Source organism: Streptosporangium sp. NBC_01755 (assembly GCF_035917995.1).
Classification (GTDB): Bacteria; Actinomycetota; Actinomycetes; order Streptosporangiales; family Streptosporangiaceae; genus Streptosporangium.
The window spans coordinates 6,722,243-7,183,615 of the sequence record NZ_CP109131.1 but is presented as its reverse complement, the minus strand read 5'-3'; the positions used below and the strand labels follow the sequence as shown (position 1 = coordinate 7,183,615).

The window sequence follows — 461,373 nt, the reverse complement described above, 5'->3', positions numbered from 1 at the left end:
TACGGCTTGTAGGCACACGGTTTCAGGTACTATTTCACGACCCCTCACCGGGGCGCTTTTCACCTTTCCCTCACGGTACTTGTTCACTATCGGTCATCAGGGAGTATTTAGGCTTACCAGGTGGTCCTGGCAGATTCACACAGGATTTCTCGGGCCCCGTGCTACTTGGGATCCCCTCCAACAGTCCAACCGATTTCGCCTACCCGACTCTCACGGTCTACGGCGCCACTTCCCAGAAGCTTCGGCTATCGAAAGGATTTCTTACTGTCCGGAGGAACGGCAGCCCCTCCCAGAGGGTCCCACAACCCCGTAAACGCAACGCCTGCCGGCTATCACACGCCTACGGTTTAGCCTGATCCGCTTTCGCTCACCACTACTCACGGAATCACTATTTGTTTTCTCTTCCTACGGGTACTGAGATGTTTCACTTCCCCGCGTTACCACCAACCGCCCTATACATTCAGGCGGAGGCAACACCACATGACTGGTGCTAGGTTTCCCCATTCGGACATCCCCGGATCAAAGTCTGGTTGGCGACTCCCCGGGGCTTAACGCAGCCTCCCACGTCCTTCATCGGCTCCTGATGCCAAGGCATCCACCGTGTGCCCTAAAAAACTTGGCCACAAAGATGCTCGCGTCCACTATGCAAATCTCAAACAACAAACAGCGACCAGACCAGACCCGCCACCAACACCCACCCGGGTCGCACCCACGGTGCGCCACGAACGAGCCGGTATGACAGATGATCGGTCCCGCATGAGGCCCAAACAGACAGCAAGCCCGCCGCAAGCGGGCCCACCTCAAAGTCCGTTTCCTCAGGACCCAACAGTGTGTTCACCCCAGCGAAACCCCGCAACCGCCGTTCCCACTCCCCGGCTCCGAAGAACCAAGGCGGTACTAACCGATCAGCGATCCCGCCGAACCGAATAGCCAGTGCTCCACTAATGAGCGCGCCGTGTGCAGAACATACGCCTGCAGACACGACCTGAACCACGACCACCCGAAGACGACCGCAGCCGATGCTCCTTAGAAAGGAGGTGATCCAGCCGCACCTTCCGGTACGGCTACCTTGTTACGACTTCGTCCCAATCGCCAGCCCCACCTTCGACCGCTCCCCCCAGACAAGCTGGTTGGGCCACGGGCTTCGGGTGTTGCCGACTTTCGTGACGTGACGGGCGGTGTGTACAAGGCCCGGGAACGTATTCACCGCAGCGTTGCTGATCTGCGATTACTAGCGACTCCGACTTCATGGGGTCGAGTTGCAGACCCCAATCCGAACTGAGACCGGCTTTTAGGGATTCGCTCCACCTCACGGTATCGCAACCCTCTGTACCGGCCATTGTAGCATGTTTGCAGCCCAAGACATAAGGGGCATGATGACTTGACGTCATCCCCACCTTCCTCCGAGTTGACCCCGGCAGTCTCCAATGAGTCCCCACCACCCCCGAAGGAGCGTGCTGGCAACATTGAACAAGGGTTGCGCTCGTTGCGGGACTTAACCCAACATCTCACGACACGAGCTGACGACAGCCATGCACCACCTGTCACCCAGTCCGAAGAGGCACCCATCTCTGAGTGTTTCCGGGCGATGTCAAGCCTTGGTAAGGTTCTTCGCGTTGCGTCGAATTAAGCAACATGCTCCGCCGCTTGTGCGGGCCCCCGTCAATTCCTTTGAGTTTTAGCCTTGCGGCCGTACTCCCCAGGCGGGGCGCTTAATGCGTTAGCTACGGCGCGGAAACCGTGGAAGGTCCCCACACCTAGCGCCCAACGTTTACAGCGTGGACTACCAGGGTATCTAATCCTGTTCGCTCCCCACGCTTTCGCTCCTCAGCGTCAGGTAAGGCCCAGAGAACCGCCTTCGCCACCGGTGTTCCTCCTGATATCTGCGCATTTCACCGCTACACCAGGAATTCCGTTCTCCCCTACCTACCTCTAGCCAGCCCGTATCGAATGCAGACCTGGAGTTAAGCCCCAAGCTTTCACACCCGACGTGACAAGCCACCTACGAGCTCTTTACGCCCAATAATTCCGGACAACGCTTGCGCCCTACGTATTACCGCGGCTGCTGGCACGTAGTTAGCCGGCGCTTCTTCTGCAGGTACACGTCAACTTCGTCCCTGCTGAAAGAGGTTTACAACCCGAAGGCCGTCATCCCCCACGCGGCGTCGCTGCGTCAGGCTTTCGCCCATTGCGCAATATTCCCCACTGCTGCCTCCCGTAGGAGTCTGGGCCGTGTCTCAGTCCCAGTGTGGCCGGTCGCCCTCTCAGGCCGGCTACCCGTCGTCGCCTTGGTAGGCCGTTACCCCACCAACAAGCTGATAGGCCGCGAGTCCATCCCCAACCGAAAAACTTTCCACACCCACCCGATGCCGGGAGGTGTCGTATCCGGTATTAGACCCAGTTTCCCGGGCTTATCCCAGAGTCAGGGGCAGGTTACTCACGTGTTACTCACCCGTTCGCCGCTCGAGTACCCCGAAGGGCCTTTCCGCTCGACTTGCATGTGTTAAGCACGCCGCCAGCGTTCGTCCTGAGCCAGGATCAAACTCTCCAAACAATGTCTGAACAGTTGCTCCCGGCTGAAAGCACCCATCTCACATGATGGATGTTCAACCAAAGGAATCCGTCCTCCCACCCCAAAGGGCAGGTCGGACAGGGTTGTGCTTCATGCACTGGCTTTTAACACACTGTTGAGTTCTCAAGAAACGGACGCGTACACCGTCGTCCCGACCGGACTCGATCGGAGAACCAGGGGCGGTTCGTTTTATTCTGTTCTTTCGTTGTGCCGTTATTCTTTCAGGCCCGCTTTTCCGTGTCAAACCGGCTCGTTTTGAAGCGATTGACTTGATCTTGCAGGTCTTGCTGGAATTCGACGACCCCGTTTCCGGAGCAACCCTTCTAACTTACTCGACCACCTGATTCATGTCGAATCAGGCTCCTTTGGAGACAAATATCCCCTTGGAGTGAAGATCGCTAGAGAGGTTCCCGAGACCCCGGCGCCACCGCCGTCTCCCTCGGGTCTGGTGAACTGTACGAACCTCGTCCCGCATCGTCAAATCGACCTACGCCACCGGAGAAAACCGACTGCCCGGGAGACCGATGGATCACACGCTTACGTGGCGGTGATTCTCGAGGCTGTGGCGCTGGCGAAGAGGTTCGGTTCGGCGACCGCTGTCCGGAAGGTGAGTCTTACCGTCAAGGCCGGCCAGATCGTCGGACTGCTCGGCCCCAACGGCGCCGGCAAGTCGACGACCCTGCACATGCTCCTCGGCTTGATCACGCCCGGCACCGGGAGCAGGCGTGCCGGTGGTGAGCTTCGACTGCCCGGATAACACGCGGTTCGCGGGTGAAACTCCGGTAATCTGCCGCTGGTCTTCAGGAGGTGGCAGGTGGCCGGAGCGGGTGCCGTCGCCGTACCGGGCTACGAGGTGTCCGGGGTGCTCGGCCAGGGTGGTTTCGGGATCGTCTACCGGGCCAGGCAGCTGGCGGTGGAGCGCGAGGTCGCGCTCAAGGTGGACAACCGGGTGCTGGTCTCGGAACGGGACCGGCGCCGTTTCATGCGCGAGGTGACCTCGGCGGGCGCCCTCTCCGGCCACCCGCACGTCGCCCATGTCTATGACGCCGGGGTCCTGCCCGACGGCCGGCCGTACATGGTCCTGGAGCTGTGCCCTGGCGGGTCGCTGCTGGACCGGATGCGCGCCGAGGGGCGGCTGCCGCCGGCCGAGGTCACCGACATCGGCATCCGGATCGCCGACGCGCTGTCGGCGGCGCACGCCGCCGGGGTGCTGCACCGCGACATCAAGCCCGCCAACATCCTGATCAACCGATACGGCAATGCGGTGCTCTCCGACTTCGGCCTGGCCACCATGCCCTCGTCGGGCAGCGAGGCATCGGTGACCAGGGAGTCCCTTACTCCGGCCTATGCTCCACCCGAGGCGTTCGAGCTGACCGAACCCGCCCCCGCGGGCGACGTCTACTCCCTCGCCGCCACGCTGTACGCGCTGCTCTCCGGGCGCCCCCCGCGCTTCCCGGAGAGCGGCGTGGTCAACATCGCGGTCATCATGGCCCTGCACCGCCTGCCCGTCCCCGAGATCCCGGGGGTGCCGCCGGAACTGACCGCCGTGCTCAGGGATGCCATGGCCGCCGACCCCGCGCGGCGCACCCCCTCGGTGGCCGCGCTGCGGGACGCCCTCACGAGCCTGCGTCCGGGGGATGACGTCCCGGCCTCCCCGCCTCGTGCCCCGCGGCCCGTCTCTGCTGCCCCCGCCCCCTCGCCGCCGTACGCCACAGCGCCACCGCCGTACGGCACGCCGCCGGTCCAGGGCGGGCCCGGCAGGGAGCCGGTGCGGTCGCATCTGACCTCTCCTGGGGTGAGAGGACTTTCCGGTACCAGGCCGCCCGAGCATCCCGTCTCGTCGAACACGCGGGTCTTCGTCGCGGTGGCCGTGGCCTTCGTGATCCTGCTGCTGGCCGGGGTCGGGCTCATGTACGTCGAGAACCGCGACCAGAACCCGCCCGCCCAGCAGCGGTCGGGCACGCAGACGCTCCAGGGCGACAATGGCCTCCGGTGATCCGCCGGTAGGCCAGACTGGCACTCTGGGACAGGAAAAAGGGGTGTCACAGAATGACTCAGGCACAGATCGGTGTGACAGGGCTGGCCGTCATGGGGGCGAACCTCGCCCGTAACCTGGCCAGGCACGGGCATTCGGTAGCGGTACACAACAGGTCACCGCACAGGACCAAGGCGCTGGTCGAGGAGCACGGGGACGAGGGGACCTTCGTCCCCTGCGAGACTCCCGAGGAACTCGTCGCGGCACTGGAGCGTCCCCGGCGCATCCTGATCATGGTCAAGGCGGGGGCGGCGACCGACGCGGTGATCGAGGAGTTCGCCCCCCTGCTGGAGCCGGGCGACATGCTGGTGGACGGCGGGAACGCGCACTTCCTCGACACGCGCAGGCGCGAGGCCGCGCTGCGTGAGCGCGGCCTGCACTTCGTCGGCGCGGGGGTCTCCGGCGGGGAGGAGGGCGCGCTGCTCGGGCCGAGCATCATGCCGGGCGGCTCGAAGGAGTCGTACCAGGCGCTGGGCCCGCTGCTGGAGGACATCGCGGCGAAGGTCGACGGAGTGCCCTGCTGCGCGCACATCGGCCCCGACGGTGCCGGGCACTTCGTGAAGATGGTGCACAACGGTATCGAGTACGCCGACATGCAGCTCATCGCCGAGGCCTACGACCTGCTCAGGCAGGGGCTCGGCCTGACCCCGGCGGAGCTCGCCGACATCTTCGCGGGATGGAACGAGGGCGAGCTGTCGTCGTATCTGATCGAGATCACCGCCGAGGTGCTCCGCCAGGTCGACACGGCCACCGGCAGGCCGCTCGTCGATGTGATCGCCGACCGGGCGGAGCAGAAGGGCACCGGCCGGTGGACCGTGCAGATCGCCCTGGACCTGGGTGTTCCGGTGAGCGGCATCGCCGAGGCGGTGTTCGCCCGCTCCCTCTCCGGCCACGCCGATCTGCGCGCGGCCGCGCGCGGCCTGCCGGGCCCGTCGGGTGTTCCGGCCGGGGCCGTCGGTGAGGACTTCGCCGAGGACGTGCGGCGGGCGCTGTACGCCTCGAAGATCGTCGCCTACTCCCAGGGGTTCGACATGATCAGGGCGGGCAGCGCCGAGTACGGCTGGGACGTCGACCCCGGCGTGCTGGCCACGATCTGGCGGGGCGGTTGCATCATCCGCGCCGTCTTCCTGAACCGTATCCGCGAGGCGTACGCGGCGCCGGACAAGCCGGTCACCCTGCTCGCCGCCCCCTACTTCGCCGAGGCGCTGACCCTGGCGCAGGACTCGTGGCGGCGGGTGGTGGCGAAGGCGGCCGAGCTGGGCATCCCGGCACCGGGCTTCTCGACCGCGCTGGCCTACTACGACGGGCTGCGTGCCGAGCGCCTGCCCGCGGCCCTGATCCAGGGGCAGCGTGACTTCTTCGGCGCGCACACCTACCAGCGGGTGGACCGCGAGGGCTCCTTCCACACCCTGTGGTCGGGCGACCGCACGGAGATCGAGAGCTGACATCCCCGGCGGGCGGCGGAAGGTCCCGCCGCCCCTCCCGTGGCCGGGCCGTTCGACTACGGCCGGCCGCTGCGGTGCCGGGGGGCCGTGCCGGTCCGGCCTGATCGGCGTTCAGCCCAGTTCCGGGAGCAGGGCGAAGGCGTGGTCGGCGGCGACGGCCGAGGGGTGGGCTCGCTCGGCCGTCACCGCCGTCCCCGCGGCAATGGCCAAGGGTCTCGAATACGACCACGTGGTGGTGGCCGAGCCCGCCGAGATCGCCGAAGCCGAGACCCGAGGACTCAACCGGCTCTACGTCGTGCTGACCCGGGCCGTCTCACGACTGGACGTACTGCACACCCGCCCACTGCCCGCCTGGCTCGTACCGCCGGCCGACGTTCAGGGGTGATCGGGAGCGCCCGGCCACCGGGGCGCCGGAACCGTCGGACGTCAACGGTCGGCTCCTGGCATCCTGGGCCCTCCTGGCTCATCATGGTCCGGACATCTCGGCTGGCGGGGCACGCGGCACCTGTCAGGTTCCCCATATCCAGCAGCGAGTTATGCATCAAATGCCCTTTTTGCCCCGTTATAGCGATGCGATGGCCGCTTTTTAATACTGGAATTCACTGGAATTGAAAGGAGACCAGTGGAACTCCTGTTACGCTCCGGGCCGTGAGTGATTCACTGGACGCGTTGGAACGGCGAATAGCCGACCTCCGCGCCGAGGTGCGACGGGCGGTCAAAGCGAAGGAGAACTCGCTCGCCCGGTCGCTGCGCGGGGAGTTGCGCAGGGCCGAGCAGGCATGGGACGCGGCGATAACCTCCGAGGCGCCGACGCCCGTGCGCGAGTCCGAGACCTCGCTGCTGCCCATCAGGGAGCAGGTGCACCAGGCGCTGGCCATGCTGGGCGTGCCGACCTCTGCCAAGCTCATCGTGGCGGTGAACGACGCGTTCTTCTCCCGCGAGCTTCGTGGCTCCCAGCTGACCAGCCTGCGCCGAGACGAGGAGCGCTCGTTCCGCGGTGACCCCTACGCCAGGCCGTACTACCTGTGCGCCGCGTTGACCGACCGCCTCTCCCCCGCCCGGGGGCTACTCGCCGACAGCACCTGGCCGGCCGAGTCGCGGGTGCTGGGACCGCTGAGCCCGCGCGTCGACTTCCTCACCTCGACCCTGCGCATCGCCGAGCACCTGGCGCGGCTGGCCGAGCCGCCGGCAGGGGCGGTGCGGCTGCTGTCGCGGATGGCGCAGAACATCCCGGGCGCCGTCGAGGGTTTCGCCCCAGCCGACCCCGTGACCGCGATCCGCGCGGCGCGGGCCGAGTTGGAGGTGCACCGGGCCGCCGACAGCACGCAGCGTGCCGAGGTCGCGGCGCGGGCGACGAGGCAACTACCGGACGCCGAGCGTCTGTTCGGCGTCACCGCGATGAACACCTTGAGGGGGGCCTGTTGAAGACCAGGCTGGATGAGGGGACCCGCGCATGAACAGCCTTCGGGAGAGGGCCTTCCTGAACAGGCTTGACGAGTTGCGCGGGCCGATGCCCTCCCGCCCGCACGATGCGCGGGCCATCGCGGCGCTGGCCGCCAACCCCGGCTGTGCGCGCCGGGCGGTGATGGACGCCGCGGGCGTGGACAAGGACCGCACGGCCCGGCGCGTCGGTTTCCCCGCCCCGTTCGGCCAGTCCCAGTTCGCGATCACCCGCGGGAACGTCTTCGAGGCGCTGGTCAAGGAGAACGGCTGCGCCGAGCTGCTGCGGCTGCTGCGCGAGCTGCTCGGCCTGTCCGTCGCCCAGGTCGGCTACCGGGACGTGGAGAGCGTCGGCTCCCACCTGCGCCACTCGCACACCCGGGCGCTGATCGACCGCGCGGCGCGCGAGGACGACGGGACCGCGGTGTTCTACGACCATCCGCTGTTCAGCCTGGAGATCGCCGGGCACACCTCCTACCTCGAACCGGACGTGGTGGCCTTCCAGATCGGCGGGCGCTTCCACATCGTCGAGATCAAGTCGTTCGGCATGATCGACGGCCAGGCCGAGCCTGACAAGGTCGCGGCGGCGGCGCGGCAGGCGGCGGTCTACGTCCTGGCGTTGCGCACGCTCATGGCCGACCTCGGGCACGACCCGGAGCGCGTCTCCCACGACGTGGTGCTCGTCTGCCCGGAGAACTTCGCCAACCACCCGACAGCGGCACTGGTCGACGTGCGCAAGCAACTGTCGGTACTGGGGCGCCAGCTCACCAGGATGACCAGGGTCGAGTACCTGCTGGAGGGTCTGCCGGACGGCCTCACCTTCGACCTGGCCCCCGGCGAGGACGGCGTGCCGACCCGCTCGGTGGACGAGCTGGCCCAGGCTCTGCTCTCCGTACCCGCCCGCTACGCGCCCGACTGCCTGTCCACCTGCGACATGTGCATGTTCTGCCGTCACGAGGCCCGCGCCTGCGGATCCACCGACCTGCTCGGGCGTCAGATCCGTGACCAGCTGGGCGGTGTCTCCGGCATGCACGAGGCGCTCGGCCTGGCCGAGGGCACCCGCGAGGCGGCCGAGGGCCAGGAGGAGATCGCCCGCCTGCTCCGGCTGGCGGACCGGCTGCGCGAGGAGTCGCTGCGGTGAGGATCGTCGAGGCCACCGGGCCGCCCGCGCCGGGGGCCGCCGCAGCGAGGGCGGGCGGCAGGTGAGCGCGCTGACGGCGCTGGCGCGACTGCGGGCCGTCAGGGACGGCGTCGCGCAGCGGATCACCACGGTCAGGCACTGCCACATCTCCGCCCAGCCGCTGGTGTTCATCCCGCTCAAGCTCGCGGGCGAGGCCGCCGCGCCGCTGGCCGCCATGGTGGGCACCGCCCCAAACCACCCCCGGCTGCTGGTCGTCCCCCAGCCCCGCAACCGGGACCTGCGATTCACCTTCGCCGCCGGGCTGGCCGAGGTGCTGCTGCCCTACATCGAGGGGTTCGAGAAAAGCACCGAGACGGTCGAGCGCAAGGGCGGCGAGCCGTACGAGCGGTGCCTGGACGCGCCGCAGATCCTGGTGCCGAACCGGTCCGCCGCCTCGTTCACCGGGCTGCTCGGCCGCTCCACCCGGTTCCGCAGGGCCGAGGGTCCCTACCCGGTGCACCCTTCGGTGCCGCTGCTCGGCCGGTGGCTGACCTACTTCGCCGACCGGTCCCAGCAGCCGGGCTCCTCGGTGCTGCTCACAGTGACCGAGGCGTTGAGCCTGCACTGGGCGACCGGGCAGAGCAGCCTGGAGGACGCCAACCTGGCGGCGCTGCTGGGGTGGATCGACCCGCCGCCGGGGATGTCCGGGCGCCGGGCGGCCGAGGAGGCCGAGGACCCGCTGCTCTGGCCTCCCGCGGGCCCCACCACCGACCCGGGCTTCGACAACGAGGTGCTCGCTCCCGCGATCCGCGCCTACGAGGAGGCACCGACCGACCGCGCCGTCGACCGGGTCAGCCAGGCGCTGCGCACCCAGCTCGACCCCACCTGGCGGCTGATGTGGCGGGCCGTCGAACTGCTGCGGTCGTTGCCGGAGGGCTCGCGGGTGAAGGACCGCTGGGAGATCGACCGCGGGTCCTTCACCCGGTTCGTCGAGCGGATCGCCGAGGGGAGCCCGCCGCAGGCGCGCAGGGACGGCGCGGTGAGCGCCGCCGCGAGGCTGGCGGGACTGGAGCGGGCGCGGGCGAGCTACGACGTGCAGCGGGCCCACGACGACCCGTTGCTCATGGCCGAGTACCGGCTGACCGGTGAGGCCTTCGCCGGGACGGTGACCGCCGCGGACCCCGAGCACAGCGAGGGCGAGGGCCGCTCGCGCAAGCTCCGACCCCTGATCACGGTAAGGACCGGCGACCCGGTACGGCTCACGCCCGGCACCGTCGTCGGCAGCCCCGACCGGCGTGGCCACGCGGCCGAGATCGTCGAGATCGTCGACGGGGAGATCACCCTTAAGGTCACCAAGGGGATGGGGCGGGGCAGGACACCGGCTCCCGGTTCGGTGCCCGAGCCTGGCGAGCGGGTCTCGTACACCTCACTGACGGACGAGTTCCAGTCTTCGGCGGCGCTGCCCGACCCCGAGCAGACGCCGTGGACCCACGGCGGACCGCCGGAGGAGTACGAGCCCGGTGACGACGACGCACAGGAGGAATGGCTTTGAGCGTTCACCGGACCCCGCACGACCGGCCGCCGTCTCTCCCGGCCGTGCGTGCTCCCCGTTCGGCGGCGGCACCGGAGGACCAGGCTGCCGAAGCCGGGGCGGCGGGCCGTGGCGCTTGGATGACGGGCCGCGACACGGACGTGGCAGGCCGTGGCGGAGGCGTGGCATGACGCCGCAGCAGGAGGCGGCGGCCGTGGTGGACGCCGTTCTGGCCGATCTGCCCCGCCATCGCGGCGTGGTCGTGGACTCGCCGCCCGGCGCGGGCAAGTCCACCCTGGTGGTCAAGGCCGCGGGGCACATCGCCGAGACAGGCGAGCCGCTGATGATCGTCGCGCAGACCAACGAGCAGGTGGACGACCTGGTGGAACGGCTCGCGGCCGAGCACCCCGATCTGGGGGTCGGCCGGCTGTCGGCGAGCGGCTACATCACGCCCGGCCGCATCCTCGCCCTGCCCAACGTCTCGGTCGCGGGCAAGCTGCCCGACCTGGGGGACCCGGCCGTGGTGATCGCCACCGCCGACAAGTGGGCCTGGATCGGCGACCGCACCTGGCCCTGGGCCATCGTCGACGAGGCCTACCAGATGCGTTCGGACAAGCTGCTGCGCATCGCCTCGCTGTTCGAGCGGTCGTTGTTCGTGGGCGACCCCGGCCAGCTCGACCCGTTCTCGATCGTGGACGGAGACCGCTGGGCGGGCCTGTCGTGGGACCCGGTGCAGAGCGCGGTCTCGGTGCTGCTGCGGCACAACCCCGACCTGCCGGTGCACCGGCTGCCGGTCTCCTGGCGGCTGCCCGCCTCGGCCGCGCCCGTGGTCTCCGAGGCGTTCTATCCCTTCACCGGATTCCGCGCGGGGACGGGCCCCGCCGACCGGTCGCTGGAGTTCACGGTGAACGGCATGCGCACCCCTTTCGACCTGGCGCTGGAGGAGGCGGCCGCGTCAGGCTGGGCCCTGTACGAGCTGCCCAGCCGCCACACGGTGCGCACCGACGCGGAAGCCGTACTGGCGACCGCGGGCCTGGCGACGCGGTTGCTCCAGCGGAGTCCGGTCGCGCACTCCGAGCGCGGCGGCCACCCCGTCACGGCCGGCCGGATCGCCATCGGCGCCGCACACCGCGACCAGGTGGCCGCGATCAGGGCCGCCGGGGTACCGCCGGAGATCACGGTGGATACCGCCAACCGCCTGCAGGGCCGGGAGTACGACGTGACGATCGTGCTCCATCCCCTCTCCGGGCGCCGCGACGCCACCGCGTTCCACCTGGAGTCGGGGCGGCTGTGCGTGCTCGCCTCCCGGCACCGCCACGCCTGCGTCGTGGTGGCCAGGGCGGGCATTCCCGAACTGCTGGACGCCCACCCGTCGGCCGAACCGGTCCAGCTCGGCGTGCCGGTGAAGTTCCCCGACGGCTGGGAGGCCAACCAGGCGGTCCTGGCCCACCTCTCCAAGCACCGGGTGACTCCTGACGACTGACCTCCCACCGGTGATCGCCTTCCGGCGCTGCTCCGGCGCCGCTGAGAGCGCCTTCCCCGCTCGATGGCACCGTGCGGTGCGGGACCGTGCGGTGCCGTATCGCACGGCTCAGATCGTGCGCCGCCAGACGTCGATGGCCAGCACCTGGCGCATGCCCACCGAGAGGTAGAGGTCGAGGGCGGGCGTGCTGTTGTTGGCGTCGACGTGCAGGTAGGTGCCGACCCGCCCGCGCCGGGCGTCGTCGGCGAACGCCCGGCGCAGCATGAACCGGCCCAGGCCGCGGCCCCTGAAGGCGGGGAGCACCGCCAGCCGGCGCACATAGCCGCAGTTCTCGTCGCCGAGGAAGGCGTTGGTCCCCAGCAGCATCGCCACGGGCTCGCCGTCGAGGCGGGCTACCACCAGTTGCGACCAGTCGGTGTTGACCGAGGAGCTCAGCTCGTCGTACCACTCGTCATAGTCCTTCGGGGCGAACCCGAAGTGGTCGGCGAAGCCGGCCTGCTCCACGGCGTGGCCCTGGCGGCGCACCTCCTCGGCGAGCCCGTCGTGCAGGGTCATCCCGGCCGGCAGGTCAGGACTGCCGACCGGCCCGGTGTGGTCGGCGCGGAGCCGGATGAAGCTGGTGGCGGCGCTGAAACCACGGGCGGCGGCGACGGCGCGCTTGCCGCTGTCCTCGCGGTAGAGGCCGATGTCCACCACGGCCCGGTCGTGGCCCAGCTCGGCGGCGATCTGCCTGGCCCGCTCGGTCACGGTGTCCCAGAGCGGGCCGGTCAGCTCCGGCGCGCCGGGGTGCACGACGACGTCGACGTCGACGTTGTCGCTGGCGCCCTTGCGGCAGGCCCAGGCCCAGGCCACCAGGCGCCCGCTCTCGTCGTGGACGAGCCAGCCGTCGGACTCCACGTCGAAGGCGGAGTCGTTCAGCTGGTCGGCGACATCGTCGAGGGTCATGTCGGCCTTGCCGATCACCTGGGTGTCGCAGAGCGAGATCAGCTCGTGGATCTCGTGGGCGTCGGCGGCGGAAGGCCGCCGGGTGAGGTACCCGGCGGCGGGGATGGTCGTCTTCATGCCCCTCATCGTGACGGGGGCGGGTTGGGAATCGCTGGGTCGGAGCTTGGGACCGGTTGCCGGCATCCTCCCCACGTCTGAAGGCGGGGGTCCGCGCCCAGGATCTCTGATCAGTCGAGCACCGGGACCTGAGCCTCGGCCTCCTCGGTGCTCTCGGGGCCGCCGCGCAGCGGGATCTCCTTGATGAAGGCCGCCAGCAGCGGGACCAGGACGGCGAAAAGGATCGCCCACCAGAAGACACCGGAGATGGAGTCGGCCAGCGACTCCAGGAAGCCGATCCGCACTCCCTCGGGCAGCTCGTGCAGGGCTGCCGGGTTGAACTGGGCGCCGCCGGAGGCGAGCTGCTCGCCCGCGGCGCCCAGCTTGCTCTCCAGGTTGGTGCTGAGGTGGTTGTTGAAGATCGCGCCGAACAGCGAGACGCCGAACGAGCCGCCGATGGAGCGGAAGAAGGTCGAGGCGCTGCTGGCGACGCCGAGGTCCTTCTGCTCGACGCTGTTCTGGGCGATCAGCATGGTGGTCTGCATCAGGAAGCCCATGCCGATGCCGAGCACCGCGATGAACAGGCCGGTCTGCCAGGCGGGCGTGTGGACGTCCATCAGGGAGAGCAGCCACATGGCGATCGCCATGACCGCGCCGCCGAGGACCGGGTAGATCTTGTACTTGCCCGTCCGGGTGATGGCGCGGCCGACGAAGAGTGAGATCGCCATGGAGGTGCCCATCATCGGGAGCAGCAGCAGGCCGGAGTTGGTGGCCGTGGCCCCCTGGACCGTCTGCTGGAACAGCGGCAGGAAGTTGATGGCGCCGAACATGGCGAAGCCGAGCAGGAAGCCCACGCCCGAGATCAGGCTGAAGTTGCGGTCGCGGAAGACGTTGAGCGGCATGATGGGCTCGGCGGCGCGGCGCTCCACCGGGATGAACAGCGCCAGCGTGACGGCGGCGAGGACCGCCAGGCCGAGGATCTGCGGCGAGTTCCACTCGTAGTCGTTGCCGCCCCAGGTGGTGATGAGGACCAGTGCGGTGATGCCGACGGAGAGCAGGGCGGCGCCGAGCCAGTCGATGCGGTGCTCGTTGCGGTATCTGGGCAGCTTCAGCTTGATCGCCAGCAGGGCCAGGGCGACGAACCCGATGGGCAGGTTCACGTAGAAGGCCCAGCGCCAGTCGAGGTGGTCGGTGATGAATCCGCCGACGAGCGGGCCGGCGATCATGGCCAGTGACATCACGGCGGCCATGATGCCCTGGTACTGGCCGCGCTCGCGGGGCGGGACGAGGTCGCCGATGATGGCCATGGCGTTGACCATCAGGCCGCCCGCGCCGAGGCCCTGGAACGCGCGGAACGCGATGAGCTGCGTCATCCCGTCGGACGGGCCGCCGAGCATCTCCGAGCCCGCCATGCCGCAGAGCACGGAGCCGATCATGAAGATGACGATGGAGGCGAGGAAGATGTTCTTCCTGCCGTACAGGTCACCGATCTTGCCCCAGATGGGGGTCGAGACGGTGGCACCGAGCACGTAGGCGGTCACCACCCAGGACAGGTGCGTCAGCCCGCCGAGCTCGCCGACGATGCGGGGCATGGCGGTGCCGACGATCATGTTGTCGAGCATGGCCAGCACCATCGCGAGCATCAGACCCGGTAGCACTACCATGACCTCACGGCGCCGCGCCGGTACGGCCGCGGTCTCCTTCACTTCGCCCCCTATGAAAAGATCTTACTTACCTGCCGACCGGCTAGTGTCGGATATGCTGGAAATGTAGGCCGCTTACTTGTCGGCCGTCAAGCTGATTTCTCGGTAAGGGAACCATGAGGGAACACGCCGATACCCGGACGCGCATTCAGGACGTCGCCCTGACTCTTTTCGTCGAGCAGGGCTACGAGGCCACCTCGCTCCGCGAGATAGCCGAGGCCCTCGGCGTGACCAAGGCGGCCCTCTACTACCACTTCAAGACCAAGGACGACATCGTCGCCAGCCTGGCCGAAGGCCGGGTGCGCGCGGTCGAGGAGCTGATCGCCTGGGCCTCGTCCCAGCCGCGCACCGACGAGACGAGACGCGAGCTGATCCGCCGCTACTCCGACGACCTGCACCGGGACCGGCACCACGAGATCATGCGGTTCTTCGAGCGCAACCAGACCTCGCTCAAGAACCATCCGACGATGGAGAAGACCCGCCACCGGATGCTGGACCTGCTCAACTTCCTCGTCGAGCCGGACGACCCCACCGCCACCCGGCTGAAAAACTCGATGGCCCTGTTCGCGCTGCACGCCGCGTGGTTCCTCCTCAGGGACGAGACGATCTCCGACGAGGAGCGCCGGGCCGCCGCCCTGGAGGTCGCGCTCGACCTCGTCCGGCGGTGAGCGTGCTCATCGACCCGCCCAACTGGCCGGGTCCGCACGGTCTGTTCTGGTCGCACCTGGTCAGCGACAGCTCGACCAGGGAGCTGCACGCCTTCGCGGAGCTGCTGGGCGTGCCGCCCCGGGCGTTCGACCGCGACCACTACGACGTTCCCGAGACCTTCTACGAGCGGGCCGTCGCGCTGGGCGCCGAGGCCGTCTCCTCACGCGAGCTCATCACCCGGCTCATCGGCTCCGGCCTCCGCCGCCGCAAGGTTCGTCCTGGAATCAGTAGCTCTCGCATAGATTCCCGAGCCCCGGGCATGACGCCCCCCTGAAGACATCACCGCATGTCACAAAGGGGATGACATGCTGAACGGCAAGACGATCGCCTTCCTCGTGGCCCCGGAGGACCTCGCGCCCGGCTGTTCTCTGCCGCCATGCCAGGTTTTCCCGTCCACGGAACTTCGCCGTGCCTTTCCGGTATCCAAAGTCACGATCACCCGCCCCCGGTTAGGACAGGACGTGCGGGGCAAGCCTTTAGGGATCGGCTGTGAAAGGAGGGCACCGTGGAGGCCACGATCGCGTTGCGTCTGCCGCGTGACGCTGCCAGCGTTCCCGTGATCAGGCAACTTCTCGACGCCTCGCTCCGCGCCCTTGGCGTGGTGCCCCAGATTCGCGAGGACATCCAGCTCATGCTCTCGGAGGCGTGTTCCAACGTCATCCAGCACGCCACCCCCAGCGACGACTACACGGTCAGCACCGAGCTGTCCGGGGACCGTTGTGTGATCAAGGTGGTGGACACGGGCGACGGCTTCGACTTCTCAGGCCCCGTCTCTCCCGCCCTCACCTCCGAACACGGCCGGGGCCTGCTGATCATGCGCGCCCTGGCAGACGACATCCGTTTCGTCGGCAGGAAGGAGCGGGGCTCGATCGTCTGCCTGGAGAAGGCCCTGCGCTTCGTCAAGGGTGCCCCGGGCCTGTCACTGCTCCTCAACGAGGAGCTTCAGCTCCAGCAGGGCGTCCCGGAGATAGTCGGTGACGGCCCAGACGTCGGGAACCATCTCCCGGCAGGCGATCACGCCGACGTCAAGTGAGCCGTCGTAGGAGAAGACCGTGATGTTGAGGCCGCCACTGGCGTCGGTCACCACCGAGACCGGGTGGTACGACAGCAGCCGGGCACCGCTCACGTAGAGAGGGAGCTGCGGGCCGGGCACGTTGGAGATCATCACGTTGATCGGACCCGCACTGTCGGCGAAGAGGTTGAAGGCAGCACGGGAGGCCAGGCCGGTCAGCGCGGAGGGCATTATGTCGCTGAGCTCCTGGATCCAGCTGACCGGGGCGAGCGACGAGCGATCCTTGATCAGCCGCATCGCGTCCCGTACCGCCAGCAGCCGTTCCAGCGGATCGGCGACCTGCGTCGCCAACGTGGTGATCATGATGGTGACCTGGTTGCCCACCCGCCGGTCACCGGGGACGCGGAGCGAGAACGGCACCCCCGCGACGAGAGGCTGCTCGGGCAGCGCGTCGTGCTTGAGCAGCCACTGGCGCAGCGCCCCGGCGCACAGGGCCATCACCACGTCGTTCACCGTGACGCCGAGGGCGTTCTTGACCAGCTTGACGTCCTCCAGCGGCAGGGCGGCGTAGGCGAACCTGCGGTGCGCGCTGATCCGGCCGCTGAAGGGGGTACGCGGGACGGTCATCCTGGGCATGGCGGGCACCTCCGCGGTACCTGACAGGCGGTTGGCCAGCTGCCGGGTGACCCGCGAGACCAGCCCGGCCCCGGGCACCTGGGAGATCAGGGGGATCTCGTCCAGGTGCGGGACGGCGTTGATCAGGAACCGTACCGTGTTGGCCGGGTTGACCACCGCCTTGGCGATCCCCCTGGCGACCATCTCCCGCGTGTCGATCCGCTCCTCGGGCTCGGCCGCGGGCGCCATCTCGACCTCGGCGGGCTCGGGGGAGGTGTCCAGCAGGCTGGCCAGCACGTCGGCGCCGGTGACGCCGTCGACCGCGGCGTGGTGGACCTTCGTGTAGAGGGCCGTACGGTCTCCGGCCAGACCGTGGATCAGATACATCTCCCAGAGCGGCCGCCGCCGGTCGAGGCAGCGGGCGTGCAGCCTGGCCACCTGCTCACCCAGCTGCTCGTCGCTGCCCGGGGCCGGCAGCGCGATCTCGCGCACGTGGTAGTCGAGGTCGATCCTGGAGTCCTCGGTCCAGTACGGATGGTCCAGGCCGAAGGGGACCGAGACGAGCCTCATCCGGAAGGGTGCGGCCAGGTGGAGCCGCCGGGCCAGCAGCGAGACCAGGTCGCTCCGCGACAGCCTGCCCGACAGGATCGCGAGCCCCCCTATGTTCGCGACGTTCGTCGAGGTCTCGAAATTCAGGAACTGCGTGTCCACCGCACTGAGCTGCCGCATCGTCTACCTCCGGGAAGTCGTTCTTCCATCCTGCTCCCGTGAGGTCACCAGAGCCAGCGCCGCGAGGGCGACGAGGACGGCCACGGACACGATGACCAACGACAGCGGGATGAGCATGAGCACGATGACGAGGGTCATGATCTCGCTGATCAACTGGGACATCGCAGAGCTGTGCCCGGATTGTCCAGCCGTTACACCGTATTCCACCGACCGAGCTTCAGCGCGAGATGGAGTTCTAACCTGTGGGTTCCGTTCTTGAGGTTGCGGCCGGCCAGCTGCTCGATTCTGGTGAGACGGTAATAGAGGCTGGTTCGGTGCAGGTGGAGCAGCCGGGCGGTCTCCTGTGCGTCTCCCCCGCTGTCCAGGTAGGTCTCCAGGGTGACGACGAGCGCCGGATGCTCTCGCAGAGCGTCGAGCGGACCGCCGACCGAGCCGGGAGCGCCTGGTGGACCGGCGACCGGCTCGGCGAGCAGCCGGTAGACACCCAGATCCGGCCAGTGTGCGACCGGCCGCAGCGCCGGTTCCGCCGCCGCCGCCCTGGCCGCGGTGAGCGCCTCCTCGTGTGCCCGTACGGCTGACTCCAGCCCTGGGTGCAGCGCGCTGACCCCGGCGCCGGCGCGGGTCCGCGCGGCCAGCCGCTCCCCCAGCGCCGTCACGTCCTCGCCACGGTTGAGCAGTAGCACGGCGTGCCGGTCCAGGATCGTGAAGGCCGGCGACCGGCGCGTCTTGGCCAGCTCCGCGCCGACCGCCTCACGCAGGGAAGCCGGGTCGCCCCGCAACGCCAGGACACGCAACGGCCCCTCCCCGAGCACGCCGGCCGCACGCCGCACACCGATCTCACCGGTGAGCAGCTGGCTCAGGGTGTGGGAGCTGCCGCCGTCGTCGAGCAGGGCCGCGATCGCGGCGGCGTCGCGCACGGCCCTGTCCTGCTCCTGCGGGTTCAGCGGGCCCGGGCCCTCGATGATCCACAGGTAGCCGACACGGCGGTCCTGGTGGAGCAGTGGCACGCAGAGCCGGGCCGCCATGCCCAGCGCGGGATTCTCCGGAACCCTGACCGGCTCTCGGGTCGAGGCCGCCCCGTGCGCCTCCTGCCAGGCCCCCACCGCCACGGGAACCGACCGTGACAGAATGGCGTGGGCTCTGACCTGGTCGACCTCCCCGTGGTGAGCGCTGTGCGCGACGACCCGACCCTCCAGATCGTCGACGGACATGCCCCTGCCCACGGTCGCGGCCAGCGCCTCCAGCAGATCCTGAACATCATCCGCGATCACGCGCTAATCCTACAGATGTAGGAAGTATCTCCACTGGCGGAACGATGACTCCCTCCGGCACGGGCCGTAGCGTCACAGTATTCGTTTCGGAGGGGTCCACCTCGTGAGAGCCGCCTGACAACCCTGTGAAAGGAATCTTGTGCAGGAGCGCAGCCGCGTCGCCCCGTGGGCGCCGCCCCAGGCACAGCCGCGCCTGGCCGAACTCGAAGCCGAGGTGTCGGGGCTGGACCTGGAGGCGGTGACCAGACTGGTCGACGCGGTGCTGGCCGAGCACCGCGGCCGCCTCGACGAGGACGGCGTGGTCCTGTACGCGGGCACCAACACGATGAGCGAGCGTGCCAGGGCCGCCCACGAGATCTCCCTGGGCTGCCGTCCTTCGATGGGCTGGCCGGGGGACAAACACCAGACCGGCCTGGAGGAGCTGGACGTGCTGGAGGTGCTGGTCCCGCTCCAGATCGCGGCGCTGATGGGCGGTGAGTTCGCCGAGGTGCGGCTACAGAGCGCCACACTGGCCAACCTCGCCTGCTACAGCGCGTTCGCCGGCCCCGGCGACACGATCGCGGTGCTGCCGCGGACCGCCGGAGGCCACACCAGCCACCACGCCCACGGCGCCGCCGGGATCCGCGGCCTGCGGGTCGCCGACCTGCCCTACGACGCCGGACGGCTCGACGTCGACCACGCGGCCCTCCCGGCATTCCTGCGCGAGCATCGGCCCGCGCTGGTGGTCCTCGGAGCGAGCCTGATGCTGTTCCCCCACGACGTGGCGCGAGTGCGGGCGGCGTGCGACGAGGTCGATGCCCTGCTGCTCTACGACGCCTCGCACGTGGCGGGGCTGATCGCGGGCGGCCGGTTCCAGCGTCCGCTGGACGAGGGCGCGCATCTGATGACCATGTCCACCTACAAGTCCTTCGGCGGGCCACCGGGCGCGGCCGTCGTGACCCGCGACGAGGATCTCGCCCGGCAGGTGTCGGCGGCGGCCTATCCGGGCCTGACCGCCAACTACGACGCCTCCCGCCTGGCCCCGCTGGCCGTCGTCGCCGCGGAGCACGCCGCGGGAGGTAGCGCGTACGCCGACCGCTGCGTCGCCAACGCCGGGGCGCTGGCCGCCGCGCTGGACGGCGAGGGCTTCGCCGTGATCGCCGCCCATCGGGGCTGGACCGTCTCGCACCACGTGGCGGTGGACGCAGGCGCGTTCGGCGGCGGGGACGAGGCCGCCCGGCTGCTGGCCGAGGGGGGCGTCTATCTCAGCGGCGTCGGCCTGCCCGGCCGACCCGCCGAGGAGCCCAGGCGGGGCCTGCGGATCGGCACCCAGGAGGTGACCCGCCGCGGCTTCGGCCCGGACACCATGGGCGAGGTCGCGACCCTGATGCGCCGCCTGCTCATCGACGGCCATGCCCCCGCGAAGGTTCGCCAGGACGTGGTGGCCCTGCGCCGCGCCACCTCATGATCCCGGACCGGCCCGCTCGACCCCCGGGGGTACGCCCCCTGGCGGGCCGGTCCGCCAAATCTCCTTGAGCGAGCGGGGCGGACGGACCGGGAGAGCCATCGGACGGAGTACCGTCCTGTCATGTGCCGCAGCATCAAGACCCTCCGTGAGCCCTACGCCAGCGACGTGACCGACGACGACATACGAGCCGCCGCACTCCAGTACGTCCGCAAGGTGTCGGGCTTCCGCTCCCCCTCGACGCGCAACGCCGAAGCGTTCGAAAGGGCCGTGGACGCGGTGGCCGCCGCGACCCGGGCCCTGCTCGACGACCTTCCGCTGAAGCAGGTGTCCCAGGACTGACCGGAGACGCCCGCCCGCTCGCCGACGACACGGGACGCGCCATCGGCGAGACCTCGGCACCGGGGCGTCCGTACCGGTTGCCGATCTTCTCCGGCGCCGGTCAGTCGCGCACGTTCGAGGAGCGGAAGAGCCTGCTCGCGAACATGACCACCACGCCCACCAGGCCGATGATCAGAGCCCACTTGAGGAGCGTGAAGAGGAAGCCCAGAACCGAGCCCAGCAGAATGAAGGCGATCACCACGGCCGCCACGATCAGAAGAATTCGTCCCATGCCCTCAACGCTAGGCCTTGGCCGTGCCCGGTGGCAGGCCCGCGAGCCGATGTCAGGGACAAGCCGGGGTTCTCCGTTCCTCGTTTCTCAGGGTTCCTCGTTTCTCAGGGTTCCTCGGTAAGGGCCTCGAATTCTGCCGGGGCCGGATGTCAGGATCCTCTCGATCCATCCACCGAAGAGAACCGGGCCTCCCGTCAACGACCCCCTCCTGAAGGGCCTCGTGGGCGACGACTCCGAGGGTGACCTGCCGGAGGCGCCGGCGCTGGCCGAGCGCATCACCGGCGTGCGGCCGGACGGTTCGAGCGGAGTCGCGACCGCCCACTGCGTGTTCGAGCACTACTGATCCGGCGCGACTCCGAGTGCCGCGGGACCCCCGGCCTTGGACGGGGGTCCCGCGGTTTCGGGCCGGACCGGTGCCGGGGAGTCTCAGCCGAGGGCGGAGCGGCCGCCGACGAGGGGGAGGGTGACCGAGCCGGCGCGGGGGTCGACCGAGACGGCGGTGCCCGGAGGCAGGCGCAGGGTGAAGTCACGGTCGGTGGAGATGAGCACGACACCGATCCGGTGACCGGCCTTGACGACGTAGTCGCCGGGCTGAAGGTCGAAGCGGAAGTCGTAGAGGCGATCCTCGCGCAGCAGTTCGGTCCTGGCGGCGGAGACGCGGTTACGGACGTCGAGCCAGCCCCTCGTGATGATCTTGTAGGGGGCGGTCACCGGGACGTGCTCGGCCAGCCGGGCGCAGCCGGTGTCGCCGGGCACGCCCTGGCCGTAGCAGACCTGGGTGGCACCGTAGGCGACGTCGCCGTAGGCGCGAGCGTCGGTGCCGTAGTCGACGAGCAGCGCCGTCAGATACGGCGAGCGCCCGCCCTTGAAGGCGGCCCGCACCGAGACCTCCGGGGTGCCGGACAGGCGCGCGTCACGGGCCAGCGGACTCGACAGGTAGGCCAGGCGGTTGGGGTCGCTGGTCTCGATGTTCTCGACGAGTTGTTCGGCGCCGCGGGCGCTCTGGTCGACGAAGGACTCGACGGCGCGCGTGGCGGCGGAGTCGGCTGCGGATCCGGCGGCGGCGGCGCGGCCTCGGGGGCGGTCGGCGTCCAGGGTGCCGTTGCGGCCGTCCTGCCCGGCGGCCAGCCGGAGCCGCACGTCGCGGGTGCCCGGAAGCGGCCAGGAGGCGTGCCGCGCCCACTGCCCCGGCCCCGACTCCACGTCCGCCTGCGGCTCGTCCATGATGCCGTTACGCAGGCCGTACAGGTGGAAGTCGAACCAGCGGTGGAGCTGACGCAGCCACTCGGCGTTGCGCCCGGCGAAGGAGAACGGGTTGAAGTGCGCGCCCTGGTGGAGCCAGATCTTACGGGGCACGTTCCGCTGCGCGAGGGCGTCCCACCACTGGACGGCCTGCTTGGTCTTGACGTTCCAGTCGTTGAGGCCGTGCACCAGGAAGACCGCCGCGCGGACCTTGCGCACGTCGTTGAGGTAGTTACGCCGGTCCCAGAAGTCGGAGTAGTCACCGGTGACCCGGTCCTGGTCCTTCTCTATCCGGTCCATGAGCACGCCGCAGACCTGCTGGGCGTTCTGACGGGTCAGGACGTAGCGGGCGAGCACGTCGGCGTCCTCCCCCTGATAGCCCCCGGGTGCCAGCACTCCGCCGTTGGCCCGGTAGTAGTCGTACCAGGAGGAGATGGCCGCGATCGGCACGATCGCCTTGAGGCCCTTGACCCCGGTCGCGGCGACGGCATTGGGCAGTGTGCCGTTGTAGGAGACGCCGATCATGCCGACGTTCCCGGTGGACCAGCCGGCCCTGACCTCGTTGCCCGCCGCGTCGAACCCGCGGGCGCGGCCGTTGAGCCAGTCGATCGCCGCCTTGGGACCCGCGGTCTCGTTGTCCAGGCCGGTCGTGGGACAGCCGGTCGCCCGCCCCGAGCCGAGGTTCTCCACCAGTGCGATCGCATAGCCGCGCGGCACGAAGTAGTTGTCGTAGTAACCGCGGAAGGGCGGAGCGACCGCGCGGCTCGCGTCGAAGCCCTCTCCGAACATCTCGTCGCTCAGGTCGTTGAACTTGTTGCGCCGGTACTCCATGCCCGCGGGGTCGGAGCCGTCGAGGTCCACGACGTGGTTGGGCACGTCGTTGCCGCCCGCGTAGTAAGGGCTGGCCTCCATGATGACCGGAACCCTCAGCCCCGAGTCGGTCTCCTTGGGGCGCATGATGTCGACGGCGACCCGGTCGGGGAGCCCGTCGGCGTCACTGTCGACCCCGGCGACCTCGACGAACACGGTCTCGGTCAGCGCGTCGGCGCGCGAGTAGACCGGCTGGGTCTCGCCGTTCTCCATCAGGGTGGCTGCGGATCGGGTGGCCGCCGCGGGTGACGCGGCGACCGGTAGGACACCGGCCGGCAGGATGACCGCCAGCGCGACGATGATCGTCTTCCATCTGTTCATTGGCGGAAAACTCCCAGAGGGTCGCATAAAATCTGACAACTCCGGTCAATCTCCTGCGAAGCAATCTTGACCTGCAAGATCGAAGATATATCGAATAGGCGACTATCTCGTCTTAAGCACGAGTTCCGGTGTGTATTCGGGGATCGGTCGCCCCCCGGCTCCTCCCACCCGCTCCCCCGGCCGCTCGCGGGATGCCCGTACGCCCGTCGGACACGGCGGACGAGAAGGGCGGACTTCAACCGGAGCCATTCGGGAGGCGTGCGCTCCGCACCTGGTCGACGAGCGTCCGGGAAAACCAGTACCGGCGCCGGGGGCGGGCCTGGCAGGCTGCGCGGATGGAAGTACGGTACATCCCGGATCACTCGGTGCTGTCGGTGGTGGTCGGCTCGCGGGCGTACGGGCTGGAGAGCGAGGATTCCGACGTCGACCTGCGCGGCGTTCACCTGCTGCCGCTGGAGGAGGTGGTCGGCCTGCGGACCGGGGAACTGGAGGAGGCGCGGGACGTCTCCCGCCTTCCCGACACGCGCCGTCGGCGGACGCGGTACACAACCTCGTCGTCCGCGTCCGTCTCTCAACGAGAACCGCGAGGGCCTGACGGCCGCCGGAGCACCGGTATGTGAGCTCCGCGTTCAGAGTCTCGGAGAGGGAGCGAGCGGCACCTGTCGCGGCCGGCGGCCTGTCTCGCCGCCGTGCAGCAGCTCCCACCAGCTCTCCAGCAGGGGGACGTCGGCGGTGTCGACGCGCTCACCCGGGCGGGGGACGGCGAGGCGGACGTCGCGGGCCTTGGCCTCGCGCCAGAGGCGGTCGACCGGCTCGGCCCAGGGGTGCGTGGCCAGGGTGAAGGTCGCCCAGTGGACCGGGAGGAGCAGCCTGCCGCCCAGGTCGAGGTGGGCGTCGACCGCCTCCTCCGGGTTCATGTGGATGTCGGGCCAGGCGGCGTTGTAGGCGCCGATCGGCATGAGCGTGAGGTCGAACGGGCCGTGCGCGGCGCCGATCCCGGCGTAGCCGTCGAAGTATCCGGAGTCGCCGGCGTAGAAGACCTTCCGCTCCCGGCCGGCGATGACCCAGGAGCCCCACAGGGTGACGTCACGCCTGAGGGTGCGACCGGAGAAGTGACGGGCGGCGGTGGCGACGAACCGCAGGCCCGCGACGCTCGCCTCCTCGTCCCAGTCGAGCTCGACGATCCGCGAGGCGGGCACGCCCCACCGCTCCAGATGGGCACCGATCCCCAGCGGCACCAGGAAGGGCGCGGTCTGCAGCGCGAGCAACCCGCGTACCGTCGCGCGGTCGAGGTGGTCGTAGTGATCATGCGAGATCACGATCGCGTCGAGCGGCGGAAGGCCCGCCAGCGGCCCCGGCACCGGGTGCAGGCGCCGCGGACCGACCAGCCGGGTGGGGGAGGCACGCCTGCTCCACACCGGGTCGACGAGCACGCGACGGCCCTCGATCTCCAGCAGCGCGGTGGCGTGACCGTACCAGATGACGCTCAGCCCAGCCGGGGACGGCCCGCCGGCCGGTGAGGTCACCACCGGGACCGGCGTGGCCGGGCGGCGCTCCTCTCGGTTGCGGAGCATGTTCCAGGCGGTCTTCCGCGCGGTCTGCGCCGAGGGCGCGAAGACGCCGGGCGTGGAGTTGCGGAAGAGGCCGTCGTGGAACTGTGGCGAGCGGCGCATCCGCTCCAGCCGCTCCCCCTTGGCCCTGCCCCCGAGTTCCGCGGGGATGTCCTTCAACGCCCATCCGGCGGCGGCCAGTGCCAGCCCGCCCACGAGGAGACGCCCGATCGATCTGCTGCCCGCCATGCGGCCCACGCTCCTGAAGTCGCCAGTGCCTGCAGAACGATCTCGACTCCGCCGCTGTTCCCGTCACCTCCTGAGCGAGACCCACGCCCAGCATCACGAAACCCCCGGGACCAGAGGGCACCGCTGGGATCAAGACATCGCGCGGCGACGCAACCGGTCACTAAAGAAGATGAACAATCCAGAAATATGACGTCATACACTAAAAGTAGCGATCATGTAGTCATGAAGGCACAAATGCCGCGCACTATCATGGAGGCCGAAGCCATCCAGGACGAGCTCAGCGCACTGCTCGACCTGACCGGCCCCGGTCCCCGCAGTCCGGCCAAGGTCGCGGGAGTGGACGTCGTCGGCAAGACCGCCTTCGTCGGCACCTATCCCGAGCCCGCGCCCGAGCGAGGATCGTGGACCGACCTGACGCTGGACGGCGACGTCGTCGGTCGCGTGCTGCGCACCCGGCACGGGGTCAAGCCCGTCTTCGTCTCCACGGGACACCGCGTCGACCTCGCCACGGCCTGCCACAACGTACTCAACCTGACGCCCCGCTACCGCCTTCCCGAGACGACCCGAGCCGCCGACCGCCTCTCACGCGAGGCACTGATCGAAAACTGTCGTCCGGACCTGATTGGATCCGCTCAATACGATGAAATGGGATGAAAGTGAGCGACAACGAGTGGGCCGAGGACATCGACGCGTGGCGCGACACCAACCTGGCGCAAATCCGCCGGCGGCTGGCGAGCGGGTTTGATCCCGGGCAGTGGCTACCGTGGCTGCGCACGACGCCCCTGCACCGGGCCGCTCAGGAGGGTGCCGTCCAGGTGATCGAGCTGCTGCTGGCCTCGGGCGCGAAGGTCGACCCCGTCGACGCCGACGGTGCCACCCCGCTCTGGGAGGCCGTGCGCCACGGCTGGGACGACGCCGTGCGGGTCCTGCTCGCCGCGGGCGCCGACCCCTGGCGGCCGTGCATCGCGGGCCGATCCCCCGGCTCCCAGGCGCTCTTCACCGAACTGGCCGACCTGTTCGCCCATCTGCCCGGGGCCCCCACCGTCAGCCCCAGGCTCCGCGAGCTCCAGGACACCGTCGACGCGATGATGTTCTCGTACGAGGACTACAACGAGGGACTGTGCGTCGCCTTCGTCGGTGAGGTGACCGAGGACGAGGTCATCCGCCGCCTGGGTGCCGTGCCGGAGTCATGCCCGCCGCTTTCGGCCGGTGAGCTGTGGAGTGCCGAGCAGGCCTCCCTCGTGGAGGTCATGCGGGTGGCCAGCCCGCCGGGGGGTGGGGTGGTGCTCTTCCAGTCCAACGGCATCCTGCCGGTGCACGACGGGGTCGGCCGTGCCGTCACCTCGGGCGGCGGGGTGCTGGCCGGTGCCTTCCCGTTCGCCAGCACGTCCGTCGACATCTGGCGGGACGGGTTCCCCGCCGGACGGCCCTCGGTGCACGAGCAGCTCTCCGACAGCAGCATGGTCGAACTGTGGATGTGCCGTTTCGGTGACTGCGGCGCCCACCCCTCCACCGCGACCGAGCGCGCCCTGGGTCTGATGACGCTGCTGACCTCCACCTACATCACCGAGGAGTGGCTGTGGAGCGCTCCGATGAGACTGGTCCCTGTCACGCTACGGCGAAATGGTTGAACTCCTCCCCTGCCTGGGAGCCGGAGACTCTCCCGTCGCGTCGCGGTTAAGCGGCGCGCGGGGGTTGACGCTTCGCAGACCGGGTAACCCCGAGGTCTCCACGTCCTGACACCACAGTTCCTGCGGCGTTCTTGATATTGATCGCGGCGTTGGTGTCGGCATGCCCGACCCAGCCGCACGCGGGGTTGGCGCAGGCGTACCGTATCCCATCCCGGGCCGCCGGGTCACGATGGCCGCACCGGTGACAGGTCTGCGAGGTCCCCCGCGCGGGGACCTTCACCACCTGGCCGCCCCGCTCGGAGGTCTTGTACTCCAGCAGGGTGACCGTCCGGCCCCACGCCTGCCCCGCGATCGAGCGGTTCAGCCCGGCCTTCCGCGCGACGTTCACGCCGGGGTTCTCGACCGTGCCCCTGGCCGAACGCATCATGTTCGTAATCTTCAACTCCTCCACCACGACCACGCTGAAGGTGGCGGCGAGTTCGGTGGTGGTCTGGTGCTGCCAGTCGACGGCTCGGCGCTTGGCTCTCGCGCGCAGGCGGGCCATCTGGTCGTAGGTGCGGGCCAGCCGATGCGAGGCCGGCTCCGCGCGATGCCGGGTGCGCCGCTGACGGGCCGCTTTCTTCTCCAGCCGGCGCAGGTGTTCCCTCTCGCCGTTGCGAAGCCAGGGTGCGTGCTCACGCATAGTGCCGTCTGAGAGGGCCAGCGCGACCGTGATCCCCCGGTCGATGCCGACCCGCGGGCCCTGGTGGGCGACAGCGGGTTTGGCCAGGGTCTCGGTGCGGAACACGACCTGCCAGCCGTGGGCGTCCTTGACCAGCCGCGCTCCCGTGATCCGCCCGGCAGCACCGCCCCTGGTGAGGCCGGGCAGGTCCTTGGTCCACCGAAACCGCACCCGCCCGACCTTGGGGAGATTGATCGCGCCCCAGCGCCGGTTGACCCGCTTGATCTGCAGATCGCGGGCCTGCGGGACGTCCACGGCCAACCGGGTCCGTAGGCGGCCCTTGAAGGTGGGCCGCTTGGCCGGATGGTCGGGGTTGAAGAAGTTCGCCCACGCCTGCCGATACGTTCTCAGCACCGCTTGCGCCGCCTGGGCGGGCAGTTGTCCCATCCAGTCGATCTCGCGGCGGGCTGTGCGGATCGCCGCGTCGCAGTCCTTCACCGTCGCGAACCGGCCTTGGCGGAAGGTGAAGTACTCATGCAGCAGGTTCCACAGCGCGCGGGCGGTGTGCGCCTGACCGTCCAGCACGGCCACCTGGTCCGCGCCGAGGTCGAGTCGCGCCACGTGCGCACGAGCCTGCCTCACCAACTCCACACCGTGATCGTGTCCTTCGGTTTGCGTCACCGTGATGGAATCCAAACCCCGAGGCACGCACCGGACGCCATGTTGTCTGCACCCCCCACGCACACTTGATGTTCGTGACGAGGCACCGGCGTGGGGTGTTCACCGACCCGATGCCGACCCGCTGCGAGGAACTCATGCGCGAGGTCCGCGCCGGCTTCGAGGCCGAACTTCGCGAGTTCAACGGCGCAGTTCGGCCACGCCCACCCGCTGGTCCACCACCCGCCGAAGGTCGCCCCCTCCAAGCTCGTCAACTCAACTGAAAGGCATCCCGGCGCGGATGCTCGGCAAGGAATACGGCGCTCAGGTCCGCCGGTACCTGTGGGGCGAGCATTTGTGGTCCGGCTCCTACTTCACCGCAAGCGTGGGCGGCGCACCGCTCACGGTCCTCAAGCAGTACATCGAACAGCGGAAACGACCCGTGTGAGCCGACCTGCTCACGGGCACGGAAGGCCAGGGCACGCTCGCGCCCTGGCGAGCACTCCCGCGTGGGTCTTCACCTCCGGCGTGAACACCGGAGCACCGACCCACAGTTCGGTAGAGTCGCACAACGATGAGAATGCACACGATCACCGCGCTCTGGGAAGACATACCCGACGATGCCGACGACCTCGTCCTGGTACGCGGCGGGTTCCGGGTCTATCTGTGCCTGTGCGGCAGGCCGCTGGCCGACAGGGCGGCGGCCGAGCTGCACGCGTCCGAGACCGACCAGTGCACCACCTGCCTGGGCAGCACCGTCGAGAACATCGTGCCCGACTTCTCCCAGCAGTGCATGGCCTGCGCCGGCACCGGCCGGCGCAGGGCACAGCTGACCTGGCAGCTCGCCCACGCCGAGGCCGAGACCGTGATCACTGTCGAGTTCGTCCGCGAGCTCATCGCCGACCTCACCGAGCCGTTCCGGCTCTCCGAGGTGGCCGACCTGGTCCGCGACACCCTCAACCTCCCGGTGGGCCGCCTGCCGGTCGGCCCGCGCGTCCGCGACATCCTGCGCACCCTGGAGGCGAGGGGCGAGCTCGTGCTGCTCTCCGCCCCCGACGAACTCCTGCGCGGTACCTCGGTCATGCTCTACCGCGACCCCTATTGGGAACACGCCACCGGCTGAGCGTCCTTCGCGGCTACCCCCGCTCCGCCGCCGCGAGGTAACCGGCCAGCATGGCCAGCGCGACGTCGCGCACCGCCTCGTCGCCGGGCAGGAAGCCGGCACTGTGCATGCGTGTGTCCGTTCCGTCACCGACCCCGACGAACATCATCAGGCCGGGCAGCACGGCGGAGAGATAGGAGAAGTCGTCGGCGCCGAAGGACAGCAGCGGCCGCGAGAGTGTGAGGCCCAGGTGGGTCAGGTGGGCACCGGCGCGGCCGGCGAGCCCGGAGTCGTTGTACAGGACCGGCTCCCCCCGGATGATGCTCACCTCGGCCTCGCAGCCGTGGGCCCGCGCGACCAGGTCCGCGACCTCCTCCAGCCGGGCGTGCACCTGGTCGCGGATGCGTTCGCTCAGCGCCCTGACCGTACCGCCGGCCGTGGCCTCGTCGGGGACCACGTTGGGGGCGCTGCCGGCCGCCAGTGTGGAGATGCCGAGGACCGCCGAGCTGGTCGGGTCGACGTCGCGGCTGACCACCCGCTGCAGGGCGACGACGACGTGCGCGAGCGCGAGGACCGGGTCGCTGGTCAGGTGGGGGTAGGCGGCGTGCCCGCCGCGGCCCCTGACCACGACCGTGAACTCGTCGGCGGCGGCGTTCACCGTGCCGGGGGTGGCGGCGACCTCGCCTCGCGGCAGGGTGGGCTGGACGTGCGCGCCGATGATCGCGGTGATCTGGTGCTCCGCCAGCGACGGTGACCCGGCGATGTCGCGGGCGCCGGAGGGATAGGTCTCCTCGCGCGGCTGGAGCATCGCGACCAGCGGGGTCGCACCGGGGGTGTCGCCGACCGCGTGGCAGAGCGCCACCAGGGCGGCGAGGTGCACGTCGTGCCCGCAGGCGTGCATGCGGCCCGGCCTCCTGGACGCCCAGTCGGCGCCGGTCCGCTCGGTCACCGCCAGCGCGTCGAGTTCGGCCCGTACGGCGACCGCGGGCCCGGGGCCGCCCACGCGCACCAGCGCGCCCGTACCGGCCACCGCGTCCACGGGGTGTCCGGGCAGCTCGGCCAGGATCAGGTCGCGGGTCGGCCCCTCCTCGCCCGACAGGTCCGGGAGGGCGTGCAGCCTGCGGCGTAGCGCCGTCGCGGCGGGCAGCCGCCGTTCCAGCGCGGGCAGGAGCCTGGCGGCGACGGAATCCACAGGGGTGGAATCCGCAGGGGTGGAGTCGGCGGGGGCGGGGGCGGGGGCGGAGAGAGGCTCGATCATTCGGCCGATTCCAGACCGTAGACGCGCAGGGCGTTGTCGACACCGATCATGGTGGCCACCCGGACGGCCTCCTCCTCGGCCCACTCGCCGGCGTCGACCCACCCACGTAGTGCCCGGCCGAGCCCGCGGCGGAACAGTTGCGCCCCCAGCATGTGCAGCTCCGCGGGGCCCCAGGCGTCCGAGGAGAACAGGATCTTGGCGAACGGCGCGAGTTCCAGCGACTCGGCGATCAGCGCGTCCGACCGGCTGCCGGTGTAGTTGACGCCGAGGCCGACGTCGAAGTAGACGTGCGGGAAGACCTGCGCGAGATAACCGGCGTTGCGGTGGTAGGGGTAGCAGTGCAGCAGCAGGATGTCCACGCCGTGCGGCTCGATGAGCTTCAGCCAGCGGGTGAGCAGCAGCGGGTCACACATGTGCAGCTCGACGTCGGGGTCGCCGTAGCCCGCGTGCAGTTGCAGCGGCAGCCCGCGCTCCACCCCGGCCCAGAGTCCGAGGCGCAGCAGCACCGGGTCGTCCACCCGCCACCGGCCGCTCGCCTCGCCTGCGGACAGCCAGCGGCCCGCTGCCAGGGCGACCTCCCGGTCGCCGGGTGGTGCCGGGTCGAAGGCGAAGCCGTGCCGGTAGGCGACGATGCTCTTGAGGCCGACGGCGTCGGCGGTGCGGCGCTCCAGTTCCTCGCGGAAGCGGCCCGGAAACTCCGCGGCCGAGACTCCCGAGGCCGCCACCTGCTCCAGCACCCGCTCGATGCGGACCACCTCGTGCGCGGGCCGCCCCGACGCCTCCGCCATCCCAACCGGGTCCAGGACGTCGTCGCCCCGATAACCGGTCTCCAGCAGGAAGCGGCCTATGCCGCTGGCCGCCAGCAGCAGCCGGTTCACCTCGGCCGCGCCGAGTTCGGTGCGGCGCGCCAGGTACTCCTCCGGCGAGGCGTGGGCCGGCAGGCCGAGGACCGGCGCGCACCAGCGGCGGATCGCGAAGCCGAGCTGGGAGTCGAACTGCGTCATGAACGCCGGGATCGGCCGGTCGGACTCGGTCACCAGCGTCTCGAACTCACCGCGGCCGAGGTCTCCCGAGGAGGCACCGTGCACGTGGTGGTCGACCAGCGGCAGGGTGGCGAGCACGCTCTCCAGACCGCCGATCGCGTCCTCTGGGCCGGCGGGGGAGTTCTCAGTAGACATCGGCGACCTTCCGGCAGAGCTCGTGGTCGGGCAGTCCTTTGACGCAGGCCAGCTCGGCCCGTCGCACGGTGAGGAACGTGTGGAGCAGTTCGTGGGGGAACCAGCCGCGGGCGACCTCGTCGGCCTCCAGCGCGGCGAGCGCCTCCGGCAGGGAGCCGGGGAGCGCGGGCTCTTCGGCCAGGTCGGCCTCGGTGGCGGTCTCCGGCCACACCCGGGCGGGTTCGGCCCCGGCCAGTCCCGCGAGGCCCGCGCGGATCAGGACGCCGAGTACCAGCCACGGGTTGGCCGTGGCGTCCGCCGCCCGGTACTCCAGGTGGAGCTGGGCCGCGGGGTCCGCGCCACCGATCTCGACGGTCGGCGCGATGCGCAGCAGCGCCTCGCGGTTGCGCTCGGCGAGGAAGACCCCGCCGGCGCTCCACCGGTGCGGGGTGAGCCGCAGGTAGGAGCCGACGCTGGGAGCGGTGACGGCCACCAGCGCACCGGCGTGCCGCAGGATTCCGGCCGCGAACCTGGCCGCGGTCGAGGAGAGCCTGCCGGGGGCTCCGGCATCGAACATCACCGGGTCGCCGCCGACCTCGCGGAGCGAGAAGTGCACGTGGACGCCGTTGCCGACGCCGTCGGGCTCGGCCAGCGGGACGAAGGTGACCGGGTGCCCCCGGCGGCGGGCGAGGTCGCGGACGAGTTCGCGCAGCAGGACCGCCCGGTCGGCGGCGACCATTCCGGAGGCGGGCCGCAGGGTGATCTCGAACTGGCCGTCCCCGTATTCGGGGAGCCAGCTCTCCGGCTCCAGCCCGGCCGCCTCCAGCAGTGCGACCAGGTCGGTGCCGAACGGCTCGGCGCCGCGCAGGCGCTGGAAGGAGAACGGCGGTGCCTCGGCCTGGCCCGCGAGCATGAACTCGTGCTCGAAGGAGGCGTTGATCTCCAGGCCCGCGATCTCCTTCAGGTCCGCCAACGCGCGGGTCAGGAAGCCGCGCGGGCAACCGGGCCAGGGGCTGCCGTCCAGGCCGGTCTGGTCGGCGAGGTAGAGCCGGGTGCCCGGCACCGGGCCGTCGTCGGGCAGGTCGACGGCCGTCGCGGGGTCGGGGAGCAGCCTCAGGTCACCCACCGAGCCGAAGACGTTGTCGTCGGCCAGGTGGCCGAAGCAGGTGAGCGCGAGGTTGGCGGGGACCCACCCCACCCCGGTGCGCAACGTCTGGTCCAGCCGGGTCACCGGGATCGCCCGGCCCCGCACCTGGGCCGCGAGGTCACAGGTCGCCACGAAGGCGCTCCCTGTCGTCATCGGCTCTCTCCTCCCAGTCCGGTCCGCACCCCGCGTCCCGGCAGCCCTAAGTGAAACATACGATTCACATGTATGGTCAAGACGGCGATATGAAACTTAGCATGCGTGTTACCTGGCAGCCCTGACAGAAATGGCCAGGTCGCATGTGTCGAGCCGGCAGGAGACCACTCCCGTGTGGCGACACCGGTCGCCGGGCAGCCGGTGCACCGCATGGGCACGCCGGCGGAGGTCGCGCGGGCGTGCGTGCTCCTCGCCGATCCGGACTCCTCCTTCATCACGGGGAGTGTTCTCGACGTGGACGGTGGCTTCCTGGCCGGAACGGCCCTGCCACCGAGCTGATCCGTGTTTTACGAGATCACAGCGGCGCGGCGGATCGAGTTTAAGTAACAAACCTTTTGCGGGGCTAGTCTTTACCGCAAGATGCAACGTACGTTTCAATTGTCGACAGTGACAGAACGTTGCATAACCGACATGTGATGCCCTCCGGCATATCCCGCATGCGTTCGTCCCCTCGTCCCCTCGTCCCCTCGTCCCCTCGTCCCACAGACGCAGAGAGGCTTCACCGTGGCCCGTTCCCCCTTCCTCAGTCCCCGGACGCCCGTCAGGGCGGTCACCGCCATCGCGGTCACCGGTGCCCTGGCGGCGCTCACCGCGTGCTCCTCCTCCGCCTCCCCCGCCACCTCCGCCGCGGAGACCGGCGGCGAGGCCGGTACGAAGGAGATCCAGATCGGCCTGCTCGCCCCGCTGACCGGGGGCCTGGCATCCGACGGCCTGGGCATGAAGCAGGGGGCCGAGCTGGCCATCAAGCAGCTCAACGAGGCCGGTGGCGTCAACGGATACACGTTCAAGCTCAAAGTCGTTGACGTGCAGAGCCAGTCCAACGACGCGGTGACCAAGGGGGTGCAGACCCTGACCGACGACGAGTCGGTGAAGGCGGTCGTCACCGGCTACGCGTCCACGTCCAACTTCGAGATCGACGAGTTCGCCGCGGCGGAGAAGCTCTACCTCATCGGCGGCAACACCGCGCAGACCCAGGCGATCATCGAGAAGGACCCGGCGAAGTACCCCACGGTCTGGTCGATCACCCCTGACTACGACGCCTACGGCACCGAGCCGGTCGACCTGGCCGACTCCTGGGCCGAGCAGGGGCTGTGGAAGCCGCGCAACAAGTCGGCGTTCATCGTCCGCTCCGACAACCCCTACAGCGAGAACATCGCCGACGGCCTGGTCAAGCACTTCAAGGCAAAGGGCTGGAGCATCGCCGGCCAGGAGAAGGTGCCGTTCGGCACGGTCAACGACTGGGGCACGGTCCTCGGGAAGATCCGCTCCGCCGACCCCGACTTCATCGTCAACACCGACTACCAGGTCTCCAACGAGGCCAGCTTCCTGCAGCAGTTCCTGCAGAAGCCCACCGAGTCCCTGGTCTTCATGCAGTACGGCCCCAACCAGCCCCAGTTCTTCGAGCTGACCAAGCAGCAGGCCGAGGGCGTACTGTTCAACAACCTCGCGGGCATGGTGCCCTCGCCCAGCTACGCGCCGGCCGCGCAGCTGCAGAAGGACTGGAAGGCCGCGTACGGGACCGACAACGTCGACCCGCAGGGCGTGATGACGTACGTGGAGACCATGATCTACGCCGATGCGCTGCGCGAGGTCGGCGACCCCGACGACGCGCTGGCGATCGGTGCCGCCATCGGCAAGAGCGACAGCGAGCGGGCGTCCGGGCGGATCGCGTTCGACCAGGCCACGCACCTGGCCAAGCAGGGCGACGACTACGTGCCGCTGCAGTCCTTCCAGTTCCAGGCCGAGAAGCGGGTGCTGATCGCCCCGGAGAAGTACAAGTCGGGCTCCTTCCGGCTCCCGCCGTGGATGAGGAAATGACGGCGGGACAGGTCGCGTCGTGAGTGAGAACGCGCCGGTCATCCTTGCCGCGCACGAGGTCGGCAAGTCGTTCGGCAGCCTCAAGGCCGTCGACGGCGTCTCCATGTCGGTGACGCGCGACGAGGTCTTCGGCCTGGCCGGTCCCAACGGCGCGGGCAAGAGCACGCTGTTCAACCTGCTCACCGGTATCCCGATCCGGCCCGACTCCGGAAAGGTGATCTTCAATGGCCAGGAGATCCAGAACCGCTCGCCGCGCTGGATCGCCAAGGCCGGCCTCAAGCGCACCTTCCAGACCGAGGCCGTCTTCGAGTCGCTGAGCGTCAGGGAGAACGTCCGCATCGGCTCGGCGTACGGCGGCGCGGGCAGGGCCGCGCGCTGGAACCCCGCCCGGTGCCGGGAGGCGCTGGACGCGGTGGAGCTCGGCGGCGACCTGAACCGCCCGGCCGACGGGCTGTCGCTGATCGACCGCAAGCGCCTGATGATCGCCTGCGCGCTGGTCAGCGGCCCCTCGGTGCTGCTGCTCGACGAGCCGGCGGCCGGCCTCGACCCGGCCGACCAGGACGCGCTGATCCGCCTGCTGGCCGGGGTGCACGGCACGGGCGTCACCATGGTGATCATCGAGCACGTGCTGTCGGTGCTGGAGGCGCTCGCCGACCGGATGGCGGTCCTCGACAGCGGCCGGATCATCGTGACCGGCCGACCGGCCGAGGTCCTGTCCGACCCGAGGGTCGTCGAAGCCTATCTGGGACCGGGGGCCGCGCGATGAGCGATCTGCTGACCGTGGAGAACCTCACCGCAGGCTACGGCCAGGCGAAGGTGCTGCGCGGCATCTCACTGCGTGTCGGGGAGAACGAGGCGGTCGGGCTGCTGGGGCCGAACGGCCACGGCAAGACCACACTGCTGCGCTGCGTCTCCAACCTGCACCGGACCACCTCCGGCACGGTCACCTTCGCCGGCCGGGACACCCGGGGCGAGTCCCCCGGCAGCCTGGTCAGGCGCGGGCTCATCCACGTGCCGCAGGGCTCGCGGCTGTTCCCGCAGCTGACCGTGGAGGAGGCACTGCGGCTCTCGGCGTCCTCCAGCGGGCACTCCTCGACCTGGCGGGACGGGATCGACCAGGTGTTCTCGGTCTTTCCCAAGCTCAAGGAGCGGCGCCGGCAGCTCACCGGCACGCTCAGCGGCGGGGAACGCCAGATGGCCAGCCTCGGCATGGGCCTGATGGCCCGGCCCACGCTGCTGATCCTCGACGAGCCCACGCTGGGCCTGTCGCCGAAGGTCAAGCACGAGCTGAGCGAGTGCATCGTGCGGGTCCGCGCCGAGGTGTCGTCGGTCATCCTGATCGACGGCGACATGGACCTGGTGCTCGACCTGACCGACCGTTACCACGTCGTCCTGCACGGCGACGTGGTGGACAGCGGCGTGTCGGACGGCAGCCGCAGCCGCGACGAGATGATGTCGCTCTTCCTGGGAGGGACCGCCGATGGACGGCATTAGTGTCATCGTGACGAGCACGCTCGTCCTCGGCGGCCTCTACATGCTCATGGCGGCGGGGCTGACGCTGATCTGGTCCACGCTGAAAGTCTTCAACTTCGGGCACGGCGCGGTGATGATGTTCGGCGCCTACCTGACCTGGACGCTGCTGGACACTAGCGGGCTGCCGGTGGCGGTGGCGCTGATCGGCGCCGTGGCGGCGATGGCGCTGATCGGGGTGGCCTACGAGTTCCTACTGGTCAGCCCGTTCATTCGGCGCCCCAATGGCGACATGCTGGTGATGGTCGCCACGCTGGCGGCCACGATGCTGCTGCAGAGCGGCGCCCAGCTGATCTGGGGGCCGGAGATCAAGCAGCTCCCGCCGTTCGGGGGCGCGCGCGTCGAGGCGGCCGGGGCGGTCGCCCAGGGCACCCAGCTCGTCACGATCCTGCTGGCCCCGCTACTGGTGGGCCTGCTGGCCCTGGTCCTCAAACGCACCGGCATCGGGCTGACCGTACGGGCGCTGGAGCAGAACCGCGAGCACGCCCAGCTGCTCGGCATCGCACCCCGCCGGGTCTACGTCTTCGTGGTCGTGGTCGCGGTCGGCCTGGCCACCGTGGCCGGGGCGCTGCTCGGCAGCATGCAGTTCATCTCCCCGGGCATGGGCGGCGACCCGCTGCTGCGGGCCTTCGTGGTGCTCGCCTTCGGCGGGGCCGGCAGCCTGGCCGGTACCATCGCCGGCGCGTACGCCATCGGTCTGCTCGAGGCCGTCACCACCTACTACTTCGGGCTCTCCTGGAGCCCGGTCCTGGTCTTCCTCGCAATGATCGTGATCATGCTGGTCAAACCCGAGGGACTGCTGCGGACCAAGGTGAGGAGCGCGTGAACGTCATGACCAATCTGCGCTCCTGGGCCGGCTGGCCCGCCTACGCGCTCGTCCTGGTGGCCCTGCCGCTGGTCTTCACCGACCCGCACGCCCGGCTGCTGCTGATCCTCTTCACCATGTACGGCGTGCTCGCCATGAGCTGGAACCTCACCCTCGGTTTCGCCGGCATCTTCAACTTCGCCCAGATCGGCTTCTTCGGCATCGGCGCCTACACCACGGGCATCCTGGCCACCCGCACCGGCATCGACCCGTGGCTGGCCCTGCCGATCTCGGGGCTGTCGGCCCTGCTCGCCTCGCTGGTGGCGTTCCTGCCGGTGCTGCGGCTGCGCGGCATCTACGTGGGCCTGGCCACCTACGTCTTCTCCCAGCTCTGCATCTACCTGGTGCTCGGGCAGGCGGGCCTGACCGGCGGTTCCAACGGCATCGTCGGCATCCCCCGCCTCAGCCTGGGCGGCACCAGCCTGCGGGCCGACGGCCGGATCGGTTACTACTTCCTCGGCGCCGCGCTGCTGTTCGCGGTCACCGTGCTGGTGCGGGTGCTGACCCGCTCGACTCTGGGCATGTCGCTGCTGGCACTGCGCGACAACGAGGCGCTGGCCACCAGCCGGGGCGTCTCCCGGGTACGTCAGCACCTGATCGTCTTCATGATCGGCGCGGCCGTGGCCGGGGTCGCCGGTAGCTTCAACGCCTTCCTCAACGGCGTGGTCAGCACCGACGTCTTCGGCTTCGGCTACCTGACCCTGCTGCTCAGCATGATCTTCCTGGGCGGCAGCGGCAGCGTCTACGGGCCGATCGTCGGCGCCGTGGTCGTCACCCTGGTCTCCGACGTGCTGCAGGACGCCGGGGCCTGGCGCGACATGGTGATCGCCATGCTGATCCTGGTGGTGCTCTGGATCGCCCCCAAGGGCCTGGCCGGCATCGCCAACTCTGTCCTCACCTCGCTCCGGCGCCCCCGCCTGCCTGCTCCGGAGCCCCTCCCCACCACCGCGAAGGAGACCGCATGACCACCGAACACGACGTGACCCGCCAGGTGCTGAAGCAGGTCGACCTGCTCGCCGAACGGATGGTCTCCAGCCTGGCCGACGCGATCGCCATCCCCAGCGTCAACCCGCGCTACCCCGGCCAGGAGTACGAAAAGATCGTCGGCGCGGAGGGCGACGTCAGCGCGCTGCTCGGCGACCTGTACGCCGAGGCCGGGGCCGAGGTCACCAAGGTCACCGTGGAGCGGGGCCGCGACAACGCCTGCGGCGTCGTGCCCGGCACCGGCGGCGGCCGGTCGCTGCTGCTCAACGGGCACGTCGACGTCGTACCGCCGGGCCGCCTCGACCGGTGGCGCGGCGACCCGTTCCGCGCCCAGGTCACCGATGACGCGGTGATCGGGCGCGGCGCGACGGACATGAAGGGCGGCCTGGTCGCCGCGGCCTACGCGGCCCTCGCACTACGCAGGGCCGGTGTGCGCCTGGCCGGCGACCTGGTCCTGCAGGGCGTCGTCGGCGAGGAGGTCGGCGACCACGAGGCCGGCACCACCGCGGTACTGGAGGCCGGGTTCGGCGCGGACGCGGCCATCGTCTGCGAGCCGTCCGGGCAGGCGGGCACCCTGCCGGCGTCGGTGCCGGTGACACCCGGCCTGCTCTGGTTCAGCATCTCCCTGGAGGGCAAGACCGCGCACTCGGGGCTGCGGGGCATGACCGTGCACCCGACCCTGGAGGGCGACGCGCTCGGCGTCAACACCGTCGACAAGTTCTGGGTGATCTACCAGGCGCTGCGTGCCCTGGAGGACGACTGGGCCCGGCACAACCGGCACCCGCTCTTCCCACCCGGCTACTTCAACCTGCTGCCCGGCGTGCTGCGCGCCAACCCTTCGGGGATCCTGGTGCCCTTCTTCCTCGCCGACGAGCTGGTCGTGGAGTACTGCGTCTACCACCACCCCGACCGGTCCAACGAGGAGGTCATGGCCGAGATCGAGTCCCGGGTCATGGACGCCTGCCGCACCGACCCGTGGCTGCGTGAGCACCCGCCGGTGTTCGAGTGGAAGCTGCTCTGGCCGCCGTACTCGCTGCCCGAGGGCGCCCCGCTGAGCGCGGCGCTGGTCGGCGCGCACACCACGGCGACCGGCGGGCAGCCGCCGCTGACGACCGGCTTCATGGGCGTGTGCGACCTGACCTGGATGGACCGCAAGGGCATCGGCGGCCTGGTGTACGGTCCGGGCGTCGGCTACACCGCACACGCGGAGAACGAGTACGTGGAGATCGCCCAGCTGGTGCAGTCGGCGAAGACCTACGCGCTGACCGCGATCGACTGGTGCGGGCTCTCGGACGAGCGGTGAGCACCGGACGGCCGCGAGGCTGGAGACCGCCGGTGGGCGGTGGGCGATGGGCCGCGAACGGCGGATGAGCGACGGACGGCCGGTGAGCGGATCACGGGCGATCGGTGCGCGGGCGGTGCGCGACGGACGGCCGCCGGGCGGATCGCGGACGATCGGTGCGCGACCTGAGGACGGTGCGTGGCCTGAGAGCGGCGTTCTCATTTCGTACGGTTCGTGGCATGATCCCTACCTGGCGACACGCCGCGCGAGCCCGCGGCCGTCCCGGAGGAGGCAACATGCTCGGCACCCCTGAGCCGCGCACCGTCGCGGCCCAGCTCCGCGACGTGCTGCCCAAGCTGCCCCGTGCGGAGCAGCGGGTCGCCCGCACCCTGCTCGCCGGCTACCCGACCGCCGGTCTGGAGCCGCTGGCGACCGTCGCGAGTCAGGCCCAGACCAGCCCGGCCACCGTGCTGCGGCTGGCCTACCGGCTGGGCTTCGAGGGCTACCCGGAGTTGCAGCAGGCGCTCAAGCGCGAGACCCAGCAGCGCTACTCCTCTCCCCTGGCCCAGTACGGCAGTGCCGAGGAGGACACCGGCAGGGTGCTGAGCCGATCCCGCCGGGTGCTGATGGACGCCACCGCCATGACCTTCGACCAGCTTCCCGAGGGGGAGCTGGTCAAGGCCGCGGAACTACTGGCCGACCCCGGCCGCCGCATCTCGGCGGCCGGTGGCCGGTTCAGCACCATCCTGGCCCACTACCTCATCGCCCACCTGCACCAGTTGCGCCCCCACGCGACGTACATCGCCGGGTCCACCGCCGACCACGCCGCCCACCTGCTCGACATGGGCCGCCGTGACGTGCTGGTGCTCTTCGACTACCGGCGCTACCAGCGCGAGACGATCGCCTTCGCCCGAGCCGCCGCGGCGCGCAACGTGAAGATCGTGCTGCTGACCGACCCGTGGCTGTCGCCCGCCGCCACCGTGGCGGACGTCGTGCTGCCCGCCCAGGTCCGCTCGCCCTCACCGTTCGACTCGCTGACCCCGGCGGTCGCACTGCTTGAGACGCTGGTCGCCGCCGTGGTCGAGCAGCTCGGCGAGGCGGGCAGGACCCGGGTGGCCGAGTACGACCAGATGGCCGACGACGTCCTGCGTGAGGACGACGGGCCGCTCAACCCGACCGGTCCCGGCGCCGACGCCGAGCGTGCCGAGCCGCCCCGCAAGACCCGGACGGCCGCGGAGACCCGCTCGTGACAGTTGCGGTCGACCACAGAGTCTGCCGAGGGATCTTCCGGTGAGGTAGGGCCGAAGTACGGCGGGCCCCATACGGTCGCTACCAGGGGACGACCCGGCTGACAACAGCGCGTTACGCTGTTGCGCATGACCATGCCGGAGCTTCTTTGGGTCGAGGTGGAGCCGCTCCCCCACCTCAACGGTGACATCGAGTCGATCCTTGAGTCGGTTATCGGCGGGCGCTTTGTCGATCATGATGTTGGGTCACCGCGTCACTCGAATCGCGCCTGAGCCACGGTTCGAACGATGTCGGCGGCTTTCCGGCGTCGGCACGGCGGCCAAAAGACCTACGCGTTAGGGACCTCTGGCTGCTGTCTCCGAGTCCTGCCCGGTGATGAGATGGAGATGTGGGAAGCCCCCCAGGAGACAAGGAGGACACCATGAGCATGCCGATGCGCCGCGAGCAGCGAGGCCTCGTCCCCGATCTGTTCGACTGGCTGGACGCTCCCCTCGCCGCCCTGCGGTCGCCGGTGGCGCAGCCCATCAAGTTCGAGGACTACGTCAAGGACGGCCGCTATGTGCTGCGGGCCGAGTTGCCGGGAGTCGACCCTGACAAGGACGTCGAGATCACCCTGTCCAACGGCGTCCTGACCGTCCACGCCGAGCGGCATGAGGAGCAGAGGGAGCAGCAGCGGACGGAGTTCCGCTACGGCTCCTTCACCCGGTCGATCACGCTGCCCAGTGGCATAGACGAGAGCGATGTCAGGGCCTCCTACGACAAGGGCGTCCTGGAGATCAATGTCAAACTCGCCGACACCACGCAGGAGGGAAAGCACATCCAGATCGAGTCCACGTCCAAGTAAGAGTCCTGACGGATCGAGCGGACCCACTTGGCATGACGCGGGTCCGCTCACGACTCGCGGTGATCTTCCGCGTGCGGGGATCCGAACTGGTCACCGGCACCCGCCCGTCGCCCGGCAGGAGTGGCAGGTACGGAAGTCCCACCTGGTCGGGGCCTTCTGCCCTATCCGTAAACGGGGTCCCTGACCAGCGTGGAAGGCAGGACAATCCACGGGGGCGATCGTCGTGATCACTTTAAGTGTCATCAAGGCCGACACCGGGGGGTTCGTCGGTCATTCCGCGGTGCACCCGAACATGATGGCCGAGGCCCGCTGTGAGATCGACCGGGCGACCGCCTCGGGTCTGCTCATCGACGGTCACGTCGCCGGCAAGGACGTCGGCAAGGATGACCCGGTGATGATCGTCCGCTGCCAGTTCGGGCTGCCCGCGGTCGGCGAGGCGCTGGACCCCGATGACCACCGAGATCGCGACACCCGTCGGATGATCCGCCCGACCGCCCGACCGCCCGACCACCCGGGCGGTCGGCACATGATCGGGCTCGATCGGGCTCGCCACCTGCACAGGAGCAGGACACCACGAACACCCATTCGATCGGAGGTTCCTTCCATGGAAGCCAAGCAATGGACCGTACAGATCCACATCACCGAAGAGGGCGACGACACCTCCGCCCGGGCAGTCCTGTCCACCAAGGACGACACCCAGCTGACCGGGGTCGGTCACGCGCGTCGCAGCCCGGTCGACCAGCCGGTACCAGAGATCGGCGACGAACTCGCGGCCGCCCGCGCGCTGGCCGACCTGGCGGACAAGTTACGTACCGTCACCACGGAGGACATCGCCCAGGCCACCGGGCCCACCTCATGGTGACGCCCCCTCGCCTCGGGCCACCGGAATCAGCATGACCGCGCCGTCCGCCTCGGCCACGCCCCCGCGGACGGCGCGCCCCTTTCCCCCGGCATTCCTCGACACCGGGGCGGTCGCGGCACACATCCAGACAGTTCGAACTCCGCCCCGTCACGGGAGACGTACCCGGCACCACTGATTCCGATGAGCCACAGCATTCGATCGGACAGCCCGGTCAGCAGAGGAGGAAGGGCCATCATGTCACCGGACGGGCGGCTGAAGGCAGGCGCCTTGCGAGAGCGCGGATACATGGCCTGGGCACAGGCGACGAACGACCGTGCGGCACCTCGTACCCGGCCTACGGAGCCCGAACACACCCGTGGAGTCACCCGTCAACGACCCTGGCCTAAAGGCCAGGGCTTGAGGTGCCACACCGCGCACTGATAGCCCCGCGTTGACCAGCCCAAGTCGATCGTCTTGAAGGAGGTGCATTCGATTGACTACGTTTCACGTAGGTCAGCAGACCCACCAGTCCGTGCTTCCTCAGCGGGCTGCTCTGGAATCCGCGTCAGCAGACACGCCCGAGGGTGGGCACGAAACGGGACGCGGACACCGCTTCAGCGCGGTAACCGGCGTGGAACCTGGGCGAGGGGAGACCACGGCAGACGGCACCCGTCTGCCGCGGCGTCACCCTGAAGACACTGCGGTGTCCGAGGGAGCGAACCGTGAGGTTCACCCGGTCGTGTTCGTCCTGGACGCCCGCGGCCACCCGCTCGACCCCTGCCACCCCGCCCGCGCCCGCCGTCTGCTGGCGGCCGGTAGGGCGGTGGTGGTCCGCCACACCCCGTTCGTCATCCGGCTGCGCGACCGCGTGGCCGCCGACTCCGCCGTCCACGGCGTGCAGGTCGGTATCAACCCCGGTTCCAAGCACACCGGCCTCGCCGTGTTCGCCGACCATGGCGGGAGCCGCACCGGCCTGTACAGCATTCAGCTTGACCATCGGGGCGGGCGGATCCGCGACAGGCTCACCGCCCGTGCCGCGTTGCGCCGGGGCCGCCGTTCCCGGAACCTGCGCTACCGCGCCCCCCGGTTTCTCAACCGCACGAAACCGAAGGGGTGGCTCGCGCCATCCCTGCGACACCGCGTCGACACCACCCTGTCGCAGGTGGCGCGGCTGACCCGGTGGGCGCCCGTCACGGCCGTCCACGTGGAGAAGGTCTCCTTCGACACCCACGCCCTCTCGGCGGGCAAGCCCCTCGAAGGGGTGGAATACCAGCAGGGCACCCTGGCCGGGTACGAGGTCCGCGAATACCTGCTGGCCAAGTGGAGGCGCGCCTGCGCCTACTGCGGCGCGAGCGGTGTACCGCTCAACCTCGACCACATCCACCCCCGCAGCCGGGGCGGCTCCGAGCGCGTCAGCAACCTCGCCCTGGCCTGCATCCGGTGTAACCAGGCCAAGAACGCCACTCCGATCGAGGATTTCCTCAAGAGAAAGCCCGCCCTCCTGACGAAGATCCTCAAGCAGGCGAAGGCTCCGCTGCGCGACGCCGCCGCCGTCAACACCACCCGCTGGGCGCTGTGGCAGGCACTGAAGGCCACCGGCCTACCTGTGGCAGCCGCCTCCGGCGGTCGTACGAAGTGGAACCGGTCCCGTACCGGCGCCGCCAAATCGCACACGTTGGACGCTTTGCACGTCGGCTCGCTCGACACCGTGACCGCCTGGCCGTCCACGGTCCTGGTGGTCAAGGCGACCGGGCGCGGCACCTACTGCCGTACCCGCACCGACCGCTACGGCTTCCCCCGGCTACGACTCCCCCGGATCAAGCACGTCAAGGGGTTCGCCACCGGCGACCTGGTCCGCGCGACCGTCCCGACCGGCAAGAAGGCCGGAGTCCACACCGGACGGGTCGCGGTCCGCACCACCGGAAGCTTCAACATCACCACCCGGCACGGCACCGTGCAGGGCATCGGCCACCGCCACGTCCGCCTGCTCCAACGAGCCGATGGCTACGGCTACACCACCCATCCGGAAGCGCGGCACCGTGCCGCGTTTCCTCCCCCGCCTGAAGGCGGGGGTATCCACGCTGGAGGTATCTGATGAAACAGAACCGGAACGGCACGGTGAAGACCGCCTGGCACGGCGGCGACCGCTTTGACGTTCAGATACGCCGCCATGCCGTCCGCATCGACCAGCCCACGGACTTCGGCGGAGGCGACACCGGTCCCGTCCCGGTCGAGCTGTTCGTCGGGAGTCTCGCGGCCTGCGTCGCCCATCGCGCCGAACGCTACCTTCACCGATGCGAGCTACCCGCCGGCGTCACCGTGACCGCCCACTACGACCTGGGGCTACGCCCGGCACGGGTCAGCCGGATCGATTTGGTCGTCGACGCTCCCGGCCTCCCCGAAGGACTTCGGGAATCGTTCATCACCGTCGTCGAGCACAGCACCGTGCACAACTCGCTGCGGCTGCCGCCGGAGATCACCCTGCAGATCCGCAGCGCGGAAGGCGACCCCGTCCTCAGGCGGATGGGGCGGGCCGCTCGCACATGGCGGCGGGACACAGCCAGGAGGCGGTCCACCTGGAGATCCCCGGCACCGGAGGGGCACGAGGCCACGAGCCTCATCCGGGGGCTGTGAACTGCCGGTCGTTCCGTCGGTGCGCTCAGTTCTTCACCTCCCCGTGTGCCAGGCGGCCCTCTTCCGACTGCGCGAGAAGGTGGTCCGGCTCCTCGTACGTGATCTCCTGCGCCGCCGCCATAGGGCGACCGGCGATGCGAGGGCCTCCACGCCGACGAACAGTCCGGCGAGGGTCGCCGCCGACACCTCGCTGAAGCGTTCGAGCATGAACACTGCTATGACATACGGACATCATGCTCGTGGCCCTCACCGGCCAGGAAGGAAGGCCCATGCGGCTCATCGGCTATCACCAGGGCGATGCCGTCCATGTCGGGCGTCGCCTCGACGACGGCCTCATCGAACCCCTGGGAGACGTCCTCTCCTTCTGGCGGGACCCCTATCCGGCCGTGTCGAAGGCCTCCGGCGGCGTTCCTCTCAAGCAGGACGATCTGCGACTCGCGCCCCCGGTGCCGCCGTCCGCCCGCGTCCTGTGCGTCGGCCTGAACTACCGCGCCCACGTGGACGAGGGACCGTTCACGGTCCCCGATCACCCCACGATCTTCGGTCGATGGACCCAGTCGCTGTCCGTGGACGGCACGCCCGTGAGCGTTCCGGTCGACGAGGACGGCCTCGACTGGGAGGTCGAACTGGCCGCCGTGATCGGACGCCCCCTCAGGATGGCCGACGAGGCCGAGGCGCTCGACGGTGTCTTCGCCTACGCGACCTTCAACGACATCACGGCCCGTCGCGCGCAGAAGCTCACCACCCAGTGGACCCTGGGCAAGAACGCCGACAACAGCGGCCCGCTCGGGGACCTGGTCACCGCCGACGAGGTCGGCGACCCCAACGCCGGTCTCCGGATGACCACGAAGATCAACGGTAAGATCACCCAGGACGGCTCAACCGACCAGATGATCTTCTCCGTGGGCGCGATCCTCTCGTTCATCAGCCGCACGTTCACGCTCCGGCCCGGCGACGTCATCGCCACCGGAACGCCGTCCGGGGTCGGCTATGCGCGTACCCCCCCGTGGCTGCTGCACGACGGCGACGTCGTCGAGGTGGAGGTCGAGAAGCTGGGCAGCGTCCGTACTCCAGTGATCAACGCAGAGAACGCAGAGGACTCGCATGAGTGAGACCGTGACCACCGGGCACGGCCTGGCCGGCGGCCACCCCGTGACCGAGCAGGTCGTCGACCAGCTCCGGGGTGCGGACACCCGACTGATGACCATCATGGAGAGCCTTATCCGTCACCTGCACGGCTTCGTCGAGGACGTGCGGCCGACGGCGGCCGAGTGGGAGGCGGGACTCGCCTTCCTCGCGCGTACCGGCTCGTTCTGCACGCCCACCCGGCAGGAGTTCGTCCTGCTCTCGGACATGCTGGGACTGACCACGCTCGTCGACGACGTGAACAACCAGGGACCGGCCGACATGACGCCGAGTTCGGTGGAGGGGCCCTTCCACTCCGCGGCCCCGCCGCGCGAACTGGGCGACCTCATCGCCGCAGGCCCCGAGTGGGGCCGGGCGGAGAGCGCCGTGATCCACGGAACCGTGCAGGACTGCCACGGGAACCGTCTGCCGGGTGCGACCCTCGACGTGTGGCAGGCCGACGACAGGGGCCACTACGACACCCAGGACGACGAGCAGCCCGAAGGCAACCTGCGCGGCCTGTTCACCACCGACGAGAACGGCGAGTACTGGTTCCGCACCGTGAAGCCCGCCAGCTACCCCGTGCCGATGGACGGCCCGGGAGGCGACATGCTCCGCGCCATGGGACGTCATCCCATGCGCCCCGGCCACCTCCACATCCGCGTCGAGGCACCCGGCCATCACACGCTGACCACCCACGTGTTCGTCAACGACGATCCCTACCTGGACTCCGACGCCGCCTTCGCGGTCAAACCGGAGATCATCGTCGACTTCGAACCCCGCGAGGACCAGACCTCGATCGAGCGGTACGGGATGGGCGGGCCCTACCTGGACGTCACGTTCGACATCAGGCTCGCCACCGAGTCGGAGATGAAGAGGTGACCACACAGACGAGCGCACGGACGAGCGCACGGGTGACACCTCTCGACCGGGCACCGGCCTACGGCGCGGCACGCCATGCGGGAGTGACGCCGCTGGTGACGATCTCCCCGAAATAAGGCGATCGGCATGCTCCCCTCCGCCTGAGGGGAGCATGCGTCGGAGGGGAGCATTCGTCGGTGGCCGCCGGACCGTTCGGCGGTTACCGGTCGCGCCAGTCGACGACGTTCGCCGGCTCCTCGCGGCCCGCTCGGTAGGAGTTGGCCGGGTGTTCCGTGTCGGAGTGGCCGAAGGAGACGCCGCAGACGATCACCCGGTCGTCGGGGATCTCGAAGTGCGCGCGCACGGTGTCCGACTGCATGGCGATGGCGGCCTGCGGGATCGCCGAGATGCCCAGGCTCTCCGCGGCCTGCAGGAGGGTGGCGACATAACCACCGCAGTCGATGTAGCCGTAGGGGCCGAGCGACCGGTCCGAGGTGATCACCGCGACGTGGGGCGCGCCGAAGAAGCGGAAGTTCTCCAGGAGCTGGCGGTCGCGCCCCTCATGGTCCTCGCGGTCGATGCCCAGGCTGTTGTAGAGGCCGTGGCCCGCCTCCCGCCGCCGCGTCCGGTAGACGCCGCGGTACTCCTCGGGTCCGGGGATGTCCGAGCGCATCGGCCGGGTCGAGGCGGCGGCGTACAGCTCGGCGCGGAACCTCTCGGTCGCCTCACCACTGGTCAGGATCACCTGCCAGGCCTGGGAGTTGCACCAGGAGGCGGTGCGCTGGGCAAGGGCGAACATCCGCTCGATCAGCTCCGCCGGCACCTGCTCGGGGCGGAAGGCGCGGCAACTGTGCCGCGCCGTCAGGATCCGCTCCAGCGCGTCGTCGAGCCTGATGACCGGATCGTCCCGGCCGGCCTCTTCGACGGTCATGTCGGCAACGCTCCTTGACGCTCCTCGTGGTCCGTCACACGCTCTCCTTGGCCGCGGCCCGGCGACGGTCGGCGAACTCCAGGCCCTCGGCCCAGGAGGCACCCCGCATGATCAACCCACGATATTTCATGACCTGAGGCTGGCCGTTCAGCGTGAGCGCACCGACCAGGCGGTCGCCCGCGCGGTAGAGTGCGACGAAGCGCTCCCCCGCGAGATCACCGTCGACGACGCGGACCTCGTCGGTCACGGGGACCCCGACGAACTGGATGCGGGCACCGTACCAGTCCGACCAGAAGTAGGGGACCGTGGAGTAGGGCTTGGCGTCGGCCGGATCCAGCGCGTTGCGCGCCGCCACGGCGCCCTGCTCGGCCGCGCTGGTCCAGTGCTCCAACCTCATGTGACGGCCGAAGAGCGGGTTGTGCCAGCGGGCGACGTCTCCGGCCGCGTACACCCCCGGGGCCCCGGTGAACAGGGTCTCGTCGCAGACGACGCCGTCGTCGAGGGTCAGTCCCGAGCCGGCCAGCCAGCCGGTGGCGGGCACCGCCCCGATGCCGGCCACCACCAGGTCGGCGGCGAGCACGGTCCCGTCGGAGAGCCTGACCCGCTCGACCCTCCCGTCGCCCTCCACCGCACTCACGCCGACCCCGCACCGCAGTTCGGTGCCGCCCCGCGCGTGCAGGGCGGCGCACGCCCCGCCCATGGTCTCGCCGACGGCGCGTACCAGCGGGGTCGGCAGCGCCTCGACGATCGTCACGTCCAGGCCCCGTTTGCGTGCGGCGGAGGCGACCTCGGAGCCGATGAAACCGGCGCCGACCACGACCGTTCTGGCGCCCGCGTCGAGCGCCCGCCGTACGGCCAGCGCGTCGTCACGGGTGCGCAGGGTGTGGACGCCGCGCAGGCCGCCGGTGCGGGGAAGGGCGCGGGCGCCCGCCCCGGTCGCGACCACCAGGGCGTCGTAGCCGAACTCCCGTTCCCCGGCCCGTACGGTCCTGGCCCCGATGTCCAGCGCGGTCGCCGCGGCGCCGAGCGCGAGCTCGACACCCAGCTCCTCGCGGAGCACCTCCTCGCCGCGGAAGGGCGGCAGGTCCTCGCCGTCGAGGAAGGTCTTGGACAGCGGGGGCCGGTCGTAGGGGAGATGGGGTTCGGCGCCGATCAGGGTGATCCGGCCGTCGAAGCCGCTCCTGCGGGCGGCCTCGACCGCCCGCAGACCCGCCAGGGAGGCTCCGACGACGACAAGGTGCCGCCCGCTGCTCATGGCTCCAGCCGCAGTGCCTCGGTCGGGCAGCCCTCGATCGCCTGCCGGACCCCTTCGAGGTCGTCGGCGGAGATCGTCTCGGTCAGCATGATGAGGTCACCGGAATCGTCGACCTCGAAGACGCCGGGTGCCAGTGACTCGCAGATACCGAGGCCGGTGCACCTGGCGTAGTCGACGACGATCTTCATTGTTCCTCCTTGGGTGAGACGCGGGCTCAGCGGCCGGCGCCGACGGGGTGCCGCTCGGTGATCTGCTCGACGATGAGCTTGGCGGTCTCGGCACACGCGGTGGTGCCGCCGTTGGCGTACTCCTTGACCCCGTCCCCGACGTTCCACAGGTTCGGGATCGGCGTGGTGGGGGCCAGGTCGAAGCCGGCCACGGCGCGCTGCGGCGGCCAGCCGTCACGCGTCACCACGGTGGACAGCACGCGCGCCCGCTCGAAGCCGGGCACCTGCTCGCGCAGGTCCTCCATGATCAGCTCGGTCTCGGCCCGCTCGTCGAAGTCACCGACGGCCGGCTTGGGCACGCCGGAGGCGGAGTAAAGGTGCCAGCCCGGCGGCGCCATCTCCGGGCAGAGGTCGGTGAAGTTGGCGATGTAGCACAGCCGCCGGGTCTTGCCGAAGCTCAGCATGCCCTGAGCCTCGATGAGCCGCTCCTGGCTGGCGATGTTCACGGTGATCATCGCGCAGGGGCGGTCCTTGCGCCGCACCTCGTCGCGGTAGTCGGCGGGCAGATTGTCCGCGCCGACCATCTCGACGGTCGCCGCCGGTCCGGCGTTGCTGACCGCGATCCGGCAGCCCACCTCGACGCTCTCGCCGTCACGGGAGATCACCGCGCCGGTGACCAGACCGTCGGTGACGGTCAGCGAGCGCACCTCGCTGTCCAGCCAGACCTCGCCGCCGTTCCCGGTCACCACGTCGGCCAGCGCCCGCCAGGCGCCGATGGTGCCCTCGGGGTGGAAGCCGAACTTCTTGAAGGCGCTCTTGCGGGTGAAGTAGGTGAGGAAGACCCGGGCGGGCAGTTCCTCGGAGCCGACCGCGAAGATGGAGCCGCACATGTTGCGGAACATCCCGTGCACGTTCTCGTTCCCGGTGTACTTCGACACCCACTCGGCGGTGCTGAGCTCGGCCTCGGGCAGCCCGCTGTCCTCCCTGGCCGCACCCAGCCCCTTGACCAGCTTGGCGCCCTGCCTGGTGAGCTTGCCGAGCAGGAACCCCCAGCCGCCACCGGTCACGTCGATGTCCTTGCCGCCGATCCGGTAGAGCAGCGGAGGTGCGGGCATCCGGACGTCGTACGGCGCGCCGACGGTCGCGAAGGTCTCCTCGGTGACGCCGCCGAGTTCCAGCACGATGGCGCCGTTGTTGACCTTGAAGCCGTCGATCTCGTAGGTGGACGCCCGGCCACCGACCCGGTCCAGCCGCTCGACCACGAGGGTGCGGTAGCCGAGGTGGGAGAGCCTGGCGGCGGCGCACAGGCCACCCGCTCCTGCCCCGATCACCAGGGCGTCGAAGTCGTCCACGGTCGTCTCCATCCTCTCAGCCCACCCTGTTGACGGCAGGCACCGCGCCGTCCATGTCGACGATCTCCGCCCAGCGCTCGCCGACCTGCTCGATGGTCGGCACGTCGGCGAAGGTGACGCCCTTGGACTCGAAAAGCTGCACCCGGGTGCAGAGGCCGCCACCGACGACGACCACGGTGCCGCTGTCGGCGAACTCGTCGCTGAGCAGATGGCCGACGACCGGCGCGACGTGCGCGGCCGGAAGTTTGGCCAGCAGCTCGGCCGGCGCGATGTCCTCGGTCATCCGGGTCGCGGCCTGCGGCGCGATCGCGTTGGCCAGAATGTTGTACTTGCGGCCCTCGATGGCGAGGCTGTTGATCAGGCCGACCATGCCGAGCTTGGCGGCACCGTAGTTCGCCTGACCGAAGTTGCCGTACAGGCCGGTGTTGGAGGTGGCGACCACGATCCTGCCGTGCCCCTGCTCCCGGAAGTACGGCCAGGCCGCACGGACGACGTGGTAGGTGCCGTGCAGATGGACCTGGAGCACCGCATCCCACTGCTGGGTGGTCATCTTGTGGAAGGCCACGTCGCGCAGGATGCCGGCATTGCTCACCACTCCGTCGATGCGGCCGAAGGCCTCCAGCGCCGTGCGGACGACGGCCGCGCCACCTTCCTCCGAGGCCACGCTGTCGTAGCCGGCCACGGCCTGCCCGCCGGCCTCGGTGATCTCGGCGACCACCGCGTCGGCCATGGTCGTACCCGAGCCGGAACCGTCACGCGCCCCGCCCAGGTCGTTGACGACGACCTTCGCGCCGGAGCGGGCGAGCAACAGCGCGTACTCGCGGCCGAGCCCTCCCCCTGCTCCGGTCACAGCGATCACGCGATCCTGTACACCTGCCATCGGTAAACCTCTCTGTTCTACGGCGAAAAGTCGAAAACGGAACTAATAGGAGAGCGGAAGCCGCAGACTGTGCTGGGCGATGTAGTTGAGCACCATCTCCCGGCTGACCGGGGCGGTGCGCAACAGCCGGGCCGCGAACCACAGGTCTGCCAAGCCGTACTCCCGCGACAACCCGTTGCCACCGTGCGTCTGGATGGACTGGTCAAGTGCCTTCAGCGACGCGTCGGCGGCGGTGAACTTGGCGATGTTGGCCGCCTCGGCGGCGTCCTGGCCGGAGTCGTAGAGTTCGGCTGCGCGGGCGGTGGCCAACCTGGCCAGCTCCACAGCGATGTAGGCCTCCGCGAGCGGGTGCGACACTCCCTGATGGGCGCCGATCGGGGTGGACCACACCTGCCGCTCGCGGGCGTAGCGGGCGGCCTTGTCCAGGGCGTAGCGGCCGATGCCGTTGCTGAGCGAGGCGGCCAGGATGCGCTCGGGGTTGAGGCCGGCGAAGACCTGGCGCAGGCCCCGCCCCGCCTCTCCGATCAGTGCCTCGGGACCGATCCGTACGTCGTCGAAGAAGACGGTGAACTGCTTCTCCGGGACGACGAGCTCGGTGACGATCTCCTGGAAGCCCAGGCCGGGGGCATCGGTGGGCACCACGAACAGCGAGAGCGGGGCGCGCCCGGACAGGCCCGGCTCGCCGTCGCGCGCCACCACCAGCAGCGCGTCGGACTCGTCAACGCCGGAGATGTAGTATTTGGTGCCGGTCAGCCGCCGGCCGTCGCCGTCGCGATGCGCGCCGGTGGTGACCTGGTGGCTGTTGGAGCCGGCGTCGGGCTCGGTGAGCGCGAACGCCATCTTCTTCGTCCCGGCCGCCATACCGGGCAGCCACTCGTCCTTCATCTCAGCCGATCCGTGCCGCCAGACGATCGAGCCGGTGATGGCGGGCGAGATGACCCCCATCAGCAGCGGCATGCCGTGTGCCGCCAGCTCCTCCAGCACCACGCCGTACTCGGCCAGGCCGCCTCCGCCACCGCCGTACTCCTCCGGCAGGTGCACGCCGAGGAAGCCTCCCTCGCCCAGTTCGGCCCAGAGCTCGTCGACCCGGCCACCGGCACGTGCCCGGTCGGCGAAGTAGGTGTGGCCGTACCGCTCCGCGATCTTGCCGACGCTCTGCCGGAGCAGCCGCTGGTCTTCACTGTCAATGATCATTCTTTACCGTCCGTGGAAGTCGGGTTCGCGCTTGCTTTTGAAGGCGGCCACGCCCTCGGCCGCGTCGGCTGTGGCAGCCGTCCGCTCCTGTGCCCCCTGCTCGGCGAGCAGTTGCTCGGTCAGAGTGTTGTCCCAGCCGGCGCGCAGGAGATGCCGCAGTTCCGCGAAGGCACGGGTCGGGCCCGCGGCGAGCCGCCTGGCGGCGGTGAGAGCCTCGCCCTCGAGCGCGTCGTCCGCGACGACACGTGAGACGAGCCCCCACTCCTCAGCCTCGCGGGCGGTCAGCACACGCGGCTGGAAGAACAGCTCCGCCGCCCGCCGCGATCCGATCATCCGGGGCAGGAACCAGGTGCTGCCTCCGTCACCGGACAGACCGAGGGCGCTGAAGCCGAGGGCGAACTTGGTGCCCTCGGCCGCGAGTACGAGGTCCGCGCAGTGCATCAGGCCGAGCCCGCCCCCGGCCGCGGCGCCGTGGACAGCACACACGATGGGCGCGTCCAGCCGGGCCAGCCGGTCGAGTGCCTCGTGGTAGGGCCCGATCATCTGGTGGACCAGCGCGGGTAGCTCCGCGTGTTCGGTCGAGGCGAACAGCTTGACGTCCCCGCCCACGGTGAAGGCCGGCCCCTCACCGGTCAGCAGCACCGCGCGCAGGTCGAAGGACTCGGCACAGCGCAGGGACACCTCATTCAGGTCGAGCGCCATGTCGAGGTCGAGGGCGTTGCGCGCGGCCGGCCGGTTGAGCCGGATCCTGGCCAGGCCGTCGTTCAGCTCGAAGTCGACGACCGACAGTTCCCTGCGGGGAGCCGCTTCCGCCTTGGGGCCCGCGTCCAGCGCCTGTGCCCAGCGGGCGCTGTCGGTGTACTGGATCAGCTCGGAGACCTGATCCCCGGTGAACCGGAGTAGGTGGGCGAACGCCGCGTCGACCCCGGCGTCGGTGGCACGGGCCTTCCCCACGTATCCGCCGGTCACGAGGAGGCCCCCGTCGGTGAGCGGGTGGAAACCCTGCGGCTCGGCGCGAACGCGGAAGTTCTCTCCGATACGGCCCCAGAACTCCCTCCACGTCTCCTCGACGCCGTGGTAAACACCGCCCAGTCCCAGGGGCAGGCCCTCGGTGGTCCTGGCCACGAAGCTCGGATGCAGCAACTCCGACAGCCGATCCCGGTCGCCGGCCTTCAGGGCGACGTAGAGATCGCGAGCCACCTGTACTTCGTTCACCATGGAATCCTCCACTGATTTAATTTAATCTAAACTAAAAAATGTCCTGATGCCAATCAGCCGAGCTCGGAACCGACCACCGAGACGAAGGACACACAGCCGCCCGGGCGACCGCCCAGGTTGTGGGTGAGAGCGAGCCTGGGGTCGCTCAACTGCCGCCGCCCGGCCTCACCGCGGAACTGCAGCCAGCACTCGTAGAGCATCCGCAGCCCGCTCGCGCCGACCGGGTGGCCGAAGGACTTCAGGCCGCCGTCCGGGTTGACCGGCAGCCGTCCGCCGAGTTCGAAGGCGCCGTCGAGGGCGTCGCGCCACGCCTCGCCACACTCGGCGAAGCCCAGGTCCTCCATCAGCACCAGCTCGGTGGGCGTGAAGCAGTCGTGCACCTCGGCCAGCGAGATCTCGGTGCGCGGATCGGTGACCCCGGCCTGCCGGTAGGCGTCCTGGGCGCTCCGCACCACTTCGGGAAAGGTCGTGTAGTCGTAGCCGGGATCCATCGCCGCGCGTCCCGGCGCCGCCGTCAGCGCCAATGCCTTCACATACACCGGGTGGTCGGTGTAGAGGTGGGCGTCCTCGGCACGGACGATCAGTGCGCAGGCGGCGCCGTCGGAGACCCCCGAGCAGTCGAACACCCCGAGTCGCCCGGCCACCAGCGGCGCCGCGGCGATCTTCTCCTTGGACACCTGGGCACGGTACTGCGCCTTGGGGTTGAGCGCCCCGTTGGCGTGGTTCTTCCAGGCCACATGGGTCATGGCCGCCCGCATCCCCGCGGGGTCGACGCCGTACCTCGCGCAGTAGGCCGGGTCGAGCAGCGAGAAGGCGGCCGGTGCGGTGAGGGTGTTCTCCGCGGCCGTGCCGTCTCCCGGCGGGTCCATCCGGGTCAGCCCGGAGAAACCCGAGTCCTTGAGCTTCTCCACCCCGACCGCCATGACCCGGTCGTAGGCTCCGGACGCCACCGCGTAGCAGGCGTTGCGGAATGCCTCCGAACCGGTCGCGCAGTAGTTCTCCACCCGGGTGACCGGCCGGTAGTCCAGGGCGAGCGCGCGGCTGAGGGTGAGGCCGGACTGCCCCGAGCCGAGCGTGCCGAGCCAGAACGCCTCCACATCCGCCAGGTCCGTGCCCGGTACCGCGGTCATGCACTCCCGCACGGCGTCGATCAGCAGATCGTCGGTGGAGGAGGTCCAGTGCTCGCCGAACCTGGTGCACCCCATGGCCACGATCGCGACCCGGTCCTTGATTCCCCTTGCGCTCATCGCTCGTCCTCCACGGGCCGTGCCTTCCAGAAGTAGTTGTGCACTCCCTGGGTCGTGTGGAGCCTGCGGAACGTCGTCTCCACCCGCATCCCGATCTCCACCTCGTCCGGGGCGGCGTCGGCCAGCTCCATCGTGTACCGCCCGCCGCCGTCGAAGTCGACCACGACGTCGATCAGCGGCGGCGAGGGAGAGTACGCCAGCCGGTCGGCCGTGAAGGTGACGACCGTGCCCCGCACGCCCGACAGCGGGCGCGGCTCCATCTCGTCCACGGCTCCGCAGCCCTTGCAGACCCGCGCCGGGGGCAGGTGGACGAAACCGCAGCCGCGGCACCGCGACCCGGTGAACGCGAACTTCCAGGCCTGCGACCGGGCCGAGGGCGGCCCCGCGGCCACCTCGGGTTCCGGTCGCCGGGGCGCCTCCCGGTCCAGCAGGCCGCGCCAGGTGAGATAGGCGGTGTACGAGACATCTCGCCCGGCGGCGAGCTGCGCCGAGATCGGGTGGGCCTGGCGCCCGCCCTCGATGCGGTCGGTGGCCCGCAGCACCAGCGCGTCGCAGCCGTCCACGGCGGCGAGCAGCAGGACGGTCTCGCCCGGCGCCGCCCGGTCCAGGACCTCCGCCAGGCTCAGCCCGACGTCCGCCGCGCCCGCGTGACCCGGCGTCCTTCCCGCCGGAACCCGCGCGGGGAACAGCGCGGCCCCCCGCCTGGCCACCAGCGGGTTCGGCGAGGAGAGCACCACGTGGTCGGGGACGGCGACGTCCGCCTCCGCGAGGGCCCGCCGTCCTGCCTCCGTCACCAGCGGCAGGTAGCTCTCCAGCCCGAAACGCTCCTCCCAGCGGCGGGCGGCCGGCTCGTCCGGCGTGCGCCAGCGGTCAAGGAACTCCGCGGTCACCGACACCCGGGCCACGATCTCGGCGATCGCCTCATCGGGGTCGCCGAACAGGAACGCCGCGGCCCCGTCGGCCCCGTCGCGCTCGTCGGCCGAGCCCGGCAGGCCGGTCCGCACGTCGGCGAGTACGGCCAGGCCCCCGCTCGCGGCGGCGGCGAGCAGCGCGCCGGTGCCGGACCGCGCCGACCCGGCCAGGTCCACCGCGAAGCCGTCGGCGCCCAGGCCGAGGGCCGCGTGCACGGCCGCGGCGTTGGTCTTGTCGAGGTAGGCGGGCGAGGTGGTGGCGAAGAAGATCGCCCCGGGCCGTTCTCCCCCGCGCGGCAGCCGTCGCGCGGCCTCGATCCCCAGGGTGGTGCTGTCCTCGTCGAACGAGGCGGCCACCCGTGATCCGGTGCCGCCCCCGGTGCCCAGCGCGGCGCCCAGGTCCGCGTGCCGCAGCCGGTGCCTGGGCAGGTAGGTGGCGTACGCCACGATCCCCTTCGGCGTGTTCACGAGACTCCCTCGAAGAGGGCGGCCATGCCCTGGCCGCCGCCGACGCACATGGTCTCCAGGCCGTACCCGCCACCCCTCCGGCGCAGCTCGTGCAGCATCGTGGTGAGCATGCGCACCCCGGTCGCGGCGATCGGGTGCCCGAGCGAGATGCCGGAGCCGTTGACGTTCAGCCGGTCGCTCAGCTCGGCCGGGCCGGAGAACCCCCAGCCCTTGACGACGCCGAGCACCTGGCAGGCGAACGCCTCGTTCAGCTCCACCAGGTCGATGTCGTCGAACGTCACGCCGGTCGCGGCGAACAGCCTGGCCACGGCCGGCACCGGGCCGAGTCCCATGGTGGCCGGTTCGCAGCCGGCCGCCGCCCAGCCGACCAGGAATCCCAGCGGCTCCAGCCCGAGCTCGTCCAGCCTGTCCTCGGCCACCACCAGGCAGGCCGCGGCGGCGTCGTTCTGCTGGCTGGAGTTGCCCGCGGTCACGGTCCCGCCCGGCATCAGGGTCCGCAGCCCGGCCAGCGTCTCGGGGGTGCTGTCCGGGCGGATGCCCTCGTCGCGCTCGAACATGACCGGATCGCCGCGCCGCACCGGCACCTGGACTCCGACGATCTCGTCGTCGAAGGCTCCGGCCTCCCAGGCCGCGGCGGCCCGGCGGTGGCTGCCCGCGGCGTAGTCGTCGGCCACCTCGCGGGTGATCCCGTACCGGCGGGCGATGTTCTCGGCCGTCTCGATCATCCCGGAGATCCGGCCGAAGCGCCCTTCGGGCTGGGACCGCTCACGGCCCCGGTCCAGCCGGTCGTGCAACCGCACACCGCCGGAGCGGCTGCCCCAGCGGACCTGGGTGGAGTAGTGCTCGACGTTGCTCATGCTCTCCACGCCGCCGGCCACCACCACGTCGGCGGCTCCGGTCTGCACCATCATCGCGGCGGTGACCACGGCCTGCAGCCCGCCGCCGCAGCGCCGGTCGATCTGGAAGCCGGGGACGGCGACCGGCAGGCCCGCGTGCAGGGCGGCCCAGCGGCCCACGCACGGCGTCTCGGAGTTGGCGTAGGACTGGGCCATCGCCACGTCCTCGATCCGCTCGGGGTCGATGCCCGAGCGCTCGACGACGGCCCTGATGACCGTGGCGGCCAGATCCTCCACCGGCACCGGGCGCAGGGTTCCGCCGAAGGCACCGACCGGCGTGCGGACCGGGGCGACGATCGCGGCTCTTCTCATGGACAGCTCTCCTTCTCAAGCGCGGTGCGATGGTCGGGGTGGGCGATGGCGAGCATCCGGGCGCGCCGCTCCTCCAGGGACAGCCCGCGCAGGTCGGCCACTCCGTACTCGGTGACGATGATCCCGGCGTCGGCGCGGGACGTGCTGACCGGCCCCCTCAGGTTCGCCACGATCCGGCTGGCGCTCTTCGCGGTGGAGGTCAGCGCCACGATGGGCAGGCCGCCCCGGGAGCGGGCCGCCCCGCGCAGGAAGTCGATCGCACCTCCGACGGCGCCGACATACGAGCCGCGCGCGACCTCGGCGTTGATCTGACCGGACAGGTCGACCTCGATCGCCGAGTTGATCGCGACGAGGCGCTCCTGAGCCGCGAGCACCTCGGGGTCGTGGGTGTGGCGGGTGTCGCGCAGCTCGATCGCCGGATTGCCGTCGGCATAACGGAACAACCGCGACGTTCCCATCAGCGTTCCGGTGACCGTACGGCCCCGGCCGACGGTCTTGCGGGCGCCCGTGATCACTCCGGCCTCCATCAGGTCGGCGACGGCGTCCCCGATCTGGCCGGAGTGGACACCGAGGTCACGGCGGTCGGCCAGCCGGGCGACGATCGCCTCGGGCAGGGCGCCAAGCCCGAGCTGCAGGGTCGCACCGTCCTCGATCAGGCCGGCGACGTGCCCGGCGACACGCTCCTCCGCGTCACCGGGCACACTCTTGACGATCTCGGCGGGCGGCCGGGAGGTGAACACGATCACGTCCAGGTCGGCGGCGGTCAGCGTGCGCGTCCCGTGCGTCCAGGGCACCTGGTCGTTCACCTCCGCGATGACCACGCGGGCCCTGTCGATCGCGGCGGACAGGTAGTCGTCGGCCATGCCGAGGCTGTGGCGCCCGGCGCCGTCCGCGGGCGAGAGCTGGACCAGGGCGACGTCGACGGGAAGGGCCCCGCTCTCGATGAGATCCGGCAGTGTCGAGTAGTGACACGGCAGGATGTCCAGGACGCCGGCCCGGTGCAGCGCACGGTTACCGCCGCCACCGCAGTAGGAAAGGAACGACAGGTGGTCGGCGTGCTCCGGGCGGATCGTGTCCGAGGCGGGCAGTCCGAGGAAGCACCGGAGGCCGCCGATCTCGGCACGCTGCTCGATGAGCCGCTCGGTCAGGGTGAGCGGCTCGGCGCAGGCCTGTCCCCAGATGACCGCGTCACCGGGCCGGATGTGGGCCACCAGGTCCAGCCGACCGGCTCTTTCGAGGATCTCAGCCATCGGCGGGCCTGTCGCTCCAGCGACCGGCCGAGGGGTCCAGCAACTCGCGCACCCGCTCATCGGAGAGCCAGACGACGGACTCCAGTTCCAGCGCGTCCAGGTAGCGCACCCGGCCGCCGCGCAGGTCCTCGACGCGCAGCCGCGGCCCGTTGGCGTCGGTGTCGAGGCTCACGGCCACCTCGGCGAACTCGCTGGCGATGATCCACTGATCCACTGCCGGACTCCTTCAGATGAGGAAGGCCAGGGTGGAAAGCGCCTCCGCGCTGTTCACCAGGACCACCTTCTTGTAGGCCAGCCGGATGTCGTCCTCGACGCGGCGCAGCCGGTAGGTGGCGCGGCCCGACCACAGGGTGGTCCCCCGCTCGCGGGACTCGACGAGCACGAAGTTCGCCTCGGCCACGGTGTCGGTCCCCTCGACCGCGACCACCTCGACGTTGGAGATCAGCCGCCGCATGTTCGACGGCGGCGACTGGGAGTAGCGCTTACCCGTCTTGAGCTGGCTGATTCGCGTCCTGATGCGGCTGCGGTTGTCGTAGATGACCGACATCTGCGACTCGGGGTCCACGTCGGGGCCTCCGGCGGGCACCCAGTAGAGCGCGTCGTCGGTCCACAGGGCCTCCCATCCGTCGTAGTCGTGCTCGTCGGCGAGCCGTGCCTCGCGATAGAGGAAGCGCTCGATCTCACCGGGTTCCAGACTGCTCACTGCGCGGCCCCCTCCTCCATCAGGCCCCGGTAGTGCGCCCAGAAGCCGCGCATCCCGGTCTCGTCGTTGGCGGCGCCGATCCGGAAACCGTTCTCGTCGATGCGCTCGCGGCCCACGCCGCGGCGGATGTCGAGCCATTCGGGCCGCCGGGCGGCCATGCCGCGCTGGTTGCGCTCGTACATCTCCGAGTCGTCGGCCAGCAGCATGCCCGCGGGGCCGACCGAGCCGACGCACTGCGAGAGCAGCCTGCGGTTCATCTCCGGGGCGCCCTTGAGCTGCACCGCGGTGACGTTCTGCACGGTCTCGTCGACCGCCGTCGGCTGGATCGTGAAAACGCTGATCTCGGCGATGAACAGGTTGGGGAAGACCATGACGTGCGGCGCGCCCTCGATGAGGATCTCCTCGGCCTGCTCGCCGTGGAGCGCGCGCATCTTCGCCACGTAGTCGGGGACCCTGGCCTCGGAGGTGCCGAACCAGCCCATGGGGCGGGCGGCCCTGCGGAACTCCGGGCGCAGGTCGTTCTCGCTGTGGCCGCCGCCGAGGTCACGGGTGACGGCTGTCGACTTGTCGCTGTAGAGGGCTCCGATGGGGCTGCCGGTGACGCTGAACACCGAGCCGTGCACGAACTGCGGGTGGTAGCCGTCGGTCTCGTTCTCGACCAGCAGCTTCCAGTTCGCCTTGGCACGGTGCCTGAGCCAGCCGGCGGTGAGCTCGACCTCTCCCTCCGGGGAGAGCCTGGCCAGCCGGTCCAGCTCGCCCGCCGCGGCGCCGAGGTGCTCCTTCAGGGTCGGCCCCTCGGCGGCGAAGCTGGCGAACACGAAGCCCTGGTAGATGTCCACCCGGGGCACCCGGCCGAGACCGAGTTCGAGCTTGTTCTTACCGCCGTACCCCTGGTTGTAGGGGTAGCCGAGCAGCTCACCGGTGTTGCGGTAGGTCCAGCCGTGGTAGGGGCAGCGAAACGAGCTGGAGTTGCCCCGCCGGTCCTCGCAGACCAGGTTGCCCCGGTGCGCGCACCGGTTGAGCAGCAGGCCGACCTCGCCGTCCGCGCTCCTGGTCATGATGACGTCCTGGGCGGCGACGTTCTTGCGCACGTAGTCGCCGGGCCGCGCCACCTCGCTCACGTGCCCGACGCACACCCAGGTGCGGTACCAGATCCGTTCGAGCTCTTCCGCGAAGATGCTCGGGTCGGTGTACAGCGAACCGTGCACCCTCTCGGGCTGGATCAGCTCCGAGTACTGGACGGTCACGATTTCCCTCCTTCAATACGTGCCTTGGCCTGCTGAACAAGCCGAAATTTCTGGATTTTTCCGGTCGGCGTGGTCGGCAGCTCCGACGGCTCCGCGAAGAGCACGTGCTTGGGCACCTTGAAACGGGCCAGGTTCTCCTTGCAGAACGCGATGATCTCGTCCGCGTCGAGCTTCGCTCCCGGCTCTGGAACGATCCAGACGCAGCCGGTCTCGCCCCACCTGTCGTCGGGCACGCCGATCGCGTACGCCTGGCTGATCCCCGGCCGCGCGGTGAGCAGATCCTCGATCTCCTTGGGCATCACCAGCTCGCCACCGCTCTTGTAGAGCTCCTTGCTGCGGCCGGTGAGCACCAGGTAGCCGTCCTCTCGGACGATGCCGAGGTCACCCGAGTACACCCAGCCGTCCCGCAGGGCGAGCGCGCTCTCCTCGGGCTTGTTCCAGAAGCCCAGCATGTGCGTCGGCCCGGTGGAGACGAGTTCGCCCTCGGTGCCGGCCGGCAGGAACTCCCCCGTCACCGGGTCGACGGTCCGGTAGACGCAGACGTCGCCGGGGAGCCCGGCGACGCCGGCGAGCTTGGGCCGGCCGACGGTGGCGGAGGCGCGCTCCAGCGGGTCCTCGGGCAGGGACATCGTCATCGCCCCACCGCACTCGGTCATGCCGTAGCCGGTGACCAGCTCGGTGACGCCGAGCTCGGCGCGGACCCGCTCCCAGAGCCAGATCGGCGAGGGCGCGGCACCGGACAGCATGGCGAACAGCGAGGACAGGTCACGGGTGAGCCGGTCGGGGTGCTCGAGCAGCGCGACGGTCATGGTCGGCACGCACAGGATCTCGGTGGCCCGGTGGCGCTCGATCCCCTCGAAGTAGCCGGCCGGGCTGAACGCGGTCTGCGGGATGATCGCCCCGCCCACCATCATGGCCGCGAGCAGGCCCTCGACGTAGCCGAACATGTGGTAGCAGGGCAGCGAGAACAGGATGCGCCGGCCGTCCTCGAAGGCCCTGCTCAGCGCGGAGGCGTAGGCGGTGCGCTGCACCGCGTCGTGGGTTACCATCACCCCCTTGGGCGAGCCGGTGGTGCCCGAGGTGTAGAGGATGTCCCCGAGATCGTCGGGGGTCCGCGTTCCGGGTGCGGCCGCGCCGGGTGCGCCCGCGCCCAGCTCGCCGAGGCCGTCCACGGTCAGCACCCCCTCGCGGGTCCGCCCGTCGGTGGGGAGCAGCACGACCTGGCGCAGCTCCGGCAGCGTCTCGCCGCCTTCGCGCTCCCAGCCGGGGGCGACGGCGTCGAGCATGTCCAGATAGTCCAGCCCGGCGAAACCGGTCATGGTGATCAGCACGTTGCACTCGGACTGGGCCAGGACGTAGGCGAGCTCATCCTGCCGGTACAGGTAGTTGAAGGGGATGGCGACCGCGCCGGCCTTGGCGATCGCGAACTTCAGCGGGACGAACTCCAGGTAGTTGGCCATCAGCAGACCGACCCGGTCGCCCGGCCGGACCCCGAGCGCCGCCAGCCCGTCCGCCAGCCGCGCCGACCACTCGGCGGCCTCGGCGTAGCCGAGGGTCCGCTCGTCGGTCAGCACGAGGGGACGGTCGCCGAACTCCTGCGCGCAGCGCTCCAGTCGACCGTCAAGGGTGAGCGGCGTCCACTCGGGGAAACGCTCACTCAGCCGCGCACGACGCTCTTCGACGCTCGGGATCACCTGGGAACCTCCTAGGATTATTTAATATTAATTAGATTAATTCGTCAAACGCGCCGGGCCCCCGTGGGACCGTCACTCCACCGGCCTCAATTCGCCGTCGGCGATGGACGACCTGATCGTGGGCTTGTGCGCCTTGCCGGTGGCGGTGAGCGGCAGGGCCTCGACGAAGAACCAGTGCTGTGGGACCTTGTACGGCGAGAGCCGCTCCCGACAGTACGTGATCAGCTCCTCCCTGAGCCCGGGCCGCCCCGGCTCGCGCGGCACGACCACCGCGCCGACCGTCTCGCCCCACCGGTCGTCCGCGACCCCCACGACCGTGGCGTCCACCACGAGCTCGTGCGCGACCAGGCACGACTCGATCTCGGCCGGCGCGATGTTCTCCCCACCACGGATGATCAGGTCCTTGATCCGGCCGGTGACGGTGATGACACCCCGTTCGTCCATCGTGCCGAGGTCGCCGGTGTGCACCCAGCCGTCGGCGTCGACCGCGAGCGCGGTCGCCTTGGGGTCGTCGTAGTACTCGATCATCTGCTGGTAGCCACGGGCGCAGATCTCACCCTCGACGCCGAGCGGCCGCACCGCCCTGGTAACCGGGTCTGCGATCTTGCAGTCCACCTGTGGGATCGGGCGCCCCACCGTGTTCACCAGGTCCTCCGGCGTGTCCGTCTTGCGGGTCAGGGTGAGCACCGGAGCAAGCTCGGTCTGCCCGAACAGGTTGTGCACCGAGGCGCCGAACTCCCGCGACACCGCATCGATCACCGCACCGGGGACGTTCGCCCCGCCGCCCACCACGGCGGTCAACCTCGGCATCGGCCCGGCTCCGGCCCGCGCCGCCTCGAGCACGGCGATCAGAATCGTCGGCACGTAGAACAGTGCCGTGGCCGCCTCCCGCTCGATCAGCCGCAGCACGACCGCCGGCTCGAACCGCTCGACCAGGAGCACGGTACCCCCCAGCCACAGCGGGCCGAGCGTCGAGATCACACAGGCGGCGGTGTGGAACATGGGCAGGGGCGCGACACACACCGCCCCGGAGGGCATTTCCGCGACCTCCACGGTCAGCTTCGCCACATTGACCAGAGCCCGGTGGGACAGCAGCACACCCTTGGGCCTGCCGGTCGTGCCCGAGGTGTACTGCAGCATGGCCGGCGCGTCCGGAGAGACCTCCGGCAGCGCGGACGACTCCCCGGGGTCGGCGGTCCAGCGCTCGGGAGTGGAAAGGCTCATCGTGTGCCGCAGTGCCGGGCACCGCGGACCGACCTCGGCGGCGACCGCGGCCAGGTCGTAGTCGCGGCTGCGATCGGCGTGCAGCAGCACGGCGGCGCGCGAGTGGTTCAGGGCGTACAGGAGCTCATCCGGGCGCAGCACCGGATTCAGCGCCACCAGCGTCACCCCGGCCAGCGCCGCACCGTACTGAATGATCGGCCACTCCACGACGTTGTGCGCCCACAGCGCGACGTGCTCACCGGGCTCTACCAGCCGCAGCAGCCCTGCGGCCACTCGCCGAGCCTCGGCGTACAGCTCCTCGTAGCCGAGCCTGCGCTCCTCGCCCGTGCCGTGCGCGCCGGCCACGAGGGCAAGCGAACCGGCGTGGGTCCTGGCCCGCTCGGCGAGCAGCGAGCCGGCCGTGTGCTCGATCAGAGGCACGCTGGAGTCACGCGGCCAGAAGGATTCCCGCAGTGGCGGTGTGACCGACGGGCTGGTGATCTGGTCAGTGGTCACGGGTTCCTACCTCCGAAATGTGAAGCCGCTCTCACGGAACGAACGATCTCGCCGCAAGGGTGACCAACGCTACCTAATCTAAATTAAAAAAATAAGACCTTCTGTGAGTTATCTGCGAAGGCAGGTGAGCCGGGACACCCGCGGGGCGGGAGCCCCGGCCTCGGGTGCTCACCGCGGAGGCGGGATCGGCTACCTGCCGCGAAAGACCGGAGGCCGGCGTTCCCGGAACGCCGCCACCCCCTCGGCGAAGTCGTCGGTGTCGAACAGACGGATCTGGTTGTCGACCTCGCGCGCCAGCACCTCGTACGGATCGGACGGCCCCTCGACGAGCATCGCCTTGATCGTGGCGAGGGCCAGCGGCGGCGCCGCGGCGAGCCTCTCGGCATCGGCCAGCGCGGTCTCCAGTGCGGCGCCGGGCTCGGCCAGGACGTCGGCCAGGCCCATCTCCAGCGCCTCCGCCCCCTTGACCCCCCTGGGCAGCATCAGCAACCGCCGCGCCCTGGCCAGCCCCACACGCCGGCTCAGCGACCAGAAGATTCCCAGGTCACCGGCGAGACCGACCTTGGTGAAGGTCGGATTGAAGACGGCGTCAGAGGCGGCGACCACCTGGTCGCAGGCGAGGGCCAGCGACGCCCCCGCCCCGAAGGCGAAACCCTCGACCGCGGCCAGCACGGGCTTGGGACCGGACCAGATCGCGCGCACGATGCGCTGCGCCGCCTCCGCCCTGGGCCTGGTCTCCTCGGCCGGTCGGCGGCGCATGGTGGAGATGTCACCTCCGGAGCAGAACGTGCCGCCCGCCCCGGTCAGCACGATCACCCGCACCGCGCCGTCGGTCATCGCCTCCTCGATCCGCTCGGCGAGCGTGATCCGCAACTCAAGGTCGATGGCATTGCGAAGGCGCGGCCGGTTCAGGGTCAGCACCCGTACGGCACCGTTCTCCCCCACCAGGACGCAGTCACCCTCGGTGATCTCACCGGCCTGCTGTGACATGTTCCCCACCCTCAGTTTTTGAATTTATTTTCAAATAATAGAGTAGGGGCGATTCGGACTTCGAGACAAGCCACCGATGCTGAGGAGACGACGCATGACGATCGCAGAGCAACCCGAGGACTGGACCGAGCCGGGCGCCCATCCGGTACGGCCGGGGGTCCATCGGGTGCCGCTGCCACTCCCCTCCAACGGCCTGCACGCGGTGAACGCCTACGTGATCGAGAGCCCGGAGGGCCCGGTGGTCGTCGACTCGGGATGGGCGATGCCGGACACCGAGAAGGCACTGGCCCAGGCACTGGGAACGCTGGGACACCGGCTGGCGGACGTCGCCCACATCCTGGTGACCCATGCTCACTGGGACCACTACTCCCAGGCCCTGAGGCTGCGCGAGACCTTCGGCACCCGGGTGCGGATCGGCCGCGGCGAGCAGCCCTCCATCGACGCGTTCGACGAGGAGCAAGGGTTCTATCCTCGCCAGATCGAGCTGCTGCGCCGCTGCGGGGCCCCGGAGATCGCCGGCCGCGTCGCCGCCACCGAGAGCTACGAGTACGAGCGCGACCTGCCGCGGAAGCAGCCCGACGGCTGGCTGGACGACGGCCAGCGGATCTCCCTGGGCCCGGTCGAACTCGACGTGTTCGCCACGCCGGGACACACCAGGGGGCACGTGGTGCTGCGCGACGCCACGGCCGGCCTGCTGTTCGCCGGTGACCACGTGCTCCCGCACATCACCCCGTCCCTCGGTCTGGAGACCGTCCCCGACCCCAGGCCGCTGCGGAGCTATCTCGACTCCCTGCGGCTGGTCCGGGGGATGCCCGACACCCTGCTGCTGCCCGCGCACGGCCCGGTCACCCTCAGCGTCCACACCCGGGTCGAGGAGTTGCTGGCCCACCACGAGGAGCGGCTGGACGCCTGCGCGCACGAGATCAAGGCCGGGGCTCGGACGGCGTACGAGGTGGCCGTGGCCATGCCGTGGACCCGCCGCCGGCGCAGGCTGGACGACCTCGACCTGTTCAGCCAGATGCTCGCCGTGCTGGAGACCGGCGCCCATCTGGACGTGCTGGCCGACCAGGGCGTGCTCGTCGCCGCCGACCTGGACGACGGCGTCCGCGCCTATGCTCCGTCCTGAGCGCCGTCCGTCCGAAACCCGCGGGGGCGCGGGTTTCGGACGGGGGTCAGCGTCCGGTGAAGAGCGGGCTCCGGCGTTCGATGACGGCGGCCAGCCCTTCGCGCGCGTCGGCGGTACCGGACAGGTCGGCGACCGTACGGGCCTCCTCGGGCAGCCTGGCCTCCACGTTCGCCCCGAGGCCGTCCCAGAGCAGCCGCTTGGTGGCGGCCAGCGCCCTGGGGGCACCGGCGGCGAGAGCGCGCGCCAGCGCGAGTCCCTCGTCGAGCAGGGTGTCGTCGGCGACCACCTTCGTGATCAGGCCGATCTCAAGGGCCTCGGCGGCGGTGAGGACCGGGTTGGTCAGGGTGATCTCCATCGCCTTGCGGAGCCCGACCAGCCGGGGAAGGGTGACCGAGACGCCGGCGTCGGGCGCCATGCCCACCCGGGTGGCCCCGGCCATGAACTTCGCGGACTCGGCGGCGACCACCAGGTCGGCCGCGCACACCAGGCCGAACCCGCCGCCGCCGGCCGCGAAGCCGTGCACGGCGGCCACCACCGGGGCCTGCAGCCGCATCAGCGCCGAGACCGAGATCTGCAGCCAGGAGGTGGCCTCGCGCAGGTAGTCGGGCAGCCCCTCCCCCTTGGTCGCGAAGGTCTTGACGTCACCGCCGGCGCAGAAGTTACGCCCCTCTCCGGTGAGCAGTACGGCGCGCACGTCCGGCTCACCGTGACAGCGCATGACCGCCGTGTAGAGCCCCCGCAGGAAGGGCACGTCCATCCCGTTGGCCGCCTCGGGGCGGTTGAGCCGCAGGCGCGCCACCCCGCCGGAGTCGAGGTCCAGCAGCACCGGGCCGGAATCGATCAGTTCACGTGTCATCTCAGGCTCCCTTGAAGGCGGCGATGCCCGCCGCGGCGGCCTCCCCGCCGAGGTGGTCGAGTACGGTCTCCAGTTCGAGCGCCAGCCCTTCCGATGGAGGCAGGTCCAGCCCGGCGTGGACCAGGCGCTTGATCCGGATCAGGGCATCACGACTGTGGCCTGCCACCCGGGTGACGAACGCGTTCACCGCATCGTCGAAACCGTCCGCGGGCAACGACCGGTAGGCCAGCCCCCAGGCGACCGCCTCGGCCGCGGTCAGCCGCTCGCCGCTGAGGATGTGCCCGAGGGCACGCTGCCGGCCGACCAGCCGGGGCAGCCGCTGGGTGCTGCCACCGCCGGGCACCTGCCCGAATCTGGCGTGGTTGTCGGCGATCTTCGCGTTCTCGTGCACCAGCACGACGTCGCACGCCTGCATGAGTTCGAAGCCGCCTGCCATCGCGTACCCCTCGACGGCGGCGACCACCGGTACCGGCAGCTCCGCGATGGCGGCACAGGCCCGGCCGAAGTTCGAGAACAGCGGGCGCATCGCCTCCCTCCCGGCGACACGCAGCCGTTCGAGCTCGTTGAAGTCACCGCCGACCGAGAAGTTCCCGCCCGCCCCTCGCAGCAGGATGACGTTCACATGGTCCGCGAGCCGGACCAGTGCCCGCTCCAGCTCGGCGCCGAGCTCGACAGTGATCGCGTTCATCGCCTCCGCCCGGTTCAGGGTGATGTGCCCCACCCCTCCGTCCACCCGGCTCAGCACGACCCCGCTCACGTAGCCTCCTCGCCGACGCTCGCCGGACGCGCGAGCACGCTGCCGCGTCCACCGGTCCGCTCGCTCACATCAGCCTCCCGCCGCCGACCTCGAGCACCGCGCCGGTCATGTAGCTCGCCAGGTCGGAGGCGAGGAACAGCACCGCCCCCGCGACCTCGCGCGGCTCACCGGCCCGCTTCATCGGGATGTCGGCCTCGCGGGCGGCGAAGACCTCGGGCGGCATGGCCTCGGTCATCGCGGTCCTGATGAGGCCCGGCTGCACGGCGTTGACCCGGACGCCTCGGTGTGCCAGTTCCTTGGCCGCGGCCTTGGTGAGACCGACGATGCCGGCCTTGGCCGCGCTGTAGTTGGTCTGGCCCGGGTTGCCGGACTTCCCCGACAGGGAGGAGATGTTGACGATCGAGCCGGAGCCGGCCTCGCGCATCACCGCCGAGGCGGCCCGCACGCCCAGCCAGGTGCCGCGCAGATGGACGGTGATCACCGCGTCGAAGTCCTGCACCGTCATCTTCTTCAGTGAGGCGTCCCTGGTGATGCCGGCGTTGTTGACGAAGATGTCCAGCGATCCGAACCGCTCGACGGTTCCCGTGACGAGCGCCTCGACCTGGGCCTCGTCGGTGACGTCGCAGCCGTAGGACCAGACGCTCCGCTCGTCCCCGAGCCCGGCCGCGGCCGCGGCCGCCTCGTCGGCGTCCCGGTCGGCCAGGACGACCCGGGCGCCGTTCTCACTCAGCAGCCGGGCGATCTCCAGCCCGATGCCCCGCGCCGCGCCCGTCACGATCGCGGTGCGGCCCGCCACCAGCCCCGCCCCCGTCACGCGAAGTACCTCACGACCGACTCGGCCACGCATACCGGCTTCCCGACACCCTCGGCCTCGATGGTGGTGGACAGCACGATCTGGGTCGCACCGTCCAGCGGGGTGACCTCCACCAGCCGCGAGGTCGCCCGGAGCTTGGAGCCCACCGGGACCGGCGCCGGGAAGCGCACCTTGTTCAGGCCGTAGTTGACCGCCATCCGGAGGCCGTCGACCCGGTAGATCTGCTGGAAGAACACCGGAAGCAGCGACAGCGTGAGGAATCCGTGCGCGATCGTCTTTCCGAAGGGTCCGTCCTTGGCCCTCTCCACGTCGACGTGAATCCACTGATGGTCATCGGTGGCGTCGGCGAACCCGTCGACACGCTCCTGCTCGACGGTGATCCAGCCGCTGGTGCCCAGCACCTCACCACTCGCGCCGACGAGCTCGTCGAGACCGTTGAAGATCCTCATATTCCCTCCTCGGATGGGATGCCTCCGCACCAACCATCTGTTCTAATATAGATTAAATAAGAATTTGACTTCAAGGCCGGGTCCTGTCACGACCCGGAGCGGCCTCGGCCCATCCGGTCGGAGAAGATCCGGCCCCAGCGCAAAGGAAAGTGGCAACATATGGATCTTGCTCTCACCGGCGCTCGGGTTCTGGTGACCGGCGGCGCCTCCAACATCGGGCGGGGCATCGTGCACGGATTCGCCGCCGAAGGCGCGCGGATCGCCATCTGCGACCTCGACGGGGACCAGGCCGACAGGGTCCGCGGCGAGGCACTGGAACGCGGAGCCGCCGCGGCCGAGGTGGTGCAGGCCGATCTGGCCGAGGCGGGAGCGGCCACCCGCGCCGTCGACCGGGTACTGGACGCCTGGGGCGGCATCGACGTCATGGTGAACAACGCGGGCATCAGCATCCCCGGCTTCGTCGCCGAGCACACCGACCGGGCACAGTGGCAACGCACCTTCGAGGTCAACCTCTTCGCGGCGATCGAATGCACCCAGGCCGTGCTCGTGCCGATGCGCGAGGCAGGCGCAGGGTCCCTGGTGTACGTCGCCAGCGACGCCGCGTTCGGCGAGATCAGGCAGGCCGTCTACGGGGCCTCCAAGGCGGGGATCCTCGCCCTGGCCAGGACGACCGCCAAGGAGCACGGCCGGCACGGTATCCGCTCCAACGTGGTCTGTCCCGGCCTGGTCATCCCCGAGGGGCCCGAGGCCGTCGGCGCCACCAGCCTGTGGGCGGGTGGTCAGGATGCGATCTTCAACGACCGGCAGGTCGAATACATGCTCAAGGCCACCCCACTGCGCCGGCTGACCACGGCTCAGGACATCGCCGGCACCGTTCTCTGGCTCGCCTCACCGGCGGCCGCCCGCCAGGTCACCGGGCAAGTGATCTCGGTCAGCGGGGGCTACGCGATGCCCTGAGCCGCATGCCCCTCCGCCCACTGCCTACCCGGACCCGCACCATCCGCTCGTTCCATGGAGGAAAGAAATGCCCGAGGCCTACATAGTCGACGCCGTCAGGACCGCCACCGGCCGGCGCCGCGGCGGATTCGCCGCCGTCCACCCCGCCGACCTGGGCGCCGCACCGATCCGCGCCCTGGTGGAGCGCAACGACATCGACCCGGAGACGATCGACGACGTCGTGTACGGCTGCCTGGACGCCATCGGCGGGCAGGCCGGCGACATCGCCCGCACCGCGGCGCTCGCCGCCGGGCTGCCCGAGTCGGTTCCCGGCGTGACCATCGACCGGCAGTGCGGATCGTCGCAGCAGGCCGTGCACTTCGCCGCCCAGGCGGTGATGAGCGGCACCTCGGACCTGATCATCGCCGGCGGCGTGCAGCAGATGAGCCAGTACCCCCTCCTGTCGTCGTTCACCGTCGGCGAGCCGTACGGCGCGGTCGACCCGTGGACCGGCTGCAAGGGCTGGGAGGAGCGTTACGGCAACCAGGAGATCTCCCAGTTCCGCAGCGCCGAGATGATCGCGGAGGAATGGGGCTTCTCCCGCCAGGACATGGAGGAGTTCGCCCTCGAGAGCCACCGGCGCGCCCTCACGGCCCGTCAGGAGGGCCGCTTCGACCGCGAGATCCTGGTGTACGAGGGCGTCGAGCACGACGAGGGCCCTCGCGCGGACACCTCGCTGGAGAAGATGGCCGGGCTCAAGCCCCTGACCGACGGCGGCCGCTTGACCGCGGCGGTCTCCAGCCAGATCTCCGACGCCTCCGCAGCACTGCTGATCGCCTCCGAGCGGGCCGTCCGCGCCTACGGTCTCGTGCCCCGAGCCCGGATCCACCACCTGGCAGTGCGCGGCGCCAGCCCGGTGAATCTGCTGGTCGCCCCACTTCCCGCCACCGAGCACGCGCTGAGCAAGGCCGGCCTCACCATCGGCGACATCGACCTGGCCGAGGTCAACGAGGCGTTCGCCAGCGTGGTGCTGGCCTGGCAGAAGCACATCGGCGCCGATCCCGCACGGGTGAACGTCAACGGCGGCGCCATCGCTCTGGGCCACCCGATCGGCGCATCCGGCGCCCGCATCATGACCACGCTGCTGCACGAGCTGGAGCGCACCGGCGGCCGGTACGGTCTGCAGACCATGTGCGAGGGCGGTGGCCAGGCCAACGTCACCGTCATCGAACGGCTGGGCTGAGGATGCGACGCGATCTCTACACCGACGACCACGAGCAGTACCGGCAGACCGTACGGGAGTTCCTGGCCCGCGAGGTGATCCCCCACTACCTCCGGTGGGAGGAGGAGCACAGCATCGATCGGAGGGTTCTCGCCGCCGCCCGTGCGCAGGGCATCGCAGGCCTGGAGGTCCCCGAGGAGTACGGCGGCGCCGGGGTGAGCGACTACCGCTACCGCATGGTGGTGTGCGAGGAGGTGGCCCGAGCCCAGGCGACGACCTTTACCGTCACCCTGGGGCTCCAGGACGACCTGGTCCTGCACTACCTGCTTGACCTCACCACCGAGGAGCAGAAGCGGCGCTGGCTGCCCGGGTTCGCCGGTGGCGACGTGATCGGCGCGCTGGCGATGACCGAGCCGGGCACCGGCAGCGACCTGCAGGGCATTCGGACCTCCGCCCGCCGCGACGGTGACTCCTGGGTGCTCACCGGGCAGAAGACGTTCATCAGCAGCGGCATCACCGCGGACCTGGTGATCGTCGCCGCCCGGACCGACCCGGAGGGGGGCTCGCGTCGGTTCAGCCTGTTCGTGGTCGAGGACGGGATGCCCGGCTTTACCCGAGGCCGCAGGCTCGAAAAGATCGGCTTGCATGGCCAGGACACCGCGGAGCTGTTCTTCGAGGACGTCCGGGTGCCGGATGCCAACCTGCTGGGCGTCGAGGGACAAGGGCTGCGGTACCTGATGAGCCATCTGGCCCGTGAACGGCTGGGGATCATCGCACAGTCCATCACGGGCGCCCGGGCCGTCTACGAGATGACCAGGGAATACTGCTTCCAGCGAGAGGCCTTCGGCAAGCGGATCGGCGACTTCCAGGCCACCCGCTTCGCGCTGGCGGAGATGGCCACCGAGCTGGACATCGCCGAGGCCTACACCGACAAGTGCGTGCTCGCCTACAACGCGGGAGAGCTGACGGCCGTGGACGCGGCCAAGGGAAAGTGGTGGATCAGCGAGCTGCAGAAGCGCGTCGTCGACCAGTGCCTGCAGTTGCACGGCGGTTACGGCTACATGCTGGAGTACCCGGTCGCCCGGGCCTTCGTCGACACCCGGGTCCAGACCATCTACGGTGGCACCACCGAGATCATGAAGGAGATCATCGGCCGGGACCTCGCGGCACGGCCATAGGGCGCGTTTTGTGGATCTTCGCCTACGCTGCGGATCCACCTCTCGGCCGGGGCCTCGCATCCCGGTTTCCCCGGAGGATGCCGCCCTAGTTTTTTAATCTATATTAAGATAAAGGAGAGTAGCCGGCCCGAACCCACGCGGGCCGGCCGTACACGAGAGGAACCGAAGTGACAGCGCTGTCCGAGGAGGAGCAGGCGGTCGTGGCGACCGTACGGGAGTTCGTCGACCGGGAGGTCCGGCCCGTCGTCCGCGAACTGGAGCACGCCAACGAGTATCCGGAGAGACTGATCGAGCAGATGAAGCAGCTCGGCATCTTCGGGCTCGCCGTCCCCGAACCCTACGGCGACGTGCTGGTCTCCACCGCCTGTTACGTCATGGTCACCGAGGAGCTCGCCCGCGGCTGGATGAGCCTGGCCGGGGCCATGGGCGGCCACACGGTGGTCGCGAAGCTCATCGCCACCTTCGGCACCGAGGAGCAGCGGCAACACTACCTGCCCCGGATGGCCACCGGCGAGGTCCGCGCCACGATGGCGCTCACCGAGCCGGTCGGCGGCTCCGACCTGCAGGCCATGACCACCGTCGCCCGGCGAGAGGGCGACGGGTACGTGGTCAACGGCGCCAAGACCTGGATCACCAACTCCCGCCGCTCCCAGCTCATCGCGCTGCTCTGCAAGACCGACCCGGCCGCGAAACCCGCGCACAGCGGCATGAGCATCCTGCTCGTCGAGCACGGGCCCGGCCTCACCGTCTCCCGTGACCTGCCCAAGCTCGGCTACAAGGGCGTGGAGAGCTGCGAGCTCTCCTTCGACGGCTACCGCGCCCCCGCCTCCGCGGTGCTCGGCGGCGTCGAGGGCCGCGGGTTCGCGCAGATGATGAAGGGGCTGGAGACCGGCCGCATCCAGGTCGCCTCCCGCGCCCTCGGTGTGGGCCGGGCCGCGTTCGAGGACGCCCTGCGCTACGCCCAGGAGCGCGAGAGCTTCGGCAAGCCGATCTGGAAGCACCAGTCCATCGGCAACTACCTCGCGGACATGGCCACCAAGCTCACCGCGGCGCGCCAGCTGGTCCTGCACGCCGCCGAGCGCGCCGACACCGGGCAGCGCTGTGACCTGGAAGCCGGCATGGCCAAGCTCTTCGCCTCGGAAACCGCGATGGAGATCGCGCTCAACGCCGTGCGCATCCACGGCGGATACGGCTACTCCACCGAGTTCGACGTCGAACGCTACTTCCGCGACGCCCCGCTCATGATCGTCGGCGAGGGCACCAACGAGATCCAGCGCAACGTCATCGCGGCACAGCTCGTCAGCAGGGGAGGTCTGGATCTTTGACCGAAGAGCACCTCTCGAGCCGCCGGGGCCGCCGACGAGTGGTCCCGGCGGGCGAAGGAACCCACCCGTATGATCGATCGGTGCCCAGTAAAGCCAGAAACAGGTCCGTCTCGAAAGACGGCGCCGGCCCGAAGTCCAGCCGTACCCGCGAGCGGATTCTCGACGCGGCGGCGCACGTCCTCAGCCGTAAGGGCTACTCAGGGACACGACTCGGTGACATCGCCGACCAGGCACAGCTCCAGGCACCGGCGATCTACTACTACTTCGGATCCCGCGAAGAACTGATCGAAGAGGTCATGTGGACCGGCGCCCAACGCGTCCGCCAACACGTCACCCAGGTCCTCGACGCACTCCCCGCCGACACCACCCCGATGGACCGCATCTGCGCCGCCGTCGAAGCCCACCTGCACGTCGAACTCGAACTCTCCGACTTCGCCACCGCCCTGATCCGCAACTCCGGCCAGATCCCCGAAGACCTCCGCACCCGCCAACTCGCCGAAGAGGCCGGATACGGCAAACTCTGGCGCGACCTCTTCCGCGCCCTCGACAACGCCGGCCAGCTCCGCCCCGACCTCGACCTGCGCGTCGCCCACCTCCTCGTCGTCGGCGCCCTCAACTGGGCCGCCGAATGGTGGAACCCCAAACGCGACACCTTCGAAGCCGTCGTCCGCACCGCCCAGTCCCTCATCCGCCACGGCCTCAGCACCACACCGCCGGACCAGCCAACCGAGGAAACCACCCCCCGCCCCCGGCGGAATCCGACTCAGCGCACCTCCTGACCCCCGGGCAGCCGGCAGCACGCCATCCGCTTATTATCTAATATTGATTAGATAATATCTGCATGATCACCTGGAGTCGTGATGAGTGGCGGGCCACTGTCCGGAGTCAAAGTACTGGAACTCGCCGGGATCGGGCCGGCCCCGTTCGCCGGGATGGCGCTGGCCGACCTGGGGGCCGAGGTCGTGCGCGTCGACCGGCCGGGAGGCAGCGGGTTCTTCCCCGGAGCCGAACAACTCGATCTGCTGAACCGGGGCAAGAAGTCCATCCTCCTCGATCTCAAACAGCCACAGGCGGTGGAGGCCGTACTGGCCATGGCCGCCGAGGCCGACGTGCTGATCGAGGGGTACCGGCCGGGGGTCGCCGAGCGACTGGGGCTGGGCCCCGACGTCTGCCACGCGCGCAATCCCCGGCTGGTGTACGGCCGGATGACCGGTTGGGGACAGGACGGCCCGTTGGCACAGACGGCGGGTCACGACATCGGCTACATCGCGCTGACCGGCGCCCTGCACGCCATCGGCGAGGCGGGCGGGCCGCCGCAGATCCCGCTCAACCTGCTCGGTGACTTCGGCGGGGGCGGCAACTACCTCGTGATCGGAGTGCTCGCCGCGTTGCGCGAGGCGGACCGCACCGGGCGCGGTCAGGTCGTCGACGCCGCGATCGTCGACGGCACCGCGCACCTGCTGGCCGGAACGCACATGATCATGGCCACCGGCGCCTGGACGGACGAGCGCGGCGCCAACCTCCTTGACGGCGGCGCGCCGTTCTACTCCGTGTACGAGACCTCCGACGGCCGGCACATGGCCGTCGGTGCCCTTGAGCCCAAGTTCTACGTCGAGTTGCTCGCCGGACTCGGCCTCGACGAGGACCCCCGCAAGCAGCACGATCGGAGCCGCTGGCCCGAGTTGCGTGCCCGGATCGCGGCCGCCTTCGCCGACCGGAGCCAGGCCGAGTGGTCGGCGATCTTCGCCGAGTCCGACGCCTGCGTGGCACCGGTGGTGAGCCTGCGCGAAGCCGCGAACCATCCGCACATCAGAGCGCGCGGCTCCATCGTGGAGCACGACGGGCTGCTGCAACCCGCGCCCGCGCCCCGCTTCTCCCTGACCCCCACCGCCCTCGGCACACCCCCTCCGGTGCCGGGCCGGCACACCGTGGAGGTGCTCGGCGCCTGGGGCGTCGACGCCGCGGCCCTGATCGAGTCCGGAGCGGCGGTGCAGGTCCCCACCGACGACGCGAAGGACAGGACCTAGGTTTCCCGGCCGGCCGCCTCCCGAGCGAGGCGGCCGGCCCCGGACGCGGCGGGACCGGCGACCCCTCGCGGGTTCACCGGTCCCGGGTGTCGCGGTCATGGCGCAGGGGAGCGCGCCCCTACGCCATGACCGCGACGTAACGCCAGTCAAGGACGTCCCGCGGCCCGTCACCGCCCACCACCTGGACGAGCGAGCGGAGACGGACCAGCCCGCCGCCTCCCGGCAGCGCCTGGCGGCGCTCGACCACCACCTCGCTGGAGAGCGTGTCGCCCTCGTGGACCGGGCCGACGTGGTCGCAGCCGTCCCAGGCCACGACCGTGACCAGGTTCGGCAGTGCCCGGCTGGCCTGGGACAGCGCGAGGCCGACGGTGTGCCCGCCGTACACCAGCCGCCGCTCGGCCGCGGCCCGCACGTCGTGATGCACCTGCGCCACGTTGAGGGTGAGCCTGGCCAGTTCCGGAGCACCGGACACCACGTCTCCCCCACCCACCCGAAGCCTCTCGCCCTCGGCGACGCCGGCGAAGTGCCGGCCCGCGACCCGTTCCCTGAAGCGGTCTAGCCGCCAGCCCGCCAGCATCCCGGTCACCGTCTCGGCGAGGTCCTCGTCGGTGACGGCCACGCCCACCGAGTCGAGATCGGCCTGGTGACCGGTCAGCGCCTCGGGGTCGCGCAGCGGCAGCATCGCGCAGCGCCAGAAGTCCAGCACCGGGCGTCCGGCCTGGTCCACGGTGGTGATCCGGAGCACCGCCAGCCCGGTCGGCCGGCGGCCCGGCTTCGCCCGGTTCTGGCGCAGCGCCACCACCTGTGTGGAGGTGCGCAGGGTGTCGCCGAGCAGGGGCATCCGGCGGAAGACCAGGCCCCGGTAGAACAGGTTCGCCTTGACGTGGTGGGTGACCAGGGTGGACTGGCCGATCGCCACGTCCCAGACCAGCGCCGGATGGGCCGGCGGCTCCCCTTTCGTGACGTCCCGGCAGAGATCGGCGTCGAGGGGGAGCCTGAGCCGGTCACCGACGATCGCCTGGTGTGCCGCGGCATGCCCGGCGGTGAGGGTGACTCCGGGCGCGCCGTCGAACACCTGCCCGACCGTCAGCTCGTCAAAGTACGGGCCTTCCACGGTCACCGTCATCGGTTCGCTCCCTCTGCTCGCGTCAGGACCCGCCTGGCCGCCACCGCTTCGTCGATCATCTTTCCGTCCGGTTCCACGGCGCCCGCCCCGGTCTCCCGCAACGCGCCGAGCACCGCGCGAGCCTGGGCGACCTCGTCCTCACCCGGGGTGAACACGGCGCGGCTCTGCCTCCACGTCCTTGCTTAATTTATATTAGGTTAAATGCGAGGCGCACGGAGAGAGGGTTGCCCGCGCCGGTGAGCCGTGTCTCCCGATACGCGCGGCCACCCATACCACGACGGTATGGAACTTTGTGAGGTATTCGTCTGCCTCGCTCGGTGTCAGCTTTGGGGTAGCCCTGACTCTCAGGGCTCCGTGTATCCCTCCCACCCCCAAGGGACACCGAGAGGAGTCACCCCCCCCCCCCAGTGAATCCGAAGGCCAAGCTGGGCGCCGTGGCCGTACTGGCCGTCACCGCCCTGATCACCCCCACCGCGGTGAGCGCCGCGTCCGCACCGGCGGACATCGCCGCCCGCACCGTCTCCGCCGACCCTCCGCCGTACGCACCGCCGAACGCGGAGGCGCGCCACCGCGCCGTGACCACGGCCAACGCCACCGTCGCCATGAGGTCGGAAGCCCTCCTCAAGGGGCAGAACGAGAAGTTCACCCTGACCGCCAACGTCTCCGGCGCCCAGGGCCTGCAGCACCTGACCTACGCGCGCACCTACCGTGGGCTGCCGGTCTACGGCGGTGACGTGATCGTGTCCACCGACCGGGCCGGCGAGCTGGTCGGGTCCGTGAGCTCGGGCCAGCAGTCCAGGATCACGGTCGACGTCACGAGCAAGGTGGACGCCGCCGCGGCGACCGCCACCGCCCGCGCGCACGTGTCCGTCGTGGAGAGCGTGAGCACCCCTCGGTTGCTCGTGTCGGCAAGCCGGCCAGCACCGTCTGCTCCGGCCCGACGCCCCTGACCGGCATCGGCATCCAGAAGGCCGGCCAGATCTTCCAGGCCGGGCTGAACACCAAGACCGCACCGTGGACGCACGCCAAGGCGCGGCAGGCCACCGTGGCCGCCGCCAAGGCGCTCTTCCCGAGCGGCTGCGTCGAGGTCAACGCGGTCAAGGCCGCCTGGACCGCGGTGAACGTCCCGCTCGCGAGCGGTGAGGTGACGTGCCCGTAGCACCGGGCGACTCCCGGCTCCGACGATAAGCCAGGGTCCGGGCCCCGGCGAGTCGCCGGGGCCCGGACTGTGATTTGAATATCCGAAAGGGGTAGATATGCGCTGCTGAAAGATGGAGCAGCCAGGCGGAGAACGGGGGCGGCATGATGGTCCTCGGCCGGCCACCCGTACCGTCCGGAGAACCGGGGCACAGCGGGAGGGGAAGATCTGCGGACCGCGGTCCGGGTGCCACTCGGGCCGTGGCCTCCCTGCACCGCGCGACCGGATGAGCGGCGAGGCGACGGCCCTGAAGGACCAGGAGGGGGCCGACCCGCGCCGCTGGAAGGCACTGACCGTCTGCCTCGTCGCCGGCTTCATGACCCTGCTGGACGTCAGCATCGTCAACGTGGCGCTGCCCGCCATCCGCAGCGGGCTGGACGCCCCGCAGAGCGACCTGCAGTGGGTGGTGTCGGGATACGCGCTCACCTTCGGGCTGGCGTTGGTCCCCGCCGGGCGGTTCGGCGACATGCACGGCCGGCGCAACGCGTTCGTCCTCGGCGTCGTCCTGTTCACCCTGTCCAGCGCGGCGGCCGGGATGGCCGGGGACCCGACGTTGCTGGTCATCGCGAGACTCATCCAGGGGATGGCGGGCGGGGTGTTGAATCCGCAGGTCAGCGGATTGATCCAGCAGCTCTTCCGGGGAGCGGAGCGGGGCCGGGCGTTCGGGATGCTGGGCACCGTCATCGGCGTCTCGACCGCGATCGGCCCGCTGCTCGGCGGGGCGCTCATCCAGCTCGGCGGGGGTCCCGACGCGTGGCGCCTCGTCTTCTACGTCAACGTGCCGATCGGCGTCCTGGCCGTGGTCCTGGCGTACCGCTACATCCGGCCCCCCGCGCGTGGGAGACGGCCCCGGGAGAGCATGGACCCGGTGGGCGTGCTGCTGCTCGCCCTCGGCGTCGTGCTGGTGCTCCTGCCGTTCGTCGAGGGGCAGCAGCGGCAGGGCGCGGGAAAGTGGCCGACGCTGCTCGCCGGGCTCGTCGTGATCGCCGCCTTCGTGGCCTGGGAGCGCCGGTACGGGCGGCGCCGCCAGCCGGTCGTCGACCTGTCCCTGTTCCGCAGGCGTTCGTACGCGCTCGGTGCCCTGCTCGGGACGCTCTACTTCGCCGGCTTTACCGCGATCTTCTTCATTCTCACCCTGTACCTGCAGAACGGCCTGCACTACTCGGCCCTGGAGGCAGGGCTGGCGACCACGCCCTTCGCGGCGGGATCGGCCGTGGCCGCCGCGCTGGGCGGCCGGATCGTCACCCGGCTGGGCCGGCCACTGGTGGTGTGGGGGCTGCTGCTGGTCGCGGCCGCGCTGGGCGTCACGGTGCTCGCCGTACGGCTGGTCCCCGGCGAGCACGTGGCCTGGGCCATCGCGCTGCCGCTGCTCCTCGCCGGCGTGGGCAGCGGCCTGGTGATCTCCCCCAACCAGACGCTGGCCCTGTCGGAGGTGCCGGTCGCCATGGCCGGCACCGCCGGCGGGGTGCTCCAGACGGGGCAGCGGATCGGCACGGCCATCGGCATCGCGGCGATCGGCTCGGCCTTCTTCGCCGAGGTCGCCTCCTCCCACGGCGACTACGCGATGGCGTTCCAGCACTCGCTGCTGGTCGCCATCGCCTTCGTACTGGTCTCGCTGGTCGTGGCCGTCGTCGACGTGGTCACCGCCCGGCGTGCCGGGCTCCGCTGAGAGCGAGGGCGGTCAGGCGGGCGCGTAGGTGAGGCAGTCGATGTCCTTCTGCGCGTAGCCGACGACGATGCCGGAGGCCTGGCATTCGTACTGGACGTTGTGCTGGCAGTCGGACATCTTGCAGGCGCCGACGCGGCCGGTGGCGGCGGGGTCGCCGCCCTTCACGTCGACCTTGAAGAAGGTCTCACACTCCGCGTGATGACTGTTGCCGACCGTGATGGCCAGCGCGTGGCAGACGTGTTCCGCGTTGTAGGCGCACGCGTCGACCTGGCACTCGTTGACTGCGGGCATCTTCATGGCCGACCTCTCCTAGGACTCGGGCCGGCCCCGGACGCGACCAGCCACCGTCGGGGCCTGTCGCCCAACGGTCTGTTCGGTGTCACCGCGCGGCGATGCCAACGCGTCCGGCCGGCACTTGGGCCGTCAGGTCCTCATCATGGTTTTCCTGCACTCACGAGTCGGACATGACACGGTCCCCGTTCCAGCACGCGGACTATCCGGTTTAGTACCGCGCCCGGATCACCGTCACGCCCATCCGGGCTCCAAGGCTTCTCCAAGAGCGGCTTCCGGCGGACCTTCGCGATCGGGAGAGCAGCGTGCCGAACGACACCCGCCCCGGCCCGGAAAACGGCCGTCAGGCCCCACCGATTCGATCAGCGACTTACGAGTCCCGAGGTCGCGTCAGGCACCCCCGACGGCTGGCGATCATGATGGGTCACCGGAGTCCTCCCATGTCAAACGCCATGCGGGTTCAGTTTCGAGACCGAGTCCACATAAGGCTCCCCCGGGCAACGCCTCTCCGCGAAGAACGGTCGGCCCCGAATTCACCGGCGCCGCCACATTGATGGCGCACATTCCTTACCAGGGCGAAAAACGCTCATGAATTTTCTGGTCATGCTATTTGACCGGCCATGTCCACCCGAAATGAGAATCGACGGCATTCCGCATCGCCCGCCGCCGGGACCCCCGATGCCGAATTCGTTTTCGTGCGACGATTGACCGCTTTCGGCGAACTCCCGTCATCTGATGGGTCAATGTCCCCCGTCTCCGGCGGCCGGCCGGCACGCCGGACCCGCGACGGCTCGGGGCGTCCCGGGCTCCACGCCACCGGGGCTCCTCCGCACGGGCGTCGGCCCCAAAAAGCGAGAAGAAGTTAATTTTTCGGTATGCGAGACGGCATCCCGCATACTTGACACGCCTTAAGGCGCTCGCCTAGATTTTCGAGCACGCCGCCAACCAAGATCAATTATGGAAGGAGGGCACTTGACCAGCAAAAACAGACTTCACAGCGTAGCTCTCGCGCTTCTTGGCAGCGCCAGCCTGCTTATCGGATGGCAACTGATCATCTCAGTTGGCCTCGTTTCCGAGGCGTCCATTCCGCAGCCACTGGCCGTCCTGCGAGCGCTGCCGACCTTGCTTACCGACGCCGACTTCCTGAGCGGCGCGGCCGACACCGTGACGAGCTGGATGACGACGGTCGTCCTCGGCTCCCTCGCTGCCGTCTCGATCGGGCTCGTGACGAGCAGCATTCCTTTTCTCCGACGCCCGACCAGCGTGGCGGTGAACACGTTCCGGTCGGTGCCCGCCACCGCGCTCATCCCGGTCGGGATCGTGCTCTTCGGGCTGGGCTCGCAAATGAAGATCGCGATCGCCTTCTACGCGATCTTCTGGCCCATTCTGATCAACACCGTCTACGGTGTCGCGGCGACCGAACCGATGCGCATCGACGCGGCCCGATCGATGCGCTGGCCCTGGTGGCGCCGCCAGGTGTTCGTCATCCTGCCCAGCGCCATTCCCTCGATCCTCACCGGCATCCGCATCGCCACCGGCGTCGGCCTGATCGTCATCATCAGCACCGAGCTGCTGGGAGCTCGAACGGGAGTGGGAACCGTGCTCGTCCAGTACACGCAGGCATTCCGGCCCGACGTCGTGTACGCCGGCGTACTACTCCTCGGCGTCTTCGGAGCGGTGTTGTTCGGCCTCATGGTCCGCGGTGAGCGTCGCCTGGTCAAATGGGCCCCCGCCGGCCAGACGACATGAACGCCATGAAGCCTCAGATCGTAGAACAGCCCCCCCGGGCCGTCGACACACCTCAACAAACCACTCAAACCGCCGATGTGCGTAAAAAAGGTATCACACTGCGGCAGGTGGTTCTCGCCGTACCGCGTGCGCTGTCGAGTGGCTGGCTCGTCGCCCTGGTGCTCCTGATCTGGGAGGTCTACGCCCGGCTCCGGCCGTCGGTGTTCTTCCCTCCGCTCAGCGAGGTCCTGGCCAACTTCGGAACCCTCTGGCTCTCCTCGGATCCCGGGAAGCTCTTCATGTCGGACCTGCTCCTCGAACAGGCCGGCATCAGTCTCGGCCGGTTCGCCGCGGGATGGTCGCTCTCGGTTCTCGTCGGCACGGCCGTGGGGGTGCTGCTCGGGCGCAGTCCCATCGCGTCGAGCATGTACAACCCGACGGTTCGCTTCTTCATCGCCGTCCCGAGCACGATGTTGCTGCCGATCGCGGTGCAGCTCTTCGGCGTCACCTCGCAGATGAACATCTCTCTCGTCTTCCTCGGCACCGTCTGGATCATCATGATCAATACCGCCGACGGGGTCGCGGGGGTCGACCCGATGTGGCTGCGCAGTGCGCGCAGCCTCCAACTCGGCCGCTGGACCCACTACCGGCGGGTGATAATCCCGGCCGCGATGCCACGGATCATGACGGGCCTGCGCGTCAGCCTCGGCACCGGCCTGATCCTGATGATCATCTCAGAGCTCTACGCCACGACGGTCGGGCTCGGCTACCAGATCGTGGTCGCCGGAAACAACTTCCTGTACGCCGACATGTGGTCCGCCTTCGTCCTCGTCGGCCTGATCGGGATCCTGCTCAATTCGATTTTCACGCTCATCGAACGGCGCGTACTGCGCTGGGAGCGCCGCTCCGGCATGGCGGATCTGTGATGCCGGCGCCGACCACGAGAGGAACCCGATGGACCTGCGGGTAGATTCCGTCAGCAAGACCTACGGGAACGGTTCCGGCGCTCGCGTCGCGTTGACGGGTGCGGCGATGACCGTCGGCTCGCAGGAACTCGTGTCGATCGTGGGACCGTCCGGATGCGGTAAGTCCACCCTCCTGATGATCATGGCTGGACTGCTGCGGCCGAGTTCGGGCACGGTGACGCTCGGCGAGAAGGTCGTGGACGGGCCGCCGATGGGGCTTTCCGTGGTGTTCCAGGACTACAGCCGGTCGCTGTTCCCGTGGATGACCGTACGGCGCAACCTGACGATGGCGGCGGCGGCCTACAAGCTGCCCAAAGCCGAGCTGGGGCACCGGGTCGAGCACGCCCTGGAGTCGGTGGGCCTGCCGGGATCGGGCAACCTGTATCCGTACCAGATGTCCGGCGGCATGCAGCAGCGGGTCGCCATCGCCCGCGCCCTGGTCGTCGAGCCCACCGTCATGCTGATGGACGAGCCGTTCGCGGCGGTGGACGCGCAGACCCGCGCCGACCTTGAGGACCTCGTGCTGCGGGTACGGGACGAGTACCGGGTCACGATCGCGTTCGTGACCCACGACATCGACGAGGCCGTCTACCTCGCGGACAGGGTCGTCGTGATGGCCGCCAACCCGGGGCGGATCCTCAACGACATCCCGGTCAGCCTTCCCAAACCACGCGACCAGGTCGAGACGAAGCTCGACCCGGATTTCGCGGCCCTGCGCAGCCAGGTGTTCCAGCTCGTGATGCGGCCCGGCGCCACGCAGAAGGTCGGCTGATCCTCTTCCCCACTCCTGGCCGGAGAAGGCACGGCTCAACCGCCGCCGGCCGCCTCCGGTCCGCTATCGCAACACCGGCGAGGGTGTGCTCTGTCCATGGCTATCGGTTCCAAGAAGGAAGACATCGTGGAGATAGATTCGATCACTCGGCGCGTCCGGCACCGGCGGACTCTCGGCGGCATGGCGTTGGCCGGTGCCCTGGTTCTGGTCACCGCGTGCGGGGCGACCTCGGAGGAGACCTCCGGCGCCTCGCCGGAGGCGACCGGACCGCAGACGCTCAAGCTCACCACGCTGGGACTGTGCAACGAGATCTCCGTGTACTGGGCCCAGGAGAAGGAACTGTTCACCAAGCACGGCGTGAAGATCGAGCTGGTGAAGTCGGCCGGTGGAGCCGCCGGTCTGACCGCGTTGCAGAGCGGTGACGTCGACCTCGCCTTCACCAACCCGTTCTCGACCATGCTCGCGATCTCACGGGGCATCGGCCTGCAGTGGATCGCGACCGCGTACGGCACCCCCACCTCCGAGGACGACGGGACCAACTCGATCGCCATCTCCAAGGACTCGGGGATCACGAGTGCGAAGGATCTCGAAGGCAAGACCATCGGGGTCAACGAGGTCGGTGGGATCAACCAGATCATCACCACCGCCTGGCTCAAGGCGAAGGGAGCCGACCCGTCGACCGTCAAGTTCGTGGCGCTGCCATTCGCCGAGCTGGCGTCGGCGGTGGCCAGCGGCAAGATCGCGGCCTCCCAGGTCTCGGCGCAGAACCTCAAGCCGGAGCTGGGCCTGAAGTCACTCGGCGACCCGTTCGTCGCCGCCGGCAACGGCAAGTCGCTGGTCTTCGCCGGTTACGTGGCCACGACCGAGAAGTCGAAGACGCTGGAGCCGGCGATGAAGGGGTTCCAGGCGGCGCTCATCGAGGCCAACGAGCAGATCAAGCTGCCGGAGAACCAGGACGAGCGCTTCGCGCTGTCGTCCTCGCACTGCAAGCAGGAGGTGAGCATGCTCAAGACCATCAAGGAGAACCCGTACCTGGCCGAGGTGGACACGAGCGCGCTTGAGCAGATGGCTCAGCTCCTGAAGGACCAGGGCATGCTCCCCGACCCGCCCACGCCCGACACCTTCGTACCGTCCTACGTCGTCAAGAAGAGCTGACGAGAACGTGGTGATCCGGCGACGCCCGTGGATCGTTCCGGCGTCGCCGGTCGTGGCCGAGCAGCACCGGAGAAGTGAGGATCTATGAAAGTGGACACCCTGGTCAAGGGTGGACGGCTGGTCACGCCGCAGGGCGTCGTCGAGGCGGCCATCGCGGTACGAGACGGGCGGATCGTGGCGATCGGCGACGAGGACTCGCTGCCGGCGGCGGCGGAGGTGATCGACTGCGCCGGCAAGCACGTGCTGCCGGGCCTGGTGGACCCCCATGTGCATCTCGGCGGAGGGCGGCCCCTGGCGGAGATCTTCGCCTCCGAGACCGCCTCGGCGGCGATCGGCGGCGTGACGACGGTACTGCAGTACCGTCGCAGCGGCACGTCGTTCTTCGAGACGTTCCCCGCCGAACGTGAACTCGCCCGCTCCCGGATGATCGTGGACACCCAGTTCCACTTCATCATCGGGACGATGGACCAGGTCGAGCAGATCCCCGAGTACGCGGCCGAGTTCGGCGTCACCAGTTTCAAGTTCTACATGGGCGGCTACGAGCCGGGAAATCCCATCGGGCTGGTGACGGTGAACGACGCCCTGCTCTACGCGGCGATGGAACGCATCCGCGAGCTCGGGCCCTACGGCTGGTGCATGGTCCACTGCGAGGACGACTCACTGGTCAGCCACCTGACCCACCAGGTCAAGGCTCGCGGTGGCAACGACCTGGCCGCGTACACCGAGTCCAGGCCGGCCTTCGTCGAGGAGCAGGACCTGCTGCGCGCGATCTGGCTGGCCGACCTGCAGGAGTGCCCGCTCTACGTGCCGCACACCACTGTGGGCATGGCGGTCGACGCGGCGGCGGAGTCCCGCCGCAAGGGACGCACCGTCGTCCTGGAGACCTGCCCGCACTACCTGGCGCTGACCGCCGACGACGCGCGGCTGGCCTGCCAGGGCCCCGGCGTGGGCAAGGTGGCGCCCGCGCTGCGCGACCACGACCACCAGGCCGAGCTGTGGCGCGGCCTCCGGGAGGGCTGGATCTCGACCATCGGATCGGATCACGTGCCCATCGCCAAGAACGGGCGCGGTTTCTGGGAGGAGGCCCCGGGGTTCGCCGGCCTGGCCACGATGCTGCCGGTCGTCCTCACCGAAGGCGTCCTGCGCGGCCGGATCACCCTGGAGAAGGTCGCCGAGACCATGTCCTACAACCCGGCGCGGCTGTTCGGCCTCTACCCGCGCAAGGGCGCGCTGCAGGTCGGCTCGGACGCCGACCTCGTGCTGGTCGACCTGGAGCGGGAGGCCGTGGTCGGGCCCGAGGTCACGCAGAGCGAGTTCCCGAGCGCGTTCGAGGGGACTCCGCTGAAGGGCTGGCCCGTGCTCACCATGCGGCGCGGTGAGGTGATCTTCCGTGACGGCAAGGTGCTCGCCGAACCGGGCAGCGGTCAGATCGTCGAGAAGAACCCGGCGGACGCCGGCGGGGGAAGGAACTGGCATGCGGCTTGAGACCCAACTCGATCCGGCCGACGTCGGGCTTCTCGTCGTGGACATGCAGAACGGCTTCTGCCATCCCGACGGCGCCCGAGGCAAGGCGTTCGGCCCCGGCGCGGTCCGCCGGCCACGCGAGATCATCCCGAACGTCGTCAACATGGTCGGCCTCGCGCACCGGCTCGACATCCCGGTCTGGTTCACCCAGCAGGTGCACTACAACGAGGACGCCGGAAGAACGCGACGCAGGATCCCGTCCCATCTGGAGCGGCGCGGCGTGAAGCTCGAACTCTGCCGGCGCGGGACCTGGGACGCCGAACTGCTCGACGAGATGAAGGCGGTCCGCCGCCCGGAGGACGAGATCGTCGTCAAACACCGGTCGAGTGCCTTCTACTCGACCACGCTGGAGTGCGAGCTGCGCATGCGCGCGGTGCAGGTTCTGGTGGTGACCGGGACGACCACCAGTTTCTGCGTGGACTCCACCATCCGTGACGCCTACGCCAGGGACTTTGACGTCATCGTGCCCGCCGAATGCGTCGCGGACTCCGACGACGCGGCCCAGGCCGCCACCCTGGCCTGCATAGACCGGTTCCATGGCGTGGTGACCACCATGACCGACCTGACCAGGGCACTGGGCGCCTGACATGCGGATGCCACGACCTGACGGCGCACGACCTGACGGCGCACGACCCGACGGCGCACGACCGGACTCCGGCTGGGAAGCGCGGCGGATCCGGATCCGCGTCGACGGCGAGGTGGTCGAGGATTCGCTCACCGATCTGGGTGTGTCGCTACTCACCGTGCTTCGCCGCAACGGCCGCACGGCGCCCAAGTCGGCCTGCGGCCGAGGTGAGTGCGGCGCCTGCACGGTGCTGCTGGGCGATCGCGTCGTCATGTCGTGCACCGTGCTCGCGGCCGCGGTCACCGCCGACGTGACCACGGCCGCCGGGCTCGCGGCGGACGACCTGCGCGAGTCGTTCGCCGACCATGTCGCGTTCCAGTGCGGATTCTGCACACCCGGCCAGATCGTCCGCGCCGAGGCCCTGTTGCGCGAGGGCTCCTGCCCGACCCGTGCGGAGGTCACCCGCGCGATGGCCGGAAACGTCTGCCGCTGCACCGGATACGTGCAGATCATCGACGCGATCATGGACACGATGGAGAAGCGGCGAGTCGAGGGATCAGATTGCGTACCTCAGTAGTCGGCACGCGGGTCCGCCCGCTCGACTGGACCGGCAAGACCACCGGAACCGCCCCCTACTCGGCCGACGCGTTGCCCGAGGGGACACTCGTGGGACGGATCCTGCGCTCCCCCCTCCCACACGCCCGGATCACCAGGCTCGACACCGGCCGGGCGCTACGGGTCCCGGGAGTGCACGCGGTCGTGACGCACCGGGACCTCGCTCCCGGAACCGTCTACGAGCACAGCGGCGAGCCGTACTCCGACCGCCCGCCCCTCGCCGTCGACCGGGTCACCTACGTCGGCCAGGAGATCGCCGCGGTGGCCGCCGACACCGTCGAGGCCGCGGAACTGGCACTGAGCCTCATCGACATCCGCTACCGGCGGCTGAAGCCGGTGCTCTCCGTCGCCGCCGCGCTCGCCCCCGGAGCGCCGAGGGTGCAACGCCGGGCGAGCGGGGACAACGTGTCACTGACCGTGTCCGGAGTCTGGGGTTCGGCCGAACTCGCGCGCCTCAACTCGGCCATCACGGTCGGCGGGTCGTTCGACTACCCGCGGGTCACCCACGCCTGCATGGAGCCGAACACCACGCTCGCCTGGTGGCACGGGGACCGCCTGGAACTGTGGACGTCGACCCAGGCCCCGCACTTCGTGGTACACGAGCTGGCCCGGGTCCTCGGCCTCCGGGTCGACCAGGTCGTCTGCCGTGACGTCGCGGTCGGCGGTGGCTTCGGGTCGAAGTCGAAGGTGTCGGAGCACGAGGCCGTCGCGGGCCTGCTGTCGATGCGCAGCGGACTACCGGTGCTCGTCGAGTTGAGCCGCGAGGAGGAGATCGCCGCGACGAAGCCCCGGCACGCCTTTCGCACCGCGATGCGCGCGCACGCGGACGACACCGGGCGGATCTGCTGGTTCGAGGCCGACGTCGACGCCGACAACGGCGCGTTCAACCACTACGGCCCGTCCGTGATCCGCGCGGGTATCAAGCAGATCGGCTCCCTCTACCGTCCGGACGCGGTCAGCTGGACGGGCCGTCTGGTCGACACCAACCTGCCTCCGGGCGGTCAGTTCCGCGGGTACGGCGCTCCGCAGACCGCGCTCGCGATCGAGTGCCTGGTCGACGAGCTGGCCGAGCGGACCGGGACCGATCCGATCGAGTTCCGGATCAGGAACGCCAACGAGCCCGGCTCGGTCGCGCTCGCGGGCGCGCGCATCGGTTCGGCCCGGCTGGTGGAGTGCCTGGAGTCGGTACGAGAGCTGATCGGGTGGGACGAGAAGAAGGCCGCCGCACGTCCCCTTCGCGGTCTCGGTGTGGCGGTCGGCATGCACGCGAGCGGTTCCTACGCCTACCCGGGCGGCAACGTCAGCGCGGCGGGGATCGACGTGACCTCGACCGGCGAGGTCGTGGTGCGCTTCGGCGGGTCCGACGCCGGGACGGGCCAGCGCACCGTGCTCGGGCAGATCGCCGCCGAGGTGCTGGGCGTCCCGATCGACCGTGTCGAAGTGATCATGGGTGACTGGGACGAGACGCCGCCGGACATGGGCGCCTGGTCGTCGCGGGGAACGCACATGGGCGGGCACGCCGTCAAGCGCGCCGCGGAGGCGATGGCCGACCGGTTGCGCGAGCTGGGCGCGGCGAAACTCGGGGGCCCCGAGGTCACGCTGCGCGCGGGGCGCGTCGAGTCCGCCGAGGACGCCATCGAGATCGGCGAGCTCGCCGCGACGGCACCGGAGGCCGTCGACGGGCGGCTGCGACTGGATCTGGAGTACCTCGAAGAGCGAATGGAGCCGTACTGGACGGGTATCCCCACCCCCAACATCTCACCGAGCTACACCTTCGCCGCGCACGCCGTCGAGGTCGAGGTCGATCCGGACACCGGCGAGATCCGCGTACTGGACTATGTGGCGGCCCATGACATCGGCCGGGCGATCCACCCGGGGCTGGTGGAGGGACAGATCATCGGGGGCGTCGTGCAGGGACTGGGCGCCGTCCTGGGGGAGAACCTCATCTACGAGGGCGGACGGGTCGTCAACCCGTCGTACCTGAACTATCCGCTGCCGCGCTCGACGACGGCACCGTCGGTGCGCGCGGTGCTCATCGAGGGCCCCGAGGAGGCCGGGCCGTTCGACGCGAAGAGCGTGGGTGAGATGTCCATCGTCCCGCCGGCGCCGGCGGTGCTCAACGCCGTGTACGACGCCATCGGCATCCGGTTCCACCAGGTGCCACTGACACCGGACGTCGTGCTGCGCGCACTGCGCGAGTCCCACGGCACCCGCGAGCGGCGTTATCACCTGCTCCGCCGCCCTTCACGCTGGCAGATCGAGCTGCTTCGCCGGCTCTACCCGGTCGGCGTCCACGCGCTGCTGCACCGCGCCGGAACCCGGTTCGCCCGTCGCCTGACCCCCCGGCCGGTCCGGGAGGTCCTCTCCCCGGCGAGCGTTCCCGAGGTGGTGACCGCGCTCGGGAGCGGGCCGCGCGGCGATGTGGCGGTCATCGGCGCCGGGTCCGACCTCCTGCCGCAACGGGATCAGAACCTGGCGAATCCACACACCCTGGTGTCGACGTCCTCGGTCGCATCGCTACGCCGGCTCGACTCCGACGCGGGGGTGGCCGAGATCGGCGCGGCGGTGACCCTCGCCGAACTCGGCCGGTGGGCTCGCGGGCGCGTACCGATGCTGGCCGACGCCGTCGGGATGATCGCCTCGGCGCAGATCCGTGACATGGCCACGGTGGGGGGCAACCTGGCGCAGGCCAAGCGGTGCTGGTTCTTCCGTAACGGGTTCGACTGCTACAAGCGCGGTGGCTCCACCTGCCCGTGCTACGCCGTCACCGGCGACCACCGGTTCCAGCACGCGGTCATCGGCGGGCATCGCTGCCAGGCGGTGACCCCCTCGGACCTGGCGACCGTCTTCGCCGCACTCGACGCACGGGTACGGATGACCGGGCCCGCCGGCAGCCGGGAGGTGCCGATCGGCGAGCTGTACCGCGGCCCCGGCGAGTTGCGCGTACGCCCCGGCGAGTTCATCGAGTCGGTGTCGTTCACCGAGCCGGGGTCGTTCACCGAGCCGGGGTCGTTCGCCGAGCCGGGCAGGGAGCGGCGCGGCGTCTTCGAGAAGCTGCGGCAGTGGGACGGCGACTTCGCCGTCGTCTCCCTCGCGATGACCGCCGACGTCGACGAGGCGGGCGCCTGGCACCGGCCGAGAATCGTCTTCGGCGCGCTGGCCCCGGTCCCGTGGCGTCCGACCACGGTCGAACGGGCGATCGAGGGACGGCACCCGTCCGTCCGGGAACTCCTCTCCCTGACCGAGCACGAGTTCGAGCACCACGCCCATCCCCTGGCCCGCAACGAGTGGAAGCTCGACGCCGCGGCGGGCCTGCTCCGGCGCGCCGCCATGGCCCTGGGCGCGGCAGACCGATGAGACAGGGAGCGATGACGTCGATGAGTTCTTCGAGCGCGACCCCCGGCGACGCCCGGGCCGCGCGGATCGTCGACCGGCTGAGGGCCGGCGGTGCCGGCGTCGCCGCGTCGCTGCCGGACAGCTGGCTGAGCCCGCTGATCGACACGGTCGCGCGCACCCCGGAGATCACCCACGTGCGGGTGACCCGCGAGGACGAGGGGGTGGCGATCTGTGCCGGCGCGTCGCTCATGGGCCGCCGCGCCGTACTGCTCTGCCAGAACGCCGGAGTGCTGCTGGCGGCGAACGTGCTGGCCGGTTACGCCCACCACCACGAGATTCCGCTCGTCGTGGTCGCGGCCGACCGTGGCGGCCCACAGGACGGGTTCTTCTACCAGGCCTACAAGGGCCAGGTCACGCCGGGCGTGCTGACGGCTCTCGGCCTGCCCTGGCATCGCGTCGAGAGCGAACGTGACGACTGGCTTTTCGAGCGGGCCTTCGAGCAGGCGTCCCTGCACCGTCGCCCCGTCGTCCTGCTGTGCTCACGTGCCGGACTGACCGGGGAGGCATCGTGAAACGCGCCGAGGTGGCCCGCGCGGTCGCGGCGGCGGCCACGGAACACGTCGTGATCACGAGTCTGGGCAGCGCCGGGCGCGCGTGGCGCGAGCACGGTGGAACCAACCCCACGTTCTACGGCTCGGACCCCATGGGCGCCGCCCCGACGTTCGCCCTGGGCGCGGCCCTGGCCCGGCCCGACCGGGAGTTCGTGCTCCTGGAGGGCGACGGCGACCTGACGATGGGCCTGGGATCGTTGCTCACCCTCGCCGGCGCCGCACCGGGCAACCTGCGCGTCGTGGTCTTCGAGAACGGCCGTTACGAGACCGGTGGAGGCCAGCCGCTCAGCGCGGCCGGCCTGGCCGACATCGCGGCGCTCGCGGCCGCCGCCGGCTGGGGCTGGACCCGCACCGTCGAGCGTGACGCGACGGCCGAGGACCTGGCGGCGGCGGTCACGGCGCTGCTGGCCGCCCGCGCCCCGGCGCTGCTCGTCGTCCGCGTCGACGTCGAACCGTCACCGTACGGCGGCCCGGGACCGCATTCCGGCGGCGAGGCCAGGGCCGTCTTCCAGCAGCGGTTCCAGGCATGGGACCACATGATCGAGAACGGAAACCGATGACAACCCTCATCCTCCGCCAGGCCAGACTGCTCGACCTCGACCATGACGGATCGATGGGGGACGTGGTCGTCGCCGACGGGCGCATCGTGGCCGTCGGTCCCGGAGCGGGCGCGGCACACGTGCCCGCGGAAACGGAGTCCGTGGAGATCGTCGACCTCGGCGGCGACATCCTCATCCCGGGACTCGTCAACTCCCACACCCACTCCAACCAGAGCATCGAGAAGGGACTGTGCGACGCGCTGCCCCTCGACGCGTGGATGGTGGTGGCGAGCTACGGCGGAGCGGGTGCCCGGCTGAGCCCTCGCGACCTGTACGTCTCGGCGATGGTCGGCGGCCTGGAGATGATCCGCACCGGCACCACCTCCGTCCTCGACTGCGCCCGCGCGGACCTGGAGTGGATCGACGAGGGCATGGACGCGATCATGCAGGCGTACCTGGACCTGGGTCTGCGCGCGTCGGTCGCGATCCAGTTCTCCGACCTGGACTTCTTCTCCTCCCTCCCCATCGATCTCGTTCCCGGCGGAGCGGCGCTGAGGCGGCCTCCGTCGGCGCGGCCGGACGAGGTGCTCGCCGCGGCCTCGCGCTTCCTGGACCGCTGGGAGGGGACGTCCCCCCGAGTGCGGCCGATCCTGGGCCCCTCCTCCCTGCCGCGCTGTTCCACCGAGTTGTTCGGAGCCACCGTCGACCTCGTCCGGGCGCGGGGCACTCGGATGCAGACCCACCTGCTGTCCGCCCGCTCGCAGATCGATGTGGCGCGTGAGCGGTTCGGGGGATCGACCGTCGAGTTCCTGCGGAAGATGGGTGCCCTGGAGGACTGGGCCTCCTTCGCGCACGCCATCTGGCTGGACGAGCGCGAGGTGGCGATGTTCGCCGAGACCGACGCGGTCGCCGTCCACAACCCCGCGAGCAATCTCAAGCTCGGTGCCGGTGTGGCACCGGTTCCCGCTCTGCTGCGGGCCGGCGCGCGAGTGGCCCTCGGATCGGACGGGGCCAGCAGCAACGACACCCAGAACATGTTCGAGACGTTGAAGCTCTCCACCATCGTCCACCGGGTGCAGGGCCCGCCGGCGACCTGGCCGACCGCGATCGACGGGCTGACCATGTGCTGGACAGGTGGTGCGCGCGCGCTCGGTGCCGATCTGGGCCGGATCGCGGTCGGCGCCCTCGCCGACCTCACGGTGCTCGACGCCGATCACGTGTGGCCGGCCCCGGCGGCGCAGCTCCGGCACCAGATCACCTACGGCGAGCTCGGATCGGCGGTGCGGAAGGTGTACGTGGACGGCGCGCCCGTACTCGTGGACGGAACCGTGACAACGGTCGACGAGGCGGCGATCCGAGCCGAGGCACGAGAACTCACCACGCGGATCTGGAGCTCGCTCCCGGCCAGGCTGGCGAGGTTCGAGGAGGTACGCCCGACGCTGGAACGGATCGAGGCGGCCAGCGGCGTCCGGGCGACCCCGTCATGCGGCTAGTGATGATCTCCGCGTGACGCCACGCGACGGCCGGCTGTCTGCCCTGGTCAGACCATCTGTCGTCAACGACGTCACGCGACGATGCCCGCCCGCACCAGGCGGCCGATCAGCGCGTCGCCCATCGCCACGGCGGCATTAATCGGCAATACCGGTTATTGCCGATATCCCCCCAGAAGGTCCAGGTTGGTAAGTTCTTTGGAAGGACAATTGGAACACGCACCCGAGGAGCTGACACGGTGGAGGTCGAGCAGACGGCACTGCCCGGGATAGGACTGCGGCACGAGTTCACGACGCGGTCGGGCAGGCGCATTGGAATCGTCTCTCACCGCACAGGCCGCCGTGACCTGGTGCTTTACGACCCAGACGATCCCGATCGCGCATGCGAGACCATAAAACTGAACGACGAGGAGGCCGACGCGCTCGCCGAACTGCTCGGCGCCCCCCGCATCGTGCAGCGCCTCAACGCCCTGCACAGCGAGGTCGAGGGGCTCGTCAGCCTGCAACTGCCGATCACGCCCGGCTCGCCGTACGCCGGCCGGCCGATGGGTGACGCGCGCGTCCGCACCCGTACCGGCGCCTCCATCGTGGCCGTGGTTCGCGAGGGCCAGGTGTTCGCCAGCCCCGCCCCCGATTTCGGTCTGCTCGGCAACGACGTGGTGGTCGTGGTGGGCAGCCCGGAGAGCACCTCCGCCGTCTCTGACATCCTGTCCGGCGGGTAGGAAACCTGGTGCATACGGCTATTCTTTTTCTTGAGCTCGGTGCTGTCCTTCTCGGGCTCGGCATCCTCGGCGCACTGGCCCTTAAAGTCGGCATCTCGCCCATCCCCCTGTACCTCATCGCCGGACTGGCCTTCGGCACCGGCGGCATCCTGCCCCTGGCCACCAGCGAGGAGTTCACCTCCGTCGGCGCCGAGCTCGGCGTCATCCTGCTGCTGCTCACCCTCGGCCTGGAGTACAACGCCGACGAGCTGGTGACGAGCCTGAAGGGCAACGCCCGCGCGGGCGTCGTCGACCTGGTGCTCAACGCCGCGCCGGGCGCGATCACCGCGCTGCTGCTGGGCTGGGGTCCGGTGGCCGCCATCGCCATGGCCGGCGTCACCTACGCCACCTCCTCCGGCATCACCGCCAAGGTCCTGTCCGACCTGGGGTGGATCGGTAACCGCGAGACACCGGTGGTGCTGTCGCTGCTGGTCTTCGAGGACCTGACGATGGCCGTCTACCTGCCGATCCTCACTGCGGTGCTGGCCGGGCTGAGCTTCGCCAGCGGCGCTGTCACCGTGGCGATCGCGCTGGCCACGGTGAGCGTCGTGCTGCTGGTCGCACTCCGCTACGGCAGGTTCATCGAGGCGTTCGTCTCCAGCCCCAACTCCGAGGTGCTGCTGCTGAAGGTCATCGGTCTCGCGCTGCTGGTCGCCGGAGTGGCCCAGCAGCTCCAGGTCTCGGCCGCGGTCGGCGCCTTCCTGGTCGGCATCGCCCTCTCCGGCAAGCTGGCCGAGGACGCGCAGGAACTGCTCACCCCGATCCGCGACCTGTTCGCCGCGGTGTTCTTCGTCTTCTTCGGCCTTCAGACCGATCCGACCAAGATCCTCCCGGTTGCCGGGCTGGCCGTACTCCTCGCCGTGATCAGCATGATCACGAAGCTGCTCACCGGTGCCTACGCCGCCCACCGGGCGGGCATCGCCAGGGCCGGACAGGCCCGGGCCGGAATCGCGCTCATCCCCCGGGGCGAGTTCAACATCGTGATCGCCGGGCTGGCGGTGGCCTCAGGGGTCCATCCCGACCTGGGCCCGCTGGCCGCCGCGTACGTCCTCATCCTCGCCGCGTTCGGCCCGCTGGCCGCCCGGGTGCTGCAGCCCTTCATCACCGCCATCGCCAAACGCGCCTGACCCTCCCGTCGACGGCGGCGTCGATGTCGTCGACCGGAAAGTCGAGGATGGTGTACGAGGCCGGGACGTGGCCGGGCTTGGGGCAGACCAGCACGTTCCCGCCTCCGGCGAGGTGCGGGGTCAGCATGCCGGTCTCCTCGGACACCTCCGGTCCGAAGGCGAGGGGTCAGCGGATCACGCGGCAGAGCAGCGCTTCGTACGGGCCGGGCAGGGCGCTCATCACCACGTCGGCGGTCAGATACTTGCACGCCAGGTACGGGTCTCCCAGTCCCCGGGTGGGCAACCGGTCCGGCGCGGCGGCACACCGGGCGGTGTACCGAGGACGCGAGGAGTGAGATTGAGGAGGATTGACCTGTTCATCGCAGTATTCAATAGGAAAGTTTCCTATACAATCCCTGGCGACCAGGTTCCGTACGGCGACCTGCCCGTGCGCGTCGGGGGCACTGTTCCTCGACGCCGGCCGCACTCCGCTCCGACCCGGATCCGCGAGCTGCGCGTGCCCGGTCCGTCACCGATCCGGGATCTGGTAGGTATTTGTCCCGTGATGCGTTTGCTGACGGTCCTCGCGACCGCCCTCCCCCTCCTGGCGGCCACCACCCCGGCCTCGGCCACCGCCCCCGGCAAGCCGCATGTCCCGGCCGGGGTGACCGCCGGTTACCTGGTCTTCGACCGGCAGACCGCGAAGGTGACCGAGCACCGCAACGCGCACCGGAGGTTCCGGTCGGCCTCGGTGGTGAAGATCCTCATCGCGATCGACTATCTGGAGTCGCACAGCGGCGTCTCCAAGAAGGACCTGGCGCTGCTCAAGGTCATGCTGCGGGTCAGCGACGACGCCGCCGCGACCTCCTTCTGGAGCAGGGGCGGTCAGGGACGGATCATCCAGCGGATGGCGCGCAAGCTGCAACTCACCGACACCGCTCCCCCACCGGCCGACAAACCCGGCTTCTGGGGCTACGCCTCGCTCAGCGCGATGGACGTCGTCAAGACCTACCGCTACCTGCTCGACCGGGCCGACCCCAAGGTCAGCGGCCTGATCCTGGGCCACCTGCGCAGGGCCGGGCAGTGCGGCTCCGATGGCTTCGACCAGTACTTCGGCATCCCCCGCGGAGTGCGCGGGCCGTGGGCGGTCAAGCAGGGCTGGTCGGGGTACGGCTCCACACCCCCGGTCCGCTGCCGCCCGGCGACCTCCCCCGCCGCCCGCACCGCCTCCGCCGCCTTCACCTCCGCGTCTCCCGTGTCCGCCTCTCCGGCTCCGGTGGCCCTGGGCGCCACCGCGAGCCGGAGAGGCTCCGCCACCGCCCCAGGCGGAGTCACGACGGCGGCACCCGCCGGGGCCGGCGTCGTACCTGACCTGGGCCGTCCCGTACTGCACACCACCGGTCTCGTCGGCCCCAAGGAACGCTGGATCATGGTCCTGCTGACCGCCCATCCGGCGGGGTCCACCTGGCGGCGTTCCACCGGCCAGACGACGAAGCTGGCCGGGGAGGTCCATCTCGGCGGAACCTCCTGAACGTCCGCCGCCGGCCCGTCCACCTGCCGGAGGGTTTCCGCCGCTAGGCCGGTGACATCACCGGGTCGTCAGAGCGTGTGGCGGGCGGCGGGGTGGCACCGCCGTCATCGTCGTCGTCCAGGAGGGTCGTCTCGTCGAACGGGGCACTCCCCGCCAGGACCTCGGCCGCGCGCTCCCTGTCGAACTCGCCGGTCCAGGTGCCGACCAGGACCGTGGCGACCGCGTTGCCCACGAAGTTGGTCAGCGCCCGCGCCTCGGACATGAAGCGGTCGATGCCGACGACGAGACCGACGCCGTCGACCAGGTCGGGGCGGTGCGACTGCAGGCCTCCGGCGAGGGTGGCCAGGCCGGCGCCGGTGACCCCGGCGGCGCCCTTCGACGCGATCATCATGAAGACCAGCAGGGAGATCTGCTCGCCGAAGGCGAGTGGCGCGCCGGTGGCGCTCGCGACGAACAGCGTGGCCATGGTGAGGTAGATGGCGGTGCCGTCCAGGTTGAAGGAGTAGCCGGTCGGCACGGTGATCCCGACGACGGGCCTGCTCACGCCGAGGTGCTCCATCTTGGCGATCAGGCGCGGCAGTGCCGACTCCGACGACGAGGTCGACAGGATCAGCAGGAACTCCCTGCCCAGGTAGCGCAGGAGCGAGAGCAGGCCGATCCGCGCCACCAGCCAGAGGATCGGACCGAGGACGGCGAAAACGAAGAGCAGGCAGGTCACGTAGAAGGCGAGCATGATGACGCCGAGGCTCTTGAGCGCGTCCACGCCGGTGGCGCCGACGACCGCGGCCATCGCACCGAAGGCGCCGACCGGGGCGGCCCACATGATCATGGCGAGGACCCGGAAGACGAGCCGCTGGATGTGCGCGATGCCGTTCAGCACGGGCCTGCCGCGCTCGCCCATCGCCTGCAGGGCGAACCCGGCGAACAGCGCGACGAGCAGGGTCTGCAGCACCTCGCCCTCGGTGAACGCCGACACCAGCGTGGTGGGGATGATCCCGAGCAGGAACGTCACCGTGTCGCTCTCGCCGCCCTTGGCCGCCTCGGCCTCGGCTGCCTTGCGGAGCTCGTCGGTGAGCGCGAGGCTCTGTCCGGGGTCGATCAGATTGCCCACGAGCAGGCCGATGCCCAGGGCGACCGTCGACATGGCGAGGAAGTAGCCGAGTGCGAGACCGCCGACCTCGCCGACCTTGGCGGCCTTGGTGACGGATCCGACGCCGAGCACGATGGTGCAGAAGATGATCGGGCTGATCATCATCTTGATCAGGGCGACGAAGGCGGTGCCGAGTGGTTTCAGCTCCTTGCCGAGATCGGGGGCGACGAGCCCGATCGTGACTCCTGCGACCACGGCGGCGATCACGGCCAGGTACAGGTAGTGCGTTTTGTCTCGAGCCGCGCTCATACGTGTCTCCACCGCGGTAGAAGAAAAATCCGGTCGAGTGACTATGCGCCGACGCTGTGATCTGAGTCACCGTTGCGTACATTTCGTTCGTGAACTTGCGGGAGCTTTCCAGACAGGTGCGCGGCTGGAGTCTGGCCCGGACACCCGCGATCTGGTGACGATCGTCGGCAACCTGATGGACAACGCGGCCGAAGCGGCCATGGCGGGAACCCGGCCCGCGCGGGTGGAGGTACGGCTGCGCACCGACGAGACGGCCTTCGTGATCAGCGTGGCCGACAGCGGCCTGGGGCTCGACCCCACCACGGCGATCGGCGTCTCCCGGGTGACCGCCCGCCGCTACCTGGAGCACCTGACGGAGAACGGAATCACCCGCCGGGTTCCCCAGTACGGCGGGGTCGGACGGCCCGAGCTGCTCTACCAGGTCGTTTGAGGTCGTTTGAGGCCCGGCGGGAGCACGGTGGCCCCGGAACTGGTAGGAAAAAGGACAGCCCGCCCTGCCACCCGCGGGCAAAGGAGCCAAGCATGACCTTCTTCACGACCTCATCGAGCCTGCTCGGGAAGGTGTTCGTCGTCCGGGTGCTCGGAGAGCTCGACTACCGGCACGCCTCCGCCTTCCGCCTGGAGATGGAGAAGGCGTGGGAGGTCGAAGCACCTTCCATGATCGTGGCCGATGTCACAGGGCTCACCTTCTGTGACTCCACCGGGGTCGCAGAGCTGATCCTGGCGCTCCAGCGAAGCCGCGTCCTGGGTGTCCGCCTGGCACTCGTCGGCGTGCACGGCACCCTGGAGCGCATTCTCGCCATCACCGGCCTGCGACCCTCCTTCGAGGTCTTCACCTCCGTCGAGGAGGCGTTGCAGAAGGCCTGATCAGCTGCTGCCGTTGTTCAGCGGCACCCGAGGGGCGTCGGTGATGACATCCGAGAAGATGTCGACCGCCAGGGCGACCACACCGCCGACCGCGATGATCCCGGCCCCGATCCAGAAGAACATCCAGTTGGGGCCGAGGCACAGGGCCACGCCTCCCACGGTGAACCCCAGCAGAATGATGATCACCGCAAGCCAAGACTTGGGGCTTCCTCCGTGGCTTCCAGCCATGAGCCTTTCCTCTCCACGTGAATCAGTGATGCGCGCCGTCCGCCGCGGCGATCACCCGGTTCAGCGACCGGTGGAGCTCCCGGAGCTCCTCCAGGTTCATTCCCAGACGCCTGACGATCGCCGGCGGAACCTTCTCCGCCTCGTCCCGTAGCCTTCGGCCCTCCGGCGTGAGCGAGACTGCCAGGACACGCTGGTCCTGGCCGTCACGCTGCCTCCGGATGTAGCCAACGGCCTCGAGACGCTTCAGCAGCGGGGACAGCGTACCGGGGTCGAGTCTCAGTAGCTTGCTCAGCTCCTTGACCGACAGCGGCGCCTGCTCCCAGAGGGCGAGCATGACCAGATACTGGGGGTGGGTCAGCCCCATCGGCTCCAGCAGTGGCCGGTAGACCCCGATGACGTTGCGCGAGGCGACCGCCAGGGCGAAGCACACCTGGCTCTCCAGACTTAGGGGATCGGGCATGTCACTCACACGTACCTCCACCCGACATAGTACGATAGTTACTACACAAACTATTATCGCCCCAAGCATTGGTGAGCAAAGGATCCCCATGTTTCACAGCAAGTCGATCGAGGAACGGATCGCCGAGCGCCAGGCGGAGCGCCCCGCACTCAAGGAGGGCCAGCACTTCGAGCACGGCCCGGCGAAGTTCGTCTTCATCTTCGTGATCGTCTTCGTGGTCGTCGGCCACCTCGCCGGACTACTGCTGCTGATGGCCATGGATCTGAACTAGGGTCCCCCCGCCCTGCTCGTCCCGGCCGCTGCCGGCGACCGGCTCCGCGGTCAGGCCCGTGACGCGTTCCAGCAAGCCGGACCCATGTTCGAAACATGAGAGGATGATGGTCCGGTTGGCCGGGGTGGGACCGTCCGCCCAGATCAGGAGGTCTGCATGTCTGACGTCACGCCGGAGGAGCCCGAGAGTTCCGACGACGAACTGAAGCGCAAGTTCCGCGAGGCCCTGGAGCGCAAGAAGCTCGCCCAGGCGGACGCGAGCGCCGGAGGCAAGGGGAAGAACGCCTCCAAGATCCACGGTGCTCACGGCCCGGCTGCGGCCAAGCGCTCCTTCCGCCGCAAGAGCGGCGGCTGAGCCGCACTCCGAACCGAGTCCGGATGCTCCGGACCGACCGCCGCCCGGCTGGCGTCCGGCCAGCGGGCGGCGCCCGCCTGCCCGCCCGCGGGGCCCGCCTCCCTTTGAAGAATGCCGCCTGCCTGCAATAGGCTGCACCTGTGCGTGATCTTGGCGAGGACCCCCGGCCGGCTCGAGGCGCGGTCAGCGAGGTCTACCGTGTCGACCGGGCGGCGACCCTGGACTACTCCCCCGACCTCGACGGGCTCGCCGACCCCGGCGAGATCGTCTGGGCCTGGGTCCCCTACGAGGAGGATCCGAACCGTGGCAAGGACCGGCCACTGCTGGTCGTCGGCCGCCACGGGCGCAAGCTGCTCGCGCTGATGCTCTCCAGCCGGGGCGGCAACGGCGACCCGAGCGACTGGCTGGAGCTCGGCCCCGGCCGCTGGGACCGGGAGAACCGCGTCTCCTACCTGCGCCTGGACCGGATCTTCGCCCTCGATGAGGACGACATCCGGCGCGAGGGCTCCATCCTCGACGCCGAGCGCTTCGCCCGCGTGGCCGTCGTACTCAAGCGCACCCACGGCTGGGCCGCCGACGGCTGAGGACCCTGAGGACCAAGCGCGCCGAGGACCGAACGCACTGAGGACCAAGCACACCGAAGGCCGAGCACACCGAAGGCCGCGGGCCCACCCACGATCCCTTCCCAGTGCCCCGGAAGCGTCCGACAGCATCCCGTTTCCCGCCGAGGGATCTCCGGCCGAGGGGATCTCCAACCGAGGGATCTCCGGCCGAGGGACACCGTTTCCAACGCGATCCAAATTTTCGGCGGCCTGCGGCCACACTCTCCTCACAATCCACATACAGTCCCAAACCCCAGGTACATACCTGGGGTTTTTCATGTTTTACCTGGCTTAGCTAGAAGTCACCCATTGACGTTCCAACAGATTCGGGTGTAAATAAAGCTGAAACAACATGGAAACGGCGGTGAATCAACAGCATGTACGCCGAGGAGCGGCAACAGGAGATCCTGCGCCGGGCGCGTACGGTCGGACGGGTAGACGTGGTAACGCTCGCGGAGGAGTTCGCCGTCACCACCGAGACCATCCGCCGCGACCTGACCGCGCTGGAGCGCTTGGGGATGCTGCGGCGCGTGCACGGCGGTGCGATCTCGGTCGAGCGGCTGGGGTTCGAACCTGAACTTGCCGCCCGCGACGAGGTAATGATCTCGGAAAAGGAGCGTATCGCCAAGGCGGCGCTCGCCGAGCTCCCCGAGGACGGCGCGATCATCATCGACGCCGGCTCGACGACCGGCAGGCTGGTGCAGGCGATGCCGACCGACCGGGAGCTGACCGTGATCGTGAACTCCCCGCCGCTGGCGACGGTACTGGCCACCCGCGTCAACCTGACGGTGATCATGCTGGGTGGCCGGGTGCGCGGGCGGACCCTGGCCACCGTCGACGACTGGGCGCTGCGGCCCCTCTCCGACCTGCACGTGGACGTGGCGTTCATGGCGGCCAACGGATGCTCGGTGGCCAAGGGGCTGACGACACCGGACCCCGCCGAGGCCGCCATCAAGCGGGCGATGGTCGACGCGGCGCAGCGATGCGTACTGCTGGCCGACCACACCAAGTTCGCCAATACCTACCTGGCCCGCTTCGCCTCGGTCCAGGAGATAGATGTGGTGATCAGTGACATGGGACTTGACACCGAGGTCGCGGCCGAGATGGCCGCGGCCGGGCCCGAGGTGATCCGGGCATGATCGTCACCCTGACCCTCAACCCCAGCCTGGATCGTACGATCGAGGTCGGGTCGCTTACCCGCGGGGCCGTCATCCGCGCCGCCGCCACACACCTCGACCCCGGCGGCAAGGGCGTCAACGTCTCCCGTGCGCTGCTGGCCAACCAGGTCCGCTCCTGCGCCGTCGTCCCCTTCGCGGGCGACGAGGGACGGCGGCTGGTGAGCCTGCTCTCGGCCGAGGGCATCGAGATGATCACCGTACCGGTCGCCGGGGCCACCCGGTCCAACGTCGCGCTGGCCGAGCCCGACGGCACGGTCACCAAGATCAACGAGCCGGGCAGCGCCTTGTCGGCGGCCGACCTCGACACCATCGCCGAGGCCGTGCTCAGTGCGGCAAGCTCCGCGGACTGGGTGGTCGCCTCCGGCAGCCTCCCGCCCGAGGTGCCGATCGATGTCTACGCCCGCCTGTGCGAACGGTTCAAGGGCGCAGGCATCAACGTCGCGGTCGACACCAGCGGCCCCGCGCTCGTCCACGCGCTCGCCGAGGCTCCCTCCCTGATCAAACCCAACCGGGAGGAGCTGAGCGAGGCGACGGGGATGGTTCTCTCATCGCTGGGCGACGCCATCAAGGCCGCAGAGAACCTGCGGGCCCGAGGCGCGGGAACCGTCCTGGCCAGCCTGGGATCCGACGGCGCGATCCTCCTCCAGGGAGACCAGGTCTGGTACGGCCAATGCCCGGTGGCCGAGCCGCGCAGCACCGTCGGCGCCGGCGACGCCATGCTCGCCGGGTTCCTCGCCGGCGGCGCACAGGGCGAGAGCGCACTGGTCGAGGCGCTGGCCTGGGCTACCGCCGCGGTCGGGCTGCCGGGCAGCCGAATGCCCTCCCCGCACGACATCCGGCGCGATGACGTTCGCGTCACCGGAGCCGATCCCACCCTGCCGCTGCAGCCCGGGGGCTGACAGCGACGCGGATCCACCCCCCTGGCCGGCTCCCCCGCCGGCCACCCCGGAAGGAGCAACACCATATGAGCACCGAGTACACCCCCACCGTCACCGGAACCGGGGTAAAAGCGAAAATCCAGCGTTTCGGCGGATATCTCGCCGGAATGATCATGCCGAACATCGGCGCGTTCATCGCCTGGGGTCTGATCACGGCCCTGTTCATCCCCACCGGCTGGTTGCCCAACGAGACCCTCGCCGCCCTGGTCGGGCCGATGATCACGTCGCTGCTGCCCATCCTGATCGGCTACACCGGCGGTCGGATGGTCCACGGCCAGCGCGGCGCCGTGGTCGGCGCCGTCGCCACCATGGGCGTTGTCGTCGGCGCCGAGAACCCGATGTTCCTCGGCGCGATGATCATGGGACCGCTCGCGGCGTTCCTGCTGAAACTCGTTGACAGCTTCACCGCCGACCGCACCAAGTCCGGCTTCGAGATGCTGGTGGACAACTTCACCGCCGGCATCGTCGGCGGCGCCACGGCCCTGGTGGGCGTCTGGGCCATCGGCCCCGTCGTCTCCACGATCACCACCGCCGCCGGTAACGCGGTCGGCTGGCTGGTGGACGCCAACCTGCTGCCGCTGGCCTCGGTCCTGATCGAGCCCGCCAAGGTGCTGTTCCTCAACAACGCCATCAACCACGGCGTGCTGACCCCGCTGGGTGCCAACGAGGTGACCCAGTTCGGCCAGTCGATCCTGTTCATGCTGGAGTCGAACCCCGGCCCCGGTCTCGGCCTGCTGCTGGCCTACATGTTCTTCGGCCCGCGCCTGCTCCGTCCCAGCACCCCCGCCGCGATCATCATCCACTTCCTCGGCGGCATCCACGAGATCTACTTCCCCTACGTGCTCATGAAGCCCCGTCTGATCCTCGCGGTCATCGCCGGTGGCGCCACCGGCATCCTGGTCTTCATCATGACCGGCGCCGGCCTGGTGTCCGCGGCCTCGCCCGGCAGCATCTTCGCCTACCTCGCGGTGACGCCCAAGGGCGGCTGGTTCGGTGTGCTCGCCGGCGTCTTCGCCGCGACCGCCGTCTCCTTCGCCGTGGCCTCGGTGCTCCTCGGCTTCGGCCGGCGCAACGGGGACGGGGCCGAGGAAGCCGCTGCGGGATCCGAAACCGCACCCGCCGCCAAGGAGGCTTAACGCATGGCCAGTATCGAGAGCAAGGACATCCACAAGATCATCGTGGCCTGCGACGCGGGTATGGGCAGCAGCGTCATGCTCGCCAGCCAGCTCCGCAAGCAGTTGAAGAGCCAGAACGTCCAGGTGGAGCACACCCCGGTCAACTCGATCCCCGCCGACGCCGACGTGGTGGTCTGCCACGTCGGCCTGGCGGACCGGGCCAGGGCCGGCGCACCCGGCAAGGTGCTGATCCCCTTCCAGGTCTTCATCGGAGACCCGGCGGTGACCAAGCTGGTCAACACCATCAAGAACGGCGGCACCGTCGATGCCTGAGACAGCGCCGCTGCCGCTGGACCCGCGCGCCATCCTGCTGGCGGCCTCGGCCACCGGCCGCGACGACGCGATCCGCCAGTGCGGGCAGGCCCTGCTCTCCGTCGGCGCGGTGGAGAGCCCCTACATCAACGCCATGCTCGAACGGGAGCGCTCGATCTCCACCTACGTCGGTGAGGGGGTCGCCATCCCGCACGGCACCCTGGCCGCCAAGGACGCCGTCCGGCACGACGCCATCAGCGTCGTTCGCTTCCCGGACGGCGTCGACTGGGACGGCGACCAGGTGACGGTGTGCATCGGTATCGCCGCCAAGGGCGACGGCCACGTACGGCTGCTCGCCGAACTCGCCCAGATCCTGATGGATCCCGAGCAGGCCCAGGCCCTTCGCGAGGCGACGGAGGTCGCCGATGTGGTCCGGCTGCTGCAACCCAACGAAGAGGACGAAGCACAGTGAAGGTCGCCCGTTTCTACGCTCCCGGCGACATCCGCGTCGAGGATGCGCCGGAGCCCGCCGCCGGACCAGGCGAGATCAAGATACGCGTGCGCAACTGCTCGACCTGCGGTACCGACGCGAAGATCTCCAAGTACGGCCACCACCACATCAAGCCCCCCAGGGTCATGGGCCACGAGATCGCCGGCGAGGTGGTCGACGCCGTCGACGCCGGCGAGTGGGCCCCAGGTGACCGAGTGCAGGTGATCGCCGCGATTCCCTGTGGGACGTGCGAGGAGTGCCTCCGGGGCCGGATGACCGTCTGCCCGAACCAGGAGTCGATGGGCTACCACTACGACGGCGGCTTCGCCGAGTACATGGTCATCCCGGCCAAGATCCTGGCGGTCAACGGCGTCAACCGCATTCCCGACGAGGTCGGCTTCGCCGAGGCTTCGGTGGCCGAGCCGCTGGCCTGCGTGCTCAACGGCCAGGAACTGGCCCGGGTGGGCGAGGGCGACGACGTGGTGATCATGGGGTCCGGCCCGATCGGCTGCCTGCACGTGCGGCTGGCGCGGTCGCGGGGCGCGGCGCGGGTCTTCCTCGTCGACATCAACGCCGAGCGGCTGGAGATGGCCGCCGGGCTGGTCCACCCGGACGCGTCGGTGCACGGCGAGGACGTCGTCGAGCAGGTGCTCAAGCTGACCGACGGCAGGGGCGCCGACGTCGTCATCACCGCCGCCGCCTCGGGAGCGGCCCAGGAGCAGGCGCTGCGGATGGCGGCCCGCCAGGGGCGGGTCAGCTTCTTCGGAGGCCTGCCCAAGGACAACCCGATCATCCGGTGCGACTCCAACCTGGTCCACTACCGGGAACTGACCATCGTCGGTGCCAACGGGTCCAGCCCCGCGCACAACGCCCAGGCCCTGCGGCTGATCGCCGATGGCTCGGTGCCGGTCTCCGACCTGATCACGCACCGGCTGCCGCTCGCGGAGGTCCTGGAGGGGATCGACATCGTCAGCAGGGGCGAGGCCATCAAGGTGACCATCGAACCCTGACCGACCCGGCCCCCGGAGCTACCGGCCTTCGGGCCGGACAGCAGCAAAAGGTCATGCCGGGGAGCCGCCGGAAGATCCGCCGATCCACACCAGAGTGCGCCGGCCTCCCGCCGGATCCGGTGGAGGCCGGCGCAAACTCACACCACTCGCAGAACGCGCAGAAGGAGAACCGGAGATGCCGGAGAGGACAGTGGTCGTCGCCTCAAGCACGGGCCTCCACGCCCGTCCCGCAAAGATCTTCGTGCAGGCCGCGGCCAGGCAGGGAGTGCCCGTCCGTATCCGCGTCGGGGAGGGCAAGCCCGTACCCGCCAACAGCATGCTCGCCGTGCTGGCACTGGGCGCGAAACATGGCACGGAGGTCACGCTGGAGGCGGAGGGGCCTGGGGCAGGCGAGGCGCTCGACTCCCTCGCCGAGCTGCTCGCCCGCGACCTCGACGCCGAAGAGGCACCTCATGGCTGAGGCGCTCAAGGGCCTGGGCGTGAGCTCCGGCCGGGCGGCCGGGCGGGTCTGCCGGATGGCGGGTCCGCCGGAGCTGCCGCCCCGCCACCCGGTCGCCGACACCGACGCCGAGCTCGGCCTGGCGCTGGACGCGCTGCGGGCCACCGCCGCCGAACTGGCGGAGCGGGCGGAGAAGGCGCCCGACGCCGAAGCTCAGGCGATCTTGGAGGCACAGTCCTTCATCGCCGACGACCCCGGTCTGCACGAGTCCGTGGAGACGAGTGTCAGGGCGGGTGCGGACGCCGCGCACGCCATCGACGAGGCGTGCGCCCACCACCGGCACGCGCTGCTGGCGGCGGGCGGCTACATCGCCGAGCGAGCCGCCGACCTCGACGACATCCGTAACCGGGCCGTCGCGGCGGTGCTCGGCCTGCCCGTTCCCGGGGTGCCCACTCCCGGTCATCCCTTCGTCCTGGTCGCCGAGGACCTCTCCCCCGCCGACACGGTGAACCTGGACCCCGACACCGTCCTCGCCCTCGTCACCGAGAAGGGCGGCCCGACCAGCCACACCGCCATTCTGGCCCGCGCCCGCGGCCTGCCCGCCGTGGTCGCCTGCCGGGGAATGAGCGAGGTCGACGAGGGGACGTGGGTGTCCGTCGACGGTCTGCGGGGCGAGGTGGAAGTCGGTATCGGTGAGGAGGCCGCCACCGAGATCCAGCGCCTGGCGGAGGCCGAGCGCCGCCGGAAGAGCACGAGCCGGGGTCCCGGCCGGACCTCCGACGGCCACCCGGTCAAGCTGCTGCTCAACGTCGGCTCCGCGGCCGACCTCACGCCGCAGGGGGTGGACGCCGAGGGAGTGGGACTGTTCCGCACGGAGTTCCTCTTCCTGGACCGGCGCGAGGAGCCCGGCTACGAGGAGCAGGTGGCCGCCTACGCCGCGGTCTTCCGTGCCGTCCCCGGCGGGCACGTCGTGGTCCGCACCCTCGACGCGGGCACCGACAAGCCGCTGCCGTTCCTCGGGCTGGCCGACGAGACCAACCCGGCGCTGGGCATCCGGGGGCTGCGGGTCTCCCGGGTCAGGCCCGAGGTGCTCGACACCCAGCTCGACGCCATCGCCGAGGCAGCGCGCCAGAGCGGAGCCGAGCCATGGGTGATGGCCCCGATGGTGACGACGGCGGGCGAGGCGGCCGACTTCGCCGGGCGGGCCCGCGCCCGGGGAATCACCCGGGTCGGGGCGATGGTGGAGGTCCCCGCCGCCGCGCTGCACGCCGGGCGCCTGCTGAAGGAGCTCGACTTCCTGAGCATCGGCACCAACGACCTGAGCCAGTACACCTTCGCCTCCGACCGGCAGCACGGGGATCTCGCCGACCTGCTCGATCCCTGGCAGGCGGCGCTGCTCCAGCTGATCGCCGACTGCGCGGCGGCCGGGCAGTCGGTGGGCAAGCCCGTCGGCGTGTGCGGCGAGGCGGCGGCGGACCCGCTCCTGGCGACGGTCCTGGTCGGGCTGGGCGTCACCAGTCTGTCGATGTCGGCGCCCAGCGTCCCCGCGGTACGGGAGAGCCTCGCCGCCCACTCCCTGGCGCAGTGCCGCGACAACGCTCAGATCGCCCTGGGCTCGGACGACCCCGAACAGGCCAGAAAGCTGATCGTCCCGGGCTGGTGAGTGGCCCCCTCCCAATCACCCTCACCATCCCCGGGCCGGGGATGGGGAGGGGCCCTCTTCCCATCCCCTCCCCATCCCCGGGTTGGGATGGTGAGGGCCCCTCCCCATCCCCGAGCCGGGCCGGAGACACCCTTCTCCGGCCCGGCTCCCACATCCGGCCCGTTTCCCCGGTGCGCATCGGTGAAATCACCGGTCTTCCTGACGGAAAGCGCCGAGACGCCGGCGCGGGTGGACGGAGAACCCCTTCACCCGCCCTTTCCAGGCTCGACATCCGCTGATCCGACGGCGGCCGCCATACGCGGCCGCCGTTGGCGTACCCAACCCGTAGCTCTCCGTGATGTCAGCACATGATGATTTTCCCCCGATTTGATCAGTTACCGCCGTAGGGCAATATGGTTTACGGACTATGTCCAGGAACGAAAGTCGACGTGACTCCAAAACCGTTATGTGGCTTCTCGCGTTCAGCGTCATGGTCACGTTCACGGCCGGAGCGGTCACCCTGCTGAGCGGTCACCTCGAACCGGTTCCCGACATTCCCCCACCCCCGGACGCCGCACTGCCCCAGATACCCGTGACACCGGTGACACCGACCCCGCCACCGCAGCCTCAGGGGACGGCAGATCCCTCCGGCCAGGCCAAGAAGCCACTCCTGCTGGCCAACGGCCGGCAGCAACCGCTGAGGCTGAAGGTGCCCCGGGCCGCCAAGGGCCGCTACGCCGTCGCCCCCGGCGAGGCCAGACCCCCCAGGGGCAAGGGCAGGGTGGTCCGGTACGCGGTGGAGGTCGAGCGGGGCCTGCCGTTCGAGGTGGAGGAGTTCGCCTCCGAGGTGCACCGGATCCTCAACGACCCGCGCGGCTGGGGGCACCGGTTCAAGCGGGTGGCGCGCGGCCCCGTGAAGCTCAGGGTCTCGCTGAGCAGCCCGGAGACGGCCGACCGGCGTTGTCTGCCGATGCGGACCAACGGCACGCTGTCCTGCTGGAACGGCGAGCGCGCGATCATCAACGCGGTCCGCTGGAACAGCGGGGCGCGCGGCTACGGCCGCGACGTGGCCTCCTACCGCGAGTACGTCATCAGCCACGAGGTCGGTCACGGCCTCGGCCACGGCCACGTGTCCTGCCCCGGGCCCGGCAGGCGGGCACCGGTGATGCTCCAGCAGACCAAGTCCCTGTACGGCTGCCGCCCCAACCCCTGGCCGTCACCTCGTCGCTGACCGGGCACCCCACCCGGCCCGCCTCCCTCCACAAGGACCCGCGGGAGAGGCTCGGCGCGCCGCCGGAGCGCGACCTCCACCTCAGGGACGTGCCGCCGGAGATCACCGACGAGGTCCGGCGGCGATTCCTCGGCACGCTGGAGCCGCTGCACGAGGCGGCAAACCGGGAGCGGTGCTCTTCCAGTACCCGGAGGCGGAACTCGGGCTCTGGGCGGCCGGCCGGGAGTGCCGCTACCTGACCTGGCGCCTCGCCCTGGTCATGGTTGCCCTGCGCTCGTCGGGTGTGGTGCCTCCCCACACACCGTCCATCTGCTGGGTGTTCAACGCGTACTCCAGGCAACGCCCGCGCACCGGGCAGCGTCGGCACACAGCCCTGGCGCGCTCGTACTGCTCACGGCCCGGTCCCTCGTAGGACACGGGGAAGAAGAGCTCGGGGTCCTCGTTGAGGCAGGAGGAGCGGCGGGACCAGTTGATGATCGGAATGACGTTGCTCTCAACAGGCATGGCAATCCAAATGGGAGTGAGAACGGCTCAGATATCGGCGGCTCAGTTTGAGGATCGCGTGCCCGCTGTAATGGTATTCATACCTTTTAAGCGGAAAAATCGGACAGCCTTGACCGATGGTTTCTTCCCTGCCGGAAGACTCCGGTCAGCAGATCGAGCCCGGCGACGCGCAACGAGCGGATCACCTCCGCGCGCTCCGGGCTCGACGACCGCCGCTCCCACCGGGCCGGTGACCGTTCCCTACCGCTCCACCCGGGCCCGCTCGTTGGGCACGCAGTGGGTCATCTTCAGGCCGCTCACGTCGCGCGGCCCGTTCTTGCCCAGCTTGGACAACCGCTCGCGATCCTCCTCCGTCAGGTCCTGGCCGATCAACGGTTTCAGGTGGGAGACGTCCCCGGGGCTGATGCCCAGCCCCTCTCCCACCCTGAGCCCGAGGTCGTCCTCGACCATCAGGAAATGCCAGACCATCCGCTCCTGAACGGGGCGCGTGGCCTGGGAGAGCATGTCGACGAAGTTCAGCACCAGATCGTCGCGCTCCCACTGCTCCATGAGCAGGTAGCGCTGACCGGCCTGGGTGTAGTCGTTGGTACGCGGGATGCGCTTGCGGGTCAGCCTCCCGGAGATGACCGGCCCCTGCTCGTCGTAGGTGGGGTACTGCCCCTCCCTGAGCCCCCCGGTGATGGACGGCTCGTAGTTGACGTGCGGGTTGGCGCCCTGCTCGTCGACTCGGTAGGCCATCTGGCCGTCGCGCTGGTTGGTGCGCACCTGGGCGTGCTTGGGCTGGTTGACCGGCAGCTGCAGGTAGTTGGGACCCACCCGGTGGCGCTGGGTGTCGCTGTAGGAGAACGTACGGCCCACCAGCATCTTGTCGTCGGAGAAGTCGAGGCCGTCGACCAGGACGCCGGTCCCGAAGGAGATCTGCTCGTTCTCGGCGAAGTTGTCGTCCACGTTGCGGTTCAGCACCATCCTGCCGACCGGCAGGGGCGGGAAGTCGTTCTCCGGCCACACCTTGGTGTCGTCCAGCGGGTCGAAGTCCAGCTCGGGGTGGTCGTCGTCGCTCATGATCTGCACCCGCAGCTCCCACTCGGGGAAGTCGCCCCGGTCGATCGCCTCGTGCAGGTCCTTGGTGGCGTGCCCGAGGTCCTGGCCCTGTACGGCCGTGGCGTCCTCGGCGGTCATACTGCGCACGCCCTGCTTGGGGATCCAGTGGTACTTCACCAGACGGCTGTCGCCCTGCTGGTTTTCCCACTTGTAGGTGTTGACCCCGAATCCCTGCATGTGCCGGTAGTCGGCCGGGATGCCGCGCGGGCTGAACAGGTTGACGATCATGTGCATGCTCTCCGGCGTCTGCGACATGAAGTCGAAGATCCGGCCGGGCTCCTGCCTGAACGTCACCGGGTCCGGCTTGAGCGAGTGGATCACGTCGGGGAACTTGAGGGCGTCCCTGATGAAGAAGACCGCCAGGTCGTTGCCGACGAGGTCCCAGTTGCCGTCCTCGGTGTAGAACTTCACCGCGAACCCGCGCGGGTCACGGGCGGTCTCCGAGGAGTCCCTGCCACCGATCACCGTGGAGAACCGGACGGCCACATCGGTCCGCTTTCCGGGCTCCTGGAAGAGCTTCGCCCGGGTGTAGCGGCCGATCGGCTCGTCTCCGAGCTTGCCGTAGGCCTCGAAGTAGCCGTAGGAGGTCACCCCTCGGGCGTGCACCACCCGCTCGGGGATGCGCTCGCGGTCGAAGTGACTGATCTTCTCCAGGAACTGGTAGTTCTCCAGCGTGGCCGGCCCCCTCGCGCCGACCGTGCGCTGGTTCTGGTTGTCGTAGACCTGGTGCCCCTGTCGATTGGTCAGGATTGGACGGTCATCGCCCGGCTGGGGCCCCACGCTCGACACATCCGTCATGATGACGATTCCTTCCCTGCCGCGGTCGTTTTCGGCGCACCACTCCATATCGGCGCACAGTCCCCTTATCCGGCACAGAGCGCTTTATAGCGATAAAGGGAATAATCTCCATGAACAGGGACAATGCTTTAAGGGGCAATGCTTTAGCCGCGTCGAGGCCCGGCCGGGGGCGAAAAGGATTCACCGTCGGCCCGCCTCGCGCCGGTCACCGGCGCCGGAGGCGGGATCGGGGCGGCGGCGGGATCGGGGCGGCGATCGCGCGCGTTCTGCGCACCCGCCGCCCTCAGATGGGCTCGCCCTCGTTCTCGTCGCCCTCCTCCTGGCCGGGGGGGCCGGTCCCGCTCTGGCTCGGTGACGGCGAAGGGGTGGGCCGGCCGGGATCCGGCGTCGCCGGGACCGGCGGCGGGGTCGGCACGAACACCGTGGGCGGCAGCGGCCTCGGCGGCGGTTTGAAATCGTCCTCCCTGCGCAGCAGGAGCCAGACCGTCACGGCCAGCAGCACGAGCAGCAGGGTCAGCACCACCCCCGCGACGATCACGGCCCGGCGGGTCTCGGTCGGCGGCGGCGCACCCTTGGGCGGCGCGGGCAGCGCGGGCGAGCGGTCGCCCACCCAGTGCGGCGCGAAGTCGGGGCCGTGCTGCTCGCCGATCAGCGTTCCGCTGACCAGCACCGGTTCCAGGAACCGCTCCGCCCCCGCCCTGTCGGGCTCGTACGGTGTGGCCACCCACGGGGCGCTCCCGCCGTCCATGGCCAGCACCTGTGGGACCATGCCGGCCACCGCGGTGCGCCCGCGTGCCGCCCTGACCATCCAGCCCCGGACGCCGGAGCGGCTGGCCGCCGCGTCGCGGACCCCGGTGACGAAGCGGTCGCGAGCCGCCGGATCGAGCGCGGCCCCCCTGGTCAGCACCGCGACCGAGACGGCCCTGCCGTCGGGCGCGAGCCCGAGATAGACCAGCCCGGCGGGCCCCACCCGCAGACGTGCCTGCACGACGAAGGGTCCCAGCTGGGGCGGGTCACCGTACTGGAGTGGAGTGGCCACGTCTGACATGAAAGCACACCCGGGTGATCACACCGCGCCGCACGGGTTGCGAGATCAAGCACACCGTGCGAGCCGACAGCGCGTTCTGGTGAGTCCCTCCCCTCCGGAGAGGAATGATTTCTCGCCTTCCTCTGCCGAGATGGGCGACGGCCGGACCCCGGCCCTTTCGAACACGGGAGTCATGGCAGGGAAGGCGATTCACCTGCCGGGTCAACCCGGCGGTCCCCTTGCCGAACGTGATGGAATATCGACATGACCGTCGCCGAAGAACTGCCGAGCGAGATCGACACCGGACTGCTGCGCGACGCCCTGACCGAGGTCCGGCGGGTCATCGTCGGGCAGGAGCACATGGTGGAGCGATTGCTCGTGGCACTCCTCGCCCGCGGCCACTGCCTGCTGGAGGGTGTGCCCGGAGTGGCCAAGACCCTGGCCGCCTCGACCCTGGCCACCGTGGTCGGCGGAGTCTTCGCCCGCATCCAGTTCACCCCCGACCTGGTCCCCAGCGACATCGTGGGCACCCGGGTGTACCACCCCTCCCGCGAGGCCTTCGACGTCGAGCTCGGCCCGGTGTTCGTCAACTTCCTGCTCGCCGACGAGATCAACCGGGCTCCGGCCAAGGTGCAGTCGGCGCTGCTGGAGGTCATGGCCGAGCGGCAGGTGACCCTGGCCGGGGAGACCCACCCGCTGCCCAGGCCGTTCATCGTGCTGGCCACCCAGAACCCGATCGAGTCCGAGGGTGTCTACCCCCTCCCCGAGGTCCAGCGCGACCGGTTCCTGTTCAAGGTTCGCGTCACCCATCCCAGTGCCCACGAGGAACTGGAGATCCTGCACCGGATGAGCGTCACGCCGCCGACCCCCAGGGCGGTGCTCGACCCCGCGCGGCTGGCCGCGCTGCAGTCGATGGCCGATCAGGTCTCGGTCCACCAGCTCGTCGCCGACTACGTGGTCAGGCTCGTGATGGCCACCCGCTCCCCCTCCGACTACGGCCTGGCCGACTTGGAGGAGAACATCGAGATCGGCGTCAGCCCCCGGGCCACTCTCGGCCTGGTCTCCGCGGGGCGCGGCCTGGCGCTGCTGCGGGGCCGCGACTACCTGCTCCCCGACGACATCCGCGACGTGGCGGTGGACGTGATGTCCCACCGGCTGATGCTCACCTTCGACGCCCTGGCCGACGGGATCGACCCCGAGGACGTGATCCGCCAGATCCTCGCCGCCGTTCCCCCCCCCCTCGTCGTCTGGAACCAGGGCCCCCGGTGACCGGTCCCAAGGAGCCCCATCAGGACACGCCGATGACCCACTCCAAGGATCGCCGTGGGGACGTGCCCCCGCCCACCCCGAGGGACCCCCGTGAGGCCGCGCCGGCGACTGGACTGAGGAGAGAGGGGTCGCGAGGAACGAGCGACCCCTCTCGACGAGGGAAGGAGCCGGATCCCAGCGGCCGAACCGCGACGCGCAGCGTCGCCATAGGCACTGCCGAGCAGGCGCTACGGCGGCTGGAGCTCACCATCGTGCGGCGCCTGGACGGGTTGCTGCAGGGCGCGTACCAGGGGCTCCTTCCCGGTCCTGGAAGCGAGTTCGGCGACAGCCGGGTCTACGTGCCGGGCGAGGACGACATCCGGCGAATGGACTGGGCGGTGACCGCCCGCACGACCGTCCCGCACGTACGCGACCTGGTCGCCGACCGGGAGCTGGAGACCTGGGCGCTGGCGGACCTGTCGCCCAGCATGGACTTCGGCACCGTCGGCATGGAGAAGCGGGACCTGGTCGTGGCCGCCATCGGGGCGATCGGCTTCCTGTCGGGCCGGATCGGAAACCGCTTCGGCACATACGTCCTGCACGACGAGTACGTTCACCGGATGCCCGCCAGAAGCGGCCGCCCGGCACTGTACGGCCTGCTGCACTCGCTGATGGAGGCCCCCAGGGGCCGTGCCGTCGCCGACGCCCCCGACCTGGCCGAGGCGATCGAGGTGCTGGCCTCGGCACGGCGGCGGCGCGGCCTGCGAGTGATCGTCTCCGACTTCCTCGACCCCGAACCCACTCTCGACCCCACCCTGGAGCTGCCCTGGGAGCGGCCGATCCGCCGGCTGGCCGCTCACCACCAGGTACTGGCCGTCGAGGTGATCGACCCTCGCGAGCTGGAGCTACCGGCGGTCGGACTGGTCAACCTGACCGACCCGGAGTCGGGGCGGAGCCGCCAGATCCAGCTCACGCCCAAGGTCCGCCGGGCGTACGCGGAGGCCGCCGCCGTGCAGCGTGCGGCCAACCAGACGGCGTTGCGCCGCTGCGGGGTGGCCCACCTGGTGCTGCGCACCGACCGCGACTGGATCTTCGACATCGCCCAGTTCGTGCTGCGGCAGCGACGCATGGCGTACCTGACCCATCGGCACCCGAGGTCGGGAGCGACACGGTGACCTTCCTCTCTCCGGCCTGGCTGTGGCTGTTCGCCGCGCCGGCACTGCTCGTGGCGGGCTATGTGGCCGCCCAGTTCGCCCGGCGCCGCTACGCGCTGCGCTTCACCAACCTGCCGCTGCTGACGCTGGTGGCCCCCTCGGGGCCCGGCTGGCGGCGACACGTCGCCCCGCTGCTGTTCCTCGTCATGATGAGCCTGCTGATCGTGGGCGCGGCCCGTCCCGCCGATTCGGTACGGATTCCCCGCGACCGCGCGACGATCATCATCGCGCTGGACGTCTCGCTGTCGATGGAGTCCGACGACGTCCGGCCGAACCGGATCACCGCGGCCAAGGAGGCGGCCCAGAAGTTCGTCGCGGACCTGCCGGAACGCTTCAACGTCGGGCTGGTCGCCTTCGCCCGCTCCGCCTCCGTCGTGGTCTCCCCCACCACCGACCACCAGGCGGTGGTGACCTCCCTCGGCAACCTGAGCACCCGTGCGGGCACCGCGATCGGCGAGGCGGTGTTCAGCTCCCTGGACTCGTTGCGCTCCTTCGACCAGCAGGCGGTGACCGATCCCCCGCCGGCGGCGATCGTGCTGCTGTCCGACGGCGACAACACCTCGGGCCGCTCGGTGGCGGAGGCGATCGAGTCGGCGATGAGCTCGCGCGTGCCGGTCTCCACGATCGCCTACGGCACCCAGGAGGGCACCGTCTCGATCGACGGGCGCGACGTGAACGTGCCGGTGAACAAGACCACCCTGCAAACCCTGTCGGACGGCACGGGCGGCCGGGCCTACGAGGCGGAGTCCGGCAGCCAGTTGCGGGAGGTGTACGAGCAGATCGGAACCTCGCTGGGCTACCGGACGGTCAACCAGGAGGTCACCCAGTGGTTCGTGGTGACGGCGATCCTGACCGGGCTGGTGACCGCCGGGGTGGCCCTGCTGCTGGGGTCGCGGCTGCCCTGAACCGGTCCCGGCCGTTGGTAACGTTCTACGACGTGGCACATTACTTCGAGGAGCGTCCCGAGACCGCCGGCCGTCCCGGCTCGGTCACGCTCGTGCTCCCCGACCTTCATCTGAAGCTGGAGACCGACAGCGGGGTCTTCTCCGCCGAGCGCGTCGATGTGGGCACCCGGATCCTGCTGGAGAGCGTGCCCCCTCCACCGCCCGGTGGCGACCTGCTCGACCTGGGCTGCGGTTACGGGCCGATCGCGCTGACGATGGCCTCGCGCGCCCCGGAGGCGACGGTCTGGGCGGTGGACGTCAACCGCAGGTCCGTGGAGCTGTGCGCCAGGAACGCCAGGTCCGCCTCCCTCGGCAACGTGAGGTCGATGCATGTCGACGAGGTTCCTCCCCAGCTGCGGTTCTCCGCCATCTGGTCCAATCCGGCGATCCGCATCGGCAAGACCGCGATGCACGAGATGCTGACCCGCTGGCTGTCACGCCTCACCCCCGACGGCGTCGCCCACCTGGTGGTTCAGAAGCACCTGGGCTCGGACTCCCTGCAGCGCTGGCTGAACGAGCGGGGCTGGCCCACCGAGCGGGTGGCCTCCCGCTCGGCGTACCGGATCCTCCGAGTGGAGGCCGGGCCGCAGGCGGGCCCGCCGCGATGAGCACGGTCATCCCGGCGTGCGGGACACGAACCGCCCGAGAGACGAACGAGGAACGGTGAACGACCGATGACTGCGAACCCGCGCAGGCAGCTGCGCCCGACCGATGTCAAGCGCCTCAACCGCACCTGGCGGAGAAACACCGAAGGGCGGATCGCTCTGATCCTGGAGTCGGTGACCGGCCCGTTCAACATCGGTTCCATCTTCCGCACGGCCGCCGCCTTCGGGGTGGAGCGGATCTGGCTGGCGGGCAACGCCACCCCTCCGACCAACCCCAAGGCGCAGAAGACCGCGCTGGGCACCGACCGCCTGGTGGCCTGGGAGGAGCCGGTGCCCGCCCTGGAGGCCGTACGGGCGGCCAGGGACGACGGGTTCACGGTGGTCGCGGTGGAGTTGACCGGCGACGCGGTACCCCTGTCTGAGGCCAAGCTGGGCGGCGACGTGTGCCTGGTGGTGGGCAGCGAGGACCACGGCTGCTCCCCCGCACTGCTGGAGGCCGCCGACGGCGTCTGCTACATCCCGCAGGTGGGCCGGGTCGGCTCGTTCAACGTCTCGGTCGCGGCGGCGATCGCGGTGGCGGAGGCCCGCCGCCAGGAGTGGTCGGGCAAGGCGCTGCCGGAGGACTGAGCCGGTCACGGGGACGGGCGCCCGCCCTCATCCGCGCCCGAATCCGTGCCCGAGTCCGTGCCCGATCCGATGGCCGCGCGCCCGTCCTGCCCGTCCTGCCCGTCCTGCCTGTGCCCGTCGCGCCCCTGGTCACCGTGGAGCGGGACCTTCTCGCCTCCGTAGATCCTGCTCATCCTGGCGCGAAGCCTGGCGAGCCGGCGGTGCCTCCCGTTCGCGGGGATCCCCTCCTTGTCCTCGACGGCCGCGGGGATCGTCGGGATCGGCCTCTTGCCTCGGATGAGAGCCTCGATGCCCTCGTTGGGCGGGACGTGCACCTCGATGTAGTCGCCCAACGGCCGCCGCTTGATCACGCCGGTCTCCACGCCGTGGCCGATCTGCGCGGCGTCGCGGCGCTGCAGGCCCAGGCAGATCCGGTAGGTGATGTAGTAGGCCAGGGCCGGCCCAAGGAAGATCATGACGCGGCCGATGTAGGTCAGCGTGTTCAGCGAGAGGTGGAAGAACGCGGCGATCACGTCGTTCGAGGCCATCAACCACAGGATCCCGTAGAACGTGATCGCGGCTACGCCGATCGAGGTGCGGTGCGGGTTGTTGCGGGGACGGTCCACGACGTGGTGCTCGCGGCGGTCTCCGGTGACCCACTGCTCGATGAACGGATACAGCGCCAGGCCCGTCATGATGATGCCCATCGGCAGCAGCGCCGGGATCAGCACGCTCAGCGGCAGCGTGAAGCCCAGGACATTGATCTCCCAGGCGGGCATCAGACGGAGCGAGCCCTCGAGGAAGCCCAGGTAGAAGTCGGGCTGAGAGCCCGCCGAGATGTCGGCCGGGGTGTAGGGACCGAACAGCCAGATCGGGTTGATCTGGGCGAAGGCGCCCAGCAGCGCGGTGACGCCGAACGTGAACATGAAGTAGGCGCCCGACTTGATCATGAAGGCCGGGTAGAACGGCGCGCCCACCACGTTCTCGTTGGTGCGGCCCTTGCCCGGCATCTGCGTGTGCTTCAGCACCCACGTCAGGATCATGTGGGCGGTGATGAGCGCCAGCAGGACGCCCGGGATGAGCAGGATGTGCAACGAGTAGAAGCGAGAGATGACGTCCTCACCGGGATACTCGCCGCCGAGGAGAAAGAAGGTGAGCCAGGTGCCGACCACCGGAAACGAGATCGCCACACCCGCGGTGATCCGCAGGGCGGCGCCGGAGAGCAGGTCGTCGGCCAGAGAGTAGCCGGTCAGCCCCTCGGCCAGGGCCAGCGTCAGCAGCAGCACGCCGATCACCCAGTTCAGCTCCCGGGGCTTGCGGTAAGCGCCCATGAAGAAGATCCGGAGCATGTGCACCATCATCCCGGCGACGAACAGCAGGGCGGCCCAGTGGTGCATCTGGCGCATCAGCAGACCACCGCGCACGTCGAAGCTGATGCGCAACGTCGAGGCGTACGCCTCGGACATCATGACGCCCCGCAGCGGGCCGTAGGAGCCGTCGTAGGTGATCTCACCCATGGTGGGCCTGAAGAAGAACGTCAGGAACACCCCGGTCAGCAGCAGGACGATGAACGAGTAGAGCGGGATCTCACCGAGCAGGAACGTCCAGTGGTCAGGGAAGAGCTTCCGCATGTTGCGCTTGAGAAAGGAGGCCGCGCCAAGGCGGTCGTCGGCGAAACCGCCGACGCCCGCCACGGATTTCGGAATGTTCCCGGTGCCCATGCGCGGCCTCCGTTCTCGTGGACCTCGGTCTCGATGTCGTGCTCCCGGGGACCGAGAACCAGGTGAAACGGCGAGGTCTGCCGTGGATGACCAGGTATTTCTCATCATCCATGGCGGTGAACAAGCCGGTGAACAAGCCGAGGCAAAGACTCGCCGATCGGCTCCGTTCCGGGGTCTTGTGACCCAAATGTTCACCTGCTCGCGATGACGAGCCCGGCTCACAGGGGGCATACTCCTGCACGTGCAGCGTCGTTACGCCTTCCTCGACCATCCCGCCCCGCTGGCCTTCGCCCACCGCGGCGGGGCCGCCGAGGGCAGGGAGAACACCTTCGCCGCCTTCGAGCGAGCCGTCGAGCTCGGTTACACGTACCTGGAGACCGACGCGCACACCACCTCCGACGGAGTGCTCCTGGCCTTCCACGACCACACGCTGGACCGGGTGACCGACCGCCGGGGACGAATCGCCGAGCTGCCGTACCGGCTGGTGCGCGAGGCGCGAATCGGTGGCGTCGACGAGATCCCGCTGATGGAGGACCTGCTGGGCTCGTGGCCGGAGGCGCGCTTCAACATCGACGTCAAGGAGGCGGCGGCCATCGCACCGCTCGCCGAGACGGTGAGGCGGACCACCGCCCATGACCGGATCTGCCTCACCTCCTTCTCCGAGGAGCGACTCGCCCGGGCCCGTGCCGCGATCGGCCGCGAGGTGTGCTCCTCGCTCGGACCGCGCGGTGTGGCGGCCCTGCGCGCCGCCGCCACCACCTCCGGGTACGGCCGGCTGCTCGCCCGTCTGGCCCGCGCCGGGGTGCCGTGCGCGCAGGTTCCGGTGGGCTTCCGTGGCCTGCGTATCACCACGCCCGCCCTGGTCCGCACGGCGCACGCGCTCGGCATGCAGGTCCACGTGTGGACCGTCAACGACACCGTGGTGATGGAGCGCCTGCTCGACGCGGGTGTGGACGGCCTGATGACCGACAACATCTCCGGGCTGCGCGACGTGCTGGAGGCCCGTGGCCAGTGGCACCCCGGCCGTCTCGCCGCATGAGCCGCATGAGCCGCATGAGCCGCATGAGCTGTATGAGCTGTATGAACGACATGAACCGCATGAACGACATGAACGGCGCGCGGGCGCCTGACCGCCGGAACACGCGCGGCCCCGCGAGAGCACCGGCCCGGCCGCCACGCGCGTTCCGTCTTGTGGCGACGTAAGCGCATGACGACGTAAGCGCCCCGTTCCCCCGCCCCCCAGCGAACCGAGGACCCCCATGACCTCCGAACAGGTCGTCGAGGAAACCCCCCAGGCCCGCCGTCGCGAACAGCGTGGCTGGTACTTCTACGACTGGGCGAACTCCGCCTTTCCCACCACGGTCCTGACGGTCTTCCTCGGCCCCTACCTGACGACGATCGCGGAGACCGCCGCCCAGGGGCGCCCCTACGTGGACGTGCTCGGGTTCGACGTGCGGCCCAGCGCCTACTACTCCTTCGTGGTGGGCAGCGCGGCCATCCTGCAGATCATCCTGATGCCCGTCGCGGGTGCCCTGGCCGACCACACCGGCCGCAAGAAGGAGCTCATGGGGCTGTTCGCCTACCTCGGCGCCGGCGCCACCCTCTGCTTCTGGTTCGTCGCCGACGGACGCTACCTGCTGGGCGGCGCGCTGTTCCTGGTGGCCAACCTCGCCTTCGCCGCCGCGTTCGTGATCTACAACTCATTCCTGCCGGAGATCGCCACGCCGGACGAGCGCGACAAGGTCTCCGCCCAGGGATGGGGGTTCGGCTATCTCGGCGGCGGCCTGCTGCTCGCCTTCCACCTGGCGCTCTTCCTCAACCACAAGTCCTTCGGCGTCACCGAGGGCGAGGCCGTGCGCATCGCCCTGGCCTCGGCGGGCCTGTGGTGGGGCGGGTTCACGATCATCCCGCTGCTGCGGCTGCGCAACCGGCGGGCGCTCGCCTCCGGCGCCGAGACAGCCGGCCAGGCCGTGACGGGCAGCTTCCGCCAACTGGGCCGCACCATCAGGGAGCTACGGCGCTACCCGCTGACCCTGGGCTTCCTGGTCGCCTACCTCATCTACAACGACGGCGTGCAGACCGTCATCTCCTTCTCGGCCACCTACGCCGACAAGGAACTCGGGCTGGACCAGGAGGTGCGGATCGCGGCGATCCTGATGGTGCAGTTCGTGGCCTTCTTCGGGGCACTACTGCTAGGCCGGCTCGCCGCCTCGTACGGGGCCAAGCGGGTCGTGATGGTCGCGCTGATCGCCTGGGTCGCCGTGGTGGCCGTGGCCTACTTCCTGCCCAAGGGGTCGGCGGGACCGTTCTTCGCGCTGGGGTTCGCCATCGCGATCGTGATGGGCGGGACGCAGGCACTGTCGCGGTCGCTGTTCTCACACGTGATCCCGCGAGGCAAGGAGGCAGAGTACTACAGCCTGTACGAGATCAGCGACAAGGGATCGACGTTCCTCGGCTCGTTCACCCTCGGCCTGGCGCTCCAACTGACCGACAGCTACCGGCTGGGCATCATCTCTTTGGTGATCTTCTTCGTGCTCGGTTTCGTGCTGCTCGCCCTCATCGACCTGCCCAAGGCCATCAGAGCGGCCGGAAACCAGGTGCCGGAACGCCTCTGAGAACGCCCCGGAAAAGGGTTCCTTCACAGACCGGGTCAAGAACGTGCGATTGGATCACCCTGTCTGTGGGAATCCACACACGGTATCAAGCGTTGTACGCCGTGGGAGATGAACCCCTCACGACGGGGCCCTCAGGAGGCATTCAGACATGGGCGAGCGTGCGCTACGCGGTACCCGGCTCGGGGCGACCAGCTACGAGAACGACCGTAACACCGATCTGGCCCCGCGCCAGGAGGTGTCCTACACCTGCCCGAAGGGCCATCGATTCGACGTTCCGCTTGCCGCTGAGGCCGAGATCCCGGCGACCTGGGAGTGCCGCATGTGCGGCGCGACCGCCCTCCGGGTGGACGGCGAGGTGCCGGAGGCCAAGAAGGCCAAGCCCCCACGGACGCACTGGGACATGCTGCTGGAGCGCCGCACGATCGAGGACCTGGAGGAGGTGCTCAACGAGCGCCTGGCGATTTTACGCGCCCAGCGCCGCAAGAGCGCCTGACCGATTCGAAGAGACGGAGACCTTCGGCCCCCTTCACAAGGGGGCCGAAGGTCTCCGTCTTCCCTGCTGTCCCGATGACGATCTGCCCGGTGGTGACCTGTCCCGGCGGCGACCGGGACGCGAAGTGGCTCAACTGGAAGTGGCTCAACTGATTGATGCGGAATTGGTCCTTGGGGTCGGTCCATTTTCTGCCTAAGGTCACTCCCATGACCAGTCAGACCAGCAAAGGAACCACCGGCACCACCTTGACGACGGCCGGTGAGAAAGCCGCGGCGCTGCGGGCGCTGCACGTGCCGGGCCGCCCGCTGGTGGTGCCCAACGTCTGGGACGCCGCGTCGGCGCGCGCCGTCGAGGCCGCGGGGTTCCCGGTGATCGCCACCGGCAGCGCCGCCGTCGCCCCGGTGCTCGGGTACGACGACGGTGAGGAGACACCGGTCGAGGAGATGCTGGCCGCGATCGCCAGGATCAGCCGCTCGGTCGGTCTGCCCGTCACCGCCGACATGGAACGCGGCTACGGACTGGAGCCCGCCGAACTGGTCGAACGGCTCGCCGCCGCCGGGGCTTCCGGCTGCAACCTGGAGGACTCCGACCCTCATACGGGCGCGATGATCGACGCCGGCGAGCAGGCCGCCTTCCTCGGTGCCGTCCGATCCGCCGCGGTCGACGCCGGCGTGGACCTGGTGATCAACGCCCGGGTCGACACCTACATGCACGGCACGGGAGACGCCGGGGAGCGACTGGCCGAATCGGTGCGGCGGGGCCGCAGCTACCTGGAGGCGGGTGCCGACTGCGTCTACCCGATCTTCGCGGCCAAGGCCGAGGCCATCCGCGCACTGGCCGAGCGGATCGGGGGGCCGATCAACATCCTGTTCCGTCCAGGTACGCCGTCGCTCGGCGAACTGGCCTCCCTCGGGGTGGCCCGGGTGAGCTTCGGACACGGTCTGCACGGGGCCGTGCAGGCGTACACGGCCCGGATGCTCACCGCTATCCGGGACGGCGAGAGCCCCTACTTCCCCGCCCTGTCAACTTGACCCGGCCCTAAAGGACCGGGCTTGGAGGTAGGGCACCACTGGCTGTGGTGTGGCCTCCTCCGTCCAGACCACCTATGGGGTGGCTGGGACGCGTGACTCACGCCCCGCAATCCACGCAGCCTCGCCGCGTGCGGCGATGTTGCGGGAGGCATTCCGGTCGGCGTGGGCAACGACCCCGCAGTTCCGGCAGACGAAGAGGGCCTGGTTGACCCGGTTGTTCTTCTCGATGTGGTGGCAGTCGGCGCATTCCTGACTGGTGCAGGCCGGATCAACGCGCACCAGCGGGACGCCCGCCCGCCGCGCTTTGTACTCAAGGAAGGCCCCGAGCTGGTGGAAAGCCCAGGAGTGCAGTGCTTGCGAGGAACCTCGGGCCTTCAGGACTCCGTTGGGAAATTCAGGAACAGGGCGGATCAAGCTGACAGAGGCTTCTCGAAGCAGTGGGAGCCCGCGAGCCGCTCGTACGGAGGAAAGATCGGGACAGGGGCGTAGCCCTCCCTCTCGTACAGCCTCACCGCGTCCGGCTGGCGGTCGCCGGTCTGCAGGACGATCCGGGGCGCGCCCAGCGCGCGGGCCGCGTCCTCGGCCGCGGCCAGCAGGGCGCGCGCCACGTGGGTGCCCCGGTGCGAGGGTGCCACGAACATCCGCTTGAGCTCCAGCTCTTCGCCGAGTCTGCGCAGCGCCACGTGCCCGACGGGAAGGCCCTCCGCCGAGTACGCGATCCCGGTGTAGGCGACGGTCTCGGGCTCGACGTCCATGCCCCGGGGCAGCAGGTCGGGGGTGGCGGCGAGCAGATCGGCGTAGCGAGCGTGCATCTCCTCGGTCATGGCCTGGCGCAGCGCCACGGCCGCGTCGTCGTCCCAGGGAACGGACCTGACCGTGGCCAGGCCGGTTCCCTCCGCGAACGCGGTCATAACAGTCCCTCTCCCTCGCTCCGTCTCCGCGCCGTCTGGCCGCGTTCAGCGATCGGTGAGGCCTCGGGGGCCGACGGCACCGTCAGGGGCTCCGGCACCACCGGGGGCGGCCGGCTCGTCACGGATGACCTCCCCGTGCAGCACCGGACCCGAGCCGGGCGACCTCCCGGCGTCGCGCAACACGTCGAAGGGCGAGCCGTCGCCGCCGAACGGCGAACCGAGCCCGGTGCCCGCCGCGTTCCTGGCCATGACGGTGCGGACCCGGCGGGCGAAGAACCAGGCTCCGAGCCTGCGGACCATCGGCCGGGTGAAGGGCAGCAGGCACAGGACACCCAGCACGTCGGAGAGGAATCCGGGGATGAGCAGCAACGTGCCACCCACAATGATCAGGCCGCCGCCGGCGAGCTCGCGGTCGGGCATCCGCCCGGTCTGCAGCGCGCTCTGGAGGTTACGCCAGGCCCGGCGGCCCTCGCGGCGCACGATCCAGGAACCGAGCAGGCCGCCGGCGAGCAGGAGGGCCAGCGTCGGCCAGCCACCGATGACCTGACCGACCTGAATGAGCACCAACATCTCAAGGACCGGCACTACAAGGAAGGTCAGGACCAGCAGAAAGCGCATCTTTGCCTCAACTCATGCGACAGCCGTATGACATGACAACGCCGCGGAGCGGCCGCGCGTTCCACGTTCGCTCAGCGTGGACGCGTCCTCGGCGGAGTCTCGGGAGCACGCTCTCGCCGTACCCCGGAGGTCAGCGACCACGGCGGCGGCGCAGCCGCGCGGGCAGGCCCATGACACCCCAGGCGGCGACCCGCCAGAAGGCTTCGACCACGACGCCGCGGCCCATCTTGCTGGCCCCGATGGTGCGATCCACGAAGGTGATCGGCACCTCGGTGACGCGCAGCCCGTTGCGGACCGTGCGCAGGGTCAGGTCCACCTGGAAGCAGTAGCCCTGCGACTCGACGTCGTCCAGGCCGATCTTCTCCAGGGTGGCGGCACGGTAGGCACGGAACCCCGCGGTGGCGTCGCGGACCGGAAGGCCGAGCATGAACCGGGTGTAGAGGTTGGCGCCGCGCGACAGGAGCTCCCGCGAGGCCGGCCAGTTGACGACCTTGCCACCGGGCACCCACCGGGAGCCGATCGCCAGGTCGGCCCCGTCGACCAGCATGTCCAGCAGCTTGGGCAGTTCCTCCGGCCGGTGGGAGCCGTCGGCGTCCATCTCCACGAGGATGCCGAAGCCCTCCCCCAGACCCCAGCGGAAACCCGCGATGTAGGCCGCACCCAGGCCCTGCTTGCCTCCTGGCCGGTGCAGCACGTGGACGTGGGCGTCGTCGGCCACCAGCTTGTCGGCGACCGCCCCCGTGCCGTCGGGGCTGTCGTCGTCGACGACCAGGAGGTGCGCCTCGGGCACGGTCTCGCGCAACCGCCGGGTGATCACCGGCAGGTTCTCCCGCTCGTTGTACGTCGGGACGATGACGAGCACCCGACCAAGCATCCGCTCCATCACGCGTCTCCCACCTGCTGATCGCCTTTCCGGATCACGGGGTGCCCCACGCCATGCGTCCGGCGCCGCCAGGCGGCGGCCAGCGCGCCCGCACCCACAAGTATCAAGGCCCATTCGGGCAGCGCGCCCACGCGTGTGGCGATGGTTTGCGCGGTCCTGACCGGGACGGTCAGGACGTTCATGGCGGGCACCAGTTCCCCGGTGCGCCAGGCGATCGAGCCGCTGGGGGTCACGTATGCCGATATACCAGTAATTGCGGAAGTGATCACCGCCCGATTGTGCTCCACGGCCCGCAGCTGGGACATGGCGAGCTGCTGCGGCGGCAGGTTGGTCAGCGCGTACGTGGCGTTGTTGGTCTGCACCACCAGCGGCGAGGCGCCCGTCCTGGCGGTGTCGCCCACGATGCCGTCGAAGGCCACCTCGTAGCAGTTGATCGCGCCGATGGTCACCGGTCCCAGCCGGAGGTCGCCGTCGCGGGTGCCCGGCACCGACTGCTTGCCGACCAGTGACGCGCGTTCGAACAGGGTCAGCACGAGGTCCTTGAGCGGGGTGTACTCCCCGAAGGGGACCAGTTGCTGCTTGTCGTAGTGGGCGCCTGGCCCGGTGACCGGGTCCCAGACCAGGCTGCGGGTCGCCCGCTTGTCCTTCCCGATCCCGACCACCGCGCCGACCAGGACGGGTACCCCGACGTCCTTGACCGCCGCGTCGATCTCGTTCCTGGCGAACTCACTGCGCAGCGGGTCGATGTCCGTGGAGTTCTCCGGCAGCACGACCAGGTCGGGCCGGGGAGTCCTGCCCTCCCTGACGTCCCGCGCCATCTGGTGGAGCATCCGGGTGTGGTTGCCGAGCACCACGGCCGGCTCGTCGCCCAGCGGGTGCATGCCCCGGCCGGGGACGTTGCCCTGGATGACGCCGACGATCACGTTCCTGCCCTCGTCGCCGTACCGGGGGACGGCCAGGGCCCCGGCCGGCACGGCCAGCGCTCCGGCGAGCGGCCACGCGACGGCCCGTCCCCAGCGCGGGACCCGGGACCCGGCCGGGGTCGAAGACGTGCGCGGGGCCCGGGACGCGAGCCGAGCCGGAAACGACCGCGACACAGCCGAGGCGAGCAGGCCGCCGCACAGGGCCACCGCGAAGCTCACCAGCGGTGCCCCGCCGAGTGCCGCGTACGGGGTGAAGAACGACTCACCCTGGCTGAAGGCCACCCGCGCCCAGGGGAACCCGCCGAAGGGGAACCGGCCCCTGGCCCACTCGGCCGCCACCCAGAGCGCGGCGCCCCACAGCGGCCACAGGCGCAGCCTGGCCACCAGGGCGGCCCCGGCACCCCAGGCGGCGTAGAAGGCGCTCTCCATGGCGACCAGCCCCAGCCAGGCATCGATGCCGATCGGGCTCACCCAGTGCAGGCCGGGCAGCAGCAGGGCGAGCCCGGCCAGGAGGCCCAGCCACGCGCCACGGCGCGGGCGGGTGCCGTGCACCGCCAGGATCGCCGAGGCCATGCCGAGCGGCGCGAGGAACCAGAGCCCGAGCGGTGGGAAGGCGAGGAACATCAGCAGGCCGCCGATCACCGCACCCGCGACGCGGGCGGGCAGTTCCAGGCGGGAGGGGGGAGGCGGGGCCGTCTCACTGGACGAGCCGTCCGTCACGGACACCTCCGGCACCGGGGCGGCCGTCTTCTCCTGCACCACGGGCGGGGCTCCTTGCCATGTCGTACGGGCCGGCGACGCCCGGTCCTCCTAGCCCGAACGCTACCGCCCAGTGGGCACGCCCCCAAAAAGTTCCCTGACATATTCTCCAGAAGCTCAGCAAAGAGCCCTGAAACCAGCAAAACCACCAGAGCGGCCCCGGTCACGGCAACGGGGCGGTCCGGGGTGTCCTTTCGACACCCCGGACCGCCCCGACGCTTGCGGCGCTCGCACGGGAGCGGGAAGAGAGCCCGGGCAACCCTTCGGACCGGTTCCGTCCCGTCGGCGGCGAGCGCGGATTGCCGTTGTCTACTGGGTGCCCGGACCCCTCCTGGGTCCAACCCCCCGCCCGGAAGGAGTGCCCCGCCTCGACGGACTGCCGGCCCTGCGTCTGGCTGAACGGACGGGGTCACCCCCGTCACGGGCGCAGGAAACGGCGATGTCGAAAGGCGGCCGACCGGCCAGTCCCGTGCTGGACTGGGCAGCAAACTACCGAGCCCAGCGCAGATGTCAACCGTGTCACTAACAGCGGAAACATCAAGTTTTCGCAGCTGGGACATGATCGACGAGAGCCGCCAATGGTCTCATGTGATCCGATGTCTCTCAAGTCGAGCGAGGGCATCGGGAAGCGGACCGTCGTGCACGACGCCAAGCCGCTGGGTCGCGCGGGTCAACGCCACGTAAAGGTCGCTGGCCCCGCGCGGGGACTCGCCCAGGATCGACTCCGGTTCGACCACGATGACCGCGTCGAACTCCAGCCCCTTGGCCTCGGCGACGGTCAGCACCGCCACCTGTGCGTCCAGGGCCGCGGCCCCCGGACCGGCGACCGCGCCGTCGACGGAACGGACCACCGCCTCTCCGAACTCCCGCGCGCGCGACTCGGGGACGATCACGACAAGTCGCCCACCCTCGACGACCTCGGCCTTGACGACGTCTCCGAGGGAGGCCGTCGGGGAGACCGCCCACGGGTGCGCCCCGGTCTCCCTGACCGAGGCCGGGGCGCTCAGCGCCGGATCGACCAGGGTGAGCACGTCGGCGGCCACGGCCATCAGCTCCGCCGGGGTGCGGTAGTTGACGCTGAGGGTCTCCTCGCGCCAGCGCCCGGCCACGTAGGGGTCGAGGACCCGGCCCCAGGAGCGCGCCCCGGCCGAGGATCCGGTCTGGGCCAGGTCGCCGACGATCGTCATCGACCGCGTCGGGCAGCGTCGCATCAGCATTCGCCAGTCCATCGGCGACAGCTCCTGCGCCTCGTCGACGATGACATGGCCGAATGCCCAGCCGCGGTCGGCCGCGGCGCGCTCGGCGGTGGTCAGGAAGACGTCGTCGCCGAGGTGGCGAGCGGCGAACCTCTCGGCGTCCATGATGTCGGACAGCCCGGTCAGCTCCAGGACCTCCTTGGCGTAGGCGAGCTGGTGCTGCCGCTCGTCGAGCGCGGCGGCGCGCTGCGCGGCCTGCTCCTCCTCGGCCATCCAGGCTCCGGCCCGCAGCACCGCGGGGTCGATGTCGCCGAGCAGTTCGGCGGCCTCGTCCAGGAGCGGCACGTCGGACTCGGCCCACCAGTTCTCCCCCTTGCGGGGCGGCTCGCGCAGCATCAGCTCCCGCTCGGCCTCGCCGAACTCGGCGGCGGCGTGGTCGAGGCGCTCGCGGGAGGTGAACAGCCCGATCAGGAGCTGCTGTGGCGTGACGTAGGGCCACAGGCGGTTCAGGGCCGCCTTGACGGGGCGCTCGGTACGGAGGTCCTCGCGGATGTCGGCCAGCTCGTCGTCGTCGATCATCCCCTTGCCCAGCTGCCTGGCGGCCTGGCGGGCGAGCGCGTTGAGCAGGTGGCGGACGAAGATCGAGCGGGCCTCGTTGTGCGCCCGCTTGGAGCGGGCCGCCCTGCTCCGCGCGGCCTCCAGGACGTTGCCCTCCAGCCTGAGGGTGTAGCGGTCGAGGCGGATCTCGATCGGCTTACGCGGCACCCGCTGCCGCTCGCGCACGGCCCGTGCGATGACCTGGCCCATCCGGGAGTCACCCTTGAGCCCCGCCACCTCGGGACGCTCCCTGCGCCCGGGGACGACCCCCGGGTAAAGCTCGGAGACCGTCGACAACAGCACGTCGGTCTCCCCCAGGGAGGGCAGCACCTGCTCGATGTAGCGCAGGAACGTCAGGTTCGGCCCGAGTATGAGCACACCCCTGCGGGCCAGCTTCTCCCGGTGGGTGTAGAGCAGGTAGGCGGCGCGGTGCAGCGCGACCACGGTCTTTCCCGTGCCGGGACCGCCCTGCACGACCAGCACCCCGCCCAGGTCCGAGCGGATGATGCGGTCCTGCTCCGACTGGATGGTGGCCACGATGTCGCGCATCCGTCCGGTGCGCCGGGCGGCCAGGGAGGCCAGCAGGGCGGCCTCCCCGTTGAGGGTGGCCACGTCCTCGTCCGTGAGGTTGTCGAGGTCCAGGAGGTCGTCGTCGATCCCGATCACCCTGCGGCCCTTGGTCTGCAGGTGGCGGCGGCGGGTGACGCCCATCGAGACCGCGGGGGTGGCACCGTAGAAGGGCTGGGCGACCGGGGCACGCCAGTCGATCAGCAGCCGACGCTGGTCGTCGTCGGCCATGCCGATGCGGCCGATGTAGAGGGAGGTGTCGTCGGCGTTGTCGAGTCTGCCGAAGCACAGGCCGTTCTCGACAGCCCACAGACGGCCCAGACGCTCGGCGTACATCCCGGCGAAGGTGTCGCGCTCGGAGCGGTTCTGGTGCGTGCCGCCGCTCCCTCCCTGCGCGAGGACGCCGTCCAGCTGCCGCTGGGTGCGCTCGCGCAGCAGATCGAGCCGCGCGTAGAGACCTGAGACGTACTCCTGCTCCTTGGCCAGCTCGATTTGACGGGTTGCCGTCGCTCCATTATCGTTGCTAGTAATGGGATACTCCGGACCATTGCGCTAGTTGTTATGACAAACCATCACCCTAGCAGGTCCGTTGAGAAGTTTACCCGCCCTCTGCGCCATCACAGCTTGATTGCGGCACCCCCTGCCTGCTTGACGAGGATCCGCCGGGCTCCTTACATTCACTCGAAGTTAGGAAAGCTTCCTAACTTCGCTTCATCAGTGAACGCGAGGACGCACGCGGAGGGCCAGTGAAACAGCCGACGCCGGGCACCCCCAGCCTGCTACGCGCGATCAACGACCGCGCCGCCCTGCAGGCCCTGCTGGAGCGCGGTCCGCTGACCCGCCCGGAGATCGGCGCCCTCACCGGCCTGTCCAAGCCCACCGCCTCGCAGCTCCTCATCCGCCTGCAGGAGGCGGACCTGGTCGTGCTCGACGGCATCCGCGAGGGACTGCCCGGCCGCACCGCCGAGGTCTACCGGCTCAACCCGGCCGCCGCGTACGCCGCCGCGCTGGACGTCACACGCGCGGGCATCGACGTCAGGGTCGCCGACATCACCGGCACCGTGGTCGGCGAGCACCACCTGCCCACTCCAGGCCGCTCCGGCGGCGACGCGGTGGAGCGGGTCGCCGCCGCGCTGAAGGGTGCGGGCCCCCCGGCGACGCCGCGGTGCGCGGTCATCGGTGTGCAGGGCGCGATCGACCCGGGCACCGGCAGGCTGGCCTACGCCACCAGCAAGGACATGCCCGGCTGGCACATCCCCGATCTGGTCCGCACCCTCGGCGAAGGGCTGGGCATACCGGTCTCGATAGAGAACAACGTCAACCTCGTCGCCCAAGCCGAGCAGGCGCACGGCGTGGGCCGGGGCCACCGGGACTTCGTGCTGCTCTGGGTCGACGAGGGCCTGGGCGCGGCGCTGGTCCTCGGCGGCCGGCTGCACCGGGGCGCCACCGGCGGCGCCGGCGAGATCGGCTACATGCCCACCCCCGGCGCGCCGACCGCCGGGGACACCGGCCGCTACGCCAACCACGGCTACCAGGCGCTGACCGGTGGCCCCGCGGTGCTCAAGATCCTCCGGTCGTACGGCGTGCGTGGCAGCGCCCCCGCGCAGGCGGTGCTGAACGCCGTGCGGGCCGCCGCTTCCACCGGCAGGCGTGCCGACGACGCCCGTGCCGGGCTGCGCGACATCGCCTCCCGGCTGGCCGTCGGGCTGGCCTCGATCATCTCGGTCGTCGACCCCGAGATCATCGTGCTGACCGGCGGGACCCTGCTCGCGGGCGGCGACACCCTGCGCGAGCTCGTCGAGCACGAGCTCCACGCGCTGACCATCCCCCGGCCGCCGCTGCTGCTGTCGACCGTCGAGGGCAATCCCGTCCTCGCCGGCGCGCTCGACCTGGCCCTCGCCACCGTGCGCGACGAGGTCTTCGGCTCCACAGTCCCCTCCTGACCCTCTCGTATACCCCCACCCCCCAGACGGCACCTCGGCGGTCGGCTCCGACCCGGCGTGGAAGGAACTGCTGCGCTGGCAGAAGGAGCTCGTCGACTGGTACGGCTACGACAAGCTGGAGAAGTTCCGCAAGAGCCTGGGCCAGGAATGGTCGGCCGATCACCCGTTCCACAAGGGCAAGATCGCCATGGTCCTGGACGGCGAGTGGCGCAACGCCATGATCGCCAATGAGGCCAAGGGCCTCGACTACGGCACCGCGCCGCTCCCGGTCTCCGACGCCAAGCCCGACCTGTACGGCAGCGGCTTCACCGCGGGCACCGTGATCGGTGTGCCCAAGGGCGCCAAGAACCCGCAGGCCGCCTGGGAGCTGGTCAAGTACTGACCACCGACACCTCGGCGCTGGTCACGCTCTCCAACGCACTGCGCAACGTGCCGACCACCAAGGCCTCGCCGGAGTCACCGGACCTGGACAAGGACCCGAACTTCCAGACCTTCCTCTGGATGTCGCCCTGGCTGCTGTCGTCGATCCCGGGTGGACGGCTGCTCGGACTTCCGGACCCTGATCAAGGTGATCCTGCCGATGGCACGTCCGGCGATAGCGGCGGTGGGGCTGTTCCAGTTCTTCTACTGCTGGAACGATTACTACGGTCCGCTGCTCTACACCCAGACAAACGAGGAAAGCTGGACGCTCTCTCTCGGGCTGGCGTCCTTCCGGGCACTGCACAGCGTGCAGTGGAACCTCACCATGGCGGCGACCCTGCTCGTCATGGCCCCGGTGATCGTCGTGTTCTTCTTCGCCCAGAAGGTCTTCATCGAGGGCGTCACGCTGACAGGAGTAAAAGGGTGAAACTCGCCGTTGTCGGGGGCGGCTCGACGTACACGCCGGAGCTGATCGACGGGTTCGCGCGGCTGCGCGACGAGCTGCCACTGACCGAGATCGCACTGGTCGACCCGGACGCCCGCCGGCTGGATCCGGTGTCCGGCATGGCGCGCCGGATGCTGGCACGGGCCGGGCATCCGGCCACGGTCGTCGCGACCACCTCGGTCGAGGAGGGCGTCGCCGGGGCGCACGCGGTCCTGCTGCAGCTGCGCGTCGGCGGCCAGGCGGCGCGCGACGTGGACGAGACGCTGCCGCTGGAGTGCGGCTGCGTCGGCCAGGAGACGACCGGGGCGGGCGGGCTGGCCAAGGCGCTGCGCACGGTGCCGGTGGTGCTGGACATCGCCGAGAAGATCAGAAAGCACGCGCCCGACGCCTGGATCGTCGACTTCACCAACCCGGTCGGCATCGTCACCAGGGCACTCCTGAAGGCCGGGCACCGGGCCATCGGCCTGTGCAACGTGGCCATCGGCTTCCAGCGCCGCTTCGCCGCGAACCTGGGCGTCGCCCCCGAGCGGATCTCCCTGGGCCACGTCGGCCTGAACCACCTCACCTGGGAGCGGGCCGTCCACCTGGACGGGGTGGACGTGCTGCCGAAACTGCTGGAGAGCCATGCCGAGGAGATCGCCGAGGACGTCGGCCTGAGTGCCGCGCTGATCCGCCACCTGGGCGTGGTGCCCTCCTACTACCTGCGCTACTTCTACGAGCACGACCTGGTGGTGGCCGAGCAGCGGACCAGGCCGTCGCGTGCGGCCGAGGTCGCGGCGATGGAGACGGCGCTGCTCGAGATGTACGCCGACCCGACCGTGGACACCAAGCCCGAGCTGCTGGAAAAGCGCGGCGGAGCCTTCTACTCGGAGGCCGCGGTGGCGTTGATCGCCTCGCTGGTCGGCGACCGCGGCGACACCCAGGTGGTCAACCTGCGCAACGACGGCACGCTGCCGTTCCTGCCCGACGAGGCGGTCATCGAGGTCCCGGCCACGATCACCGCGGCGGGCGCGACCGCGCTGCCGGTGGACCCGGTGGAGCCGCTCTTCGCCGGGCTCATCGCCCACGTCACGGCGTACGAGACGCTGGCGCTCGCGGCCGCGCTGCACGGCGGTGAGGGCCGCGTCGCCGACGCGCTGCTGGCCCACCCGCTGATCGGGCAGGCCACACTCTCGAAAGACCTGGCCCGGCGCCTGATCGAGGCCAACCGCGGGCACCTGTCCTGGGCGAACGCGTGAGGACGATCCTGGCCGTCGACGGCGGCAACAGCAAGACCGACGTCACGCTGGTCGGCGAGGACGGCTCGGTCATCGCCACCGGGCGCGGCGGTGCCTTCCAGCCGCAGACCGCGGGGGTGCGGGCCGCGATCGACGTGATCGGCGACGCCGTGCGCTCCGCGCTCGGCGAGGAGGCGGTCACACCCTACGCCGACCACGTGGCCGCCTATGTGGCGGGCGCGGACCTGCCGGTGGAGGAGGACGCGCTCCGCGCGGAGATCCTCCTGCGGGGGTACGGCACGGAGGTGACCGTCGGCAACGACACCTTCGCGCTGCTGCGCGCCGGGGCCTCGGGCCCCACGGGCGTGGCCGTGGTGTGCGGCGCGGGCATCAACGCGGTGGCGGTCTCCCCCTCGGGGGAGGTGGCGAGATACCCGGCCCTGGGGCGGCTCACCGGCGACTGGGGCGGTGGTCTCGGCCTCGGCGAGGAGGCGCTCTGGCACGCCGTACGGGCCGAGGACGGCCGGGGCCCCGCCAGCGCGCTGGCCTCCGCGATCCGCGAGCACTTCGGCACCCGCACCGTCGAGGAGGTGTCCCTGGCCATCCACTTCGGTGAGCTGCCCTACGGCAGGCTGAACGAGCTGGTACCGGTGCTGATGGCCGTCGCCGCCCAGGGTGACGGGGTGGCCCGCTCGCTGGTGGCGCGGATGGCCGAGGAGGTCGTCGTGCTCGCGGTGGTCGCGTTGCGCCGCCTGGACCTGCTCACCGTCCCGATGGAGGTGGTCCTGGGCGGTGGCGTGCTCACCGCCCGTGACCCGCTGATGAGCGAGCTGCTGGAGCGGGGCTTCGCCGAGCGGGCCCCGCAGGCCAAGCCGATCGTCGCCGACGTCGCCCCCATCATGGGTGCCGCCCTCCTGGGGCTGGACGCCCTCGGCGCCCCCGAGGAGGCCAGTGCCCGCCTGCGCGCCCACTTCCACACCGCGACATGATCCGCGAGGCGGTGTCACAGGTACTGGCCGGTTTCGACTCCGTTCGTCTTCGACACCCGGACCGACACCACGTTGGCCAGGTTGACGACCATGCCGATCATCTCGGTCTCAGGGCCGTATCTCACCTGGGTCAGCACCAGGCTGCGCCGCTCGTCCAGAGCACGGGAGATCGCCTCCAACGCCTCGGACTCCCCGTCGAAATCCCCGCTCGTCACGGAGACGTCCTCACCTCCCACCGGATGGAATCGGATGATCAGTGCGTCGTTGTCAGGCACAGCCGGCTCCTTTCGCCAGTGTCCACAAGAAGTACCTGCCCAGCGTCGAACGCTGTAGACAACCGTCGCCGCCCGGGCTCCATGCGGAGGACCTGACCGCCGCGGAGGCGCCCCGTCCCCGTGCGGTAAAACGGAGATATCCGCGAGGTGAATCACCTCGTCGGAATTTCGCCGGTCATGTCATTCCATTCTTGTCATAAATATTTGGTATGACGTGACTAAAGCCTTATTCGGGCGGCCCTCACCTGCATGATTATTACCACGGTAGCCATATGGCGAAGTTATAGAAACATGGAGGGTGCCGCGGCCTCACGTCCGATGTCAGCCTTGTGCACGTCCAGGCTGCCAGGTCCCGCCGATTCCCCGCGGCAGTGTCGCACGGCGCCGTTTTCGACCGGCCGCCCCGGCGCCGCACGCGTTCGACAGATCGCGTCCAGGCACGTCCCCCCGAAGGCCAAGGAGGCCATTGTGGACGCCGAGAACACCCACCACCAGAATACCGGCGACGAGAGCGGCGGTATCAGCCGCAAGACCCTGCTGAAGGCCGCTCTCATCGCCCCGATTCCGCTGCTGGTCGGCCGGGCTCCCGCGCTGGCCCGCGACGCGCAGCGGACGGACGGGCTGCTCGACCCCACCCCCTTCTGCGACGACGGCGACGACCCGACGACCGCCCAGACCGAGGGCCCCTATTTCAGGCCCAACTCGCCACGGCGCACCTCACTGGTCGGGCCCGGCACACCGGGCGTCCCGCTGACCGTCCGCGGCTACGTGTTCGGCCGCTCGTGCCGGCCGATCGCCAACGCGCTTCTGGACTTCTGGCAGGCGGACACCAACGGCGCCTACGACAACAGCGGATTCGGCTTCCGCGGGCACCGGTTCAGCGACGCCCAGGGCGCGTTCAAGCTGACCACGATCGTTCCGGGCCTGTATCCCGGACGCACCCGGCACATCCACGTCAAGGTCCAGGCCCCGAACCGGCCGGTACTCACCACCCAACGGGGGCGGGACGTGGAAGGCCGGAACGAACTACAAGGCCGGCGACCAGGTCACCTACGGTGGCGTGACCTACCGCTGCCTCCAGGGGCACACGGCCTACGCCGGATGGGAGCCGCCGAACGTACCGGCCCTGTGGCAGCGCGTCTGACGCACCGACCGGCCGACGTGACCGGCGACCGCCCACCTCCCCTCGTGGACGTCGTGTCGCCGTAGCCCGGGATGCCCGGTCCGACCTCTCCCCGGACCGGGCATCCCGCCGGAGGTCTCCCGGTCGATGTCCGACGCGCTTCTCCCGGCGTTCGATCGACTCCGCGACCCGCGCGTAGACGGGATGATCTTCCTGGGAGGCGCCCGTCCAGCCTGGATTGACTACCTCACATCCGGCAAGTCGGGATTGGTCGCCCACCGCAGGGGGCGGGGCGTTTCGCAGGCACCGGGAGGATCAGGCGCGCTCGTCGGGCTTGCCGGCCTCGGTGCCGGCCGGCTCCGGGGTGCGGTGCTCATACGGCGTGCTGAGTACGACGGTGGTGCGGGTGGAGACGTTGGCGGCGGTGCGGATCTGGTTCAGCAGTTCCTCAAGCGCGATCGGCGAGGCCACCCGGACCTTGAGGATGTAGCTCTCGTCCCCGGCCACGCTGTGGCAGGCCTCGACGGCACTCAGGTGGGCCAGCCTCTCCGGTGCGTCGTCGGCCGCGGCCGGGTCGATCGGCTTGATGGACACGAACGCGGTGAGCGGAAGCCCGATGGCGTCGTAGTCGACCAGCGCCGCGTAACCCCGCAGCACCCCGCGCTTCTCCAGCCTGCGCACCCGCTGGTGCACCGCCGACACCGACAACCCGGTCTCCCTGGCGAGATCGGTGAAGCTCATCCGACCATCCCTGGCCAGCAACGTGACGATACAGCGGTCGATCTCCTCCATCCGGTAACGGTAACGGCACCGGGGACCACACGCACCGCCCGGATGTCACGGCACGGTCCCAACCACGGGCAGCCCCGCGGTCCGGTGACCCGGGGAGGCCGGATCAGACCGTAAAGTCACGAGATGAGCAACCTGGAAACGAATCCGCAGGAGTCGGCGTGCGGCGGCCTCGCGGACGTGGCGACGGAGCCGGTGACCGAAGTGCTGGCCGGCCGGGACGTGGTGCTGGGCGGCCCGCGGGCGATGAAGGTCACCAGAACCCTGCCGAACCGGGACATCAGAATGGTCGGCGCCTGGTGCTTCGTCGACCACTACGGCCCGGAAAAGACGACGATGAACGTCCCCCCGCATCCGCACACCGGACTCCAGACCGTCAGCTGGCTCGTGGAGGGCGAGATCCTGCACCACGACAGCGTCGGCAGCGAGCAGCTGATCAGGCCGGGCCAGCTCAATCTGATGACCGCCGGGCGTGCCATCTCCCACTCCGAGGTGGCGGCCGCCGAGGCCGTCCTGCACGGGGTCCAGCTCTGGGTGGCGCTCCCCTCCGACGCCCGCGAGACGGCTCCGGCCTTCGAGCACCACCCGGTGCTGCCCGAGTTGACCCTGCCGGGCGCCAGGGTGACCGTCGTCATGGGCGAACTGGGCGGCGTCACGTCACCGGCGACGGCCCACACCCCGCTGGTCGGGGCCGAGGTGAGACTGGAGGCCGGCGCGACGACCTCCGTCCCGCTCCGTCCCGGCTTCGAGTACGCCGTGCTGGCCCTGTCCGGCACCGTGCGGGTCGACGAGACGGACCTGGCCCCCGGGCCGCTGCTCTATCTGGGCAGCGGGCGCTCACAGCTGGCCATACGGGCCCAGGAGGCCGGCCGGCTGCTGCTCATCGGCGGCGAGCCGTTCGAGGAGCGGATCGTCATGTGGTGGAACTTCGTCGGCCGCAGCCACGAGGAGATCGCCCGGCTCCGGCGGGAGTGGATGGAGGGTACGGAGTTCGGCACGGTGCCCGGCGGAGTCGCCCCGCTGCCCGCTCCCGAACTTCCGCTGACCACCCTGAAGGCGCGCGGACGCCGCCGCTGACAAGGGCTTCTCGCGCGAGACGCCCCGCCCATCACGAGGCCCCGCGCCTCGCCGGAGCCCCCACATGACTTCGGCCCCGGCCGAACGGTGCGAAGCTGGTACGACCCGCGCCGCGGGAGCGGTGCGGGTCCATGACCGGTTCTGCCTGGGAGGTAAGTCGTGTCGGACGAGTTCGACGTGGTGGTTGTGGGCGCGGGCCCCGCGGGCGAGAACGTCGCCGACCGTGCGGTCAGGGGAGGGCTGACCGCCGCGATCGTCGAGAGGAACCTGGCCGGCGGCGAGTGCGCGTACTGGGCGTGCATCCCCAGCAAGGCGCTGCTGCGCCCGGTGGAGCTGGCCGCCGAGGTCGCCCGGGTACCGGGCCTGACGCTGGGCCCGATCGACACCGCCGCCGTGCTCGCCCGGCGCGACGAGGCGGTGTCCCACCTGGACGACAGCGGCCAGGTCGAGTGGCTCAGGAGCGTGCCCGCGGAGTTCGTACGCGGCCACGGGCGGCTGGACGGCCCCAGACGGGTCGTGGTGACCTCGAAGGACGGCTCGGTCCGCACGCTGACCGCCAGGCACGCGGTCGTGCTGGCGACCGGTAGCGGTGCGGCCGTCCCGCCGATCCCCGGGCTGGCGGAGGCCTCGCCGTGGACCAGCCATGAGGTGACGGCGGCCAGGAGCGTCCCTGAGCGGCTGGCCGTGCTGGGCGGCGGCGTGGTGGCCTGCGAGATGGCCCAGGCCATGCACGGACTCGGCGCGGTGGAGACGACGTTGCTGGCGCGCGGCGGACTGCTCGGCAGGATGGAGCCGTTCGCCGGGGAGCTGGTGGCCGCCTCGTTCGCCAGGGCCGGCATCACGGTGCGCCAGGGCGTCCAGGTGACGAAGGTCGAGCGGCCCAGGCCGGGGGGCCCGGTCACACTCCACCTGTCCGAGGGCCCGCCCGTCGAGGCGGACGAGCTACTGGTGGCCACCGGCAGGTACCCCGCCACCGGCGACCTGGGCCTGGAGAGTGTCGGCCTGGAGACCGGGCGCTTGGTGGAGGTCGACGACAGCATGCGCGCGACCGGCGTCTCCGGCGGCTGGCTGTACGCGGTGGGCGACGTCAACGGCCGCGCCCTGCTCACCCATATGGGCAAGTACCAGGCGCGGCTGTGCGGCGACGTCATCGCGGCGCGGGCCAAGGACGAGCCCGACGACCTGCCAGGACTGCGCGACGTGGCGGACGGCTACGGCGCACCGCAGGTCATCTTCACCGACCCGCAGGTGTGCGCGGTCGGCCGGACCGAGGCCCAGGCCCGCGCCGAGGGGTTCGACGTCCGCGTGGTCGAGTACGACCTGGGCAGGGTGTCGGGAGCCTATCTACAGGGCGACGGCTACCACGGCATGGCCAAGGCGGTCGTGGACGAGCGGCGCCGCGTCCTGCTGGGGGTGACCTTCGTCGGCCCGGCCGTGGGCGATCTGCTGCACGCCGCGACGATCGCCGTCACCGCCGAGGTGACCCTCGACCGGCTCTGGCACGCCGTGCCGTCCTTCCCCACGGTCAGCGAGATCTGGCTGCGGCTGCTCGAGGCCTACGGCCTGTAGCCAGGTCCTGGGCGTCTTCCCCGCCGCGCCGTCCGGCGCGGCGGGGAAGACCCGGTTTTGGCCCCCGGCCACGTTCACCGGACAGCAGGGCGCCTCGGAGACGACCCCGGCCGGACCCGCCCGGGAAACCGGCGAGGACTCCCGCTAACGGGCGAGGGCCCGGCTGATCACCAGGCGCTGGACCTGGTTGGTGCCCTCGACGATCTGCAGGACCTTGGCCTCCCGCATGTGACGCTCGACCGGGAAGTCCTCCACGTAGCCGTAGCCGCCGAGGATCTGGACCGCGTCGGTGGTGACCTTCATGCACATGTCGGTGGCGAAGAGCTTCGCCATCGCCGCCCGCGTGCCGTAGGGCCGGCCCGCGTCGCGCAGCCGGGCGGCGTCCAGGTAGAGGGCGCGGGCGGCGGCGATCTGGGTGGCCATGTCGGCGAGCATGAAGCCGACGCCCTGGAAGTCGATGATCCGCGAGCCGAACTGGCGACGCTCTGCGGCGTACGCGGTGGCGGCGTCGAAGGCGGCCTGCGCCACGCCGACGGCACAGGCGGCGATACCGAGCCTGCCGCCGTCCAGGGCGGCCATGGCGATCCTGAAGCCCTCCCCCTCGGCGCCCAGCAGTGCCTCCGGCCCCAGTCGCACCCCGTCGAAGCGGACCTGGGCGGTCGGTGACGACCTCATCCCCATCTTCCGCTCGGGCGCGCCGAACGACAGCCCTTCCGTCTCCGCGGGCACGTGGAAGCAGGAGATGCCGCGCGCGCCGTCGGCCGAGGTGCGGGCCATCAGCATGTAGAAGTCGGCGACGCCGCCGTGGGTGGTCCAGGCCTTGACCCCGTCGACCGTGTAACCGTCCTCACCGGGGACCGCCCGGGTCACCAGCGCGGCGGCGTCGGACCCCGACTGCGGCTCCGACAGGCAGTAGGCGCCCAGCCACTCACCACCCAGCATCCGGGGAAGCAGCGCGGCGCGCTGCTCGGCGGTGCCGTAGGCGGCCACCGGGAAACACGACAGGGTGTGCACCGACAGGCCGAGCCCGACCGCCAGCCAGCCGGCCGCGAGCTCCTCGATCACCTGCAGGTAGACCTCGTACGGCTGCGCCGCCCCGCCGTGCTCCTCCGGGTAGGGCAGGCCGAGCAGTCCCGCGTGGCCCAGGGTGGTGAACACCTCCCGGGGAAAGCGCGCGGCGGACTCGTCGGTCGCGGCACGGGGGGCGACCTCCTTGCCGATCAGATCGCGGACCAGGTCCAGCAGGTCATGGGCATCGCCGGTCGGCAGAACGCGCTCAACGGTCATCTGACTCCTTCCAACGTGAAAGACCCCACCCTCGGGCTCATGGGAGGGGACCGCATCCGCGTGCTCCAGGTCCTGGCGCGGACGACGAAGGGGGCGGCCGGGATCGCCGGCCACCCCGATTCTGGCACCCGCCGGACGACCGCGGGTTCGCGCCGGGGGTGATCGCCACGGCACGGCCGTACAGGGGCCGGTCGTGGCAGGGGCCGTACAGGGGCCGTACAGGGGCCGGTCGTGGCGGGCGTCAGACGACCACGAGCTCGCGAGTGCGGTGGTTGACCCGCTCGCCGCCCTCCTCCGTGCAGATGAGGATGTCCTCGATGCGGGCGCCGTGGGCCCCCGGCAGGTAGATGCCCGGCTCGACGGAGAAGGCGAACCCGGGCGCCAGCGGCTCGGAGTTGCCCGCGACGATGTAGGGCTCCTCGTGGGTCTCCAGACCGATGCCGTGGCCGGTGCGGTGGATGAAGTAGTCGCCGTAACCCTCGGCCGTGATCACGTCTCGCGCGGCGGCGTCGATCTCCTCGCACGGCACCCCGGGGCGCACGGCGTCACAGGCGGCCTGCTGGGCGCGCCTGAGCACCTCGTAGTACTTCAGGAAGCCCGCCGGAGGCTCGCCGATGGCGTAGACGCGGGTGGAGTCCGAGCAGTAGCCGTCGGGCATCTGGCCCCCGATGTCGACCACGATCGGCTCGCGCTCGGAGACGATCCGGTCCGACAACTCGTGGTGCGGGCTGGCGCCGTTGGGGCCGGAGCCGACGATGACGAAGTCGACGGTGGAGTGGCCGGCCGCGATGATCGCCTCGGCGATGTCCCTGCCGACCTCCCGCTCGGTCCTGCCGGCCCGCAGGAAGCCGGGCACCTGGGCGTGGACGGCGTCGATCGCGGCGCCCGCCGCGCGCAGCGCCGCCACCTCGGCCGGGCTCTTGCGCATCCGCAGCCCGCGCAGGACCGTCCCGGCGAGCACCTGCTCGGCTCCGGGGATCGCCTCGCGCAGGCGCAGCGACTGCATCGCCCACATCCGGTCGGCGAGGCCCACCTTCCCGACCTCGCCCAGGCGCCTGCCGACGACCGCGTACGGGTCGTCGGTCTCGTCCCAGGGGACGAACTCGACGCCGAGCCGGGACGCCGGAGAGCGCTCGGCGGCGGGCAGCTCCAGACGGGGCACCATCAGGAACGCCTCCCCCACGACCGGGAGCACCAGGCAGGTGAGCCGCTCCAGCGGCAGCGCCTCGTAACCGGTCACGTAACGCAGGTCGGGACCTGGCGTGAGCAGCAGCGCGTCGAGCCCGGCGGTGGCGGCCACCTCGCGGGCGGCCGCCAGGCGGGTCACGGGATAGAGATCAGATGGCTCCGTCGTCACGCCGCCCAATCTAATCCCGGCCGGAGCGGCGACGCATCCGGGAGCGGCCCCGGGACCGAAAGTCAGGGAAAGGAAGGCACCGCGGCGACCCTGCCACTACAATCTGTTGAAGTACGATCACAATTTGTTGGCAAAATGTCCACACAGCCATACATTTCGAGAGCGAGCTACATGGTCGGCGTAGTGGGCGGCCACCAGCCCCCCCTCCACCCACGAAACGACCAGGTGACCGCTTCGGCCCCGTCGGCCACCGCTGAGATGGCGCAGCGATTGCGAGACGAGCCGGGCGAGCACATGGCCGTGGAGCGACAACTCCTCAACACCCGCCTGGCGCACGCGGAACGCCTGGGCGATATGGGCTGGACCGAGTGGAATCTTCAGACCGGAGAGTCCACCTGGTCCGATCAGGTGTACACCATATTCGGCCGTGATCCCGGCGACGGCCCGATTCACCTGCGCGATCTGGCCGGCCACGTCGAGGCGACCGACCGGCCCGACCTCGACCTGCGCCTGTGGTCCGTCATGCACCGGGCCGAGTCCGGGGAGGTCGAGTTCCGCATCCGCCGCCACGGCGAGCTCCGCCACCTGCGCGCCGTGCTCGACCCCGTCGTGACCGGCGGCCATGCCGCCGTGCACGGCGTCGTCCAGGACATCACCTGTCGACGTCGTGCCGAGCGCATCATGTCCGAGTCGCGGAGCAAGCTGCTGCGGGTCCGCGAGCAGGCCGCGGAGGAACACCACATGAGCCTCGCGCTGCGCGAGGCGATAATGCCCGGCCTGGGAGAGACCATCGACCTGCCTCACGCTCGCATCGCGGTCCGCTATGTGGCGGCGGGTGTCAAGCCCAGCCTCGGCGGCGACTGGTACGACGCCGTTCCCCTGCCCGACGACAGGGTGCTGCTGGCCATCGGCGACGTCTCCGGGCACGGGATGTCCGCGATCTCCCAGATGGCACAGCTGCGGCACGCCCTGATCGGCCTCGCGATGACCGGCCACTCCCCCGACCGGCTGCTGGCCTGGCTCAACGACTTCGTGCTGCACCGGATGCCGGAGACGACGGCGACCATGATCGTCGGCCACCTCGACCCGGCCACCAGGATGTTCACCTGGGGGCAGGCCGGGCACCCGGCGCCGATCCTGGTCCGCGACGGGACCGCCACCCAGCTCGACCCGCCTGCCGGGGTGCTGCTGGGCGCCACCCCCGACGAGCCGTACGAGCTGGCCGGGGTCGAGCTGCGGGAGGGCGACCTGCTGCTGCTGTTCACCGACGGGCTGGTGGAGCGGCGCACCCGCGACATCGACGAGGGCCTGGCGCTGACCATGGAGGCCGCGGCCCTGCTGAGGGGAGATCCGAACGACGGACTCGACCAGCTCATCGAGGTGATCGGCGGCCCCAATCCCGAGGACGACACCTGCGTTCTGGCCATCGGAGTGCTCGGCTGATTGGTTAAATGGTCGCCATGCCCGGCCTGATGCTTCTTGACACTCCGTCGCTGTACTACCGCGCCTTCTACGGGATTCCCGAGTCGATGACCTCGCCCGACGGTATGCCCGTCAACGCGGTGCGCGGCGTCATCGACATGATCGCCATGTTGGTCCGCAGGCACTCTCCCCGCGAGCTCGTGGCCTGTATGGACGCCGACTGGCGCCCTGCCTTCCGGGTGGCGGCCATCCCCACGTACAAGACCCACAGGGTCGCCGAGGGCGGCGCCGAGGAGACCCCGGACACGCTCGCCCCGCAGGTGCCGGTGATCGAGCGGGTGCTCGACGCGGTGGGCATCGCCCGCATCGGCGTGCCCGGCTACGAGGCCGACGACGTGATGGGCACGCTCACCGCACGGGCCGGCGGCCAGGTCGACGTCGTCACCGGCGATCGCGACCTGTTCCAGCTGGTCGACGACTCCCGGCCGGTCCGCGTTCTCTACACCGCCAGAGGGGTCAAGAACCTCCAGCTGGTCGACGAGACCGTCGTCGCCGAGAAGTACCGCATCCCCGGCCGCTGCTACGCCGACTTCGCCACCCTGCGCGGCGACCCGAGTGACGGCCTGCCGGGCGTGCCGGGGGTGGGCGACAAGACCGCGGCGGCTCTGATCACCCGATTCGGTTCCCTGGAGGCGCTGCTGCGGGCCTTCGACGGGGACGGCGACCTGACCTCGGGGCAGCGCGCCAGGCTGTCGGCCGCCCGCGACTACCTGCGGGTGGCCCCCGAGGTGGTCTGGGTCGCCCGCGACGTGCCCCTGCCCGAGACCGACCTCACGCTCCCCGCCAAGCCCCGCGACCCGGAGGCCCTGGCCGCGCTGAGCGAGCGCTACGGCCTGGGCGGGCCGCTGGAACGGCTGACCTCCGCGCTCTGACCCATCCCATGGAATGTCCGGTCTGCCCATTTCGCCCTAGTCGGTGGGGCGGCCCCGCCGCAAGCCGGTAGGTTGCTCCCTGTGCCTCACAAGAGCATCCGGGTGCCCGGAGAGTCCCATCCGCGGCTCGACGACGGTTTCGAACGGATCCGCCGTGAGATGAAGTTGCCCGAGGGGTTTCCCCGAGCGGTGGTCGACGAGGCCGAGTGGGTCGCCGAGGTGCCCACCCTGCCCCGGCTGGACCGGACCGACCTGCCACTGATCACCATCGACCCTCCGGGGGCGATGGACCTCGACCAGGCCGTGCACCTGGAGGAGCAGCCCGGCGGCTACCGCGTCTGGTACGCCATCGCCGACGTCGGGGCGTTCGTCAGGCCCGGCGGGGCGATCGACACCGAGGCCCGCACCCGGGGCGAGACGATCTACATGCCCGACGGGCGCGTGCCGCTGCACCCGCCCCTGCTGTCGGAGGCCGCCGCCAGCCTGCTGCCGGGCGTGACCCGGCCCGCCGCGCTGTGGTGCGTCGACCTCGACGCGGAGGGCCGGATCGTGGGCGCGGACGTGACCAGGGCGCTGGTACGCAGCCGCGAGAGGCTCGACTACGACTACGTGCAGGCCGCGATCGACACCGGCACCGCCGACGGCACGCTGCGGCTGCTGGCCGAGATCGGCCGGCTCAGGCTCGCCCTGGAGCGGGCCAGAGGCGGCGTCACGCTGCCCACCCCCGACCAGGAGGTCGTTCCGGACGGGGACGGCTACCGGCTGGAGTTGCGCGCCCCGCTGGAGGCCGAGGCGTGGAACGCGCAGATCTCGCTGCTGACGGGCATGGCCGCCGCCTCGATGATGCTGGACGCGGAGATCGGCCTGCTGCGGGTGCTGCCGCCCGCCCCCGCCGAGAGAGTCGCCCAGGTCCGCAGGGTGGCCGCGGCACTCGGCGTGCCCTGGCCGGAGGGTGCGGGGTACGGCGACGTCGTGCACGCCCTCGACCCGAAGATTCCCGAGCAGGCCGCGTTCCTGCAGGAGTCGACGGTGCTGCTGCGCGGCGCCGGCTACGTGGCCTTCAACGGCGAGCCCCCCTCGCAGGCGGCGCACGCCGCGGTGGGCGCACCGTACGCGCATGTGACCGCGCCGCTGCGCCGGCTCATCGACCGCTACGCCACGGAGATCTGCCTGGCCATCGCGGCGGGCGAGCCGGTGCCGCAGGACGTCCAGGAGGCCATGGGCGAGCTGCCGGAGATCATGCGCACCACCGGGCGGCGCGTGAACGGCGTCGAGCGGGCGTGCGTGGACCTGGTGGAGGCCTTCGTGCTCCGCGAGCGGGTGGGCCAGACGTTCGACGCGGTGGTGATCGACGTGACCGAGGGTCAGCCGTGGGGCCAGGTGCAGCTCACCGATCCGGCGGTGACGGCCCGCTGCGACGGCGAGGGGCTTGGGCTGGGCAAGGTCGTGCGCGTGCGGCTGACGCGCGCCGACCCGACCACCCGCGAGGTCCGCTTCGGCCTGGCCTGACACCACGCCACCCGCGAGGTCCGCCCCGCCGCGGCACGGCTCAGACCAGAGCCGTGCCGCCGACGGGCTCAGGTCAGGGACGAGTAGGCCACCACACCGCGGCGTAGGGCGTCCATCGCCTTGCCCGCGCTCTGCTTGACCTTGCTCCCCCCGGGGGCGGCATTGGAGATCTGGCCGAGAAGGTCGAGCAGCTGCTTGATCCAGCGTACGAAGTCTCCCGCGGCCAGTTCCGCGCCGCCGGCGCCGTCGCGGAGCACGGAGTCCAGGGTGTGGCCCTTGGCCCAGCGGAAGGCCGCCCAGGCGAAGCCGAAGTCGGGTTCCCTGATGAACGACAGGCCGTGGTCGCTCTCGATCGATTCCAGCTCGCCCCAGAGACGGACCATGTCGGCCAGCGTCTTCTGCGCGCCGCCCGCGGGGATCCTGGGCTGGCGGGCATCGTCGGCCTGCCTGGACTCGAAGACCAGTGAGGAGACGCACGCGGCCAGTTCGGCCGGGTCCAGGTCGTTCCAGAGCCCGGCGCGCAGGCACTCGGCGGTCAGCAGGTCCAGTTCGGTGTAGAGCTGGGCCAGGCGGCGGCCCTCGGCGGTGACGCTCTCACCGTCGAGGTAGCCGAGCTGGTCGAGCACCCCGCAGACCTTGTCGAAGGTGCGGGCGATGACGTGGGAGCGGCCCTCGACCCGGCGGCGCAGGCCCTCGGTCTCGCGGAGCAGCTTGTGGTAGCGCTCGGCCCAGCGGGCGTGGTCCTCGCGCTCGTCGCACCCGTGGCAGGGGTGCCGGCGGATCTCCCGGCGCAGGCGGATGATCTCCTCGTCCTCCGCGGCGTGGTCGCGTGCCCTGACGGGCTTGCCGAAGTCCCGGTCGCCGATCTTGGCGTGCACGGAGGAGACCAGGTTGGCCCGCTCCTTCGGCGAGCGGGCGTTGAAGTTCTTCGGGATGCGCAGGTGCTCGACCGGTTCGACCGGGACGGGAAAGTCGGCCGGCGACAGCTTCTTGACCTGCTTGCCGATGGTCAGCACCAGCGGGGACGGCCCCTCCCCCCGGGAGTTGAGGCCGGGGTCGAGAACGACGGCCAGGCCGGCGCGGCGCCCGCCCGGAACCCGGATGATGTCACCGGGCTTGAGCGCCTCCAGCGAGCGCAGCGCCTGCGTCCTGCGGGCCGCGCCGCGCTGGCGCGACAGCTCGGCCTCCCTGTCGGACAGGGCCCTGCGCATCGCGGCGTACTCCTCGAAGTCGCCCAGGTGGCAGGTCATCGCCTGGCGGTAGCCTTCCAGGGCCTCCTCGGCTCGGCGCACCTGCTTGGCGATGCCCACCACGGCCCGGTCGGCCTGGAACTGCGCGAACGAGGACTCCAGGAGCGTCCTGGCCCGCTCCCTGCCCACCTGGCCGACCAGGTTGACCGCCATGTTGTACGAGGGGCGGAAGCTGGAACGCAGCGGGTAGGTGCGGGTGCTGGCCAGGCCGGCGACCTGGAGGGGGTCGGTGCCCGGCTGCCACTGGACTACCGCGTGCCCCTCCACGTCGATGCCGCGGCGCCCGGCCCGCCCGGTGAGCTGGGTGTACTCGCCGGGTGTGAGGTCGGCGTGGGTCTCGCCGTTCCACTTGTCGAGCTTCTCGATCACCACGGAGCGGGCGGGCATGTTGATGCCCAGCGCGAGGGTCTCGGTGGCGAACACGGCCTTGACCAGACCGCGGGTGAACAGCTCCTCGACGACCTCCTTGAAGGCCGGGAGCATGCCCGCGTGGTGGGAGGCCAGACCCCGCTCCAGGGCGTCACGCCACTCGAGGTAGCCGAGCACGGCCAGGTCCTCGTCGGGCAGGTGCGCGGTGCGCTCGTCGACGATCTGGCGGATCTCGTGGCGCTCGGCGTCGGTGGTGAGCCGGATGCCGTCGTGCAGGCACTGCATGACGGCGGCGTCACAGCCGGCCCTGGAGAAGATGAACGTGATCGCGGGCAGCAGGGCGTCGGTGTCCAGGCGCTCGATGGCCGCGGCCCGGTCCGGCGGACCGCTCCTACGGGGCCGCGAGTAGCCTCGGCGGCCCCTGCCGTACGCCTGGCGCTCCTCGTCCTTGGCGATGCGCAGCAGGTTGGGGTTGATCTGGGGGCGGCGGTCCCCGTCGCCGGTGACGAACAGGTCGTAGATGCGGTTGCCGACGAGCATGTGCTGCCAGAGCGGGACCGGACGGTGCTCGTCGACGATGACACTGGTGTCGCCGCGGACCTCCCCCATCCACTCGCCGAACTCCTCGGCGTTGCTCACCGTGGCCGACAGGGCGACCAGCCGCACCGACTCCGGCAGGTGGATGATCACCTCTTCCCAGACCGCGCCGCGGAACCGGTCGGCGAGGTAGTGGACCTCGTCCATGACGACGAAGCCGAGCCCCGCCAGGGTGCCGGATCCGGCGTAGAGCATGTTGCGCAGCACCTCGGTCGTCATGACGACGATGGGAGCCTCGCCGTTGACGCTGTTGTCGCCGGTCAGCAGCCCTACCTTGGTCGCACCGTACCGCCTGACCAGATCGTTGTACTTCTGGTTGGACAGCGCCTTGATCGGGGTGGTGTAGAAGCACTTGCGGCCCTCCGCCAGGGCCAGGTGCACGGCGAACTCGCCCACGACCGTCTTTCCCGAGCCGGTGGGGGCCGCCACGAGGACCCCGTCGCCCGCCTCCAGCGCCCGGCAGGCGTCGAGCTGGAAGTCATCCAGTTCGAAGTCGTACAGGCCGCGGAACGAGGTCAGCGCCGGCCCGCTCTCAGCCTGGCTCTGACGGAAAGCAGCGTATCGTTCCGCTGGGGTCGTCATGCCTCCCAGCCTACCGATATCGGGATTCCGGTCTGTCCCCCCTTTTACCCGGCGCTCTGGCCGATCGCGTGGGCGGTCCGAGGGCGGCGGTCCCTCCCCGCGGAGCGCCCGAGCGGGCCTAAACGAGGACCGTCAGCGCCCCGGGAACGATCTCGCAGGTCAGCGGGGTGGGACCGACCCGCTCGCCGTCGGCGTAGACGATCACTCCGGGAGCCTCCACCCGCACACGGCGGGCGCGGCGCATGGTGACGGCGGGGTGGCTCCCGTGGGTGCCCCGGTAGACGCGGGGAAAGGTGCGCAGGAACTCCCCCCTGGGGACGGCACCGAGGATCGTCACGTCCAGCAGGCCGTCGTCGGGCACGGCATCGGGGCACACCCGCATGCCCGCGCCGTACGAACGGGTGTTGCCGACCGCGACCAACATGGCCTCCCGCTCGACGATCTCGCCGTCCAGGTCGATCCGGAAGGGGATGGGGCGGAAGGAGCGCAGTTCCCCGACGAGGGCGAGCAGGTATTTGGCCATGCCGGGCGGCCAGGTCATCCGGTTGGCCCGCTCGTTGACACGGGAGTCGAAGCCGCAGGCCACCACCCCGGCGAACCACTCGTCCTCACCCACCTTGGCGGCGTCGACGGTGCGCACCCGCCCGCGCAGCACGATGTCGGCGGCGGCCAGGGGCGCCTTCAGCGGGATGCCGAGCGCGCTCGCGATGTCGTTGCCGGTGCCCACCGGGATGACGCCCAGCGGCACACCACTGCCCGCGACCGCCTGGAGTGCCAGGTGGACCAGGCCGTCACCGCCGAAGGCCACCAGCGCCTCGGGCTCCTCGGCGACGGCCGTGCAGGCTCGGTCCAGGGCGTCGGCGGCGGAGTCTCCGAGGATCACCGAGACCTCGCGACCGCCCTGCCGCAGCCGGTCGAGCACCGGGGAGAGCAGTCCCCGCGAGCGGCCGCCACGAGCGGCGGGATTGACGAGGACTGCGATCTCTGCGGGCACAGACCGGAACTTATCCCCTATTTGCCGGGATCGGTGTCGGTCGTTTTCGAATCGATAGGAGCCGGATCATCGACGGGAGCCACATCGCCCAGGGCCGAGGCGTCGTCGTCGAGCGAGGATGCCTCGTCGTCGGAGAGGTGGGAGAAGTCATCACCCTTCGGCTGCCGCTTCTCCCGCAGGTACATGAATCCCTCGGCCAGGGCGAACAGCGCCACCATCGGCAGGGCGAGCGCGATCATCGTGAACGGGTCGCCGCCCGGGGTGGCGACCGCGCCGAAGACGAACATGATGAAGATGACCATGCGGCGGTGCTTGGCCACCAGCGCGCGCGGCAACACCCCGATGACGTTCAGGAACACCATGAGCAGCGGCAGCTCGAAGGAGATGCCGAACACGATGAGCATGATCAGCGCGTAGCTGAGGTACTCGTCGATCGTGATGCCGGTCAGCGTCCCCGGCGGGGCGAACCCAAGCAGGATCGACAGCCCCGTGTCCATCACGAAGTAGGCCAGAGCCGCGCCCGCGAGGAACAGCGGGACGGCCAGCACGACGAACAGGATCGAGTAGCGCTTCTCATTGCGATACAGGCCCGGGGTGACGAAACCCCAGATCTGCCAGAGCCAGATCGGCGAGGAGACGACGAGGCCGAACATCGCCGCGACCTTGAGGTTCACGAAGAAGGAGTCGAAGACGCCGAGGATCAGCATCGTGCACTGTCCAGGCCGCAACTCCTGCGCCTGGGGAAGCCCGCAGTAAGGGGCGGACACGAACTGCCAGATCGGGCCAAAGAATATGAAACCGACCACCATGCCCGCGACCAGGCCGAGCATGGCGATGACCAGCCGGTTGCGCAACTCGCGCAGGTGCTCCATGAGCGGCATCCGGCCGTCGCCCGAGTCAACGGAGTCAACGGAGTCAACGGGCGGTGTCGCCCCATTCCGGCCCGGTTTAGGCCACTTCAGCAGCGCCATTCACGAATCCTGGGGTGACGAGTCGGTTGATCAGGGTAGATCTTCAGGCTACCGCCGATCACTGCGTCTTGGGCGCTCCGGCCTGAGCTCGCAGCCTGGCGGCCTGCTCCTCAAGCTGGCGGGCCTGCTCCTCGGCGCTCAGCGCCGAGGCCGGGGCCGAAGTCGCCGGCGGGATCGGCTGCGGAGCCGGGGTGGCGGGCTGGGCATGGGCCTGGACGACCGTGGTGGTCGTGCCGGCTGCCTCGTCGTCATCGCGGAGCTTGGCGGTCTCCGACTTGAAGATGCGCAGCGACCGGCCGAGCCCGCGGGCGGCTTCCGGCAACTTCTTGGCACCGAAAAGCAGCACCAGGATCAAGCCGATGATGATCAGCTCAGTGGGTCCGAGGTTTGGCATTACACATCCTTACGCCGAACGACGTGCGGTCTCTGCTCCGATCGTACGCTGCCCCGAGGACAGACTCATCCCCGCGGAACGCGTATCGTCCCCGCTCTCTCACCGAACAGCACCCGGACGGGCTCCAGCCTCCCGTGCGCGCGGTCGATCTCGCGGCCGAGCTCGGTGGCCGCGCGCAGCACGCGAACGGCCAGGAAACCGAGGACCGCCAGCCCCGCGAGAGCCGGCGAGAGCGCGGCGATGATCCAGCTCATACCGGGAGATCCTAGCTCCGCGCGTCAGGAGATCGACTCGTAACGATTCAGCGCGGCCGTCGCGGCGGCGCGCACGCTCGCGTCCAGCGAGGCGGGCGAGATCACCCTGCCGGTGTCTCCCAGGCGCAGCGCCAGACGTACCACCCAGCCCTGGTCCCTGGCGCGCAACGTCACCCGCACGCGGCCCTCGCCGAGCTCGGTGACCTGCTCGCACGGGTAGTACTCGGAGACCCAGCGGCCCGCGGCGGTCAGCTCCAGCTCCACCAGCTCGTCGGTCGGCGAGGGCCGGAACACCCCGGGCGTCACCTCGTCCGGCACGGCGTCGGCGGGCGGGTCGGCGGGCACGTCGAGCACATCGACGGAGAGCATCCGGTCCAGCCGGAACAGCCGGACCGCCTCGGCCCGGTAGCACCAGCCCGACAGGTAGGGGCGGCCGTCCACGACGACCAGGCGCATCGGGTCGACCTCGCGCGGGGTGACCTCGTCGCGCCCCGGCACGTAGTAGCGCAGCGACAGCCGTCTACGGCGCCGCAGCGCCTCGTTGACGACGGGCAGCGCGTCGGGTGCGGCGTCGACCTCCACCGCGACCTGGCTGCTGACCGCCGCCGCGCCCTCGCCCGAGGCCTGCTCGAACTTGGCGATGACCCGGGTCAGCGCGTCGCGCTCCCCGAACTCCGGCATCTCCGCGAGCAGGCGCAGCGCGACCAGCAGGGCGCTGGCCTCGTCCACCCCCAGCCGCAGCGGGCGGGCGATGGTGTCGGCGTTGTCGATGACGATCTCCCCGCCGTCCCACGACACGTCGATCAGGTCGCCGGGGGTGTGACCGGGCAGCCCGCACATCCACACCAGCTGCAGGTCGTCGATGAGCTGCTTCTCGGTCAGGCCGAAGATCTTCGCGACCTCGGGCACCTGTGCCCCGGGGTGCGACATCAGATAGGGCACCAGCGCCAGCAACCTGGGCAGGCGATCGGCGGTACTCACGCGAGTGCTCCCTTCAGGCGGCAGATCACCGCGTCGCGGGCGTCCGGCGGGCCGACCACCTCGGCGTCGGCGGCGAAGCCCACGATCCACCCGGCCAGCCGGCCGGGGTCGGTGAACTCGACCTCCAGCTCGTCCCATCCGTCGCCGGCGGACCGCACCGCCTTCGCCACCTGGCGCAGCCCCTGGCAGGTGTCCTGCCTGACCCGGACCAGGGCGGTACGCTCCCGGACCGCGGCGTCGCTGTAGACGACCATGGACTTGATGTCGACGCCCTCGGGCACCGTCACGGAGCCCGGGCGGCCGACGGTGGTGACCGCCCCGCCGATCCGGCTGAGCCGGAAGACCCTCGGCGCGTCCCGGTCGCGGTCGTGACCGACCATGTACCAGCGGCCGCGGCGGCTGACCACGCCCCACGGCTCCACGGTGCGGGTCAGTACGTTCTGGCTGGCCGCCGCCCGGTAGGCGAAGCGGACCGCCCGCCGGTCGCGCACGGCCTCCCAGAGCGCGGGGAAGGACGGATCCTGGGTGTCGACGCGCAACTCCAGTGCCCCGCCGAGCACCCCGTACGCCTCGTCGGTCTCCACGCCTCCGGCGCGCAGCTTCAGCAGCGCGCCGCTGGCCGCCTCGGCCAGGCTGGCCCGCTGCCACACCTGGGCCGCCAGACCCACCACCGCGGCCTCGTCCGGCTCCAGGGTGATCTCCGGCAGCTCGTAGGCCTGGCGGACGATCCGGTAGCCGGGATCCTCCTCCCAGGGGTCCTTGTGGACCTCGATCGGGATGCCGATCTCGCGCAGTTCGTTCTTGTCCCGCTCGAACATCCGCTGGAAGGCCTCGTCGTTGTCGGCGTCGTAGCCCGGCACCGCCTGGCGGATGTGCTCGGCACTGAGCGGCCGCCGCGTGGCCAGCAGGCAGATCACAAGATTGAGCAGCCGCTCGGTCTTCCGGCGCGACATCCGGCCTCCTCCCTGTTCAAGTGACGCTACCCTTCCCCCGTGATCAGATGGCGCAGGGGCGAGGTCGTACGGATCCGGCGCGAATGGCCGGGGGCGGTGGAACTCGACGTGACCACCGAGGACGGTGAGGCGCGCGCGCTCGCCTACCCGGCCCTGGTGGGGCGCCCGGAGCCCGGTGATGGGGTACTGCTTAACACGACCGCGCTCGCGATGGGTCTCGGTACGGGAGGTTACGCCATGGTGGTGGCTGTTCCCGACCGATTGCCACAAGATCCTCAAGGTCCCGGACACCTGGTGAAGGCACGCTACACCCCATTGCAGACCACCGTACTCGGCGCGGACGAGCAGGACTCGCCCTTCCACGACCTGCTGCGCGACGCCGACTCCGTGGACGGCATGCCGGTGATCGTCGCCGACCTGCACTCGGCCCTGCCGGCGATTCTCTGCGGCCTGTACGGCTCGAATCCCCCGCCTACCGGGGAGACCGGCGACGAGCGGGGATCCAACGGCGGGCGCCGGCCCGTCAGGGTCGCCTACGTGATGCTCGACGGGGGCGCGCTGCCCGCCTGGTTCTCCATGTCGTGCGCGCGGCTGCGGGAGGCCGGCTGGCTGTGCGGGGTCGTCACGGTGGGCCAGGCCTTCGGCGGCGACGTGGAGGCGGTGACGCCGCACACGGGCCTGCTGGCGGCCCGGCACGTCCTGGGGGCCGACGTCGCGATCGTCACCCAGGGGCCGGGCAACCTGGGCAGCGGCACCCGCTGGGGCTTCTCCGGCGTCTCGGCCGGCGAGGCGGTCAACGCCGCCGCCGTCCTCGGGGGCCGCCCGGTCGCGGCGCTGCGGGTCAGCGAAGGCGACCTGCGCGAGCGCCACATCGGGGTCTCACACCACTCGCTGACCGCCTACGGCCGGGTGGCGCTGGCTCCCGCCCAGATCGCCGTGCCCGTGCTGCCCGGCGACTTCGGCAGGCGGGTGACCGAGCAGTCGCGCCCGCTCGCCGCGCGGCACGAACTGGTCGAGGTGCCGGTGGACGGGCTGTACGCGGCGTTGCGGGAGTCTCCGGTCAGGCTGTCGACGATGGGCCGCGGCCTGGACGAGGACCTGGCCTACTTCCTGGCCTCGGCCGCCGCCGGACGCCACACGGCCTCGCTGCTGTCTTGAACTCCTCCCCGGCCCGAAGGCCGGAGACTCTCCCGTCGCGTCGCGGTTAAGCGGCGCGCGGGGGTTGACGCTTCGCAGACCGGGTAACCCCGAGGTCTCCACGTCCTAATGGGAGCTACCGGTTCTGCTGTTCGGGCAGACTCGGTGCCTGGTAGCTTGGTGGGCCGCCTTCTTCTCCAGCCGGCGCAGGTGTTCTTTCTCGCCGTTGCGTCGCCCCGGCGGCGGAGCGTCAGTAGGCGGCCAGCACGTCGACCAGGAAGACCAGGGTGTCGGTTCCCTTGATCTTGTCGCCGGAACCCGCCTTGCCGTAACCGAGGTCCGGCGGGATGCTCAGCAGCACCCGGCTGCCCACGGGTACGCCGACCAGACCCTGGTCCCAGCCCTTGATGACCTTGCCGGTGCCGATCTGGAACATGATCGGCTGGCCGCCGCGGGACCAGCTGCTGTCGAACTCGACGTCCGAACCCCAGACCTTCCCGGCGTACTGGACCAGGATCGACTGACCGGTCTTGACCTCGGGCCCCGCGCCCTTGATCACGGTCTTGGCGACGAGTTCCTTGGGCGCCTTCTCCTTGGTCTTGGTGGTGAACTTCGGTGCGGCCTCGCCGCCCGGGTTCTCCACCTTGACGCCGGCGAGGCCGGGGTCGGTCGCGGTGCCCTTGGCCGCGTTCCCCTCGGGGACGCCGATCACGTCGACCACGAAGACCTGCGACTGGCCCGCGGGGGCCTGCGCCTGCTGCTCCTTGGGCAGTGCGTCCTTGGCGACGACGGACATGAACCTGCCGCCGCCCTTGGTCTCGGCGAAGCCCTTTCTGAGGATCTCCGGGACCTGCTCGTTGAGCGTGATGACCTGCGGCCCGCCCTCGTCATAGGTCGAGCCCGCGAGCTTGTTCTCCTTGCCGTCCCAGGCGAAGACCGTGAAGTTGGCCACCACGTTGGTGCCGAGCTTGGCGGCCTCCCCCGTGCTGCCGGGGGTGAGCACCTTGTAGGAGGAGGTCTCGACGACCTTGGCCGGGAAGGCCACCTTCGGCTTGGCGCCGACCGCCCCTGTCACCTGTAGCTCGGTGACTCCGCTGCCGGCGGGACTGGAGGAGCCAGTGGCCACGTCCCCTCCGGAGCCGCATGCTGCGGCGAACATCAGAGGCACTGCGGCCAGTACGGCCATGCTGCGGCGGCGCATAGGTATCCCTCAAGCAGACGTCAGGTTCGCGCCACACTACCCGTACCGGCATACAGAGGAGGTAAGCATGGAAGGAGCTTGCCGAAGCGTGACCATCACATTCCGGCGATGAGCTTGTCCACCCTCTCGTCGACGCTGCGGAACGGATCCTTGCACAGCACCGTGCGCTGTGCCTGGTCGTTGAGCTTCAAGTGCACCCAGTCGACCGTGAAGTCACGGCGCTTCTCCTGCGCCTTGCGGATGAACTCCCCGCGCAGCCGGGCACGGGTGGTCTGCGGCGGCACCGACTTGGCCTCGAAGATCTTCAGGTCGGAGGCCACCCGCTCCACCGCACCGCGCTTCTGTAGCAGGTAGAACAGGCCACGGCGGCGGTGCACGTCGTGGTAGGCCAGGTCGAGCTGGGCGACCCGGGGGCTCGACAGCGGCAGGTCGTACTTCCTGCGGTAGCGCTCGATCAGCTGGTACTTGGTCACCCAGTCGATCTCGCGGGCGACCTTGTCGAGGTTGCCGGTCTCGACCGCGTTGAGCGTGCGCTCCCACAGTTCCAGCACCCGGTGGCTGATCTCGTCGCCGCCACGACGCTCGACGAACTCACGGGCCTTGGAGAGGTATTCCTCCTGGATCTCCAGCGAGGACGCCTCCCTGCCGTTGGCCAGCCGCACCCGCCGCCGCCCGGTCATGTCATGGGAGACCTCTCGGATGGCCCTGATCGGATTCTCCAGGGACAGGTCACGCATCACGGTGCCCGCCTCGATCATGCGCAGCACCAGGTCGGTGGCGCCGACCTTGAGCAGCATGGTCGTCTCGCTCATGTTGGAGTCGCCGACGATGACGTGCAGGCGGCGGAACCGCTCGGCGTCCGCGTGCGGCTCGTCACGGGTGTTGATGATCGGGCGTGACCTGGTGGTGGCGCTGGATACGCCCTCCCAGATGTGCTCGGCCCGCTGGGAGACGCAGTAGACCGCTCCACGCGGGGTCTGCAGCACCTTGCCGGCCCCGCAGATGATCTGCCGGGTGACCAGGAACGGGATCAGCACGTCGGCCAGTCGGCCGAACTCGCCGTGCCGGCCCACCAGGTAGTTCTCGTGGCAGCCGTATGAGTTGCCCGCGGAGTCGGTGTTGTTCTTGAACAGGTAGATGTCGCCGGCGATGCCCTCCTCGCGAAGACGCTTCTCGGCGTCGACGAGAAGGCCCTCCAGGATGCGCTCGCCCGCCTTGTCGTGGGTGACGAGCTCCACGACGTTGTCACACTCGGGGGTGGCGTACTCGGGGTGGCTGCCCACGTCGAGATACAGGCGCGCCCCATTGCGGAGGAAGACGTTGCTCGATCGGCCCCAGGAGACGACACGGCGGAATAGATAACGCGCTACCTCATCGGGTGACAGCCGCCGCTGCCCCCTGAATGTGCAGGTGACGCCGTACTCGTTCTCAAGCCCGAAGATGCGACGATCCATTGCCTCACACTATTCGCCGAACCCCTCTCGTGGGAGGGATCATGGGGTTTTCGGTCGTACGGCTTATGCCCCGGGCTGCGAGCGGCTAAGCGCGGACGCGGCTCGCACCCGGGGCATCGCCGGATGCGAGCGATGCGAGGGCGTCGGGCCCGATGGGCCGGATCAGCCGCCGCCCTGCCAGAAGATCTCGACAACCTTGGTGATTCTGCCGTTCTCCGTGGTGATCAGGGCCGGCCGGTAGAGACCCTCCACCCCGGCCAGGGATGCCGCCTCCTTGACGTTGTCGATCAGCGTCTGGCGGCCGCATTTCTCGGTGCCGAGGTTGGTGGCCTTGTCATAGGTCTGTGACGAGCCGTCGCAGCCGCTGTCCGCGAGGAACAGCACGTCCTCGGCGATGGGCGCCAGGTAGCGGGTCACGTCGCCCTCCTCGGGACCGTCGAAGTGGCCGTCCTCGCCACCGCTCTGGGCGAAACGGATCGGCCGGTACTCGGCCACGCCGTTGTCGTCCACGCCGGTGAGCCAGCCGCGCAGGACACCCTCGAAGGGGGGCGGGCTGCCCTTGCTCCAGTCGTGCTCGGGAGCGGCCTGAAACTCGGTGCCGAAGAGCTCGGGGGTGGCCGCGGGCCGGGAGGCGGGGGCGGACTCGGGGGCGGCGTCAGGCGCGCCGGTCGAGGGGGCGGCGGAGGCGGTCGTTCCCGGGGAGGAGGCCGGAGCCGGCGTCTCGCTACAGCCGGACGTCAGTGCCACGGCTGCGAGCAGTGCCAGCGTGGCGGGACCGGCCGAGCGGAGGGTGAGCCCGGTCCGGGCTAGAGGGGTGGCGTTTTTCACACAGACTGTGACCATCGGTGAGCCGGTTCGGTTGTCAGGAAAGGGTGTGATCCAGAACACACCGAGAGCGCCGCCCCGGGCAGGGCGGCGCTCTCCCGTCGTGCGGTCAGTCGCCGGACGCGGTGCCGGTGTCGTCGTCGGACCCGATCAGCCGCTCGCCCCGGTGTCGATGTCGCCGTCGGGCGCGGTCGGCGGGGCACCGGGCGTCTCGGGCGCGGAAAGGGGACTCTCCGTCTGGGCCGTCTGGGTGGCCTGCGCCGCCGATTCGGCCGCGGATTCGGCCGCGGAGGCCCCGTCGGCCAGCAGGCGCTCCAGTCTCGGGCCGCTGAGCCGCAGGAACTTGCGGTGCGGCCGGTTCCGGTCGAGGACCGCAACCTCCAGCTGGCCCGCGGGGAAGCGCTCGCCGCCCGGCTCGGTCAGCGCGAACAGTGCCGCCTCCAGCGCCTCGGTCAGTGACAGACCGTCGCGGTAACGCTCCTTGAGCCGGCCGGCCACCGCCTCGGCCTGGCCGCCCATGGCCACCAGGCCCGCCTCGTCGAAGACCGAGCCGTCGAAGGTCAGCCGGTAGATGTGGTCCTCGTCGGAGGAATCGCCGACCTCGGCAACCACGATCTCCACCTCGAACGGCTTCAGTGACTCGGTGAAGATCTGTCCGAGGTTCTGCGCGTAGAGGTTGGCCAGGCCACGGGCGGTGACGTCGTCACGGGCGTAGGTGTAGCCGTTGATGTCGGCATAGCGGATGCCGCCGAGACGCAGCGCCTCGAACTCGTTGTAGCGGCCTACCGCGGCGAAACCGATCTTGTCGTAGATCTCACTGATCTTGTGCAGGGCACGGGACGGGTTGGGCGCGACGAACAGGATGCCGTCCTTGTACTGCAGGACGACGACGCTACGGCCCCGCGCGATCCCCTTGCGCGCGTAGTCCGCCTTGTCCCGCATCTGCTGCTCGGGCGAGACATATCCAAAAGGCATGGACACCTGGGGTGATCCTCTCGTGTTAGCGCAGCGGGGCGGTGGGGCCGTCGGGGAAGTTCGCTCTGGAGTCGATCACGACCCGGGCGAACTCGCCCACCTCCTCGTCGGGGAGTCGGCGGTATCCGTCGGCGGTGATCACCGCGACGACGGGCCAGATCTTGCGGATCACATCGGGGCCACCGGTCGCCGAGTCGTCGTCGGCCGCGTCGTAGAGGGCGTGGATGAGCGTCAGCACGGTGTCCTCGGGCGAGGCGCCCTCCCGGTAGAGCTTCTTCAGCGCACCCCGCGCGAAGATCGAGCCGGACCCGATCGCGTGGTGCTGCCGCTGTTCGTAGGGGCCACCGCCCACGTCGTAGCTGAAGATCCGGCCGCCGTCGATATCGGGGTCGTAGGCGGCGAAGAGCGGCACGACCACGAGCCCCTGCATCGCCATCGGCAGGTTGCCGCGGATCATCGTGGCGAGCCGGTTGGCCTTGCCCGCCACCGAGAGCGTGCGGCCCTCCCGCTTCTCGTAGTGCTCGAGTTCCACCCGGTAGAGGCGGGCCAACTCGATCCCGGTGCTCGCCGTCCCCGCGATGCCCATGCCCGAGTAGTCGTCCGTGCGGAACACCTTCTCCATGTCTCGCTGGGAGATGATGTTTCCCGAGGTCGCCCGGCGGTCTCCCGCGATCACCACGCCACCCGCGCACATCGCCGCGACGATCGTGGTGGCATGCGGAATCTGGTCACCAACCGGGGTCGCCAGAGTCTCGTTACGGACAGGCAACAAGTCCGGCGAATGGGACCTGACGAACTCGGTGAACGAGGAGCTCCCGGTGTCGGTAAAGATATGATTCACCATGCCGGCGGGCAGGTCCCTGTGCGATCCCACGCGACTCCCTCCAAAGGTGCAGTCCTTTAAGGCCCGACCTTACTCATCTTGCCGTCCTGCTTGCACTTCCCTGGATCAGCTCAGCGCGAACCACCTCCGCCGGGCTTTTGAATCTTTACGGGTGACTACATCCGTGTAGTGGCGGAGTCGTCGCGACATGCCGTCCCCTCGGCCCGCCTCCGGGCGCGCGGGCGGGCGGGCCGGAGACCCACCCGGTGCCCGAGCCCCTCCTCCCACCACTCCGCTCTCCCGCCCGGTGGATCGAGCGGAAGCCGTCCTGCTCGGCGAACGTCCGATCGACGTCCACCTCGGTGACGCCTCTCGGTAGTGCCGTGACCCGGTTTCGGCCGGTAGTCGCGCTCGCCTTCGTGGTTCTTGACTTCGCCGACCCTTTGCATCCGGGTTTCATCCAGGTGCGACAGGGTTTGCGATGAGAAGTCAGTCCATCTGGTCGCGCTCGGTCACGGCTGAATTCGGCCTACGGCCTGGTCGCCTCGTATCTCGAACGATATTCACGGCCGACGGAAACCTCCGGCCGCTCCTTGGCGGCTTTTCCCGCGCGGTCCCCTACTCCCCGCCTTTTTGCACGTAGCTTCGAACGAACTCCTCCGCGTTCTCCTCAAGAACCTCGTCGATCTCGTCGAGGATCGCGTCGACGTCGTCGGAGAGCTTCTCGTGACGCTCCTGGACGTCGGAGGTCTCCGCCGCGGCGGTCTCCTCGACTTCCTTGTCGGTCCGGCCGGTCTGCTTCTGGCCGCCGGTGTCCTTACTTGCCATGTGTGGCACCTCCGCTTGGGGGACGCATCTGACTCATATCTTCCCCGAACCGGACGACATTGCGCGCGGATCGTCCCGTGATCTTTGTGGGAGCTTCCCTGGGCCGTTCCGAGGTGCTCCCCGTCAAGGAACCTCCCCAGGGACTCCTCGGCAAACCCCCCTTCGCCCCGTTCTCCCGGGCGGGATGCCGCCGCACTCGGGCATGCCGCCGCCCTGGTCGGCCCTGTGTGACCACCATCACCCTCGAATCCGGCCTTATCCGGAAGCCCATGAGAAGGTAAGGAACGTTCCAGGTAGGCCTACCGGGCTGAAAACTGCGATCATTGAGGGGTGAGCACCATCATCGCGCGCAGGTACAAGCTCGTCTCCCGCGTCGGCCAGGGGGCGACCGGCGTCGTCTGGCGCGCATACGACCTGCTTCTGGAGCGAGAGGTGGCCCTCAAGGAGATACCCCTGCCACCTGGACCCGCCGCGGCCGAGCAGCGGCGGCGGGTGGTCCGGGAGGCGCGGATGGCGGCACGGCTGAGCCATCGCGGCATCGTGACGGTGCACAACCTGACCGAGGAGGCCGAGCGCCTCTGGATCGTCATGGAGTTCCTGGAGGCCCTCACGCTGCACGACACGCTCGTGCAGGCAGGCCCGCTCCCGGTCGACCTGGTGGCGGCGATGGGCTGCCGCCTGCTGGAGGCGCTGCGGCACGCGCACGACGGCGGAGTGATCCACCGCGACATCAAGCCGGCCAACATCATGCTGACCGGTGACCGGGTGGTGCTGGCCGACTTCGGGTTCGCGGCGCCGGAGGGTGCGGCGACGACCTCGACGCGGGGCACACCGGCTTTCATCGCGCCGGAGGCGCTGCAGGGCAGGGGCGGCACCCGCGAGGCGGACATGTGGTCGTTCGGCGCGACGCTTTACATGGCGGTGGAGGGTAGGACCCCGTTCCGCACGGTGAACTCGATGGCGGCGTTGGTGGCTGCGCTGCGAGAGCAGCCACGCGCGCCGAAGCGGGCGGGCGCTCTGGAGCCGGTGCTGCGGGGGTTGCTGCGCAAGGATCCACGGGCGCGACTGAGTGCCGAGCGGACGTCGAAGATGCTGGAGGACGTGCGCTGTTTCAGTGCGGCCTGACGCGTTTCCGGGCGTTTTTTCCAGCGTGTTCGCCGACTTCGGAGCAATTTTTCTGATCCCAGGGTAGGGATTTAAGGACGCGGAACAAAATTCCATCGTGTCTGTGCGACTGAATTGTTATCCACAATCACCATAAGTAACCACACGGTGCACCGTTCCAGGTGAAAATATGAATCAGCTGAGGGGCTCGGCTTCTATGTGCAACAGGTGATTCATGGGAACAGGTGCGGGAAGGGCACGTCCACTGGGTGATCGTTATCACTTGACCTCGCCGATCGGGCAGGACGGTATGGGCATCGTGTGGCGGGCCCATGACTCCCTGCTCAGGCGGAATGTGGCAATCAAGGAGATCCAGCCGCGGTTCGGCGAATACGGGGCGGACATGCGCGACGCGCGGCGGCGGGCCCTGCGCGAGGCTCGCTCGGCCGGGCGGCTGAACCACCCGGCGGTGATCTCCGTGCATGACCTGCTTGAGGAGGACGGGCGGCTCTGGATCGTCATGGAGCTGCTGGAGGCCCTCACGCTCAAGGAGACGGTACGGCACATGGGCCACCTGCCGCCCCACTGGGTGGCATGGATCGGCTTCCAGTTGCTGGGCGGGCTGCGCCACGCGCACGGGGCCGGCATCCTGCACCGGGACATCAACCCGCGCAGCATTCTGCTGACCGGCGACCGGGTGGTGCTGGCCGACTTCGGAATCGCGGCGCTGCACCGCGACGCGAGCACCTCCACGACCCTGCCGCTCACCCACACCCCCGCCTTCATCGCGCCGGAGCGGCTACAGGGCGGTTCACCGACCCCGGCCGGCGACCTGTGGTCGTTCGGGGCGAGTCTGTACTTCGCGCTGGAGGGCCGGCCGCCGCGCTCCGGTCACCGCGCGCCGACGTCCCGGAGCTCAGCCGCCGACCGGCCCACGGAGGGGATGGTACGGGCGGGAGCGCTGCGCCCTGTGCTGGAAGGGCTGCTCCAGCGCGACCCGGCGGCCCGTATCAGCACGGGTCAGGCCGGTCGCATGCTGTCGGCGGTCCTCCATGCGGAGGGTGTGGCCCTGGCCCCGCCGCGACTCCCCGCGGCCCGGCTGCCACCGGACGCCTACACGTAGCGCCTCGCGTGGCCTTTCACCAGGCGGGCGGGCCGTACGGCACCGTACCGGTCACCACCGGGCCGGACCGTCCGCCTGGAGTCGACGGGCCCGCTGCCGCCGTACGGGCGGTCCGGATCGAGGGGGAGGCCGCCACGGCGGACGCCTCCCCCTCGGGGAGCGTCGCTACTCGCCGGTCAGCGCCGTCACCAGCTCCGCGGCGGTACGGCAGCGGTCGAACAGCTCACCCACATGGGCCTTGGTACCGCGCAGCGGCTCAAGGGTGGGAACACGCTGCAACGACTCGCGGCCGGGGATGTCGAAGATGACCGAGTCCCAGGAGGCGGCGGCCACCGACTCGCTGTACTGGCTCAGGCATCGTCCGCGGAAGTAGGCGCGGGTGTCGTTGGGCGGCACCTCGACGGCCCTCTGCACCTCTTCCTCGGTGACCAGGCGCTGCATGCGGCCCCGGGCGACCAGCCGGTTGTAGAGCCCCCGGTCGGGGCGGATGTCGGAGTACTGAAGGTCGACGAGCTGCAGGCGCGGGTGCGACCAGGGAAGGCCGTCGCGGGTGCGATAGCCCTCCAGGAGCTCCAGCTTGGCCACCCAGTCAAGCTCCCCGGACAGCTGCATCGGGTCTTCCGCCAGGCGGGTGAGAACCGACTCCCAGCGCTCCAGAACGTCCTTGGTGGGCTCGTCCAGGCCGTTGACGCTGCGTTCCTCGGCATATTTGCGCGCGAGTTCCAGGTATTCCATCTGGAGCTGCACCGCCGTCAGCTTGCGGCCGTCGCGCATGGAGATCTCGTACTTGAGCGTCGGGTCATGCGACACCGCGCGTAGTGCCTGGACGGGGTTGTCCACGGCGAGGTCACGGGTGAAGTAGCCGTCCTCGATCATGGCCAGGACCAGCGCGGTGGACCCCAGCTTCAGATAGGTCGAGATCTCCGACATGTTGGCGTCGCCGATGATGACGTGCAGGCGGCGGTACTTCTCCGGGTCGGCGTGGGGCTCGTCCCGGGTGTTGATGATCGGCCGCTTGAGCGTCGTCTCCAGGCCCACCTCGACCTCGAAGAAGTCGGCCCGCTGGCTGATCTGGAAACCCTCACCTCGGGAGTCCTGGCCGATGCCGACCTTGCCCGCGCCGGTGACCACCTGCCGGGAGACGAAGAACGGCGTCAGATGCCTGACGATGTCGGCGAACGAGGTCGCCCGGCGCATGAGGTAGTTCTCGTGGCAGCCGTAGGAGGCGCCCTTGTTGTCGGTGTTGTTCTTGTAAAGCTGGATCGGGGCGTTGGCCGGCATCGCCGAGGCGCGAACCGCCGCGTCGTGCATCACCCGCTCGCCCGCCTTGTCCCAGATAACCGCCGCCCGAGGGTTGGTGCACTCGGGAGTGGAGTATTCGGGGTGGGCATGGTCCACGTACAACCGGGCCCCGTTGGTGAGGATCACGTTCGCCAGGCCGAGGTCCTCGTCGGTCAGCTGGCTCTGGTCGGCCACCTCCCGCGCGAGGTCGAACCCTCGCGCGTCGCGCAACGGGTTCTCCTCCTCGAAGTCCCACCGCGCGCGCCGCGCTCTGGCCGCCGAGGCCGCCAGATAGGCGTTCACGACCTGAGAGGAGGTCACCATCGCGTTGGCCCCCGGCTGTCCGGGCACGGAGATGCCGTATTCGGTCTCGATGCCCATCACCCGCCGTACCGTCATGCGCACCCTCTGTTCATCAGGGACTGTTTCTCTTCGAGGTATCTATTCCCGACCCTAGACCCTTCACTATGCCCGGTGGTCGGACAGTTATGGCACCGAAGCCTTTTCGCCCGTTGCGAGGGGGATCGAGGAGAGCGCGGGGGGCTGTGCCGGCGGCGCCGGTACGGCCTTCCCTTGCCTCCTCGACTTGACGAACTCCTGAAGAGGGCGCTCGGCCACCCGGTACACCAGGTAGGAGAACGCCATCGCGGCCAGCACCGTGACCAGGGCGGTCAGCGGCGGCGGCAGCGTGTCCCGCAGGGCCGGGACGATCAGGACGGCGGCCGTGGTGTGGAAGAGATAGAGCGGGTAGGTGAGCGCGCCCAGGACGACCAGGCCACGCCGGCGCAGCCACCGTAGCCATCCGAGCGCCACCATCGCCATGAGCAGGTAGAAGCCGACCACCGTGGCGACGACGGCCCACTCGGGCACGGGCATCGCGGCGTAGCCGACCTTCTCGATACGCCCGGCCACCCGGTCGAGCGCCGAGCTGACGGCCAGGCCGCCACTGATCCCGGCCAGACACCACAGCACGAGTCTGGGGCCGAACCTGGTCATCAGGAAGAACGCCATGCCACCGACGAAGTACGCCGCGTACTTGGGCATGACCACGAGTTCGACCCACGCCTCCTCGCTTCCGGCAAAGAAACCGGCCGCCAGCAACCAGACTCCCATGAAGGCCAGGCAGCGGTTGAGCGTCACCCCGGTGATCACCAGGATCGAGATCAGCACGTAGAAGCGGAGCTCCACCCAGAGCGACCAGTAGACGCCGTTGGCGTCGTAGACGCCGAAGGCCCGCTGGAGCATGGTGAGGTTGACGCCGTACTCACCGAGGCTGAGTTTGGGGTCCAGGGCCGTGGCCGCGGTCAGCCCGTAGACCGCGGCGGTGACGGCCACGCTGACCCAGTAGGCGGGAAAGAGCCGCACCAGCCTGGAGAGGGCGAACGCCCCCAGGCCCCGGCCCCAGATGCTCATCAGGATCACGAAGCCACTGATCATGAAGAACAGCTCGACACCGAGGATGCCGAGCCCGGAGATCGTGGAGATGGCCGGGAACAGCTCGGCCGGACGGTCGCCCCACACCGAGGCGAAGGCGATGAAGTAGTGGAAGGCGAGCACCGCCATGGCGGCGGCGAAGCGCAGGAGGTCGAGTTCGGCGAGGCGGCCGCTTCCCCGAAGCGCCTCGCGAGACCTCGTGCCGGTCACCTGACGGCCGGGCCGGAATGTTCACGCACGCCACTTGGACGGCGTTTCGATCATTCGGGTTCCCTGTGACGGCTGTTGATTTCCGGTCACTTTCGTGACGGGTGTGACCGGGGATACGAGTGGCGACGGGTTTGCGCGGACGGCGCGGCCCCCACGAGGAGGGCCGCGCCGCCGGTCGGCACGTGCCGCCGTTACAGGTACTGACCGGTGTTGGCCACCGTGTCGATGGAACGCCCGGCCTCGGTGCCCTGCTTGCCCGTCACGAGGGTGCGGATGTAGACGATCCGCTCGCCCTTCTTGCCGGAGATGCGGGCCCAGTCGTCGGGGTTGGTGGTGTTGGGCAGGTCCTCGTTCTCGGAGAACTCGTCCACGCAGGCCGCCAGCAGGTGCTGGATCCGCAGGCCCTTCTGCCCGGTCTCCAGGAACTGCTTGATCGCCATCTTCTTACCGCGGTCGACGATGTTCTGGATCATCGCACCGGAGTTGAAGTCCTTGAAGTACAGGACCTCCTTGTCCCCGTTGGCGTAGGTCACCTCAAGGAAGCGGTTCTCCTCGCTCTCGGTGTACATCCGCTCGACGACCCGCTGGATCATCCCGAATATGGTCTCCTGGCGGTTGCCGCCGTGCTCGGAGAGATCCTCGGAGTGGAGTGGGAGCTCCGCTATGAGGTACTTCGAGAAGATGTCCTTGGCCGCCTCCGCGTCCGGCCGCTCGATCTTGATCTTGACGTCCAGGCGGCCGGGCCGCAGGATCGCCGGGTCGATCATGTCCTCACGGTTGGAGGCGCCGATCACGATGACGTTCTCCAGGCCCTCGACACCGTCGATCTCCGACAGGAGCTGGGGAACGATGGTGTTCTCGACGTCGGAGGAGACGCCCGAACCTCGGGTCCGGAAGATCGAGTCCATCTCGTCGAAGAACACGATCACCGGGGTGCCCTCGGAGGCCTTCTCGCGAGCCCGCTGGAAGACCAGGCGGATGTGCCGCTCGGTCTCGCCGACGTACTTGTTGAGCAGCTCGGGACCCTTGATGTTGAGGAAGAAGCTCTTGCCGGACTGGCCGGTCTTCTCCGCGACCTGCTTGGCCAGGGAGTTGGCGACGGCCTTGGCGATGAGTGTCTTGCCGCAGCCGGGCGGCCCGTAGAGCAGGACGCCCTTGGGCGGGCGGAGCTTGTGCTCACGGAAGAGGTCGGCGTGCAGGTACGGGAGCTCGATGGCGTCCCGGATCTGCTCGATCTGCCGCATCAACCCGCCGATCTCCTCGTAGGAGATGTCGGGCACCTCCTCCAGGACGAGCTCCTCGACCTCGGACTTGGGAATGCGCTCGTAGACGTAGCCCGAACGGGGTTCGAGCAGTAGGGAGTCGCCTGCCCGGATCGGCTGGCCCACCAGCGACTCGGCGAGCTTCACCACCCGCTCCTCGTCGGCATGCGAGATCACCAACGCGCGCTGGCCGTCCTCAAGGAGCTCCTTGAGCATCACGATCTCGCCGAGCTCCTCGAAGCCGAGGGCCTCGACCACGTTGAGCGCCTCGTTGAGCATGACCTCCTGGCCACGCTTAAGCGAGTCGACATCCACCGCCGGACTGACGTTCACTCTGAGTTTGCGGCCACCGGTGAAAACCTCCACCGTGCCGTCTTCTCTGGTTTCGAGGAACACGCCGAACCCGGATGGCGGCTGCGCCAACCGGTCTACCTCCTCCTTCAAGGCGACGATCTGGTCTCTGGCCTCCTTGAGGGTGGCCACCAGACGCTCGTTCTGGCCGGTTACGGCCGCGAGGTTCGCCTGCACGTCATGGAGACGCTCTTCAAGGATCCTGGCCTGCCGGGGAGACTCCGTCAGCTTCCGACGCAACACGGTGATCTCCTCCTGCAGGAAGGAGACCTGTGTTGTGAGGTCAGCGACCTCCCGTTCGCGCTGCGCGGCTCGAGCCTCAGCGTCGTCGCGAGCTGCCACGGCGTCACCTCCTTCCCAGTCGAGACCGAACTACTCGAAACCCTACCCATCTAAGGGCTGTCCCTTACCTGGCTGAGCAGTGTTCGTATAACTACATTAAGTGCGTGATGATTAATCCCTTTTGATGCTTTTAGTACTAGAAGCATAAGAACACGAAGGTCAACCCCCGTGTCACTCCCTCACGGACCGTCGTGTCCGAATCGTCATCATGTGGCGGAAGACGTGGACTCCTCACCCTGTGCCCCCTTCGCCGGGCGCCTACGTCGAGGTGGTGGTGTCACCCCGTCGGCCATGCGGCGGGCCGTGACCAGAAAGCCGGTGTGACCGACCATCCTGTGGTCGGGCCGTACCGCGAGCCCCTCGACATGCCAGTCACGAACCAGGGTCTCCCACGCATGGGGCTCGGTGAAACTCCCGTGCTCCCTGAGAGTTTCGACCGTACGCGACAGCTGGGTCGTGGTCGCGACATAACAGCAGATCACACCGCCAGGGGTGAGAGCCTTGGACGCGGCGTCGACACATTCCCACGGGGCGAGCATGTCGAGGATGATCCGGTCGACGTCGCTCTCGTCGAGGTCCGCGACGAAGTCGCCGACCACCAGGCGCCACTGCGGCATCGGGCCGCCGTAGAACCTCTCCACGTTCTTGGTGGCGATCTCGGCGAAGTCCTGGCGCCGTTCGTAGGAGGTGACGGTGCCCTCGGAGCCCACCGCGCGCAGCAGAAAGCAGGTGAGCGCGCCGGAACCGACCCCCGCCTCCACCACCCGGGCACCCGGGAAGATGTCGGCCATGGCCACGATCTGCGCCGAGTCCTTGGGATAGATGACCGCCGCGCCGCGCGGCATGGAGAGCGTGTAGTCCTGGAGCAGGTGCCTGAACGCCAGATACTGGGTGCCGCCGGACGAACGCACCACCGAGCCCTCGGGCCGGCCGATCAGCTCACTGTGCGGGATCCCTCCCTTGTGCGTGTGGAACACGCCGTCTTCCTTCAGCGTCACCGTATGACGCTTGTTCTTGGGGTCGGTGAGCTGAACCTGATCCCCGGCCTGAAACGGCCCATGCCTGCGAAAACCCATGACCGCAAGGTTAACGGCGCGCGACCACGGCCGGTCCCGCCTCGGGCCGGGGCCGATGGTCGGCCGGAAGAGAACGGACGCGGTTCTCTAGATCAAACAGACCGGGACGATCCGCAAAATAGTTCGCCGTACTACGAAGGAACTGGTAGCTGTTGTCATGTGTTTCCCCAAGATGTGATTCCGGCAGGTCCCGTCGTCCTGAGGCCGCTCGCCCCCACGGACGCCGAGGCGATCGTCCGCGCCTGCGCCGACCCGGAGATCGTCCGGTTCCTCCCCCGCGTGCCCGTGCCCTACACCCGAGACGACGCGCTCCGGTACCTGGAGATGGCCGAGGAGGATTGGAGGAGCGGGGGAGCCGCGTTCGCGATCGCGGACGCTGTGACGGGCGAGTGGCTGGGCAACATCGGCCTCAAGCCCTCCCGTCTGCGGAGCACCAACGAGATCGGCTACCTGGTCGCGCCGTGGGCGCGGGGCCGGGGGGTGGCCACGGCCGCCGCCGCCGCGCTGGCCGGGTGGGGCTTCACCCACGGGGTCGAACGCGTCGAACTGCTCGCCGACGTGGAGAACCTGGCCAGCCAGTGTGTCGCCCTGGCCGCCGGTTTCCGGCACGAGGGCGTGCGGCGCGGAGCCGAACAGCATCGTGGCGGCACCCGCCGCGACCTGGTCTCCTTCGCACGCCTGCGCGGCGACTCCGGCGAGCGCGTGACACCGTTCCTGCCGGGCTTCCCCGGCGACTCGCTGACCGACGGGATCGTGCGGCTCAGGACGCTCACCCCCGCCGACGCCGCCGACTACCTGGCGCTGCAGAACCTGCCCGACGTCGTGAGATACAGCGTCCCGCCCGAGCCGCACAGCGCCGAGCAGGTCGAGGAGCGGTGCCGCACGGCGGGCGCGAACCGGCTGGCCGGCAGGGGGGTCGAGGCGGTGATCATGGACGCCGCGACGGGCGCGTTCGCCGGGGAGATCCAGCTCTCCAACCTGATCCCGCCGCTGGGGCAGGCCATGACGGGCTACAGCCTGCTACCGGCGTTCCGCGGCAGGGGCTTCACCACCAGGGCGGTGAACCTGCTGGTCGATTGGGCCTTCGAGCACACCCCCCTGAGCCGGATCATCGCGGGCACCTCCCCCGCCAACGTCGCCTCGCAGCGCGTGCTGGAGCGCGCGGGCTTCACCCGCGAGGCGCTGCTGCGCGGACTGCTGCCCGGCCCCGACGGCACCCGCCTGGACGACCTGCAGTGGTACCGGCTGCGGGACGCCCCCCTCGCTAGCCGCGCGTTCAGTCGGCGCCGAAGTGGGCCCTGAGCCTGGCGTAGGCCGCGTCGGTGCCCTGCAGCACCCGGTCGATGTCGGCGTCGGTGTGGGCCGCGGACAGGAACCAGTTGTGCCACGGATGGAGGTAGACCCCCTCCCGCAGGCAGGCCGCCGCCCAGAACATGCTCTTGTCCAGCGTCGCGTCCCCCTCGAAGGAGAGCCACGGGATCTGCACCGGGCCGGTCTGGTTGACCGCGAAGCCATGGGAGGCGGCCTGGGCGGCGAGGCCATCGCGCAGGCGGGTGCCCGCGCGCTCCATCAGGGCTATGCCGTCGATGTCGCGCAGCGTCTCGATGGTGGCCTTGGCCGCGGCCATCGGAGCGGCGTTGAACCAGAAGGAACCTGTGGAGTAGAGCGTCTGGGCGGGCCCCGCAGGGCGTCCACACCGGTGACGGCGGCGATCGGGTGGCCGTTGGCCATGGCCTTGCTGAAGGCGTACAGGTCGGGGCGCACACCCAGGGGCTCCCAGGAGCCGCCCAGGTCGATCCGCCAGCCCCCGCGCACGTCGTCGATCACCAGCGCGGCGCCGATCCGGTCGGCCAGCGCCCGCACCCCCCTGGCGAACTCCGCGGCGACGAGTTCCTGGTCCTCGAACGAGTCATGCTTGAACGGCGTCACGATGATCGCGGCGACGTCGCACTCCGCCTGCGCCGCGGCGGCCTCGACGCCGTGACCGAGCGGCTGCTCGCCCTGGTCGACGGGCTGAGTGCGCACCGCCTGCTCTACCCCGACAGGCTCGGCACCGCACGCCTGGAGCGGGTGCTCAACGCGGAACTGGACCGCCTGCGCCCCACCGGCACATAAGTGCCCGGCCCACCCCGTGCCCGCTCGGGCGCCCCACTCGGCTCCCGTACACCCCGGGAGCCGACGCCACGGTCCCGCGCGGCACGCGGGCGGAGGTTCAGGCCAGCAGGGCGTAGAGCCGGTCGGCCACCCCTCGCGCGGTGGGCCGCTTGGCCACGTCGCCAAGGCATGCCTGGACGAGATCCGACAGCTCGGGCTCCAACCCGGGATCGATCGACGGCGACGTGCTGTACACCTTTCGAAGGGTCAGCAGCGGGTCGTGGGTGGGCAGCCTCCCGTAGAGCCCGACACCGCTCACCGCCCAGTGCAGCGTCGCGCCCAGCGACCACACGTCGCCCGCGGGCGTGGGTGTCTCCCCCTGCAGCAGCGTGGGGTCGGTGAACTCCACCGAACCGATGTCTCCCATCCCGGTCACCGTCGCGCCCGGCGTCAGCACCTGCGAAAGGCCCAGGTCGGAGAGCTTGCCCCCGTCGTCTGCGAGCAGCACGTTGCCGGGGCGGATGTCGCGATGGACGATGCCCTCCTCGTGCAGTGCCTGCGCCGCATGGGAGACGCAGGCGATCGAGCGCAGCACCTGCTCCCGCGACGGCCGCGCCGCAGGACGCGCCAGCGAGCCGTCCGGCAGATATTCCATCGAGTAGTAGAACACCCCGCCCTGCTGGCCGGCGTCGTAGAGCCGCACCAGGTACGGAGAGCGCACCGCGGCGAACGCCTTCAACTCTCTCGTGGCGCGGCGGAAGGCGTCGCTCCCCGTGCCCCCCACCACCTTCACCGCTACCAGATCCGCCTCGACGGGTAACCGCTCGGGCCTTTTCGCCAAATAGAACTCACCGTGATTACCCGCCCCCAGCGACCGGATGAACTCATAGTCGGCGATGCCCTCCACAACGATCTCCCTCCATGCCTGCGCAACGTTCGCGACGACATCCCACACACGGTAACGTCGCCTTCGCCATTCTCGGGGCTTTTCTTGGCATACGGAAAGCGTGCTCGCAATTGCTGCAGATGGATCTGCTCCTACTCGACCTCGTCATCGTCCTCGCGGCCGCGCGGCTTTTCGGAGCGCTGGCCAGATGGCTCGGCCAGCCACCGGTCATCGGCGAGATCGTGGCCGGCATCCTGCTGGGCCCCACCCTGCTGGGCCCCCTGATCGGTGACAAGCTGTTCGGCCCCGAGATGCGGCCCCCGCTGCAGGCCCTGGCCAACGTCGGCCTGGTGCTGTTCATGTTCGTCGTCGGCCTGGAACTGGACCAGAAGCTGGTCAGGGGCAAGGGCCGGATCGCGGTGACCGTGGCACTCGGCTCGACCGTGGTGCCGTTCGTGCTGGGCTGCGTGCTCGCGCTGGCCATCGCGGACGAGCACGTGGGAGGCGACAAGACCCTGCCGTTCGTGCTGTTCATGGGCGCGGCGATGGCCGCCACCGCGTTCCCGGTGCTGGCACGGATCCTCACCGACCGGGGAATGCAGCGGATCACGCTCGGCGGTCTTGCCCTGGCCTCGGCGGCCGTCATCGACGTGCTCGCCTGGACCGTCCTGGCGGTGGTGGTGGGCATCGCGGGGGCGGGAGAGTCCGAAGGGCAGTGGAAGGTCCTGCTCGCCCTGCCGTACGCACTGGTGATGTTCCTGGTCGTCAAGCCCCTGCTGGCCCGGATGGTGCCCGCGTACGAGAAAGCCGGGCGGCTGACGCCCGGTCTGCTCTCCCTGGTGCTCCTCGGTCTGATCGGATCGGCCTGGGCCACCGAGTGGATGCACGTCCACTTCATCTTCGGGGCGTTCGTGTTCGGCACGGTGATGCCCCGCGAGGGGGCGGAACGGCTCAACCACGAGATCCTGGAACGGCTGGAACAGCTCGCCGTACTGCTGCTGTTGCCGATGTTCTTCGTCGTGGCGGGGCTCAACGTCAACCTGCGCGAGCTCGACCTGTCCAGCCTCGGCACGCTCTCCGCGATCCTGGTCGTCGCGATCGGCGGCAAGCTGCTCGGCTCCTACGCCGCCGCACGGACGCAGCGGCTGCCCGCCCGGCAGTCCTGGGCACTGGCCTCCCTGCTCAACACGCGAGGGCTCACCGAGATCGTCATCCTCACCGTCGGCCTGCAGAAGGGCGTGCTCGACGACGAGCTCTACTCGCTGATGGTGGTCATGGCCCTCGTCACGACCGCGATGACCGGCCCGCTGGTACGCAGGATCTACCCCGACAGGCGGGTGGCCCGCGACATCGCCGAAGCCGAACGTGCCGCCCTTGGCGTGACCGCCGCCCACCGGGTGCTGTTGATCGTCCCCGATCCCCCCGCCGAGCAGGTCCCGCTGGTCGGCCTGACCACCACCCTGGCCCTGTCCAGGTCGCCGTCCGAGGTGGTCCTGGGCCACCTGCGGCCCTACCCTGCGGGCCGCCTGGAGGTCGGCAGCGGCCTTTCCTCGGAGCTGGCCGAGCTGGCCGAGACCCTCCACGACCTGGAGGCGCTGGCCGGTACCGCCCGCGAGCGCGGCTCGGCCACCAGGGTGGTGAGCCGGTTCAGCGCGGATGTGGCGGGCGAGCTGCCCGAGCTGGCCTCCGGTGCCCGAGCCGACCTGCTGGTGCTGCCCGCCGACGTCCCCGGCCATGCCGCCGTGCGCGACGGCTCGGCCTGCCGCGTGGTGACCGTGTCGCTGCCCCTGCCTGAGCAGGCCGAGCCCGGCTCCGAGCCGGGAGCGGTCGCGGTGCGTTACGGCTCCGGTGACGACGCGGCCGCCCACGTGGCGCTCACCCTCGCGATGCTGTGGGACCGGCCGCTGGTCGTCACCGGCGGGAACCGGGCCTCCGCTCTGGCCCAGCGGCTGTCCAGACTCGAGGTGGCGGCCGAATCGGGCGCGATCCCCGAGGGCGCGCTGATCGTGGCCGCCGACACCGCGACCGCCCCGGAGGGCGCGCACCTGCTGGTCCGCACCGAGCAGGACCCCGACCCGGTCGACTGGGCCGAGGCCGTCGCCGCCCTGCGTGCCCCGATCCGGCAGCTGTGATCGCACACCGATCCGGCGCGCGAGCGCCACGGCGCCACGGAGAAAATCTCCGCGACCCCGGAGAACACGCGGGCGCTACGGCCGTGGCCGTACCGCCCGGAAGACGGTCTCAGCGGTTGCGATGCGACTCGTAGCGCATGGTGCGCGAGACGCCGATCCGCACGGTGGTGCCGGGCTGGATCGCAACCGGCTCGTTCGGCGGGATGTCGTAGAAGTTGGGGTCGCCGGGCGGCTGGATCTGGGTTCCGTTGACAGACCCCAGGTCGACCAGGTTGACGTCCCAGCCGTCCAGCGCCACCCGCAGATGCCGACGGGAGACCGAGCCGTCGGGGCTGGTGACCTTGGCCGGGCGCACGGAGCCGTCGGCCACCTCGGGTGCCCGCTCGGGGTCGCGGCCCACCAGGTAGTCGGTGTCGAGCCGCAGTGTGAGGCCGTCGTCGAGGAGCAGGACCCCCAGCGGCGGGCGCGGCCCCTTGTAGGGAACCAGGGTGCGCTGGACCAGCGCGATACCGCAGACCGCGCAGTAGGGCACGCGGGGGTCGTTGAAGTGGTCGTTCTTGCAGTCGACCCCGTAGACCAGCGGCCGCGCCTCGGGCTCGGCCCCGGAGTTCGGCGCGGGCGCCAGGGACTCGGCCGCGGACTGTGAACCGCCGGGCGTCAGCAGCTCGTACTCGAACGGCTGGTCGCGGACGTCAACGGGATCCCCGCCCATCCCGCTGGCCCTGGCGGTGTCGATGTCCTCGTGATGGACCTCTTCGTGGTGGATGATCGCGGGGGCGGGTCCGCCGGAGGGCACCGGCCCCTGCGGGGAGACCACGGGCAGCGGCTCGGAGTGCCATGCCTGCGGCTGCGGCTCCATCATCGGCGGAGCGGTGACCGGCTGATACGGATCCGCCGGGCCCAGGGGGTAGGGCGCCGGCGGGGCGGCCTCCTGAGGGGCCGACCACTCGGGGGCGGCCGGCCGCTCGGACGGCGCGGGCATCGGGGTGGGCGCGGGGGCCACGGGCTCCATCCGGGGCGCCGCCTGCTGGACCTGTGACGCGGCGGGCTCCATCCGCGACATCGCCTGCGGGGCGGCCCCATCCTCGGTCAGGTCGCACCAGACGCCGCCTGCGACGATCACCCCGGCGTCCAGCCGGGACAGCGGGTGCGCGGCCCCGGCATCCGGCAGGCTCAACTCCACCCGGGTCACCGGGCCGGGAACCAGCCGGTCGGACCAGGTGAGCGCGTCACGCCCGGCGAGCTGGATCTCACCGGCCACCCCGGTAACCGCCGCGAACGCCGGGCCGCTGACCAGGACGGCCACTCCCCCACTGACCGGGCCGGCGACGGCACACGCCACCGGCTCGCCTATCACGACGGCGAGGATCCGGGCGACCCGGCGGGCCAGCGACCGGCCGTCGCCGCCCGAGGCCGCGGTCTCCCGCAGTGCCCCCAGCAGATCCTCAACGACGGCCTCGGCCGCGTCGCACACCAGCAGCAGGCCGCCCACGTAGGCCACCAGCCCGTTGCCCGGAAGCGGACGCACCACCCCGAAGCCCTGGTCGGTCACAGAACTCTCCCTCCCCGGAAACGCCACCGGATGAACGGCACCCGCATGGGACCGTTCGTCACCAGCCAGATGCATACCCAGACGACCGTGAAGTGCGTCCAGAAGGCAGCCGACGGAACCGGATCGATAACATCGACTGCACCGGACCGTAGCAAAAAGTACAGTACAAGGCCTTCGGGGACGAGCGTCAGCAGACCGAAGAGGGTCGGCCAGTCCTTCTCCCATCTGAACTGCATCAGGAAGTGATATATCAGCTCCCAGACGATCCCCAGCACGCCTACCGCCGCGAGCACCAGGAACCCGTTGACATAGCGCTCGGAGAGCGGCCCGGAGGAGCCGGGAAGCACCGGCACGATCAGCAGGGTGATGATCGCACCAACGGTGGCGAGCATGAGGAGGCGCGTCTGAATACGGCCCCACAGGGTCGGAACCACAGGGGATTACTCCTTATACCGACGAGTTGAAGGCCCATTTGAACCACTGCGAGGTCGAGCGCAGCGGCCCCATCTTCTTGACGAACCCCCGCCTCGCCAGATCGTCGGCTATCTCCTGAGCCGCGATCTGCAGGCCAAGGAAGGTGTCGACACCCGGGAAGTACCCCCCGAGCGTGGCCGATCCAGAGGCGTAGAGGGCACCGTCACCATTGGCCGTCCCCTTCACCTCGAAGTGGCGCTCCACCTCGAGCCTGCCCACCGGATTGCGGAACGCCCCGCCGTGTTGGAGCAGGTCCGCGAAGATCCGATGCTCGGCGATGTCGGCCTCCAGGCCGGTGCAGTCGATGATGTAGTCGGAGACCGGCTCGCGGACGATGCCGTCGCTGCTGCGCACGTAGCTGACCAGCCGCCCGTCCTGGCTGTGCTCCACGCGGTCGACGGTGCCCTGCACGGGGTGGTAGTAACCTCCGCTGCGGCCCGCGCGCATCTGCTCCTGCCAGCGCCGCCGGTAGGGGGTGTTGGTGCCGCCCATCTCCTTGTACTTCTTCGCCCGGTCGGCGCCTTCGAGCTTGCGCATCTGCGCCTTGAGCTGACCACCCCACACCGACTTGGGGTAGTTGAAGCCCTGGTAGGCCCAGCCGTCCCCGCCCTTACGGCGTGACCAGATGTGCGGGCCGTGGGAGCCGCTGATGAACGTGCGGAAGATGTGGATGATCTGGGTCTGCAGGCCGTGCCGCTCCCGATCGTCGAACAGCCGCTGAAGCACCCGGGAGGCGACGATGCCGCCGCCGCGAATGACCACGGTGCCCGGCCTGGTCTTCAGGAACTCGTAGACCTGCTCATGCGGCTCGTAGGCGTTGACGACGTGCTGGTAGTCACCGTGCTTGGTCCGGAACTCCTGCAGGTCGGGCAGGAACTTCAGGCCCGGGTAGCCGATCGCGACGTGCACGAAGCGCGAGCGGAAGATGATGCGCTTGGTCGCCGCCGCGCCGTCCGGTGGGGTGACCACGGTGAAGTAGCCGCCACCGGCCCGGCGGCGGACCATCCGCACCTGCCCCTTGACCAGCATGTCCCAGTAGTTGATGCGTTTGGCCTCGCGCTCGAGGTTCTCGAAGACCGTGCCGGCGCGCGGGGTCCAGTAGTCGTTCAGGAGGGGCTCGGTGAGGATCTGCCACAGGTACGACGGTTTCTTCTCCTTCCACGCCTCTTCCAGGGCGTAGGAGGGGAAGCCCCACAGGTTGTCCGGGCGGGAGGAGGAGTCGGAGCGGATCCGCTCCCCCCGGGGGATCTGCGAGCACCTGGTGAGGAACTCGTAGGTCTGCCACGGGTGATCGATATTGGAGACCACCCGCATCTGTGAGGTGGGGACGCCGTAGATCCTCAGATAGTCGAGCGTCACGAAGGATCCCATACCCCCACCGACGGTGAGGAACGGAATATCGTACATGGGGATGCCCGCGGCAGCGACCATCTGGTCGGTCCATTCGGGCGCGCCGAGGAGATCCGGCGTCAGATCGCCGGCCGGAGCCGGTGTTTGGGGGGGTGCCAATTGACGTCCCTTAAGCTACATGACCAGCCAGTTCGCTAGCCAAAACCCTAGTCCTGGTACGAGCCGAAAACGAGTGGGACAAACAGGCATGATTTTCCCTGGTCGTCCTATCCTCGGCGAGTATTCAGTGAGACGCCTGCAAACGACATGTGGTTCGCTTAAACCCCGCTGAATACTCGATTCACGTCCGACGTCGCGAGCACACCGAAGATCTCGCCACCGCGCTCCACCAGGAGATACTCCCCCGCGGGGGATTCGCGCATGGCGTCGATCAGCGGCTCCCCCTCCAGATCGGCGGCCAGCACCAGCGACGGTTCGAGACTGCGCGAGAGCGAACCCGTCGTCACCCAGGGGCGGCGGCTCTCCGGAGTGGCCTCCACTGCGACCTCGTTGACGATGCCCGTGGGGTGGCCCTCATGGTCGACCACCACCATCGCCCCCGCCTGCGCCTCTGCGGCCCGGCGCAGGGCCTCGGCCAGCGGCACGTCACCGGTCACCGCGATGGCCCGCCTGGCCAGGGCGCGGGCGTTGACCTTGGGGATGCGGGCACGCACCCGGGCGCCGCGCAACGCCTGGGTGGCGCCGAACCAGATGAAGGCGGCCAGCAGCACCGACCAGGCGAGCGTCAGGTCCGGTGCCTGCCCGGCCGCCAGCGCCAGCCCGATGGGGATCGCGACCAGGGCCACGGCCAGCACCCGCCCCGCCCAGGCCGCGGCGATCGTGCCCGTACCGGGCTTGCGGGTGACCTTCCAGACGCCGGCGCGGAGCATCCGCCCCCCGTCGAGCGGCAAGCCCGGCAGCAGGTTGAAGATGCCCACGATCAGGTTGGCGACCCAGAGCTGGAAGACCAGGATCCCGGGGATCGTGCCGGGGTCGATGACCCGGGAGGCGGCAAAACCGAGCCCGGCCAGGCCGAGCGAGAGCAGGGGCCCGGCGAAGGCCACCATGAACTCTCTGCCGGGGGTCTCCGGCTCGCGTTCGATCTCCGAGACGCCGCCGAGCAGGTAGAGCGTGATGCGCCGGACCGGCAGGCCGTACATCCTGGCGACCACGCAGTGCGCCAGCTCGTGCAGGAGCACCGAGACGTACAGCAGCACCGCGAAGACGAACGCGACGACGTACGTGATCGGGATGCTCAGGTCGGGCAGCCAGTAGGCCACCACACTCTGGAACGAGTAGGTGATGAACGCCGCCACGATGAGCCAGGTCGGCGAGACGTAGACCGGGATGCCGAACGGCCGGCCCATCCGCAGCCCTGTACTGTCCCGGCGTGGGCTGTCGCTGCTCACCGCTGGCTCACCACTCCTCGTTCAACCCGTGTTCAATCCACCCTCAAGCCTCGATGGTACGCGCCGCCGGACCACCGGCAGACGCCACGAGGACACCTGCGGCGCAAACTGTCGTCACCGTGACCTACAGTGCGGTCATGTCGCTGACCGAGCCCACGATCATCGGAGCCCTGTCGCCGTCGCGAGCGGGTGACTTCATGACGTGCCCGCTTCTCTACCGCTTCCGGGTGATCGACAGGCTCCCCGAGCCGCCGTCGCCGGCCGCGGTGCGCGGCACGATGGTCCACTCCGTGCTGGAACGGCTGTACGACCTGCCCGCCCCCGATCGCACGGTCGCCGCGGCCCAGGACCTGCTGGAGCCGCAGTGGCGCAGGCTACAGCAGGAGGATCCCTCGTACGCCGACATGTTCACCGGCGACGACGACCGCGCCGAGTGGCTGGGCCAGGCCCGCGTCATGCTGGAACGCTATTTCACCCTTGAGGACCCCACCTGCCTGGAGCCCGCCGAGCGGGAACTCTACGTGGAGGCGGTGCTCGGCAGCGGCCTGATGTTGCGGGGCTACATCGACAGGCTGGACGTGGCGCCCAGCGGCGAGGTCCGCGTCGTCGACTACAAGACCGGCAGCGCCCCGGGGCCCGCCTTCGAGGCCAAGGCGCTGTTCCAGATGAGGTTCTACGCGCTGGTGCTGTGGCGGCTGCGCGGCGTGGTGCCCCGCCTGCTCCAGCTGATGTACCTGGGGGGTGGTGGCGAGGTCCTGCGTTACACCCCCGACGAGGCCGACCTGCTGGCCACCGAGAGGAAGGTCCAGGCCCTGTGGCAGGCCATCGAGCGGGCACTGGAGACGGGCGAGTGGCGTGCCAGGCCCAGCAGGCTGTGCGGCTGGTGCAGCTACAAGGACCTGTGCCCGGAGTTCGGCGGCACTCCCCCACCGGTCCCCGAACGGCAGCCGGGCGACACCATCCGCAGCAGTCGTGTTGTTGGCGACGCTGCGCGCAGCGTCGCCAACAACACGCGTCGCAATCAACACAGTCCTCCCTGGGGATGAGGGTGGATATCCGCCTGTGGCAGGGTGGATTGATGGGGAGGGCGCCTAAGTTGGTTGTGTGCGCAACACCATCGGCGGCCTGCGGGCGTGGTTTCACCGGCATCCGCTGATCCCTGATCTGCTCCTCGGGGCGACGCTGGCGGCCGCCGCGGTTCCCTTCGCTCACGTCGCCCAGGTTTTCGGCGACCCGGCCCGTCTTGGCGAGCCGGACGCGATGAGCCTCGGCCTGATCGTGACCGGCTGCCTGTCGGTGGCGCTGCGCCGCCACTGGCCTTTCCTGCTGCTCTGTCTGGTCTGCCTGACCGAGATCACGCTGGCCGCGGCGGGGCGGAGTTCCTCCCTGCTCTGGCTCGCCGCCCTGGTACTGGTTTACACGATCGCCGTCCGGCGCGGCCTGGCACTCAGCCTGTGCGCGCCGGCGCTGGCCCTGGCCGGTCACTTCCTGGCGACCGCGGTCGGCGGCGGGCTCGGCGGGCTCGGCGGGTGGAGCACCCACCTGCTGATGGTCGTCTTCGCCGTCTCCCTGTGGATCGCCGGCCGGAACGTACGGCTACGCCGGGCCTACCAGGCGGAGCTGCACGACCGGGCACGGCGCATGGAGCGCATCCGGGAGGCCGACACCCGGGCGGCCAGGGCCGAGGAACGCTCCCGCATCGCCCGTGAGCTGCACGACGTGGTGGCCCACCACGTGAGCGTGATGACCGTCCAGGCCGCCGCGGCACGCCGGGTGCTGGCCGGCAACCCCGAGGGAGCGCGGGAGGCCTTGTCGGCGATCGAGGAGCTGGGCCGGACCGCGATGTCGGAGATGCGCAGCCTCGTGGGCGTGCTCAGGACCGACGCGATGCCCGCCGAGCGCAATCCGCAGCCGGGGATGCGTGAGATTCCCGCCCTGGTGGACCAGATGCGAGAGGCGGGGCTGCGGACACAGCTGTGGATCGAGGACGAGCGCGGGACGGCGGGGGCGGCGGCGCTGCCTCCCGGGGTCGATCTGGCCGCGTACCGGCTGGTGCAGGAGGCCCTCACCAACAGCCTGCGGCACGCGGGGCCGCAGGCACGGGCCTGGGTGACGGTGCGGCACGAGTCTGGCGAGCTGGCCGTGAAGGTCACCGACGACGGCCTCGGCCAGGGAGCGGGCGAAGCGGGCGAAGGGGAGACCGGTCACGGACTGGTGGGCATCCGCGAACGCGTTGCCCTCTATGGTGGACTTCTGAGGATCGGCCCACGTCCCGAGGGCGGATTCGAGGTCGATGCCCGGTTCCCCCTCAAGGACACATGATGACGATCAGAGTGCTGCTGGTGGACGACCAGCCACTCCTGCGCACCGGTTTCCGCCTGATCCTCGAGGCCGAACCCGATCTCACCGTGGTCGGTGAGGCGGGGGACGGCAAGGCCGCACAGGACCAGTCGCGGGCTCTGCTGCCCGACGTGGTGCTGATGGACATCCGGATGCCGGGCGTGGACGGCATCGAGGCGACCCGTCGAATCGTACGGGAGGCCGCCGGAGGCGCGCATGTGCCCCGGGTGCTGGTGCTGACCACCTTCGACCTGGACGAGTACATCGTGGAGGCGCTGCGTGCCGGAGCCAGCGGCTTCCTGCTGAAGGACGTCCCGCCGGAGGAACTGGTGCAGGCCATCCGGGTGGTGGCGGCCGGCGACGCCATCGTCGCGCCGAGCATCACCAGGCGGCTGCTGGACAAGTTCGGCGCACATCTGCCGACCCACCGGGAGTCCACCCCCGCTCGCCTGGAGCGGCTGACCGAGCGTGAGCTGGAGGTGCTCAAGCTGATCGCCAAGGGCATGTCCAACGCGGAGATCGCCGCCGAGCTGGTGGTGAGCGAGACGACGGTCAAGACCCACGTCGGCAACGTGCTCACCAAGCTGAGCCTGCGCGACCGCGTCCAGGCCGTCGTCCTCGCGTACGAGACCGGCCTGATCACCCCCGGCGCGCTTCCCTGACCCCGGCGCCCCGGCGCGAACGGGCGCGTCCGCGCACCGGCCGGACCATCGCATCGATGGGCGGGAAGCCGGAGAGGGCGCGAGCCGGGGTCGATCAGCCGGAGACGGTCTGTCAGCCGGGGACGGTCTGCAGGGGCGGCTGCTCCTTGGGGGCGTTCTCCGGGAAGTGACAGGCCACCCGGTGGCCCGCTGCCAGCTCTGCCAGCGGTGGTTCCACGGTCTTGCAGATCTCCTGGGCCTTCCAGCACCGGGTGTGGAAACGGCAGGCGGGCGGGGGGTTGAGCGGGCTGGGCACGTCGCCCTGGAGGCGGATGCGCTCGCGCCCCTCTCGCCGCTTGACGTCCGGGACCGGGACCGCGGACATCAGCGCGGTGGTGTAGGGGTGCATGGGCGACTCGTACAGGTTCTTACGGTCCGCCAGCTCGACGATCTTGCCGAGGTACATGACCGCGACCCGGTCGCTGATGTGCCGGACCACCGACAGGTCGTGCGCGATGACCACATAGGTCAGGTCGAGCTCGTTCTGCAGGTCCTCCAGCAGGTTGACGACCTGGGCCTGGATCGACACGTCCAGCGCGGACACCGGCTCGTCGGCGACGATGAGCTTGGGCTTGAGCGCGAGCGTGCGGGCGATGCCGATGCGCTGGCGCTGGCCCCCGGAGAACTCGTGCGGGTAACGGTTGTAGTGCTCGGGGTTGAGACCGACCAGGGCGAGGATGTCCTGGACTTCCTTCTTGATCCCCTGTTCGGTCTTGATCCCCTGGATACGGAACGGCGCACCGACGATGGCGCCGACCGTGTGGCGGGGGTTGAGCGAGGAGTAGGGGTCCTGGAAGATGATCTGCATGTCGCGCCGGAGTGGCCGAATCCTGGACTGTGACATGTGAGTGATGTCGTGGCCCTCGAAGACGACCTTCCCGCCGGTCGGCTCGATGAGCCTGGTGATCATGCGACCCGTCGTGGTCTTGCCACAGCCGGACTCGCCCACCAGACCGAGGGTCTCCCCCTTGAGGACGTCGAAGCTGATCCCGTCGACCGCCTTGACCGCACCGACCTGGCGTTTGAACAGGCCCTTGGTGACGGGGAAGTGCTTCTCCAGCCCTTGCACTGACAGAATTGGCTCGGTCACAAACTTTCCGTTCGTCGAACGCGCGTCTCGCTCGCTCACGAGGACTCCAGGTTCACTTTGATCTCGCTCTCCCAGATGTCCCGCCTGACCTCGCGGGACAGGTGGCACCGGACCAGATGGCCGCCGTCGCTCTCGAACAGCTCGGGCACCTCGGTGCTCGACTTCCCTCCGGTGCGGTCGGCATAGGCGCAGCGCGGGTGGAAGGCACATCCGGTGGGCACGTTGATCAGCGAGGGAGGAGTGCCCTTGATCGGCAGCAGCCGTTCGGTCCGCTCCCGGTCCAGGCGTGGCATCGATCCCAGCAGGCCCCACGTGTAGGGATGTTCGGGCCGCTCGAAGATGTCCTCCGCCGTGCCGTACTCGATGCCCTTTCCGCCGTACATCACCAGGATGTCGTCCGACAGCTCCGCGACGACACCCAGGTCGTGGGTGATGACGATCAACGCGGCGTTGAAGTCACGCTGCAGGTCGCGCATCAGGTCCAGGATCTGTGCCTGGACCGTCACGTCGAGAGCCGTGGTCGGCTCGTCCGCGATCAGCAGTTCCGGGTCACAGGAGAGCGCCATGGCGATCATCGCACGCTGGCGCATACCGCCGGAGAACTCATGCGGATAGCTGTCGACGCGCTTTTCCGGCTGCGGGATGCCCACCCGGCCCAGCATGTCGATGGCGTGCTTGCGCGCGACCTTCTTGCTGACCTGGTTGTGGATCCGGTACGCCTCCATGATCTGCGCGCCCACCGTGTAGAAGGGGTGCATCGCCGAGAGCGGATCCTGAAAGATCATCGCCATCTTCTTGCCGCGCAACGTCCGGACATGGTCGGCGGAGGCGGTGACGAGTTCCTCGCCGTCCAGCCAGATCTCACCGGAGATCTTCGCGCGGCCGCCCTTGTGCAGACCGAGGATGCCCAGCGAGGTGACGCTCTTGCCGGATCCGGACTCGCCCACGATGCCGAGCGTCTTACCGCGCTCCAGTTGGAAGGAGAGCCCGTCGACGGACTTGACCAGGCCGTCGTCCGTCGGAAAGTGGATCCGCAGGTCCCTCAGTTCGAGAAAGCTCGACGGAGCGCTCATCCCAGCCTCACCCTCGGGTCGACCACCGCGTACAGCAGGTCGACGATCAGACTGGCCAGCACGACGAAGAGCGCCGCGACCATGGTGACACCCATGATCTTCGGAAGGTCGTTCGTCACGATGGCCTGGACGGCGTAGTCGCCGATGCCCTTCAGCGAGAACGTGCTCTCGGTGAGCACCGCGCCACCGAGCAGCAGGCCGAGGTCCAGGCCGAAGATCGTCAGGATGGGGGTCAGCGCGGCGCGCAGGCCGTGCTTGACGACCACCCTGGACTCCTTCATGCCCTTGGCCCTGGCCGTGCGGATGTAGTCCTCGCTCATGGTCTCCAGCATTCCCGCCCTGGTCAGACGCGCGTAGGACGCGGCATAGAGGAATGCGAGTGTGATCCATGGCAGCAGGAGGTCGTAGGCCCATTCCACCGGATTCTCCAGGAACGGCGTGAAGCTACCGCCCGGCGCGGTGATACCTAACCCGTAGCTGAAGACGACGAGGGAGACGATGCCGGTGAAGAAGACCGGCAGGGAGACCCCGGCGAGCGCGATGCTCATCGCCGCCCGGTCGAAGATCGTGCCTTTTCGCAGCGCGGACAGCACGCCTGTCGCGACGCCGCAGAGCAACCAGATGACCGACGCGCCCAGGGCTAGCGAGAGGGTCACCGGGATGCGATCCACCAGGTCGGGCCAGACCGGTTGCCTCCTGATGAAGGAGTAGCCGAAACAGGGAGCGGGGCACTCCTCGATGGTGGCGCCGGTGTCGAACTCCGAGCCGACGAAGACACCTGAGATCCAGCGGCCGTACTGCACGGGGATCGGGTCGTTGAACCCGAGTTTTTCCGCCGTGACCGCGATCATCTCCGTGTTGGCGGATCTGCCCATGTAACGGCTGGCGAAGTCCTCAGCCGTGGCGCCCGCGATACGGGGAACCACGAAGAAGATCGAGAACGTGACCATGCTCACGATGACGAGCATGAGCACCGCGCCGATCAGGCGCCGGATGATGTAAGTGACCACAGTCCCCCCGGCTCCAGGGACCGGCCTTGTGGGCCGGTCCCTTCAAGCCTCGACTAACTGAACAGGATTTCCGACGGTTACTGGACGCCCAGGTTCAGGTAGTCGTACATGTCGAACGCACCGGTGACGAAGACGTTCGTCGCACCCAGGGGGCGGACCATGACGCCCTTGGACCAGACCGAGGGCAGCACGTAGGCCTGCTCCATGATCCTCTGGTCGATCTCACCCCAGAGCGCGTCACGCTTGGCGACATCGGTCTCCGTGAAGATCTGGTCGATCTTCGCGTCGACCTCCTTGTCCTTGATGCTGAGGTTGTAGTTACCACCCGACTCGCGGATGGTGCGGCTGTCGACGATCTGCGACATGAAGCCGAAGCCGTCGTTCCAGTCGGCGCCCCAGCCGTTGGTGGCCAGGCCGATGCCGTTCTTCTTCACGAAGTCCGGCTTGCCGGCGTAGAGCGCGAAGTAGTCACCGGTGGGGTAACCCTTGAGCTCCAGCTTGATGCCGACCTTGGCCAGCGCCTGCTGGAGCGACTCGGCGGTCGCCTTCTCCTTGGGGCGGTCGGCGCGGTAGGCCATGATGGTCTCGAAGCCGTCAGGCTTGCCACAGGCGGCGAGTGCGGCCTTGGCCTTCTCCGCGTCGCCGGTGCCGGACGGGTAGAGGTCCAGCTTCTTCCAGCCTCCGATCGACGGCGGCATCAGACCGGTCGCGATCTCACCACCGGCGAACTCGCCGCCGTAGGCGTTCTGCAGGCCCACCCGGTCGGCGCCGTAGATGATCGCCTTGCGGCACTCCACGTTGTCCAGCGGGGCCACGTCGGAGATGATCGAGGTGTACCAGGTGCGGGCGCCGGTGGGGTTGTCCGACCGGGCCTTCAGCGCCGGGTCGCCCAGCACGCGACCGAGCGCGGCGGGCTGGACGCCCGAGCCGGCGAGGTCGATGTGCAGGTCACCGGAGATGATCCGGTTGTCCAGGTCGTCGGCGTTCACCCCGAGGGAGATCTCGTAGCTGTCCGGCAGCGCCTTGCGGATCGGGTCGGTCGCCGGGTCCCAGTGCTCGTTGCGGACCAGGGTGTACTGCTTGCCCGCCTCGACCTTGTCGAACTTGTAGGGGCCGGAGGCCATCACGTGCTCGCGGTACTTGACGCCGGTGTCCTTGGCCTTGGGGACCGGGATCGTGCCGGGCAGCGCCGCGAAGTTGTCGAAGCCGCCGTAGGCCTTCTTCAGGTGGAAGACGATCGTCTGGTCGTCCGGCGTCTCGATCGCGGAGTCGGTGTTGACGTCCGGGGTCTTGTAGACGCTCTTGAAGTCCTTCGGCAGGTCCAGCCAGTCGTTGAAGTACGTCGGGCCGTTGACCAGGGTCTCCTTGTCCATGGACCGCAGGACCGCGTACTTGACGTCCTTGGACGTGATCGGCGTGCCGTCCTCGAACTTCAGACCGGCGCGAAGCTTGTAGGTCCAGGTCTTGCCACCGTCGCTCGACTCGCCCAGGTTCTCGGCCAGGTCGGGGGCGAGCTTGCGGCCCTCGGCACCGGGAGCCGGGGTGTAGGTCACCAGCGAACGACCGTAGATCCGGACGAGGTTCCAGGAGAGCGCGTAGTAGGTGTCACCGGGGTCCACCGAGTCCCAGTCCTCGGAGATGGCCATCTTCAGGACGCCACCCTTCTTGTCGGAAGGGTTGAACACCGCCTCGAGTCCGGCGTTGAACGCGTCCGCGGTCGCCGGCGCGGCCGACGAACCATCGGCCGGCTTCGTCTCGCTGCCGCCGCCGCCGCAGGCGGAGAGCCCCAGGGAGAGAGCGGCACCCGCAGCCGCGAAGGCCAGTGCGGATCTCTTGTTCATTTACTTGCACCCCTTGTTAATTCCAGGAGAACGGGAGGTTGAGGGTCAGCGGGACGATTTCGGGTCGAGGGCATCGCGCAGCCCGTCGCCGAAAAGATTGAAGGCCAGCACCGTGATGAAAATCGCCATACCGGGGAAGAACATGAAATGCGGCACATTGTAGAACTTCACCGCCTGCGAGATCATGCCTCCCCAGGTCGCCGTAGGCGCCTGGATACCGACTCCCAGGAACGAGAGCGCCGCCTCGAACATGACATTCGTCGGAATGAGCAACGTCGCGTAGATAAGAATCGGTGCGATCAGATTCGGCAGGATCTCACGGAACAGGATGTACGGCCCGCGGGCGCCCAGGCTACGGGCGGCGTCGACGAATTCACGTTCCCGCAGTGACAGTGTCTGGCCGCGAATGATCCTGCCGATGTACGGCCAGTTGAAGAAACCGATCACGAAGATCAGCAGACCGACGCGCAGCGTGTCGCCCGTCACCCCGAGGTCCTTCTCGAACTGGCCGAGGACACCGACCAGGGCCATCGCGAAGACGAGCAGGGGGAAGGCGAGGAAGACGTCCATCGTGCGGCTGATCAGGGTGTCGGCCCAGCCACCGAAGTAACCGGCCATCACTCCCATGACCGTGCCGATGACCACCGAGAGCAGGGTGGCGAGAACCGCGATCAGCAGCGAGATCCGCGCTCCGTAGACAACCCTGCTGAAAAGGTCACGACCGTTGACCGGCTCCACCCCGAACAGGAACTCCCCTCCGATGCCCGTGCCGCCCTTGGGCGTCATGGTGGAGGTGTCGATCATCTCCTGGTGGAACTCGTTCGGCGGATGACCGAACAGGTCCACGATCAGCGGGGCGAAGATCGCAGTGAGGATCAGCAGAACGACCACGCCGGCACCGACGAGCGCGACCTTGTCGCGTTTCAGATGCATCCACGCGATCTGCCCGAGCGAGCGGCCTTGGACGGCCTTCACGCCCGCTCCCGCGAGCACTGCCTCCGGCGAGCCCTCGGTGGTCTTACCGGGGGCATCGAGCGGTGCGGTCATACAGTTGGCCCCCTGGATCCCAGACGACGTTGTCCGTCAACGCGTTTCCCGGGTCGGGTAGCGCGCCGTAAGTCTACGGGCCAGTAGTTCGCGGCCCCGTGCGCAGAATCTATGGGCTGAACTGCGCTGACTAGTCCTCTGGGGCGCTATGTGGCTTAACTGTGATTCACGCGAAATTCATTCGTTTTGATCTTTGAGCTAATGTCCGGAAGCCGTTCCGCTTCTGTCTTGAATTCGTGACACGGGAATGAGCCGGTCACTCAGCGTCACCCGATCCCGCGACGCTTGAGGATGTCCTCGATATCGGAGAAGTCGTCGTCGGCGGCCGGCTTCGCGGCGGGCTTGGAGGTGTCGGGCCCGGAGGTGGGCGCGGGCGCGGCCTCGCGCTTGGGCAACGGCTGCGTGGCGGCCGTCGCGGCAGGCGCCGCGGTCCTGCCCCGCGTACCAGGGCCCGCCGCGGCTACGGCGGGCACAGAGGCCGCCGGGGACGCCACAGCCCTGAGGCGACGGCCGCGCAGGAACCCGGAGACCAGGAACAGCACCACGGCGAGCCCGGTCACCGCCACCCCGGACCACACCACGGGGTTGAACACCAGACCTGCGAAGAAACCGATGATCGCCGTGCCGATCTGCCACAGGGTGGGAAGCGCGCCGGTCAGGAAGGCGGCGACGGGTAGCAGCGACCAAGCCGCGGCACGCAACCCCGCCGCGACGCCACGGCGCCGCATCAGCAGGAAACTCAGCACCAGCCCCACACCGGTGACCCCGGCGCAGAGCGGCAACCACGCGATCTGATCGAACGACACAGCGGACCGCCCCCTCACGTTGACCTATCCGACATCCATCCTGGCACGTCGAATCGGACCGGGTCCTCCTTCTCAAGGAGGGATCATCCCCTAGGGGATACGGCCCGGATCGCAGGAAAGATCAGGGACGATCCCCGGCCACGCACTCTCACGGGAGGAGCGCACCGGCCCCTCATGCCGTCCGCCCCGCCAACGCGGCGAGCCCGCCTCAGAGAGCACCGGCGGACAGTGAGCGCAGGACCTCCACATCGATCTCACGCAGCGACCCGACGACAAGTCGGCCCGGCGCACCGGGAATCGGTAGCACGCTCGGCACCGCCACCACCCGGCAGCCCGCCGAGGTGGCCGAGGTCACCCCATTCGGGGAATCCTCCAGCGCGACGCAGCGGGCCGGATCCACACCCAGCAAACGGGCCGCCGTCAGGTAGGGCTCGGGATCGGGCTTGCTCCTCGCGACGTCGTCACCGGTGACCACGTGGTCGAAGTGGTGCCTGCCGATGCTCTGCAGGCACGCCTCGGCTATCGATCGTGCCGAGGAGGTGACCAGGGCGGTGGCCAGGCCCTCCCTGTGCACCCCCGCCAGCAGTTCGGCGGCGCCGGACATCATCTCCACACCACCGGCGAGCCTGGAGATCATGCCTTCCAGCATCCATGTCTCCACCTCCTCGGTAGCGGCGCTCCCGCCGGAGACCTGGAGCATGTAGGCCACGGCCGCCGACATCGAGCCGCCCACCATGTTCTCCTGATGGGCGGTCCCCCACTCACCGCCGAGCCGCTCCATCACCTCGGTCTCGACCTGAAACCAGATCTTCTCGCTGTCGACGAGAAGCCCGTCCATGTCGAAGAGAACCGCTTCCATACCCTTGTAGCCCTTCCGGCAGACGGTCACACGTTGAAGTAGCTGGCCTCAGGATGATGGACGATCAGCGCGGACGTCGACTGCTCGGGGTGGAGCTGGAACTCCTCGGACAGCTCGACGCCGATCCTGGCCGGGTCGAGCAACCCCATCAGCTGGACCTGGTCCTCCAGATTGGGGCAGGCCGGGTAGCCGAAGGAGTAGCGGCAGCCCGTGACGTTGACCTTGAGCATGTCCTCCAGGGACTCGTCACCGCCGATGCCCAGTTCGGTGCGCACCCGCGCGTGCCAGTACTCGGCCAGGGCCTCGGTCAGCTGCACCGACAGGCCGTGCAGCTCCAGGTAGTCGCGGTAGGCGTCCTTGGCAAACAGCTCGGCCGCCGCCTCGGAGACCCGGTTGCCCATCGTCGCGACCTGGAAGGCGACGACGTCGACCTCGCCGGAGTCCTTGGAACGGAAGAAATCGGACAGGCACAGGTGCCGGTCGCGCCGCTGGCGCGGGAAGGTGAACCGGGTGCGCTCGTTGCCCCCGTCATCCAGGATGATCAGCGAGTCGCCGTCGCTGACGCACGGGAAGTAGCCGTAGACGACCGCCGCCTCCAGCAGGCCCTCGGTCTGCATCCGCTCCAGCCACATCCGCAGGCGCGGTCGGCCCTCGGTCTCGACCAGTTCCTCGTAGGAGGGCCCGTCGCCGCCGCGGGCGGCCTTGAGGCCCCACTGCCCCATGAACGTCGCCCGCTCGTCGAGGAACGCGGCGTACTCGGCGAGCGGCACGCCCTTGATGACACGCTCGCCGAGGAAGGGCGCCGTCGGCACCGCGTTGTCGGCGGCCGCATCGGAGCGTGCGGGCAGCTCCTCCACCGGGGTCCTGACCAGCGTGGCTCCGCTCTTGACCCGGCGCTCGCGCAACGGCGGCAGGCTCGCCCCCTCCTCGCCGCGCTTGACAGCCATGAAGGCGTCCATCAGACGCAGTCCCTCGAAGGCGTCGCGGGCGTAGCGGACCTCGCCGTGGAAGAGTTCCGCGAGGTCCTGCTCGACATAGGCGCGGGTCAGCGCGGCCCCACCGAGCAGCACGGGGAACTTGTCGGAGATGCTCCGGGAGTTCATCTCCTCCAGGTTCTCCCTCATGATGACCGTGGACTTCACCAGCAGCCCGGACATGCCGATGACGTCGGCCTTCTTCTCCTCCGCGGCCTCCAGGATGACCGACACCGGCTGCTTGATGCCGAGGTTGACGACCTCGTAGCCGTTGTTGGAGAGGATGATGTCGACCAGGTTCTTGCCGATGTCGTGCACGTCGCCCTTGACCGTGGCGAGCACGATGCGCCCCTTGGTCTCACCCTCGACCCGGTCCATGTGCGGTTCCAGGTAGGCGACCGAGATCTTCATCACCTCGGCCGACTGGAGCACGAACGGCAGCTGCATCTGGCCGGAGCCGAACAGCTCGCCGACGGTTTTCATGCCGTCGAGCAGCACGTCGTTGACGATCTCCAGGGCGGGACGCTGGGCGAGGCCCTCGTCGAGGTCGGCTTCCAGACCCTTGCGCTCGCCGTCGACGATACGGCGCTTGAGCCGCTCCCACAGCGGCAGCGCGGCGAGCTCCTCGGCCTTGCTCGCCTTGAGAGCGGCGGCGTCGACACCGTCGAACAGCTCCATGAACCGCTGCAGCGGGTCGTAGCCCTCCCTGCGCCGGTCGTAGACCATGTCCAGGGCGACCTGGCGCTGATCCTCGGGGATGCGCGCCATCGGCAGGATCTTGGAGGCGTGCACGATCGCCGCGTCGAGGCCGGCGTTGACGCACTCGTTGAGGAAGACCGAGTTGAGCACGATGCGGGCGGCCGGGTTGAGGCCGAACGACACGTTCGACAGACCGAGGACCGTCTGCACACCGGGGTGGTGCCGCTTGAGCTCCTTGATCGCCTCGATCGACTCCAGCGCGTCGCGCCGGGTCTCCTCCTGGCCGGTGGCGATGGGGAAGGTGAGCACGTCGACGAGGATGTCCTCGACGTTCATGCCCCACTTCGTGGTCAGGTCCTCGACGAGGCGGAGGGCGATCCGGACCTTCCAGTCGGCGGTGCGGGCCTGGCCCTCCTCGTCGATGGTCAGGGCCACCACTGCCGCGCCGTACTCGCGGACCAGCGTCATGTTCTTGTGGAAGCGCGACTCGACGCCGTCGCCCTCCTCGTAGTTGACCGAGTTGACGACCGCCCGCCCGCCGAGCATCTGCAGCCCGGCCTCCAGGACGGCGGGCTCGGTGGAGTCGAGGACGATCGGCAGCGTGGAGGCGGTGGCGAAGCGGAACGCCAGCTCCTTCATGTCGGCCACGCCGTCACGTCCCACGTAGTCGACACAGAGATCCAACATGTGCGCGCCGTCGCGGGCCTGCGCCCGCGCGATCTCCACGCACTCCTCCCAGTCCTCGGCGAGCATCGCCTCTCGGAAGGCCTTGGAACCGACGGCGTTGGTGCGCTCGCCGATGGCCATGTACGAGATGTCCTGGCGGAAGGGGACGCTCTGGTAGAGAGAGGAGGCACCGGCCTCGGGGCGGGGCCGGCGCGAGGCCGTCTCCTGCCCGCGTACCCTCTCGACGACCTGGCGCAGGTGCTCGGGCGTGGTGCCGCAGCAGCCGCCGACGAGGGAGAGGCCGTAGTCGCGGGTGAAGTTCTCGTGCGCCGAGGCCAGTTCCCCGGGGGTCAGCGGGTAGTAGGCGCCGTCGGAGGTCAGCACGGGCAGCCCGGCGTTGGGCATGCACGAGAGGCGGACGCGGGCGTGGCGGGCCAGGTAGCGCAGGTGCTCGCTCATCTCGGCGGGACCGGTCGCGCAGTTCAGGCCGATCACGTCGACGCCGAGCGGCTCGATCGCGGTCAGTGCCGCGCCGATCTCCGAGCCCAGCAGCATCGCGCCGTTGCTCTCGATGGTCACCTGGGCGATGACCGGCACGTCCCGGCCGGCGTCGGCGATGGCCCGGCGTGCGCCGATCACCGCCGCCTTGACCTGGAGCAGGTCCTGGGAGGTCTCGATGATCAGGGCGTCGGCGCCACCGCCGACCAGCCCCGCGGCGTTGTCGTAGTAGGCGTCGCGCAGTTCGGCGTACGGCTTGTGCCCGAGAGTCGGGAGTTTGGTGCCGGGGCCGATGGAGCCGAGCACGAAGCGCGGCCGCTCGGGGGTGGACCAGGAGTCGGCCGCCTGCCGGGCGACACGGGCACCGGCCTCCGAGTACTCGAAAACCTTCTCGGAGATGTCGTATTCGCCGAGAGCCGAAAGGTTGGCCCCGAAGGTGTTGGTCTCGACGCAGTCGACCCCCACCTCGAAGTAGGCCTCGTGCACGGCGCGGACGATGTCGGGACGGGTGACGTTCAGCACCTCGTTGCAGCCCTCATGGCCTTGGAAGTCGTCCATGGTGACGTCGTGCGCCTGAAGCATCGTCCCCATGGCCCCGTCGGCGACCATCACGCGCTCGGCCAGGACTTCACGGAAAGACGGGGTGCTTGTCATGGGACAAGAGTACTGGGATCCGCTTGGCCGTTATTGTTGTTGACAGCAATTGGACTTTTCATCCAATTACTCCGATCACCCCTGTGCGGCACCGATGGCGACCTACCGCACCATCCTTGTCGGCACCGACGGCGCCTCCTCCTCCTTCGGCGCGGTCTCCTCGGCCGCCTCTCTCGCCGCCACCGGCGCCGGCCTGATCCCGGCCTGCGCTCTACTCCCCCATGCGCGAGCGCGACCGCAACACCGCCGCCGGCGCCCTCGGCGACCTCTCCTGCAAGGCGACCGGGCTACGACGTCCTGATCGTCCACACCACATCTGGAAGGTGACGTGAAGGCCCCCTCACGGCATAGGCTTAGCCGGAGAGGGCGGTGCGGTGAGAAGGAGGGACGCGTGATCGAGATCGAAGGTCTGCCCGAGCTCGTCGACCCGGTGATGATCGCCGCGTTCGAGGGGTGGAACGACGCGGGTGAGGCCTCGAGCGGAGTGATCGCGCACCTCGAGGGCGAGTGGAAGGCGACCCCGCTGGTCTCCCTGGACCCGGAGGAGTACTACGACTTCCAGGTGACCCGCCCCATCGTCGAGATGGGCGAGGGGCTGACGCGCTCCATCAGCTGGCCGACCACCAAGCTGTCGGTGGCCAGGCCACCGGGTGTCGGCCGCGACGTGGTGCTGCTGCGCGGCATCGAGCCCAACATGCGCTGGCGCGCCTTCTGCGAGGAGATCGTTCTGGTCTGCCGGGAGCTGGGGGTCGAGCTGGCGGTCCTGCTCGGCGCGCTGCTCAACGACTCGCCGCACACCCGCCCGGTGCCGATCGTGGGATCGGCGACCGACGAGGGCCTGGCCAGGGCGATCAATCTGGAACTGAGCCGCTACGAGGGGCCGACGGGCATCGTCGGCGTGCTCCAGCAGTCCCTGGGCGCAGCCGGGCTGAACGCCGTGTCGCTGTGGGCCTCGGTGCCGCACTACGTGGCCCAGCCCCCCAACCCGAAGGCCACCATGGCACTGCTCAGCCGGATGGAGGACCTGCTCGACATCCCGATGCCGCTGGGCGAACTGGCCGAGGAGTCCCGGGCCTGGGAGCACGGTGTCGACGAACTGGCCTCGCAGGACAGCGAGGTCGCCGAATACGTCAAGGAGCTGGAGGAGCGCAAGGACGCCGCCGAGCTGCCCGAGGCCAGTGGCGATGCCATCGCCGCCGAGTTCGAGCGCTACCTGCGCCGGCGTGGCCACGACTCCGACGGCTGAGCCCACGACGGGGGGTTACCGCCGGCCGCTCCGCTCCGCCTGGACCGGACGCGCGAAGACCGGGCTTCCGGCGCCCGCACCGGAGGCCACGGACGCCGGGCATGCCTGGTCGAACCGGGCCCACACCAGCGCGGCCAGATCGGCGTCCACCCCCAGGGGAGCGGTGACCAGGTCGGCACCGGACGCCTCCAGGCGGTCCTGGAAGAAGCCCGGGGCCAGGAGATAGGAGGCGAGCGCGATCCGCGGCGCGGGTCCTGAGCGCAGCCGCTCCAGGGCCTCGGCGACCGTGGGGGCGCCCGTCCCGGCGAAGGCCGCGGTGACCGGGCGGGAGAGCCGGACCGAAAGCAGCCGGGCCGCCGCCCGCACGTCGGCCAGCGCCGCGGGGTCGGACGACCCCGCGGCTCCCAGGATCACCGAGTCGGCCGCCCGCAGTCCCACGGCGGCCAGTCGTCTGGCGAGGACGGCCGCGAGCAGCGGGTGCGGCCCCAGCGGGGCCGTCACCGTGGCGTCCGGCCTGGTCGTGGCCACCACCTCGGGCAGGTCGATGTGGACGTGGTAGCCGCCCGCCAGCAGCAGCGGGACCACCACGACGGGGCCGGGCACCTCGACGAGCACGTCGGCCAGCGAGGGTGAGCTGATCTCCAGGAACGCCTGCTCGACGCGCGTTCCCCGGCGGCCACCGCGCACCAGGTCACGCAGTCCGGCCAGGGTCTCCTCACCCATCGCGCTGCGCGTCCCGTGCCCGGCGAGGACCAGCGTCGTCACAGGCCTTCGCCCCGGTCGCAGGCCAGGCGGTAACCGCGTTTGACGACCGTCTCGACGATTCCCGAGGGCCCGAGAGCCCGGCGCAGGCGGGTGATGGCCATCTCGACCGCGTGCTCGGCCGAGTCCCGCGACGGGCCTCCGGGTAGCACCGTCCGCAGGTCGGAGCGGGCCACCACGTGCCCCGGTTTGTCGGCCAGCCGCTTGAGCACCGCCATCGGCGCCGGCGGCAGCGGCTTCAGCTCGCCGTCCACCACGACGGCGTGGCCGCGGATCTCCAGCCGGTGGCCGCCCGCGACCAGACGGGTGACGCTGTGCTCGGGCAGGTGCCTGGCGAGGGTACGGGCCAGTGTGCCCAGGCGGGAGCGCTCGGGCTGTACGGTGGGCACCCCGCGTGCCTCCAGGGGCGCGGCGGTGACCGGGCCCACGCAGGCGGCGACGACCGGCCCGGCGAAGGCCGCGACCAGTGCGTCCTCCAGGCCGTCCGCGCGGGCCGAGTTGAGCATGGCCAGCACGGCGGGGGCGCTGGTGAAGGCCACCGCGTCCACCCCGCCGGAGATCGCCTGGCTGACCAGGCGGCGCAGTGGCGACACGTCCCGGTAGGGCAGCCACCGGTAGACCGGCACCTCGAGGACCTCGGCGCCGGCCTCGCGCAGCGCGGCCACGAAGTCGGTCAGCGGCTCCCCGTGCAGCTGCACGGCGATGCGGCGGCCGCGCAGATCCTGGGCGAGCAGGTGCTGCTTGACCTCCTCGCACGACTCCGTGGACGGGGTCCAGTGGTCGTTCAGCCCGGCGGCCCTGACCGCGCCGCGGGCCTTGGGCCCGCGGGTCAGCAGCCGTGCGGAGGCCAGGTGCTCGGCGAGGTCGCCCGCCAGCCCCCAGCCCTCGGCGGCGGCCATCCATCCCCGGAAGCCGACACCGGTGGTGACCACCACGTCGTCGATCGGGGCGGACAGGCCGGCGCGCGTCGCGGCCAGCAGGTCGGCGTCCTCGGCCAGGGGTACCAGACGGATCGCGGGGGCGCGCACCACCCTGGCGCCCCTGCGTTCCAGCAGCGCGCAGAACTCCTCGCGCCGCCGGGTGGCGGTGACCCCGATCGTGAACCCGGCCAGCGCGTCGGACGCGGTCTCGGGAGAGTCGACGGGACCGTCCAGCACGGCGATGCTCATCTGTCGTTCACCACTCCTCGCTTGATCTTCTGTCGGTATCCGGCCGGCTGCGGGCTCACCCCGCGCCCACCTCCACCGTTTCGCCGGTGAGACGGATCGGGTAGGTCGGCACGGCCGTCGCGGGGTCGTCCAGACACACCCCCGTCGCAAGGGAGAACGCCTGCTTGTGCATGGGAGAGGCCACCACGGGCTCGCCGGCCCTGGTGCCCACGATCCCGCGGGACAGGACGTGGGCACCGCTGAACGGGTCGCGGTTGCCGATCGCGAACAGGGCGCCGTCAAAGGTACGGAACAACGCGATCTGGTGACCACCGACGAGCGCGCACACACCGCGCTCGGGCAGCAGGTCGGTGTAGGAGCAGACCGGCGTCCAGCCGGTCCGCTTCAGATCTTCGCTCAGGACGGTCATCGTTGAGAGCCTCTCCTCGGGGGTTGGCGACGGCGGGGACACGGGACACGGGGCGGCGGGTCAGGAACGGACCACCTCCAGCGGGATGAGGACCGGTTTCACCTGGTCACGCTGGGGTTCGAAAGCGATCGAGGGGTCCGGCGTCCCGGGGGCGTTGATGAAGGAGACGAACCGCCGCAGCTTCTCCGGGTCCTCGATCGCGGCGCGCCACTCGTCGGCGTAGCCGGCCACGTGCCGCTCCATCTGCGCCTCCAGTTCGGCGCAGATCCCGAGGGAGTCGTCCAGGACGACCTCCCTGACGTAGGCCGTCCCCTGTGCCTCCAGCCAGGCGGAGGTGCGCTGCAGGCGGTCGGCGGTACGGACGTAGAACATCAGGAACCGGTCGATGACGCGGACCAGTTCCTCGGTGCCCAGGTCGGAGGCGAACAGGTCGGCGTGGCGCGGGGTGAAGCCGCCGTTGCCACCGACGTAGAGGTTCCAGCCCCGCTCGGTGGCGATGACGCCAAAGTCCTTACTCCTGGCCTCGGCGCACTCGCGGGCACAGCCGGAGACCGCCGACTTCAGCTTGTGCGGCGAGCGCAACCCCCGGTAGCGCAGCTCCAGCGCGATGGCCAGGCCGACGGCGTCCTGCACGCCGTATCGACACCAGGTCGAGCCCACGCAGGACTTCACGGTGCGCAGCGCCTTGCCGTACGCTTGCCCGGACTCGAAGCCCGCGTCCACCAGGCGTTTCCAGATCAGCGGGAGCTGCTCCACCCGGGCCCCGAACAGGTCGATCCGCTGCCCGCCAGTGATCTTGGTGTAGAGGCCGAAGTCGCGGGCCACCTCGCCGATCACGATGAGGCCGTCCGGGGTGATCTCCCCACCGGGGATGCGCGGCACCACCGAGTAGGTGCCGTTGCGCTGGATGTTGGCCAGGAAGTGATCGTTGGTGTCCTGCAGGGCGGCCTGCTCTCCGTCGAGGATGTGGCCGTTGCCGAGCGAGGCGAGGATCGAGGCGACGACGGGCTTGCACACATCGCAACCGCGCCCGGTGCCGTGATCGGCGATGAGCTGCGAGAACGTCGTGATGGCGCGCACGCGGACGATGTCGAACAGCTCCGCCCTGCTGTACGCGAAGTGCTCGCACAGAGCCTTGGAGACCTCGACGCCCGATTTGACGAGAATCTCCTTGAGCATCGGGACGCAGCTGCCGCAGGTGGTGCCCGCGCGGGTACAGCCCTTGATCCCGGCCACGTCGGTGAGACCGTGGTCGGCGATGGCTGCGCACACCTGCCCCTTGGTGACGTTGTTGCAGGAGCAGACCTGCGCGTCGTCGGGAAGCTCCATGCTCGCCGGACCACCGCTGAACAGCAGCTCGCTCGGTGATCCCGGCAGGTCGCGGCCGACGAAGGGCTTCAGGGTGTTGTACGGAGTGGCGTCACCGACGCAGATCCCGCCGAGCAGGGTGCGTGCGTCGTCGCTGACGAACAGCTTCTGGTAGACCCCTCCCACCGGATCCATGAAGGTAACGTTCAGCGCGCCGTCCATGGCGCCGAACTGGGCGACCTCCACACCGAGCAGTTTGAGCCTGGTGGAGAGATCCGCACGGGTGAAGACCGCCTCACCGCCGAGAATGCGGTCGGCGGCGACCTCGGCCATCGTGAAACACGGGCCGACCAGCCCGTAGACCACGCCCTCGTGCAAAGCGCACTCACCGATCGCGTAGATCGCCGGGTCGCCGGTGCGCATCCGGTCGTCCACGACGATCCCACCGCGCCCGCCCACCTCCAGGCCTGCCTGCCCGGCCAGCTCGTCACGGGGCCTGACCCCCGCGGAGAAGACCACGATCTGCGCCTCGACGGCCTCCCCGTCCGGCTTGACCAGGCCCGCGACCCGCCCGTCCGGGCCCGCGACGATCTCCTTGACCCCCGCCCGGGTGTGTACCCTCAGGCCGAGTGCCTCCACGTGACCTCGCAGGACGGCACCGCCGCCCTCGTCGACCTGCCGGGGCATGAGCCAGCCCCCCATCTCCACGACGTGCGTCGACAGGCCCAGGCCACGCAGGGCGTCGGCGGCCTCCAGCCCCAGCAGCCCGCCGCCGATCACGACACCGCTCGTGGCGGTCGAGGCGGCCTCCCTGATCGCGTCGAGATCGTCGATCGTGCGGTAGACGAAGCAGCCGTCCAGTTCCCTGCCCGGCACCGGCGGCACGAACGGGCTGGACCCGGTGGCCAGCACCAGCACGTCGTACGGCTCGCGATGGCCGTCCGCGGTGGTGACCTCCTTCGCCCCCCTGTCGATGCCGACGACCCTGGACGACAGGCGCAGCACGACTCCCTCCGGCACCGGGTAGGTGAGATCCTCGACACTTCTGCCCGCCAGGTAGGAGGTCAGCGCCACCCGGTCGTAGGCCGGCCTGGGCTCCTCCCCCAGCACCGTGATCCGGCCCTCGAAGCCCTTGGCCACCAGGGCCTCGACCAGCCGGTGCGACGTCGGTCCGTTCCCCACCACGACAAGCCTTGACATGATCGCGCTCACCCTTCTGTCCGCTCCGCTCGCCCGTCCCCGGTGGATCTCTCCGCTCACCGGGCCGGGCGGCTCCGTTTCCGTCCCGATCTGGCCGTCCGTCCGGCGCCGAGCCGGCCCCTCGCCTCTCGCGCCGGTCACGCCGAGACCCCTTCCTGCTCGCAGAGCCAGCCGACGATGCCCTCGACCGCGTCGCGGCAGCCGCCGCAGCCGGTGGTGGCGCGGGTGGCGGCGGCCACGGCCGCGACGTCCCTGGCGCCCGACTCCCAGCAGGCCCTGATCTGCCCCTTGGTCACGTCGTTGCACTGGCAGACCTTCGCCGCGTCCGGCATCCTGACCGGGCTCTCGGCCACCGTGTTGCCCGGCAGGCCGGGGAAGAGCAGTCCCGTCCGGTCCACCGGCAGTGGCCCGCCCCGGTCGAACAGCTGGGTGAGACTGCCTACCGCCGACGTCTCGCCGAGGAGGATCACGCCGACCAGGCGGCCGTCGCGGATGACGAGCTTGCGGTAGGTGCCCGCCGCCCGGTGGCTGAACCGCACGACCTCGGCGTCGTCCTCGGTCAGATGGGTCTCCCCCATCGCGGCCAGCTCCACGCTCTTGGCCTTCAGGCGGGTCACCAGCCGCGACCCCCGGTAACGGGCGGCCTTGTCGGCCCCCGTGACGATGTCGGCGACCACCGCGGCCTGCTCCCAGGCGGGTGCGACCAGCCCGTAGACGCTGCCCCGGTGCTCGGCGCACTCTCCGATCGCGAAGACCGACGGGTCGTCGGTGCGCATCTCGTCGTCGACGACGATCCCGCGCGCCACCTCCAGCCCTGCCTCGCGAGCCAGCCCGGTCACCGGGCGGACCCCGCAGGCGAGCACCACCAGATCGGCATCGACCACCTCGTCTCCCGCGAGCCGCACGCCGCCTTCCAGGATCTCCTCGATCACGACGCCGGTCCTGGTCCGCACACCCAGCCCGCCCAGGGTCTGGCCGAGCACCAGCCCGGCCTCGGCGTCCAGCTGACGCTCCATCAGGTGCCCGGCCAGGTGCAGCAGCGTCACCGGCAGGCCGCGCCCGGCCAGGCCACGCGCAGCCTCGATTCCGAGCAGACCACCGCCGATCACCACGGCGTGCCGCGCCGCACCCGCGGCCCGCAGAATCCTCCTGCAGTCGTCCATCGTGCGGAACGTGACGGCCCTGTCCGCACCCGCGATCGGCGGCACGACCGCCTCGCTACCCGTCGCCAGCACCAGGACGTCGTACGGTTCGCGCCTGCCGGTGGCGGTGAGCACGGCCCGGTTCTCCCGGTCCACGGCGGTCACCTCGACGCCGGGCAGCGCCGTCACCGAATGGTCGGCGTACCAGCCAGGGTCGAGCAATCGCACCTGGTCAGCCGGTATCGTCCCGGCCACGACGTTCGACAGCAGTACCCGGTTGTAGGGCTGCGACTCCTCGGCCCCGAACACGGTCAGCCCGACGTGCCGATCACGGGCCCGGATCTCGCTCACCAGGCGGGCGCCCGCCATCCCGTTGCCCACGACCACGATCCGGGTCATCCGGCACGCTCCGCTCTGACCGCGCAGACCTTGAACTCCGGCATCCTCGACACCGGGTCCAGCGCGGGGTTGGTGAGCAGGTTGACGCCCGGCCAGTGGAATGGCATGAACACGGTGTCCGGCCGAATCGCCGGATTGACCCTGGCCGGTGCCTCGGTCACGCCGCGCCGGCTGACCACCCGCAACATCTCCCCCGGGGCCACGTCCAGACGCTCGGCGAGGTCGGGGTGGAGTTCCACGAACGCCTCGGGTGCCGCCGCGTTCAGCGCGGCGATCCGCCGGGTCTGCGCGCCGCTCTGATAGTGCGCGAGCACCCGTCCCGTCGTGAGATAGAGCGGATACTCCGGGTCGATGTCCTCCTCGGGCGGGCGGTGCTCGACCGGTACGAAACGGGCGCGCCCGTCGGGCGTGGCGAAGCCGTCCAGGAAAGGCCGGGGAGTACCTGGGTGATCCTCGGCCGGGCAGGGCCAGAACACTCCGGTCTCGGCGGCGATCCGCTCGTAGGTGATGCCGGCGTAGTCGGCGATCCCACCTGCCGAGGCCCGGCGCAGCTCGTCGAAGACCTCGCGCGGATCGGTGGGGAAACCCTCGGCTCCGGTTGTCCCGCGCAGTCGCGCGGTGAGCCCCCGGAGAATCTCAAGGTCGCTCCGCACCCCTGATGGCGGAGCGGCCGCTTGGCGGCGGAGCAGCACCCGGCCTTCCAGATTCGTCATGGTCCCGCTCTCCTCGGCCCACTGGGTGGTGGGCAGCACGACGTCGGCGATCGCGGCCGTCTCCGACAGGACCAGGTCCGAGACCACGAGCAGGTCCAGTGAGCCGAGCCGTTCGGCGACGTGCCCGGCACGCGGCGCGGAGATCAGCGGGTTGGAGCCGAACAGCAGCAGCGCCCGGGGGCCGCCGCCGGCGCCGAGCGCGTCCAGCAGCTCGTAGGCGGAGCGGCCGGGCCCCGGTAGGTCATCGGGGTCGACACCCCACACGGCGGCGACATGGGCGCGGGCCGCCGGATCATCGATCCTGCGGTAGCCGGGGAGCTGGTCGGCCTTCTGGCCGTGCTCGCGGCCTCCCTGCCCGTTGCCCTGTCCGGTGACACAGCCGTAGCCCGACCCCTCGCGCCCCGGCAGCCCGAGGGCGAGCGCGAGGTTGATGAACGCGCTGACGGTGTCGGTGCCCTTGGCGTGCTGCTCGGCGCCGCGCCCGGTGAGGATCGCCGCCCGGCTCGCGCCGGCGAGGATCGCGACCGCGGCGCGCATCCGGGCGACCGGCACACCGGTGATCCGTTCCACTCGCTCGGGCCACCAGGCCGCGACCGAGGTGCGGACCGCGTCGAACCCGCTCGTCCTGGCGGCCACGTAGTCCTCGTCGACATCGCCCCCGGCGACCACCATGTGCAGCAGGCCCAGAGCCAGCGCCAGGTCGGTGCCGGGGGTCGGCTGCAGGTGCAGGTCGGCCTGCCGGGCGGTCGCGGTGGCCCGCGGGTCGATGACGATCAGCCGGCCGCCCGCCGCGCGCATCGCGGTGAGGTGACGGACGAACGGCGGCATGGTCTCGGCCACGTTTCCGCCCGCGATCAGGACCGCGTCGGCGCGGGCGAGGTCGGTGATCGGGAAGGGCAGGCCACGGTCCATACCGAAGGCCCGGTTGGTGGCCGCGGCGGCCGAGGACATGCAGAACCGGCCGTTGTAGTCGATCTGGCTGGTCCGCAACACCACCCGGGCGAACTTGCCGAGCTGGTACGCCTTCTCGTTGGTGAGGCCGCCGCCGCCGAACACCGCCACGCCGTCGGAGCCGTGTTCGGCCTGGATCGCGCGTATCCGGCCGGCGACAAAGCCGAGCGCCTCGTCCCAGCCGACCTCCTCGCCGTGCAGCAGAGGGGTGGTGAGCCGCTCGCCGGTGAGAAGCTCACCGGCGGTCCAGCCCTTCTGACACAGTCCTCCCCCATTGGCCGGGACGTCGTGACGTGGAGTGATCGTGATGGTCTCACCCACCGCGACGTTCATGCCGCACTGCAGAGCGCAGTAGGGGCAGTGCGTCGCTGTCCCAGCCTTCACAGGCTGCTGAGGGGAAAGTGAGACCGGCATGGGTCCGATGGTGCTTTCAGGCGGTTTCACCGCGAGGTCTCCCCTGTTACCGATGTGCTACAAGCCGCTAACCGTGTTCACATTTGCAATGAGGCGGATGTGAGTTATCCGTCGGCCAGGCAGGTGCCGGATGTGAGTTATCCGTCGGCCAGGCAGGTGCCGGATGTGAGCAAAGCGGTCGCCGAGCATGGCGGCGGCACTCACACCCGGGCCGCCGCCATGCTCGGCGCGGTGCCGGCGGTACGCAGGTAGCAGGCCCAGGTGACGGCCGCGCACACCAGGTAGAAGAAGGCGAAGGAGGCCAGCGCGGCTCCCGCTCCACCGGTCGCGGCGATGGAGCTGCCGAATCCGCGGTTGATGAAGAATCCACCGAAGGCGCCGATCGCGGAGATGATCCCGATCGCCGCGGAGGCATCCCGTTTCCCGACTGCCACGGCGTCGTCATGGGCTGCCGTGCCCGGGGTGATGCCCGCGACCGCCTTGGCCCGGAAGATCGCCGGAATCATCCGGTACGTGGAGCCGTTACCGACGCCGGTGGTGGCGACCAGGAGCATGTAGGCGCAGAAGAACAGTGCGAAGCCACGCTGGGACAGGCCCTGCCAGACCAGCACCGCCGAGCCCGCCATCGCGGCGAAGTTGACGAGCGTCACCCGCGCCCCACCGAGCCGGTCCGACAGCCAGCCGCCCACCGGGCGGACCAGGGAGCCGAGCAGCGGGCCGAGGAAGGCCAGCCAGACCAGGGAGGCCTGCTCGGGAAACTGGCTCTTGATGAGCAGCGGGAGCGCGGTGGAGTAGCCGATGAAGGAGCCGAACGTACCGATGTACAGGACCGACATGATCCAGGTCTGGGCCCGGCCGACGACCTTCAACTGGTCCACGGGACTGGCCTTGGCCGAGGTCAGGTTGTCCATGAAGAAGTAGGCACCCGCCGCGGCGGCCAGGATGAAAGGGATCCAGAACAGCCCCGCGGCGGCCAGCCCGAACGCACCGATCACCAGCGGCATGAAGAGCTGGACGGAACTGACCCCGATGTTGCCGCCGGCCGCGTTGAGCCCGAGTGCGGCCCCCTGCCTGTCCCGAGGGTAGAAGTGGGTGATGTTGGCCATGCTGGAGGCGAAGTTGCCGCCGCCCAGCCCCGCCGTGGCCGCGATGGCCAGGAACACCCAGTAGGGGGTGCCGGGATCGCCGACCGCGATGGCCAGCAGCACCGCGGGCACGAGCAGGAGCAGAGCACTGACCACCGTGAAGTTCCGGCCGCCGAACCTGGCCGGGGCGAAGGTGTACGGGATGCGCAGCGCCGAGCCGACCAGGTTGGGCAGGGCGACGATCCAGAAGAGCTGGTCGGTGGAGAACTCGTAGGAGCCGAGTTGCACGGCCACGATGCTCCAGACGGTCCACAGTGTGAACCCGAGGTGCTCGGCGAAGATGGAGAAGACCAGGTTTCTCCGGGCCACCTTCCGGCCGCGCTCCTGCCAGAAATCCGGGTCGTCGGGCCGCCAGTCGTTGATCCAGGGCTTCATCGTCTGTCCTCCTGCTGGTTTCGGGGGGCTTCGAGCCCCAAAACTAGGAGGGCGGCGTTACGCACATTCACTGTCTGTGATGGTGCGCCGGTTACGTGTGACTAACCCCGGAAATGCGCAATGCACACGCCGCACGCTCGCAACACTCCGGAAACATGGGGGGACGGAAGTAATGGTTGAGCCAGGGCGACAGCGGGAACCGTTTCCGGTGCCGATTCGTCCGCCTCGGGGAGTACGCGTGGCCGTCCAGCCGATCCGACTGTTCAACGACCCCGTGCTCCGCACGGTGGCCGAGCCCGTGACCACCTTCGACCGCGCGTTGCGTGTCCTGGTGAAGTCGCTCCAGACCACGATGCGCGCCGGCACGGGCCGCGCAGGGCTCGCCGCCCCGCAGATCGGCGTCCCGCTCAGGGTCGTCGTCTACGAGTTGGACGGCAAGTCCGGCCACCTGGTCAATCCGCGTCTGGAGCTGTCCGAGCGGAGGATCGTGGCCGACGAGGCATGCCTGTCCGCTCCCGGCCACTGGTGGCCGCTGGAACGCTCCTACATGGTCACGGCCCGTGGTCGCGACATGTTCGGCAAACCCGTCACCGTCCGTGCCCTGGGCATGCTGGCCCGCGTCCTCCAGCACGAGGCCGACCACCTTGACGGCACCCTCTTCGTCGACCGCCTCCCCGAGGAGGAGCGGGAGCGCTTCCTCGCCTCGATCTCCTGACTTGCACACCGCGCGATTGTCCGATAGAGTTGAGTGGTTGCAGTCGTAATTCTCAGCTTAGCCTTATCATCTCAAGTGCTTATGAGAAGTCCGCCGACAGCGGACGTTACAGTTTCTCCGGATGGTTTCCGCGGGTGCATGGTAGGGTCCGCAACGCAGCCCCGTGCCGCCGACCTGGTGGTTCGGTGAGGCTCCCAATGAGGAGAAGTAGTTTTGTCTGAGGGCACCGTTAAGTGGTTCAATGCCGAAAAGGGCTTCGGATTCATCGCACCGGATGACGGCACCGCCGATGTCTTCGTGCACTACTCGGCTATCAACTCCAGCGGCTACCGCAGCCTGGAGGAGAACCAGCGTGTCAGCTTCGTCACCACGCAGGGCCAGAAGGGCCCGCAGGCCGACAAGGTCGAGCTCATCTGACCTGGTTTGACCTCAAAGGCTTCGGGCTGAGCCCGCACCGCGCAAGCGGTGCGGGCTCAGTCATTTTCCGGTGCCGGTTCGCCGCCGGGGAGTGCTTTCCGGGCGGTCGCCCGGAAAGCACGCCCGTCCAGAGCAGCCCTCAACGCGGCTGAGAGCCCCCGAGCGGCGCCAGAAGGCACACACGGGCGCCCCCGTCCCCGAAAGGCCGAAAGGCCCAGAGAGCGCGACTGGTCCTCGAAAGGCCCTTCAGAGCGCGACTCCGAGCAGCGCGTCCGCGATCCGCCCGACAAGGACCGGCGCGCCGGGGTCGCTGCCGCCCTCCGACAGGGCACGCTCGGCCCAGTCGTCGATGACCGCGAGCGCGCCGGGAGCATCCAGATCGTCGGCCATCCGGGCGCGGACCCTGTCGAGCACGACACCGGCGTCGGGGCCGGTCTGCAGGCCCACCGCCGAGCGCCAGCGCGCCAGCCGCACCTCCGCCGAGGCAAGCTGGCCGGAGGTCCACTCCCAGTCGGAGCGGTAGTGGTGCGCCAGCAGGGCCAGCCGGATGGCCATCGGGTCGGTCTCCCCGCGCAGGCGGGAGACGAAAACCAGGTTGCCCTTCGACTTGGACATCTTCTCGCCCTCCAGGGCGACCATGCCCGCGTGCACGTAGGCCCTGGCGAAAGGCCACTCACCACACGCCACGTGGCCCTCGTGGGCGCCGCACTCGTGGTGCGGGAAGATCAGGTCGGAGCCTCCGCCGGCGACGTCGAAGCCACTGGACAGGTTCGCCAGAGCGATCGCGGTGCACTCGATGTGCCAGCCGGGCCTTCCCTGACCGAACGGCGAGGGCCAGGACGGCTCCCCCGGGCGCTCCGCACGCCAGAGCAGCCAGTCGAGCGGGTGCTTCTTGCCCGGACGCTCCGGATCCCCTCCGCGCTCGCCGAACAGGTCGAGCATTCGCTCCTCCGGGTAACCGGAGACGGCACCGAACTTGGGGGCCGCGGCCGCGTCGAAGTAGACGTCGCCTTCCAGGTCGTAGGTGGCGCCCTTGTCGCGCAACAACGCGATCAGGTCCGCGACCTGATCGATCACCTCGGTCACGGCGACGTAGTCGCGCGGCGGGAGGATGCGCAGCGCCTCCATGTCCGACCGGAACAGCTCGATCTCGCGCTCGGCCAGGTCACGCCAGTCGATGCCGGTCTGCTCCGCGCGCTCCAGCAGGGGGTCGTCGACATCCGTGGCGTTCTGGGTGAAGTGCACCTCGTGCCCGGCATCCCGCCAGGCCCGATTGACCAGGTCAAAGGCGAGGTAGGTGTTGGCGTGGCCCAGATGGGTGGCGTCGTAGGGCGTGATGCCGCAGACGTACATCCGTGCTGTGGGACCCGGCTTTGTGGGGACGACATCTCGCATGGCGGTGTCGAAAAGCCGCAGCGGGACACCGCCACCGGGAAGCCGAGGAACCTTCGGCGCAGACCACGATCTCATAAAGTGAGCCTATCGAGCAGACAGACCACCCCGATCGGCTCGGAGTGGTGGATACAGAGGCATTCGTCTCAACTCCGCGAGCGGCCCAGATCATTCCATGAGAACTTCGCGGAAGGCACCCGGATCACGGGGAGCGGCGGTGAAGTCGTAGCGGATACCGCCCGGCGCCAGGGCGAGCAGGGTGACGGAAAGGGAGCCGAAGATCCGCCCGTCGGGCAGCTCATGATAGATGATCATGGTCCGGGGGTCCTCCGGGGGAACCCCTGCCCCGGTGGCGAGTTCCCGCCACTCCTCCCAGGGGCCGTCAAGCTCCGAGGGGCGGCCGGCCTTGGCGAACAGGGGGCGGAAGAACGCGACGCGCTCGTTCTCCGCACCGCGTTCCCAGCCGCTGTTTACGATCATGTGGGTTCCCGGAGGAAGGACGTCTCGCTCCAGCGCGGCCCCGTCCCAGTGCCACAGGCAGGCCCCGGCGGGATCGGCCCGCAGCAGGTGGAAGGGGTCGTAGCGGCCGAGGTCGCTCTCCACCGGCCCGCCTCCGGCCGCCGCCAGGAGCGGGAGGTCGCCCCGTGAGCGGCGCGTCTCCTCCGGGGCGAGCACACCGCGCCCGTTGAGAAGGGCCCCAACCCTCCTGGCCCGGGGGTCGACGGCCAGCCAGGTTCCGCCCCCCTGAAGGTCTCGGCCGCCGATCAGGCCGGGCCGGTCCTCGTGCCAGTGTCCCGCCGGAGGAACCCAGGGCCGGCCGGTGAACTCATCGCGCACCCCGACCACGATCAGGGGGATCTCCGCGCTCGGATCGATGCTGACGACAACCGTGCACATGCCCGGAGGCTACGCCCCCGCCGCGAGCGGGCTCGGATCGGGGTCCTTCGCCGGCGAGAAGTCCGAGGTCGCGATCTCCACCGCGCGGGAACTCAGATCGGCGGCCACGGGAGGGCCGGCCACTCCTTGGAGGGGAGGGGGTGCAGGCCGGTGTCAAGGAGCCTGCGGACCCGTGACCAGGTGGCCTCAACCTCGGGGAGAGTGAGGAGTTCCCGGAGGCGGCGGCCGAGCCGCCCCTGCTCCAGGTCGCGTTCGAGGCGGGTCAGGACGTTCATGGCCTCGCGAGACAGGGGCTTGCCGCGCCACTGCCAGAGCACGGTGCGGAGCTTGTCCTCGGCGGAGAAGGAGACCCCGTGGTCAACCCCGTAGACATGGCCGTCGGCGAGCGGCAGCAGGTGGCCCCCTTTACGGTCGGCGTTGTTGACGACGGCGTCGAAGACGGCCATCCGCCGCAGCGAGGGCTGGCGGCTGCGGATCAGCACCATCAGGTCGACCTCGGGGTCGGTGTCGATCCAGAGCTGGCACATTCCCGGGCCGAACGGGCCGTCCCGGTAGACGGTGGGCGGCACGATCCGCCAGCCGATCGCCGCGGAGACCTCGTAGGCGGCGACCTCGCGAGCAGCCAGGGTTCCGTCGGGGAAGTCCCAGAGCGGGCGCTCACCCCGTACCGGCTTGTACACGCAGGCCGCCGCGAGCTCACCGAGCCGGACCGAACAGTAAAGCGTCATGTTGGTCGCCTCGACCAGGCGACCCGCCACATCCAACCGGCCGTCACGGAGCAGACGCATCGCGGTCTCGTCATCCAGCCCCGTGGCCGGCACCGCACTCAGCGTCGGCTCGCTCTCAGCGCTCATTCGCCTCCTCCACCAGATGAAGCGCTACTACCCCGGTAACCGTTGAGCCGCACACAAATATGCCCTTCGGCATCGAGAGGCTGGGCGCAGAGCGGGCAGGGCGGGCGCCCGGCGGCGACCAGTGCCATGGCCCGCTTGGTGAAGGCCCTGGCAGCGTCTGGGCTGATGTGCACACGCAGTGCCGTGGGCTCGGCGAGCGTGGACGGCTCGAACTCCTCCTCGACCCCGGCCTCCTGTGCCTCGATGACCACCTGGGCGGCCTCGGAGTCCCAGGCCAGGGCCATGGTGCCGACGCGGAAGTCCTCACTGATCGGCACGTCGAGAGGGGCGTTGTCGGCCGGCGCGGCCGGAGCGACGGCGGGCACCGGGGCGTCGGCCTCACCACGCCGCAGCACCTCGTCGAGCAGCTGGTCGAGGCGGTCTGCCAGTGCGGCGACCTGGAACTTCTCCAGCGCCACGGTGGTCAGCCTGCCCTGCCCCCGCGCCTGAAGGAAGAAGGTTCGTGATCCCGGTTGCCCCACGGCACCGGCCACGAATCTCTCGGGTGGATCGTAGTCGAAGACCGGCATAGCCCGACCTTACGTGGTCCCGGATCCGCCGCCGACTGCGGCATCACTCCCGGTGGGATTTTCTCCCCCGTCCTCGCCTTCCGAACCCTCCGCGAGGCGCAATCCGGCCACATCTCCGCCCGTGTCGTTGAGCCTGAGCACGAAAGGGCGCAAGGGGGTGTAGCGAATGACGGTGAGCGAGGCCGGATCAGCGACTATCCGTTGGAACTGGTCCAGATGCAGACCCATGGCGTCGGCCACGATGGCCTTGATCACGTCTCCGTGGCTGCAGACGAGGTAGACCGCCTTCGGGCCGAGACGCTCGTTCCATTCCCTGACCGCCGCCACCGCGCGGTACTGGACGGCCGGCAGGAACTCTCCCCCGGGGAACGTCACCGCGCTCGGATGGGCCTGCACCACCGGCCAGAGAGGGTCCTTGACGAGTTCGGCGATCGGGCGGCCCGTCCAGTCACCGTAGCGGCACTCGCCGAAGCGCTCATCGGTCAGCACCTCCGCCTCCCCTCGCCCCTCGGCGACCGCCTGCGCGGTCTCCTGACAGCGTTCCAGCGGGCTGGAGACGATCGCGTCGAGCTCCAGCGAGGTCAGCCGGGCGGCGAGGGCCTTCGCCTGGGCCTGTCCCGCGTCGCTGAGGTGAACATCCGGGGTCCAGCCCGCGAGGACCGGACCGGTGAGGTGGGTAAGGCCGTGTCTGGCCAGCAACAAGGTCGTCACGCGGGCAAGTCTTGCAGCCCTCACTCCACTACTTTTAAGGGGCCGGGCGGTAATCTGGCCGGATCATGGAGCAGCGCTATGTGGGCCGGAGCGGCTTGTCGGTGTCCCGCCTGGGACTGGGGACGATGACGTGGGGGCGTGACACCGGCGCCGAGGAGGCCGCGGCGCAGCTTCGCATGTTCGCCGAGGCCGGTGGCACGCTCATCGACACCGCCGACGTCTACACGGGCGGCGACGCCGAGCGGTTGCTCGGGCGGCTGCTGCGCGACTCGGTGCCGCGTTCGGAGCTGGTGCTGTCCACCAAGGCCGTGCTCACCCCGGCCGGGCGCAGACCCCGTGACGCCTCCAGGAAGCATCTGGTCGCCGCGATCGACGCCTCCCTGACCCGCCTGGGCGTCAACGAGGTCGACCTGTGGCAGCTGCACGCCTTCGATCCCGACGTCCCGCTGGAGGAGACCCTGGCCGCCGTGGACGCGATCGTGTCCTCCGGGCGGGCCGCGTACGCCGGGGTGTGCGACTACGCGGGCTGGCAGCTGGCGACCGCCGCCGCGGGGCAGCGTGCGGTTCCAGGGCGGGTGCCGATCGTCGCGGCCCAGGTCGAGTACTCGCTCCTGGCCAGAGAGGCCGAGCGCGAGCTGATCCCCGCCGCCGAGTATGTCGGCGCCGGGGTGCTCGCCTGGTCGCCGCTCGGGCGCGGGGTCCTCACCGGCAAGTACCGCACGGGCATCCCCGCCGACTCTCGGGCCGCGACCCCGCACTTCGCCGATTTCGTCATGCCCTACCTCGACGAGCGGTGCCGCCGGGTCGTGGAGTCGGTGACGACCGCCGCCGAAGGGCTCGGCGTCTCACCGCTGTCGGTGGCCCTGTCGTGGGTACGCGACCAGCCGGGGGTGGCCTCCGCCATCGTCGGCGCCCGCACCCACTCGCAGCTGTCCGGGGTGCTCCAGGCCGAGGATCTGACATTGCCGGTGGAGATCAGGGAAGCACTCGACGACGTGTCGGCCGACTGAGGCACCCCGGACGGAAACCGAACGAGAATTCGCCTCGCGTATCACTACTCGATACCGAATAGCAACTTTCCGTGAAAAAACCGGGCCTCCCCACAAGACTGTCGAACAGGTGGTGGGGCACCCGGATGTCGGCAGGACACCATGGCCGACATCCGATCCGGGGAAGGGAGACGAGTGCGAACCGCGATGTCGGCAGGCGCCCTGGCGCTGGTGCTGGGCAGCGGGATCCCGGCGGCCGGATCGGTGGACACCGCTCGGGCGAGTGCCGTCACGCAGGTGAACGACTGCGATCACGGAGGGCTCCTGGGCACCGTGACGGGCGGGATCTGCCGGACCGTGGACAACGTGGTGAGCAGCCTCACGGGCGACACCTCCCCGCTCTCATCCTCGCCCGCCGACGACGACACCGTCGCCACCACGGCTCAGACGCCCGCCGACACCAAGAGGGCGACACAGGCACCGGACACCTCGGCCACCGACGCTCCCCCCACGACGGGAGAGGAGACTCCCTCCGGCGACGTGCCGCGTCCCGGAGATCCCGCCGATGCCTGCCGGTCCGCGTCGGCCTCCCCCAAGTGCCCGGACCCGTCGGCGAGTTCCCTCCCGCAGGGGACGGCCCTGTCCACGCCGTCGCCGAGCCCCTCACGCGACCACGACCACGAGCCCGCGCGGAAGGAACCAGTGCCGACCGGCCGGACGCGAAAGCCCTCACAATCGCCGTATCCGGAGGCCGACACACCCGCGACCGACGCGGGCGCACCGGTGGCCTCCGAGCCGTCACCCGTGGTGCCGTCACCCGTGGTCGACGCCGAGGCGCCCCGGGTGGAACTGCTCTGGCCGGCTCCGCTGATACAGGAGCTCCAGCGGCAGATGTCGAACGAACGGCCGGTGACGCCCAGCCGGTCGTCCGACACGGTGGGTACCGTGCTCACCACCGCGCTGCTCATCCTGGCCATCCTCGCGGTCCGCCTGCTGTACAGCAGGCGGAAGGTCAAGGAGTCGATACCCTTCGAGCCGGTGCCGCCGAGCCATCACCGGGTGGCCTAGGTGTACTGCCCAGGCAGGTCGGTGACGCGGCCGGCGGGTGGAAGCCTCCAAGTGCGGTGTGTCCCCGGTGATGGTCGTACCTGTGCGGCCAGGTGGTGAAGGCGGCGCCCCGCCGCGTCGTCGGTCACCGCGGAACGCCGCGGCTCCTCCCGCCCCGCGAGGCACCGCCCGGCCCGCGGGACAGGGCCTGGTTAGGCGCCGATGGCGTGAACGCCGCCGTCGACATGGACGATCTCACCGGTCGTGGCGGGGAACCAGTCCGACAGCAGGGCGACACACGCCTTGGCCGCCGGGATCGGGTCGTTGACGTCCCAGCCGATCGGGGCCTTGGCGGGCCAGCTGTCCTCGAACTCGCCGAAGCCGGGGATGCTCTTGGCGGCCATGGTCCGGAGCGGACCCGCCGCGACAAGGTTGACCCGGATGCCGTGCTTGCCCAGATCGCGGGCCAGGTAGCGGGAGCAGGACTCCAGGCCGGCCTTGGCCACCCCCATCCAGTCGTACACCGGCCAGGCCTTGGTGGCGTCGAAGTCGAGGCCGACGATCGCGCCGCCCTCCTTCATGAGCGGGAGCGCGGCCACCGCGAGCGACTTGAACGAGTAGGTGGAGACCTGGACGGCGGTCGCCACGTCCTCCCAGGAGGTGTTCAGGAAGTTGCCGCCCAGGGCGGTCTGGGGGGCGAAGCCGATGGCGTGCACCACCCCGTCCAGGCCGCCGAGGTGCTCGCCGACCCGGTCGGCCAGGGAGTCGAGGTGCTCGGTGCTGGTGACGTCGAGCTCCAGCACCGGCGGCGGCTCCGGCAGGCGCTTGGCGATGCGCTCGACCAGGCTGAGCCGGCCGAAACCGGTGAGCACGATCTGGGCGCCCTCCTGCTGGGCCAGCTTGGCCACCGAGAAGGCGATGGAGGAGTCGGTGAGCACCCCGGTGACGAGAAGCCGCTTGCCTTCGAGAATTCCCACGTCAGTGCCCCATTCCAAGGCCGCCGTCAACGGGGATGACAGCCCCGGTGATGTAGGCGGCGTCCTCGCCGGCCAGGAACCTGACCACGCGTGCGATCTCCTCAGGGCTGGCGTAGCGACCCAGGGGGATGTTCTTTCTGATCTGCTCTTGGTATGACTCGTCGAGTTCGGCCGTCATGTCGGTCTCCACGAAGCCGGGGGCGACCACGTTGACCGTGATGTTGCGCGAGCCCAGTTCCCTGGCCGCCGACCGGGCGAAACCGATCATCCCGGCCTTGGAGGCGGCGTAGTTGCTCTGCCCCGCCGAGCCGAGCATGGCCACCACCGAGGAGATCAGCACGATGCGCCCGCGCTTGAGCCGCAGCATGCCGCGGGTGGCGCGCTTGGCGACCCGGTAGGCGCCGGTCAGGTTGGCGTCGATGACATCGGTGAAGGTCTCCTCCTTCATCATCGGCAGCAGCGTGTCCTTGGCGATGCCCGCGTTGGCGATGAGCACCTCGACCGGGCCGTACTCGGCCTCGACCTTCGCGAACGCGGCGTCCACGTCGGCCGTGCTGGTCACATCGCAGCGCACGCCGAACAGCCCCTCGGGGGGCTGTCCGGAACGGTAGGTCACGGCGACGGCGTCGCCTGCCTGGGCGAGTTCGCGGGCGATCGCGAGGCCGATGCCGCGATTGCCGCCGGTTACGAGAACAGATCGAGCCATGGTCAGAAGGTATCGGCTACTTAGGAGTAACCCTCTTGTCCGGGAAGGACAAGATCGCAGGGTTAGGATCGTTGACATGCGCCAGATCGATTCCGACTTTCTCGCCCTGCCGCTGCGGCGGCTGGCGGACGCGGCCCTGCAGCGCGCCCGGGACCTGGGCGCCGAGCACGCCGACTTCCGGCTGGAACGCATCCGCGGAGAGACCATACGCCTGTCCGACGCCGCCCTTGAGGGCTCCATCGACGCCGACACCCTGGGTTATGCCGTGCGGGTCGTCAGGAACGGCACCTGGGGCTTCGCCGGGGGCATCGAGCTCACCCCCGAGGCGGCCGCCCGTGTCGCCGAGCAGGCGGTGGAGGTGGCGCTCGTCTCCGCGGCGATCAACCGCGAGCCCGTCGAACTGGCGCCCGAGCCGGTTCACTCCGACGTCACCTGGGTCTCCTCCTACGAACTCGACCCGTTCGAGGTGCCGATGCGTGACAAGGCGGCGCTGCTCGCCGACTGGTCACGCGGCCTGCTGGCAGATCCCAGGGTGGACCACGTCCAGGCGTCGCTGATGCAGGTCAAGGAGCAGAAGTTCTACGCCGACACGGCCGGGACCTCCACCACGCAGCAGCGGGTGCGCGTCCACCCCCAGTTGCAGGCGATGAGGGTGCTGGACGGCCGTTTCGACTCGATGCGGACGCTCGCCCCACCCGCGGGCCGGGGGCACGAGTACCTCACCGGCACCGGCTGGGACTTCCCCGGCGAGCTCGCGCGCGTTCCCGAACTCCTTGAGGAGAAGCTCAAGGCCCCCTCCGTCGAGGCCGGGCCGTACGACCTGGTGATCGATCCGTCGAACCTGTGGCTGACGATCCACGAGTCGGTCGGGCACGCCACCGAGCTCGACCGCGCCCTCGGCTACGAGGCGGCGTACGCCGGGACGAGCTTCGCCACCTTCGACCAGCTCGGCAAGCTGGTGTACGGCTCGCAGGTGATGAACGTGGTCGGCGACCGCACCGTCGAGCACGGCCTGGCCACGATCGGCTACGACGACGAGGGGGTTGCGACCAGGGAGTTCGACATCGTCTCCGGCGGCGTACTGGTCGGCTACCAGCTCGACCGGCGGATGGCACTGCTGAAGGGCCTGGGCGCCTCCAACGGCTGTGCCTTCGCCGACTCCCCCGGCAACACCCCGATCCAGCGCATGGCGAACGTGTCACTGCGACCGGCACCCGACGGCCCCACCACCGAGGAACTGATCTCCGGCGTCGACCGGGGCATCTACGTGGTGGGCGACAAGAGCTGGTCCATCGACATGCAGCGTTACAATTTCCAGTTCACCGGCCAGCGGTTTTATCTGATCAAGAACGGCAGGCTCGCCGGGCAGTTGCGCGACGTCGCCTACCAGGCCACGACCACCGACTTCTGGCGGTCGATGGCGGCGGTCGGCGGGCCGCAGACGTACGTGCTCGGCGGGGCGTTCAACTGCGGTAAGGGGCAACCTGGCCAGGTCGCCCCGGTCAGCCACGGCTGCCCGTCGGCGCTCTTCCGCGGCGTGCGCGTCCTCAACACCGCCCAGGAGAGTGGCAGTTGAGCGCGTACGGCGAGCGGACAGCAGAAGGCGGCGGCCGGGCGAGCCGGCAGGAGAGGAGTGGGATGAGCCCCCAGGAGATGATCGAGAAGGCTCTTGAGCTCTCCACGGCCGACGAGGTCGTTGTGATCGTGGACGAGGGGACGAGCGCCAACCTGCGCTTCGCGGGCAACACCCTCACCACCAACGGCGTGTCCCGCTCCTCGCAGCTCACCGTGATCTCGATCGTGGGCCGGGGTGTGGGCGTGGTGTCGCGGGCGGCGGTCCACCCCGACCAGCTCGACGACGTCGTGGCGGCCGCCGACCACGCCGCGGAGGACGCCCAGCCGTCCGAGGACGCCCGGCCGCTGCTGGAGGGCGCCCGCTCCAGCGACTGGGACGACCTCGCCGAGCCGACCTCGATAGGGGTGTTCGGCGCCTTCGCCCCCGCCCTGGGCGAGGCCTTCACCGCGGCCGAGGCGAGCGGGCGCAGGCTGTACGGGTTCGCCGAGCACACGGTCACGACGACCTTCGTGGGCACCTCCACGGGCACCAGGCTGCGGCACGCCCAGCCCACCGGCCGTCTGGAGCTCAACGCCAAGTCCTTGGACATGAAGCGCTCGGCGTGGATCGGCGTGTCCACCCGCGACTTCTCCGACATCGACGTGGCGGCTCTGGACGCCACGCTGGCCCGGCGACTCGAGTGGGCGAAGAACCGTGTCGACCTGCCCGCGGGCCGGTACGAGACGCTGCTGCCACCGACGGCCGTGTCCGACCTGATGATCTATCTGTACTGGACGGCCGGAGCCCGCGACGCCCTGGAGGGACGCACCGTCTTCTCCCGGCCCGGCGGCGGCACCCGCGTCGGCGAGACCCTCTCGGAGTCGCCGATCCGCCTGTACGGTGACCCCGCCGCGCCGGGCGTCGAGTGCCCGCCGTTCGTGGTGGCGCACGCCTCCAGCCGGGAGAACTCGGTGTTCGACAACGGGTTACCGCTGGCGGCCACCGACTGGATCTCCGACGGAAAGCTGGCCAACCTGCTGCAGACCCGGTACTCGGCCGAGCTGACCGGCCTGCCGGTGACCCCGGCCATCGACAACCTGATCATGCGGGGACCCGAGGGCGGCCGGTCACTGGAGGAGATGATCGCCTCCACCGAGCGTGGCCTGCTGCTCACCTGCCTGTGGTACATCCGCGAGGTCGACCCGCAGACGCTGCTGCTGACCGGCCTGACCCGCGACGGCGTCTACCTGGTGGAGAACGGCGAGGTCGTGGGCGAGGTGAACAACTTCCGCTTCAACGAGAGCCCGGTGGACCTGCTCCGCCGCCTCACCGAGGTCGGCGCCTCCGAGCAGACCCTGCCGCGCGAGTGGGGCGACTACTTCAACCGCGCGATCATGCCGGCGATCCGGGTGCCCGATTTCAACATGTCGACGGTCAGCCAGGCCAACTAGGCCCTGCCTGGCGGATCTTGCCGTGGCGAGGATCGATCGGACGGCGCCTCGCGGGGCGGAGGAGGGGGCCGCGCCACCGGGGCCACGCCGCAGACGGGCTCAGTCGCCCTCCAGACGGAATCCGACCTTCATCCCGATCTGGAAGTGACCGATCTCCCCCTCCTCGATGTGCCCTCTGATCTCGGTCACCTCGAACCAGTCGAGGTGACGCAGGGTCCGGGAGGCGCGGCGGACCCCGTTACGCACGGCGGCCTCGATGCTCTCACCCGAAGTGCCGACTATCTCGGTCACCCGATACGTTCGATCTGTCATCTCATGCTTCTTCCCGGAAAGCGATGATTACATGACCGTTCGCCACCAGCCGATATGAGGCCTAGATTGGTAATCGTGAGGGGATGGCACAAGCGCCCGGTAGTTCATCAGGTGACGGATGCCCAGCCCTCCCTGAGTGCCGACATCGGCAAGCGGGAGAAGAGCTACTTCATCAAGATGGGGATCCGGCTGATCTGCCTGATCCTCGCCTTCACCGTGCCCGCTCCGCTGCCCGTCCGACTACTGCTCTTCGCCGGTGCGATCTTTTTACCGTACATTGCCGTGATCGGGGCCAACGCGCCACCACGTGGGGCGACAGCAGCCCCTGACGTGGAAGATTCCAGACAGAGCGAGATTCCACGCCACCGACGCGAGATCGGGTCGTGACTAAGTCTTGACGCACTCTAAGGGTTGTAGGTGTACGCTTTAGCCAAGTGCCCTGGTCCCCCGTCGGGGCACTGGTGCCGGCGTTCCGGGCCCCCGTCGGAACGCCGATGAAGCGACGCCGGGTGGTTTGCCCCCGTAACCACCCGGCGTCGCCCTTTTCTCAAACTTTTACTTGTTTCCGCCTTTTCTCCGGCGTTATTTCTCGCCCTGTGTATCGGTTGTCTGCTCCCAGTTACGCGCCATCGCGGTCAGCCTTTCCACGATGTCCGGCGGCGCCGTGCCCGCCCCCAGGGCTATGCCGAGCAGATAGGCCGTCAGCGGCGCGGCCGGCCGGGCCACCCCGTGCGCGACCTCCTTTGTCAGGTCGAGCACCTCGTCACGGTCGACCGTCGCGGGATCGATGCCCAGTTCCCGGCAGACCAGCGCGGTCCACTCCGTCAGCACGTTCAACTCTCGCTCCTTCTCCGCGGTAGCGCCCGTCCCGGGCCTCCTCAGCCCGCGCCCTGGCCCGCTGCAGATCATCCATGGTGTCGCAATCGAACCACGGCTGCCCGGCGAGACGAAGCGTGACCGGGGCGAGCGGGGCCAGCAACCCGTGCAGCGACCGCCCCTCGTAGCGGGCGAGCGCCCGCACCAGACTCGCCGTATGCCAGGCTCCGGCGAGCCACTGCTCGCGACCGGCGTCGTCGACGAGCACCGCTCCCACCCGTGTCCCCTCGGCGTAGGGCGCCGTCCCCGGTCCCGCACCGGCCGCGTCCAGCAGCGCGGACACGTGCTCGGCGGTCAGGAACGGGAGGTCGGCGGCGAGCAGCACCACCCACGGCGCGGTCACCTCGGCCAGCCCCGCCCGCAACGCCGGAACGGGGCCGCCTCCGGGTGGATCCTCACGGCGGAAGATCGCGCGCGGCAGCCCGGGGCGGGGCGGCCCGACGACGACCAGCCTTCCCGCGCCGGGCACGGCGGCGGCCACCGACTCGACCAGCGGGCGGCCGGAAACGTGCAGGGCGGGCTTGTCCCGCCCGCCGAGCCGTCTCGCGAGACCGCCCGCCAGGACGCAGGCGTCGTGGCGGGCGGTCATCCGCCGATGGCGGACATAGGGCGGGAGGGCTGTAGGAAGGCGGGATCGTCGATGCCGTGACCGGCCTTCTTGATCCGGACCGCGGACCGCCAGCGCTCGACGATCTCGTCGTCGCTCGCCCCCGAGCGCATCGCGATCCTCAGGTCGGACTCGTCCGTGGCGAACAGGCAGTTGCGGATCTGGCCGTCGGCGGTGAGCCGCACCCGGTCGCACGCACCGCAGAACGGGCGGGTGACCGAGCCGATGACGCCGACCCTGGCCGGGCCGCCCTCGACGAGGAACAGCTCCGCCGGGGCGCTGCCACGTTCCACCGGGTCGTCGTCGGTCAGGTCGAAGGCGGCCTTGAGCCGGGCGAGGATCTCGTCAGCCGTGATCATGTTCTCCCGGCGCCAGCCGTGCTGGGCGTCCAGCGGCATCTGCTCGATGAACCGGAGCTCGTAACCTCGCTCCAGGCAGTAGCGCAGCAGCGGCACGGCTTCGTGGTCGTTGACCCCGCGCATCAGCACGGTGTTGACCTTGAGGGGGCGCAGTCCGGCGGTGTGAGCCGCCTCCAGGCCCTCAAGGACGTCGGCCAGCCGGTCGCGGTGCGCGAGCTTCTTGAAGGTCTCGCGGTCGAGGGTGTCAAGGGAGACGTTGACCCGGTGCAGGCCCGCGTCGGCCAACGCGGCGGCCGTCCGGCTCAGCCCGATCCCGTTGGTGGTCAGCGAGACCTGCGGGGTGGGGCTGAGCGCGGTGGTGCGGGCCACGATGTCGACCAGCTCTCGGCGGAGCAGTGGCTCGCCGCCGGTGTAGCGGACCTCGGTGATGCCCAGCCGCTCCACCCCGATGGCGACCAGCCGGACGATCTCGTCAGCGGTCAGCAGTTCGGGCTTGGGCAACCATTCCAGGCCCTCGGCCGGCATGCAGTAGGAACAGCGCAGGTTGCAACGGTCCGTGAGGGACACCCGCAGATCGGTCGCCACACGACCGAACGAATCCTGCAACACGGGGCGCCACCTCCCAGTCGGTCATCTATTGAGCAGGGGGCCAGCCTATGGCCGGCCCCCCACCCAGCCCTAAACGGGCCTTGACCACTCCAACATCATCACGGGATGGTTGATTCCTTGGGAGATCGTCAGATCTGTCAGGAATGATCTCAGCCCCTCACGGTCCCTGAGATCCCTGCGTCCTCACGTCCCTCGAAACGGCCCCGCACGCCCTGGTCGCAGACCGATCGCTCAGCCCTTGACGCAGACCAGCTGCCGCAGGTGCGCGACCACCTCGTGCCTCCATCGAAGTCAGGCGATTCAGATGGAATTGACGCCGACCGAGGGACACTAGCGCTACCCGAGCGGGAGCGGGGGAGGTACGGCGAGCAACCATGATCTACGGCGCCCGATAAAATGAGTGGGATCTCCTCTCAGAGGTGGGCAAACTGGATCTCGCAACAGAAGGAGACCATGATGCCGAACCAGCCCGCACCAAACCTGGTGTCGTGGGCCAGCGAGATCGACGAGGGTACGATCATGCAGGCCGCGCGAGCCGCCCGCCTGCCCATCGTCTCCGGACACGTCGCTCTCATGCCCGACGCGCACATCGGCATCGGCGCGACGGTCGGATCGGTGATCCCCACCGAAGGAGCGATCATCCCGGCCGCCGTCGGCGTCGACATCGGCTGCGGCATGGTCGCCACCGAGACAACCCTCACCGCCGCCGACCTCCCCGACACCCTCGACGCCCTGATGCCCCTGGTGGAGAAGCGAATTCCCGCCGGCGTCGGCAAGGGCCACGACGACCCGTCCATGGACCGCGCGCTGAGCGACCTCGGCCGCCCGCACACCGACCTGACCCCTCATCAGGAGAAGAAGGTGTCCCTGCAGTTTGGCACCCTCGGGTCCGGCAACCACTTCGTCGAGGTCTGCCTCGACGAGCGTGACCGGGTCTGGACGGTGTTGCACTCAGGCTCGCGCGGCATCGGCAACCTGCTCGCCACCAAGCACATCGTCGATGCCAAGAAGATGATGAAGAAGCAGGCCATCGGCCTGGAGGACCCGGACCTGGCCTACCTGGTGCAGGACACCCCGGAGTTCACCGCCTACATCGAGGACATGTTGTGGTCGCAGCACTACGCCATGGCCTCGCGCGCCCAGATGGACAAGGTGCTGAGCAACGCCCTGTTCCAGGTCGTCGGCAAGGGTCAGCGGCTCCGGACGATCAACTGCCATCACAACTTCACGCAGCAGGAGACGTACGACGGCAAGGACCTGTGGATCACCCGTAAGGGAGCCATCAAGGCCGACACCGGCGACGAGGGCGTGATCCCCGGCTCGATGGGGACGCGCTCATACATCGTGCGCGGGCTCGGCAACCCGATGTCGTACAACTCCTGCTCCCACGGAGCGGGCCGCAGGATGTCGCGCACCCGGGCGAAGCGGGAGCTGACGGCCGCGTCCCTGACCGAGGCGATGCGCGGCCGCACCTGGAACGCCAACCGCGCCGCCGCCCTGGTGGACGAGCACCCGCAGGCGTACAAGCCGATCGACCAGGTGATGGCGGACCAGAAGGACCTGGTCGCGATCCAGCACACTCTGCGCCAGGTGTTCAACTACAAGGGCTAAAATCGGACACGGGGCGTTCTGGCTAGTGGGCACTGTTGGGTCCAAATCAGTGACATCTCGCTTGTAAGGCGATCCGAGCAGGAGCACGGCCGGGGCCGATACCGGTCCTGACCTGGGCGTACGGTCCACGACCGTCCACCATTGTCCGTGGTCGTTGTCACCCAGTTAGTCACCCAGAACTCGCGTTCTCCGCAGGCTTCCGCGGCTCTCCCGCCCAGACGTCCCGCCCGTTGCTCCATAGCTCGGAGGCGTGGTAGCCGAACCGGTCGAACAGCCCGTCGTCCTGGTAGCGGCGCAGGTGCATCATGGGCGAGTCGTGGCCGACGAGCTTGGCCAGGTGCGGGGTCACGAGCATCTCCGAGTCGAAGCGGAAGACGCTCATCGCGATGTGCTCGTCTCCGAAGCGTGCCTCGATGCCGGGCACGTCCCGAACCTGCTCGATCTCCGAAAGGGTGATCCGGATGCGGGTGGAGACGGTCAGCGGAACGTTCTCCACCTCTTCGCGGCGGCGGGTGACCTCGCTGTCCGGGTCGCCGATCAGGAACCGGATCTTGCACCCCTGCTCGGCCTTGCGCTTGAGGACCTTGGCGAGGTTGGGGTGCTCCAGCCACAGGAAGTAGTTGGTGTACCCGGCGAAGACGATCTCGTTGCGAGCCGAGGTGATCAGGTTGCGCCAGATCGACTTGGGACACGCCGACCGGTACGGATAGACGGTCAGAACCTCTCGATCCGGGCCGGTCTTCACGGTGTTACGGATAGCCTCTGGCCACAACACGGACGTATCAACTCCTACTGCCTCAGCGGCGGCCAACTGGTGCCGGAGGTGCGGGACTCGCGCCTCATCCTGTAACCAACGTTCCACCGTCTTAACATCCACCTCGCAGCGGTCCGCCAGGTTCTGGTTGCTCAGTTTCGCATCGAGCATGGCGCGGCGTAAGGGGACGTTGGCCACGGTGCACCTCGGAGAGTGAGGACGTCAAGGACGTTTTAAACTCTAACTTCGAAACGTCCTGGACGTCTCTGGAACGCGGTGGGTTCGTCACTCAAATGGAATGACGCTTACTCCATGTCAACACCCGTGATTCCGGAAGACCTCCAGGCAGCATTTCCCGGATGGTGTATTTGGCGTAGTTCTGCGGGCCGTTTGTGGGCAACTCGGAATGGCCGGCACCTCACCGACGAAGAGATAAATCGGGGTCTCTACCGGACAATCGACGCCGACGACGTCACCGAACTCGCCCAGCAGCTCCGCGACCAGGAGGGGCTGGAGTCATGAGCGCCCTCGGCCGGAAAGGGCCGACTCAACGATGCCCGGCGGCCCTGGCTGCTGAGCGCCTGCGCATCGGCCTCGAACACTGCGGCGTCTCGGCCGATGTCCACGAGGGCCACGGCGTCGCCCTGGTCTCCGTCTGGACCGACCTCCTGGTCTGGACGGACGGGCTCGCCTACCGCTGGTGGACGGGGAAGACCTCGGTGAAGACGGGCCGCCGTCTGTACCGGGTCCACGGCGTGGACAGCCCGATCACCGTCGCCCACTCCGTCGCCCAACGGTACGAGGAACTCCTCAAAGCGGCCTACCGGTGTGGAGGCGTCGCGGAGCGCACGTCGTGACCCTGCTCGACGAGTGCCTGAGTCCGCATGTGGCAATGCCTCAGCGAGACCACATCCGACTGGACTGGCAGCAGCCCTACCCGACACTTGAGCGGGCGCGCTCGGTGACCTGGACCTGTCGGTGCCGTGCCACGGTCTACGAACTGTACGAGGGCGCCGGTCGGGCGTTCGTCCGGCGAACCATTCAACTCGACAGCGGCCACCAGGTCCAAGAGACCCTTCCCTGGCCAATCAATGAGGCTCGGGTGATCTGGACGGCGCTGCTGTCCGGAAGAGCCCGGTAAGACGGGCGCGGCGGCGTGGGATCTGGAGGGACCTGCGCCGCCACGCCTCCAGCAAACAGGAATACGACCGTCCGCTTTTCAGGCGGAACGATCACCCTGTTCCGCTCAACGAACACGAGGTCAGAGGGTGGTGGACGGCTGTCGCCGTGTGCTCGTGGTGACCGACGTTGTCGTCACCGTTGTCGTCAGCCCTCACGTTCCAGAACCGAGACCGGCCGAACACCTCTCCCAGGCATCAGCACAGGTTGCTCCCGCTGGGGCCAGAACTGACCTGCAAGAAGTAGTCATCGCTGTCCTTCTCTTCCGGCCTGTCGGAGTACCCCACCGACAGATAGACATTCCGGCTGTTGATGACCTTAGTGAGGCAGACCTGCGTTGCACTCTCCTCCTGCTTCGGCACCGGCGCCTACTTCCAGCCGTCCTTGATCGCAGCCTCGCGGTAGAAGGACGGCACATCGGCACGCGATGCTGAAAGCTGGTAGGACTGCTCGGCATACGCGAGCCGGTCATCGTCATTGCACCCCCCGAGACGTTTCCCGTCCGGCTTCGCCTCGACCGGACGGGCATCAAGGATGCTGAGCACTACAAGAGCCGAAGCAAGCCGCTTGTCATCGTCGGTACAACGGGGAAACGGCGAGCGGGGCATCAACAACAAGCCCAGGCGATCCACCACGAAACTGCCGGCCCCCAGGACGCCTACGACGGCGGCAGCAGCAAGGCCACCGACCACCAGCACCACGACAATCAGACGCTTCATGATCTAGAGCCTAGTGTCGGCCCCAACAGGCCCGATAGATTCGATCGCCTCCTACCAGACGTCTGACCCCCTCATCCCGCTCCCGGGAGCCGAGCGGCGGCCCACACCTCGGCCGGTGGGTCGGCCCGCCCGCTCTCATCGGATGGGGGTACGGATTCCCATGGCCCAGGCCGCCCGAGAACCCGGATTCAGAACCGCGCGGTCACCACCGTCGGCGGGGAACAGGCGCTAGACCGCCCCGGAGGTGCCGAAGGGGCGGCGGGTCAGGCTCCGGTGGACCATTTCGGTGAGGGTCACGATGTCGAAGACCGGTATGCCAAGATGTGCCTGGATCTGGTGGGCGTAGGGCACCACGTCGGTGCATTCGATGACGAGCGCCCCCATGTCGGGGTTCTCCTTCGCCAGCTGTTCGACCCGGCCCAGCACCTCGCGGCCCAGGCGATCGGCGTCGAGGTCTGGGCGCCGGGCTTCGAGCATGACCTCACGGAACTCCGGCTGGTCCTCCAAGCCGGCGACGCAGACCGGGACCTGCTCGGCGCCGACGGCCGCCAGGTGGCGCCGGGTGAGGGAGGGCTTCCTGGCGACCAGCAGCCCGACCTTCTGGTCCGAGCGGATCATGCGGTGCACCATGGGCAGCTGGATCAGGCTTGAGGCGTGCAGCGGGACGTTGACCGCGTCGGCCAGCTGCCTTTGGAAGATGACGAGAAAGCCGCAGGCGCCGGTGATGGCGGCCGCGCCTCGCGCTTCGAGCTCCCGCGCGGCCTGGATGAACGGGTCGAGCAGGCGCGGGTCGGCCTGGGTCACCACGCGTTCGGCGGTCGCACCGTCCACGACCCGGTAGATGACGGGGAAGTCGAAGGTGGCCCGGTTGCGGATGTGCCCCGGGACCTTGGTGAAGTTGGTGTCGCAGCACAGGACGCCGATCGCGACGTCGCGCTCCGTTTCCGCTCCGGTGACCATGGCGCTTCTCTCCCGTCGGATGTTGCGGTCGTGTCGTCTGGTGCCGGGACCCGTGCCGGTCCCGGCGCGAGGTCCGGTGTCCCTTCGCCGGAGGCGGGGGCGGGGGGCGGGGGGCGGGGGGCGGGACGCGCCCCGGTGCGAAGGCCGGGGGCACCTCTCATCGCCCGGGACGCGGGCGGAGGCGGCGAGGGGGCCCGCCACCGTAGCGGCCGGGGCGCAGCGGGGTGAGGTCCATCTCGGGTCGTTCTCCGGCGACGAGCTGGGCGATCAGCCTGCCGCTGACCGGTGCGAGGCCCATGCCGATGTGGCCGTGACCGCACGCGACGGAGAGGTTGCGGTAGGGGGCGGCACGCCCCAGGAAGGGGAGGCCGTCCGGGCTGCAGGGACGAAACCCGCTCCAGGTTTCGAGGGTCTCGGTGCTCTCCATCTTCGGGAGGTACACCTGGACGGTTCGCAGGATGCCGTCCACCCGGCGGCGGGAGATCGCGGTGTCCATGCCTGACAGCTCCAGGGTTCCGCCGAAGCGGAGACGGTCGCCGAGCGGTACGAGCGCGACCTTCCCCTCGCCCAGCAGCACCGGCAGCCGGGGCGCGTTGCCCGGTGCCTTGACCGTGACGGAGTAGCCCTTGGCGGGCTGGAGCTTGAGCCCGATGTCCAGCTCGCGGGCGCATTCCGCCGACCAGGTCCCGGCGGCGATGACCGTCTCGCGAGGGCTGAAGTCCCCGTGGACCGTCCTGACCCGCTTGACCTCGGCTCCCGCGACCTCGAAACCGACGACCTCGGCGTGCTCGTGGATCTCCACGCCCATGTCGCCGAGCGTCCGGGCGAGTTCGCTGACGAAGTCGGGGACACGCAGGTAGGCGCCCTCCTCGTTGTACAGGGCACCGTGGATGTCGAACTCGGCGTCCGGTTCGAGCGCGCGCAGTTCCCCCGGGCCGAGGACGCGCAGCGGCACGCCGCTCGCGACCGTTCCCGGCACCGTCCGGCAGGCCTTCTCGAATCCCTGCCGTGTCCGGTACACGAGCAGCATGCCCTGGGCTGTGAAGGTGGAGGCGAGGCCGTCCGAGGTGCAGAGCTCGCGGAGGATCTCGAGGCTCCGCTTCTTCATGTCGACCAGTACCTGGAAACCGGCCTTCGCGTCGCGCTCGTTACAGGCACGGCGAAAGTGCCAGAGCCACGACAACAGCTCGGGGTCCGGGCGCGGTCTGATGTAGAAGGGACTTTCCGGGTTCAGCAGCCAGCGCAGTCCCTGGGCCATCACGCCGGGCTCGGCGAGGGGAAGCGCGCCCTGCGTGCCGACGAAGCCGGTGTTCCCATACGAACAGGACTGGAGGCCGCCGACCGGCCCGCGTTCCACGACGGTCACGCTGTTGCCAGCGCGGCGCAGGTAGTAGGCGCAGAACAGGCCGACGACGCCGCCGCCGATGACGAGGACGTCAGGGTCGTACCGGAGGGGGGCCGGGTTCGGGGAGGGCATCGTCGGCATCTGCTGTCCTTTACGGCGCGATCACGGGGGCGCGGCTACAGGGTCACGATGAAGAAGTTGGTCAGCAGGTTGATCACGACCCGCTCGTAGATCTCGGCCATGAGCGCGATGCCGGGCTCGGCGAAGGTCCCCGGCGGCGGCTCGGCGAAGCGGATCACCGAGCGTCCCGCGTCGAACAGCTGGGCGCCGTGCCCGAAGTCGCCGACGATGGCGGTTCCCGGATCGACCAGGCGCGTCCGCACGATGAAGACGCCGTTCTGCTCCAGGTCGTCCATCAGGCGGCCCTGCCCCATGAACCTGTAGTAGTCGGCGGGATTGATGATGAGGCCGTCGGCGGTGCCTCCCATCTGCTCCGCCTCGTTGCACGCCGCGAGGATCGTCGAGCCGAACGGCCCCTTCGAGGTCATCCGGATGACCCCCGGGATGTTCAGCAGCCCGCCCCTGCCTCGGATGATCGTGTGGTTCTCGGCCGTGCCGAGACGGACGATCAGCCGGTAGTTGACGAACGACTCGAAGGTCTCGGGGTCCTCCCACAGGTCCGGCGGGACCTGCACCCACGCGGTGGTGGGGTAGAGCTCGGGGATCGGCGACCGGTGGAAGCGGTTGGCCGCCTCGCGCCTCAGGTCGGCCTCGGTGACCTGGGGGTCGCCGGGAAGGGGCGGGCTCTCGTGCCAGTAGAACCGCCGGGGGTCCCTGGAGAGGTCGACGACCTTGAGCATGTTGCGCGCCGGGTAGCGCGGCTTGCGCCGCGAACTCGTCAGCGAGTCGGTGATCGTCACGTCGTACTCGACGGAGGCTTCGAGTCCCTTGGCGGCACAGGCCTCGACGAACAGCCGGCCCGGCGACATCTGCCTCTTCCGCTCGGCGACGACTTCCGCCATCGTCGACTTCATGCCTTCTGTGCGCTGCATGGCTTCCTCGCTACTGGTGGTCCGGCACTAGGGCGTGGCGTTGCCGGGCTTGCGGGTGACGAACATCCCCCAGCCGAACTCGCCGTCGTCGATGGCGATCTGGATCTCCGCGCAGGACTCGGAGAAGGCCAGCATCCAGTCGCGGGCCGAGGCGTCCGGCGTCGCCTCGGCCCGCTCGCGGGCGGTCCTGCCCAGCACGCGGTAGGTCTGCCGGATGTGGCTCTCCAGGTTGCGGGCGAGGAGGATCTCGAACCCGGCCTCTTCCAGGGCGGCCTGGTAGCCGACGAAGGAGTAGCCGCCGTTCCACCTCACCCGGTCGTAGACGTGCTTGCGGGCGCGCTCGCCGATCTCCTTCTTGGGCTGGAGGAAGTCGGAGAAGGCGAAGATGCCCCCGGGCCGCAGGACGCGATGGATTTCGAGGTGACTGCGCGGCTTGTCCGGCACGAGGCAGAGCGCGTCCTGGCTGACGACATGGCTGAAGGTGCCGGTCTCGTACGGCATCCGGGTGACCGAGCCCTGGCGGAACTCGATGTCGAGCCCGTTCTCGGCGGTCAGGGCCTCCCGTGCGAACCTGACGCGCTCGGCGCTCAGGTCGAGTCCCCCGCAGCGGCAGCCGAACCGCCTGGCGAGGTGGATCGGGAAGTTGCCGCAGCCGCAGCCGACGTCGAGCACGAACGACGAACCGTCGATTCCGGCGTCCGCCGCCAGGATGTCGGACGTCCGCTCGGCGGCGGCCCGGTAGTCGTCGTCGGCGGCGTCCGCGAAGTAGCCGGTGTGCAGGACTCCGTCACCGTCCCAGAAGCTCAGGTAGGTCTGGAGGGTCTGGTCGAAGAAGTCGCCGACGTCCCTCTCGGTGTAGGTGTGGCCGGTCGTTGACATCACGGGGTCCTTCCTTCGGCGGAGCTGGCCTGGGTCGTCATGTGTAGGTGTCCTTGCGCGCGGATGTGAGGTGCGCCGGTTCCGGCCCCACCACGCTGGCGCCGCCGTCGATCAGGTGGAGCGCGCCGGTGACGAACGAGGCCCGCTCTCCGGCGAGGAAGGCCGCGACGGCGGCGAACTCGGCCGGGTCCCCGACGCGACCCAGGGCGTTGTGCCGGCCCATGGCACGCAGCCGGGCTTCGGCGTCGCCGTCCTCGGCCAGCTTCGCCGCCGCCCGCTCCACCGGCGGGGTACGGGTCGTGCCGGGTGCCAGCACATTGACGGTGATGCCGTCGCGGCCGACTTCGGAGGCCAGGGACTGGGCGAAGCGCACGATGGCGGCGCGGGTCACCCCGGAGAGCGCCAGCTGGGCTATGGGGACGCTTGCCGTCTCCGAGGCCACGAAGAGCAACCGGCCCCACCGGGCGGCCTTCAGGTGCGGCAGCGCCGCGAGAGCCAGGGTCAGCGCCGGGGAGAGCACCTTGTCGATGGCCGCCTGGTACTCGGCCTGCTCGAACTGCGAGGCGGTGCCGATCGGCGGGCTGCCGCCGCTGACGAGCACGATGTGCAGGACGCCGAAGTCGGCGGCGACCTCGTCGACCCAGCGGCGCGCCGCCTCCCCGTCCGTGACGTCGACGCTCGTGGCGTGGACCCGGCCGCGCGCCACCTCCTTGAGGCCGCGTTCGGCCTCCGCGAGCCGGTCGCGGTCGCGTGCGCCGATCGCGACATGCGCGCCCTCCCTGGCCAGCTCCATGGCGGCGGCGAGGCCGAGGCCGCTGGATCCGCCGGCGACGAGCGCGACCTTGTTCTCAAGCCCCAGTTCCAAACGCCCTCCTCCTTGCCGTACGGGCTGTTCGACATCCGGCTCCTAGCGCTCCCCGGTCGCCCGCGGCGGCGCGGTGCCGGCCCGCCGTGAACCGGTGGGAGGCGTGCCGCCATAGCGGTAGCCATAACGCCGGAACAGCGGCCATGACAGCGTCGCCGCGGCCAGCCTGGCGGGCAGCGGCAGATCGGTTCGCCAGGAGTCGTCCCGGTCCCGGATGATGGTGGTGCCGGTGTGGAAGCGATCGGGATTGCCGGTGACCGTGTGGTTGGTACGAAGCTCGATCGTCTGGCCCCGCATCGGGTTGGCGGCCGAGTCCTCGCCGCAGAGCCGCAGCAGCGCGTCGATCGTTCTCGCCGGGTCGGCGATGAACTCCTCATAGCGCAGGAACATCGATCGGTCCCGATGACGGCGGACGATCGCCTGCGAGGCCACGTTGAAACCGTGCCAGTAGGCCGTGCTCTTCCTGGACGACATGACGTAGCAGTACTGCTTCTCCCGGCTCCACGACTGGGCGACCGCCCTGGGGTCGCGTACGAGATGGACGTAGTACGGCGTCACCCCGTCGAGGTGCGGCAGCAGGGCCGCCTCACCGGGGATCTTGGTGGTGTCCACCAGGACCCGGGCGCCGGTCAGCTCGGCGACGGCGTGGTAGGTCCGCGTCATCAGGGCGGCGTGCTCGCGGATCTCCTCGGAGTGCAGCCCCCGGTCGAGCACGCGCCAGGTGTGCCTCGTCCGTACGCAGGCCAGCTGGCGGCGGATGACGGCGTCCGCGTGGGCCTGCGCGGAGACCCCGGCCGGCCGGCCGAGCGGGAGGATCCTCGACCAGATGTGGCATTCGGTCAGCGGCCTGCCGCAGCCGCACGAGCTGTTCGCTCCCCTGCCCGCCGCGTTCTTCCACAGGAAGTGCAGTTCCCCGACGTGGAAGACCTCCTGGACCTCGTTGAGGATGTTGCCGATGATGGTGCTGCCGTTGCGGCACCATCCGGTGATACAGAGGATCTTGAGAGGTGTCTTCGAGAGGTTGGATCCGTTGATGACGTACTCCTGACTCAACTCACGGCCGCCGGGCTGCGGACACAGAGCGCCACGGCCACGGCCGACATCGCGCAGACGGCGCCGACGACGAACACCGCGGGGTAGCCGAAACCGGCGGCGACCACTCCGATCAGCGGCCCCCAGACGGCCAGGCCCAGATCCCAGAAGGAGGTGTAGGCACCGATCGCGGCCCCCTGCCTCGACGGGTCGGTGCGGTCCATCACCATCAGGGCGAGCGACGGGTGCAGCAGCGAGAACCCGGCCCCCATGACCAGGCTGCCGAACACGGCGACGGGCAGGTTCGGCGCCAGGGCGATGATCGCGAGGCCGGTGGCCTCGCCGATGCCGGACCAGACGGCGACCCTGCGCGGCCCGAGCCGGTCCGGTAGGTGGCCGATGAACAACCTGGTGCCGGCGTAGACGGCGCTGAAGCCGCTGAGCACCACGACGCCCGACTGGACGCCGCGGGCCTGGAGGTGCAGCACGACGAAGGCGGCGAGGCCCGCGTACCCCGCGGCGGCGAGCCCGAGGGCCAGCCCCGGCAGCAGCACCGGGCGTGGCAGCAGGGTGTGCCCGCCGCTCTGCCGCACCTCGCCCGGCCGCCCCGCGCGTGCGGGGGCGGGAACCGCGCCGATCAGCAGGAGGGCGACCAGCGCGGCGGCGGCACTGAAGCCCCACACCGCGCCGTAACCGAAGTTCAGCAGCAGCGCGCCGAGGAAGGTCCCCACCGAGATCCCGCCCCACATGCTGACGCCGTAGAGCCCGATCAGCTGTCCGCGGCGGTCGTGCGGCGCGAGCGAGACGACCCAGACGGCGCCCGCGGTGAAGAGCGACGCCTCGCCGACGCCGGCCAGCAGGCGGACGGCGACCAGGCCGCTCAGGCCGAGCGGCAGAAAGTAGAGCAGCCCGCCGACGGCGATGATCAGCGCGCCCGCCCACATGACGAGGCGATGGCCGTACCGGTCGGCCAGGTGGCCGGAGACGGGCCGCACCAGCAGGGCCGTGAGCGCCGTCGCCATGACCACCAGCCCGACGGCGAAATCGCCGGCGCCGAAGCTCTCCCTGACGAAGCCCGGCAGCACCGGGATCGCCGCGGTGAGGCCCAGGTAACCGCAGAAGAGTCCGCCGAAGACCCCGGCGAGGGCGAGACGCGGCATCGCGCTCTTCTCCGTGGGGGCTTCCATCGCTACTGCCCGACGGGCGCGGTGCCGGCCAGTCCGGTGACCGGATCCGCCGGCCGGGCGGAACCCTGGTCGACGGAGGCGTACCCGTCGACCAGGGGGGGTCGCGGGTGGCGATCCGGCGCGACGGCCGCCGCCACCTTGCGGACCGCCCTGATCAGGTGGTCGCAGTCCTGCGCCGAGAGGTTGGAGGACAGCGGGATGTCGACCGCCTGTTCCAGGTATCGCGTGGTGTTCGGCAGCAACGCCTTGATCTCCTCGACGCCCCTGGTGCCGAACACGAATCGCCAGTTCCAGAAGACCCGCACGTTGGTGTCCTCGTCGGAGCCGAGGTTGCGCGCGTCGATGCCCTCGCAGCAGAGCGCGCGGGCGAACCATTTCGCGTCCACGCCGGGAACGCGGAAGATGAACGCCTCGCCCAGATAGGCGCCGGGGTCCACGGGCTGGCGGATCGCGATCTGGGGGAGGTCGGAAAGGGCCGAGGCCACGTAGGCGTAGTTGCCGCGGAAGCGTTCCAGGCGCATCGGCAGCCGGGTCATCTCGGCGCGCAGCAGGGCCGCGCGGATCTCGTCCATGCGGAAGCTGAACAGCGGCAGGTCGAGATCGGTGGCGATCGGTGGCTCGCCGTCCGGGAAGTGCCGCCGGAAGCGTCCCTCGTACGCGCCGGAGAGCACGACGGCGCGGGCGAAGAGCACGCTGTCGTCGGTGGCCAGGAAGCCGCCCTCGCCGCAGTTGAGCGACTTGTCGGACTGGGTGCTGAAGGCGCCCGCGAGGCCGAAGGTACCGAGTTTTCTGCCTTTCAGTTCCGCGCCGAGGGCCGGGACCGCGTCCTCGAACACCGGCACGCCCATGTCGGCGGCGAAGCGCGTCACCGCCTCCATGTCGGCGGCGAAACCGCGCATGTGGACCACCAGGATTCCCTTGATCTCGGGTGTCCAGCGGCGACGGAGATCGTCGACGTCCATGTGGAGGTTCTCGTCCACCTCCACCAGGACGGGCGTGCATCCGGCGAGCACGATGGCGCTGGGGGTGGCCACGAAGGTGAAGCCGGGACAGGCGATCAGCGAGCCCGGCGGGATCCCCGCCGCCATGATGGCGAGCGCGAGCGCGGTGGTGCCGCTGGACACGGCCAGCGCGTGTTTGCTGCCGAAGTAGCGGCACAGTTCCTCCTCGAACTTGCCGCACTCGGTGTCCTGCTGGGATCGGTAGTCGTAGCGGAAGTAGAGATGGCTGCGGATGGCGCGTAACGCCGCTTCCTCGTCCTCGGAATGGACGAAGACGGCGCCCTTGTCGTAGGTCGGCCAGGGCGTGCGCCGGACGGGGTCGCCGCCGTTCACGGCGAGCCGCGGGTCCTCGCTCCGTCCGGTCTCCGGCAACGGCCGTACCGGCGCCGGACCCTCCTTATTTCTGTTCACCGTCGAGCTCCTTGTTACTGGCTGGCTGGTTTTCTCGTCGATGTTTTCCGGGCAGGCGTGATAACCACCGCCGGCGCGGTGGTGGTGGCGTCGAAGGTGGCGGCGGTGAACTTGTCCGTCGCTCCCCCGCTGCGGCCGCAGGGCTGGAGCGAACCGGAAACTGCGCTGGTGGTCGTCCGGGAAACTACGGGAGCCGATTCTTCCGAGGGTCCGTCCGGCGAGTCCGAGTGGCTTATTGATCACATTGTCGGCCAAGGAAAATCTTTTGAATGTTCCCTAAATGTCCGGAGGGTGTCAATGGGGGAAATGCCATGAGACCGATAATGACGAATTGACCTTGGGGCAGAAAAACCCACAAAACCTATAATAAAACTCGAAAATCAGGAATGAATGTCACCGCCGACCGGAGGTGTTTCCCATTTCCACTCCCGGCCGACGCTCGACACCCCGATTTCGGCCGACACCTTACCAATGTTTGGGAAAAAACTTTCCGGGCGGCGGAAATGATGCCGCAGCACTTTCCGTGCAACCGAATCAATATCCACCGCTCATCCGAAAGGCTTTCCGGGCGACGCGGTCACCCCTCCCTCATCGGGTGGTAGCACGGGCATGAAGGCGAGCGCGGCGGGAAACTCCGGGAACTCGCGGGCCCGCGCGGAGAGCATCGTCCGCATCCACTGCCGCAGCGTGTCACGGCCCGCGTCGGTGGGCTGGTAGACGGTCCGCTCGGGCCGGTTCTCCTCGCGCGAGGTCTCGCGGACCGCGATGAGCCCGTCGCGGAGCAGCCGGTCGATGGTCTGGTAGACGCTGTTGCGCTGCGCGACGTTGACGACGTCGTCCTTGCGCCGCTCCTTTGGAACACCTACGACTTCCCGACCGTGCCGAAGTGGTTCAACGAGCGCATGGTGATCCTGTGCGACGCCGCGCACGCGACCTCACCCTCGTCGGGCCAGGGAGCGTCCATGGCGATCGAGGACGCGGTGGTGCTGGCCGAATGCCTGCGCGACATCCCCGGCACCCGCGACGCGTTCGCCGCCTTCGAGGCAGTGCGGCGAGAGCGGGTGGAACGGATCGTGGAGCAGGGCAGACGCAACGGGAGCGGCAGGCGACCGGCAGGGTCAGGACGCGGTGATGGCGGTGCCGCGGGCGAGGAGCAGGACGACGGCGACCGCGGCGACGGCGACCGCCACGGCGAAGGGAACGCGCGGCGAGTTTCGGCCCAGCGCCACCCCGCAGGCGGTGAAGGCCCCGGCCACCGCCAGTGCCGCCCACCCCTCCGCGCCCGGCGACCCCGTGGGGCCGAAGACGAGCAGGGCGGTCGCGGCCAGCAGCGGCAGCGGGATCAGGACGCGGACGCGGGCGACACCGAGCCGCTGCGGCCAGCCCCGGACCCCACCGGCGAGGTCCGCGGGGACGTCGGGAAGCACGTTGGCCAGGTGCGCCCCGCAGCCGAGCAGCGCCGCGGCCAGGACCGCCCACCAGGCGGGCCACGGATGTCCCGGCAGGCCCAGGGTCACGAACCCGGGAAGCGAGCCGAAGCCCACCACGTACGGCAGCCAGGAGAGCGCGGTCGCCTTGAGTCCGAGGTCGTAGGCCCAGGCCGCGGCGACGCCGACGAGGTGGACCGCACCTGCCGCCGGCCCCGAGGCCAGGGAGAGCGGCACGCAGAGCGCCAGCGCCGTGATCGCGGCGCCCCACACCGTGCGGACGTTCACCGCGCCACCGGCGACGGGCTTGCCGGTGCGGCCCGCGGCGGCGTCCCGCGCCGCGTCCACCGCGTCGTTGCACCAGCCGATCGAGAGCTGCCCGGTCAGCACCGCAGCGGCCACCAGGACGCACCCGGCCGCGTCGCGCCCGCTCAGCGCGGCCAGCGCGGTCACCAGGACGGTGACCGCCGCGCTCGGCCCGGGGTGGCAGGCCAGCGGCAACCCCCGCGCGGCCCTGAGCACCGGCCCTGTCCCCGGGCACGTCGGCCGGCTCGTCGTCACTGATCGATCGTAGGCCGAGGCGCCTGGGAAAGCAGGTACCGAACATCTCAAAAAAGCGGACACCACTACAAGAAACAGACAGCGTTACGAGGTGAGTTGCCCCGAGAAGTGAATACCAAGGCTGTTGCAACGCATGCCACAGACCCAGCTGGGCAAAAGGCAGGTGTCCGCTGTTCGCGAGCCGGGGGTCTGTCCTATGACGCGAATCATCGCTGTCCGCGGCGCGCTCCCGCCGAACCGGCACTCCCAGGCAGAGATCACCGAGGCGTTCGCACGGGCGTGCCTGCCCGAGGGCGCCAACCGCCGGCTGCTCGACCGGCTGCACGCCTCCGCGCGGGTGGAGTCACGACACCTGACGCTACCGCTCGAGCAGTACGCCAAGCTGGACGGTTTCGGGGCGGCCAACGACACCTTCGTGGAGATGGCGGTGGAGCTGGGCACCGAGGCACTGGGCGGCGCGCTGGAGGAGGCCGGAGTCCTCCCCGAGGACGTGGACATGATCCTCTTCACCTCGGTGACCGGCGTCGCGACGCCCTCGGTGGACGCCAGGGTGGCCGGACGGCTCGGGCTGCGCCAGGACGTCAAGCGAATACCGATCTTCGGTCTGGGCTGCGTCGCGGGGGCGGCCGGGATCGCCCGCCTCCACGACTACCTGCACGGCTGGCCCGAGCAGCTGGCGGTGCTGCTCTCGGTCGAGCTGTGCTCCCTCACCCTGCAGCGCGGTGACACCTCCATCGCCAACATGGTGGCGAGCGCCCTGTTCGGGGACGGGGCGACGGCCGTGGTGGCCCGCGGTGACGAGTGGCGCCCCCGGCGTACCGGCTCGCCCGCGACCGCCCGGCCCGGTGGGGCGAGTGGCGCGTCCGCGACGACGCGGCCCGCAGGACCCGCGGGGTCCTCTCCGGCGGCAGGCGCTCCCGCGACCCCCTGGCCCGCGGGCCCCGCAGGCTCCTCTCCCTCGACCGGCGCGCCCGCGACGCACCACCGGCTCTGCGAACCGGCGGCTCCGGCGGTGGTGGCCTCGCGCAGCCGTCTGTATCCCGGCTCCGAGCACGTGATGGGCTGGCACGTCGGCGACACCGGCTTCCGTGTGGTGCTCGACGCGAGTGTCCCCGAGGTGGTGCGCACTCATCTGGCCGACGACGTGCACGACTTCCTCGCCGACCACGACCTGAGCAGCGAGGACGTGACGGCGTGGGTCTGCCACCCGGGCGGCCCGAAGGTCCTGGAGGCGGTGGCGGAGACGCTGCGGCTTCCCGAGGACGCGCTGGACCTCACCTGGCGCTCGCTCGCCGCGATCGGAAACCTTTCCTCCTCCTCGGTCCTGCACGTCCTGCGGGACACGCTCGCCCTGCGGCCACCACCGCCGGGCACGCCGGGACTTCTGCTGGCGATGGGGCCGGGCTTCTGTTCCGAACTCGTACTGCTGCGCTGGTAGGAGCCCGATGTCCTGGCATCTGTCGTCCTGGTACCTGCTGCTTCTGCTGCTCGTCGGCCTTGAGCGCGTCGCCGAACTGGTCGTCGCCCGCCGCAACGCGCGCTGGAGCACGGCGCGCGGCGGGGTGACGTACGGGCGGGGCCACTACCCGTGGATGGTCGCCCTGCACACCGGGTTGCTGGCCGGGTGCCTGCTGGAGGCGGGCCTGGCCGACCGGCCCTTCGAGCCCGCGCTCGGCTGGCCGATGCTCGCCCTGGTGGTCGCCGCGCAGGGGCTGCGCTGGTGGTGCGTGGTCTCGCTGGGCCCGCAGTGGAACACTCAGGTGATTGTGGTGCCGGGCCTGCCGCTGGTGGAGCGGGGGCCCTACCGGCTGCGCCTGCTCCGCCACCCCAACTACGTGGCGGTGGCCGTCGAGGGGGCGGCGTTGCCGCTGGTGTACGGCGCGTGGGTCACCGCGCTGGCGTTCACGGTGCTCAACGCCGCGCTGATGACGGTGCGGATCCACTGCGAGGAGGACGCACTGGCCTCGCTCGTCACGGCGCCTTCGGCCGGCGCGCCGGCGGCCACCGTGACCCCGGCTCACCCGGCGTCGGACAACGCGTCGCCGACCGTCACGCCGGTGGCCGACGCACCGCCCTCCGCCGGGCGGGCGCCGGCGTGATCGACGTCCTGATCGCGGGCGGGGGACCGGCCGGGCTGGCCACGGCCATCCACGCCGCCCTGGCCGGGATGGAGGCCGTCGTCGTCGAGCCCAGGGCCGTACCGGTGGACAAGGCGTGCGGCGAGGGGCTGATGCCCACCGGGGTCGCGGCCCTGCGGTCGCTGGGGGTACGGGTCGAGGGCAGGCCGCTGCGCGGCATCCGCTATCTGGACGGCCGCCACGAGGCACAGGCGGCGTTCCGCGACGGATCCGGCCTGGGCATACGACGGACCGCGCTGCACACCGCGCTGTCCAGGCGGGCGCGGGAGCTGGGCGTGGAGATCGTCCCCGGCAAGGTGGACGGCGTGCGGCAGGACTGCCGTCTCATCGAGGCGGCGGGGATGCGAGCCCGCTGGCTGGTGGCCGCGGACGGCCTGCACTCCCCGCTGCGCACCCTGCTCGGGTTGGAACTGCCCTGCCGCGGGCCGCGTAGGTACGGGCTTCGACGGCACTACCCGGTCGCACCGTGGACGGACTTCGTCGAGGTCCACTGGGCGGCGGACGGAGAGGCGTACGTGACGCCGGTGGGCGAGAACCTGGTGGGCGTCGCCGTGCTGAGCTCGCGACGGCGCGGCTATCCCGAGCACCTGGCGGACTTCCCCGCACTCCTGGAGCGGCTGGAGGGACCGGCTGCGACCCCGGTGCGCGGGGCGGGGCCACTGCGCCAGCGGGTCCGCGCCCGGGTGGCGGGTCGAGTGCTGCTGGTCGGCGACGCGGCCGGCTACGTCGACGCGCTCACCGGGGAGGGGGTGTCGCTCGCGCTGACGTCCGCGCGGCTGCTGGTCGACTGCCTGAGGGCCGGCGCCCCCGAGGCGTACGAGGCCGCCTGGCTGCGGCTGTCGCGACGGCACCGGCTGCTCACCGGGGCGCTGGTGGGCAGCCGCCGTTACCGGGCAGCCGGGCGGCTGATCGTCCCGGCCGCCCGGCGGATGCCCGCCCTGTTCGGCGCGGCGGTCCATGCCCTGGCCTGACCCGGCGACCTGGCTCCCCGGTGCTGCCTTCCCGGACGGAGACCTTTCCCGGACGGAGGTCGCGAACGCGCGGTCGTCGGGGCGGCTTGCACCACCCTCGGCGCCCTGGGCCGGTGGGCGACCTCGCGTCAGCGTGGCGAGACCTTGTGGACGACCCCCAGCCTGGGGGCGTAGTGCGTCGTGCCCTGGAACCTGAGCCGCCACTCACCGCCCGTACGCCCCGCGACCGCCCTGGTGAAGCGTCCGTGGGCGTCGGTCGTGGCATCTGCCACCTTCGTCCAGCCGGCGTCCTTACCGGCCCTGTGCATGATCTCGACGGGCTGGCCGGGGAAGGGGGCGTAGTCGAGGTGTCCCTGCGGGTCGACCCGGTTCAGCGCGCCCGTCACGCGCACCCCCGAGCCTCCCCTGACCGCCTGGACTCCACCGAACCTGGTCAGGCGCTTCAGGAGGAAGCCCCTGTGCCCGGTGACCTCGGCACCGTCCGCGCCCCTGGCGGTCACGGAGACGGTCCAGGGTCCCGCCGGATACCAGCGGCTCAGGCTCTTCTCCGGCGCGAACCGCCAGGTCTCCCACCCCTCCCCCGGGCGGAACGGGGCCGTTCCCTCCGTCCTGCCCACCGCGCCCGAGGCGAGGCGGGCGGACACGGTCGGGCCGGGTACGGGGCCGGGCGCGAGGGCGGGGCCGGGACCCGGCCGGGTGGCCGGAGCGGGCCCCCTGTCCGGACGGCCGCCCGGGCGGGACGCGGTGACGGGGAAGGAGGTTCCCTTCGAAGCGGGGGTCGCACCCGGTTCGACCTTGATCGTCACCCCCTCGGGGCCGGTGACGCCTCGGGCCACCACCTCTATCACCATGCGTACGGCGTCGGCGGGTCCGACCACGGGATTCGCCGGACGCAGGGTCACCGAGCGGATCGTCAGGTCCTCGGCGGCGGCCGCCGGAGCTCCTGCCGGTACCGGCAGGACCACGGTCCCCGCCGCCAGGGATGCGAGAAGGACTCTCAACGTCATGATCAGGAGGCTAGGAGTCCACCGGTAACAGGCAGGTAGAGGACACACGCCCCGTTGGGCAAAGCGGCGCCCGGCCGCCGGGGGCCGGTGCCGGAGACCGAGGTCGGAATCCGGCGCCGGCGGGCCGCGGTCAGTCCTCGTACATGCCGTCGATGATCTCGGCGTACCTGGCGTGGATGATGCGGCGCTTGAGCTTCAGGCTCGGGGTGAGCTCCGCGGTCTCGGCGGTCCATTCCACCGGTAGCAGGCGCCAGCGCTTGACCTGCTGGACACGGGCCAGTTTCTCGTTGGCGACGGCGATGGCACCCTCGACGGCCTTGAGGACGTCGGGGTGCTCGGCGAGGTCCGCCAGGGTGGTGAAGGTGATGCCGTTGGCCTGCGCCCAGCCGGGTGCCACCTCGCCGTCGAGGGTGAGAATCGCCACCGGGTAGGGCCTGCGGTCGCCGTAGGCGAGGGCCTGACCGATGAGCGGGTGCTCCTTGAGGTGGTTCTCGATGTTGGCCGGGGAGATGTTCTCGCCTCCCGCGGTGATGATGAGCTCCTTCTTACGGTCGAGGATGCTGACGAAGCCGTCGGCGTCGATGGAGCCCACGTCACCGGTGTGCAGCCAGCCGTCGGCGTCGAGCAGTTCGGCGCTGGCCTCCGGCCGTCCCAGGTAGCCGCAGGTGTTGGCCGGGCTGCGGGTGATGATCTCGCCGTCCTCGGCGATGCGGACCTCGACGCCGGGACCCGCCTGGCCGACCGTGCCGAGCTTGAAGCTGTCGGGGGCGTTGGCGGTGAACGCGCCGGTCGTCTCGGTCATCCCGTACACGTCCAGGACCCGCAGGCCGAGACCGGCGAAGAAGCGCTGGACCTCCAGCGGCATGGGCGCGGCCGCGGTGGCGAGCCAGCCCGCGTTGTCGAAGCCGATCATCGACCGGATGATCGACAGCAGTGCCGCGTCGGCCTGCTCGTAGGCGGCCAGGACCTCGGGCGAGGGGGTACGCCCGTGCTGGTTGGCCTCGATGTAGGCGAGACCGGCGGCCATGGCCTTGCGCACGCCCTCCTGCTGTTCCTCGGGCTGGGTGGCCAGCAGTGCCTGCAGGCGGGCCATCATCTTCTCCCACACCCGCGGGACGCCGAAGAACAGCACCGGCTTGACCTGGCCGAGGGTGGCGCCGAGCTGTGCGAGGTCCGTGCAGAAGTGGGTGTGGGAGAGCTTGAAGAGCGGCAGGTAGAGGCTGAGCACCCGCTCGGCGATGTGCGCGTAGGTGAGGTAGGAGATCTGGGTGCCCTTGACGGGCAGGTTGGCCATCCTGTTGGTGGCCACGACCTCGAAGCACACGTTGGAGTGGGTCAGCGGCACGCCCTTGGGGTTGCCGGTGGTGCCTGAGGTGTACAGGACCGTGAGAACGTCGTCGGCGGTCACCGCCTGCCAGCGGGCGTCGACGGCGGCGGGATCGGCGGCGAGCCGATCACGGCCGAGGGCCAGGAGGTCGTCCCAGGAGACGAACCGGTCACCGGCCGGGGCGCCCTCCAACATGATGACCTTGCGCAGCTCGGGAAGGTCGTCGAGGATCGGCTCCCACCTGGCCAGCTCCGCCGGTCCACCGAGCACCGCGATCCTCGCCTTGACGTCGTCGGCGACGAAGGCCACCTGCTCGGGGGTGAAGGTCGAGTAGACCGAGCACGACACCGCGCCGGCGTGCACCGCGCCCAGGTCCGCCAGCACGTGCTCGCTGCGGTTCACCATCATGAGCGCGACCGCCTCGCCGGGCTCCAGTCCAAGGGCGGCGAAACCCGCGGCGATCTCCAGAACTCGTCGCCGGGCCTCGGAGTAGGTCAGGGTGGACCAGCCCCCCTCGACCGGGTCGGAGTACGCCGGGGCGTCGGGGTTGTCCTCGGCCGCCTCCTTCAGCTGACCACAGACCGTACGGCCCGCGATCTCCCTCTCGATGGCCGCCCGCTCCTCAAGAACACCGGTCATACAGAGCCTCCTGAAAGTGCTTACTTGCACGAGTGGCATGCATCGCACCACACGCCGTTCCCCCCGGACAAGCCCCTGAAAGGGAGAAGAAACGTCACAATGCACGGCCACCATTGGCCTCTCAACATGATGCTTACGTAGAGTTACAGGTTGATCACAGTTTGACGTCTTGGGGGTCGCATGCCATCGGGGAGACGAGCCCGCGAGAAGACCTTCTTCGGGCACCCACGCGGCCTGGCGACGCTGTTCGGCACCGAGATATGGGAGCGCTTCAGCTGGTACGGCCTGCGGGCCATCCTGGCCACCTTCATGGCGGCCTCCCCCGCCATCGGCGGCCTGGGTCTGAGCGAGCAGACCGCCCAGGCGGTCGTCGGCATCTACGGCGCGCTCATCTATCTCGTCGCCCTGCCCGGCGGCTGGATCGCCGACCGGGTGCTCGGCGCCCGCAGGTCCGTGCTGTGGGGTGCCACCGTCATCATGTGCGGCCACATCAGCATGGCCATCCCCGCCGAGACCGGCGTCTTCGTCGCGTTCGGGCTGCTGCTCATCATCGCCGGGACCGGGCTGATGAAACCGAACATCTCCACGATGGTCGGCAAGCTCTACCCGCGAGACGACGACGCGCGCAGGGACGCGGGGTTCTCGATCTTCTACATGAGCATCAACATCGGCGCCTTCATCGCCCCCCTCGTCGTCGGCTGGCTCGCCACGGGCAACCGCTGGCACCTGGGCTTCGGCGCGGCGGCGGTCGGCATGGCCCTGGGCCTGGGCCAGTACGTGCTGGGCAGGCGGCACCTGAAGGGCGTGGGCGAGAGGCCGGGACACCGGCTGACCCCGCGCGAGCGCAGGCACTTCGGCCTCGCGGTGGCCGTCGCCGCGCTCGTGACCGTTGGCGGCCTGGCCGTCTGGGTGGCGTCGGGCACCTTCAGCCTCGACACCTTCGCACTCCTGATGACGCTGTTCATCGTGGCCGTGCCGGTGTTCTACTTCGGCTACATCCTGCTGGGCAGCCACAACCTGACCGACGACGAGCACTCCCGGATGAAGGCCTACATCTGGCTGTTCATCGCCGCCGCCATCTTCTGGATGATCTACGACCTGGCGCCGACCGTGCTGTTGTTCTTCGCCCAGAACAAGACGGACCTGTCGCTGTTCGGCATCCGGATCACCCCGGCCACCACGCAGTCGTTCAACCCGCTGTTCATCATGATCTTCGTGCCGGTCTTCGCGGTGCTCTGGGTCAGGCTGGGCAACCGGGTGACCGCTCCGCACAAGTTCTCGGTGGGACTGTTCATCAACGGCCTGAGCTTCATGATCATGGCTCTGGCCGCCAGGCTGGCCGAGAGCGGGAGGATCTCGGTCTGGTGGCTGGTGCTGGTCTACCTCGTCCAGGTCTTCGGCGAGCTGTCACTGAGCCCGGTCGGGCTCTCGGTCACCACCAAGCTCGCCCCCGAGGCGTTCAAGAGTCAGATGCTGGGACTGTGGTTCATCTCCATCTCGGTGGGCGACGCCGTGGGCGGGCAGACCGGGCGGCTGAAGAACCACATGTCGGAGCCCGCGTACTTCCTGACCCTCGCGCTGATCGCCGTCGTGGCGTCGCTGGTGCTGCTCGCGTTCGCCGGCAGGCTCCATGCGATGATGCGCGAGCACCGGGCGCCGAGCACCACCCCGCCACGCTAATGGAAATCCCATATATCCGGTCATGGGATGATTTATCCGTGAATAGTGTGCTCGATCTCGTCGGGATCTTCGTCTTCGCCCTCTCCGGCGCCCTGGTCGGCGTACGCAGACGGCTCGACGTGGTGGGCATGGCCGTGCTGGCCGAGATGACCGCACTGGGCGGCGGAGTCGCCCGCGACCTGATCCTGAACGTACGGCCCGCCGCCTTCTCCAGCATCGGCTACGTGGTCGTGCCGCTGCTGGCCACGATGATCGTGTTCTTCTGGCACCCGCAGGTGGAGCGGGTGATGCCCGCGGTGAACGTGCTGGACGCCGCGGGCCTCGGCCTGTTCTGCGCGGTCGGCACCGAGAAGGCGATGTACTTCGGCCTCACCCCCCTGCACGCGGCCCTGCTCGGGGTCATCACCGCGGTCGGCGGCGGAATCCTGCGCGACGTCCTCGCCGGGCAGATCCCCGCCCTGCTGTACGACCGCCAGCTGTACGCGGTGCCCGCCATGCTCGGCTCGGCGATGATGGCGCTGCTCTACACCCTGAACCTGCACGGCTGGCCGGCCACGCTGGCCGCCGCCTTCCTCGCCTTCGGGCTGCGCATCGTGGCCATGCGGCTGAAGCTGCGGGCCCCGCTGGCCAGGGGCGTCACCTCCGAGTGAGCCGCCCCGACCGAGTCAGAGGGCGGGGGTGAGGGGCTCGGCGGGCCGGGTGCCGTACGCCCCCCTGAGCCTGGCCTCGGCGATGCGCCGCACCGCCTCGACGAGGACTCTGGGCGGCTGGGTGAAGGGCAGGCGCAGCCGCCCCTCCAGCGTGCCGTCCACGCCGAACCACTGCCCGGGGGCCAGCCGGACCCCCTGGCAGACCGCCGCGTCGGCCAGCGAGGTGGCCGAAGGTTCCGGCAGCCGCACCCAGAGCGATCCGCCACCTCTGGGCGGGATGAAGCTCCAGTCGGGCATCCGAGCCGCCAGCTCGGCCGCCAGGACGTCCCTGGAGGCGCCGAGCAGGCGGGCGCGCTCGGCCCTGGCCCGCTCGATGTCCTCGAACAACCTGGCCACCACCAGCTGCTCGAAGAGCGGGCTGGCGATGTCGATGGAGGCGCGGAGCACGGCCAGGCGCCGGACCGTGGCGGCGGTGGTGCGGATCCAGCCGATGCGCAGCCCGCCCCACCACAGCTTGGACGCCGAGCCGATGGTGATCACCCTCCCGTCGGTGTCGAAGGCGGCCAGCGGCGTGGCGCGGGCCTCCTCGTCGAGCGCCAGCTCACACCAGCTCTCGTCGACCACCAGGACCGTGCCGTAGCGCCGCGCCGCGCCGGCCAGGGCCGCCCGCGCCGCGTCGTCCATCAGATGCCCCGTCGGGTTCTGGAAGTCGGGGATCACATATGCGAGGCGGGCGGCCGACTGGCGCATCGCGCAGGTCAGCAGGTCCAGGTGGCGCCAGCCGTCGTCCGGGATGCCGACTCCGACGATCCTGGCGCCGCGCATCCTGGCCAGGTCGATGGCGTGCGGGTAGGTGGGCGACTCCAGCAGCACCGGGTCCCCGCGCGAGAGCAGCATCGTGGTCACCAGGTGGATGGCCTGCTGGGCTCCGGTGGTCACCAGGATCTGCTCGGGCCGGGTGGCCACCCCTCGCGCGCTGTAGCGGGCGGCGATCGCCTGGCGCAGTGGGGCGATCCCGAGCGGGTCGTAGCCCATCCCGAGCGTGTAGCGGGGATACTGGCCGGTGGCGGCGGCGATCGCCTCGGGCAGCGTCGAGATCGCGCTCGGGGCCGCGGCGTGCAGCGGCAGCAGCCCGTCGTCCTCGGCGGCGATCCACGGGTTGTCCGCGCCCAGCGAGCCCGCGTCGGGCAGCGCCGTCCAGCTTCCCGCCCCCTGCCTGCTCTCCAGGTACCCCTGCTCGCGAAGGAGGTCGTAGGCCGCGGTCACGGTGGTGCGGCTGACACCCAGCGCCTCGGCGAGGTGGCGCTCGGCGGGCACCCGCACCCGCATCGGCAGCCGCCCGTCGAGGACCAGCGATCGCACGCTCCGGGCCAGAACCCGGTAGTACGGCCTGGCACCGGGGTCGATCGCCAGGAGACGGGCGAGCTGGGGGCCACTGAGATACCGGTCCATACCAACCACCATAAGGCCACTTTTGATGATTGGCTCTTTTATCCGGAATCGGTGGCCTGGATGATTGGGGCCATCATGAGCGAACTCCCCCTGCCCACCCTCGGTTCCCTGCCCAACCGGCTCACCCGTCTGTACGCGGGCCTGGTGCTCTACGGCGTCGGCATCGGCCTGCAGATCGAGTCCCAGCTGGGCAACAGCCCCTGGGACGTGTTCCACCAGGGGCTCTCCATCCATCTGGGCCTGTCGGTCGGCACCTGGATCATCATCGTGGGCGCCCTGGTCATGCTGCTGTGGATCCCGCTGCGGCAGAAGCCGGGGCTGGGCACCCTCAGCAACGTCGTCCTGCTCGGACTGTTCGCCGACGCGGCCATCTGGCTGGCCCCGACCCCGGACGCGCTCGCCGCGCGCTGGGCGTACCTGCTGCTCGGCGTCGTCGCCACCGCCGCGGCCACCGGCCTCTACATCGGCGCCGGCCTCGGCCCCGGACCGCGCGACGGCCTGATGACCGGCCTGAACCGCCTGGGCCTGTCCATCCGCTCGGCCCGCACCGTCATCGAGGTCACCGTGCTGGCCGCGGGCTGGCTGCTCGGCGGGACCGTGGGATTGGGCACGCTGGTGTTCGCCCTCGCCATCGGGCCGCTGACTCAGTTCTTCATGCCGCGGACCCGGCCTGGAGCGCGGTTGCGCTCCAGGCCCCCGGGGAGCGCGCCGAGGCGTTAGCTTCGAGGCATGTGGATCGAGGACTACGCTCTCATCGGCGACATGCAGTCAGCGGCCCTGATCGGCAGGGACGGCTCCGTCGACTGGCTCTGCCTGCCACGCTTCGACTCGCCCTCGTGCTTCGCCGCACTGCTCGGCGACGCCCGGAACGGCCGGTGGTGGATCGGCCCCGCGGACGCCGGGCGGCCCCATGCCACCCGGCGCCGCTACCGGGGCGAGACCCTCATCCTGGAGAGCGAGTGGGACACCCCCGGCGGCACGGTCCGGGTGACCGACTACATGCCCACCCGGCACACCAACCCCGACCTGGTGAGGATCGTGGAGGGCGTGTCGGGGACGGTGGAGATGGCCACCGAGATCCGCATCCGCTTCGACTACGGCCGGATCGTGCCCTGGGTGCGCCGCAGCGACGGCCTCCTGCAGGCCGTCGGCGGACCCGACTCCGTGTGGCTGCACTCCCCCGTCCCGCTCCGGGGCGGCGACTACGCCCACACGGCGAGGTTCGAGGTCTCCGAGGGCGACAGCATGGCGTTCGTCTTCACCTGGCACCCCTCGCACGAGCCCAGGCCCGAGGAGATCGACCCGTACGAGCAGCTGACCGCGACCGAGGAGCTGTGGGCCGAGTGGGTCGAGCGGTGCAGTTACCAGGGCCCGTGGCGCGAGGCCGTGGTCCGCTCGCTCATCACGCTCAAGGCGCTCACCTACGCCCCCACCGGCGGCATCGTCGCCGCCCCCACCACCTCGCTGCCCGAGGACCTCGGCGGCGTGCGCAACTGGGACTACCGCTACTGCTGGCTGCGCGACGCCACCATGACCCTGGACGCCCTCATCGGCTCCGGCTACCTGGACGAGGCCCGCGCGTGGCGGTCCTGGCTGCTGCGGGCCATCGCGGGCCGCGGTCAGGACCTGCAGATCATGTACGGCGTCGCCGGGGAGCGCCGGCTCACCGAGCTTGAGCTCGACTGGCTGCCCGGCTACGAGGACTCCCGGCCGGTCAGGATCGGCAACGGCGCGGTCGACCAGCTCCAGCTGGACGTCTACGGCGAGGTCCTGAACTCCCTGTACCTGTCTCGTGTCTCGGGTCTGGAGTCCGACCATCGGGCCTGGACCATCCAGTTCGAGCTGATCTCCTACGTCGAGGAGCACTGGGACGAGCCGGACGAGGGATTGTGGGAGGTCCGCGGCCCGCGCCGGCACTTCGTGCACTCCAAGGTCATGTGCTGGGTCGCCCTCGACCGGGCCGTCAAGCACATGGAGACCTTCGCCAAGCCCGGCCCGCTGGCGCGCTGGAGGGAACTGCGCGACCGCGTCCACGCCGAGGTCTGTGACAAGGGCTTCGATCCGGTGCGCGGCACCTTCACCCAGTCCTACGGCTCGCACGAGCTGGACGCGGCCCTGCTGCTGATCCCGATCGTCGGCTTCCTGCCGCCGGAGGACCCGCGCGTGATCGGGACGGTGGAGGCGATCCAGCGCGAGCTGATGGTCGACGGCTTCGTGCTGCGCTACCCGGTCTCGACCGACAACGAGGTGGACGGCCTGCCCGGCGGTGAGGGGGCGTTCCTGGCGTGCAGCTTCTGGCTGGCCGAGGTCCTGGCGATGATCGGCCGCAAGGACGAGGCGGTCGAGCTGTTCGAGCACCTGCTGTCGCTCCGCAACGACGTCGGCCTGCTCGCCGAGGAGTACGACCCCCGCTACGGCCGGATGGTCGGCAACTTCCCACAGGCCTTCAGCCACGTGCCGCTGATCCACACCGCCCGCGCACTCAGCTGAGACGGCACCCAGCTGGCCTTTTTGTACCTTTTTATGACCTTTAGTCCCGATGAGACGACCAAGCTCAGAGATTTCTTAAAAATCATCAAGAAATCTGGGATTCGGCTGCAACAATCCGGTGCGAACGTGACTCTCATCCCCTGTAACACCATCGGAAAGGAACCAGCCAATGAGCGATTTCGACGTGACCACCACCGACCTGGTCGACTACGACGGCGACGGAGGGACCGACGCCCAGCTGATCGACACCGACGGTGACGGCCTCGCCGACGAGGAGCGCTACGACGTCGACGGCGACGGCGTCACCGACGTCGTCTACCTCGACAACGACGGCGACGGCTACATCGACGAGACCCTGGTCGACCTGAACGGCGACGGGGTCGCCGACTACACCGAGGTCGCGGGCCCCTTCCCGACCGTCTGACGGAAAGAACCGGCGTGAGCCCGCGTGACCTCACCGAGAGGGGGACTCGGATCCGGGTCACAAGGGCCGCCGACGAGAAAGGCGACCGATGAGGGACCGACGCGTGTTCCTTCCCCTGCTGTTGCTGGCCTGGCCGGCACTGACCGGCTGCGGCGCGGTGGCGGGACTTCGCGGGGAGACCGCCACCGCGTCCTCGGCCCCCCTGCGAGGTGACGGTGTCGGCTCCCTGCGCCCCGGGGAGGCCGGATCCGTCACGGTGGGAACACCGATCGGACTCCTCCCGCTGCCCCTGGTGCTCGCGGTGGCGGCGGGCACCCTGGCCGCGGCGGCCGCGGGCCTGTACCTGTGGCACCGCAACCGCCGCCCCGCCCCCGCCCAGGCACCCGTGCCGGGCACCTGGCAGGCGGCCCCGTACGGGACACCTCGACCGGGGACGGCACCGCAGGGGACGGTGCCGTTCCCGGTGGGCGAGGCGGGCTCGACGCCGGTCCGGCCCGTCGCCGGCCGCACCGGCCCACCGGCCGAACCACCCACCGGACCACCCGCCGGACCACCCGCCGATCCGCTGTCCGAGGCACTGGCTCAGGTCTCCGGAAGCGGGATCAGTCCGGCGCTCACCCAGCAGGTGGAAAGGCTCTTCTCCGAGGGTCACCCCGGGCGGGAGGCCCTGGTGGGGGCCTGCGTCGGTTACCGGGACCAGCTCGCCGAGCGCCACCCCCGGCTGGCGGGAACGCTGCTGGAGGCACTGAACCGGGCCGGCGTCCAGGAGATCGTCGCGGACGGGCAGCGCTTCGACCCGCGCCTGCACGAGGCGTTCGGCACCGCGCCGGCCGGGAGCCCCGAGCTGCACGACATCGTCGCCGAGACGGTCAGGCGGGGGTACGCCGACGGTGGACACGTGATCCGCGTACCGCAGGTCGTCGTCTACCGCCACGTCTCACCGGGCCCCGGGGCGGAACGGTGAGCGGCTCGGCTCCCCGCGAGAACAGCGCGCCGGACCTCACGACAGGCGCACGGTTCGATCCCGCCCCTCAGCCGGCTCCGCGACCTCTCCCGGCCCGCGCGGCGGAACACGGGAACACATCGGACGGCCAGGGCGGTGACGCGTGAGCACCGGACCCGCGGACCTGCTGCGCCGCCTGTGCGACACCACCTCGGCCAGGCTTTCCGGCGCGGAGCTGCGCGAGCGGGTGGCGCAGGTACGCGCCGACCTCGACGCGCCGCTGCGGGTCGCGGTGGCGGGCGCGGTCAGCAGCGGCAAGTCGACACTGGTCAACGCGCTGCTCGGACTGCCCGTCGCCCCGGTGGACGCCGGCGAGTGCACCTTTGTCGTCACCCAGTACGAGTACGGCGAGGACGACGGCCGCATCACGATCGAGCTCCTCGACGGCGGCGTGGCCCACTCCCGGCTGCTGCCAGGCCACCGGCTCCCCTCCGAACTCGGCGTCGACGTGGCCCGGATCCGGCGTCTGCGGGTCGCCCTGGACCTGCCGTCGCTGCGCACGATCACCATCGTCGACACCCCCGGCATGAACACGGTGACGGCCGCCAACGAGCGGGCGGCCAGGAGCATGCTGTTCGGCTCCGGCGACGAGGACGACCGCGCACAAGCGATGATCTACGTGCTGCGCTACGTCCAGAAGTTCGACGACACCACCCTCGCGGAGTTTCGCGGGCTGACCGACGCCTGCGGGATGAGCTGCGTCAACACCCTCGCCGTACTCGGCCAGGTCGACCGGCGCGGCGACGAGGGCGACCCGTGGCCGACCGCCAGGCGGCTGGCCGCCAAGGGGTACGAGGACCTGCGCACCTCCGTCTTCGACGTGGTCCCGGTGATCGGCCTGCTGGCCGAGACCGCGCGGGCCCGCCCGCTGGACGGTGAGGAGGTGGCGGCCCTGGCGACGCTGGCCGGGCTCGACGAGGACGACCTGGAGGACTACCTCCTGGACCTGGACGACTTCCGCTCCGCGCCCGAGCTGCCCGTGCCGGCCGAGGTGCGCCACCGGCTGGTGGAGCGGCTGCACCGCTACGGCATCACCAGCGCGGTCGAGGCGGTGCGCGCGGCCGGCACCGCCTCCCCCGAGGCGCTCACCTCCCACCTGCTGGAACGCTCCGGCTACTCCTCCGCGGGGCGGGCCGCGACCGGCTCGGTGGCCGCGGGCATCGCCCACTTCGCCCGCCGCGCCGACCAGCTGAAGGCGCTCGACGCGCTGACCCGGCTCCGCGCACTCGCCAGGACGCCGGCGATGGGTGCCGACCGCGCCACCCTGGACGCGCTGGCGGCCCAGCTCGACGAGAACCGGCCGATCGCCACCTCCCTGGGCGGCCTGCGGATCTTCACCGCCGCCGAGGCGCTCGGCCGCGGAGCGCTGGTCCTGAACGAGGAGATGACCGCCGAGCTGCTGCGACTGGCCCGCCACGACGAGCCCGCCGAGCAGCTCGGCCTGCCCGCGGGGGCCTCCCCCGAACAGGTCGCCGCCGCCGCCACCGCGGCGTCGATGCGCTGGCGCACGCTCGCCATGATGAGCGAGGGCCGCGCCGGCGGGCACCGGGCCAGGGACGTGCTGACCGTCCTGGAGGACCTCGTCTCAGCGGCGCTGGAGGAGCAGGCGGCCCCCACCGACACCGGGGGCGGCGGCGGGAGGCTCCCGCCGATCCGGGTGGACCCCGCCGCGATCGAGGCGCTGCGGGCCTCCCCCATGGTCCCGCTCGACGACCGGCGGGCGCTGGAACTCCTGCTCTCCGGTGCCGAGCTGGCCACCCAGCTCGGGGCGCCGCCCGGTGCCCCGAGCGCCGAGATCGCCGGTTACGCCGCCGCCCTGAGCGCCCGGTTCCGCTCCCTCACCCACCGGCCGCTCTCCCTGCGGCAGCGGCGGGCGGCCGAGACCCTCTGCGAGGCGTACGAGACCATCTGGTCGCACCACGCCGGCGCTTCCTGAGAGGGGACGCCGCCGGAAGACGGCACCGGCCCATCCCCATCCATCCCCGACAGGAGAAAAGGATCATGACGACCTCCGACCCGACCGGCCCCGTGGCCAGGCTGCTGCGCTACGCCAACGAGGTCCACGCGCTGGCCGGGCAGTGCGGCAGGCAGGACCTCGCTGAGGTGCTGGCCGCGTGCGCGGGCCGCTGGAAGGACGAGTGCACCGACATCGTGGTCGCCGGGGCGCAGAAACGCGGCAAGAGCCGGCTGCTCAACACGCTGGTGGGCCACCCCGACCTGCTCCCGGTCGACGCCGACGTCGCCACCAACTGCTTCCTGTCGCTACGGCGCGGCCCGCGTCTGGCCGCCGTCGTCCACCGCAGCACCGACTCGGGGCCGCTCCAGACGCCGATCACCATCGAGTCGATCCCCGACTACGCCTCGATGCGCGGTGACGCGGGCAAGCGTCGTGACGTCGTCAGCGTGGACATCACCCTCGACAACCCCCTGCTCGACGGATTGCGGCTGCTCGACACCCCCGGCGTGGACAGCCTGACGGTGGGGCACCGGCAGGTGACCGTGGCCATGCTCCAGCGGGCCGACGCGCTGCTGTTCGCGCTCAGCGCGCAGGACCAGCCGGTACTCAGGCACGAGCTGGAGTTCCTCGCGGAGGCCGCCGAGCGGGTCCAGGCGATCGTGTTCGTGCTGACCAAGGTGGAGGATTCGACCAACTGGCGAAACCTCCAGGAGGAGAACAAGACCCGCCTGAGGACGTTCGTCACCGAGGCGATCGCCGCCGACCCCGCCAGGGCGGCGACACTGGCCCCGCTCCTGGAGGCACCCTGGATCCCGGTGAGCGCCAAGCTCGCCGAGGCAGCCGAGGTCAAGCGGCGCGAGGGGCGCGAGGAGCGGGCGAACACGCTGCGGGCGCGCAGCGGCATGGACGCGCTGGAGCGGCACCTGCGCGCCTTCGCCGAGGGCCGGGACTCGGCGCGGGGCGCCACGGTGGTCGCCGCCGCCCTGTCGGTGCTGGGCTCGCTGACGACCGGCGCCAAGGACGACGTCGCCGCGGGCTCCGACGACGACGGCGACGTCACCGCCAGGCTCGCCGAGGTGGACGCCGACCTGGCCGGCCTGGCCGAGCTGTCCGCGCGGCGCAGGGCGGGCATGGTGGCCAACACCTTCATCGGCCGGGAGGTGGGGGGCATCGTGGGCGCACGGGTGGCCGAGATCCGCCAGCCGTACGAGAACACGATCGCCACGCTGAAGAAGCAGGCCCAGATCGACCAGTACATGGCGGAGCTGCCGGTCAGCGTCCAGCGTTCCCTGGAGGCCGCCTGGTCGCAGATCGTCTACGACGTGGAGAAGCTGGCCAGGACCACGCTGGACGCCTTCGCCCGCGATCTCGGCCTCGACCCGGTCGAGCTGACCACCGACAGACAGGCGATGCCCAGCCTGTCGCAGGTGCAGGTCAGGGGCGACACGGCCGCCGAAGCCCCGGAAAGCGTGGACCTCATCCGGGACGTGCTGCCCTCGGCCTCGATCGGGCTGTCCCTGGGCGGCTTCGCCACGGCCCTGCTCGGCCCGGTGGGCTTCATCCTGGTCGCCCCGGCCATCGGCGCGGCCATCTTCATGGGGCGGCGCTCGATGGAGAAGGTGCAGCGCAGCCAGGCGGCGATCAGAGGAGCACTGCGCGACCAGTTCGCCGTGATCACCAGGGAGATGACACTCGACCTGGAGCGGATGGTGGCCACCTGGCGGGTGAGCGTCGAGCAGGCCGCCGACGACACCCTGGCCCGGCGGCGCAGGGAACTGGAGACCAGGCGCGCCGAGCTGAAGTCCGCCTCCGCCCGCTCGGCCGCCGACCGCCTCAAGGCCCGCAAGTCGGGCCAGGAGCGCATCGCGGCGATCGGCGCCCTCACCCGGCGCGGCCACGAACTCCGCAGGGAACTGGCCGGAGCGGTGGCCGCCCTGGGCGCCGAGCAGCCGGTCCCCGCCGGAACCTGACCGGGCGGCCGCTCCGCCGGTCACCCGGGTCCGGCACTCTCATGGCCGTCGTTCCGGCCTTGAGAGTGCCGGAACGACGGCCGTTCCCGCCCCTGGCCGGGGTCAGGGGCGGGAACGGTCAGAGCGGCAGGTGCACCAGGGTGGCGGGCCGGTCACGGGTGGCGCCGGTCGCGTCGGCGGGGCGGTGCAGGCACAGCAGGCCCGTGGCGACCCGGGCGACCGGCTCGAACATCCCCGGGGTGCGGTGCACCTCCCGCGCCCCGCCGGGGGTGACGTGCAGCAGCCTGCTACGGCCCGCGTCCTGCATGGTCATCCACATCGAGTCGCCGTCGGCGACCAGCCTCGGCCGCTCCCAGCGGTGGCGGGAGGTGAGGTGACCGGCCAGAGTCGCCGACTGCTTGCCCATCAGGAACTCCAGCGTCTGGGAACGCTGGTCGAAGATCCCGACCGACCAGCCCCTGGCCGGGCTCACCTGGTCGGTGCCGACCGCGTAGATCTCGTTGCCCGCGGAGAACCAGCGCAGCGCGCCGCCCCGGGGACGCGGCATGACCAGCCTGGTCCTGCCGTCCGCGGTGTCGGCCTCCAGCCCCGCCGAGCCGGAGGTGAACCACCTGCCCCGGTGCAGGACCACCTGGTGCAGCCAGCCGCGCCCCGGCTCGCGCACCGTCGGGCGCACCACGCCGCCGGGATCGACCAGGCACAGAACCTGCCACGGCCGAAAATCCTGGTGCCGGTTCTGGAACATCGGCTTGTTGCTGCTGAACTGCCCGAGCACCACGGTGCAGCCCGGCGCGCCCACCGAGGACGACGGCTCGCTGCCGCTGGGCGCCTCCTGGTCGAGCAGCCGGCGCGACCTGTTGTCCTCGTTCAGGAACCACTGGGCGTAGGGGCCCAGCTCGCGCGGCTGGGGGGCCTGGAAGGCGAAGCCCCCGCCCAGATCGAGCTCGATCATGGCCAGCTGCCCGGTCTCCCCCCAGGGCAGCCCCATCGAGGTGTCGACACCGGCGGCCTGGCGGGAGTGGAAGAAGACCCACGCCGTACGGCCGTGGGCGATCGCGGTGGGGTTGCCCCACATCTGCAGCGGGTGAGTGGCGCGGATGGCGAGGTCGCGGGTGAGGGCGCGGACCAGCACCTGCGCGGGCCCGACCTGCTCCACCGCCACGACGCCCTCGCTGGAGGCGGCCCACTCCACGAGCCTGCCGAAGCCGAGCTCCCGGTCGTGCCGGCCCTCGATCCCGTCGAGCCTGCGCAGCAGGTGGCCGTGCTCGAAGGCCTGGTGGACGAAGACCCGGCCCGCCTCGGCACGCGCCTCCAGCACGCCGTCCATCACCTTCTCGATCCCCTGGACGCCGGGTCCGTCCCCGCCCGCCGTGCCCCCGCGGCCCGCGGGCCGGCCACTGAGCCCTCGGTGCCCGCCGGTGGCGCCGTCGCCGGGACCGGTGAGCACCCGATGGCCACCGGTGGCACCTCCCTCGGGACCGGTGAAGGCCCGGTGACCGCCGGTCGGAACCGCCACCGGCGCACCGGCCGCACCGGCCGCGTTGGCCGCATTGGGCATCTGGTGGCCCGCGGCCTGGCCGGGCACCGGGCCGGTGAAGGCCCGCTGCCCCGTACCTGGAGCGCCGGAGGTACCGGAGGCGGGTGGAACCTGCCCCGCGCCGGGAATGCCCGCCGCACCGCCGGCGGCCCGGTGGCCGCCGGCGGTGGCGGAGTCCGCGCCGGGCCCGCGGTGCTCGACCTTGAGCTTCCAGGCCAGCTGCGCGGCACCGTAGGCGACCACGATCTTCGGGTCGTCGTAGGTCCGCACCCGGTCGCCGAAACGCTCGCGCACGGCCTTCTGGACCAGCGGCATCCGGCTGGGGCCACCGGTCATGAACACCGCGGCCAGCTCGCCGGACTCGACCCCCGCGCCGCGGATCGTCTCGTCCAGGATGTCGACCGTCCTGACGATCTCCTCGCCGATGAGATCCTCCAGGTCGGCCCTGGTGATGTGCACGTCCTCGTTGATGCCGACCACGTAGTGGGAGGAGGTTTCGAACTTCGACAGCGTCTCCTTGGCCTCCCTGGCCATCTTGAGCAGGTCGGCGGCGTAGCTGACGTAACGGCGCTCGGGGTTGGTGGTCACCTGCTGCCACCAGTCGGCGTCGAGCCGCTCGATCTGGGCGCCGAGGAACGCGAAGACCTGCTCGTCGAACCCCTCGCCGCCGATCTCGTCGCTGCCGCCCGGTTCGCCGACGACCGCGAAGTCACCGCCGTCCACGGTGAGCACCGCGGCGTCGAACGTGCCGCCGCCAAGGTCGTAGACGGCCAGCCGCGACCCGCCGTCCGCCCGCCCGGCGGAGGCGAAGTAGCGGGCCGAGGCGACGGGCTCGTCGATGAGCGCGATCCGCACGCCGCTGACGATCTTCCTGGCCGCCGCCAGCAGCACCGCCTTACGGCCGGCGTCCCAGGCCACCGGGTGGGTCAGCGCGATGCAGTCGGGATCGGCGCCGTCGAACCGTCGCCGCCCCTCGCTGACGAACAGCTCCAGCAGTGCCGCCATGGCGTCGGCCACGTCCACCGGGACACCGCCGAGCAGCATCCGCCCCCGGCCGACGTAACGCTTGGGGTTGCGCTCGACCCGCTCGGGGCTGATCGCGATGCCCCGCTGGGCGATCCTGCCCGCCACGAGCGTCCCCCGCTCGTCCAGCATGACGGCGGAGGGGATGCGCCGCTCTCCCTCGACCTCCAGGACGTCGAAGCGCCCTTCGGCCGCTATCACCCCGGCGGAGAAACTCGTCCCCAGATCGACACCGAGGCACCACTGCGCCATGTCCCACTCCTCTTGAACTCCTCCCCGGCCTGAAGGCCGGAGATTCTCCCGTCGCGTCGCGGTTAAGCGGCGCGCGGGGGTTGACGCTTCGCAGACCGGGTAATCCCGAGGTCTCCACGTCCTGACACCGGCATTCCGACGGCGTTCTTGATATTGATCGCGGCGTTGGTGTCGGCATGCCCGACCCAACCGCACACGGGGTTGGCGCAGGCGTACCTTATCCCGTCCCGGGCCGCCGGGTCACGACGGCCGCACCGGTGACAGGTCTGCGAGGTCCCCGCGCGGGGACTCTCACGACCTGGCCGCCCCGGTCGGAGGTCTTGTACTCCAACAGGGTGACCGTCCGCCCCCACGCCTCCCCGGCGATCGAGCGGTTCAGCCCGGCCTTCTGCGCGACGTTCACGCCGGGGTTTGCGACCGTGCCCGTGGCCGAACGGACCATGTTCGTGATCTTCAGGTCCTCCACCACGACCACGCCGAAGGTGGCGGCGAGTTCGGTGGTGGTCTGGTGCTGCCAGTCGACGGCTCGGCGCTTGGCTCTCGCGCGCAGCCGGGCGATCTGGTCGTAGGTGCGGGCCAGCCGATGCGAGGTCGGCTCCGCGCGCTGGCGGGTGCGCCGCTGACGGGCCGCCTTCTTCTCCAGCCGGCGCAGGTGTTCCCTCTCGCCGTTGCGAAGCCAGGGTGCGTGCTCACGCATGGTGCCGTCCGACAGGGCCAGGGCGACGGTGATCCCCCGGTCGATCCCCACCGTGGGGCCCGGGCGGGCGGCAGGGGCCGGCGCGGTGAGGGTTTGGGTACGGAACACGACCTGCCAGCCGTGGGCGTCCTTGACCAGCCGCGCTCCCGTGATCCGCCCGGCAGCACCGCCCCTGGTGAGGCCGGGCAGGTCCTTGGTCCATCGAAACCGCACCCGCCCGACCTTGGGGAGATTGATCGCGCCCCACCGCCGGTTGACCCGCTTGATCTGCAGATCGCGGGCTTGGGGGACGTCCACGGCCAACCGGGTCCGTAGGCGGCCCTTGAACGTGGGCCGCTTGGCGGGATGGTCGGGGTTGAAGAAGTTCGCCCACGCCTGCCGGTACGTTTTCAGCACCGCTTGCGCGGCCTGGGCGGGTAGTTGTCCCATCCAGTCGATCTCGCGGCGGGCTGTGCGGATCGCCGCGTCGCAGTCCTTCACCGTCGCGAACCGGCCTTGGCGGAAGGTGAAGTACTCATGCAGCAGGTTCCACAGCGCGCGGGCGGTGTGCGCCTGAGCGTCCAGCACGGCCACCTGGTCCGCGCCGAGGTCGAGTCGCGCCACGTGCGCACGAGTCTGCCTCACCGATTCCACACCGTGATCGTATCGTTTGGTTTACGTCACCGCGGTGGAATCCAAACCCCGAGGTACGCACCGGACGCCATGTTGTCCGCGGCCTTCACGCACACGTGGTGTTCGTGACGAAGTACCGGCATGGGGTGTTCACCGGCCCGATGCCGGTCGGCTGCGAGGAACTCATGCGCGAGGTCCGCGCCGACTTCGAGGTCGAACCTCGCGAGTTCAACAGCGACCACGACCACGTTCACCTGCTGGTCCACTACCCGCCAAAGGTCGCCCTGTCCAAGCTCGTCAACTCAACCGAAGGGCGTCTCGGCGCGGATGCTGCGCAAGGAATACGGCGCTCACGTCCGCCAATACCTGTGCGGCGGGCGTTTCTGGTCCGGCTCCTACTTCGCCGCAAGCGTGGGCGGCGCACCGCTCGCGGTCCTCAAGCAGTACATCGAACAGCGGAAACGACCCGCGTGAGCCGACCTGCTCACGGGCACGGAAGGCCAGGGCACGCTCGCGCCCTGGCGGGCACTCCCGCGTGGGTCTTCACCTCCGGCGTGAACACCGGGGCACTGGCCCACAGTTCGGTAGATCCAGACCCCATCATGCCCCATCCCGCGACCACTGCCAGGGCGCGGGCGGGAGCGCCGGGACCGATCCGAGAATCGGCCGACGGAGTCCTTCGGGGCGAGGGACCTCCTCCGCTTCGGGTGATCGGCGCGTCAGCCGACGCCGGACTCGCCGTCGGAATGGGCCTCCGGGCGGACGGCCATGGCCGCCAGGACACGCGCGAAGTCCGGTGGGGGTGCGACCACCAGCCGGGTCTGCCCGCCCTGGCTGACCAGATCGGCCCTGATCAGGGAGAGGCGGCCACCGTGCCACCAGTAGACCTGCGGGCTGAGTGCCTCGGCGCGCATGTCGAACTCCCGCTGGGCGAACAGCCGGAGCCGCTCGATCGCGCGGACCACGCCGATGCCCTCGACCGGGTGGACGATCAGCGTCGCCGGGTCGGGCAGCGCGACGAGAACCCCGTCGGAGGGGACCGGCAGGTAGTCGCCCAGCCTGCGCAGGTGGGCGGCGGCGCCGGCGGTGGGCCCGGTCAGCCTGCGGACCGCCACCCCACCGAGATCGCCCTCCGTCACCGAGAGCCGCTCGTCCTGGCGGGCGTTCTCCAGGGCCACGTCGAGCGCCTGGGCCGCGGTGATCGGCCAGCAGCCGACCTCCTCGGGGCGGACCGGGCGACCGGCGGGGCCGTAGCCGATGGTGAGCACCTCGACCAGGTCGGCGGTGAGGTGACGGCCGACCACGCGGGTCGAGTCGAGGTCGTCGTCGAGTTGGATGCGGGTCCGCAGCATCGGGCGTATCTGATCCAGGTCACAGGCGTCGAGCGGCTCGTCCAGCGTGGCCAGGACGTGGGACAGGTGCTCGGAGACGAGCATCGGCCAGTCCTCGCGGGAGCGCCTCAGGGCCTCGGCGCGCAGCCCCGCCAGCCGCACCACGACCCGGCGCGGGCCGGTGAGCGTCAGGACGCCGCCGCCGGGGTCGAACGCGCAGGCATAACCGAGACTGTCCGCGACCAGGGCGAGCAGGGAGTCGAGATCGACCTCTTCGATCGGGCGCGGCAGCGCCTCGGTTCGCCGGTGACGGTGCCGCCGGAACAATCTCACGCGTGCGTCCCCTCTGCCGGTTTCCTCCTAGGTTCGCACCTAGAGTGCCTCGTCGGCGCCCCCTGTTGAGTAGGCAAGAGAGCACGATTTTGCATCAATAGCACCAAGTGTCCCAAGCAATACTGAAAATTGTGGCTCTCCATGCCCTATCGGCAGCCCCGCGATGACGGGCACTCCGAGCGGCGTGAGCAGCTCCTCCAGCACGGGGTAGGGGTCGCCGCAGTCGATCCAGGAGCCCAGGACGAACCCGGCGGCTCCGTCGAGCGCCCCCGCCTGCAGCAGCTGGGTGAGCATCCTGTCGATCCGGTACGGCGCCTCGCCGACGTCCTCGAGCAGGACGATCCGCCCCCGTGCCGACAGCGCGTACGGCGTGCCGCAGAGCGCGGCCAGCAGACTGAGGTTACCGCCGGTGACCGGTGCCGTGACCTCACCTGGAACGATCACCCGGTCACCGGTGATCGGCGGCGGCGCTCCGGCCAGGGCGGCCGTGAGGCTCTCGAAGGTGCGCGGCTCGGGTCCGGCGGGGTCGCTGATCGTGGCAGAGGCCGGCATCGGACCGAACCAGGAGGCGACGCCCAGTTCCACGGCGAACGCGCTGTGCAGCGCGGTGACGTCGCTGGAGCCGACCAGAGCCTTGGGGTCGGCGGCCCGCATCGCGTCCCAGTCCAGCAGGCCGAGGAGCCGGGTGGCCCCGTAGCCGCCGCGAGCGCAGAACACCGCGCTCACCGCGGGGTCGCACCAGGCGTCCTGCAGATCGCGGGCGCGGTCGGCGTCGGAGCCCGCCAGGTAGCGGTCCCTGTCGAGGACATGAGCACCGATGACGACCTTCAGACCGAGCCCTTCCAGAACACGGACGCCGCGCGCCAGCCTCTCGAAATCGGGGGGTCCCGACGGTGCGACCACCGCCACCGTGTCACCCGAGCGCGGCGGGGGCGGGACCGGTATGCCGGCAGCCGGTTCTTTCACTCCCCAAACGGTGCCACACTGGGCTTTCATATGCGACCTCCGCCTCACATCCTGGTGGTCAACGGCATCAAGGTCCGCCGCCCGGTGTTCGTGCTCGCCGCCCCGCATTCCGGCGCGGACCTGCTGGCCCGTGCCCTGAAACGCTCCCCGGGCTTCCACGTCACCATGGGACGGGCGGCGGTGGCGCACGTCGTCTACGCCTTCGCCCGGCGGCCCTCGATCGCGGGGCGGGGCATGGGCGCGACCCGTGTGCTCCGCGACGCCATGGCCGAGTCCTGGCAGATCGTCTCCGGCGCCTGCGAGGAGTGCCCGGCCCCGTGCCGGGAAGCGGGCGGCGTGACCGGGGCGGGTCCCTGCGTGGCCTCGGGTTCGGTGGCCCGCTTCGGCGACGCCAGCCCCGACCTGCTCTACAGCGCCTCGGTGCTGTTACAGGCCTTTCCCGACGCCCGTTTCGTCCAGTTGATCAGGGACGGCCGTGACGTGGCCGCCGACATGCTGGCCGACCCCGCCGCCCTGACGTGGTTCAAACCGGCCATGCTGAGCGACGAGACGGAGTTCCCCAACCCCTTCCTCGGCGTCAGCTCCGGCGAGCACCGCGAACGCTGGAAGGCGATGCCCACAGCGGGGAAGTGCGCGCTGCGCTGGCGCAGCGCGGTCCGGCTCGCGGCCTCGCTCCACCAGGAGCTACCCCGCGCGCAGCTGCTGACCCTGCGCTACGAGGACCTGGTCGCCTCCCCGGCCAAGGCCACAGGCGAGCTCTCCGACTTCCTGGAGACGCGGGTCCCCAAGATCGCCCTGTTGGGCGGGAACATGCCGAGGGTCGGCGTCTGGCACACCCGCCTGCGCGGCCAGGACGCCGAACTGGTGGCCAAGGTCGCCCGCGAGGAGCTCACCCGCCTGGGCTACGTCCCCTCACCCTGACGGCCGGCCCGCCGGTCACCAGTTCGCGACCTCGAACATCGCACCTGGACGGATGTCCCCGGACGGGGCGGGCCTCAGGGCCGGGGCACTCTCGGCACCGCCGCCCGCCGCCCTGTCACCGCCGCTCGGCAGCGTGTCCAGGATCATCTCCCAAGTGCCGTCCAGGCACCAGCGGCGGTGCCGGTTGTAGACGGTCTTCCACTTGCCGTAGACCTCGGGCAGCTTCCGCCAGGGGCAGCCGGTCCTGGTACGGAAGAACACCCCGTCGATGATCGTGCGGTGATCGGCCCACCGGTTCCCCTGCCTGGCGTGAGCGGGCAGTAACGGCGCCAGCCGTGCCCACTCGTCGTCGGTCAGGTCATCACGTCTAAGCCGGTCTTCCACGCCACCATGATCTACACCATCCGCGCTGGAAGAGCCACTCGAAGGCGTGCCGCCGGCGCCGTGGACACGGTCAGGACGCCTGACTGAACTGAGTCCGGTAGAGCTCGGCGTAGACCGCCCCCCTGCTCAGCAGCTCCTCGTGCCGGCCCCGCTCGACGATGCGGCCGTCCTGCACCACCAGGATCTGGTCGGCCTCGCGGATCGTGGACAGCCGGTGGGCGATGACCAGCGAGGTGCGTCCGGCCAGCGCGACCTTCAGCGCCTGCTGGACGGCGGCCTCGGACTCGGAGTCCAGATGCGCGGTGGCCTCGTCGAGGATGACCACGCGAGGCGCCTTGAGCAGCAGTCTCGCCAGGGCCAGCCGCTGCTTCTCCCCGCCGGACAGCCGGTGGCCCCGGTCGCCCACCACGGTCTCCAGCCCCTCGGGCATGTCCATGACCAACTCGGCGATCTGGGCGGCCCGCAGCGCCTCCCAGATCTCCTCCTCACTCGCCTCGGGCCTGGCGTAGCGGAGGTTGGCCCCGATGGTGTCGTGGAACAGGTGAGCGTCCTGCATGACGACCCCCACGGTGTCGCGCAGGGAGGCCAGGGTGGCGTCGCGCACATCCAGGCCGTTGATCCGGACCGCACCCCCGCTGACGTCGTAGAGGCGTGAGAGCAGGCCGGTGATCGTCGTCTTTCCCGCTCCGGAGGGGCCGACCAGGGCGACCATCTGGCCGGGGCGGGCGGTGTAGGTGACGCCGCGCAGCACCTCGTGGCCGGGCCCGGTGTCGGGGCGGGCCACCGCCTCCAGTGAGGCCAGCGACACCTCCGAGGCCAAGGGATACCTGAACCGGACGTCGTCGAACTCGACGGAGACCGGCCCCTCGGGAAGAGGCCTGGCATCGGACCGCTCGGCGACCATGGGCCGCAGGTCGAGCACCTCGAAGACCCTGTCGAAGCTGACCAGCGCGGTCATCACGTCCACGTGCACGTTCGACAGGCTCGTCAGCGGGCCGTACAGGCGCATCAGGAGGGCGGCGAGGGCCACCAGGGTTCCGAGCTCGAAGACGCCGGAGACGGCCAGCACGCCGCCCAGGCCGTACACCAGGGCGGTGGCCAGCGCCGCCACCAGGCCGAGCGCGACCCGGAAGACCGTCCCGTACATGCCCACGGTGACGCCGACGTCGCGAACCCGCCCCGCCTTGCCGCCGAAGGCGTCGGCCTCGTCGTCCGGGCGGCCGTACAGCTTGGCGACCATCGCACCGGCTACGTTGAACCGCTCGGTCATCATGGAGCTCATCTCGGCGTCGAGCTCCATCTGCTCGCGGGTGAGCCCGGACATCTTCCTGCCGACCCACTTGGCGGGGAAGACGAAGATCGGCAGCAGTACGAGGGCGACGAGGGTGATCTGCCACGAGAGCACCAGCATGGCGCCCAGGACCAGCACCAGCATGACCACGTTGGCCACGACCGATGACAGCGTGCTGGTCAGGGCGCGCTGGGCTCCGATGACGTCGGTGTTGAGCCGGGAGACCAGGGCGCCGGTCTGGGTGCGGGTGAAGAAGGCCACGGGCATGCGCTGGACGTGGTCGAAGACCTCGGTGCGCAGGTTGTAGATGAGGCCCTCACCGATCCGCGCGGAGAACCAGCGCTGGGCCAGGGTGAGCACCGCGTCCGCGACCGCCAGGCCCGCGATGACCAGCGCGAGGGCGATCACCACCCCCTGGCGCCTCGCGACGATGCCGTCATCGATGATCGCCTTCATCAGCAGCGGGTTGGCGATCACGATGACCGAGCCGACCACCACCAGCGCGAGGAAGGCCGCGATATGCCGCGAGAACGGCCTGGCGTAGCGGGCGATGCGCCTGACCGTGCCCGGCGCCAGACGCTCCTTGGTCACCGAGCTGTCACGCCGGAGCGAGTGCATCATCTGGGGGCCGAAGCCCCCACCCATCATTGCCATCTGGCCTCCTCTCCCGGTGCGAGCACCGGGAGAGGCACACTCATTCCCTCATCAGCTTGAGGCGAACACCCGCGGCTCGCCCGAATGGGCCGCTTGACCTCTCCCCACGGCTGAGCCCCGGAGGTCGCGACCGTCTCGGGTCGGGTCTCTCGCGTGAAAGCCAGACGGGCTACCCGAAAAGCGCCTTGATACGTGCCTCCTGCTCGCGTGCCTCGGCCGCGGCCTGTTCCTCCAGTGTGCGCCCCGAAGCACCCTGGAGCAGCCGCTTGGTCGCCGTCGCGGCGTCGCGGTTGGTCGCCAGCAGCGCGGCGGTCAGGTCGCGCACGGCCTCCGTCAGCTCTCCCGGTGCGACGACCAGCTCGGCCAGGCCGATCCTGGCCGCCTCCTGCGCCCCCACGACGCGGGCGGTCAGGCAGATCTCGATGGCCCGGGACAGGCCCACCAGATCGACCAGCGGCTTGGTGCCGGTCAGGTCGGGGACCAGCCCGAGAGCCGGCTCCTTCATGCACAGCTTGGCGTCGTCCGCCAGGACCCGCAGGTCACAGGCGAGCGCCAGCTGAAACCCCGCGCCTACCGCGTGGCCCTGCACAGCTGCCACGGAGACGATGTCGGGACGCCTCAGCCAGAGAAAACCCCGCTGGGCCGACGCCACCCGGTCGACGAAAGCCGTCTCCTCGAGTGTCGCCAGGGACGTGAACGTCCCCTGCCCTGGTACCCCCTCCGGTGTGAACATCCTCAGATCGATCCCCGCCGAGAAGGACGGCCCCTCACCTCTGATCACGACGACCCTCACCTGCTGCGGCAGGTTGTTACCGATATGAGCCAGAGCCGACCAGGTGGCGAACGTCTGAGCGTTTCGCTTCTCCGGACGGTCCAGCGTGATCGTCGCGATCTCGCCGTCCACCTCGTAGCGCAGACCGACCTCCTTGAGAGAGATCTCCTCCGCACTCCCCCCGAACACCGCTTCCACCATCGCCCGTTCTCCCACCTTCCGTTTCCGCCTCGCCCGACCCTATCGACTCTCCAGAATGAGGTTCTATAGGCTCGGGCGGGAACGGCTGCGGCGTGTGGGGGACGAGCGGCTGCGGTCGCGCGTTCCGAGGTGGAGTCAGCGCTTGGACTTGCCTCGGGTGGCGCCACCACGCCCGCGCAGAGTCACACCGGACTCGCTCAGGATGCGGTGGATGAACCCGTACGACCTGCCGGTCGAAGCGGCCAGAGCACGGATGCTTTCACCCGCGCTGTAGCGCTTCTTGAGATCGGAGGCCAGTTTTTCACGGTCGGCCCCGGTAACCCGGGTGCCCTTCTTGAGAGTCTCGGCCACGAGTACCTCCTGTAGTGCCAGACTTCCGCAGCGTTACACACGCCATGATCAGTCATTTCAGCGAGATCGGCTACCTACTCCACGGGAAAAGATCCGTACCCGCTCAAATTAAGATCACGCAAGTGCCACAAGATCGGAAAATTCGTCGCTCCATGCGTCTTCAACTCCGTCAGGCAGCAAGATCACCCTATCGGGTCGTAGAGCCTCCACAGCACCCTCATCATGCGTGACAAGCACAATCGCCCCAGAATAGGACGTTAGCGCCGAAAGAACCTGCTCTCGACTGGCCGGATCGAGGTTGTTCGTGGGCTCGTCGAGGAGGAGGACGTTGGCCGCCGACAGCACCAGCGTGGCCAGTGCCAGCCGCGTCTTCTCCCCTCCCGACAGCACCCCCGCAGGCTTGTCCACGTCGTCGCCGGTGAACAGGAACGAGCCCAGAACCTTGCGCAACTCCACGTCGGGAAGCTCTCCCCCGGCCGAGCGCATGTTCTCCAGCACGCTGCGGCCGGGGTCGATCGTCTCATGCTCCTGCGCGTAGTAGCCCAGCTTGAGCCCGTGACCGGCCTTGACCGCCCCGGTGTCGGGCTCCTCGACGCCACCCAGGATGCGCAGGAGAGTGGTCTTTCCCGCGCCGTTCAGACCCAGGATCACGACCCTGCTGCCCCTGTCGACCGCGGCGTCGACGTCCGTGAAGACCTCCAGGGAGCCATACGACTTCGACAGCCCCTCCGCCATGATCGGGGTGCGCCCGCACGGAGCGGGCTGGGGGAAGCGCAGCTTGGCGACCTTGTCGCTGCGCCGCTCCACCTCCAGGCCGGAAAGCAGGCGCTCGGCGCGGCGCTGCATGTCCTGCGCGGCCTTGGCCTTGGTGGCCTTGGCACGCATCTTGTCGGCCTGCGACATCAGGGCGGAGGCCTGCTTCTCGGCGTTGGCGCGCTCGCGCCTCCTGCGCTTCTCGTCGGTCTCCCGCTGGGCCAGATAGGACTTCCAGCCGACGTTGTAGGTGTCGATCACCGAACGGTTGGCGTCGAGGTGCAGGACGCGGTTTACCGTCGCTTCAAGAAGACCCACGTCGTGGCTGATAATGATCAAGCCGCCCTGGTGAGATCGTAAAAAATCACGAAGCCACCCGATTGAGTCCGCATCTAGGTGGTTTGTCGGCTCGTCAAGAAGGAGAGTCTCTGCCCCGCTGAAGAGGATCCGAGCCAACTCCACCCGCCTGCGCTGCCCTCCGGAGAGGGTCTCCAACGGCTGGCCGAGCACCCGGTCCGGCAGCCCCAGGCTGGAGGCGATCGAGGCGGCCTCCGACTCCGCGGCGTACCCGCCCAGCACGTGCAGACGGTCCTCCAGGCGCCCGTAGGCGCGCACGGCGCGGTCTCTGGTGCGATCGTCGGCCGAGGACATGCCCAGCTCGGCCTCGCGCAGCTCGCGCAGCACCTCATCCAGCCCGCGGGCCGACAGGATGCGGTCGCGGGCCAGCACGTGCAGATCACCGGTGCGCGGGTCCTGCGGCAGATAGCCGACCTCGCCACTGATGGAGACCGTGCCCGAGGCCGCCGCCCCCTCCCCCGCGAGCACCCGGGTCAGCGTGGTCTTTCCGGCCCCGTTACGGCCGACGAGCCCGATCTTGTCACCGGGGTTCACCCGGAACGACGCGCCCTCGATGAGCAGGCGGGCCCCGGCCCGCAGTTCGATGTCAGAAGCTACGATCATGGTTGGAGAACACTCCCAGCAGGAAATACACAGGCTCACTTCACTGTGGCCGAACCCGCCGCGCCCTGTGTCTCCCGGCTCTCGGCTCGGCCGTCTCGCCTTCATCGGGACGACGGTCAATCGGGAGTGCGCATACCGATCAGTGTACGGCGCGGCAACACCTGGGCTCTCCTCGATTACGTGGGATCGCTCACCCTGATGCGGACCGCGCGAAACCCGGCGGGGGTGTCCTTGAGGACCACCAGCCTCGGATCGGGGACCGTCAGGAAGGGCTCGGCCTCCAGCGCGAAGACCGGGGCGAGCCTGCGGTCGGAGCGCAACGCGTCGACCGCGCGCCGGTCTCCGCCAAGCACGACAGCCTCCAGCTCGCCCACCCACGGCCCCAGGACGCGCAGCGCCACCTCGGCCGCCGCCTCGTGCGCCTGGTCCACCTGCTTCTCCCTGCGCCGGGCGAAACGCCGCTGTGACCAGCCACCCGCCGCGCTGCGCCCGTGAACCGGCCGCGAACCGACCTTGGAGGAGAGCAGCTCCTCACCCTGGAAGATCCCCGCCGCGTGGCCGCCCAGCCGGACGAGCAGCACCCCGACCCTGCGCTCGGTGCGCACGTGGGTGACCAGACGCGCCAGCGGACCGCCCCCGGACGGGGTCAGCGGCGGGAACGGCACCTGGCACTCGGCGACCGCGCCGTCCGCGCCTTCGAGGCGTACGACCGAGACCGAGGCCGTCACCCCCGGCGGGCCGTGCCTGTCGACGAAACCGTCGATCCAGCGGTTCAGGCGGTCGGGCGCCACCGAGACCCAGCGGCCTCCCCCCTTGGCCGGTCGCGACGTCATGAAACGCGACACTACCGGCTGACCTCGCGGAACACACGATCTCGCCGACCAAATCCAACGAACAGCGAAATATCAGTGAACATCGCTGCACGTTGCTTCTGTGATGCCACAGCAACCCCCATCCTTCTGAATGTGACGACCAGAGCGCACGTCAACCCGCAGGCCTCCGCAGCGGCCCCCGCGAGCCTCACGCCTGTCGTCGACCTCGACACCGGAGGCGTCATCGCACTCCAGGCGGGAGGCGAGGGCCGCGGGAACATCTCCACCACGATCCAGACGGTGCACGACGCCGCCGCCGGCGAGACCCTGCTCCCGCTGGTGCTGACCCTGCCGACGGTCGCGGTGATCGGCGGCACGGCCGCACTGGCACCGCTCCACGAGGCCCTCCGCGCGTCCGGGCGGCGACCCCGCGAGGTGATCCTCACCGTACGGGGCGACTTCGCCCAGTTCGAGCGCCGCTCCCTGATCGTCGGCCTGGACGGCCTGCGCGCCATCGGCTACCTCATCGCGGTGGGCGACCTGGGCACCGGGCACATCCCGCTGGACCTTCTCGCCGACGCCGCACCGTACCTGGCGGTGATCTCCCCGGACCTGATCGCCCAGGTGCCCCGCGACCCGCGCCGCACCGCGATCGGCGAGGGTCTGGCCCGGCTCGCCAGGGAGGCGGGCGCGCACGTGCTGGCCTCCGGCGTGAGCGACGAGGCCCAGCTCTCCGCACTCCGCGGCTGGGGGGTACGGCTCGCACAGGGCCCGCTGCTGACCCCCGGACCGTCCGGCCGGGTGCACGTGCCGCTCCCGGTCGTCGAGCAGGAGCCGTCTCGGTTCACGCTCGGTCCACGCGTCCAGGAGTTCCTGCTACCCGCGGTGACCCTGCCCTACGAGGCCACCGCCGAGGCCGTGATCAACGCCTTCGGCGGCGAGCCGTCCATCACCAGCGTGGTCCTCGTCGACGAGTACCAGCGTCCCAGGGGCAGCCTCGACCGTAGCCGCTTCCTGCTGTCGATCTCCGGCCGGTTCGGCCACGCCCTGCACGGCAGGAAACCCGCCGGACGGCTGGCCGACCCCGCCCGCGCGGTTCCCAAGACGACCTCCGCCATCGCGGCCATGCAGGTCGCGGGGCGCGACGCCGAGCGCGTCTACGACGACCTGGTGGTCACCGACGAGGTCGGCCGCTGCATGGGCATCGTGCGGGTCTCCGACCTGATCCGCCAGGTCGCGTCCATGCGCCACTGAGGCACGGCCCGGCTCGCCGGCATCCGGGATCGTGGGGTTTCCGCACCGGCCCCGACGCCTTTACAAAGTAGATTCACAGCAGCGATCACCGCCCCGGAGCGGACAGGCCGGGCGGCGGACACCATCACCGCACTTCGGTGACGTATGGTACGAGTTAGGTTCACCTAACTTTGACTCCCCCGGAGTGGCGTATGGCAGACGAGAAACCCGCGCGCAAGGTGACGAGCGTCCGGGTCCAGCGGGTCGAACGGCTCACCCCGCACATGATCCGGGTGGTGCTCGGCGGCCAGGGGCTTGCCGGTTTCCACGCGGACGAGTACACGGACCACTACGTGAAGCTGCTGTTCGCCCCGGCGGGGGTGAGCTACCCGCAGCCGTTCGATCTGGAGGCGATCCGCCGTGACCTGCCCCGCGAGCAGTGGCCCACCACCCGCACCTACACCGTCCGCCACTGGGACGCCGACGCGGGCGAGCTGACGATCGACTTCGTCCACCACGGCGACAGCGGCCTCGCGGGGCCGTGGGCCGACCGGGTCCAACCGGGTGAGGAGATCTGTTTCTTCGGCCCGGGTGGGGCCTACACCCCCGATCCGGAAGCCGGCTGGCACCTGTTCGCGGGAGACGAGAGCGCGCTGCCGGCCATCGCCGCCTCCCTGGGGCACCTTCCCGCCGGGGCTCGGGCCTGGGCCTTCATCGAGATCGAGGACCCCGGGGAGGAGCAGCGACTCGACTCCCCTGGCGACGTGAAGATCGTCTGGCTACACCGCATGGGTGCCCCGTTCGGTGAGCGGCTGGTCAGGGCGGTCCGTGAACTGGACTTCCCCGACGGCACCGTGCACGCCTTCGTCCACGGCGAGGCGGGCTTCGTCCGCGAGCTCAGGCGCCACCTGCGCACCGAGCGCGGCATCCCGCTGTCCCAGCTGTCCATCTCGGGCTACTGGCGCCTGGGCCGCGACGACGAGGCATGGCGCTCCTCCAAGCGCGAGTGGAACGAGCAGATCGAGGCCGAGGAGGCCGCGGCACTCTCCTCGTGAACCCGCCTCAGAGCCGGCCCTGGGTCCGGGCGCGCTCGACCGCCTCGATGCGGTTGCGGGCGTGCGTCTTACGGAATCGTCAGCCGCGTCCCCGCCGCCTCCAGGGCGGCACGGGCGCCGTCCAGCTCGCCGGCGACGATCTCCAGCACCGGGAAGCACCGGGAAGCACCGGGAAGCATCGGGAAGCATCGGGAAGCACCGGTAGACCAGGCCGATGGAGATCCCCGACAGCCGCCGGAGGCGGGACGGACGCTCGTCCGTCCCGCCGTTGGAAGTGACATTTGTCAGATCCGGGACACCGCCGCAGACCCGGACCGACAGGCACCGCAGGGACAGCGGTCAGGCGCGCCGTGAGGCGGGCGTCCCCGCGGCGCGCCGGGTCAGATCCGGCAGGCGAAGATGGCGGTCACCAGGATGGCCTTGGCGCCGATCTCCCAGAGCTGGTCCATGACCTGCTGGTGCCCCTTGCGCGGGACCATGGCCCGGACCGCGACCCAGCCCTCCCGGTGCAGCGGGGAGACCGTGGGACCCTCCATCCCGGGGGTGAGGGCGATGGCCTCCTCGATCCGCTCGGCGCGGATGTCGTAGTCCATCATCACGTAGTCACGCGCCATCAGCACGCCCTGCAGGCGGCGGACGAGCTGCTGCAGGCCCGGGGTCTGCACGGCGCCGATCCGCTTGATCAGCACACCCTCGGAGTGGGCGATCGGCTCGCCGAACACCTCCAGGCCGATGTTGCGCAGCGTGGTGCCGGTCTCCACGACGTCGGCCACGGCATCGGCCACGCCCAGCCGGATGGCGGTCTCGACGGCGCCGTCCAGCTTGATCACCCGGGCGTCGACGCCCTGCTCGGCCAGGTAGGACTCCAGCAGGCCCTTGTAGGAGGTGGCGATGCGCCTGCCCTTGAGGTCGGCGGCGGAGTCGAAGTCACCCGGGTTCGCGGCGAAGCGGAAGGTGGAGCGGCCGAAACCGAGCGGGATGATCTCCTCGACCTGTGCCCCGGAGTCGTGGAGCATGTCGCGGCCGGTGATCCCGGCCTCCAGGGTGCCCTCGCCGACATAGACGGCGATGTCCTTGGGCCGCAGGAAGAACAGCTCGCAGGAGTTCTCCGGGTCGACGACCACGAGCTCCTTGCTGTCCTTGCGGGCGCGGTATCCGGCTTCCTTGAGTATCGTCTGGGCGGCCTCGGTGAGGGCGCCCTTGTTCGGTACGGCGATGCGAAGCATGGCTGGGTTCCTTATGTGTGGACGGGATCTGCCTACGGACCGGAAGCCGGGCGCACCGGCTCACAGATGCTTGTAGACCTCGTCCAGCCCGATCCCCTTGGCGATCATGAGGACCTGCACGTGGTAGAGGAGCTGGGAGATCTCCTCGGCCGCCCGTTCGTTCGACTCGTGCTCGGCCGCCATCCAGCTCTCGGCGGCCTCCTCCACGACCTTCTTGCCGATGGCATGGACCCCGGCGTCCAGCGCGGCCACGGTGCCCGAGCCCTCGGGCCGGGTGCGCGCCTTGTCGGACAGCTCGGCGTACAGCTCTTCGAAGGTCTTCATGATCTCTCTCGGCGTCGTCGGATGTGCGCGTCAAGCCTAACGGGCTCGCCGACCCAAACGTGTGCGGGTCCACCCGCGCGTGCCGCGAGCCGCCGGCTGCTCTCCGGAGATCACCACTCCGGTCGACCGTCCCGCGACCGAGTCGGTGACGACTCCGGCCGGAGAACCCCGAAGGGGCCGGTACGGCGTGCGCCGTACCGGCCCCTTCGGGGTTCTCACCGGGTTATCTCTTGGAGGCCCTACGAGGTGATCAGCGGCCGTAGCGGCTGCCGCCGCGCGGGGCGGAGCCGCGGCCGTCGGCGCGGAACTCGCCGCCGCGGAAGCCGCCGCCCTGACGGTCACCGCGGAAGGGCTCGCGCTCGCCCGCGGGACGCTCGGAGCGGAAACCGCCGCCGGCCGGGGCCGGACGGTCTGCGCGGAACGGCTCGCGCCGCTCGCCACCGCGGTAACCGCCCGCCGGACGCTCGGAACGGAAGCCGCCACCGGCCGGGCGCTCGCCGCGGTCGGAGCGGTAGCCGCCGCCCGCGGGACGGTCGGAGCGGAAACCGCCGCCGGCCGGGCGCTCGGAACGGTACTGGCCGCCGCGGGAGTCGTCGCCGAAGGCACGCTCACGGGGCTGCTGGCCCTCGCCGTGGGCGGGACGCTCGGAGCGGAAGCGGCGCGGGCCACGCCCGCCGCCGTTGCCGCCGAAACCGCCGCGCCCCTGGCGCTGCTTGGCGGCCGGAGCCGAGGGCTCCCAGACCGGGATCGGCTCGCCGCTGGGGGTACGCGCACCGGCGACCTCCTCCAGGCGCGGGTGGCCCGGGGTGACCTTGACGCGGAACGGCTTGATGCCCGCGCGGCGGGTCATCGCGTCGGTGGAGCGGCGCTCGTTGGGGAGCACCAGCGTCATGACGGTGCCCTTCTCCCCGGCGCGGGCGGTGCGGCCGCCGCGGTGCAGGTAGCTCTTGTGGTCCTGGGGCGGGTCGACGTGCAGCACAAGGCTGATGTTGTCGACGTGGATGCCACGGGCCGCGACGTCCGTGCAGACCAGGACGTTGATCGTGCCTTCCTTGAACTCGGCCAGGATGCGGGTGCGCTGGTTCTGGCGCTTGCCGCCGTGCAGGCCGCCGGCCTTGATGCCGACCTGGGCGAGCTGCTTGCACAGCCGGTCCACGCCGTGCTGGGTGCGCACGAAGATGATGGTCCGGCCCTCGCGGTTGGCGATCTCGGCGGTCACCGGGAACTTGTCGTCGCGGTGCACCTCCAGCACGTGGTGCTCCATGGTGTCGACCGAGGAGGCGGCCGGGGCCATGGAGTGGGTCACCGGGTTGGTGAGGAAGCGGCGGACGAGCTTGTCCACGTCACCGTCAAGGGTCGCGGAGAACAGCAGGCGCTGGCTGTCGGCCGGGGTCTGCTGCAGGATCGCGCTGACGACCGGGAAGAAGCCGAGGTCGCACATGTGGTCGGCCTCGTCGAGGATCGTCACCTGGACCTCGTCCAGCATGCACTCACCCTGCTGCATGAGGTCGGTCAGGCGGCCGGGGGTGGCCACCACGACCTCGACGCCGCGGCGCAGCGCCTCGATCTGACGACCCATGGACATGCCGCCGACAACGGTCTTCATCCGCAGCGACAGGCCACGGCCGAGGGGCTCCAGCGCGTCGGTCACCTGCATGGCGAGCTCGCGGGTCGGCACCAGCACGACGGCCAGCGGGTGGCCGGGGCGGGCCTTGGCTCCGGCGATGCGAGTCATCATGGGCAGGCCGAAGGCGAGCGTCTTACCCGAGCCGGTCTGGCCGCGGCCGAGGACGTCGTGGCCGGCGAGGATGTCGGGGATCGTGGCCCGCTGGATGGGGAAGGGACTGTCGATGCCCGCACGGGAGAGACCGGTCACCAGCGGCTTCGGCAGACCGAGGAGGGTGAACTCGGACGTGCCTGCGGAGACCTGGGAGATTTCGGTGATTTCGGGCAGAACAGCGTCAAGCATGGTCACGAAGACTCGTGCCTTTCGATAGAAGAACGGGGCACGTCACTTCTGCGAAAGGACGAGCCTGGAACGCGCGGCCTGAGGCCGCGCTTGATCAACACCCACATGGGGGTGGTAGTGCGGTGCAAGTCGAGGCGCACCGCACGGGGCGGGTCTAGCATTACCCGCACGCAGTCAAACCACGATCAAGCATACCCGGCGTTCGCAGTGCCGAGTTCGGTCGGGGCGTCCGGCATCAGCCGGCCGCTTGTCCGTCGGTTGGAGTTAACACTCCCAGCCGGGCTTTTCTTCCCGGCCTCGGAGATCCTCTCACACAATCGGGTACGGCCCGAACCCGGGGGGTGCGAGCCGTACCGAAAACCGCGTCTCAGACGTTGAAACCGAGCATCCTGAGCTGCTCGCGACCCTCGTCAGTGATCTTGTCCGGGCCCCACGGCGGGAGCCAGACCCAGTTGATCTTCACATTGGAGACCATGCCGTTCAGGGCCGAGTGCGCCTGGTCCTCGATGACGTCGGTCAGCGGGCAGGCCGCGCTGGTCAGCGTCATGTCGATGGTGGCGACCGGCAACGCGTCCCCCTCGCCCCCTTCGGCGGGGTCCAGGTGGAGCCCGTAGATCAGGCCCAGGTCGACCACGTTGATGCCGAGTTCGGGGTCCACGACGTCCTTGAGGGCCTCCATGACCTCGTCATGGGTGGTGTCCCCGTCGTACGCCGTGGTCGGCGTCTCAACAGCCTTGCTCATTTCATGCTCCTCACGACCGCGTCCTTGTAGGCCATCCAGGCCAGTAGCGCGCACTTCACCCGAGCGGGAAACTTCGCGACCCCCGCGAAGGCCACGGCGTCGCCCAGCACGTCCTCGTCCGCCTCGACCTTCCCCCGGCCCTGCATGAGCCGGGTGAACTCCTCCACGACGCCGAGCGAGTCGTCGACGGTCGAGCCGGTGGCCAGCTCGTGCAGCACCGAGGCCGCGGCCTGGCTGATGGAACAGCCCTGCCCGTCGTAGGAGACGTCCTCGACCTTGCCGCCGTCGCCCAGCTTCACCCGCATGGTGATCTCGTCGCCGCACGTCGGGTTCACATGGTGGACCTCGGCGTCGTACGGGTCGCGAAGACCCCTCCCCTGCGGGTGTTTGTAGTGCTCCAGGATCAGCTCCTGGTACATGGACTCGGCGATCATAGGGTCGTGCTCACCTTCTCGTTCGCTGCGCCGTACGCTCGCGCGTCGCCGGACGCCGTGCCGTGGGCGTGTGGCGCCCGCCGTTCGCTCGCCCGCCGGCTCGACTGCTCGGGCATGACTAGGCGAACACCTTCCGCACGTGGTGGAGGCCGCGGACCAGAGCGTCGATCTCGGCCGGTGTGTTGTACAGGTAGAAGGACGCCCGCGTGGTCGCGGGAATCCCGAATCTCAGGTGGAGCGGACGAGCGCAGTGATGCCCCACGCGTACCGCCACGCCGAAGTTGTCATCCAGGATCTGCCCGACATCGTGCGGGTGAATCCCCTCCAGCGTGAACGAGACGGTGCCGCCGCGGTCGGCGAGGTCCAGCGGGCCGATCACCTTCAGACCCGGGATCTCCCCCAGCGACCCGAGCGCGTAGGCGGTGAGCTCGTGCTCGTGCCGGACGACGGCGTCCATCCCGATCTCGGACAGGTAGTCGACCGCGGCGCCGAGACCGATGGCCTCGACGATCGGCGGCGTGCCCGCCTCGAACTTGTGCGGCGCGGGCGCGTAGGTCGAGTGATCCATCCAGACCGCCTCGATCATCTCGCCGCCGCCCAGGAACGGGGGCATGGCCGAAAGCAGCTCACCGCGGGCCCACAGCACGCCGATCCCCGAGGGGCCGACGACCTTGTGGCCGGTGAAGGCCAGGAAGTCGACACCCAGCGCGGCCACGTCCACCTTCTGGTGGGGCACCGACTGCGAGGCGTCGAGCATCATCAGCGCGCCGACCTCGCGGACCCTGGCGAGCACCGGGGCGACCGGGTTGACCGTGCCCAGCACGTTCGACTGGTGCACGATCGAGACGATCTTCGTGCGCTCGGTGACGAGTTCGTCGAGGTTCGACAGGTCCAGCCGGCCGGAGTCGGTGACGGAGAACCAGCGCAGCGTCGCGCCCGTGCGCTGCGCGAGCATCTGCCACGGCACGATGTTGGAGTGGTGCTCCATCTCGGAGATGACGATCTCGTCGCCGGGGCCGAGCCGGAAGCGCGGGTCCTCGCCGATGGGGTTGCCGAAGGCGTACGCCACCAGGTTGAGCGCCTCGGAGGCGTTCTTGGTGAAGACCACCTCGTCACGGTCGGGCGCGCCGATGAAGGCGGCGACCTTGTCGCGGGCGTTCTCGTACGCCTCGGTGGACTCGGCGCCCAGCGCGTGCATGGCGCGGCCGACGTTGCTGTAGTGCATCGCCATGTGCTCGCGCATCGCCTCGACCACCTGGGTGGGCTTCTGCGCGGAGTTCCCCGAGTCGAGATAGATCAGCGGCCTGCCGCCGGGAAGCTCTCGGGAGAGGACCGGGAAGTCCTTCCTGATCCTCTCCACGTCAAAGCCGGTGTCCACCATCAGGCCGACGCCTTCGTGTACGCCTCGTAGCCTTCGTCCTCAAGCCTGTCGGCGAGCTCGGGGCCACCCTGCTCCACGATCCGCCCCGCGGAGAAGACGTGGACGAAGTCCGGCTTCACATAACGCAGGATGCGGGTGTAGTGGGTGATGAGCAGCACGCCGGTCTCGCCGCCCGAGCGGAAGCGGTTGATCCCCTCGGAGACCACGCGCAGCGCGTCGACGTCGAGGCCGGAGTCGGTCTCGTCGAGAACCGCGATCTTCGGCTTGAGCAGCTCCAGCTGGAGGATCTCGTGGCGCTTCTTCTCACCGCCGGAGAAGCCCTCGTTGACATTGCGCTGGGCGAAGGCCGCGTCGATGGACAGGGCGTCCATGCCGGACTTGAGGTCCTTGGCGAACTGGCGGAGCTTGGGGGCCTCGCCACGGACGGAGGTGACCGCGGTGCGCAGGAAGTTGGAGACGCTGACACCGGGGACCTCGACCGGGTACTGCATGGCGAGGAACAGTCCGGCGCGGGCGCGCTCGTCGACGGTCAGCTCCAGCAGGTCGACCCCGTCGAGCAGGACCTGGCCGCCGGTGATCGTGTACTTGGGGTGACCGGCGATCGCGTACGCGAGCGTGGACTTGCCCGAGCCGTTGGGGCCCATGATGGCGTGGGTCTCGCCGGCCCGCACGGTCAGGTTGACGCCGCGCAGGATCTCCTTGTCGGCGACGTTGACGTGCAGGTCGCGGATCTCCAGGGTGGAACCCGAGGGAACTCGGCTCGTGTCAGACACTTTTATGACTCCTTCGAGAGCGAGACGAGGACGTCATCGCCGTCGATCTTGACTCGGTAGACGGGGACGGGCTTGATGGCGGGCGGACCGGTGGGCTTGCCCGAACGCAGGTCGAAGCACGAACCGTGCAGCCAGCACTCCAGGGTGCCGTCGTAGACCTCCCCCTCGCTGAGTTTCACCTCCGCGTGGGAGCACACGTCGTGTAGCGCGTAGACCTCATCGCCCCGGCGGACCAGGGCGACGGGAGTCTCGCCCACCTCGATGCCGATCACGCCCTCGTCGGGGATGTCGGCGAGCTTGCAGACCTTCTCGAACGTCACTTCTCAAGCTCCGCCTCGACCCGGGCGAGCACTCGCTCGCGAAGCTCGGAGACCTCGATCTTCTCCACCAGTTGCGCGAAGAAGCCCCTGATGACGAGGCGACGCGCGTCCTCGTAGGGGATCCCGCGGGCCTGCAGGTAGAAGAGGTGCTCGTCGTCGAGGCGGCCGGAGGTGCTGGCGTGGCCGGCACCGGCGACCTCTCCGGTGAGGATCTCCAGGTTGGGCACCGAGTCGGCGCGGGCGCCGTCGGTGAGCAGCAGGTTGCGGTTGAGCTCGTAGGTGTCGGTGCCCTCGGCCTCGACCCGGATGATGACGTCGCCGATCCAGACCGCGTGGGCGTCCTGGCCCTGCAGCGCGCCGCGGTAGTCGACGTTGCTCCGGCAGCCGGGCCGGGAGTGGTCGACGAGCAGGCGGTGCTCCAGGTGCTGGCCGGCGTCGACGAAGTAGAGGCCGTTCAGCTCGGCGTCGCCGCCGGGACCGTCGTAGGAGACCGACGGGGAGAGCCGGACCAGGTCGCCTCCGAGGGTGACCACGAAGCTGCGGAAGGTCGCGTCCTTGGAGAGCAGGGCGTGGTGGTGGGAGACGTGCACGGCGCCGTCCGCCCAGTCCTGCAGGCTGATGACCTTGAGCGTGGCGCCCTCGCCCACGACGAACTCGACGTTGTCGGCGTAGAGCGCGCTGCCCTGGTGGTCGAGGACGACCACGGCCTCGGCCATCGGCTCCAGCTTCACGACCGTGTGGCCGTAGGCTGCGCCCCGGCCGGACCCGGTGAGGGTGACCACCGTCGGGGTGGAGACGACGACCTCGCGCGCCACCGTGATCACGGTGGCCTTCTCGAAGGAGGCGTAGGCCTGGGCGCTGACCCGGTCGGCGGGCACGTAGGCCCGGCCGAGCCGCGCGTCGTCGCGGCCGACGGTCTCCACGGTGACCTCGGGGGCGGCGTCGACGTGCACGACCACGTTCGCGGAGGCCGCGACGCCCTCGTGCAGCCCCTTGAGCCGGGAGAGCGGGGTGAAGCGCCACTCCTCCTCCCGGCCGGTCGGTACCGCGAAGTCCGCCACGTCGTACGAGGCCTTCTCGTGGAGCGTCGACAAGGGTTTTGCGGTGTCGAGACCCATCAGCCGACGGCTCCTTCCATCTGCAGTTCGATCAGGCGGTTCAGCTCCAGGGCGTACTCCATCGGGAGCTCGCGGGCGATCGGCTCGACGAAGCCCCGGACGATCATCGCCATGGCCTCGTCCTCGCCCATGCCGCGGCTCATCAGATAGAAGAGCTGGTCGTCGGAGACCTTGGAGACGGTGGCCTCGTGCCCCATGGAGACGTCGTCCTCACGCACGTCCACGTAGGGGTAGGTGTCGGAGCGGCTGATCTGGTCGACGAGCAGCGCGTCGCACTTGACGGTGCTGGCACTGCCGTACGCGCCCTCCTCGATCTGGACCAGACCGCGGTAGGAGGTGCGGCCGCCGCCCCTGGCGACGGACTTGGAGATCACCGAGGAGCTGGTGTTCGGCGCGAGGTGCACCATCTTGGAGCCGGCGTCCTGGTGCTGGCCCTCACCGGCGAAGGCCACGCTGAGGGTCTCGCCCTTGGCGTGCTCGCCCATCAGGTAGATGGCCGGGTACTTCATGGTGACCTTGGAACCGATGTTGCCGTCGACCCACTCCATGGTCGCGCCCTCGTACGCCACGGCGCGCTTGGTGACCAGGTTGTAGACGTTGTTCGACCAGTTCTGGATGGTCGTGTAGCGGCAGCGCGCGCCCTTCTTCACGATGATCTCCACGACCGCGCTGTGCAGCGAGTCCGAGGAGTAGATCGGCGCGGTGCAGCCCTCGACGTAGTGGACGTAGGAGTTCTCGTCCACGATGATCAGGGTCCGCTCGAACTGGCCCATGTTCTCGGTGTTGATCCGGAAGTAGGCCTGGAGCGGAATCTCCACGTTGACGTTCGGCGGCACGTAGATGAAGCTGCCGCCGCTCCAGGTCGCCGTGTTCAGCGCGGCGAACTTGTTGTCGCCGACGGGGATCACGGTCCCGAAGTACTCCTTGAAGATCTCCTCGTGCTCCTTGAGGGCGGTGTCGGTGTCGACGAAGATGACACCCTTCTCCTCAAGGTCCTCACGGATCTTGTGGTAGACCACCTCGGACTCGTACTGGGCGGCGACGCCGGCGACCAGGCGCTGCTTCTCCGCCTCGGGGATGCCGAGCCTGTCGTAGGTGCTCTTGATGTCGTCGGGCAGGTCCTCCCAGGAGGCGGCCTGCTTCTCGGTCGAGCGCACGAAGTACTTGATGTTGTCGAAGTCGATCCCGCTGAGGTCGGAGCCCCAGTTCGGCATGGGCTTCTTGCCGAACAGGCGCAGCCCCTTCAGGCGAAGGTCCAGCATCCACTCCGGCTCGTTCTTCAGCGCGGAGATATTGCGGACGACCTCTTCGGACAGGCCGCGTCGGGCCGTCGCTCCCGCGGCGTCCGAGTCGGCCCAGCCGAACTTGTAATTCCCGAGGCCTTCCAGCTCCGGGCGGTCGGTGACAGTCACCTTCCGGTCTCCTTGCTCGATATGTCGATCGTTTCGTGGGTTGCTGGTGATTGCACCGGCGCGGATGCCGGGGAGTTCGTCGCGCGCTCCCTCGCGCCCGGCCCGGAATCCCGGTGGGGACTCACATGTGTGGTGCACACGCCATCGCCGTGGGCGATGGTCGCGAGCCGCTGCACGGGGGTGTCGAGGATGCGCGCGAACGCCTCCGTCTCGGCCTCGCACAGCTGCGGGAACTCCGCGGCCACGTGCGCCACCGGGCAGTGGTGCTGGCACAGCTGCTCGCCGCCGAGGCTGGCCTTGCTCGCCGAGGCGGCGTAGCCGTCGGCCGACAGCGCCTCGGCCAGGACGCGCACCCGCTGGTCGGCGGGGACCTCGCGCATCTCCGGCCGCAGGCGGGCGACCAGGCCGGCCACCTGTGATCGGGCGAACTCCGCGACGGCCTCCTCACCCACGCGCTCGGCCAGGAAACGCAGCGCGCTCCCGGCGAGACCGTCGTAGGCGTGCTCGAAGGCGCTCCGGCCGGCGTCCGTTATGGCGAACAGCTTGGCCGGTCGGCCACGCCCGCGCTGGCCCCGCGGCCTGGCGGTGCGCGTCTCGGCCATTCCCTCGGCCAGCAGCGCGTCCAGGTGCCTGCGGACCGCGGCGGGAGTGAGACCCAGCCGCTCGCCGAGAGCGGCGGCGGTGACGGGCCCGTGCTCCAGGATGAGCCGGGCGACACGCGCTCGCGTGCTGCGCTCGGCGGACACGACGGAGGGCCGCGCGTCGGCGGCTCCCTCGGTGCCCTGCATCCCGGTCACGTATTTCACAACATCAGTGTGCCGTAATTGCTTCCCGAGTTACAAACGAATGCTCAGTCGCCCCAAATGCGATTTGTCACGCAGGCAAGCCTTACCTAACCTGCGGAAACATTCCGCGCGCCCCTTCGCAGCCCGGTGAAGGCGACAAGCGAGGCAAGGGTGAAGGCGGCCAGGACGACGGCCATCGGCAGGGCCGAGCCCTCGCCCCCCAGACCCACCAGCGGTGCGGCGAGCGCGCCGAGCGCGAACTGCAGCACGCCTGTCAGCGCGGCGGCACTCCCGGCGATCTGCGGGGGCTGGCCGGCCAGGGCGAGCGCGGCACTGCCGGGCATGACGAAGCCCGCACCGCACATGATCACGAACAGGGCGGCGACCAGCACCGGCAGGGGCAGCTGGAGCAGCGCCGTGACGAGCAGCGTCACGCCCCCGGCCAGACTGGTGAACAGCCCGATGAGGACCAGCCGGGCGGGGTCCACCCGGCGCCCGGCGAGGCGCCCGCCGATCTGCGCGGTGATGGTCAGGCCCAGGGCGTTCAGGCCGAACACCAGGGAGAAGGTCTGCGCCGAGGTGCCGTAGACCTCCTGGAGCACGAAGGGCGACCCGGAGATGTAGGCGAACATGCCCGCGAAGCCCAGGCCTCCCGCCAGGGCGGAGGCCATGAAGGACCGGTCGCCGAGCAGGTGCCAGAAGGTGACGAGGGTGTGCCGCAGCCCCCCGCCCTCGCGCTGGTCCACGGGGAGCGTCTCGCGCACCCCGGACAGCGCGGCGGCCAGCAGCAGCAGGCCGGAGACGCTCAGCGCGACGAAGACGCCCCGCCAGGAGGTGTGGTTGAGCAGTTGCGCGCCCGCGATCGGGGCCAGGATCGGCGCGAGGCCGGTCACGAGCATGAGGGTGGCGAAGATGCGGGCGATGGCCGCCCCCTCGTACAGGTCCCGGACGACCGCGCGGACGATCACCAGCGCGGCGCCGCCCGCGATGCCCTGGAGCAGGCGTAACCCGACCAGCCCGTACACCGAGGGCGAGAAGGCGCACAGCAGTGAGGCGACGGCGTAGGCGGAGATGCCGAACAGCAGCGGCCCCCGTCGGCCGCGCATGTCGCTGAGCGGGCCGGCGATGACCTGCCCGACGGAGACCCCGATGAGGCAGGCGGTGAGGGTGAGCTGCACCTGCGCCTGCCCGCTGCCCAGGTCGGCGGCGATGGCGGGGAAGGCCGGCAGATACATGTCGATCGACAGGGGGCCGATCGCGGAAAGCGCGCCCAGTATGATCAGCAGCAGCCCCCTGCGCCGCGTGCTCGGCGCCACCTCCGACGACTCGCCGACGACCGCGGTCATACCCGTTACTCCCCTTTTGATCGCAGGCCACGATGGGCCCACAGGGGCCGAAGCGTCCCAACCATCGACAGGTCATCCGAATTCCTTGATTACGGAAATTTCCGGGAAAGAATCCCAAAGCGCTGATCAGCGAAAGACCGTTGGGAGCGTCCGGCGGGCCGGGGCCGGAACTCCGGGCCGGTGCTGAGCGACCCGGACGCGTGATCCGAGAACGTGACCGGTGACCGCAGTCCCTAAACTCGTGGCCATGGAATCCCCAGCCGTCGAGATCGTCGATCTGGTCAAGAGATACGGCGGAACGACCGCGATCGACGGCCTGACCTTCAACGCCGCCCGAGGCGCGGTCACCGCCGTGCTGGGCCCCAACGGGGCCGGCAAGACCTCCACCCTGGAGATCTGCGAGGGATTCCGCCGGGCCGACGGCGGCAGTGTGAAGGTGCTCGGGCTCGATCCGTCCAGGCCGGAACTGCGGGCCAGGGTCGGCGTGATGCTCCAGGCGGGCGGCGTTCCCCCGGCGACCCGCTGCGGGCGGTGGCTGCGGCTGATGGCCCGCTTCCACGCCCACCCGCTCGACCCCGCGGCGCTGCTGGAACGGCTGGGGCTGACCGAGCACGCCCGCACCCCGTACCGGAGGCTCTCCGGCGGCCAGCAGCAGCGCGTGTCGCTGGCCGGAGCGGTCATCGGCCGGCCCGAACTGGTCTTTCTCGACGAGCCGACCGCGGGCCTGGACCCGCAGGCCAGGCACGCCTGCTGGGAGCTGGTGCGTGACCTGCGCGCGAGCGGGGTCTCGGTGGTGCTCACCACCCACCACATGGACGAGGCGGAGAAACTCTCCGACCAGATCGTGATCATCGACCGTGGCAGGGTGGTCGCCGAGGGCACGCCCTCCTCCCTCACCGGCGCCGAGCGGCAGCTGCGCTTCCGCGCCCGCCCCGGGCTCTGCCTGGACGAGTTGCTCGCCGCGCTGCCCGACGGCAGCTCGGCCAAGGAGTCGCCGGCGGGGCACTACATCATCGAGGGTCAGGTAGCGCCCGGCCTGCTGGCCACCGTGACGACCTGGTGCGCCGCCGAGGGTGTGAGCACCGACGATCTCAGCATCGAGCGGCGTACCCTGGAAGACGTCTTCCTGGAGCTGACCGGGCGCGAGCTCCGTTGACGCCCCCGGCCCCCACCCCTTCACCACGCACGGATCCGGGCGCGGCCCGAGCCAGAGCACAGGAGAGCCGTTTGACCACCCTGGACCTCACCCCGGCCCCCGGAGCCGCGCCGCTGCACCGGATGGTGGCGGCCCAAGCGGGCGCGGAGATCCAGGCGATGCTCCGCAACGGCGAGCAGCTGCTGCTCACGATGATCATCCCGGTGCTGCTGCTCGTCGGCCTCTCGGTCGCCCCGATCATCGACGTGGGCGGCGGTTCCCGGATCGGCTTCGTCGCCCCCGGGGTGCTCGCGCTGGCCGTGATGTCCACCGCCTTCACCGGGCAGGCCATCGCGACGGGCTTCGAGCGCCGCTACGGCGTGCTGAAGCGGCTGGGCGCGACCCCGCTGTCGCGGACCGGTCTGATGCTGGCCAAGACGCTCGCGGTGATCGCCGTGGAGGTCATCCAGGTCACGGTCATCTGCGGGGTGGCGCTCGCCCTGGGCTGGCGCCCGGCGGGCTCGCCGCTCGCGGTGCTGCTGCTGGTCGTGCTGGGCACCGCCGCGTTCAGCGGGCTCGGCCTGCTGATGGCCGGCACGCTGCGTGCCGAGGCGACGCTCGCCGCGGCGAACCTCGTCTACCTGGTCCTGCTCGCCTGCGGCGGGATCGCCTTCCCGCTGGCGAGGTTCCCCGAGTCGGTACGGCCGGTGCTGGAGTCGCTGCCGATCTCCGCGCTGAGCGGGGGGCTCCGCGCGGTCCTGAGCGAGGGGGCGGGGCCGCCGCTCACCGCCCTGGCGGTCCTCGCGGCGTGGGCGGCGGTGTCGCTCTTCCTGACCTCGCGGACCTTCCGCTGGGAATGAACTGACTTTTCCGGTTCGTAACGGCCCATCTCATAACGGCCCATCTCATAACGGCCCGTCTCATAACGGCCTGTCACATAGTGCCTCCTCTTTCGCGAGCCCGTCTCATACCGCGGACATCACTGAAAGCGGGAGCCCCGATCAGTAAGGTGCCATTAACTATTTCGTGCCTGGCACAAGGAGTGTCGTGACCGCCGAAGCCCTGCACGGGCCCGCTGAGCCCCGCAGACCGGGAGCGCTGCTGAGGGCCGCCTCCGATGCCATCCCGCCATCCGGGCTGGTGCTGCTGGCCATCCTGTCGGTACAGGTGGGCGCGGGTTTCGCCAAGGACCTGTTCTCCCAGTTGCCGCCGAGTGCCGTGGTGTTCCTGCGGATCGCGACGGGTGCGCTGATCATGGGAGTGATCGCCAGGCCCCGGCTGAAAGGGCTGACCCGGAAGGACCTCGCGGTGGGCGCGGCCTTCGGCCTGACGCTGGGCGTGATGAATCTGTCGTTCTACGAGGCGCTGGCCCGGCTGCCCATGGGCATCGCGGTGGCGATCGAGTTCCTCGGGCCGCTCGGTGTCGCGGTGGCGGCATCACGCCGCCGCCTCGACCTGCTCTGGGTCGTGCTCGCAGCCTCCGGTGTGCTGCTGCTGGCCCCGTGGGGCACGTCGGCGTCCAGGATCAGCTGGGCCGGAATCGCCTTCGCCCTGGTCGCGGGGGTCTGCTGGGCCGGCTACATCCTGCTGGCGGCCTCGGTCGGCCGGCGCTTCCCCGGGGCGACCGGCCTCTCCCTGGCGATGATCCTCTCCTTCGTGCTGATCGCCCCCTTCGGGATCGCTTCGGGCGGCGCCGACCTGCTCCGGCCCGAACTGCTGCTGATCGGCGTCGGGGTGGGCCTGCTGTCGTCGGTCATCCCCTACTCGATAGAGCTGGAGGCCCTGCGCAGGATGCCCAAGCGGGTCTTCGGCATCCTGATGAGCATGGAGCCCGCGGCGGCCGCGCTGGTCGGCCTGCTGGTGCTGGGCGAGGTGCTCCAGGTGCGCGAGTGGGCCGCCATCGGCTGCGTGGTCATCGCCAGCGTCGGCGCCACCCGCGGCTCGCGCTGACCTCCGCCGGCCGCGCCACTACGTCGATCGGCCCTCCCGCCTCCTCAGACCCCGCCGAGGTAGGCCTCGACCACCCGGGGGTCCCGGCGGAGCTCGGCGGCGGGCCCGTCGAGGGCGCACTCGCCGTTCTCGATCACGTATCCGCGGTGGGCGATTCCGAGGGCGGCGACGGCGTTCTGCTCGACGAGCAGCACCGAGGTGCCCTCGGCGTTGATACCCGCGATGAGCTTCATGACCGAGGCGACCACCAGCGGCGCCAGGCCCATGGACGGCTCGTCCAGCAGCAGCAGCCGGGGCCCGGTGACCAGCGCCCTGCCGATGGCGAGCATCTGCTGCTCGCCGCCCGACAGCGTGCCCCCCTGCTGGGCGCGCCGCTCGGCCAGGTGGGGCAGCAGCTCGTACACGTGCTCGATCCGCCTGCGGATCTCCGCCTGGTCACGGACCAGGTAACCGCCCAGTTGGAGGTTCTCGTGGACGCTGAGCGTGCTGAAGATCCTGCGGCCCTCGGGGACGTGCACCAGGCCGCGGGCGGTGATCCTGTGCGGCTTCCGGCCGGTGATCTCCCTGCCGTCGAAGACCACCCTGCCGCCGCTGGGCCGCAGCAGCCCCGAGACCGCGGCCAGCGTGGTGGTCTTGCCCGCGCCGTTGTTGCCCAGCAGGGCGACGATCTCGCCCTCGGCGACGCCCAGGGACAGGCCGCGCAGGGCGTGCACGCCGCCGTAGTGGACGTCCAGCCCGTCGATGTCAAGCATTCGCGTCACTCCCGGCCGGGTCCTCTGTCCCCGCACTGTCTTTCCCGAGGGCGTCCTTCCCCGCGGTCTTCCCTGCGTCCTTCCCCGCGGTCTTCCCCACAGTCTTTCCCACAGTCTTCCCTGCGGTCTTCCCTGCGGTCTTCCCCGGCGAGGCGGCGGGGTCGCCGCCGAGGTACGCCTCGATGACCGCCGGGTCGCGCCGGACGTCCTCGGGGCGGCCGTCGGCGATCTCCCTGCCGAAGTTGAGCACGACCACGCGCTCGGAGACCTCCATGACCAGGCCCATGTCGTGCTCGATGAGCACGATGGCCACGCCGAGCGCCTGGACGCGCCGGATCAGGTCGAGCATCTCGGCCTTCTCCCCGTGGTTGAGCCCGGCCGCGGGCTCGTCCAGCAGCAGCAGGTCGGGCCGGCGGGCCAGGGCGCGGGCGATCTCGGTGCGACGCTGCTCGCCGTAGGGCAGGGCTCTGGCCTGCCCGTACCGGTCGCCGCGCAGGCCGACGAAGTCCAGCCAGTGGTGTGCCTGCTCGGTGCACTCGCGCTCGGAGCGCCGGTAGCGCGGGGTGTGCAGCAGGGCGTCCAGGACGCTCTGGCGCAACCACAGGTGCGATCCGGCGCGCACGTTGTCCAGGACCGACAGCTCGCCGAACAGGCGCAGGTTCTGGAAGGTCCGCGCGACGCCCAGGCCCGCGATGGCCGAGGGCCGCAGCCCGGGCAGGTCCCTTCCGCGCAGGGTGATCCGGCCCGAGGTGGGCCGGTAGAAGCCGGTGACGCAGTTGAAGGCCGATGTCTTGCCCGCCCCGTTGGGCCCGATCACGGAGACGATCTCCGCCTCGCCCACCGAGAACGACAGGCCGTCGATGGCCACCAGCCCGCCGAAGGACAGGCGCAGGTCGGCCACGGTCAGCAGGCTCAAGGGACCTCCTTGGAACGGGCCGGCCAGAGCCCCTGCGGGCGCAGGAGCATGAAGGCGATGAGCAGGACACCGAAAAGGAAGAACCGGTAGTCGGCGAGGTCGCGCAGGATCTCCGGCAGGATGCTGATCACGACGGCTCCGACGACGACGCCGGGCACCGAGCCCATGCCGCCGAGGACCACGGCCATCAGTACCAGCGCCGACGACAGGAAGGTGAAGCTGCCCGGCGAGACGGCCGACAGGTGCGCGGCGAACAGCACCCCGGCCAGGCCGCCCCAGACCGCCCCCGCGACGTAGGCGGCGAGCTTGACCCGGTAGGTGTGCACGCCCATCGCCTCGGCCGCGTCCTCGTCCTCGCGGACGAAGCGCCAGGCCCGGCCCAGGCGGGAGCGGCCCAGCCTGGCCGCGCCGAGGACGGCCAGCGAGACGACGGCCACCGTAAGGTAGTAGAAGGCCACCGGGCCCTCGACCAGGTGCGGGATGCCGTAGATGCCCGAGGGTCCGCCGGTGACGTCCAGGTTGTTGGCGGTGATCCGGATGATCTCACCGAAGCCGAGCGTCACGATGGCGAGGTAGTCACTGCGCAGCCGCAGCGTCGGCGCGCCGATGACGATCCCGGCTACGACGGTGACCACGATCACGGCGGGCACCGTGGCGAGCAGCGGCAACTCCAGGTGGGTGGCCAGCACCCCGCTGGTGTAGGCGCCGACCGCGAAGAAGGCGACGTAGCCCAGGTCGAGCAGGCCGCAGTAGCCGACCACGATGTTCAGACCGGCGGCGAGCATCACCGCGATGGCCGCGCTGGTCATGACCGACAGCGCGTACGGCGTGGCGTCGACGAAGGGTGCGAGCAGCGCGACCAGCAGTCCGGCCAGCCCGGCCCAGCGGTTCTGCAGCAGCCTCGACATTCTGCTGGGCGGCCGGTCCGTGCCGAGACGGCGGACCTTGGTCTCGGTCACACGCGCTCCGTCACGCGCTCGCCGAGCAGGCCGGTGGGCCGCACCGTCAGGAACAGGATCAGCACCCCGAAGGCGAACACGTCGCGCCACTCGCCACCCAGCCAGAACGTGCCGAACGACTCCAGCAGCCCGAGGAGCAGGCCACCGAGCATGGTGCCGGGGATGTTGCCGATGCCGCCGATGACCGCCGCCGTGAAGGCCTTGAGGCCGATCAGGAAGCCCATCATGAAGTCGATCTTCCCGTAGTAGGCCCCCGCCATCACGCCCGCGGCCCCCGCCAGAGCCGAGCCGACGAAGAAGGCGCGGGAGATCACCGCGTTGACGTCGATGCCCATCAGCGCGCTGGTGCGCGGGTCCAGCGCGATGGCCCGCATCGCCCTGCCCTCACGGGTCCGGGTGACCAGCAGGTTGAGCCCGGCCATGAGGAGCACCGCCACGCCGATCAGGACGAGCTGCTGCAGGGTGATCCTGGCACCGAGGACCTCCAGCGAGGTACCGCCCAGCCGCACCGGGTAGACCCGGGGGTCGGCCCCGGCCATCGCGCGCATCCCGTACTCCAGTGCGAAGGAGGCGCCGACGGCGGTGATCAGCAGGGACAGCCGCGGGGCGCGGCGTAGCGGCCGGTAGGCGATCCGCTCCAGCGCCACCCCGGCCAGGCCGGTGACGACCATGGTCGCCAGGAGCACCGCGAGCAGCAGCGGCAGGGCCATGGCGGAGGACACGCCGCCGACCGCGCCGAGGATGGCGAAGCCGGCGAACGCGCCGAGCATGTACAGGTCGCCGTGGGCGAAGTTGAGCAGCTTGATGATCCCGTAGACCATGCTGTAACCCAGGGCCACCAGGGCGTAGAACGAGCCGACGAAAAGCCCGTTCCAGATGAGTTGCGTCACTTCAGGGAGTCCTGCAGGGCGAACCTGTCGCCCTTGACGACGAGGATCTGGAAGCCGCCGTTGGCCAGGGTGTGTTCGGGGGTGAACTTCAGCGGCCCGGAGAACATCGGGAAGCCGTCGATCGCCTCAAGCGCCGCGATGACCTTGGTTCCGTCGGTGGCGCCCGCCTTGGTGACCGCCTCCGCGGCCAGTCGCACCGCGTCGTAGGCCTGGTTGGAGTACGGGCCCGGCTCGGCGCCGTACTTCTTCTTGTAGGCGTCGATCCAGCCCTCGGCGCCCTCCAGGGTGTCGGGGGTCTGGGTCATCGTGGCGTAGAGGCCCTCGGCGGCCTCGGCTCCGGCGATCTCGACCAGCTTGGGAGAGACCGAGCCGTCGCCGACCATGATGGAACCCTTGTACCCGGCCTGCCGGAGCTGGCGCGCGATCAGGCCGCCCTCCTGGAAGTAACCGGTCCAGTAGACGAAGTCGGGCTTCTTGGCCAGCACGTTGGTGATGTTGGCGCTGTAGTCGCTCTCCTTCGGGGTGACCGCCTCGGTGATCGCCGCCTCGGCCCCGCCCGGGGCCTCCAGCAGGGCCTGGGTGCGCAGCGCGATGTCCTTGGAGTAGCTGGTGTTGTCGTGCATCAGCGCGACGCTCCTGGACCCCTGCTTGGTGATCCACTTCTCCGCGGCCGCGGCCTGCTGGGAGCCGGTGCCGTTGATCAGGAAGACGTGCTTGAGCTTCTGGTCGACCAGTTCCTGGGAGTTGGCAGCCGGAATGATCATGGGAATGCCGGCCTTTCCGAAGATCGGCAGGGTGGGGAGCGTCGCACCGGAGCAGTAGCCGCCCACCGAGACGTCGATTCCCTCGGTGACCAGCTTGTTGGCGCCGGCGGCGGCCGACTGGGCGTCACAGGCGTCGTCGGCGGTCTTCAGCTCCAGCTTGCGGCCGAGCACGCCGCCCTTGGCGTTGATCTCGTCGATCGCGAGCTGCGCCGCGTTGCTCATATAGGGACCGGTGGCGGCCTCGCTGCCCGACTGCGGGATCAGCATGCCGAGGACGATCGGCTCGTCCTTTCCGGCGGCGGTCTGCCCGGCGCCGTCACCACCACCGAGCAGTCCCTGGCCACACCCGGTGACCAGGAGGCCGAGAACGGCCAGCGACGTGAAGGATTTCAGGGGGATGGCACGCATGTGCTGCTCCTCACATCTGGCGACGTGTGACATTGCACGTGTAGTTCGGAGGACACGTCAAGACCCAAAAAGATCGTTGGCGTTAGGACATCGCTTCTTCCGCAAGCCGCGGCCCATCGGTAAACGAATCGCCATCGGAGTCGGAGAGGGCGGCATCCTCGCTGTTCGGGCCCGGCGCGGCCGGCCTCAGGCCGGATACAACCGACCTCAGGCCTGGTGCAGCCGACCTTCAGGCCCGGCGCGGCCGACCTCAGGCCGGCCGGTCGGAGACCGGCAGGTCAGGGCCGCCGGTCAGGGCCGCCGGTCAGGTCAGGTCGGCGTGTCAGCGGTTCAGAGGAGGAAACCCGCGGGAAACGGGTCGCGGGGGTCGAGAAAATACTGGGCGGTGCCGGTGATCCACGCCCGCCCGGTGACGGCGGGGACCACCGCGGGCAGACCCGCCACCTCCGTCTCCCCGACGAGCCGCCCGACGAACCGGGTGCCGATGAACGACTCGTTCACGAAATCGGTGTCCAGGCCGAGCTCGTCCCTGGCGTGCGGCTGGGCCATCCTGGCGCTGGTGCCGGTGCCGCAGGGCGAGCGGTCGAACCAGCCCGGGTGGATCGCCATCGCGTGCCGCGAGTGCCGGGCGTCGGAGCCCGAGCCTCCGTACCGGCGTCGGCACCAGGGGTCCGCGACGGGACCGCAGCCCTCGCCACCTAGCATGTGAGCCGTGAAGCACCTCCTTGACCAGACCCGCCGGCAGGCCGCGAGACTGACGTGGATCGTGGGGCCGCCGACCTCCCTCACGCTGCGCCGCTGGGCGCTGGCGTCGGTGGCGGTCAACATCGGCATCACGGTGACGGGCGCCGCGGTGCGGGTCACCGGCTCCGGCCTGGGCTGCCCCACCTGGCCCAGGTGCACGCCGGACAGCTTCATCCCGGTGGTCCACGACGACATCTCGCCGATCAACATGGCGATCGAGTTCGGCAACCGGCTGCTGACCTTCCTGGTCCTCGCCGTCGGCCTGGCCTGCCTGTTCGCCGCCCTGCGGCTGCTGCCCCGCCGCCCCGATCTGGTCAGGCTGGCCTGGCTGCAGCCGATCGGCGTGGCCGTGCAGGGTCTCTGGGGCGGCCTGGTCGTGCGCACCGCGCTCAACCCGGTCACCGTGAGCGTGCACTTCCTGGTCTCCATCGGCATGATCGCCGCGGCGTACGCGCTGTACGCCCGCTCCGGCGAGGGCGCGGGCCCACCGCTGCGCCTGGTCCACCGCCACGTCCGCACGCTCGGTTTCGTGCTCACCGCCGCCGTGTTCGTCCTGCTCGTCATGGGCGTGGTGGTGACCGGCACCGGGCCGCACTCCGGGGACGCGATGGCCTCCAGGTTCGACTTCGACATCGAGACCGTGGCGAGGATCCACGCCGACGTCGCCTACGTGGTGGTCGGCCTCACCTTCGCACTGGCGTTCGCGCTGCATATCACCGACGCGCCCGGGCACGCCCGGCGCGCCGCCTGGACGCTGCTCGGCGTGGAGGTGGCGCAGGGGGGAATCGGATACGTCCAGTACTTCCTGGGCGTGCCCGCGACCCTGGTCAACCTCCACGTGCTCGGCTCGGCCCTGGTCTGGGTCTACACGCTGCGGCTGGTGTTCGCGACACGCTCGCGCGGCCCGGCGGGCACTACGGCCGTCGGGAACGCGAACGAGCTCGACCGGGTCCCGGCCTGACCCCGGCGGGAACGCCGCGTTCACTGACCCCCGAAGGGAACGCACCGCGTTCACTGCCCCGGAGGGAACGCCGCGTTCACTGCCCCGGAGGGAACGCCGCGTTCACTGCCCCGGAGGGAACGCCGCGTTCACTGCCCCGGAGGGAACACGCCGCGTTCGGGTCGCGCTCAGTCAGGGCGGATGCCGTGCCCGGGGAACGGCCGCGAGGAGGCGCCCCCCTGCGGGTACGGCGAGCCGCCCGGTGGCCGGGCACCGGATCCGTACCCCGGCGGGAGGTCGCCTCCGCCGGGAGACGGCAGCGGCGGCGGTGGCTGCGGGGGGAACTGGGCGCGGGAGGCGGCCATGCACTCCAGCAACGCCCGCTGCTCCTCGTTGAACGTGCGCTCGTCGATCACGTGGCCCCTGGCCCGCTCGTGGAGCAGGCCCAGCTCGGTGGCCGCGAGCTGGTAGTCACTCATCGCCCGCAGTCCCATCCTGCCTCCGTTGGTCCTGGCCCACTGCCGGGCATGGCGGCGCCCCGGCAGGGAGGAGAGCATCGCGATGTCGTACGAGGACACCAGCCCCGTCGCCCAGTAGGCGGGCAGGTAGGTCTGGATGAGCCCGATGATCCGCTTGCGGTCGCGGAAGATGATCCAGATCAGCACGAACAGCACGATCATCAGCAGCAGGTAGGCGATGGCCAGGCCGGCGATGCCGACATAGGAGGCGAAGCCGTTCCAGATGCCGTGCAGCAGCATCGCGCCGATCCATCCGGCGGCGATGACGAAGATCCGGCCAGGCCCCCGGCGCTGCGCCGCGTAGGCCACCGCGACGCCGATCATGGAGGTGAAAAGCGGGTGGGCGAACGGTGAGAGGATCCCGCGCAGCACGACGGTCACCGCCAGGCCCTGCGCGCCCATGTCGTCGAGCGCGGCCACGTAGTAGCTGACGTTCTCGCTCATGGCGAAGCCGAGGCCGACCATGCAGGCGTAGATGATGCCGTCGGTGGGCCCGTCGAGTTCCGCGCGCCTGAATTTGAGCAGGCCCAGCAGGACCAGGCCCTTCATCGTCTCCTCGACCACGGGGGCACCGAACGTGGCGGCGATGTTGCGCGCGTAGTCGTAGCCGAGCCCGGCGGCGTTCTCGATGTAGACGAGGTTGAAGGAGTTGATCACCCCGGCGACCAGGACCGCCACGCCGGCTCCCCAGGCGAACGCGAAGATCAGGTTGCCGCGCGGCTCCGGCTCGATCCGATCGAGGGCCAGCACCGCGGCCAGCAGCACGGGGACAGGCGCCAGCGCGAGGATCAGGGCGATGAAGAAGTAGACCGGGTCGCCGTTCAGCACGTCGAAGGAGAGCGACACCAGGCCGCACAGCCCCGTCAGGACGAGCCCGGTGATCAGCGCGAGCGACGGACGGTCCTTGAGCACCCACCGGGGGTCACGGCTGGCCATGAGGCAACCGTAACCGCTGACTTCCACCCCACGAATCAAACCGGGATATTCCAGCGCGAGGGTCTGCGATCCGCGCCTGGCGGCCAGACCTGCACGCCCCGGATCCGGAGACCATACCGAGTGCTGGAACGGTCACGGAACCGGAGCCGTGATCCGGCTCCTGAGGTTTTCCGACGACCATGAGCTACCCTCCCCACGACCAGGCCCGGCCCGGGCCGGCAAAGAAAACGTGTTCCCCACCCGGGAGACGTCTCCCCCTCACAGGAGACGCGGAAACGGGCATGTGGCAGGAGAGCGTATTCGCGGGAGGACTCAGACGAACATCGAGTCGATCGCGACGGCCAGGAACAGCAGTGCCAGGTAGGCGTTGGACCAGTGGAAGAAGCGCATCGGGCGCAGGTCGACACCGGTCTTGCCCGCGTTGACCCGGCCGAGGAGGCGGTGAACCTCCCACAGGCAGGCGGCGCCGAGGACGACGGCGACGGCGGGGTAGAGAAGGGTGGTTCCGGCCACCGGCCACAGCAGCAGCGAGCAGAGCACCGTGGCCCAGGTGTAGACGATGCTCTCCAGCACCACCCGGCGCTCGGTGGCCACCACCGGGAGCATGGGGACCTTCGCCGCGGCGTAGTCCTCCTTGTAGCGCATGGCCAGGGTCCAGGTGTGCGGAGGCGTCCAGAAGAACACCACGCCGAAGAGCACCACGGGAGCCCAGGCGAGGCTGCCGGTGACACCCGCCCAGCCGATCAGCACCGGCATGCAGCCCGCGAGGCCCCCCCACACCACGTTCTGCGAGGTCCGCCGCTTGAGGATCATCGAGTAGACGAGCACGTAGAACAGGTTCGCGGCCAGCGACAGTCCGGCGGCGAGCCAGTTCACGGTCAGCCCGAGGCCAAGGGTCGACAGCACCCCGAGGATGATCCCGAAGATCAGCGCGTTGGTCGGCGGCACCAGGTCGCGGGCGAGCGGGCGGCGCCGGGTGCGGCGCATGGCCGCGTCGATGTCACGGTCGATGTAGCAGTTCAGGGCGTTCGCGCTGCCGGCCGACAGGGTGCCGAACACCAGGGTGTTGACGGCGATCCACAGCGGCGGCAGGCCCTTGGCCGCCAGGAACATCACCGGGAGCGTCGTGATCAGCAGCAGTTCGATGATCCGCGGCTTCGTGAGGGCGACGTACGCCTTCACGACGTCACCGAAGGAGCGAGGCACGGCGCCTGCGGCCGTGCCCGCCTCGGGCGGGACCGTCGATTGGTTGTCGGTGAGCACCATCTAAGGCGCTTCCAGCACGTGCGGGGTCAACGCGTAACCTCTGATTAGAGCGGATCCATGGATGCGGGCACCAGCCAGTCTTGAGGACTCACTGTAGTTGCAGGGGGGGCCGGTCCCGGCACGGGGTGCGGAAGCCTCACGAGGCGACACCCGCCGTGCCGCGGAAACGCGCCGACCGCCGAGCGGAACGCGGACGGTTAAGGCACGCTTGCACCCTGGCAGGCACTTTCGCGCAAACCTTCCCCGCCCCGAAGCCCGGAGCGCTGGCCTGTACTCAGCTAACGCGGCCGAAACCGTTAGGGTCCAATGTGGGCGGGAAATACCAGACCGGCGCCACCATCACACTATTAGATCCGGAGACCGAGCAGTTGAGCAGCGAACTCGTGCCAGCCCTTGAATGGAGCGACCTGGACCGCCGCGCGGTCGATGTCGTACGAGCCCTGGCCATGGATGCGGTCGAGAAGGCGGGCTCGGGTCACCCGGGCACCGCGATGAGCCTGGCGCCCGCCGCGTACCTGCTGTTCCAGCAGGTGATGCGGCACGATCCGTCAGACCCCTCCTGGGTGGGCCGTGACCGGTTCGTCCTTTCGGCCGGCCACACCAGTCTGACCCTCTACATTCAGCTCTACCTGTCGGGCTACGGCCTGAGCCTGGACGATCTCAAGGCTCTGCGCCAGTGGGAGAGCCTGACCCCCGGCCACCCCGAGCACGGCCACACCGTGGGCGTCGAGACCACCACGGGGCCACTGGGCCAGGGCCTGGGCAACGCGGTCGGCATGGCCATGGCCGCCCGCCGCGAGCGCGGCCTGTTCGACCCGGACGCGGCGCAGGGCGCGAGCCCGTTCGACCACAACATCTGGTGCATCGCCTCCGAGGGGGACATCGAGGAGGGCGTCAGCCACGAGGTCAGCGCCCTCGCGGGCCACCAGAGGCTGGGCAACCTGACCGTCATCTTCGACAGCAACCACATCTCGATCGAGGACGACACCCAGATCGCGCTGAGCGAGGACGTCGTCAAGCGCTACGAGGCGTACGGCTGGCACACCCAGACCGTCGACTGGACGCGAGGCGGCGACTACGTCGAGGACGTCGAGGCGCTGCACCAGGCGCTGGAGGCCGCCCGCGCCGAGACCGGCAGGCCGTCGTTCATCCGGCTGCGCACGATCATCGGGTGGCCCGCCCCCAACAAGAAGAACACCGGCAAGATCCACGGTTCGGCGCTGGGCGCCGACGAGGTCGCCGCCACCAAGAAGGTCCTGGGTCTTGACCCGGCCAAGAACTTCGACGTCCCCGCCGAGGTCCTGGAGCACTCCCGCAAGGTCGTCGAGCGCGGCCACGCCGTGCGGGCCGAGTGGGACAAGCTCTACCAGAGCTGGCGCGAGGCCAACCCCGAGCGGGCCGCCGAGTTCGACCGCATCTCCGCGCGGCGGCTTCCCGCGGGCTGGACCGAGGCGCTGCCGGTCTTCGAGGCCGGTGCCTCCATCGCCACCCGCAAGGCCTCCGGTGAGGTGCTCAACAGCCTCGCGCCGGTGCTGCCCGAGCTGTGGGGCGGCTCGGCCGACCTGGCCGAGTCCAACAACACCACGATGAAGGGCGAGCCGTCCTTCATCCCCGAGGAGTTCCAGACCAAGGACTTCCCCGGCAACCCCTACGGCCGCACGCTGCACTTCGGCATCCGCGAGCACGGCATGGGGGCGATCCTCAACGGCATCGCGCTGCACAACGGCACCCGCCCCTACGGCGGCACGTTCCTGGTCTTCAGCGACTACATGCGCCCGGCCGTGCGGCTGGCGGCGCTGATGAAGCTGCCGGTCACCTACGTGTGGACGCACGACTCCATCGGCCTGGGCGAGGACGGCCCGACGCACCAGCCCGTCGAGCACCTGTGGGCGCTGCGCGCCATCCCCGGTCTCGACGTGGTCCGCCCCGCCGACGCCAACGAGACCGCCGCCGCATGGCAGGTCGTGCTGGAGCACAACGACCGCCCGGCCGCGCTGGCGCTGACCCGCCAGAACCTGCCGGTCTACGAGGGCACCCGCGACGCGACGAAGGTCGCCCGTGGCGGCTACATCCTGCGGGAGGCCTCCAACGGGCAGCCCGCGGTGGTCCTGATCGGCACCGGCTCGGAGGTCGAGCCGGCCGTCGAGGCCCGCGAGATCCTGGAGGCGGAGGGCATCGCCACCCGGGTCGTCTCGATGCCGTGCGTGGAGTGGTTCCACGCCCAGGACGCGGCCTACCGGCAGACGGTGCTGCCCCCCTCGGTCCGCGCGCGCGTGGCGGTGGAGGCGGGAATCGCGATGGGCTGGCGGGAGTTCGTTGGAGATGAGGGCGCGGTGGTCAGCCTGGAGCACTTCGGTGCCTCGGCTCCCTACAAGACCCTCTACGAGCAGTTCGGCCTGACCGCTGAGCGCGTGGTCGCCGCAGCCAAGGCGAGCCTCGCCAAGGCCGGAGCCGACAAGGGCGAGACGACAGGAAACCGATCATGAGTGAGATCCTGAGGAAACTCTCCGAGCAGGGCGTCTCCATCTGGCTGGACGACATCAGCCGCGAGCGCCTGCGTACCGGCAATCTCCAGTCGCTGATCCGCGACCGGCAGGTGGTCGGGGTCACCTCCAACCCGACGATCTTCGCCTCCGCGCTGAGCAAAGGCGACGCCTACGACACCCAGCTGCACGATCTGAAGATCCGCGGTGTCGACGTCGAGGAGGCGGTGCGCGCCATCACCACCTACGACATCCGCTGGGCCGCCGACGTGCTGCGGCCGGTCTACGACGCCAGCGGCACCGTGGACGGCCGGGTGTCGATCGAGGTCGATCCGCGCCTGGCCAGGGAGACGGAGAAGACCGTCGCCGAGGCGCGCGCGCTGTGGTGGATGGTCGACCGGCCCAACCTGTTCATCAAGATCCCGGCCACCGCCGAGGGCCTGCCCGCGATCACCCAGGCGATCTCCGAGGGCATCAGCGTCAACGTCACGCTGATCTTCTCCCTGGAGCGCTACCGCGCCGTGATGAACGCCTGGCTGAGCGGCCTTGAGCAGGCCAAGGCCAAGGGCCTTGACCTGTCGGCCATCGAGTCGGTGGCCTCGTTCTTCGTCAGCCGGGTGGACGGCGAGATCGACAAGCGCCTGGACAAGATCGGCACCCCCGAGGCCCTGGCGCTGAAGGGCAAGGCCGCGCTCGCCAACGCCCGGCTGGCCTTCGCCGCCTTCGAGGAGGTCGTCGAGTCCCCGCGCTGGCAGGCGCTGGCCCTGGCCGGAGCCCGGCCGCAGCGCCCCCTGTGGGCCTCCACCGGTACGAAGAACCCCGACTACCCCGACACCCTCTACGTCGATGAGCTGGTCACCTCCGGCACCGTCAACACGATGCCGGAGAAGACCCTCGAGGCGACGGCCGACCATGGCAGGATCACCGGTGACACGGTCCGCCCCTCCTACGAGGACGCCTGGAACACCATGGCCGCGCTCAAGGAGATCGGCATCGACTACGACGACGTCGTGAGGTTCCTGGAGGAGGACGGCGTGGACAAGTTCGAGGCCTCCTGGACCGAGCTTCTGGCGACCGTCGCCACCGAGCTGAAGAAGGCATGAGGGAACACATGTCAATGTCCGTAACATTCGGCGGGGACGACCTCACCGAGCAGGCCTCCGAAACGATCGGCCGGCTCGCCTCCGAGGGGGTCCCCCAGTCCCTGGCCGCCGGCGACCCCACGCTGTGGGGCCCGGAGGCCGAGCCCGAGGCGGCCGTCCGCCTCGGCTGGCTCAACCTCCCGCTGACGAGCAGGCAGCTGCTCGGTGAGATCGGCGAGCTGGTGGAGTGGGCCCGCGCCGAGGGCCTGGACCACGTGGTCCTGGCGGGCATGGGCGGCTCCTCCCTCGCTCCCGAGGTCATCACCGGCTCCGCCGACGTACCGCTGACCGTGCTCGACACCACCGATCCCGGCCAGGTGCGCCGCGCGCTGGAGGACCGGCTGGAGAGCACGCTCCTGGTCGTCGCCAGCAAGAGCGGCGGCACCGTCGAGACCGACAGCCACCGGCGGATCTACGAGAAGGCCTTCCGCGACGCCGGAGTCGACCCGGCGACAAGGATCGTCGTCATCACCGACCCGGGCTCGCCGCTGGAGCTCAGCGCCCGCGAGGCGGGTTACCGGGTGGTCCTGGCCGACCCGACCGTGGGCGGCCGCTACAGCGCCCTGACGGCGTTCGGGCTGGTGCCCAGCGCGCTGGCCGGCGCCGACGTCGAGCGGCTGCTCGACGACGCCGCCGAGGTGCTGCCGCTGCTGTCGCGCTCGGAGGGCAACCCCGGTCTCGACCTGGGCGCCGCCCTGGGGGCGGCGGCGGTCGCCGGGCGCGACAAGCTCGTGATCGAGGACGGCCTGTCGGAGATCAACGGTCTGCCCGACTGGATCGAGCAGCTGGTCGCCGAGTCCACCGGTAAGTCCGGCAAGGGCATCCTGCCCGTCGTGGGCGCCGACCCCGGCGACGCCGACGACGAGCTGCTCGTCGGGATCGACACCGACGGCGTGGTGACCGTCGCCGGCCCGCTGGGCGCGCAGTTCCTCGTCTGGGAGTACGCCACGGCCGTCGCCGGGCGCGTCCTGGGCATCGACCCGTTCAACCAGCCGAACGTGGCCGAGTCCAAGGAGAACACCGCCAAGCTGCTCGACCGGAGCGAGCTGCCGGTCGGCACGCCGATCCTCGTCGACGGCCCGGTGGAGGTCTACGGCGAACTGCCGCCGGGCGCGGAGGCTCCCAAGGACCTGTCCGACGTGCTCACCGGGCTGCTGGAGGCGGTCCCCTCCGACGGCTACCTCGCGGTGATGGCCTACCTCGACCGGGAGGCGGCCTTCGACGCCCCGTACCCCGAGGGCGCCTCGTTCGAGGAGATGACGGACGTGTGGAGCGAGGCCGATCCGGCCACGCTCCGCGGGAGGCTCGCGGTCCGCACCGAGCGACCGGTCACCTTCGGGTGGGCCCCCCGTTTCCTGCACTCCACCGGCCAGTACCACAAGGGAGGCCCGCAGAACGGGGTGTTCCTGCAGATCACCGGGGTCGTCGAGAACGACCTGGAGGTTCCCGGCAAGCCCTACACCCTGGGCCGCCTCCAGCTCGCCCAGGCGCTGGGCGACCTGGGCGCCCTGACCAGCCGAGGGCGCCCCGCCGTGCGGCTGCACCTGACCGACCGCGTCGCCGGTGTCGCTCACCTGCTCGCCGCCTCACGGGAGGTCTGATGTGCCGCCGGAGGTTCGAATGAGCAGGGAGAACTCCCCGCCACAGGCCGACCAGGCCCAGGCGGGAGAGCTCACCACGACGGGCATCGCGCACGAGGGGGCGGTGGACATGGCCACCACGGCCACCGCCGCCTCGACCGCCGGCATCACCGAGGCCCTGATCGAGTCCAACCCGCTGCGCGACCCGCGCGACAAGCGCCTGCCGCGCGTGGCGGGGCCGTGCGTGCTGGTGCTGTTCGGCGTGACCGGCGACCTGGCACGTAAGAAGCTGCTGCCGGCGATCTACGACCTGGCGAACCGGGGGCTGCTGCCCCCGGGCTTCTCCCTGGTGGGTTTCGCCCGCCGTGACTGGGAGGACCAGGACTTCGCGCAGCTGGCCCACGACGCCGTCAAGGAACACGCGCGCACGCCGTTCCGCGAGGAGGTCTGGAAGCAGCTGTCGGAGGGCATCTTCTTCTGCCGCGGCGAGTTCACCGACGACGGCGCCTTCGACGCGCTGGCGATGATGCTCAAGGAGATCGACGAGACCCGGGGCACCGGCGGCAACTACGGCTTCTACCTGTCGGTGCCGCCGAAGTTCTTCCCCGTCGTGGTCCAGCAGCTGAAGCGGACCAACCTGGCGGACGGCCCCAAGGGTTCCTGGCGCCGGGTGGTGATCGAGAAGCCCTTCGGGCACGATCTGCGGAGCGCCCAGGAGCTCAACGCGATCACCAGCGCGGTCTTCCCGGAGAGCTCGGTGTTCCGCATAGACCACTACCTGGGCAAGGAGACCGTCCAGAACATCCTGGCGCTGCGGTTCGCCAACAACCTGTTCGAGCCGATCTGGAACCGGGGTTACGTCGACCACGTGCAGATCACGATGGCCGAGGACATCGGCATCGGCGGCCGGGCCGGCTACTACGACGGCATCGGCGCGGCGCGCGACGTGATCCAGAACCACCTGCTGCAGTTGCTGGCCCTGGTCGGCATGGAGGATCCGACGTCGTTCGGAGCCGACTCGCTGCGCAGGGAGAAGGAGAAGGTCCTCAAGGCGGTGCGGCTGCCTTCCGACCTGTCGCCGGCCACCGCGCGCGGCCGCTACGGGGCCGGCTGGCAGGGCGGCGAGCCGGTCATCGGCTACACGCAGGAGGAGGGCATCCCGCCCGACTCGATCACCGAGACCTACGCCGCCATCAAGCTGGAGATCGCCAACCGGCGCTGGGCGGGGGTGCCGTTCTACCTGCGCACCGGCAAAAGGCTCAGCCGCCGGGTCACCGAGGTGGCCGTGGTGTTCCAGCGCGCGCCGCACCTGCCGTTCAGCAAGGACGACACCGAGATCCTGGGGCAGAACGCCCTGGTCATCCGGGTGCAGCCGGACGAGGGCATCACGGTTCGGTTCGGCTCCAAGGTGCCGGGCACCGCGATGGAGGTCAGGGACGTCTCGATGGACTTCGCCTACGGCGAGTCGTTCATGGAGTCCTCTCCCGAGGCCTACGAGCGGCTGCTGCTTGACGTGCTGATCGGCGACCCGCCGCTCTTCCCGCACCAACGCGAGGTCGAGTTGTCCTGGAGGATCCTCGATCCGATCGAGGACTTCTGGAGCCGCCAGGGCCCGCCGGAGGAGTATCCCGCGGGCACCTGGGGGCCGGCCTCGGCCGACGAGATGATGGCCCGCGACGGGCGCGCCTGGAGGCGGCTGTAGATGACCAGCTTCATGCTCAGCGGCACGACCGCCTCGAAGATCTCCTCCCAGCTCACCCACCTGCGCCACCAGATGGGCACCCCGGCGGTCGGCATGGTGCTGACCCTGGTGGTGGTCTGTGGCGAGAGCGACCAGTACGACGCGCTCCGGGCGGCGACCGAGGCGGCCAGGGAGCATCCCTCCCGGATACTGGTCGTCATTCCTCGCGACCCGCACGAGCCCAACCGGCTCGACGCCGAGATCCGGTTCGGCGAGTCGACCCCGGGCGAGGTGATACTGCTCCGCCTGTACGGGGAGCTGACCAGGCACGCCGACTCGGTGGTCAGCCCGCTGCTGCTCACCGACACCCCGGTGGTCGCCTGGTGGCCCAGCGAGTGCCCCGAGGTCCCGGCCGCGGATCCGATCGGCATGCTGGCCCAGCGCCGCATCGTCGACGCGCGGTCCGCGCCCGACTCGGTCAAGGCGATCATCAGCCGGGCCCGCGGTTACGTGCCCGGCGACACCGACCTGGCCTGGACCCGGCTGACGACGTGGCGGAGCCTGCTGGCCGCCGCGTTCGACCAGCCGGTGGGCAAGGTCAAGCGGGGCACGGTGGAGGCCGCGGCCGGCCATGCCAGCGCCCTGCTGCTGGCGGCCTGGCTCGGGGATCGCCTCAGCGCGTCCATGAAGGTCTCCGACTCTCCCGGGCCGGGCCTGACCGCCGTCAAGCTGGTCTCGGGTGAGGGCGACATAGCCATCACCCGGGGCGACGGCCGTCAGGCCATGCTTGCGCGCCCCGGCCAGCCGGACCGCCGGGTCGCACTGACCCGGCGCCCGACGGCGGACCTGCTCGCCGAGGAACTGCGGCGGCTGGACCCCGACGAGATCTACGCGTCCGCGATCCAGCGGCTCGCCCGGACCCGCAAGTCTTGAGCCGTGAGCGCCCCGCGGCCTGCCGCGGGGCGCCTCCTTTCGAAAGAGAAGTTCCGTGAGCGTTCCCACTGTGATCATCCATCGCGACGCCGACGTGCTCGCCAAGGCCGTCGCCGCCCGGGTGATCATCCGCGCCATCGACGCCCAGTCCGCCAAGGGCTCGGCCCATCTGGTCCTGACCGGCGGCACCGTCGGCCTCGCCACCCTCGCCGAGATCGCCGCCTCCCCGGCCAGGGACGCCGTCGACTGGCGCAAGGTGGACATCTGGTGGGGCGACGAGCGTTTCCTGCCGACCGGCGACCCCGAGCGCAACGAGACCGGTGCCCGCAAGGCCTTGCTGGACCACGTGGACGTCGACCCCGAGCGGGTGCACGTGATGCGCGGCCCCGACTCGGGCATGACCGCCGAGGAGTCGGCCGACGCCTACGCCGAGGAGCTTCGCAGGGCCTCTCGCCCCGAGGACCACGGCCCGGCGCCGTCGTTCGACCTCATGATGCTCGGCATGGGTCCGGACGGCCATGTGGCCTCGCTCTTTCCCGGCATGCCCGCCCTGTACGACACCCGCCCGGTGGTGGCGGTGCACGGCTCGCCCAAGCCGCCGCCCACCCGCGTCTCGCTGACGATGCCGGTCATCCAGGGCGCCCGCGACGTGTGGGTGATCGCCGCCGGTGAGGAGAAGGCCGGAGCGGTGCGGCTGGCGCTGTCGGACTCGGGAACGATGCAGGTCCCCGCGGCCGGCGCCCGAGGTAGCCGGCGAACCCTCTTCCTGCTGGACCGGGCCGCCGCCTCCAAGATCCCCTCTTCGCTGGGCCGGATCTCCTCCCCCTGATCACTCGCGTGGCGGAATACCACCCCGGGCAGGTCAGGGGGCCGTTGCGGTGGGCTGGTCGGCGATGGTGGCGATCTCGTCGAGGAGTTTCTTCTTGCCCGCCTGGTCGAGGGAGGAGGCCTGCACGGCGTTGCGGGCCAGGGTGGTCAGCATCTGCCGGTCCAGGCCCAGGTGCTGGGCGGCGACGCGGTACTCGCCGCTCAGGGTGGTGTCGAACATGGGCGGGTCGTCGCTGTTGAGGGTGACGAACAGGCCCTCCTCGATCATGCGGGGCAGCGGGTGCTCCTCGATGCGGGCGACCTGGCCGGTGCAGACGTTGGAGGTGGGGCAGACCTCCAGCGGGATCTGTGTCTCGCGCAGGTGGGCGACCAGGCGGGGTCGTCCATGCAGGCGATGCCGTGGCCGATCCGCTCGGCGCCCAGGTGGTCGAGGACCTCCCAGCACGTCCGCCCCCGGCAGCCACCTCCCCTTCACCCCGCGCGCCAAGAAGATGCTCGAACTGTCGCTGCGGGAGGCACTCGGCCTGCACCACGGCTACATCGGCACCGAGCACATCCTGCTCGGTCTGATCCGCGAGGGCGAGGGACTGGCCGCCCGGGTGCTGACCGGGCGGGGGGCGCCTGGAGACCGTAACGGCGCCGGGATCTCGGCAAGACGGCCCGCGCCCGCCCTCGTGAGAGGGCACAGGGGTGAGCCCTCCCCGCTTCGGGATCCCTGAGCGATCTCGAAACGGGGAGGCCGGGTGACGGGTTCAACTCGGGGATGGTGACGGGTTCAACTCGGGGATGCCGTCGCCACCACTCCCACGGCCACCCTGGCTTCCAGCACGCCGGGGTCCTCGGTGCGGCTCAGGGTCGCGCCCAGCGAGACCAGGAGCCTGCGCATGCGCACGTTGTCGGCGAACAGGGTGGCTCTGACCTCGGCGAAGCCCAGGTCCCGGGCCTGGCCGACGAGCATCTGGGCCAGTGACATGCCCAGCCCCCTGCCCTGCCAGCGATCCTCGACCAGGAAGGCCATCTCGGCGATGCCGGGGTCGGGGGTGAACAACAGGTTGGCGAGGCCGACGACCTGGCCGTCGTGCCCGGCGACGATGGAGTACCCCTTCGTGCGGTCACAGAGCCGGTCGAAGACCTTCGGCGGCAGCACGGGCATCGCGGTGAAGTAGCGGAACCTGCGGGCCTCGGGCGAGCAGCGGTCGTGCAGGTCGCGTACGGCCACGCGGTAGAGCCGGGTGAGCGGGCGGATCTGGACCTCGACGCCGTTGGAGAGCGTGATGTCGCGGTCGGTTCCGGACTGCTCGGCGGGGGGCTGCGCCAGCCGCACGAAGGAGGCCGCGCGGGCGGCCTCGGTCAGGGTGAAGGGCAGTTCGGCCCGGCGCACCCTGATCGCGCGGCGCGGGGCCACGGGCACGGTGAGCAACGTGGGGTCCGGAAGGTCGCTCATCTCGGCACCGTAGACCCAGCGGGAGTCGTCGGCGCGCAACAGCTCCCCGAGCAGCTCGGGCAGGCGCCAGGGGGTCGTGCGCAGCCGGGAGGCGAGCAGGAGCACTCGGGTGGGCTCGTCCGTCAGCTCGTGCGCGGTGGCGGGGACGACCAGGACCTCGCGTCCACCGGCCGCCTCCAGCGCCTCGCGCACCGCCTCGGCGCCGGCGGGGATGTCCGTGACGAACTCGTCGACCGTGCCGTCCGCGTCGGTCTGGACGCTCAGGCCCAGGATGTTGCCGCCCTTGGCGGCGAGCGCGGCGGTCAGCGAGGCGAGACGCCCCGGCCGCTCGTCAACGGTTGTACGGATCCTCAGAAACCCCATCAGAAAGCCCCTTCTGTTGGGGGATAGCCTTACCTGACCCTGTTACGGGACTGCTACACATGAGTGAGCCCACCGTTACATCTGGGCGTATCGCTCATTACGTGGCAAGACAGCTTTTCTGCAACGGTTTCCGTTGACAGGCGTACCTCAATAGACGGATATAGCAGGATATGAGGCCATGAGCACGCGCATTCCCCTGGCTGGGGATTTCGTCAACGGAGACGTCTCCTTCTGGTATCGCTCCCTCGGCATCCCCACGGCCGGCACTCCCCTCGGCGGCGATCTCGACGCCGACGTGGCCATCGTCGGCGCCGGTTACACCGGTCTGTGGACCGCCTACTACCTGAAGAAGGCCAGCCCCACCCTGCGGATCGTGGTGCTGGAGAAGGAGTTCGCCGGCTACGGCGCCTCGGGGCGCAACGGCGGCTGGCTGGTCGGCGAGCTGGCGGGCACCCCCGAGCGCTACGCCAGGACGCACGGCGCGGACGCGGCCAAGCGGCTGCAGCGGGTGATGTTCGAGGCGATCGACGAGGTCATCACGGTCGCCAAGGACGAGAACATCGACGCCGACATCGTCAAGGGCGGCGTCACCACGGTCGCCACCAACGCCGCCCAGGACCTGCGGCTGCACCGGTTGCTCGCCCACGAGCGCCACTGGGGCTGGACCGAGGATGACGTGCGGCTGCTCGACCCGGCGGAGCGGGAGGAGCGCCTGCGGGTGGACGGCGCGGTCAGCGCGATCTGGAGCCCGCACTGCGCCAGGATCCAGCCCGCCAAGCTGGCCCGCGGCCTGGCCCAGACCGTGCGGGACCTCGGCGTGGAGATCTTCGAACGCACCCCGGTAACCGAGATCGCCCCGCGCGAGGCCCGCACGCCGTACGGCACGGTCCGCGCCGACTACGTCATCCGCGCCACCGAGGGGTTCACCGCCGAGCTGAAGCAGTACCACCGCGCCTGGCTGCCGATGAACAGCTCGATGATCGTCACCGAGCCGCTGGGCGGGCTGTGGAACGAGATCGGCTGGGAGGGCCACGAGTTGCTCGGCGACATGGCGCACTACTACATGTACGCCCAGCGCACCGCCGACGGCCGGATCGCGTTCGGCGGGCGCGGCAAGCCCTACCTGTACGGCTCCCGGGTGGACGACCGGGGCCACACCCACGAGTGGACCATCGAGGCGCTCTGGGAGTTGCTGACCGGGATGTTCCCCGCGGTCAAGGCCTCGAAGGTGGCGCACGCCTGGTCCGGTGTGCTCGGCGTGCCGCGCGACTGGTGCGCCACCGTGCACGTCGACCACGCCACCGGCATCGGCTGGGCGGGCGGCTACACCGGCCACGGGGTTACCACGACCAACCTCGCCGGCCGTACCCTGCGCGACCTGATCCTGCGCGAGGAGAGCGAGCTCGCCTCCCTGCCCTGGGTGGACCGCAAGGTGCGAGGCTGGGAGGTGGAACCGCTGCGGTGGATCGGCGTGCACACCATGTACGACCTCTACCGGCGGGCCGACGCCAGGGAGAAGGCCGGGCTCGGCCGCACCTCGGTGCTGGCCCGCGTCGCCGACTCCATCACCGGACGCTGAGCGCCGGGAAGACGCCCCGGACGGCGGTAGGTGTCGATGGACGGGCGGTGAACGCCGGCGAGTGTCGGCGGACGTCTCCCGGGCCTCGGCCGACGCCCGGAGAAACTCACGCTGGACCTCGGCCGGTCGAGCGTGCAATGTAGGTGATCAAGCGGCATCCCGGGGGCTCCAGCTGCCTCCGGGCCACCGACGACAGGAATGGTGCAACAGTGAGCGACCTGCTCTTCCGGGGCGGCCGGGTCTTCCTCGCCGCCGACGCCTTCGCCGAGGCGGTGCTGGTCCGTGACGGCCGGATCGCCGCCGTCGGCGCGGAGTCCGACGTCGCAGGCCTGGCCGCCCCCGGCCACGAGATCGTCGACCTGGACGGGCGCCTGCTGACCCCCGGGTTCACCGACGCGCACATCCACCCGGTGCAGGCGGGCCTGGAGCGGGCCAGGTGCGACCTGTCCGAGGTCTACGGCCTGCCGGAGTACGTGGAGAAGATCGCCGCCTACGCGGACTCCCACCCCGGCCACGAGTGGATCGACGGCGGAGGCTGGGACATGTCCGCCTTCCCCGGCGGCCTCCCGCACCGTTCCCAGCTCGACTTCGTCGACCGCCCGGTCTACCTGATCCAGCGCGACCACCACGCCGCCTGGGTGAACAGCCGGGCGCTGGAGCTGGCCGGGATCACCCGCGACACCTCCGACCCCGCCGACGGCAGGATCGAGCGCGACGCCGACGGCACGCCGAGCGGCGTGCTGCACGAGGGCGCGATGGACCTGGTCGGCCTGCTCACCCCCCGCCCCAGCGCCCGGGACATGCACGAGGCGCTGCTGGCTGCCCAGGAACACCTGTTCTCCCTCGGCGTCACCGGCTGGCAGGACGCCATCGTCGGCTCCTACGCGGGCTACGACGACCAGCTGTCCACGTACGTCTCGGCGGCGGCCTCAGGCGCGCTGCGGGCCCGCGTCGTGGGCGCGCTCTGGTGGGACCGGGCGCGCGGCGCCGAGCAGATCCCCGAGCTGCTGGAGCGGCGCGAGTCGGCCACGGGACTGGAGCGGTTCCACGCCACCTCGGTGAAGATCATGCAGGACGGCATCGCCGAGAACTTCACCGCCGCGGTGATCGAGCCCTACTGCCGCTGCGGCGGCACCGGCCTGTCGTACGTCGACCCCACGCTGCTGAGGGAGTACGTCGCCGAGCTGGACCGGCACGGCTTCCAGGTGCACTTCCACGCCATCGGTGAGCGGGCGGTCCGCGAGGCGCTGGACAGCTTCGAGGGGACCGACCCGGCCAACCGGCACCACATCGCGCACCTGCAGATCGTCGAGCCGTCCGACGTGCCGCGCTTCGCGAAGCTCGGCGTGACCGCCAACCTGCAGCCGCTCTGGGCCACCCATCACGCCCAGATGGACGAGCTGACCCTGCCGTTCCTGGGCGAGAAGCGCTCCGGCTGGCAGTACCCGTTCGCCGACCTGCTGCGGGCCGGCACCCACTTCTGCGCGGGCAGCGACTGGCCGGTCTCCGGCGCCGACCCGATCCAGGGCCTGCACGTGGCGGTCAACCGCACCGAGCCGCCCGGCTCGGTGCACGCGGGCTACCCGACGGCGCAGACCCCGTTCCTGCCCGGCCAGAGCCTGGATCTGGCCACCGCGCTGACCGCCTACACCGCCGGCTCGGCCTGGATCAACCACGACGACGACGCCGGCACCATCGTCCCCGGCAACCGCGCCGACCTGGTCGTCCTGGACCGCGACCCGTTCACCGAGCCGCGATCCGAGATCTGGCGGACGAGGGTCGCGATGACCTTCGTCGGCGGCGAGCAGGTCTACCGGCGCTGACCTGGGACGACACGGGCCAGTCCGGTACGGCGGAGGCGATCCGGTTGGTCAACCGCCATCCTGTTCCCTTCGCCGTGGCATGTCACCTGGAAGCGCCCCGTATCAGGCGTTCGACATCACGCCAGAACTTGTCGAAGGAGGGTGCGTTCTTGCGTGCCTGAGCCATGTCGAACTGCGTGGTCAGGGCCGCCTGATCAACCGTGGGGCGGTAGGAGGTGCCGTCGATCTTCCGTGTCGAGAGCCATCCCTTCGCATCGCGGGGTCCTTCGGGATCGGTGGGCGCTTCGAGAGGGTCCGCCAGCCCTCTGTGGCCCGCGAGCGAGGAGGCTGCGGCGAGGAACCACGCCTCGAACTCCCGATTGGCAAGAACCATCGAGATCTCTCTGTCCCCACGGGCCTGCCGCGCCCGCTCCAGGAGTGCCGGCCCGGTCGTGGCAGGACAGTCGTCATCCGCGTCGATCAGCAGCAGAATCCCACCGAGACCGTCGACCCGGTAGGAAGCCTGAAGAACTGCCTTCTCGACACCCCCGGGGGCGACCAGTTTGGATCGTGGGACGCGGAGTGGGGCAGGAATCCGTATGTTCCAGACCGAGAGATCATGCGCGATCCTGCGGAGCAAAATCGGGAGTGCGGCGACCTCGCCCTCCCCTTCCACGACAGTGGCAATGGAGATCGCTCCGGTCATTCCGTCTCCTTGGGCCGGAGCTGGCTGCTCCGCATCAGCTCACCGAGCGTGGCGTGCCCGTCATCGATGATGCGGCGGCTCACTTCGTCGATCTCACTGATCGTGGTAAGCCCATCCGCCATCGTCACGACACGCACGGACGCCGGATCGAAGTCATCGCGGTCAAGCAGGTCCGCGCTCTGCGTGGTGACCACCAGCTGAACACGTTCGCTCGCCTCGCTGAGTGCGTCGAAGAGCGCACCCGCGGCTGCGGGGTGCAGCGACGTCTCCGGTTCTTCGATGCCGATCAGACTTACGTCACCGCCCAGTACGGCAGGCTGGAACAGCGCCGTCAGCAGCCCCGCCGCACGCAGGGTTCCCTCGGACATCGCCTCCGGCCCGAAGGCCAACTCTTGATCTCCATGACGCGTACGTAATTCGACGGTCGAGTAGGTGTCCAGAACCCGCTCGTCGACGCCGACGGCTCCGGGAACGATGGCGCACATGTAGTCGTCGATCCGTTTCTTGAACACCGGATACCGGTGTGCGAGGGTCCCGAGCACCGATCCCAGTCGCCCTCCGGCATCGTCCAGCGCAGTCCCGGCGAACCGGGGCTGGACCCGTCGCATGAGTCCCACATCCAGGTGGTAGAAGAGCATGCTCCGCAGCCTGCGGTAGACCTCGCTGAAAATGCCCTGGGTGGCGGCCAGCGGCAGGTAGAGCCGGTCCGGCTCGATACCGCCATCACCTGTCTGGTTGAAAAGGCCATGGGTCATGAAAAAACTGGCTTCTTCAAAACTCGACCGCGGCTGGGTACCGCGGACCGTGCACTGTTCCCCGACCACCAGAAGTGAACGGCGACCGGTGGGGTCCCGGTTTATGGTGAAGCCGTACGTGACCGACAGTGGCTCTTCATCCGCCTGGATCACGAACTCCAGAAAGATGCCGAATGCCTCCGTATCCCTCTGAACCCGTCGGCTCACCTCATCCAGGCCACCGCGTTTCATCACCGCGTCGGTAGGTGTCGTCTCCAACGCGTCCACCACGAACCTGAGCGCGTCGAGGAAGTTGCTTTTCCCTGCGGCGTTGGGGCCGAGCAGAACCAGAAGAGGCGTGAAGCTGACGTCACATGACGCGATACTTCGGTAGTTTTTCACCCTCACGCGCCGCAGAAACGGTATGGCCTGCCCCATCGCACTCCCCGCCATGTCGATCTGTTCGGTGACGGCAGTCCTCATCAGCGTCTGCCTGCGTTCCGCCGGGAAAACGGCCTCACCACGATAGCGGTTCAGCCTGGCCGGAGAGCTGCCTCCAGACGAGCCCCGTTTCCCCCGGCTTCGGTCGACTTCGGTCCGGCAGTCGGCCAGGAGACGAGTTCGCTGTCCAGGCAGGCGCGAAACTCCCGGACATGAATGCTGATGGTCAGAGAGCTTCCAGATGCGTCCGATCGCGCCACCGGGTTGCTCGGTGGCACTCATGTCTCACCGCGTGCTCATGCCAGGACCGGCTACCTGACACAGCTATCGCAAGTCGACAGGCTGACGCTGATCAAGGCGGGTGTGCACAACGTATGCCCCCCGGCGTCAGGTTCGCCATTTTGGCGGAGGTGAGTTCGGCCAGTGACGCGAGACTTCACCCAAGGGTCGCGACCATAACCACCGACATTTCCTAAAAAGATGCCCCGATTGCCTCGGAGCCCCTCTGCTGTCCAGCGGTCGATCAGGAGACGAGTTCACTGTCCAGGTAGGCACGGAACTCCCTGACCTGGATGGTGTCGTATGGCTCAAGGCGGCCGGAGAACTTCCGGATGCGTTCGACGGAGCGGGCCGACGTCAGTGATTTGGCCATCGGGATCGCGGCCCTCGCCGAGTCGACCGCCTGTTCCACCTCACCCATGGCGAGGTATGCCTCAGCCGCGCTCATCCGGTTGAGCTGGGCCGACCGAGGGCGGTTTTCCGTGAACTCACGTACCGCGAACTCCGCGCAGTCGGCCGCCCGCCGGTAGTCGCCGAGCAGCTTCCAGCACCTGCTCATCCTCGCGGTCAGCTCGGACTCGTCGTTCCAGGCGACCCAGGCCGGGTCACGGTCGGTGGCTCCCTGGGCGTACGCCCGCTCGGCCTCGGTGAGCAGCCGCTCGACCTGCTTGGCGCTGTGCGCGTCACCGGTCTCGGCCGGTCTCGTCTGCATGGCCATCGCCCGCGCCTCACCGATCAGCAGCATCGCCATGACTCGGGGAGGTGCCTGTGCCCGACGGGCCGTGTCCACGGCGGCGCGGGCGAGCCAGACCGCCTGGGCACCCTGCTCCAGGTGAACCGCCTGATGGGTCATGGTCGCCAGCACCCAGGCACCCGTCAACGAGTCGTCACCGATCTTCGCCAGCTTGAGCGCCTGGCCGAGGTAGTGCTGGGCCTGGCCGTGATGGTTCAGATCGAAGGCGGTCCAGCCTGCCATCTGGGTCATCGCCGCAGCCGCCGTCATCAGCTCGGCACCGACCTTGTCGTCATAGCGGCCCCGCAGTAACGGCGCGACAGCGGTGTTCAGATAGTCCACCACCGCCGGACGCACCAATCCGGCGCCGAACTGGCGGTCCATCTGCCCGAACGCCTGCCGTGCCTCGGCGATCCGCCGAACGTCGGAGAGCCCGACAACCGGCCCCGACCCCTGATACGCCGCCGATGCCTCCGGAGTGCCATAACTCCACGCCGACAGCCAGCTGCCAAAGGCCGCAGGTACGAACGGCAGCGCGGCCAGCACATGACGCCGCTCCGGATCCACGTCGCACCTCCACAGTCGGTCTGCCGTCTTGACCGTAGTTCCGAGTGAGAAGTCGCTGAAGTCCGGAATCAGCCAGGCTTCCGTATCGACCGGGACGGTGCCCTCGATCCACCGCTCGACCTCGACCGGGTCCACCCCGAACACCTCGGCCATTCGCGCCCGGTAGACAGGCCGGATCTCCTGGCGTCCCCGCTCCCACCGGCTCCATGTCGTCGCCGACACCCACAGCGCCGCCGCGATCTCGTCCTGGCTCATGCCCATCCGCCGGCGAGCCCGCACCAGTTCGGGACGTCCCTCACCACCCACGACGACCTCCATCACCCAGAGCGACGAATCATCAACCCATTGTCGACGAATGCGGCTCGCGCGGCTCGCCCGCCGACGGAAACGACCAGGAAACGACCAGCCGACAGGACGATCCGAACGGCGCGCGGCGGCGGCGACCCTCCCGCGCACCCCGCACGGCGCGTCGCAACGCCCGCGCCCGAACCTGGCCGCCGCCCATCCCGTGGCGTTTCCTGCTGGAACAGTCACCGAAAGTTATGGAGTGCGCACATGCGGCCAACCTTCCACGGCGCGGCGGACCCGTCCGGCGTCCCGGGCGTCCCCCGCGAGGGGATCACCGTCACCAGTGTGGGAGCCCCGGAGGAGGCCCTCGGCGAGGTCGGCATGCTGGTGGCCGTCCTGTACCCGGGCTCGGCCTCCCGCCGGGCCCGCGCCATCGTGCGCGAGGTGCTGCTGGCCGAGGGCCTGCCCGGCGACGACGTCACCGACACCGAGGCGATCGCGGCCGAGCTGGCCGCCAACTGCGAGCGGCACGCCCGCCCGCCGTACGAGATCCGCGTCTTCAACCTGGCGGGCGTCCCCGCGTGGTGCGAGCTCGTCGACGGCGACCCCGACCTGGGGTGGATCCCCGCGATCCTCGACCACTCCCGTCCGCAGACCGCACCGGACCCGCTCGCGGAGAGCGGCCGTGGCCTGCTGCTGGTCCGGGAGCTCTCCCGGGGGTACTGCCGCGCCTACCCCACGACGACCTTCACCGGCGACGCCCCGGCCAAGGCGGTCGCCTTCGCCCTCCCCACCCGCTGGGGCACCCGCCTGACCTGCCCGCCGCTGTTGCACCTTGGCCGCCGCTCGGCCCGTCTCCACCGGGAACCGTGACATCCCCGAACGCCCCGCCACGATCCGCCGCGCCCTGTCGCTCCTGAAGCCGTACGCCTTCGGCCGCGTCTACGGCGGCTGGTGGAGGCGGGTCCGCGCACACCGACGGCGCCGAGGCCGTCCGCCGCTGAACGCCCGCCCCGGAGACGGGTTCAGGTCCGTCCTTCCTCCACTCGGGCCACCTTCCGCTGGAAGCGTGAGGCCGACCAGAGGAGGGACGGACCTACGGGCGGCACTCCCGATCCGATGATCGGGAGTGCCGCCCGTCAGGCGGGACGATCAGCCGCGCAGGCCCTTCAGGCAACCGTAGACGGCCACGGCCAGTACCGCCTCAGGATCCGTCAGGTCTCCGCCGAACTTGTTCCAGACCTCGGTCACGGCGCCGGTGGCGCACTTGCCCGCCTTCCACCACGCCCACTCACCGGCGGCCTTGGCCGCGTCGACGATCTGGCGCCAGAACCTCTTGACGAACGCCAGGACCGCGCTCCAGGAGCGGGGGGCGTCCTGGAACTCCTCATCGGGGAAGCGATACTCGTCCTCCGGGTCGCTGCTCACCAGCGACACCGCCATGGAGTAGACGGTCTCCTCCGAGACGCCCGCGGCCTGTGCCACGGCGGTGAGCTCCCGGGAGAACGAGGCCGCGTCGGCGGTGGCGGGAGCGGCGGTGAGCATCACCGCCGCCGCGATCACCGCCGCCACGATCCCGGTTACACGTTTGAACATGAAGTGCCCTTCCTGTCGGGTGAAGATCAGCCGGGCGCGTCGCCCCGCCGTCACCACACACCGTGCCGCCGGCCACTCACTCACCGGTCACCCGACAGTCACTCAGTGTCATGCTTGGCACTCCCCGGGACCCGTCGCACCACGCATTCGAGGGGTGCCACTCTGGCGACCTCGCGTAATCAACTGTCGCCTATTCGGCTGTGGTTGAGCTCGTGGTCGTCACGGAGAGTGGTCGTCGCCCGGGTCGGTGCGGCTCGGCCCGGGGGCGGCCGCTGCGCGGTGGTGAGCCGGGTGGTGAGGAAGTCTTCCAGCGCGTCGGGTCGGGTGAGCGCGGCCGCAGCGAGCGCCGGGTCGGTGAGGGCGGCGGTGTAGTAGGCGGTCCAGGCCAGCGAGCCCAGCCGGCTCTGTTCGTCGGAGGGCAGGATCGCGCCGAGGACGGCTTCGGAGACACTTCGTGTGGACAGCCCGCTCGTGCTCCTCGGCCGCCAATAATTGCCGCGCCGGGCGAGCTCTTCCCCCAGGCGCGGTTACTCCGATTCTGTGCGGGGACGCCAGGTTCCGTCGAGCGAGATGCCGGCGGCGGTCGCGATCCGGTTGCGCGATTCCAGCAACCTGGTCTGCAATGCCGGCAGGTCCACGCCCACCAGCTGCCCGTCGCGCTTGACCACGCGGCCGGCCACCAGAACCGTGTCGACCAGGCCGGGATGGCCGGCGGCGACGATGGTGCCGGCGGGGTCGGTGACCGGGAACACGGTGGGGTCGTCGGCGCGCAGCAGGATGATGTCGGCGTCCTTGCCGGGGGTGAGGCTGCCCGTTCGGGCGGCGAGTCCGCACGCCCGGGCGCCGTTGACGGTGGCGAACTTCAGCAGGTCCCGGGAGTTCAAGCCGCCGTCGAGGCCGCGCTGCACGGCGTAGGCGGTGCGCATGGTGGCGAACATGTCGCCGCCGGCCGAAGGGCAGTCGTCGATGGACAACGTCGGGTGCAGGCCGGCCGCCAGCATGCGTCCGGTCATCGGCCAGCCGAAGCCCATCTTCAGCTCGACGTCCGGGCTGATCGACACCGAACTGCCGGCGTCGGCGAGCATCCGCAGTTCGTCGTCGCTGATCCCGTTGGCGTGCACGAAGGTCGTGGTGTCGAAAAGCAGACCGTGCTCGTGGAGCTCGGCGATCGGGCGGCCGCCCGTCAGGCCGTCGACGTGCACACTGGTCCGCAGTCCGAGATCGGCTGCCAGCTTCAGGTCTGCGGCGACCACGTCCATGGTGACATCACCCGGACCGCGCAGCCCCAAGGCCATGGTGACCAGGCCGTCCTCCGGAACGTCGGACCGGACGCGGCGGACCTCGGCGTCGATCTGGTCATCGGTGCGGTACCCCGCGCCGTAGCAGAAGATCGACCGTCCTGGCACGGCTCGCAGGCCGGCGAGGGCGGCGTCCGCGTGTTCGGGGCTCTGCGCGGCGTGGAACCAGTCCAGCATCGTTGTCACGCCGGAGTACAGCGCCTCCAGCCGGCCCATCAGGTTGCCCAGATAGACGTCCTCAGGCCGGTAATGGGGCTTCAACGTGCCGTGCACCGCCACCACGTAGTCGGCGAACGTCCAGTCCGCGCCGACACCGCGGAACGCGGTCTGCCAGGTGTGCCGGTGGGTGTCGACGAAGCCGGGCAGCACGATCCGGTCGGTCGCGTCGATCACCGCCGCGTCCGGCGCGTCGATCCGCTCGGCCACCTTGACGATCACGCCGTCTTCGATCAGCACGTCGCCGCGGTCGAAGTCGCCGACGGCCGCGTTCATGCTGACCACGGTGCCGCCGGTAATCAGGGTCCTCATTGGATACGTGCCTCCACGAACGTCTTCGGATTGTCCAACATCAGGTTGTGGCGGGAGCCCGGTGCCGCCGAGTGGTCAGCAGCTCGCCGTCGTGGCGACCACCACGTCGGCCGCGGCGAGCACGTCGGCAACCAGGTCGGCTGTGTCCTCCGTGCCCGCGGCCAACCGGACCAGGCCGAGCGGAACCCCTGACGCGGCAATCTGTTCCTCGTTGAGCATGCCCTGCCACATGGCCGCCGGATGCACGGCCAGCGACTCCACACCGCCGAGACTGGCCGCTCGACGGGCGTAGTGCAGCCGGCCGAGGAACGCGTCGGCCGCCTCGAAACCGCCGGCCAGTTCGATTGCGAGCACTCCTCCGAAACCGCTCATCTGGCTTGCCGCCAACGAGTGCTGCGGGTGCGTGGCCAGGCCGGGATAGTGCACCCGAGCCACGGCCGGGTGGTCCTGCAGCGCCTCCGCGAGCGCCTGGCCGTTGGCGTTGTGCCGTGGCATGCGCAGCGGCAAGGTGCGCATGCCACGCAACAGCAACCACGCGTCGAAGGGGCCGAGCGTGGCGCCGGTGAGCAGGGCGACATCCCAGATCCGGTCCAGGATCTCCGCCGAGCCGGCCAGCACCCCGGCGGACACGTCGGAATGGCCGTTGAGGTACTTGGTCGCGCTGTGCCAGACCAGATCGATGCCGAACTCCACCGGCCGCTGGTTCATCGGAGTGGCGAAGGTGTTGTCCGCCATGGTCAGCACGTCGTGCGCGCGGGCCAGATCCGTGACGGCGCGCAGGTCGGTGATCTGCAACAGCGGATTGCTCGGCGTTTCCACCAGGATCAGGCGGGTCTGCGGGGTCAGCGCCTTGTCGAACGCCGCCGGGTCGGTCTGGTCCACTTGCGTGACCGACACGCCCAGCCGCGGCAGCAGGTTCAGCAACACCGACGCCGTGCCGCCGTAGGTGGACTTCTGCCCGATCACGTGGTCGCCGGCGGACACCAGGGCCAGCACCGCGGTGGTGAGCGCGGCCATCCCGGACGCGGTGACCATTGCCGCCTCGGTGTGCTCCAGTTCCGCGACCACCGCCGCGACCTGCGCGTGGTTCGGGTTGCCGTAGCGGGTGTAGAAATCCTGGCCCCGCCGTTCGACGGCGGCCTGCGTGAACTGCTCCGCGTCCTCGGCCCAGAACGTCGCCGTCTGGTAGATGGGCCGGGCCACTGCGCGACTGGGATGGACGTCGCGGTCGGCGTGAACGGCAACTGTGCTGCTGCCCGACATGGTTGTTCCCCTTCCGATGACCACCCGAGGTGATGTCACAAGCGTGACCGACCGGCATGCCACCTCGGGGTCGGTCCCGGCAACTTTGGCAGCAAGTAGCGCCTCGAATCGGCCATCCGATGTGGTAAGCGCGGCAGTTGGGCAATAATCTGCTCACGTGGATGACGTGGACCGGTCGATACTGGCCGTGCTCGAGAAGTACGGTCGGATCAGCAACGCGGAACTCGCCGCCCGGGTCGGCCTGTCGCCGTCTCCCTGCCTCCGGCGTGTGCGGCGGCTGGAGGAGACCGGGGTGATCCGCGGTTACCGGGCGCTGATCGATCCCGCTGCGGTCGGCCGCAGCCTGCGGGTGTTCGCCGGTGTCCGGCTGATGCGGCACAGCCGCACGGATGTGGTCGCGTTCGAGCGCGCGATCGTCCGGCTGTCCGAAGTGGTGCATTGCCACCACGTCACCGGCAACTACGACTACCTGCTCCAGGTCGAGGTCGCCGACCTGGCCGCCTACGAGGACTTCCACGCCAACCGCTTGGCCAACCTGCCCAGCGTGGCCGCGGTGGCCAGCTACGTCACCATGAAGACGCTCTCCGCCGACAGCATGTGACCGAGGATGTCCAGGCGGGCGCCGACAGGTTCAGGTGGTGGCGATGGTGAACAGGCCCTCCCGGCCAGACAACGCCGAGAACCTCGGCCAGGCCGCCACCTCGCCGGCGGCGCTCCGGCTCGTCCACCGCCTACATGACCTGGCCGGCCGATGAACGGGGAAGACGGATGCGGACCCGCCGCGGTGCCGAACAGGTAGTGCGTGGACTCGACGTTGGCGACCCGGTCCCGGAACGCCTCGTTGATGGCGTCCTTCAGGGTGCGGGATCCGGACGTCACCGGGACGACCTTCGTGCCGGGCATCCGCATCCGGGCGACGTTCAGCGCCTGGCGCTCCATGTCGACCTCGCCCATGTAGACGACGCATTCGAGGCCGGACAGGGCGCAGGCGGTGGCCGTCGCCACGCCATGCGACCCGGCGCCCGTTTCGGCGATCACCCGCGGCTTGCCCATCCGCCGGGCGAGCAGGGCCTGCCCGAGGACGTTCGTGATCTTGTGTGAGCCGGTGTGGTTCAGATCCTCGTGTTTGACGAACATCCGGACGCCGCCGGCCGGTGAGCACTTGCCGTAGCGGGGCGTTGGTAAGCCCTACCCGAAATTCCGGTGGCACCCCTTCGAGGCGCACTTGGCGCACACACCCGATCGCGGAGAGAAATATTGTGATTACATTGGGTAGTGAAAACGGCAGGCTCGGGTTTCGAGTTCAGGGTTCTGGGGCCGTTCGAGGTGCTGCGGGACGGCGTTCCCGTGCCGATCCGGGCAGCCAAGCTGCGGACGTTGCTCGTGTCGCTGCTGCTCGACGCCAACAAGACGGTCCCCGTCGAGACGCTGATGGACCACCTGTGGGGAGAGGCCCCGCCTGGCGGTGCCCGGAACACCCTGCAGAACTACGTGCTGCGCTGCCGGCACCTGCTGGGGTGCGCCGCTCCCCTGCTGACCTGCCCGCGCGGCTACCTGCTCAGGGTGGACGACGACCGGCTCGACCTGCACCGCTTCGACACCCTGACCGGCCGCGCCAGGGCAGCGGCCGCGGCGGGCTCCATGGAACAGGCGGCGGCGCTGCTGGCAGAGGCACTGCGATCGTGGCGCGGGGAACCGCTACAGGACATCCCGTCGGAGACGCTGCGACGGGAGGTCGCGCCCGTGCTGGCCGAGCGCAGGCTGGACGCGCTCCAGTCCCGCATCGAGGCCGACCTGGCGCTGGACCGCCACGAGGAGGTGCTCCCCGAGCTGCGGAGGCTGACCGCCGCACATCCGCTCCGGGAGCGCTTCTGGGCACAGCGGATGCTGGCGCTGTACCGGTCGGGCCGCCAGGCCGAGGCCCTGCGCTGCCACCACTCCGTCAGGGAGATCCTCGTCGAGGAACTCGGCGTCGACCCCGGCGCGGAACTGCGGGAGCTGCACCGGCGGATCCTCAACAACGATCCCGCACTCACCGCCAAGGGACCGTCCGGCAATCTCCCCAGCGAGATGACGACGTTCGTGGGCAGGGAACAGCAGCTCACCGACGCCGGACGGCTACTGGGGACCAGCCGCCTGGTCACGCTGACCGGGGTGGGCGGAGTGGGCAAGACCCGGCTGGCGCTGCGGCTGGCCACGCAGGTGTCACCCACCTTCCCTGACGGGGTGTGGATCGCCGACCTCACCCCGCTGGCCGAGCCCGAACTGCTCGACCGGACGGTGGCGCAGGCTCTCGGAATCCGCGACCAGTCCGCACGCCCCTGCGTGGACATCCTGATCGAGCATCTGCGTGACAGCAGGACGTTGCTGGTACTGGACAACTGCGAGCACATGGTGAAGGCTGCGGCGACGTTGGTGACCACGCTCCTGCGCGCGGTGCCCGGTCTGCGCGTGCTGGCCACCAGCCGGCAGCGGCTCGGTGTCCAGGGCGAGCACGTCCTGCCGGTGCCACCCCTCGCCGTACCGCCCATAACCCCTCCGGGGGAGAAGGCCGAGCCGCCGCTGACCCGCTACGAGGCGGTGGCGCTGCTGGCCGACCGCGCCGCGGCCTCGGCCCCGGACTTCCGGATCACACGACACAACCGCGGCGTCATCGCGCAGCTGTGCGGGCGGCTGGACGGTGTCCCGCTGGCGATCGAGCTGGCGGCGGTCCGGCTGGGGACGCTCTCGGCAGAGGAGATCCTCGACCGGCTCGACGACCGGTTCCGGCTGCTGGCCGACAACGACGCCGGGAACGCGCCCCGCCATCACCGGACTCTGGGAGGCGTCGTCGGCTGGAGCCACGACCTGTGCACCGAGCACGAGCGGCTGCTCTGGGCACGACTGTCGGTCTTCTCCGGCGGGTTCGACCTGGAGGCTGCCGAGGCGGTGTGCTCCGGTGCGGGCATCGACCGCCACGACATCATCGACGTTCTGGCGGCCCTGGCGCACAAGTCGATCCTGGTCGTGAGCACCCGGGGCAGCAGGACGCGTTACAGCCTGCTGGAGACCATCCGCCAGTACGGCAGGCAGCGTCTGGTCGACCTCGGTCAGGAAACCGCGGTGCGGCGACGCCACCGTGACCACTACCGGAGCACCGTCGCACGGGCCGCGGCCGACTGGTGCGGTCCCCGCGAGGTCGAGTGGCTGTCGCGGCTGCGGCAGGAACTGTCGAACCTCCGCACGGCACTGGACTTCTGCGTCACCGAGCCCGGCGAGGCCCGGAGCGGGCTGGAGATCACCACCAACCTCACCCGGACCCGATTCTGGTTCTTCAGCAGCACCATCGGCGAGGGCCGCCACTGGCTGGAGCGCGGGCTCGCGCTCTCTCCGGGCCCGCCGGACCCGCTCCAGATCGGCGCGGTGGCCCTGGCCGCCTGGATCGCCCTCTGCCAGGGCGACAAGCGGGGCGCCGAGGAGTTCCTGACCCGCTGCCGCCGTCTGACCTCGCGGTTCCCCGATGGTGACGCCCCCGCCGCCCTCACCTACGTCGAGGGCGCCCACGCGCTGCTCACCCACGGCGATCCGCGGTCCATCCCGCTGCTGGCGGAGGCGAAGGACCGGTTCCTGGCGGACGGCGCGACCGGTGACGCCCACATGGCGACGATGCTCTGGGCCATGGCCTGTGCCTTCCTCGGGGACCGGGATACCGCCGTCGCCGCCGGTGACGCCTACCTGGCCGACGCCGAGGCACACGGCGGGGCCTGGGCCTACTCCTGGGGGCTGTGGGGCCTCGGTCTCGCGGAGTTGCGGCACGGCGACCCGGTACGGGCCGCCGCGCTTTTCCGCGACTCCCTGCGTCGCCAGTACGACATCGACGACCGCTGGGGGCCCGTGTGGGGCCTTGAGACGCTCGCCTGGACCGTCGCCGCCGCCGGTCGGCACGACCACGCCGCCGAACTGTTCGGCGCCGCGCACCGGTTGCGGCACACGACCGGGGTGGCGCTCATCGGGCTGCGGCCGTTTCACGACGCCCACGCCGAGGCCGACCGCCTGGTACGGCATGCACTCGGTACGCGCGCCTATACCGCGGCCTTCGAACGGGGGGCCAGGCGCGAGAATGTCATCGGCCTCACCTGCGTGCCCCCATGACGAGGTCCCGCCCACCTGCTCGGGCCCCCGCCCGACCCGACCGCCGCTGCCGGATTTCAGTCTCTTCTCCATCGTCTCGATCCTTGAGGCCGGAACGTCCGCCTAGAAACGGCACCGGCCCGCTCCACCGGGCCCGGCACGGGCGACGACGGCGGCGGTCCTCCGGCCGGGAAGGCCACCGCGGTCACCAGGATTCGCCCGCTTCGAGGCGCCGGATCACCTCCCGGCGGCTGATCTTCCCGGTCGCGTTCAGCGGCAGGGACGTGACCCGGTGCGCGCTCTTGGGCCGCTTGTGCGGGGGCAGTACGGCCCGGCAGTGCCACAGCACCTCCTCCGGCTCGACCCGGCGGTCGCCGGAGCAGGTGTAGACCGCGGTGATCCGCTGGCCCCACTGCGGGTCGGCGAGCCCGACCACCGCGGTGTCGGCGACCCCGTCGACGCGGGTGACCGCGTCCTCGACCTCCCGCGGGTAGACGTTGTAGCCACCGGTGATGATCATGTCGTTGGCGCGGTCGGTCAGCCACAGCCGGCCGCCGTCGCCGAGGTGTCCGATGTCCCCGGTGCGCAGCCGGCCGCCGGTGAACGCCTTGCCCAGGTCGTCGCGGTTCTCGGCGTTGAGGTATCCCGGGGTCACCGGGTCGCCGCGCACCACCACCTCGCCCGGCTCGCCGTCGGGCAGCGGGGAGCCGTGCTCGTCCACCACGCGGAGGTCGACGGCCAGGCAGATCCGGCCCGCGCTGGTCAGCAGCTCCGGTTCTCCGGCGAGGCCGCGGGCGTGGTCGGCCTGGTCGAGCACGGTGAGCGGCGGCATCGCCTCCACCAGCCCGTAGTACTGCACCAGGTGGGGGGTCAGCCGCTCGCTCGCCCGGCGGATGTGGTCGGCGGGCATCGGCGCGCCGGCGTAGGCGAGCATTCGCAGCGAGTCAAGTGGCACCCCGTTCGCCGCCTCCGTCAACCGGCCGACCATCGTGGGGACGAGGGCGGTGTGGGTGACGCGGTGCTCGTCGACGGCGGCCAGGATCGCGGGTGCGTCGGCGTGGTCGAGTAGCACCTGGCGGGCGCCCGCCATCAGGAACGGCAGCACGAAGAGCCCGCTGGTGTGGATCGCCGGGCCCGCGTGCAGGTACACCGAGTCGGGGTCCGGCGGCCCGCCGAGCACCTCGTGCGTCATGGCCAGCGCGGAGGCGATCCGGTTGCGGTGGGTGCGCCTGGCGCCCTTGGGGCGTCCAGTCGTCCCGGAGGAGTAGGCCAGTCCCACCAGGTCGTCGAGGGCGGCGCCGGTGTGCGGCGGCCCGCCGGGCGAATCGGCGATGAGGGCGTCCAGCGGGCGGCCGGGGCCGTCCCCGGTGACCACGGTGCGCGCCGCGCCGAGCCCGTGGCGCAGCGCCTCGGTCGCCTCGGCGTACCGGGCGTCGTAGAGCATCGCGCTCGCTCCGCAGTCGTCGGCGATGCGTTCCCACTCGGCGGCGTCCAGCCGCGGGTTGAGCGGGACGCGCACCAGGCCGGCCATCGCCAGGGCGAGGTCGCACTCGATCAGGGCGCAGCCGTTGGGCTGGAGTTCCAGGACCCGGTCACCTGGTGAGAGTCCGAGCCGGAGCAGCCCGCGGGCGAGCCTGCTCGCCCGGTCGGCGAGCTGGGTGAAGCCGCGCGTCCCATCCGGGCCCAGCAGCGCGGGCCGGTCACCGAATCGGGCGGCCGCCCGGTGCGGGAGCAAGCCGATGGCCACGATCACCTCCGGGGTTTCGCCGACGAGATATTGGTACTATAAACGAAGTCAGATAGGGAGGAGCCGCGTGAACGAGGTTCTGTTGCTGGACGCTCTGCGCACCCCGTTCGGGAGGAGCCGGGGCGGGCTCTCCGGCGTGCGGGTGGACGAGCCGGCCGCGGCCTGCGTCGGCGTCGGGCTGGGCATCGCCGTGGTCCTGGAGGTTTGAGTGGACTCCCCCAACAACCCCGGCGGCACCGGCAACCCCGGCAACCCCGGCGACCTCGGCGGCACCACCGCCCCCGCCGCTCCCCCGGACCGGGCGCCGCGGGCGACCCCGGACCGGCCGACCCCGGAGAACCTCACCCGGATGACGGAGGGCCGCCTGCCGGGACTACTGGGCTTCCGGGTGGTGGCGGCGGACGAGCGGTCGGTGACGGCCGAGCTGGACGTGCGGCCGGACCTGCTGGCTCCCAACGGCTACCTGCACGCCGCGACGGTGGTGGCACTGGCCGACACCGCCTGCGGGATCGGCTGCCGGCTGAGTCTGCCGGACGGCGCGAGCGGGTTCACCACGGTGCAGCTGACCAGCTCCTACACCGGCACCGCCCGAGAGGGGACCGTGCGCACCGTCGCCGCCCTCGCGCACCGCGGGCGCCGTACCCAGGTGTGGGACGCCGTGGTGAGCGGCGACTCGGGCCGGACGATCGCGCTGGTGCGGTGTACCCAGATGATCATATGGCCGTAGACCCCGCCCGGCCGTGCGCGCGGCCACCGCGCACCTCACCGGAGGAAAACCGCGGATCACGAGATGCCACCGCGCATCTCGCTCGAAGAAATCGCGGGTCAAGAGATGGAGCCGGGGTGACCCCCGCACGAGCCGGATGGAATGGCGACATGGCAACGGATCTGTTCGACAAGCACCGCGCGACCCTCGACCGCGCGATCGAGGCGTGCCGCTCCCGCGAGAGCTGGACGGCGTTCGGCGAGTCGCCGGCCGACCACCCCGGCGGGGAGCGGGCCCGGGCGGAGGGGAGGGACGCGTTCGAGGCGCTGCTGGGCCGTCCCTTCGACCTCGGCGGGCCCGGCGCCCCTGTGGCGCAGCCCGACGAGGTCTCCCCCTACACCGGTGAGCCGCTGGGCGTGTGCTACCCGCGGGCGGACGTCGAGGAGTTGTTCGCCGCCGCCACCCGGGCGTGGCCGAACTGGCGGGAGGCCGACCCGCGGACCAGGGCCGGGGTGTGCCTGGAGATCTGCGAGCGGATCTACCTCCGTTCCTTCGAGTTCTCGCACGCGACGATGCACACCGCCGGGCAGAGCTTCGGGATGAGTTACACCGGCAGCGGAACCAACGCGCTCGACCGCGGCGTCGAGGCGATCGCGCAGGCGTACGCGGCGATGTCCCGGGTGCCCGGCACGGCGCGGTGGTCGCGCGCGTTCGGCACCACCACCGTGGAGATGGTGAAGCGGTACCGGCTGATGCCCAAGGGGGTCGCCGTGGTGATCGCCTGTGCGAGCTTCCCCGCCTGGAACGTCTACCCTGCGCTGTTCGCGAGCCTGGTCACCGGCAACCCGGTGATCGTCAAGCCGCATCCCAGCTCGGTGCTGCAGATGGCGCTGGCGGTGCGCGTCTGCCGTGAGGTCCTCGCCGAGGCGGGTTTCTCCCCCGAGCTGGTGGGGCTGGCCGTGGACACGGCGGCCGAGCCGGTCACCAAGCTCCTGGTGCGGCATCCGGCGACCCGGATCGTGGACTTCACCGGCTCGGCCGCCTTCGGCTCCTGGGTGGAGGCCAACGCCTTTCCAGCCGTCGCCTACACCGAGACCTCGGGGGCGAACTCGGTGCTGGTGCACTCGGTCGGGGAGCTGCAGCCGGTGCTGCGCGCGCTGGCCGGCTCGCTGTGCCTGTTCTCCGCGCAGATGTGCACCAGCCCGCAGAACATCTACCTGCCGCGCGGCGGCGTGCCCACCACCGGAGGCACGGTGAGCGCCGCGGACTTCGCGGCCGGGCTCGCCGAGGCCGTACAGGCCATCAGCACGGTGCCCCGGCGGGCCGCCGCTGTGCTCGCCACCGTCCAGTCGCCGAACACCCTGCGGCTGCTGGAGAAGGTGCACGACCGGGCGTCCGCGCGTGGCCGGATCGTCCTCGAACCGCGCCCCTACCAGCATCCCGACCACCCGAAGGCGCGTACCAGCGGGCCGCTGCTGGCGCAGGTGGACATCGCCGACCACGAGCTGTACGGGGAGGAGCGGTTCGGGCCGGTCGCGTTCGTGATCAGCTGTGACGACGCCGACCAGGCGCTGGAGCGGGCCACCCGGGACGCGCGGGAACGGGGGGCGATCACCGCGTTCGCCTACGCCACGGACGAGGCGTACCTGGACCGGGTGGAGGCCGGCTACGCGACCGCCGGCGCCGCGGTGACCTGCAACCTCACCGGACCGATGCCGCTGAACTTCTCCGCCGCCTACAGCGACTACCACGTCACCGGGCTCAATCCGGCGGGCAACGCCTCGCTCACCGATGACTCCTTCGTCACCGGACGGTTCCGCGTCACCCAGTCGCGACGGCCGGCCGTCACCGGTCACTGACGGGCACCGGTCACCGGCAGGCACCGGTCACCGGCGGGCGGGGACGGGAACCCCGGCGCCGCCGGTCATCGACGGGTCAGGGGCGGCCGTCGCCACTCGCCAGGAGGCGGGAGTCGGTGGTCGTCGCCACTCGCCGGGGCGTGGGAGGCGGCGGTCGTCGTGGCCTGCCCGTCGCCGAGCGCGAAGCGCACCTCGGTACGGTCCAGCGGCGTACCGCACGACAGGCAGCGCAGGTACGGCCGGAAGGGCCGGCCGCAGGCGCGGTGGGTGATCAGCAGGTCGGTGCCCGGCGGGCCGGCGTACCACCGCTGGGCCCAGTCGACGATGAAGGCGAACACCCCGAAGAAGGCCAGGCCCTTGTCGGTCAGCAGGTAACGGGGACGCCCGCCGTCGCTCTCCCCTGCGCTGAGCACCCCGAGCTCGGTGAACCGCCGCAGCCGGTCGGACAGCACGGACGGAGCCATGCCGAGCTCGGACTGGAAGTCGGCGAACCGGCGCACCCCGAGGAAGGTGGCCGCGAGCATCACGGTGCTCCATCGGTCGCCGAGCAGCTCGAACGTCTCCGGGAAGTACGACAGCGGGTCGCGCTCGACGTCGTCGCGGACCGTCCTGCGATGGTGGCGCGGCACCGCCACCTGAGCGAAGGTGGCCGAGCCCCGCAGGGTCTCGGTGTCGCGGGCGGTGACCGGGGCCCGGCCACAGGCCGCGCAACCGAGCTCGACGTCGGTGCGCCTGCCGCAGCCCTCGTGGATCAGCTCCGGCAGCCCGCGGCGCCGAGGCACCCAGCTGCGCTCCCAGGACCAGATCTCCACCAGCAGTGGCCACAACTCCAGCGCGCGCTCGGTCAGCAGGTACTCGGTGCGGGTGCGGCCCTGCTCGCGGTAGGGGGCCGGGCGCAGCAGCTCTCCGGCGACGAGCTCCTTGAGCCGGTTGGCCAGCACCGACTCCGACATGCCCAGCTCGTCACGCCAGTCCGCGAACCGGCGGGTGCGCATCAGGAAGGCCCGCTGCAGGATCAGCAGCGTCCACTGGTCGCTGATCGCCAGCAACGCCTGCCCGATCGCACTGGGTCGTCGGTCTTCCGCCACCCGTTCCGCCTTTCCCTGCTTTCCGTCGTCAGACGGTCATGCTACTTTGGCCTCTGACTTCTCTTATAGAAGTGTGTGGTCGTCGCACGAAAGGGGCGTCGAGATGACACAGCAACCGCAGCCGATCGCCGTGGCCCGGGCGGTCGCCGAGAACGGCGACGAGCCGAACCCGTACCTGATGGGAGTGTTCGCCGCCGTCCAGGACGAACTGACCGCCGAGGACCTGGAGGTGGTCGGCGAGATCCCCGCGGACCTCAACGGGGTCTTCCTGCGCAACGGGCCCAACCGCCGCTTCGAGGCGCCCGGCCGCTACCACATGTTCGACGGCGACGGCATGATCCACGCGATGCACTTCGAGAACGGCCGGGCGCGCTACCGCAACCGCTACGTGCGCACCACCGCCTACCACGAGGAGTCCGCGGCCGGCGAGGCGCTGTGGACCGGCGTGATGGAGAATCCGAAGGGCAACCCGTTCGGCAACGGGCACGGCCTGGGCATCAAGGACTCCGCCAACACCGACGTGATCTACCACCGGGGAAAGGTGCTGGCCACCTGGTACCTGTGCGGAACCCCCTACGCGATCGACCCGCTGTCGCTGGAGACCCTGGGCGCGGAGAACTTCCTCGGCACCCTGAACGGCGACATGATGGCCCACCCCAAGGTCGACGAGGCCACCGGTGAGCTGCTGTGGTTCGACTACGGCCCGGACGGCCCGCCGTACATGCGCTACGGCGTCGTCGGCCCGGAGGGCACGGTCACCCACGTGACCGACATCGACCTGCCGGGGCCCCGCCTGCCGCACGACATGGCCATCACCCCGAACCACACGATCCTGATGGACCTGCCACTGATCCAGGACCAGCAGGCCCGCGCCGCCGGGAAGTACCGCATCTCCTTCGAGCGCTCGCTGCCCGCCAGGTTCGGCGTGCTCCCCCGGTACGGCGCCGGCGACACGATCCGGTGGTTCGACGCCCAGCCCTGCTACATCTACCACGTCATCAACTCCTGGGAGGACGGCGACGAGATCGTCCTCGACGTCTGCCGGGTGAAGAACCCGCAACACCAGGCGACCTACACCTCGAAGATCGCCCAGATGCTGGCCTACCTGCGGCTCAACGCGCACATCTACCGCTACCGGTTCAACCTGCGCACCGGCCGGACGTCCGAGGGCCCGCTGGACGACGACAACATCGAATTCCCCAGCGTCGACTCGCGCGTCATGGGCCGGCCGCACCGCTACTCCTACAACATGCACCTCGCCACCAAGGAGACCCTGCTGTTCGACGGGCTCGTCCGGTTCGACTCGGCGACCGGGGAGAAGCAGGAGCACAGGTTCGGCCCCGGGCGGTGGGGCTCGGAGGCGCCGTTCGCCCCCCGCGACGGCTCCACCGGCGAGACCGACGGCTACCTGGTCAGCTTCGTCAACGACGAGCGGGCGGAGCGCGCCGAGGTCGCGATCTTCGACGCCGCCGACGTCACGGCCGGGCCGGTCGGCAGAGTACTGCTGCCCCGGCGCGTTCCCACCGGGTTCCACGCCACCTGGGTCCGCGCCGACCAGCTGCGCACCGCGGGAGGCGCCCGATGACCGACGTCTACGTGCTCGCCACCCTGCGCACCCCGCGAGGGAAGGGACGTCCGGGCGGCGGCCTTTCCGGGACAACCCCGCTGGAGCTGCTGACCCGGCTGCTGGCGGGCGTCGGCGACCGGGCCGCGGCGCTGCCCGGCCTGGTCGAGGACCTGATCGTCGGATCGGCCACCCAGACCGGGGAGCAGGGCGGCGACCTGGCCCGCACCGCGGCCGTGCTGGCCGGCTGGGGCGAGTCCGCCTCCGGGATGACCCTCAACCGGTTCTGCGCCTCCGGCGTCGACGCGATCAACACCGCTGCCGCGCACATCGCCTTCGGCTCGGCGGGCCTGATCGCCGCCGGCGGCGTGGAGTCGGTGTCCCGGGTGCCGATGTTCGCCGACCAGGCGCCGATCTGGTGTGACCGGGAGGTCGTGGAGCGGGTCGGCTCGGTGCAGATGGGCATCGCCGCCGACCTCATCGCCACCCTCGAAGGACTGGAGCGCGAGCAACTCGACGGCTACGCGCTGCGCAGCCAGCGCCGCGCCGCCGCCGCCTGGGAGCAGGGCAGGTTCGCCGGCTCGCTGCTGCCCGTACGGCACGGCGACCAGGTCGTGCTCGACCATGACGAGACCGTCCGGCCGGGCACCACCGCCGAGAGCCTCGCCGCGCTGGAGCCTGCCTTCGCCGCGCTCGGCGCCAAGGGACAGGACGACCTCGTCCGGCGCAGGCGCCCCGAGGTCGGCGAGATCCGGCACCTGCACACCGCCGGGTCCTCGCCCGCGATCGCGGACGGCGCCGGGATCGCCGTGCTCGGTGACGCCGCCGCGTCGGCGGCGGCCGGGCTCCGCCCGCGAGCCAGGGTGGTCGCCGCCGCCACGGCCGCGGTGGACCCGGTCATCATGCTCACCGCCGGGCAGGCCGCTGCGGAGAAGGCCCTGAAGCGTGCGGGGCTGGCGCCCGGCGACGTCGACGTGTTCGAGATCGCCGAGGCGTTCGCCGCGACCTGCCTGAAGTTCCAGCGGGACCTCGGCGTCACCGACGAGCAGCTCAACCTCAACGGGGGGACGATCGCGATGGGGCACGCCTTCGGCGCCACCGGCCCGATCCTGCTGGCGTCCTGCGTGGACGAGCTGGAGCGGACCGGTGGGCGCTACGGCGTGATCGCGGTCAGCGGCGCCGCCGGAACCGGAAGCGCCACCGTGCTGGAGCGCATGCCATGACCCGATCGACCGACGTGACCGGTCCGGCCGGAGCCGCCGGCCTCCCGCAGGTCCCCCGGCTGGCGGTGTCGCTGGGGTTCTGGCAGGACCGGCCGCCCGGCGAGGCCCTGCTGACCGCCCGCGCCGCCGACCGGCTCGGCTACGACGAGCTGTGGGTGGGCGAGATGGCCACCTACGACGCCTTCGCACTCGCCACGGCGATCGGCCTGCGGACCGAGCGGATCGGGCTGACCGTGGGCCCGCTGGCGGTGGCCGTACGCGACCCGATGACGATCGCCCGCGGCGTGGCGTCGGTCGCCGACCTGACCGGGCGCCGGGTCGGCGTCGCGGTCGGCACCTCCAGCCCCCTGGTCGTGGCCGAATGGCACGGCCGCGACCGGAGCCGCCCGGCGACCAGGCTGCGGGAGTCGGCCACGGTGCTGCGGGAGCTGCTCAACGGGCGCAAGCCCTCCTTCGACGGGGAGACCGTCCGCACCCGCGGCTACCACCTGCGGCTGGACGCTCCCCACTCGGAGCTGACCGTGGCGGCGTTCGGCCCTGCGGCCGTCGGCGTCGCCGCCACCCTCGCCGACCGGATGGTGCTGAACCTGATCACCCCGGCCTCGGCGGCGGCCCTGGTCCGGCGGCTGCGTGACGCCGCCGCCGTGGCCGGGCGCGAGGTCCCCCGGGTGGCCGCCTGGGTCTGCGCCGCGGTGAACCCCACCGAGGCCGCCGTCGAGCAGCTGCGCCGCGCCGTGGTCGGTTACCTGGCCGCCCCCGGCTACGGCGAGATGTTCACCGAGGCCGGGTTCGGCGACGTCGTCGAGTTCGCCCGCACCAGGCCGCACCCGAGGGAGCTGCTGGCCGCCGTCCCCGTCGAGCTGATCCAGTCGGTCGGCCTGGTGGGCGACGAGGCGACGGTCCGTGACCGGCTCGCCGATTACGGCCGCGCCGGCGTGGACGAGGTGGCCCTGGTGCCGACCGGCGTCGAGGCCGACCCAGGCGGGGAGAAGACCCTCGCGGCCCTCCGGCCACCGGTGGCCGAAAGCTGACATGAGGGCCGGCGGATCCGCTCGGCCGACGGGTCAGCTCGGCCGACGGGTCAGCGGGAGACGACGAAGATCGCGACGGTGGTGCAGCTTCCGCCGATGTTGAGGGTGAGAGCGGTGCGCGCCCCCTCCACCTGGCACTCCCCCGCCTCCCCGGTGACCTGGTGGGCGGCGTCCAGGAGCATGCGGGCGCCCGTCGCGCCGACGGGGTGGCCGAGGCCGATGAGCCCACCGGAGGGGTTGACCGGCAGCGGCCCGTCGCGCTCGATCATGCCCTCCTCGATCGCCCGGTGAGCCTGGCCCGGCGGGGTCAGCCCGAGGTGGTCCAGCGCCGCGTACTCGGTGATCGTGAAGCAGTCGTGCGTCTCGATCACGTCGAGGTCCTCCGGGCCGGCGACGCCCGCGCGCCGGTAGGCGTCGAGGGCCGCCTGCCGCAGGTGCGAGAAGAGGTAGGGCCGCCCTTCGGCGAGTGCGAGCTTGTCGGCCAGCAGCATGGGCGCGCTGCGGTGCCCCCAACCGGTGATCTTCGGCAGGTCGTCCGCGGACCGGCCGTGGCGGCGCGCGTACTCCTTGGCGTACCGGGGCGAGGCGAGCAGCACGCTCGCCGCACCGTCGGTGATGCGGCCGCAGTCGTACTTGCGCAGCCGGCCCTCCACCGGGGGGTTGAGCACGTCGTCCGGGCCGAAGCACCCGTCGGGGAAGGACCAGCCGCGGGTCTGGGCCAGCGGGTTGCGCAGGCCGTTGCCGTGGTTGATCTCAGCGATGCGGGCGAGGTTCGCGCCGAGGCGCTCGTCGTCGAGGCCGTCCCGCTCGGCGACCACGTCGGCGAGCTCGGCGAACAGGCTGGGCCAGGGGAAGGCCGCGCCGACCGCCTCACGCCCGACCCAGGCGGCCGAGCCCAGGTTCTGGGCCGCCTCCTGGGGGCCGACACCGCGCATCAGCTCCACGCCGGTCACCAGGGCCAGGTCGTAGCGCCCCGCCTCGATGTCGGCCATCGCGGCCAGGGCCGCCACGCTGCCCGAGGCGCACGCGGCCTCGTGCCGGGAGGTGGGCAGCATCGCCCAGGCCGGGTCGATGGCGGCGACCATGCCGCCGAGCTGCGCCTGACCGCAGAACAGCTCGGCCGCGAGGTTGCCGACGTGCGCCACCTCGACCTCCGCCGGGTCGATCCCGGTGTCCGCCAGTGCGCCGAGCGCGCTCTCCCGCAGCAGGTCGTAGATGCCGAGCCCCTCCTTCGTCCAGTTACGGGCGAAGTCGGTCTGGTGTCCGCCGAGCACGTGGACGGTCATCGGGCCACCTCCCACGTCGAGCGCAGTTCGCGCTTGAGCAACTTGCCGACCGGGTTGCGGGGCAGCGATTCGACCACCTCCAGCCGCTCGGGCAGCTTGTAGGAGGCGATGCGGCGCTCCTTGAGGTAGTCCACCAGCTCCTCCAGGGTGACCTGCTCGCCCGCGCGGGGGACGACGAACACGCAGGCCTTCTCGCCGAGCACCGCGTCGGGGTAGCCCACACAGGCGACGTCGGCCACCTTGAGGTGCCCGGCCAGCAGCGACTCGATCTCGGCCGGCGCGATGTTCATGCCGCCCCGGATGATCACGTCCTTGGCGCGGTCCACGTAGCGCAGGTACTGCCCGGCGTCCCCGGCCAGTTCGAACACGTCACCGGTGTGCAGCCAGCCGTCCTCGTCGACCGACTCGCGGGTGGCCGTGCCGGGCAGGTAGGCGGAGAACACCGTAGGACCGCGCATCAGCAGCTCCCCGGGGCGGCCGGGCTCGGTGATCTCCTCCCCGGTGGCGACGTCGACCAGCCGGGTCCGGGTCCCGGCGAGCACCGGGCTGGGGTAGTCCACACCGGGCAGCCCGGGGCGCGGGAAGAAGCGGGCGCGCTCGACCGGGTCGGGGATCGACACCGGGTCCGACAGCAGCGCGACGCCCTCGTTGGAGCCGAAGAAGTTGATGACGGAGATGCCGTACTGTTCCTGCCAGCCCTGCACCATCGACGGCGGGAGCGGCGCGGAGCCGGAGCCGACGCGGGTCAGCGACGAGATGTCGGTGGCCGCCAGCACCTCCTTGCGCTGCAGCAGCATGGTCAGCAGCGCCGGCGGCACCAGGGTGTAGGTGACCTTCTCCGTGGCGATCTGGCCGAGGAAGACCGGCAGGTCGAACGGCTGGTGCTGCACCAGGGTGCAACCGGAGATCAGCCAGGGCAGGAAGACGCCGGCGATGCCCGCCATGTTCACCATCGGGAACGGGTTGAGCACGATGTCGTCGCCGGTGAGCGTCGGCGCGGCGGTGCAGACCCGGGCGGTGGCCAGCCAGTCGTGGTGGCAGCGGGGCACGCCCTTCGGGGTGGCCTCGGTACCGGAGGTCCAGCAGATCGTCAGGCATTCGCCCGGGTCGACGGTCAGCTCCGCGAGGTACGCCGCCAGCGCGTCCATGTCGCCCCGCGCCTCCTCCAGCGAGACCAGGCCGTCGGCGACGCCGTCGCCCCAGGCCGCCACCGTGTGCAGCCCGTCGATGTCGGCCGCCATGTCGCGGGCGATCTCGGCATTGGGTCTGTCGCCGATGCGGGTGGCGGTGACGAAGGCGCGGGCGCCGGCCAGCCGCAGCAGCTGGGACAGCTCGTACTCGCGGTACTGGACGGGGAAGGGCGTGACGACGACGCCGATTCGGAAGGCCGCGAAGAAGGTGACGCACAGCTCGACCGTGTTGGGCATCTGGACGGCCAGCACATCGCCGTGGCGAAGGCCCCGCTCCAGCAGCACCGCCGCCACCCGGTCGACCTCGGCGTCGAGCTCGCGCCAGGTGAGCCTGCGTGGTCTCCCACCGGTCAGCTCGGCTTTGTTGGGCGCGTCGACGACGGCGAGCGCGTCCGGACGCGCCGTCACCTGACCACGCAGCAGCGCGTCGACGGTGTCGTCGGTCCAGAGCCCGGACTGCGTGTAGTGGTCGACACGGCTCAGCGGATGGAGCCTTCGAGGGGTCATCGGGTCTCCCCTTGGCATGAAACTGATGATGTGACGACAGACACTATGAAAACAGAAGTCAGGGGTCAATAGCATCGGCTTCTTTCACGAGCGCCCGAACTGCCCACTCCAGGCCCGCCGACGAAACGAGCCGGATGATCCGCCGGATGATCCGCCGGATGAACCTTTCCGTCGTCGTGGAGTCGAGCCCGAGATCACGGGCGGTGTGGGCGATCAGCGCGGGGAAGAACTCTCCCCGCTCCAGGTGGACGGTCACGTTGGCCGTGTAGAAACCGGGCCTCAGTATGCGAAGGCGGTCCAGTGCGGCACGAAGCGAGCGCACTGCGGTGAGCGGGTCGAGTCCGTGGCGGCCGGCGGGAATCTCATAGGGGTCACAAGCGCCGTTTCGCAGCCGGGTGAGGGCGTCGACCCCGCGTCCAGCAGCGCGACGGCGGCCTCCCACCGGGCCTGGCTCAGCTCGGCGAACCCACCGATCTCGCCCCTCCCGCTCCCGCTCCCGCTCCCGCTCAGAGCGAACATGAGCGCGGGGAACCGGTACAGGCCCACCGACCTACCCGGATGACATTGCCGGCAGCCACAGGCGCGGCTGCCGGCGGAAAGCCCCGTGCATTCCGAGAGTTCTCGGCCATCCGAGAGCGGTGCCGGCGGCGTGGGCTTCATCGGTTCGCCTCACGCGGGGAAATGCAGGGCAACACCTGATAACGATCAGTAATCAGCTCGCCTGTGTGCGGGGCAGCTCAAATGTCTATGGAAATCCTTAGCATCAGTGTGCACCGAAGTTCACCACGCCAGTCTTGTGCACAGACCACTTGACGCAGCATAGGCGGCATAGATAAAAACGTCACAGTTTGTGCCCCAACCAGGCCGACCAGCAACCACTCGACCCACCGGTCGGGACTCCCGCCTTACCCTACCACCTGTACCTACCGACGATCAAAGGTGGACGTTACACGAAGGCCATCTATCACCGCAGGTCAGCGGCATGATCGCATGTAATTTTGAGCTTTCATGTTCAGCATTCCCGACGATGGATTATCTGGCGTAAATCATCGATTGCCACGCCCGTGAATTTTCAGAGTCAGATTCTTTAATGGAAATGAAAATCTCGAGTTACGATCACGCTTCTGACTGAAACGCATGCAAGAAGATCTACCAGGCGGAGCGGCGAGGGGTAATGTACACCGCGTCCAACTGATTGCCGGCGTTCGCGATCACTCATCCCGTCAAGGCATCAATCAACGATATTAGCCAATATCAAGTCTGTCGCCCCGTCGTACCTGAAGTACGAACATACCCAGGAGGTCTCCGTGACCACCCCGCAGCGCCCCTCAGTCTGGCATGACGTGCTCGCCGTTGGCCGGAGCATTAGGCTCACCATGTCGTCACCCGAGAACCGCGCCAAACACGCCTATGAGATCTTTCCACCGAGCACCTGGACCGCGCTGAACGAGCACAGTTCGTACCTCAATTTCGGCTACTGGCACGATGAGGCCGACACGCTCGACGACGCTTGCCAGGCGCTGGCGGAGAAGTTGGCGGACGCCGCAGGATTTCAGGAGGGCGACCGCATTCTTGATGCCGGGTTCGGATATGGCGACCAGGACTTTATGTGGTTGAAACGGCACAATCCGGCAAAGATCGTTGGATTGAACGTAACGCCAACGCATGTGCGGATTGCTCAGGCCAAGGCCCACGAACGTGGTCTGGACGATCGGCTGATCTTCCAGGAGGGGTCGGCAACCGCGATGACGTTCGAACCCGGCAGCTTCGACCGGGTGGTCGCTCTGGAGTCGGCCTTGCATTTCCGGACCAGGGACGAATTCTTCCGCCAGGCTCACCACGTCCTTCGACCCGGCGGGGTGCTCGCGACGGCCGATATCGTGCCGTTGAACACCGACAAGGCCGACCGCCGAGAGCTTTTCTCCACTTCAGTCCCCAGCGAAAACTCGTATGACAGCAACGAGTACGTTGCCCGCCTCCAGGCCGCCGGGTTCGTCAACGCCCAGTTGACCTCCATCCGCACCCACGTGTACGAACCGTGGTGCAGATGGGCGGCACGGAAGCTGGATGACCCGGCGTTTAAGCAGAGCACCACCTGGGGCTACCGCCGCTGGTTGCATCGTGAGCTGGCCGACGACACGCGCATGCGACAAAAGTTTGCCGACTTGGACTACGTCATCGCCGTCGCCGAGAAGCCGATGTGAGAGGGTGTATGAGATTTGATCAGCTGGCCGCCGGCTGTTGGATGATCGTCCATCGATGACCGGCGGGCTCGCACGCCACTGTGGTGCTGGAAAGCCGGCCGACAATGCCGCGTTGGGTCTGGTGTTGTTTGACGGTACGCGGGCCGATCCGTCCTCGGTCGATCCGGTTACGCGGGTGGGCGGCGAGGTCGCCGAGCAGGTCGTTCACGGCTTGATCGGTGTCGCCGGGGCGGCGCAGCGGGTCACCGTCACCATCCGCGCCTGCGGATGCGTTCCCTTCACAGTGAGGGGGCCGGGCCGTACGGGATGGTGCCGTTGGGGCATGGGGTGCCGGTTTTCCCGCAGGCGAAGCGGCGCCGGGGGCGTACGCCGTGGGTGGCCGAGGATGGGTAGAGCTGGGCAGCCCGCTCTTCGACGTGGTGACCGTGCTGGCCCAGGGGGTCAAGCAGCGTGAGCTGCTGGACTGGGGCGGCGCGGCGTTCCGGGTTCTGAGCGTCGCGGTCGTGGAGCCTCCGGGGTGCGAATCGGGGCGGGGCCGGTTCAGGACGAGTACCCCGGTGGTGATGAAGGGCACCGGCCGCGAGGAGTCGGGGCAGCGGACCACCCGGCAGGCGTGGCTGTTGCCGGCGGACCCGGAGTTCCCGGTGTTCTTCCAGCGCAACCTTCGGCGCAAGGCCGAGATCCTGGAGCTGGATCCCGAGGTGTCGCTGACGGAGATCTCCTGGGTGGGGTCGAAGCGTTCCTTCGCGGTTGGTCAGGGGCTGAAAGTGGGAGCGCCGATCGAGGTCGAGCTGACCGGGCCGCCGGAGACACTCCAGGCAATCTGGAGCTGGGGCCTGGGACAGGCCAACTCAGCGGGCTTCGGCTGGGTGACCGCGTGAACAAAGACAACGCAACGCCGCTGACCTGGGACTTTACCGTGGGGAGGTCCTCATCGCCCCTGAGAGGGGTCGCAAAACCTTCCGCTTGGGCTCCGACTCGCGCCAGGGTGAACGTCCTCATCGCCCTTGAGAGGGGTCACAGCATGCGGCTGAGCGCGCCTGGGCGGGCTGCGGGAGTTGCTCAGCCTGGCGATGACCGGGCTGTAGAGCATGGTGAACGGCGGCCCCGGCCTGCTTGGCGGACATTCCGGGACGCCGTGTCTCGGTGTCGGCGGAGCGTGCTGGACGGGGCGGTCACTGGATTGCCCCTGTCCAAAGGATTTCGTTAGTTAGATTTGTCATCCTTTGGGCTGTTCGGAGCTTATGTCGGGTATACCGGTAGAAATTCGCTTTCGCATGAAATCGAATTTCGCGTGGAATCGGAAGGGGGCATGGGTCATGATGAGACCCGCAAGCCTGGAGCAACACCCCGATCTCATGGAGATGCGGGCGCGGTACGAACGGGCGGGCTCCAGTTCGGTGGCGCAGGTCATCGACGGACTGGGCCTCCTGGCGGGGCTGTATCTGGCGATCTCCCCATGGGTGGTCGGCTTCAACGGCCTGTCCAGGCTCACCGTGAGCAACCTCGTCACCGGCATCGCGGTCGCCGCACTGGCCCTGGGATTCGCGTCCGCCTACGGCCGGACGTACGGGATCAGCTGGATCGTGCCGATCATCGGAATCTGGACCATCATCGCTCCCTGGGTCACCGGCTCGGCGACGACGGCCAACATCTGGAACAACGTCGTCACCGGCGTCGTCATCTTCCTGCTCGGGGTGGGAGCGGTGGCGGTGGGCTCCAAGAGAATGCCCGGTATGGGACACAAGGGAGACATGTCCCACCGCGGAGACATGCCACACAGGACAGACATACCCAACAGGCCGGACATGCCCAACCGGCCGGACTTCCCCAACAGGCCATAGGTCGACGTGGCATCGGTGCGGCGGCGAAGGACCGCCCCGCCGGTGCTGTACGGGACACCCGCCTTCAAGCCGCCCCCGTTCTAACCGCCTCCACGAGGGGCGGCGGGGGTGCACAGTCAAAGCAGCGGCATGGCGCGTGGTGGCGCCTCCACCCGGCGCGCCGTGTCCACGGCAGCGCGAGCAAGCCATACCGCCTGGGCCGGTTGTCCTAGGTGAATCGCCTGATCCGTCATGCTCGTCATCACCCGGGCAGCCGTCAGCGAGTCATTCGGGCCTCGACGATTCGCCGAACGTCGGAGAGTCCGACAATCGGCCCCGACCCCTGGTAGGCCGCTGATACCTCCGGAGTGCCATAGCTCCACGCCGACAGCCAGCTGCCGAAGGCCGCAGGTACGAACGGCAGCGCGGCCAGCACATGACGCCGCTCCGGATCCACGTCGCACCTCCACAGTCGGTCTGCCGTCTTGACCGTAGTTCCGAGTGAGAAGTCGCTGAAGTCCGGAATCAGCCAGGCTTCCGTATCGACCGGGACGGTGCCCTCGATCCACCGCTCGACCTCGGCCGGGTCCACCCCGAACACCTCGGCCATCCGCGCCCGATACACCGGACGGATCTCCTGACATCCCCGTTCCCACCGGCTCCACGTCGTCGACGACACCCACAGTGCCGCCGAGATCTCGCGCTGACTCATCCCCATCCGCCGACGCGCCCGCGCCAACTCCGGACGCCCCTCGACCAGTCCCGGCCGCAGACCGCCCTGGACCTGTTCGCCGAGAACGGCCGTGGGCTACTCCTGGTCCGCGAACTCTCCCAGGGGCACTGCCGCGCCTACGCCACGACGACCTTTGCCATCGAAGCACCGGCCAAGGCCATCGCCTTCGCCCTGCCGACCCGTTCGGGCATCCGACTGACCTGCCCGCCCCTGTTGCGCCTGGGCCGCCGTTCAGTCCGTCTCCGGCTGACGGACCCCATTGACGCGGCCGAGCGCGGCCAGGACGGATGACCTACTCGAAGAGGGTGTGCCGCTCACCGCGCCGACGTCTCCGTACGATCCGGATCCCGACCACCACGATGTCCACGACGGCGATGGCCGCCAGCACGGCCAGGGCCACGGCGAGCGCGGTGATGCCGGCCTGTGCCGCGAAGACCGCCAGAACCGTACAGACCACCAGGCCGAAGATCGCCAGAGCGAGCCGCAGATTCAGCGCGCTCTTCGGATGGTCATGTGTTCCCGACTGCTCCTTCATGAGACCACCTCCGGGGCAATACCGATCTCCCCACCTGCCCATACCTATGCAAGGGGGGCATCTCCCAGCCCTTACCCAGGACATCCCGGATCATCCATGGGGTCATGCCGACGATAAGCCTTCGCGTCAAGGGGGTGAAGCCGGGTAGGAACACAGCGTTCGCGACGTAAGGAGGGGCCAGGTGGCCGCACATCAGCTGGTCAACGACCCGCAGGAGCTCGTCACCGAGGCGCTCGAAGGACTGGAGCTCAGTCAGAGAGGGCGGCTGCGCTGGAACCGCGACCCCAGCTTCGTCATCAGGACCGACGATCGGCGGCCGTACAAGGTGGGTGTGCTGTCCGGCGGCGGCTCCGGGCACGAACCCCTGCACACCGGTTTCGTCGGGTACGGCATGCTGGACGCCGCGGTGCCGGGAGCGATCTTCGCCAGCCCCACCGCGATCCAGATCAAGGCCGCCACCGAGGCGGTCGACAACGGCCGGGGCGTCGTGCACGTGGTCAAGAACTACACCGGCGACGTGCTGAACTTCACCATCGCCGCCGAGATCTCCACCGGCATCAGGCTGGAGACCGTGCTCGTCGACGACGACCTGGCCACCGACACCTCCGTCGAGGGCGGCCCGGGGCGGCGGGGCACCGCGGCCGTCGTCGCCGTCGAGAAGATCTGCGGCGCCGCCGCCGAGCGGGGCGCCGACCTGTCCACGGTGGCCGCGCTCGGCCGCCGCGTCGCGGCCAACGCCCGGACCATGTCCCTGGCCCTGCGGGCCTGCACCCACCCCGGCCAGTCCGCACCCTCGTTCGATCTCGCCCCCGGCCAGGTCGAGTTCGGCGTCGGCATCCACGGCGAGCGGGGAATCCGGCAGATCCCCGTCGCCCCCGCCGACGAGTTGGTGGCCTCGCTGACGAATCCGGTCGCCGACGATCTCGGCCTGAGCAGGGGCGACGCGGTCTTCGTGATCGTCAACGGCCTCGGCGCCACCCACCAGCTGGAGCTGCTCACGGCCTACCGGCAGGTGACCCGGCTCCTCGACGCGCGGGGCGTGACGGTCGCCCGGCAGCTGGTGGGCTCCTACGTCACCGCCCTCGACATGGCGGGCTGCTCGGTCACCCTGATCCGCGCCGACGAGGAGCTCGTCGGCCTGTGGGACGACCCGGCGCGTACCGCGGCCCTCACCTGGTAGCACTCGAAGGAGACAGCCATGCGCGACCTCGAACCGCAGGCCGTACTGTCGTGGATCGAGCGATTCATCATCCGGATCGACGACCGGGTTCAGGAGTTGACCGAGCTGGACCGCCGCAGCGGTGACGGCGACTTCGGCACCAACATGGTCACCGCGCTCACCAGGGCCAAGGCGAAGCTCTCCCCCGCCCCCGCCGACGCCGGGGCGCCGTTCTCCAGCCTCTCGACGGCCTTCCTCGAACACTCCGGCGGTACCAGCGGGCCACTGTTCGGCATGTGGTTCCGCGAGTTCGCACTGGCCGGGCAGGGCAGTCCGGTCCTCACCACGGCCCTGCTCGCCGACGCCGCCAGGAACGGGGTGGCCACGGTCCGCAGGCTGGGCTCCGCCTCGGTGGGCGACAGGACGATGGTCGACGCCATGGCCCCGGCGATGGATGCCCTGGCCGAGGCCGCGGGGAAGGACGTCCCCGCCGTGGAGGCGCTGCGGCTGGCGGCGGAGGCGGCCCGTGCCGGAGCCGACTCCACCTCCTCGATCATCGCCCGCCGGGGCCGGGCCAGCTACGTCGGCGAGGCCGCCCTGGGAGCTCCCGATCCCGGAGCCGTCGCGGTCGCCCTGTTCTTCGAGGCCGCGGGCTGACCTGCCCGCCTCCACTCCGCAGGGGAAGCGCGGCACCGATTTCCCCGGCTTTCGTGGAGTCACTTTGGTCGACTCGCGTGCCTGAATCCTCAAGCGAGGTCAGCGTGCCCGGGAGCCGCCCCCGGAGTTCCGTCGCAAGGTCATGGCTTGCGTCTCGCCAGGTCATCTTGATTCAACGAACTACCGGCGGCTGTACACCCGGCCGGAAACGCGTGGCCGACAGGAACGGCTCTCGACGCCCACCTGGTCAGGACCTGTATCCAGCTGGATAGTACTCACCGTGCTGAATCATGCAGATAATCTGTCGACCACTGATATCGCCCCTCATCCTGGACGTCCTGTCCGACTCTTGATTCAGCTGCCGCGATAAATTATTCCTGATTGAGCCTCAAGAGGTGGACTCGTGGGCGATCGGTCAAGCGCCGTAGGGCAAATTATTTCCCCGCCGAAGGGTGGCGGGGCCCTGCGTGGGATCGGCGAGAAGTTCACTCCCGACCTGTATACCGGAACCGGGAATTTCACAGTTCCCATCACCGTTCCGCCAGGACGCAATGGACTGTGGCCAGACCTGAGACTGGCGTACGGTTCGGGCACCGGGAACGGCCCGTTCGGGCTCGGCTGGTCGCTTTCCGTTCCGGGAGTGACGCGCAAGACTTCCCGTGGTGTTCCCACCTATGACGACTCCAGGGACACATTCCTGCTTTCCGGTGCCGAGGATCTGGTTCCAGTCGGGTCGACCGGCTCCGCCATTCGATACAGGCCCAGAACCGAAGGGTTGTTCGCACGGATCGAACACATTCACGATAAGACGGACGACTATTGGGATGTCCATACCGGCGACGGCCTGATCAGCAGATATGGAAGTCGCCGTCCTGAGGATGCCGAGGCCGACTGGCGCGACCTCGCGACCATTGCCGATCCTGATCGGCAACACAGAACCTTTGCCTGGCGGCTGACCCGTACGACGGATCCGTTCGGTAACCGGATCGAGTACGTGTACGAGACCGATCCCGTTCAACGAGAGGGTTCCCGCCGCTGGGACCAGCTTTATCTGAAGGAAATCCGCTACGCGGACCACGGTGACAAGGATGATCCGCTCTTCCTTGTCGGCATCAGGTTCGTTTACGAACCGCGACCTGACATGTTCTCGGACTATCGCGCCGGTTTCGAGATCCGGACCGCACGGCGTTGCACGCGCATCGAGGTGCACACCCACCCCGCTACAGGGCAGGACATCCTGGGGCGATCGTACGAGCTCGGCTACCTCGACGACACGACGCCGAACGGGGTGTCCCTGCTGTCGCGGATCACCGTTCGCGGCCACAACGGCGACGAGACCGAGACGCTTGCCCCGATGACCTTCGGCTACACCCGATTCCAGCCTGACCGGCGGGCTCTGCTCACGGTCTCCGGATCGGATCTGCCGCTTGGTTCGCTGGCCCGGCCCGAGTTCGAGCTTGTGGATCTGACGGGCAACGGGCTTCCCGACATCCTGGAATTGGACGGGGTCGCCCGCTGGTGGCGCAATCTCGGGAACGGGCGGTTCGCGCCGTCTCGGAAGACGGCCGACATTCCTGCCGGGCTCAGCCTGGCGGACCGGGGTGTGCAGCTCCTTGACGCGGACGGTGACGGGCGCGCGGACCTGCTGGTGACAGCCGGTGCTCAGAGCGGGTACCACCCCATGTCCCTCGGCGGGCTGTGGGATCGGCGATCATTTCAGGCCTACCAGGCTGCGCCAAGCTTCGACCTGGAAGATCCCGAGGTACGGCTGGTGGACCTGGACGGCGACGGGGTCACCGATGCCGTCCGCTCCGGCGCGAGAATGGAATGCTTCTTCAACGATCCACGCCGGGGCTGGTGGCAGACCACCCAGGTCGAGCGAGGCGGGGCAGCGGAGTTCCCCGATGTCAGTTTCTCGGATCAGCGCGTGAAGCTGGCCGACATGACGGGCGACGGGCTTCAGGACATCGTGCTGATCGGCAGCGGCTCCGTGTCGTACTGGCCCGCACGGGGCCGTGGCTCCTGGGGACGGCGCATCACGATGCGGGGCGAACTCGATCTACCCGACCGGGTCGATGTTCGCCGGATACTTCTCGGCGACGTCGACGGGGACGGCCTGGATGACCTCGTGCTGGTCGGTGACACGTCGGTCACCGTCTGGATCAACCAGTCGGGTAATCGATGGGGCGATCCCATAGAGATCCCCGGCACTCCACCTGTCACCGACATGACCGCCGTGCGGCTGACCGACCTGCTCGGTACAGGCGTGCGGGGCGTTCTGTGGACCATGGACGCGGGGGCGAGCCGTACCCGGGCGTGGTTCCTGGATCTCATCGGGGGCGTCAAGCCGTACCTGCTTGAGGAGATCGACGACCGCACCGGCGCCGTCACACGTATCGGTTATGCCCCCTCCACCCGCTTCTATCTCGAAGACGAGCGTCGTCCGGCGACGCGCTGGCGCACACCGCTGCCTTTCCCCGTCCAGGTGGTGGCCCAGGTGGAGTCGGTTGACGCGATCTCCGGTGGCAGACTGACGACCGAGTACGGCTACCACCACGGATACTGGGATGGGGTCGAGCGTGAGTTCCGTGGATTCGGCCGCGTCGACCAGCGCGACACTCAGACTTTCTCCGCGCCGAAATACGGCTTGTCTCCCCCGACGGAGACTCGCGTCTGGTTCCACCAGGGGGCGGTCGGCGACGGGCACGGCGGTTGGACGGAAGCCGACCATCGTGCCGAGTTCTGGCCGGAGGACCCCCAGGCGCCGGCACGCCCCGCCGGGGTCACTCGTTTCCTGGCAGGTCTCACGCCGGATGCCCGGCGGGACGCGTTGCGGGCGCTGCGCGGACGGGTCGTGCGCACCGAGCTGTACGCCCTCGACGGAACAGCCCGTGCGATCCGGCCGTACACCGTAACCGAGCAGGTTCATGAGGTCGGCCCGCTACCGGGTGGCGTGCCCCTGCCCACCGCACCCGAGCGATGGCGGTCACGGGTGTTCTTCCCCTGGACCTCGGCGGAACGGGCCACCCAGTGGGAGCGCGGCGATGATCCTCTGCACCGGTTTCGTTTCAACGGTGACCACGACGCGTACGGGCAGCCTCGCGCGCTGACGTCGGTCGCGGTGCCGAGGGGAAGGGACTTTCGCGTCGCCGCGGCTGCGAGCGCGCCCTACCTGGCCACCCACACCATCACCACCTACGCGGTGCGGGATGACGACGAACGCTACATCACCAACCGGGTGGCCAAGACGACGACATACGAGGTCGCCAACGACGGCGGCCCCGCCCTGTCCGAACTGCTCGCCGCGGCCGGGGAGGGATCCGCGCTGGGCGAGGTGCTCGCCCAGACACTGAACCATTACGACGGGCCGGCATTCCACGGCCGGGACCTCGGCGAGCTGGGTGATCATGGCGCCTTGGTCCGTACAGAAAGGCTGGTTCTCACCCCGAAACGCTGGAAGGCCGCATACGGAACGGACTCTCCGCCCTATCTGACCGACGGCACGGCGGTGGCATGGACCGCCGAGTATCCGCAGGCGTTCCGCGACTCGCTGCCCGCCCAGGCGGGTCTCAGGTTCGAGCCCGGCGGAACCGCCGAACGGGGCTGGTTCAGCGCTGTCGAGCGCCGCCGTCTCGACGTCCACGACGATCCCGCCGGACGCGGGCTCGTCACGGCCACTCGCGATCCGCTGGGTGGCGAGATCCGTTGCGGCCATGAGTTCTCCCTGCTCATCACCGAGGTGATCGAGGAGACCGGTGGGACGAACCTCGTCACGACCGCCGAATACGATCATCGGACACTGCAGCCCGAAGAGATCACCGGCCCCAACGGCGAGCGCACCCGGTACGCCTACACCCCGCTTGGACTCCTGGAGAGCGTGGCCGCCCTCGGGCGACCGGATGAGAACGCGGGCGACACCCCGGAACAACCCGGCACCCGGTTCGTTTACGATCATCTCGCGTTCGCCGAGCGTGGCCTTCCGATATCAGCACGCACGGTGAAACGGGTCCATCACATCGCCGATCCATCCGTATCGCCCACCGAACGAGACCAGACGATCGAAACGATCGAGTTCTCCGACGGGTTCGACCGCATCGTGCAGTCGCGCGTTCAGGCGGAGGATGACACCTTCGGCGACTCCCCGTTCGGCGACTCGGGACTCCCCGCCGATCAGGGGTCCAACGCCGATGCCGTGGCCCGGACGGTGTCGGACCGCGTCGTCGTCAGCGGCTGGCGTGTCTATGACAACAAGGGCCGGGAGATCGAACGCTACGAACCGTTCTTCTCCGCCGGTCAGGACTTCGCTCCGCCTGGCGACGCGGAGAACGGCCAGAAGATCGCGATTCACTACGACCCGCTGGGCAGACCGGTGCGGACACGCCACCCGGACGGATCGGAGACGCTGATCGTTCACGGCGTGCCGCACGACCTCGCCACGCCGGAACGTTCCGCCCCGACGCCGTGGGAAACCTGGACCTACGATCCGAACGACAACGCCGGGCGCACCCATCCCGTCGCCGCGAACGCCTACGCCGACCACCACGACACGCCGGCCAGTCAGGTGATCGACGCGCTCGGCCGCACCGTCGAGGTGGTGGAGCGCAACGGAACCGACCCGGCCGACTGGCTGGTCACCCGTTCCGTCTATGACCTGAGGGGCGACCTGGTGGCTCTCGTCGATCCACTCGGCCGCACGGCGCTGACCCAGATCCACGACCTGGCCGGACACCGATTACGCATGGACGGTCTCGACTCCGGGCAGCGTCACCGGGTTCTCGACGCGGCCGGGAACGTCATCGAGGAGTCGGTCGCCGACGGGAACAAAGGCCCCCTGACCCTGTACGCCTACGACGTACGACAGCGACGAGTGCGGATGTGGGCACGTGACGCCACCCCCGAGCCCGTCACCTTACGCGAGCTGGTGATGTATGGGGACGCCGTCGACACCGGTCTTGATGACGCCGCCTCCTCGCACCTGCTGGGCCGGGTGCACCGGCACTACGACGAGGCGGGCCTGGTAACCGTCGCCGCCTATGACTTCAAGGGAAATCGCGTCACCGAAACCCGCCGCCCGGTGGCCGACAGCACCATCCTGACGGTCTTCGACCCGCCACCGGCCGACTGGCGGGTCAGCACCTGGCGGATGGACTGGGAGCCACCGCCGGGCAACACCCTCGCCCAGCACGCGGCGGCACTTCTCGATCCCGAGGATGCCGCGCTGCGCACCACGACGACCTTCGACGCGCTGAACCGTCCCCGCGTGATCCGGCACGAGCGAGGAGCCGCCGGCCCGGCCGCCGAGCTGACCCACGCCTACAACCGGGCCGGAGCGTTGGAAGGGCTGGAGCTCAACGGGGCCACGCTCGTCAGGCGCATCGCCCACAACGCCAGGGGGCAGCGGGTCCTGATCGCCTACGGCAACGACCTGATGACCCGCTGCGCCTACGACCCCGTCACCTTCCGGCTCTCCCGGCTGCGCAGTGAGCCGTTCACGGTTCTCACCGACGGTGACCATCACCCGGCCGGAGCCCCCTTACAGGACCTGAGCTACTCCTACGACCTGGCGGGTAATCTGCTGCGACTCCGCGACCGTACGCCGGGCAGCGGCGTCCCCGGCCGGCCTGCTCTCGGCGGCATCAACGCACAGAACTGGCTGAACCGGGACTTCACCTACGAACCCATCTACCGGCTCAGCACGGCCAGCGGCCGGGAGGCGGCCCTGCCCGGCGCTCCTGAACCGTGGCTCGACACGCCCAGAGGCATCGATCCGACCGCCACCCGTCCTTACCTGGAGAGCTACCGGTACGACGCCGCGGGCAACCTACGTGAGCTCCGTCATCGAGCAGGTCTGCCCCAGCAGGGAGTGACCACCTTCGTCCGGCGATTCCAGCTCACCGGCACCGATCCCGACCAGCCGGACGACAACCGCCTCCGCACCGTCAGCTCAGGCCAGACGACCACCGACTACGCCTACGACGCGGCCGGGAACCTCGTCGGCGAGACGCTCTCCCGGTGTCTGGAATGGGACCATGCCGACCGCTTGCGCTCCTTCCGCAACCAGGACGGCACCGGCGAGCCCACACCGTACGCCCACTACCTGTACGACAGCGCCGGGCGCCGGGTGAAGAAGATCGTCCGTGAGCAGGGCGGCACCGTGCGGACCACCACGTACGCGGGCACCGCCTTCGAACACCACGGCACACTCCGGGCCGGTCAGCTGACCGACGAGCACACGCTCGTTCATGTCATGGACGGCCGCCACCGGATCGCGATCGTCCGCCTCGGCCCCGCCCCCGCGGGCGACCACACCCCGGCGACCACGTATCACCTGGGTGACCATCTCGGCAGCGGCAACGTGGTCGTGGATGACACCGGTCAGTGGATCAACCGGGAGGAGTACACCCCCTGGGGCGAGACCAGCTTCGGCGGCTTCTTCCGCAAGCGCTACCGCTTCACCGGCAAGGAGCGCGACCTGGAAAACGGCCTCAATTATCACGGCGCCCGCTACTACGCCCCGTGGCTCGGGAGGTGGGTCTCTCCAGATCCTTCAGGTCCAGCAGACCACTTGAATCTCTACCAGTTCGTCAATGCGAACACGCTCAGGAATATCGACGAAGATGGGCGGGGGGAAACAGACGTAGATCGCTCCAGGTCTCGCGTGATCCGCTGGGCCGAGGGTCGAGTTGACAACGGCCAGCAAAAATCTGAGAAGCAAAATCTCGAACAACACCTGAACGCCTTACCCAAGCCTGCCGGAAGCGCTCCACCCTCACCTGCAGCGCGGCGATCCGGTGGATCCACCTCTCCTGGAATCCCCATATACGGGCCCGAACTTCCAGGCGACTTCATAAACTCCGGCGGCTTGCCGATCGGCGCTTCACCGGGTCCGGCCTTACCGTCGATGGGAAGCAGGAGAGGAATCAGGATCGGCGCCGCTCTCGATATCATCGGGGAATTGAACAGATGGGCCGAGATCAGAGAGGGTTTCAAGAGATTCGATACGGACTGGCAGAAATTCTGGCGCAATGAATGGTACAGCAAGTCCATCAGAATAATCCGCGGCCCGACATCGGGTGCCACGGCGGGAATCGAAGGCAATCAGTCCGGTCTGGAGGCCGCACGCCCAGGAAGGCCTTCTCCCTACCAGGGGAAGTTCCTCTATATTGACGAGCTAATCTCCCGAAGCAGTACTCCTGACTCCCTGAAGGGCATCAAGTCCTTTTTGGACAAGGCCCACCATGGCTGGCAGACCAACCATCCGGATAACATCGCAAAAGGCGGCGCCTCACTGCTGACAAATGATCGGTGGGAGCCACTATCCGATGAGGAATATCAAGACATATCCGCACATATTGACGTCAAAATTCATCTGCTTGAGAACAATCAAATGGGCGGCGTGTCACCAGCGGGTGATTATCCGTTGCCGCAGGTCAACGCATTCGGCCGTGGATGAGAACCGACACGGAGCATCATGAATCTGCAAGGGCGAGAGCTGGAATTCGGGCTGCACGGCGATGATGTGGCTCTGCTCCATCAGGAGCTGAAACTTCTCGGGTTCGACATCGGCTCCGGAGAAATCGCGGAGAAGCAGTTCGGGAAGTCAACGCGGAGCGCGGTGTCGCAGCTCCAGCGCGATGCCGGGCTCACCGTGACGGGACGGGTCGACGTGGAGACCGCCCGGCGGATCAACGCGGCGGTCGACGAACGGGGAAGTCTGATCGTCCGGGGGCAGGTGCTGCGGGAGTCCGGAGAGCCGGTCGACGCGGTCCGGGTGCGGGCCGCCGACCGGGATCTACGCCGAGAGGAACCGCTCGGGGAGACGGTGTCCGCGGACGGCGGGCACTACCGGATCGCCTACCAGGCCGATCGGTTCATCCAGGGCGAGGAGGGTAGCGCCGACCTGGTCGTCCGCGTTCTGGATGAGCGGGGAAACGAGATCGGCCACTCCGAGACCCTCTTCGACGCGCCCGCCGATGCCGTCCTCAACGTGATCATCAGTGTGCGGGACGCCGCCCCTCGGTCCGAGTACGAGGAACTGCGTGAGCTGCTCGATCCGGTGCTGGACGGTGTGGACCCCGCCGAGCTCACCACCGAGGACGTGGAGTTCCTGGTGGGCGAGACCGGCGTCCCCAGAGATCAGGTGCAGTTGCTCGTCCACGCGGCCGGGATGGCCGGGGAGGCCGGCATTCCGGTCGAGGCGTGCTACGGCTTCGGCCGGGTGGGCCTGCCCACCGAGCTGGGGTCCTTGCTGAAACACGATCTCGGCGAGCTGCGAGCGGCGCTGGAGAACGCGATCACCGGCGGTATCGTTCCGCAGGAACTGCGACACCGCCTCGATGAGATCATCGACATCCTGCGGCGGTCGCAGGCGACACCGAAGGTGACCGAGCAGGAGCGGCTGGCCGCCTACCAGGCGGTGGGACGGCTGGTCGGCGAACGGTCGGATGCCGGTCTGGCCGGCTTCGCCGTACAGGCCCATGACCTGGACGCGTCACCACCTCGTGATCTCGGGCGGGACACGAGCGGGAACCGCGGCGTGTTCGCCTTCACCTACAACGCGCCCCCCGGGCTGGGTGACGCGCCTGGCGCCACCCGTCGGCTGGCGTTGTATGTCACCGACCTTGACGGAGTCGAGCGGTACGCGGCGGAGATCTCCTTCCCGGTGGTGCAGGAGGTCGCGCTCGACGTGAGGGTGGCCGTACCGGAAGAGGTCCGGCCGGATGTCCCCCTCGCGGATCTGGCGGGCACGCTCCACATCGATCTGCCTGACGGCCTGCTGGATGATCTCGCGAACAGGGACGTGCACGGTCTGGCGGATATCCGCCGAGCAGGCGGACTAGGGCTACTCGCCGGCCTTCCGGTGCCTGAGGGGGATTCGTCGGTGTCACTCCTCGACGCGCACGCCTCGCTACATGCGATCTCGCCGGACATGAAGGTGAACGCCGTTCTGATCGAAAAGGGCTACACCGGGCCTGCGAGTATCGCCGCGGCGTCGAGGACCGGCTTCGTCCAGGCCTCCGCCGAGATCATGGGCTCCTTCAAAGCGGTGCAGCTGCATGCCGCGGCCAAGGCCTGGACGGGCTTCTCCGGCAACGTGGTCCTTGATCTCCTCGGCACGGTGGCGGGCGGGCAGTCGAGCCGGCTGACGGCCGTCGCTCAGACGGCCGCGTCCCATGCGGCGGAGAAGGCCGCCTGTGGCTGCCGGGACTGCGAGACCGCTGTCGGCCCACTGGCCTACCTGGCCGACCTCCTCGACTATGTCCTGGCGCACGTCGAACTCGACGGCAAGCCCATCACTCGCGACTACTTGGCGGACACGTTCCTGCAGCCCTTCGCACGGCTGCCCGCTGACTGCGCTGCCGCCGATGAGGAGGTACGGCAGGCCCGGATCTGCGTCGAGGTGATGCGGGCCTACCTGGCCGCCCACCCGCCGGCCCCTGGAAGCCGCGCGGTGCTGGACGGCGCGGAACGCGCTTGGAGGCTGGCCGCCTACCAGGAGCTGCTGAGCAGATGGGGGTCGAGCTTCGAAGAGATCCGCCTGGCCCGCACCGCTGAATCCGCGCGTCGCGCGGCGCTGGCCGATCGGCTGGGCATCACCTTGACGGGTCCGCGGCCGGATGCCCTCGACCGGCTGCTCCGCGACCCCGCCGCCGCTCCAGGCACCGCCAACGCGCTTACCGAAGAGGTCCTTGAACGGCTGTTCGGTCTGGCCGATACCACCCGCGATCCTCTCGTCGCCCGCCCCGATCCCGAACTGCTCGTCTGGCAGTTGGCCCACCTGCGTGTGCTGTGGCAGGCGGAAGAGTGGCCTGCCGATCTTCCTGAGGACACGCCGGTCGTGGATCCCGACGTCGTCGGCCCTGACGACTTCCGCTCCCCGCAGGCCAAGGCGGGAGTCGCGGCACAGGACGGTGCGTTCGACCTATGGCTGCGGCGCCACACATGGGTGACGGATCAACTGGCCGCCTTTCTGGCGATGACCACGGACAGACGTGGACAGCAGGTCCCCGACCTGGCCGCCATGCTGGCGGCGATGTACCAGCAGGTCGGCTATCCGGCCGCGGGCGGGGACATCGGTGTCGTCCCATGGGCGGCGACCACTCTGCCGGGTGACTTCCCCGCTCTGCTGCGCGCCCTGGCCCGGCCCGCCGACGCGGCGGCGGCCCGTCGGCGCATCGCCACCGATCTACGTCTGCCCCCCGAGGCGTTCACCAGGCTCGCACAGATCTACGCACAGGACGCGCTCAACGGCACCGACCAGCGGGAAACGCCGGTGACGGAGGAGCTGTGCGGCGACGTGCGGTCCATCCTGGTACAGGCGCGGAAGACGGCATTGGCGACGGCCTGGTGCGACGAGGAACAGGCGGTCGCGATCCGGCTCGGTGGCATGGACTTCTGGCCGGCCGCGCGCCCGCCGGAGGAGGGGCAGTGGCCGCCCATCCCTCCCGCGGGGCTTCCGATGGTCGACCCCACCGTGGTGGCGATCGACGATCTGCCCGACGTCACGGCAGGCCGGAAGGCGCGAGCGCTGTGGCGGCAGCGCGGCACCCGCCTTGAGGAGATCGCCGAAGAACTGCTGGGCGCCCGGGAGACGGGTGGGATCGACGCCATGCTGAGCCACGCGCTCGGTGATCCCGACCCGGGCGATCCCCTCCCGCACGACCTCGACGCCCTGCAGAACCGGCTCGGCAGTCCCGACCCCGCCGTGGTCGCCGCCGCCGAGCGGAACGTCGTCCAAGATCTGCACCTGACCGTGCAGAACTTCGGCCGGCTGATGCTGATCAGAGCCAAGGCCCTGTCGGCGACGCCCGCGCAGCGACCGACGGCGGCCGAGTGGAATGAGGCGGTCGCGTTGCTCACCCGCGCCCAGAAGGACAGGCGTGAGTTACCCGGCTGGACGGCGGCCGAGACGGCGGCCGGTCTACAGCCCTGGCAGACGCGCAAGGCCAAGCTGCCGCCGTGGCGAGCCACCGCTCAGTCCCGCGCCGACTGGGAACGCGCCCTGCGCACCCGGACCCGGCCCCCCTCCGTCGACCCTGACCTGATCGGACCTGCCGATCTGCGTGACCCACGTGCCGGGCAGCTGCCGTACGACATCTGGCGGGCACGCCGTACGTGGGTGGACAGCGAGTTGAGCGGCCTGAGAACAGTGCGGGAAGGAGCCGCCGACCCCATGACGGGGCTCTCCGACGCGGTACTCCGTGCGGTCGGCGTTCCCTTGGACGAGCTGGTCGCGCTGGCCGCCGAACGGCAAAGCGGTGGTGCGGTGGGGACGCGGCTCGCCCAGCTGGACCTGACCCCCGGCAGCCTGGCCCATCTCCTGCGGGTCCGCGATCTGGTGCTCGCCGGGTTGCCCGTCCTGGATGCCGAATGGGCCGGGGTGGACGCGATCCTCGCCCAGGTGGGGAAGCTTCGCCGCCGCGCCGAATGGCGTGCGCGGGAACAGGCAGCCGGCCTGTTCGTCGGCCCCGATCATTTCGTGATCCGCTCCGGCACACCCGAGCTGCCCGCGTGGCTGTCGTCCCAGGCGAACCGCCGCGCCTGGGAAGCCGTCCTCGGCGCCCGCGTCGACCAGGAGCTGTCCGCCCGCAGGGGGTTCTCGCGTGTCGTCGACGCCGTGGAGGAGGCCACCCTGCCGCGGTTGCGTGATGCGCTCGTCCTCGCCTCCGACCTGCCCGGTAACGATCTGTCGAGCAAGGCCAAGGCCGTCACCGACCGGCTGCTGATCGACGCCGCCGTCGCGGGCTGTCAGAAGACCACACGCGTCGCCCAGGCGATCGAGACCCTGCAGGGGATGCTGTTCGGGCTGCGAACAGGTCAGCTCCGTGACACCTACCCCGGCCTGCTGCCGGTCGCCGACGATTTCGACCAGGAATGGAGGTGGATCGGTTCTTACGCCGCCTGGCGGGCGGCCATGTTCGTGCACATGTACCCGGAGAACGTCCTCATTCCCACCCTGCGACGCCGTCAGACCCCCGCCTTCCGGGAGATCGTCACCCAGCTTCGGGCGGGCCGCCGTCTGACACCGCCGATGGCACGCGAGGCCGCGTCGGCGTACGCGGGCTATTTCCAGGACGTGTGCACGCTGCGGCTCGGCCCGATCTGCCATGCCGTGACGGCGTTACGGGCGGTCGGCCGGGAACCGGTGGACGGTGACGACCGGCGCATGACGCACCTGTTCGCCCGGGGCGGCAAGACCGGCGCGGTGTACTGGTCGGTCTACGACCCGGCCGCGCCCGACGGTGACGCGCAGACGTTCTGGCGAAAGGTCGAGGGCCTCGACCATGTGATCGACCTGGTCGGCGCGGCCCCGGCGCGAGTCGGGCCGGACCAGCGCTTCGTCTGCCTGTTCGCGCGGGTCCAGGACAACGCGAGGCAGGCGCTGAAGCTGGTCAAGCTCGACCTGTCCTCGGGGACGTGGTCGGACGCGGTGCCCTTGGACCTGTGCGACCGGGACGACGGACAGGAAGCGGTCTACTTCACCGCCGTGGTCGCGCAGAGCACCGACGACTCCCTGCCACCCCGGCTGGTCATGCGGGTGCCCGACGGGTCGGTGTGGAGTCACCGCCTCGACCTGGACCTCGGTGGCTGGGCCGAGGACGACTGGAGACTGCTGGTCACGCCAAGCCGCGGGCGTGAGTTCCGCGCGATCAGCGCGATGATCGAAACCAGCCCGGACCAGTTCTACTTGATCGTCGAGTCCGGCAGGCTGCAGCAGTACGGCAACACCGTCTGGTACCGGCTGTATGGGCGCGGCGACGACGGCCGGTGGCGGTCCGGCGGATCCGGGCGCTTCGCCGGGGCGGTCCCCTGGCCGAACGGAGATCTCTTCCTGTTCCTTCAGCAGGGATCCGCGACAGCCGGCGTCCGGATCAGCGCCGGGTCGACACCTGATCTGGGCATCGGCATTTGGCGGCTCAGCGACCTGCAACTATGGCTGACACAGGTACCCGGGGTATCACTGAACAACATCGTGATCACCGACGGATCCCTGTTCCAGGGCCTGACCCTGTGGCAGTTCCTCAACCTCCCCCAGTCCTCAAGCATGTTCCAGGGCCTGCTCGGCACGCTGTTCGGCAGCTACTACCGGGAACGCGCCAGGGTCTACGTACAGGCGGTGGAGGCACGGCTCGACAAACCCGCCTGGCGCGCCTGGAAGCACGCTGACGATCTCGTCCGGGAGTTCGCCAAGCAGTCACTCAGCCAGGTCATCCTGCGGATTTTCGGTTATCCCAGGGGGGAGGACGCCGCGAGCGTTCGGGCCCCGGTTCCGTTCCCCAACCGCGGCTACCGCGAAAAAGGTGCCGAATTCGGGTACGCGACCGGGGCACCGCGCATCGCTCCCGCGGCGGGCGGCAACCCGGGCCGCCTGCACGCTCGGCAGAAGAAGCTAGGACAGGCCGGGATCACCCTCGTCCGCCTCGAACGCGGCGGCGATACGCTGGCCGAGCAGGCGCCCGTCACCGTCAACCCGGCCGTAGCGGGGCCTTTCCATCTCACGGAACGGCTTTCCAGCGAAGAGCTGCGATTGCGTGCCGCCACGATGTCGTCGGTGTTCGACGCCACTACCGGACATTCCGCTTCGATCCTGACATACCTACAGGAGGCCTGGTATCACATCCCGATCCTGCTTGCCCAGGAACTGCAGCGACACGGTCAGCACGTCTCGGCGCTCGACTGGTTCCGCACGGTGTACGACTTCACAGCGCCCTCCGGACAGCGGAAGATCTATCCCGGTCTCGTTCGGGAGGAGTCGCTGTCGGCCGTCTACGGCCGAGCCGACGACTGGCTGCTGGACCCGCTCGACCCCCACGCGATCGCCGGGGTCCGAGCCGGCACGGCCACCCGCTTCACGTTGCTGTCGATCATCCGTTGCCTGCTGGAGTTCGCGGACGCGGAATTCACCCGAGACACCTCCGAGTCGATTCCCCGAGCCCGCACCCTGTACATGACAGTGCTGGAATTGCTTGACGCCCCGGAGCTCCGGCAGGCGCCAGGAGCATGCGACGAGCTTGTCGGCACTCTCGACATCGAGGTCGGGGAAGCCGAGTGGGAGACCGTGTGGATCACAATTCGCCGGGAACTGTCCTCCATCGGTGACATGAAGATCCTGCGCAGAGCGGTCTCGGATGTTCGCACCGCCATGTCGGGGGCGGGGACGCTCGCGGAACGCGTCTCCGCCGCCATGGACGCCGTGAACACCGCGAAGGCCGCGATGCCCTCCGCCCTCGATCTGGGACAGGTGCTGGACGGCAAGGCCGTCGATCACGCGCGGCTCCAGCTCGCCCTGCTGGCCGTGCCGGAGCTTGAGCCGGCCGCACGCCGCACGGCGGAAGCCGCAGCGAGTGCCTACCGGCAGGCCGTCGAGCAGGCCACCGGCAAGGATGCGGCGGCGCTCGAACAGGAGGAACTGCCCTGGCTGGCGGCTCCGCTGACGACGGTGCCGGTGGACGACGCCGTGGCGACGTCATCGACGTATGAGCGGCTCATCGGCACAGTCCTACGCGGCAGCCCGTTGGCCAAGGTCAAGAGAGATATCTCCAGCCGATATCTGATATCTGTGCTCGTGCCCGCGCCTTCGTTCCGGTTCTGCGTACCACCCAATCCGGTCCTACGGGCATTGCGTCTGCACGCCGAGCTGAATCTCTACAAGCTGCGTAACTGCCGGAACATCTCCGGCGCGCTGCGCAGGCTTGAGCCCTACGCCGCTCCCACGGATGCCGTCGGCGGGTTGCCCGCCATCGGTGCGGGAGGTCAGCTCGTTCTTCCATCGGTTCGCCCGCGGACTCCGACACCGTACCGCTACGCGACCCTTGTCGAGCGGGCCAAACAGCTCGTCGCACAGGCCCAGCAGGTCGAGTCGGCGCTGCTGGCGGCTGTCGAAAAGCGTGACGCCGAGGCGTACAACCTGCTCAAGGCCCGGCAGGACATCGCCATGGCCAGGGCCGGGGTCACCTTGCAGGACCTGCGGGTCGGGGAGGCACAGGACGGGGTCCGGCTGGCCGAGTTGCAGCAACAGCGTGCGCAGCTCCAGGCCGATCACTTCGACAGCCTGCTGGAGGAGGGGGTCACCGGCCTGGAGCAGGCAAGTCTCGGTCTGCTGTACACCACGGCCGCGCTACAACTCGCCTCGTCGATCACGAGTTTCGTCGCGGCGGCGCTACCGGCATCCATATCCGCCGGCTTCCCGTCCGGGGTGTCGATCGCTTACAGCCCGCAGGGGAGCGCCGGGGCCGTCGCCGGCGGCCTGTCCTCACTCGCCGCGAGCAGCAGCACCACCGCCTCCATCCTGTCCACGCTGGCCAGCTATGAACGGCGAGCCCAGGATTGGGCGTTCCAGCGCACGCTTGCCATGCAGGACGTGCGCATCGGCGAACAGCAGATCCGTCTGGCCGAGGACCACGTGCGTGTGCTCGGCCAGGAACGCGTAATCGCGGAGCTGCACACCGAGCACGCCGAGGCCACCGCCGAGTTCCTCGCCACCAAGTTCACCAACGTCGAGTTCTACGACTGGCTCGGCCGAACGCTGGAAGGCGTTTACCGCTACTTCCTCCAACAGGCCACCGCCACGGCTCAACTCGCGGCCGAACAACTGGCCTTCGAACGCCAGGAGACCCCGCCACCGGTGATCCAGGCCGACTATTGGGAGCCCTCGCACGACACCGGCACCGCAGTGAGCCCGGGAGACGGTCCAGATCGGCGGGGTATCACCGGTTCACTCCGGCTGGCAGCCGACATCACCCGCCTGGACCAGTACGCCCTCGAAACCGCCGTCCGCAAACTCCAACTCACCAAGACGATCTCACTCAGCCGCCTGGCTCCCGCAGAGTTCCAGCGCTTCCTCAACACGGGAGTACTGCTCTTCGCGACTCCCCTCACCCTGTTCGACCAGGATTTCCCCGGACACTACCTGTGTCTCGTCCACCGCGTGCGACTCTCTGTGATCGCGCTCGTCCCCGCGGTCGACGGGATACACGCCACCCTCACCTCGAGTCGTTCCTCCCGTGTCGTCCTCGGGCCCCCGGCCTTCCAGACCGTCACCCTCCAGCAGGGCCCTGATTCCATCGCGCTGACCTCCCCCCGCGACGCCACCGGGCTCTTCGAACTGGAAGCACAGAGCGCCCTACGCAATCCCTTCGAGGGCATCGGTGTCGAGACCACCTGGGAACTGCGTATGCCGCGAGCGGCCAACCGGTTCGACTACCGCTCCATCGCGGATGTCCTGCTCACCATCGAATACACCGCCCTGGACAGCAGTGACCATCGGCAGCGCGTGCTGTCGACGATCAACCGCACGTTCAGCGCCGACCGCCCGTTCAGCTTCCGCCACGAACTCAGCGATCAGTGGTACGACCTCAACAACCCCGAGCTGAGCAGCACACCGATGGTCGTGCGTTTCGCCACCGCGCGCGATGACTTCCCACCTAACATCGACGAGCTCAGGATCCAGCAGATCGCGCTGTACTTCGCCCGTGCCGACGGCGTGACCGACGAGATACCGGTGACCCATCTGCGCTTCACCGACAGCGACGCGGCAGGACCTGTGGGCGGTGGCGCCGTGTCGGTCGAGGGGATCGTCAGCACTCGCCGCGGCAATGCCGGAAGCTGGTCCGGCATGGTCGGCCGAACCCCCACCGGCATATGGGAGCTTGCGCTTCCGAACGAGGAACCGGTGACCGCCCTCTTCCAGCAGGAACAGGTCAAAGATATCTTGCTCGTCATCACTTACAGCGGGCGGACCCCCGAGTGGCCCGCCTGACAGACACCCGCGCCGGCGCCACAGCGGGTCTGTCCGGATCGACGATCTCGGACGGTCACCTGCGCCTGTGTTCCGAGACCGACCGTTCGGTGAGCCGCCGGGCATGCGGAAGGCCCCCGCGGATGAGTTCCACGGGGGCCTTCCGGGGTCGTGCTGTGACCGAGCGGCTAGTAGATCGGGCGCGAGGAGGAGCGCAGCCGCTCCAGGGCCTCAGCCAGGATCTGCGCACCGTCCTTGTCGCTGCGACGCTCCTTCACATACGCGAGGTGCGTCTTGTAAGGCTCGTTACGCGGCGGCGCGGGCGGGTTGGCCTCGTCCTGACCTGCGGGGAGACCACACCGGGGGCAGTCCCAGAACTCGGGAACGGCCGCGTCGCTGGCGAAACTGGGGCGCGTCTCATGCATGTTCGCGCACCAGAAAGGGACCCGCACGCGGGGGGCCGCCTCGCCACGCTCCGCCTCCCCCATCGGGCCGGCACCGACACGGCTGCCACGGATCGCGTTGCCACTACCCACGGATGAACTCCTCGCTCGATGGCCCCGCCGCTTGGGGATGCGGGGACTGAACCACTGTCACGCCTGTCGAAGCCAGGTCAGGGCCTCAGGAGCAGGCCCAGCGCGATGATGCAGATGAACCAGACCACACCGGTGATGACGGTGAGCCTGTCAAGGTTGCGCTCCACCACGGAGGAGCCTCCGAACGACGACGAGAAACCGCCACCGAACAGATCCGAGAGACCGCCGCCCTTGCCCTTGTGGAGCAGGACGAGCAGCATCATCAGCAAGCTCGACAGGATGAGGGCGATGGAGATTCCGATTGTCACCGTTGACCTGTTCCCTATGTGCGCGTGTCCCGCGTCCGGGCACGACCCTTGTGTACGCCAGAGGCGTGACGATTCAAACCTGCTCTAAGAGGGTATGACGTGTTGTCAAATCACGCCCCCCGAATGGACCAGTCAACTCGACAATTCGCCAAGACGGCAAATCTTGACAAATTCCCCGGCGTCGAGGCTCGCGCCACCGACCAGGGCACCGTCGACATCGGGCTGTGCCATGATGCCCGCGATGTTGTCAGACTTGACCGACCCACCGTAAAGGATACGGACCCCAGCGGCCACTTCGGCGTCGTACAGCTCGGCGAGTCGCTCCCGGAGCGCCCCGCAGACCTCCTGCGCGTCGTCAGGGGTGGCCACCTCGCCGGTGCCGATCGCCCATACCGGCTCGTAGGCGAGCACGATGGAGGCGACCTGCTCGGTGGTGACCTTGCGAAGCGCCCCTTCGAGCTGCGCGACGCTGAAGGCCACCTGGCCGCCCGCCTGGCGCACCGGCAGCCCCTCCCCCACGCACAGGATGGGGGTGAGCGAGTGCCGGTAGGCCGCCTGCACCTTGGCGTTGACGACGTCGTCGTCCTCGCGGTGGTACTGGCGGCGCTCGGAGTGCCCGATCGTGGCGAAGGTGCAACCGAGCTTGGCGAGCATGGCCCCGGAGATCTCGCCGGTGTAGGCGCCGCCGTCGTGCTGCGACAGGTCCTGGGAACCGTAGAGGATCCGCAGCTTGTCACCGTCCACCAGGGTCTGCACACTGCGCAGGTCGGTGAAGGGCGGCAGCACGGCCACGTCGACCCTGTCGAAGTCCTTGTCACCCAGCGCGAAGGCGAGCTTCTGGGTGTGGGCGATGGCCTCAAGGTGGTTGAGGTTCATCTTCCAGTTGCCGGCCATGAGCGGCTTGCGAGCTGTGCTCATCTTACTTCTACCTCTCCAGCGCCACGAGTCCGGGGAGGGTCTTGCCCTCCAGGTATTCCAGGCTGGCCCCGCCACCGGTGGAGATGTGCGAGAACCCGTCCTCGGGCAGGCCGAGCCTGCGCACGGCGGCGGCCGAGTCTCCCCCGCCGACGACCGTGAAGGCCTTCGAACCGATCAACGCCTCGGCGACCGCACGGGTTCCGCCGGAGAACGCCTCGAACTCGAAGACGCCCATCGGGCCGTTCCAGAACACGGTCTCGGCGTCGGCCAGCTTGCCCGCGAACAGCTCGCGGGTGCGCGGGCCGATGTCGAGGCCCTGGCGGTCGGCCGGGATCGCGGTGGCGTCGACCACCTCGTACTCGGCGTCCTCGGCGAACTCGGTGGCCGCCAGCACGTCGACCGGCAGGATGAGCTGCACGCCGCGCTTGGCCGCCTCGTTCAGGAAGCCCCGCACCTGGTCGAGCTGGTCCTCCTGAAGCAGCGACCCGCCCACCTCGTACCCCTGGGCCTTCAGGAAGGTGTAGGCCATGCCGCCGCCGATGAGAAGCCTGTCGACCTTGGTGAGCAGGTTGCCGATGACCCCGAGCTTGTCGGAGACCTTCGCGCCGCCCAGCACCACGACGTACGGCCGCTCGGTGGTCTCGGTCAGTTTCCTGAGCACCTCGACCTCGGCCAGGACCAGCCGGCCCGCGGCGTGCGGCAGCAGAGCGGGCACGTCGTAGACGCTGGCGTGCCTGCGGTGCACCGCGCCGAAGCCGTCGCCCACGTAGAGGTCGGCGAGGGCGGCCAGCCTGGCCGCGAACTCGGCCCGCTCGGCGTCGTCCTTGGACTCCTCGCCGGGCTCGAAGCGCAGGTTCTCCAGCAGGGCCACCTGGCCGTCCTGAAGCGCCTCCACGACGTCCTGGGCCGACTTCCCGACCACGTCGGTCGCGAAGGCGACATCCGCGCCCAGGAGCTCACCCAGCCGCCTTGCGACGGGGGCCAGGGAGTATTCCGGGTTCGGCTTGCCCTTGGGGCGCCCCAGGTGCGCGACGACGATCACGCGGGCGCCCCTGCGGGCGAGTTCCTCGATCGTCGGCACCGAGGCGCGGATGCGGCCGTCGTCGGTGATGACGTCCCCCGCCAGGGGGACGTTGAGGTCGGCGCGTACCAGGACGCGCCGACCGTCCACGTCGAACTCGGAGATGTCCTTCATCAGAGGTCGGCGCCGACCAGCTCGATGAGGTCCACGAGACGGTTGGAGTAGCCCCACTCGTTGTCGTACCAGCCGACGACCTTGACCTGGTTGCCGATCACCTTGGTGAGGGCGGAGTCGAAGATGCAGGACGAGGGGTCGGTGACGATGTCGGAGGAGACGATCGGGTCCTCGGTGTAGGTGAGGTAGCCCTTGAGCTCGCCCTCGGCCGCGGCCTTGATCGCGGCGTTGACCTCCTCGACCGTGGTGTCGCGGCCGACCTCGACGGTGAGGTCGGTGGCCGAGCCGGTGGGGATCGGCACGCGCAGTGCGAAGCCGTCGAGCTTGCCCTTGAGCTCGGGCAGCACCAGGCCGATGGCCTTGGCCGCACCGGTCGAGGTCGGCACGATGTTGATCGCGGCGGCGCGGGCGCGGCGCAGGTCGCTGTGCGGGGCGTCCTGCAGGTTCTGGTCCTGCGTGTAGGCGTGGATGGTGGTCATCAGACCCTTCTCGATACCGAAGGTGTCGTTGAGGACCTTGGCCATCGGCGCCAGGCAGTTGGTGGTGCAGGAGGCGTTGGAGATGACCGTGTGCTTGGCCGGGTCGTACTTGTCGTGGTTGACGCCCATCACGACGGTGACGTCCTCGTTCTTGGCCGGAGCCGAGATGATGACCTTCTTGGCGCCGTTCTCGGCGTGCACGCGGGCCTTGTTGGCGTCGGTGAAGAAGCCGGTCGACTCCACCACGACGTCCACGCCCAGGTCGCCCCAGGGCAGCTTGGCGGGGTCGCGCTCGGCGAAGGCCTTGATGGTCTTGCCGTCCACGATGATCTCGTCGGCGGTGCTCTTCACCTCGTACGGCAGGCGGCCCAGAATGCTGTCGTACTTCAGCAGGTGGGCGAGCGTGGCGTTGTCGGTCAGGTCGTTGACCGCCACGATCTCGATGTCCTTGCCGCTGGCAGCGACCGCGCGCCAGAAGTTGCGGCCGATGCGGCCGAATCCGTTGACGCCTACGCGGATGGTCACGGTGCCGATCTCCTCGTACGTCGATGCGCCGGTCCATCGGGACCGGCGACTTGGGGCGGGCTGAAACCTCAACCACGAACCTTATCGGACCTAAATTGGTGTAGACCACCGGAGGGGGGAGGTCCGTTATTCCTTACCCCATGAACAGGTATCGCACCATTCAAGTAAAGTGCCCGACTCGTCACCGTAAACCCCCTTCGGTCCCTTGAGGAGCTGCCACGGCAGATAACGATCCGCATCTGGCAAATGGGCTTCTACCAGGTATTTTTACCGGGCTCGGTGCCGCCCTGGTCGGTGCCGCGGCCTACGGCGCGCTCATCGGCTTCAGCGGGTACGAGCCTCGGGCGACGACTACGGCTCGGCCCTGCCCCGGATTCTCAGCGCCTTCCCCGAGGATCTCAGGCGCGCCCCCAAGTCACTGTTGTTCTGGGCGATCGCCGCCTACGCGGGCTTCGGCTTCGTGAGCAGAAGAGTCAAGGCCGCCCGCGAAGCCCACGCCGCCTCGTCCGTCCCGCAGTCGGACGAGGCCGACCGCGTGGACTACTTCGTCCCCAGGAAGCAGCCCTGAGCCGGACTGTCAGTGGACTACTTCACCCCCAGGAAGCAGCCCTGAGCCGGACTGTCAGTGGACTACTTCACCCCCAGGAAGCAGCCCTGAGCCGGACTGTCACCGGCCCCTTCTAGAGCACCGGTCAAGTAAGGACCAAGCGGTGTCCGGCCTTCGGTAAACCCGGGTCGCAACAGGTCGGCCTGGCCGCATCTGGTGTTGATCAACGCTCTGTGCGGTTACTTGACCGGCTCTCTAGGGGGCCAGCATGTCGACGGTGAGGTTGGCCTCGGTGTTGGGGATGCCGATGTCCTGAGCGCGCTTGTCGGCCATGGCCAGCAGACGGCGGATGCGACCGGCGATGGCGTCCTTGGTCAGGGGCGGGTCGGCGAGCTGGCCGAGCTCCTCCAGGGACGCCTGCTTGTGCTCCACCCGCAGGCGGCCGGCGATCACCAGGTGCTCGGGGGCCTCCTCCCCGAGGATCTCCAGCGCCCGCTGGACCCTGGCTCCGGCGGCGACCGCGGCGCGGGCCGAGCGGCGCAGGTTGGCGTCGTCGAAGTTGGCCAGCCTGTTGGCCGTCGCCCGGACCTCGCGGCGCATCCGCCGCTCCTCCCAGGCCAGCACGCTGTCGTGGGCGCCCAGCCTGGTCAGCAGCGCGCCGATGGCGTCGCCGTCACGGACCACCACCCGGTCGACGCCGCGCACCTCACGGGCCTTGGCGTGGATCTTCAGCCGCCGCGCCGACCCGACCAGCGCGAGCGCCGCCTCGGGCCCCGGGCAGGTGACCTCCAGCGACATCGAGCGCCCAGGCTCGGTGAGCGAGCCGTGCGCCAGGAACGCCCCCCGCCAGGCCGCCTCGGCATCGCAGGCCGCCCCGGCGACGACCTGGCGGGGCAGGCCACGGACAGGGCGCCCGTGGTTGTCGATCAAGCCGGTCTGGCGGGCCAGCGCCTCCCCGTCGCGGTAGACCCGCACGAGGTAGCGCGACCCCTTGCGCAACCCTGCCGGGGCCAGCACGAGCACCTCCGCCTTGTGCCCGAAAACTTCACCGATGTCTTTGATAAGCCGCCGGGCGGTGACATTGGTGTCAAGCTCGGCCTCGATCACGATCCGGCCGCTCACCAGGTGCAACCCGCTCGCGAACCGCAGCAGCGTCGACACCTCGGCCTTACGGCAGCAAGGCTTCAGGACCGTCAGCCTGCTCAGCTCGTCCTTGACCACACCTGTCATCGCCATGCGCGTTCGTCCTCCCCCATACAGACCCCATGCGGCCCGAGATAAATCGGGCTCACAGAAGTTTCTCGCACTCCTGAGCACCGCTGACCAGGATCAACGCTTCTCACGGAAAATCTCGTCCAGGACGGAGGCAAGACGTTGTGCATCGTGTCGCGGCGAGCCGTCCTCATCCGCCACGGAGGCCAGGACCAGCCGCCCGCCGAGGCCGGCCACGGCTTTCTCCAGCTCCTCGGAGTCGTCGGCCACCCCGATGTCCGCGACGACCACGTCGACCTCCAGGGAGGGTGCGTGCTGGCGCAGCACCTCCAGGTGCTTCTGGGGGGAGAAGCCGTCGGTCTCCCCCGGCTGGGGGGCGAGGTTCAGCGCGACCAGGCGCCGCGCGCGGGTGGTGTGCAACGCCTCGGCCAGCTCGGGCACCTTCAGGTGGGGCAGCACGCTGGTGAACCACGAGCCGGGGCCGAACACCACCCAGTCGGCGTCGAGGACCGCCTCGACGGCCTCGGGGCACGCGGGCGGCTCCTCGGGGACCAGCGAGATGGCCCGGACCCTGCCGGGGGTGAGCGCGCAGGCCACCTGGCCGCGCACCGTGCTCACCAGGCCGTCCAGTTCCACCTCGGCGGCGATGTCGAGTGGCACCGAGGACATCGGCAGCACCCGCCCGTGCGCGCCGAGCAGCCGGCCGAGCCAGTCGAGTCCGGCGACCGTGTCTCCCAGGCGCTCCCACAGCGCCACGATCAGCAGGTTGCCGATCGCGTGGCCGTTCAGGTCACCGTCGCTGCGGAAGCGGTGCTGGACGACCTCACTCCAGGTGTGGCCCCACTCGTCGTCACCGCACAGGGCGGCCAGCGCCATCCTCAGGTCTCCCGGGGGCAACACGCCGAACTCACGGCGCAGGAGGCCACTGGAGCCTCCGTCGTCGGCCACGGTGACCACCGCCGTCAGCCGGGAGGTGACCCTCCGCAGCGCCGACAGCGAGGCGTACAGCCCGTGTCCTCCACCCAGCGCGACGACCTTGAGACCTTCATTCACTCCCGGCCCACATCCCGATGGCTTACCTGCACCTCCATGCCACCCCGATCCCGCAGCCGGCCGCCGATCTGCTCGGCCATGGCGACACTGCGGTGCTTGCCCCCGGTGCAGCCGACGGCGAGCGTGGCGTAGCTCTTGCCCTCGCGGGTGTAGCCGGAGGCGATGATGGCGAACACCTCGTCGTAGGCGTCGAGAAGTTCCTTCGCACCCGCTTGGTTGAGAACGTACTCCCGTACGGGGGTGTTCAGACCGTTCATGGGGCGAAGTTCGGGAACCCAGTGGGGATTGGGCAGGAACCGGCAGTCGACGACCATGTCCGCGTCGACGGGCAGGCCGTACTTGTAGCCGAAGGAGACGACGTTGACCCGCAGGCCCGGCCGGTCCTCGCCGCCGAAGAAGGCGACGATCTTCCCCCGGAGCTCGTGGACGTTGAGGTTGGAGGTGTCGATCACCAGGTCGGCGTTGGCCCGGACCTCGCGCAGGATGCCGCGCTCGCGGGCGATCCCGTCGACCAGCCGGCCGTCACTCTGCAGCGGGTGCGGGCGGCGGACGTTCTCGAACCTGCGGACCAGCTCCTCGTCACTGGCCTCCAGGAACACCACGCGCACGCCGACGCCACGCCCCTCCAGCTCCTCGATGGCACTGTTGAGGTCGCTGGTGAAGGCCAGGCTGCGCACGTCGACCACCGCGGCCACCTTGTCGGCGGCCAGTTTGACCCGTCCCGCCTCCTCGGCCATGGCGAACAGCAGCCCCGGTGGCAGGTTGTCGATGACAAACCACCCCAGGTCCTCCAGAGCCTTGGCGGCGGTGCTCCGCCCCGCCCCCGACATTCCGGTGACGAGGACGAACGCAGACTCTCTTTCGCTCATGGGTTCTGCCCCTTCAAGACCGACACGATCGTCTCGGCCGTCGAGGGGCCGATCCCGGGAACCTCGCAGATCTGCACCGCGGTCGCCTCCCGCAGCCGTTTCACCGATCCGAAATGCTTGATCAACGCCTGCCTGCGGGCCGGGCCGAGTCCGGGAACCTCGTCCAGAGCGCTTTCCTTGATGCTCTTCGACCGCTTGGATCGATGGTAGGTGATGGCGAAGCGGTGAGCCTCGTCGCGCACCCGCTGGAGAAGGTAAAGGGCCTCGCTGGAGCGGGCGAGGATCACCGGCAGGTCCTCGCCGGGCAGCCAGACCTCCTCCAGCCGCTTGGCCAGGCCGCACACCGCCACGTCGTCGACGCCCAGCTCGTCGAGGGCCCTGCGGGCCGCCGCGGCCTGCGCGGGGCCGCCGTCGACGACGACCAGGTTGGGCGGATAGGCGAACTTGCGCGGCTTGCCGGTCTCCGGGTCGATGCCCGGCGCCCGCTGCCCCTCCTCCGGCCCCTCCCCTGGTCCCTCGTCCGGTCCTGCCAGGGCGTCGGCGTCGAGATCCCCGGTGACCGAGCGCTCCTCCAGGTAGCGCTTGAAGCGGCGTGAGATCACCTCGTAGATGGAGGCGACGTCGCCCTCGGCGGAGCGCACGGAGAACCTGCGGTACTCGCTCTTGCGGGCCAGGCCGTCCTCGAACACCACCATGGAGGCCACCACGTTGGTGCCCTGCATGTGGGAGACGTCGTAGCACTCGATGCGGAGCGGCACCTGATCCAGGTCGAGGGCGTCGGCGACCTCCTGCAGCGCCCTGCTCCGCGCGGTCAGGTCGCCGGCCCGCCTGAGCTTGTGCTGCTTCAGGGACTCCGCGGCGTTGCGCTCGACGGTCTCCATCAGCGACCTCTTGTCGCCACGCTGCGGAACCCTGATCTCCACCCTGGCCCCGCGGTGCTCGCCGAGCAGCTCGGAAACCGCCTCCGCGTCGGGCGGCAGGACGGGAACCAGCACCTCCCTGGGCAACGCCTCGGCGGCCGCGTCACCGTACATCTGCAGGAGGAACTGCTCGACCAGCTCGCCCGGCGTGGCCTCCTCGACCTTGTCCACCACCCAGCCGCGCTGGCCCTTGATGCGCCCGTCGCGGACGTAGAAGACCTGGACGGCGGCCTCCAGCGGATCCTCCGCCAGGGCGATCACGTCGCAGTCGGTGTTGTCGCCCAGGACCACCGCCTGCTTCTCCATCGCCCGCTGCAGGGCCTGGATGTCGTCGCGCAGCCTGGCCGCCCGCTCGTACTCCTGCTCGACGGCGGCCTCGCGCATCTCCCGCTCCAGCCGCCTGACGAACCGGCCGGTGTTGCCGGCCATGAACTCGCAGAAGTCCTCGGCCAGCTTCCGGTGCTCCTCGGCGGTGACCCGGCCGACGCAGGGGGCGGAGCACTTGTCGATGTAACCCAGCAGGCAGGGGCGCCCGACCTGCGCGGCCCGCCGGAACACCCCCGTCGAGCAACTCCTGATCGGGAACACCCGTAGCAGCAGGTCGACCGTCTCCCTGATCGCCCAGGCGTGGGAGTAGGGGCCGAAGTAGCGGATGCCCTTGCGCCTGGCCCCGCGCAGCACCTGGACCCGGGGGAACTCCTCCCCCATGGTCACCGCGAGGTAGGGGTAGGACTTGTCGTCGCGGTATTTGACGTTGAACCGCGGGTCGTACTCCTTGATCCAGGAGTATTCGAGCTGGAGCGCCTCGACCTCGGTGCCGACGACGGTCCAGTCGACGTCCACGGCGGTCGTGAGCATGGTCTGGGTGCGCGGATGCAGGCTCGCGAAGTCGGCGAAGTAGGAGTTGAGCCGCTGGCGCAGGCTTTTCGCCTTGCCGACGTAGACGACCCGGCCGCCGGCGTCCTTGAACCGGTAGACGCCGGGGGACTCGGGGATCGACCCCGGCTTCGGCCGGAAACTCGCCGGACCACCCACAGATCTCGCCACACGGAAAGCCTATCTGCCCGGACCGACAGGTTTCCTTACAGCTTTTTCCGGCACCGCTCTCCCGGCACGACGCGCATCGCGACTCGCACCGCACGCCACCTGACCGCTCTCCCGGCACCGCTCTCCCGGCACGACGCGCATCGCGACTCGCACCGCACGCCACCTGACCGCTCTCCCGGCACCGCTCTCCCGGCACGACGCGCATCGCGACTCGCACCGCACGCCACCTGGCTCACCCCCGTGGGCGGACCACCCTGCCCGGACACGGCACGCCCTGCCGCGCCTGAGAACCGGTGACGCGCGGCCCCGCCGCCGAGACGATCCGTCCCGGCGGCGGAGCCATGACCGAACTCAGGCGAGGCTGATGGAGTCGCCGTCCACCTTGATCGCCTTCTCCTCCAGCGGCTTCGTGGCCGGGCCGTCCACCACGGAACCATCAGTGATCTTGAACTTGCTGTTGTGGCACGGACAGTCGATGGTGCCGTCCACGACCTTGTCGACGTCACATCCCTGGTGCGTGCAGACGGAGGTGAACGCCTTGAACCGGCCCGCGGCCGGCTGGGTGATCACGACCTTCTGGTCCTTGAAGACCTTGCCGCCCCCCTCGGGGATGTCCGCGGTCTTGGCCAGGGCGTTCGCCCCGGAGTCGCCCGCGACGGCCGCCGGCGCCTGTGAGGGCGCGGTCGAGGAGGTGTCAGCGCCGACCGCCGCGGGTTCTTCCGAACTCCCGCACGCGGTCAGCACCGCGGCCACCCCTGCCCCTCCGGCACCCAAGATCACCGTACGACGTGTCGTCTCAGTCATGTATCTCCTCCAGGATCATCATGTTCAGGTATGACTGCACCCCGATGACGGTTCAGCATGCCGTACAAGGCATCAAGAGACTGTGAAGAATTACACCCCACCGCTCCTCGGCGATCACCTGATTACGGCAGCCAGGAAACCCACATCACACCCTGAATCCGACAATCCATCCCTTTATTAAACACAGCGCCATAAAACTATCCTCAGGTGCCGAGGATCTTGCGCAGGAAGCGGCCGGTGTGGCTCTCGTCGATCAGGGCGACATCCTCGGGCGTGCCGACGGCGAGCACGCTGCCGCCCCTGGAGCCGCCCTCCGGACCCATGTCGATCAGCCAGTCGGCGGTCTTGATCACATCGAGGTTGTGCTCGATGACGATGACCGTGTTGCCGCCGTCGACAAGCTTGCCCAGGACGCCCAGCAGCCTGCGGATGTCCTCGAAGTGCAGGCCGGTGGTGGGCTCGTCGAGCACGTAGATCGTCCGGCCGGTGGAGCGGCGCTGCAGTTCGGAGGCGAGCTTGACGCGCTGGGCCTCACCGCCGGACAGGGTCGTGGCGGGCTGGCCGAGCCTGACGTACCCCAGGCCGACGTCGTGGAGCGTCTGCAGGTAACGCTTGATGGACGGGATGGAGTCGAAGAAGCCCAGGGCCTCCTCGATCGGCATGTCGAGCACCTCGGAGATCGTCTTGCCCTTGTAGTGGACCTCCAGGGTCTCCCGGTTGTAGCGCGCCCCGTGGCAGACCTCGCAGGGCACGTAGACGTCCGGCAGGAAGTTCATCTCGATCTTGAGGGTGCCGTCTCCCGAGCACGCCTCGCACCGGCCGCCCTTGACGTTGAAGCTGAAGCGCCCCTTCTGGTAGCCGCGGACCTTGGCCTCGGTGGTCTGCGCGAACAGGTCGCGGACCTTGTCGAAGACCCCGGTGTAGGTCGCCGGGTTGGAACGGGGCGTGCGGCCGATCGGCGACTGGTCCACGTGCACGACCTTGTCGACCAGGTCCATCCCGTTGACCCGCGCGTGGCGGCCGGGGACGGTGCGCGCGCCGTTCAGCTCCTTGGCCAGCGCGTTGTAGAGGATGTCGTTGACCAGGGTGGACTTGCCGGAACCCGAGACCCCGGTGACCGCGGTCAGCAACCCGAGGGGGAACTCCACGTCGACGCCCTTGAGGTTGTGCTCGCGGGCGCCCTTCACGGTGAGCTGCCGCTTCCTGTCGCGCTTGCGGCGTACGGCGGGAATGGCGATGGTCTTGCGGCCGGACAGGTAAGCGCCGGTCATCGACTCCTCCGAGGCCAGCAGCTCGGCCACGGTGCCGGAGACGACGACCTGGCCGCCGTGCTCGCCCGCCCCCGGGCCGATGTCGACCACCCAGTCGGCGGCGGCGATGGTGTCCTCGTCGTGCTCGACCACGATGAGCGTGTTGCCCATGTCGCGCAGCCTGATCAGGGTCTCCAGCAGCCGCTGGTTGTCGCGCTGGTGCAGGCCGATGGAGGGCTCGTCCAGCACGTACAGCACACCGACCAGGCCGGAGCCGATCTGGGTGGCGAGCCGGATGCGCTGGGCCTCACCACCGGCGAGGGTGCCTGAGGCCCGGTTCATGGTCAGGTAGTCGAGGCCCACGTCGAGCAGGAAACCCATCCGGGCGTTGATCTCCTTGACCACCCGCTCGGCGATGTGCATGTCGCGGTCCGACAACCTCAGCCCCGCCAGGAACGTCGCGCAGTCGCCGATCGACATCGCCGAGACCTCGGCGATCGAGCGGCCGTCGACCGTGACGGCCAGCGAGACCGGCTTGAGCCTGGCCCCCTCGCAGGCCGGGCACGGGATCTCCCGCATGTAGCCTTCGTACTTCTCGCGCATGCCGTCGCTGTCGGACTCGCCGTGGCGGCGCTGCACCCAGGGGATGGCCCCCTCGAAGGTGGTGTAGTAGGAGCGCTCGCGGCCGTAGCGGTTGCTGTAGCGGACGTGGACCTGCTCGTCGTGGCCGTAGAGCAGGGCCTTCTGCGCCTTCTTCGGGAGCCGCTCCCACGGGGTGTCGAGGCTGAATCCCATGTTCAGGCCGAGCGCCTCGACGAGGCGGACGAAGTAGTCACTGGTGTGGCCACCGGCCCACGGGGAGATCGCGCCCTCGCCCAGCGGCTTCTCCGGGTCGGGCACGATCAGGTCGGGGTCGACCTCCATGCGGACGCCCAGGCCTGTGCACTCGGGGCAGGCGCCGAAAGGCGAGTTGAACGAGAACGAGCGGGGCTCCAGCTCCTCGAACGACAGGTCGTCGTAGGGGCAGTAGAGGTGCTCCGAGTAGAAGCGCTCGCGGTTCGGGTCGTTTTCCGGCAGGTCGACGAACTCCAGGGTGATCGTCCCGCCCGACAGCTGCAGGGCGGTCTCCACGGAGCCGGTCAGGCGGCTGCTCGCGCCCTCCTTCACCGCCAGACGGTCGACGATCACCTCGATGTCGTGCTTCTCCTGCTTCTTCAGCGTCGGCGGCTCATCCAGCCGGACCACCGTGCCGTCGACGCGGGCACGGGCGAAGCCCTTGGCCTGCAACTGACTGAAAAGCTCGGCGTACTCGCCCTTGCGTCCGCGGACCACCGGGGCGAGCACCTGGAAGCGGGTGCCCTCTTCGAGCTCCATCACCCGGTCGACGATCTGCTCGGGACTCTGCCTGGCGATCGCCCGCCCGCAGCGGGGGCAGTGCGGCTTGCCGATGCGCGCCCAGAGCAGGCGCAGGTAGTCGTAGACCTCGGTGATCGTGCCGACCGTGGAGCGAGGGTTGCGGCTCGTCGACTTCTGGTCGATCGACACCGCCGGCGAGAGACCCTCGATGAAGTCGACGTCGGGCTTGTCCATCTGCCCGAGGAACTGCCGCGCGTACGCCGACAGCGACTCCACATAGCGGCGCTGGCCTTCGGCGAAGATCGTGTCGAAGGCCAGACTGGACTTACCCGAGCCGGACAGCCCGGTGAAGACGATCAGAGAGTCTCGCGGAAGGTCCAGCGAGACGTCCTTGAGGTTGTGTTCACGTGCACCACGCACGATGAGGCGGTCAGCCACAGTAGTCCCGACGTCGTTGTAGAGGGTTGGAAGCGGTCGCGGGAAGACTAGCGAGAGGGACCGACAATTTTCCGGGCCGGCATCCGGGGCTGAGGGGTTCCCCGCCTCTCCAGACTACGGTCCTCCCTTGGACATGGCAGGTCGTCCTCGGTTTCAACGGCGTGGACACCCCCCTTATGCCCCGCACCACCCGCCGGGCGGCAATGATGAGGGTGGGGACGGGCACCACCCACTCCCCCGCGACACCATCCGAGGAGAATCCGTGACGTACACCGGTGATGTGCGGGTCGGCGGCCCCGCAGACCTGCGTGAGCTGCCCGCCCTGACGATCGCCAAGCTGGCCGTCGGCCCGTTCGACAACAACGCCTACCTGATCCGGTGCACCCGGACCGGCGACGGCGCGCTCATCGACGCGGCCGCCGAGCCCGACCGGCTGCTGGAGCTCATCGGTGACCGGCCGATCAGCAAGATCATCACTACCCACCAGCACGGCGACCACTGGCAGGCCCTGGAGGAGGTCGCCAGGGCGACCGGTGCCTCGGTGATCGCCCACCCGCTCGACGCGCCGGGGCTTCCGGTTCCGGTGGACCTGGAGGTGGGGCACGGCGAGGAGATCACCGTCGGCGAGGTCGGCCTGGAGGTGATCCACCTGCGCGGGCACACCCCGGGTTCGATCGCCCTCTACCACCCCGGCCACCTGTTCACCGGCGACTCGCTCTTCCCCGGCGGTGTCGGCAACACCAACAAGGACCCCGAGCGGTTCGCCCGGCTCTTCGCCGACGTGTCAGAGCGGCTCTTCGACCGGCTGCCGGACGACACCTGGGTCTATCCGGGCCACGGCAAGGACACCACGCTCGGCGCCGAGCGCCCCTGCCTGCCCGAGTGGCGCGAGCGGGGCTGGTGACCGCTCACGGCGGCGGGGGCCTCAGCCGCCCGCGCCGCCGCCGAGCCTGAGGAATCGATCCACCGCCCGCCGGGACCGGCCACGACGGGCGGTTCCGGCGGTCAGCCGACTCCGGCGGACGCCTTGCGCTGCTCCTTGCGCTTCTCCCGCTTGAACATCAGGACACGCAGCGGGATGGCCGCCACGATCGTCATCTGCATGACGGCCCCGACCTTGATCAGCGTGTCGCCACCGGCCAGGCCCGCGACCCAGATGGTCAGGCAGGCGACGTTGATCATCATCCAGGCGAGTACCCCGGCGGCCACGTTGCCCTTGGGCTTGGGGTACTCGATCCGGCTCACCATGAGATATGCCACACCGAAGATGGGCAGGATCGTCCAGGTCGACGGTGGAAACAGCAGTACGACCGAGACCACGGTCATGGCGCCCATCGGGATGGGCAGGCCCATGAAGTCGCCGCTCTTGGTCTTCACGCAGGCGAAACGCGCGAGCCGGATGACCCCGGCCAGCAGCACCGACGCCGCCGCGGCCATCACCAGCACGAACGGGATCTGCTGGTTGAACCCCGCCCAGATGACCACCATGAAGGCGGGGGCGAAGCCGAAGCTGATCACATCGGCGAGATTGTCCAGCTCGGCGCCCATCGCCGAGGCACGGAACTTCCTGGCCACCAGGCCGTCGAACAGGTCACAGGTGGCACCGATCAGCAGGAGCACCACGGCGGTGCCGAAGAACCGGGGGTCGGCCGCGAAGGGCTTGCCCTCCTGCAGCGCGTTGATGGCCGACCAGGAGAGCACGCAGACCGCCAGGAAGCCACAGAGGGCGTTGCCGAGCGAGAGGGAGTCGGCGGCCGACAGGCGGAACGCCTTGCCCACGGGTCCTTGTGGCTCGTCGTCCGTCTCGTCCATCGGCCAGCTCGCGTCAGCCGTGGTCAAGACCGGTCACCCCCGCAACGGTCTTCTGGCCCACGGAGACAGCCGGGGCGATCCCCTCGGGGAGGTAGACGTCGACCCGCGAGCCAAGCCTGATCAGGCCGATCCGCTCGGCCCTGGCGACCTTCGCCCCCTCGGCCAGGTAGGGCACGATACGGCGAGCGACCGCGCCGGCGATCTGGACGAGCTCGATGTCGCCGAGCGCGGTGTCCAGGTGCCAGACGACCCGCTCGTTGGTGTCGCTGTCCTTGTTGAACGCGGGCAGGTACCCCCCGGAAACGTGCTCCACCGAGGTGACCGTGCCGGCCAGTGGCGCCCGGTTGACATGCACGTCGAGTGGGCTCATGAAGATCGCCACCCTGGTCCGGCCGTCCGGCCACGGATCGATGCTCTGCACCACGCCGTCCGCGGGCGACAGGATCCGCCCGGTGCCCGGAGTGCGATCCGGATCGCGGAAGAACCAGAGCATCCCACCGGTGAGCGCGGTCAGCGGAACCGCCGCCAGTGCCCAGCGCCGGTCACGGCGGCTGAGCAAGGAGGTCACGGTGGCGGCGGCCACGGCCGGGAGCAACCACGGGGAGACGCCACGTGCCAGGCCCAGCGGACCTGGCCGGTGGCTTGCTGAATCGTGGGACACAGGAAACCTTTTGTGATGTCTTGCGGCATTAGACCGGTATGTCTACCTGCTCTGAGGCAGGATGCTACCCATCTCTTAGCCCTTATAAGGCGCAATGAGACAAGCAAAGCGCCTCACACGCCAATTCGCTAGCCCTGCTCGACACTCGCCGGAGCGGTGTTTTCCTTGCCCGCACGAGCATCACGCCGGACCTTCGCCAGGCTGATCGCGGTGGTGACGACCATCGTGACGATGATGACCGACAGTGACACCGAGATCGGCACCTCGGGAGCCCAGGAGACGCCGCTGGAGTGCAGCGCCTCGAGGATCAGCTTAACCCCGATGAAACCGAGGATGAACGCAAGACCGAAGCTGAGGTAGACCAGCCGCTGAAGCAGGCCTCCCAGCAGGAAGTAGAGCTGGCGCAGACCCATCAGGGCGAACGCGTTCGCGGTGAAGACGATGAAGGCGTCGGTGGTCAGGCCGAAAATCGCCGGAATCGAGTCGAGCGCGAACAGCAGGTCGGTGGTACCGATGGCGATCATGACGATCAGCAGCGGGGTGACCATACGCCTGCCGTCGACCTTGACGACGATCTTGGAACCCACGTAGTCGTCGGTGTGCGGCAGCACCCGCCGGGCCCAGCGCAGGACCGCGTTCTCCTGAAGGTGCTCCTCCTGGCCGAACTGGCGGACGAGCTGAACCGCCGTATAGATCAGGAACAGGCCGAAGACGTAGAACAGCCAGCTGAAGTTGGCCAGGGCGGCGGCGCCGACGGCGATGAAGATGCTGCGCATGGCCAGCGCCATCAGAATGCCGATCAGCAGAACCTTGTGCTGATAGATCTTCGGCACCGCGAAGCGGGTCATGATGATGTAGAAAACGAAGAGGTTGTCGATGCTCAGGCTGTACTCGGTGATGTATCCGGCGAAGAACTGCCCCGCGGGGGTGGGACCCGCGAAGACCCACAGAACGATACCGAAGATCACCGCAAGCGTGACGTAGAAGCCGACCCAGGACCCGGCCTGCTTGAGGGAGAACTCTCGCGGCTCCCCCCGGTCGACTATCCAAAGGTCGAAGGCGAGAACGACGAGCAGACCGCCAATAACGGCTAGCCATACCCAGACAGGAACAATCACGACTGATAACCCTCCGGCGGTGCGCACGACAGACTGCCGGAGGTCTCTCCCGCCCGCGTGAAGACGTCGACTGAGATATGTCGACTGTGCGGACCGACAGCCCCGGGGGCCTCGTGGAGCGAGACAACACCGTGATGACGAGACTGCCGCGAAGGGATACTCCCCCCCTAAACACGCCAGTATAGGTCTCTGGCATGGTGGCACCTAATCCAACATCACGACCTCTCCGCCTGTTCCACAGGGCTTCCGGCCTCACCTGCCGGCGGGCACCCGCACCCCCTCGGAAACGCGACGCGGACCACGAGCACACCCCTTCATCCCCTCGGTGAAAGCCCGGCGTAGACCACGAGCACACCCCTTCATCCCCTCGGTGAAAGCCCGGCGTAGACCACGAGCACACCCCTTCATCCCCTCGGTGAAAGCCCGGCGTAGACCACGAGCACCGCCTCCAGCGCCTCCGGTTCGCCCGGCATCCCACGGCCTCGCCTGGCGGCGGCACCGGCCAGTTCCGCCGCGAGACCGTCGTCGGCGAGCACCCTCGCGACCGCGTCGCGCATCGCGGCGACGTCCCCGTACGGCACCAGCAGCCCCGCCTCGCCCACCATCGCCGGGATGCCCCCCACCGCGGTGGCGATGACCGCCGTACCCGCCCGCAGGGCCTCCTGCACGGTGAGCGGTTGCCCCTCCCAACGGCTCGGCACCACCAGCGCCCTGGCCACCCCGAGCAGGTCCCCCACATCGGTACGGGCACCGAGCAGCCGCACCGGCAGGTTCTCCCTGTCGATCCGCTCCTGCAACTCCGCCCGCAGCGGCCCCTCCCCCGCCACCAGGAACACCGGTCCCGGCGCGGGCTCCGTGTCCCGGCGAACCTCCGGCAGGGCCTTCGCGACATCGAGCAGGGTCTCCAGCCCCTTCTGCTGGGCGAGCCTGGCGACCGTCAGGAAGATCACCCGCTCTCCCGTGCCGAGCTCCCGCCGCATGTCCCCGGCCCCGCGCCCGGAAGGGGGCAACGCGGGCGCCGGGACGACGGCGGCCTCGACGTGCCGGGCCCCCAGGTGTGCCATCCGTTCCCCCAGGTCGGGGGAGACGACCAGGATCCGGTCGGCGCGGCGGGCCACGATCCGTTCCAGGAGGCCGTAGATCGCGCCGACCACGCCGCCCGCGGTCGCGGCGTTGTGCAGGGTCACCACCAGGCCGGTCCCGGTTCCGGCCAGCGCGATCGCCGCCAGCGCCCCGGCCCTCAGCCCGTGGGCGTGCACGACATGCGCCCCGCGCAGCGTCCTGAGCGCCATGACCGCCCGTAGATCGTCGAGTGGGCGGGGCCGGTCGGAGATCGGCACCGGCGCGAAGCGCGCGCCGAGGGCGGCGAAACCGAAGGCACGCTCCGTGCTCGGAGGGCCCGCCACGACCACCCGGTGGCCACCCCGCACCAGCCCTCCGGCCAGCATGGCGACGTGCCGACCGACCCCGCCCGCACTCGTCCCCAGTACGAACGCCACGCGCGTCCCCTGATCAGCCATCGAAACGGCTCCCCTCCTTCACGGGGCCCGGGCGCAGCCTTGCCAGCAGCGCCCGGGCGTCTCGCCTGTCGACCGTCACCGCCACGGCCGCGAACGCGGCCACCCCGGCCGTCGCGGCGGCCAGCCCGACCGCCACGTAGGCCCACCTGGACACCGCTCCGAAAGCGTTGACCAGGGCCAGGCCCGCCCCCCAGGCCGCGACGCCGCCGACCAGGGCCGCCAGGAAGGTGCGCGGCGTACCCTCCAGCGCCGCCCTCCCCCTGGCGCGCAGCACCGCGAGAACCAGCAGCGACCCGCCGACGGTCATGCCGATCGTGCTGCCCAGTGCCAGCTGCCCGACCACGTCCGCCGGATCCTCGGCGGCATGGGCGAGCACGACCTGGGCCACCAGCGCGACGGCCCATCCGGCCACCGAGGCGGCGGCCGCCGACCGGCCCAGGCCGCAGGAGTACAGGATGCGGGCGAGGTGCAGCATGAGCGCGTACCCGACCACACCGGGCGCGAACAGCGCGACCGCCCTGGCCATCTCGGCCTCGGCGAGCGCTCCACCGGGGGTTCCCTCCAGGAAGACCCGCGACACCGGCACGGCGACCGCCGCCATCACCCCTGCCGCGAGCCCCGTCACCAGCAGCACGGCCCGTGTCGTGGAGGAGGCCAGCGTGTTGAAACCGGACAGATCGCCCTCCTGCGCCCGGACGGAGAGCACCGGGAAAGAGCTGGTGGCGATCGGCATCACCAGCACCGCGTACGGCAGCTGGTACAACGCCCAGGCATAGGTGTAGACGCCCAGCGCCCCCTCGCCGCCCAGGTTGTTGGCCAGGAAGATGACGACGATCAGCGTGACCTGCTGCGCGATCAGCACGGCGATGCCCGCGGTGGCGAGCCGCCGCGCCCGGGCCGCGACCCCCGGAGGGAACGACAGGGTGGGCCGCAACCTGAGCCTGAGCCTGGCCACCGGGCCGACGACGGTGAGCACCATCGCGGCGGCGGCGACGGTCGCGCCGAGAGAGAGCGAGAGCTGCCCGGCGGTGGTCAGGTCCGTCAGCCGGTCGGCGGCCTTCCCGTTGACCGCGCCGAACAGCAGGTTGGAGGCGACGATGAGCAGACTGGAGACCAGCGGAGCCAGAGCCGGACCCATGAACCGCCGGTGTGCCTGAAGCACGCCGTACAGAACCACCGCCAGCCCGAAGAAGATCATGCGAGGGGCGAAGAGGACGAGCATGCCGGTGCCGACCTCGACGACCTCGGCCAGGTCACACGGAGCGGGATCGCCGACCAGCAGCGAGACGATCGGCCCGGCGAACGCCACGATGAGCAGCGCCAGCGGCACCATGACGAGCATCACCCAGGTGAGCAGCGCCGAGGTGATCCGGCCGGCCTCCGCCCTGGCCTCGGGGTCGTCGCCGGCCCTGGAGGCCGCCGAGGCCAGCACCGGCACCACCATCCCGGCCAGCGCGCCGCCCGCCACCAGCTCGAAGACGATGTTGGGCACGTAGTTGGCGGTGTTGTAGGCGGTGCTCAGGCAGAGGTTGCCGACGGTCTGCGACTGGACGAGATAGCGGCCGAACCCGACGAGCCTGGCCAGAACGGTGACGATCCCGATGAGAAGTGCCGCTCCCGCGATCCCCTGGGCGATCCTGCTGCTCATCGGGTGGCGGGTGCCTGCTCCACAGGGCGACGGCCCAGCATGTCGACACGGTGCAGGACGGGGTTGCCCGCGATCACCTTGGTGAAACTGACCTTCTCCGAGGCGGCGGTCAGCGCGACCACCGTGCCGAGCACGGCCAGGCGTCCCGGGCGGCCCAGGGTGACGGCGGCGGCCAGGCCGACAAGCGCGCCCAGCGCGTTGGCCCCCGCGTCGCCGAGCATGGCCCGCTCGCCGAGGTCCTCGGGCAGCAGCGCGGCGGCGGCGCCCATGGGAAGCGCGGCCAGGGTGGCCGGGACCGGGTCCTCCCTGAGCAGAGCCGCGGCGAGCAGGGGTGCGCCGGCGAGCAGGCCCACTTTGACGGCACGCCCGGGACGCAGGTCGAAGAGGTTGGCCAGGTTGGCGCTTCCGGCGATCAGCGCGCCGTTGACGGCGACGTCGAGGGGCGCGCGGGAGGTGACGGCCGCGGCGGCCAGGCCGGTCACGCCGATACCGAGGATCTTCACGGCCCCGCTGGTGATCTCCCCCTTGGCCAGGGCGCTCAGATGCCCCCTGAACCCCTTGGAGGAGGTCGCGCCGTACAGATCGTCGTAGCCGCCGAGGCCGCCGGCCCCCGCGGCGGCCAGCAGCGCCGCCGCCCGGACCCTGCCGGGCAGGCCGGGCATCACGGCCGCCGCGGCACCGGCACCGGCGACGAACGCCGGGCCCTCCAGCAGGGTGATCGGTTCGCCCCGGTGGTTCGTGCGCGCCCAGGTCTCCACGTCGCCGACCGGAGGCCTGCGGGTGAAGGCGGCGTACGCGGCACGCGCGGCGACCGCGCCGAGGAGCGCACCGGTGAGGGCACCGAGAAAAGCGCGACGAGCCATCGGGTCATCCTCCGGAGGTGGCCGTGACGGCCGTGGGGGTGGGCGTCGCGCTGGGTTTGATACCAGAGACGCCGGAGCCTATGCCGTACTGGCCGGCGAGCCCGGCCAGTTGCTCTCGGAGAGCGTAGACCACCACGACCCACCCCGCGGGCATATCCGCGGTGTCGACACTGGAGACCTTCTCCGTGAAGGAGGTGTCCTCACGGAGCGCGGTGATGACCCCGCCGGCCGCGGCGGAGGTCTGTGTACCGGCCAGCACCGTGCCCTGGCCCACCTCGTCGAGGCCCAGCGCCAGTGCCACGAGCGCGCCCGCCCGCCCGGCGGCGGTCTCTCCGGCGTACGCCTCCGCGGGGGCGATCATCAGGGCCAGTTCCGCGCGCTTGGCGGGCTCGTCGGTGACGGTGAGCAGGCCGGCTCGCTGGAAGGCGTCGAGGATGCCCGCGCCGGCCGGATGCTCCTTGCCCACCTGGACGGGGTCGCTGGTCACGATCGCGTCGGCGAGCACCTGGGCCGCCTTGTCGTATGCCGTGTCCTCGACGGGGAAGACGGTCTCGGCGGCCTTGGCCCCGACGGCCAGCTTGTCGACGAAACCCGTCTGGGCGGGGTCGACGTACCTCTCGGTGAGGGTGATCCGGCCGGTCACGATCGCCCCGGCCTCCTCGATCACCTGCTGCGCCGACTCACGCACGCTCACCGTGGCGCCCGGCGCCTCGACGACCACGACACGCTTGCCCGCGAGCTCGTCCTGGACCAGCCGGGGGGTGTCGGCGACCACGAAGGCGTCGTTGCCCGCCTCGCGCCGCTGCAGGGCCTCCACCTGGTCGCGGAGCTCGTTGTTGCCCTCGCGGAGCTGGTTGGCCAGGCCCTCGCTCGCCTTGATGACGGGGTCTTCGAGGAGGGTGGTGCCCAGGACGATGCCCACCGACAGCGCGAGGAAGATCGCGACGATGGAGACGAGGTGATAGCGGAAATCGATCACGAGAAGAGTCCGACCAGCCAGAAGATGAAGCCGCTCCAGACGTCGCGGACGCTGTCCAGCCAGATCTTGCCCACCGGAGAGACGACGATCGCCACCCCCATGGTGATCAGCGTGGTGGCGACGAGCAGGAGCAGGGACGGGGTGGAGATCCGGCTGCGGTAGAGCCGGCTGACGCCCTTTGCGTCGATGAGCTTGCTGCCCACCCGCAGGCGGGTGAGGAAGGTGCTGGCCATGCCGGAGCGGCCCTTGTCGAGGAACTCCACCAGCGTCGCGTGGGTGCCGACGGCGACGATGAGATCGGCGCCCTTGTCGTCGGCGAGCAGCATGGCGATGTCCTCGCTGGTGCCGATCGCCGGGAAGAGCACCGCGCTGCGACCGAGCTGCTGGACCCGTTCCAGACCCGGCGCCCTGCCGTCGCGGTAGGCGTGCACGACCAGCTCGGCACCGGTGGTGAGCGCCTTGGTGGAGACCGAGTCGAAGTCGCCGACGATGATGTCCGGCAGGTAACCGGCCTCCAGCAGCGCGTCGGCGCCGCCGTCCACCCCGATCATGATCGGGCGGTATTCGCGGATGTAGGGACGGAGGGCGGCGATGTCCTCCTTGTAGTGGTAGCCGCGCACCACGATCAGGACGTGCCTGCCCTCCATGACGGTCCGGATGTCCGGAACGCCGATCCCGTCGATGAGGAGGTCGCGCTCGCGGCGGACGTACTCCATGGTGTTGGCCGCGAACGCCTCGATCTGCACGGTCAGCCCGGCCCGCGCCTCGCTCATCGCGGCCTCGACCGACTCGGTGGTCTGCACGTCGCCCTTGCCGACCGTCTCCTCGTCGAGGTAGACGACGCCCTCGTGCAGCCGGACCAGGTCTCCGTCCTTGATCCGCTCGAACAGCTCGGGGGTGACGTTGTCCACGAACGGCACCCCGGCGTCAACGATGATCTGCGGGCCCAGGTTGGGGTAACGGCCGCTGATGCCCGCGGCGACGTTGACAACGCCTGCCGCACCGCACGCGACAAGGGCCTCCGCGCTAACCCGGTCAACGTCAACGTGATCGATAATCGCGATTTCCCCGGCCCTGAGGCGCTTGGTCAGCCTCTTGGTCCGCCGATCGATTCTCGCCACTGCCGTCACCCCGGGAAGGTCCGTGACCTTCCTGCGGCGGAGGTACCCGTTGAGCCTGTCTTGAAGCCCGTCAATCGGCACCTTCATCACGACCATCCTGCCAGAGGGAACGACCAGGAGAGCCAAACAGTCGGCAGCGTGTCAGATACGTCACCCGTGACCCCCGTCACCGGCTCCCCCGGAACATACGGATTACTCCTGCGAACCTCTACTTACTCCCTCAGCCCTCCGTCCGGTTCGTCCGGTCACGCCTTGTCTGCGGCGGCGATCGACAACAGCTCCTCGGCGTGCGCACGCCCCAGTTCGGAGTCCTCCAGCCCGGCGAGCATACGGGAGAGCTCCCGCGCCCTGCCGTCCTTGTCGAGGGCGATCACGCCGCTCCGCACCACGCTCCCGTCATCGGCCTTCTCCACGACGAGATGCTGGTCGGCGAAAGCCGCGACCTGCGGGAGGTGGGTGACGACGATCACCTGGGAGGTCCGGGCCAGCCGGGCCAGCCTGCGGCCGATCTCCACCGCGGCCTTGCCGCCCACGCCCGCGTCGACCTCGTCGAAGACGAACGTCGGAACCGGGTCGGCACCGGCGAACACCACCTCGATGGCGAGCATCACCCGGCTCAGCTCACCGCCGGAAGCGCCCTTGTTCAGCGGCAGGGGAGGCGAGGCGGGGTGCGGCGACAGCCGCAACTCGACCTCGTCGACACCGTGCGGGCCGAACTCCGAGGCGGCGGCGATGCCGACCACCACTCTGGCGTGCGGCATGGCCAGCGCGGTGAGCTCCTCGGTCACGGCCTGCCCGAAGCGCTCCGCGGCCACCGACCTGACCCGGGTCAGGTCGGCGGCCAGCTCACTGAGGCGCCCGGTGAGCTCCTCGTGCTCGCGGGTGAGCTCGCCGATGCGGTCGTCGTCACCGTCGAGCTCCGCGATGCGAGCGGCGGCCCGAGCCGCCCAGGCGAGCACCTCGGCGGTGTCATGGCCGTACCTGCGGATGACGTGGATGAGCACGGCCCGCCGCTCCTGCACCGCCGCGAGCCGGCCAGGATCCGCGTCGATCGACTCGGCGTACGCGGCCAGCTCGGTGGCGACGTCGGAGATCAGGTAACCCGCCTCCGCGAGCCTTTCGGCGATCCCGGCGAGCGCCGGATCGAAGTCGCGCACCGCCTCGACCTCCGCGCGGGCCTCGCCGACCAGCGCGATGGCGTCCGGCATGGCCTGCTCACCGGACATCGGGTCACCGAGCAGCGCCCGGTGCGCGGTCTCGGCGGCGCTCCGGAGGGAGTCGGCGTGGGAGAGCCGTTCCTCCTCCTCGCGCAGCTCGGTCTCCTCACCGGCCTTGGGATCGGCCCTCTCGATCTCACCGAGCCCGAACCTGAGCTGGTCGGCCTCCTGGACGCGCTCCCTGGCCCTGGTGGTCAGCTCGGCCAGCTGTTCCGCGATCTTCCTGTGCCGTTTGTACGCCTGCTCGTAGGCGCGCAACGGCTTGACCAGCTCCTCGCCCGCGTAACGGTCGAGGGCGGCACGCTGGCGGCCGGGCTGCAGCAACCGCTGCTGGTCCATCTGGCCGTGCACGGCCACCAGGTCCTCGGCCAGATAGGTGAGCGTGCCGACGGGGACGGTGCGCCCGCCCAGCCAGGCACGGCTGCGTCCCTCGACGGAGACGGTCCGCGAGATGATCAGCTCGCCGTCCTCGACCTCGCCGCCCACGTCCTGCACCTGCTGTGCGACCCGTCCCACCGGGTCGACGATCAATGTGCCCTCGATGGTGGCCCGCTCAGAGCCGGGACGGACCCGGGCGGGGTCGGCCCGCCCTCCGAACAGCAGCCCCAGACCGGTCACCACCATGGTCTTGCCCGCGCCCGTCTCGCCCGTGACCACGGTGAATCCCGGCGATAGCACCAGGACGGCCTCGTCGATCACGCCGAGCCCCTGGATGCGGACCTCCTCGACCCTAGGTCGCACTGGTCCCTCCCGTCACATCGAATTCACCGAACATCAGTGCGGTGCGCGGGCACGATCCTACGCGCTTGAGACGTCACCCGCCCGGCCGTACTAGGGCCTCACACGGCCGCGCCATCCCTGTACAGGGAGATCGAACTTGGCCACCAATCTGTCGGTGAACGGTGCCCCCGTGTCCTCAAGACCGTGCAGCCGCGCCAGTCGTACCGGTAGCTCGGCCCGCCGCAGCTCCACCCTCGCCCCGGCGGGCAGGTCGAACCTACGGCGCCCGTCGCACCACAGTACGGCCCCCGCCGTCCCCGTCTGGACCTCCAGCGCGAGCCTGGAGCGGGGCGAGACCACCAGAGGCCGGGAGAACAGCGCGTGGGCGCTGATCGGCACCAGCAGCAGCGCCTCCACCTCGGGCCAGACGACCGGCCCTCCCGCGGAGAAGGCGTACGCGGTGGAACCGGTCGGCGTGGCGCAGATCACCCCGTCACACCCCCAGCGCGACAGCGGGCGCCCGTCGATCTCGGCGACCACCTCGAGCATCCTCTCGCTCTTCTCGACGGTGGCCTCGTTCAGTGCCCAGCTGTCGGCCAGCAACTTGCCGTTGAGGCGGGCGGTCACCTCGATGGTCATCCGCTCCTCGACGTCGTAGCGGCCTTCCACCACGCTGTCGACCGCGACCGCCAGGTTCTCCACCTCGGCCTCCGCCAGGAAACCCACGTGTCCGAGGTTCACGCCCAGCAGCGGCACGCCGGCCGGGCGGGCGAACTCGGCCGCCCGCAGGAGGCTCCCGTCACCGCCGAGCACGATCATCATCTCGGCGTCGTCGACCGCCGTCGAACCGGCGGGCACCACGTCGGTCCCGGCACAGGCGATCTCGTCGGCCTCCGCGCTGAGGACGCGCACGGTCAAGCCGGCGTCCAGGAACCGCTGGATCACCATCCGGGCGCTGTCGACGGCCGCCGGCCGCCCGGTGTGCGCTGTGACCAGCACGACGCGCTTGGCAGTCATCTCATCTCCTCGAGCGTGGAGACCCCGAGCTCTGGCTCCGGGGAGGAAGTCAACTCAGCTCTTCCAGTGTGGGTGCCCCGAGTTTCGGCTCCGGGCAGGATGTCAGGTCTCACTCTCCCGGATCATCGGCTACCGAGGGCCCTCCGCCACCGCTCGCTCGATCTCGGCACCGAGATCGGCGACCGGCGGAGCCCCCTCACCCTTGCCCAGCCAGATGACGTACTCGACGTTGCCCGACGGGCCGGGCAGCGGGCTCGCGGTGACCCCTCGCACGGTCAGACCGAGCGCTCGCGCGGCTTCGGCCACGTCCTGAACGGCCTCCGCGCGGAGCGCGGGATCGCGGACGACGCCACCCGCGCCGACCCGCTCCCTGCCGACCTCGAACTGGGGCTTGACCAGCATCGCGAAGTCGGCCCGCTCGGCGGCGCACCGTACCAGGGCGGGCAGCACGAGGCGCAGCGAGATGAAGGAGAGGTCTCCGACGACCAGGGTGGGCGCGTCGCCGACCATGTCCGGCGTCAGCTCCCTGACGTTGACCCGCTCCATGACCGTGACCCTGTCGTCGGTCCGCAGTGACCACGCGAGCTGGCCGTAGCCGACATCGACGGCCAGCACATGGGCCGCACCGCCACGCAGCAGCACGTCGGTGAAACCTCCGGTGGAGGCGCCCGCGTCCAGGCAGCGGCGCCCGGCGACCGTGAGGCCGAGGGGGCCGAAGGCCTCCAGCGCGCCGAGAAGCTTGTGCGCCCCCCGCGAGACGTAGTCGGGGCCCTCGGCCGCCTCCACGACCACGATCGCCGAGGCGGTGTCGACCTGGGTCGCGGGCTTGGCCGCCACCTGGCCGCCGACGCTGACCCTGCCGGCCTCGATGAGCTGGGCCGCCTGTTCCCTGGACCGCGCCAGCCTCCTGCGAACGAGCTCGCTGTCGAGGCGTGCCCGCCGGCTCACGGGCGCCGGCCCGGGGCGTCGTCCACCGAGGCGAGCGCCTGCTCCAGCCCGGTGAACACCTCCTCGAAGACGTCCGCGTGCGCGGAGACGGGCAGGGCACCGAGCCGGGCGAGCCCGCCCAGCGCGGCATCCGCCCGCTCGTCGCCCGTCTCCTCCAGCAGGTCCGTCATGCGCCCCCTCCGGAACCTCTCCTGGCCGCCTCGGCCGCCGTGGCCGTCTCGGCACCCCTTGCCGCCGCACGGCCGCGACACTCACCGGCCCCGTGCCCGTGAACTCCCCGACCGTATCGGAACCCACGTCCCCCGTCGCCCCGGCGGGCCTTCCCGCCTCCGTCGCCCTTCCCGCGCCGCGCTCCGAGCTCGGCCGCCCCTTGGCACCCTCTCCGGCCCGGCGCGGGTCAGGGGAGAGCGGATTCTTCAAAGGTGGGTAAAGCGCGAACTATCGCAGGGGGCTCGCACGTTGTCATCTCGTTACGCTCGGAGGCCGCCCACAGGCACCCCGTGGTGTTTCGAACGCCATGGCGTACGCCTCTTTCTCCGGCGCACCCCCGCGCCGGATTGCATGCCGTACCCATGTGGAACGCTACCGTCCGTACCTGAAAGGGATTCAGGCCGGTCCGGAAGAGAAGGGAGCGCCACGCGATGGCGACCGTCGACGAGTGCCGGGCGGCACTGCGCAAACTCGGCGAGCAGTTCGACGAGGTTGACCAGGTAAGCCGTGCCAAGCACGTGGTCGAGCGCAGTATCAGCTGCCACATCAAGGATCTCGGCGTGACCTTTTACGGCCGCATCCACCATGGCGGCCTCGGCCCCTTCGAGGATCTGCCCTCCGACGACGACAGGGATGCCGAGGTGAAACTGACCATCGGCAGCGATGACCTCGTCGCCCTGGTCAACGGGGAACTCGACATGGGACGGGCCGTGTTCGGCGGCCGGGTCAGGGTCGACGCCAGCTTCGGCGACCTTCTCCGCCTGCGCAAGCTGCTCTGAAGATCCCCCCGAAGACGGGATCGACATGAGGGAGAGGCCGCCTGGACGAAAACGACCCTGTCATCTGAAGATCCCGCCCGAAGGCGGGATCGACGTGAGGGAGAGGCCGCCTGGACGAAGACGGCCCTGTCAGCCGGCGGGCGAGAGCGCGGAGTCGAGTGCCGTCTTCACCGCGTCCTCATCCGCCCGGCCCTCCCCCGCGGCCTCCCAGGTCGCGGCCGAGGCGACGCGGAGCCCGTCGAGTGGCTCACCTCCACCCTCAAGTGTGAGAGCGCCCTCCTCCCAGCGGGCCGTCCACCCCCCGCAGGCCCACCCGTCCCCGGCCCGCCGCACCTCGGGATAGGGCCGGTGCAGTGCGGACAGATCGCCGGCGACATAGGTTGGCCGGTGCCGGGGAGCGGCGGTCAGCACGTCGAGTGCGCTCGCCACCCCTGTCAGGACCAGCAGGCTGTCGACTCCCGCGTTGGTCGCCCCTTCGATGTCGGTGTCGAGCCGGTCGCCGACCACCAGGGGCCGCCGCGATCCGGTGCGGAGCATCGACTCCCGATGCAGGGGCGGCTCGGGCTTTCCCGCGACGATCGGCTCCACCCCGGTCGCCGTGGCGATGACCCTGACCATCGCGCCGTTGCCGGGAAGCTCGCCCCTGCCGGTCGGCATGGTCGAGTCGGCGTTCGCGGCCACGAAGAGTGCCCCCTCTCTCACGGCGAGTGCCCCCTCGGCCAGCAGGCCGTAGGAGAGGTCGGGGGCTATGCCCTGGACGACCGCGACCGGTGCGTCCAGAGCGGTACTGACCGGACGCAGACCATGGGCGCGCAACGCGGTGCGCAGCCCCATCCCGCCGACCACCAGCACCGCGGCACCCGGTTCGACCCGCTCGGCCACGAGCCGTGCGGCGGCCTGGGCGGAGGTGACGACGTCGTCGGGGGTCGCCGGAGCGCCCAGCGCGCTCAGATGCTGGGCGATGGCGCCGGGGGTACGTGAGGCGTTGTTGGTGACATAGGCGAGGCGCACGCCACGCTCCGCCGCCCGGCGTAGTGCCTCGGGCGCCCCGGGTACGGCATTGCGCCCGAGATACACCACCCCATCGAGATCAAGGAGGAGGGTGTCATACAGGTCGATCAGCGCGTTTGTGTCCACTCCCCCATTTCATCACCCACATTTCATTACTCGCACAGATCACATATAGATCAGGCCGGCAGATCCGCACGGATCACGTTCGGCGTGCGCGTAACGTGGCGCGCACGCTTTTCAGAGCGGAGACGTAGTGCCGCTGGTCGGGCCGCATCGCGACGGCGATGGCCAGTGGCTCCTGGGCTCCCTCCATGTCCCCTGTCCGCCACAGGGCGAGCCCGAGCCCGAAATACGCGTAGTCCTCGGCCGGATTCGCGTCGATGATCCAGCGAAAGCTGTCGACCGCGTCAGAGTACTGCCGGGAGTTGAACTGCGCCCGGGCGAGAGCCTCACGGATGCTCCGCGACTCCGGCTCAGCGTCGGCCGCCCGCTCCAGCAGCGCGGAGGCCGCCGCCGGGCTCCCCTCGGCCAGCAATCTCATCCCTCGTTGAAACCATTCGTAGACGTCCCCGACCGGAGCGCCCGTCTCGGGGTTGGGGGAATCAGACGGACCGCCACGTCCTTGGACCATCGTGTGAGGCCTCCTTCATCGACAGACGACAGATCTGGCCGACTCCCTGACGGGACCGGGCACCACCGCAGCCTCAAGGCGACACCCGGCCGTTTCAGGCCTTTATGGCAGCATGCCCTCTATGGCGAATCCTGAACTGCCGGTGCCCGACGGGCTGGTGCTACGCCCGTTCCGCGGCGTACGGTTCACGGTCGACGATCTGGCAGGGGTCACCTCACCGCCTTACGATCTCATCGACGAGGCGGGCCTACGGGAGTTACTCGACACCCACCCCAACAACGTAGTGCGTTTGATCCTTCCTGGCATCGTCCGTCCCAGGTGCGCCGAGGCGCGGGAGACGCTTCAGGAGTGGCTCTCCTCCGGAGTGCTGGCCGCCGACGAGACACCCGCGATCTACGTCTACGAGCAGTCGGGGCCCGGGATCCTGCAGCGCGGGCTCATCGGCGACGTGGGCCTGGCCGGTCCGGAACTGCACATCGTCCTGCCTCACGAGAACGTGATGCCCGGACCGGTCGCCAACCGGCTGGCGCTGATGCGCACCACGGAAGCCAACCTGGAGCCGATCTTCCTGCTCTACGACGGCGCGGGCGGCGCCGCCACCCGCCTCGTCGACCGGATCGCCGCATCCCGGCCACCGCTGGCGGAGGCGGTGACCAACGACGGGGTCAGGCACCGGCTGTGGGCCGTCACCGACACCGGTGAACTCGCCTCCATCAACGCCGATCTCCGCCCCCGCCAGGCCCTCATCGCCGACGGGCACCACCGCTACGCCACCTACCTCGCGCTCCAGCGGGAACACCGCGCCGCGAGACCCACAGAGCCGGGGCCCTGGGATTTCGGTCTCGCGCTCCTGGTGGACTCCAGCGCCTACCCCCCGCATCTGAAGGCCATCCATCGGGTCATTCCCGAACTGCCGCTCAGGGAGGCGCTGGCCAAGGCCAGCGGCTCGTGGCGGGTACGGGAGCACGCGGACCTGACCGAGGGGCTGGCCGCACTGGAGGAGAGCACCGGACCCGCCTACCTGCTGTCCGGCGGGGATCTCACCTACCTGCTCACCGATCCCGACCCCGACCGGCTCGCGCACGCCATGCCGACCGACCGCTCGACCGGATGGCGTGCGCTGAACACTTCCATCCTCGCGGAGTTCCTCCTGCCGAAGGTATGGGGGATGCAGGACGACGAGCGTTCGGTGCGCGTCGTCCACCATGATCCGAAGGCCGCCGTACAGCTCGCACGGGCCTCCGGCGGGACGGCGGTGCTGCTGCGCCCGCTGGCGGTCGACGATGTGCTCTCGATCGCGGCCCGGGGAGAACGGGTGCCCCGCAAGTCCACCTCCTTCGGCCCCAAGCCCCGAACCGGTCTGGTCCTGCGTCTGCTCACCACCCCGGCACAGGCTCCGCCCACGAGTGGTCCGGCTCCCCAGGAGGCCGGGGCTTGGAGAGACTCTGACATCTCGGACTCCCAACGGTTTGGGAAACAATGACGGGTATAACCTGCCCACCCCGGAGAGAACGCCTCCTTCACCTTGGAGAGGACATCCCCTTCACCCTGGAGAGGACTCCGCAGCCCGCACGAACGGCACCGGCTCGCTCCAGGCGGGCTTCGGCTCCACCCTCTGCCTCCGACGCCATTCTTCGCGTACGGAAGTGAACACACCGGCGGGGGCGGCTCGAGCGATCGAGAACGACTCTCTACGATGTCAGCTGCACCGGAATGGCCGAATACCGTTCTGGGGACGCCGGTTCCAGCTATGAGGTGACCTGTGGACAACATCACCGCCCTCGGCGGAGACGTTTATGAGATCGACACGAGGATGGCCGGATACTCCAGCATCACGGCTGGATATCTGATTCTCGGAGATCGCCCCTGCCTGGTGGAGACGGGCACCTCCACCTCGGCTCCCGTGGTACGCGACGCCCTGACCTCGCTGGGCGTCGGCCCGGCAGATCTCGCCACGGTCGTTGTCACGCACATCCATCTGGACCACGCGGGTGGGGTTGGGGACATCGCCGGTTTCTACCCGGACGCGGAGATCGTGGTTCACGAGAAAGGCGCCCGGCACCTCGCCGACCCGTCCAGGCTGATGGCCAGCGCGCGAATGGTCTGGGGCGACAAGCTGGACATCCTGTTCGGCGAGCTCTCCCCCACCGAAGCCTCACGAATTCGCGCGCTCGGCGACACGGGCAGCATCGACCTCGGCAACGGGCGCACGCTGAGCAGCCACTACTCCCCCGGACACGCCAGACATCACGTGGGGCTCATCGACTCCGGCACCGGCGACCTCTACGTCGGCGACGCGGCCGGGGTCTATCTTCCGGAGACGGGTGACCTACGCCCCGCCACACCTCCGCCGGACTTCGACCTGCAGACCGCGCTGGACTCGATCGCCCTGTTCGAGGCGCTGGGCCCGCAACGACTGCTCTTCAGCCACTACGGGCCGGTCACGGACGTGGAAGAGATCCTGGGACGCTCCGCCGAGGAGTTGCGCGTCTGGGTTGACCTGACCCGTCAGGCTCGCGCGCAGGCCATGGACCTGGACCACGCGGTGGCCATGGTCAGGGAGCGGACCCGCGACCGCTACGCGGCACTGAAGGCGGACGAGGCGACCGCCGAGCAGTTCGAGCTGCTGAGCGGCGCCCCGTCCAACGTGGCCGGAATCCTGCACTGGCTGGACCGGCTACAGCCGTAAGGACGCGTCCCCTTAGATCCGGGACGGCCTTGGAAGCGCGATTTCGGGTGAACGGCTCGTTCACCCGAAATGTGCTAGAAGTCCCCGGGACTACTTCTCCTCGGGCTTGCTCCGGTGGTTCTGGCCCTGCTCGCCGTCCTCGTCCCGGTCATTCTCGTCCCGGTCGCCGTCGACATCGGAGTCGACATCGGGCGCGTCGCTGAGAATGTCGCCGAAGTCAGGTTCGATGAAGGCCGGCCCGACAGCTAGATCGACCTTTCCCACCTTCTCCTGGATCTTCCGCTCGGTACCGGCCGCTCCGTTCTCGGAAGAGCTGCCCTTGTCGGAAGAGCCGTTGTCCAGGGCGTCACCGGCCACGGACCTGCCCGTGCCGAACGCGTCCTCGTAGAGATCGTCTTCGTCCTCGATCTCCGCGTCCAGAGTCGCTGCGTCGTCGATGTCGACGTCGGCCTCATCGTCCTCGTCAACGACGTCGTCGTCGAACTCGGCATCGGCATCGGCATCGTCCAGGAAGCGGGGGTCGTCGTCGATGCCCTCCCCGACCTCGTCGTCGTCCTCTTCGAGATCCTCGATGACGGCCCCGGTCAGCTCCGCATAGCGCTCGGCCGCGTCGGTCTCGCCATCCTCGTCGAAAGCCATCGCCCGGCCGAACCACTCGATGGCGGGCCCCTCGTGGCCCGCTTCGAACAGCGCGTCGGCGTAGGCAAAGGCGAGACGGGCCGACCAGGGCTGGGGACGCGTGTCGCGCAACTCGGGAAGGCGCTGGAGGGTGATGACCGCCGCATCGTTCTGACCGAGATCACGCCGGGCGCCGGACTCCACAATGGCCAGCTCGATCTTGCCGACTCGGTCGAGCCGCTCGGCCTCCTTGGAGCGGACCAGGTCAAGGGCGCGCTCGGGACGGCCGAGACCACGCTCGCAGTCCGCCATGATCGGCAGGAACGAGTCAGAACCCGTCATCCGACGGGCCGCGCGCAGGTCACTGAGTGCTTCAGAGAAGTGGCCGGCACGGTAGGCCGCGATACCGACCGCCTCACGGATCACCCCGATCCTGGCCGCGAAGCGACGGGCGACCTTGGCGTGCTCGTACGCCCGCTCCGCGTTGTCCTCGCCCAGAGCCCTCTCAGCCGCCACGAGGTGGCGAGAGATCAACTCTGCGAGGTCAAGCGGAAGGGAACGCAGTTCCTCGCGAATCTCCTTGTCGAGCTCCTCCGCGGTGATGTCCGGGGCAAGCTCGGGCAATTCCTCACGCTGACGGATGGGGGCCTCATCGCGGCCGCCTGGCCGGTCATCCCGGCCATAACGGGTGCGTGACCCCTCGCCGTCGCGATCTCCCCGGTAACCGCCAGCGGGACGATCATCGCGATTGAACGGCCTGCGCTCACCACGGTCGTCACGGTTGAACGACGGACGATCCCCACGGTCATCGCGGTTGAAGGGCTTGCGCTCGCCACTGTCGGGACGCGAACCGTAACGGCTACGGGCCTGGTCGCGGTCACCGTACGAGCGACGCTCACCACCACGATCATCACGGTTGAACGACGGACGATCCCCACCGCGGCTGTCGCGGTTGAAGGACGGACGATCCCCACCGCGGCTGTCGCGGTTGAAGGACGGACGATCCCCACCGCGGCTGTCGCGGTTGAAGGACGGACGATCCCCACCGCGGCTGTCGCGGTTGAAGGACGGACGATCCCCAGCGGGACGATCGTCGCGGTTGAAGGGCTTGCGCTCACCACGGTCGTCACGGTTGAACGACGGCCTGTCGCCGCGATCTCCCCGATAACCGCCACCGGGACGATCGTCACGATTGAAGGGCTTGCGCTCACCACTGCCGGGACGCGAACCATACTGACCACGCGACTGATCACGATCACCGTACGAGCGACGCTCACCACCACGATCATCACGGTTGAACGACGGACGATCCCCACCGCGGCTGTCGCGGTTGAAGGACGGACGATCCCCAGCGGGACGATCGTCGCGGTTGAAGGGCTTGCGCTCACCACGGTCGTCACGGTTGAACGACGGCCTGTCGCCGCGATCTCCCCGATAACCGCCACCGGGACGATCGTCACGATTGAAGGGCTTGCGCTCACCACTGCCGGGACGCGAACCATACTGACCACGCGACTGATCACGATCACCGTACGAGCGACGCTCACCACCACGATCATCACGGTTGAACGACGGACGATCCCCACCGCGGCTGTCGCGGTTGAAGGACGGACGATCCCCAGCGGGACGATCGTCGCGGTTGAAGGGCTTGCGCTCACCACGGTCGTCACGGTTGAACGACGGCCTGTCGCCGCGATCTCCCCGATAACCGCCACCGGGACGATCGTCACGATTGAAGGGCTTGCGCTCACCACTGCCGGGACGCGAACCATACTGACCACGCGACTGATCACGATCACCGTACGAGCGACGCTCACCACCACGATCATCACGGTTGAACGACGGACGATCCCCACCAGGACGATCATCACGGTTGAAGGGCTTGCGCTCACCACTGCCGGGACGCGAACCATACTGACCACGCGACTGATCACGATCACCGTACGAGCGACGCTCACCACCACGATCATCACGGTTGAACGACGGACGATCCCCACCGCGGCTGTCGCGGTTGAAGGACGGACGATCCCCAGCGGGACGATCGTCGCGGTTGAAGGGCTTGCGCTCACCACGGTCGTCACGGTTGAACGACGGCCTGTCGCCGCGGTCACGTGCCCCGGAGGAACCACTTCGGGACTGGTCACGATCGCCGTAGGAACGCTGGTTCTCACCACGCGGCCCCGAAGATCTCTGCCCGCCGCCCGGTCGGTCGTCGCGATTGAAGGGAGGACGACCGGAACCACGGTCGTCACGATTGTAGGGCGGCCTGTCCCCGCGGTCACGAGATCCGTACGAACCGCCCGTGCGCCCTTCTCGGCGCTCACCATATCGGGGACCGTCTCCCGGACGTCCCCTGTAGCCACCTGCGCGATCGCCGCGGTGACCTCCCTGACCGCCAGATCCGCGGTTTTCGCCCTCTTCGCGTCGACCCGCGCCTTCAGGCCCGTTGTCACTGTTCACTTCTGGTCCATTCGTTGGCTCACTCTGCGAGCGCGTCCCGTCTCCTCGATCGGATGGGACGATTCGCTATGCGGGCGGTCTCCGGCCGCGGGGTGCGCCCCGTTCGCTATCGCTGCCCCGCCCTATCGTGGTCTGGCGCGACGAAGGCCACCCGCTGGTGGGGTGCCCGGCCTCTCCAGCCTAGCAAGCCCCTGAAAGTCCCTACGCCCTGCCTCGGTATCCATAAATGATCACGAACATCTTGGCGCGACCCATCGTTGGATTTCAGAACGCTGCGGAGCGTCCGGCTCCCGCCGGCCATCGCAGGTTCAGTGAAGCCGAAGGCTGCTCAGCGGACGTTTTACATATGGAGAAAAGCCCCCAGCAGCCCCTGGAGGCCCTAACTAAAATATGAAAGCCACCCGTACAGGCAAGTTTTTCTCTCAGCCCCCTACTCCTGGGGTGCTTTCCGGAATCCCTCAGAAGAGCCTTTCGGACAGCCCGCAGGGACCCTTCCCAGGTTCCAGGCAGAAAACACCAAAACCCCCCCAGATGGCGAGGCCCAAGATCAGCCCCGTTTCGGGACTCCCCTGGAAAACATGAGAATCCCACCAACCGGCCACCCGGATTCCCGGCAGAAAACACGAAGGCCCCCACCACGAATGGTGAGGGCCCTCACATGAAAGATTGTCCGGCGGCGACCTACTCTCCCACACCGTCCCCGGTGCAGTACCATCGGCGCTGAAGAGCTTAACTTCCGGGTTCGGAATGTAACCGGGTGTTTCCCCTTCGCCATAACCGCCGTAACACTATGAAACACACAAACCACTGTTTGCTGTCTCAGAATTGCCTAGTGGACGCGAGCAAGACCTTGATCTGGCGCTGCTCCGGACCCGGCGAAGGGACAGAGCGCTGCACAGATCAAGCATGTTGCTTTGTGGTCAAGTCCTCGGCCTATTAGTACTGGTCAGCTCCACACATTACTGCGCTTCCACTTCCAGCCTATCAACCCGGTCGTCTACCGGGAGCCTTACCCCCTCACAGGGTGGGAGACCTCATCTCAAGGCGAGCTTCCCGCTTAGATGCTTTCAGCGGTTATCCCTTCCGAACGTAGCCAACCAGCCGTGCTCCTGGCGGAACAACTGGCACACCAGAGGTTCGTCCGTCCCGGTCCTCTCGTACTAGGGACAGCTCCTTTCAAGTCTCCTGCGCGCGCAGCGGATAGGGACCGAACTGTCTCGCGACGTTCTAAACCCAGCTCGCGTGCCGCTTTAATGGGCGAACAGCCCAACCCTTGGGACCTACTCCAGCCCCAGGATGCGACGAGCCGACATCGAGGTGCCAAACCATCCCGTCGATATGGACTCTTGGGGAAGATCAGCCTGTTATCCCCGGGGTACCTTTTAGCCGTTGAGCGACGGCGCTTCCACATGCCACCGCCGGATCACTAGTCCCAGCTTTCGCTCCTGCTCGACCCGTCGGTCTCACAGTCAAGCTCCCTTGTGCACTTACACTCGACACCTGATTGCCAACCAGGCTGAGGGAACCTTTGGGCGCCTCCGTTACTCTTTAGGAGGCAACCGCCCCAGTTAAACTACCCACCAGACACTGTCCCTGATCCGGATCACGGACCGAAGTTAGACGTTCAAAACGACCAGAGTGGTATTTCACCAATGACTCCACCACCACTAGCGTGATAGCTTCACCGTCTCCCACCTATCCTACACAAGACGTTCCAAACGCCAATGTCAAGCTATAGTGAAGGTCCCGGGGTCTTTCCGTCCTGCTGCGCGTAACGAGCATCTTTACTCGTAGTGCAATTTCGCCGGGTCTGCGGTTGAGACAGCGGGGAAGTCGTTACGCCATTCGTGCAGGTCGGAACTTACCCGACAAGGAATTTCGCTACCTTAGGATGGTTATAGTTACCACCGCCGTTTACTGGCGCTTAAGTTCTCAGCTTCGCCACACACGTGCGACTAACCGGTCCCCTTAACGTTCCAGCACCGGGCAGGCGTCAGTCCGTATACATCGTCTTACGACTTCGCACGGACCTGTGTTTTTAGTAAACAGTCGCTTCCCCCTGGCCTCTGCGACCCCCACCAGCTCAGAGTGCAAGACTCATCACCAGCGAAGGCCCCCTTCTCCCGAAGTTACGGGGGCAATTTGCCGAGTTCCTTAACCACAGTTCACCCGATCGCCTTAGTATTCTCTACCTGACCACCTGAGTCGGTTTAGGGTACGGGCCGCCACGACACTCACTAGAGGCTTTTCTCGGCAGCATAGGATCACCCACTTCGCCACAATCGGCTCGGCATCACATCTCAGACTTAATGTGCTGCGGATTTGCCTACAACACGTCCTACATGCTTACCCCAGGACTACCATCGCCTGGGCTGGGCTACCTTCCTGCGTCACCCCATCGCTTACCTACTACCAGTTCAGGCCAGGCGTTCACCCTCACCCCAAACCCGAAGGCTCGGAGGGGTTAAGGACCCTTAGTATCACTGGATTCAGTATTGGCGCATCGTAGCGGGTACGGGAATATCAACCCGTTGTCCATCGACTACGCCTGTCGGCCTCGCCTTAGGTCCCGACTTACCCTGGGCGGATTAGCCTGCCCCAGGAACCCTTGGTCATCCGGCGCAGAAGTTTCTCACTTCTGATTCGCTACTCATGCCTGCATTCTCACTCGCACAGCCTCCACAGCTGGATCACTCCGCTGCTTCACCGGCCGCACGACGCTCCCCTACCCATCCACACACCTAAACCACAAAGGCTCAGTATACGTGTGAATGCCACGACTTCGGCGGTGTACTTGAGCCCCGCTACATTGTCGGCGCAGAATCACTTGACCAGTGAGCTATTACGCACTCTTTCAAGGGTGGCTGCTTCTAAGCCAACCTCCTGGTTGTCACTGCGACTCCACATCCTTTCCCACTTAGCACACGCTTAGGGGCCTTAGTCGGTGGTCTGGGCTGTTTCCCTCTCGACTACGGAGCTTATCCCCCGCAGTCTCACTGCTGCGCTCTCACTTACCGGCATTCGGAGTTTGGCTGACGTCAGTAACCTTGTCGGGCCCATTAGCCATCCAGTGCTCTACCTCCGGCAAGAAACACGCAACGCTGCACCTAAATGCATTTCGGGGAGAACCAGCTATCACGGAGTTTGATTGGCCTTTCACCCCTAAACACAGGTCATCCCCCAGGTTTTCAACCCTGGTGGGTTCGGTCCTCCACGCGGTCTTACCCGCGCTTCAACCTGCCCATGCCTAGATCACTCCGCTTCGGGTCTACAGCATGCGACTCAAACGCCCTATTCAGACTCGCTTTCGCTACGGCTCCCCCACACGGGTTAACCTCGCCACACACCATAACTCGCAGGCTCATTCTTCAAAAGGCACGCAGTCACATCACAAACACTCCGAAGAATGTTTACGCTCCTACGGCTTGTAGGCACACGGTTTCAGGTACTATTTCACGACCCCTCACCGGGGCGCTTTTCACCTTTCCCTCACGGTACTTGTTCACTATCGGTCATCAGGGAGTATTTAGGCTTACCAGGTGGTCCTGGCAGATTCACACAGGATTTCTCGGGCCCCGTGCTACTTGGGATCCCCTCCAACAGTCCAACCGATTTCGCCTACCCGACTCTCACGGTCTACGGCGCCACTTCCCAGAAGCTTCGGCTATCGAAAGGATTTCTTACTGTCCGGAGGAACGGCAGCCCCTCCCAGAGGGTCCCACAACCCCGTAAACGCAACGCCTGCCGGCTATCACACGCCTACGGTTTAGCCTGATCCGCTTTCGCTCACCACTACTCACGGAATCACTATTTGTTTTCTCTTCCTACGGGTACTGAGATGTTTCACTTCCCCGCGTTACCACCAACCGCCCTATACATTCAGGCGGAGGCAACACCACATGACTGGTGCTAGGTTTCCCCATTCGGACATCCCCGGATCAAAGTCTGGTTGGCGACTCCCCGGGGCTTAACGCAGCCTCCCACGTCCTTCATCGGCTCCTGATGCCAAGGCATCCACCGTGTGCCCTAAAAAACTTGGCCACAAAGATGCTCGCGTCCACTATGCAAATCTCAAACAACAAACAGCGACCAGACCAGACCCGCCACCAACACCCACCCGGGTCGCACCCACGGTGCGCCACGAACGAGCCGGTATGACAGATGATCGGTCCCGCATGAGGCCCAAACAGACAGCAAGCCCGCCGCAAGCGGGCCCACCTCAAAGTCCGTTTCCTCAGGACCCAACAGTGTGTTCACCCCAGCGAAACCCCGCAACCGCCGTTCCCACTCCCCGGCTCCGAAGAACCAAGGCGGTACTAACCGATCAGCGATCCCGCCGAACCGAATAGCCAGTGCTCCACTAATGAGCGCGCCGTGTGCAGAACGTACGCCTGCAGACACGACCTGAACCACGACCACCCGAAGATGACCGCAGCCGATGCTCCTTAGAAAGGAGGTGATCCAGCCGCACCTTCCGGTACGGCTACCTTGTTACGACTTCGTCCCAATCGCCAGCCCCACCTTCGACCGCTCCCCCCAGACAAGCTGGTTGGGCCACGGGCTTCGGGTGTTGCCGACTTTCGTGACGTGACGGGCGGTGTGTACAAGGCCCGGGAACGTATTCACCGCAGCGTTGCTGATCTGCGATTACTAGCGACTCCGACTTCATGGGGTCGAGTTGCAGACCCCAATCCGAACTGAGACCGGCTTTTAGGGATTCGCTCCACCTCACGGTATCGCAACCCTCTGTACCGGCCATTGTAGCATGTTTGCAGCCCAAGACATAAGGGGCATGATGACTTGACGTCATCCCCACCTTCCTCCGAGTTGACCCCGGCAGTCTCCAATGAGTCCCCACCACCCCCGAAGGAGCGTGCTGGCAACATTGAACAAGGGTTGCGCTCGTTGCGGGACTTAACCCAACATCTCACGACACGAGCTGACGACAGCCATGCACCACCTGTCACCCAGTCCGAAGAGGCACCCATCTCTGAGTGTTTCCGGGCGATGTCAAGCCTTGGTAAGGTTCTTCGCGTTGCGTCGAATTAAGCAACATGCTCCGCCGCTTGTGCGGGCCCCCGTCAATTCCTTTGAGTTTTAGCCTTGCGGCCGTACTCCCCAGGCGGGGCGCTTAATGCGTTAGCTACGGCGCGGAAACCGTGGAAGGTCCCCACACCTAGCGCCCAACGTTTACAGCGTGGACTACCAGGGTATCTAATCCTGTTCGCTCCCCACGCTTTCGCTCCTCAGCGTCAGGTAAGGCCCAGAGAACCGCCTTCGCCACCGGTGTTCCTCCTGATATCTGCGCATTTCACCGCTACACCAGGAATTCCGTTCTCCCCTACCTACCTCTAGCCAGCCCGTATCGAATGCAGACCTGGAGTTAAGCCCCAAGCTTTCACACCCGACGTGACAAGCCACCTACGAGCTCTTTACGCCCAATAATTCCGGACAACGCTTGCGCCCTACGTATTACCGCGGCTGCTGGCACGTAGTTAGCCGGCGCTTCTTCTGCAGGTACACGTCAACTTCGTCCCTGCTGAAAGAGGTTTACAACCCGAAGGCCGTCATCCCCCACGCGGCGTCGCTGCGTCAGGCTTTCGCCCATTGCGCAATATTCCCCACTGCTGCCTCCCGTAGGAGTCTGGGCCGTGTCTCAGTCCCAGTGTGGCCGGTCGCCCTCTCAGGCCGGCTACCCGTCGTCGCCTTGGTAGGCCGTTACCCCACCAACAAGCTGATAGGCCGCGAGTCCATCCCCAACCGAAAAACTTTCCACACCCACCCGATGCCGGGAGGTGTCGTATCCGGTATTAGACCCAGTTTCCCGGGCTTATCCCAGAGTCAGGGGCAGGTTACTCACGTGTTACTCACCCGTTCGCCGCTCGAGTACCCCGAAGGGCCTTTCCGCTCGACTTGCATGTGTTAAGCACGCCGCCAGCGTTCGTCCTGAGCCAGGATCAAACTCTCCAAACAATGTCTGAACAGTTGCTCCCGGCTGAAAGCACCCATCTCACATGATGGATGTTCAACCAAAGGAATCCGTCCTCCCACCCCAAAGGGCAGGTCGGACAGGGTTGTGCTTCATGCACTGGCTTTTAACACACTGTTGAGTTCTCAAGAAACGGACGCGTACACCGTCGTCCCGACCGGACTCGATCGGAGAACCAGGGGCGCTCTGTTTCGTAATTTAAATCCTACAGCTTGTCAAGATCGTGTCAAATCGCTAGCTCTCAGCCATTTTTCACAAACCCTGCAAGTTCACTAGGATTTTCGTTGCCCTACCTTCGAGGCAACCCGCTGAACCTACCGTGTCATCCGGGCCACAGCGAATCAACCGGTTTTCCGGTGGTCTGCGTGGGGCTCGAACTCTCAAGTTCGTTCAGTGGAGTGTCCCTGGGGCCCGTCCGCCGACTCGGGCGTCCGGCTCGCTCCCGGGGCATTAAAAAGACTATGCCCCTTCCGAAACATCGTCAAATCAGCCGCGCTTGGTAAAACCGCAGGTCAGAGGGGTCCCTTAAGGAACCTGGGCATGTTTGCTACCGGAAAGTTACGCAGTGGGACAGCGGGCGCCCCGGCCGAAGCCGGGGCGCCCATCCCTGGTAATCATCGCCTTGACCTGGCAGAAGAGCAGGGCAACAGTGCAGGAGGGGTCAGGCCTCGACGATCTCGACGCCGCCGACCGAACGCTTGCCCCTGCGGAGCACCAGGAAGCGCCCATGGAGCAGATCATCGGCCGACGGCACGTACGCCTCGTCGGTGACCTTGCTGTTGTTGAGATAGGCGCCGCCCTCCTTGACAGTGCGGCGTGCCTCGGACTTCGACTTGACCAGACCGCTCTCGGCGAGCAGGTCGACAAAGGACGCCCCCAGTGCGGGGACCTCGGCACGCGGCACCTCGGCGAGAGCCTCACCAAGCGTGCGCGCGGGCAGCTCCTCCAGGGAGCCCTGGCCGAACAGGGCCGCCGAGGCGGCGATCACCGCGGCGCACTCGTCGGCACCGTGCAGCAGCGTGGTGAACTCCTCGGCGAGTGCTCGCTGGGCCTCGCGCGCGGCGGGCCTCGCGGCGGCGGTCTTCTCCAGTTCCTCGATCTCCTCACGGGACCTGAAGCTGTAGATCTTGAGGAACTTCACCACGTCCCGGTCATCCGAGTTCAGCCAGAACTGGTAGAAGGCGTACGGGGAGGTCATCTCCGGGTTGAGCCAGACCGCGCCGCCGGCGGTCTTGCCGAACTTGGTCCCGTCCGCCTTGGTGATCAACGGCACGGTGAGGGCGTGCACATGGCCACCCGTCACCCGGCGGATGAGGTCGGTTCCCGCGGTGATGTTGCCCCACTGGTCGCTGCCGCCGATCTGGAGCGTGCAGCCGTAGCGCCGATTCAGCTCCAGGTAGTCGTTGGCCTGCAGGATCTGGTAGCTGAACTCGGTGTAGCTGAGCCCCTCCCCTCCCAGTCGTGCGGAGACCGACTCGCGGGCGAGCATGCGGTTGACCGGGAAGTGCTTGCCGACGTCACGCAGGAAGTCGATCGCGGACATGCCCTCGGTCCAGTCGAGGTTGCTGACGAGGATCCCGCCCGTCTCATCCGAGAAGTCGAGGAACTTCTCCAGCTGGACGCGGATCCGCGCGACCCATTCGGCCACCACGTCGGAGGAGTTGAGCGAGCGCTCGGTGCTCCGGCCACTGGGGTCGCCGATCAGGCCGGTCGCGCCGCCCACCAGGCCGACGACCCGGTGGCCCGCCCGCTGCAGGCGGGTGAGGGTCAGCAACGGGACCAGGTTGCCGACGTGCAGCGAGGGCGCGGTCGGGTCGAAGCCGCAATAGACCGTGATCGGACCCTCGGCCATCGCCCCGCGCAGGGTGTCGATGTCGGTGGACTGCGCGATCAGGCCGCGCCAGGCGAGGTCATCCAGAATGTCGGTCACGATCCTTGCTTTCCAATGCTCGAAGGGACATTTAGCGCTCTCGTACACCCTGCCCGATCGCAGCACCGTCGCGCCACTCGAAACCCTCCTCGCGCGAGTCGACCGCGCTTGTACCGCCGATGGGCCCCGATGTGCCCAGATGGGCCGCCGATGGGCCGCTCAGCGCAGCGAAACCCTCCTCACGCACGAGTCGACCAGCCGGTAGGCGAGGAGGGATCCGCGGGTGGCCTACCGGCGGCGCGGGACGTGCGGGCGATGGGGCGAGACGGTGGGATCGCCGTCGATCCAGAAACGCCACGGCGTCTCCTTCCCCGACGAGACCCCGGTACGCGGCCCCGACCGGACGGACGGGGCCTTGGCGGGCTCGCCCTCGGTCACGGAGAGCGATCCCGGGGCGCAGACATCGAGCCCGTTGTGCTTGAGGGTGAAGCCGAGCGCCACCGCCAGACGTGCCGGCCCTCGGGCCAGATCGACCTCCCGGACGGCACGGGCGCTTCCGGCGCTCCGCCGGGTCAGAGCGGTCCCGACACCGGAGATCACCTCTCCGGCCCTGAGCAGTATCCCGGAACCCGTCCCCTCTGGAAGGCACGTGAGGTTGGCACAGAAATGCATGCCGTAGGTGAAATAGACGTACAGGTGGCCAGGCGGGCCGAACATCACCGCGTTGCGCGGTGTCCGGCCTCGGTAGGTGTGCGACGCGGGATCCTCCCCCGGCAGGCCGTACGCCTCGACCTCGGTGAGACGCAGCGCGACCGGCCCGTGCACGAGCACCCGTCCCAGCAGGTCCGGAGCGATCTCGTGAGCGGGCCGGTCGAAGAAGTCGCGCGCCAGCGGCGCGGGCGCGGCGAGCGAGTGCCCGCCGTGCTCGTCAGCGGGCATCAGTTCCCAATTGCCCAGGCCGCCTGGGCGTCGACGATCTCGCGGAGCGCGACGAGCTGGTCGCGGACCCGGTCCGGCGCCGTACCGCCGTGCGCCTTGCGGGCGGCCAGCGCGCCCGGCACCGAGAGGACCTCGCGGGAGTCGGGCGTGAAGTGCGGCGAGACCTTGGCCAGTTCGTCGTCGGTGAGCTCGCCGAAGTCCTTGTCGTTGACCTGGCACCAGACGACCAGGTGTCCGACCGCCTCGTGGGCCTCACGGAAGGCGACCCCCCTGCGGACCAGCAGCTCGGCCAGGTCGGTGGCCAGCGCGAACCCGTCGGGGGCCGAGGCCTCCAGTTTGGCGGTGTTGACGCGCATGGTCGCGACGAGCCCGGCCATGGCGGGGAGGACGAGCAGCAGGTTGTCGACGGAGTCGAACACCGGCTCCTTGTCCTCCTGCAGGTCCCGGTTGTAGGTCAGCGGCAGGCCCTTGAGCGTCGTCAGCAGCGACATGAGGTTGCCGATGAGACGGCCGCTCTTGCCCCTGGCGAGCTCGGCCACGTCGGGGTTCTTCTTCTGCGGCATGATCGATGAGCCGGTGGAGTAGGCGTCGTCCATCTCGATCCAGCGGAACTCCTGCGAGGCCCACAGGACGATCTCCTCGCCCAGCCGGGACAGGTGCACGCCGATCATCGCCGCGTCGAACAGGAACTCGGCGGCGAAGTCACGGTCGGCGACCGCGTCCATCGAGTTGGGCGCCGCGGAGTCGAAGCCGAGCTCCCTGGCCACGGCCTGCGGGTCGAGCGGCAGGGAGGATCCGGCCAGTGCCCCGGCACCGAGCGGGGAGACGGCCGCGCGCCTGTCCCAGTCGCGCAGCCGCTCGATGTCGCGGGCGAAGGCGTGTACGTGCGCCAGGAGCTGGTGGCCGAAGGAGACCGGCTGGGCGTGCTGCAGGTGGGTCATGCCGGGGGCCGCCGTCTCGGCGTGCTCCTCGGCCTGGCTCATCAGCGCGGTCTCCAGCTCCACCAGCCGGGACACGATGTGCCTGACATGATCGCGGAGGTAGAGCCGCAGATCGGTGGCGACCTGGTCGTTGCGGCTTCGGCCGGCTCGAAGCTTGCCGCCGAGCGTGCCGAGGCGTTCCAGCAGGCCGCGCTCCAGCGCGGTGTGGACGTCCTCGTCGGCGACGGTCGGCCGGAATTCACCCTCCTTGCAGGCTCGCTCCAGGTCGTCCAGAGCACCGATCATGCGAGCCAGCTCGTCGTCGGTCAGCAGGTTCGCGCGGTGCAGCACCCGGGCGTGCGCGCGCGAGGCCAGCAGATCGTACGGAACCAGCCGCCAGTCGAAGTGCACGCTCACAGAGAGCCTGGTCAGCGCGTCGGCCGGACCTCCTTCGAACCGGCCGCCCCACAGCCGCATCGGCTTACCACCATCAGTCACCGTTGTTCTCCCTCCCCATTCAATCCGCGACCTTAGCCCAATCGGCCCAGTCGGGCGTCCCGGGCGGAGGCAATCTTGGAGGGAAGGCCCCACAGCTCGACGAAGCCCTTGGCGAGGGACTGGTCGAAGGTGTCGCCGGTGTCGTAGGTGGCGAGGTTGAAGTCGTACAGCGACGCCTCGGAGCGCCGGCCCGTGACCGTGGCCCGGCCGCCGTGCAGGGTCATCCGGATCTCGCCGGTGACGTGCTCCTGCGCCTCGGTGATGAAGACGTCCAGGGCCTTCTTGAGGGGGGAGAACCAGAGGCCGTCGTAGACGAGCTCGCCCCAGCGCTGGTCCACCGACCGCTTGAACCTGGCCAGGTCGCGCTCGACCGTGACGTTCTCCAGTTCCATGTGCGCGGTGATCAGAGCGATGGCGCCCGGCGCCTCGTAGACCTCGCGGGACTTGATACCGACGAGCCGGTCCTCGACCATGTCGAGGCGGCCGATGCCCTGGGCGCCCGCGCGCTGGTTCAGCTCGGCGACGATCTGGAACGGGGTCAGGTGCCGCCCGTCCAGCGCCACCGGGACGCCCTTGACGAAGCTGATGATGACCTCGTCGGCCTCGCGCGGCTGGGCGGGGTCGGCGGTGTAGGAGTAGACGTCCTCGATGGGGCCGTTCCAGATGTCCTCGAGGAAGCCCGTCTCGACGGCCCGGCCCCAGATGTTCTGGTCGATCGAGTAGGGGTTCTTCTTGGTGGTCTCGATCGGCAGGTTCTTCTCCTCGGCGTAGGCGATCGCCTTGTCCCGGGTCCACGCGTAGTCGCGGGCCGGAGCGATGACCTTGAGCTCGGGGTAGAGCGCGGCCAGACCGGCCTCGAACCGGACCTGGTCGTTGCCCTTGCCGGTGCAGCCGTGCGAGACGTGGGTGCCGCCGAACTCCTTGGCCGCGGCGGCCAGGTGCTTGACGATCAGCGGCCGCGACAGGGCGGAGACCAGCGGGTAGCGGTCCATGTAGAGGGCGTTGGCCTGCAGGGCGGGCACGCAGAAGTCGGTGGCGAACTCCTCGCGGGCGTCCACGACGACGGACTCCACGGCGCCGCAGTCGATGGCGCGCTTGCGGATGATCTCCATGTCCTCGCCGCCCTGGCCGACGTCGACGGCGACCGCGATCACCTCGGCGCCGGTCTTCTCGGCGAGGAAGGGGATGGCCACGGAGGTGTCGAGGCCGCCGGAGAAGGCGAGTACGACCCGGTCAGTCATAATTGATCTCTCCAAGGTATTCGTTCGTCACAAGTCTCAGATGGTGCCGGCGTCGCCCGCCTGAGCGGGCTAAATACGTCGGTCGGCGTGCCTTAGCAGCCCCTCGGCGACCGCTGCCCCGCCCGCCGGGTCACGGCTGATGACGAGGATCGTGTCGTCTCCGGCGACCGTGCCGAGGATGGACTCCCAGTCGGCGTGGTCGATGGCGGAGGCGAGGAACTGCGCGGCGCCCGGTGGCGTGCGGAGGATGACCAGGTTGGCGGAGGCCTCGGCCGAGACGAGGAACTCCTCGGCGAGCCGGCCGAGCCGGGCGGCCGGGGACTCGCCGGTGCCTAGCCTGGCCAGTCTTATCCTGCCGCCGCCCTCACCGGGCAGGGCGTAGACCAGGGAGCCGTCCTCGGCGCGCAGCTTGAGCGCACCGAGCTCGTCCAGGTCCCGGGAGAGGGTGGCCTGGGTGACCTCGACCCCGCTCTCCAGCAGGAGCTTGGCCAGCTCCGGCTGGGATCTGACGGGCTGCCGCTGCAACAGGTCCGCGATCCTGGCCTGGCGGGCGACCTTGGTCATCGGGATCGTCACGTGGCCGCCCCGCCTCCGGGCGCGTCCGGACCGGTGGCCGAGACCAGCCAGTGCAGCAGTGCCTTCTGGGCGTGCAGCCGGTTCTCGGCCTGGTCCCACACCAGGCTCCGCGGGCCGTCGAGGACCTCGGCGGAGATCTCCAGCTCTCGGTAGGCGGGCAGGCAGTGCAGGACGATGGCGCCGGGCGCCGCCCGGTCCACCAGCGCGGCGTTGACCTGGTAGGGCATGAGGTCGGCGATCCGCTGCTCCTTGCCGTCCTGGCCCATGGAGACCCAGGTGTCGGTGGCGAGCACGTCCGCGCCCACGGCGGCCTCGGCCGGGTCCGCGAGTACGGCGACCGATCCCCCGGTCCCCTCGGCGACCTTGGCGGCCTGCCGGAGGATCTTCGGGTCCGGCAGGTATCCGGCGGGAGCGGCGACCCGCACGTGCATGCCGGCGACGGCACCGCCGAGCAGGTAGGAGTGGGCCATGTTGTTGGCGCCGTCACCGAAGTAGGCCAGGGTGAGGCCGGCGGTCCTGCCGAAGTGCTCCCTGATGGTCTGCAGGTCGGCGAGGATCTGGCAGGGGTGGAACTCGTCGGTGAGGGCGTTGACCACCGGCACCGAGGAGATCGAGGCCATGGCCTCGATCCTCTCCTGGCCCGAGGTGCGCCACACGATGGCGCCCACTTGGCGCTCCAGGACCCGGGCGGTGTCCTCGATCGATTCACCCCGGCCCATCTGGGAGGATCCGGCGTCGATGATCAGAGGAAGGCCGCCGAGCTCGCCGATGCCGGCGGCGAAGGAGACCCTGGTGCGGGTGGACGGCTTGTCGAAGAGGACTGCGACGGTCCGCGGACCCTCGAAGGGGCGGTAACCGTAACGGTCCTTCTTCATGGCCTCGGCCAGGTCGAGTACCCGGGCCTGCTCGGCGGACGAGAGGTCGTCGTCCTTCAGGAAGTGCCTGACGGGCGCCTGTGCGGAGAGGTTACTGGACATCGGCGGCCTCGTCGAGAATGGCTGGGAGCGCGGCCACGAAGGCGGCTACCTGGGCGGAAGTGATCACCAGCGGGGGCGCGAGCCGCACCGCGTGGGGCTGGAGGGCGTTGACCAGGAAGCCGGCTCGCCGCGCGGCGGTCTGGAAGTGGGCGGAGCGGTCGCCGGTCAGCAGGACGGCCAGCCACAGGCCCCTGCCGCGGACACCGGCGAGCAGCGGGTGGTCGATCGCGGCGATGCCGTCGGCGAGTTCGGCGCCGACGGTGCGCACGTGCTCCAGCAGGCCGTCGGTGTCGATCGTGTCGAGCACAGCGAGCGCCGCGGCGGTCGAGACGGGGTTGCCGCCGAAGGTGGACCCGTGGTCACCCGGGGTGAAGACCGTGGCCGCCGCGCCGAAGCCGATGCAGGCGCCGATCGGCATGCCTCCGCCGAGGCCCTTGGCCAGGGTGAGCACGTCGGGCAGGATGCCTTCGTGCTGGTGGGCGAACCAGTGCCCGGTACGGCCGATCGCCGACTGGATCTCGTCGGCGACCAGCAGCGCGCCGGCGGCGTCGCAGATCTCCCTGGCCGCCGTGAAGTAGCCCTCGGGCGGGGGCACGACCCCCGCCTCCCCCTGGGTGGGTTCGAGGAAGACCGCGGCGCACTCGCCGGTCACCGCGCTCTTGAGCGCGTCGGCGTCACCGTACGGAACGAAACGGACATCAACCGGGAAGGGCCCGAACTGGTCGCGGATGGAGGGCTTTCCGGTCAGGGCGAGCGCACCGAGGGTCCGGCCGTGGAAGGCGTTCTCGGCGGCCACGAAGTAGGTCCGGCCGTTCGACTTGCCGTACTTGATGGCGAGCTTCAGCGCGGCCTCGTTGGCCTCGGTGCCGGAGTTGGTGAAGAACACCCTGGCGGGGGCGCCGAGCAGGCCGAGCAGGCGCTCGGCGAGCAGTACCTCGGGCTCGTGCAGGAAGAGGTTGCTGGTGTGGGCGAGGACGGCGACCTGCCTGGAGACGGCCTCCACCAGCGCCGGGTGGGCGTGCCCGAGCGAGCTGACCGCGATGCCGCCGATCAGGTCGAGATACTCGCGGCCGTCGACGTCCCAGACCCTCGTGCCCTCGCCTCGGGCCAGTGCCACCGGGGGTACCCCGTAGTTGGCCATGAAGGCGGCCTCGAAGCGCGTGGCGAGCGCCTCTGTGGCGGGACTTTCCTGCGGGCTCACGTGTCGCTCCCCTTCGGCTGGGCGGTGACCGCCGCCACGGGGGCGTCCGGCAGCACCATGGTTCCTATGCCCTTGTCTGTGAAGATCTCCAGCAGCACCGAGTGGGGCACCCTGCCGTCGAGCACGTGGGCCTGCGGCACGCCCCCCTGCACGGCGGTCAGACACGCCCCCATCTTGGGGATCATGCCGCTGGACAGGGTCGGCAGGAGCCTCTCCAGCTCGGTGGCGGACAGCTCGTCGATGACCTCGTTCTCAACGGCGTCGGGACGCCAGTCGCGGTACAGGCCCTCGACGTCGGTCAGGACGATCAGCTTGGACGCCTGGAGCGCCACGGCGAGCGCGGCGGCGGCGGTGTCGGCGTTGACGTTGTAGACGGTGCCGTCGTCACTGCGCGCGACCGAGGAGATCACCGGGATCCGCCCGTCCTCCAGCAGCGCCCGCACGGCTCCGGCCTCGACGTTGACGATGTCGCCGACCTGGCCGATGTCGACGTTGGCGCCGTCGACGACGGCGTGCTTGCGTACGGCGGTGAACAGGTGGGCGTCCTCGCCGGACATGCCGATGGCGAACGGCCCGTGCCTGTTGATCAGGCCGACCACGTCGCGGTTGACCTGGCCGACGAGGACCATCCTGACGACCCGCATGGCCTCGGGGGTGGTGACCCTGAGCCCTGCGGTGAAGGTGGACTCGATGCCGAGCAGGTCGAGGTGCGCGTTGATCTGCGGGCCTCCCCCGTGCACGATCACCGGCCTGAGCCCGGCGTAGCGCAGGAAGACGACGTCGGCGGCGAACTTCTCGCGCAGGTGCTCCTCGGTCATCGCGTTGCCGCCGTACTTGATGACGACGGTCGCACCGTGGAAGCTGGCGAGCCAGGGCAGCGCCTCGATCAGCGTGGTGGCCTTCGCCAGTGCCTCGGCCTGCCTCATGAGGAGTACGCCGAGTTCTCGTGGACGTACTCGGCGGTGAGGTCGGTGGTGTGGATGGTCGCCGAGTGCGGGCCGGCCGACAGGTCGATGGTGATCGTCACCTCGCGCGGGGTGAGGTCGACCTTGGAGCGGTCGTCGCCCGCGGCACCGCCCCGGCAGATCCAGATGCCGTTGATGGCCACGTTGAGCCGGTCGGCCTCGAAGACGGCGTCGGTGGTGCCGACGGCCGACAGCACCCGGCCCCAGTTGGGGTCCTCTCCGTGGATGGCGCACTTGAGGAGATTCGATCGGGAGACGGTACGGCCGACGGTGACCGCGTCCTCCTCGGAGACGGCGCCGACGACCTCGATGGCGATCGCCTTGGAGGCGCCCTCGGCGTCCAGCAGCAGCTGGCGGGCGAGGTCCGCGCAGACCGCGAGGAGGACCTGCTCGAACTCGGCGAGGTCGGGAGCGATACCGGAGGCGCCGCTGGCCAGTAGCAGCACCGTGTCGTTGGTGGACATGCAACCGTCGGCGTCGAGCCGGTCGAAGGTGACCCGGGTCACCTTGCGGAGCACCTCGTCGAGCCGCTCGGCGGGCAGGTCGGCATCGGTGGTGATCACCGAGAGCATGGTGGCGAGGCCGGGGGCGAGCATGCCGGCGCCCTTGGCCATGCCGCCGACCATGTAGCCGCCGGCTCCCTTCCTGAAGGAGATCTTCGAGACGGTGTCGGTGGTGCGGATGGCGTCGGCGGCGGCCAGCCCGCCGTCCCTGGCGAGCTGGGAGACCGCGAGGTCGACCCCCGCCAGCAGCGGTTCCATCGGCAGACGCTCGCCGATCAGGCCGGTGGAGCAGACCGCGATCTCGCCGGCCGAGTCTCCCAGTGCCCCGGCGACCTTCTCCGCGGTGGCATGGGTGTCCTGGAACCCCAGTGGCCCGGTGCAGGCGTTGGCGCCACCGGAGTTGAGGACCACCGCGTGGACCCGGCCCCCGGACAGCACCTGTGCGGACCACAGGACGGGTGCGGCCTTCACCCTGTTGGCCGTGAAGACTCCCGCCGCGGCGCGGGAGGGGCCGTCGTTGACGATCAGTGCCAGGTCGCGGGCGGCACCGGACTTGATTCCGGCGGCGACACCCGCCGCCCGGAAGCCGAGGGGGGCGGTCACGCTCATGGGGCGACTCCATTGAGAGGAAGGCCTAGCTCTTCCGGCAGGCCGAGGGCGAGGTTGGCGCTCTGGATGGCCCCGCCCGCCGTTCCCTTTGTCAGGTTGTCGATGGCGACGACGGCGACGACGCGGCCCGCACGCTCGTCCAGGACGACCTGGAGGGCGGCGGTGTTGGCTCCGAGGGTCATCGAGGTCGCGGGCCACTGGCCCTCGGGGAGCAGCCGTAGGAACGGCTCGTCCTTGGCGGCGACCTCGTACGCCTCGCGCAGGATGGCCGGGGTGAGGCCCGCTCCGGCGGGCGCGCTGCAGGTGGCGAGGATGCCGCGGCTCATCGGCGCCAGCACGGGGGTGAAGGAGACGGTGACCGGCTCACCCGCCAGCGGGGAGAGGTTCTGCTCCATCTCCGGGGTGTGCCGGTGGACGCCGCCGACGCCGTACGCGGCGGCCGATCCCATCACCTCGCTGCCCAGGAGGTTCGGTTTGGGCGCCCTGCCCGCTCCGCTGGTGCCGCTGGCGGCGACCACCACCACGTCGGGCTCGACGAGGCCGGCGGCGAAGGCGGGGAACATCGCCAGGGTGACCGCCGTCGGGTAGCAGCCGGGTACGGCGATCCTGGTGGCCGCGCGCAGTTCCTCGCGCCGGCCCGGCAGCTCGGGCAGCCCGTAGGGCCAGGTGCCGGCGTGGGTTCCGCCGTAGAAGTGCTCCCAGGCGGCGGGGTCGGTGAGCCGGAAGTCGGCGCCGCAGTCGACGACGAGGGTGCCGTCACCGAGTTGCTCGGCGACGGCGGCCGACTGGCCGTGCGGCAGGGCGAGGAAGACGACGTCGTGGCCGCCGAGGGTCTCGGGGGTGGTCTCCAGCAGGATCCGGCCGGCCAGCGGGGTCAGGTGTGGCTGGTGGGCACCGAGGGCCGTACCTGCGCTTGAGGCCGCGGTCAGCGCGCCGATCTCGATGCCGGGGTGGGACAGCAGCAGGCGCAGGAGCTCACCTCCGGCATAGCCGCTGGCACCCGCGATCGCCGCTCTCATCGGCCCCTCCGTGATCTCTGCATGTTCATACACACTCACTCATGCTCTTGCTAGAGAGATTATGCATCTCCAGGGATTGTCATGCAAGCCGGTTATGTGAGGGTTACCGGACTCTGAAATGCCTCAGAGCAGCAGGAAAGTCGCAAAAATCATGCTTTTCGGCTCGCGATAGCGGGCACGAGGCAATCGTCGGCATTTCGGCACTGTTACACATACCTACTGGTCAGTATCGTGGCGTTCTCCGGTCCTTCCCCCCTTCGGGAGTGCGAACGTATGACTGTCACCCATGACCAGGTCCAGGCCCGGCTCACCGGCCCCGGACAGCTTTTCGAGATGGACGATGTCTCCGGCCACGGCGGGACCGTCAAAACCTGGAAGCACGCCCCCGCGACACTTCCTCGCAACCCCGGTGGCAAGATCCTCAAAACCCACCTGCGCAGGGAGGTCCTGGGCTCCTGACGCCCGCCGCGCCCGCCCCGGCGGTGACCTGCCGGAAAATGAGTTGCCTTCCGTGCAGGTCACCACCGAAACTACCTGTTCGTGCCAGAGAACGCCGATCGGTCCGCCAGAACCCTGCTCCGCCACCTGGCGATGGATCTCAGCCCACTCCGCGACTCCCGCGACTTCCGACTGCTCTTCGGCTCCGGCGTCGTCACAATGTTCGGCACCTTCCTGACACTGGTCGCGGTCCCGCTGCAAATGAAGGAGCTCACCGGCTCCTACCTGGCGGTCGGCCTGGTCAGCGTGGCCGAGTTCGTCCCGATGGTGGTGTGCGGGCTCTGGGGCGGTGCGATCGCCGACGCACTCGACCGGCGCAAGATCATCCTTTACACCGAGGTGGGACTCTGCCTCACGGCCCTGATCCTGACCGTCAACGCACTGCTGCCGAAGCCACAGGTCTGGGTGCTGTACGTGGTCGGCGCGCTCTCGGCCGGGCTGGGCAGCCTGCAGCGGCCCAGCCTGGAGGCGCTGATGCCACGCGTGGTCAGGCACGACCAGCTGGCCGCGGCCGCCGCGCTCAGCGGCTTCAGGTGGAACCTGGGCGCCATCGTCGCCCCGAGCCTCAGCGGCCTGATCGCGGCCTGGTTCGGCGTCGCCGTCACGTACGGCGTCAACGTGGCGACCTTCCTGGTCTCCCTGGTCCTGCTGCGGATGGTGCGGACCCGGCCGCAGCCGGAGAACGCTCCCGCGGCCTCGATCAGGTCACTGGTCGACGGGGTCCGCTACGCCGTGGGCCGCCCCGACCTGATGGGCACCTACCTGGTCGACGTCGCCGCGATGGTCTTCGCCTTCTCCACCGCGCTGTACCCGTTCCTCGCCGACGAATTCGGCGTACCCGAGGCCCTGGGGCTCTTCTTCTCCGCCTCGGCCGTCGGCTCGCTGATCGCCTCGGTCACCTCCGGCTGGACCAGGCACGTGCACCGCCACGGCCTCGGCGTGATCGTCGCGGCGGCCGTGTGGGGCGTGGCGGTGGCACTGGCGGCGCTCATGCCCAGCGTCTGGGGCATCTTCGCCTTCCTGGCCGTGGCCGGGGCCGCCGACATGATCAGCGGCATCTTCCGCGAGACCATCTGGAACCAGACCATCCCCGACGAGCTCCGCGGCCGCCTGGCGGGCATCGAACTGCTCTCCTACACCAGCGGCCCGATGCTCGGCAACGCCAGAGCCGGCCTGATGGCCCAGCTCGGCGGGACCCGCTTCTCCCTGGGCGCGGGCGGTCTGCTCTGCGTCGGCGCGGTGGCCGCGATGACCGCGCTGCTACCGAGGTTCCGCGACTACGACGCCCGCACCGACGAGCACGCGCTCAGAGAACGCGCCCACCGCGAGAAAGTCACTCCCGTCCAGGAATAAGGCACCCGCAACCACCCTCACAGAATGGAATCCTGTTGCTACTGTGAGGTCATGACGGTCGACGTACGGAGCCCCGAGATGACGGAGTCCTCGCTGCCCGACTGGGTGTTCCCCCCGCCGGAGGGGTTCACCGCCGAGGATCTCGATCGCATTCCGCAATTACCTACACACACAGAGTTAATAGATGGAAGCCTGGTCTTCGTGAGTCCTCAGGCTTCTTTTCACATGCGAGCGGTGGATCTACTGGTCGGCGCCCTCCGTCACGCCGCGCCCGCCGATCTCCGTGCGCGCCGGGAGATGAGCGTCGTGCTGGGCAGGCAGCAACGGCCCGAACCAGACGTGAGCGTCATCCACGCCTCCGCCGAGCACAGCCCGGAACAGACCTTCTACCGGGCGGAGGACGTCGTGCTGGCCGTGGAGGTCATCTCGCCGGACTCCGAGCGGCGCGACCGCGACCGCAAACCGACGCTGTACGCCGAGGCGGGCATCGCACACTTCTGGCTGGTCGAGAACCAGTCGGGAAGGCCCGCGATCTACGTCTACGAGCTCGACCCGCTCGCCCGGTCCTACGTTCTCACCGGCATCCACCACGACCGGCTCAAGATCTCGGCCCCCTTCGACATCGACATCGATCTGACGGAGATCGACCGGCTCTAAGCCCTTTCTCGCGGATCCTGCCATGGCGGGGATCGGTCAGGTGGTGCCCCGCAGGACGAAGGTCCGTCCGGAGCCGAGGTCACGGACCACGAAAGCAGTCAACGACCCCCTCCTGAAGGAGGGGGCTTGAGGCGCGGTAACGCGCTGTGAAAAAAAGGGGGGCTCGGGGCATGCCCCGAGCCCCCTTCGTGGAGCGGTCAGACGCCGCGCAACTGCGCCCCGGTGCGCTCGGCGGCCAGGGCCACGGCCGCGTCACGGGCCGCGGTGGTCTCCTCCACCGTTAGCGTCCTGTCGGCAGCCCGGAAACGCAGGGAGTAGGCGAGGGACTTCCTGCCCTCACCGACCTGGGCGCCGGTGTAGACGTCGAACAGCCGGATCGACTCCAGCAGCGCGCCCGCGCCCTCACGCAGCGCCGCCTCCACCGGGGCCACCGGGGTCACCGCGTCGACGATGAGCGCGACGTCCTGGCTCGCGACGGGGTAGCCGGAGATCACCGGTGCCTGCGGCCGGCCGACCGGCAGCCCCTCCAGCCTGGTCAGCTCCAGCTCCATCGCGCAGGTGCGCGGGGGCAGGCCGTACGCCTCGACCACACGGGGGTGCAGCTCGCCGGCGTGACCGACGAGCACGTCACCGGCGTACAGCGCGGCGCAGCGGCCCGGGTGCCAGGGCTCGTGCCGGTCCGCGCGGACATCGAGGGTGACGCCGGCCTCGGCGGCCACCACCCGGGCCGCCTCGACGGCATCCGCCCAGTCGGCTCCCCTGCCCCTGCCCCACCAGCCGGACGGCTCGAACTCCCCGGCCAGCACGACCCCGACCCGCAGCGGCTGGGCCGGCAGCGCGGCCTCGATCGAGGCGAGCTCCTCCGGGCTCGGCCTGCGGCCGACGCCCAGCACGGGGGCGACGGCGGGCGCGTCCGGCGAAGGCCGGTAGACCAGGCCCGTCTCGAACAGCGCCACGTCGCCGAAACCCCGGCCCACGTTGCGGACCAGCGTCCTGAGCAGGCCGGGCAGCAGGGTGGTCCGCATCAGCGGCTCGTCCTCGCTGAGCGGATTGGCCAGCCGTACGGCCAGGCGGCGCGCGTCGTCGGCGTGCAGCTGCAGGTTGTCGAAGTCGCGCTCCCCGTTGAACGGGTAGGAGAGGATCTCGACGTAGCCGGCGGCGGCCAGTGAGCGGCCGACCCGGCGGCGCAGGCGCTGGCTCTCGGTGAGACCGGCACCCGCGGGGGCGGCGGGGAGGATCGAGGGCAGGTTCTCGTAGCCCTCCAGCCGGATGACCTCCTCGGCGAGGTCGTTCGGATCGGTCAGGTCAGGCCGCCACGAGGGTGGAGTGACCATCAGCATGTCGTCACCGGTGACCGCGAGCTTCGCGGTGATCTCGTCGGCGGCGGTGCCGCCGGTCTCGGTGACGAAGCTCTCGACCGCGCAGCCGACCTGCTCCAGGCGGCGGATCACCGTCTCCCGGTCGTAGGCGGTGCCCGCGACGCGGCCGGGGTAACCGCTCGGGATGGCGACCCGGACCGGCTCGCCCCCCACCTCGGCGTGGGTGACGCCCGGCTGGATCGTGCCGCCGCCGAGCTCGGCCAGCAGCTGGGCCGCACGCCAGGAGGCCTGCAGCGGAAGCTCCCGGTCGACGCCCCGCTCGAAGCGCTTGGACGCCTCGCTGACCAGGTTGTGCCGGCGCGACATGCGCGCGATGCCGCTGGCGGAGAAGTGGGCGGCCTCGATCACGATGTCGGTGGAGGCATCGGAGATCTCGGTGTGCAGGCCGCCCATGGTGCCGGCCATCGAGATCACGCCCGACCCGTCGGTGATCAGGATGTCGTCCGGGTGGAGCTTGCGGACCACGTGGTCGAGGGTCTCCAGCGTCTCTCCGGGCTCGGCCCTGCGCACCACGATCTCGCCGGTCAGCCTGGCGGCGTCGAAGGCGTGCAGCGGCTGGCCGAGCTCCAGCATGACGTAGTTGGTGACGTCGACGGCCAGCGAGACCGGGCGCATACCGGCCCGGGTGAGCCGAGCGCGCAGCCACAGCGGGCTGCTCGCCGACGGGTCGAACCCGCGGATCTCGCGGAGCACGAAGCGGTCACAGGCCGACGCGTCGGCGATCGAGGCCGGGTAGGCGGGACCGGACGCGGTGGGCGGGGAGACGTCCGCCGGGTCGATGAACGCCGAGTCGAAGGCGGTGGCGGCCTCGCGGGCCACGCCCCGGATGGAGAGCGCGTAGCCGATGTCCGGGGTGATCTCAAGCTCGATCACGTCGTCGCGCAGGCCGAGCAGCTCGACCACGTCGGCGCCGATCGGGGTGTCACCGGGCAGCACGAGGATGCCGGGTGAGGAGTCGGCCACGCCGAGCTCCGCCTCCGAGCAGATCATGCCGTCCGACAGGCGTCCGTAGGTCTTGCGGGAGGCGATCTCGAACCCGCCGGGCAGCACGGCGCCGGGCAGCGCGACCGGGACGCGGTCGCCGGCCTCGAAGTTGGTCGCGCCGCAGACGATCTCGCGAGGCGCGGCCTCCCCCACCTCGACCTGGCAGTGGCGGATGGGCTTCTTGAAACCCTCCAGGGTCTCGATGGAGAGCACCTCGCCCACGACGACGTTCTTGATGTCGTGGCCGTAGGAGATGACGGACTCGAGCTTGAGCCCGGCCGCGGTGAGCTTCTCGGCGATCTCGTGCGCCGTGACGGCGGGGAGATCGACGTACTCCCGCAGCCATGAAAGCGGGACCTTCATCAGACCTCCATTCCGAAGGGGAGCGTGAAGCGGACGTCTCCCTCGACCATGTCGCGCATGTCCTCGGCGTTGTGGCGGAACATCAGGGTGCGTTCGACGCCCATGCCGAAGGCGAAGCCGCTGTATCGGGCCGGATCGACGCCGCAGGCGATGAGCACCCGCGGGTTGACCATGCCGCAGCCGCCCCACTCGATCCAGCCCTCCGACTTACAGGTGCGGCAGGGCGGGTTTCCCGGCACCGCGGAGGCACCGCGGCAGACGAAGCACTTCAGGTCCATCTCGGCGGAGGGCTCGGTGAACGGGAAGTAGTTGGGCCGGAACCGGGTGGTGATGCCCTCACCGAACATGACCTCGGCGAACCGGTCGAGGGTGCCCTTGAGGTGGGCCATGGTCAGGCCCTCGTCGATCGCCAGCCCCTCGACCTGGTGGAAGACGGGGGTGTGGGTGGCGTCGAGCTCGTCGGTGCGGAACACCTTGCCCGGCGAGATCACGTAGACCGGGAGCTCCCTGCTGAGCAGCGCCCGGATCTGGACGGGAGAGGTCTGGGTGCGCAGCACCTTGCCCGAGTCGACGGACTCGACGAAGAAGGTGTCGTGCTCCGAGCGCGCCGGGTGGTCGGTGGAGATGTTCAACGCGTCGAAGTTGAACCACTCCCCCTCCAGCTCGGGACCCTCCGCCACCTCGTAGCCCATCGCGACGAAGGCGTCGGCTATGCGCTCCTGAAGGGTGGTCAGCGGATGCCTGGCGCCCCGGGAGGCGCGGCCCGAGGGCAGCGTGACGTCGACGGTCTCCTCGACGAGGACCCGCTCGTCGCGCTCGGCCTCCAGCTGTGCCTGCCGTTCGGCGAGGGCGTCGGCGACGGCTTTGCGGGCACCGCCGATGCGCTTGCCCGCCTCGGCGCGGGCCGCCGGGGGCAGGGCGCCGATCTCGCGGTTGGCCAAGGCGATCGGTGAGCGGTCACCGGTGTGCGCGAGGCGCACCTGCTTGAGTTCTTCGAGGTCGCGCGCCGCCTTGACGGCGTCGAGCGCGTCGGCCTGCATGCGCGCCATCTCGTCGGCGTGCAGCGGGGTCACCTCGACCGGGTCGTAGTTTGACAAGAGAGAGCTCCGAATCCAGGGCTTGAGCGGCCATGAGTCTAGTCGGGTAAGCCCACCGGGCTGGCATTCGCGCTCAGGCGAAGTCAGGAGCGCCGGTGGGCACCATAAATCGAAACTCGGCGCCGCCCTCGGGTCCACGCTGCACGGTGATGGTTCCGCCGTGAGCCTCGATCAGCCCCTTGACGATGAACAGGCCGAGTCCGGTGCCGCCGCGGCGGCGGGCGTTGCCCCGCCAGAACTGCCGGAAGACGCGCGTGACCAGCTCGGGCGGGATGCCCTCCCCCTGGTCACGGACGGACACAGTCACTCCCCACTCACTCGGTTCGACGATTACTGTCACCGTACCGCGCCCGTGGCGCACCGCGTTTTCCATCAGGTTGGCGAGCACCTGATCGATCTTGTCCTGGTCGAGCCAGGTCTCGGGCAGCTCACCGCGCACCTGGAGCAGGAAGCGGTCGTCCGGCTCACCCGCCGCCACCCGCCCCGCGATGATCCTGGAGACCCTGGCCGGGATGTCGACCACCTGGCGATGGATCTCCAGTCGCCCCGACTCGATGCGCGAGACGTCGAGCAACTCGGTGATCAGCCTGGTCACCCGGTCGGCGTCGGCGTTGACCGTCTCCAGCATGACGAGCTTCTGGTCGTCGGTGAAACGGGGCCACTTGGCCAGCAGGGTCGCGGTGAAACCCTTGACGCTGGTCAGCGGGGAACGGAGCTCGTGGGCGACCGTGGAGACCAGGTCGGCGCGGCTGCGCTCCAGCCGGGCACGGGCCCCGGTGTCACGCAGCGTGATGATCACCCGGACGACCTCACCGCCCCGCCGTGGCTCTCGCACCAGCCGGGCGGCCAGCAGCATCTCCTGGCCACCGAGGGTGCGCAGCGGCAGCTCGGGCTGGCGGGCGCGGGTGGGCAACCCGCCGCAGGCGTCCAGCCACTTCCACCAGTCGCGCCCGTCATGGTCGTGGAAGGAGAACACGTCGCGCAGGTGCCGCCCCGCGGCCTGCTCGCGGGTGACCCCGGTCAGCCGGGCCGCGGCCCGATTGACGGTCAGCACGTGGCCGTCTCCGTCGGTCACCACGAGGCCGTCGGGAAGCTCGTCGACGTCGATCACAGAAGCGGGATCGGTGCTCCGCTCGCCGGTGTGTTCGCCGTGCACGACCCCGCCTCCTCGACGCTACATCGCCGACAATAGCGGGTTTCCCGCGTCGTACGGCAGCCTCGGGGCGGGGGGCGTCACCTGGCGCCGGGACCGATGCGCTGAGACCGGGCAGATGCGTACAGACAGACCGCGGCGGCGGTCGCGAGGTTCAGACTCTCGGCCCGCCCGTAGATCGGAACCCGGACGACGTCGTCGGCCAGAGTCAGGATCTCCTCCGGAAGCCCCCATGCCTCGTTGCCGAAGATCCAGGCCGTCGGGCCGGACAGATCCACGTCGTCCAGGGTCTGCTTGCCCGCGCCATCGGCGGCGAGCACCCGCAGACCGGAACCCTTCAGATGTTCCACGACCCGAGTCACATGGACACCCGTGGTGACCGGGAGATGGAACAGGCTGCCCGCGCTGGCCCGCACGCACTTGCCGTTGTAGGGATCGACCGAGGCATCGGTGAAGACCACCGAGTCTGCACCGGCGGCGTCGGCGGTACGCAGCACCGTGCCCGCGTTGCCCGGGTCACGGACGTGGGCGAGCACGGCCACCAGCCTGGTGCCGGAGGTGACGGAGGCGTCCAGGGGCACGTGCACGAAGCGGCACACGGCCAGCAGCCCCTGGGGGGTGACGGTCTGGGCCAGCTCGGCCATGACCTCGCCGCTGGCCCGGAAGAGGGGCACCCCCACGGCGACGGCGGCGGCGACGATGTCGGCGTGGCGCGACTCGGCCTCGGCCGTGGCGAACAGCTCCACCACGACGCCGTCCAGCGCCAGCGCCTCACGGACCGCCTGTGGCCCCTCCGCCAGGAAGGAACGGTCGCGGTCTCTGAAGGCCCGCTTGGTCAGCCGCCGCGCGGCCTTGACCCGCGGTGACTTGATGTTGGTCAGCTCAGACCCGGCCATGCCCGTCCCCCAAGAATGCGAATGCGGCCCGCAGCGTCATCGCTGCGGGCCGCATGTTCGTCAGTGTCTCGCTCAGCCGGCGACCGGCGCGTTCACGTCGGCCGGGAGCGCCTTCTTGGCGGCCTCGACCAGCGTCGCGAACGTGGCGGCGTCGTTGACCGCGAGGTCAGCGAGGATCTTGCGGTCGACCTCGATGGAGGCGAGCCGCAGGCCCTGAATGAGCCTGTTGTAGGTGATGCCGTTCTGGCGGGCAGCGGCGTTGATGCGCTGGATCCAGAGACGGCGGAAGGTGCCCTTGCGGTCCTTGCGGTCGCGGTAGGCGTACGTCATCGAGTGGAGCATCTGCTCCTTGGCCTTGCGGTACAGCCTGGAACGCTGACCCCGATAGCCCTTCGCCCGTTCGAGAACGACCTTGCGCTTCTTCTTGGCGTTGATCGCCCGCTTCACGCGTGCCATGTGTATCTATCTCCCCGGGGGCGGTTACTTAGCGAGCAGCTTCTTGATCTTCTTGGAGTCGGCGTCGGAGAGCACGACCTCGGGCTTGAGACGACGCGTCAAGGTGGACGGCTTGTGCTCGTTGTAGTGCGCACGGTTGGCGCGGCGGCGCACAAGCTTGCCGGAACCCGTGAGCCTGAACCGCTTCTTCGCACCGCTGTGCGTCTTCATCTTCGGCATCTCAGCCGTCTCTCCCTCGATCGTGCCGATGTCCCGGGCCGGTAACCCAAGTCAAGGGCATGCCTGACTACGAGACCGGACCCGGCCTCGACGTGATATCGCGACTACCTGACGATCCAGGCTATGCGAGTTACTCCTGCGGGGCTGCCACTGCTCCGTTGACGGACACCTCGTCATTGACGCGCGTCTCGTCGGCTGCCGGTGACCTGTCACCCGAGGGGTTCTCGTCATGCCGCGCCTTGGCCGCCGCCTTCTCGGCCTTGGCCTCGGCCTTCTTCTTGTGCGGGCCGATCACCATGATCATGTTTCGACCGTCCTGCTTGGGCTGGGACTCGACGAAGCCGAGCTCCGTCACGTCCTCGGCCAGCCGCTGCAGGAGCCGGAAACCCAGCTCGGGCCGGGACTGCTCCCGACCACGGAACATGATGGTGACCTTGACCTTGTCGCCGGCCTTGAGGAACCGCACCACGTGACCCTTCTTGGTCTCGTAGTCGTGCGGGTCGATCTTCGGCCGGAGTTTGATCTCCTTGATGATGGTGTACGCCTGGTTACGGCGCGCCTCGCGTGCCTTCATCGCGGACTCGTACTTGAACTTGCCGTAGTCCATGAGCTTGCACACTGGCGGGCGAGCCGTTGCCGCGACCTCGACCAGGTCGAGGTCGGCTTCTTGAGCCAGCTTCAAGGCATCGCCGATGGAGACGATGCCCACCTGTTCGCCGTTCGGGCCAACGAGGCGGACCTCGGGCACGCGAATGCGGTCATTGATGCGGGGCTCGGCGCTGATGGGGCCTCCTAGGTTGCGATCCGCGGCCCTCCCTACGAAAGGCCGCAACATGCTCGATCGTGCCGGGAGGTCGCAGAACACACATTCTGTGAAGGCGCGCCTAACGCAAAATGCCCCGCACGTCACGCATGCGGGGCCACATGAACTCGAAGGCTTATGCCGTTAAGCTCGCCGGAAACCTACCCGGTGTGATCCTGACCTGTCAGCCTTGCGGCCGACGAGGTGGGAGGATGACCTCCGCTTGCGCGTCCAGCAGGAACGCCGGACCGATCGATTAGTCACTCTACCACAGCAGCACGCTCACCCAGAATCATCCCGGCCCCGGAGACGATCACTCCGTCGAGGCGGCACGCCTGACGATCTCGGCCTTCCCCGCCTCACGCATCGCCTCCACCGGCACGTCCGCACGGCCGGTCATCATCTCGACCTGCCGGACCGCCTGGTGCAGGAGCATCGGGAGGCCACCGACGACGATCCCGCCCCGCGCGGCCACGGCCGCCGCCGGCCGGGTGGGCCAGGGCGCGTAGACCACGTCGAAGAGCGCCGGCACGTCCGCCAGCGACTCGGTGAAGCCGTCGGCCGCACCGGAGGGCAGGGTCGAGACGACCAGGTCGACCTCCAGCGCGATGTCGAGCTTGTCGAAGGTCTGCACCGCCAGGCTCATGTCCAGCCGCTCGGCGGCCTCGACGGTCTCCGCCGCCCTGGACGGGTCACGGACCACGAGGGTGGCCTCGCCCAGGCCCAGCTCGCGCAGGGCGGCCAGCGCGGAGGACGCCGTCGCGCCCCCGCCGAGGACGGTCGCGGAGGCGGGCGTGGTCACGCCCGCCTCCGCGAGCGCCTGGACGATGCCGTACACGTCGGTGTTGTCGCCGTGCCGGGCGCCGTCGCGCAGGATCACCGTGTTGGCCCCGCCCACCTGGAGTGCGAGGTCCGAGACGGTGTCGAGCAGCGGCAGCACGGCCCGCTTGAGCGGCATGGTGAGCGAGAGCCCCACCCAGTCGGCGTCCAGCCCGTCGACGAGGCCGGGGAGCCCTGCCTCGTCGCACTCGATCGCCTCGTACCGCCAGTCGTGCAGGCCCATACCCTCGTAGGCGGCACGGTGCAGGTACGGGGAGAGCGAATGGACGATCGGTGACCCCAGGACCGCCGCCCTCAGCATCCGTTCCCCTTGTTTCTCTCGTACTCGGCCTTGAGCTCGAAGAAGTCCGTCTCCGTCGAGGCGAACTTGGTGATCTGCTTCGCCGGGCAGGTGGTCACGAACCAGACCCAGTCGCCCTTGGTGGGGTTGAGCGCCGCCTGGATGGCGTCGTCTCCCGGGTTGGCGATCGGCCCGGGAGGCAGGCCCTCGAACCTGTAGGTGTTGTAGGGCGAGGTGCTCTCAAGATCCTTGTTGGAGGACTCGATGCCGTACTTGTTCAGCCCGTACATCACCGTGCTGTCCATCTCCAGCTTGCGGCGGGGATTGCCGTCGAGCCGGTTGTAGATGACCCGGGCCACCTTGCCCATGTCATCTTTTGTACCGGACTCGGCCTGGACGATGCTGGCAATCGTCATGATCTCGTGCGGAGTGTGCCCGAGTTCCTTGGCCTTACCCTGCAGGTCGTCCTTCTCCGCCGTCTGGGTGAAGCGGTCGACCATCGCGACCAGGATCTCGGAGGGCGTCATCTTGGGCCTGATCTCGTAGGTGGCCGGGAAGGCGTAACCCTCCAGCTTGCCCCTGGCATAGGACGGCAGGCCGAGCTTCCGGCCGTTCCTGGCCGCCTGCTGGAACTCCCTGAGCGGCTTGCCGGTCTTCTCGGCGAGTTGCTTGAGGGTGTCGCTCAGGCGCAGCCCCTCCTTGAGGGTGACCCTCTCCAGCAGCCGCTTTCCCGGATCGAGAAGCTTGACGGCCTCCGCGGCCGCCATCTGCTTGCGCATGGTGTATTCGCCGGGCTGCAGGGAGGAGCTCTTGCCCGCCTGGGCGACGGCGTTGACGAAGGCATTGACGCTCTTCACCACGCCCTGCTCCTGCAGGGTCTGGGCCACGTCGGAGGCGTTCTGGCCGTCCTTGATCTCCACGACGACCTCGCCGGACCCCAGGCCGGTGTAGTCGTCCGGGGTCATCACGTCGCGGACCCAGGTGTAGCCGTAGAAGCCGGCGGCGCCGACACCGCCGATCAGGACGATGATCGCGAGCATGGGGGCGAGGAAACCGCCCCGGTTGCGGCGGCGCTTCCTGCGCCGGCCACGCCGGCCGCCGGAGTCGCGCCCCGAGGACGCGCGAGATCCTCGGCCCGGCCGACCTTCGTCGTCGGAGCCGACCAGAAAGTCCATATCGAGATCGTTCATAGAGGCCCCGGCCAATCTCCCGCTAGGGACGGCCTGGCGTCAAGCGGGTGTGCCAAACCGAAGGAAAGCACCCGGCCAGACGTCCCGGTGCTCCGGGAGTCGTCGTCTGGTCCGCGGGTATGGGTCGCCGCATGCGGCGGAACGGGGGGTGTTCCGCCGGACATCAACGCTTCCCGAGGTATCTGTTCAGCTCTTCCCGGTATTTCACAAACCCACTCTCTTTGTCAGTGAATTTCGTGATTCTATGCTCCGGATCGATGGTTACAAACCAGAACCAACCACCTTGATCTGGCCGAAGCGCCGCGATCAACGCCTGCTCCCCGGGGTTCGCGATGGGTCCGAGAGGCAGGCCAGGTCTGCGAACGGCGAGCGCCGACACCCCGGCCGCAGGCGGCTCACCGAACGGTCCCGCCGCCCGGCCGCTCGGTGGGCCTCTCACCGGGCCTTTCGCCTGGTGGCTCAACGGGGCTGCCGGGAGGTCTGCCGGTGGCGCGTTCGGCGTCCAGCGCCGCCTGGAGCAGCACGATGGCGGCAGCCTGGTCCACCACTCCGCGCTGGTTCTTCGCTTTCACCCCGCTGGCCCGCAGTCCCTGCTGGGCGGTGACGGTGGTCAACCGCTCGTCGAACAGCCGCACCGGAACGGGCGCCAGCCGCAGTGAGATCCGGTTCGCGAAGTCCCGGGCGACGACCGCCGCCTGCCCCTCACGCCCGGAGAGCGAGGTCGGCAGGCCGACCACCACCTCGACGACCTCGTACTCGGCCGCGATCTCCGCGAGCCGGTCGAGGTCGCCCTTGCCGCGCCGGACGGTCTCCACCGGCGTGGCCAGCACCCCCGAGGGGTCGCTTCTGGCCACGCCGATACGGACCGAGCCGACATCGACGCCCAGCCGAATGCCGTTTCTCATCATCCCTGTCTCCACCCTCATACCGGACCCGGCGCGAGAGTGTCGTCCCTCATCAGGTGAGCGTCTGCGTGATCGCCTGCTCGACGGCCGCGAGCGCCTCGTCGATCGCCTCGGGACGCACACCGCCTCCCTGAGCGACATCGTCCTTGCCGCCACCACCACCTCCGAGTGCCTTCGCGGCGACGCCGACCAGGCGGCCCGCCTTCAGGCCACGGTCGCGTCCCACCTCGTTGACAGCGGCCACGACGACCGGCCGGTCATTGGGGACACCGGCGACGACGACGACCGCGGCGCGCTCGCTCGGGAACCGGCCGCGCACCTCGAGTGCGAGTTTACGCAGATCATCAGGGGAGGTGCCATCAGGCGCACGGTGCGTCACAACGGAGACTCCATGCAGATCACGGGCATTCCCCGCCATCTCGCCCGCACCGGCGAGCGCCTGGGCCGAGCGCAGCCCGGCCAGCTCCTTCTCCGCGGAGCGCAGCCGGGTGACGATGCCCTCGATGCGCTCGGGCAACTCCTCCCTGCGGGCCTTGAGCTGCTCCGACAGCTGGGCGACGAGCACGCTCTCCCTGGCCAGGAAGCGGAACGCGTCGAGGCCGACCAGGGCCTCCACGCGGCGCACGCCCGCACCGATCGAGGCCTCGCCCAGCACCTTGACAAGACCCAGCTGCCCGGAACTGGCGACGTGGGTGCCACCGCAGAGCTCGCGGGAGTACTCACCGACCTCGACGATGCGGACGGTGTCGCCGTACTTCTCGCCGAACAGGGCCAGAGCGCCCATCGCGCGGGCTTCGGCCTGGGAGGTGTGGAAGGCGTTGACCCGCAGGTCGTTGATCAGGACGGCGTTGACCTCGTCCTCGACATCGCGCAACACGGTGGGCGACACGGCGCCCGCGGCGGTGAAGTCGAAGCGGAAGCGGCCCGGCGAGTTCTCGGAACCGGCCTGCGCCGCGGTCTCGCCCAGCGCGTTGCGGAAGCCCCGGTGCACCAGGTGGGTGGCGGTGTGGCTGCGGGAGATGGCCCGGCGCCGCTCGACGTCGATCTCGGCCTGGGCCGTCTCGCCCACCCGGATCTCCCCGGTGCGGACCTTGCCCCGGTGCATGACGACGCCGGCGACCGGGGACTGCACGTCCACGATCTCCACCTCGGCCCCGCCGGTGCGGATGAGGCCCTGGTCGGAGAGCTGGCCGCCGCCCTCGGCGTAGAACGGGGTTCGACCCAGCACGACCTCGACCGTCGCGCCGGCACCCGCCGCGGCGACGGAGGCACCGTCGACGAGGAGACCGACGACCTCGGCCTCGGCCGTCACGTGGTCGTAGCCGAGGAACTCGACCTTGCCGGTCTTCTCCAGGATCCGCCCGAAGATCGAGATGTCGGCGTTGCCGGTCTTCTTGGAGGCGGCGTCGGCCTTGGCCCTGTCGCGCTGCTCCTTCATCAGACGGCGGAAGCCCTCCTCGTCGACCTGCAGCCCCTGCTCGGAGGCCATCTCCAGGGTCAGGTCGATCGGGAAGCCGTAGGTGTCGTGGAGCTGGAAGGCCTGGTCGGCCGCGAGCGTGCCCCGCCCCTTGCGCTTGGTCTCCTCGGCCGCCACATCGAAGATCGCGGTGCCGGTGCGGAGGGTGCCGAGGAAGGACCCCTCCTCCGCGTCGATGACCCCGTGGATCTGCGGGGCGTCGGCCTTGAGCTCCGCGTACTGCTCGCCCATGACATCGACGGTCACCGCGGTGAGCTCGTGCATGTAGCGCTCCTCGCCCGCGCCGAGCAGGCGAAGGTTACGGATGGCGCGGCGCAGGATGCGGCGGAGCACGTAGCCCCGGCCCTCGTTGGAGGGCAGCACTCCGTCGGCCACGAGCATCACGCCGGTCCTGACGTGGTCGGCGACGACCCGCAGCGAGACGTCGGCGCGCTCGTCACGGCCGTAACGCGTCTTGGTGAGCTCCGCGGCCCGGTCAAGGATCTTGTACGTGGTGTCGATCTCGTAGATGTTGTCGACGCCCTGCAGGATCGCCGCCATGCGCTCCAGGCCCATACCCGTGTCGACGCTCTTGGCCGGCAGCTCACCGACGATGTCGAAGTCGATCTTGCTGCGGACCGCGCCGAGCTGGTACTGCATGAAGACGTTGTTCCACACCTCCAGGTAGCGGTTCTCGTCGACGACCGGGCCGCCCTCGCGCCCGTACTCGGCACCGCGGTCATAGTAGATCTCGCTGCACGGCCCACCGGGGCCCGGCACGCCCATGTGCCAGTAGTTGTCCGCCAGGTCGCGGCGCTGGATGCGCTCCAGCGGCACTCCGGCCTTCCTGTGCCAGATGTCGGCGGCCTCGTCGTCGTCGAGGTAGACGGTGACCCAGAGGCGGTCCTCGGGGAAGCCGAACCCGCCCTCGGACTCGGGCCTGGTCAGCAACTCCCAGGCGAACGGGATCGCCTGCTCCTTGAAGTAGTCGCCGAAGGAGAAGTTGCCGAGCATCTGGAAGAAGCTGGCGTGCCTGGTCGTCTTGCCGACCTCGTCGATGTCGAGGGTCCTGACGACCTTCTGCGCGCTGGTGGCCCGCTTGTAGGGCGGCTTCTGCTGGCCCAGGAAGTAGGGCTTGAAGGGCACCATGCCCGCGTTCACCAGAAGTAGCGTCGGGTCCTCGGCGATGAGGCTGGCCGAGGGCACGACGGTGTGCCCACGCTCCTCGAAGAAGCGCAGGAAGCGGCGGGCGATCTCTGCCGACTCCATGTCAGCGGCCATCCTTTACGTTGGAGTGATAGGGGTTTTCCACAGTGTCGAGCCCGAACCTGGATCGCAACTCGGTTTCCCGCTCGGCCGCACCCCGCAGGGCGTCCTCGGCGAGATCTCGCGCCTGCTCCAGGACCCCGCCCGCGTTGCGTACGGCCCGGCGGGCCAGGTGGTTCGGGTGCAGTGCCTGAAGCTTACGCATGACCCACAGCGTGCCGAACGCGCCCAGGCCCATGTAGAACAGCCTGCGGATCACCGTCGCCGCCCGTCCAGCGCCTGCGCGGCCGGCCTGGCGCGCCGCCGGGCGCCCACCGCCCGGCGGACGCCGTGGGTGAGGGCCGCGACCTTGATCAGCGGTCCGGTGACCAGGTTCTGGGTGACGTCGCTGACCTTGGCCACATGCCCGCTGACCTGCTTGACGTCCCTGGTGATCGCCTCGATGGCGACCAGCTGGCGGTTGGTCTCGCCGACGGCGGCCGACACGTCCTCCAGCAGCGGCACGACGCGGTCACCCAGCTGGGAGACCATCTTGGTGGTCTCGGTGAGCAGGCGGGCCAGCCTGACCATGACGACGGCCATGAAACAGACCAGGATCGCCCAGGCCATCGCGACGATCAGCCCCGCGACCTCTCCTGCGGTAAGCATGTGCGGACCCGTCCCCTCATAGGTGACCCCGGCCGTGGTCGGGTGGATTGGCAAGACCCTATCGTGCCCGATATCACTCATCCTCACTTACCGCGCGCCGTCGGCGCATGCCTTCGGGCCGGACCGGGTCTTCCCGGGGGTGCCCGCGTCCCGGGAGCCGGGATTCACGGTGCCTGCGTGCCCGGCCCGCCCTCCGCGCCGTATGGGTGAAGCCGCGCGGCGGGAGCGGGACGACGTGCGAGCTCGTACGCGACGACCGTCCGCGAGGGGCTACGGCGGGTCACTCTCCGCGCAGGAAGGTGCGGATCCTGGACCAGCGTTCGGCGAAGCCCGCCTCGGCGCCGTGCCGGGTGGGCCGGTAGTAGCGCCGGTCCCTGAGCTCCTCGGGCGCGTACTCCTGGCGGACCAGGCCGTGCTCGAAGTCGTGGGGGTATTTGTAACCCTTGCCGTGGCCGAGCTTCTTGGCCCCCGCGTAGTGGGCGTCGCGCAGGTGGTCGGGGACGTGGCCGATGTTGCCGCGCCGCACGTCCTCGGAGGCCGCGCCGATGGCGTTGATCACGGCGTTGGACTTGGGGGCCAGCGCGCAGTGGATGACCGCCTGGGCCAGGTTGAGCCGCCCCTCGGGCAGGCCGATGAACTCCACCGCCTGGGCCGCGGCCACCGCGACCTGCAGGCAGGTGGGATCGGCCATGCCGACGTCCTCGGAGGCGAAGATGACGACCCTGCGGGCGATGAACCTGGGGTCCTCGCCCGCCTCGACCATCCGGGCGAGGTAGTGCAGCGCCGCGTCGGCGTCGGAACCCCGCATGCTCTTGATGAAACCGCTGATCACGTCGTAGTGCTGGTCACCCTGGCGGTCGTAGCGTACGGCCGCCTTGTCCACCGCCCGCTCCACCACCTCGACGGTGACCTCGCCGTCGGTGATCAGCGCGGCGGCCTCCAGGTAGGTGAGCGACCTGCGGGCGTCGCCGCCGGCCAGCCGCACCAGGTGCTCGGCGGCCTCGGGCGCCAGCCGCGTCTTCCCGTCCAGGCCACGCGGGTCGGTGACGGCGCGCTCCAGCACCACCCGGATGTCGTCCTCCGACAGCGACTCCAGGGTCAGCAGCAGTGAGCGCGACAGCAGGGGCGAGATGACGGAGAAGAAGGGGTTCTCCGTGGTGGCGCCGATGAAGGTGACCCAGCGGTTCTCCACGGCGGGCAGCAGGGCGTCCTGCTGCGCCTTGTTGAAACGGTGCACCTCGTCGACGAACAGGACGGTCTGGCGGCCGGACATGCCCAGCTCGCGCCGGGCCTGCTCGATGGCCGCGCGGACCTCCTTGACCCCCGCCGACACCGCGGAGACCTCCACGAAGCGGCGTTTGGTGACGCCCGCCACCACGTAGGCGAGAGTGGTCTTGCCGGTGCCCGGCGGGCCCCAGAGGAAGAGCGACATCGGCGCCTCGGCCTCGACGAGGCGGCGCAGCGGCGTGCCGGGGCCCAGCAGGTGCCGCTGGCCGATCACCTCGTCCAGGCTCCTGGGGCGCATCCGCACCGCCAGGGGCTCCTGGCCGCGATGGGCCTCCTCCGCCGCCGAATCGAACAGGCTGTCCACTCCTGAGACAGTACCGCCGCCCGGCCACGCCTCAGTTCGCCCAGACGGCGACGGCCCCGCTGTGCCCGGCCCGCACCACGTAGTAGAGCGCGACGGCGGCCAGGACCACGGTCAGCGCCGAGACCGCCAGCCCTGCCGGGCGGCCGAACCGGTCACCGCGCGAGACGTAGACGAGAGCCAGCGACATCACCCCGAGGGCGAGGGCGACGAGCAGCAGGGGGGTGCTGAAGCCCGCGTGCTCGGCTATGCGCTCACCGAGCTGCCCGCCCGCGGAGGCGAAACGGCTCTCCTTCAGCGAATTCCCGCTTCCCCGTGCCACGAAGACGCTCACCGGCACGATCGGGGCGAGCCCGACCACCGCCCAGGTGAGCACGGGCCGCGTACGGGGCAGCAGCGCGTAGGCGGCGGCGAGCACCGCCAGGAGCGGGGTCAGGACCACGGCGGCGTGGACGACCAGGGGGTGGACGGGCAGGCCAAGGATCTCGTCGAACATGGGGGCTCCGGTGGTGCGTGGCTCGTCATCGGCAAGTACGGATCCCACCATGAACGAGTTATGGAGAGTGTGAAGAGATCTCCGCCTTCACTCCCCTCTGTCCCATCTGACGAATTTCGCCACTTACATGCAGCACACGTTAAGGCCGGTACGCTTTCCGCCAGTCCGTAGTCATGTAACAACAATCCTGGAGGACATAGCGGTGAGCGCCGAGGACCGCCAGAGCCAGCTGGCTCGGGAGCACAAGGAACGGCAGGCGAAGCGTGCTGAGCAGCAGAAGAGCACGTCGAAGCGGAACGCCGTCATCGGAGCGGTCATCGCGGTGGTCGTCGTCGCGGGAGGCCTGTTCGCCGGGGTGCAGCTCCTCGGGAGTGACGGCGAGGAGGCCAATGCCGCCGCAACGCCCAAGCCGAGCAGCACACCGTCGGCAAGCGCCGCCGTGACGCCCGAACCGAGCCCCACGGCCGCCCCGGCCAGCACGAGATGTTCCTACCGCAAGGACACCAGCGGCAGCCCGATGAAGAACGTGGGCATGCCGCCGCGCAAGCCCAACCTGAGGCTGAAGACCATGACGATCACCACCAACCACGGTGACGTCGTGATCGACCTGGCGACCGCGCAGGCCCCCTGCACGGTCAACTCCTTCGCCTTCCTGGCCGGGAAGCGCTTCTTCGACAACACCAAGTGCCACCGCCTGGCCACCCCGGAGAACTCGGGTCTGGGCCTGCTGCAGTGCGGTGACCCGCAGGCCAAGGCCGACGGCAAGAACCCCACCGACGGCCAGGGCAGCTCGGGCTACGTCTACGACAGCGAGAACCTCGGCGGGATCCCGTACACCAAGGGCACGGTCGCGGTGGCCCAGGCGATCGACGCCGTCAACCAGAACGGCAGCCAGTTCTGGATCTCGCTGGCGGACGAGACCGACCAGGTGGAGAAGGCGTACACCCCCTTCGGTGTGGTCTCCCGGGGCATGGAGATCCTCGAAAAGATCTACAAGGGCGGCTGGATCACCAACCCCGACGACATCACCGGTGACGGTGGCTCCAACGCCCCCAAGATCCCGGTGATCATCAAGAGCGTGCGGCTCTCCTAGCCGGACCCGCGGCGGCCCGCCGCCCACGAGGCGCGCGGGGAGCGTCACCGGGGTTCGGCCCCGGGCATGCCGAGGGCCCCCGGAACGTCATCCGGGGGCCCTCGGTCACACCTGGTGCGGACCTCGGATCAGGCGTCGGCCTTGGGCCTGCCGTCGACGCCGGCCTCCTTGCGCTGCTCCACCGTGATCGGGGTGGGCGCGCCGGTCAGCGGGTCGAAGCCCGAGGCCGTCTTCGGGAAGGCGATGACGTCGCGGATGGAGTCACCTCTCGCGAGGAGCATGCAGATCCGGTCCCAGCCGTAGGCGATGCCGCCGTGCGGCGGCGGGCCGTACTTGAACGCCTCCAGCAGGAAGCCGAACTTGTTCTCCGCCTCCCCCTTGGAGATGCCGAGCACGTCGAAGACGCGCTGCTGCATCTCGGCACGGTGGATCCGGATCGAACCGCCGCCGATCTCCATGCCGTTGCAGACCATGTCGTAGGCGTAGGCCAGAGCCTCGCCGGGGTGGTCCTGGAAGTTGTCCGCCCACTCGGGCTTGGGACCGGTGAAGGGGTGGTGAACCGCGGTCCAGCCGCCCTCGCCGTCCTCCTCGAACATGGGGGCGTCGACGATCCACAGGAAGTTCCACGCCGACTCGTCGATCAGGTCGCAGCGGCGGCCGATCTCCAGGCGGGCCGCGCCGAGCAGGTCGCGGGAGTGGGAGGCCGCACCCGCCGCGAAGAAGATCGCGTCGCCGGGCTCGGCGCCCACCTTGGCGGCCAGGCCGGCCGCCTCGCTCTCCGACAGGTTCTTGGCGACAGGCCCGCCGAGCGTGCCGTCCTCGCCGACGAGCACGTAGGCCAGGCCCTTGGCACCGCGCGACCTGGCCCACTCCTGCCAGCCGTCCAGCTCCTTGCGGGTCTGCGAGGCGCCGCCCGGCATGACCACCGCGCCCACGTACGGCGCCTGGAACACGCGGAAGGTGGTGTCGGCGAAGAACTCCGTCATCTCGACGAGCTCCTGGCCGAAGCGCAGGTCGGGCTTGTCGGAGCCGTAGCGGGCCATGGCGTCGCGGTAGGTCATCCGGGGCAGCGGCACCGGCAGGTCGTAGCCGACCGTCTCCTTCCAGATGCGCCCGATCAGCGTCTCGCCCAGGGCGATGACGTCGTCCTGGTCCACGAAGGACATCTCAACGTCGATCTGGGTGAACTCCGGCTGCCGGTCGGCGCGCAGGTCCTCGTCCCGATAGCACTTGGCGAGCTGGTAGTAGCGCTCAAGCCCGGCGACCTGGAGAAGCTGCTTGAACAGCTGGGGCGACTGGGGCAGGGCGTACCAGCTGCCCGGCTGGAGCCGGACGGGGACGAGGAAGTCGCGGGCGCCCTCGGGGGTCGAGCGGGTCAGCGTCGGGGTCTCGACGTAGGTGAACCCGTGCTCGTTCATCACCTCGTGGGCGAGGTAGGTGGCCCTGGAACGGGTGCGCATGGCGTGCGCGACATGGTGGCGGCGGATGTCGAGGTAGCGGTACTTGAGCCTGGCCTCCTCTGAGATACCGGCCGCGCCTTCAATGGGGAACGGCAACGGCGCGGACTCGCTGAGCACCTCGACCTCGGAGGCGACGACCTCGATCGCCCCGGTCGGCAGGTCGGGGTTCTCGTTGCCCTCGGGGCGGACCCGCACCTGCCCGACGACCTTGACGCAGTATTCGGCGCGCAGGCCGTGGGCGTCGTCCTCCTCGCGAAAGACCACCTGGGCGGAGCCGGAGGCGTCACGCAGGTCGATGAAGACCACGCCGCCGTGGTCGCGGCGTCGCGCCACCCATCCGGCGAGCGTCACCTGCTCCCCTGCGTGCTCCTCGCGCAGTGATCCCGCTTCGTGCGTGCGGATCATTTGTCCAGTCTCTCCTTCAACGTCGTGACGATCTCAGCGAGTGGTACGGCGGTCTGCTCTCCGCTGACCAGGTCCTTGACCTGCGCGGTCCCCGCGGCGATGTCTCGATCGCCGAGGATCACCGCGTGGCTCGCCCCCGAGCGGTCGGCGCCCTTCATCGCACCCTTGCCCCCCTTGCCGCCGAACGACATGTCGGCGGCAAGGCCCGCCCGGCGCAACTCGGTGACGAGGAGGAACATCCGGTGACGCGCCTCGGTGCCCAGCGGCACACCGTACACCTGCACGCGCGTCTGTTCGCCGTCGCCCGCGAACAGGCCCTCGGCCTCCATGGCCAGGACCGTACGGTCGACGCCGAGCGCCCAGCCGACGCTGGGCAGGGCGGGGCCGCCGAGCATCTCGCTCAGCCCGTCGTAGCGGCCCCCGCCGCCGACCGCGGACTGGGAGCCGAGCCCGTCGTGGACGAACTCGAACGTGGTCCGCGTGTAGTAGTCGAGGCCGCGGACCAGCCGGGGGTCGTCGGTGTAGGCCACGCCGGATGCGGTCAGCAGTGAGCGGACCTCCTCGTGGTACGCCTTGCACGCCCCGCACAGGTGGTCGACGACCAGCGGCGCGCCTGCCAGCCGCTCCTGCACCTCGGGGCGCTTGTCGTCGAGCACGCGCAGCGGGTTGATCTCGATCCGCTGTCGGGTGGGCTCGTCGAGGTCGAGGCCGCGCAGGAAGTCCTGGAGCGCGGCCCGATAGACGGGGCGGCACTCCTTGTCGCCCAGCGTGTTGATCAGCAGCCGGACCCCGGTGAGCCCCAGCGCGGCGTAGCCGTCGACGGCCAGCAGGATCAGTTCGGCGTCGAGCGCCGGGTCCTCGGAGCCCAGCGCCTCGGCGCCGACCTGCCAGAAGTGGCGGTAGCGGCCCTTCTGTGCCCGCTCGTAGCGGAACTGGCTGCCCGAGTACCAGAGCTTCACCGGAAGCTGCCCGTTGTGCAGGCCGTGCTGGAGGACCGCGCGCACCACCGAGGCGGTGCCCTCGGGGCGCAGCGTGATGGAGCGCCCGCCCTTGTCCTCGAAGGTGTACATCTCCTTGGAGACGATGTCCGTCGACTCACCGACGCCGCGCACGAACAGCGCGGTGTCCTCGAAGACCGGCGTCTCGATGTAGCCGTAGCCCGCCCGGCGGGCGGGGGCGGTCAGCGCCTCGCGCACGGCGAGCGCCCGCTCCGAGCGCGGTGGGAGCCAGTCGAAGGTGCCCTTGGGCGCCTGCAAAGTCATTGTCTAGAGTCCCCTGCCGGGGCCGCGGTCGTGCCCGAGGCCCGCGGGGCCTGCGCCCGCGGCCTGCTCCGCCTCCGCGAGATACGGGTTGGTGGCACGCTCTTGGCCGATCGTGGTCTGTGGTCCGTGGCCGGGCAGCACCACCGTGTCCTCCGGCAGCGGCAGGCACTTGGCCGCCAGGCTGCGCAGGATGGTCGGATAGTCGCCGCCCGGAAGATCTGTGCGGCCGATGGAGCCGGCGAACAGCAGATCGCCCGAGAACAGCACGTCGGGGATCTCCTCGGTGCTGGGCAACCTGAAGGTCACCGACCCCCTGGTATGGCCGGGAGCGTGGTCGACGGTGAGCTCAAGGCCCGCCAGCCGCAGCACCTCGCCGTCCACGAGCTCGCGCACGTCGTCCGGCTCGGTGAAGGTCAGTCCCCCGAACAGCTGCTGTTTCGCGGACAGCGGCATCCCCCTGCCGGGATCGGAGAGCAGTCCGCGATCTTCGGGATGGATCCACGCGGGGACGTCACGCGCGCCGCAGACCGGGGCGACCGACCACATGTGGTCGAGGTGCCCGTGGGTGACCAGCACCGCGACCGGTTTGAGCCTGTGCTCGCGCAGCAGGTCATCGAGGGCGCCGACGGCGTTCTGGCCGGGATCGACGACCACGCACTCCTCGCCCGCGGCGGGAGCGACGACGTAACAGTTGGTCTGGAAGGACCCTGCGGGAAAGCCGGCGATGAGCATCTGCCTCAGCTGATCTCGTCAAGAATGCGGATGGGAATGTAACCGAAGGGTACCGGTGCGGGTCGGCGGGCTGCGAACCATTACCCATTGGCCGATACGATTCGCCCACCTCATTAAGTACGACTCGGCACTCGGGAGGGCGAAGCGGTGAGCGGCAGGGAGCGCCAGAAGCAGTTGGCGCGCGAGCACTACGAGCGGCAGACGAAGCGACGCATCGAACACGAGGCCAAGGTCGCCAGGGCCAAGCGCATCGCGCTCATCGGCACCAGCGTGGTCGGCGTGCTGGCCGTGGCGGGTGTGATCGTCGCGACCAACGTGTTCGGGGGCTCCGACACGACGGCGACCGCCGATCCGGCCCCTTCGGAGAGCACGTCGGAGAAGGCGGCGGAGGCCGGAACGCAGCCGACGGCCTTCGACCCGGCCGGCGGCACCTGCGGCTACGTCGCCTCCGAGGGTGGTGCGACCAAGGACGTGGGCCTGCCCCCGGCGAAGGTCGACAAGACTCCCACGACGATGACCCTGAAGACCAACCAGGGCGACATCGTCATCAAGGTGGCGGCCGACAAGACGCCGTGCACGGTCAACTCCTTCGCCTTCCTGGCGCAGAAGAAGTACTTCGACGGTTCCAAGTGTCACCGGCTGGGCTCCGACCAGTTCCCGATGCTGCAGTGCGGCGACCCGCTGGCCAAGGCCGACGGCAAGAGCCAGACCGACGGCCAGGGCGGCCCCGGCTACCGCTTCGTGAACGAGAACCTGGAGGGCGCCAAATACACGCGCGGCGTCGTGGCCATGGCCAACAGCGGTCCCGACACCAACGGCAGCCAGTTCTTCCTGGTATACGGCGACGCCCCGCTGACCCCGGACTACACACCGTTCGGTACGGTCACCAAGGGCCTTGAGATCCTCGACAAGGTGAACAAGGCGGGCGTCATCGCTCCAGGACCCGACGGCACCGGGGCACCGAAGGAAACCCTCGAAATCAAAGACGTGACAATGTCCAGCAAGAGCTGACGTAATACATACAAGGGGCGGTAAGTCCCGAAAGGCTGATGAAAGTGCGGGAGGACACGGTGAGCACCGACCCGTGGGGCCGGGTAGACGACGACGGCACCGTCTACGTACGTACGGCTGAGGGAGAACGGGCCGTCGGGTCCTGGCAGGCCGGCGAACCGGAGGAGGCTCTTGCCTACTTCCATCGCAAGTTCGACGAGCTGGCAGGGCAGGTCGCCCTGCTCGAACAGCGGGTCCGCGGTACCGACCTGCCGCCGGCCCAGGCGGAGGCGACCATCGTCAAGCTCCGTGAGGCGATCACAGACGCGCACGCCGTCGGCGACCTCGACGCGCTGCTGAACCGTCTGGGCACCCTCACCAAGCTGGTCGCCCAGCGCCGGGAGGAGGTCAAGGCCGCTCGCGACGTGGCCAGGGCCGAGGCCAAGGGCATCAAGGAGCGGATCGTCGCCGAGGCCGAGCGCATCGCCGACGACACCACCCACTGGAAGACCGGTGGTGAGCGGCTGCGCCAGCTGATCGAGGAGTGGAAGGCCGCCGAGCGCATCGACCGGGTGACCGAGGCGGCGCTGTGGAAGCGTCTGTCGGCGGCCCGCACGGCCTTCGCCAAGCGGCGCAAGGCCTACTTCGCGGGGCTGGACGAACAGCGCGAGGGCGTGCGCTCCGCCAAGGAGCGCATCGTGGCCGAGGCGGAGGCGCTGGCCTCGTCCACCGACTGGGGTGCCACCGCGTCGGCCTACCGCGAGCTGATGCAGGATTGGAAGACGGCGGGCCGCGCCTCCCGGGAGGTCGAGGACGAGCTCTGGGGCCGTTTCAAGGGCGCTCAGGACCAGTTCTTCCAGGCGCGTTCGGCCGTCTTCGCCGAGCGCGACGCCTCCCTGGCGGCCAACGCCGAGGCCAAGGAGCAGCTTCTGACCGAGGCCGAGAAGATCCTCCCGGTCACCGACGCCCGTGCGGCCAGGAGCGCCCTGCGCGGCATCCTGGAGCGCTGGGAGGCCGCGGGCCCGGTCCCGCGCGAGCAGCGCGACCGGCTGGAGGGTGGCCTGCGCAAGATCGACGACGCGGTCCGCAAGGCCGAGGAGACGGAGTGGAAGCGCTCCAACCCAGAGGCACGCGCCCGCGCCCAGAACACGGTCGACCAGCTGCGCAAGTCGATCGCACAGCTGGAGGGCCGCCTGGTCAAGGCCAGGGACGCGGGCCGGGACAAGGACGTCAAGGACGCCGAGGAGGCGCTGGCCGCCCGCCGTTCCTGGCTGGAGGAGGCCGAGCGCACGCTCGCCGAGTTCTCCTGACCCCTCTCACGAGCGGCTGACGCGATCTGAAGGACCGACAGGGCCGCGGTGGGCTCCGACCATGGAGCGCCTTCCGCGGCCCTGACGTCTGCGATGAGGCGTCGACGCCCTCCCGCAGCCCCGGAGGAGCCGGGGCTGTCACGTGACGGAGGGCGCGAGCCCGAAGCTCAGGAACCGGCGCCGCTGACCCGGTAGACGTCGTAGACGCCCTGGATGTTGCGGACGGCCTTCAGGACGTGGCCCAGATGCTTGGGGTCGCCCATCTCGAAGGTGAACTTGCTGATCGCCACCCTGTCCCTGGACGTCGTAACCGACGCCGACAGGATGTTGACATGCTGATCGGAGAGCGTGCGGGTCACGTCGGAGAGCAGGCGTGGCCGGTCGAGCGCCTCGACCTGCAGCGCGACCAGGAACACCGAGTCGTCCGCGGCGGACCAGGCGACCTCGACCAGGCGGTCGGGCTCGGACTTGAGCTGATCCATGTTGGGACAGTTGGTGCGGTGCACCGACACGCCATGCCCGCGGGTGACGAAACCGACGATCTCATCGCCGGGCACGGGAGTGCAGCATCGCGACAGGCGCACCCAGACGTCGGAGTCGCCCGCGACGACCACTCCGGCGCCGCCACTGCCCCGGGGGCGGCCACGCAGCTTGGTCGGCACGGAGGTCTCGGCGATGTCCTCTTCCGCGCCGTCCACTCCCCCGATGGACGTCACGAGCTTCTGCACGACCGCCTGCGCGGCGATGTGGCCCTCTCCCACGGCCGCGTAGAGCGCGGACACGTCCGGGTAGCGCAGCTCCCTGGCGAGGACCAGAAGGGACTCTCCCGACATCAGGCGCTGCAGCGGCAGGCCCTGCTTGCGCATGGCGCGGCCGATCGCCTCCTTGCCCGCCTCGATCGCGGTCTCGCGGCGCTCCTTGGAGAACCACTGCCGGATCTTGTTACGGGCCCGGCCCGACTTGACGAACTTCAGCCAGTCACGCGAGGGGCCCGCGTCGGGCGACTTGGAAGTGAAGATCTCCACCGTGTCGCCGTTGCCCAGCCGTGACTCCAGGGGCACCAGGCGGCCGTTGACCCTGGCTCCGATGCAACGGTGACCCACCTCGGTGTGCACGGCGTAGGCGAAGTCGACGGGCGTCGCGTTCTCGGGCAGGGCGATGACCTGGCCTCGGGGCGTGAAGACGTAGACCTCCGAGACCGACAGGTCGAACCTGAGCGACTCCAGGAACTCCCCCGGGTCGGCGGTCTCCTTCTGCCAGTCGAGGAGCTGGCGCAGCCACGCCATGTCGCTGGCGGGCTTCAGCTTCGCCCCCCCAGGACCGGAGGTGGTCATGTCCTCCTTGTACTTCCAGTGCGCCGCCACACCGTACTCGGCCCTGTGGTGCATCCCGTGGGTGCGGATCTGCAGCTCCACCGGCTTGCCCTCCGGGCCGATGACCGTGGTGTGCAGCGACTGGTACATGTTGAACTTGGGCATCGCGATGTAGTCCTTGAACCGGCCGGGCACCGGGTTCCATCGCGCGTGGATCGTTCCGAGCGCCGCATAGCAGTCCCGGACCGTGTCGACCAGCACCCGGATGCCGACCAGGTCGTAGATGTCGTCGAAGGCGACATCCCTGGCGATCATCTTCTGGTACACGGAGTAGTAGTGCTTGGGGCGGCCCTTGACGGCCGCGCGGATCTTGGCGTCACGCAGGTCGCCGGAGACCTTCTCGATGACCTCCTGCAGGAACAGATCCCTGCGCGGCGCCCGCTCCGAGACCATCCGGGCGATCTCGTCGTAGCGCTTGGGGTAGAGCATGGCGAACGCGAGGTCCTCCAGCTCCCACTTGATGGTGTTCATGCCCAGCCGGTGGGCGAGCGGCGCGAAGATCTCCAGCGTCTCGCGGGACTTCTGGTGCCGCTTGTGCTCGGGCAGGTAGCGCATGGTGCGCATGTTGTGCAGCCGGTCGGCGAGCTTGATCACCAGCACCCGGATGTCCCGGGACATCGCCACGACCATCTTGCGCACGGTCTCGGCCTCGGCCGCCTCACCGAACTTGACCTTGTCGAGTTTGGTGACGCCGTCGACCAGCAGGGCGATGTTGTCGCCGAAGTCCGAGCGCAGCTCGTCCAGGCCATAGGCGGTGTCCTCGACGGTGTCGTGCAGCAGCGCGGCGCACAGCGTCTCGTCGTCGGTGCCGAGCTCGGCCAGGATCGTCGCCACCGCCAGCGGGTGGGTGATGTAAGGGTCACCGCTTTTGCGCTTCTGGTCGCGGTGATGGTAGGCCGCCACGTCGTATGAGCGTTCGATGAGCCGCAGGTCCGCCTTCGGATGGGTCGCGCGGACCGTCCGGAACAGCGGCTCCAGAACCGGATTCATGCCGCCACCCCACTGCCCCCCAAAACGTGCCAGCCTTCGCCTTACCGCCTGCTTCTCCTCGGTCGCTCCGGACATGGCGGAGCCGGCGTCGCCTGCTGGGACGGCCATCTCGGGGCCGCCGCCGTTGGCGGTCGTGTCGGGGACGACCACATCACGGGGCACTCAGACTCCTCACATTCGAGTCCAGATCCCTCAGTGTATCCAGACGGGGTTGTGTGCTTTTGTCCGCGGGTCGATCAAACGACGACGAGGGAGTGCAACTCGACGTCCGTCAGGCGCTCGCGGCCCTTGAGGAAGGCCAGCTCCATGAGCACGGCGAGGCCGACGACATCGGCGCCCGCCTCGCGGACCAGCTCCACCGCCGCGCTCGCCGTCCCTCCCGTGGCGAGCACGTCGTCGACGATGAGGACGCGCTCTCCGGGGATGAAGGCGTCCCGGTGAACCTCGATGATGGCGGAGCCGTATTCCAGATCGTAGGACGCCTCAAGCGTCTCAGAGGGCAGTTTGCCTTTCTTCCGTACCGGGACGAAGCCCACGCCCGCCCGGCAGGCGACCGGGGCGGCCAGGATGAACCCCCGCGCCTCGATTCCGACGATCTTGTCCACCTGATACAGCCCGGCGAGCGCCTCGGTCACCGCGGCGAACGCCACCGGGTCGGCGAGCAGCGGGGTGATGTCCTTGAACATCACCCCTGGCTTCGGGTAGTCGGGCACGTCTCGGATGTGATCGAGGATCAGCCTGCTCAGCTCGGTCATGGTCGGCACTCCTTGGGGAGAGGTAAGGAAAACGCCTCCGCTCCCTGGGCGGGGAGCGGAGGCGCGAACTGCTCGGAGCTTACTTCTTCTTGCGTTTGTCGCCGCCGGCCGCGGCCCCGTTGGCCACGGTGGCGGCCCCGTTGGAGGACCCGTTGGAGGACCCGTTGGAGGCTCCGGCGGTGACCGCCTGACGTGCCCTCCTGCCCCCGGAGCCACCCCCGTGGGCGGCGAGTCTGCGGGCGATCGCCTGGTAGTGCGGCTCGCGCTCCTTCAGCGTGACCAGCAGTGGCGTCGCGACGCACAGCGAGGAGTAGGTTCCGACGATCATGCCGACGAACAGGGCCAGCGACAGGTCCTTCAGGGTACCGGCGCCGAACAGAGTGGTACCGATGAAGAGGATCGCCGCGACCGGCAGGATCGCCACCAGGGTGGTGTTCAGCGACCGGATCAGCGTGTGGTTCAGCGCGTTGTTGGCGGCCTCGGTGTAGGTCATCTTGGAGGTCGTGCCGAGCTTGGCGGTGACCTCCTTGATCATGTCGAAGACGACGACGGCGTCGTACAGCGAGTATCCGAGGATCGTCAGGAAGCCCAGCAGGGTGGCCGGGGTGACCTCGAAGCCGGACCAGGCGTAGACACCGGCGGTGATCACCAGGTCGTGCAGCAGCGCCACGATGGCGGCCAGCGCCATCTTCCACTCGAAGGCCATCGTGAGGTACAGGATGATCGCCAACATGAAGACGATCAGTCCGATGATGGCCTTGTTGGCCACCTGACCACCCCACGAGGCACCGATCACCTGCAGGTTGACCTCGTTCTGCGGCAGCTTGAACTCGGTTGCCACCGCCTTCTGGACCGTGGTGACCTGCTCGGCCGGGAGGCTCTCGGTGGTGACCCGCCAGCCGCTCTGGGTCGTCTGCGCGATGACCTGGTGCACACCGGCGTCGGTGAAGGTGCCTCGCACCTGCTCGATGTTGACCGAGGCGGGGGCCTTGAAGGAGAAGACGGACCCGCCCTTGAACTCCACACCCAGGTTGAGGCCGTTGAAGACCAGACCGGCGATGGAGATCACCAACAGGATTGCGGAGAGGCCGTACCAGAGCTTCTGACGGCCGACGAAGTCGACGTTGACCTCGCCCCGGTACAACCGGCGCGCGATGCCGGACATCAGGCCTCCTGCGGAGCGGACTTGGGAGCGGCGACGGTCTCGCTCATGCGCTCGGCGTCGAGACCGGAGAGCTTGTGACCCTTGGCGAAGAACTTCAACCTCGCCAGTACCGCGACGAACGGCTTGGTGAACATGAACACCACCGCGATGTCGATGAGCGTGGTCAGGCCCATCGCGAAGGCGAACCCGGCCACACCTCCGACCGCCAGGAAGTACAGCACCAAGGCGGCGATGAACATGACGGCGTCCGCGATGAGGATCGTCCGCCGGGCACGGACCCAGGCGACCTCGATCGCCGTGCGCAGCGAGCGGCGGCCTTCCTTCATCTCGTCACGGATGCGTTCGAAGTAGACGATGAACGAGTCGGCGGTGATGCCGATCGAGACGATCAGACCGATGATGTGCGGCAGCGAGAGGCGGAAGCCCGCGAACGTGCCGAGCAGCACCACCGACTGGTAGGTCACGATCGTCGCCACCAGGAGGCTCAGCACCGAGACGACGCCCAGGCCCCGGTAGTAGAGCATCGAGTAGATCACGACCAGCAGGAGGCCGATCGCGCCCGCGATGAGGCCGCCGCGCAGCTGGTCGGCGCCCAGTGTGGAGGAGACCTCGTCGATGGAGCTCTTCTCGAACTTCAGCGGGAGCGCGCCGTATTTGAGCTGGTTGGCCAGCTCGTCGGCACTCACCTGGGTGAAGTTGCCGGAGATCTGCGCACGGCCGCCGGTGATGGGCTCCTGGATGACGGGCGCGGAGATGACCATGCCGTCGAGGACCATGGCGACCTGGTTGCGGGGTGCCTGCGAGTTGAAGGCGGTGGTGGTGACCTTCGACCACTGGTCGGGACCCTGGCCCTTGAAGGAGAGCTGGACGAGCCACTCGCCGGTGGTCTGGTCGACGCCTGAGGAGGCGCTGTCGATCGAGGTGCCGGTCACGGCCGCCTTGTCGAGGATGAACTTGGTGCTGCCGTCGGTGCTGCAGCCGACGTACTGCTTGTCCGGCGCGTCCTGTGCCCCTCGGTTCGTCTGCTTGGCGCAGTCGAGCGTCTGGAACTCCTTGAGTGCCGCCGGGTCGATCCCGGTGGGGTCGACGCCCGCCATGTCGTCGGCCGCCGTCGGCGGGGCCGTCGGGACGGCGGCGGCGTCCGGCGCGGCGGTGCCCTTACCCGGCTTGGAAGACTGGTCGCCGGGTTGAGCAGGCTCCGTATTGGAAGACTGGTCGCCGGGTTGAGCAGGCTCCGTATTGGACTCGGAGCCGGCTCCCGGGCTTGGCTTGAGCAACCCCGACGACAGGGCTCGCCCGGCGGGCGAGGTGTTCGTGTCGGGGGCGGCGGTCGCGGCCGGCTTCGGCGTCGCGGACTCGGTGGGCCTGGGTGCCCTGGTCCCCTTGCCCCCGGAGGTGGCGGGTGAGGGGGACGGCGTCGGCGGCTGGGTGGCCAGCTCCCCGGGGGGCGGAGGCGACCCGGCCCCGATCGCCAGCACCTGCCGGAACCGTAGTTCCGCAGTGGTGCCGACCAGCTTGACGACTTCCTCCTGGCCAACTCCGGGGACGGAGATGACGATGTTGTCACCGGACTTGGCGACCTCGGCGTCGGAGATACCGCTGCCGTTCACCCGCTCGCGGATGATGTTCACCGCCAGGTCGAGGCTCTCCTGGGAGGGAGCGCTTCCGTTCGGGGTGATGGGCTGCAGCGTCACTGTCGTGCCGCCGGCGAGGTCGAGGCCATATTCCGGGGTGTACGCCTTGTTGAGGAGCATCACCCCTCCCATGGCGAGAATGATCGCCAGAAGCACCAGGAGCATGCGCCCCGGTTTGCTCTGGCCGCTGGTCGGTCGGGCCACTGGTCGACTTTCGGTTATAGGGGATTGGTGGTGAACCTACTCACAGTTTCTTGCTCGCCGAGTCGCGGTCTTCACTCTGCTCCTCGGCGGTCTCCGCGACGTCGTGGTCGACGGCCTTGACATCCTCCTCCGGGTCGTCGACGGGAACCAGAACGCGACCGATCGCCGCCTTCACCCAGCGGGTCTCCACGCCGGGGGCGATCTCCAGGATCACGTCGTCGGCGTCGATCGCCACCACGGTCCCGAAAAGACCCGTCGTGGTCATGACACCGGTTCCCGGCGTGAGACTGCTCTGCATCTTGACCTGCTCCTGCTGCCGCTTGCGCTGCGGCCGGATAAGCAGGAAATAGAACACCACGACCATGAGAGCGATCATGATCAGGCTTGAATAGTTGCCGCCCACAGGGCCGCTCCCTCTCTTGAGAATGACCGGCGCGAAACCGGACGTCATATACGACCACGCCGCTCAGCACGCCAGCCTACACAGCCGGCCAAGGCTCGGAGTTTAGGCGAGTTGTTAGAAGCGCGGCAACGAGGTCACGATTCGGCGCGCAGGGAAGTTCCCATTTCGATACACTTGTCATCTATCTGTGATCAAGCTTGTACGTCTCCCCTACCGATGCACAACGCTAGATTTGCTGAGCATCATCCCCAAGATCGACGAGGAACGAGGCGCCGAAGGCGTCCGGCGGGGGCACAAGCCCAAGATGGGTCCAGGCCGCGGCGGTCGCGACCCGGCCGCGGGGGGTGCGGGCCAGCAGTCCCTGCCGCACCAGGAAGGGCTCGGCGACCACCTCGACCGTCTCCGGCTCCTCCCCCACCGCGACCGCCAGCGTCGACAGCCCCACCGGGCCGCCGCCGAACTTGCGCAGCAGCGCTCCGAGCACCGCCCGGTCGAGCCTGTCGAGCCCCTCGGCGTCGACCTCGTAGAGGTTGAGCGCGGCGGCGGCGACGTCCCTGGTGACGACGCCCTCCGCGCGCACCTCGGCGAAGTCGCGGACGCGGCGCAGCAGGCGGTTGGCGATGCGGGGCGTGCCCCGCGAGCGGCCGGCGATCTCGGTGGCGGCGTCGCCCGGCAGCGTCACGCCCAGCAGACGCGCGGAGCGGTGCAGCACCTCCTCCAGCTCGGCGACCCCGTAGAAGTCCATGTGCGCGACGAAGCCGAAGCGGTCGCGCAGCGGCGCGGGGAGCATGCCCGCCCTGGTGGTGGCCCCGACCAGGGTGAACGGGGCGATCTCCAGCGGGATCGCGGTCGCCCCCGGCCCCTTGCCCACCACGATGTCGACGCGGAAGTCCTCCATCGCGAGGTAGAGCATCTCCTCGGCGGGCCTGGCCATGCGGTGGATCTCGTCGATGAACAGGACCTCGCCCTCGGAGAGGGTCGACAGGATCGCCGCGAGGTCACCGGCCCGCTCAAGCGCGGGCCCCGAGGTGATCCGGAGCGGCACGGACAGCTCGGTCGCGATGATCATGGAGAGGGTCGTCTTGCCCAGCCCGGGACCGCCGCTCATCAGCACGTGGTCCGGCGGCCGGTTACGCCGCAGCGCGCTCTGCAGCACCAGGGACAACTGCTCGCGCACCCGCGCCTGGCCGATGAACTCCTCCAGCCGCTTGGGCCGCAGCGCCGCCTCGATGTTCCTCTCGTCGCCCTCGGCGTCCGGCGACACCAGATCCCGTTCGGAACTCACGCCGCCCCATCTCTGCTCACCGCACGGCGGAGGCGCCCGCGCTCTCCCGGCTGCCGTGCTCTCCCGGCCGAGCCTCTCATCGCGTGCTCAGCGCGCTGAGTGCCGCCTTGAGCAGCGCCGACACCTGCGGGGTGCGGCCCTCGGCCAGTTCCGCGTCGGCCCGGGGCGCGACGGCGGCGACCGCCTCGTCCGCGTCCCGCACCGAGTACCCCAGACCGACCAGGCCGGAGTGGACCTGGTCTCGCCAGGCGGGCGCGGCGACGCGTCCGTTGAGCACGGCGCCGACCGCCTCCTCCGGCGTGCCGAGCCTGTCCTTGAGATCGACGATGATCCGCTGGGCGCCCTTCGGGCCCACCCCGGGGACCCTTGTCAGCGCCTTGACGTCGGCGGTGGCCACGGCCATCCTGAGCGCGTTGGGGGTGTGCACGGCCAGCATCGCCAGGGCGACCTTGGGGCCGACCCCGTTGGCCGTCTGCAGCATCTCGAAGATCCCGCGTTCGTCGTCGGTGGCGAAGCCGAACAGCGTCAGCGACTCCTCACGGACCACCAGCGAGGTGGCCAGCCTGGCCTCCTCGCCCGTTCTGAGCGTCGCCAGCGTGCCCGGCGTGCAGTGCACGAGCACTCCCACCCCGCCCACCTCGACGACCGCCCCGTCGGGGGCGACCGCGGTCACCTGTCCTCGCACCGAGGCGATCACTTCGTGGTTCCTCTCGGATATCCGGCCCTGCCCCGGCCGCGAAAGTAGGCCGCGGCGGTCGTGCCGGGGCCGCTCATGGCCTTCGCGGCGGCCTCGGCCAGCCTGCTCTGGGCTCCGCCCCGCCACACGTGGCAGATCGCGAGGGCGAGCGCGTCGGCGGCGTCGGCGGGCTTGGGCATGGCGTCCAGCCGCAGCAGCCGGGTCACCATCATGCCGACCTGCCGCTTGTCCGCCGTGCCGCTGCCGGTGATCGCCGCCTTGACCTCGGACGGCGTGTGCAGGGCGACCGGCAGCCCCCTGCGGGAAGCGCACAGGATCGCCACGGCGGAGGCCTGCGCGGTGCCCATCACGGTTCTGAGGTTGTGCTGGGCAAAGACCCGCTCCACGGCCACCGCGTCGGGTGCGAGCTCGTCGAGCCACTGCTCGATGCCGGTCTCGATCGCCACCAGCCGGGCGCCGATCTCGTCGTCGGCGGGGGTGCGGACCACTCCGACCTTGACCAGGCTCAGTGGTGCGCCGGGTCTCCCCTCGACGGCACCGAGCCCGCATCGGGTAAGCCCGGGATCGACCCCTATGACCCGCAGTTCGGGCAACCGCACCGACACGCCTCCGCTCGCCGAACACCTGTTCGGTGCCAGACTCTACCGCCTGAGAGCACATCGCGCACGGCCCTCGCGGGGCCCGCGGAAAGTGTCAGAAGCGGTCGGGTACCCGGGGCACGGTGAAGGCGGCCACCGCTCGGAGCTCCTCGACGGGGACGCCGAGGTACGAGATCACGCGTCGAGCTTCTCCATGACCTCGTCGGAGACGTCGAAGTTGGCCCAGACGTTCTGCACGTCGTCGCTGTCCTCGAGGGCGTCGATCAGCCGGAAGACCTTACGGGCGCCGTCCTCGTCGAGCGGGACGTTCATCGTCGGCATGAAGCCGGACTCGGCCGAGTCGTAGTCGATCCCGGCCTCCTGCAGGGCCTTGCGGACCGGGACGAGGTCGGTGGCCTCGGAGACGACCTCGAACTGGTCGCCCAGGTCGTTGACCTCTTCGGCCCCCGCGTCGAGGACCGCGGTCAGCACGTCGTCCTCACCCAGCTCCCCCTTGGGGACGAGCACGACGCCCTTGCGGTTGAACATGTAGGACACCGAGCCCGGGTCGGCCAGCGAGCCGCCGTTGCGGGTCAGCGCGACCCGGACCTCGGAGGCCGCGCGGTTGCGGTTGTCGGTGAGGCACTCGATCAGCACCGCGACGCCGCCGGGGGCGTAGCCCTCGTACATGATGGTCTGCCAGTCGGCGCCGCCGGCCTCCAGGCCGCCTCCGCGCTTGCGGGCACGCTCGATGTTGTCGATCGGAACCGAGCTCTTGCGCGCCTTGGTGATGGCGTCGTACAGCGTCGGGTTGCCGTCCGGATCGGGGCCGCCCGTCCGCGCCGCGACCTCGATGTTCTTGATGAGCTTGGCGAACAGCTTGCCGCGCTTGGAATCAAGCGCCGCCTTCTTGTGCTTCGTCGTCGCCCATTTGGAGTGGCCGGACATCCCCTAGAGCTCCCTCACCATCTCAGCGAAATATGAATGCACACCAACATCCCCGGTAATTTCCGGATGAAAGGATGTGGCGAGCAGCGGTCCTTGACGGACCGCGACGATCCTATCTCCAGGTTCGGCCAACGCCAGCACTTCGACCCCCGAACCCACGGATTCCACCCAGGGGGCGCGGATGAAGACCGCCCGCATGCCGCCGCGGCCGGCGAAGTCGATATCGGCCTCGAAGGAGTCGACCTGGCGGCCGAAGGCGTTGCGCCGGACGACCATGTCTATGCCGCCGATCGTCTGCTGGCCCTCGACGCCGCCCTCGATCCGGTCCGCCAGCATGATCATCCCGGCGCAGGAGCCGTAGGCGGGCATACCGGCCTTGATCCGCATCCGGAGCGGTTCGAGCAGTTCGAAGGTCTCGGCGAGCTTCCACATCGTGGTGGACTCGCCGCCCGGGATGACGAGGCCGTCGACCGCCTCCAGTTCGCGGGGGCGCCGTACGGCGACCGCTCTGGCGCCCACCGCCTCCAGGGAGCGCACGTGCTCGCGCACATCGCCTTGGAGCGCGAACACGCCGATCGTCGGGACGATGGTCACCGATGGTCCTTCCCCTGGAAAAGAAATGTCCCTTTCAGCGTATGGCCACCTCTCGGATCACCCCAAACTGGTTCATAACCAGCCCAGGGTTTTCCTGGACGGCCCTTCTACCGCCGGAGAGGCGGCCTCCTTGAAGGATGCCGCCTCTCCACCGATTTCCCCGGGTTCCCCTGGGTTCCCCTGAGTTCCCGAGTTCCGCTACCAGCCGCGCTCGGCCAGCCGGTGCGGGGCCGGGATGTCGTCGACGTTGATGCCGACCATGGCCTCGCCCAGACCGCGGGAGACCTTCGCGATGACATCGGGGTCGTCGTGGAAGGTGGTGGCCTTGACGATCGCGGCGGCGCGCTCGGCCGGGTTTCCGGACTTGAAGATGCCCGAGCCGACGAACACGCCCTCGGCGCCGAGCTGCATCATCATCGCGGCGTCGGCCGGGGTGGCGATGCCACCGGCGGTGAACAGCACGACCGGCAGCTTGCCGGTCTTGGCGACCTCGGCGACCAGCTCGTACGGCGCCTGGAGCTCCTTGGCCGCGACGTAGAGCTCGTCGGCGGGCAGCGAGGTCAGGCGCTTGAGCTCGCCCCTGATCTTGCGCATGTGGGTGGTGGCGTTGGAGACGTCGCCGGTGCCCGCCTCACCCTTGGAACGGATCATCGCCGCCCCCTCGGTGATGCGGCGCAGCGCCTCTCCCAGGTTGGTCGCGCCACAGACGAAGGGCACCGTGAACTGCCACTTGTCGATGTGGTTGGCGTAGTCGGCCGGGGTGAGCACCTCGGACTCGTCGATGTAGTCGACGCCGAGCGACTGGAGCACGCGGGCCTCGACGAAGTGGCCGATGCGGGCCTTGGCCATGACCGGAATCGAGACGGCGGCGATGATGCCGTCGATCATGTCGGGGTCGCTCATCCGGGAAACGCCGCCCTGGGCGCGGATGTCGGCGGGCACACGTTCGAGGGCCATGACGGCGACGGCACCGGCGTCTTCGGCGATCTTGGCCTGCTCGGCGTTGACGACGTCCATGATGACGCCGCCCTTGAGCATCTCTGCCATGCCGCGCTTGACCCGGGCGGTTCCGGTGACGGTGGTATCGCTGACTTCGGGCGTGCTGCTGGACACGGTCTCTACCTCACGACGGCTGCGGATCACGGGCCGCCCGTGACGGACGGCCACTACGTCTCCATCGTAGGCGCTGGGCAGGATGCCCCCTACACGCCGTCTTGTCGCTCTTAGCTGATCTTCTTGGACATGATGTAGGACTTGCGCGTCAGGGAATGACGGGTTTGGCGGAGGCCAGCGCGATCCAGACCTGACCGGGGGCGAAGTTCATCGGCTCACCCGCCTCCGTGGTGAAGACGGTGCCGTCCTTCTCCGTGGCCCGCGACCAGCGGGCCTTGAAGGCCTGCCCGTCGCGGAGCACGACCGCCCTGCCCTTGCCCGTGCTGTGCACCAGCGGCGTGTAGCTCTGGTTCTTGTCGTGAAACTCCGAGCGCTCCGTCTTGGTGTACTGCACGACGATCGTGGGAGCGCCGAGCTGACCGCCCTCGGCCGCCATGTCCCTCTTGCCGTCCTGCCAGATCAGCCATTTGCCCGCCGCCTGTGACCAGGTGAAGGTGAAGCGTGCCGCCGGGTACTTCACGCTGTACGCCTTCCGCGGCACGCCGCCCTCGGGAGCGTCGCCGAAGGTGAATCCGATCTCCTTGGCCCTGCTCGCCTTGGGCGCCTCGGTCAGCAGCCGCCGGGTGTTGGCGAACAGGTTGTAGGGGGCGAAGCGTCCGGGCTGACGGAAGTAGGCGCCCGGTACCCGGCTGTCGGAGACGTCGAACAGCGGCGCCGCGGCGATGAGGGGGAGCATCTTCGTCTGCGCGCCCGAGTAGGCGAAGGCGGGCTTGCCGAACTGCGGGACGATGTGCAGGTCGGAGACGCGGGCGCTGCGGACCGGGCCGATCTTGGCCGGGATCTTGGAGGAGAAGATCGCCATCAGGCGGGTCAGACCCGCCTCGACCTGCTCGATGTAGACGATGTCCGCGCTTTTGAGGCCGAGCTGCGGCTTGCCCGCCGAGGTGTTCTCGATCTTCGCCGCGATCACCGGCCTGCGGGCCGCGCCCGGCAGGCCGGTGAAGGGATGCGTCGGCTCCGGTGTGGGGGTCGGGGCCGCACTCGGCTCGCCGGCCGCGGGGTTGCCCGCCGGCGTGGGCTTGTCGGAGGAACAGGCCGCGGTCGGCACGAGGACCGCGACTCCCGCCAGCCCGACGGCGATCATCCGAGACACCCGCACGACTCATCTCCTCAAGTCAGCCACTCAGCCTCTTGGCCACGAACCGCCATGAGCCTACCGGTGTCTGACTTGTCAGATACTCCAGTCATGTGTGGCTTATTCGGCGGCCAGGGCCTTCGGCGGCGCATCGTCGATCTCGAAGAAGCCCGGATACTCGGTGTGCCCGGCCAGCCGCAGCGTGCGGGCCAGCCGGCGGCGCTGTGCCGCGCGGGTCACGCCCACCGCGTTGTTGTAGAAACGCCGGGAGTAGAGGACCTTGGCCACCGCGGCCCCCAGCTCCTCCAGCAGGTCGGCACCCGCCGGAGTGTCGGCCAGCCGGTCGCGGAAGCGCTCCTGGTCGACGACGGCTCGCAGGGTGCGAGACAGGTCGCTCTCGGCGTGCTCGCGCTCCTCGGGGCCGGCCGTGCGGGCCTCGTGGGCGGCCGCGGCCAGCACCAGGCTCGTCGCCGGGTCCAGCAGCCGGGAGGCGGCCAACTCCAGGCTGACGGCGGTCCGCCGCACCAGGGCGGCGTCCAGGGACTCGCGGGCCAGCTCCAGCCGGATGTGCAGCCGGTCGAGCCTGCCCGCCCGCCAGGAGATGTAGACGGCGCAGAGCACCACGATCGCGCCCACCACCAGGATCAGCGTGGTCGTCACAGCGTCTCGTCCCCCTCGGTGGCGGTCGTGCTCGCCACCGTACCCCCAGCGCCCCCAGCGCCCCCAGCGCCGTCAGTACCGTCAGTGCCGTCAGCGTCCTCCTCGACCCCGGCCGTGCTCGCCACCGTCTCGTAGACCCGCAGGACGTCGCGGGCGACCGTCGACCAGTCGTACTTCCGCACGGCGTCGCGGGCCTCCTCCGACAGCTTGGCCCGGCGCGCGGGATCGTCGAGCAGCTCGGCGGCCCGGCGGGCGAGCGAGGTGGCGTTGCCCGTCTCGAACAGTGCTCCCGCCTGGCCGTCGTCGAGCACCTTGCGGAAGGCCGGGATGTCGCTCGCCAGGATCGCCGCACCGGCCGACATCGCCTCGGTCAGCACGATGCCGAAGCTCTCACCCCCCAGGTTGGGCGCGCAGAAGACGTCGACCGTGTGGTAAGCACGCACCTTGTCCTCCTCGCTGACCATGCCGAGCAGGCCGATCCGGTCGTGGAAGGCGGCCGGGACGCGCTCCAGCACCTCGGCGGCGTCACCGGGCCCGGCCAGGAGCAGTCTCAGCGCCGGCCGCTCGGCGGCCAGCAGGACGAACGCCTCCAGCAACACCGGCAGGCCCTTGCGCGGCTCGTCCATCCTGCCGAGAAAGCCGATCACCTCGCCCTCGTCCCAGCCGGGCAACGGCTCGCCCTCGGCGTAGCGGCCGACCGTCACCCCGTTGGGGATGAGCACGGCGTCCCCGCCCATGAACTCGACCAGGGTCTTCCTGGCCGCGTCGGACACGGCGATCCGGCCGGTGATCTTCTCCAGCGCGCTCATGAGCACAGAGGCCGTGACCGAGAAGGAACGGGAGTTACCGTACGAGGCGTGGAAGGTGGCCACGATCGGCCCCCTGGCCACCCAGCAGGCGAGCAGTCCCAGCGAGGGGATGGCCGGCTCGTGCACGTGCAGCACGTCGAAACCGCCCTCGCGCACCCAGCGGCGCACCCGGTTCGCCGACAGGAACCCGAACGACAACCTGGCCACCGACCCGTTGAAGGGCACCGGAATCGCGCGGCCCGCCGAGGTCACGTACGGGGGCAGCGGGGCGTTGTCCGCGGCAGGGGCGATCACCGAGACGTGGTGGCCCTCCTCCATGAGCGCCTCCGCGAGGTCACGGATGTGCACCTGAACGCCGCCCGGCACGTCCCATGTGTAGGGACAGACGATGCCGATCCTCATTGCCGGGGCTCCAGGTCCTCCAGCCAGAGGCGCTGGAGCATGTGCCAGTCCTCGGGGTGCTCGGTGATGCCCTTCTCGAAGACGTTCGCGAGGCTCTGCATGACGACGGCCACCTTCTCCTTCCTGGTGCCCTCGGCCGGGATCACGATCTCCTCGTGGAACTGCAGGCCCCAGCCGGTCCCCTCGAAGTAGGGGATCGCCGGGATGAGGGCGGCCCCGGTGTGCACGGCCAGCAGGCCGGGGCCGGCGGGCATCCGCGTGGACGAGCCGAAGAACTGCACCTCGACACCGTTCGCGGTCAGGTCGCGCTCGGCGGGCAGGGCGACCGGGAGTCCGGCGCGCAGGCGCTGCGCCAGGGTGCCGAAGGTGTGGCCGTCACCGCCGGTGAGCGGCAGCACCTCCATGCCCAGCCCCTCACGGAAGGCGGTGTAGCGGTTGAACAGCGACTCGGGTTTGAGTCTTTCCGCGACCGTGGTGAAGGGGTGTCCCGTCCCGGCGAACCAGGCACCCGCCTGGTCCCAGTTGCCCATGTGCGGCAGGGCGAGGACCACGCCGCGCCCCGCGGCGAGGTTGTCGTAGACGGGCTCCGCCCCGACCACGTGCATGCGGGAGACGATCTCGGCGATGGGGATCGAGGGCAGCCGGAACACCTCGTGGAAGTAGCGGAAGTAGGAGCGCATGCCGTCGCGGCTGAGCTCCCGGATCACCGGGTCGCCCGGCGAGGTGCCCTTGACCCTGGCGAGGTTGGCCTCCAGCCTGAGCACCGACCTCCCTCGGCGCTTCCACAGCCGGTCGGCGGCGGCGCGGAAGGCCCAGGCGGTGAGCCGCTCGGGCAGCCGGGGCACGATCGTCCATCCTGCGCCGAACGCGGCCGCGACGAGACGGTCCTGGGAGGAGGGCTTGTCTGTCATCGATCTTTCCGATCAGCGGAGGGTCCGGGGCGAGGCGGAGACGGCCTGCCGGCGCACGTGCAGCAGGCGCTGGCCGACCGTGACCGCGCTGGCCACCGCGAGCAGCCAGAGCCCCACGGCCAGGATGTACGGCACGCCGAGGCCGCTGAGGCCGGCCGAGACCAGGCCCACCACCAGGCGCTCCGGTCGCTCGGCGAGACCGACGTCGCATGTCATGCCCAGCGCCTCCGCCCTGGCCTTGACGTAGGACACCACCGCTCCGGCGACGAGGCAGAACAGCGCGACCCCCGCCAGTGTCCACTGGTCGCTCACGATGAACCAGAACACCAGCCCGGAGAAGATCCCCGCGTCGCCGACCCTGTCGAGCGTGGAGTCGAGGAAGGCGCCCCAGGTGCTTCCCGGGCCCGTCATCCTGGCCATGACCCCGTCGAGGAGGTCGGCCAGCACGAAGAAAGTGATCACCACCGTGCCCGCGAACAGCTGGCCCCGGGGGTAGAAGAACAGCGCGGCGGCGACGGTGCCGAGCGTGCCCACCGCGGTGACCGCGTTGGGGCTGATCCCGTGGCGGGTGAGTGCCCTGCCCAGCGGGGTCAAGACTCGTGTGACGGCGGGGCGCAGAAGTTTCAGCATCGCGCTCCGATCGTAGGCCACCCGGTCTGCGGGCGCGCATCGACGAGCCGTGCGGCAAGGCGTTCTCGGCGCGGCGAGGGGGCACCGGAGGCGGCTCGGGCGTCTAGCGATCAGACTTCCGTCTCGCAAGAGGATCGCTCCACCCCTCTTGTGATATTCGCCACATGGGTATTTGGTGAACACACCGCGTCCATGCGGTGTGTGGACGCGGCAGCGGATCCCGGGGGTGTGGCCCCGCCAGGCCGCGCCCCTTCGGCAACGACGCGGGAGGCGATGTGGCGGAGAGAGCAACCGGCGGAACAGCGGGAGCCGCGGGGAGGGCACCCACGGCCGATCAGCCGGACAAGATAAGAAACGTCGTGCTGGTCGGCCATTCCGGCGCCGGGAAGACAACGCTCGTGGAGGCGCTGCTGGCCGCGACCAGGACCGTCCAGCGGCCCGGCAGGGTCGAGGACGGCACCACGGTCAGCGACTTCGACGAGGTCGAGATGCGCCAGCAGCGCTCGGTGAACCTCACCGTGGCCCCTGTGATCCACAATGACATCAAGATCAACCTGCTGGACACGCCCGGCTACGCCGACTTCGTCGGCGACCTGCGCGCCGGGTTGCGCGCAGCCGACGCGGCGCTGTTCGTCGTCTCGGCCGCCGAGGGCGTGGACGGCCTGACCAGGATGCTCTGGGAGGAGTGCGCGGTCGTCGGGATGCCCCGCGCGGTCGTGATCACCAAGATCGACCACCAGCGGGCGGACTTCGAGGAAGTCCTCGCCGCCTGCCAGGAGGCCTTCGGCGACGGCGTCTCACCGCTGTACCTGCCGGTGGTGACCAACGGCAGGGTGAACGGCCTGATCGGGCTGATGAGCCAGAAGTTCTACAACTACGCGACCGGCACCAGGACGGAGAACTCCCCCGGCCCGGCCTACGCCGACCAGATCGAGACCCACCGCGGCGCCCTGATCGAGGGCGTCATCCAGGAGAGCGAGGACGAGTCCCTGATGGACCGTTACCTCTCCGGCGAGGAGATCGACACCAAGGCCCTCATCGGGGACCTGGAGAAGGCCGTCGCGCGCGGCGGCTTCTACCCGGTGCTGGCCGCGGGGACCGGCGTGGGCGCGCTGGAGGTCCTGGAACTCATCACCCAGGGTTTCCCCTCGCCACCCGAGCACCCGATGCCGGAGATCACCTCGATCGACGGCCGGCCCGTCGCCGGCATCACCTGTGACCCCGACGGGCCGCTGGTCGCGGAGATCGTCAAGACGACCAGTGATCCGTATGTGGGCAGGATCAGCCTGGTGCGGGTCTTCTCCGGCACGCTGCGCCCCGACATGACGGTGCACGTCTCGGGGCACGGTCTCGCCGACCGCGGGCACGAGGACCACGACGTGGACGAGCGCATCGGAGCGCTCTCCTCACCGCTGGGCAAGCTCCAGCGGACGACCGCCAAGTGCGTGGCCGGGGACATCGCGGCGGTGGCCAAGCTGTCGCGCGCGGAGACCGGCGACACCCTGTCGGACCGGGAGAACCCGCTGCTGATGACGGCCTGGACGATGCCGGAGCCGCTGCTGCCCGTGGCGATCCAGCCCAGGTCCAAGGCCGATGACGACAAGCTGGGCCAGGCGCTGCAGCGGCTGGTCGCCGAGGACCCCACGCTCCGGTTGGAGAACAACCCCGAGACCTGCCAGCTCGTGCTGTGGTGCATGGGCGAGGCCCACACCGACGTGCTGCTGGATCGGCTGAGCAGGCGGCACGGCGTGGAGGTGGAGAAGATCGAGTTGCGGGTGCCGCTCAGGGAGACCTTCGGCGGCAGCTGCCAGGCCCTGGGCCGCAACGTCAAGCAGACCGGCGGCCACGGCCAGTTCGCCGTCTGCCACCTGGAGGTCGAGCCCCTGCCGTCCGGCGGCGGCTTCGAGTTCGTGGACAAGATCGTCGGTGGCGTGGTGCCGCGCCAGTTCATCCCCTCGGTGGAGAAGGGCGTACGCACCCAGATGCAGCGCGGGGTCCTCGCCGGCTACCCCATGGTGGACATGCGGGTGACGCTGTACGACGGCAAGGCCCACTCGGTCGACTCCTCCGACATGGCCTTCCAGATCGCCGGGGCGCTCGCGCTGAAGGAGGCCGCGGCCAAGGTGCCCATCCTGCTGCTCGAACCTGTCGACGAGGTGTCCGTGCTGGTCTCCGACGACCATGTGGGCGCGGTGATGTCCGACCTGTCCTCGCGCAGGGGCCGCGTGCTCGGCACGGAGCCGGTGGGGGTGGGACGTACCCTGGTCAGGGCCGAGGTGCCCGAACTGGAGATCACCCGATACTCGATCGATCTGAGATCCATGTCACACGGCACGGGGACGTTCCAGCGGGTCTTCCTCCGCTACGAGCCGCTCCCGTCACACCTGGTGGAGAAAGTCACCGGCTGACAGGGCGATGAGGCGTGTGCCCGTGGCACGTCGCCATCGGGTGCGACGCACCCCATCGGGCACACGCCTCCCAGTACACACTTGCGTAACAAAGTCATCACGAAGTGATTTCTTTTTTTCGGTCGGAGCACACCGGTCCAGGTGCCAGACTTGGGAACCATGCGAAACGGACGCCCTCTTCTGGCCGCTGCCGCCCTCGCCGTTCTGACCACGGGTGCCGCGTACACCTTCGGCCCCGACACCGCGCCCGCCCGGCCCAAGGCCGCCAAGAGCTCGGCGGTCTCGGCCGAAACGGCGGGCGCGACGACCTCCACCTCGGCGCGCTGCCCGGTGGATGTGAGATATCCCAAGCGACAGCTGCGCGGGGTGTGGATCGCCACGGTCAAGAACATCGACTGGCCCTCGCGGCCCGGCCTGTCCGCCGCCCGGCAGCAGGCGGAGTACGTCAAGATCCTCGACAATGCGGTCAAGCGGCGGTTCAACGCGGTGTTCGTCCAGATCCGCCCGGCCTCCGACGCGCTGTACAGGTCGGACCTTGAGCCGTGGTCGCAGTATCTGACCGGAACCGCGGGCAAGGACCCCGGCTGGGACCCGCTGTCCTTCCTCGTCGCCGAGGCCCACCGCCGCGGCCTGGAGTTCCACGCGTGGTTCAACCCCTACCGCGCCTCCGCCGACGGCGATCTGTCCAGGCTGCCCGCGAACCACCCCGCCCGGGTCCACCCCGACTGGATCGTCAGGCATGGTGATCTGGCCTACTACAACCCCGGCCTGCCCGCGGTCCGCGACCACGTCACCAAGGTCGTCAAGGACGTGGTGACCCGCTACGACGTCGACGGGGTCCACTTCGACGACTACTTCTACCCCTACCCCTCCGGGAACGCGAAGTTCGCCGACGACGCCGCCTTCGCCAAGTACGGCAAGGGCGCCAAGCTCGCCGACTGGCGCCGCGCCAACGTCAACAAGCTGATCGCACAGGTCGACAAGGCGGTGCACGAGGTCAGGAACAGCGTGAAGTTCGGCGTCAGCCCGTTTGGGATCTGGCGCAACAAGTCCGAGGATTCCACCGGCTCGGCCACCGGCGGCATGTCGGCGTACGACTCCATCTACGCAGACGCCCGCCACTGGATCCGCAAGGGCACCGTCGACTACGTCATGCCGCAGCTGTACTGGCCACGCGGTTTCAAGGTCGCCGACTACGACGTGCTGATGCCCTGGTGGGCGAACGAGGTCAAGGGCACCGACGTGCACCTCTACATCGGCCAGGCCCTGTACCGGGTCGGCGCCACCGACACCCCCGCATGGACCAATCCCGGCGAGCTGCCCTCCCATCTCACCCGGAACCGCAAGCACAAGCAGGTCCTGGGCGACGTCTACTTCAGCGCCAAGCAGCTGTCCACCAACCCCCTGGGTGTGCTGGACCGCATCGTCAAGAGCAACTACTCGCGCCCGGCGCTGCTGCCGCTGATGAAGGACCGCGGCGGGCAGGCCCCGGCCAAGCCCGCCGACGTGCGGCTCCAGGGCACCTCGCTCAGCTGGAAGAGTTCCCCGGAGGCCCGCTCGTACGCGGTCTACCGGATCGCCTCCGGCAAGCCCGGTGAGTGCGCCACCGCCGACGCCAGAAACCTGGTCGCGGTCGTGCCCGCGGTGGACGGCGACCGCCAGACCTTCACCGCGACGGGCGGCGGCACCTACCTGGTCACCGCCCTGGACCGCCTGCAGAACGAGAGCGCGCCCGCCGGGAGCTGACCTCGAGCCACGCCTACGCCCTCTCGGACACGCGGCCGCGAGGGCGTCGGCGGGCCGCGGGACGGGCGAGGCGAGGCGAGGCGGTGAGCCCCCCGCGCGACCCGCGAGGCTCGCCGTACCCTCCGTCGGCCCCCGGATCCGCTGGACCCGTGACACGATCTTCCCCTACGGTGCGAGGCACCTGGCAGAAGCTAAAGGGGAGGTCGTCGGTGAAGCGGACGCTTTTCGCGTTTGCGCTGGTCCTGGGCTTGCTGTGGCCGAGTGTCGCGCAGTCCGCCACACAGGTGGACGGACGGGTGGTGCTGATCGGCATTCCCGGCCTGCAGTGGAGCGATCTCAGTCCCGGCGGCACCCCGAATCTGTGGCGGCTGGCCGGGCAGAGCGCGATCGGCTCACTGTCGGTCCGCGCGGTGGGCCGGGTGACCTGTCCCTATGACGGGTGGCTGACGGTCTCGGCCGGGGTGAGGTCCGCGGTCGGCTACGGTTGCGGGCTCCCCCCGCTGCCCGAGGCCGACAGAAGGGGCGCGGTCATCTCCGGCTACGGATACCTGCGCGACGTCGCCGGGCAGCGCAACGCCGGTGCCCTCGGCGAGGCCGTGCACGCCGCCGGGGAGTGCACGCTGGCGATCGGCCCCGGGGCCGCGCTGGCACTGGCCGACAGATCGGGCAGGGTCGACCTGTACGCTCCCTCCGCCGCGCAGATCCGCTCGGGCGTGCTCACCAGGTGCCGCGTAATCGCCGTCGACGTCGACGACCTGGTCAGGCCCTACATCACCGGTGGACGGCTGCCCGGGGCCGAGGAGCGGCTCACCCCGCAGCAGCGGGCGGCGGCGCTGCGCCTGGCCGACGCCAAGGCCGGAGCGGTGCTGAGCGTGCTGCCCAAGGACGCGAGCGTGCTGCTGGCGGGGCTGTCCGACCACGGCGGCAATCCACACCTGCGGGTCGCCATGATGCGCGGTGAAAACGCCTCCGGCCGCTTCCTGGGAGCGGCCTCCACCCACCGCGACGACATCACGATCCTGCCGGACGTCACCGCGACGATGCTCTCCCTGACCGGCGTCGAGGTGCCGCCGAGCGTGGTCGGGGTCCCCTGGAAGGCGAGCGAGAGGCGCACCGGCACCACCGAGGCCGCGCGGGCCGAGCTGATGAAGGCCGACGTGGCCGGGCAGACGATCAGGAACGTGGGCGGGATCTTCTTCACCTCGGTCGCCGTGCTGCAGGTCGCCTTCTACCTGACGGCATTCCTGCTGCTGCGCCGCAGGCGGGCACTACGGCACGTGCGCGTGGCCGCGGTGGCACTGGCCTCGCTGCCCACCTCGACGTACCTGGTGAACCTCACCCCCTGGCAGGGCGCGCAGACGCCGGTGCTCGCGCTGGTCGGCGGGATCGCCGGATGCGCGCTGCTGCTGGCGGCGACGGCACTGGCGGGGCCATGGCGCCGGGCGCCGCTCGGACCGCTGACGGTGGTGGCGGGGGTGACCGCGGCGGTACTCGCGGGCGACCTGCTGACCGGGACGAACCTGCAGCTCAACAGCGTGATGGGCTACAGCGCCGTGGTCGGGGCCCGCTACTACGGCCTGGGTAACATCCCCTTCGCGCTCTTCGCCACCTCGGTGCTGCTGCTGGCCGCCGCGATCGCGCACCGGCTGATGCGAGGAGGCCACACGGGTGCGGCGGTCACCGCCGTGGCGGTGCTGGGCGGCTTCGCGATGATCCTGGGCGGCTGGCCGGGCGTGGGCAGCGACTTCGGCGGCGTGATCGCGTTCGTGCCGGGCATCGCGGTGACCGCGTTGCTGATCGCGGGCAGGCGGGTCTCGATCGTCAAACTGGGCGCGTTCTGCGTGGCGGGCGGTGTCACCGTGATGGGCATCGCCTACCTCGACTACCTGCGCCCGCCGGGTTTCCAGACGCATCTGGGGCGCTTCGTCGGCCAGGTGTTCACCGGCGAGGCCACCGAGGTGATCGGCCGCAAGCTCGGCGCGATGCTGGGCACCCTGCTCAGCCCCAACCTGATGCCGGTCGTGATCGCTGCGACGGCGTTCCTCGTCTACGCGCTGCTACGGCCGGAGCAGGCGACCGCCGGAGTGCTGCCCGCCGCGTTCGCCCACTCCCCCGCGCTGCGGGCCGGGCTGATCGGCACCCTGGTCAGCGGGGTGGTCGGCATGCTGGTCAACGACTCGGGCGCCGCGGTGCTCTCCATGGCGCTGGCGCTCGCCGTGCCGCTGACGCTGTCGGCGGGCATCAGGACCCTGGGCGGCGGAGCCTCACGCTACGACGAGGCGGGCCAGGAGCCGGCGAGCAGTTCCCTGGTGTCACGCAGCAACTGAGGAAGCACCCTGGTCTGGCCGACGACGGGCATGAAGTTGGTGTCGCCGCCCCAGCGGGGCACCACGTGCTGGTGAAGGTGGGCGGCGATTCCGGCGCCCGCCACACCGCCCAGGTTCATGCCCACGTTGAAACCCTGCGCGCCGCCGGCCTTGCGCAGGGCGACCAGTGCCCGTTTGGTGAAGTCGGCGAGCTCGGTGGTCTCGGCCTCGTCCAGGTCCGCGTAGTCCGGCACGTGACGGTAGGGGCAGACCATTAGGTGGCCGGAGGTGTACGGGTAAAGGTTGAGCAGCGCGAAGACCGCGTCACCTCGGGCGACGATCAGGCCGTCCTCGTCGCTCATCCGGGGGATCTCGCAGAACGGGCAGCCGTCCTCGGGCCCCGAACCCGTCGGTTTGCTGGCCCCCTTGATGTAGGCCATCCGGTGAGGAGTCCAGAGTCTCTGGAACGCGTCCGGTGTTCCCGCTCCGTACTGCGCCTCCGGCTCGTTGCTCATGGTCGCCAGCATATTGCCAAGCCGATCCCTTCGGTCTGGCACCTCCCCCGCCGGGGCACCGGAACCGGCCGGGATCCGGCGGCTGGACGGGATTCCGACCCCTGTCTCACCGTATTAACGGACGAATGCCGCAAATTTCCGGCAGAATCCCCCCAGCATGACCACCGACAGCCGAGGAGTACCCATGATCGACGTCTCCGTCGAGGAGCCGACCGAGCCACCCTTGAGGTCACGGGCGTCGCCGAACTGGGAGGCGACGCGCCCCGCGCGGTGGAGCCGGTGCGTGAACGGGCCGGCACCGGTGCCAGGCGCGGCCCCCGGGGCGTCAGCGCCCACGTGCAGGACCGTACGGCCGCGGTGGACGTGTCGATCGTGGCGGAGTACGGGCACGTGGTGATGGACGTGGCCAACGAGGTGAAGACCAACGTGGCCCGGACCATCAGCCGGATGCTCGGCATGCGGGTCGTCGAGGTCAACGTCGACGTGGAGGACGTCCGCATGCCGGGCGAGACCCGGCCTGAGGCACCCGCCGAGCCCGCGAGACACGAGTAGGAACACGAAGACCTCCGGACGCGGCGAGGCGACTCAGGCCACCCGCCGCGCTCCCCCACAGGGCCGGACCCCGTAAAGGAGCGGGGCCGGCTCCCCGCGAGGAGCCGGCCCCGGACACTCTGGATGGGATTCAGACCTGGACGCCCTGGAGGGGATTCAGACCTGGAGGCGGCGCTCGATCACGTCGACGATCTCGGCGATCGCCTCGTCGACCGGGACCCCGTTCTTCTGCTCACCGTTGCGGAAGCGGAAGGAGACGGCACCGTTGGCGATGTCGTCGTCGCCCGCCAGCAGCATGAAGGGCACCTTGGACTTCTGCGCGTTGCGGATCTTCTTCTGCATCCGGTCGTCGGAGGCGTCGACCTCGATCCTGATACCCCGCTCGCGTGCCTTCTTGGCGACGTCCTGAAGATAGGGCACGTGTGCCTCGGAGATCGGGATGCCGACCACCTGAACCGGGGCGAGCCAGGGGGGGAACGCGCCCGCGTAGTGCTCGACCAGGACGCCGAAGAAGCGCTCGATCGAGCCGAACAGCGCCCGGTGGATCTTGACGGGACGCTGGCGGGTGCCGTCGGCGGCCTGGTACTCGAGCTCGAAGAGCTCGGGCAGGTTGAAGTCCAGCTGGATGGTCGACATCTGCCAGGTGCGGCCGATGGCGTCGCGGGTCTGCACGGAGATCTTCGGACCGTAGAAGGCGGCGCCGCCGGGGTCGAGGACGAGCTCCAGCTTCTCGGACTCGGCGACCTCGCGCAGCGTCTCGGTCGCCTCCTCCCACACCTCGTCGGAGCCGACGAACTTCTCCGGGTCCTTGGTCGACAGCTCCAGGTAGAAGTCGTCGAGCCCGTAGTCGCGGAGCAGGTCGAGCACGAAGCGCAGCAGCGACTTGAGCTCGTCGCGCATCTGCTCGTGAGTGCAGTAGATGTGCGCGTCGTCCTGCGTCATGCCGCGCACCCGGGTCAGACCGTGGATGACGCCGGACTTCTCGTAGCGGTAGACCGTGCCGAACTCGAACAGCCGCAGCGGCAGCTCCCGGTAGGAACGCCCGCGGGACCTGAAGATCAGGTTGTGCATCGGGCAGTTCATCGGCTTGAGGTAGTACTCCGCCCCCTCCAGCTCCATGGCCGGGAACATCCCGTCCTTGTACCAGTCGAGGTGGCCGGAGATCTCGTAGAGCTTGCTCTTGGTGATGTGCGGGGTGTTGACGAAGGAGTAGCCCGCCTCCTCGTGCCGCTTGCGCGAGTAGTCCTCCATGACGCGGCGGATCACGCCGCCCTTGGGATGGAAGACCGGCAGGCCGGAGCCCAGCTCGTCGGGGAAGGAGAACAGGTCGAGCTCGGCGCCCAGCTTGCGGTGGTCGCGCTTCTCGGCCTCCGCCAGGCGGTCGAGGTATTCGTCCTGCTTCTCGCGCGACTCCCAGGCGGTGCCGTAGATCCGCTGGAGCTGCGGGTTCTTCTCGCTGCCCCGCCAGTAGGCGCCGCCGGTGCGCATCAGCTTGAACGCCGGGATGGACCGGGTGGTCGGCACGTGGGGACCGCGGCACAGGTCCTTCCAGCACAGCTCGCCGGTCTTGGGGTCGAGGTTGTCGTAGATGGTCAGCTCCGCACCGCCCACCTCGACGCTCTCCTCGTCGGCGGCCCCGCCCTTGAGACCGATCAGCTCCAGCTTGTACGGCTCGGCGGCGAGTTCCTCGGCCGCCTGGTCGTCGGAGACTGGCCTGCGGGAGAAGAGCTGCCCCTGCTTGACGATCTCGCGCATCCGCTTCTCGATGCGCTTGAGGTCGTCGGGGGTGAACGGGTTCTTGACGTCGAAGTCATAGTAGAAACCGTTCTCGACCGGCGGGCCGATGCCCAGCCTGGCCTCGGGGAAGATCTCCTGGACGGCCTGGGCCATGACGTGCGCGGTGGAGTGGCGGACGATGGCACGCCCGTCGGGGCCGGCCGCCGGGACCGGCTCGATCACGTCGCCCTCGGCCACCGGGGCCGCGAGGTCCTTCAGTTCGCCGCCCGCGCGGGCGGCGACCACGGAGCGGCCGTCCGCCTCCAGCACCTCCCCGTACGTCGTGCCTTTCGCCACCACACGCGCGGCTCCGGCGAGGGTGATACGAATTTCTGGCACGGCCGACACGGTTGCTCCCTGGGAGACGTCGATGGATGGTCCGAAATCGATGCTACCGGTGTCGGCGACGCGATTTCTCAGGCGTCGCGGCTCCGGCGGTAGCCCAGCGAGGTCAGCTCGGCCCTGGTGCCGCGGAAGACGTTGCGATCCAGCGGCTTCTGCGAGTGCTGGTGGATGGTCCACCTCTGCCACGGCCTGGGCACCTGCGGCCTGCCCCGGGGCTGGTCGGGCGCGGCGATCCACAGCGGGTAGGCATCCAGCCCGGCGCAGTTGCCGTTCTGCGCGAACGCCTGGAACGTGTAGATCACCGGCTTCACCCCGGCCAGCGCGATGACCGCCTGGCACCAGCTGCGGGCGAACCGCGCCACCCTGGCGGCGGGCAGGTGGTCGTTGGTCTCCAGGTCGAGGGCGAGCAGATCGCCCCTGCGCAGCCCTCCGGCCCGCTGCACGATCTTCAAGAAGTGCACCGCCTGCACCTCGGGGTCGCCTGCGGGGCGGGCGAAATGGTAGGCGCCGCAGACGATCCAGCTCTCGCGCATGCCGTTCCAGTTGGTGCCGAACCACTTGTCGGTGAAGGTGCTCCCCTCACTCGCCTTGGCGAAGGCGAAGGAGACCCCGCTCTTCGCCTGCGCGCCCCAGTTGACGGCGCCCTGCCAGTTCGACACATCGATCCCCTGCAGCATGGCGGCCACGCTAACCGGACGACACCGCGGGCACACGCCCGACGCTCCCTCGGCATGCTGCCGTTGCGACCGCTTTGGCTAGGCTTGGTTGGCGTGAACGCAGCAGCTCAGATCTCCGGCGCGTACGCGACCGGTATCGCGACCATAACTTCCGGCGGAACCGTGCTCGACACGTGGTTTCCGTCCCCGCAGCTGGGCGAGCCCTCCTCGCCGGGCACCAGCCGGCTGAGCACGCAGGAGGCCGCCCAGGAGCTTGGCTCCGGGGTCGCCGCGCTGCTCGGCCCCGACGAGGACCGCGGCGTGGAGGTGGTCGCGGTGCGGACTCAGATCACCAAGCTGTCGGAGGCCCCGGCCGACGCCCACGACGCCTACCTGCGCCTGCACCTGCTGTCGGCGCGCCTCGTCCAGCCGCACGGCCTGAACCTGGACGGGCTGTTCGGCCTGCTCTCCAACGTGGTGTGGACCAACCACGGCCCGTGCGCCGTCGAGGGCTTCGAGCAGGTACGGCTCCGCCTGCGCGCCCGGGGCCAGGTGACCGTCTACGGCGTGGACAAGTTCCCCAGGATGGTCGACTACGTGGTGCCCACCGGCGTCCGGATCGCCGAGGCCGACCGGGTCCGTCTGGGCGCGCACCTGGCAAGCGGCACGACCGTGATGCACGAGGGTTTCGTCAACTTCAACGCCGGGACGCTCGGCGGCTCCATGGTCGAGGGCCGCATCTCGGCGGGTGTCGTGGTGGGCGACGGCTCGGACGTCGGCGGCGGCGCCTCGATCATGGGCACCCTGTCCGGCGGCGGCAAGCAGGTCATCTCCATCGGGCGGCGCTGCCTGCTGGGCGCCAACAGCGGCATCGGCATCTCCCTCGGTGACGACTGCGTCGTGGAGGCGGGCCTCTACGTCACCGCCGGGACCAAGGTGGTCCTGCCCGAGGGCCGGGTGGTCAAGGCTGCCGAGCTCTCCGGCGCCTCCGGCCTGCTGTTCCGCCGCAACTCCACCTCGGGCGCGGTGGAGGCCGTGCCCCGCCGGGGGACGGGCGTGGAGCTCAACAGCATCCTGCACGCCAACGACTGATCACCGGCACGCCTCCGCACCCGCGGAGGCGTGCCGAAGGCCTTGGCCCCGCGGATGTTCGTCTCCGGGTCTCCCAGCTGGCAGGGTGGCCCCACGGACCTCACACCGGAGCGGTCGCCTCCGGTCTCCTGCCCGGATCTCGGGACCGAGGTCTCCGCGCTGGAAGGATTCAAATGACCGGTCAGGAGATGGCGGGCGACGGGAGCGGCGCGACGGCGGCGGCCCGGTGGGTGACGGGGCTGTTCGCACCGCAGGTGCTGGTCATCGGGCTGCCCCCGGTCGTCGGGCTGATGGCCGACGGATGGCGGGGAGGGGCATGGGGCCTGGTGGCCTCGGCCCTGTGCGGCGGCATTCCCGCCCTGGTGATCCTGACCGGAGTCCGCTCAGGACGGCTGGACTCCCACCATCTGGT

The 461,373-nt window shown here is 69.7% G+C and carries 406 protein-coding genes, 5 rRNA genes and 11 pseudogenes (2 of these 422 only partly in view); 175 read left to right on the top strand and 247 right to left on the bottom strand.

The genetic code is table 11. The features are described from left to right. Together OG884_RS33175 and OG884_RS33170 are read right to left on the bottom strand one after the other, a co-directional pair. Positions 1–622, bottom strand: a 23S ribosomal RNA gene (locus tag OG884_RS33175) (it extends 2,504 nt beyond the left edge of the window). Between the two features lie 408 nt (positions 623–1,030). Further along, positions 1,031–2,554, bottom strand: a 16S ribosomal RNA gene (locus OG884_RS33170). The 16S and 23S rRNA genes sit together here, the layout of an rRNA operon. 559 nt (positions 2,555–3,113) lie before the next feature. On the opposite strand from OG884_RS33170, the gene OG884_RS33165 reads away from it, so the two are divergent. From OG884_RS33165 to OG884_RS33130, 8 genes and pseudogenes are all read left to right on the top strand, one after another. Beyond that, positions 3,114–3,329, top strand: coding sequence for an ATP-binding cassette domain-containing protein (locus OG884_RS33165; RefSeq protein WP_326639477.1), 216 nt, complete (start codon positions 3,114–3,116; stop codon positions 3,327–3,329). 57 nt (positions 3,330–3,386) lie between these two features. Next, the gene (locus OG884_RS33160) at positions 3,387–4,568 is read left to right on the top strand and encodes a serine/threonine-protein kinase (protein WP_326639475.1); all 1,182 of its coding nucleotides are present in this window, start codon (positions 3,387–3,389) and stop codon (positions 4,566–4,568) included. Between the two features lie 53 nt (positions 4,569–4,621). Beyond that, on the top strand, positions 4,622–6,052 hold the full coding sequence (gndA, locus tag OG884_RS33155; RefSeq protein ID WP_326639473.1) for an NADP-dependent phosphogluconate dehydrogenase: 1,431 nt from the start codon (positions 4,622–4,624) through the stop codon (positions 6,050–6,052). A 181-nt stretch (positions 6,053–6,233) separates the two neighbouring features. Further along, positions 6,234–6,437, top strand: a pseudogene (locus tag OG884_RS33150) (ATP-binding domain-containing protein); the annotation flags it as partial. 263 nt (positions 6,438–6,700) lie between these two features. Further along, positions 6,701–7,477, top strand: coding sequence for a hypothetical protein (locus OG884_RS33145; RefSeq protein ID WP_326639470.1), 777 nt, complete (start codon positions 6,701–6,703; stop codon positions 7,475–7,477). A 28-nt stretch (positions 7,478–7,505) separates the two neighbouring features. Then, positions 7,506–8,633, top strand: coding sequence for a hypothetical protein (locus OG884_RS33140; protein ID WP_326639469.1), 1,128 nt, complete (start codon positions 7,506–7,508; stop codon positions 8,631–8,633). Positions 8,634–8,694: 61 nt separating this feature from the next. Then, on the top strand, positions 8,695–10,164 hold the full coding sequence (locus OG884_RS33135) for a hypothetical protein (RefSeq protein WP_326639468.1): 1,470 nt from the start codon (positions 8,695–8,697) through the stop codon (positions 10,162–10,164). 166 nt (positions 10,165–10,330) lie between these two features. Further along, positions 10,331–11,626 carry an AAA family ATPase gene (locus tag OG884_RS33130; protein WP_326639467.1) on the top strand — a complete coding sequence of 432 codons (1,296 nt, stop codon included), beginning with the start codon at positions 10,331–10,333 and terminating at the stop codon, positions 11,624–11,626. Positions 11,627–11,734: 108 nt separating this feature from the next. On the opposite strand, the gene OG884_RS33125 is transcribed toward OG884_RS33130, so the two are convergent. Next, on the bottom strand, positions 11,735–12,688 hold the full coding sequence (locus tag OG884_RS33125; RefSeq protein ID WP_326639466.1) for a GNAT family N-acetyltransferase: 954 nt from the start codon (positions 12,686–12,688) through the stop codon (positions 11,735–11,737). 110 nt (positions 12,689–12,798) lie between these two features. Beyond that, entirely contained in the window at positions 12,799–14,373 is a 1,575-nt protein-coding gene (locus OG884_RS33120; protein ID WP_326639465.1) for an MDR family MFS transporter, read from the bottom strand. Between the two features lie 113 nt (positions 14,374–14,486). On the opposite strand from OG884_RS33120, the gene OG884_RS33115 reads away from it, so the two are divergent. The 3 genes from OG884_RS33115 (at position 14,487) to OG884_RS33105 (ending at position 16,111) form a co-directional block, all read left to right on the top strand. After that, entirely contained in the window at positions 14,487–15,038 is a 552-nt protein-coding gene (locus tag OG884_RS33115; protein ID WP_326639464.1) for a TetR/AcrR family transcriptional regulator, read from the top strand. Then, complete coding sequence (locus tag OG884_RS33110; RefSeq protein ID WP_326639463.1) at positions 15,035–15,352, top strand: DUF4031 domain-containing protein; 318 nt, start codon at positions 15,035–15,037, stop codon at positions 15,350–15,352. Before OG884_RS33115 ends, OG884_RS33110 begins: the two co-directional genes overlap by 4 nt. A gap of 231 nt (positions 15,353–15,583) precedes the next feature. Next, entirely contained in the window at positions 15,584–16,111 is a 528-nt protein-coding gene (locus tag OG884_RS33105) for an ATP-binding protein (protein ID WP_326639462.1), read from the top strand. Here the strand turns inward: OG884_RS33105 and OG884_RS33100 are convergent. Genes OG884_RS33100 through OG884_RS33090 form a run of 3 tightly spaced genes read right to left on the bottom strand, consistent with a single transcriptional unit; the run spans position 15,998 to position 18,705 of the window. After that, entirely contained in the window at positions 15,998–17,434 is a 1,437-nt protein-coding gene (locus OG884_RS33100) for a WS/DGAT/MGAT family O-acyltransferase (RefSeq protein WP_326639461.1), read from the bottom strand. The two genes, OG884_RS33105 and OG884_RS33100, sit on opposite strands and share 114 nt — an antisense overlap. Positions 17,435–17,437: 3 nt before the next feature. Beyond that, entirely contained in the window at positions 17,438–17,596 is a 159-nt protein-coding gene (locus OG884_RS33095; RefSeq protein WP_326639460.1) for a hypothetical protein, read from the bottom strand. Positions 17,597–17,625: 29 nt separating this feature from the next. Beyond that, complete coding sequence (locus OG884_RS33090) at positions 17,626–18,705, bottom strand: PucR family transcriptional regulator (protein ID WP_326639459.1); 1,080 nt, start codon at positions 18,703–18,705, stop codon at positions 17,626–17,628. A 139-nt stretch (positions 18,706–18,844) separates the two neighbouring features. Between OG884_RS33090 and glyA the strand changes: the two genes are divergently transcribed. Further along, positions 18,845–20,152, top strand: a complete 1,308-nt coding sequence (glyA, locus tag OG884_RS33085) for a serine hydroxymethyltransferase (RefSeq protein WP_326639458.1) — start codon at positions 18,845–18,847, stop codon at positions 20,150–20,152. Between the two features lie 120 nt (positions 20,153–20,272). Beyond that, complete coding sequence (locus OG884_RS33080) at positions 20,273–20,491, top strand: DUF2277 domain-containing protein (protein WP_326639457.1); 219 nt, start codon at positions 20,273–20,275, stop codon at positions 20,489–20,491. Between the two features lie 100 nt (positions 20,492–20,591). Here the strand turns inward: OG884_RS33080 and OG884_RS33075 are convergent, their stop codons facing one another. Beyond that, positions 20,592–20,762 (bottom strand): hypothetical protein, encoded by a 171-nt coding sequence (locus tag OG884_RS33075; protein WP_169750237.1) that lies wholly within the window; start codon positions 20,760–20,762, stop codon positions 20,592–20,594. A gap of 220 nt (positions 20,763–20,982) precedes the next feature. Between OG884_RS33075 and OG884_RS33070 the strand changes: the two genes are divergently transcribed. Then, the gene (locus OG884_RS33070) at positions 20,983–21,105 is read left to right on the top strand and encodes a hypothetical protein (protein WP_326639454.1); all 123 of its coding nucleotides are present in this window, start codon (positions 20,983–20,985) and stop codon (positions 21,103–21,105) included. A gap of 83 nt (positions 21,106–21,188) precedes the next feature. Here OG884_RS33070 and OG884_RS33065 read toward each other — a convergent pair whose 3' ends face one another. Beyond that, positions 21,189–23,195, bottom strand: a complete 2,007-nt coding sequence (locus OG884_RS33065) for a Xaa-Pro dipeptidyl-peptidase (RefSeq protein ID WP_326639452.1) — start codon at positions 23,193–23,195, stop codon at positions 21,189–21,191. A 335-nt stretch (positions 23,196–23,530) separates the two neighbouring features. Between OG884_RS33065 and OG884_RS33060 the strand changes: the two genes are divergently transcribed. After that, entirely contained in the window at positions 23,531–23,815 is a 285-nt protein-coding gene (locus tag OG884_RS33060; protein WP_326639450.1) for a DNA polymerase beta superfamily protein, read from the top strand. A 9-nt stretch (positions 23,816–23,824) separates the two neighbouring features. Here OG884_RS33060 and OG884_RS33055 read toward each other — a convergent pair whose 3' ends face one another. After that, a complete protein-coding gene (locus OG884_RS33055; protein WP_326639449.1) occupies positions 23,825–24,994 on the bottom strand; it encodes an MBL fold metallo-hydrolase in 1,170 nt (389 codons plus the stop codon). A 234-nt stretch (positions 24,995–25,228) separates the two neighbouring features. Here OG884_RS33055 and OG884_RS33050 point away from each other — a divergent pair, with 234 nt between their 5' ends. After that, positions 25,229–25,648, top strand: a complete 420-nt coding sequence (locus OG884_RS33050; protein ID WP_326639448.1) for an endonuclease V — start codon at positions 25,229–25,231, stop codon at positions 25,646–25,648. Beyond that, a complete protein-coding gene (locus OG884_RS33045) occupies positions 25,645–26,625 on the top strand; it encodes an ankyrin repeat domain-containing protein (protein WP_326639446.1) in 981 nt (326 codons plus the stop codon). Before OG884_RS33050 ends, OG884_RS33045 begins: the two co-directional genes overlap by 4 nt. 46 nt (positions 26,626–26,671) lie before the next feature. On the opposite strand, the gene OG884_RS33040 is transcribed toward OG884_RS33045, so the two are convergent. After that, complete coding sequence (locus tag OG884_RS33040; protein WP_326639445.1) at positions 26,672–27,928, bottom strand: RNA-guided endonuclease InsQ/TnpB family protein; 1,257 nt, start codon at positions 27,926–27,928, stop codon at positions 26,672–26,674. Between the two features lie 104 nt (positions 27,929–28,032). On the opposite strand from OG884_RS33040, the pseudogene tnpA (OG884_RS33035) reads away from it, so the two are divergent. Further along, positions 28,033–28,391: pseudogene (gene tnpA / locus OG884_RS33035) on the top strand (IS200/IS605 family transposase). 126 nt (positions 28,392–28,517) lie between these two features. Continuing rightward, complete coding sequence (locus OG884_RS33030) at positions 28,518–29,066, top strand: hypothetical protein (RefSeq protein WP_326639444.1); 549 nt, start codon at positions 28,518–28,520, stop codon at positions 29,064–29,066. A 13-nt stretch (positions 29,067–29,079) separates the two neighbouring features. Here the strand turns inward: OG884_RS33030 and OG884_RS33025 are convergent, their stop codons facing one another. The 3 genes from OG884_RS33025 to OG884_RS33015 are packed head-to-tail and all read right to left on the bottom strand — an operon-like array spanning position 29,080 to position 32,760. Further along, positions 29,080–30,303, bottom strand: a complete 1,224-nt coding sequence (locus OG884_RS33025; protein ID WP_326639442.1) for a M20 metallopeptidase family protein — start codon at positions 30,301–30,303, stop codon at positions 29,080–29,082. Beyond that, positions 30,300–31,481, bottom strand: coding sequence for an amidohydrolase family protein (locus OG884_RS33020; RefSeq protein WP_326639440.1), 1,182 nt, complete (start codon positions 31,479–31,481; stop codon positions 30,300–30,302). Before OG884_RS33020 ends, OG884_RS33025 begins: the two co-directional genes overlap by 4 nt. Then, entirely contained in the window at positions 31,471–32,760 is a 1,290-nt protein-coding gene (locus OG884_RS33015; RefSeq protein ID WP_326639438.1) for a glutamine synthetase family protein, read from the bottom strand. Before OG884_RS33015 ends, OG884_RS33020 begins: the two co-directional genes overlap by 11 nt. 174 nt (positions 32,761–32,934) lie before the next feature. On the opposite strand from OG884_RS33015, the gene OG884_RS33010 reads away from it, so the two are divergent. The 17 genes and pseudogenes from OG884_RS33010 (at position 32,935) to OG884_RS32940 (ending at position 46,873) form a co-directional block, all read left to right on the top strand. Further along, a complete protein-coding gene (locus tag OG884_RS33010) occupies positions 32,935–33,099 on the top strand; it encodes an SDR family oxidoreductase (RefSeq protein WP_326639436.1) in 165 nt (54 codons plus the stop codon). A gap of 225 nt (positions 33,100–33,324) precedes the next feature. Continuing rightward, the gene (locus OG884_RS33005; RefSeq protein ID WP_326639434.1) at positions 33,325–34,638 is read left to right on the top strand and encodes an ABC transporter substrate-binding protein; all 1,314 of its coding nucleotides are present in this window, start codon (positions 33,325–33,327) and stop codon (positions 34,636–34,638) included. Between the two features lie 19 nt (positions 34,639–34,657). Then, positions 34,658–35,404, top strand: a complete 747-nt coding sequence (locus tag OG884_RS33000; RefSeq protein WP_326639433.1) for an ABC transporter ATP-binding protein — start codon at positions 34,658–34,660, stop codon at positions 35,402–35,404. Further along, positions 35,401–36,132, top strand: a complete 732-nt coding sequence (locus OG884_RS32995; RefSeq protein ID WP_326639431.1) for an ABC transporter ATP-binding protein — start codon at positions 35,401–35,403, stop codon at positions 36,130–36,132. Before OG884_RS33000 ends, OG884_RS32995 begins: the two co-directional genes overlap by 4 nt. Further along, positions 36,119–36,994 (top strand): branched-chain amino acid ABC transporter permease, encoded by an 876-nt coding sequence (locus OG884_RS32990; protein ID WP_326639429.1) that lies wholly within the window; start codon positions 36,119–36,121, stop codon positions 36,992–36,994. The genes OG884_RS32995 and OG884_RS32990 overlap by 14 nt, the downstream gene beginning before the upstream one ends. Before the next feature lie 5 nt (positions 36,995–36,999). Then, complete coding sequence (locus OG884_RS32985; RefSeq protein ID WP_326639427.1) at positions 37,000–37,998, top strand: branched-chain amino acid ABC transporter permease; 999 nt, start codon at positions 37,000–37,002, stop codon at positions 37,996–37,998. Then, positions 37,995–39,320 carry an ArgE/DapE family deacylase gene (locus tag OG884_RS32980; RefSeq protein WP_326639425.1) on the top strand — a complete coding sequence of 442 codons (1,326 nt, stop codon included), beginning with the start codon at positions 37,995–37,997 and terminating at the stop codon, positions 39,318–39,320. The genes OG884_RS32985 and OG884_RS32980 overlap by 4 nt, the downstream gene beginning before the upstream one ends. 275 nt (positions 39,321–39,595) lie before the next feature. Next, positions 39,596–40,549 carry a MurR/RpiR family transcriptional regulator gene (locus OG884_RS32975; protein ID WP_326639424.1) on the top strand — a complete coding sequence of 318 codons (954 nt, stop codon included), beginning with the start codon at positions 39,596–39,598 and terminating at the stop codon, positions 40,547–40,549. A gap of 126 nt (positions 40,550–40,675) precedes the next feature. Beyond that, a complete protein-coding gene (locus OG884_RS32970) occupies positions 40,676–40,819 on the top strand; it encodes a hypothetical protein (protein ID WP_326639422.1) in 144 nt (47 codons plus the stop codon). Positions 40,820–40,968: 149 nt separating this feature from the next. After that, positions 40,969–41,391, top strand: a complete 423-nt coding sequence (locus OG884_RS32965; protein WP_326639419.1) for an Hsp20/alpha crystallin family protein — start codon at positions 40,969–40,971, stop codon at positions 41,389–41,391. 223 nt (positions 41,392–41,614) lie between these two features. Then, positions 41,615–41,740: pseudogene (locus OG884_RS37720) on the top strand (fructose 1,6-bisphosphatase); the annotation flags it as partial. Positions 41,741–41,749: 9 nt separating this feature from the next. Then, positions 41,750–41,839: pseudogene (locus OG884_RS37715) on the top strand (fructose 1,6-bisphosphatase); the annotation flags it as partial. Positions 41,840–41,869: 30 nt separating this feature from the next. Then, positions 41,870–42,253 carry a dsRBD fold-containing protein gene (locus tag OG884_RS37710; RefSeq protein WP_442811752.1) on the top strand — a complete coding sequence of 128 codons (384 nt, stop codon included), beginning with the start codon at positions 41,870–41,872 and terminating at the stop codon, positions 42,251–42,253. 682 nt (positions 42,254–42,935) lie between these two features. Then, positions 42,936–44,327 (top strand): RNA-guided endonuclease IscB, encoded by a 1,392-nt coding sequence (iscB, locus tag OG884_RS32955; RefSeq protein ID WP_326639416.1) that lies wholly within the window; start codon positions 42,936–42,938, stop codon positions 44,325–44,327. Next, positions 44,327–44,866: an OsmC family protein gene (locus OG884_RS32950; protein WP_326639415.1), complete on the top strand. Its 540-nt coding sequence runs from the start codon at positions 44,327–44,329 to the stop codon at positions 44,864–44,866. The genes iscB and OG884_RS32950 overlap by 1 nt, the downstream gene beginning before the upstream one ends. Before the next feature lie 233 nt (positions 44,867–45,099). After that, the gene (locus OG884_RS32945) at positions 45,100–45,978 is read left to right on the top strand and encodes a fumarylacetoacetate hydrolase family protein (RefSeq protein ID WP_326639414.1); all 879 of its coding nucleotides are present in this window, start codon (positions 45,100–45,102) and stop codon (positions 45,976–45,978) included. After that, complete coding sequence (locus tag OG884_RS32940; RefSeq protein ID WP_326639412.1) at positions 45,971–46,873, top strand: dioxygenase family protein; 903 nt, start codon at positions 45,971–45,973, stop codon at positions 46,871–46,873. The genes OG884_RS32945 and OG884_RS32940 overlap by 8 nt, the downstream gene beginning before the upstream one ends. A gap of 199 nt (positions 46,874–47,072) precedes the next feature. Here the strand turns inward: OG884_RS32940 and OG884_RS32935 are convergent, their stop codons facing one another. The 17 genes from OG884_RS32935 to OG884_RS32855 form a co-directional block, all read right to left on the bottom strand. Next, on the bottom strand, positions 47,073–47,783 hold the full coding sequence (locus OG884_RS32935) for a nitroreductase (RefSeq protein WP_326639410.1): 711 nt from the start codon (positions 47,781–47,783) through the stop codon (positions 47,073–47,075). Between the two features lie 34 nt (positions 47,784–47,817). Then, complete coding sequence (locus OG884_RS32930) at positions 47,818–49,038, bottom strand: NAD(P)/FAD-dependent oxidoreductase (RefSeq protein WP_326639408.1); 1,221 nt, start codon at positions 49,036–49,038, stop codon at positions 47,818–47,820. Then, positions 49,035–49,226 (bottom strand): ferredoxin, encoded by a 192-nt coding sequence (locus OG884_RS32925; protein WP_326639407.1) that lies wholly within the window; start codon positions 49,224–49,226, stop codon positions 49,035–49,037. Before OG884_RS32925 ends, OG884_RS32930 begins: the two co-directional genes overlap by 4 nt. Positions 49,227–49,252: 26 nt before the next feature. Continuing rightward, positions 49,253–50,569, bottom strand: coding sequence for a phytoene desaturase family protein (locus OG884_RS32920; protein ID WP_326639406.1), 1,317 nt, complete (start codon positions 50,567–50,569; stop codon positions 49,253–49,255). Between the two features lie 4 nt (positions 50,570–50,573). Then, the gene (locus OG884_RS32915; RefSeq protein ID WP_326639405.1) at positions 50,574–51,437 is read right to left on the bottom strand and encodes an SDR family NAD(P)-dependent oxidoreductase; all 864 of its coding nucleotides are present in this window, start codon (positions 51,435–51,437) and stop codon (positions 50,574–50,576) included. Positions 51,438–51,479: 42 nt separating this feature from the next. Continuing rightward, positions 51,480–52,631 carry an acyl-CoA dehydrogenase family protein gene (locus OG884_RS32910; protein WP_326639403.1) on the bottom strand — a complete coding sequence of 384 codons (1,152 nt, stop codon included), beginning with the start codon at positions 52,629–52,631 and terminating at the stop codon, positions 51,480–51,482. A gap of 3 nt (positions 52,632–52,634) precedes the next feature. Then, positions 52,635–53,849 (bottom strand): enoyl-CoA hydratase-related protein, encoded by a 1,215-nt coding sequence (locus OG884_RS32905; RefSeq protein WP_326639401.1) that lies wholly within the window; start codon positions 53,847–53,849, stop codon positions 52,635–52,637. A 53-nt stretch (positions 53,850–53,902) separates the two neighbouring features. After that, positions 53,903–55,096 carry an acetyl-CoA acetyltransferase gene (locus OG884_RS32900; protein ID WP_326639399.1) on the bottom strand — a complete coding sequence of 398 codons (1,194 nt, stop codon included), beginning with the start codon at positions 55,094–55,096 and terminating at the stop codon, positions 53,903–53,905. Continuing rightward, the gene (locus tag OG884_RS32895; protein WP_326639397.1) at positions 55,093–56,475 is read right to left on the bottom strand and encodes an OB-fold domain-containing protein; all 1,383 of its coding nucleotides are present in this window, start codon (positions 56,473–56,475) and stop codon (positions 55,093–55,095) included. Before OG884_RS32895 ends, OG884_RS32900 begins: the two co-directional genes overlap by 4 nt. After that, positions 56,472–57,683, bottom strand: a complete 1,212-nt coding sequence (locus OG884_RS32890; RefSeq protein ID WP_326639395.1) for an acetyl-CoA C-acetyltransferase — start codon at positions 57,681–57,683, stop codon at positions 56,472–56,474. Before OG884_RS32890 ends, OG884_RS32895 begins: the two co-directional genes overlap by 4 nt. Then, entirely contained in the window at positions 57,680–58,933 is a 1,254-nt protein-coding gene (locus OG884_RS32885; RefSeq protein WP_326639393.1) for an acetyl-CoA hydrolase/transferase family protein, read from the bottom strand. Before OG884_RS32885 ends, OG884_RS32890 begins: the two co-directional genes overlap by 4 nt. Further along, positions 58,926–59,147 carry a hypothetical protein gene (locus tag OG884_RS32880; protein ID WP_326639391.1) on the bottom strand — a complete coding sequence of 74 codons (222 nt, stop codon included), beginning with the start codon at positions 59,145–59,147 and terminating at the stop codon, positions 58,926–58,928. The genes OG884_RS32885 and OG884_RS32880 overlap by 8 nt, the downstream gene beginning before the upstream one ends. 12 nt (positions 59,148–59,159) lie before the next feature. After that, a complete protein-coding gene (locus tag OG884_RS32875; RefSeq protein ID WP_326639389.1) occupies positions 59,160–59,636 on the bottom strand; it encodes an aromatic-ring-hydroxylating dioxygenase subunit beta in 477 nt (158 codons plus the stop codon). Beyond that, entirely contained in the window at positions 59,633–60,883 is a 1,251-nt protein-coding gene (locus OG884_RS32870) for an aromatic ring-hydroxylating oxygenase subunit alpha (RefSeq protein ID WP_326639387.1), read from the bottom strand. The genes OG884_RS32875 and OG884_RS32870 overlap by 4 nt, the downstream gene beginning before the upstream one ends. Beyond that, on the bottom strand, positions 60,880–62,577 hold the full coding sequence (locus OG884_RS32865; protein WP_326639385.1) for a class I adenylate-forming enzyme family protein: 1,698 nt from the start codon (positions 62,575–62,577) through the stop codon (positions 60,880–60,882). The genes OG884_RS32870 and OG884_RS32865 overlap by 4 nt, the downstream gene beginning before the upstream one ends. Before the next feature lie 72 nt (positions 62,578–62,649). Next, entirely contained in the window at positions 62,650–64,296 is a 1,647-nt protein-coding gene (locus tag OG884_RS32860; protein WP_326639383.1) for a class I adenylate-forming enzyme family protein, read from the bottom strand. A 189-nt stretch (positions 64,297–64,485) separates the two neighbouring features. Beyond that, the gene (locus OG884_RS32855; protein WP_326639381.1) at positions 64,486–65,286 is read right to left on the bottom strand and encodes an enoyl-CoA hydratase/isomerase family protein; all 801 of its coding nucleotides are present in this window, start codon (positions 65,284–65,286) and stop codon (positions 64,486–64,488) included. 94 nt (positions 65,287–65,380) lie between these two features. On the opposite strand from OG884_RS32855, the gene OG884_RS32850 reads away from it, so the two are divergent. After that, entirely contained in the window at positions 65,381–66,412 is a 1,032-nt protein-coding gene (locus OG884_RS32850) for an MBL fold metallo-hydrolase (protein ID WP_326639380.1), read from the top strand. Positions 66,413–66,458: 46 nt separating this feature from the next. On the opposite strand, the gene OG884_RS32845 is transcribed toward OG884_RS32850, so the two are convergent. The 4 genes from OG884_RS32845 to OG884_RS32830 form a co-directional block, all read right to left on the bottom strand. Beyond that, entirely contained in the window at positions 66,459–67,268 is an 810-nt protein-coding gene (locus OG884_RS32845) for an enoyl-CoA hydratase/isomerase family protein (RefSeq protein ID WP_326639378.1), read from the bottom strand. 1 nt (position 67,269) lies between these two features. Beyond that, entirely contained in the window at positions 67,270–68,025 is a 756-nt protein-coding gene (locus tag OG884_RS32840; protein WP_326639376.1) for an enoyl-CoA hydratase/isomerase family protein, read from the bottom strand. Between the two features lie 64 nt (positions 68,026–68,089). Beyond that, positions 68,090–68,839, bottom strand: a complete 750-nt coding sequence (gene fabG, locus OG884_RS32835) for a 3-oxoacyl-ACP reductase FabG (protein ID WP_326639374.1) — start codon at positions 68,837–68,839, stop codon at positions 68,090–68,092. After that, positions 68,836–69,288 (bottom strand): MaoC family dehydratase, encoded by a 453-nt coding sequence (locus OG884_RS32830; RefSeq protein ID WP_326639372.1) that lies wholly within the window; start codon positions 69,286–69,288, stop codon positions 68,836–68,838. Before OG884_RS32830 ends, fabG begins: the two co-directional genes overlap by 4 nt. 159 nt (positions 69,289–69,447) lie before the next feature. Here OG884_RS32830 and OG884_RS32825 point away from each other — a divergent pair, with 159 nt between their 5' ends. The 6 genes from OG884_RS32825 to OG884_RS32800 all read left to right on the top strand — a co-directional run bounded on the left by OG884_RS32825 (position 69,448) and on the right by OG884_RS32800 (position 75,976). Continuing rightward, positions 69,448–70,245 (top strand): SDR family NAD(P)-dependent oxidoreductase, encoded by a 798-nt coding sequence (locus OG884_RS32825; protein WP_326639369.1) that lies wholly within the window; start codon positions 69,448–69,450, stop codon positions 70,243–70,245. A 67-nt stretch (positions 70,246–70,312) separates the two neighbouring features. After that, a complete protein-coding gene (locus OG884_RS32820; protein ID WP_326639367.1) occupies positions 70,313–71,467 on the top strand; it encodes an acetyl-CoA C-acetyltransferase in 1,155 nt (384 codons plus the stop codon). Between the two features lie 2 nt (positions 71,468–71,469). After that, positions 71,470–72,624, top strand: a complete 1,155-nt coding sequence (locus OG884_RS32815) for an acyl-CoA dehydrogenase family protein (RefSeq protein ID WP_326639366.1) — start codon at positions 71,470–71,472, stop codon at positions 72,622–72,624. 167 nt (positions 72,625–72,791) lie between these two features. After that, on the top strand, positions 72,792–73,949 hold the full coding sequence (locus OG884_RS32810) for an acyl-CoA dehydrogenase family protein (protein WP_326639364.1): 1,158 nt from the start codon (positions 72,792–72,794) through the stop codon (positions 73,947–73,949). A gap of 80 nt (positions 73,950–74,029) precedes the next feature. Beyond that, positions 74,030–74,728 carry a TetR/AcrR family transcriptional regulator gene (locus OG884_RS32805; RefSeq protein ID WP_326639363.1) on the top strand — a complete coding sequence of 233 codons (699 nt, stop codon included), beginning with the start codon at positions 74,030–74,032 and terminating at the stop codon, positions 74,726–74,728. Positions 74,729–74,809: 81 nt separating this feature from the next. After that, positions 74,810–75,976 carry a CaiB/BaiF CoA transferase family protein gene (locus OG884_RS32800; RefSeq protein WP_326639361.1) on the top strand — a complete coding sequence of 389 codons (1,167 nt, stop codon included), beginning with the start codon at positions 74,810–74,812 and terminating at the stop codon, positions 75,974–75,976. Positions 75,977–76,094: 118 nt separating this feature from the next. Here OG884_RS32800 and OG884_RS32795 read toward each other — a convergent pair whose 3' ends face one another. Both OG884_RS32795 and OG884_RS32790 read right to left on the bottom strand, forming a co-directional pair. Continuing rightward, complete coding sequence (locus OG884_RS32795) at positions 76,095–77,102, bottom strand: MaoC family dehydratase (protein WP_326639360.1); 1,008 nt, start codon at positions 77,100–77,102, stop codon at positions 76,095–76,097. Next, a complete protein-coding gene (locus OG884_RS32790) occupies positions 77,099–77,257 on the bottom strand; it encodes a hypothetical protein (RefSeq protein ID WP_326639358.1) in 159 nt (52 codons plus the stop codon). Before OG884_RS32790 ends, OG884_RS32795 begins: the two co-directional genes overlap by 4 nt. Positions 77,258–77,509: 252 nt before the next feature. Between OG884_RS32790 and OG884_RS32785 the strand changes: the two genes are divergently transcribed. From OG884_RS32785 to OG884_RS32775, 3 genes are all read left to right on the top strand, one after another. Beyond that, complete coding sequence (locus tag OG884_RS32785) at positions 77,510–78,052, top strand: hypothetical protein (protein ID WP_326639356.1); 543 nt, start codon at positions 77,510–77,512, stop codon at positions 78,050–78,052. Continuing rightward, on the top strand, positions 78,049–78,261 hold the full coding sequence (locus OG884_RS32780; RefSeq protein WP_326647077.1) for a M4 family metallopeptidase: 213 nt from the start codon (positions 78,049–78,051) through the stop codon (positions 78,259–78,261). Before OG884_RS32785 ends, OG884_RS32780 begins: the two co-directional genes overlap by 4 nt. A gap of 265 nt (positions 78,262–78,526) precedes the next feature. Continuing rightward, the gene (locus OG884_RS32775) at positions 78,527–79,969 is read left to right on the top strand and encodes an MFS transporter (RefSeq protein ID WP_326639354.1); all 1,443 of its coding nucleotides are present in this window, start codon (positions 78,527–78,529) and stop codon (positions 79,967–79,969) included. A gap of 12 nt (positions 79,970–79,981) precedes the next feature. On the opposite strand, the gene OG884_RS32770 is transcribed toward OG884_RS32775, so the two are convergent. After that, the gene (locus tag OG884_RS32770) at positions 79,982–80,266 is read right to left on the bottom strand and encodes a DUF1540 domain-containing protein (RefSeq protein WP_326639352.1); all 285 of its coding nucleotides are present in this window, start codon (positions 80,264–80,266) and stop codon (positions 79,982–79,984) included. Between the two features lie 966 nt (positions 80,267–81,232). Between OG884_RS32770 and OG884_RS32765 the strand changes: the two genes are divergently transcribed. The 13 genes from OG884_RS32765 to OG884_RS32705 all read left to right on the top strand — a co-directional run bounded on the left by OG884_RS32765 (position 81,233) and on the right by OG884_RS32705 (position 95,448). Continuing rightward, positions 81,233–82,009 carry an ABC transporter permease gene (locus tag OG884_RS32765; RefSeq protein ID WP_326639350.1) on the top strand — a complete coding sequence of 259 codons (777 nt, stop codon included), beginning with the start codon at positions 81,233–81,235 and terminating at the stop codon, positions 82,007–82,009. Between the two features lie 107 nt (positions 82,010–82,116). Next, positions 82,117–82,914: an ABC transporter permease gene (locus OG884_RS32760; protein ID WP_326639349.1), complete on the top strand. Its 798-nt coding sequence runs from the start codon at positions 82,117–82,119 to the stop codon at positions 82,912–82,914. Between the two features lie 28 nt (positions 82,915–82,942). Next, positions 82,943–83,725 carry an ABC transporter ATP-binding protein gene (locus tag OG884_RS32755; protein WP_326639347.1) on the top strand — a complete coding sequence of 261 codons (783 nt, stop codon included), beginning with the start codon at positions 82,943–82,945 and terminating at the stop codon, positions 83,723–83,725. Positions 83,726–83,821: 96 nt separating this feature from the next. After that, the gene (locus OG884_RS32750; RefSeq protein WP_326639345.1) at positions 83,822–84,880 is read left to right on the top strand and encodes an ABC transporter substrate-binding protein; all 1,059 of its coding nucleotides are present in this window, start codon (positions 83,822–83,824) and stop codon (positions 84,878–84,880) included. A gap of 84 nt (positions 84,881–84,964) precedes the next feature. Continuing rightward, positions 84,965–86,365, top strand: coding sequence for a dihydroorotase (locus OG884_RS32745; protein WP_326639343.1), 1,401 nt, complete (start codon positions 84,965–84,967; stop codon positions 86,363–86,365). Next, a complete protein-coding gene (locus tag OG884_RS32740; protein WP_326639341.1) occupies positions 86,355–86,990 on the top strand; it encodes a cysteine hydrolase family protein in 636 nt (211 codons plus the stop codon). Before OG884_RS32745 ends, OG884_RS32740 begins: the two co-directional genes overlap by 11 nt. Before the next feature lie 7 nt (positions 86,991–86,997). Beyond that, positions 86,998–87,546 carry a (2Fe-2S)-binding protein gene (locus tag OG884_RS32735; protein ID WP_326639340.1) on the top strand — a complete coding sequence of 183 codons (549 nt, stop codon included), beginning with the start codon at positions 86,998–87,000 and terminating at the stop codon, positions 87,544–87,546. After that, complete coding sequence (locus OG884_RS32730; protein WP_326639338.1) at positions 87,531–90,941, top strand: molybdopterin cofactor-binding domain-containing protein; 3,411 nt, start codon at positions 87,531–87,533, stop codon at positions 90,939–90,941. Before OG884_RS32735 ends, OG884_RS32730 begins: the two co-directional genes overlap by 16 nt. A 20-nt stretch (positions 90,942–90,961) precedes the next feature. Next, the gene (locus tag OG884_RS32725; protein WP_326639336.1) at positions 90,962–91,492 is read left to right on the top strand and encodes a thiamine pyrophosphate-binding protein; all 531 of its coding nucleotides are present in this window, start codon (positions 90,962–90,964) and stop codon (positions 91,490–91,492) included. After that, a complete protein-coding gene (locus OG884_RS32720; protein WP_326639334.1) occupies positions 91,489–92,091 on the top strand; it encodes a thiamine pyrophosphate-dependent enzyme in 603 nt (200 codons plus the stop codon). Before OG884_RS32725 ends, OG884_RS32720 begins: the two co-directional genes overlap by 4 nt. Next, a complete protein-coding gene (locus OG884_RS32715; protein ID WP_326639332.1) occupies positions 92,088–93,563 on the top strand; it encodes an amidohydrolase family protein in 1,476 nt (491 codons plus the stop codon). The genes OG884_RS32720 and OG884_RS32715 overlap by 4 nt, the downstream gene beginning before the upstream one ends. Before the next feature lie 236 nt (positions 93,564–93,799). After that, complete coding sequence (locus OG884_RS32710; RefSeq protein WP_326639330.1) at positions 93,800–94,282, top strand: cation:proton antiporter regulatory subunit; 483 nt, start codon at positions 93,800–93,802, stop codon at positions 94,280–94,282. 8 nt (positions 94,283–94,290) lie between these two features. Then, on the top strand, positions 94,291–95,448 hold the full coding sequence (locus OG884_RS32705) for a cation:proton antiporter (protein WP_326639328.1): 1,158 nt from the start codon (positions 94,291–94,293) through the stop codon (positions 95,446–95,448). On the opposite strand, the gene OG884_RS32700 is transcribed toward OG884_RS32705, so the two are convergent. Beyond that, positions 95,423–95,575: a hypothetical protein gene (locus tag OG884_RS32700; protein WP_326639326.1), complete on the bottom strand. Its 153-nt coding sequence runs from the start codon at positions 95,573–95,575 to the stop codon at positions 95,423–95,425. The two genes, OG884_RS32705 and OG884_RS32700, sit on opposite strands and share 26 nt — an antisense overlap. A 417-nt stretch (positions 95,576–95,992) precedes the next feature. On the opposite strand from OG884_RS32700, the gene OG884_RS32695 reads away from it, so the two are divergent. Continuing rightward, complete coding sequence (locus OG884_RS32695; protein ID WP_326647076.1) at positions 95,993–96,958, top strand: hypothetical protein; 966 nt, start codon at positions 95,993–95,995, stop codon at positions 96,956–96,958. A 43-nt stretch (positions 96,959–97,001) separates the two neighbouring features. On the opposite strand, the gene OG884_RS32690 is transcribed toward OG884_RS32695, so the two are convergent. Beyond that, positions 97,002–98,357, bottom strand: a complete 1,356-nt coding sequence (locus OG884_RS32690; RefSeq protein ID WP_326639324.1) for a cation:dicarboxylate symporter family transporter — start codon at positions 98,355–98,357, stop codon at positions 97,002–97,004. 43 nt (positions 98,358–98,400) lie between these two features. On the opposite strand from OG884_RS32690, the gene OG884_RS32685 reads away from it, so the two are divergent. Together OG884_RS32685 and OG884_RS32680 are read left to right on the top strand one after the other, a co-directional pair. Next, positions 98,401–98,787: an ATP-binding protein gene (locus OG884_RS32685; RefSeq protein WP_326647074.1), complete on the top strand. Its 387-nt coding sequence runs from the start codon at positions 98,401–98,403 to the stop codon at positions 98,785–98,787. Between the two features lie 92 nt (positions 98,788–98,879). After that, the gene (locus OG884_RS32680) at positions 98,880–99,224 is read left to right on the top strand and encodes an anti-sigma factor antagonist (protein WP_326639322.1); all 345 of its coding nucleotides are present in this window, start codon (positions 98,880–98,882) and stop codon (positions 99,222–99,224) included. On the opposite strand, the gene OG884_RS32675 is transcribed toward OG884_RS32680, so the two are convergent. Both OG884_RS32675 and OG884_RS32670 read right to left on the bottom strand, forming a co-directional pair. Then, positions 99,225–99,452: an HGxxPAAW family protein gene (locus OG884_RS32675; protein WP_326639320.1), complete on the bottom strand. Its 228-nt coding sequence runs from the start codon at positions 99,450–99,452 to the stop codon at positions 99,225–99,227. Positions 99,453–99,474: 22 nt separating this feature from the next. Continuing rightward, the gene (locus OG884_RS32670; protein WP_442811580.1) at positions 99,475–99,921 is read right to left on the bottom strand and encodes a MarR family winged helix-turn-helix transcriptional regulator; all 447 of its coding nucleotides are present in this window, start codon (positions 99,919–99,921) and stop codon (positions 99,475–99,477) included. A 79-nt stretch (positions 99,922–100,000) separates the two neighbouring features. On the opposite strand from OG884_RS32670, the gene OG884_RS32665 reads away from it, so the two are divergent. The 12 genes from OG884_RS32665 (at position 100,001) to OG884_RS32610 (ending at position 109,494) form a co-directional block, all read left to right on the top strand. After that, positions 100,001–100,183, top strand: coding sequence for a hypothetical protein (locus tag OG884_RS32665; RefSeq protein WP_326639318.1), 183 nt, complete (start codon positions 100,001–100,003; stop codon positions 100,181–100,183). 156 nt (positions 100,184–100,339) lie between these two features. Further along, complete coding sequence (locus tag OG884_RS32660) at positions 100,340–100,537, top strand: DUF5302 domain-containing protein (protein WP_326639316.1); 198 nt, start codon at positions 100,340–100,342, stop codon at positions 100,535–100,537. 140 nt (positions 100,538–100,677) lie between these two features. Next, the gene (locus OG884_RS32655; protein ID WP_326639314.1) at positions 100,678–101,121 is read left to right on the top strand and encodes a type II toxin-antitoxin system PemK/MazF family toxin; all 444 of its coding nucleotides are present in this window, start codon (positions 100,678–100,680) and stop codon (positions 101,119–101,121) included. A 395-nt stretch (positions 101,122–101,516) separates the two neighbouring features. Next, entirely contained in the window at positions 101,517–102,278 is a 762-nt protein-coding gene (locus OG884_RS32650; protein WP_326639311.1) for a DeoR/GlpR family DNA-binding transcription regulator, read from the top strand. Next, entirely contained in the window at positions 102,275–103,216 is a 942-nt protein-coding gene (gene pfkB, locus OG884_RS32645) for a 1-phosphofructokinase (protein ID WP_326639309.1), read from the top strand. The genes OG884_RS32650 and pfkB overlap by 4 nt, the downstream gene beginning before the upstream one ends. A 65-nt stretch (positions 103,217–103,281) precedes the next feature. Then, positions 103,282–104,391, top strand: coding sequence for a PTS mannitol transporter subunit IICB (locus tag OG884_RS32640; RefSeq protein WP_326639308.1), 1,110 nt, complete (start codon positions 103,282–103,284; stop codon positions 104,389–104,391). A gap of 3 nt (positions 104,392–104,394) precedes the next feature. Continuing rightward, a complete protein-coding gene (locus tag OG884_RS32635) occupies positions 104,395–104,703 on the top strand; it encodes a PTS lactose transporter subunit IIB (protein WP_326639306.1) in 309 nt (102 codons plus the stop codon). Beyond that, positions 104,696–105,154 carry a PTS sugar transporter subunit IIA gene (locus OG884_RS32630; protein WP_326639305.1) on the top strand — a complete coding sequence of 153 codons (459 nt, stop codon included), beginning with the start codon at positions 104,696–104,698 and terminating at the stop codon, positions 105,152–105,154. Before OG884_RS32635 ends, OG884_RS32630 begins: the two co-directional genes overlap by 8 nt. Beyond that, positions 105,151–106,182 (top strand): zinc-dependent dehydrogenase, encoded by a 1,032-nt coding sequence (locus OG884_RS32625; protein ID WP_326639302.1) that lies wholly within the window; start codon positions 105,151–105,153, stop codon positions 106,180–106,182. Before OG884_RS32630 ends, OG884_RS32625 begins: the two co-directional genes overlap by 4 nt. 175 nt (positions 106,183–106,357) lie before the next feature. Continuing rightward, entirely contained in the window at positions 106,358–106,642 is a 285-nt protein-coding gene (locus OG884_RS32620) for an HPr family phosphocarrier protein (protein WP_326639300.1), read from the top strand. Continuing rightward, positions 106,635–108,284, top strand: coding sequence for a phosphoenolpyruvate--protein phosphotransferase (ptsP, locus tag OG884_RS32615; protein WP_326639298.1), 1,650 nt, complete (start codon positions 106,635–106,637; stop codon positions 108,282–108,284). The genes OG884_RS32620 and ptsP overlap by 8 nt, the downstream gene beginning before the upstream one ends. Positions 108,285–108,753: 469 nt before the next feature. After that, positions 108,754–109,494, top strand: a complete 741-nt coding sequence (locus OG884_RS32610; RefSeq protein ID WP_326639296.1) for a DUF3152 domain-containing protein — start codon at positions 108,754–108,756, stop codon at positions 109,492–109,494. Positions 109,495–109,725: 231 nt separating this feature from the next. Here OG884_RS32610 and OG884_RS32605 read toward each other — a convergent pair whose 3' ends face one another. The 3 genes from OG884_RS32605 to OG884_RS32595 all read right to left on the bottom strand — a co-directional run bounded on the left by OG884_RS32605 (position 109,726) and on the right by OG884_RS32595 (position 112,945). Further along, on the bottom strand, positions 109,726–109,998 hold the full coding sequence (locus tag OG884_RS32605; RefSeq protein WP_442811578.1) for a WhiB family transcriptional regulator: 273 nt from the start codon (positions 109,996–109,998) through the stop codon (positions 109,726–109,728). Between the two features lie 240 nt (positions 109,999–110,238). After that, positions 110,239–111,897: a catalase gene (locus OG884_RS32600; protein ID WP_326639293.1), complete on the bottom strand. Its 1,659-nt coding sequence runs from the start codon at positions 111,895–111,897 to the stop codon at positions 110,239–110,241. Between the two features lie 283 nt (positions 111,898–112,180). Next, the gene (locus OG884_RS32595) at positions 112,181–112,945 is read right to left on the bottom strand and encodes a hypothetical protein (RefSeq protein ID WP_326639291.1); all 765 of its coding nucleotides are present in this window, start codon (positions 112,943–112,945) and stop codon (positions 112,181–112,183) included. A gap of 243 nt (positions 112,946–113,188) precedes the next feature. On the opposite strand from OG884_RS32595, the gene OG884_RS32590 reads away from it, so the two are divergent. From OG884_RS32590 to OG884_RS32570, 5 genes are all read left to right on the top strand, one after another. After that, a complete protein-coding gene (locus OG884_RS32590) occupies positions 113,189–114,193 on the top strand; it encodes an AAA family ATPase (RefSeq protein ID WP_326639289.1) in 1,005 nt (334 codons plus the stop codon). A 251-nt stretch (positions 114,194–114,444) separates the two neighbouring features. Beyond that, on the top strand, positions 114,445–115,347 hold the full coding sequence (locus OG884_RS32585) for a DUF58 domain-containing protein (protein ID WP_442811577.1): 903 nt from the start codon (positions 114,445–114,447) through the stop codon (positions 115,345–115,347). After that, positions 115,344–116,291, top strand: a complete 948-nt coding sequence (locus OG884_RS32580; RefSeq protein ID WP_326639287.1) for a VWA domain-containing protein — start codon at positions 115,344–115,346, stop codon at positions 116,289–116,291. The genes OG884_RS32585 and OG884_RS32580 overlap by 4 nt, the downstream gene beginning before the upstream one ends. 32 nt (positions 116,292–116,323) lie before the next feature. Beyond that, a complete protein-coding gene (locus OG884_RS32575; RefSeq protein WP_326639285.1) occupies positions 116,324–116,938 on the top strand; it encodes a class I SAM-dependent methyltransferase in 615 nt (204 codons plus the stop codon). 66 nt (positions 116,939–117,004) lie between these two features. Further along, positions 117,005–117,562: a TrmH family RNA methyltransferase gene (locus tag OG884_RS32570; protein WP_326639283.1), complete on the top strand. Its 558-nt coding sequence runs from the start codon at positions 117,005–117,007 to the stop codon at positions 117,560–117,562. 5 nt (positions 117,563–117,567) lie between these two features. Here the strand turns inward: OG884_RS32570 and qcrB are convergent, their stop codons facing one another. Beyond that, positions 117,568–119,262, bottom strand: coding sequence for a cytochrome bc1 complex cytochrome b subunit (qcrB, locus tag OG884_RS32565; RefSeq protein WP_326639281.1), 1,695 nt, complete (start codon positions 119,260–119,262; stop codon positions 117,568–117,570). 241 nt (positions 119,263–119,503) lie between these two features. On the opposite strand from qcrB, the gene OG884_RS32560 reads away from it, so the two are divergent. The 4 genes and pseudogenes from OG884_RS32560 to OG884_RS32545 all read left to right on the top strand — a co-directional run bounded on the left by OG884_RS32560 (position 119,504) and on the right by OG884_RS32545 (position 123,401). After that, a complete protein-coding gene (locus tag OG884_RS32560) occupies positions 119,504–120,301 on the top strand; it encodes a glycerophosphodiester phosphodiesterase (protein ID WP_326639278.1) in 798 nt (265 codons plus the stop codon). Between the two features lie 199 nt (positions 120,302–120,500). After that, positions 120,501–121,877, top strand: a pseudogene (locus OG884_RS32555) (MFS transporter); the annotation flags it as partial. 148 nt (positions 121,878–122,025) lie between these two features. Further along, entirely contained in the window at positions 122,026–122,370 is a 345-nt protein-coding gene (locus tag OG884_RS32550) for an RNA polymerase-binding protein RbpA (RefSeq protein WP_030904469.1), read from the top strand. 206 nt (positions 122,371–122,576) lie between these two features. Next, positions 122,577–123,401, top strand: coding sequence for an isocitrate lyase/PEP mutase family protein (locus OG884_RS32545; RefSeq protein WP_326639276.1), 825 nt, complete (start codon positions 122,577–122,579; stop codon positions 123,399–123,401). A 72-nt stretch (positions 123,402–123,473) separates the two neighbouring features. Here OG884_RS32545 and OG884_RS32540 read toward each other — a convergent pair whose 3' ends face one another. The 6 genes from OG884_RS32540 to OG884_RS32515 form a co-directional block, all read right to left on the bottom strand. Continuing rightward, positions 123,474–123,815 carry a zinc ribbon domain-containing protein gene (locus OG884_RS32540; protein WP_442811576.1) on the bottom strand — a complete coding sequence of 114 codons (342 nt, stop codon included), beginning with the start codon at positions 123,813–123,815 and terminating at the stop codon, positions 123,474–123,476. Continuing rightward, complete coding sequence (locus tag OG884_RS32535; protein ID WP_326639274.1) at positions 123,812–124,312, bottom strand: GNAT family N-acetyltransferase; 501 nt, start codon at positions 124,310–124,312, stop codon at positions 123,812–123,814. Before OG884_RS32535 ends, OG884_RS32540 begins: the two co-directional genes overlap by 4 nt. A 45-nt stretch (positions 124,313–124,357) precedes the next feature. Then, positions 124,358–124,930 carry an FxsA family protein gene (locus OG884_RS32530; RefSeq protein ID WP_326639273.1) on the bottom strand — a complete coding sequence of 191 codons (573 nt, stop codon included), beginning with the start codon at positions 124,928–124,930 and terminating at the stop codon, positions 124,358–124,360. A gap of 130 nt (positions 124,931–125,060) precedes the next feature. Then, positions 125,061–125,813, bottom strand: coding sequence for a polyprenol monophosphomannose synthase (locus OG884_RS32525; protein ID WP_326639271.1), 753 nt, complete (start codon positions 125,811–125,813; stop codon positions 125,061–125,063). Next, positions 125,813–127,498, bottom strand: coding sequence for an apolipoprotein N-acyltransferase (gene lnt / locus OG884_RS32520; protein WP_326639269.1), 1,686 nt, complete (start codon positions 127,496–127,498; stop codon positions 125,813–125,815). Before lnt ends, OG884_RS32525 begins: the two co-directional genes overlap by 1 nt. A gap of 581 nt (positions 127,499–128,079) precedes the next feature. Beyond that, the gene (locus OG884_RS32515; protein ID WP_326639266.1) at positions 128,080–130,191 is read right to left on the bottom strand and encodes a HelD family protein; all 2,112 of its coding nucleotides are present in this window, start codon (positions 130,189–130,191) and stop codon (positions 128,080–128,082) included. 410 nt (positions 130,192–130,601) lie between these two features. Between OG884_RS32515 and OG884_RS32510 the strand changes: the two genes are divergently transcribed. The 5 genes from OG884_RS32510 to OG884_RS32490 all read left to right on the top strand — a co-directional run bounded on the left by OG884_RS32510 (position 130,602) and on the right by OG884_RS32490 (position 134,869). After that, entirely contained in the window at positions 130,602–131,798 is a 1,197-nt protein-coding gene (locus OG884_RS32510; RefSeq protein ID WP_326639264.1) for an ROK family transcriptional regulator, read from the top strand. Continuing rightward, a complete protein-coding gene (locus OG884_RS32505; RefSeq protein WP_326647070.1) occupies positions 131,719–132,180 on the top strand; it encodes an extracellular solute-binding protein in 462 nt (153 codons plus the stop codon). Before OG884_RS32510 ends, OG884_RS32505 begins: the two co-directional genes overlap by 80 nt. Before the next feature lie 150 nt (positions 132,181–132,330). Continuing rightward, the gene (locus tag OG884_RS32500; protein WP_442811575.1) at positions 132,331–132,645 is read left to right on the top strand and encodes a carbohydrate ABC transporter permease; all 315 of its coding nucleotides are present in this window, start codon (positions 132,331–132,333) and stop codon (positions 132,643–132,645) included. Next, positions 132,642–133,901, top strand: coding sequence for a 6-phospho-beta-glucosidase (locus OG884_RS32495; protein ID WP_326639260.1), 1,260 nt, complete (start codon positions 132,642–132,644; stop codon positions 133,899–133,901). The genes OG884_RS32500 and OG884_RS32495 overlap by 4 nt, the downstream gene beginning before the upstream one ends. Further along, entirely contained in the window at positions 133,898–134,869 is a 972-nt protein-coding gene (locus OG884_RS32490; protein WP_326639258.1) for an N-acetylglucosamine kinase, read from the top strand. Before OG884_RS32495 ends, OG884_RS32490 begins: the two co-directional genes overlap by 4 nt. 14 nt (positions 134,870–134,883) lie before the next feature. Here OG884_RS32490 and OG884_RS32485 read toward each other — a convergent pair whose 3' ends face one another. Next, complete coding sequence (locus OG884_RS32485; protein ID WP_326639257.1) at positions 134,884–135,144, bottom strand: hypothetical protein; 261 nt, start codon at positions 135,142–135,144, stop codon at positions 134,884–134,886. A gap of 468 nt (positions 135,145–135,612) precedes the next feature. Here OG884_RS32485 and OG884_RS37705 point away from each other — a divergent pair, with 468 nt between their 5' ends. After that, positions 135,613–136,353, top strand: coding sequence for a dioxygenase family protein (locus tag OG884_RS37705; RefSeq protein WP_442811574.1), 741 nt, complete (start codon positions 135,613–135,615; stop codon positions 136,351–136,353). A 229-nt stretch (positions 136,354–136,582) separates the two neighbouring features. Here OG884_RS37705 and OG884_RS32470 read toward each other — a convergent pair whose 3' ends face one another. Beyond that, positions 136,583–137,059, bottom strand: a complete 477-nt coding sequence (locus OG884_RS32470; RefSeq protein ID WP_326639255.1) for an Lrp/AsnC family transcriptional regulator — start codon at positions 137,057–137,059, stop codon at positions 136,583–136,585. Positions 137,060–137,182: 123 nt separating this feature from the next. On the opposite strand from OG884_RS32470, the gene OG884_RS32465 reads away from it, so the two are divergent. Then, positions 137,183–138,133 carry a pirin family protein gene (locus OG884_RS32465; protein ID WP_326639253.1) on the top strand — a complete coding sequence of 317 codons (951 nt, stop codon included), beginning with the start codon at positions 137,183–137,185 and terminating at the stop codon, positions 138,131–138,133. A gap of 159 nt (positions 138,134–138,292) precedes the next feature. Continuing rightward, positions 138,293–139,702: a dihydrolipoyl dehydrogenase family protein gene (locus OG884_RS32460; protein WP_326639251.1), complete on the top strand. Its 1,410-nt coding sequence runs from the start codon at positions 138,293–138,295 to the stop codon at positions 139,700–139,702. Between the two features lie 144 nt (positions 139,703–139,846). Here the strand turns inward: OG884_RS32460 and OG884_RS32455 are convergent, their stop codons facing one another. Together OG884_RS32455 and OG884_RS32450 are read right to left on the bottom strand one after the other, a co-directional pair. Continuing rightward, positions 139,847–140,989 carry an acyl-CoA dehydrogenase family protein gene (locus OG884_RS32455; RefSeq protein ID WP_326639250.1) on the bottom strand — a complete coding sequence of 381 codons (1,143 nt, stop codon included), beginning with the start codon at positions 140,987–140,989 and terminating at the stop codon, positions 139,847–139,849. Positions 140,990–141,230: 241 nt separating this feature from the next. After that, positions 141,231–142,346: a M24 family metallopeptidase gene (locus tag OG884_RS32450; RefSeq protein ID WP_326639249.1), complete on the bottom strand. Its 1,116-nt coding sequence runs from the start codon at positions 142,344–142,346 to the stop codon at positions 141,231–141,233. Positions 142,347–142,571: 225 nt separating this feature from the next. On the opposite strand from OG884_RS32450, the gene OG884_RS32445 reads away from it, so the two are divergent. From OG884_RS32445 to OG884_RS32435, 3 genes are all read left to right on the top strand, one after another. Beyond that, complete coding sequence (locus tag OG884_RS32445; protein WP_326639248.1) at positions 142,572–143,789, top strand: PP2C family protein-serine/threonine phosphatase; 1,218 nt, start codon at positions 142,572–142,574, stop codon at positions 143,787–143,789. Positions 143,790–143,806: 17 nt separating this feature from the next. Next, positions 143,807–144,700 (top strand): 5'-3' exonuclease, encoded by an 894-nt coding sequence (locus OG884_RS32440; protein ID WP_326639245.1) that lies wholly within the window; start codon positions 143,807–143,809, stop codon positions 144,698–144,700. 81 nt (positions 144,701–144,781) lie between these two features. After that, positions 144,782–146,209: an RNB domain-containing ribonuclease gene (locus tag OG884_RS32435; protein WP_326639244.1), complete on the top strand. Its 1,428-nt coding sequence runs from the start codon at positions 144,782–144,784 to the stop codon at positions 146,207–146,209. A gap of 68 nt (positions 146,210–146,277) precedes the next feature. Here OG884_RS32435 and OG884_RS32430 read toward each other — a convergent pair whose 3' ends face one another. From OG884_RS32430 to OG884_RS32400, 7 genes are all read right to left on the bottom strand, one after another. Then, positions 146,278–149,007: a DEAD/DEAH box helicase gene (locus tag OG884_RS32430; RefSeq protein ID WP_326639242.1), complete on the bottom strand. Its 2,730-nt coding sequence runs from the start codon at positions 149,005–149,007 to the stop codon at positions 146,278–146,280. Between the two features lie 118 nt (positions 149,008–149,125). Continuing rightward, entirely contained in the window at positions 149,126–150,001 is an 876-nt protein-coding gene (locus OG884_RS32425) for a diacylglycerol kinase (protein WP_326639240.1), read from the bottom strand. Between the two features lie 17 nt (positions 150,002–150,018). Continuing rightward, entirely contained in the window at positions 150,019–150,873 is an 855-nt protein-coding gene (gene tatC, locus OG884_RS32420; protein WP_326639236.1) for a twin-arginine translocase subunit TatC, read from the bottom strand. Between the two features lie 157 nt (positions 150,874–151,030). Beyond that, positions 151,031–151,366 carry a Sec-independent protein translocase subunit TatA gene (tatA, locus tag OG884_RS32415; protein ID WP_326639233.1) on the bottom strand — a complete coding sequence of 112 codons (336 nt, stop codon included), beginning with the start codon at positions 151,364–151,366 and terminating at the stop codon, positions 151,031–151,033. Positions 151,367–151,431: 65 nt separating this feature from the next. After that, the gene (locus OG884_RS32410) at positions 151,432–151,620 is read right to left on the bottom strand and encodes a hypothetical protein (protein ID WP_326639231.1); all 189 of its coding nucleotides are present in this window, start codon (positions 151,618–151,620) and stop codon (positions 151,432–151,434) included. A gap of 24 nt (positions 151,621–151,644) precedes the next feature. Then, positions 151,645–152,601, bottom strand: a complete 957-nt coding sequence (locus OG884_RS32405) for a helix-turn-helix transcriptional regulator (RefSeq protein ID WP_326639230.1) — start codon at positions 152,599–152,601, stop codon at positions 151,645–151,647. After that, the gene (locus OG884_RS32400) at positions 152,598–153,554 is read right to left on the bottom strand and encodes a helix-turn-helix transcriptional regulator (protein ID WP_326639228.1); all 957 of its coding nucleotides are present in this window, start codon (positions 153,552–153,554) and stop codon (positions 152,598–152,600) included. The genes OG884_RS32405 and OG884_RS32400 overlap by 4 nt, the downstream gene beginning before the upstream one ends. A 39-nt stretch (positions 153,555–153,593) precedes the next feature. On the opposite strand from OG884_RS32400, the gene OG884_RS32395 reads away from it, so the two are divergent. Then, complete coding sequence (locus tag OG884_RS32395) at positions 153,594–154,712, top strand: DUF3866 family protein (RefSeq protein ID WP_326639226.1); 1,119 nt, start codon at positions 153,594–153,596, stop codon at positions 154,710–154,712. Positions 154,713–154,941: 229 nt separating this feature from the next. Here OG884_RS32395 and OG884_RS32390 read toward each other — a convergent pair whose 3' ends face one another. From OG884_RS32390 to OG884_RS32365, 6 genes are all read right to left on the bottom strand, one after another. Continuing rightward, positions 154,942–155,892: an FKBP-type peptidyl-prolyl cis-trans isomerase gene (locus tag OG884_RS32390; protein WP_326639224.1), complete on the bottom strand. Its 951-nt coding sequence runs from the start codon at positions 155,890–155,892 to the stop codon at positions 154,942–154,944. 95 nt (positions 155,893–155,987) lie between these two features. Further along, a complete protein-coding gene (pafA, locus tag OG884_RS32385; protein WP_326639222.1) occupies positions 155,988–157,346 on the bottom strand; it encodes a Pup--protein ligase in 1,359 nt (452 codons plus the stop codon). A 162-nt stretch (positions 157,347–157,508) separates the two neighbouring features. Further along, complete coding sequence (locus OG884_RS32380; protein ID WP_326639220.1) at positions 157,509–158,174, bottom strand: hypothetical protein; 666 nt, start codon at positions 158,172–158,174, stop codon at positions 157,509–157,511. Between the two features lie 147 nt (positions 158,175–158,321). Further along, positions 158,322–159,146, bottom strand: a complete 825-nt coding sequence (gene prcA / locus OG884_RS32375; protein ID WP_326647066.1) for a proteasome subunit alpha — start codon at positions 159,144–159,146, stop codon at positions 158,322–158,324. A gap of 25 nt (positions 159,147–159,171) precedes the next feature. Continuing rightward, positions 159,172–159,990 (bottom strand): proteasome subunit beta, encoded by an 819-nt coding sequence (gene prcB / locus OG884_RS32370; RefSeq protein ID WP_326647064.1) that lies wholly within the window; start codon positions 159,988–159,990, stop codon positions 159,172–159,174. Between the two features lie 597 nt (positions 159,991–160,587). Further along, complete coding sequence (locus OG884_RS32365; protein ID WP_030904562.1) at positions 160,588–160,797, bottom strand: ubiquitin-like protein Pup; 210 nt, start codon at positions 160,795–160,797, stop codon at positions 160,588–160,590. Between the two features lie 330 nt (positions 160,798–161,127). Here OG884_RS32365 and OG884_RS32360 point away from each other — a divergent pair, with 330 nt between their 5' ends. Together OG884_RS32360 and OG884_RS32355 are read left to right on the top strand one after the other, a co-directional pair. Next, complete coding sequence (locus tag OG884_RS32360) at positions 161,128–161,922, top strand: serine/threonine-protein kinase (protein ID WP_326639216.1); 795 nt, start codon at positions 161,128–161,130, stop codon at positions 161,920–161,922. 262 nt (positions 161,923–162,184) lie between these two features. After that, positions 162,185–163,024 (top strand): serine/threonine-protein kinase, encoded by an 840-nt coding sequence (locus OG884_RS32355; RefSeq protein WP_326639214.1) that lies wholly within the window; start codon positions 162,185–162,187, stop codon positions 163,022–163,024. A gap of 165 nt (positions 163,025–163,189) precedes the next feature. On the opposite strand, the gene dop is transcribed toward OG884_RS32355, so the two are convergent. From dop to OG884_RS32335, 4 genes are all read right to left on the bottom strand, one after another. Then, positions 163,190–164,704: a depupylase/deamidase Dop gene (dop, locus tag OG884_RS32350; RefSeq protein ID WP_326639212.1), complete on the bottom strand. Its 1,515-nt coding sequence runs from the start codon at positions 164,702–164,704 to the stop codon at positions 163,190–163,192. An 87-nt stretch (positions 164,705–164,791) separates the two neighbouring features. Next, complete coding sequence (locus OG884_RS32345; protein ID WP_326639210.1) at positions 164,792–165,949, bottom strand: acyltransferase family protein; 1,158 nt, start codon at positions 165,947–165,949, stop codon at positions 164,792–164,794. 191 nt (positions 165,950–166,140) lie between these two features. Further along, the gene (gene arc / locus OG884_RS32340) at positions 166,141–167,904 is read right to left on the bottom strand and encodes a proteasome ATPase (protein WP_326639208.1); all 1,764 of its coding nucleotides are present in this window, start codon (positions 167,902–167,904) and stop codon (positions 166,141–166,143) included. A 206-nt stretch (positions 167,905–168,110) separates the two neighbouring features. Beyond that, positions 168,111–168,980 (bottom strand): tRNA (adenine-N1)-methyltransferase, encoded by an 870-nt coding sequence (locus OG884_RS32335; protein WP_326639206.1) that lies wholly within the window; start codon positions 168,978–168,980, stop codon positions 168,111–168,113. A 174-nt stretch (positions 168,981–169,154) separates the two neighbouring features. Between OG884_RS32335 and OG884_RS32330 the strand changes: the two genes are divergently transcribed. Further along, positions 169,155–170,282: a GNAT family N-acetyltransferase gene (locus OG884_RS32330; protein WP_326639204.1), complete on the top strand. Its 1,128-nt coding sequence runs from the start codon at positions 169,155–169,157 to the stop codon at positions 170,280–170,282. On the opposite strand, the gene OG884_RS32325 is transcribed toward OG884_RS32330, so the two are convergent. After that, positions 170,257–170,607 (bottom strand): hypothetical protein, encoded by a 351-nt coding sequence (locus OG884_RS32325; RefSeq protein WP_326639202.1) that lies wholly within the window; start codon positions 170,605–170,607, stop codon positions 170,257–170,259. The two genes, OG884_RS32330 and OG884_RS32325, sit on opposite strands and share 26 nt — an antisense overlap. Further along, on the bottom strand, positions 170,556–171,005 hold the full coding sequence (locus OG884_RS32320; RefSeq protein ID WP_326639201.1) for an aminotransferase class III-fold pyridoxal phosphate-dependent enzyme: 450 nt from the start codon (positions 171,003–171,005) through the stop codon (positions 170,556–170,558). Before OG884_RS32320 ends, OG884_RS32325 begins: the two co-directional genes overlap by 52 nt. Here OG884_RS32320 and OG884_RS32315 point away from each other — a divergent pair. Next, the gene (locus tag OG884_RS32315) at positions 170,961–171,095 is read left to right on the top strand and encodes a TetR family transcriptional regulator C-terminal domain-containing protein (RefSeq protein WP_326639199.1); all 135 of its coding nucleotides are present in this window, start codon (positions 170,961–170,963) and stop codon (positions 171,093–171,095) included. The genes OG884_RS32320 and OG884_RS32315 overlap by 45 nt on opposite strands. 97 nt (positions 171,096–171,192) lie before the next feature. On the opposite strand, the gene OG884_RS32310 is transcribed toward OG884_RS32315, so the two are convergent. Continuing rightward, positions 171,193–171,981, bottom strand: coding sequence for a serine/threonine-protein kinase (locus OG884_RS32310; protein WP_326639197.1), 789 nt, complete (start codon positions 171,979–171,981; stop codon positions 171,193–171,195). Positions 171,982–172,100: 119 nt separating this feature from the next. Here OG884_RS32310 and OG884_RS32305 point away from each other — a divergent pair, with 119 nt between their 5' ends. Continuing rightward, positions 172,101–174,092: a cation:proton antiporter gene (locus OG884_RS32305; RefSeq protein WP_326639194.1), complete on the top strand. Its 1,992-nt coding sequence runs from the start codon at positions 172,101–172,103 to the stop codon at positions 174,090–174,092. A gap of 109 nt (positions 174,093–174,201) precedes the next feature. Here OG884_RS32305 and OG884_RS32300 read toward each other — a convergent pair whose 3' ends face one another. From OG884_RS32300 to OG884_RS32285, 4 genes are all read right to left on the bottom strand, one after another. Then, entirely contained in the window at positions 174,202–175,644 is a 1,443-nt protein-coding gene (locus tag OG884_RS32300) for an FHA domain-containing protein (protein WP_326639192.1), read from the bottom strand. Continuing rightward, positions 175,641–176,078, bottom strand: a complete 438-nt coding sequence (locus OG884_RS32295; RefSeq protein ID WP_326639191.1) for a hypothetical protein — start codon at positions 176,076–176,078, stop codon at positions 175,641–175,643. The genes OG884_RS32300 and OG884_RS32295 overlap by 4 nt, the downstream gene beginning before the upstream one ends. Positions 176,079–176,091: 13 nt before the next feature. Then, entirely contained in the window at positions 176,092–177,627 is a 1,536-nt protein-coding gene (locus tag OG884_RS32290) for a hypothetical protein (RefSeq protein ID WP_326639189.1), read from the bottom strand. 158 nt (positions 177,628–177,785) lie between these two features. Beyond that, entirely contained in the window at positions 177,786–178,874 is a 1,089-nt protein-coding gene (locus tag OG884_RS32285; RefSeq protein ID WP_326647062.1) for a site-2 protease family protein, read from the bottom strand. Positions 178,875–179,053: 179 nt separating this feature from the next. Here OG884_RS32285 and OG884_RS32280 point away from each other — a divergent pair, with 179 nt between their 5' ends. Genes OG884_RS32280 through OG884_RS32270 form a run of 3 tightly spaced genes read left to right on the top strand, consistent with a single transcriptional unit; the run spans position 179,054 to position 181,918 of the window. Continuing rightward, entirely contained in the window at positions 179,054–179,962 is a 909-nt protein-coding gene (locus tag OG884_RS32280) for a RecB family exonuclease (RefSeq protein ID WP_326639187.1), read from the top strand. A 58-nt stretch (positions 179,963–180,020) separates the two neighbouring features. Continuing rightward, a complete protein-coding gene (locus OG884_RS32275; RefSeq protein WP_326639185.1) occupies positions 180,021–181,238 on the top strand; it encodes a sensor histidine kinase in 1,218 nt (405 codons plus the stop codon). Continuing rightward, positions 181,238–181,918 carry a response regulator transcription factor gene (locus OG884_RS32270; RefSeq protein ID WP_326647060.1) on the top strand — a complete coding sequence of 227 codons (681 nt, stop codon included), beginning with the start codon at positions 181,238–181,240 and terminating at the stop codon, positions 181,916–181,918. The genes OG884_RS32275 and OG884_RS32270 overlap by 1 nt, the downstream gene beginning before the upstream one ends. 112 nt (positions 181,919–182,030) lie before the next feature. On the opposite strand, the gene OG884_RS32265 is transcribed toward OG884_RS32270, so the two are convergent. From OG884_RS32265 to metH, 8 genes are all read right to left on the bottom strand, one after another. Further along, on the bottom strand, positions 182,031–183,047 hold the full coding sequence (locus tag OG884_RS32265) for an ABC transporter ATP-binding protein (RefSeq protein WP_326639183.1): 1,017 nt from the start codon (positions 183,045–183,047) through the stop codon (positions 182,031–182,033). Between the two features lie 35 nt (positions 183,048–183,082). Next, entirely contained in the window at positions 183,083–184,120 is a 1,038-nt protein-coding gene (locus OG884_RS32260; RefSeq protein ID WP_326639182.1) for an ABC transporter ATP-binding protein, read from the bottom strand. Then, positions 184,117–185,130 carry an ABC transporter permease gene (locus OG884_RS32255; protein ID WP_326639180.1) on the bottom strand — a complete coding sequence of 338 codons (1,014 nt, stop codon included), beginning with the start codon at positions 185,128–185,130 and terminating at the stop codon, positions 184,117–184,119. The genes OG884_RS32260 and OG884_RS32255 overlap by 4 nt, the downstream gene beginning before the upstream one ends. Before the next feature lie 77 nt (positions 185,131–185,207). Beyond that, positions 185,208–186,971 carry an ABC transporter substrate-binding protein gene (locus tag OG884_RS32250; protein WP_326639178.1) on the bottom strand — a complete coding sequence of 588 codons (1,764 nt, stop codon included), beginning with the start codon at positions 186,969–186,971 and terminating at the stop codon, positions 185,208–185,210. A gap of 45 nt (positions 186,972–187,016) precedes the next feature. After that, entirely contained in the window at positions 187,017–188,018 is a 1,002-nt protein-coding gene (locus tag OG884_RS32245) for an ABC transporter permease (RefSeq protein ID WP_326639177.1), read from the bottom strand. Positions 188,019–188,284: 266 nt separating this feature from the next. Next, positions 188,285–188,824, bottom strand: coding sequence for a cellulose synthase (locus OG884_RS32240; protein ID WP_326639175.1), 540 nt, complete (start codon positions 188,822–188,824; stop codon positions 188,285–188,287). Positions 188,825–189,032: 208 nt separating this feature from the next. Further along, positions 189,033–189,683 carry an HAD family hydrolase gene (locus OG884_RS32235; RefSeq protein ID WP_326639173.1) on the bottom strand — a complete coding sequence of 217 codons (651 nt, stop codon included), beginning with the start codon at positions 189,681–189,683 and terminating at the stop codon, positions 189,033–189,035. A gap of 26 nt (positions 189,684–189,709) precedes the next feature. Then, positions 189,710–193,174, bottom strand: coding sequence for a methionine synthase (gene metH / locus OG884_RS32230; RefSeq protein ID WP_326639171.1), 3,465 nt, complete (start codon positions 193,172–193,174; stop codon positions 189,710–189,712). Between the two features lie 391 nt (positions 193,175–193,565). On the opposite strand from metH, the gene OG884_RS32225 reads away from it, so the two are divergent. Continuing rightward, positions 193,566–194,420 (top strand): PAC2 family protein, encoded by an 855-nt coding sequence (locus OG884_RS32225; protein WP_326639169.1) that lies wholly within the window; start codon positions 193,566–193,568, stop codon positions 194,418–194,420. A 15-nt stretch (positions 194,421–194,435) separates the two neighbouring features. Here OG884_RS32225 and OG884_RS32220 read toward each other — a convergent pair whose 3' ends face one another. From OG884_RS32220 to OG884_RS32190, 7 genes are all read right to left on the bottom strand, one after another. Beyond that, the gene (locus OG884_RS32220) at positions 194,436–195,185 is read right to left on the bottom strand and encodes a sirohydrochlorin chelatase (RefSeq protein WP_326639167.1); all 750 of its coding nucleotides are present in this window, start codon (positions 195,183–195,185) and stop codon (positions 194,436–194,438) included. After that, complete coding sequence (locus OG884_RS32215) at positions 195,182–196,351, bottom strand: uroporphyrinogen-III synthase (RefSeq protein ID WP_326639166.1); 1,170 nt, start codon at positions 196,349–196,351, stop codon at positions 195,182–195,184. Before OG884_RS32215 ends, OG884_RS32220 begins: the two co-directional genes overlap by 4 nt. Positions 196,352–196,406: 55 nt before the next feature. Then, positions 196,407–196,760, bottom strand: coding sequence for a nitrite reductase small subunit NirD (nirD, locus tag OG884_RS32210; protein WP_326639165.1), 354 nt, complete (start codon positions 196,758–196,760; stop codon positions 196,407–196,409). Between the two features lie 60 nt (positions 196,761–196,820). Continuing rightward, complete coding sequence (gene nirB / locus OG884_RS32205; RefSeq protein ID WP_326639164.1) at positions 196,821–199,268, bottom strand: nitrite reductase large subunit NirB; 2,448 nt, start codon at positions 199,266–199,268, stop codon at positions 196,821–196,823. A 137-nt stretch (positions 199,269–199,405) separates the two neighbouring features. Next, positions 199,406–200,809, bottom strand: a complete 1,404-nt coding sequence (locus tag OG884_RS32200) for an FAD-dependent oxidoreductase (protein ID WP_326639162.1) — start codon at positions 200,807–200,809, stop codon at positions 199,406–199,408. After that, positions 200,806–202,887: a molybdopterin oxidoreductase family protein gene (locus OG884_RS32195; RefSeq protein ID WP_326639160.1), complete on the bottom strand. Its 2,082-nt coding sequence runs from the start codon at positions 202,885–202,887 to the stop codon at positions 200,806–200,808. Before OG884_RS32195 ends, OG884_RS32200 begins: the two co-directional genes overlap by 4 nt. Before the next feature lie 200 nt (positions 202,888–203,087). Beyond that, complete coding sequence (locus OG884_RS32190; protein ID WP_326639158.1) at positions 203,088–204,407, bottom strand: MFS transporter; 1,320 nt, start codon at positions 204,405–204,407, stop codon at positions 203,088–203,090. A gap of 238 nt (positions 204,408–204,645) precedes the next feature. Between OG884_RS32190 and def the strand changes: the two genes are divergently transcribed. Beyond that, the gene (gene def, locus OG884_RS32185) at positions 204,646–205,122 is read left to right on the top strand and encodes a peptide deformylase (RefSeq protein WP_326639156.1); all 477 of its coding nucleotides are present in this window, start codon (positions 204,646–204,648) and stop codon (positions 205,120–205,122) included. A 213-nt stretch (positions 205,123–205,335) separates the two neighbouring features. Next, a complete protein-coding gene (locus tag OG884_RS32180; RefSeq protein WP_030904638.1) occupies positions 205,336–205,539 on the top strand; it encodes a cold-shock protein in 204 nt (67 codons plus the stop codon). A gap of 246 nt (positions 205,540–205,785) precedes the next feature. On the opposite strand, the gene mshC is transcribed toward OG884_RS32180, so the two are convergent. The 5 genes from mshC to OG884_RS32155 all read right to left on the bottom strand — a co-directional run bounded on the left by mshC (position 205,786) and on the right by OG884_RS32155 (position 209,962). Then, on the bottom strand, positions 205,786–207,009 hold the full coding sequence (gene mshC / locus OG884_RS32175) for a cysteine--1-D-myo-inosityl 2-amino-2-deoxy-alpha-D-glucopyranoside ligase (protein WP_326639154.1): 1,224 nt from the start codon (positions 207,007–207,009) through the stop codon (positions 205,786–205,788). Between the two features lie 90 nt (positions 207,010–207,099). Further along, on the bottom strand, positions 207,100–207,828 hold the full coding sequence (locus OG884_RS32170) for an NRDE family protein (protein WP_326639152.1): 729 nt from the start codon (positions 207,826–207,828) through the stop codon (positions 207,100–207,102). A gap of 92 nt (positions 207,829–207,920) precedes the next feature. Next, complete coding sequence (locus OG884_RS32165) at positions 207,921–208,682, bottom strand: SCO1664 family protein (RefSeq protein WP_326639150.1); 762 nt, start codon at positions 208,680–208,682, stop codon at positions 207,921–207,923. Continuing rightward, positions 208,679–209,251, bottom strand: a complete 573-nt coding sequence (locus tag OG884_RS32160; protein WP_326639148.1) for a DUF3090 domain-containing protein — start codon at positions 209,249–209,251, stop codon at positions 208,679–208,681. Before OG884_RS32160 ends, OG884_RS32165 begins: the two co-directional genes overlap by 4 nt. Before the next feature lie 9 nt (positions 209,252–209,260). Further along, positions 209,261–209,962 (bottom strand): histidine phosphatase family protein, encoded by a 702-nt coding sequence (locus tag OG884_RS32155; RefSeq protein ID WP_326639146.1) that lies wholly within the window; start codon positions 209,960–209,962, stop codon positions 209,261–209,263. 65 nt (positions 209,963–210,027) lie between these two features. Between OG884_RS32155 and OG884_RS32150 the strand changes: the two genes are divergently transcribed. Together OG884_RS32150 and OG884_RS32145 are read left to right on the top strand one after the other, a co-directional pair. After that, positions 210,028–210,972: an aldo/keto reductase gene (locus OG884_RS32150; protein WP_326639144.1), complete on the top strand. Its 945-nt coding sequence runs from the start codon at positions 210,028–210,030 to the stop codon at positions 210,970–210,972. A gap of 174 nt (positions 210,973–211,146) precedes the next feature. Then, positions 211,147–212,019, top strand: coding sequence for a hypothetical protein (locus OG884_RS32145; protein ID WP_326639143.1), 873 nt, complete (start codon positions 211,147–211,149; stop codon positions 212,017–212,019). A 191-nt stretch (positions 212,020–212,210) separates the two neighbouring features. Here OG884_RS32145 and fabI read toward each other — a convergent pair whose 3' ends face one another. Both fabI and OG884_RS32135 read right to left on the bottom strand, forming a co-directional pair. Continuing rightward, a complete protein-coding gene (gene fabI, locus OG884_RS32140) occupies positions 212,211–212,975 on the bottom strand; it encodes an enoyl-ACP reductase FabI (RefSeq protein WP_326639142.1) in 765 nt (254 codons plus the stop codon). Between the two features lies 1 nt (position 212,976). Further along, positions 212,977–213,681, bottom strand: coding sequence for a beta-ketoacyl-ACP reductase (locus OG884_RS32135; protein WP_326639141.1), 705 nt, complete (start codon positions 213,679–213,681; stop codon positions 212,977–212,979). Between the two features lie 76 nt (positions 213,682–213,757). Here OG884_RS32135 and OG884_RS32130 point away from each other — a divergent pair, with 76 nt between their 5' ends. Beyond that, positions 213,758–215,257 (top strand): TldD/PmbA family protein, encoded by a 1,500-nt coding sequence (locus OG884_RS32130; protein WP_326639140.1) that lies wholly within the window; start codon positions 213,758–213,760, stop codon positions 215,255–215,257. 62 nt (positions 215,258–215,319) lie between these two features. Continuing rightward, positions 215,320–216,687 (top strand): metallopeptidase TldD-related protein, encoded by a 1,368-nt coding sequence (locus OG884_RS32125; RefSeq protein WP_326639139.1) that lies wholly within the window; start codon positions 215,320–215,322, stop codon positions 216,685–216,687. Between the two features lie 99 nt (positions 216,688–216,786). On the opposite strand, the gene OG884_RS32120 is transcribed toward OG884_RS32125, so the two are convergent. Then, on the bottom strand, positions 216,787–216,999 hold the full coding sequence (locus OG884_RS32120; RefSeq protein ID WP_326639138.1) for a dodecin: 213 nt from the start codon (positions 216,997–216,999) through the stop codon (positions 216,787–216,789). A 75-nt stretch (positions 217,000–217,074) separates the two neighbouring features. Here OG884_RS32120 and OG884_RS32115 point away from each other — a divergent pair, with 75 nt between their 5' ends. Beyond that, the gene (locus tag OG884_RS32115) at positions 217,075–217,386 is read left to right on the top strand and encodes a DUF3099 domain-containing protein (protein WP_326639137.1); all 312 of its coding nucleotides are present in this window, start codon (positions 217,075–217,077) and stop codon (positions 217,384–217,386) included. A gap of 195 nt (positions 217,387–217,581) precedes the next feature. On the opposite strand, the gene OG884_RS32110 is transcribed toward OG884_RS32115, so the two are convergent. Genes OG884_RS32110 through moaA form a run of 3 tightly spaced genes read right to left on the bottom strand, consistent with a single transcriptional unit; the run spans position 217,582 to position 219,450 of the window. Beyond that, positions 217,582–217,830 carry a DUF6457 domain-containing protein gene (locus OG884_RS32110; protein WP_326647059.1) on the bottom strand — a complete coding sequence of 83 codons (249 nt, stop codon included), beginning with the start codon at positions 217,828–217,830 and terminating at the stop codon, positions 217,582–217,584. Continuing rightward, positions 217,763–218,464, bottom strand: a complete 702-nt coding sequence (gene mobA / locus OG884_RS32105; RefSeq protein WP_326639136.1) for a molybdenum cofactor guanylyltransferase — start codon at positions 218,462–218,464, stop codon at positions 217,763–217,765. The genes OG884_RS32110 and mobA overlap by 68 nt, the downstream gene beginning before the upstream one ends. Beyond that, positions 218,461–219,450 carry a GTP 3',8-cyclase MoaA gene (gene moaA / locus OG884_RS32100; RefSeq protein ID WP_326639135.1) on the bottom strand — a complete coding sequence of 330 codons (990 nt, stop codon included), beginning with the start codon at positions 219,448–219,450 and terminating at the stop codon, positions 218,461–218,463. The genes mobA and moaA overlap by 4 nt, the downstream gene beginning before the upstream one ends. Before the next feature lie 453 nt (positions 219,451–219,903). Here moaA and OG884_RS32095 point away from each other — a divergent pair, with 453 nt between their 5' ends. Continuing rightward, positions 219,904–221,061, top strand: a complete 1,158-nt coding sequence (locus OG884_RS32095) for an RtcB family protein (protein WP_326639134.1) — start codon at positions 219,904–219,906, stop codon at positions 221,059–221,061. A 169-nt stretch (positions 221,062–221,230) separates the two neighbouring features. Here the strand turns inward: OG884_RS32095 and OG884_RS32090 are convergent, their stop codons facing one another. After that, positions 221,231–221,806 (bottom strand): DUF5919 domain-containing protein, encoded by a 576-nt coding sequence (locus OG884_RS32090; RefSeq protein WP_326639133.1) that lies wholly within the window; start codon positions 221,804–221,806, stop codon positions 221,231–221,233. 527 nt (positions 221,807–222,333) lie between these two features. Here OG884_RS32090 and OG884_RS32085 point away from each other — a divergent pair. Beyond that, the gene (locus OG884_RS32085) at positions 222,334–222,672 is read left to right on the top strand and encodes a hypothetical protein (RefSeq protein WP_326639132.1); all 339 of its coding nucleotides are present in this window, start codon (positions 222,334–222,336) and stop codon (positions 222,670–222,672) included. 690 nt (positions 222,673–223,362) lie between these two features. On the opposite strand, the gene OG884_RS32080 is transcribed toward OG884_RS32085, so the two are convergent. The 10 genes from OG884_RS32080 to OG884_RS32035 all read right to left on the bottom strand — a co-directional run bounded on the left by OG884_RS32080 (position 223,363) and on the right by OG884_RS32035 (position 233,374). Then, entirely contained in the window at positions 223,363–223,713 is a 351-nt protein-coding gene (locus OG884_RS32080; RefSeq protein WP_326639131.1) for a hypothetical protein, read from the bottom strand. 228 nt (positions 223,714–223,941) lie between these two features. Further along, positions 223,942–224,673, bottom strand: coding sequence for an aspartate/glutamate racemase family protein (locus tag OG884_RS32075; RefSeq protein WP_326639130.1), 732 nt, complete (start codon positions 224,671–224,673; stop codon positions 223,942–223,944). Positions 224,674–224,830: 157 nt separating this feature from the next. After that, positions 224,831–226,159, bottom strand: a complete 1,329-nt coding sequence (locus tag OG884_RS32070) for an NAD(P)/FAD-dependent oxidoreductase (protein ID WP_326639129.1) — start codon at positions 226,157–226,159, stop codon at positions 224,831–224,833. 35 nt (positions 226,160–226,194) lie between these two features. Beyond that, complete coding sequence (locus OG884_RS32065) at positions 226,195–227,070, bottom strand: family 3 encapsulin nanocompartment shell protein (protein ID WP_326639128.1); 876 nt, start codon at positions 227,068–227,070, stop codon at positions 226,195–226,197. A 27-nt stretch (positions 227,071–227,097) separates the two neighbouring features. Next, entirely contained in the window at positions 227,098–227,949 is an 852-nt protein-coding gene (locus OG884_RS32060) for a class I SAM-dependent methyltransferase (RefSeq protein WP_326639126.1), read from the bottom strand. A 37-nt stretch (positions 227,950–227,986) separates the two neighbouring features. Continuing rightward, positions 227,987–228,814: an SDR family oxidoreductase gene (locus OG884_RS32055; protein WP_326639124.1), complete on the bottom strand. Its 828-nt coding sequence runs from the start codon at positions 228,812–228,814 to the stop codon at positions 227,987–227,989. Positions 228,815–228,856: 42 nt separating this feature from the next. Continuing rightward, positions 228,857–229,867, bottom strand: coding sequence for a sulfotransferase (locus OG884_RS32050; RefSeq protein ID WP_326639121.1), 1,011 nt, complete (start codon positions 229,865–229,867; stop codon positions 228,857–228,859). Then, a complete protein-coding gene (locus OG884_RS32045; protein WP_326639119.1) occupies positions 229,864–231,033 on the bottom strand; it encodes an MFS transporter in 1,170 nt (389 codons plus the stop codon). The genes OG884_RS32050 and OG884_RS32045 overlap by 4 nt, the downstream gene beginning before the upstream one ends. A 2-nt stretch (positions 231,034–231,035) precedes the next feature. Then, a complete protein-coding gene (locus tag OG884_RS32040) occupies positions 231,036–232,445 on the bottom strand; it encodes a DegT/DnrJ/EryC1/StrS family aminotransferase (protein ID WP_326639117.1) in 1,410 nt (469 codons plus the stop codon). Between the two features lie 548 nt (positions 232,446–232,993). After that, positions 232,994–233,374, bottom strand: a complete 381-nt coding sequence (locus tag OG884_RS32035) for a PadR family transcriptional regulator (RefSeq protein WP_326639115.1) — start codon at positions 233,372–233,374, stop codon at positions 232,994–232,996. On the opposite strand from OG884_RS32035, the pseudogene OG884_RS32030 reads away from it, so the two are divergent. Continuing rightward, a pseudogene (locus tag OG884_RS32030) lies at positions 233,348–233,461 on the top strand (FAD-dependent monooxygenase); the annotation flags it as partial. The gene OG884_RS32035 and the pseudogene OG884_RS32030 overlap by 27 nt on opposite strands. 102 nt (positions 233,462–233,563) lie before the next feature. Here OG884_RS32030 and OG884_RS32025 read toward each other — a convergent pair. After that, on the bottom strand, positions 233,564–234,433 hold the full coding sequence (locus OG884_RS32025) for a UbiA family prenyltransferase (protein ID WP_326639113.1): 870 nt from the start codon (positions 234,431–234,433) through the stop codon (positions 233,564–233,566). A gap of 196 nt (positions 234,434–234,629) precedes the next feature. On the opposite strand from OG884_RS32025, the gene OG884_RS32020 reads away from it, so the two are divergent. Genes OG884_RS32020 through OG884_RS32010 form a run of 3 tightly spaced genes read left to right on the top strand, consistent with a single transcriptional unit; the run spans position 234,630 to position 237,542 of the window. Continuing rightward, the gene (locus tag OG884_RS32020; RefSeq protein WP_326639111.1) at positions 234,630–235,871 is read left to right on the top strand and encodes a type III polyketide synthase; all 1,242 of its coding nucleotides are present in this window, start codon (positions 234,630–234,632) and stop codon (positions 235,869–235,871) included. Between the two features lie 7 nt (positions 235,872–235,878). Continuing rightward, a complete protein-coding gene (locus OG884_RS32015; protein ID WP_326639109.1) occupies positions 235,879–236,532 on the top strand; it encodes an isoprenylcysteine carboxyl methyltransferase family protein in 654 nt (217 codons plus the stop codon). Continuing rightward, entirely contained in the window at positions 236,529–237,542 is a 1,014-nt protein-coding gene (locus OG884_RS32010) for an NAD(P)/FAD-dependent oxidoreductase (protein ID WP_326639107.1), read from the top strand. Before OG884_RS32015 ends, OG884_RS32010 begins: the two co-directional genes overlap by 4 nt. Before the next feature lie 128 nt (positions 237,543–237,670). Here OG884_RS32010 and OG884_RS32005 read toward each other — a convergent pair whose 3' ends face one another. Next, entirely contained in the window at positions 237,671–238,549 is an 879-nt protein-coding gene (locus OG884_RS32005; RefSeq protein WP_326639105.1) for a hypothetical protein, read from the bottom strand. 130 nt (positions 238,550–238,679) lie between these two features. Continuing rightward, positions 238,680–240,515, bottom strand: a complete 1,836-nt coding sequence (locus tag OG884_RS32000) for an AMP-dependent synthetase/ligase (protein ID WP_326639103.1) — start codon at positions 240,513–240,515, stop codon at positions 238,680–238,682. A gap of 180 nt (positions 240,516–240,695) precedes the next feature. Here OG884_RS32000 and OG884_RS31995 point away from each other — a divergent pair, with 180 nt between their 5' ends. Continuing rightward, complete coding sequence (locus OG884_RS31995) at positions 240,696–242,195, top strand: peptide MFS transporter (protein ID WP_326639101.1); 1,500 nt, start codon at positions 240,696–240,698, stop codon at positions 242,193–242,195. 38 nt (positions 242,196–242,233) lie between these two features. Beyond that, a complete protein-coding gene (locus tag OG884_RS31990; protein WP_326639099.1) occupies positions 242,234–242,845 on the top strand; it encodes a trimeric intracellular cation channel family protein in 612 nt (203 codons plus the stop codon). Positions 242,846–242,860: 15 nt separating this feature from the next. On the opposite strand, the gene yczR is transcribed toward OG884_RS31990, so the two are convergent. Beyond that, the gene (gene yczR, locus OG884_RS31985; protein WP_326639097.1) at positions 242,861–244,297 is read right to left on the bottom strand and encodes a MocR-like transcription factor YczR; all 1,437 of its coding nucleotides are present in this window, start codon (positions 244,295–244,297) and stop codon (positions 242,861–242,863) included. 75 nt (positions 244,298–244,372) lie between these two features. Between yczR and yczE the strand changes: the two genes are divergently transcribed. The 6 genes from yczE (at position 244,373) to OG884_RS31955 (ending at position 252,141) form a co-directional block, all read left to right on the top strand. Then, entirely contained in the window at positions 244,373–245,017 is a 645-nt protein-coding gene (yczE, locus tag OG884_RS31980; protein WP_326639095.1) for a membrane protein YczE, read from the top strand. A gap of 9 nt (positions 245,018–245,026) precedes the next feature. Then, a complete protein-coding gene (locus tag OG884_RS31975; RefSeq protein ID WP_326639093.1) occupies positions 245,027–246,787 on the top strand; it encodes a glycoside hydrolase family 15 protein in 1,761 nt (586 codons plus the stop codon). Between the two features lie 169 nt (positions 246,788–246,956). Continuing rightward, positions 246,957–247,211: a hypothetical protein gene (locus tag OG884_RS31970; protein ID WP_326639091.1), complete on the top strand. Its 255-nt coding sequence runs from the start codon at positions 246,957–246,959 to the stop codon at positions 247,209–247,211. Positions 247,212–247,299: 88 nt separating this feature from the next. Then, entirely contained in the window at positions 247,300–248,175 is an 876-nt protein-coding gene (locus OG884_RS31965; RefSeq protein WP_326639090.1) for a nucleotide exchange factor GrpE, read from the top strand. 142 nt (positions 248,176–248,317) lie between these two features. Next, positions 248,318–250,150 (top strand): dynamin family protein, encoded by a 1,833-nt coding sequence (locus tag OG884_RS31960; protein WP_326639088.1) that lies wholly within the window; start codon positions 248,318–248,320, stop codon positions 250,148–250,150. A gap of 65 nt (positions 250,151–250,215) precedes the next feature. Further along, on the top strand, positions 250,216–252,141 hold the full coding sequence (locus OG884_RS31955) for a dynamin family protein (RefSeq protein ID WP_326639086.1): 1,926 nt from the start codon (positions 250,216–250,218) through the stop codon (positions 252,139–252,141). A gap of 118 nt (positions 252,142–252,259) precedes the next feature. Here OG884_RS31955 and OG884_RS31950 read toward each other — a convergent pair whose 3' ends face one another. The 3 genes and pseudogenes from OG884_RS31950 to OG884_RS31940 form a co-directional block, all read right to left on the bottom strand. Next, complete coding sequence (locus tag OG884_RS31950) at positions 252,260–254,953, bottom strand: Hsp70 family protein (RefSeq protein WP_326639084.1); 2,694 nt, start codon at positions 254,951–254,953, stop codon at positions 252,260–252,262. A gap of 62 nt (positions 254,954–255,015) precedes the next feature. Further along, a complete protein-coding gene (locus OG884_RS31945) occupies positions 255,016–255,306 on the bottom strand; it encodes a zinc ribbon domain-containing protein (RefSeq protein WP_326639082.1) in 291 nt (96 codons plus the stop codon). Beyond that, positions 255,285–256,217, bottom strand: a pseudogene (locus OG884_RS31940) (RNA-guided endonuclease InsQ/TnpB family protein); the annotation flags it as partial. The pseudogene OG884_RS31940 and the gene OG884_RS31945, both read right to left, overlap by 22 nt. Positions 256,218–256,294: 77 nt before the next feature. Here OG884_RS31940 and tnpA (OG884_RS31935) point away from each other — a divergent pair. Beyond that, positions 256,295–256,736 (top strand): annotated as a pseudogene (gene tnpA / locus OG884_RS31935) (IS200/IS605 family transposase). A gap of 245 nt (positions 256,737–256,981) precedes the next feature. Here tnpA (OG884_RS31935) and OG884_RS31930 read toward each other — a convergent pair. Then, positions 256,982–257,926, bottom strand: a complete 945-nt coding sequence (locus OG884_RS31930; RefSeq protein ID WP_326639080.1) for a hypothetical protein — start codon at positions 257,924–257,926, stop codon at positions 256,982–256,984. A 39-nt stretch (positions 257,927–257,965) separates the two neighbouring features. Next, on the bottom strand, positions 257,966–258,892 hold the full coding sequence (locus OG884_RS31925) for a S66 peptidase family protein (RefSeq protein WP_326639078.1): 927 nt from the start codon (positions 258,890–258,892) through the stop codon (positions 257,966–257,968). A 30-nt stretch (positions 258,893–258,922) separates the two neighbouring features. Between OG884_RS31925 and OG884_RS31920 the strand changes: the two genes are divergently transcribed. Then, entirely contained in the window at positions 258,923–259,813 is an 891-nt protein-coding gene (locus OG884_RS31920) for a sulfotransferase family protein (protein ID WP_326639076.1), read from the top strand. A gap of 15 nt (positions 259,814–259,828) precedes the next feature. Here OG884_RS31920 and OG884_RS31915 read toward each other — a convergent pair whose 3' ends face one another. The 6 genes from OG884_RS31915 to OG884_RS31890 form a co-directional block, all read right to left on the bottom strand. After that, positions 259,829–260,197, bottom strand: a complete 369-nt coding sequence (locus OG884_RS31915; protein ID WP_326639075.1) for a transposase — start codon at positions 260,195–260,197, stop codon at positions 259,829–259,831. Between the two features lie 70 nt (positions 260,198–260,267). Then, positions 260,268–262,142, bottom strand: a complete 1,875-nt coding sequence (locus OG884_RS31910) for an ABC transporter ATP-binding protein (RefSeq protein WP_326639073.1) — start codon at positions 262,140–262,142, stop codon at positions 260,268–260,270. Positions 262,143–262,311: 169 nt separating this feature from the next. Then, the gene (locus OG884_RS31905; RefSeq protein WP_326639071.1) at positions 262,312–263,115 is read right to left on the bottom strand and encodes an enoyl-CoA hydratase/isomerase family protein; all 804 of its coding nucleotides are present in this window, start codon (positions 263,113–263,115) and stop codon (positions 262,312–262,314) included. Positions 263,116–263,250: 135 nt separating this feature from the next. Further along, positions 263,251–263,466 carry a helix-turn-helix domain-containing protein gene (locus OG884_RS31900; protein WP_030904785.1) on the bottom strand — a complete coding sequence of 72 codons (216 nt, stop codon included), beginning with the start codon at positions 263,464–263,466 and terminating at the stop codon, positions 263,251–263,253. Between the two features lie 114 nt (positions 263,467–263,580). After that, positions 263,581–265,179, bottom strand: coding sequence for an ABC-F family ATP-binding cassette domain-containing protein (locus OG884_RS31895; protein ID WP_326639063.1), 1,599 nt, complete (start codon positions 265,177–265,179; stop codon positions 263,581–263,583). 176 nt (positions 265,180–265,355) lie between these two features. Further along, the gene (locus OG884_RS31890) at positions 265,356–266,012 is read right to left on the bottom strand and encodes an acVLRF1 family peptidyl-tRNA hydrolase (RefSeq protein ID WP_326639061.1); all 657 of its coding nucleotides are present in this window, start codon (positions 266,010–266,012) and stop codon (positions 265,356–265,358) included. 132 nt (positions 266,013–266,144) lie between these two features. On the opposite strand from OG884_RS31890, the gene OG884_RS31885 reads away from it, so the two are divergent. Beyond that, positions 266,145–267,245 carry an EAL domain-containing protein gene (locus tag OG884_RS31885; protein WP_326639059.1) on the top strand — a complete coding sequence of 367 codons (1,101 nt, stop codon included), beginning with the start codon at positions 266,145–266,147 and terminating at the stop codon, positions 267,243–267,245. Positions 267,246–267,436: 191 nt separating this feature from the next. Continuing rightward, the gene (locus OG884_RS31880; protein WP_326639057.1) at positions 267,437–268,279 is read left to right on the top strand and encodes a siderophore-interacting protein; all 843 of its coding nucleotides are present in this window, start codon (positions 267,437–267,439) and stop codon (positions 268,277–268,279) included. A 380-nt stretch (positions 268,280–268,659) separates the two neighbouring features. On the opposite strand, the gene hisG is transcribed toward OG884_RS31880, so the two are convergent. The 12 genes from hisG to OG884_RS31820 form a co-directional block, all read right to left on the bottom strand. Continuing rightward, positions 268,660–269,505 carry an ATP phosphoribosyltransferase gene (hisG, locus tag OG884_RS31875; RefSeq protein WP_326639055.1) on the bottom strand — a complete coding sequence of 282 codons (846 nt, stop codon included), beginning with the start codon at positions 269,503–269,505 and terminating at the stop codon, positions 268,660–268,662. A 60-nt stretch (positions 269,506–269,565) separates the two neighbouring features. Then, entirely contained in the window at positions 269,566–269,829 is a 264-nt protein-coding gene (locus tag OG884_RS31870; RefSeq protein WP_012892448.1) for a phosphoribosyl-ATP diphosphatase, read from the bottom strand. Positions 269,830–270,079: 250 nt separating this feature from the next. Beyond that, positions 270,080–271,798: a DEAD/DEAH box helicase gene (locus tag OG884_RS31865; RefSeq protein WP_326639046.1), complete on the bottom strand. Its 1,719-nt coding sequence runs from the start codon at positions 271,796–271,798 to the stop codon at positions 270,080–270,082. A 367-nt stretch (positions 271,799–272,165) separates the two neighbouring features. Beyond that, a complete protein-coding gene (locus OG884_RS31860) occupies positions 272,166–272,540 on the bottom strand; it encodes a metal-sulfur cluster assembly factor (RefSeq protein ID WP_326639044.1) in 375 nt (124 codons plus the stop codon). Next, entirely contained in the window at positions 272,537–272,974 is a 438-nt protein-coding gene (sufU, locus tag OG884_RS31855; RefSeq protein ID WP_326639042.1) for a Fe-S cluster assembly sulfur transfer protein SufU, read from the bottom strand. Before sufU ends, OG884_RS31860 begins: the two co-directional genes overlap by 4 nt. A gap of 118 nt (positions 272,975–273,092) precedes the next feature. After that, on the bottom strand, positions 273,093–274,355 hold the full coding sequence (locus OG884_RS31850; RefSeq protein ID WP_326639040.1) for a cysteine desulfurase: 1,263 nt from the start codon (positions 274,353–274,355) through the stop codon (positions 273,093–273,095). Continuing rightward, positions 274,355–275,128, bottom strand: coding sequence for a Fe-S cluster assembly ATPase SufC (gene sufC / locus OG884_RS31845; protein WP_442811571.1), 774 nt, complete (start codon positions 275,126–275,128; stop codon positions 274,355–274,357). Before sufC ends, OG884_RS31850 begins: the two co-directional genes overlap by 1 nt. Positions 275,129–275,130: 2 nt before the next feature. Further along, entirely contained in the window at positions 275,131–275,448 is a 318-nt protein-coding gene (locus OG884_RS31840) for a Rieske (2Fe-2S) protein (RefSeq protein ID WP_326639038.1), read from the bottom strand. Continuing rightward, entirely contained in the window at positions 275,445–276,566 is a 1,122-nt protein-coding gene (gene sufD, locus OG884_RS31835) for a Fe-S cluster assembly protein SufD (protein WP_326639036.1), read from the bottom strand. The genes OG884_RS31840 and sufD overlap by 4 nt, the downstream gene beginning before the upstream one ends. Further along, complete coding sequence (sufB, locus tag OG884_RS31830) at positions 276,566–277,978, bottom strand: Fe-S cluster assembly protein SufB (protein ID WP_326639035.1); 1,413 nt, start codon at positions 277,976–277,978, stop codon at positions 276,566–276,568. The genes sufD and sufB overlap by 1 nt, the downstream gene beginning before the upstream one ends. Beyond that, positions 277,975–278,766, bottom strand: a complete 792-nt coding sequence (locus OG884_RS31825; protein WP_326647056.1) for a helix-turn-helix transcriptional regulator — start codon at positions 278,764–278,766, stop codon at positions 277,975–277,977. The genes sufB and OG884_RS31825 overlap by 4 nt, the downstream gene beginning before the upstream one ends. A 104-nt stretch (positions 278,767–278,870) precedes the next feature. Next, the gene (locus OG884_RS31820) at positions 278,871–280,109 is read right to left on the bottom strand and encodes a multidrug effflux MFS transporter (RefSeq protein WP_326639033.1); all 1,239 of its coding nucleotides are present in this window, start codon (positions 280,107–280,109) and stop codon (positions 278,871–278,873) included. Positions 280,110–280,356: 247 nt separating this feature from the next. On the opposite strand from OG884_RS31820, the gene OG884_RS31815 reads away from it, so the two are divergent. The 3 genes from OG884_RS31815 to OG884_RS31805 all read left to right on the top strand — a co-directional run bounded on the left by OG884_RS31815 (position 280,357) and on the right by OG884_RS31805 (position 283,194). Further along, a complete protein-coding gene (locus OG884_RS31815; protein WP_326639030.1) occupies positions 280,357–281,265 on the top strand; it encodes an ABC transporter ATP-binding protein in 909 nt (302 codons plus the stop codon). A 122-nt stretch (positions 281,266–281,387) separates the two neighbouring features. Next, on the top strand, positions 281,388–282,104 hold the full coding sequence (locus OG884_RS31810) for an ABC transporter permease (RefSeq protein ID WP_326647054.1): 717 nt from the start codon (positions 281,388–281,390) through the stop codon (positions 282,102–282,104). Positions 282,105–282,291: 187 nt separating this feature from the next. Then, positions 282,292–283,194: an EamA family transporter gene (locus tag OG884_RS31805; protein ID WP_326639028.1), complete on the top strand. Its 903-nt coding sequence runs from the start codon at positions 282,292–282,294 to the stop codon at positions 283,192–283,194. 44 nt (positions 283,195–283,238) lie between these two features. Here the strand turns inward: OG884_RS31805 and OG884_RS31800 are convergent, their stop codons facing one another. The 6 genes and pseudogenes from OG884_RS31800 to OG884_RS31775 all read right to left on the bottom strand — a co-directional run. Continuing rightward, positions 283,239–283,946 carry an ABC transporter ATP-binding protein gene (locus tag OG884_RS31800; RefSeq protein WP_442811570.1) on the bottom strand — a complete coding sequence of 236 codons (708 nt, stop codon included), beginning with the start codon at positions 283,944–283,946 and terminating at the stop codon, positions 283,239–283,241. Then, positions 283,939–284,862 (bottom strand): ABC transporter ATP-binding protein, encoded by a 924-nt coding sequence (locus OG884_RS31795; protein ID WP_326639024.1) that lies wholly within the window; start codon positions 284,860–284,862, stop codon positions 283,939–283,941. The genes OG884_RS31800 and OG884_RS31795 overlap by 8 nt, the downstream gene beginning before the upstream one ends. Further along, positions 284,859–285,821: a branched-chain amino acid ABC transporter permease gene (locus OG884_RS31790; RefSeq protein WP_326639022.1), complete on the bottom strand. Its 963-nt coding sequence runs from the start codon at positions 285,819–285,821 to the stop codon at positions 284,859–284,861. Before OG884_RS31790 ends, OG884_RS31795 begins: the two co-directional genes overlap by 4 nt. Beyond that, positions 285,818–286,711, bottom strand: a complete 894-nt coding sequence (locus OG884_RS31785) for a branched-chain amino acid ABC transporter permease (protein WP_326639021.1) — start codon at positions 286,709–286,711, stop codon at positions 285,818–285,820. The genes OG884_RS31790 and OG884_RS31785 overlap by 4 nt, the downstream gene beginning before the upstream one ends. Then, on the bottom strand, positions 286,708–287,883 hold the full coding sequence (locus OG884_RS31780; protein ID WP_326639019.1) for a branched-chain amino acid ABC transporter substrate-binding protein: 1,176 nt from the start codon (positions 287,881–287,883) through the stop codon (positions 286,708–286,710). The genes OG884_RS31785 and OG884_RS31780 overlap by 4 nt, the downstream gene beginning before the upstream one ends. A 330-nt stretch (positions 287,884–288,213) precedes the next feature. Continuing rightward, positions 288,214–288,522: pseudogene (locus OG884_RS31775) on the bottom strand (proline racemase family protein); the annotation flags it as partial. Between the two features lie 73 nt (positions 288,523–288,595). Between OG884_RS31775 and OG884_RS31770 the strand changes: the two are divergent. Next, positions 288,596–289,588 carry a COX15/CtaA family protein gene (locus OG884_RS31770; RefSeq protein WP_326639016.1) on the top strand — a complete coding sequence of 331 codons (993 nt, stop codon included), beginning with the start codon at positions 288,596–288,598 and terminating at the stop codon, positions 289,586–289,588. Between the two features lie 167 nt (positions 289,589–289,755). On the opposite strand, the gene OG884_RS31765 is transcribed toward OG884_RS31770, so the two are convergent. Next, a complete protein-coding gene (locus OG884_RS31765; protein WP_326639014.1) occupies positions 289,756–291,021 on the bottom strand; it encodes a PrsW family intramembrane metalloprotease in 1,266 nt (421 codons plus the stop codon). 312 nt (positions 291,022–291,333) lie between these two features. After that, positions 291,334–292,287, bottom strand: coding sequence for a heme o synthase (locus OG884_RS31760; protein WP_326639012.1), 954 nt, complete (start codon positions 292,285–292,287; stop codon positions 291,334–291,336). A 383-nt stretch (positions 292,288–292,670) separates the two neighbouring features. On the opposite strand from OG884_RS31760, the gene tkt reads away from it, so the two are divergent. From tkt to pgl, 6 genes are all read left to right on the top strand, one after another. After that, positions 292,671–294,773 carry a transketolase gene (tkt, locus tag OG884_RS31755; RefSeq protein WP_326639010.1) on the top strand — a complete coding sequence of 701 codons (2,103 nt, stop codon included), beginning with the start codon at positions 292,671–292,673 and terminating at the stop codon, positions 294,771–294,773. Further along, positions 294,770–295,873 (top strand): transaldolase, encoded by a 1,104-nt coding sequence (gene tal, locus OG884_RS31750; RefSeq protein ID WP_326639008.1) that lies wholly within the window; start codon positions 294,770–294,772, stop codon positions 295,871–295,873. Before tkt ends, tal begins: the two co-directional genes overlap by 4 nt. Before the next feature lie 8 nt (positions 295,874–295,881). Beyond that, positions 295,882–297,513, top strand: a complete 1,632-nt coding sequence (locus OG884_RS31745; RefSeq protein ID WP_326639006.1) for a glucose-6-phosphate isomerase — start codon at positions 295,882–295,884, stop codon at positions 297,511–297,513. 109 nt (positions 297,514–297,622) lie between these two features. Next, positions 297,623–299,194 carry a glucose-6-phosphate dehydrogenase gene (zwf, locus tag OG884_RS31740; protein ID WP_326647053.1) on the top strand — a complete coding sequence of 524 codons (1,572 nt, stop codon included), beginning with the start codon at positions 297,623–297,625 and terminating at the stop codon, positions 299,192–299,194. Then, positions 299,195–300,106, top strand: a complete 912-nt coding sequence (locus OG884_RS31735) for a glucose-6-phosphate dehydrogenase assembly protein OpcA (protein WP_326639004.1) — start codon at positions 299,195–299,197, stop codon at positions 300,104–300,106. A gap of 55 nt (positions 300,107–300,161) precedes the next feature. Next, a complete protein-coding gene (gene pgl, locus OG884_RS31730) occupies positions 300,162–300,935 on the top strand; it encodes a 6-phosphogluconolactonase (RefSeq protein ID WP_326639002.1) in 774 nt (257 codons plus the stop codon). 33 nt (positions 300,936–300,968) lie between these two features. Here the strand turns inward: pgl and OG884_RS31725 are convergent, their stop codons facing one another. Then, positions 300,969–301,379, bottom strand: a complete 411-nt coding sequence (locus OG884_RS31725) for a hypothetical protein (RefSeq protein ID WP_326639000.1) — start codon at positions 301,377–301,379, stop codon at positions 300,969–300,971. A gap of 4 nt (positions 301,380–301,383) precedes the next feature. Between OG884_RS31725 and OG884_RS31720 the strand changes: the two are divergent. After that, positions 301,384–301,629, top strand: a pseudogene (locus OG884_RS31720) (Clp protease N-terminal domain-containing protein); the annotation flags it as partial. An 80-nt stretch (positions 301,630–301,709) separates the two neighbouring features. Here the strand turns inward: OG884_RS31720 and OG884_RS31715 are convergent. Then, positions 301,710–302,741: a GNAT family N-acetyltransferase gene (locus OG884_RS31715; protein ID WP_326638998.1), complete on the bottom strand. Its 1,032-nt coding sequence runs from the start codon at positions 302,739–302,741 to the stop codon at positions 301,710–301,712. 178 nt (positions 302,742–302,919) lie between these two features. Between OG884_RS31715 and OG884_RS31710 the strand changes: the two genes are divergently transcribed. Both OG884_RS31710 and OG884_RS31705 read left to right on the top strand, forming a co-directional pair. Further along, positions 302,920–304,320, top strand: a complete 1,401-nt coding sequence (locus OG884_RS31710; protein ID WP_326638996.1) for an NAD(P)/FAD-dependent oxidoreductase — start codon at positions 302,920–302,922, stop codon at positions 304,318–304,320. Between the two features lie 209 nt (positions 304,321–304,529). Beyond that, positions 304,530–306,143, top strand: coding sequence for an amidohydrolase (locus OG884_RS31705; RefSeq protein WP_326638995.1), 1,614 nt, complete (start codon positions 304,530–304,532; stop codon positions 306,141–306,143). An 82-nt stretch (positions 306,144–306,225) separates the two neighbouring features. Here OG884_RS31705 and OG884_RS31700 read toward each other — a convergent pair whose 3' ends face one another. The 3 genes from OG884_RS31700 to OG884_RS31690 form a co-directional block, all read right to left on the bottom strand. Further along, positions 306,226–306,828 (bottom strand): DUF4276 family protein, encoded by a 603-nt coding sequence (locus OG884_RS31700; protein ID WP_326638994.1) that lies wholly within the window; start codon positions 306,826–306,828, stop codon positions 306,226–306,228. Next, a complete protein-coding gene (locus OG884_RS31695; RefSeq protein ID WP_326638993.1) occupies positions 306,825–308,045 on the bottom strand; it encodes an AAA family ATPase in 1,221 nt (406 codons plus the stop codon). Before OG884_RS31695 ends, OG884_RS31700 begins: the two co-directional genes overlap by 4 nt. 481 nt (positions 308,046–308,526) lie before the next feature. Beyond that, positions 308,527–309,888, bottom strand: coding sequence for a helix-turn-helix domain-containing protein (locus OG884_RS31690; protein WP_326638991.1), 1,362 nt, complete (start codon positions 309,886–309,888; stop codon positions 308,527–308,529). Positions 309,889–310,137: 249 nt separating this feature from the next. On the opposite strand from OG884_RS31690, the gene OG884_RS31685 reads away from it, so the two are divergent. Continuing rightward, a complete protein-coding gene (locus OG884_RS31685) occupies positions 310,138–310,743 on the top strand; it encodes an ATP-binding protein (protein ID WP_326638989.1) in 606 nt (201 codons plus the stop codon). A gap of 279 nt (positions 310,744–311,022) precedes the next feature. Here the strand turns inward: OG884_RS31685 and OG884_RS31680 are convergent, their stop codons facing one another. The 3 genes from OG884_RS31680 to OG884_RS31670 all read right to left on the bottom strand — a co-directional run bounded on the left by OG884_RS31680 (position 311,023) and on the right by OG884_RS31670 (position 314,555). Then, on the bottom strand, positions 311,023–311,466 hold the full coding sequence (locus tag OG884_RS31680) for a hypothetical protein (RefSeq protein ID WP_326638987.1): 444 nt from the start codon (positions 311,464–311,466) through the stop codon (positions 311,023–311,025). A gap of 527 nt (positions 311,467–311,993) precedes the next feature. Beyond that, on the bottom strand, positions 311,994–313,292 hold the full coding sequence (locus OG884_RS31675; RefSeq protein ID WP_326638986.1) for an amidohydrolase family protein: 1,299 nt from the start codon (positions 313,290–313,292) through the stop codon (positions 311,994–311,996). Positions 313,293–313,367: 75 nt separating this feature from the next. After that, the gene (locus tag OG884_RS31670) at positions 313,368–314,555 is read right to left on the bottom strand and encodes a trans-sulfuration enzyme family protein (protein WP_326638984.1); all 1,188 of its coding nucleotides are present in this window, start codon (positions 314,553–314,555) and stop codon (positions 313,368–313,370) included. A 157-nt stretch (positions 314,556–314,712) separates the two neighbouring features. Here OG884_RS31670 and OG884_RS31665 point away from each other — a divergent pair, with 157 nt between their 5' ends. After that, the gene (locus OG884_RS31665) at positions 314,713–315,156 is read left to right on the top strand and encodes an Lrp/AsnC family transcriptional regulator (RefSeq protein WP_326638982.1); all 444 of its coding nucleotides are present in this window, start codon (positions 314,713–314,715) and stop codon (positions 315,154–315,156) included. Positions 315,157–315,310: 154 nt separating this feature from the next. Here OG884_RS31665 and OG884_RS31660 read toward each other — a convergent pair. Continuing rightward, positions 315,311–315,686 (bottom strand): annotated as a pseudogene (locus OG884_RS31660) (pyridoxal-phosphate dependent enzyme); the annotation flags it as partial. A gap of 144 nt (positions 315,687–315,830) precedes the next feature. On the opposite strand from OG884_RS31660, the gene OG884_RS31655 reads away from it, so the two are divergent. Then, positions 315,831–318,686, top strand: a complete 2,856-nt coding sequence (locus OG884_RS31655; RefSeq protein WP_326638980.1) for an ATP-binding protein — start codon at positions 315,831–315,833, stop codon at positions 318,684–318,686. A 184-nt stretch (positions 318,687–318,870) separates the two neighbouring features. Here OG884_RS31655 and OG884_RS31650 read toward each other — a convergent pair whose 3' ends face one another. Continuing rightward, positions 318,871–320,412 (bottom strand): class I adenylate-forming enzyme family protein, encoded by a 1,542-nt coding sequence (locus OG884_RS31650; protein ID WP_326638979.1) that lies wholly within the window; start codon positions 320,410–320,412, stop codon positions 318,871–318,873. Positions 320,413–320,479: 67 nt separating this feature from the next. On the opposite strand from OG884_RS31650, the gene OG884_RS31645 reads away from it, so the two are divergent. The 3 genes from OG884_RS31645 to paaN all read left to right on the top strand — a co-directional run bounded on the left by OG884_RS31645 (position 320,480) and on the right by paaN (position 322,977). Beyond that, positions 320,480–320,620: a hypothetical protein gene (locus OG884_RS31645; protein WP_326638977.1), complete on the top strand. Its 141-nt coding sequence runs from the start codon at positions 320,480–320,482 to the stop codon at positions 320,618–320,620. Beyond that, on the top strand, positions 320,621–321,139 hold the full coding sequence (locus tag OG884_RS31640) for a PaaI family thioesterase (RefSeq protein ID WP_326638975.1): 519 nt from the start codon (positions 320,621–320,623) through the stop codon (positions 321,137–321,139). It abuts the gene before it with no gap. A 149-nt stretch (positions 321,140–321,288) separates the two neighbouring features. After that, positions 321,289–322,977: a phenylacetic acid degradation protein PaaN gene (paaN, locus tag OG884_RS31635; RefSeq protein WP_326638973.1), complete on the top strand. Its 1,689-nt coding sequence runs from the start codon at positions 321,289–321,291 to the stop codon at positions 322,975–322,977. A gap of 65 nt (positions 322,978–323,042) precedes the next feature. On the opposite strand, the gene OG884_RS31630 is transcribed toward paaN, so the two are convergent. Continuing rightward, complete coding sequence (locus OG884_RS31630; protein ID WP_326638971.1) at positions 323,043–324,065, bottom strand: winged helix-turn-helix transcriptional regulator; 1,023 nt, start codon at positions 324,063–324,065, stop codon at positions 323,043–323,045. 103 nt (positions 324,066–324,168) lie between these two features. Here OG884_RS31630 and OG884_RS31625 point away from each other — a divergent pair, with 103 nt between their 5' ends. Genes OG884_RS31625 through OG884_RS31615 form a run of 3 tightly spaced genes read left to right on the top strand, consistent with a single transcriptional unit; the run spans position 324,169 to position 327,883 of the window. Further along, positions 324,169–325,650, top strand: a complete 1,482-nt coding sequence (locus OG884_RS31625) for a carotenoid oxygenase family protein (RefSeq protein WP_326638969.1) — start codon at positions 324,169–324,171, stop codon at positions 325,648–325,650. After that, the gene (locus tag OG884_RS31620) at positions 325,647–326,852 is read left to right on the top strand and encodes an acetyl-CoA C-acyltransferase (protein ID WP_326638968.1); all 1,206 of its coding nucleotides are present in this window, start codon (positions 325,647–325,649) and stop codon (positions 326,850–326,852) included. Before OG884_RS31625 ends, OG884_RS31620 begins: the two co-directional genes overlap by 4 nt. Then, positions 326,849–327,883 carry an LLM class F420-dependent oxidoreductase gene (locus OG884_RS31615; RefSeq protein WP_326638966.1) on the top strand — a complete coding sequence of 345 codons (1,035 nt, stop codon included), beginning with the start codon at positions 326,849–326,851 and terminating at the stop codon, positions 327,881–327,883. Before OG884_RS31620 ends, OG884_RS31615 begins: the two co-directional genes overlap by 4 nt. A gap of 50 nt (positions 327,884–327,933) precedes the next feature. Here the strand turns inward: OG884_RS31615 and OG884_RS31610 are convergent, their stop codons facing one another. Genes OG884_RS31610 through OG884_RS31600 form a run of 3 tightly spaced genes read right to left on the bottom strand, consistent with a single transcriptional unit; the run spans position 327,934 to position 331,122 of the window. Beyond that, positions 327,934–329,169, bottom strand: a complete 1,236-nt coding sequence (locus tag OG884_RS31610; protein ID WP_326638964.1) for an acetyl-CoA acetyltransferase — start codon at positions 329,167–329,169, stop codon at positions 327,934–327,936. Beyond that, positions 329,166–330,866 (bottom strand): class I adenylate-forming enzyme family protein, encoded by a 1,701-nt coding sequence (locus OG884_RS31605; protein WP_326638962.1) that lies wholly within the window; start codon positions 330,864–330,866, stop codon positions 329,166–329,168. The genes OG884_RS31610 and OG884_RS31605 overlap by 4 nt, the downstream gene beginning before the upstream one ends. 58 nt (positions 330,867–330,924) lie before the next feature. Then, positions 330,925–331,122 (bottom strand): hypothetical protein, encoded by a 198-nt coding sequence (locus OG884_RS31600; protein WP_326638960.1) that lies wholly within the window; start codon positions 331,120–331,122, stop codon positions 330,925–330,927. Positions 331,123–332,173: 1,051 nt separating this feature from the next. On the opposite strand from OG884_RS31600, the gene OG884_RS31595 reads away from it, so the two are divergent. After that, a complete protein-coding gene (locus tag OG884_RS31595; protein ID WP_326638958.1) occupies positions 332,174–333,070 on the top strand; it encodes an SAM-dependent methyltransferase in 897 nt (298 codons plus the stop codon). Positions 333,071–333,089: 19 nt separating this feature from the next. Here the strand turns inward: OG884_RS31595 and OG884_RS31590 are convergent, their stop codons facing one another. Then, positions 333,090–333,278 (bottom strand): hypothetical protein, encoded by a 189-nt coding sequence (locus OG884_RS31590; protein ID WP_326638956.1) that lies wholly within the window; start codon positions 333,276–333,278, stop codon positions 333,090–333,092. Between the two features lie 163 nt (positions 333,279–333,441). On the opposite strand from OG884_RS31590, the gene OG884_RS31585 reads away from it, so the two are divergent. Together OG884_RS31585 and OG884_RS31580 are read left to right on the top strand one after the other, a co-directional pair. Continuing rightward, positions 333,442–333,951, top strand: a complete 510-nt coding sequence (locus OG884_RS31585; protein WP_326638955.1) for a CRISPR-associated endoribonuclease Cas6 — start codon at positions 333,442–333,444, stop codon at positions 333,949–333,951. Between the two features lie 438 nt (positions 333,952–334,389). Beyond that, positions 334,390–334,914, top strand: coding sequence for an SPW repeat protein (locus tag OG884_RS31580; RefSeq protein WP_326638953.1), 525 nt, complete (start codon positions 334,390–334,392; stop codon positions 334,912–334,914). 256 nt (positions 334,915–335,170) lie between these two features. Here the strand turns inward: OG884_RS31580 and OG884_RS31575 are convergent, their stop codons facing one another. Together OG884_RS31575 and OG884_RS31570 are read right to left on the bottom strand one after the other, a co-directional pair. Further along, positions 335,171–335,632 carry a helix-turn-helix domain-containing protein gene (locus tag OG884_RS31575; RefSeq protein ID WP_326638952.1) on the bottom strand — a complete coding sequence of 154 codons (462 nt, stop codon included), beginning with the start codon at positions 335,630–335,632 and terminating at the stop codon, positions 335,171–335,173. Between the two features lie 286 nt (positions 335,633–335,918). Further along, positions 335,919–336,161 (bottom strand): DUF6343 family protein, encoded by a 243-nt coding sequence (locus tag OG884_RS31570; RefSeq protein WP_326638950.1) that lies wholly within the window; start codon positions 336,159–336,161, stop codon positions 335,919–335,921. Between the two features lie 181 nt (positions 336,162–336,342). Here OG884_RS31570 and OG884_RS31565 point away from each other — a divergent pair, with 181 nt between their 5' ends. The 4 genes from OG884_RS31565 (at position 336,343) to OG884_RS31550 (ending at position 354,736) form a co-directional block, all read left to right on the top strand. Next, positions 336,343–337,341 (top strand): dihydroxyacetone kinase subunit DhaK, encoded by a 999-nt coding sequence (locus OG884_RS31565; RefSeq protein WP_326638948.1) that lies wholly within the window; start codon positions 336,343–336,345, stop codon positions 337,339–337,341. An 18-nt stretch (positions 337,342–337,359) separates the two neighbouring features. Then, a complete protein-coding gene (gene dhaL / locus OG884_RS31560; protein ID WP_326638946.1) occupies positions 337,360–337,977 on the top strand; it encodes a dihydroxyacetone kinase subunit DhaL in 618 nt (205 codons plus the stop codon). A gap of 403 nt (positions 337,978–338,380) precedes the next feature. Beyond that, on the top strand, positions 338,381–345,430 hold the full coding sequence (locus OG884_RS31555) for a SpvB/TcaC N-terminal domain-containing protein (protein WP_326638943.1): 7,050 nt from the start codon (positions 338,381–338,383) through the stop codon (positions 345,428–345,430). Between the two features lie 18 nt (positions 345,431–345,448). Next, entirely contained in the window at positions 345,449–354,736 is a 9,288-nt protein-coding gene (locus OG884_RS31550) for a neuraminidase-like domain-containing protein (RefSeq protein ID WP_326638941.1), read from the top strand. Between the two features lie 167 nt (positions 354,737–354,903). Here the strand turns inward: OG884_RS31550 and OG884_RS31545 are convergent, their stop codons facing one another. From OG884_RS31545 to gap, 5 genes are all read right to left on the bottom strand, one after another. Continuing rightward, entirely contained in the window at positions 354,904–355,251 is a 348-nt protein-coding gene (locus OG884_RS31545) for an RNA polymerase-binding protein RbpA (RefSeq protein WP_012892502.1), read from the bottom strand. Positions 355,252–355,328: 77 nt separating this feature from the next. After that, positions 355,329–355,559 carry a preprotein translocase subunit SecG gene (secG, locus tag OG884_RS31540; protein WP_326638932.1) on the bottom strand — a complete coding sequence of 77 codons (231 nt, stop codon included), beginning with the start codon at positions 355,557–355,559 and terminating at the stop codon, positions 355,329–355,331. Between the two features lie 132 nt (positions 355,560–355,691). After that, positions 355,692–356,477, bottom strand: a complete 786-nt coding sequence (gene tpiA / locus OG884_RS31535; protein WP_326638931.1) for a triose-phosphate isomerase — start codon at positions 356,475–356,477, stop codon at positions 355,692–355,694. Between the two features lie 7 nt (positions 356,478–356,484). Next, entirely contained in the window at positions 356,485–357,672 is a 1,188-nt protein-coding gene (locus OG884_RS31530) for a phosphoglycerate kinase (RefSeq protein WP_326638929.1), read from the bottom strand. Next, positions 357,672–358,676 carry a type I glyceraldehyde-3-phosphate dehydrogenase gene (gap, locus tag OG884_RS31525; protein ID WP_326638927.1) on the bottom strand — a complete coding sequence of 335 codons (1,005 nt, stop codon included), beginning with the start codon at positions 358,674–358,676 and terminating at the stop codon, positions 357,672–357,674. Before gap ends, OG884_RS31530 begins: the two co-directional genes overlap by 1 nt. Positions 358,677–359,097: 421 nt before the next feature. Here gap and OG884_RS31520 point away from each other — a divergent pair, with 421 nt between their 5' ends. Further along, complete coding sequence (locus OG884_RS31520; protein ID WP_326638925.1) at positions 359,098–359,244, top strand: hypothetical protein; 147 nt, start codon at positions 359,098–359,100, stop codon at positions 359,242–359,244. A gap of 234 nt (positions 359,245–359,478) precedes the next feature. Here the strand turns inward: OG884_RS31520 and whiA are convergent, their stop codons facing one another. The 6 genes from whiA to uvrA form a co-directional block, all read right to left on the bottom strand. Further along, the gene (gene whiA / locus OG884_RS31515; RefSeq protein WP_030905033.1) at positions 359,479–360,459 is read right to left on the bottom strand and encodes a DNA-binding protein WhiA; all 981 of its coding nucleotides are present in this window, start codon (positions 360,457–360,459) and stop codon (positions 359,479–359,481) included. 93 nt (positions 360,460–360,552) lie between these two features. After that, complete coding sequence (locus tag OG884_RS31510; protein WP_326638922.1) at positions 360,553–361,488, bottom strand: gluconeogenesis factor YvcK family protein; 936 nt, start codon at positions 361,486–361,488, stop codon at positions 360,553–360,555. Continuing rightward, a complete protein-coding gene (rapZ, locus tag OG884_RS31505) occupies positions 361,485–362,357 on the bottom strand; it encodes an RNase adapter RapZ (RefSeq protein ID WP_326638920.1) in 873 nt (290 codons plus the stop codon). The genes OG884_RS31510 and rapZ overlap by 4 nt, the downstream gene beginning before the upstream one ends. Further along, positions 362,354–364,312, bottom strand: a complete 1,959-nt coding sequence (uvrC, locus tag OG884_RS31500) for an excinuclease ABC subunit UvrC (protein WP_326647052.1) — start codon at positions 364,310–364,312, stop codon at positions 362,354–362,356. Before uvrC ends, rapZ begins: the two co-directional genes overlap by 4 nt. Positions 364,313–364,675: 363 nt before the next feature. Beyond that, on the bottom strand, positions 364,676–365,128 hold the full coding sequence (locus tag OG884_RS31495) for a Rieske (2Fe-2S) protein (protein ID WP_326638918.1): 453 nt from the start codon (positions 365,126–365,128) through the stop codon (positions 364,676–364,678). Between the two features lie 203 nt (positions 365,129–365,331). Further along, positions 365,332–368,172: an excinuclease ABC subunit UvrA gene (gene uvrA, locus OG884_RS31490; protein WP_326638916.1), complete on the bottom strand. Its 2,841-nt coding sequence runs from the start codon at positions 368,170–368,172 to the stop codon at positions 365,332–365,334. Between the two features lie 262 nt (positions 368,173–368,434). On the opposite strand from uvrA, the gene OG884_RS31485 reads away from it, so the two are divergent. Then, positions 368,435–369,076: an MBL fold metallo-hydrolase gene (locus OG884_RS31485; protein WP_326638915.1), complete on the top strand. Its 642-nt coding sequence runs from the start codon at positions 368,435–368,437 to the stop codon at positions 369,074–369,076. Between the two features lie 101 nt (positions 369,077–369,177). Here the strand turns inward: OG884_RS31485 and pssA are convergent, their stop codons facing one another. The 12 genes from pssA to OG884_RS31425 form a co-directional block, all read right to left on the bottom strand. After that, positions 369,178–370,011 carry a CDP-diacylglycerol--serine O-phosphatidyltransferase gene (gene pssA / locus OG884_RS31480; RefSeq protein WP_326638912.1) on the bottom strand — a complete coding sequence of 278 codons (834 nt, stop codon included), beginning with the start codon at positions 370,009–370,011 and terminating at the stop codon, positions 369,178–369,180. Continuing rightward, positions 369,998–370,645: a phosphatidylserine decarboxylase gene (locus OG884_RS31475; protein WP_326638910.1), complete on the bottom strand. Its 648-nt coding sequence runs from the start codon at positions 370,643–370,645 to the stop codon at positions 369,998–370,000. The genes pssA and OG884_RS31475 overlap by 14 nt, the downstream gene beginning before the upstream one ends. Before the next feature lie 128 nt (positions 370,646–370,773). Next, positions 370,774–371,763: a TerC family protein gene (locus tag OG884_RS31470; RefSeq protein WP_326638909.1), complete on the bottom strand. Its 990-nt coding sequence runs from the start codon at positions 371,761–371,763 to the stop codon at positions 370,774–370,776. A gap of 404 nt (positions 371,764–372,167) precedes the next feature. After that, positions 372,168–373,283: a glycosyltransferase family 4 protein gene (locus tag OG884_RS31465; RefSeq protein ID WP_326638907.1), complete on the bottom strand. Its 1,116-nt coding sequence runs from the start codon at positions 373,281–373,283 to the stop codon at positions 372,168–372,170. Next, positions 373,276–374,931 carry a murein biosynthesis integral membrane protein MurJ gene (gene murJ, locus OG884_RS31460; RefSeq protein WP_326638905.1) on the bottom strand — a complete coding sequence of 552 codons (1,656 nt, stop codon included), beginning with the start codon at positions 374,929–374,931 and terminating at the stop codon, positions 373,276–373,278. Before murJ ends, OG884_RS31465 begins: the two co-directional genes overlap by 8 nt. Continuing rightward, complete coding sequence (locus OG884_RS31455; RefSeq protein ID WP_326638903.1) at positions 374,928–375,794, bottom strand: hypothetical protein; 867 nt, start codon at positions 375,792–375,794, stop codon at positions 374,928–374,930. The genes murJ and OG884_RS31455 overlap by 4 nt, the downstream gene beginning before the upstream one ends. Before the next feature lie 4 nt (positions 375,795–375,798). After that, on the bottom strand, positions 375,799–376,773 hold the full coding sequence (locus OG884_RS31450; RefSeq protein WP_326638901.1) for a copper transporter: 975 nt from the start codon (positions 376,771–376,773) through the stop codon (positions 375,799–375,801). After that, complete coding sequence (gene steA / locus OG884_RS31445) at positions 376,770–377,981, bottom strand: putative cytokinetic ring protein SteA (RefSeq protein ID WP_326638900.1); 1,212 nt, start codon at positions 377,979–377,981, stop codon at positions 376,770–376,772. The genes OG884_RS31450 and steA overlap by 4 nt, the downstream gene beginning before the upstream one ends. Positions 377,982–378,139: 158 nt before the next feature. Then, positions 378,140–379,852 (bottom strand): DNA repair protein RecN, encoded by a 1,713-nt coding sequence (gene recN, locus OG884_RS31440; protein ID WP_326638899.1) that lies wholly within the window; start codon positions 379,850–379,852, stop codon positions 378,140–378,142. A 90-nt stretch (positions 379,853–379,942) separates the two neighbouring features. Beyond that, on the bottom strand, positions 379,943–380,848 hold the full coding sequence (locus OG884_RS31435; protein WP_326638897.1) for an NAD kinase: 906 nt from the start codon (positions 380,846–380,848) through the stop codon (positions 379,943–379,945). Positions 380,849–380,977: 129 nt separating this feature from the next. Then, entirely contained in the window at positions 380,978–381,796 is an 819-nt protein-coding gene (locus OG884_RS31430; RefSeq protein WP_326638895.1) for a TlyA family RNA methyltransferase, read from the bottom strand. Further along, complete coding sequence (locus OG884_RS31425; protein WP_326638893.1) at positions 381,793–381,966, bottom strand: hypothetical protein; 174 nt, start codon at positions 381,964–381,966, stop codon at positions 381,793–381,795. The genes OG884_RS31430 and OG884_RS31425 overlap by 4 nt, the downstream gene beginning before the upstream one ends. A gap of 471 nt (positions 381,967–382,437) precedes the next feature. On the opposite strand from OG884_RS31425, the gene OG884_RS31420 reads away from it, so the two are divergent. Beyond that, positions 382,438–382,785: an SCP2 sterol-binding domain-containing protein gene (locus OG884_RS31420; RefSeq protein WP_326638891.1), complete on the top strand. Its 348-nt coding sequence runs from the start codon at positions 382,438–382,440 to the stop codon at positions 382,783–382,785. Positions 382,786–382,914: 129 nt separating this feature from the next. On the opposite strand, the gene OG884_RS31415 is transcribed toward OG884_RS31420, so the two are convergent. Both OG884_RS31415 and OG884_RS31410 read right to left on the bottom strand, forming a co-directional pair. Further along, positions 382,915–383,922: an HAD-IIA family hydrolase gene (locus OG884_RS31415; protein WP_326638889.1), complete on the bottom strand. Its 1,008-nt coding sequence runs from the start codon at positions 383,920–383,922 to the stop codon at positions 382,915–382,917. A gap of 73 nt (positions 383,923–383,995) precedes the next feature. After that, positions 383,996–384,427, bottom strand: a complete 432-nt coding sequence (locus tag OG884_RS31410) for a tetratricopeptide repeat protein (protein WP_326638887.1) — start codon at positions 384,425–384,427, stop codon at positions 383,996–383,998. A 121-nt stretch (positions 384,428–384,548) separates the two neighbouring features. Here OG884_RS31410 and OG884_RS31405 point away from each other — a divergent pair, with 121 nt between their 5' ends. After that, positions 384,549–385,910: a DUF1015 domain-containing protein gene (locus OG884_RS31405; RefSeq protein WP_326638886.1), complete on the top strand. Its 1,362-nt coding sequence runs from the start codon at positions 384,549–384,551 to the stop codon at positions 385,908–385,910. Positions 385,911–386,189: 279 nt separating this feature from the next. Beyond that, a complete protein-coding gene (locus tag OG884_RS31400; RefSeq protein ID WP_326638885.1) occupies positions 386,190–387,116 on the top strand; it encodes an MBL fold metallo-hydrolase in 927 nt (308 codons plus the stop codon). 90 nt (positions 387,117–387,206) lie between these two features. Here the strand turns inward: OG884_RS31400 and OG884_RS31395 are convergent, their stop codons facing one another. From OG884_RS31395 to argC, 15 genes are all read right to left on the bottom strand, one after another. After that, positions 387,207–388,358, bottom strand: coding sequence for a hypothetical protein (locus OG884_RS31395; protein ID WP_326638883.1), 1,152 nt, complete (start codon positions 388,356–388,358; stop codon positions 387,207–387,209). Continuing rightward, complete coding sequence (locus OG884_RS31390) at positions 388,265–390,187, bottom strand: hypothetical protein (protein ID WP_326638881.1); 1,923 nt, start codon at positions 390,185–390,187, stop codon at positions 388,265–388,267. The genes OG884_RS31395 and OG884_RS31390 overlap by 94 nt, the downstream gene beginning before the upstream one ends. 675 nt (positions 390,188–390,862) lie before the next feature. Continuing rightward, positions 390,863–390,979, bottom strand: a 5S ribosomal RNA gene (rrf, locus tag OG884_RS31385). A 131-nt stretch (positions 390,980–391,110) separates the two neighbouring features. Continuing rightward, positions 391,111–394,235: ribosomal RNA gene (locus tag OG884_RS31380) — 23S ribosomal RNA — on the bottom strand. Between the two features lie 408 nt (positions 394,236–394,643). Then, a 16S ribosomal RNA gene (locus tag OG884_RS31375) occupies positions 394,644–396,167 on the bottom strand. Positions 396,168–396,844: 677 nt separating this feature from the next. After that, positions 396,845–398,113 (bottom strand): tyrosine--tRNA ligase, encoded by a 1,269-nt coding sequence (gene tyrS, locus OG884_RS31370; protein ID WP_326638879.1) that lies wholly within the window; start codon positions 398,111–398,113, stop codon positions 396,845–396,847. Between the two features lie 228 nt (positions 398,114–398,341). Then, a complete protein-coding gene (locus OG884_RS31365) occupies positions 398,342–398,992 on the bottom strand; it encodes a DNA-3-methyladenine glycosylase (RefSeq protein ID WP_326638877.1) in 651 nt (216 codons plus the stop codon). After that, positions 398,992–400,410, bottom strand: a complete 1,419-nt coding sequence (gene argH / locus OG884_RS31360; RefSeq protein ID WP_326638875.1) for an argininosuccinate lyase — start codon at positions 400,408–400,410, stop codon at positions 398,992–398,994. Before argH ends, OG884_RS31365 begins: the two co-directional genes overlap by 1 nt. Positions 400,411–400,442: 32 nt before the next feature. Continuing rightward, positions 400,443–401,651, bottom strand: a complete 1,209-nt coding sequence (locus tag OG884_RS31355) for an argininosuccinate synthase (protein ID WP_326638872.1) — start codon at positions 401,649–401,651, stop codon at positions 400,443–400,445. Between the two features lie 69 nt (positions 401,652–401,720). Then, complete coding sequence (locus OG884_RS31350; RefSeq protein WP_326647051.1) at positions 401,721–402,215, bottom strand: arginine repressor; 495 nt, start codon at positions 402,213–402,215, stop codon at positions 401,721–401,723. Between the two features lie 8 nt (positions 402,216–402,223). Next, complete coding sequence (gene argF, locus OG884_RS31345) at positions 402,224–403,204, bottom strand: ornithine carbamoyltransferase (RefSeq protein ID WP_326638870.1); 981 nt, start codon at positions 403,202–403,204, stop codon at positions 402,224–402,226. Beyond that, complete coding sequence (locus tag OG884_RS31340; protein ID WP_326647050.1) at positions 403,194–404,345, bottom strand: acetylornithine transaminase; 1,152 nt, start codon at positions 404,343–404,345, stop codon at positions 403,194–403,196. Before OG884_RS31340 ends, argF begins: the two co-directional genes overlap by 11 nt. 56 nt (positions 404,346–404,401) lie before the next feature. Then, the gene (gene argB / locus OG884_RS31335; protein WP_326638868.1) at positions 404,402–405,331 is read right to left on the bottom strand and encodes an acetylglutamate kinase; all 930 of its coding nucleotides are present in this window, start codon (positions 405,329–405,331) and stop codon (positions 404,402–404,404) included. Continuing rightward, entirely contained in the window at positions 405,328–406,482 is a 1,155-nt protein-coding gene (gene argJ, locus OG884_RS31330; RefSeq protein ID WP_326638866.1) for a bifunctional glutamate N-acetyltransferase/amino-acid acetyltransferase ArgJ, read from the bottom strand. Before argJ ends, argB begins: the two co-directional genes overlap by 4 nt. Next, the gene (gene argC / locus OG884_RS31325; protein WP_326638863.1) at positions 406,479–407,501 is read right to left on the bottom strand and encodes an N-acetyl-gamma-glutamyl-phosphate reductase; all 1,023 of its coding nucleotides are present in this window, start codon (positions 407,499–407,501) and stop codon (positions 406,479–406,481) included. The genes argJ and argC overlap by 4 nt, the downstream gene beginning before the upstream one ends. A 273-nt stretch (positions 407,502–407,774) precedes the next feature. Between argC and OG884_RS31320 the strand changes: the two genes are divergently transcribed. From OG884_RS31320 to OG884_RS31310, 3 genes are all read left to right on the top strand, one after another. Next, positions 407,775–407,960: a hypothetical protein gene (locus OG884_RS31320; protein WP_326638861.1), complete on the top strand. Its 186-nt coding sequence runs from the start codon at positions 407,775–407,777 to the stop codon at positions 407,958–407,960. Positions 407,961–408,041: 81 nt separating this feature from the next. Next, complete coding sequence (locus OG884_RS31315) at positions 408,042–409,352, top strand: MFS transporter (RefSeq protein ID WP_326638859.1); 1,311 nt, start codon at positions 408,042–408,044, stop codon at positions 409,350–409,352. Between the two features lie 78 nt (positions 409,353–409,430). Then, the gene (locus tag OG884_RS31310; RefSeq protein WP_326647049.1) at positions 409,431–410,009 is read left to right on the top strand and encodes a Uma2 family endonuclease; all 579 of its coding nucleotides are present in this window, start codon (positions 409,431–409,433) and stop codon (positions 410,007–410,009) included. Between the two features lie 197 nt (positions 410,010–410,206). On the opposite strand, the gene pheT is transcribed toward OG884_RS31310, so the two are convergent. The 16 genes from pheT to OG884_RS31230 form a co-directional block, all read right to left on the bottom strand. After that, positions 410,207–412,735, bottom strand: coding sequence for a phenylalanine--tRNA ligase subunit beta (pheT, locus tag OG884_RS31305; protein ID WP_326638857.1), 2,529 nt, complete (start codon positions 412,733–412,735; stop codon positions 410,207–410,209). Further along, positions 412,735–413,784 (bottom strand): phenylalanine--tRNA ligase subunit alpha, encoded by a 1,050-nt coding sequence (gene pheS, locus OG884_RS31300; RefSeq protein ID WP_326647048.1) that lies wholly within the window; start codon positions 413,782–413,784, stop codon positions 412,735–412,737. Before pheS ends, pheT begins: the two co-directional genes overlap by 1 nt. 121 nt (positions 413,785–413,905) lie before the next feature. Continuing rightward, a complete protein-coding gene (locus OG884_RS31295) occupies positions 413,906–414,988 on the bottom strand; it encodes a sensor histidine kinase (protein ID WP_326638855.1) in 1,083 nt (360 codons plus the stop codon). Positions 414,989–415,065: 77 nt separating this feature from the next. Further along, a complete protein-coding gene (locus OG884_RS31290; RefSeq protein WP_326638853.1) occupies positions 415,066–415,881 on the bottom strand; it encodes a TrmH family RNA methyltransferase in 816 nt (271 codons plus the stop codon). Between the two features lie 72 nt (positions 415,882–415,953). Beyond that, a complete protein-coding gene (rplT, locus tag OG884_RS31285; protein WP_012892552.1) occupies positions 415,954–416,337 on the bottom strand; it encodes a 50S ribosomal protein L20 in 384 nt (127 codons plus the stop codon). A 24-nt stretch (positions 416,338–416,361) separates the two neighbouring features. Then, entirely contained in the window at positions 416,362–416,556 is a 195-nt protein-coding gene (gene rpmI, locus OG884_RS31280) for a 50S ribosomal protein L35 (protein WP_030920046.1), read from the bottom strand. 130 nt (positions 416,557–416,686) lie between these two features. Next, positions 416,687–417,304, bottom strand: a complete 618-nt coding sequence (infC, locus tag OG884_RS31275) for a translation initiation factor IF-3 (RefSeq protein ID WP_442811567.1) — start codon at positions 417,302–417,304, stop codon at positions 416,687–416,689. A 367-nt stretch (positions 417,305–417,671) separates the two neighbouring features. Further along, complete coding sequence (locus OG884_RS31270; protein WP_326638843.1) at positions 417,672–418,499, bottom strand: shikimate dehydrogenase; 828 nt, start codon at positions 418,497–418,499, stop codon at positions 417,672–417,674. Next, positions 418,493–419,668: an endolytic transglycosylase MltG gene (mltG, locus tag OG884_RS31265; RefSeq protein ID WP_326638841.1), complete on the bottom strand. Its 1,176-nt coding sequence runs from the start codon at positions 419,666–419,668 to the stop codon at positions 418,493–418,495. Before mltG ends, OG884_RS31270 begins: the two co-directional genes overlap by 7 nt. A gap of 163 nt (positions 419,669–419,831) precedes the next feature. Next, positions 419,832–420,047: an endolytic transglycosylase MltG gene (locus tag OG884_RS31260; protein ID WP_326638839.1), complete on the bottom strand. Its 216-nt coding sequence runs from the start codon at positions 420,045–420,047 to the stop codon at positions 419,832–419,834. Between the two features lie 16 nt (positions 420,048–420,063). Beyond that, complete coding sequence (gene ruvX / locus OG884_RS31255; protein WP_326647047.1) at positions 420,064–420,573, bottom strand: Holliday junction resolvase RuvX; 510 nt, start codon at positions 420,571–420,573, stop codon at positions 420,064–420,066. 52 nt (positions 420,574–420,625) lie between these two features. Beyond that, the gene (alaS, locus tag OG884_RS31250; protein ID WP_326638837.1) at positions 420,626–423,298 is read right to left on the bottom strand and encodes an alanine--tRNA ligase; all 2,673 of its coding nucleotides are present in this window, start codon (positions 423,296–423,298) and stop codon (positions 420,626–420,628) included. Position 423,299: 1 nt separating this feature from the next. Continuing rightward, positions 423,300–423,554, bottom strand: a complete 255-nt coding sequence (locus tag OG884_RS31245) for a hypothetical protein (protein WP_326638835.1) — start codon at positions 423,552–423,554, stop codon at positions 423,300–423,302. Then, on the bottom strand, positions 423,551–423,997 hold the full coding sequence (locus tag OG884_RS31240) for a DUF948 domain-containing protein (RefSeq protein WP_326638833.1): 447 nt from the start codon (positions 423,995–423,997) through the stop codon (positions 423,551–423,553). The genes OG884_RS31245 and OG884_RS31240 overlap by 4 nt, the downstream gene beginning before the upstream one ends. Positions 423,998–424,223: 226 nt before the next feature. Beyond that, complete coding sequence (locus OG884_RS31235) at positions 424,224–425,534, bottom strand: replication-associated recombination protein A (RefSeq protein WP_326638832.1); 1,311 nt, start codon at positions 425,532–425,534, stop codon at positions 424,224–424,226. Between the two features lie 31 nt (positions 425,535–425,565). Further along, positions 425,566–426,078: a hypothetical protein gene (locus OG884_RS31230; RefSeq protein ID WP_326638830.1), complete on the bottom strand. Its 513-nt coding sequence runs from the start codon at positions 426,076–426,078 to the stop codon at positions 425,566–425,568. 151 nt (positions 426,079–426,229) lie between these two features. Here OG884_RS31230 and OG884_RS31225 point away from each other — a divergent pair, with 151 nt between their 5' ends. After that, the gene (locus OG884_RS31225; protein ID WP_326638828.1) at positions 426,230–427,120 is read left to right on the top strand and encodes a peptidylprolyl isomerase; all 891 of its coding nucleotides are present in this window, start codon (positions 426,230–426,232) and stop codon (positions 427,118–427,120) included. A 128-nt stretch (positions 427,121–427,248) separates the two neighbouring features. Here the strand turns inward: OG884_RS31225 and aspS are convergent, their stop codons facing one another. Genes aspS through OG884_RS31210 form a run of 3 tightly spaced genes read right to left on the bottom strand, consistent with a single transcriptional unit; the run spans position 427,249 to position 430,979 of the window. Next, complete coding sequence (gene aspS, locus OG884_RS31220) at positions 427,249–428,985, bottom strand: aspartate--tRNA ligase (protein ID WP_326638827.1); 1,737 nt, start codon at positions 428,983–428,985, stop codon at positions 427,249–427,251. Continuing rightward, positions 428,982–430,247 carry a histidine--tRNA ligase gene (gene hisS / locus OG884_RS31215; RefSeq protein WP_326638825.1) on the bottom strand — a complete coding sequence of 422 codons (1,266 nt, stop codon included), beginning with the start codon at positions 430,245–430,247 and terminating at the stop codon, positions 428,982–428,984. The genes aspS and hisS overlap by 4 nt, the downstream gene beginning before the upstream one ends. Before the next feature lie 3 nt (positions 430,248–430,250). Further along, positions 430,251–430,979, bottom strand: coding sequence for an MBL fold metallo-hydrolase (locus OG884_RS31210; RefSeq protein WP_326638824.1), 729 nt, complete (start codon positions 430,977–430,979; stop codon positions 430,251–430,253). A 147-nt stretch (positions 430,980–431,126) separates the two neighbouring features. Between OG884_RS31210 and OG884_RS31205 the strand changes: the two genes are divergently transcribed. Both OG884_RS31205 and OG884_RS31200 read left to right on the top strand, forming a co-directional pair. Beyond that, positions 431,127–431,990: a peptidylprolyl isomerase gene (locus OG884_RS31205; RefSeq protein ID WP_326638822.1), complete on the top strand. Its 864-nt coding sequence runs from the start codon at positions 431,127–431,129 to the stop codon at positions 431,988–431,990. 59 nt (positions 431,991–432,049) lie between these two features. Continuing rightward, a complete protein-coding gene (locus OG884_RS31200) occupies positions 432,050–433,279 on the top strand; it encodes a DUF349 domain-containing protein (protein WP_326638820.1) in 1,230 nt (409 codons plus the stop codon). 167 nt (positions 433,280–433,446) lie between these two features. On the opposite strand, the gene OG884_RS31195 is transcribed toward OG884_RS31200, so the two are convergent. From OG884_RS31195 to pgsA, 16 genes are all read right to left on the bottom strand, one after another. Continuing rightward, on the bottom strand, positions 433,447–435,642 hold the full coding sequence (locus tag OG884_RS31195; protein WP_326647046.1) for a RelA/SpoT family protein: 2,196 nt from the start codon (positions 435,640–435,642) through the stop codon (positions 433,447–433,449). Between the two features lie 236 nt (positions 435,643–435,878). Further along, entirely contained in the window at positions 435,879–436,397 is a 519-nt protein-coding gene (locus OG884_RS31190; protein ID WP_326638818.1) for an adenine phosphoribosyltransferase, read from the bottom strand. Between the two features lie 79 nt (positions 436,398–436,476). Next, on the bottom strand, positions 436,477–437,562 hold the full coding sequence (gene secF / locus OG884_RS31185; RefSeq protein ID WP_326638816.1) for a protein translocase subunit SecF: 1,086 nt from the start codon (positions 437,560–437,562) through the stop codon (positions 436,477–436,479). Then, a complete protein-coding gene (gene secD, locus OG884_RS31180; protein WP_326638814.1) occupies positions 437,562–439,400 on the bottom strand; it encodes a protein translocase subunit SecD in 1,839 nt (612 codons plus the stop codon). The genes secF and secD overlap by 1 nt, the downstream gene beginning before the upstream one ends. A gap of 40 nt (positions 439,401–439,440) precedes the next feature. Continuing rightward, complete coding sequence (gene yajC / locus OG884_RS31175; RefSeq protein ID WP_326638812.1) at positions 439,441–439,803, bottom strand: preprotein translocase subunit YajC; 363 nt, start codon at positions 439,801–439,803, stop codon at positions 439,441–439,443. A 226-nt stretch (positions 439,804–440,029) separates the two neighbouring features. Continuing rightward, the gene (gene ruvB / locus OG884_RS31170; protein WP_326638810.1) at positions 440,030–441,088 is read right to left on the bottom strand and encodes a Holliday junction branch migration DNA helicase RuvB; all 1,059 of its coding nucleotides are present in this window, start codon (positions 441,086–441,088) and stop codon (positions 440,030–440,032) included. 76 nt (positions 441,089–441,164) lie between these two features. Further along, a complete protein-coding gene (gene ruvA / locus OG884_RS31165) occupies positions 441,165–441,785 on the bottom strand; it encodes a Holliday junction branch migration protein RuvA (protein ID WP_326638808.1) in 621 nt (206 codons plus the stop codon). Then, a complete protein-coding gene (gene ruvC / locus OG884_RS31160; RefSeq protein ID WP_326647045.1) occupies positions 441,782–442,369 on the bottom strand; it encodes a crossover junction endodeoxyribonuclease RuvC in 588 nt (195 codons plus the stop codon). The genes ruvA and ruvC overlap by 4 nt, the downstream gene beginning before the upstream one ends. Positions 442,370–442,558: 189 nt before the next feature. Then, positions 442,559–443,311 (bottom strand): YebC/PmpR family DNA-binding transcriptional regulator, encoded by a 753-nt coding sequence (locus OG884_RS31155; RefSeq protein ID WP_326638806.1) that lies wholly within the window; start codon positions 443,309–443,311, stop codon positions 442,559–442,561. A gap of 3 nt (positions 443,312–443,314) precedes the next feature. Then, positions 443,315–443,905 carry a pyridoxal 5'-phosphate synthase glutaminase subunit PdxT gene (gene pdxT, locus OG884_RS31150; protein ID WP_326638804.1) on the bottom strand — a complete coding sequence of 197 codons (591 nt, stop codon included), beginning with the start codon at positions 443,903–443,905 and terminating at the stop codon, positions 443,315–443,317. 198 nt (positions 443,906–444,103) lie between these two features. Further along, positions 444,104–445,018, bottom strand: coding sequence for a pyridoxal 5'-phosphate synthase lyase subunit PdxS (pdxS, locus tag OG884_RS31145; RefSeq protein WP_326638803.1), 915 nt, complete (start codon positions 445,016–445,018; stop codon positions 444,104–444,106). A gap of 148 nt (positions 445,019–445,166) precedes the next feature. After that, positions 445,167–446,177 (bottom strand): DUF3048 domain-containing protein, encoded by a 1,011-nt coding sequence (locus OG884_RS31140; protein WP_326638801.1) that lies wholly within the window; start codon positions 446,175–446,177, stop codon positions 445,167–445,169. A gap of 96 nt (positions 446,178–446,273) precedes the next feature. Continuing rightward, complete coding sequence (locus tag OG884_RS31135) at positions 446,274–446,813, bottom strand: hypothetical protein (protein WP_326638799.1); 540 nt, start codon at positions 446,811–446,813, stop codon at positions 446,274–446,276. Further along, positions 446,810–448,024 (bottom strand): glycosyltransferase family 4 protein, encoded by a 1,215-nt coding sequence (locus OG884_RS31130; protein ID WP_326638797.1) that lies wholly within the window; start codon positions 448,022–448,024, stop codon positions 446,810–446,812. Before OG884_RS31130 ends, OG884_RS31135 begins: the two co-directional genes overlap by 4 nt. Beyond that, the gene (locus OG884_RS31125) at positions 448,021–448,935 is read right to left on the bottom strand and encodes a phosphatidylinositol mannoside acyltransferase (RefSeq protein WP_326638795.1); all 915 of its coding nucleotides are present in this window, start codon (positions 448,933–448,935) and stop codon (positions 448,021–448,023) included. Before OG884_RS31125 ends, OG884_RS31130 begins: the two co-directional genes overlap by 4 nt. A gap of 12 nt (positions 448,936–448,947) precedes the next feature. Next, positions 448,948–449,565 (bottom strand): phosphatidylinositol phosphate synthase, encoded by a 618-nt coding sequence (pgsA, locus tag OG884_RS31120; protein ID WP_326638792.1) that lies wholly within the window; start codon positions 449,563–449,565, stop codon positions 448,948–448,950. Positions 449,566–449,840: 275 nt separating this feature from the next. On the opposite strand from pgsA, the gene OG884_RS31115 reads away from it, so the two are divergent. The 3 genes from OG884_RS31115 to OG884_RS31105 all read left to right on the top strand — a co-directional run bounded on the left by OG884_RS31115 (position 449,841) and on the right by OG884_RS31105 (position 456,046). Beyond that, positions 449,841–451,973 carry an elongation factor G-like protein EF-G2 gene (locus OG884_RS31115; RefSeq protein ID WP_326638791.1) on the top strand — a complete coding sequence of 711 codons (2,133 nt, stop codon included), beginning with the start codon at positions 449,841–449,843 and terminating at the stop codon, positions 451,971–451,973. Positions 451,974–452,132: 159 nt separating this feature from the next. Then, entirely contained in the window at positions 452,133–453,719 is a 1,587-nt protein-coding gene (locus tag OG884_RS31110; RefSeq protein ID WP_326638787.1) for a glycoside hydrolase family 10 protein, read from the top strand. Between the two features lie 209 nt (positions 453,720–453,928). Continuing rightward, positions 453,929–456,046 carry a hypothetical protein gene (locus tag OG884_RS31105; RefSeq protein WP_326638785.1) on the top strand — a complete coding sequence of 706 codons (2,118 nt, stop codon included), beginning with the start codon at positions 453,929–453,931 and terminating at the stop codon, positions 456,044–456,046. Here the strand turns inward: OG884_RS31105 and OG884_RS31100 are convergent. Continuing rightward, entirely contained in the window at positions 455,989–456,540 is a 552-nt protein-coding gene (locus tag OG884_RS31100) for an HIT family protein (RefSeq protein WP_326638783.1), read from the bottom strand. The two genes, OG884_RS31105 and OG884_RS31100, sit on opposite strands and share 58 nt — an antisense overlap. Between OG884_RS31100 and OG884_RS31095 the strand changes: the two genes are divergently transcribed. Continuing rightward, positions 456,469–457,092, top strand: a complete 624-nt coding sequence (locus OG884_RS31095) for an Asp23/Gls24 family envelope stress response protein (RefSeq protein WP_326638781.1) — start codon at positions 456,469–456,471, stop codon at positions 457,090–457,092. The genes OG884_RS31100 and OG884_RS31095 overlap by 72 nt on opposite strands. A 156-nt stretch (positions 457,093–457,248) precedes the next feature. Here OG884_RS31095 and thrS read toward each other — a convergent pair whose 3' ends face one another. Both thrS and OG884_RS31085 read right to left on the bottom strand, forming a co-directional pair. Then, a complete protein-coding gene (gene thrS, locus OG884_RS31090; RefSeq protein WP_326638779.1) occupies positions 457,249–459,216 on the bottom strand; it encodes a threonine--tRNA ligase in 1,968 nt (655 codons plus the stop codon). 68 nt (positions 459,217–459,284) lie between these two features. Next, positions 459,285–459,890 (bottom strand): glycoside hydrolase family 25 protein, encoded by a 606-nt coding sequence (locus OG884_RS31085; protein WP_326638777.1) that lies wholly within the window; start codon positions 459,888–459,890, stop codon positions 459,285–459,287. Between the two features lie 93 nt (positions 459,891–459,983). Between OG884_RS31085 and dapD the strand changes: the two genes are divergently transcribed. After that, a complete protein-coding gene (gene dapD, locus OG884_RS31080; protein ID WP_326638775.1) occupies positions 459,984–460,961 on the top strand; it encodes a 2,3,4,5-tetrahydropyridine-2,6-dicarboxylate N-succinyltransferase in 978 nt (325 codons plus the stop codon). 173 nt (positions 460,962–461,134) lie between these two features. Further along, on the top strand, positions 461,135–461,373 hold the 5' portion of the coding sequence (locus tag OG884_RS31075; RefSeq protein ID WP_326638773.1) for a hypothetical protein. Its footprint extends 376 nt past the window's final position; 239 of the gene's 615 nt are visible here — the first part of the coding sequence; the start codon lies at positions 461,135–461,137; the stop codon falls past the right edge of the window.

Bases quoted from the DNA above. Each gene is read 5' to 3' on its own strand.
- gndA (WP_326639473.1), top strand. From the start codon at position 4,622: ATGACTCAGGCACAGATCGGTGTGACAGGGCTGGCCGTCATGGGGGCG.
- OG884_RS33140 (WP_326639469.1), top strand. From the start codon at position 7,506: ATGAACAGCCTTCGGGAGAGGGCCTTCCTGAACAGGCTTGACGAGTTG.
- OG884_RS33130 (WP_326639467.1), top strand. From the start codon at position 10,331: ATGACGCCGCAGCAGGAGGCGGCGGCCGTGGTGGACGCCGTTCTGGCC.
- OG884_RS33125 (WP_326639466.1), bottom strand. From the start codon at position 12,688: ATGAAGACGACCATCCCCGCCGCCGGGTACCTCACCCGGCGGCCTTCC.
- OG884_RS33115 (WP_326639464.1), top strand. From the start codon at position 14,487: ATGAGGGAACACGCCGATACCCGGACGCGCATTCAGGACGTCGCCCTG.
- OG884_RS33100 (WP_326639461.1), bottom strand. From the start codon at position 17,434: ATGCGGCAGCTCAGTGCGGTGGACACGCAGTTCCTGAATTTCGAGACC.
- OG884_RS33095 (WP_326639460.1), bottom strand. From the start codon at position 17,596: ATGTCCCAGTTGATCAGCGAGATCATGACCCTCGTCATCGTGCTCATG.
- OG884_RS33080 (WP_326639457.1), top strand. From the start codon at position 20,273: ATGTGCCGCAGCATCAAGACCCTCCGTGAGCCCTACGCCAGCGACGTG.
- OG884_RS33075 (WP_169750237.1), bottom strand. From the start codon at position 20,762: ATGGGACGAATTCTTCTGATCGTGGCGGCCGTGGTGATCGCCTTCATT.
- OG884_RS33065 (WP_326639452.1), bottom strand. From the start codon at position 23,195: ATGAACAGATGGAAGACGATCATCGTCGCGCTGGCGGTCATCCTGCCG.
- OG884_RS33060 (WP_326639450.1), top strand. From the start codon at position 23,531: ATGGAAGTACGGTACATCCCGGATCACTCGGTGCTGTCGGTGGTGGTC.
- OG884_RS33055 (WP_326639449.1), bottom strand. From the start codon at position 24,994: ATGGCGGGCAGCAGATCGATCGGGCGTCTCCTCGTGGGCGGGCTGGCA.
- OG884_RS33050 (WP_326639448.1), top strand. From the start codon at position 25,229: ATGCCGCGCACTATCATGGAGGCCGAAGCCATCCAGGACGAGCTCAGC.
- OG884_RS33045 (WP_326639446.1), top strand. From the start codon at position 25,645: ATGAAAGTGAGCGACAACGAGTGGGCCGAGGACATCGACGCGTGGCGC.
- OG884_RS33030 (WP_326639444.1), top strand. From the start codon at position 28,518: ATGAGAATGCACACGATCACCGCGCTCTGGGAAGACATACCCGACGAT.
- OG884_RS33025 (WP_326639442.1), bottom strand. From the start codon at position 30,303: ATGATCGAGCCTCTCTCCGCCCCCGCCCCCGCCCCCGCCGACTCCACC.
- OG884_RS33020 (WP_326639440.1), bottom strand. From the start codon at position 31,481: ATGTCTACTGAGAACTCCCCCGCCGGCCCAGAGGACGCGATCGGCGGT.
- OG884_RS33015 (WP_326639438.1), bottom strand. From the start codon at position 32,760: ATGACGACAGGGAGCGCCTTCGTGGCGACCTGTGACCTCGCGGCCCAG.
- OG884_RS32995 (WP_326639431.1), top strand. From the start codon at position 35,401: ATGAGCGATCTGCTGACCGTGGAGAACCTCACCGCAGGCTACGGCCAG.
- OG884_RS32990 (WP_326639429.1), top strand. From the start codon at position 36,119: ATGGACGGCATTAGTGTCATCGTGACGAGCACGCTCGTCCTCGGCGGC.
- OG884_RS32985 (WP_326639427.1), top strand. From the start codon at position 37,000: ATGACCAATCTGCGCTCCTGGGCCGGCTGGCCCGCCTACGCGCTCGTC.
- OG884_RS32980 (WP_326639425.1), top strand. From the start codon at position 37,995: ATGACCACCGAACACGACGTGACCCGCCAGGTGCTGAAGCAGGTCGAC.
- OG884_RS32975 (WP_326639424.1), top strand. From the start codon at position 39,596: ATGCTCGGCACCCCTGAGCCGCGCACCGTCGCGGCCCAGCTCCGCGAC.
- OG884_RS32970 (WP_326639422.1), top strand. From the start codon at position 40,676: ATGACCATGCCGGAGCTTCTTTGGGTCGAGGTGGAGCCGCTCCCCCAC.
- OG884_RS32965 (WP_326639419.1), top strand. From the start codon at position 40,969: ATGAGCATGCCGATGCGCCGCGAGCAGCGAGGCCTCGTCCCCGATCTG.
- OG884_RS37710 (WP_442811752.1), top strand. From the start codon at position 41,870: ATGATCCGCCCGACCGCCCGACCGCCCGACCACCCGGGCGGTCGGCAC.
- OG884_RS32950 (WP_326639415.1), top strand. From the start codon at position 44,327: ATGAAACAGAACCGGAACGGCACGGTGAAGACCGCCTGGCACGGCGGC.
- OG884_RS32945 (WP_326639414.1), top strand. From the start codon at position 45,100: ATGCTCGTGGCCCTCACCGGCCAGGAAGGAAGGCCCATGCGGCTCATC.
- OG884_RS32940 (WP_326639412.1), top strand. From the start codon at position 45,971: ATGAGTGAGACCGTGACCACCGGGCACGGCCTGGCCGGCGGCCACCCC.
- OG884_RS32935 (WP_326639410.1), bottom strand. From the start codon at position 47,783: ATGACCGTCGAAGAGGCCGGCCGGGACGATCCGGTCATCAGGCTCGAC.
- OG884_RS32930 (WP_326639408.1), bottom strand. From the start codon at position 49,038: ATGAGCAGCGGGCGGCACCTTGTCGTCGTCGGAGCCTCCCTGGCGGGT.
- OG884_RS32925 (WP_326639407.1), bottom strand. From the start codon at position 49,226: ATGAAGATCGTCGTCGACTACGCCAGGTGCACCGGCCTCGGTATCTGC.
- OG884_RS32920 (WP_326639406.1), bottom strand. From the start codon at position 50,569: ATGGAGACGACCGTGGACGACTTCGACGCCCTGGTGATCGGGGCAGGA.
- OG884_RS32915 (WP_326639405.1), bottom strand. From the start codon at position 51,437: ATGGCAGGTGTACAGGATCGCGTGATCGCTGTGACCGGAGCAGGGGGA.
- OG884_RS32910 (WP_326639403.1), bottom strand. From the start codon at position 52,631: ATGATCATTGACAGTGAAGACCAGCGGCTGCTCCGGCAGAGCGTCGGC.
- OG884_RS32905 (WP_326639401.1), bottom strand. From the start codon at position 53,849: ATGGTGAACGAAGTACAGGTGGCTCGCGATCTCTACGTCGCCCTGAAG.
- OG884_RS32900 (WP_326639399.1), bottom strand. From the start codon at position 55,096: ATGAGCGCAAGGGGAATCAAGGACCGGGTCGCGATCGTGGCCATGGGG.
- OG884_RS32890 (WP_326639395.1), bottom strand. From the start codon at position 57,683: ATGAGAAGAGCCGCGATCGTCGCCCCGGTCCGCACGCCGGTCGGTGCC.
- OG884_RS32885 (WP_326639393.1), bottom strand. From the start codon at position 58,933: ATGGCTGAGATCCTCGAAAGAGCCGGTCGGCTGGACCTGGTGGCCCAC.
- OG884_RS32855 (WP_326639381.1), bottom strand. From the start codon at position 65,286: ATGTCACAGCAGGCCGGTGAGATCACCGAGGGTGACTGCGTCCTGGTG.
- OG884_RS32850 (WP_326639380.1), top strand. From the start codon at position 65,381: ATGACGATCGCAGAGCAACCCGAGGACTGGACCGAGCCGGGCGCCCAT.
- OG884_RS32845 (WP_326639378.1), bottom strand. From the start codon at position 67,268: ATGACACGTGAACTGATCGATTCCGGCCCGGTGCTGCTGGACCTCGAC.
- OG884_RS32830 (WP_326639372.1), bottom strand. From the start codon at position 69,288: ATGAGGATCTTCAACGGTCTCGACGAGCTCGTCGGCGCGAGTGGTGAG.
- OG884_RS32825 (WP_326639369.1), top strand. From the start codon at position 69,448: ATGGATCTTGCTCTCACCGGCGCTCGGGTTCTGGTGACCGGCGGCGCC.
- OG884_RS32820 (WP_326639367.1), top strand. From the start codon at position 70,313: ATGCCCGAGGCCTACATAGTCGACGCCGTCAGGACCGCCACCGGCCGG.
- OG884_RS32815 (WP_326639366.1), top strand. From the start codon at position 71,470: ATGCGACGCGATCTCTACACCGACGACCACGAGCAGTACCGGCAGACC.
- OG884_RS32800 (WP_326639361.1), top strand. From the start codon at position 74,810: ATGAGTGGCGGGCCACTGTCCGGAGTCAAAGTACTGGAACTCGCCGGG.
- OG884_RS32795 (WP_326639360.1), bottom strand. From the start codon at position 77,102: ATGACGGTGACCGTGGAAGGCCCGTACTTTGACGAGCTGACGGTCGGG.
- OG884_RS32775 (WP_326639354.1), top strand. From the start codon at position 78,527: ATGAGCGGCGAGGCGACGGCCCTGAAGGACCAGGAGGGGGCCGACCCG.
- OG884_RS32770 (WP_326639352.1), bottom strand. From the start codon at position 80,266: ATGAAGATGCCCGCAGTCAACGAGTGCCAGGTCGACGCGTGCGCCTAC.
- OG884_RS32755 (WP_326639347.1), top strand. From the start codon at position 82,943: ATGGACCTGCGGGTAGATTCCGTCAGCAAGACCTACGGGAACGGTTCC.
- OG884_RS32750 (WP_326639345.1), top strand. From the start codon at position 83,822: ATGGCTATCGGTTCCAAGAAGGAAGACATCGTGGAGATAGATTCGATC.
- OG884_RS32745 (WP_326639343.1), top strand. From the start codon at position 84,965: ATGAAAGTGGACACCCTGGTCAAGGGTGGACGGCTGGTCACGCCGCAG.
- OG884_RS32740 (WP_326639341.1), top strand. From the start codon at position 86,355: ATGCGGCTTGAGACCCAACTCGATCCGGCCGACGTCGGGCTTCTCGTC.
- OG884_RS32735 (WP_326639340.1), top strand. From the start codon at position 86,998: ATGCCACGACCTGACGGCGCACGACCTGACGGCGCACGACCCGACGGC.
- OG884_RS32725 (WP_326639336.1), top strand. From the start codon at position 90,962: ATGAGTTCTTCGAGCGCGACCCCCGGCGACGCCCGGGCCGCGCGGATC.
- OG884_RS32715 (WP_326639332.1), top strand. From the start codon at position 92,088: ATGACAACCCTCATCCTCCGCCAGGCCAGACTGCTCGACCTCGACCAT.
- OG884_RS32700 (WP_326639326.1), bottom strand. From the start codon at position 95,575: ATGCTGACCCCGCACCTCGCCGGAGGCGGGAACGTGCTGGTCTGCCCC.
- OG884_RS32695 (WP_326647076.1), top strand. From the start codon at position 95,993: ATGCGTTTGCTGACGGTCCTCGCGACCGCCCTCCCCCTCCTGGCGGCC.
- OG884_RS32690 (WP_326639324.1), bottom strand. From the start codon at position 98,357: ATGAGCGCGGCTCGAGACAAAACGCACTACCTGTACCTGGCCGTGATC.
- OG884_RS32685 (WP_326647074.1), top strand. From the start codon at position 98,401: ATGCGCCGACGCTGTGATCTGAGTCACCGTTGCGTACATTTCGTTCGT.
- OG884_RS32680 (WP_326639322.1), top strand. From the start codon at position 98,880: ATGACCTTCTTCACGACCTCATCGAGCCTGCTCGGGAAGGTGTTCGTC.
- OG884_RS32675 (WP_326639320.1), bottom strand. From the start codon at position 99,452: ATGGCTGGAAGCCACGGAGGAAGCCCCAAGTCTTGGCTTGCGGTGATC.
- OG884_RS32665 (WP_326639318.1), top strand. From the start codon at position 100,001: ATGTTTCACAGCAAGTCGATCGAGGAACGGATCGCCGAGCGCCAGGCG.
- OG884_RS32660 (WP_326639316.1), top strand. From the start codon at position 100,340: ATGTCTGACGTCACGCCGGAGGAGCCCGAGAGTTCCGACGACGAACTG.
- OG884_RS32650 (WP_326639311.1), top strand. From the start codon at position 101,517: ATGTACGCCGAGGAGCGGCAACAGGAGATCCTGCGCCGGGCGCGTACG.
- pfkB (WP_326639309.1), top strand. From the start codon at position 102,275: ATGATCGTCACCCTGACCCTCAACCCCAGCCTGGATCGTACGATCGAG.
- OG884_RS32640 (WP_326639308.1), top strand. From the start codon at position 103,282: ATGAGCACCGAGTACACCCCCACCGTCACCGGAACCGGGGTAAAAGCG.
- OG884_RS32635 (WP_326639306.1), top strand. From the start codon at position 104,395: ATGGCCAGTATCGAGAGCAAGGACATCCACAAGATCATCGTGGCCTGC.
- OG884_RS32630 (WP_326639305.1), top strand. From the start codon at position 104,696: ATGCCTGAGACAGCGCCGCTGCCGCTGGACCCGCGCGCCATCCTGCTG.
- OG884_RS32620 (WP_326639300.1), top strand. From the start codon at position 106,358: ATGCCGGAGAGGACAGTGGTCGTCGCCTCAAGCACGGGCCTCCACGCC.
- ptsP (WP_326639298.1), top strand. From the start codon at position 106,635: ATGGCTGAGGCGCTCAAGGGCCTGGGCGTGAGCTCCGGCCGGGCGGCC.
- OG884_RS32610 (WP_326639296.1), top strand. From the start codon at position 108,754: ATGGTCACGTTCACGGCCGGAGCGGTCACCCTGCTGAGCGGTCACCTC.
- OG884_RS32605 (WP_442811578.1), bottom strand. From the start codon at position 109,998: ATGCCTGTTGAGAGCAACGTCATTCCGATCATCAACTGGTCCCGCCGC.
- OG884_RS32600 (WP_326639293.1), bottom strand. From the start codon at position 111,897: ATGACGGATGTGTCGAGCGTGGGGCCCCAGCCGGGCGATGACCGTCCA.
- OG884_RS32595 (WP_326639291.1), bottom strand. From the start codon at position 112,945: ATGTCAGACGTGGCCACTCCACTCCAGTACGGTGACCCGCCCCAGCTG.
- OG884_RS32590 (WP_326639289.1), top strand. From the start codon at position 113,189: ATGACCGTCGCCGAAGAACTGCCGAGCGAGATCGACACCGGACTGCTG.
- OG884_RS32570 (WP_326639283.1), top strand. From the start codon at position 117,005: ATGACTGCGAACCCGCGCAGGCAGCTGCGCCCGACCGATGTCAAGCGC.
- qcrB (WP_326639281.1), bottom strand. From the start codon at position 119,262: ATGGGCACCGGGAACATTCCGAAATCCGTGGCGGGCGTCGGCGGTTTC.
- OG884_RS32550 (WP_030904469.1), top strand. From the start codon at position 122,026: ATGGGCGAGCGTGCGCTACGCGGTACCCGGCTCGGGGCGACCAGCTAC.
- OG884_RS32545 (WP_326639276.1), top strand. From the start codon at position 122,577: ATGACCAGTCAGACCAGCAAAGGAACCACCGGCACCACCTTGACGACG.
- OG884_RS32535 (WP_326639274.1), bottom strand. From the start codon at position 124,312: ATGACCGCGTTCGCGGAGGGAACCGGCCTGGCCACGGTCAGGTCCGTT.
- OG884_RS32530 (WP_326639273.1), bottom strand. From the start codon at position 124,930: ATGCGCTTTCTGCTGGTCCTGACCTTCCTTGTAGTGCCGGTCCTTGAG.
- OG884_RS32525 (WP_326639271.1), bottom strand. From the start codon at position 125,813: ATGGAGCGGATGCTTGGTCGGGTGCTCGTCATCGTCCCGACGTACAAC.
- OG884_RS32515 (WP_326639266.1), bottom strand. From the start codon at position 130,191: ATGTACGCCGAGCGTCTGGGCCGTCTGTGGGCTGTCGAGAACGGCCTG.
- OG884_RS32470 (WP_326639255.1), bottom strand. From the start codon at position 137,059: ATGGAGGAGATCGACCGCTGTATCGTCACGTTGCTGGCCAGGGATGGT.
- OG884_RS32465 (WP_326639253.1), top strand. From the start codon at position 137,183: ATGAGCAACCTGGAAACGAATCCGCAGGAGTCGGCGTGCGGCGGCCTC.
- OG884_RS32455 (WP_326639250.1), bottom strand. From the start codon at position 140,989: ATGACCGTTGAGCGCGTTCTGCCGACCGGCGATGCCCATGACCTGCTG.
- OG884_RS32440 (WP_326639245.1), top strand. From the start codon at position 143,807: ATGCCCGGCCTGATGCTTCTTGACACTCCGTCGCTGTACTACCGCGCC.
- OG884_RS32430 (WP_326639242.1), bottom strand. From the start codon at position 149,007: ATGACGACCCCAGCGGAACGATACGCTGCTTTCCGTCAGAGCCAGGCT.
- tatC (WP_326639236.1), bottom strand. From the start codon at position 150,873: ATGGAGCACCTGCGCGAGTTGCGCAACCGGCTGGTCATCGCCATGCTC.
- tatA (WP_326639233.1), bottom strand. From the start codon at position 151,366: ATGCCAAACCTCGGACCCACTGAGCTGATCATCATCGGCTTGATCCTG.
- OG884_RS32410 (WP_326639231.1), bottom strand. From the start codon at position 151,620: ATGAGCTGGATCATCGCCGCGCTCTCGCCGGCTCTCGCGGGGCTGGCG.
- OG884_RS32400 (WP_326639228.1), bottom strand. From the start codon at position 153,554: ATGTCGCGCCGGAAGACCGAGCGGCTGCTCAATCTTGTGATCTGCCTG.
- OG884_RS32390 (WP_326639224.1), bottom strand. From the start codon at position 155,892: ATGCGCCGCCGCAGCATGGCCGTACTGGCCGCAGTGCCTCTGATGTTC.
- pafA (WP_326639222.1), bottom strand. From the start codon at position 157,346: ATGGATCGTCGCATCTTCGGGCTTGAGAACGAGTACGGCGTCACCTGC.
- prcA (WP_326647066.1), bottom strand. From the start codon at position 159,146: ATGCCTTTTGGATATGTCTCGCCCGAGCAGCAGATGCGGGACAAGGCG.
- prcB (WP_326647064.1), bottom strand. From the start codon at position 159,990: ATGGTGAATCATATCTTTACCGACACCGGGAGCTCCTCGTTCACCGAG.
- OG884_RS32365 (WP_030904562.1), bottom strand. From the start codon at position 160,797: ATGGCAAGTAAGGACACCGGCGGCCAGAAGCAGACCGGCCGGACCGAC.
- dop (WP_326639212.1), bottom strand. From the start codon at position 164,704: ATGACGGTACGGCGGGTGATGGGCATCGAGACCGAATACGGCATCTCC.
- OG884_RS32335 (WP_326639206.1), bottom strand. From the start codon at position 168,980: ATGGGTTTTCGCAGGCATGGGCCGTTTCAGGCCGGGGATCAGGTTCAG.
- OG884_RS32325 (WP_326639202.1), bottom strand. From the start codon at position 170,607: ATGGCCGCGGCCAAGGCCACCATCGAGACGCTGCGCGACATCGACGGC.
- OG884_RS32305 (WP_326639194.1), top strand. From the start codon at position 172,101: ATGGATCTGCTCCTACTCGACCTCGTCATCGTCCTCGCGGCCGCGCGG.
- OG884_RS32285 (WP_326647062.1), bottom strand. From the start codon at position 178,874: ATGGGCCGGCCGTTCGGCATCCCGGTCTACGTCTCGCCGACCTGGCTC.
- OG884_RS32280 (WP_326639187.1), top strand. From the start codon at position 179,054: ATGTCGCTGACCGAGCCCACGATCATCGGAGCCCTGTCGCCGTCGCGA.
- OG884_RS32270 (WP_326647060.1), top strand. From the start codon at position 181,238: ATGACGATCAGAGTGCTGCTGGTGGACGACCAGCCACTCCTGCGCACC.
- OG884_RS32260 (WP_326639182.1), bottom strand. From the start codon at position 184,120: ATGAGCGCTCCGTCGAGCTTTCTCGAACTGAGGGACCTGCGGATCCAC.
- OG884_RS32250 (WP_326639178.1), bottom strand. From the start codon at position 186,971: ATGAACAAGAGATCCGCACTGGCCTTCGCGGCTGCGGGTGCCGCTCTC.
- OG884_RS32245 (WP_326639177.1), bottom strand. From the start codon at position 188,018: ATGACCGCACCGCTCGATGCCCCCGGTAAGACCACCGAGGGCTCGCCG.
- OG884_RS32235 (WP_326639173.1), bottom strand. From the start codon at position 189,683: ATGGAAGCGGTTCTCTTCGACATGGACGGGCTTCTCGTCGACAGCGAG.
- metH (WP_326639171.1), bottom strand. From the start codon at position 193,174: ATGACAAGCACCCCGTCTTTCCGTGAAGTCCTGGCCGAGCGCGTGATG.
- OG884_RS32215 (WP_326639166.1), bottom strand. From the start codon at position 196,351: ATGAGCATCGCCGTGCTGGACGGTCCCGTCGACTCTCCCGAGACCGCG.
- nirD (WP_326639165.1), bottom strand. From the start codon at position 196,760: ATGACCGTCCTGAGCGAAGATCTGAAGCGGACCGGCTGGACGCCGGTC.
- nirB (WP_326639164.1), bottom strand. From the start codon at position 199,268: ATGTCAAGGCTTGTCGTGGTGGGGAACGGACCGACGTCGCACCGGCTG.
- OG884_RS32200 (WP_326639162.1), bottom strand. From the start codon at position 200,809: ATGACCCGGATCGTGGTCGTGGGCAACGGGATGGCGGGCGCCCGCCTG.
- OG884_RS32195 (WP_326639160.1), bottom strand. From the start codon at position 202,887: ATGCCGGTCTCACTTTCCCCTCAGCAGCCTGTGAAGGCTGGGACAGCG.
- OG884_RS32190 (WP_326639158.1), bottom strand. From the start codon at position 204,407: ATGAAGCCCTGGATCAACGACTGGCGGCCCGACGACCCGGATTTCTGG.
- mshC (WP_326639154.1), bottom strand. From the start codon at position 207,009: ATGAGATCGTGGTCTGCGCCGAAGGTTCCTCGGCTTCCCGGTGGCGGT.
- OG884_RS32170 (WP_326639152.1), bottom strand. From the start codon at position 207,828: ATGTGCACGGTTGTCGTCAGCATCGATCCGAGCGCGGAGATCCCCCTG.
- OG884_RS32165 (WP_326639150.1), bottom strand. From the start codon at position 208,682: ATGAGCGCTGAGAGCGAGCCGACGCTGAGTGCGGTGCCGGCCACGGGG.
- OG884_RS32160 (WP_326639148.1), bottom strand. From the start codon at position 209,251: ATGCCGGTCTTCGACTACGATCCACCCGAGAGATTCGTGGCCGGTGCC.
- OG884_RS32150 (WP_326639144.1), top strand. From the start codon at position 210,028: ATGGAGCAGCGCTATGTGGGCCGGAGCGGCTTGTCGGTGTCCCGCCTG.
- OG884_RS32135 (WP_326639141.1), bottom strand. From the start codon at position 213,681: ATGGCTCGATCTGTTCTCGTAACCGGCGGCAATCGCGGCATCGGCCTC.
- OG884_RS32130 (WP_326639140.1), top strand. From the start codon at position 213,758: ATGCGCCAGATCGATTCCGACTTTCTCGCCCTGCCGCTGCGGCGGCTG.
- OG884_RS32125 (WP_326639139.1), top strand. From the start codon at position 215,320: ATGAGCCCCCAGGAGATGATCGAGAAGGCTCTTGAGCTCTCCACGGCC.
- OG884_RS32120 (WP_326639138.1), bottom strand. From the start codon at position 216,999: ATGACAGATCGAACGTATCGGGTGACCGAGATAGTCGGCACTTCGGGT.
- mobA (WP_326639136.1), bottom strand. From the start codon at position 218,464: ATGACCGCCCGCCACGACGCCTGCGTCCTGGCGGGCGGTCTCGCGAGA.
- OG884_RS32095 (WP_326639134.1), top strand. From the start codon at position 219,904: ATGATGCCGAACCAGCCCGCACCAAACCTGGTGTCGTGGGCCAGCGAG.
- OG884_RS32085 (WP_326639132.1), top strand. From the start codon at position 222,334: ATGAGCGCCCTCGGCCGGAAAGGGCCGACTCAACGATGCCCGGCGGCC.
- OG884_RS32080 (WP_326639131.1), bottom strand. From the start codon at position 223,713: ATGAAGCGTCTGATTGTCGTGGTGCTGGTGGTCGGTGGCCTTGCTGCT.
- OG884_RS32075 (WP_326639130.1), bottom strand. From the start codon at position 224,673: ATGGTCACCGGAGCGGAAACGGAGCGCGACGTCGCGATCGGCGTCCTG.
- OG884_RS32070 (WP_326639129.1), bottom strand. From the start codon at position 226,159: ATGCCGACGATGCCCTCCCCGAACCCGGCCCCCCTCCGGTACGACCCT.
- OG884_RS32065 (WP_326639128.1), bottom strand. From the start codon at position 227,070: ATGCAGCGCACAGAAGGCATGAAGTCGACGATGGCGGAAGTCGTCGCC.
- OG884_RS32060 (WP_326639126.1), bottom strand. From the start codon at position 227,949: ATGTCAACGACCGGCCACACCTACACCGAGAGGGACGTCGGCGACTTC.
- OG884_RS32045 (WP_326639119.1), bottom strand. From the start codon at position 231,033: ATGGAAGCCCCCACGGAGAAGAGCGCGATGCCGCGTCTCGCCCTCGCC.
- OG884_RS32020 (WP_326639111.1), top strand. From the start codon at position 234,630: ATGACGCGAATCATCGCTGTCCGCGGCGCGCTCCCGCCGAACCGGCAC.
- OG884_RS32015 (WP_326639109.1), top strand. From the start codon at position 235,879: ATGTCCTGGCATCTGTCGTCCTGGTACCTGCTGCTTCTGCTGCTCGTC.
- OG884_RS32005 (WP_326639105.1), bottom strand. From the start codon at position 238,549: ATGACGTTGAGAGTCCTTCTCGCATCCCTGGCGGCGGGGACCGTGGTC.
- OG884_RS32000 (WP_326639103.1), bottom strand. From the start codon at position 240,515: ATGACCGGTGTTCTTGAGGAGCGGGCGGCCATCGAGAGGGAGATCGCG.
- OG884_RS31995 (WP_326639101.1), top strand. From the start codon at position 240,696: ATGCCATCGGGGAGACGAGCCCGCGAGAAGACCTTCTTCGGGCACCCA.
- yczR (WP_326639097.1), bottom strand. From the start codon at position 244,297: ATGGACCGGTATCTCAGTGGCCCCCAGCTCGCCCGTCTCCTGGCGATC.
- yczE (WP_326639095.1), top strand. From the start codon at position 244,373: ATGAGCGAACTCCCCCTGCCCACCCTCGGTTCCCTGCCCAACCGGCTC.
- OG884_RS31975 (WP_326639093.1), top strand. From the start codon at position 245,027: ATGTGGATCGAGGACTACGCTCTCATCGGCGACATGCAGTCAGCGGCC.
- OG884_RS31970 (WP_326639091.1), top strand. From the start codon at position 246,957: ATGAGCGATTTCGACGTGACCACCACCGACCTGGTCGACTACGACGGC.
- OG884_RS31965 (WP_326639090.1), top strand. From the start codon at position 247,300: ATGAGGGACCGACGCGTGTTCCTTCCCCTGCTGTTGCTGGCCTGGCCG.
- OG884_RS31955 (WP_326639086.1), top strand. From the start codon at position 250,216: ATGACGACCTCCGACCCGACCGGCCCCGTGGCCAGGCTGCTGCGCTAC.
- OG884_RS31950 (WP_326639084.1), bottom strand. From the start codon at position 254,953: ATGGCGCAGTGGTGCCTCGGTGTCGATCTGGGGACGAGTTTCTCCGCC.
- OG884_RS31920 (WP_326639076.1), top strand. From the start codon at position 258,923: ATGCGACCTCCGCCTCACATCCTGGTGGTCAACGGCATCAAGGTCCGC.
- OG884_RS31910 (WP_326639073.1), bottom strand. From the start codon at position 262,142: ATGGCAATGATGGGTGGGGGCTTCGGCCCCCAGATGATGCACTCGCTC.
- OG884_RS31905 (WP_326639071.1), bottom strand. From the start codon at position 263,115: ATGGTGGAAGCGGTGTTCGGGGGGAGTGCGGAGGAGATCTCTCTCAAG.
- OG884_RS31895 (WP_326639063.1), bottom strand. From the start codon at position 265,179: ATGATCGTAGCTTCTGACATCGAACTGCGGGCCGGGGCCCGCCTGCTC.
- OG884_RS31890 (WP_326639061.1), bottom strand. From the start codon at position 266,012: ATGACGTCGCGACCGGCCAAGGGGGGAGGCCGCTGGGTCTCGGTGGCG.
- OG884_RS31880 (WP_326639057.1), top strand. From the start codon at position 267,437: ATGGCAGACGAGAAACCCGCGCGCAAGGTGACGAGCGTCCGGGTCCAG.
- hisG (WP_326639055.1), bottom strand. From the start codon at position 269,505: ATGCTTCGCATCGCCGTACCGAACAAGGGCGCCCTCACCGAGGCCGCC.
- OG884_RS31870 (WP_012892448.1), bottom strand. From the start codon at position 269,829: ATGAAGACCTTCGAAGAGCTGTACGCCGAGCTGTCCGACAAGGCGCGC.
- OG884_RS31865 (WP_326639046.1), bottom strand. From the start codon at position 271,798: ATGCTTGACGCTGTTCTGCCCGAAATCACCGAAATCTCCCAGGTCTCC.
- OG884_RS31860 (WP_326639044.1), bottom strand. From the start codon at position 272,540: ATGAGCAAGGCTGTTGAGACGCCGACCACGGCGTACGACGGGGACACC.
- sufU (WP_326639042.1), bottom strand. From the start codon at position 272,974: ATGATCGCCGAGTCCATGTACCAGGAGCTGATCCTGGAGCACTACAAA.
- OG884_RS31850 (WP_326639040.1), bottom strand. From the start codon at position 274,355: ATGGTGGACACCGGCTTTGACGTGGAGAGGATCAGGAAGGACTTCCCG.
- sufD (WP_326639036.1), bottom strand. From the start codon at position 276,566: ATGGGTCTCGACACCGCAAAACCCTTGTCGACGCTCCACGAGAAGGCC.
- OG884_RS31825 (WP_326647056.1), bottom strand. From the start codon at position 278,766: ATGCAGGGCACCGAGGGAGCCGCCGACGCGCGGCCCTCCGTCGTGTCC.
- OG884_RS31820 (WP_326639033.1), bottom strand. From the start codon at position 280,109: ATGACCGCGGTCGTCGGCGAGTCGTCGGAGGTGGCGCCGAGCACGCGG.
- OG884_RS31815 (WP_326639030.1), top strand. From the start codon at position 280,357: ATGGAATCCCCAGCCGTCGAGATCGTCGATCTGGTCAAGAGATACGGC.
- OG884_RS31810 (WP_326647054.1), top strand. From the start codon at position 281,388: ATGGTGGCGGCCCAAGCGGGCGCGGAGATCCAGGCGATGCTCCGCAAC.
- OG884_RS31800 (WP_442811570.1), bottom strand. From the start codon at position 283,946: ATGCTTGACATCGACGGGCTGGACGTCCACTACGGCGGCGTGCACGCC.
- OG884_RS31780 (WP_326639019.1), bottom strand. From the start codon at position 287,883: ATGCGTGCCATCCCCCTGAAATCCTTCACGTCGCTGGCCGTTCTCGGC.
- OG884_RS31765 (WP_326639014.1), bottom strand. From the start codon at position 291,021: ATGGCCAGCCGTGACCCCCGGTGGGTGCTCAAGGACCGTCCGTCGCTC.
- OG884_RS31760 (WP_326639012.1), bottom strand. From the start codon at position 292,287: ATGGTGCTCACCGACAACCAATCGACGGTCCCGCCCGAGGCGGGCACG.
- tal (WP_326639008.1), top strand. From the start codon at position 294,770: ATGAGTGAGATCCTGAGGAAACTCTCCGAGCAGGGCGTCTCCATCTGG.
- OG884_RS31745 (WP_326639006.1), top strand. From the start codon at position 295,882: ATGTCAATGTCCGTAACATTCGGCGGGGACGACCTCACCGAGCAGGCC.
- zwf (WP_326647053.1), top strand. From the start codon at position 297,623: ATGGCCACCACGGCCACCGCCGCCTCGACCGCCGGCATCACCGAGGCC.
- OG884_RS31735 (WP_326639004.1), top strand. From the start codon at position 299,195: ATGACCAGCTTCATGCTCAGCGGCACGACCGCCTCGAAGATCTCCTCC.
- OG884_RS31715 (WP_326638998.1), bottom strand. From the start codon at position 302,741: ATGGGGTTTCTGAGGATCCGTACAACCGTTGACGAGCGGCCGGGGCGT.
- OG884_RS31710 (WP_326638996.1), top strand. From the start codon at position 302,920: ATGAGCACGCGCATTCCCCTGGCTGGGGATTTCGTCAACGGAGACGTC.
- OG884_RS31700 (WP_326638994.1), bottom strand. From the start codon at position 306,828: ATGACCGGAGCGATCTCCATTGCCACTGTCGTGGAAGGGGAGGGCGAG.
- OG884_RS31695 (WP_326638993.1), bottom strand. From the start codon at position 308,045: ATGAGGACTGCCGTCACCGAACAGATCGACATGGCGGGGAGTGCGATG.
- OG884_RS31685 (WP_326638989.1), top strand. From the start codon at position 310,138: ATGCGGCCAACCTTCCACGGCGCGGCGGACCCGTCCGGCGTCCCGGGC.
- OG884_RS31680 (WP_326638987.1), bottom strand. From the start codon at position 311,466: ATGTTCAAACGTGTAACCGGGATCGTGGCGGCGGTGATCGCGGCGGCG.
- OG884_RS31675 (WP_326638986.1), bottom strand. From the start codon at position 313,292: ATGAGGACCCTGATTACCGGCGGCACCGTGGTCAGCATGAACGCGGCC.
- OG884_RS31670 (WP_326638984.1), bottom strand. From the start codon at position 314,555: ATGTCGGGCAGCAGCACAGTTGCCGTTCACGCCGACCGCGACGTCCAT.
- paaN (WP_326638973.1), top strand. From the start codon at position 321,289: ATGGCAACGGATCTGTTCGACAAGCACCGCGCGACCCTCGACCGCGCG.
- OG884_RS31625 (WP_326638969.1), top strand. From the start codon at position 324,169: ATGACACAGCAACCGCAGCCGATCGCCGTGGCCCGGGCGGTCGCCGAG.
- OG884_RS31620 (WP_326638968.1), top strand. From the start codon at position 325,647: ATGACCGACGTCTACGTGCTCGCCACCCTGCGCACCCCGCGAGGGAAG.
- OG884_RS31615 (WP_326638966.1), top strand. From the start codon at position 326,849: ATGACCCGATCGACCGACGTGACCGGTCCGGCCGGAGCCGCCGGCCTC.
- OG884_RS31610 (WP_326638964.1), bottom strand. From the start codon at position 329,169: ATGACCGTCCACGTGCTCGGCGGACACCAGACCGACTTCGCCCGTAAC.
- OG884_RS31605 (WP_326638962.1), bottom strand. From the start codon at position 330,866: ATGACCCCTCGAAGGCTCCATCCGCTGAGCCGTGTCGACCACTACACG.
- OG884_RS31580 (WP_326638953.1), top strand. From the start codon at position 334,390: ATGATGAGACCCGCAAGCCTGGAGCAACACCCCGATCTCATGGAGATG.
- OG884_RS31570 (WP_326638950.1), bottom strand. From the start codon at position 336,161: ATGAAGGAGCAGTCGGGAACACATGACCATCCGAAGAGCGCGCTGAAT.
- dhaL (WP_326638946.1), top strand. From the start codon at position 337,360: ATGCGCGACCTCGAACCGCAGGCCGTACTGTCGTGGATCGAGCGATTC.
- OG884_RS31550 (WP_326638941.1), top strand. From the start codon at position 345,449: ATGAATCTGCAAGGGCGAGAGCTGGAATTCGGGCTGCACGGCGATGAT.
- tpiA (WP_326638931.1), bottom strand. From the start codon at position 356,477: ATGAGCACAGCTCGCAAGCCGCTCATGGCCGGCAACTGGAAGATGAAC.
- OG884_RS31530 (WP_326638929.1), bottom strand. From the start codon at position 357,672: ATGAAGGACATCTCCGAGTTCGACGTGGACGGTCGGCGCGTCCTGGTA.
- whiA (WP_030905033.1), bottom strand. From the start codon at position 360,459: ATGGCGATGACAGGTGTGGTCAAGGACGAGCTGAGCAGGCTGACGGTC.
- rapZ (WP_326638920.1), bottom strand. From the start codon at position 362,357: ATGAGCGAAAGAGAGTCTGCGTTCGTCCTCGTCACCGGAATGTCGGGG.
- OG884_RS31495 (WP_326638918.1), bottom strand. From the start codon at position 365,128: ATGACTGAGACGACACGTCGTACGGTGATCTTGGGTGCCGGAGGGGCA.
- OG884_RS31465 (WP_326638907.1), bottom strand. From the start codon at position 373,283: ATGGCTGATCAGGGGACGCGCGTGGCGTTCGTACTGGGGACGAGTGCG.
- murJ (WP_326638905.1), bottom strand. From the start codon at position 374,931: ATGAGCAGCAGGATCGCCCAGGGGATCGCGGGAGCGGCACTTCTCATC.
- OG884_RS31455 (WP_326638903.1), bottom strand. From the start codon at position 375,794: ATGGCTCGTCGCGCTTTTCTCGGTGCCCTCACCGGTGCGCTCCTCGGC.
- steA (WP_326638900.1), bottom strand. From the start codon at position 377,981: ATGAAGGTGCCGATTGACGGGCTTCAAGACAGGCTCAACGGGTACCTC.
- OG884_RS31435 (WP_326638897.1), bottom strand. From the start codon at position 380,848: ATGACTGCCAAGCGCGTCGTGCTGGTCACAGCGCACACCGGGCGGCCG.
- OG884_RS31425 (WP_326638893.1), bottom strand. From the start codon at position 381,966: ATGACGGACCTGCTGGAGGAGACGGGCGACGAGCGGGCGGATGCCGCG.
- OG884_RS31420 (WP_326638891.1), top strand. From the start codon at position 382,438: ATGGCGACCGTCGACGAGTGCCGGGCGGCACTGCGCAAACTCGGCGAG.
- OG884_RS31410 (WP_326638887.1), bottom strand. From the start codon at position 384,427: ATGGTCCAAGGACGTGGCGGTCCGTCTGATTCCCCCAACCCCGAGACG.
- OG884_RS31405 (WP_326638886.1), top strand. From the start codon at position 384,549: ATGGCGAATCCTGAACTGCCGGTGCCCGACGGGCTGGTGCTACGCCCG.
- OG884_RS31365 (WP_326638877.1), bottom strand. From the start codon at position 398,992: ATGCCCGCTGACGAGCACGGCGGGCACTCGCTCGCCGCGCCCGCGCCG.
- OG884_RS31355 (WP_326638872.1), bottom strand. From the start codon at position 401,651: ATGACTGACCGGGTCGTACTCGCCTTCTCCGGCGGCCTCGACACCTCC.
- OG884_RS31350 (WP_326647051.1), bottom strand. From the start codon at position 402,215: ATGACCAAGGTCGCCCGCCAGGCCAGGATCGCGGACCTGTTGCAGCGG.
- argF (WP_326638870.1), bottom strand. From the start codon at position 403,204: ATGTCCAGTAACCTCTCCGCACAGGCGCCCGTCAGGCACTTCCTGAAG.
- OG884_RS31340 (WP_326647050.1), bottom strand. From the start codon at position 404,345: ATGGCCAACTACGGGGTACCCCCGGTGGCACTGGCCCGAGGCGAGGGC.
- argB (WP_326638868.1), bottom strand. From the start codon at position 405,331: ATGAGGCAGGCCGAGGCACTGGCGAAGGCCACCACGCTGATCGAGGCG.
- argJ (WP_326638866.1), bottom strand. From the start codon at position 406,482: ATGAGCGTGACCGCCCCCCTCGGCTTCCGGGCGGCGGGTGTCGCCGCC.
- argC (WP_326638863.1), bottom strand. From the start codon at position 407,501: ATGAGAGCGGCGATCGCGGGTGCCAGCGGCTATGCCGGAGGTGAGCTC.
- OG884_RS31320 (WP_326638861.1), top strand. From the start codon at position 407,775: ATGACTGTCACCCATGACCAGGTCCAGGCCCGGCTCACCGGCCCCGGA.
- OG884_RS31310 (WP_326647049.1), top strand. From the start codon at position 409,431: ATGACGGAGTCCTCGCTGCCCGACTGGGTGTTCCCCCCGCCGGAGGGG.
- pheT (WP_326638857.1), bottom strand. From the start codon at position 412,735: ATGAAGGTCCCGCTTTCATGGCTGCGGGAGTACGTCGATCTCCCCGCC.
- pheS (WP_326647048.1), bottom strand. From the start codon at position 413,784: ATGGCGCGCATGCAGGCCGACGCGCTCGACGCCGTCAAGGCGGCGCGC.
- OG884_RS31290 (WP_326638853.1), bottom strand. From the start codon at position 415,881: ATGGCCGGGTCTGAGCTGACCAACATCAAGTCACCGCGGGTCAAGGCC.
- rplT (WP_012892552.1), bottom strand. From the start codon at position 416,337: ATGGCACGCGTGAAGCGGGCGATCAACGCCAAGAAGAAGCGCAAGGTC.
- rpmI (WP_030920046.1), bottom strand. From the start codon at position 416,556: ATGCCGAAGATGAAGACGCACAGCGGTGCGAAGAAGCGGTTCAGGCTC.
- OG884_RS31270 (WP_326638843.1), bottom strand. From the start codon at position 418,499: ATGCTGAGGGCGGCGGTCCTGGGGTCACCGATCGTCCATTCGCTCTCC.
- mltG (WP_326638841.1), bottom strand. From the start codon at position 419,668: ATGAACGATCTCGATATGGACTTTCTGGTCGGCTCCGACGACGAAGGT.
- ruvX (WP_326647047.1), bottom strand. From the start codon at position 420,573: ATGAGAAACGGCATTCGGCTGGGCGTCGATGTCGGCTCGGTCCGTATC.
- alaS (WP_326638837.1), bottom strand. From the start codon at position 423,298: ATGGAGTCGGCAGAGATCGCCCGCCGCTTCCTGCGCTTCTTCGAGGAG.
- OG884_RS31230 (WP_326638830.1), bottom strand. From the start codon at position 426,078: ATGGTGGGATCCGTACTTGCCGATGACGAGCCACGCACCACCGGAGCC.
- aspS (WP_326638827.1), bottom strand. From the start codon at position 428,985: ATGATCCGCACGCACGAAGCGGGATCACTGCGCGAGGAGCACGCAGGG.
- hisS (WP_326638825.1), bottom strand. From the start codon at position 430,247: ATGACTTTGCAGGCGCCCAAGGGCACCTTCGACTGGCTCCCACCGCGC.
- OG884_RS31210 (WP_326638824.1), bottom strand. From the start codon at position 430,979: ATGCTCATCGCCGGCTTTCCCGCAGGGTCCTTCCAGACCAACTGTTAC.
- OG884_RS31195 (WP_326647046.1), bottom strand. From the start codon at position 435,642: ATGAATCCGGTTCTGGAGCCGCTGTTCCGGACGGTCCGCGCGACCCAT.
- OG884_RS31190 (WP_326638818.1), bottom strand. From the start codon at position 436,397: ATGACCGAGCTGAGCAGGCTGATCCTCGATCACATCCGAGACGTGCCC.
- secF (WP_326638816.1), bottom strand. From the start codon at position 437,562: ATGTCCGGCATCGCGCGCCGGTTGTACCGGGGCGAGGTCAACGTCGAC.
- OG884_RS31155 (WP_326638806.1), bottom strand. From the start codon at position 443,311: ATGTCCGGCCACTCCAAATGGGCGACGACGAAGCACAAGAAGGCGGCG.
- OG884_RS31130 (WP_326638797.1), bottom strand. From the start codon at position 448,024: ATGAGGATCGGCATCGTCTGTCCCTACACATGGGACGTGCCGGGCGGC.
- OG884_RS31125 (WP_326638795.1), bottom strand. From the start codon at position 448,935: ATGACAGACAAGCCCTCCTCCCAGGACCGTCTCGTCGCGGCCGCGTTC.
- pgsA (WP_326638792.1), bottom strand. From the start codon at position 449,565: ATGCTGAAACTTCTGCGCCCCGCCGTCACACGAGTCTTGACCCCGCTG.
- OG884_RS31110 (WP_326638787.1), top strand. From the start codon at position 452,133: ATGCGAAACGGACGCCCTCTTCTGGCCGCTGCCGCCCTCGCCGTTCTG.
- OG884_RS31100 (WP_326638783.1), bottom strand. From the start codon at position 456,540: ATGAGCAACGAGCCGGAGGCGCAGTACGGAGCGGGAACACCGGACGCG.
- OG884_RS31085 (WP_326638777.1), bottom strand. From the start codon at position 459,890: ATGCTGCAGGGGATCGATGTGTCGAACTGGCAGGGCGCCGTCAACTGG.